At 71.9% G+C, this 422136-nt stretch carries 418 protein-coding genes, 6 tRNA genes, 1 other RNA gene, 2 pseudogenes and 1 riboswitch (1 of these 428 only partly in view); of the genes and pseudogenes, 272 read left to right on the forward strand and 155 right to left on the reverse strand.

What is annotated here, in order from left to right; genetic code table 11:
* The 8 genes from HZF07_RS19835 to HZF07_RS19870 all read left to right on the forward strand — a co-directional run.
* Nucleotides 1–183, forward strand: partial view of an NADPH-dependent FMN reductase gene (locus tag HZF07_RS19835; RefSeq protein WP_181645414.1) — the final stretch only. Its footprint begins 330 nt before the window's first position; the window shows 183 of its 513 coding nt (coding positions 331–513); its start codon lies off the left edge, out of view; the stop codon is at nucleotides 181–183.
* Nucleotides 180–686, forward strand: a complete 507-nt coding sequence (locus tag HZF07_RS19840; protein ID WP_157343983.1) for a flavin reductase family protein — start codon at nucleotides 180–182, stop codon at nucleotides 684–686. Before HZF07_RS19835 ends, HZF07_RS19840 begins: the two co-directional genes overlap by 4 nt.
* Before the next feature lie 31 nt (nucleotides 687–717).
* Entirely contained in the window at nucleotides 718–2037 is a 1320-nt protein-coding gene (locus HZF07_RS19845; RefSeq protein ID WP_181645415.1) for a protoporphyrinogen/coproporphyrinogen oxidase, read from the forward strand.
* A gap of 95 nt (nucleotides 2038–2132) precedes the next feature.
* Nucleotides 2133–2834: a hypothetical protein gene (locus HZF07_RS19850; RefSeq protein ID WP_198346439.1), complete on the forward strand. Its 702-nt coding sequence runs from the start codon at nucleotides 2133–2135 to the stop codon at nucleotides 2832–2834.
* Between the two features lie 10 nt (nucleotides 2835–2844).
* A complete protein-coding gene (locus HZF07_RS24605; protein ID WP_157343985.1) occupies nucleotides 2845–4902 on the forward strand; it encodes a sensor histidine kinase in 2058 nt (685 codons plus the stop codon).
* On the forward strand, nucleotides 4899–5558 hold the full coding sequence (locus tag HZF07_RS19860; protein WP_181645416.1) for a response regulator transcription factor: 660 nt from the start codon (nucleotides 4899–4901) through the stop codon (nucleotides 5556–5558). Before HZF07_RS24605 ends, HZF07_RS19860 begins: the two co-directional genes overlap by 4 nt.
* A gap of 20 nt (nucleotides 5559–5578) precedes the next feature.
* The gene (gene hemQ, locus HZF07_RS19865) at nucleotides 5579–6307 is read left to right on the forward strand and encodes a hydrogen peroxide-dependent heme synthase (protein ID WP_157343986.1); all 729 of its coding nucleotides are present in this window, start codon (nucleotides 5579–5581) and stop codon (nucleotides 6305–6307) included.
* Nucleotides 6308–6343: 36 nt separating this feature from the next.
* The gene (locus tag HZF07_RS19870) at nucleotides 6344–6976 is read left to right on the forward strand and encodes a hypothetical protein (protein WP_157343988.1); all 633 of its coding nucleotides are present in this window, start codon (nucleotides 6344–6346) and stop codon (nucleotides 6974–6976) included.
* A gap of 69 nt (nucleotides 6977–7045) precedes the next feature.
* Here the strand turns inward: HZF07_RS19870 and msrB are convergent, their stop codons facing one another.
* Nucleotides 7046–7447, reverse strand: a complete 402-nt coding sequence (gene msrB / locus HZF07_RS19875; protein WP_157343990.1) for a peptide-methionine (R)-S-oxide reductase MsrB — start codon at nucleotides 7445–7447, stop codon at nucleotides 7046–7048.
* Nucleotides 7448–7470: 23 nt separating this feature from the next.
* On the opposite strand from msrB, the gene HZF07_RS19880 reads away from it, so the two are divergent.
* From HZF07_RS19880 to rimI, 5 genes are all read left to right on the forward strand, one after another.
* A complete protein-coding gene (locus HZF07_RS19880) occupies nucleotides 7471–8556 on the forward strand; it encodes a DNA polymerase domain-containing protein (protein WP_157343991.1) in 1086 nt (361 codons plus the stop codon).
* 4 nt (nucleotides 8557–8560) lie between these two features.
* Complete coding sequence (locus HZF07_RS19885; RefSeq protein WP_309504865.1) at nucleotides 8561–9118, forward strand: mycothiol transferase; 558 nt, start codon at nucleotides 8561–8563, stop codon at nucleotides 9116–9118.
* 8 nt (nucleotides 9119–9126) lie between these two features.
* Entirely contained in the window at nucleotides 9127–9486 is a 360-nt protein-coding gene (locus tag HZF07_RS19890) for an STAS domain-containing protein (RefSeq protein WP_157343993.1), read from the forward strand.
* A 242-nt stretch (nucleotides 9487–9728) separates the two neighbouring features.
* Nucleotides 9729–10373: a tRNA (adenosine(37)-N6)-threonylcarbamoyltransferase complex dimerization subunit type 1 TsaB gene (tsaB, locus tag HZF07_RS19895; RefSeq protein WP_181645417.1), complete on the forward strand. Its 645-nt coding sequence runs from the start codon at nucleotides 9729–9731 to the stop codon at nucleotides 10371–10373.
* Nucleotides 10370–10834 (forward strand): ribosomal protein S18-alanine N-acetyltransferase, encoded by a 465-nt coding sequence (gene rimI / locus HZF07_RS19900; protein WP_181645418.1) that lies wholly within the window; start codon nucleotides 10370–10372, stop codon nucleotides 10832–10834. Before tsaB ends, rimI begins: the two co-directional genes overlap by 4 nt.
* A gap of 16 nt (nucleotides 10835–10850) precedes the next feature.
* On the opposite strand, the gene HZF07_RS19905 is transcribed toward rimI, so the two are convergent.
* Nucleotides 10851–12488 (reverse strand): HAD family acid phosphatase, encoded by a 1638-nt coding sequence (locus HZF07_RS19905; RefSeq protein ID WP_157343995.1) that lies wholly within the window; start codon nucleotides 12486–12488, stop codon nucleotides 10851–10853.
* A 41-nt stretch (nucleotides 12489–12529) separates the two neighbouring features.
* On the opposite strand from HZF07_RS19905, the gene tsaD reads away from it, so the two are divergent.
* The gene (tsaD, locus tag HZF07_RS19910) at nucleotides 12530–13576 is read left to right on the forward strand and encodes a tRNA (adenosine(37)-N6)-threonylcarbamoyltransferase complex transferase subunit TsaD (RefSeq protein ID WP_181645419.1); all 1047 of its coding nucleotides are present in this window, start codon (nucleotides 12530–12532) and stop codon (nucleotides 13574–13576) included.
* Nucleotides 13577–13681: 105 nt separating this feature from the next.
* On the opposite strand, the gene HZF07_RS19915 is transcribed toward tsaD, so the two are convergent.
* The 3 genes from HZF07_RS19915 to HZF07_RS19925 form a co-directional block, all read right to left on the reverse strand.
* Nucleotides 13682–15847: an MMPL family transporter gene (locus HZF07_RS19915; RefSeq protein WP_181645420.1), complete on the reverse strand. Its 2166-nt coding sequence runs from the start codon at nucleotides 15845–15847 to the stop codon at nucleotides 13682–13684.
* Between the two features lie 62 nt (nucleotides 15848–15909).
* On the reverse strand, nucleotides 15910–17028 hold the full coding sequence (locus HZF07_RS19920; protein WP_157343999.1) for a hypothetical protein: 1119 nt from the start codon (nucleotides 17026–17028) through the stop codon (nucleotides 15910–15912).
* On the reverse strand, nucleotides 17025–17519 hold the full coding sequence (locus HZF07_RS19925) for a SigE family RNA polymerase sigma factor (protein ID WP_157344001.1): 495 nt from the start codon (nucleotides 17517–17519) through the stop codon (nucleotides 17025–17027). The genes HZF07_RS19920 and HZF07_RS19925 overlap by 4 nt, the downstream gene beginning before the upstream one ends.
* A 94-nt stretch (nucleotides 17520–17613) precedes the next feature.
* On the opposite strand from HZF07_RS19925, the gene HZF07_RS19930 reads away from it, so the two are divergent.
* The 4 genes from HZF07_RS19930 (at nucleotide 17614) to HZF07_RS19945 (ending at nucleotide 20835) form a co-directional block, all read left to right on the forward strand.
* Entirely contained in the window at nucleotides 17614–18711 is a 1098-nt protein-coding gene (locus tag HZF07_RS19930; protein WP_157344003.1) for an S-(hydroxymethyl)mycothiol dehydrogenase, read from the forward strand.
* Nucleotides 18711–19319 (forward strand): MBL fold metallo-hydrolase, encoded by a 609-nt coding sequence (locus HZF07_RS19935; RefSeq protein WP_157344005.1) that lies wholly within the window; start codon nucleotides 18711–18713, stop codon nucleotides 19317–19319. The genes HZF07_RS19930 and HZF07_RS19935 overlap by 1 nt, the downstream gene beginning before the upstream one ends.
* Before the next feature lie 115 nt (nucleotides 19320–19434).
* Nucleotides 19435–20043, forward strand: a complete 609-nt coding sequence (locus HZF07_RS19940; protein WP_157344007.1) for a hypothetical protein — start codon at nucleotides 19435–19437, stop codon at nucleotides 20041–20043.
* Between the two features lie 195 nt (nucleotides 20044–20238).
* Nucleotides 20239–20835 carry a hypothetical protein gene (locus HZF07_RS19945; protein ID WP_157344008.1) on the forward strand — a complete coding sequence of 199 codons (597 nt, stop codon included), beginning with the start codon at nucleotides 20239–20241 and terminating at the stop codon, nucleotides 20833–20835.
* Between the two features lie 56 nt (nucleotides 20836–20891).
* Here the strand turns inward: HZF07_RS19945 and HZF07_RS19950 are convergent, their stop codons facing one another.
* Nucleotides 20892–22058, reverse strand: a complete 1167-nt coding sequence (locus HZF07_RS19950; protein WP_157344010.1) for a class I SAM-dependent methyltransferase — start codon at nucleotides 22056–22058, stop codon at nucleotides 20892–20894.
* A 190-nt stretch (nucleotides 22059–22248) separates the two neighbouring features.
* Between HZF07_RS19950 and groES the strand changes: the two genes are divergently transcribed.
* Together groES and groL are read left to right on the forward strand one after the other, a co-directional pair.
* Nucleotides 22249–22542, forward strand: coding sequence for a co-chaperone GroES (gene groES, locus HZF07_RS19955; RefSeq protein ID WP_028635613.1), 294 nt, complete (start codon nucleotides 22249–22251; stop codon nucleotides 22540–22542).
* Nucleotides 22543–22630: 88 nt separating this feature from the next.
* A complete protein-coding gene (gene groL, locus HZF07_RS19960) occupies nucleotides 22631–24256 on the forward strand; it encodes a chaperonin GroEL (protein WP_157344012.1) in 1626 nt (541 codons plus the stop codon).
* Nucleotides 24257–24346: 90 nt separating this feature from the next.
* Here groL and HZF07_RS19965 read toward each other — a convergent pair whose 3' ends face one another.
* From HZF07_RS19965 to HZF07_RS19985, 5 genes are all read right to left on the reverse strand, one after another.
* A complete protein-coding gene (locus HZF07_RS19965) occupies nucleotides 24347–25507 on the reverse strand; it encodes a hypothetical protein (RefSeq protein WP_157344014.1) in 1161 nt (386 codons plus the stop codon).
* Nucleotides 25501–26043, reverse strand: a complete 543-nt coding sequence (locus tag HZF07_RS19970; RefSeq protein WP_157344016.1) for a SigE family RNA polymerase sigma factor — start codon at nucleotides 26041–26043, stop codon at nucleotides 25501–25503. Before HZF07_RS19970 ends, HZF07_RS19965 begins: the two co-directional genes overlap by 7 nt.
* Nucleotides 26044–26059: 16 nt before the next feature.
* Nucleotides 26060–27556, reverse strand: coding sequence for a hypothetical protein (locus tag HZF07_RS19975; RefSeq protein ID WP_157344018.1), 1497 nt, complete (start codon nucleotides 27554–27556; stop codon nucleotides 26060–26062).
* 88 nt (nucleotides 27557–27644) lie between these two features.
* Nucleotides 27645–30125: a hypothetical protein gene (locus HZF07_RS19980; RefSeq protein ID WP_157344020.1), complete on the reverse strand. Its 2481-nt coding sequence runs from the start codon at nucleotides 30123–30125 to the stop codon at nucleotides 27645–27647.
* 5 nt (nucleotides 30126–30130) lie between these two features.
* Complete coding sequence (locus HZF07_RS19985) at nucleotides 30131–30667, reverse strand: hypothetical protein (RefSeq protein WP_157344022.1); 537 nt, start codon at nucleotides 30665–30667, stop codon at nucleotides 30131–30133.
* Nucleotides 30668–30873: 206 nt separating this feature from the next.
* Between HZF07_RS19985 and HZF07_RS19990 the strand changes: the two genes are divergently transcribed.
* Both HZF07_RS19990 and guaB read left to right on the forward strand, forming a co-directional pair.
* Nucleotides 30874–31728, forward strand: a complete 855-nt coding sequence (locus HZF07_RS19990) for a GNAT family N-acetyltransferase (RefSeq protein WP_157344024.1) — start codon at nucleotides 30874–30876, stop codon at nucleotides 31726–31728.
* 26 nt (nucleotides 31729–31754) lie between these two features.
* Nucleotides 31755–33257: an IMP dehydrogenase gene (guaB, locus tag HZF07_RS19995; RefSeq protein WP_181645421.1), complete on the forward strand. Its 1503-nt coding sequence runs from the start codon at nucleotides 31755–31757 to the stop codon at nucleotides 33255–33257.
* On the opposite strand, the gene HZF07_RS20000 is transcribed toward guaB, so the two are convergent.
* On the reverse strand, nucleotides 33242–34441 hold the full coding sequence (locus HZF07_RS20000; RefSeq protein WP_157344026.1) for a hypothetical protein: 1200 nt from the start codon (nucleotides 34439–34441) through the stop codon (nucleotides 33242–33244). The two genes, guaB and HZF07_RS20000, sit on opposite strands and share 16 nt — an antisense overlap.
* Nucleotides 34438–34929 carry a SigE family RNA polymerase sigma factor gene (locus tag HZF07_RS20005; RefSeq protein WP_309504866.1) on the reverse strand — a complete coding sequence of 164 codons (492 nt, stop codon included), beginning with the start codon at nucleotides 34927–34929 and terminating at the stop codon, nucleotides 34438–34440. Before HZF07_RS20005 ends, HZF07_RS20000 begins: the two co-directional genes overlap by 4 nt.
* 110 nt (nucleotides 34930–35039) lie before the next feature.
* On the opposite strand from HZF07_RS20005, the gene HZF07_RS20010 reads away from it, so the two are divergent.
* From HZF07_RS20010 to guaA, 12 genes are all read left to right on the forward strand, one after another.
* Complete coding sequence (locus tag HZF07_RS20010) at nucleotides 35040–36146, forward strand: GuaB3 family IMP dehydrogenase-related protein (protein WP_181645422.1); 1107 nt, start codon at nucleotides 35040–35042, stop codon at nucleotides 36144–36146.
* Nucleotides 36143–36628 (forward strand): ribonuclease HI, encoded by a 486-nt coding sequence (rnhA, locus tag HZF07_RS20015; RefSeq protein WP_181645423.1) that lies wholly within the window; start codon nucleotides 36143–36145, stop codon nucleotides 36626–36628. Before HZF07_RS20010 ends, rnhA begins: the two co-directional genes overlap by 4 nt.
* Complete coding sequence (locus HZF07_RS20020) at nucleotides 36625–37431, forward strand: carbon-nitrogen hydrolase family protein (RefSeq protein ID WP_181645424.1); 807 nt, start codon at nucleotides 36625–36627, stop codon at nucleotides 37429–37431. The genes rnhA and HZF07_RS20020 overlap by 4 nt, the downstream gene beginning before the upstream one ends.
* 4 nt (nucleotides 37432–37435) lie before the next feature.
* Nucleotides 37436–39163: a glycerol-3-phosphate dehydrogenase/oxidase gene (locus tag HZF07_RS20025; protein ID WP_157344030.1), complete on the forward strand. Its 1728-nt coding sequence runs from the start codon at nucleotides 37436–37438 to the stop codon at nucleotides 39161–39163.
* A gap of 213 nt (nucleotides 39164–39376) precedes the next feature.
* Entirely contained in the window at nucleotides 39377–40513 is a 1137-nt protein-coding gene (locus tag HZF07_RS20030; RefSeq protein ID WP_309504868.1) for a phosphotransferase family protein, read from the forward strand.
* Nucleotides 40513–41622, forward strand: a complete 1110-nt coding sequence (locus HZF07_RS20035) for a hypothetical protein (RefSeq protein ID WP_157344032.1) — start codon at nucleotides 40513–40515, stop codon at nucleotides 41620–41622. The genes HZF07_RS20030 and HZF07_RS20035 overlap by 1 nt, the downstream gene beginning before the upstream one ends.
* 17 nt (nucleotides 41623–41639) lie before the next feature.
* Nucleotides 41640–43079 carry an aldehyde dehydrogenase gene (locus tag HZF07_RS20040; RefSeq protein WP_157344034.1) on the forward strand — a complete coding sequence of 480 codons (1440 nt, stop codon included), beginning with the start codon at nucleotides 41640–41642 and terminating at the stop codon, nucleotides 43077–43079.
* Complete coding sequence (locus tag HZF07_RS20045) at nucleotides 43076–44176, forward strand: TIGR03857 family LLM class F420-dependent oxidoreductase (protein WP_198346441.1); 1101 nt, start codon at nucleotides 43076–43078, stop codon at nucleotides 44174–44176. The genes HZF07_RS20040 and HZF07_RS20045 overlap by 4 nt, the downstream gene beginning before the upstream one ends.
* An 85-nt stretch (nucleotides 44177–44261) precedes the next feature.
* A complete protein-coding gene (locus HZF07_RS20050; protein WP_157344036.1) occupies nucleotides 44262–45884 on the forward strand; it encodes a succinic semialdehyde dehydrogenase in 1623 nt (540 codons plus the stop codon).
* Nucleotides 45881–47602 carry a GMC oxidoreductase gene (locus HZF07_RS20055; RefSeq protein WP_157344038.1) on the forward strand — a complete coding sequence of 574 codons (1722 nt, stop codon included), beginning with the start codon at nucleotides 45881–45883 and terminating at the stop codon, nucleotides 47600–47602. The genes HZF07_RS20050 and HZF07_RS20055 overlap by 4 nt, the downstream gene beginning before the upstream one ends.
* Nucleotides 47603–47924: 322 nt before the next feature.
* Nucleotides 47925–48962 carry a hypothetical protein gene (locus HZF07_RS20060; RefSeq protein WP_157344039.1) on the forward strand — a complete coding sequence of 346 codons (1038 nt, stop codon included), beginning with the start codon at nucleotides 47925–47927 and terminating at the stop codon, nucleotides 48960–48962.
* An 89-nt stretch (nucleotides 48963–49051) separates the two neighbouring features.
* Complete coding sequence (guaA, locus tag HZF07_RS20065) at nucleotides 49052–50620, forward strand: glutamine-hydrolyzing GMP synthase (protein ID WP_157344041.1); 1569 nt, start codon at nucleotides 49052–49054, stop codon at nucleotides 50618–50620.
* A gap of 99 nt (nucleotides 50621–50719) precedes the next feature.
* Here the strand turns inward: guaA and HZF07_RS20070 are convergent, their stop codons facing one another.
* The gene (locus tag HZF07_RS20070; protein ID WP_181645425.1) at nucleotides 50720–51595 is read right to left on the reverse strand and encodes a TIGR03619 family F420-dependent LLM class oxidoreductase; all 876 of its coding nucleotides are present in this window, start codon (nucleotides 51593–51595) and stop codon (nucleotides 50720–50722) included.
* Nucleotides 51596–51974: 379 nt separating this feature from the next.
* Between HZF07_RS20070 and HZF07_RS24170 the strand changes: the two genes are divergently transcribed.
* Entirely contained in the window at nucleotides 51975–52109 is a 135-nt protein-coding gene (locus HZF07_RS24170; RefSeq protein ID WP_258562639.1) for a hypothetical protein, read from the forward strand.
* Here HZF07_RS24170 and HZF07_RS20080 read toward each other — a convergent pair.
* Both HZF07_RS20080 and HZF07_RS20085 read right to left on the reverse strand, forming a co-directional pair.
* The gene (locus HZF07_RS20080; protein ID WP_181645426.1) at nucleotides 52102–52245 is read right to left on the reverse strand and encodes a GPGG-motif small membrane protein; all 144 of its coding nucleotides are present in this window, start codon (nucleotides 52243–52245) and stop codon (nucleotides 52102–52104) included. The two genes, HZF07_RS24170 and HZF07_RS20080, sit on opposite strands and share 8 nt — an antisense overlap.
* 63 nt (nucleotides 52246–52308) lie before the next feature.
* On the reverse strand, nucleotides 52309–52761 hold the full coding sequence (locus HZF07_RS20085; RefSeq protein ID WP_181645427.1) for a DUF5709 domain-containing protein: 453 nt from the start codon (nucleotides 52759–52761) through the stop codon (nucleotides 52309–52311).
* A gap of 109 nt (nucleotides 52762–52870) precedes the next feature.
* On the opposite strand from HZF07_RS20085, the gene HZF07_RS20090 reads away from it, so the two are divergent.
* Nucleotides 52871–55267 carry a phosphoketolase family protein gene (locus HZF07_RS20090; RefSeq protein WP_157344045.1) on the forward strand — a complete coding sequence of 799 codons (2397 nt, stop codon included), beginning with the start codon at nucleotides 52871–52873 and terminating at the stop codon, nucleotides 55265–55267.
* Here HZF07_RS20090 and HZF07_RS20095 read toward each other — a convergent pair whose 3' ends face one another.
* Complete coding sequence (locus HZF07_RS20095) at nucleotides 55268–57805, reverse strand: bifunctional FO biosynthesis protein CofGH (protein WP_181645428.1); 2538 nt, start codon at nucleotides 57803–57805, stop codon at nucleotides 55268–55270.
* Nucleotides 57806–58224: 419 nt separating this feature from the next.
* On the opposite strand from HZF07_RS20095, the gene HZF07_RS20100 reads away from it, so the two are divergent.
* The gene (locus HZF07_RS20100) at nucleotides 58225–59199 is read left to right on the forward strand and encodes a hypothetical protein (RefSeq protein ID WP_157344047.1); all 975 of its coding nucleotides are present in this window, start codon (nucleotides 58225–58227) and stop codon (nucleotides 59197–59199) included.
* Between the two features lie 24 nt (nucleotides 59200–59223).
* On the opposite strand, the gene HZF07_RS20105 is transcribed toward HZF07_RS20100, so the two are convergent.
* The gene (locus HZF07_RS20105) at nucleotides 59224–61368 is read right to left on the reverse strand and encodes an MMPL family transporter (protein ID WP_157344049.1); all 2145 of its coding nucleotides are present in this window, start codon (nucleotides 61366–61368) and stop codon (nucleotides 59224–59226) included.
* 266 nt (nucleotides 61369–61634) lie between these two features.
* Here HZF07_RS20105 and HZF07_RS20110 point away from each other — a divergent pair, with 266 nt between their 5' ends.
* The gene (locus HZF07_RS20110; protein ID WP_157344051.1) at nucleotides 61635–63146 is read left to right on the forward strand and encodes an acyl-CoA synthetase; all 1512 of its coding nucleotides are present in this window, start codon (nucleotides 61635–61637) and stop codon (nucleotides 63144–63146) included.
* On the opposite strand, the gene HZF07_RS20115 is transcribed toward HZF07_RS20110, so the two are convergent.
* The 3 genes from HZF07_RS20115 to HZF07_RS20125 are packed head-to-tail and all read right to left on the reverse strand — an operon-like array spanning nucleotide 63143 to nucleotide 65753.
* Nucleotides 63143–64033 carry a phosphatase PAP2 family protein gene (locus HZF07_RS20115; RefSeq protein ID WP_157344053.1) on the reverse strand — a complete coding sequence of 297 codons (891 nt, stop codon included), beginning with the start codon at nucleotides 64031–64033 and terminating at the stop codon, nucleotides 63143–63145. The two genes, HZF07_RS20110 and HZF07_RS20115, sit on opposite strands and share 4 nt — an antisense overlap.
* Nucleotides 64030–65403 carry a glycosyltransferase family 39 protein gene (locus HZF07_RS20120; protein WP_157344055.1) on the reverse strand — a complete coding sequence of 458 codons (1374 nt, stop codon included), beginning with the start codon at nucleotides 65401–65403 and terminating at the stop codon, nucleotides 64030–64032. The genes HZF07_RS20115 and HZF07_RS20120 overlap by 4 nt, the downstream gene beginning before the upstream one ends.
* Entirely contained in the window at nucleotides 65400–65753 is a 354-nt protein-coding gene (locus HZF07_RS20125; protein WP_232523077.1) for a YidH family protein, read from the reverse strand. The genes HZF07_RS20120 and HZF07_RS20125 overlap by 4 nt, the downstream gene beginning before the upstream one ends.
* A 44-nt stretch (nucleotides 65754–65797) precedes the next feature.
* On the opposite strand from HZF07_RS20125, the gene HZF07_RS20130 reads away from it, so the two are divergent.
* The gene (locus HZF07_RS20130) at nucleotides 65798–66622 is read left to right on the forward strand and encodes a thioesterase family protein (RefSeq protein ID WP_181645429.1); all 825 of its coding nucleotides are present in this window, start codon (nucleotides 65798–65800) and stop codon (nucleotides 66620–66622) included.
* A 154-nt stretch (nucleotides 66623–66776) separates the two neighbouring features.
* Here HZF07_RS20130 and HZF07_RS20135 read toward each other — a convergent pair whose 3' ends face one another.
* A complete protein-coding gene (locus tag HZF07_RS20135) occupies nucleotides 66777–67670 on the reverse strand; it encodes a hypothetical protein (RefSeq protein ID WP_157344061.1) in 894 nt (297 codons plus the stop codon).
* Between the two features lie 24 nt (nucleotides 67671–67694).
* Between HZF07_RS20135 and HZF07_RS20140 the strand changes: the two genes are divergently transcribed.
* The 4 genes from HZF07_RS20140 to HZF07_RS20155 are packed head-to-tail and all read left to right on the forward strand — an operon-like array spanning nucleotide 67695 to nucleotide 71405.
* On the forward strand, nucleotides 67695–68372 hold the full coding sequence (locus tag HZF07_RS20140) for a (deoxy)nucleoside triphosphate pyrophosphohydrolase (RefSeq protein WP_157344063.1): 678 nt from the start codon (nucleotides 67695–67697) through the stop codon (nucleotides 68370–68372).
* A gap of 9 nt (nucleotides 68373–68381) precedes the next feature.
* Nucleotides 68382–69311, forward strand: coding sequence for an N-acetyl-1-D-myo-inositol-2-amino-2-deoxy-alpha-D-glucopyranoside deacetylase (gene mshB / locus HZF07_RS20145; RefSeq protein WP_157344065.1), 930 nt, complete (start codon nucleotides 68382–68384; stop codon nucleotides 69309–69311).
* The gene (locus HZF07_RS20150) at nucleotides 69308–69655 is read left to right on the forward strand and encodes a DUF6113 family protein (RefSeq protein WP_157344067.1); all 348 of its coding nucleotides are present in this window, start codon (nucleotides 69308–69310) and stop codon (nucleotides 69653–69655) included. Before mshB ends, HZF07_RS20150 begins: the two co-directional genes overlap by 4 nt.
* Before the next feature lie 10 nt (nucleotides 69656–69665).
* Entirely contained in the window at nucleotides 69666–71405 is a 1740-nt protein-coding gene (locus tag HZF07_RS20155) for a VanW family protein (protein ID WP_157344069.1), read from the forward strand.
* Nucleotides 71406–71447: 42 nt separating this feature from the next.
* On the opposite strand, the gene HZF07_RS20160 is transcribed toward HZF07_RS20155, so the two are convergent.
* Complete coding sequence (locus tag HZF07_RS20160) at nucleotides 71448–71897, reverse strand: molybdopterin-dependent oxidoreductase (protein ID WP_157344071.1); 450 nt, start codon at nucleotides 71895–71897, stop codon at nucleotides 71448–71450.
* A gap of 31 nt (nucleotides 71898–71928) precedes the next feature.
* A complete protein-coding gene (locus HZF07_RS20165; RefSeq protein ID WP_157344073.1) occupies nucleotides 71929–72789 on the reverse strand; it encodes a GNAT family N-acetyltransferase in 861 nt (286 codons plus the stop codon).
* A 96-nt stretch (nucleotides 72790–72885) separates the two neighbouring features.
* On the opposite strand from HZF07_RS20165, the gene fdxA reads away from it, so the two are divergent.
* Both fdxA and dapC read left to right on the forward strand, forming a co-directional pair.
* Nucleotides 72886–73212 carry a ferredoxin gene (gene fdxA / locus HZF07_RS20170; RefSeq protein ID WP_181645430.1) on the forward strand — a complete coding sequence of 109 codons (327 nt, stop codon included), beginning with the start codon at nucleotides 72886–72888 and terminating at the stop codon, nucleotides 73210–73212.
* Nucleotides 73209–74306, forward strand: coding sequence for a succinyldiaminopimelate transaminase (dapC, locus tag HZF07_RS20175; protein ID WP_157345827.1), 1098 nt, complete (start codon nucleotides 73209–73211; stop codon nucleotides 74304–74306). Before fdxA ends, dapC begins: the two co-directional genes overlap by 4 nt.
* 3 nt (nucleotides 74307–74309) lie before the next feature.
* Here the strand turns inward: dapC and HZF07_RS20180 are convergent, their stop codons facing one another.
* The 5 genes from HZF07_RS20180 to HZF07_RS20200 form a co-directional block, all read right to left on the reverse strand.
* The gene (locus HZF07_RS20180; RefSeq protein ID WP_181645431.1) at nucleotides 74310–74483 is read right to left on the reverse strand and encodes a DUF5999 family protein; all 174 of its coding nucleotides are present in this window, start codon (nucleotides 74481–74483) and stop codon (nucleotides 74310–74312) included.
* A 201-nt stretch (nucleotides 74484–74684) separates the two neighbouring features.
* The gene (locus tag HZF07_RS20185; RefSeq protein ID WP_157344075.1) at nucleotides 74685–75644 is read right to left on the reverse strand and encodes a hypothetical protein; all 960 of its coding nucleotides are present in this window, start codon (nucleotides 75642–75644) and stop codon (nucleotides 74685–74687) included.
* 40 nt (nucleotides 75645–75684) lie between these two features.
* Nucleotides 75685–76641, reverse strand: coding sequence for a 2,3,4,5-tetrahydropyridine-2,6-dicarboxylate N-succinyltransferase (gene dapD, locus HZF07_RS20190; protein WP_157344077.1), 957 nt, complete (start codon nucleotides 76639–76641; stop codon nucleotides 75685–75687).
* 26 nt (nucleotides 76642–76667) lie between these two features.
* Nucleotides 76668–77153, reverse strand: a complete 486-nt coding sequence (locus HZF07_RS20195) for a DinB family protein (RefSeq protein ID WP_157344079.1) — start codon at nucleotides 77151–77153, stop codon at nucleotides 76668–76670.
* Nucleotides 77150–77647: a DinB family protein gene (locus HZF07_RS20200; RefSeq protein ID WP_157344081.1), complete on the reverse strand. Its 498-nt coding sequence runs from the start codon at nucleotides 77645–77647 to the stop codon at nucleotides 77150–77152. Before HZF07_RS20200 ends, HZF07_RS20195 begins: the two co-directional genes overlap by 4 nt.
* Nucleotides 77648–77986: 339 nt before the next feature.
* On the opposite strand from HZF07_RS20200, the gene ileS reads away from it, so the two are divergent.
* The 3 genes from ileS (at nucleotide 77987) to HZF07_RS20215 (ending at nucleotide 81990) form a co-directional block, all read left to right on the forward strand.
* Nucleotides 77987–81160: an isoleucine--tRNA ligase gene (gene ileS, locus HZF07_RS20205; RefSeq protein ID WP_157344083.1), complete on the forward strand. Its 3174-nt coding sequence runs from the start codon at nucleotides 77987–77989 to the stop codon at nucleotides 81158–81160.
* Nucleotides 81161–81367: 207 nt separating this feature from the next.
* Nucleotides 81368–81571: a cold-shock protein gene (locus HZF07_RS20210; RefSeq protein ID WP_157344085.1), complete on the forward strand. Its 204-nt coding sequence runs from the start codon at nucleotides 81368–81370 to the stop codon at nucleotides 81569–81571.
* A 164-nt stretch (nucleotides 81572–81735) separates the two neighbouring features.
* A complete protein-coding gene (locus HZF07_RS20215) occupies nucleotides 81736–81990 on the forward strand; it encodes a hypothetical protein (RefSeq protein WP_157344087.1) in 255 nt (84 codons plus the stop codon).
* A gap of 7 nt (nucleotides 81991–81997) precedes the next feature.
* On the opposite strand, the gene HZF07_RS20220 is transcribed toward HZF07_RS20215, so the two are convergent.
* Both HZF07_RS20220 and HZF07_RS20225 read right to left on the reverse strand, forming a co-directional pair.
* The gene (locus HZF07_RS20220; RefSeq protein WP_157344089.1) at nucleotides 81998–82843 is read right to left on the reverse strand and encodes an LLM class F420-dependent oxidoreductase; all 846 of its coding nucleotides are present in this window, start codon (nucleotides 82841–82843) and stop codon (nucleotides 81998–82000) included.
* Nucleotides 82844–82934: 91 nt separating this feature from the next.
* Nucleotides 82935–85574: a hypothetical protein gene (locus HZF07_RS20225; protein ID WP_157344091.1), complete on the reverse strand. Its 2640-nt coding sequence runs from the start codon at nucleotides 85572–85574 to the stop codon at nucleotides 82935–82937.
* Nucleotides 85575–85704: 130 nt separating this feature from the next.
* On the opposite strand from HZF07_RS20225, the gene dapE reads away from it, so the two are divergent.
* Genes dapE through HZF07_RS20250 form a run of 5 tightly spaced genes read left to right on the forward strand, consistent with a single transcriptional unit; the run spans nucleotide 85705 to nucleotide 88992 of the window.
* Nucleotides 85705–86763 carry a succinyl-diaminopimelate desuccinylase gene (gene dapE / locus HZF07_RS20230; RefSeq protein ID WP_157344093.1) on the forward strand — a complete coding sequence of 353 codons (1059 nt, stop codon included), beginning with the start codon at nucleotides 85705–85707 and terminating at the stop codon, nucleotides 86761–86763.
* On the forward strand, nucleotides 86760–87491 hold the full coding sequence (locus tag HZF07_RS20235) for an LOG family protein (RefSeq protein WP_157344095.1): 732 nt from the start codon (nucleotides 86760–86762) through the stop codon (nucleotides 87489–87491). The genes dapE and HZF07_RS20235 overlap by 4 nt, the downstream gene beginning before the upstream one ends.
* Nucleotides 87488–87778 (forward strand): DivIVA domain-containing protein, encoded by a 291-nt coding sequence (locus HZF07_RS20240; RefSeq protein ID WP_232523078.1) that lies wholly within the window; start codon nucleotides 87488–87490, stop codon nucleotides 87776–87778. Before HZF07_RS20235 ends, HZF07_RS20240 begins: the two co-directional genes overlap by 4 nt.
* A gap of 15 nt (nucleotides 87779–87793) precedes the next feature.
* A complete protein-coding gene (locus tag HZF07_RS20245; RefSeq protein ID WP_181645432.1) occupies nucleotides 87794–88213 on the forward strand; it encodes a hypothetical protein in 420 nt (139 codons plus the stop codon).
* A 29-nt stretch (nucleotides 88214–88242) separates the two neighbouring features.
* A complete protein-coding gene (locus tag HZF07_RS20250; RefSeq protein WP_157344097.1) occupies nucleotides 88243–88992 on the forward strand; it encodes a M14 family zinc carboxypeptidase in 750 nt (249 codons plus the stop codon).
* A 55-nt stretch (nucleotides 88993–89047) separates the two neighbouring features.
* Here the strand turns inward: HZF07_RS20250 and HZF07_RS20255 are convergent, their stop codons facing one another.
* Entirely contained in the window at nucleotides 89048–89839 is a 792-nt protein-coding gene (locus HZF07_RS20255; protein WP_157344099.1) for an enoyl-CoA hydratase/isomerase family protein, read from the reverse strand.
* Nucleotides 89840–89851: 12 nt separating this feature from the next.
* On the reverse strand, nucleotides 89852–90628 hold the full coding sequence (locus HZF07_RS20260) for a PaaX family transcriptional regulator (RefSeq protein ID WP_157344101.1): 777 nt from the start codon (nucleotides 90626–90628) through the stop codon (nucleotides 89852–89854).
* 162 nt (nucleotides 90629–90790) lie between these two features.
* Here HZF07_RS20260 and HZF07_RS20265 point away from each other — a divergent pair, with 162 nt between their 5' ends.
* Both HZF07_RS20265 and HZF07_RS20270 read left to right on the forward strand, forming a co-directional pair.
* On the forward strand, nucleotides 90791–90958 hold the full coding sequence (locus HZF07_RS20265) for a DUF3117 domain-containing protein (protein WP_082574674.1): 168 nt from the start codon (nucleotides 90791–90793) through the stop codon (nucleotides 90956–90958).
* 4 nt (nucleotides 90959–90962) lie between these two features.
* Entirely contained in the window at nucleotides 90963–92513 is a 1551-nt protein-coding gene (locus tag HZF07_RS20270) for a leucyl aminopeptidase family protein (protein ID WP_309504871.1), read from the forward strand.
* 6 nt (nucleotides 92514–92519) lie between these two features.
* Here the strand turns inward: HZF07_RS20270 and HZF07_RS20275 are convergent, their stop codons facing one another.
* Nucleotides 92520–93176 (reverse strand): O-methyltransferase, encoded by a 657-nt coding sequence (locus HZF07_RS20275; protein ID WP_181645433.1) that lies wholly within the window; start codon nucleotides 93174–93176, stop codon nucleotides 92520–92522.
* Between the two features lie 172 nt (nucleotides 93177–93348).
* On the opposite strand from HZF07_RS20275, the gene sigE reads away from it, so the two are divergent.
* The 3 genes from sigE to HZF07_RS20290 all read left to right on the forward strand — a co-directional run bounded on the left by sigE (nucleotide 93349) and on the right by HZF07_RS20290 (nucleotide 95784).
* Entirely contained in the window at nucleotides 93349–93966 is a 618-nt protein-coding gene (gene sigE / locus HZF07_RS20280; RefSeq protein ID WP_157344105.1) for an RNA polymerase sigma factor SigE, read from the forward strand.
* Entirely contained in the window at nucleotides 93963–94445 is a 483-nt protein-coding gene (locus tag HZF07_RS20285) for an anti-sigma factor (protein ID WP_157344107.1), read from the forward strand. Before sigE ends, HZF07_RS20285 begins: the two co-directional genes overlap by 4 nt.
* 70 nt (nucleotides 94446–94515) lie before the next feature.
* Complete coding sequence (locus tag HZF07_RS20290) at nucleotides 94516–95784, forward strand: S1C family serine protease (protein WP_157344109.1); 1269 nt, start codon at nucleotides 94516–94518, stop codon at nucleotides 95782–95784.
* Between the two features lie 164 nt (nucleotides 95785–95948).
* On the opposite strand, the gene HZF07_RS20295 is transcribed toward HZF07_RS20290, so the two are convergent.
* Nucleotides 95949–96185 carry a helix-turn-helix domain-containing protein gene (locus HZF07_RS20295; protein WP_157344111.1) on the reverse strand — a complete coding sequence of 79 codons (237 nt, stop codon included), beginning with the start codon at nucleotides 96183–96185 and terminating at the stop codon, nucleotides 95949–95951.
* 99 nt (nucleotides 96186–96284) lie between these two features.
* Here HZF07_RS20295 and HZF07_RS20300 point away from each other — a divergent pair, with 99 nt between their 5' ends.
* Genes HZF07_RS20300 through HZF07_RS20310 form a run of 3 tightly spaced genes read left to right on the forward strand, consistent with a single transcriptional unit; the run spans nucleotide 96285 to nucleotide 99015 of the window.
* Complete coding sequence (locus HZF07_RS20300; RefSeq protein ID WP_157344113.1) at nucleotides 96285–96959, forward strand: hypothetical protein; 675 nt, start codon at nucleotides 96285–96287, stop codon at nucleotides 96957–96959.
* Nucleotides 96960–96962: 3 nt separating this feature from the next.
* Entirely contained in the window at nucleotides 96963–98180 is a 1218-nt protein-coding gene (locus HZF07_RS20305; protein ID WP_157344115.1) for an AAA family ATPase, read from the forward strand.
* 52 nt (nucleotides 98181–98232) lie between these two features.
* On the forward strand, nucleotides 98233–99015 hold the full coding sequence (locus tag HZF07_RS20310; protein ID WP_157344120.1) for a hypothetical protein: 783 nt from the start codon (nucleotides 98233–98235) through the stop codon (nucleotides 99013–99015).
* A gap of 13 nt (nucleotides 99016–99028) precedes the next feature.
* Here the strand turns inward: HZF07_RS20310 and HZF07_RS20315 are convergent, their stop codons facing one another.
* On the reverse strand, nucleotides 99029–100357 hold the full coding sequence (locus HZF07_RS20315) for a hypothetical protein (protein WP_157344122.1): 1329 nt from the start codon (nucleotides 100355–100357) through the stop codon (nucleotides 99029–99031).
* A 9-nt stretch (nucleotides 100358–100366) separates the two neighbouring features.
* Nucleotides 100367–100735, reverse strand: a complete 369-nt coding sequence (locus HZF07_RS20320) for a hypothetical protein (protein WP_157344124.1) — start codon at nucleotides 100733–100735, stop codon at nucleotides 100367–100369.
* A gap of 87 nt (nucleotides 100736–100822) precedes the next feature.
* Here HZF07_RS20320 and HZF07_RS20325 point away from each other — a divergent pair, with 87 nt between their 5' ends.
* Both HZF07_RS20325 and HZF07_RS20330 read left to right on the forward strand, forming a co-directional pair.
* On the forward strand, nucleotides 100823–102268 hold the full coding sequence (locus tag HZF07_RS20325; protein WP_157344125.1) for a WS/DGAT/MGAT family O-acyltransferase: 1446 nt from the start codon (nucleotides 100823–100825) through the stop codon (nucleotides 102266–102268).
* On the forward strand, nucleotides 102265–102609 hold the full coding sequence (locus HZF07_RS20330; RefSeq protein WP_181645434.1) for a DUF6912 family protein: 345 nt from the start codon (nucleotides 102265–102267) through the stop codon (nucleotides 102607–102609). The genes HZF07_RS20325 and HZF07_RS20330 overlap by 4 nt, the downstream gene beginning before the upstream one ends.
* Here HZF07_RS20330 and helR read toward each other — a convergent pair.
* Entirely contained in the window at nucleotides 102606–104741 is a 2136-nt protein-coding gene (helR, locus tag HZF07_RS20335) for an RNA polymerase recycling motor ATPase HelR (protein ID WP_157344127.1), read from the reverse strand. The genes HZF07_RS20330 and helR overlap by 4 nt on opposite strands.
* Nucleotides 104742–104891: 150 nt before the next feature.
* On the opposite strand from helR, the gene pruA reads away from it, so the two are divergent.
* Together pruA and HZF07_RS20345 are read left to right on the forward strand one after the other, a co-directional pair.
* Nucleotides 104892–106520 carry an L-glutamate gamma-semialdehyde dehydrogenase gene (gene pruA, locus HZF07_RS20340; protein ID WP_157344129.1) on the forward strand — a complete coding sequence of 543 codons (1629 nt, stop codon included), beginning with the start codon at nucleotides 104892–104894 and terminating at the stop codon, nucleotides 106518–106520.
* Between the two features lie 4 nt (nucleotides 106521–106524).
* Nucleotides 106525–106671 (forward strand): hypothetical protein, encoded by a 147-nt coding sequence (locus HZF07_RS20345; RefSeq protein ID WP_157344131.1) that lies wholly within the window; start codon nucleotides 106525–106527, stop codon nucleotides 106669–106671.
* On the opposite strand, the gene HZF07_RS20350 is transcribed toward HZF07_RS20345, so the two are convergent.
* Nucleotides 106656–107132, reverse strand: coding sequence for a DUF2505 domain-containing protein (locus HZF07_RS20350; protein ID WP_157344133.1), 477 nt, complete (start codon nucleotides 107130–107132; stop codon nucleotides 106656–106658). The two genes, HZF07_RS20345 and HZF07_RS20350, sit on opposite strands and share 16 nt — an antisense overlap.
* A gap of 212 nt (nucleotides 107133–107344) precedes the next feature.
* Here HZF07_RS20350 and HZF07_RS20355 point away from each other — a divergent pair, with 212 nt between their 5' ends.
* From HZF07_RS20355 to HZF07_RS20380, 6 genes are all read left to right on the forward strand, one after another.
* Complete coding sequence (locus tag HZF07_RS20355) at nucleotides 107345–108163, forward strand: tryptophan 2,3-dioxygenase (protein WP_157344135.1); 819 nt, start codon at nucleotides 107345–107347, stop codon at nucleotides 108161–108163.
* A gap of 80 nt (nucleotides 108164–108243) precedes the next feature.
* The gene (locus HZF07_RS20360; RefSeq protein ID WP_181645435.1) at nucleotides 108244–113112 is read left to right on the forward strand and encodes an NAD-glutamate dehydrogenase; all 4869 of its coding nucleotides are present in this window, start codon (nucleotides 108244–108246) and stop codon (nucleotides 113110–113112) included.
* A 22-nt stretch (nucleotides 113113–113134) separates the two neighbouring features.
* Nucleotides 113135–114526 carry an amidase gene (locus HZF07_RS20365; protein WP_157344137.1) on the forward strand — a complete coding sequence of 464 codons (1392 nt, stop codon included), beginning with the start codon at nucleotides 113135–113137 and terminating at the stop codon, nucleotides 114524–114526.
* Nucleotides 114523–115359, forward strand: a complete 837-nt coding sequence (locus HZF07_RS20370) for an ABC transporter ATP-binding protein (RefSeq protein WP_198346442.1) — start codon at nucleotides 114523–114525, stop codon at nucleotides 115357–115359. Before HZF07_RS20365 ends, HZF07_RS20370 begins: the two co-directional genes overlap by 4 nt.
* On the forward strand, nucleotides 115356–116420 hold the full coding sequence (locus HZF07_RS20375; RefSeq protein ID WP_157344139.1) for an ABC transporter permease: 1065 nt from the start codon (nucleotides 115356–115358) through the stop codon (nucleotides 116418–116420). Before HZF07_RS20370 ends, HZF07_RS20375 begins: the two co-directional genes overlap by 4 nt.
* The gene (locus tag HZF07_RS20380; RefSeq protein WP_157344141.1) at nucleotides 116417–117226 is read left to right on the forward strand and encodes an SDR family NAD(P)-dependent oxidoreductase; all 810 of its coding nucleotides are present in this window, start codon (nucleotides 116417–116419) and stop codon (nucleotides 117224–117226) included. Before HZF07_RS20375 ends, HZF07_RS20380 begins: the two co-directional genes overlap by 4 nt.
* A 9-nt stretch (nucleotides 117227–117235) precedes the next feature.
* Here the strand turns inward: HZF07_RS20380 and HZF07_RS20385 are convergent, their stop codons facing one another.
* Nucleotides 117236–118177, reverse strand: coding sequence for a helix-turn-helix domain-containing protein (locus HZF07_RS20385; RefSeq protein ID WP_157344143.1), 942 nt, complete (start codon nucleotides 118175–118177; stop codon nucleotides 117236–117238).
* Between the two features lie 100 nt (nucleotides 118178–118277).
* Nucleotides 118278–119036 (reverse strand): sulfite exporter TauE/SafE family protein, encoded by a 759-nt coding sequence (locus HZF07_RS20390; protein ID WP_157344145.1) that lies wholly within the window; start codon nucleotides 119034–119036, stop codon nucleotides 118278–118280.
* 31 nt (nucleotides 119037–119067) lie between these two features.
* Here HZF07_RS20390 and HZF07_RS20395 point away from each other — a divergent pair, with 31 nt between their 5' ends.
* Complete coding sequence (locus tag HZF07_RS20395; protein ID WP_157344147.1) at nucleotides 119068–120387, forward strand: SLC13 family permease; 1320 nt, start codon at nucleotides 119068–119070, stop codon at nucleotides 120385–120387.
* A gap of 241 nt (nucleotides 120388–120628) precedes the next feature.
* On the opposite strand, the gene ku is transcribed toward HZF07_RS20395, so the two are convergent.
* From ku to HZF07_RS20415, 4 genes are read right to left on the reverse strand one after another with little or no spacing between them, the layout of a single operon-like run.
* Nucleotides 120629–121546 (reverse strand): non-homologous end joining protein Ku, encoded by a 918-nt coding sequence (ku, locus tag HZF07_RS20400; RefSeq protein WP_157344149.1) that lies wholly within the window; start codon nucleotides 121544–121546, stop codon nucleotides 120629–120631.
* Nucleotides 121547–121551: 5 nt separating this feature from the next.
* On the reverse strand, nucleotides 121552–122457 hold the full coding sequence (locus HZF07_RS20405; RefSeq protein ID WP_157344151.1) for an SDR family oxidoreductase: 906 nt from the start codon (nucleotides 122455–122457) through the stop codon (nucleotides 121552–121554).
* Entirely contained in the window at nucleotides 122454–123404 is a 951-nt protein-coding gene (locus HZF07_RS20410; RefSeq protein WP_157344153.1) for a bile acid:sodium symporter family protein, read from the reverse strand. The genes HZF07_RS20405 and HZF07_RS20410 overlap by 4 nt, the downstream gene beginning before the upstream one ends.
* Entirely contained in the window at nucleotides 123404–124708 is a 1305-nt protein-coding gene (locus HZF07_RS20415) for a flavin-containing monooxygenase (protein WP_198346443.1), read from the reverse strand. Before HZF07_RS20415 ends, HZF07_RS20410 begins: the two co-directional genes overlap by 1 nt.
* Nucleotides 124709–124754: 46 nt before the next feature.
* On the opposite strand from HZF07_RS20415, the gene ligD (HZF07_RS20420) reads away from it, so the two are divergent.
* From ligD (HZF07_RS20420) to HZF07_RS20470, 11 genes are all read left to right on the forward strand, one after another.
* Nucleotides 124755–125678 carry a non-homologous end-joining DNA ligase gene (gene ligD / locus HZF07_RS20420; protein ID WP_181645437.1) on the forward strand — a complete coding sequence of 308 codons (924 nt, stop codon included), beginning with the start codon at nucleotides 124755–124757 and terminating at the stop codon, nucleotides 125676–125678.
* Nucleotides 125675–126367 carry a L,D-transpeptidase family protein gene (locus tag HZF07_RS20425; protein WP_181645438.1) on the forward strand — a complete coding sequence of 231 codons (693 nt, stop codon included), beginning with the start codon at nucleotides 125675–125677 and terminating at the stop codon, nucleotides 126365–126367. Before ligD (HZF07_RS20420) ends, HZF07_RS20425 begins: the two co-directional genes overlap by 4 nt.
* Before the next feature lie 8 nt (nucleotides 126368–126375).
* Nucleotides 126376–127278 (forward strand): non-homologous end-joining DNA ligase, encoded by a 903-nt coding sequence (ligD, locus tag HZF07_RS20430; RefSeq protein WP_157344157.1) that lies wholly within the window; start codon nucleotides 126376–126378, stop codon nucleotides 127276–127278.
* Between the two features lie 411 nt (nucleotides 127279–127689).
* Nucleotides 127690–128271 (forward strand): S24/S26 family peptidase, encoded by a 582-nt coding sequence (locus HZF07_RS20435; RefSeq protein ID WP_157344159.1) that lies wholly within the window; start codon nucleotides 127690–127692, stop codon nucleotides 128269–128271.
* 44 nt (nucleotides 128272–128315) lie between these two features.
* Nucleotides 128316–129011: a response regulator transcription factor gene (locus HZF07_RS20440; protein ID WP_232523080.1), complete on the forward strand. Its 696-nt coding sequence runs from the start codon at nucleotides 128316–128318 to the stop codon at nucleotides 129009–129011.
* Nucleotides 129004–130224, forward strand: a complete 1221-nt coding sequence (locus HZF07_RS20445) for a histidine kinase dimerization/phospho-acceptor domain-containing protein (protein WP_157344161.1) — start codon at nucleotides 129004–129006, stop codon at nucleotides 130222–130224. Before HZF07_RS20440 ends, HZF07_RS20445 begins: the two co-directional genes overlap by 8 nt.
* Before the next feature lie 58 nt (nucleotides 130225–130282).
* On the forward strand, nucleotides 130283–131056 hold the full coding sequence (locus tag HZF07_RS20450; RefSeq protein ID WP_157344163.1) for an HAD-IIA family hydrolase: 774 nt from the start codon (nucleotides 130283–130285) through the stop codon (nucleotides 131054–131056).
* Nucleotides 131056–133767, forward strand: a complete 2712-nt coding sequence (locus HZF07_RS20455; RefSeq protein WP_157344165.1) for a hypothetical protein — start codon at nucleotides 131056–131058, stop codon at nucleotides 133765–133767. The genes HZF07_RS20450 and HZF07_RS20455 overlap by 1 nt, the downstream gene beginning before the upstream one ends.
* Entirely contained in the window at nucleotides 133757–134596 is an 840-nt protein-coding gene (locus HZF07_RS20460; protein ID WP_157344167.1) for an ABC transporter ATP-binding protein, read from the forward strand. Before HZF07_RS20455 ends, HZF07_RS20460 begins: the two co-directional genes overlap by 11 nt.
* A complete protein-coding gene (locus tag HZF07_RS20465; RefSeq protein ID WP_157344168.1) occupies nucleotides 134593–135252 on the forward strand; it encodes an ABC transporter ATP-binding protein in 660 nt (219 codons plus the stop codon). Before HZF07_RS20460 ends, HZF07_RS20465 begins: the two co-directional genes overlap by 4 nt.
* 158 nt (nucleotides 135253–135410) lie before the next feature.
* Nucleotides 135411–135559, forward strand: a riboswitch (cyclic di-AMP (ydaO/yuaA leader).
* 5 nt (nucleotides 135560–135564) lie between these two features.
* Complete coding sequence (locus tag HZF07_RS20470) at nucleotides 135565–136137, forward strand: C40 family peptidase (protein WP_157344169.1); 573 nt, start codon at nucleotides 135565–135567, stop codon at nucleotides 136135–136137.
* A gap of 6 nt (nucleotides 136138–136143) precedes the next feature.
* Here the strand turns inward: HZF07_RS20470 and HZF07_RS20475 are convergent, their stop codons facing one another.
* Nucleotides 136144–136779 carry a hypothetical protein gene (locus tag HZF07_RS20475; RefSeq protein ID WP_157344170.1) on the reverse strand — a complete coding sequence of 212 codons (636 nt, stop codon included), beginning with the start codon at nucleotides 136777–136779 and terminating at the stop codon, nucleotides 136144–136146.
* A gap of 176 nt (nucleotides 136780–136955) precedes the next feature.
* Here HZF07_RS20475 and HZF07_RS20480 point away from each other — a divergent pair, with 176 nt between their 5' ends.
* The 14 genes from HZF07_RS20480 to HZF07_RS20545 all read left to right on the forward strand — a co-directional run bounded on the left by HZF07_RS20480 (nucleotide 136956) and on the right by HZF07_RS20545 (nucleotide 149418).
* Entirely contained in the window at nucleotides 136956–137333 is a 378-nt protein-coding gene (locus HZF07_RS20480; RefSeq protein WP_157344171.1) for a hypothetical protein, read from the forward strand.
* A complete protein-coding gene (locus tag HZF07_RS20485) occupies nucleotides 137333–138649 on the forward strand; it encodes a hypothetical protein (RefSeq protein WP_157344172.1) in 1317 nt (438 codons plus the stop codon). The genes HZF07_RS20480 and HZF07_RS20485 overlap by 1 nt, the downstream gene beginning before the upstream one ends.
* A 188-nt stretch (nucleotides 138650–138837) precedes the next feature.
* The gene (locus HZF07_RS20490; RefSeq protein ID WP_157344173.1) at nucleotides 138838–140112 is read left to right on the forward strand and encodes a CpaF family protein; all 1275 of its coding nucleotides are present in this window, start codon (nucleotides 138838–138840) and stop codon (nucleotides 140110–140112) included.
* The gene (locus HZF07_RS20495; protein WP_157344174.1) at nucleotides 140112–140966 is read left to right on the forward strand and encodes a type II secretion system F family protein; all 855 of its coding nucleotides are present in this window, start codon (nucleotides 140112–140114) and stop codon (nucleotides 140964–140966) included. Before HZF07_RS20490 ends, HZF07_RS20495 begins: the two co-directional genes overlap by 1 nt.
* Nucleotides 140963–141898 (forward strand): type II secretion system F family protein, encoded by a 936-nt coding sequence (locus HZF07_RS20500; RefSeq protein WP_181645439.1) that lies wholly within the window; start codon nucleotides 140963–140965, stop codon nucleotides 141896–141898. The genes HZF07_RS20495 and HZF07_RS20500 overlap by 4 nt, the downstream gene beginning before the upstream one ends.
* Nucleotides 141899–141920: 22 nt before the next feature.
* The gene (locus HZF07_RS20505; RefSeq protein ID WP_157344176.1) at nucleotides 141921–142103 is read left to right on the forward strand and encodes a hypothetical protein; all 183 of its coding nucleotides are present in this window, start codon (nucleotides 141921–141923) and stop codon (nucleotides 142101–142103) included.
* Nucleotides 142103–142492, forward strand: a complete 390-nt coding sequence (locus HZF07_RS20510) for a TadE/TadG family type IV pilus assembly protein (protein ID WP_181645440.1) — start codon at nucleotides 142103–142105, stop codon at nucleotides 142490–142492. The genes HZF07_RS20505 and HZF07_RS20510 overlap by 1 nt, the downstream gene beginning before the upstream one ends.
* Nucleotides 142489–142941, forward strand: coding sequence for a hypothetical protein (locus HZF07_RS20515; RefSeq protein WP_181645441.1), 453 nt, complete (start codon nucleotides 142489–142491; stop codon nucleotides 142939–142941). Before HZF07_RS20510 ends, HZF07_RS20515 begins: the two co-directional genes overlap by 4 nt.
* On the forward strand, nucleotides 142928–143377 hold the full coding sequence (locus HZF07_RS20520) for a TadE/TadG family type IV pilus assembly protein (protein WP_157344178.1): 450 nt from the start codon (nucleotides 142928–142930) through the stop codon (nucleotides 143375–143377). The genes HZF07_RS20515 and HZF07_RS20520 overlap by 14 nt, the downstream gene beginning before the upstream one ends.
* 64 nt (nucleotides 143378–143441) lie before the next feature.
* Entirely contained in the window at nucleotides 143442–143594 is a 153-nt protein-coding gene (locus HZF07_RS20525) for a hypothetical protein (protein ID WP_157344179.1), read from the forward strand.
* Between the two features lie 673 nt (nucleotides 143595–144267).
* Nucleotides 144268–146529, forward strand: a complete 2262-nt coding sequence (locus tag HZF07_RS24610; RefSeq protein ID WP_181645442.1) for a PAS domain S-box protein — start codon at nucleotides 144268–144270, stop codon at nucleotides 146527–146529.
* A gap of 53 nt (nucleotides 146530–146582) precedes the next feature.
* Entirely contained in the window at nucleotides 146583–147335 is a 753-nt protein-coding gene (locus HZF07_RS20535) for a response regulator (RefSeq protein WP_309504873.1), read from the forward strand.
* A 35-nt stretch (nucleotides 147336–147370) separates the two neighbouring features.
* Nucleotides 147371–148483 carry a peptide chain release factor 2 gene (gene prfB, locus HZF07_RS20540; RefSeq protein WP_350339693.1) on the forward strand — a complete coding sequence of 371 codons (1113 nt, stop codon included), beginning with the start codon at nucleotides 147371–147373 and terminating at the stop codon, nucleotides 148481–148483.
* Between the two features lie 53 nt (nucleotides 148484–148536).
* Nucleotides 148537–149418, forward strand: coding sequence for an oxygenase MpaB family protein (locus HZF07_RS20545; RefSeq protein ID WP_157344182.1), 882 nt, complete (start codon nucleotides 148537–148539; stop codon nucleotides 149416–149418).
* 4 nt (nucleotides 149419–149422) lie between these two features.
* On the opposite strand, the gene HZF07_RS20550 is transcribed toward HZF07_RS20545, so the two are convergent.
* Nucleotides 149423–150562: an acyl-CoA dehydrogenase family protein gene (locus HZF07_RS20550; protein WP_157344183.1), complete on the reverse strand. Its 1140-nt coding sequence runs from the start codon at nucleotides 150560–150562 to the stop codon at nucleotides 149423–149425.
* Nucleotides 150563–150668: 106 nt separating this feature from the next.
* On the opposite strand from HZF07_RS20550, the gene HZF07_RS20555 reads away from it, so the two are divergent.
* The 7 genes from HZF07_RS20555 (at nucleotide 150669) to HZF07_RS20585 (ending at nucleotide 156084) form a co-directional block, all read left to right on the forward strand.
* Complete coding sequence (locus tag HZF07_RS20555; RefSeq protein WP_157344184.1) at nucleotides 150669–151388, forward strand: winged helix-turn-helix transcriptional regulator; 720 nt, start codon at nucleotides 150669–150671, stop codon at nucleotides 151386–151388.
* A gap of 81 nt (nucleotides 151389–151469) precedes the next feature.
* On the forward strand, nucleotides 151470–152159 hold the full coding sequence (ftsE, locus tag HZF07_RS20560) for a cell division ATP-binding protein FtsE (protein WP_181645443.1): 690 nt from the start codon (nucleotides 151470–151472) through the stop codon (nucleotides 152157–152159).
* A gap of 53 nt (nucleotides 152160–152212) precedes the next feature.
* Nucleotides 152213–153124, forward strand: a complete 912-nt coding sequence (gene ftsX, locus HZF07_RS20565) for a permease-like cell division protein FtsX (RefSeq protein ID WP_157344187.1) — start codon at nucleotides 152213–152215, stop codon at nucleotides 153122–153124.
* Between the two features lie 53 nt (nucleotides 153125–153177).
* Entirely contained in the window at nucleotides 153178–154440 is a 1263-nt protein-coding gene (locus tag HZF07_RS20570; protein ID WP_181645444.1) for a M23 family metallopeptidase, read from the forward strand.
* Between the two features lie 55 nt (nucleotides 154441–154495).
* Nucleotides 154496–154975, forward strand: coding sequence for an SsrA-binding protein SmpB (gene smpB, locus HZF07_RS20575; protein WP_157344191.1), 480 nt, complete (start codon nucleotides 154496–154498; stop codon nucleotides 154973–154975).
* Nucleotides 154968–155849, forward strand: a complete 882-nt coding sequence (locus tag HZF07_RS20580) for an amidohydrolase family protein (RefSeq protein ID WP_181645445.1) — start codon at nucleotides 154968–154970, stop codon at nucleotides 155847–155849. The genes smpB and HZF07_RS20580 overlap by 8 nt, the downstream gene beginning before the upstream one ends.
* A 22-nt stretch (nucleotides 155850–155871) precedes the next feature.
* Nucleotides 155872–156084 (forward strand): hypothetical protein, encoded by a 213-nt coding sequence (locus tag HZF07_RS20585; RefSeq protein WP_157344193.1) that lies wholly within the window; start codon nucleotides 155872–155874, stop codon nucleotides 156082–156084.
* Between the two features lies 1 nt (nucleotide 156085).
* Here HZF07_RS20585 and HZF07_RS20590 read toward each other — a convergent pair whose 3' ends face one another.
* Nucleotides 156086–157150 carry a Calx-beta domain-containing protein gene (locus HZF07_RS20590; RefSeq protein WP_157344195.1) on the reverse strand — a complete coding sequence of 355 codons (1065 nt, stop codon included), beginning with the start codon at nucleotides 157148–157150 and terminating at the stop codon, nucleotides 156086–156088.
* A 71-nt stretch (nucleotides 157151–157221) separates the two neighbouring features.
* Here HZF07_RS20590 and ssrA point away from each other — a divergent pair.
* Nucleotides 157222–157592: a transfer-messenger RNA gene (ssrA, locus tag HZF07_RS20595) on the forward strand.
* Nucleotides 157593–157942: 350 nt separating this feature from the next.
* Here ssrA and HZF07_RS20600 read toward each other — a convergent pair.
* Together HZF07_RS20600 and HZF07_RS20605 are read right to left on the reverse strand one after the other, a co-directional pair.
* Complete coding sequence (locus HZF07_RS20600) at nucleotides 157943–158749, reverse strand: alpha/beta fold hydrolase (protein WP_157344197.1); 807 nt, start codon at nucleotides 158747–158749, stop codon at nucleotides 157943–157945.
* Nucleotides 158750–158781: 32 nt separating this feature from the next.
* Complete coding sequence (locus HZF07_RS20605) at nucleotides 158782–159504, reverse strand: alpha/beta hydrolase (RefSeq protein WP_157344199.1); 723 nt, start codon at nucleotides 159502–159504, stop codon at nucleotides 158782–158784.
* Nucleotides 159505–159574: 70 nt separating this feature from the next.
* Between HZF07_RS20605 and HZF07_RS24615 the strand changes: the two genes are divergently transcribed.
* On the forward strand, nucleotides 159575–160462 hold the full coding sequence (locus tag HZF07_RS24615) for a TolB family protein (protein WP_157344201.1): 888 nt from the start codon (nucleotides 159575–159577) through the stop codon (nucleotides 160460–160462).
* A gap of 261 nt (nucleotides 160463–160723) precedes the next feature.
* Here HZF07_RS24615 and HZF07_RS20615 read toward each other — a convergent pair whose 3' ends face one another.
* Nucleotides 160724–161782 carry a TolB family protein gene (locus HZF07_RS20615; RefSeq protein ID WP_157344203.1) on the reverse strand — a complete coding sequence of 353 codons (1059 nt, stop codon included), beginning with the start codon at nucleotides 161780–161782 and terminating at the stop codon, nucleotides 160724–160726.
* Nucleotides 161779–162306 carry a SigE family RNA polymerase sigma factor gene (locus HZF07_RS20620; RefSeq protein ID WP_198346444.1) on the reverse strand — a complete coding sequence of 176 codons (528 nt, stop codon included), beginning with the start codon at nucleotides 162304–162306 and terminating at the stop codon, nucleotides 161779–161781. Before HZF07_RS20620 ends, HZF07_RS20615 begins: the two co-directional genes overlap by 4 nt.
* A gap of 152 nt (nucleotides 162307–162458) precedes the next feature.
* On the opposite strand from HZF07_RS20620, the gene HZF07_RS20625 reads away from it, so the two are divergent.
* The 11 genes from HZF07_RS20625 to HZF07_RS20675 all read left to right on the forward strand — a co-directional run bounded on the left by HZF07_RS20625 (nucleotide 162459) and on the right by HZF07_RS20675 (nucleotide 171750).
* Nucleotides 162459–163859: a sulfatase-like hydrolase/transferase gene (locus HZF07_RS20625; RefSeq protein ID WP_157344207.1), complete on the forward strand. Its 1401-nt coding sequence runs from the start codon at nucleotides 162459–162461 to the stop codon at nucleotides 163857–163859.
* Between the two features lie 764 nt (nucleotides 163860–164623).
* Nucleotides 164624–164821 carry a GatB/YqeY domain-containing protein gene (locus HZF07_RS20630; RefSeq protein WP_157344209.1) on the forward strand — a complete coding sequence of 66 codons (198 nt, stop codon included), beginning with the start codon at nucleotides 164624–164626 and terminating at the stop codon, nucleotides 164819–164821.
* A gap of 222 nt (nucleotides 164822–165043) precedes the next feature.
* Nucleotides 165044–165541, forward strand: coding sequence for a DUF2231 domain-containing protein (locus HZF07_RS20635; protein ID WP_157344211.1), 498 nt, complete (start codon nucleotides 165044–165046; stop codon nucleotides 165539–165541).
* Between the two features lie 20 nt (nucleotides 165542–165561).
* A complete protein-coding gene (locus HZF07_RS20640; RefSeq protein WP_157344213.1) occupies nucleotides 165562–166251 on the forward strand; it encodes a response regulator transcription factor in 690 nt (229 codons plus the stop codon).
* Nucleotides 166248–167588 carry a sensor histidine kinase gene (locus HZF07_RS20645; RefSeq protein ID WP_157344215.1) on the forward strand — a complete coding sequence of 447 codons (1341 nt, stop codon included), beginning with the start codon at nucleotides 166248–166250 and terminating at the stop codon, nucleotides 167586–167588. Before HZF07_RS20640 ends, HZF07_RS20645 begins: the two co-directional genes overlap by 4 nt.
* A gap of 71 nt (nucleotides 167589–167659) precedes the next feature.
* Nucleotides 167660–167932, forward strand: coding sequence for a hypothetical protein (locus tag HZF07_RS20650; protein WP_157344217.1), 273 nt, complete (start codon nucleotides 167660–167662; stop codon nucleotides 167930–167932).
* Nucleotides 167929–168828, forward strand: coding sequence for an FAD:protein FMN transferase (locus tag HZF07_RS20655; RefSeq protein ID WP_157344219.1), 900 nt, complete (start codon nucleotides 167929–167931; stop codon nucleotides 168826–168828). The genes HZF07_RS20650 and HZF07_RS20655 overlap by 4 nt, the downstream gene beginning before the upstream one ends.
* The gene (locus HZF07_RS20660; protein ID WP_181645446.1) at nucleotides 168825–169421 is read left to right on the forward strand and encodes a ferric reductase; all 597 of its coding nucleotides are present in this window, start codon (nucleotides 168825–168827) and stop codon (nucleotides 169419–169421) included. The genes HZF07_RS20655 and HZF07_RS20660 overlap by 4 nt, the downstream gene beginning before the upstream one ends.
* Nucleotides 169418–170632, forward strand: coding sequence for an NADH-ubiquinone oxidoreductase-F iron-sulfur binding region domain-containing protein (locus tag HZF07_RS20665; RefSeq protein WP_181645447.1), 1215 nt, complete (start codon nucleotides 169418–169420; stop codon nucleotides 170630–170632). The genes HZF07_RS20660 and HZF07_RS20665 overlap by 4 nt, the downstream gene beginning before the upstream one ends.
* On the forward strand, nucleotides 170629–170838 hold the full coding sequence (locus HZF07_RS20670; RefSeq protein WP_157344223.1) for a ferredoxin: 210 nt from the start codon (nucleotides 170629–170631) through the stop codon (nucleotides 170836–170838). The genes HZF07_RS20665 and HZF07_RS20670 overlap by 4 nt, the downstream gene beginning before the upstream one ends.
* Nucleotides 170839–171336: 498 nt before the next feature.
* Nucleotides 171337–171750: a nuclear transport factor 2 family protein gene (locus HZF07_RS20675; protein ID WP_157344225.1), complete on the forward strand. Its 414-nt coding sequence runs from the start codon at nucleotides 171337–171339 to the stop codon at nucleotides 171748–171750.
* Nucleotides 171751–171906: 156 nt separating this feature from the next.
* Here HZF07_RS20675 and HZF07_RS20680 read toward each other — a convergent pair whose 3' ends face one another.
* Nucleotides 171907–172665, reverse strand: coding sequence for a mechanosensitive ion channel family protein (locus HZF07_RS20680; RefSeq protein WP_157344226.1), 759 nt, complete (start codon nucleotides 172663–172665; stop codon nucleotides 171907–171909).
* Between the two features lie 675 nt (nucleotides 172666–173340).
* Between HZF07_RS20680 and HZF07_RS20685 the strand changes: the two genes are divergently transcribed.
* Nucleotides 173341–174984 carry an MFS transporter gene (locus tag HZF07_RS20685; protein ID WP_198346445.1) on the forward strand — a complete coding sequence of 548 codons (1644 nt, stop codon included), beginning with the start codon at nucleotides 173341–173343 and terminating at the stop codon, nucleotides 174982–174984.
* A gap of 790 nt (nucleotides 174985–175774) precedes the next feature.
* Here HZF07_RS20685 and HZF07_RS20690 read toward each other — a convergent pair.
* The 4 genes and pseudogenes from HZF07_RS20690 to HZF07_RS24735 all read right to left on the reverse strand — a co-directional run.
* A complete protein-coding gene (locus HZF07_RS20690; protein WP_157344227.1) occupies nucleotides 175775–177763 on the reverse strand; it encodes a discoidin domain-containing protein in 1989 nt (662 codons plus the stop codon).
* A gap of 694 nt (nucleotides 177764–178457) precedes the next feature.
* The gene (locus HZF07_RS20695; RefSeq protein ID WP_181645448.1) at nucleotides 178458–179129 is read right to left on the reverse strand and encodes a response regulator; all 672 of its coding nucleotides are present in this window, start codon (nucleotides 179127–179129) and stop codon (nucleotides 178458–178460) included.
* Nucleotides 179126–179965 (reverse strand): sensor histidine kinase, encoded by an 840-nt coding sequence (locus tag HZF07_RS20700; RefSeq protein WP_157344228.1) that lies wholly within the window; start codon nucleotides 179963–179965, stop codon nucleotides 179126–179128. Before HZF07_RS20700 ends, HZF07_RS20695 begins: the two co-directional genes overlap by 4 nt.
* Before the next feature lie 106 nt (nucleotides 179966–180071).
* Nucleotides 180072–180347 (reverse strand): annotated as a pseudogene (locus HZF07_RS24735) (DUF7134 domain-containing protein); the annotation flags it as partial.
* Between the two features lie 134 nt (nucleotides 180348–180481).
* Between HZF07_RS24735 and HZF07_RS20705 the strand changes: the two are divergent.
* Nucleotides 180482–181408 (forward strand): hypothetical protein, encoded by a 927-nt coding sequence (locus tag HZF07_RS20705; RefSeq protein WP_157344229.1) that lies wholly within the window; start codon nucleotides 180482–180484, stop codon nucleotides 181406–181408.
* A 103-nt stretch (nucleotides 181409–181511) separates the two neighbouring features.
* Here HZF07_RS20705 and HZF07_RS20710 read toward each other — a convergent pair whose 3' ends face one another.
* The 8 genes from HZF07_RS20710 to HZF07_RS20750 form a co-directional block, all read right to left on the reverse strand.
* Complete coding sequence (locus HZF07_RS20710) at nucleotides 181512–181661, reverse strand: hypothetical protein (RefSeq protein WP_157344230.1); 150 nt, start codon at nucleotides 181659–181661, stop codon at nucleotides 181512–181514.
* A gap of 167 nt (nucleotides 181662–181828) precedes the next feature.
* Nucleotides 181829–182239, reverse strand: coding sequence for a pyridoxamine 5'-phosphate oxidase family protein (locus HZF07_RS20715; protein ID WP_157344231.1), 411 nt, complete (start codon nucleotides 182237–182239; stop codon nucleotides 181829–181831).
* Nucleotides 182240–182869: 630 nt separating this feature from the next.
* Nucleotides 182870–183052 (reverse strand): hypothetical protein, encoded by a 183-nt coding sequence (locus HZF07_RS20720; protein WP_157344232.1) that lies wholly within the window; start codon nucleotides 183050–183052, stop codon nucleotides 182870–182872.
* Nucleotides 183053–183254: 202 nt separating this feature from the next.
* The gene (locus tag HZF07_RS20725) at nucleotides 183255–184544 is read right to left on the reverse strand and encodes a type VI secretion system tube protein Hcp (protein WP_157344234.1); all 1290 of its coding nucleotides are present in this window, start codon (nucleotides 184542–184544) and stop codon (nucleotides 183255–183257) included.
* Nucleotides 184545–184953: 409 nt separating this feature from the next.
* Nucleotides 184954–185739 (reverse strand): hypothetical protein, encoded by a 786-nt coding sequence (locus HZF07_RS20730; RefSeq protein ID WP_157344235.1) that lies wholly within the window; start codon nucleotides 185737–185739, stop codon nucleotides 184954–184956.
* A gap of 78 nt (nucleotides 185740–185817) precedes the next feature.
* Nucleotides 185818–186810 carry a DUF389 domain-containing protein gene (locus HZF07_RS20735; protein WP_157344237.1) on the reverse strand — a complete coding sequence of 331 codons (993 nt, stop codon included), beginning with the start codon at nucleotides 186808–186810 and terminating at the stop codon, nucleotides 185818–185820.
* 216 nt (nucleotides 186811–187026) lie between these two features.
* The gene (locus HZF07_RS20745) at nucleotides 187027–188442 is read right to left on the reverse strand and encodes an MFS transporter (RefSeq protein ID WP_157344239.1); all 1416 of its coding nucleotides are present in this window, start codon (nucleotides 188440–188442) and stop codon (nucleotides 187027–187029) included.
* Nucleotides 188443–188480: 38 nt separating this feature from the next.
* Entirely contained in the window at nucleotides 188481–189656 is a 1176-nt protein-coding gene (locus HZF07_RS20750) for a flavin-containing monooxygenase (protein ID WP_157344240.1), read from the reverse strand.
* A gap of 400 nt (nucleotides 189657–190056) precedes the next feature.
* Between HZF07_RS20750 and HZF07_RS20755 the strand changes: the two genes are divergently transcribed.
* The 7 genes from HZF07_RS20755 (at nucleotide 190057) to HZF07_RS20785 (ending at nucleotide 199674) form a co-directional block, all read left to right on the forward strand.
* Nucleotides 190057–191598: an MFS transporter gene (locus tag HZF07_RS20755; protein WP_157344241.1), complete on the forward strand. Its 1542-nt coding sequence runs from the start codon at nucleotides 190057–190059 to the stop codon at nucleotides 191596–191598.
* A 103-nt stretch (nucleotides 191599–191701) separates the two neighbouring features.
* Nucleotides 191702–191932 carry a heavy-metal-associated domain-containing protein gene (locus HZF07_RS20760; RefSeq protein ID WP_157344242.1) on the forward strand — a complete coding sequence of 77 codons (231 nt, stop codon included), beginning with the start codon at nucleotides 191702–191704 and terminating at the stop codon, nucleotides 191930–191932.
* 38 nt (nucleotides 191933–191970) lie between these two features.
* Nucleotides 191971–195327: a heavy metal translocating P-type ATPase gene (locus tag HZF07_RS20765; RefSeq protein ID WP_157344243.1), complete on the forward strand. Its 3357-nt coding sequence runs from the start codon at nucleotides 191971–191973 to the stop codon at nucleotides 195325–195327.
* A gap of 52 nt (nucleotides 195328–195379) precedes the next feature.
* On the forward strand, nucleotides 195380–195946 hold the full coding sequence (locus HZF07_RS20770; protein WP_157344244.1) for a cysteine hydrolase family protein: 567 nt from the start codon (nucleotides 195380–195382) through the stop codon (nucleotides 195944–195946).
* Between the two features lie 82 nt (nucleotides 195947–196028).
* The gene (locus HZF07_RS20775; RefSeq protein ID WP_157344245.1) at nucleotides 196029–196553 is read left to right on the forward strand and encodes a GNAT family N-acetyltransferase; all 525 of its coding nucleotides are present in this window, start codon (nucleotides 196029–196031) and stop codon (nucleotides 196551–196553) included.
* Between the two features lie 70 nt (nucleotides 196554–196623).
* Nucleotides 196624–196857 (forward strand): heavy metal transporter, encoded by a 234-nt coding sequence (locus tag HZF07_RS20780; RefSeq protein WP_157344247.1) that lies wholly within the window; start codon nucleotides 196624–196626, stop codon nucleotides 196855–196857.
* A gap of 93 nt (nucleotides 196858–196950) precedes the next feature.
* The gene (locus HZF07_RS20785) at nucleotides 196951–199674 is read left to right on the forward strand and encodes a helix-turn-helix transcriptional regulator (protein WP_157344248.1); all 2724 of its coding nucleotides are present in this window, start codon (nucleotides 196951–196953) and stop codon (nucleotides 199672–199674) included.
* Nucleotides 199675–199775: 101 nt separating this feature from the next.
* On the opposite strand, the gene HZF07_RS20790 is transcribed toward HZF07_RS20785, so the two are convergent.
* Entirely contained in the window at nucleotides 199776–199982 is a 207-nt protein-coding gene (locus HZF07_RS20790) for a hypothetical protein (RefSeq protein WP_157344249.1), read from the reverse strand.
* 60 nt (nucleotides 199983–200042) lie between these two features.
* On the opposite strand from HZF07_RS20790, the gene HZF07_RS20795 reads away from it, so the two are divergent.
* The 8 genes from HZF07_RS20795 to HZF07_RS20835 all read left to right on the forward strand — a co-directional run bounded on the left by HZF07_RS20795 (nucleotide 200043) and on the right by HZF07_RS20835 (nucleotide 206772).
* A complete protein-coding gene (locus HZF07_RS20795) occupies nucleotides 200043–200732 on the forward strand; it encodes an aspartate/glutamate racemase family protein (protein ID WP_181645449.1) in 690 nt (229 codons plus the stop codon).
* Between the two features lie 182 nt (nucleotides 200733–200914).
* Entirely contained in the window at nucleotides 200915–201091 is a 177-nt protein-coding gene (locus tag HZF07_RS20800; protein ID WP_157344250.1) for a hypothetical protein, read from the forward strand.
* A gap of 202 nt (nucleotides 201092–201293) precedes the next feature.
* Complete coding sequence (locus HZF07_RS20805) at nucleotides 201294–202274, forward strand: NAD(P)-dependent alcohol dehydrogenase (RefSeq protein ID WP_157344251.1); 981 nt, start codon at nucleotides 201294–201296, stop codon at nucleotides 202272–202274.
* A gap of 186 nt (nucleotides 202275–202460) precedes the next feature.
* Nucleotides 202461–202934 (forward strand): sigma-70 family RNA polymerase sigma factor, encoded by a 474-nt coding sequence (locus tag HZF07_RS20810; RefSeq protein ID WP_309504874.1) that lies wholly within the window; start codon nucleotides 202461–202463, stop codon nucleotides 202932–202934.
* Entirely contained in the window at nucleotides 202931–203770 is an 840-nt protein-coding gene (locus HZF07_RS20815) for a hypothetical protein (RefSeq protein ID WP_157344253.1), read from the forward strand. The genes HZF07_RS20810 and HZF07_RS20815 overlap by 4 nt, the downstream gene beginning before the upstream one ends.
* A gap of 240 nt (nucleotides 203771–204010) precedes the next feature.
* The gene (locus HZF07_RS20820; RefSeq protein ID WP_181645450.1) at nucleotides 204011–204766 is read left to right on the forward strand and encodes a class I SAM-dependent methyltransferase; all 756 of its coding nucleotides are present in this window, start codon (nucleotides 204011–204013) and stop codon (nucleotides 204764–204766) included.
* 241 nt (nucleotides 204767–205007) lie between these two features.
* Complete coding sequence (locus HZF07_RS20830) at nucleotides 205008–206198, forward strand: GlcNAc-transferase family protein (RefSeq protein ID WP_309504914.1); 1191 nt, start codon at nucleotides 205008–205010, stop codon at nucleotides 206196–206198.
* Nucleotides 206191–206772: a twin-arginine translocation signal domain-containing protein gene (locus HZF07_RS20835; protein WP_181645451.1), complete on the forward strand. Its 582-nt coding sequence runs from the start codon at nucleotides 206191–206193 to the stop codon at nucleotides 206770–206772. Before HZF07_RS20830 ends, HZF07_RS20835 begins: the two co-directional genes overlap by 8 nt.
* 109 nt (nucleotides 206773–206881) lie before the next feature.
* On the opposite strand, the gene HZF07_RS20840 is transcribed toward HZF07_RS20835, so the two are convergent.
* Nucleotides 206882–207322, reverse strand: a complete 441-nt coding sequence (locus tag HZF07_RS20840; protein WP_157344257.1) for a hypothetical protein — start codon at nucleotides 207320–207322, stop codon at nucleotides 206882–206884.
* A gap of 35 nt (nucleotides 207323–207357) precedes the next feature.
* On the reverse strand, nucleotides 207358–207777 hold the full coding sequence (locus HZF07_RS24720; protein WP_350339694.1) for a CbrC family protein: 420 nt from the start codon (nucleotides 207775–207777) through the stop codon (nucleotides 207358–207360).
* A 162-nt stretch (nucleotides 207778–207939) separates the two neighbouring features.
* Here HZF07_RS24720 and HZF07_RS20850 point away from each other — a divergent pair, with 162 nt between their 5' ends.
* Entirely contained in the window at nucleotides 207940–208899 is a 960-nt protein-coding gene (locus HZF07_RS20850) for a serine/threonine-protein kinase (protein WP_198346446.1), read from the forward strand.
* Nucleotides 208900–209089: 190 nt separating this feature from the next.
* Here HZF07_RS20850 and HZF07_RS20855 read toward each other — a convergent pair whose 3' ends face one another.
* The 5 genes from HZF07_RS20855 to HZF07_RS23530 all read right to left on the reverse strand — a co-directional run bounded on the left by HZF07_RS20855 (nucleotide 209090) and on the right by HZF07_RS23530 (nucleotide 216221).
* On the reverse strand, nucleotides 209090–210028 hold the full coding sequence (locus HZF07_RS20855) for a hypothetical protein (protein ID WP_157344259.1): 939 nt from the start codon (nucleotides 210026–210028) through the stop codon (nucleotides 209090–209092).
* Nucleotides 210029–210116: 88 nt separating this feature from the next.
* On the reverse strand, nucleotides 210117–210689 hold the full coding sequence (locus tag HZF07_RS20860; RefSeq protein ID WP_157344260.1) for a hypothetical protein: 573 nt from the start codon (nucleotides 210687–210689) through the stop codon (nucleotides 210117–210119).
* Nucleotides 210686–212008: a glycosyltransferase family 2 protein gene (locus HZF07_RS20865; RefSeq protein ID WP_181645452.1), complete on the reverse strand. Its 1323-nt coding sequence runs from the start codon at nucleotides 212006–212008 to the stop codon at nucleotides 210686–210688. The genes HZF07_RS20860 and HZF07_RS20865 overlap by 4 nt, the downstream gene beginning before the upstream one ends.
* Before the next feature lie 269 nt (nucleotides 212009–212277).
* A complete protein-coding gene (locus HZF07_RS20870) occupies nucleotides 212278–214779 on the reverse strand; it encodes a zinc metalloprotease (RefSeq protein ID WP_157344261.1) in 2502 nt (833 codons plus the stop codon).
* On the reverse strand, nucleotides 214776–216221 hold the full coding sequence (locus HZF07_RS23530) for an autotransporter outer membrane beta-barrel domain-containing protein (protein ID WP_198346447.1): 1446 nt from the start codon (nucleotides 216219–216221) through the stop codon (nucleotides 214776–214778). Before HZF07_RS23530 ends, HZF07_RS20870 begins: the two co-directional genes overlap by 4 nt.
* Nucleotides 216222–216773: 552 nt before the next feature.
* Between HZF07_RS23530 and HZF07_RS23535 the strand changes: the two genes are divergently transcribed.
* Nucleotides 216774–217142, forward strand: coding sequence for a hypothetical protein (locus HZF07_RS23535; protein ID WP_198346448.1), 369 nt, complete (start codon nucleotides 216774–216776; stop codon nucleotides 217140–217142).
* Between the two features lie 73 nt (nucleotides 217143–217215).
* A complete protein-coding gene (locus HZF07_RS23540; protein ID WP_198346449.1) occupies nucleotides 217216–217443 on the forward strand; it encodes a response regulator transcription factor in 228 nt (75 codons plus the stop codon).
* Between the two features lie 221 nt (nucleotides 217444–217664).
* On the opposite strand, the gene HZF07_RS20885 is transcribed toward HZF07_RS23540, so the two are convergent.
* Together HZF07_RS20885 and HZF07_RS20890 are read right to left on the reverse strand one after the other, a co-directional pair.
* Nucleotides 217665–218102, reverse strand: a complete 438-nt coding sequence (locus tag HZF07_RS20885) for a VOC family protein (RefSeq protein WP_157344262.1) — start codon at nucleotides 218100–218102, stop codon at nucleotides 217665–217667.
* Between the two features lie 249 nt (nucleotides 218103–218351).
* A complete protein-coding gene (locus HZF07_RS20890) occupies nucleotides 218352–220022 on the reverse strand; it encodes a methyl-accepting chemotaxis protein (protein WP_157344263.1) in 1671 nt (556 codons plus the stop codon).
* A 163-nt stretch (nucleotides 220023–220185) separates the two neighbouring features.
* On the opposite strand from HZF07_RS20890, the gene HZF07_RS20895 reads away from it, so the two are divergent.
* The 5 genes from HZF07_RS20895 to HZF07_RS20915 all read left to right on the forward strand — a co-directional run bounded on the left by HZF07_RS20895 (nucleotide 220186) and on the right by HZF07_RS20915 (nucleotide 225080).
* Nucleotides 220186–221559 (forward strand): M15 family metallopeptidase, encoded by a 1374-nt coding sequence (locus HZF07_RS20895; RefSeq protein WP_157344264.1) that lies wholly within the window; start codon nucleotides 220186–220188, stop codon nucleotides 221557–221559.
* 10 nt (nucleotides 221560–221569) lie between these two features.
* Nucleotides 221570–221980, forward strand: coding sequence for an HIT family protein (locus HZF07_RS20900; RefSeq protein ID WP_181645453.1), 411 nt, complete (start codon nucleotides 221570–221572; stop codon nucleotides 221978–221980).
* Nucleotides 221977–223107, forward strand: a complete 1131-nt coding sequence (locus HZF07_RS20905) for a TolB-like translocation protein (RefSeq protein ID WP_157344265.1) — start codon at nucleotides 221977–221979, stop codon at nucleotides 223105–223107. The genes HZF07_RS20900 and HZF07_RS20905 overlap by 4 nt, the downstream gene beginning before the upstream one ends.
* 61 nt (nucleotides 223108–223168) lie before the next feature.
* A complete protein-coding gene (locus HZF07_RS20910) occupies nucleotides 223169–223936 on the forward strand; it encodes an SDR family NAD(P)-dependent oxidoreductase (protein WP_157344266.1) in 768 nt (255 codons plus the stop codon).
* 127 nt (nucleotides 223937–224063) lie between these two features.
* Nucleotides 224064–225080 carry a DUF3048 domain-containing protein gene (locus HZF07_RS20915; RefSeq protein ID WP_157344267.1) on the forward strand — a complete coding sequence of 339 codons (1017 nt, stop codon included), beginning with the start codon at nucleotides 224064–224066 and terminating at the stop codon, nucleotides 225078–225080.
* A gap of 3 nt (nucleotides 225081–225083) precedes the next feature.
* Here the strand turns inward: HZF07_RS20915 and HZF07_RS20920 are convergent, their stop codons facing one another.
* Nucleotides 225084–225776, reverse strand: a complete 693-nt coding sequence (locus HZF07_RS20920; RefSeq protein WP_157344269.1) for a TetR/AcrR family transcriptional regulator — start codon at nucleotides 225774–225776, stop codon at nucleotides 225084–225086.
* Nucleotides 225777–225922: 146 nt separating this feature from the next.
* Between HZF07_RS20920 and HZF07_RS20925 the strand changes: the two genes are divergently transcribed.
* Both HZF07_RS20925 and HZF07_RS20930 read left to right on the forward strand, forming a co-directional pair.
* A complete protein-coding gene (locus HZF07_RS20925) occupies nucleotides 225923–226387 on the forward strand; it encodes a hypothetical protein (RefSeq protein ID WP_157344270.1) in 465 nt (154 codons plus the stop codon).
* Nucleotides 226388–226418: 31 nt separating this feature from the next.
* A complete protein-coding gene (locus HZF07_RS20930; RefSeq protein ID WP_198346450.1) occupies nucleotides 226419–226988 on the forward strand; it encodes a YqgE/AlgH family protein in 570 nt (189 codons plus the stop codon).
* 2 nt (nucleotides 226989–226990) lie between these two features.
* On the opposite strand, the gene HZF07_RS20935 is transcribed toward HZF07_RS20930, so the two are convergent.
* Nucleotides 226991–227728 carry a PIG-L deacetylase family protein gene (locus HZF07_RS20935; RefSeq protein WP_157344272.1) on the reverse strand — a complete coding sequence of 246 codons (738 nt, stop codon included), beginning with the start codon at nucleotides 227726–227728 and terminating at the stop codon, nucleotides 226991–226993.
* On the reverse strand, nucleotides 227713–227862 hold the full coding sequence (locus tag HZF07_RS20940) for a hypothetical protein (RefSeq protein ID WP_157344274.1): 150 nt from the start codon (nucleotides 227860–227862) through the stop codon (nucleotides 227713–227715). The genes HZF07_RS20935 and HZF07_RS20940 overlap by 16 nt, the downstream gene beginning before the upstream one ends.
* Before the next feature lie 87 nt (nucleotides 227863–227949).
* Between HZF07_RS20940 and HZF07_RS20945 the strand changes: the two genes are divergently transcribed.
* The 4 genes from HZF07_RS20945 to HZF07_RS20960 are packed head-to-tail and all read left to right on the forward strand — an operon-like array spanning nucleotide 227950 to nucleotide 231247.
* Complete coding sequence (locus HZF07_RS20945) at nucleotides 227950–228507, forward strand: PadR family transcriptional regulator (RefSeq protein ID WP_157344275.1); 558 nt, start codon at nucleotides 227950–227952, stop codon at nucleotides 228505–228507.
* Between the two features lie 16 nt (nucleotides 228508–228523).
* Entirely contained in the window at nucleotides 228524–228796 is a 273-nt protein-coding gene (locus tag HZF07_RS20950) for a DUF3039 domain-containing protein (protein ID WP_181645455.1), read from the forward strand.
* Nucleotides 228793–230583: a DEAD/DEAH box helicase gene (locus HZF07_RS20955; protein ID WP_181645456.1), complete on the forward strand. Its 1791-nt coding sequence runs from the start codon at nucleotides 228793–228795 to the stop codon at nucleotides 230581–230583. The genes HZF07_RS20950 and HZF07_RS20955 overlap by 4 nt, the downstream gene beginning before the upstream one ends.
* Nucleotides 230584–230602: 19 nt before the next feature.
* On the forward strand, nucleotides 230603–231247 hold the full coding sequence (locus HZF07_RS20960) for an IclR family transcriptional regulator (RefSeq protein WP_181645457.1): 645 nt from the start codon (nucleotides 230603–230605) through the stop codon (nucleotides 231245–231247).
* 18 nt (nucleotides 231248–231265) lie between these two features.
* On the opposite strand, the gene HZF07_RS20965 is transcribed toward HZF07_RS20960, so the two are convergent.
* Entirely contained in the window at nucleotides 231266–231745 is a 480-nt protein-coding gene (locus HZF07_RS20965; RefSeq protein ID WP_157344277.1) for an Lrp/AsnC family transcriptional regulator, read from the reverse strand.
* A gap of 81 nt (nucleotides 231746–231826) precedes the next feature.
* Here HZF07_RS20965 and hppD point away from each other — a divergent pair, with 81 nt between their 5' ends.
* Entirely contained in the window at nucleotides 231827–233020 is a 1194-nt protein-coding gene (gene hppD, locus HZF07_RS20970; protein WP_157344279.1) for a 4-hydroxyphenylpyruvate dioxygenase, read from the forward strand.
* Nucleotides 233021–233022: 2 nt separating this feature from the next.
* Here the strand turns inward: hppD and HZF07_RS20975 are convergent, their stop codons facing one another.
* From HZF07_RS20975 to HZF07_RS20995, 5 genes are read right to left on the reverse strand one after another with little or no spacing between them, the layout of a single operon-like run.
* Entirely contained in the window at nucleotides 233023–233691 is a 669-nt protein-coding gene (locus HZF07_RS20975; protein WP_157344280.1) for an SIMPL domain-containing protein, read from the reverse strand.
* Nucleotides 233692–233703: 12 nt separating this feature from the next.
* Nucleotides 233704–234924 carry an MFS transporter gene (locus tag HZF07_RS24620; protein WP_181645458.1) on the reverse strand — a complete coding sequence of 407 codons (1221 nt, stop codon included), beginning with the start codon at nucleotides 234922–234924 and terminating at the stop codon, nucleotides 233704–233706.
* Nucleotides 234921–235355, reverse strand: coding sequence for a MarR family winged helix-turn-helix transcriptional regulator (locus HZF07_RS20985; RefSeq protein WP_309504875.1), 435 nt, complete (start codon nucleotides 235353–235355; stop codon nucleotides 234921–234923). Before HZF07_RS20985 ends, HZF07_RS24620 begins: the two co-directional genes overlap by 4 nt.
* 31 nt (nucleotides 235356–235386) lie before the next feature.
* The gene (locus HZF07_RS20990; protein ID WP_157344281.1) at nucleotides 235387–235668 is read right to left on the reverse strand and encodes a DUF4873 domain-containing protein; all 282 of its coding nucleotides are present in this window, start codon (nucleotides 235666–235668) and stop codon (nucleotides 235387–235389) included.
* Nucleotides 235665–236321 carry a TetR/AcrR family transcriptional regulator gene (locus HZF07_RS20995; RefSeq protein WP_157344282.1) on the reverse strand — a complete coding sequence of 219 codons (657 nt, stop codon included), beginning with the start codon at nucleotides 236319–236321 and terminating at the stop codon, nucleotides 235665–235667. Before HZF07_RS20995 ends, HZF07_RS20990 begins: the two co-directional genes overlap by 4 nt.
* 55 nt (nucleotides 236322–236376) lie before the next feature.
* Between HZF07_RS20995 and HZF07_RS21000 the strand changes: the two genes are divergently transcribed.
* Both HZF07_RS21000 and HZF07_RS21005 read left to right on the forward strand, forming a co-directional pair.
* Nucleotides 236377–237246, forward strand: coding sequence for an AurF N-oxygenase family protein (locus HZF07_RS21000; protein WP_157344283.1), 870 nt, complete (start codon nucleotides 236377–236379; stop codon nucleotides 237244–237246).
* A 19-nt stretch (nucleotides 237247–237265) separates the two neighbouring features.
* Nucleotides 237266–237796, forward strand: coding sequence for a DUF1697 domain-containing protein (locus HZF07_RS21005; RefSeq protein ID WP_181645459.1), 531 nt, complete (start codon nucleotides 237266–237268; stop codon nucleotides 237794–237796).
* 69 nt (nucleotides 237797–237865) lie between these two features.
* On the opposite strand, the gene HZF07_RS21010 is transcribed toward HZF07_RS21005, so the two are convergent.
* The 3 genes from HZF07_RS21010 to HZF07_RS21020 are packed head-to-tail and all read right to left on the reverse strand — an operon-like array spanning nucleotide 237866 to nucleotide 240504.
* Nucleotides 237866–238636, reverse strand: coding sequence for an enoyl-CoA hydratase (locus HZF07_RS21010; protein ID WP_157344284.1), 771 nt, complete (start codon nucleotides 238634–238636; stop codon nucleotides 237866–237868).
* Nucleotides 238629–239204, reverse strand: coding sequence for a nicotinamidase (locus HZF07_RS21015; protein ID WP_157344285.1), 576 nt, complete (start codon nucleotides 239202–239204; stop codon nucleotides 238629–238631). The genes HZF07_RS21010 and HZF07_RS21015 overlap by 8 nt, the downstream gene beginning before the upstream one ends.
* Before the next feature lie 16 nt (nucleotides 239205–239220).
* On the reverse strand, nucleotides 239221–240504 hold the full coding sequence (locus HZF07_RS21020) for a nicotinate phosphoribosyltransferase (protein WP_181645460.1): 1284 nt from the start codon (nucleotides 240502–240504) through the stop codon (nucleotides 239221–239223).
* Between the two features lie 18 nt (nucleotides 240505–240522).
* Here HZF07_RS21020 and clpS point away from each other — a divergent pair, with 18 nt between their 5' ends.
* The 7 genes from clpS to HZF07_RS21055 all read left to right on the forward strand — a co-directional run bounded on the left by clpS (nucleotide 240523) and on the right by HZF07_RS21055 (nucleotide 244180).
* Complete coding sequence (clpS, locus tag HZF07_RS21025; protein ID WP_181645461.1) at nucleotides 240523–240822, forward strand: ATP-dependent Clp protease adapter ClpS; 300 nt, start codon at nucleotides 240523–240525, stop codon at nucleotides 240820–240822.
* Nucleotides 240819–241403, forward strand: a complete 585-nt coding sequence (locus HZF07_RS21030) for a DUF2017 domain-containing protein (protein WP_157344286.1) — start codon at nucleotides 240819–240821, stop codon at nucleotides 241401–241403. Before clpS ends, HZF07_RS21030 begins: the two co-directional genes overlap by 4 nt.
* Nucleotides 241403–241882, forward strand: coding sequence for an NUDIX hydrolase (locus HZF07_RS21035; RefSeq protein WP_157344287.1), 480 nt, complete (start codon nucleotides 241403–241405; stop codon nucleotides 241880–241882). The genes HZF07_RS21030 and HZF07_RS21035 overlap by 1 nt, the downstream gene beginning before the upstream one ends.
* A gap of 73 nt (nucleotides 241883–241955) precedes the next feature.
* Complete coding sequence (locus HZF07_RS21040) at nucleotides 241956–242393, forward strand: M67 family metallopeptidase (protein ID WP_181645462.1); 438 nt, start codon at nucleotides 241956–241958, stop codon at nucleotides 242391–242393.
* Between the two features lie 10 nt (nucleotides 242394–242403).
* The gene (locus HZF07_RS21045; RefSeq protein WP_157344288.1) at nucleotides 242404–242676 is read left to right on the forward strand and encodes a MoaD family protein; all 273 of its coding nucleotides are present in this window, start codon (nucleotides 242404–242406) and stop codon (nucleotides 242674–242676) included.
* A 2-nt stretch (nucleotides 242677–242678) separates the two neighbouring features.
* Complete coding sequence (locus HZF07_RS21050; RefSeq protein ID WP_181645463.1) at nucleotides 242679–243233, forward strand: NYN domain-containing protein; 555 nt, start codon at nucleotides 242679–242681, stop codon at nucleotides 243231–243233.
* A complete protein-coding gene (locus HZF07_RS21055; RefSeq protein WP_157344290.1) occupies nucleotides 243230–244180 on the forward strand; it encodes a PLP-dependent cysteine synthase family protein in 951 nt (316 codons plus the stop codon). The genes HZF07_RS21050 and HZF07_RS21055 overlap by 4 nt, the downstream gene beginning before the upstream one ends.
* A gap of 10 nt (nucleotides 244181–244190) precedes the next feature.
* On the opposite strand, the gene HZF07_RS21060 is transcribed toward HZF07_RS21055, so the two are convergent.
* Complete coding sequence (locus HZF07_RS21060; protein WP_157344291.1) at nucleotides 244191–245207, reverse strand: alkaline phosphatase family protein; 1017 nt, start codon at nucleotides 245205–245207, stop codon at nucleotides 244191–244193.
* A gap of 98 nt (nucleotides 245208–245305) precedes the next feature.
* Between HZF07_RS21060 and murI the strand changes: the two genes are divergently transcribed.
* On the forward strand, nucleotides 245306–246121 hold the full coding sequence (murI, locus tag HZF07_RS21065) for a glutamate racemase (RefSeq protein WP_181645464.1): 816 nt from the start codon (nucleotides 245306–245308) through the stop codon (nucleotides 246119–246121).
* The gene (locus HZF07_RS21070) at nucleotides 246118–246873 is read left to right on the forward strand and encodes an MBL fold metallo-hydrolase (protein WP_157344292.1); all 756 of its coding nucleotides are present in this window, start codon (nucleotides 246118–246120) and stop codon (nucleotides 246871–246873) included. Before murI ends, HZF07_RS21070 begins: the two co-directional genes overlap by 4 nt.
* Before the next feature lie 162 nt (nucleotides 246874–247035).
* On the opposite strand, the gene HZF07_RS21075 is transcribed toward HZF07_RS21070, so the two are convergent.
* Together HZF07_RS21075 and HZF07_RS21080 are read right to left on the reverse strand one after the other, a co-directional pair.
* On the reverse strand, nucleotides 247036–247701 hold the full coding sequence (locus tag HZF07_RS21075) for a response regulator (RefSeq protein WP_157344293.1): 666 nt from the start codon (nucleotides 247699–247701) through the stop codon (nucleotides 247036–247038).
* Nucleotides 247698–248843 (reverse strand): sensor histidine kinase, encoded by a 1146-nt coding sequence (locus tag HZF07_RS21080; protein WP_309504877.1) that lies wholly within the window; start codon nucleotides 248841–248843, stop codon nucleotides 247698–247700. Before HZF07_RS21080 ends, HZF07_RS21075 begins: the two co-directional genes overlap by 4 nt.
* A 131-nt stretch (nucleotides 248844–248974) precedes the next feature.
* Here HZF07_RS21080 and HZF07_RS21085 point away from each other — a divergent pair, with 131 nt between their 5' ends.
* Genes HZF07_RS21085 through HZF07_RS21110 form a run of 6 tightly spaced genes read left to right on the forward strand, consistent with a single transcriptional unit; the run spans nucleotide 248975 to nucleotide 253403 of the window.
* Nucleotides 248975–249880, forward strand: a complete 906-nt coding sequence (locus tag HZF07_RS21085; protein ID WP_157344295.1) for an ABC transporter ATP-binding protein — start codon at nucleotides 248975–248977, stop codon at nucleotides 249878–249880.
* Nucleotides 249877–250683 (forward strand): ABC-2 transporter permease, encoded by an 807-nt coding sequence (locus tag HZF07_RS21090; RefSeq protein ID WP_157344296.1) that lies wholly within the window; start codon nucleotides 249877–249879, stop codon nucleotides 250681–250683. Before HZF07_RS21085 ends, HZF07_RS21090 begins: the two co-directional genes overlap by 4 nt.
* A 1-nt stretch (nucleotide 250684) precedes the next feature.
* Entirely contained in the window at nucleotides 250685–251470 is a 786-nt protein-coding gene (locus tag HZF07_RS21095; RefSeq protein WP_157344297.1) for an ABC transporter permease, read from the forward strand.
* Between the two features lie 21 nt (nucleotides 251471–251491).
* Nucleotides 251492–252220, forward strand: coding sequence for a ribonuclease PH (gene rph / locus HZF07_RS21100; protein ID WP_157344298.1), 729 nt, complete (start codon nucleotides 251492–251494; stop codon nucleotides 252218–252220).
* Nucleotides 252217–252819 carry a non-canonical purine NTP pyrophosphatase gene (locus tag HZF07_RS21105; RefSeq protein WP_181645465.1) on the forward strand — a complete coding sequence of 201 codons (603 nt, stop codon included), beginning with the start codon at nucleotides 252217–252219 and terminating at the stop codon, nucleotides 252817–252819. Before rph ends, HZF07_RS21105 begins: the two co-directional genes overlap by 4 nt.
* Entirely contained in the window at nucleotides 252816–253403 is a 588-nt protein-coding gene (locus tag HZF07_RS21110; protein ID WP_157344299.1) for a 1-acyl-sn-glycerol-3-phosphate acyltransferase, read from the forward strand. The genes HZF07_RS21105 and HZF07_RS21110 overlap by 4 nt, the downstream gene beginning before the upstream one ends.
* On the opposite strand, the gene HZF07_RS21115 is transcribed toward HZF07_RS21110, so the two are convergent.
* From HZF07_RS21115 to bcp, 3 genes are all read right to left on the reverse strand, one after another.
* The gene (locus tag HZF07_RS21115; RefSeq protein ID WP_157344300.1) at nucleotides 253391–254260 is read right to left on the reverse strand and encodes a bile acid:sodium symporter family protein; all 870 of its coding nucleotides are present in this window, start codon (nucleotides 254258–254260) and stop codon (nucleotides 253391–253393) included. The genes HZF07_RS21110 and HZF07_RS21115 overlap by 13 nt on opposite strands.
* 57 nt (nucleotides 254261–254317) lie before the next feature.
* Nucleotides 254318–254399: transfer RNA gene (locus HZF07_RS21120), tRNA-Leu, on the reverse strand.
* 29 nt (nucleotides 254400–254428) lie between these two features.
* Complete coding sequence (bcp, locus tag HZF07_RS21125) at nucleotides 254429–254929, reverse strand: thioredoxin-dependent thiol peroxidase (protein ID WP_181645466.1); 501 nt, start codon at nucleotides 254927–254929, stop codon at nucleotides 254429–254431.
* An 88-nt stretch (nucleotides 254930–255017) separates the two neighbouring features.
* Here bcp and HZF07_RS21130 point away from each other — a divergent pair, with 88 nt between their 5' ends.
* The 6 genes from HZF07_RS21130 to HZF07_RS21155 are packed head-to-tail and all read left to right on the forward strand — an operon-like array spanning nucleotide 255018 to nucleotide 258047.
* On the forward strand, nucleotides 255018–255710 hold the full coding sequence (locus HZF07_RS21130) for an energy-coupling factor ABC transporter permease (protein WP_157344301.1): 693 nt from the start codon (nucleotides 255018–255020) through the stop codon (nucleotides 255708–255710).
* A complete protein-coding gene (locus tag HZF07_RS21135) occupies nucleotides 255707–255979 on the forward strand; it encodes a PDGLE domain-containing protein (RefSeq protein ID WP_157344302.1) in 273 nt (90 codons plus the stop codon). Before HZF07_RS21130 ends, HZF07_RS21135 begins: the two co-directional genes overlap by 4 nt.
* Nucleotide 255980: 1 nt before the next feature.
* Nucleotides 255981–256649, forward strand: a complete 669-nt coding sequence (cbiQ, locus tag HZF07_RS21140) for a cobalt ECF transporter T component CbiQ (RefSeq protein WP_181645467.1) — start codon at nucleotides 255981–255983, stop codon at nucleotides 256647–256649.
* On the forward strand, nucleotides 256646–257398 hold the full coding sequence (locus HZF07_RS21145; protein ID WP_157344303.1) for an energy-coupling factor ABC transporter ATP-binding protein: 753 nt from the start codon (nucleotides 256646–256648) through the stop codon (nucleotides 257396–257398). Before cbiQ ends, HZF07_RS21145 begins: the two co-directional genes overlap by 4 nt.
* A 55-nt stretch (nucleotides 257399–257453) precedes the next feature.
* Nucleotides 257454–257708, forward strand: a complete 255-nt coding sequence (locus tag HZF07_RS21150) for a DUF3618 domain-containing protein (protein ID WP_181645468.1) — start codon at nucleotides 257454–257456, stop codon at nucleotides 257706–257708.
* 15 nt (nucleotides 257709–257723) lie between these two features.
* Nucleotides 257724–258047, forward strand: coding sequence for a GroES family chaperonin (locus HZF07_RS21155; RefSeq protein ID WP_434063455.1), 324 nt, complete (start codon nucleotides 257724–257726; stop codon nucleotides 258045–258047).
* Between the two features lie 171 nt (nucleotides 258048–258218).
* On the opposite strand, the gene HZF07_RS21160 is transcribed toward HZF07_RS21155, so the two are convergent.
* The 7 genes from HZF07_RS21160 to HZF07_RS21190 all read right to left on the reverse strand — a co-directional run bounded on the left by HZF07_RS21160 (nucleotide 258219) and on the right by HZF07_RS21190 (nucleotide 264591).
* Nucleotides 258219–259493, reverse strand: a complete 1275-nt coding sequence (locus HZF07_RS21160) for a hypothetical protein (RefSeq protein WP_157344305.1) — start codon at nucleotides 259491–259493, stop codon at nucleotides 258219–258221.
* Nucleotides 259494–259631: 138 nt separating this feature from the next.
* Nucleotides 259632–260486: a hypothetical protein gene (locus HZF07_RS21165; protein WP_157344307.1), complete on the reverse strand. Its 855-nt coding sequence runs from the start codon at nucleotides 260484–260486 to the stop codon at nucleotides 259632–259634.
* Between the two features lie 45 nt (nucleotides 260487–260531).
* Entirely contained in the window at nucleotides 260532–260951 is a 420-nt protein-coding gene (locus tag HZF07_RS21170) for a PPOX class F420-dependent oxidoreductase (protein ID WP_157344308.1), read from the reverse strand.
* 16 nt (nucleotides 260952–260967) lie between these two features.
* Nucleotides 260968–262392: an FAD-dependent oxidoreductase gene (locus HZF07_RS21175; RefSeq protein ID WP_157344309.1), complete on the reverse strand. Its 1425-nt coding sequence runs from the start codon at nucleotides 262390–262392 to the stop codon at nucleotides 260968–260970.
* Between the two features lie 36 nt (nucleotides 262393–262428).
* Nucleotides 262429–262785 (reverse strand): hypothetical protein, encoded by a 357-nt coding sequence (locus HZF07_RS21180; protein ID WP_157344311.1) that lies wholly within the window; start codon nucleotides 262783–262785, stop codon nucleotides 262429–262431.
* Between the two features lie 72 nt (nucleotides 262786–262857).
* Nucleotides 262858–262933: transfer RNA gene (locus HZF07_RS21185), tRNA-Lys, on the reverse strand.
* A gap of 86 nt (nucleotides 262934–263019) precedes the next feature.
* The gene (locus tag HZF07_RS21190) at nucleotides 263020–264591 is read right to left on the reverse strand and encodes a phytoene desaturase family protein (RefSeq protein ID WP_157344312.1); all 1572 of its coding nucleotides are present in this window, start codon (nucleotides 264589–264591) and stop codon (nucleotides 263020–263022) included.
* A 109-nt stretch (nucleotides 264592–264700) separates the two neighbouring features.
* Between HZF07_RS21190 and HZF07_RS21195 the strand changes: the two genes are divergently transcribed.
* The gene (locus HZF07_RS21195) at nucleotides 264701–266722 is read left to right on the forward strand and encodes an ATP-binding protein (protein WP_157344313.1); all 2022 of its coding nucleotides are present in this window, start codon (nucleotides 264701–264703) and stop codon (nucleotides 266720–266722) included.
* Between the two features lie 55 nt (nucleotides 266723–266777).
* On the opposite strand, the gene HZF07_RS21200 is transcribed toward HZF07_RS21195, so the two are convergent.
* Genes HZF07_RS21200 through HZF07_RS21225 form a run of 6 tightly spaced genes read right to left on the reverse strand, consistent with a single transcriptional unit; the run spans nucleotide 266778 to nucleotide 273557 of the window.
* A complete protein-coding gene (locus tag HZF07_RS21200) occupies nucleotides 266778–267641 on the reverse strand; it encodes a bifunctional helix-turn-helix transcriptional regulator/GNAT family N-acetyltransferase (protein ID WP_157344314.1) in 864 nt (287 codons plus the stop codon).
* Nucleotides 267642–267678: 37 nt separating this feature from the next.
* Nucleotides 267679–269031 carry a dipeptidase gene (locus tag HZF07_RS21205; protein ID WP_157344315.1) on the reverse strand — a complete coding sequence of 451 codons (1353 nt, stop codon included), beginning with the start codon at nucleotides 269029–269031 and terminating at the stop codon, nucleotides 267679–267681.
* Entirely contained in the window at nucleotides 269031–269480 is a 450-nt protein-coding gene (locus tag HZF07_RS21210) for a hypothetical protein (RefSeq protein WP_157344316.1), read from the reverse strand. Before HZF07_RS21210 ends, HZF07_RS21205 begins: the two co-directional genes overlap by 1 nt.
* On the reverse strand, nucleotides 269477–270937 hold the full coding sequence (locus tag HZF07_RS21215) for an APC family permease (protein ID WP_157344317.1): 1461 nt from the start codon (nucleotides 270935–270937) through the stop codon (nucleotides 269477–269479). The genes HZF07_RS21210 and HZF07_RS21215 overlap by 4 nt, the downstream gene beginning before the upstream one ends.
* 23 nt (nucleotides 270938–270960) lie before the next feature.
* Entirely contained in the window at nucleotides 270961–272079 is a 1119-nt protein-coding gene (locus tag HZF07_RS21220) for an aminopeptidase P family protein (RefSeq protein WP_157344318.1), read from the reverse strand.
* A complete protein-coding gene (locus HZF07_RS21225) occupies nucleotides 272076–273557 on the reverse strand; it encodes an MFS transporter (protein ID WP_157344319.1) in 1482 nt (493 codons plus the stop codon). The genes HZF07_RS21220 and HZF07_RS21225 overlap by 4 nt, the downstream gene beginning before the upstream one ends.
* Before the next feature lie 116 nt (nucleotides 273558–273673).
* Between HZF07_RS21225 and HZF07_RS21230 the strand changes: the two genes are divergently transcribed.
* Nucleotides 273674–274402 carry a histidine phosphatase family protein gene (locus HZF07_RS21230; protein ID WP_198346452.1) on the forward strand — a complete coding sequence of 243 codons (729 nt, stop codon included), beginning with the start codon at nucleotides 273674–273676 and terminating at the stop codon, nucleotides 274400–274402.
* The gene (locus HZF07_RS21235; RefSeq protein WP_181645469.1) at nucleotides 274399–275280 is read left to right on the forward strand and encodes an NAD(P)H-hydrate dehydratase; all 882 of its coding nucleotides are present in this window, start codon (nucleotides 274399–274401) and stop codon (nucleotides 275278–275280) included. The genes HZF07_RS21230 and HZF07_RS21235 overlap by 4 nt, the downstream gene beginning before the upstream one ends.
* Before the next feature lie 49 nt (nucleotides 275281–275329).
* Here the strand turns inward: HZF07_RS21235 and HZF07_RS21240 are convergent.
* Nucleotides 275330–275405 (reverse strand) — tRNA-His (locus HZF07_RS21240).
* A gap of 36 nt (nucleotides 275406–275441) precedes the next feature.
* Complete coding sequence (orn, locus tag HZF07_RS21245) at nucleotides 275442–276098, reverse strand: oligoribonuclease (RefSeq protein ID WP_157344320.1); 657 nt, start codon at nucleotides 276096–276098, stop codon at nucleotides 275442–275444.
* 73 nt (nucleotides 276099–276171) lie between these two features.
* On the opposite strand from orn, the gene HZF07_RS21250 reads away from it, so the two are divergent.
* From HZF07_RS21250 to HZF07_RS21265, 4 genes are all read left to right on the forward strand, one after another.
* Nucleotides 276172–276645, forward strand: a complete 474-nt coding sequence (locus tag HZF07_RS21250) for a MauE/DoxX family redox-associated membrane protein (RefSeq protein WP_309504878.1) — start codon at nucleotides 276172–276174, stop codon at nucleotides 276643–276645.
* Nucleotides 276645–277376 carry a DsbA family protein gene (locus tag HZF07_RS21255; RefSeq protein WP_157344322.1) on the forward strand — a complete coding sequence of 244 codons (732 nt, stop codon included), beginning with the start codon at nucleotides 276645–276647 and terminating at the stop codon, nucleotides 277374–277376. Before HZF07_RS21250 ends, HZF07_RS21255 begins: the two co-directional genes overlap by 1 nt.
* Nucleotides 277377–277389: 13 nt before the next feature.
* Nucleotides 277390–278418: an adenosine deaminase gene (locus tag HZF07_RS21260; RefSeq protein ID WP_181645470.1), complete on the forward strand. Its 1029-nt coding sequence runs from the start codon at nucleotides 277390–277392 to the stop codon at nucleotides 278416–278418.
* Nucleotides 278419–278548: 130 nt separating this feature from the next.
* Entirely contained in the window at nucleotides 278549–279202 is a 654-nt protein-coding gene (locus HZF07_RS21265; RefSeq protein ID WP_157344323.1) for a response regulator transcription factor, read from the forward strand.
* A gap of 20 nt (nucleotides 279203–279222) precedes the next feature.
* Here HZF07_RS21265 and HZF07_RS21270 read toward each other — a convergent pair.
* From HZF07_RS21270 to HZF07_RS21280, 3 genes are all read right to left on the reverse strand, one after another.
* Nucleotides 279223–279296, reverse strand: a tRNA-Arg gene (locus HZF07_RS21270).
* A 187-nt stretch (nucleotides 279297–279483) separates the two neighbouring features.
* Entirely contained in the window at nucleotides 279484–280281 is a 798-nt protein-coding gene (locus tag HZF07_RS21275; RefSeq protein WP_157344325.1) for an aldo/keto reductase, read from the reverse strand.
* Between the two features lie 111 nt (nucleotides 280282–280392).
* Nucleotides 280393–281010: a TetR/AcrR family transcriptional regulator gene (locus tag HZF07_RS21280; RefSeq protein WP_157344326.1), complete on the reverse strand. Its 618-nt coding sequence runs from the start codon at nucleotides 281008–281010 to the stop codon at nucleotides 280393–280395.
* A gap of 70 nt (nucleotides 281011–281080) precedes the next feature.
* Here HZF07_RS21280 and HZF07_RS21285 point away from each other — a divergent pair, with 70 nt between their 5' ends.
* Nucleotides 281081–281998, forward strand: a complete 918-nt coding sequence (locus tag HZF07_RS21285; RefSeq protein ID WP_157344327.1) for a homocysteine S-methyltransferase family protein — start codon at nucleotides 281081–281083, stop codon at nucleotides 281996–281998.
* A 90-nt stretch (nucleotides 281999–282088) separates the two neighbouring features.
* On the forward strand, nucleotides 282089–282871 hold the full coding sequence (locus HZF07_RS21290) for a helix-turn-helix domain-containing protein (protein ID WP_157344328.1): 783 nt from the start codon (nucleotides 282089–282091) through the stop codon (nucleotides 282869–282871).
* 60 nt (nucleotides 282872–282931) lie between these two features.
* Here HZF07_RS21290 and HZF07_RS21295 read toward each other — a convergent pair whose 3' ends face one another.
* Nucleotides 282932–283555: a hypothetical protein gene (locus HZF07_RS21295; RefSeq protein ID WP_157344329.1), complete on the reverse strand. Its 624-nt coding sequence runs from the start codon at nucleotides 283553–283555 to the stop codon at nucleotides 282932–282934.
* A 634-nt stretch (nucleotides 283556–284189) separates the two neighbouring features.
* Between HZF07_RS21295 and HZF07_RS21300 the strand changes: the two genes are divergently transcribed.
* A complete protein-coding gene (locus tag HZF07_RS21300) occupies nucleotides 284190–285284 on the forward strand; it encodes a hypothetical protein (RefSeq protein ID WP_157344330.1) in 1095 nt (364 codons plus the stop codon).
* 109 nt (nucleotides 285285–285393) lie between these two features.
* On the opposite strand, the gene HZF07_RS24200 is transcribed toward HZF07_RS21300, so the two are convergent.
* The gene (locus HZF07_RS24200) at nucleotides 285394–285978 is read right to left on the reverse strand and encodes a GlsB/YeaQ/YmgE family stress response membrane protein (RefSeq protein ID WP_232523082.1); all 585 of its coding nucleotides are present in this window, start codon (nucleotides 285976–285978) and stop codon (nucleotides 285394–285396) included.
* Between HZF07_RS24200 and HZF07_RS21310 the strand changes: the two genes are divergently transcribed.
* Nucleotides 285953–287812 carry a sialidase family protein gene (locus HZF07_RS21310; RefSeq protein WP_157344331.1) on the forward strand — a complete coding sequence of 620 codons (1860 nt, stop codon included), beginning with the start codon at nucleotides 285953–285955 and terminating at the stop codon, nucleotides 287810–287812. The two genes, HZF07_RS24200 and HZF07_RS21310, sit on opposite strands and share 26 nt — an antisense overlap.
* A 324-nt stretch (nucleotides 287813–288136) precedes the next feature.
* On the opposite strand, the gene HZF07_RS24205 is transcribed toward HZF07_RS21310, so the two are convergent.
* Entirely contained in the window at nucleotides 288137–288265 is a 129-nt protein-coding gene (locus HZF07_RS24205; RefSeq protein WP_258562655.1) for a hypothetical protein, read from the reverse strand.
* A gap of 91 nt (nucleotides 288266–288356) precedes the next feature.
* Nucleotides 288357–288740 (reverse strand): hypothetical protein, encoded by a 384-nt coding sequence (locus tag HZF07_RS21315; protein ID WP_157344332.1) that lies wholly within the window; start codon nucleotides 288738–288740, stop codon nucleotides 288357–288359.
* Here HZF07_RS21315 and HZF07_RS21320 point away from each other — a divergent pair.
* Nucleotides 288727–289026 carry a hypothetical protein gene (locus HZF07_RS21320; protein WP_157344333.1) on the forward strand — a complete coding sequence of 100 codons (300 nt, stop codon included), beginning with the start codon at nucleotides 288727–288729 and terminating at the stop codon, nucleotides 289024–289026. The genes HZF07_RS21315 and HZF07_RS21320 overlap by 14 nt on opposite strands.
* Nucleotides 289027–289060: 34 nt before the next feature.
* On the opposite strand, the gene HZF07_RS21325 is transcribed toward HZF07_RS21320, so the two are convergent.
* The 3 genes from HZF07_RS21325 to HZF07_RS21335 form a co-directional block, all read right to left on the reverse strand.
* Complete coding sequence (locus HZF07_RS21325; protein WP_157344334.1) at nucleotides 289061–289333, reverse strand: ANTAR domain-containing protein; 273 nt, start codon at nucleotides 289331–289333, stop codon at nucleotides 289061–289063.
* 248 nt (nucleotides 289334–289581) lie between these two features.
* Nucleotides 289582–292806 (reverse strand): Calx-beta domain-containing protein, encoded by a 3225-nt coding sequence (locus HZF07_RS21330; protein WP_157344336.1) that lies wholly within the window; start codon nucleotides 292804–292806, stop codon nucleotides 289582–289584.
* 449 nt (nucleotides 292807–293255) lie between these two features.
* Nucleotides 293256–293618, reverse strand: a complete 363-nt coding sequence (locus HZF07_RS21335; protein ID WP_181645471.1) for a cupin domain-containing protein — start codon at nucleotides 293616–293618, stop codon at nucleotides 293256–293258.
* Nucleotides 293619–293785: 167 nt separating this feature from the next.
* Here HZF07_RS21335 and HZF07_RS21340 point away from each other — a divergent pair, with 167 nt between their 5' ends.
* Nucleotides 293786–296557 (forward strand): alpha-amylase family glycosyl hydrolase, encoded by a 2772-nt coding sequence (locus HZF07_RS21340; RefSeq protein WP_157344338.1) that lies wholly within the window; start codon nucleotides 293786–293788, stop codon nucleotides 296555–296557.
* 39 nt (nucleotides 296558–296596) lie between these two features.
* Nucleotides 296597–298534: an APC family permease gene (locus HZF07_RS21345; protein WP_157344339.1), complete on the forward strand. Its 1938-nt coding sequence runs from the start codon at nucleotides 296597–296599 to the stop codon at nucleotides 298532–298534.
* Nucleotides 298535–298543: 9 nt separating this feature from the next.
* Here HZF07_RS21345 and HZF07_RS21350 read toward each other — a convergent pair whose 3' ends face one another.
* The 4 genes from HZF07_RS21350 to HZF07_RS21365 all read right to left on the reverse strand — a co-directional run bounded on the left by HZF07_RS21350 (nucleotide 298544) and on the right by HZF07_RS21365 (nucleotide 302507).
* Nucleotides 298544–300295, reverse strand: coding sequence for a SulP family inorganic anion transporter (locus HZF07_RS21350; protein ID WP_309504879.1), 1752 nt, complete (start codon nucleotides 300293–300295; stop codon nucleotides 298544–298546).
* Between the two features lie 64 nt (nucleotides 300296–300359).
* Nucleotides 300360–300761 carry a PGPGW domain-containing protein gene (locus HZF07_RS21355; RefSeq protein ID WP_181645472.1) on the reverse strand — a complete coding sequence of 134 codons (402 nt, stop codon included), beginning with the start codon at nucleotides 300759–300761 and terminating at the stop codon, nucleotides 300360–300362.
* A 52-nt stretch (nucleotides 300762–300813) separates the two neighbouring features.
* Nucleotides 300814–301089 carry a hypothetical protein gene (locus HZF07_RS21360; protein ID WP_157344340.1) on the reverse strand — a complete coding sequence of 92 codons (276 nt, stop codon included), beginning with the start codon at nucleotides 301087–301089 and terminating at the stop codon, nucleotides 300814–300816.
* Nucleotides 301090–301133: 44 nt separating this feature from the next.
* On the reverse strand, nucleotides 301134–302507 hold the full coding sequence (locus HZF07_RS21365; RefSeq protein ID WP_309504880.1) for an aminopeptidase P family protein: 1374 nt from the start codon (nucleotides 302505–302507) through the stop codon (nucleotides 301134–301136).
* Between the two features lie 70 nt (nucleotides 302508–302577).
* Between HZF07_RS21365 and HZF07_RS21370 the strand changes: the two genes are divergently transcribed.
* The 5 genes from HZF07_RS21370 to ettA all read left to right on the forward strand — a co-directional run bounded on the left by HZF07_RS21370 (nucleotide 302578) and on the right by ettA (nucleotide 309635).
* Nucleotides 302578–303711 (forward strand): PrsW family intramembrane metalloprotease, encoded by a 1134-nt coding sequence (locus tag HZF07_RS21370; RefSeq protein WP_157344342.1) that lies wholly within the window; start codon nucleotides 302578–302580, stop codon nucleotides 303709–303711.
* Nucleotides 303708–305429, forward strand: a complete 1722-nt coding sequence (locus HZF07_RS21375) for a dynamin family protein (RefSeq protein WP_232523083.1) — start codon at nucleotides 303708–303710, stop codon at nucleotides 305427–305429. The genes HZF07_RS21370 and HZF07_RS21375 overlap by 4 nt, the downstream gene beginning before the upstream one ends.
* Nucleotides 305430–305529: 100 nt before the next feature.
* Complete coding sequence (locus tag HZF07_RS21380; protein WP_157344343.1) at nucleotides 305530–307185, forward strand: GTPase; 1656 nt, start codon at nucleotides 305530–305532, stop codon at nucleotides 307183–307185.
* A gap of 151 nt (nucleotides 307186–307336) precedes the next feature.
* A complete protein-coding gene (gene ssb, locus HZF07_RS21385; RefSeq protein WP_157344344.1) occupies nucleotides 307337–307750 on the forward strand; it encodes a single-stranded DNA-binding protein in 414 nt (137 codons plus the stop codon).
* A 202-nt stretch (nucleotides 307751–307952) separates the two neighbouring features.
* Nucleotides 307953–309635 carry an energy-dependent translational throttle protein EttA gene (gene ettA, locus HZF07_RS21390; protein WP_157344345.1) on the forward strand — a complete coding sequence of 561 codons (1683 nt, stop codon included), beginning with the start codon at nucleotides 307953–307955 and terminating at the stop codon, nucleotides 309633–309635.
* Nucleotides 309636–309663: 28 nt separating this feature from the next.
* Here the strand turns inward: ettA and HZF07_RS21395 are convergent, their stop codons facing one another.
* Nucleotides 309664–310158, reverse strand: a complete 495-nt coding sequence (locus HZF07_RS21395) for a MarR family winged helix-turn-helix transcriptional regulator (protein WP_309504881.1) — start codon at nucleotides 310156–310158, stop codon at nucleotides 309664–309666.
* A gap of 49 nt (nucleotides 310159–310207) precedes the next feature.
* Between HZF07_RS21395 and HZF07_RS21400 the strand changes: the two genes are divergently transcribed.
* Nucleotides 310208–311296, forward strand: coding sequence for a DNA glycosylase AlkZ-like family protein (locus tag HZF07_RS21400; RefSeq protein WP_157344347.1), 1089 nt, complete (start codon nucleotides 310208–310210; stop codon nucleotides 311294–311296).
* A gap of 3 nt (nucleotides 311297–311299) precedes the next feature.
* Here HZF07_RS21400 and HZF07_RS21405 read toward each other — a convergent pair whose 3' ends face one another.
* Together HZF07_RS21405 and HZF07_RS21410 are read right to left on the reverse strand one after the other, a co-directional pair.
* Entirely contained in the window at nucleotides 311300–312514 is a 1215-nt protein-coding gene (locus HZF07_RS21405; RefSeq protein ID WP_157344348.1) for an acetyl-CoA C-acetyltransferase, read from the reverse strand.
* Nucleotides 312515–312592: 78 nt separating this feature from the next.
* On the reverse strand, nucleotides 312593–313222 hold the full coding sequence (locus HZF07_RS21410) for a TetR/AcrR family transcriptional regulator (protein WP_157344349.1): 630 nt from the start codon (nucleotides 313220–313222) through the stop codon (nucleotides 312593–312595).
* Between the two features lie 113 nt (nucleotides 313223–313335).
* On the opposite strand from HZF07_RS21410, the gene HZF07_RS21415 reads away from it, so the two are divergent.
* Nucleotides 313336–313515: a hypothetical protein gene (locus tag HZF07_RS21415; RefSeq protein WP_157344350.1), complete on the forward strand. Its 180-nt coding sequence runs from the start codon at nucleotides 313336–313338 to the stop codon at nucleotides 313513–313515.
* Nucleotides 313516–313594: 79 nt separating this feature from the next.
* Nucleotides 313595–314422, forward strand: a complete 828-nt coding sequence (locus tag HZF07_RS21420; protein ID WP_157344351.1) for an acyl-CoA thioesterase — start codon at nucleotides 313595–313597, stop codon at nucleotides 314420–314422.
* A 1-nt stretch (nucleotide 314423) separates the two neighbouring features.
* On the opposite strand, the gene HZF07_RS21425 is transcribed toward HZF07_RS21420, so the two are convergent.
* Entirely contained in the window at nucleotides 314424–314798 is a 375-nt protein-coding gene (locus tag HZF07_RS21425; protein ID WP_181645473.1) for a globin, read from the reverse strand.
* 100 nt (nucleotides 314799–314898) lie between these two features.
* Between HZF07_RS21425 and HZF07_RS21430 the strand changes: the two genes are divergently transcribed.
* Nucleotides 314899–315324, forward strand: coding sequence for an OsmC family protein (locus HZF07_RS21430; protein WP_157344352.1), 426 nt, complete (start codon nucleotides 314899–314901; stop codon nucleotides 315322–315324).
* Nucleotides 315325–315332: 8 nt separating this feature from the next.
* Here HZF07_RS21430 and HZF07_RS21435 read toward each other — a convergent pair whose 3' ends face one another.
* Entirely contained in the window at nucleotides 315333–316319 is a 987-nt protein-coding gene (locus HZF07_RS21435) for a mechanosensitive ion channel family protein (RefSeq protein ID WP_309504883.1), read from the reverse strand.
* A 123-nt stretch (nucleotides 316320–316442) separates the two neighbouring features.
* Here HZF07_RS21435 and HZF07_RS21440 point away from each other — a divergent pair, with 123 nt between their 5' ends.
* Both HZF07_RS21440 and HZF07_RS21445 read left to right on the forward strand, forming a co-directional pair.
* Entirely contained in the window at nucleotides 316443–316796 is a 354-nt protein-coding gene (locus HZF07_RS21440) for a hypothetical protein (RefSeq protein WP_157344354.1), read from the forward strand.
* Nucleotides 316783–317163, forward strand: coding sequence for a DUF5130 family protein (locus tag HZF07_RS21445; protein WP_181645474.1), 381 nt, complete (start codon nucleotides 316783–316785; stop codon nucleotides 317161–317163). The genes HZF07_RS21440 and HZF07_RS21445 overlap by 14 nt, the downstream gene beginning before the upstream one ends.
* Nucleotides 317164–317225: 62 nt before the next feature.
* Here HZF07_RS21445 and pepN read toward each other — a convergent pair whose 3' ends face one another.
* On the reverse strand, nucleotides 317226–319781 hold the full coding sequence (gene pepN / locus HZF07_RS21450; protein WP_157344356.1) for an aminopeptidase N: 2556 nt from the start codon (nucleotides 319779–319781) through the stop codon (nucleotides 317226–317228).
* A 55-nt stretch (nucleotides 319782–319836) separates the two neighbouring features.
* Here pepN and chrA point away from each other — a divergent pair, with 55 nt between their 5' ends.
* Genes chrA through HZF07_RS21465 form a run of 3 tightly spaced genes read left to right on the forward strand, consistent with a single transcriptional unit; the run spans nucleotide 319837 to nucleotide 322405 of the window.
* On the forward strand, nucleotides 319837–321204 hold the full coding sequence (chrA, locus tag HZF07_RS21455) for a chromate efflux transporter (RefSeq protein ID WP_198346510.1): 1368 nt from the start codon (nucleotides 319837–319839) through the stop codon (nucleotides 321202–321204).
* 42 nt (nucleotides 321205–321246) lie between these two features.
* Nucleotides 321247–321861 (forward strand): mycothiol-dependent nitroreductase Rv2466c family protein, encoded by a 615-nt coding sequence (locus HZF07_RS21460; protein WP_157344360.1) that lies wholly within the window; start codon nucleotides 321247–321249, stop codon nucleotides 321859–321861.
* 22 nt (nucleotides 321862–321883) lie between these two features.
* Nucleotides 321884–322405, forward strand: a complete 522-nt coding sequence (locus HZF07_RS21465; RefSeq protein WP_157344362.1) for a maleylpyruvate isomerase family mycothiol-dependent enzyme — start codon at nucleotides 321884–321886, stop codon at nucleotides 322403–322405.
* On the opposite strand, the gene HZF07_RS21470 is transcribed toward HZF07_RS21465, so the two are convergent.
* A complete protein-coding gene (locus tag HZF07_RS21470; protein WP_157344364.1) occupies nucleotides 322406–323086 on the reverse strand; it encodes a GOLPH3/VPS74 family protein in 681 nt (226 codons plus the stop codon).
* Nucleotides 323087–323419: 333 nt separating this feature from the next.
* Between HZF07_RS21470 and metG the strand changes: the two genes are divergently transcribed.
* From metG to HZF07_RS21490, 4 genes are read left to right on the forward strand one after another with little or no spacing between them, the layout of a single operon-like run.
* Complete coding sequence (gene metG, locus HZF07_RS21475; RefSeq protein ID WP_157344365.1) at nucleotides 323420–325207, forward strand: methionine--tRNA ligase; 1788 nt, start codon at nucleotides 323420–323422, stop codon at nucleotides 325205–325207.
* Entirely contained in the window at nucleotides 325200–325877 is a 678-nt protein-coding gene (locus HZF07_RS21480; RefSeq protein ID WP_309504885.1) for a glutamine amidotransferase-related protein, read from the forward strand. Before metG ends, HZF07_RS21480 begins: the two co-directional genes overlap by 8 nt.
* On the forward strand, nucleotides 325874–326485 hold the full coding sequence (locus HZF07_RS21485) for a LysE family translocator (protein ID WP_157344367.1): 612 nt from the start codon (nucleotides 325874–325876) through the stop codon (nucleotides 326483–326485). Before HZF07_RS21480 ends, HZF07_RS21485 begins: the two co-directional genes overlap by 4 nt.
* On the forward strand, nucleotides 326485–327303 hold the full coding sequence (locus HZF07_RS21490) for a class I SAM-dependent methyltransferase (RefSeq protein WP_181645475.1): 819 nt from the start codon (nucleotides 326485–326487) through the stop codon (nucleotides 327301–327303). Before HZF07_RS21485 ends, HZF07_RS21490 begins: the two co-directional genes overlap by 1 nt.
* On the opposite strand, the gene arfB is transcribed toward HZF07_RS21490, so the two are convergent.
* From arfB to HZF07_RS21505, 3 genes are read right to left on the reverse strand one after another with little or no spacing between them, the layout of a single operon-like run.
* Nucleotides 327290–327721: an alternative ribosome rescue aminoacyl-tRNA hydrolase ArfB gene (gene arfB, locus HZF07_RS21495; RefSeq protein ID WP_181645476.1), complete on the reverse strand. Its 432-nt coding sequence runs from the start codon at nucleotides 327719–327721 to the stop codon at nucleotides 327290–327292. The two genes, HZF07_RS21490 and arfB, sit on opposite strands and share 14 nt — an antisense overlap.
* Nucleotides 327714–327920 carry a hypothetical protein gene (locus tag HZF07_RS21500; RefSeq protein WP_157344369.1) on the reverse strand — a complete coding sequence of 69 codons (207 nt, stop codon included), beginning with the start codon at nucleotides 327918–327920 and terminating at the stop codon, nucleotides 327714–327716. The genes arfB and HZF07_RS21500 overlap by 8 nt, the downstream gene beginning before the upstream one ends.
* Before the next feature lie 3 nt (nucleotides 327921–327923).
* Complete coding sequence (locus tag HZF07_RS21505; protein WP_309504886.1) at nucleotides 327924–328343, reverse strand: CoA-binding protein; 420 nt, start codon at nucleotides 328341–328343, stop codon at nucleotides 327924–327926.
* A 130-nt stretch (nucleotides 328344–328473) separates the two neighbouring features.
* On the opposite strand from HZF07_RS21505, the gene HZF07_RS21510 reads away from it, so the two are divergent.
* Together HZF07_RS21510 and HZF07_RS21515 are read left to right on the forward strand one after the other, a co-directional pair.
* Nucleotides 328474–329325 carry an Ig-like domain-containing protein gene (locus HZF07_RS21510; protein WP_157344371.1) on the forward strand — a complete coding sequence of 284 codons (852 nt, stop codon included), beginning with the start codon at nucleotides 328474–328476 and terminating at the stop codon, nucleotides 329323–329325.
* Between the two features lie 129 nt (nucleotides 329326–329454).
* Nucleotides 329455–330627 carry an acyl-CoA dehydrogenase family protein gene (locus tag HZF07_RS21515; RefSeq protein WP_157344373.1) on the forward strand — a complete coding sequence of 391 codons (1173 nt, stop codon included), beginning with the start codon at nucleotides 329455–329457 and terminating at the stop codon, nucleotides 330625–330627.
* Between the two features lie 341 nt (nucleotides 330628–330968).
* On the opposite strand, the gene HZF07_RS21520 is transcribed toward HZF07_RS21515, so the two are convergent.
* The 3 genes from HZF07_RS21520 to HZF07_RS21530 form a co-directional block, all read right to left on the reverse strand.
* A complete protein-coding gene (locus HZF07_RS21520) occupies nucleotides 330969–331337 on the reverse strand; it encodes a carboxymuconolactone decarboxylase family protein (protein WP_181645477.1) in 369 nt (122 codons plus the stop codon).
* Nucleotides 331334–331579: a YgaP family membrane protein gene (locus tag HZF07_RS24625; protein WP_181645478.1), complete on the reverse strand. Its 246-nt coding sequence runs from the start codon at nucleotides 331577–331579 to the stop codon at nucleotides 331334–331336. The genes HZF07_RS21520 and HZF07_RS24625 overlap by 4 nt, the downstream gene beginning before the upstream one ends.
* A gap of 196 nt (nucleotides 331580–331775) precedes the next feature.
* Nucleotides 331776–333941, reverse strand: coding sequence for an MMPL family transporter (locus HZF07_RS21530; RefSeq protein ID WP_157344375.1), 2166 nt, complete (start codon nucleotides 333939–333941; stop codon nucleotides 331776–331778).
* 77 nt (nucleotides 333942–334018) lie between these two features.
* On the opposite strand from HZF07_RS21530, the gene HZF07_RS21535 reads away from it, so the two are divergent.
* The 5 genes from HZF07_RS21535 (at nucleotide 334019) to HZF07_RS21555 (ending at nucleotide 336858) form a co-directional block, all read left to right on the forward strand.
* On the forward strand, nucleotides 334019–334414 hold the full coding sequence (locus tag HZF07_RS21535; RefSeq protein ID WP_157344377.1) for a DUF302 domain-containing protein: 396 nt from the start codon (nucleotides 334019–334021) through the stop codon (nucleotides 334412–334414).
* 1 nt (nucleotide 334415) lies between these two features.
* Complete coding sequence (locus HZF07_RS21540) at nucleotides 334416–334679, forward strand: metal-sensitive transcriptional regulator (protein WP_157344379.1); 264 nt, start codon at nucleotides 334416–334418, stop codon at nucleotides 334677–334679.
* Nucleotides 334680–334752: 73 nt separating this feature from the next.
* Nucleotides 334753–336012: a type III sulfide quinone reductase, selenoprotein subtype gene (gene sqr / locus HZF07_RS21545; protein ID WP_157344381.1), complete on the forward strand. Its 1260-nt coding sequence runs from the start codon at nucleotides 334753–334755 to the stop codon at nucleotides 336010–336012.
* Nucleotide 336013: 1 nt separating this feature from the next.
* Nucleotides 336014–336328, forward strand: a complete 315-nt coding sequence (locus tag HZF07_RS21550; protein WP_157344383.1) for a TusE/DsrC/DsvC family sulfur relay protein — start codon at nucleotides 336014–336016, stop codon at nucleotides 336326–336328.
* A gap of 20 nt (nucleotides 336329–336348) precedes the next feature.
* Nucleotides 336349–336858, forward strand: coding sequence for a DsrE/DsrF/DrsH-like family protein (locus HZF07_RS21555; protein ID WP_157344385.1), 510 nt, complete (start codon nucleotides 336349–336351; stop codon nucleotides 336856–336858).
* Nucleotides 336859–337023: 165 nt separating this feature from the next.
* Here HZF07_RS21555 and HZF07_RS21560 read toward each other — a convergent pair whose 3' ends face one another.
* Nucleotides 337024–337656, reverse strand: a complete 633-nt coding sequence (locus HZF07_RS21560) for a hemerythrin domain-containing protein (protein ID WP_157344387.1) — start codon at nucleotides 337654–337656, stop codon at nucleotides 337024–337026.
* 9 nt (nucleotides 337657–337665) lie between these two features.
* Here HZF07_RS21560 and HZF07_RS21565 point away from each other — a divergent pair, with 9 nt between their 5' ends.
* From HZF07_RS21565 to paaK, 4 genes are read left to right on the forward strand one after another with little or no spacing between them, the layout of a single operon-like run.
* Nucleotides 337666–338820, forward strand: coding sequence for an alpha-hydroxy-acid oxidizing protein (locus tag HZF07_RS21565; protein WP_181645479.1), 1155 nt, complete (start codon nucleotides 337666–337668; stop codon nucleotides 338818–338820).
* 2 nt (nucleotides 338821–338822) lie between these two features.
* The gene (locus HZF07_RS21570; RefSeq protein ID WP_157344389.1) at nucleotides 338823–339557 is read left to right on the forward strand and encodes a dienelactone hydrolase family protein; all 735 of its coding nucleotides are present in this window, start codon (nucleotides 338823–338825) and stop codon (nucleotides 339555–339557) included.
* A gap of 19 nt (nucleotides 339558–339576) precedes the next feature.
* The gene (gene paaI, locus HZF07_RS21575) at nucleotides 339577–339993 is read left to right on the forward strand and encodes a hydroxyphenylacetyl-CoA thioesterase PaaI (RefSeq protein ID WP_309504887.1); all 417 of its coding nucleotides are present in this window, start codon (nucleotides 339577–339579) and stop codon (nucleotides 339991–339993) included.
* The gene (paaK, locus tag HZF07_RS21580) at nucleotides 339990–341261 is read left to right on the forward strand and encodes a phenylacetate--CoA ligase PaaK (protein WP_309504888.1); all 1272 of its coding nucleotides are present in this window, start codon (nucleotides 339990–339992) and stop codon (nucleotides 341259–341261) included. The genes paaI and paaK overlap by 4 nt, the downstream gene beginning before the upstream one ends.
* 19 nt (nucleotides 341262–341280) lie before the next feature.
* Here the strand turns inward: paaK and HZF07_RS21585 are convergent, their stop codons facing one another.
* Nucleotides 341281–342162, reverse strand: coding sequence for an alpha/beta hydrolase family protein (locus tag HZF07_RS21585; RefSeq protein ID WP_157344391.1), 882 nt, complete (start codon nucleotides 342160–342162; stop codon nucleotides 341281–341283).
* Nucleotides 342163–342223: 61 nt separating this feature from the next.
* Between HZF07_RS21585 and HZF07_RS21590 the strand changes: the two genes are divergently transcribed.
* On the forward strand, nucleotides 342224–342724 hold the full coding sequence (locus HZF07_RS21590) for a MarR family winged helix-turn-helix transcriptional regulator (protein WP_157344393.1): 501 nt from the start codon (nucleotides 342224–342226) through the stop codon (nucleotides 342722–342724).
* On the opposite strand, the gene HZF07_RS21595 is transcribed toward HZF07_RS21590, so the two are convergent.
* Nucleotides 342687–343553 carry a crotonase/enoyl-CoA hydratase family protein gene (locus tag HZF07_RS21595; protein WP_181645480.1) on the reverse strand — a complete coding sequence of 289 codons (867 nt, stop codon included), beginning with the start codon at nucleotides 343551–343553 and terminating at the stop codon, nucleotides 342687–342689. The genes HZF07_RS21590 and HZF07_RS21595 overlap by 38 nt on opposite strands.
* Nucleotides 343550–344806, reverse strand: a complete 1257-nt coding sequence (locus HZF07_RS21600) for an LCP family protein (RefSeq protein ID WP_157344395.1) — start codon at nucleotides 344804–344806, stop codon at nucleotides 343550–343552. Before HZF07_RS21600 ends, HZF07_RS21595 begins: the two co-directional genes overlap by 4 nt.
* A gap of 136 nt (nucleotides 344807–344942) precedes the next feature.
* On the opposite strand from HZF07_RS21600, the gene HZF07_RS21605 reads away from it, so the two are divergent.
* From HZF07_RS21605 to HZF07_RS21640, 8 genes are all read left to right on the forward strand, one after another.
* Nucleotides 344943–346382 (forward strand): LCP family protein, encoded by a 1440-nt coding sequence (locus HZF07_RS21605; RefSeq protein ID WP_157344397.1) that lies wholly within the window; start codon nucleotides 344943–344945, stop codon nucleotides 346380–346382.
* A gap of 25 nt (nucleotides 346383–346407) precedes the next feature.
* The gene (locus HZF07_RS21610) at nucleotides 346408–347355 is read left to right on the forward strand and encodes a glycosyltransferase family 2 protein (protein WP_181645481.1); all 948 of its coding nucleotides are present in this window, start codon (nucleotides 346408–346410) and stop codon (nucleotides 347353–347355) included.
* Entirely contained in the window at nucleotides 347352–348251 is a 900-nt protein-coding gene (locus HZF07_RS21615) for a glycosyltransferase family 2 protein (RefSeq protein WP_181645482.1), read from the forward strand. The genes HZF07_RS21610 and HZF07_RS21615 overlap by 4 nt, the downstream gene beginning before the upstream one ends.
* A 6-nt stretch (nucleotides 348252–348257) precedes the next feature.
* The gene (glf, locus tag HZF07_RS21620; protein ID WP_181645483.1) at nucleotides 348258–349445 is read left to right on the forward strand and encodes a UDP-galactopyranose mutase; all 1188 of its coding nucleotides are present in this window, start codon (nucleotides 348258–348260) and stop codon (nucleotides 349443–349445) included.
* Nucleotides 349442–351463, forward strand: a complete 2022-nt coding sequence (locus HZF07_RS21625) for a glycosyltransferase (RefSeq protein ID WP_309504889.1) — start codon at nucleotides 349442–349444, stop codon at nucleotides 351461–351463. Before glf ends, HZF07_RS21625 begins: the two co-directional genes overlap by 4 nt.
* Nucleotides 351456–352400 (forward strand): ABC transporter permease, encoded by a 945-nt coding sequence (locus HZF07_RS21630; RefSeq protein WP_157344400.1) that lies wholly within the window; start codon nucleotides 351456–351458, stop codon nucleotides 352398–352400. The genes HZF07_RS21625 and HZF07_RS21630 overlap by 8 nt, the downstream gene beginning before the upstream one ends.
* Nucleotides 352400–353185, forward strand: coding sequence for an ABC transporter ATP-binding protein (locus HZF07_RS21635; RefSeq protein ID WP_157344402.1), 786 nt, complete (start codon nucleotides 352400–352402; stop codon nucleotides 353183–353185). The genes HZF07_RS21630 and HZF07_RS21635 overlap by 1 nt, the downstream gene beginning before the upstream one ends.
* Before the next feature lie 416 nt (nucleotides 353186–353601).
* A complete protein-coding gene (locus HZF07_RS21640; protein WP_157344404.1) occupies nucleotides 353602–356427 on the forward strand; it encodes an FG-GAP-like repeat-containing protein in 2826 nt (941 codons plus the stop codon).
* 40 nt (nucleotides 356428–356467) lie between these two features.
* On the opposite strand, the gene HZF07_RS21645 is transcribed toward HZF07_RS21640, so the two are convergent.
* Entirely contained in the window at nucleotides 356468–357190 is a 723-nt protein-coding gene (locus tag HZF07_RS21645) for a TIGR03089 family protein (protein WP_181645484.1), read from the reverse strand.
* Between the two features lie 17 nt (nucleotides 357191–357207).
* On the opposite strand from HZF07_RS21645, the gene HZF07_RS21650 reads away from it, so the two are divergent.
* Nucleotides 357208–358293: a mannose-1-phosphate guanylyltransferase gene (locus tag HZF07_RS21650; RefSeq protein WP_157344406.1), complete on the forward strand. Its 1086-nt coding sequence runs from the start codon at nucleotides 357208–357210 to the stop codon at nucleotides 358291–358293.
* Here the strand turns inward: HZF07_RS21650 and HZF07_RS21655 are convergent.
* From HZF07_RS21655 to cofD, 3 genes are all read right to left on the reverse strand, one after another.
* Nucleotides 358286–359038, reverse strand: a complete 753-nt coding sequence (locus HZF07_RS21655; RefSeq protein ID WP_181645485.1) for a DUF3105 domain-containing protein — start codon at nucleotides 359036–359038, stop codon at nucleotides 358286–358288. The two genes, HZF07_RS21650 and HZF07_RS21655, sit on opposite strands and share 8 nt — an antisense overlap.
* Before the next feature lie 76 nt (nucleotides 359039–359114).
* The gene (locus HZF07_RS21660) at nucleotides 359115–360080 is read right to left on the reverse strand and encodes a coenzyme F420-0:L-glutamate ligase (RefSeq protein ID WP_181645486.1); all 966 of its coding nucleotides are present in this window, start codon (nucleotides 360078–360080) and stop codon (nucleotides 359115–359117) included.
* Entirely contained in the window at nucleotides 360077–361090 is a 1014-nt protein-coding gene (gene cofD, locus HZF07_RS21665; protein WP_157344408.1) for a 2-phospho-L-lactate transferase, read from the reverse strand. Before cofD ends, HZF07_RS21660 begins: the two co-directional genes overlap by 4 nt.
* A gap of 271 nt (nucleotides 361091–361361) precedes the next feature.
* On the opposite strand from cofD, the gene HZF07_RS21670 reads away from it, so the two are divergent.
* From HZF07_RS21670 to HZF07_RS21680, 3 genes are read left to right on the forward strand one after another with little or no spacing between them, the layout of a single operon-like run.
* A complete protein-coding gene (locus HZF07_RS21670; protein WP_181645487.1) occupies nucleotides 361362–361616 on the forward strand; it encodes a WhiB family transcriptional regulator in 255 nt (84 codons plus the stop codon).
* A 55-nt stretch (nucleotides 361617–361671) separates the two neighbouring features.
* Nucleotides 361672–364524: a glycosyltransferase family 2 protein gene (locus tag HZF07_RS21675; RefSeq protein ID WP_157344410.1), complete on the forward strand. Its 2853-nt coding sequence runs from the start codon at nucleotides 361672–361674 to the stop codon at nucleotides 364522–364524.
* Nucleotides 364521–365930, forward strand: a complete 1410-nt coding sequence (locus tag HZF07_RS21680; protein WP_157344412.1) for a DUF5719 family protein — start codon at nucleotides 364521–364523, stop codon at nucleotides 365928–365930. Before HZF07_RS21675 ends, HZF07_RS21680 begins: the two co-directional genes overlap by 4 nt.
* Before the next feature lie 3 nt (nucleotides 365931–365933).
* Here HZF07_RS21680 and HZF07_RS21685 read toward each other — a convergent pair whose 3' ends face one another.
* The gene (locus tag HZF07_RS21685) at nucleotides 365934–366386 is read right to left on the reverse strand and encodes a metallopeptidase family protein (RefSeq protein ID WP_232523084.1); all 453 of its coding nucleotides are present in this window, start codon (nucleotides 366384–366386) and stop codon (nucleotides 365934–365936) included.
* Nucleotides 366387–366435: 49 nt separating this feature from the next.
* Between HZF07_RS21685 and HZF07_RS21690 the strand changes: the two genes are divergently transcribed.
* The 15 genes from HZF07_RS21690 (at nucleotide 366436) to HZF07_RS21760 (ending at nucleotide 382605) form a co-directional block, all read left to right on the forward strand.
* Nucleotides 366436–366795, forward strand: coding sequence for a DUF3499 domain-containing protein (locus HZF07_RS21690; RefSeq protein ID WP_181645488.1), 360 nt, complete (start codon nucleotides 366436–366438; stop codon nucleotides 366793–366795).
* Between the two features lie 20 nt (nucleotides 366796–366815).
* A complete protein-coding gene (locus tag HZF07_RS21695; protein ID WP_157344414.1) occupies nucleotides 366816–368186 on the forward strand; it encodes a phosphomannomutase/phosphoglucomutase in 1371 nt (456 codons plus the stop codon).
* Nucleotides 368183–368353 (forward strand): Trm112 family protein, encoded by a 171-nt coding sequence (locus HZF07_RS21700; RefSeq protein WP_157344416.1) that lies wholly within the window; start codon nucleotides 368183–368185, stop codon nucleotides 368351–368353. The genes HZF07_RS21695 and HZF07_RS21700 overlap by 4 nt, the downstream gene beginning before the upstream one ends.
* Complete coding sequence (locus HZF07_RS21705; RefSeq protein ID WP_157344419.1) at nucleotides 368353–369384, forward strand: SIS domain-containing protein; 1032 nt, start codon at nucleotides 368353–368355, stop codon at nucleotides 369382–369384. The genes HZF07_RS21700 and HZF07_RS21705 overlap by 1 nt, the downstream gene beginning before the upstream one ends.
* Before the next feature lie 28 nt (nucleotides 369385–369412).
* Nucleotides 369413–370513, forward strand: coding sequence for an acyltransferase family protein (locus HZF07_RS21710; RefSeq protein WP_157344421.1), 1101 nt, complete (start codon nucleotides 369413–369415; stop codon nucleotides 370511–370513).
* Between the two features lie 17 nt (nucleotides 370514–370530).
* Nucleotides 370531–371478, forward strand: coding sequence for a DUF808 domain-containing protein (locus tag HZF07_RS21715; RefSeq protein WP_157344423.1), 948 nt, complete (start codon nucleotides 370531–370533; stop codon nucleotides 371476–371478).
* 296 nt (nucleotides 371479–371774) lie between these two features.
* Complete coding sequence (locus HZF07_RS24630; RefSeq protein WP_198346454.1) at nucleotides 371775–373019, forward strand: HNH endonuclease signature motif containing protein; 1245 nt, start codon at nucleotides 371775–371777, stop codon at nucleotides 373017–373019.
* 246 nt (nucleotides 373020–373265) lie between these two features.
* On the forward strand, nucleotides 373266–374693 hold the full coding sequence (ahcY, locus tag HZF07_RS21725; protein WP_157344425.1) for an adenosylhomocysteinase: 1428 nt from the start codon (nucleotides 373266–373268) through the stop codon (nucleotides 374691–374693).
* Nucleotides 374694–374742: 49 nt separating this feature from the next.
* On the forward strand, nucleotides 374743–375468 hold the full coding sequence (gene mtrA / locus HZF07_RS21730) for an MtrAB system response regulator MtrA (protein WP_157344427.1): 726 nt from the start codon (nucleotides 374743–374745) through the stop codon (nucleotides 375466–375468).
* A 9-nt stretch (nucleotides 375469–375477) separates the two neighbouring features.
* Nucleotides 375478–377109, forward strand: coding sequence for an MtrAB system histidine kinase MtrB (mtrB, locus tag HZF07_RS21735; protein ID WP_157344429.1), 1632 nt, complete (start codon nucleotides 375478–375480; stop codon nucleotides 377107–377109).
* Nucleotides 377106–378857: an LpqB family beta-propeller domain-containing protein gene (locus HZF07_RS21740; RefSeq protein ID WP_157344431.1), complete on the forward strand. Its 1752-nt coding sequence runs from the start codon at nucleotides 377106–377108 to the stop codon at nucleotides 378855–378857. The genes mtrB and HZF07_RS21740 overlap by 4 nt, the downstream gene beginning before the upstream one ends.
* Nucleotides 378858–378915: 58 nt before the next feature.
* Nucleotides 378916–379632, forward strand: coding sequence for a ComF family protein (locus HZF07_RS21745; protein ID WP_309504890.1), 717 nt, complete (start codon nucleotides 378916–378918; stop codon nucleotides 379630–379632).
* 357 nt (nucleotides 379633–379989) lie between these two features.
* Entirely contained in the window at nucleotides 379990–380610 is a 621-nt protein-coding gene (gene hpf, locus HZF07_RS21750) for a ribosome hibernation-promoting factor, HPF/YfiA family (protein ID WP_157344433.1), read from the forward strand.
* Between the two features lie 112 nt (nucleotides 380611–380722).
* On the forward strand, nucleotides 380723–381394 hold the full coding sequence (locus tag HZF07_RS21755) for a response regulator (RefSeq protein WP_157344434.1): 672 nt from the start codon (nucleotides 380723–380725) through the stop codon (nucleotides 381392–381394).
* 29 nt (nucleotides 381395–381423) lie between these two features.
* Nucleotides 381424–382605, forward strand: coding sequence for a winged helix-turn-helix domain-containing protein (locus HZF07_RS21760; RefSeq protein WP_157344436.1), 1182 nt, complete (start codon nucleotides 381424–381426; stop codon nucleotides 382603–382605).
* On the opposite strand, the gene HZF07_RS24635 is transcribed toward HZF07_RS21760, so the two are convergent.
* Together HZF07_RS24635 and HZF07_RS21770 are read right to left on the reverse strand one after the other, a co-directional pair.
* Nucleotides 382559–383668, reverse strand: coding sequence for a glycosyltransferase (locus HZF07_RS24635; RefSeq protein ID WP_157344438.1), 1110 nt, complete (start codon nucleotides 383666–383668; stop codon nucleotides 382559–382561). The two genes, HZF07_RS21760 and HZF07_RS24635, sit on opposite strands and share 47 nt — an antisense overlap.
* Nucleotides 383665–384240: a TetR/AcrR family transcriptional regulator gene (locus tag HZF07_RS21770; RefSeq protein ID WP_157344440.1), complete on the reverse strand. Its 576-nt coding sequence runs from the start codon at nucleotides 384238–384240 to the stop codon at nucleotides 383665–383667. Before HZF07_RS21770 ends, HZF07_RS24635 begins: the two co-directional genes overlap by 4 nt.
* Nucleotides 384241–384425: 185 nt before the next feature.
* Between HZF07_RS21770 and secA the strand changes: the two genes are divergently transcribed.
* Complete coding sequence (gene secA, locus HZF07_RS21775) at nucleotides 384426–387227, forward strand: preprotein translocase subunit SecA (protein ID WP_181645490.1); 2802 nt, start codon at nucleotides 384426–384428, stop codon at nucleotides 387225–387227.
* An 11-nt stretch (nucleotides 387228–387238) separates the two neighbouring features.
* On the opposite strand, the gene HZF07_RS21780 is transcribed toward secA, so the two are convergent.
* Entirely contained in the window at nucleotides 387239–387745 is a 507-nt protein-coding gene (locus HZF07_RS21780) for an Rv3235 family protein (protein WP_157344441.1), read from the reverse strand.
* Between the two features lie 20 nt (nucleotides 387746–387765).
* Nucleotides 387766–388353 carry a LysM peptidoglycan-binding domain-containing protein gene (locus tag HZF07_RS21785; RefSeq protein ID WP_157344443.1) on the reverse strand — a complete coding sequence of 196 codons (588 nt, stop codon included), beginning with the start codon at nucleotides 388351–388353 and terminating at the stop codon, nucleotides 387766–387768.
* A 103-nt stretch (nucleotides 388354–388456) separates the two neighbouring features.
* Between HZF07_RS21785 and HZF07_RS21790 the strand changes: the two genes are divergently transcribed.
* The gene (locus tag HZF07_RS21790; RefSeq protein WP_157344445.1) at nucleotides 388457–388990 is read left to right on the forward strand and encodes a hypothetical protein; all 534 of its coding nucleotides are present in this window, start codon (nucleotides 388457–388459) and stop codon (nucleotides 388988–388990) included.
* Between the two features lie 22 nt (nucleotides 388991–389012).
* On the opposite strand, the gene HZF07_RS21795 is transcribed toward HZF07_RS21790, so the two are convergent.
* From HZF07_RS21795 to HZF07_RS21810, 4 genes are read right to left on the reverse strand one after another with little or no spacing between them, the layout of a single operon-like run.
* On the reverse strand, nucleotides 389013–389342 hold the full coding sequence (locus tag HZF07_RS21795) for a sec-independent translocase (protein WP_181645491.1): 330 nt from the start codon (nucleotides 389340–389342) through the stop codon (nucleotides 389013–389015).
* Between the two features lie 17 nt (nucleotides 389343–389359).
* Nucleotides 389360–390523 (reverse strand): Mrp/NBP35 family ATP-binding protein, encoded by a 1164-nt coding sequence (locus HZF07_RS21800; RefSeq protein WP_157344447.1) that lies wholly within the window; start codon nucleotides 390521–390523, stop codon nucleotides 389360–389362.
* 23 nt (nucleotides 390524–390546) lie between these two features.
* A complete protein-coding gene (locus tag HZF07_RS21805; RefSeq protein ID WP_157344449.1) occupies nucleotides 390547–391068 on the reverse strand; it encodes a DUF1003 domain-containing protein in 522 nt (173 codons plus the stop codon).
* A complete protein-coding gene (locus HZF07_RS21810; RefSeq protein WP_181645492.1) occupies nucleotides 391065–392309 on the reverse strand; it encodes a magnesium transporter MgtE N-terminal domain-containing protein in 1245 nt (414 codons plus the stop codon). The genes HZF07_RS21805 and HZF07_RS21810 overlap by 4 nt, the downstream gene beginning before the upstream one ends.
* Nucleotides 392310–392452: 143 nt before the next feature.
* Here HZF07_RS21810 and HZF07_RS21815 point away from each other — a divergent pair, with 143 nt between their 5' ends.
* From HZF07_RS21815 to HZF07_RS21860, 10 genes are all read left to right on the forward strand, one after another.
* On the forward strand, nucleotides 392453–393580 hold the full coding sequence (locus HZF07_RS21815) for an endonuclease/exonuclease/phosphatase family protein (protein ID WP_157344451.1): 1128 nt from the start codon (nucleotides 392453–392455) through the stop codon (nucleotides 393578–393580).
* Nucleotides 393581–393618: 38 nt separating this feature from the next.
* Nucleotides 393619–394053, forward strand: a complete 435-nt coding sequence (locus HZF07_RS21820) for a hypothetical protein (RefSeq protein ID WP_157344453.1) — start codon at nucleotides 393619–393621, stop codon at nucleotides 394051–394053.
* A 208-nt stretch (nucleotides 394054–394261) separates the two neighbouring features.
* A complete protein-coding gene (locus HZF07_RS21825; RefSeq protein ID WP_157344455.1) occupies nucleotides 394262–395620 on the forward strand; it encodes a phospholipase D-like domain-containing protein in 1359 nt (452 codons plus the stop codon).
* Nucleotides 395617–398607: a cutinase family protein gene (locus HZF07_RS21830; protein WP_157344457.1), complete on the forward strand. Its 2991-nt coding sequence runs from the start codon at nucleotides 395617–395619 to the stop codon at nucleotides 398605–398607. Before HZF07_RS21825 ends, HZF07_RS21830 begins: the two co-directional genes overlap by 4 nt.
* 63 nt (nucleotides 398608–398670) lie before the next feature.
* The gene (locus HZF07_RS21835) at nucleotides 398671–400221 is read left to right on the forward strand and encodes a methyltransferase domain-containing protein (RefSeq protein ID WP_157344459.1); all 1551 of its coding nucleotides are present in this window, start codon (nucleotides 398671–398673) and stop codon (nucleotides 400219–400221) included.
* Nucleotides 400218–401519 (forward strand): DUF6752 domain-containing protein, encoded by a 1302-nt coding sequence (locus HZF07_RS21840; RefSeq protein WP_157344461.1) that lies wholly within the window; start codon nucleotides 400218–400220, stop codon nucleotides 401517–401519. The genes HZF07_RS21835 and HZF07_RS21840 overlap by 4 nt, the downstream gene beginning before the upstream one ends.
* Complete coding sequence (locus HZF07_RS21845) at nucleotides 401516–401722, forward strand: hypothetical protein (RefSeq protein WP_157344463.1); 207 nt, start codon at nucleotides 401516–401518, stop codon at nucleotides 401720–401722. The genes HZF07_RS21840 and HZF07_RS21845 overlap by 4 nt, the downstream gene beginning before the upstream one ends.
* A complete protein-coding gene (locus tag HZF07_RS21850) occupies nucleotides 401719–402732 on the forward strand; it encodes a glycosyltransferase family 2 protein (RefSeq protein ID WP_181645493.1) in 1014 nt (337 codons plus the stop codon). Before HZF07_RS21845 ends, HZF07_RS21850 begins: the two co-directional genes overlap by 4 nt.
* On the forward strand, nucleotides 402729–404966 hold the full coding sequence (locus HZF07_RS21855; RefSeq protein WP_157344465.1) for a hypothetical protein: 2238 nt from the start codon (nucleotides 402729–402731) through the stop codon (nucleotides 404964–404966). The genes HZF07_RS21850 and HZF07_RS21855 overlap by 4 nt, the downstream gene beginning before the upstream one ends.
* Before the next feature lie 46 nt (nucleotides 404967–405012).
* On the forward strand, nucleotides 405013–406212 hold the full coding sequence (locus HZF07_RS21860; RefSeq protein WP_157344467.1) for an acyl-CoA dehydrogenase family protein: 1200 nt from the start codon (nucleotides 405013–405015) through the stop codon (nucleotides 406210–406212).
* Nucleotides 406213–406221: 9 nt separating this feature from the next.
* Here HZF07_RS21860 and HZF07_RS21865 read toward each other — a convergent pair whose 3' ends face one another.
* Nucleotides 406222–407214, reverse strand: a complete 993-nt coding sequence (locus tag HZF07_RS21865; RefSeq protein ID WP_157344469.1) for an endonuclease/exonuclease/phosphatase family protein — start codon at nucleotides 407212–407214, stop codon at nucleotides 406222–406224.
* A gap of 104 nt (nucleotides 407215–407318) precedes the next feature.
* On the opposite strand from HZF07_RS21865, the gene HZF07_RS21870 reads away from it, so the two are divergent.
* On the forward strand, nucleotides 407319–407504 hold the full coding sequence (locus HZF07_RS21870) for a DUF5302 domain-containing protein (protein ID WP_157344471.1): 186 nt from the start codon (nucleotides 407319–407321) through the stop codon (nucleotides 407502–407504).
* Nucleotides 407505–407506: 2 nt separating this feature from the next.
* Here HZF07_RS21870 and HZF07_RS21875 read toward each other — a convergent pair whose 3' ends face one another.
* Entirely contained in the window at nucleotides 407507–408040 is a 534-nt protein-coding gene (locus HZF07_RS21875; protein ID WP_157344473.1) for a GNAT family N-acetyltransferase, read from the reverse strand.
* A gap of 45 nt (nucleotides 408041–408085) precedes the next feature.
* On the opposite strand from HZF07_RS21875, the gene HZF07_RS21880 reads away from it, so the two are divergent.
* From HZF07_RS21880 to HZF07_RS21890, 3 genes are read left to right on the forward strand one after another with little or no spacing between them, the layout of a single operon-like run.
* On the forward strand, nucleotides 408086–408646 hold the full coding sequence (locus HZF07_RS21880) for a TetR/AcrR family transcriptional regulator (RefSeq protein WP_157344475.1): 561 nt from the start codon (nucleotides 408086–408088) through the stop codon (nucleotides 408644–408646).
* A 40-nt stretch (nucleotides 408647–408686) separates the two neighbouring features.
* Nucleotides 408687–409217, forward strand: coding sequence for a MaoC family dehydratase (locus HZF07_RS21885; RefSeq protein WP_157344477.1), 531 nt, complete (start codon nucleotides 408687–408689; stop codon nucleotides 409215–409217).
* 41 nt (nucleotides 409218–409258) lie between these two features.
* Complete coding sequence (locus tag HZF07_RS21890) at nucleotides 409259–410731, forward strand: peptide MFS transporter (protein WP_157344479.1); 1473 nt, start codon at nucleotides 409259–409261, stop codon at nucleotides 410729–410731.
* Here the strand turns inward: HZF07_RS21890 and HZF07_RS21895 are convergent.
* Entirely contained in the window at nucleotides 410703–411878 is a 1176-nt protein-coding gene (locus HZF07_RS21895; RefSeq protein WP_157344481.1) for an MFS transporter, read from the reverse strand. The two genes, HZF07_RS21890 and HZF07_RS21895, sit on opposite strands and share 29 nt — an antisense overlap.
* 114 nt (nucleotides 411879–411992) lie before the next feature.
* Between HZF07_RS21895 and HZF07_RS21900 the strand changes: the two genes are divergently transcribed.
* From HZF07_RS21900 to HZF07_RS21960, 13 genes and pseudogenes are all read left to right on the forward strand, one after another.
* A complete protein-coding gene (locus tag HZF07_RS21900) occupies nucleotides 411993–412859 on the forward strand; it encodes an alpha/beta hydrolase (protein WP_157344483.1) in 867 nt (288 codons plus the stop codon).
* Nucleotides 412860–412871: 12 nt separating this feature from the next.
* Nucleotides 412872–413366, forward strand: a complete 495-nt coding sequence (locus tag HZF07_RS21905) for a ribose-5-phosphate isomerase (RefSeq protein WP_157344485.1) — start codon at nucleotides 412872–412874, stop codon at nucleotides 413364–413366.
* Nucleotides 413359–414207, forward strand: coding sequence for an Fpg/Nei family DNA glycosylase (locus HZF07_RS21910; RefSeq protein WP_157344487.1), 849 nt, complete (start codon nucleotides 413359–413361; stop codon nucleotides 414205–414207). The genes HZF07_RS21905 and HZF07_RS21910 overlap by 8 nt, the downstream gene beginning before the upstream one ends.
* A 27-nt stretch (nucleotides 414208–414234) precedes the next feature.
* Nucleotides 414235–415329 (forward strand): PP2C family protein-serine/threonine phosphatase, encoded by a 1095-nt coding sequence (locus HZF07_RS21915; RefSeq protein ID WP_157344489.1) that lies wholly within the window; start codon nucleotides 414235–414237, stop codon nucleotides 415327–415329.
* A gap of 90 nt (nucleotides 415330–415419) precedes the next feature.
* Nucleotides 415420–415493 (forward strand) — tRNA-Gly (locus HZF07_RS21920).
* 46 nt (nucleotides 415494–415539) lie between these two features.
* Nucleotides 415540–415612 (forward strand) — tRNA-Pro (locus HZF07_RS21925).
* A gap of 35 nt (nucleotides 415613–415647) precedes the next feature.
* Nucleotides 415648–417069: a trigger factor gene (gene tig, locus HZF07_RS21930; protein ID WP_181645494.1), complete on the forward strand. Its 1422-nt coding sequence runs from the start codon at nucleotides 415648–415650 to the stop codon at nucleotides 417067–417069.
* Between the two features lie 100 nt (nucleotides 417070–417169).
* The gene (locus HZF07_RS21935; protein ID WP_157344491.1) at nucleotides 417170–418303 is read left to right on the forward strand and encodes a lipase family alpha/beta hydrolase; all 1134 of its coding nucleotides are present in this window, start codon (nucleotides 417170–417172) and stop codon (nucleotides 418301–418303) included.
* Complete coding sequence (locus HZF07_RS21940; protein ID WP_157344492.1) at nucleotides 418300–418773, forward strand: SRPBCC family protein; 474 nt, start codon at nucleotides 418300–418302, stop codon at nucleotides 418771–418773. The genes HZF07_RS21935 and HZF07_RS21940 overlap by 4 nt, the downstream gene beginning before the upstream one ends.
* Nucleotides 418774–418921: 148 nt before the next feature.
* On the forward strand, nucleotides 418922–419506 hold the full coding sequence (locus HZF07_RS21945; RefSeq protein WP_157345972.1) for an ATP-dependent Clp protease proteolytic subunit: 585 nt from the start codon (nucleotides 418922–418924) through the stop codon (nucleotides 419504–419506).
* Nucleotides 419507–419523: 17 nt separating this feature from the next.
* Nucleotides 419524–420132 (forward strand): ATP-dependent Clp protease proteolytic subunit, encoded by a 609-nt coding sequence (locus tag HZF07_RS21950; protein WP_157344494.1) that lies wholly within the window; start codon nucleotides 419524–419526, stop codon nucleotides 420130–420132.
* A gap of 155 nt (nucleotides 420133–420287) precedes the next feature.
* On the forward strand, nucleotides 420288–421583 hold the full coding sequence (clpX, locus tag HZF07_RS21955) for an ATP-dependent Clp protease ATP-binding subunit ClpX (protein ID WP_181645495.1): 1296 nt from the start codon (nucleotides 420288–420290) through the stop codon (nucleotides 421581–421583).
* A 173-nt stretch (nucleotides 421584–421756) separates the two neighbouring features.
* A pseudogene (locus HZF07_RS21960) lies at nucleotides 421757–422136 on the forward strand (hypothetical protein); the annotation flags it as partial.

A 422136-nucleotide genomic window follows, 5' to 3' on the forward strand; every position in this document is an offset into this window, starting at 1 on the left:
CACGCGCTCGCACCCGAGCACACGCTGCGTCCCGTGCTCACCGAGATCGGCGGCATCGTGCCGACGAGGGGCCTCTACGTCATCGACTCGGCGCACGACGACCCCGCGGCGTACGCCGCCTGGCTGGAGCGCGCCCGGCCCGTCATCGCCGCGTTCCTCGACCGGACAGGAGCCCCCGCATGACCGTCGCCTCGTTCCCCACCAACCAGGACCTCGACCCCCAGCGCCTCCGCGAGGCGTTCGGGACCTTCCCGAGCGGGGTGGTCGCCGTCGCGGCCCAGGTCGACGGCGAGCTGGTCGGGCTGGCGGCGAGCTCGTTCACGTCGGTGAGCCTCGACCCGCCCCTGGTGTCCTTCTCGATCGCCAACACCTCCAGGACCTGGCCCGACCTCCGCCGCGCCGAGCACCTGGGGGTCACCGTGCTGGCCGCCCACCAGGGCGACGTCTGCCGCCAGCTCGCCGGACCCGTCGAGCAGCGGTTCGACGAGGTCGACCTCTCCGCCAGCGACGACGGCGCGGTCACGCTCGACGAGGGGCTGGCGCGCTTCGACTGCACCCTTTACCGCGAGGTGGAGGCCGGCGACCACACGATCGTGCTGCTCCGGCTGCACGCCGTGGAGCACCTCGTCGACGCCGCGCACCCGCTCGTCTTCCACCGCAGCGCCTTCGGGCGGCTCGCCGGCTGACGCCGACCGCGCCTCTGGGAGACTGGGGGGCGTGAGCAGCGTGGTGGTCGTCGGCGCGGGCATCGCCGGCCTGACCGCCGCCCGCGACCTCGTCGCGGCCGGCCACCGGGTGCTGGTGCTCGAGGCGTCGTCCCGGGTCGGCGGCAAGCTGCGGCGCGACGAGGTCGCCGGGGTGACCGTCGACGTGGGCGCCGAGGCGATGCTCAACCGCCGCCCCGAGGGGGTGGCGCTCGCCGGCGAGCTCGGCCTGCCGATCGAGCACCCGGACGTCGTCTCCTCCCGGATCTGGAGCCGCGGGGAGCTGCATCCGCTGCCCCGCTCGCTGATGGGGGTGCCGCTCGAGGACCCCGCCGGCGTGCTCTCCCCGGCCGGTCTCGCGCGCTTCCGGGAGTTCGCGCCCGCCCCGGTCGTCGGCGACGTCTCGGTCGGCGACCTCGTCGACGCCCGCTGGGGACCCGAGGTGACCGACCGGCTCGTCGAGCCGCTGCTCGGCGGCGTGTACGCCGGCCAGGCCCGCCTCATCTCGGCCCGCGCCGCGGTGCCGCAGCTGCTCACGTTCGCCGCGGGCGGCGCCGCGCCGGCCCCGACGTACGACTCGCCGGTCTTCGCCGGCATCCCCGGCGGCATGGGCCGGCTCCCGGAGACGCTCGCCGCCGAGCTGTCGGTGCGCACCGGCGCCACCGTGCGCGAGCTGCGGCGGACCCCGTCCGGCTTCGCGCTCACCGTCGGCCCCACCACCGACCCCGAGCTGGTCGAGGCGGACGCGGTCGTCCTCGCCACGCCGGCCGCGCCGACGGCCCGCCTGCTGGGTGACGTGGCGCCCGTGGCGGCTGCCGAGCTCGCCGCGATCGAGTCGGCGTCGATGGCGGTCGTGACGCTCGCCGTCCGGGCAGCCGACGCCCCGGACCTCGCGGCGACCGACTCCTCCGGGTTCCTGGTGCCGCCGGTGGAGGGGCGCCGGATCAAGGCGGCGACGTTCTCCTTCGCCAAGTGGGGCTGGGTCCGCGCGGCCGGCGCCGCCGACGGGCAGCGCCTCCTGCTGCTGCGTTCCTCGCTCGGCCGCTCCGGCGAGGAGGCCGCGCTCCAGGCCACCGACGACGAGCTCGTGGCCTGGTCGCTCGCCGACCTCCGGGACGCCACGGGTCTCGCCGCGACCCCCGTCGACACCCACGTGCAGCGGTGGGGCGGCGGACTCCCGCAGTACGCCGTCGGCCACCTCGACCGGGTCGCTCGGATCCGGGTCGCGGTCGACGCCGTCCCCGGCCTCGCGGTCTGCGGCGCCGCCTACGAGGGCGTCGGCATCCCCGCCGTCATCGCCTCGGCGCACCGGGCCGCCGCCCGGATCCGCTAGACGGAGAGGTGTGCCCTGTTGTCCCTGGGCGGTGGGACAAGCGGCCCGACAACCTCAGGTCATCGAGCTTGTCCCTCTCACAGAAAGCGCTCACGATGACCACCCACGTCACCACCGACAACCCGGTCCGCTCGGACGTCACCAACCTCCCGACGGCCGCTCGCACCAGCCGCACCTGGGCCCTCGCCGGCATCGGCGCCGGCCTCGCCGGGATCGGCACCATCGTCACCTCCGGCATGATCGACGCCGTCTACCAGGAGAAGCTGTTCGGCGACCCCGAGGCGATGGCCGACCGCCTGGCCGACAAGACCGGCGTGATGTTCGCCTTCCACTCGGTCACGGTGCTGAGCGCCGTGCTCATGGTCGTGTTCGCGGCCGGCCTCTTCCGGCGGCTGCGCACCGGGCTCGGCGAGCTCTCGATCGCCCCGCTCATCGCCTTCGGCGGCCTGCTCGGCACCTCGGTCGTGTCGGTGCTGGGCAGCGGCCTGGACACCGAGTTCGTGCTCGGCATCCCCGAGGACGACATGATCGAGCCGGTCAACGCCGTCATGTACAACCACTGGGTCGGCACCATCCCGTGGTGCTGGGTGCTCGCCGGTCTCGCCGGCCTCGCGCTCTTCACGGCGTACCGCGCCGGAGCCGTCCCGCGCTGGATCGGCCTCGTCGGCCTCGTGCTCGGCGGTCTCACCGTGCTGCTCGGCATCACGCCCGTCCAGTACATGGCCGGCATGACCGGTCCGCTCATGGTCCTGGTCACCGCGGCGGGTTTCCGCTTCGGCGACCGCGCGCAGCGGTGATGATGTCCCGGTGAACCACCCGGACGACGACGCGCAGCGACCGGCCTCCTGGCCGGTCGCTGCCGTCTTCCCGTTGCTCTGCCTGCTCTGCGTCGTCGGGGTCGGTCTCCTCGAGCTCCAGTCGTACGGCGAGCCGGTGCTGTGGTCCTACGGCGACGGCATCGAGATCGGCCACGGCATCGGCACCGCGCTGGTGGGGCTGGTGCTGGCCCTGCTGTCCACGGTCGTGCTGCGCCACCCGGGTCACCGCGGCATCGGCTGGACGCTCGGCGCGGTCGGTCTCTTCTGGGCGCTCGACGGGCTCTCGGAGTCCTACGTCCGCCTCGGCACGGTGAGCGAGGACGCCCTGCCGGGCATGACGTTCGCGGCCTGGTTCCTCGGCCGCTTCACCTCGCTGCTGCCCGCGACGATCGTGGTGCTGCCGCTGCTCTTCCCCGAGGGCCGCTTCGTCCGCGGCGCGTGGGGTGTCGCGAGCTGGGTCTGCATGAGCGTGATGAGCGTGATCCCGCTCGCCTACGTGATCGCGCCCTACGACGAGCCCGGCGCGAACCTGCCACCCGGCGTCGACCCCGACCCGACCACGATCTGGGCGCTGGAGGGCGTCGCCGACGTGCTCACCGGCGCCCTGCAGGCCCTCACGGTGATCGGCCTGGTCGTGCCGGTCGGCGTGGTCGTGCACCGCTACCGGCGCTCCCGCGACACCGAGCGCGACCAGATGCGGTGGCTGCTGTGGGGCGCGCTGGTCACCGTCACGACCGTGGCCGTCACGGTCGTGCTCGACCTCGGCACCCTCACCGGCGTCGTCTTCTTCGTCTGCATCACGCTGACCCCGATCGCGATGACCGTCGCGGTGGTCAACCCGCGCGTGGTCTCGATCGAGGACCTGCTCGGTCGCACGGTGCTGCTCTCGGTCGTCGCGCTCGTGCTGGTCGCCGTCGACTTCCTCGTCGTCGCGGCGATCACGTTCGCGCTCGACGACGAGATGGCGCAGTCGCAGGTGGTGCTGGTCGTGCTGCTGACGACCGTGCTGCTCTACGGTCCGCTGCGCAACCGGCTCTCCCGCGGCGTGCGGCGGCTCTTCTTCGGCGACCGCGCCAACCCCTATGACGTCGTCGCCGGCCTCGCGTCGACCCTCGAGTCCACTGACGAGGGCGCCGAGCAGCTGGCCGCGGTGGCCCGGGCGGTCGCGAGCGCCTTCGGCGTGGGCTTCGTGAGCGTCGAGGTGGACCGCGTCAGCGGCGAGCGCCTGGTGGCGACGTACGGCGACCGCCCGGCCGAGACGCGCGCGCTGCCGATCTCCTACCGCGACACGGTCGCCGGCCGCCTGGTGCTGCCGGCGCGCGGCATGAGCAGCCGGCTGTCCCGCCGCGACGAGGAGCTGCTCGGCGACCTGGTGCGGCAGGCCGCCACCGCGGCCCGCACCGGCCGGCTCGCCGAGGAGCTCCAGGAGAGCAGGGAGCGCCTGGTCACCGCCCGCGAGGAGGAGCGGCGCCGGATCCGGCGCGACCTGCACGACGGCCTCGGCCCGGCGCTGAGCGGCGTGGTCTTCCAGCTCGAGTCCGCGCGGCTGCTGGTCGACAGGGACCCGGACGCCGCCAAGGCCCAGATCGGGAGCACCAGCAAGCACGTGCAGGGCGTCGTCGCCGACGTACGCCGTCTCGTGCACGACCTGCGCCCCCCGGCGCTCGACGACCGCGGCCTGGTCGGCGCGCTGCGCCAGCAGGCCGAGCAGCTCTCACCCGCCCCGGCCGTCGAGGCCGGAGACCTGGGAGCGCTCCCGGCGGCGGTCGAGGTGGCGGCGTACCGGATCGCCGGCGAGGCGATGACCAACGTCGCCCGGCACGCCGCCGCGAGCACGGCGACCGTCCGCCTCGACGTCGTCGACAGCGCGCTGCTCGTCGAGATCGCCGACGACGGCGTCGGCATCCCCGCCGACGCGCAGGCCGGAGTCGGCATGGTCGGGCTGCGGGAGCGGGCCGCCGAGCTCGGCGGCCGCTGCGAGGTCACCTGCCCATCCACCGGCGGCACGGTCGTGCGCGCCTGGCTGCCCCTGAGGAGCGACCTGTGACCGGCACCGACATCCGCGTGGTCGTGGTCGACGACCACCAGATCCTGCGTGAGGGGCTCTCGAGCCTGCTCGGCGCCCTCGACGGCATCGAGGTCGTCGGCACGGCCGCCGACGGCCGGGACGCGATCCACGTGGTCGACGGGACCGAGCCCGACGTCGTCGTCATGGACATCCAGATGCCCGAGCTCGACGGGATCGAGGCCACCCGCCACATCACCGGCCGGCAGCCGGGGGTCCGGGTCGTGATGCTGACGATGAACGAGGACGACGACACCGTGCTGAGCGCGATCCGCGCCGGGGCCAGCGGCTACCTGCTCAAGGGCTCGGGCGCCGACGAGGTGCAGAACGCGATCCGCGCGGCCGCGGCCGGCGGCATGGTCTTCGGGGCGACGCTGGCCGCGCGCGTCGCGACGTACTTCGCGGGTGGGGTGGCGCGCACCGAGGAGGTCGAGCCCTTCCCCGACCTCACCGAGCGGGAGCGCGACGTGCTCCGGCTGCTCGCCGCCGGGCGGTCCAACGACGCGATCGCCGCCGAGCTCTACGTCTCCAACAAGACCGTGCGCAACGCGGTCTCCGGCATCTACGCCAAGCTGCACACCGCCGGGCGGGCCGAGGCGATCATCAAGGCGCGGGAGGCCGGCTACGGCCGCGACTGAGCGGATCCGATAATGGACGCATGAGCGAGACCGACCCCCAGGCCCACATCAAGTCCAACGCCGCCCGGATCAACGAGCTCAACGAGACGATCCGCTACACGATGTGGTCGGTCTTCCGCCTCGAGGACACGCTCGGCCCCGACGCCGACCGCAAGTCCGAGGCGGTCGAGGTCGAGGAGCTGGTCGCCGAGCTGGCGGCGGCCGACGTGGTGGTCCGGGGCGTCTACGACGTCGGCGGGCTGCGCGCCGACGCCGACGTGATGGTCTGGTGGCACGCGGCGTCGTCCGACGCGCTGCAGGCTGCGTACCACCGGCTGCGCCGCACCCGCTTCGGCCGGCGCCTGGCACCGGTGTGGTCGCAGATGGCGCTGCACCGGCCCGCGGAGTTCAACCGCAGCCACCTGCCCGCGTTCCTCGCCGACGAGCGCACCCACGACTACGTCGCGGTCTACCCCTTCGTCCGCTCCTACGAGTGGTATCTCCTCGACGAGGGGGAGCGCCGCCGCCTGCTCGCCGAGCACGGCCAGATGGCGCGGGGCTACCCCGACGTGCGGGCCAACACGGTGCCGTCGTTCGCGCTCGGCGACTACGAGTGGATCCTCGCCTTCGAGGCCGACGACCTGTCCCGGATCGTCGACCTGATGCGGCACCTGCGCGGCTCCGAGACCCGGCGGCACGTCCGCGAGGAGGTGCCGTTCTACACCGGCGCCCGGATCGACGTCGTCGACTTGCTCGACCGGTTGCCCTAGCGGGAACCGACGGCAGCGCCGCCCCGTCGTACGGGCATGAAGACGCTGTTGACGGCGGCTGCTGCCGCCCTGCTCCTGCTCACCGGCTGCGGGTCGGACGGGAGTGGCCCGACGGTCGCCTCCGACCCGGCCGGGGAGACCCCGGCGGTGCCGACCACCGTGCCCGCTGCCGACGGCACCGTGCACACGGCCGCGCTCGCCACCGTGATGGACACCGGGTCCCCCGAGCTCTGCCTCGGCGCGGTCGCGGAGTCCTACCCGCCGCAGTGCACCGGGCCGGCCATCGTCGGGTGGGACTGGGCCGACCACGAGCGGATGTTCGAGCGCCAGGGCCCGGCCACGTGGGGCAGCTTCGCGGTCACCGGGCAGTGGGACGGCGAGACCTTCACCTACGAGAGCGCGGTGCCGGCCGCGCTCTACGACCCGATGGTGCAGGAGCCGGCGACGTACCCGACGCCGGCCGTCGAGCTCACCGAGGCCGAGCTGGTCGAGATCCAGGACGGGCTCGACGAGACCCTGCCCGGCTACCAGTCCTCCTACCCCGATGGCGCGGGGCACCTCGTCGTCGACGTCGTCTACGACGACGGGTCGCTCCAGGACTGGCTCGACGCCGAGCACGGCGAGGACGTCGTCGTGCTGCACCCGCTGCTCGTCGACCAGGGCGCCTGATTCCCGTCGCACCTGACCGCAGCGTCGCGGATCGGCCCCGACGGCGACGCTCAGGTCAGGTGCGACGGCCTAGGAGTCGGCGGGCTCGAGCGTCAGGCTGATCGAGTTGATGCAGTAGCGGTCGCCGGTGGGCGTGCCGTAGCCGTCGGGGAAGACGTGCCCGAGGTGCGAGCCGCAGTTGGCGCAGCGGACCTCGACCCGCTTCATCCCGTGCGAGGAGTCCTCGATGTACTCGATCGTGTCGGTGATCGGCTGGTAGAACGACGGCCAGCCGCAGCCGGAGTGGAACTTCGTGTCGGACTCGAACAGCTTCGCCTGGCACGCCTTGCAGCGGTAGACGCCCGTGGTCTCGGTGTCGGTGTACTCGCCCGTGAACGCCCGCTCCGTGCCGGCCTGGCGGAGCACGGCGTACTCCTCCGGCGACAGCTCCTCGCGCCACTCGGCGTCGGACTTCTCCACGTTGTAGGACATGCCCGCAATTGTAGGTTGGGCACATGGCGAAGACCCCGGCAGCCGAGGTCCAGGCGGGCGAGCGTGCCGTCCGCGTCTCGAGTCCCGACCGGGTGATCTACGAGGCGACCGAGCGGACGCCCGAGGTCACCAAGCTGATGGTGGCGGAGTACTTCGCGAGCGTCGAGGACGGGCTGATGCGCGCGCTGCGCGACCGCCCGACGGCGCTGGAGCGCTGGACGAACGGCGTCCGGCCCGGGATGAAGCTCGCGACGGGGCCGATGGACAAGGACGCCGACGCGTTCTACCAGAAGCGGGTGCCCAAGGGCGCTCCCGACTACCTCGAGACCGTCGAGATCACGTTCCCCTCGGGCCGGACGGCCGAGGAGATCTGCCCGACCGAGATCGCGGTGCCGGTCTGGTGCGCGCACATGGGCACGCTGGTCTTCCACCCGTGGCCGGTACGCCGCAGCGACGTCGACCACCCCGACGAGCTGCGCATCGACCTCGACCCCCAGCCGGGGACGACGTTCACGGACGCGGTCCGGGTCGCCGGGGTCGCGCGCGAGCTGCTGGAGGAGCTCGGTCTGCGGGGCTACCCGAAGACGTCCGGCAACCGCGGCGTGCACATCTACGTGCGGATCAAGCCGGAGTGGGAGTTCACCGACGTGCGGCACGCGGCGATCGGGTTCGGCCGCGAGCTGGCCCGCCGAGACGAGGGCGTGACGATGGACTGGTGGAAGGAGGAGCGCGGGGAGCGGATCTTCGTCGACTTCAACCAGAACAACCGCGACCGCACGATCGCCTCGGCCTACTCCCTGCGCCCGCTGCCCGGGGCTCCCGTCTCCACCCCCGTCACCTGGGAGGAGCTCGCGACCCTCACCGACCCGGGCGAGTTCAACCTCTTCACCGTCCCCGAGCGGGTGGCCGATGGTGACCCCTGGGCCACCATCGACGACACGGCGCACTCCCTCGAGCCGCTGCTGCGGCTGTGGGAGGAGCTGCCGGGCGGCGAGCTCAACTTCCCGCCCGACTACCCCAAGATGCCCGGCGAGCCGCCGCGCGTGCAGCCGAGCAAGAAGGTCGCCGAGCACTGGGACGAGGACGGCAACCGGGTCGAGGGCACGTGAGCTCGTGACCGAGCACCAGCGGATGGCCCGCGACGACCTGGAGCCCGACAAGCACGGACCGGCCGGCGCCGCGCGGTGGGCGGCGTACCTCGACTGGGTCCGCCAGGACGTCGCCGACACCGTGCTCGCCCTGCCGGAGGAGGAGCGGCGGACGACGAGGCTGCCGTCGGGCTGGACCCCGATCGAGCTGCTGAGCCACGTGCTGCACATGGAGCAGCGATGGTTCGTCTGGGGCTTCCTCGGTGAGCCGGTCGCCGAGCCCTGGGGCGACTGGGACGTCGACGAGCCGTGGGACCCCGAGGTCGAGGGGCGCTGGGTCGTCGCGGACGACGTGCGGGCCGAGGACCTCGCGGCGCGGCTGGCCGCGATCGGGGAGCGGACCAGCGCGATCCTGCGCGAGCTCCCGCTCGACACGAGGGCGTCGCCGGGCGGGCGGTTCGCCGCCGACCCGCCGACGCTGGAGTGGATCTGCTTCCACGTGCTCGCCGAGTACGCGCGCCACGCGGGCCAGCTCGACGTGGCCGTCGAGATCACAGGGTTGGCACCGGGTCGGGACGGGTAAAGGAGGCCGTGACCACTGCGCCGCCCTCCGACGACACGATGCTCGAGATCGACGTCCGCAAGGAGCACGGCCACACGGTCGTCGAGGTCGGAGGTGAGCTCGACGTGTTCACGTCCGCTCGCCTGCGCACGGTGCTCTTCGACCCCGCGCTCTGCGCGGGACCGCGCGTGGTCGTCGACCTCGGCAGGGTCACGTTCATGGACTCCACGAGCATCGGCGTCCTGGTGGCCGCCCGACGCTGGCACGCCTCCCGCGACGCGGAGGTCCGGCTCGTGTGCACCGAGGGTCCGGTGCTGAAGGTCCTCGGTCTGGTGATGCTCGACCGGGTCTTCGGGATCTACGACTCGGTCGCAGACGCGACCGCCTGACCCCGGACGTAGGAGACCCGCCCCGCCTCCTCGGAAGGAGTGCGCGGGACGGGCCTCGGACCAACCGCCGACGGCGCTTCCCCCCCAAGCGCCTCCGTGGTACCCCCATGCGCCACGGCTGCGTCCGGTCGGTTCTCATGGACGAACCTACGCGCGCCAGATGCACGTCCGGGTCACGCGAGATCCACACGACGGAACCAGGTCGGCAACGGTCCGTCCACAAGGGCCGCTAGCCTCGACCCGTGCTCCTCGCGTTCGACACCGCCACCCCGCTGGTCACGGTCGCCGTGTACGACGGCGACAGCGGCCTGGTCGTCGCCGAGCACGTCGCCGAGCGCGCGATGAAGCACGCCGAGCAGCTCGCCCCCCTGATCGACCGGTCGATGGCCGACGCGGGCATCGTGCGCCAGGACCTCACCGCGATCGCGGTCGGCATCGGCCCCGGCCCGTTCACCGGCCTGCGGGTCGGCCTCGTCACCGCGCGGACGCTGGGCTACGTGCTCGAGATTCCGGTGTACGGCGTCTGCTCGCTCGACGCGCTCGCGGTGGAGGCGGTCGAGACCGGCGCCGTCGACGGACCGTTCGTCGTCGCGACCGACGCGCGGCGCAAGGAGGTCTACCTCGCGCGGTACGCCGAGGACGGCGCCCGCCTGGAGGGCCCGGTCGTCGACAAGCCTGCCGTGCTGGCCACCGACGAGCCGGTCGTCGGCCAGGGCGCCGTGCTCTACCCGGAGGCCTTCCCGCGCCGGGTCGGCCCCGAGGCGCCCAGCGCGGGGTGGCTGGCCCGCGCAGTGGCGGAGGAGCGTGCCGAGCTGCACGACCCGGAGCCGCTCTACCTGCGCCGTCCCGACGCCGACACCGGGCACGCGCCGAAGCGGGTCTCGTGACCGTCCGGCCGGCGACCCCGGCCGACACGGCGGTCGTCGCCGCGCTCGAGCAGGACAACCTCGGCGTCGACGCCTGGTCCGAGACGCTCGTGGCCGACGGGATCGCCGGCGGCCTGCCGACGATCAGCTACCTGGTCGCCGAGCACGACGGCGTGGTCGTCGGCCATGCGGTCGCCAGCGTGGTCGCCGACATCGCCGAGCTCCAGCGGATCGCGGTCGACCCGGCGCACCGGCGTACCGGCCTCGCGACCGAGCTGCTCGACGCCGTCATCGGGTCGGCGCGGGAGGGCGGCGCCGACCGGCTGCTGCTCGAGGTGCGCGAGGACAACGCGGGGGCGCTGGCCTTCTACGCCGCCCGCGGCTTCGTCGAGGTGGACCGACGGCGCAGGTACTACCGCGACGGCACCACGGCCGTCGTGCTGCGCCGCACCCTCGGGCGAGGCTGCGGCGCAGCAGGATGACGCCCTGCCCGACGGATCAGGGCAGGTAGTAAGTCGGGTTCGGCAGCTTGTACCAGCGCCGGGCGTAGCCGCCCTTGAGGTCGCTGAGCTGGTCGCCGAAGTTCGCGAGGATCCGGAAGCCCAGGTCCCGCTGGATGTGGCGTCGGGTCTGCGACTTGTACTCGGTGGTGGTGCACTTCGCCGCCGCGCACCGGATATAGGACGGCTGCTGGCTCTTGCCGACACCGGTCCACTTGGTGAAGTAGTGGCGCGGCCGGAAGGTGCCGGCGCCGTACAGCTTGTTGAGGTTGACGATCGTCGACCACTTCTGGGTGTCGTTGCGGCCGGTCAGCCCGAACACCTTGCAGCCGCCGCGCTCGGCGGCGCGCACCACGCGCTTCATCCGGGGCGTCGCCGGGAACCGCCGGTCCTGGACCCAGGTGTTCTGGAGCGTCGGGTCGAAGTTGAAGTGCATCGCCCCGTCCTCCATGTCGTAGGTCCACAGCGTGGTGTCGTCGGCGTCGAGGACGATCGCCGCCCGGCGGTGCTGGTGCGGGTGGTGCTTGACGTGCGGCCGCGTGTAGGCGGCGCAGGAGCGTCGGACCTGGCGGGCCCAGATGCCGGTCTGCCGGTCGAGCTGGCTGATGTACGGCGAGGTCCTCTTGTTCGCGATCCCGTTTGTGGCGTTGTAGTAGGTGCGGATCGTCGACTTCACGACGTCGATGTTGGGGATGCCCTCGCCGCCCAGCGTCGCGCCGCTCGAGCCGTCCGCGGCCATCGTGAAGCGGGTCCGGGGGGAGAACGCCGCGTCGGCCGGCGTCCCGTCGAGGTCGGGGCTGGGCAGGAAGTACGTCGGGTTGGGCAGCTTGAGCGTCGCGTCGGCGTACCCGCCCTGCAGGTCGGACCACTGGTCGCCGACGTTGAGCGCGATGTCGTAGCCGAGGTCCTGCTCGATGTGCTTGCGGGTGCCCGACTTGTACTCGACCGTCGTGCACGACGTGCTGGCGCACGTGACGTAGGCCGGCTGCGGCGTCGGGGAGACCCACTTGGTGTAGAAGTTGTCGGCGTTGAAGCCGGAGTAGCCGACCTTGGTGAGGTTGCCGAGGGTGGCGTCCTCCTGGTTGGCGTTGCGGCCGGTGAGGCCGAAGACGGCGTACCCCTTGGCCTGCACCGCGGTGACGAAGGCGACCATCGACGGCGTCGCCGGGAAGCGCTGCTCCTGGACCCAGGTGTTCTGGAGGGTCGGGTCGAAGGTGAAGTGCATCGCCGCGTCCTCCATGTCGTAGGTCCACAGGAGGGTGTCGTCGGCGTCGAGCACGACGGCCTTCTTGGCGGCCGGGTCGACGGCGGGCAGCTGCGCGAGCGCAGCGGCGGTGATGCTGCCCAGCTCGGTGATGTACGGCGAGGACGCCTTGTCGGCGATGCCGTCGGTCGCCCTGTAGTAGGTGCGGATCGTCGACTTCACGACGTCGATGTTGGGGATCCGGTCCCCGGCCTGGCTCTGGCCGCTCGACCCGTCGGGCTGCAGCGTGAACTGCGTCCGGGGCGTGAGCGGTGGCCCGCCCCGGTCGAGCGGCTGGTCGGCGGGGGCGGCGGAGGGGGCTCCGGCGATGACGAGGGCCGCGGCGGTGGCCACGACCGCGGAACGGGTCGTCGTGCGTCCCGAGATGCGCATGTCACTCCTTGGGTGCTGGGGCGGATCGGCAGAATGGCACCGTGACCGACGAACCGTTGATCCTGGGGATCGAGACGTCCTGTGACGAGACCGGCATCGGCGTCGTGCGCGGGCACACCCTGCTCGCGGACGCGGTAGCCAGCAGTGTGGAGGAGCATGCGCGGTTCGGCGGGGTCGTGCCCGAGGTCGCCAGTCGCGCCCATCTCGAGGCGATGGTCCCGACGCTCGAGCGCGCGTGCGAGACCGCCGGCATCCAGCTGCGCGACGTCGACGCGATCGCGGTCACGAGCGGCCCCGGCCTCGCCGGCGCCCTGATGGTCGGGGTGGCGGCCGCCAAGGCGCTCGCGGTCGGGCTCGGCAAGCCGATCTACGGCGTCAACCATCTCGCCGCCCACGTCGCCGTCGACCAGCTCGAGCACGGCCCGCTGCCTGAGCCGTGCCTGGCGCTGCTCGTCAGCGGCGGGCACTCCTCCCTGCTGCGCGTCACCGACGTGACCACCGGCGTCGATCCGCTCGGCGCCACCATCGACGACGCGGCGGGGGAGGCCTTCGACAAGGTGGCCCGGCTGCTCGGCCTGCCGTTCCCGGGCGGCCCGCACATCGACCGCGCCGCCCGCGACGGCGACAGCGTCTACGTCGACTTCCCGCGCGGCCTGACCTCCCGCAAGGACCTCGAGCGGCACCGCTTCGACTTCTCGTTCTCCGGGCTCAAGACGGCCGTCGCCCGCTGGGTCGAGGCGCGCGAGCGATCAGGGGAGCCGGTGCCGGTCAACGACGTCGCCGCATCGTTCCAGGAGGCGGTCTGCGACGTGCTCACCCGCAAGGCCATCGACGCCGCGGTCACCGAGGGGATCGAGGACATCCTCATCGGCGGCGGCGTCGCCGCGAACTCCCGCCTCCGCGCCATGGCCGAGGAGCGGGCCGCCGCCCGCGGCATCCGGGTCCGGGTCCCGCGCCCTGGCCTGTGCACCGACAACGGCGCGATGGTCGCCGCCCTCGGCTCGGAGATGGTCCGCCGCGGCCGTACGCCGTCCGCCCTCGACCTCCCCGCCGACTCCTCCCTCCCCGTCACCGAGGTCCTCGTCTGAGCGGCAATTGACGATAGCCAGCGACGTAGTGGTCGTTCCGGATGCCCGGGAACGACCAGAACGTCGCTGGCTATCGCTGTGTCGGGTGCTGTGTCAGGCGCTGGGTCAGCCGACCGGAGCCTCAGACTCGGCAGACACGTCGGCGAGCTCCTGGGGGGCCTGCCGGTCCTGGTGGCCGGGCCACCAGGCGGCGTGGCCGATGATCGCGGTGAGACCGGGGGTGAGGAACATCGCCATGACGAACGCCGCGATGAAGATGCCGAAGGAGAGCGCGAAGCCCATCGACATCATCAGGCTGTTGCCGCTCAGCATCAGCGAGGCGAACGTGCCGGACAGGATCACGCCCGCGGCGGCGATCGTCGGGCCCGCGTGCTTGACCGCCTCGGCGGCAGCCGGGCGCGGCTCCCTGCCCTCGCGGGCCTCCTCACGCAGGCGCGCGATCATCAGGATGTTGTAGTCCGTGCCGAGTGCGGTGACGAAGAGGTAGATGTAGATCGGCAGCATGAAGATCAGGCCGCTGTCGCCACCGACGAACTGGAACGCGATGACCGTCGCGCCCAGGGTCGCCGCGAAGCTGAGGCCGACCGCCGCCATCAGGTAGAGCGGCGCGACCAGGCTGCGCAGCAGCACGGCCAGGATCAGCATGATCAGCAGCGCGGCGACCGGGAACACGACCTTGTAGTCTCGGACCATCGCCGCCTGCAGGTCGGCGAAGATGCCTGGCGTGCCGCCGACGAAGGCCTCGGTGCCGTCCGGAGCGGCCGCATGGGCGGCGTCGCGGATCGGCCCCTTCACGTCGTTCAGCGCCTCGTCGGAGACCGGGTCGCTGTCGAGCACGATGCTGACCTGCGCCACCGTGCCGTCCTCGGACAGCTGCCCCGGGTAGACCTGGGCGACGCCGTCGGCCTCCTGGAGCGCCGCCCCGAAGGCGTCGAGGTCGGCCTGGTCGATCTGGCCGTCCTCGGACCTCAGCAGGACCGGCACCGGCTCGGCCGCGCCGGCGGCGAAGTGCGCCTGGAACGTCGTCAGACCCTCGGTCGACTCGACGTCGTCGGGCAGGCTCGAGTTGAAGTCGAACGACGGGTTGAAGGTGAACGCGAAGACGGCGAGGACCGCGAGGATGCCGCCGGACACGCCGGCGAAGACACCCGGGCGACGCCCCAGCGCGTCGCCGACCTTCGCGAAGCGGGCACCCGTGGGCTCGACCTTCCAGTTCTTCGACGGCCAGAACAGCGCCCGACCGAGCACGGTCACGATCGCCGGGACCAGCGTCAGCGCGGCGAGCAGCGTGACGCCGACCGCGATGGCGAGGGCGGGGCCGATCGCCTTGAAGATGCCCAGCGAGCTGAGCAGCAGCGCCAGGAACGCCACGATGACGGCGCCGCCGGCCGAGGCGATCGCCTCGCCGGCCCGCTCGAGGGCGTGGACGACGGAGGCCCTGGTGTCCTCGCCCTTGCGCAGCCGCTCGCGGTAGCGGAAGAGGAAGAAGAGGATGTAGTCGGTGCCGATGCCGTAGAGCACGACCACGAGGATGGTCTCGATCGACGAGTCGGCCTTGAGGTCGAAGATGTCGTTGGCCCAGCCGATGAGGCCGGTGGCGATCATCGACACGATCGTCACGACGACGATCGGCATCAGGCAGATGATGACGCTCCGGAAGATGATCGCGAGCAGGCCGACGATCAGGACGACGGTGGCGATGCCGACGATCGCGAGGGCGCGGTCGCCGGACTCCTGCGAGTCGAGACCCTGTGGCACGGAGCCGGTCGTCTGGGCGGTGAGGTCGGTGCCCTCGGTCAGGTCGGCGAGGTCCTCGCGCATGGCCTTCGCGTCGTCGAAGGCCTGCGGGTCGTAGCCCGTCGCGCCCTCCGCGAGGCCCACGATGCCGATCTGCACCTGGCCGTCCTCGGAGACGTTGGGCTGGCCGTCGGGGCTGACGGTCACCACCTGCTGGACGAAGGTCTCGTCACCGAGCTCGGGGCCGAGCTTCTCGGCGATGCCGTTGATCGTGGACTGGTCGTCCTCGGTGAGCGGCTCGCCGTCCTCACGCTGGAAGACGATGAGGGCGGCCGGCGTCGTGGCGCCGGGGAAGTTCTCCTCCTGGATCTGGTAGGCCTGCACCGACTCGTAGTGGTCGGGGAGGAACTCCTCCTCCTCCTGCGTGGTCTCGAGCGCCGGCGCCAAGGAGACGACGGCGACCGCGAGCACCACCCACGAGGCGATGACGAGCCAGGGATGACGGGACGTGAGACGACCGAGGGCTGCAAACACGTTGCCTGACCCTACAGACGTAGAACGGCGGTCCGCCTCCGACTTTCGTCTACACCTGGCGGCTACTCGGACATCACGTACTCGGCGGCGAGCTCCGGGTCGAGCCCGGAGCTCCGGCCGGCCAGCGCCTCCGAGCCGCCGTCGACGTCGAACCTCGTGAGCGTCCAGTCGCTGGTCTGCCAGTTGGCCAGGCCGGCCAGGACGTGACCGGGGTCCGACCAACCGAACCGGCTGACCGCCGTGGTGGCGCCGCCGGGGTCGAGCGTGGCGACGCGCTCGAGGTCGAGGTCGACGATGCTGACGTCGCCCACCATGTTGTTCTCGAAGAAGCCGCTCAGCAGCAGCCTGCCGTCCGGCGAGAAGCCGAGCGGGTAGACGTCGCAGCTGCGTGTGACGATCTTCCGCGCCTCGGGGTCGTAGAGGCCGGTACATCCGTACTGCTGGGTCTCGTCCGGCAGCGTGGTCACCGCCCACAGCGCACCGTCGGGGCTCACATCGACCACCCGGAAGGGCTCCGGGGTGGCGAGCTCCGTGTAGCCGTCCGTCGTGAGCGTGCCCGTGGTCGTGGTGCCGTCGCCGACGAGCAGGTGATCGGCGTCCAGGACCGCGTCGATGACGCCGGCGGCCTCGCCGGGCATCGGGATGCCGTCCAGGACCACGGGCTCGGCGACCCCGCTCGCCAGCACCTGGACCCGCAGGTCCTCGCCGACCCAGGCGACGGCGTCGTCCGCCGCGCTCATCGTGATCGAGGCGTACGCCGAGGGGTAGCTCGCCTGGACGGCGCCGTCGGGGCCGAAGACGCGGATGGTGGCGGAGTCCGTGAGGGTCGCCACGATGCGCCCGTCGGTGAGGACGCCGAGCTCGCTCACGTCGGCGTTGTCGACCGGCAGGTCGATGGTCTCGCCGTCGGGCAGCGTGAGGACGCGTTCGTGGAGCACCGACGTCCCGGGTGCGACCGGCGGTGCGGGGGCGGGGTCGGGCGCCGACTGGTCGGTCCCGCCGGTGAGCGCGAACGGGGCGACGACGACGGCGACCACCGCTGCGACCGCGGCCGCGGTGGCGACGCGTCGCCGCCGCCGGATCCGTACGGCGCGGCCGCGCACCGTCTCGAACGTGAGCGGCACACCGTGCACGTCGTCGGCCCGGCGCTCCAGCTCCCGGACGAAGGTCTCCTCGGTCATCGCTCCTCCTCCCCGATCCGCGTGCGCAGCTGCGCGATCGCCCGGCTGCACTGGGACTTCACGGTCCCGACCGAGATGCCGAGCACCTCGGCGGTCTCGGCCTCCGTCAGCTGCTCGTAGTAGCGCAGCACGACCACCGCCCGAGCCCGGCGCGGCAGGGTCTGCACGACCCGCCACACCTCGGCGCCGACCCCCTCGTCGTACACGTCGTGCACGGGTACGGCGTCCGGCACGCGGTCGGTCGCCACCTCCCGCCGCCGCCAGCCGCCCCGCCATCGCGAGCTGTTCTCGTTGACCATGATCCGGCGCACGTAGGCGTCCACCGACTCCCGGTCGCGAACCCGGTCCCAGGCGAGGTAGAGCTTCGCCAGGGACGTCTGCAGCAGGTCCTCGGCCTGGTGCTGGTCGCCGGTGAGCAGGTAGGCCGTGCGCAGCAGCCGCGCCTGGCGCGCCTGGAGGTACGCCGTGAACTCGGCGTCGCGGTCGGTCATGACCGGCTCAGTCTGCTCGATGGCCTGCACACTCCCCAGACGCGGCCCCGGGCGGCATGGTTGCAATTCTCGGCCGATCCGGTTGGCTGGGCGCATGCATCAGGTGAAGGGCGTCGTCGCCCGTGCGAAGGGTCAGCCGGTCGAGCTCGTGACCATCAACGTCCCGGACCCGGGACCGGGGGAGGCCCTGGTGCAGGTGCAGGCCTGCGGTGTCTGCCACACCGACCTGCACTACCGCGAGGGCGGCATCAACGACGACTTCCCGTTCCTGCTCGGCCACGAGGCCGCGGGCGTGGTCGAGGCCGTCGGGCCGGACGTCACCGGCGTCGCGCCGGGCGACTTCGTGGTCCTCAACTGGCGCGCGGTCTGCGGCGACTGCCGGGCGTGCAACCGCGGTGAGCCGTGGTACTGCTTCGCCACCCACAACGCCACCCAGAGGATGACGCTCGCCGAGGGCCCCGACGCCGGCACCGAGCTCTCGCCGGCCCTCGGGATCGGCGCCTTCGCGGAGAAGACGCTGGTCGCCGCCGGCCAGTGCACGAAGGTCGACCCGGCGGCCCGTCCTGCCGCCGTCGGCCTGCTCGGCTGCGGGGTGATGGCCGGCATCGGCGCCGCGATCAACACGGGCGCGGTCACCCGCGGCAGGTCCGTCGCCGTCATCGGCTGCGGTGGCGTCGGCGTGGCCGCGATCGCCGGCTCCGCGCTCGCAGGTGCCAGCCCGATCATCGCGGTCGACATCGACGCCAAGAAGCTCGCGAAGGCCAAGGAGATGGGCGCCACCCACACCGTCGACTCCAGCAGCGCTGACCCGGTGGCCGCGATCCAGGAGCTGACGGGTGGGTTCGGGGCCGACGTCGTCATCGAGGCCGTCGGCCGCCCGGAGACCTGGAAGCAGGCGTTCTACGCCCGCGACCTCGCCGGCACGGTCGTGCTGGTCGGTGTGCCCACGCCCGACATGTTGGTGCCGGACCTGCCGCTCATCGACGTGTTCGGTCGCGGCGGGTCGCTGAAGTCGAGCTGGTACGGCGACTGCCTGCCCTCGCGCGACTTCCCGATGCTCGTCGACCTCTACCAGCAGGGCCGGCTCGACCTCGACGCGTTCGTCACCGAGGAGATCGGCATCGGCGACATCGAGGCAGCCTTCGAGAAGATGCACCACGGCGACGTCCTGCGCAGCGTGGTGATCCTCTGATGGCCACGCGCGTGGACCACGCGGTCTCCTCCGGCACGTTCAGCCTCGACGGCGAGACCTTCGAGGTCGACAACAACATCTGGGTGGTCGGCGACGACACCGAGTGCGTGGTGATCGACGCGCCGCACAGCGTCGACGACATCCTCGCCGTCGTGGGGGATCGCACGGTCAAGGCGATCGTCTGCACCCACGCGCACGACGACCACGTGCGCGTCGCGCCCGCGCTGCGGGAGGCGGTGGTCGCGCCGATCATGCTGCACCCCGCGGACAAGCCGCTGTGGGACCTGACCCACACCGACCACCTCTGGGACCTCGACCTCGCCGACGGCGTACGCATCGAGGTCGGGGGTACGACGCTCGAGGTGCTGCACACGCCCGGTCACGCCCCGGGTGCCGTCTGCCTCTACGCGGCGGACCTCGGGTGCGTCTTCACCGGCGACACGCTCTTCCAGGGCGGTCCCGGCGCGACCGGCCGGTCCTACTCCGACGCGGACGTCATCCGCGAGTCGATCCGGGCGCGGCTGCTCGCCCTCCCGGACGACACCGTCGTGCACACCGGGCACGGCGCGGATACCACGATCGCCGCTGAACGGGCCGGGCTGAGCTGATCGGGGACTTTGGTCCCCCGAGGGCACCTCTTCGGACCCTGATGGACGCAAGTCGCTCGCCCTACCTTTGAAAGGTGCGAGGACAACGGTGTCCTCGCGGGAAGCGAGAGGCATCATGCGTTCGGCGTTCGACAAGCTCATCTCTTGGACCGGTATTGCCCTGGCAGGCGTTCTGCTGCTGGCCGGCGGTCTCCTGACCTGGGCCAACAACTTCATTGACGACCAGGTCCACGAGCAGCTCTCGAGCCAGGCGATCACGATGCCCGAGGGCGAGGCGCTCGCGTCGCTGCCCAAGGCGGACGCCGAGGCCCTGAAGCCGTTCGCCGGCAGCCAGCTCGACTCCGGCCCGGAGGCCAAGGCGTACGCGAACCACTACATCGCGGCGCACATGGACGCCATGTCCGGCGGCAAGACCTACAACGAGGTCAGCGGCGAGTACCTCCAGATGTCCGACGAGGAGAAGGCGTCCGAGGAGGGCCAGGCCGCGGCCGGCCTGCGCCAGTCGATGTTCATGGGCAACACGCTGCGCGGCCTGCTGCTCTACGGCTACGCGTTCGCCACGATCGGCACCATCGCCGGCATGGCCGCGTGGGTCGCCTTCGGCGGCGCGACGCTGATGATCATCCTCGTCGCCCTCGGCATGCGGCACTCCAAGAAGGCGAAGGCCCAGGAGGCCGTCTCGGCCCCGGCCGCGGCGAAGCCCTCAGGGCTGGTCACCGCCTGACCGTCGTACCGAACCGCCAGAGGCGGCAGCTCTCCGGAGCTGCCGCCTCTGCGGCATTTTCCGCGCTCGGCGCCTCGGGACCTAGGTCCCGCTGAGGCCCGTCTTCAGGCCCTGCCCAGGGTTCTCAGCGATTTCTAACGTTGTGGGTGGAGCGAGGACGAACAAGGGATCCCCGCCGGAAGAGGGAGGCGCACCATGCGCTCGGCATTCGACAAGCTCATCTCCTGGACCGGACTGGCACTAGCGGCGGTGCTGCTCATCGCCGGCGGTCTGCTGACCTGGGCCAACACGTTCATCAACGACCAGGTGGTCGACCAGCTCAGCCAGCAGAACATCACGATGCCCGAGGGCGACGCCCTGGCGTCCCTCCCCGAGGCCGACGCGAAGGCGCTCGAGCCCTACGCCGGCAGCCCCATGGACACCGGTGCCGAGGCCAAGGCGTACGCCGACCACTACATCCTCGTCCACATGAACGAGGCCAGTGACGGGCAGACCTACTCCGAGGTCAGCGGCCAGTATGTTGCGATGACCGACGAGCAGAAGGCGTCGGAAGAGGGCCAGGCGCTCGCCGGCCTGCGGCAGACGCTCTTCATGGGCAGCACGCTGCGCGGCCTGCTCCTCTACGGCTACGCGTTCGCCACGATCGGCACCATCGCCGGCATCGCCGCGATCGTCTCCTTCGCCGGAGCAGCCGTCCTGCTGGTCCTCTTCAGCCTCGGCCTGTGGCACGCCCACCGCGCCAAGGTCACCGAGGCCGGCACCGCACCCCGAGCGGTCCCGCAGCACGCGTGACCTGAGGGGCGGTCAGCCAGAACCCGCACGGCGTGCCGTGCGGGTTTCGGCGGCCCCTAGAACGGCCGGACCAGCAGCGCGATCCCGTGGCCCCCGGCCCGCGTGAGGACGACTGTCGCCTCCCCGTCCCCGCGCAGGTCGAGCCGCTTGCGCAGCTGGTCCGGCACCACGTCCACGCCCCGCTTCTTGATCGTCAGCCGCCCGATGCCGCGCTCGCGGAGGGCGGCCTTCAGCTGCTTCTCCCGGTAGGGCAGCTCCTCGAGCACCTGGTAGCCGCGTGCGAACGGCGTGCGGTACGACGCGTCCGAGGTGACGTAGGCGATGTGCTCGTCCACCAGCCCGCCGTCGACCCCCGCCGCGACGGCCGTCACCAGTCCGGCGCGGATCACCGCGCCGTCCGGCTCGTAGAGGAACTCGCCGACCGCGCGGACCGGGGCGCCCGGGTCGTCCTCCTCGGTCAACGTCGCGAGCCCGCCGTCCCCGATGACCGTCGCCCGGCGCGCGGTCGTGGCGAGGCGGCCCGACCACAGCGCGGCCTCCTTCACCTCGCCCCGGTCGCTCACCCACTCCGCCTCGACGCCGGCCGGCACCAGGTCGTGGGGGATGCCCGGGGCGACCTTCACGCACGCGTCGCGTCGCAGCAGCGCCTCGACGAAGCTCCACGGCGGGGTCCAGTCGTCGACGTCGAACGAGCGTCCGCGCGCGCCGCGCCGCGCGGGGTCGGCGTACGCGACGTCGAACGGCGAGGTGTCGATCGCCGTCGCGTCGGCGACCTGCACCGCGCCGGCCAGGCCGAGGGCGTCGAGGTTGGCGCGGGCGACCTCCACCCGCACCGGGTCGAGGTCGACGCCCGCGCAGACCAGCCCGGCGCGGGACGCGGCGATCAGGTCGCCGCCGACGCCGCAGCCCAGGTCGACGACCGTCTGCGCCGAGGACGCGACCAGCCTGGCGGCGCGGTGGTCGGCCACCCTGAGCCGGGTCGCCTGCTCCAGCCCGTCGGGGGTGAAGTACATCCGGTCGGCCAGGTCGCCGAACTTCGCGCGGCCGCGCACCCGCAGCGTGGCCTGGGTCATCGCGACCGCGACGTGCGCCGGCTCGGCCGTACGCCGGAGCCGGGTCTGGGTCGCCAGCGAGTCGTCGCCGGCCTCGACGGCCTGGACGGCCGCCGCGAGCAGCGCCTGCCCGTCGTCGGTCAGCAGCCACCGGAACGCGTCGAGGTCCATCGGATGATCCTGTCAGGACGGGGTCCCTCTGGCACTCAGTCGGCGAGAGTGCTAGTTTCTGACCTGGCACTCTCCCTCGGAGTGTGCCAGCGCCTGTGACCCGGTGCGACCCCCGCGACGGCGTACCGAATCCCAGGCACCAGACGTTGCATCACCCACCATCGAAGTGCCAGAAAGTGGAGGTCGACACGTGTCGGTCAACATCAAGCCCCTCGAGGACCGGATCGTCGTCAAGCCGCTCGACGCCGAGCAGACCACGGCCTCGGGCCTGGTCATCCCGGACACCGCCAAGGAGAAGCCCCAGGAGGGCGAGGTCCTGGCGATCGGTCCCGGCCGGATCGACGACAACGGCAACCGCGTCCCGCTCGACGTGAACGTCGGCGACAAGGTCATCTACAGCAAGTACGGCGGCACCGAGGTCAAGTACGCCGGCGAGGAGTACCTCATCCTCTCCGCGCGCGACGTCCTCGCGGTCGTTTCCTGAAGTTCCTGACGGGTCGTCCGCCTCACCGCTGTCTCTGACTGCGCCTGAGGCGGGCGACCCGCTCTCGTTTCACTGAGGTAGGAGAGAAATGCCGAAGATCCTGGAGTTCGACGAGAACGCCCGCCGCGCGCTCGAGCGCGGCGTCGACGCGCTCGCCAACGCCGTCAAGGTGACGCTGGGCCCGAAGGGCCGCTACGTCGTCCTCGACAAGAAGTGGGGCGCCCCCACCATCACCAACGACGGCGTGACCGTCGCGCGTGAGATCGAGCTGGACGACCCGTTCGAGAACCTCGGTGCGCAGCTCACCAAGGAGGTCGCCACCAAGACCAACGACATCGCGGGCGACGGGACGACCACCGCGACCGTGCTGGCGCAGGCGATGGTGCACGAGGGCCTGCGGGCCGTCGCCGCCGGCGCCAACCCGATGGGCCTCAAGCGGGGCATGGACGCCGCGGCCGAGGCCGTCGGCGACGCCCTGAAGGAGGCGGCGCGCGAGGTCGAGTCGGTCGAGGACATGGCCAACGTCGCCACGATCTCCAGCCGCGACAGCGTCATCGGCGACCTGCTCTCGCAGGCGTTCGACAAGGTGGGCAAGGACGGTGTCATCACCGTCGAGGAGTCCAACACCATGGGCACCGAGCTCGAGTTCACCGAGGGCATGCAGTTCGACAAGGGCTACATCTCGGCGTACTTCGTGAGCGACCCGGAGCGCATGGAGGCCGTCCTCGACGACCCCTACATCCTGCTGCACCAGGGCAAGATCTCGGCCGTCTCGGAGCTGCTCCCGCTGCTCGAGAAGGTCATCCAGGCGGGCAAGCCGCTCTTCATCCTCGCCGAGGACGTCGACGGCGAGGCGCTCTCGACCCTGGTCGTCAACAAGATCCGCGGCACCTTCAACGCCGTCGCGGTGAAGAGCCCGGCCTTCGGCGACCGCCGCAAGGCGATGATGCAGGACATCGCGACCCTGACCGGCGGTCAGGTCATCGCGCCCGAGGTCGGGCTCAAGCTCGACCAGGTCGGCCTCGAGGTGCTCGGCCAGGCCCGCCGCGTCGTGGTGACCAAGGACAACACCACGATCGTCGACGGTGCCGGTGACAGTGCCGAGGTCGAGAGCCGCGTCAACCAGATCAAGGCCGAGATCGAGTCCACCGACTCCGACTGGGACCGCGAGAAGCTCCAGGAGCGCCTCGCCAAGCTCGCCGGCGGCGTGTGCGTGATCAAGGTCGGCGCGCACACCGAGGTCGAGCTCAAGGAGAAGAAGCACCGCATCGAGGACGCCGTCTCCGCGACGCGCGCCGCGATCGAGGAGGGCATCGTCCCCGGCGGTGGCTCCGCGCTCATCCACGCGGTGTCGGTGCTCGACGACGACCTCGGCCTCACCGGCGACGAGGCCGTCGGCGTGCGCATCGTGCGCAAGTCCGCCGACGAGCCGCTGCGCTGGATCGCCGAGAACGGTGGCGAGAACGGCTACGTCGTCACCACCAAGGTCCGCGAGCTCGGCCCGGGCAACGGCTACAACGCCGCGACCGAGGAGTACGGCGACCTCGTCGCCCAGGGCGTCCTCGACCCGGTGAAGGTCACCCGCTCGGCGCTGGTCAACGCCACCTCGATCGCGGGCATGCTGCTCACGACCGAGACGCTGGTCGTCGACAAGCCCGAGGACGAGGAGCCCGAGGGGGCCGGCCGCGGCCACGGGCACGGCCACGGCCACTGATCCACCGCCGAGTCGGCGCGTCCTGCCCAGCAACCGGGCACGACGCGCCGACTCGGCGCATTTCGGCGGGCACAACGCGCCGAGTCGGCGTCAGTCGAGCAGGCGGCCCACCCACTGCGTGGCGCCGTGCCCGTCGTTGGTCGCGCCGTCCCAGATGAGGTAGTCACCCGGGATTGGCCCGGCCGTCGGGAAGCCCGAGGGGCCGGGGCCGATCCGCACCAGCGCGCCGGAGCCGAAGAGGTAAGCGTAGGTGCCGGCCGTCTCGCCGGCGTACGCGTCCAGGACCAGGCCCGCGTCGGTGCTGTCGACGACCGCGAGGCTCTCGCCGCGGATGTCGACCAGCGGGTCGCCGCTGGGTGTCACGACCCGCACGCCCGCGCCGTCGCCGTACGACGCGGCGCAGACCGGGCCGTAGGCGAGGTACTCCGCGACCTGGCCCGACCCGGCCAGGTCGCAGCGGGGGCCGGGTGTTGCACGGGGGTCGACCGCGCTGCGCTCGAGCCGGATGTCGGCGGGGTCGTCGAGCGAGCCGGACCAGAGGTCGAACACGTGCCAGTCGGCGTCCTCGGGCAGCGTCACCCAGATGCGCTCGCCGTCGTCGGCGCCCATCTCTCCGTAGCCGGGGCGGGACGACGTCGTGCCGGCGTCGAGCCCGGGCCAGGTGATCTCCGACCAGGTGCGGGTGGCGCGGTCGAAGACGGTCGCGCCGATCGCGCCGTCGGGCGTCGCGGTCTGGAAGACCAGCCGCTCGGTGCCGGCGAAGAGGAGGTGCTCGACCTGGTGCACGCCGGGCAGCCAGTCCTTCTCGCCGGTCGCGGGGTCGAGGAGCGCGACCCGGGTGGTGTTGCGGGTGGTGTGCGGGCCGTCGGTGTAGACGACCAGCCCGTCGTCGGTGACGCCCGCGAAGATCGCCCCGTTGCCCCGGTCGAGGTCCTCGTTGGTGTGCGTGGCCAGCACCTCGAGGTCCCGGCCCTCCACCGCGGGCCGCGCGTCGGCGAGCGCGAGGACCGGCCCGGTCGACTCCTTGTCGTGGTCGGCCACGGCGCCGTCGTCGACACCGGGTCCGACCCCGCCGGACACCAGGCCGGCGACGAGCGCGGTCACCGCGACCGCGCCGACCCCCACGGCGATCGTCGTACGGCGGCGGCGCACCCGGCGGCGGCCGGTTCCGATCACCGCGTCGACGTCGAGATGGTCGGGCGGCGGCGAGGCGACGGTGTCGCGGAGCAGCTCCTGGAGCTCGGTCACCATGGCAGGTTCTCCCTTCCGGCCACGACCAGCTCGTCGTGGGACGCGTCGTCGAGCATCGACCGCAGCGAGGCGAGCGCGCGCGAGGTCTGGCTCTTGACGGTGCCCTCGCTGCACCTCAGGACGTGGGCGGTCTCCCGGACGTCGAGCTCCTCGAAGTACCGCAGCACCACGCAGGCGCGCTGCCGTCCGGGCAGCCGCGCCAGCGCCGCCATCAGGGCGGCGCGGTCGACGACGCTCGCCGCGACGTCCTCACCGGAGGCCTGATCCGGATGCTCCGCCGCCGGCCGCTCGGTGCTCGACCGCTTGCGGCTGGCGTCGAGGAACGCGCTCACGACCGCCTTGCGTGCGTAGGCGAGCTCGCCGCCGTTGCGGACCAGCCGCGGCCAGGCCACGTAGGTCCGGATCAGCCCCTCCTGGACGTGGTCCGACGCCCGGTCCCAGTCACCGCACAGGAGGTAGGCCGTGCTGCGCAGCCGGGCCCGGCCGGCGGTCGCGAACTCCGCGAACTCCGCGTCGTCCGTTGCGTCTCGTCCCATGTCTTCCCAAACGGGGTCAGTCGCAGATGGGTTGCACGGCGGGCCGCTCGACATCGCGGAGCACGTAGACCGGCTGGCCGTTGCACGTCGTGCCGGCCACGGCGTACCGCTCGTCGATGACGGCGCGCAGGTCGGCGACGCCGTCATCGGACCAGGCGTCGAGGTCGACCCACTCGACCAGCCAGGTCGGGGCGTCCGGGCCGGCGAGCAGCGCGGTCAGGTCGGCGTAGCCGGGGTCGCGGGTGCGCATCGGCAGGCTCCAGAGGTAGGGGTACGGCGAGCCGAGGCCGCTGGTGCGCTGGAGGTCGGGCCGCCCGCCGAAGACGACCAGTGTGTCCCCGGGACGCGCCGCCGCGGCGACCGCCTCGCCGGTGCGCACCTCGTCGAACTCCTGCTGGCCGGTGGCGTTCCAGGCCAGCCAGAAGACCATCGCCGCGCACGCCGACGCGACCGCGACGAGCACGACCCGGCGCATCGTCCGGCCCGGCCGGTCCTCGCGGCCGGCGAGCAGGGCCGTGCAGAGCGCGGCGGCGGGCACGACGGGGATCAGGTAGTCCTGCCAGAAGCTGCCGCCGACGACCAGGGACGCGACGTCCACCATCACCACGGCCAGCGCGGCCGCGGTCACCGGCGGGTCCACGCGCCACGAGCTGCGCAGGTGGGCGACGAGGCCGCCGAGGACGGCGATCAGCCCGGTCGCGGCCGCGATCGCCAGCAGCAGGAGGGCGCGGCGGGCCGGCGCGCTGGCGCTCCCGTCCGCGATCACGCCGGCCGCGGCGGCGCGGAAGCCGTAGACCGTGTCCCACACGGTGTCGAGCCGGACGCCGGCGGACTCCGCCCACCCGATCGTCGCGAGCACCGGGACGGCCGCGCCGGCGAGGCCGGCCGCGAGCAGCACGGCGGTCACGCGACCCGACAGGCGTCCGGTGATCCAGGACGCCAGCAGCAGCACCCCGGCGAAGACCAGGGCGGTCGCGATGTTCTGCTTGAGCCCGACGGCGGCGGCGCCGGCGACGCCCGCGGCGAACGCCAGCAGCCAGGACGTGCGGCGTACGGCGAGCAGCGTCAGCAGCATGCTCCCGAGCACCAGCGGCAGCGCCAGCAGCTCGCCCTTGACGGCGACCACGTCGATCATCGGGTTCGAGAGGAGCGCGGCCGTCAGCGCCGCGGTCCAGGTGGTCGCGCGTGGCCCGCTCACCGTGCCGGCGACGCCGGCGGCGAGCAGCACGGCGAGGCCGGCGACGAGCGCACCGAGGACCCGCAGCGTGGTGACCCCGCCGAGCGCGTCGACGGCGTCGTACACCGCGAGCAGCAGCGGCGGCCGGTCCACCCAGTAGGGGCCGAACATGCTGCCGGGCTGCGGGTCCCAGGCGCCAGCGACGAGCAGGAACCCGGCCTCGTCGGCGCGGACCGGCCGGGTCAGGGCGGGCAGCCGGGCCAGGACCGTCACGACCACGGCGACGGCGACCGCGTGTCGACGGAGCAGCGCGAGGACGTGGATCCGGCTGCTCACGGGGACCAGCCTCTCAGGTCTGCTTCGCGGACGAGCAGCGGGCGCCGCCCCCCGGAGGTGGCGGCGCCCGCTGTCGAGCGTCGGCGGATCAGGCGGCGCGGCGGAACCGCCGAGCCGCGGCCGCGACGGCGGCACCGGCGACCAGCGCGCCCAGCGCGACGATGCCGCGCAGCAGGTTGTCCTGCGGCTCGGCGTTGGCACCGGCGAGCTCGTAGGAGAACACGCTGGTCTGCTCGTCGGCGCCGTCGGCGACGTTGCCGTAGGCCAGCTGGCTCTCCGCGGCGCGCTCGTTCAGCGCGACGATCTGGCCGTACTTGCTGCCGAACGTGGCCGCGGTCTCCTCACCGGCCTCGACGAGCTTCTGGGTGCCTTCCGTCGAGAGCCGGCCGGCGCCGTCCTCGATCTGGGCGGCCCCCGGCGTGGCCTGCGCGAGGCCGGCCGCGATCCTCCTCGCGCCGTCCCCCGCCGGAGCCAGGCCCTTCGCGAGCTCGCCGGCACCGCCGGCGAGCAGCTCGGCGCCCGCACCCGCCGGCGTCAGGCCGTCGGCCAGCGCCTGGCTGCCGTCGGCCAGCTGCGCCGAGCCCTTCGCCGCGTCGCCGAGGCCGTCGTGGAGGCCGGCAGCACCGTCGGAGAGCTGGCCGGCACCGCCGGCGACCTGCTGGCCGCCCGCAGAGGCGGCGTTCGCCCCGGCGGAGAGCTGGCCGACACCGGTGACCGCCTCGGTCAGCGCGGAGGCCAGGCCGACGAGGCCCTGCTTGAGCCCCCACGTGCTCGTGTCCGCGGTCGCGGCGGGGTTGGAGACGCCCGTCTTGAGCTGCTTGAGCCCGCCTTCGATGGTGCCCGCGCCGGCGGCGGCGGTGGCCAGGCCACCCGAGACGTTGCCGAGCCCGCCCGACACCTGGGCGAGGCCGCCGGACGCGGCGGTGGTCTTGGCGCGCAGGCCGTCCGGACCGGTGATGCCGGCCAGGACTGCGTTCGCGGTGCCCGTGCACGCAGTCGGGTCGGGCAGGCCGGAGCAGAAGCCCTTGAGGGCGGCGACGCCACCCGCCAGCTGGTCGATCGAGCCGCCGGTCTTCAGTGCGTCGTCGAGCCCGGCCTTGACCTGGTCGGCGCCGGACTTCGCGGCGTCGACGCCCTGCTTCGCGCCGTACGTCGCCGGGTTCGCCGGGTTGTAGCCGGGGTTGTCCAGGCCCAGCGTCAGCTTGTGCGCGCCGCCGATGAGGCTGGCCGCGTCGCTCTCGGCGCCGAGGCCCGCGAGGAGCCTGTCGGCGCCGGCGGTCAGGCTGTTGACCGCGGTGACCGCGCCCGGGAGCTTGCCGTTGAGGGTGGTCAGGCCACCGGCGAGGGTGTCGAGGCCGGCCGAGAGGTCGGACGCGCCCTCGTGCAGCTTGGACGCACCGCCGGCGAGCTGCCCGGAGCCCGGGAGAGCCTTGCGGTTGAGGCCCTTCGACAGCTCCGAGGCTCCGTCGGCGAGCTTCTTCGAGCCCGGGACCGCCTTCTCGTTGAGGCCCGCGGACAGCTCCGCGGCGCCGTCGGCGAGCTTCTCCGAACCCGGCAGCGCCTGGCCGTTGAGGCCGTCGGAGAGCTGCGAGGCGCCGTCGGAGAGCTTCTGGAGTCCGGCGAGGAGCTGGCCCGCGCCGTCCTTGAGCTTCAGCAGGTTCTCGTCGATCTGCGTCGCGCCCTCGGTGAGCGCCGCGCCGGTCTCGGCGCCGGCGGCGTACTGCTCCCCGGCCGACCGCGTCGTGGCCATGTCCTGCGGGGCGACGACCGCGAGCTGCAGCTTGGTGGCCGGGATCTCACCGTCGGTGATGTGGGCCGTGTAGGAGACGTCCGCGGTCGGCGCGCCGACCGGGTCGAAGAGGACCAGGGACCACTGGACCTGGTTGTCGCCACGCCCGTTGCCGCCGACCGCGGCGTCCGGGGCCGACACCTCGGTGAACCGGCCCGGGAGGGTCGTCGCGAGCGTGCCGACGAGCGGGATGACGGTCTTGATGGTCTCGGTGACCTCCTTGCCGTCACCGCCCGTGTAGGTGACGGTGCGCTCGGCCGCGGTGGTGTTCTCGATGTGGTACGTCGCGACGAGGACGCCCGACCTGCCGACGATGTCGTCCGCCTGGACGGGCTTGCCGTCGAGCGTGTAGTCGACCTCGACCGTCACCGGCAGGTCCTTGTCGAACTCGCCGACGGTGCGCGTCTGGACGTCGCCGCCCTCCGGGCTCAGCCGGTAGCGGGCTTGACCGTCGGACACGCTCGGGGCGGAGTACCCGTTCAGGTCGCGCAGGCCGGAGGGCGAGGGGACGTCGAGGTCGACGGTCCCGTCGCCGGACGCGGTGACCTGGGTGAGCAGACGGCTGGCGGAGACCTTGCCGTCGGCGTCGAGGACGACCTGCACGGTCTCGGCGACCGACGCGTAGGCGTCCTTGCTCGAGCCGGACGGCTCGGCGCCGTCGGCGGCCGCCAGCCCGGCAGCCCCCAGCACGACGGTCAGGGTGCCGGCTGCGACGGCGGCCGCCGTCTTGCGGGGCAGGGGAGCGGGGCGACCCGCGGGGGTCTGGGTCGGGTTCGTCATGGCGTTCACGCTTCGATCTCGTGGGCGTCGGTGATGAGGTCGTCGGTCCCGAACGTGCTCGCGATCTGGGCGGCGATGATCGCGCCCAGGAAGCCGAGGCCGGCGGCGAGCAGCACGGTCGTCGCGGCGGTCGGGGACTGGTTGAGGAACTGGTCCGGGGACAGGCTGAAGGTCTTCTCGTAGGCGCCGACCAGGGCGACGACGCCGAGCAGGGAGCTCGCGAACAGCGCCCGGGAGCGGAGGGCCGCGGCGACGACGGTCAGGATCAGCAGGGCGACCGTCGCGGCGACGGCGTGCCCGGAGGCGGCGTCGGGCAGCGCGCCGGCGCGCACCGCGTACGCGGCCCAGGCGACGACGAAGCCGAGCACGAAGCCCAGCGCCCGGGTGCTGGCGGTGCCGCCGGTCATGGAGGCCAGCACGGCGCCGGTGGCGAGGCCGAACAGGCCGTAGAGCGACAGGTCGAGGCCGAGCCTGTCGCCGTTGAGGATGAGCAGGAAGGCCATGGCGGCCAGCACCGCACCGGCGGTGAGCAGTCTCTTCATCGAGGTTCCTTGTGCGGTGCACGGGTCGTGAGCGGCGGGGCGGAGTGTCGACCCCCGTGTGCCTAAGGTCGGCGGATCGCCGAGAACCTGAGAAGAACGGGCTGTGACCCTGATCTGGCCCCCGCGCCGGAGGCCCGGCGCAGAACGTAAACCGCCCGAAACAGGTCCGACCCAAACGCGCAACGTCGCCGGTCCAGGCTGGCGCCATGTTGTGGAGGGTTCGTACGACGCTGCCCGACCGCCCCGGCGCGCTCGCCTCGCTGGCGGCCGCGTGTGGGGAGGCCGGCGTCAACATCCTGGGCTTCCAGATCTTCCCGGGGGTCGCGGCCGTGACCGACGAGCTGGTGCTCAGCACGCCGGACGGCTGGGGCATCGCCGAGATCTCGGAGCTGCTCGACCGCTCCGGTGGCCACTCGGTGAGCGCGGCGCCGTGCACCGAGGCGGCGCTGACCGACCAGCCGACCCGCTACGTGCAGGCGGCCAGGTCGGTGCTGGCCAGCCCGGCGTCGTTCCCGGAGGTCGCGGCCCGGCTCTTCGACGCCGAGGCCGGCGCGTCCGGCGACCACGACGTCATGGGCCTGGTCGTCGGCGACGTCCAGGTGCAGGTCAGCCGCGCCGCGCCGTTCACGGCGACCGAGCACGCGCGCGGGGCGGCGCTCGCCGACCTGGTCTCCGACGTGCTGGCACGCGAGCACGTCCCGCCCTCCAGCAGGCTGGTCGGGGGCGGCAAGGCACCCGAGTACGCCGTCGCCGAGCGCACCGTGTCCGCACTCGTCGACGGCGAGGTCGTCGGGATGACGGCGGTCGGCACCGACGGGGTCGTCACCCTCCGGGTGGACCCGGCGTGGCAGCGGCGCGGCATCGGCACCCGGCTGCTGGTCGACGGGGCCCGGCTGGCGAGCGCCCTTGGGGTCGAGGAGATCGTGCTCACGACCCGCTCGGACAACCAGGCGGTGCTCCCGATGGTGATGGCCGCCGGGCTCCGCGGGCGGATCCGGATGGCCGGCGACACGCTGACCGTGCGGATCGGCGTACGCGACCTGAAGCCGCTGCGGGCGTGACGGGCGTCTCTCGGTAGGCTGGGGGAGTGGAGGTTCCCGAGAAGTTCGCCACCCTTGGCCTGACCTACGACGACGTCCTCCTGCTGCCGGGTCACTCCGACCTCGCGCCGGCGGACATCGACATGCGCACCCGCCTGACCCGCGAGATCACCCTCAACGTGCCGCTGGTCAGCGCCGCGATGGACACCGTGACCGAGTCGCGGATGGCGATCGCGATGGCCCGCCAGGGCGGCCTGGGCGTGCTGCACCGCAACCTCTCGATCGAGGACCAGGCCTACCAGGTCGACCTGGTGAAGCGGACCCAGACCGGCATCATCTCCAACCCGATCACGATCGGCCCCGACGCGACGCTCGAGGAGCTCGACCAGCTCGCGGGCGAGTACCGCGTGTCGGGCTTCCCGGTCGTCGACGCCCAGAACCGCCTGCTCGGCATGATCACCAACCGCGACCTGCGCTTCACGCCGGTGGCGGAGTGGGCGACCACCAAGGTCGACGAGGTGATGACGCCGATGCCGCTCATCACGGGCACCCCCGACATCAGCCGCGACGACGCCACCGTGCTGCTGCGCAAGCACAAGCGCGAGCGGCTCCCGCTGGTCGACGACCAGGGCCACCTCACCGGCCTCATCACCGTCAAGGACTTCGTCAAGGGCGAGCAGTTCCCCAACGCGTCCTACGACGACGCCGGCCGCCTCATGGTCGGCGCGGCGATCGGCTACTTCGGCGACGCGTGGCAGCGCGCCACCACGCTGATCGAGGCAGGCGTCGACGTGCTCGTCGCCGACACCGCCCACGGCAACGTCCGGATGCTGCTCGACATGGTCCAGCGGCTCAAGACCGACCCGGCGACCAAGCACGTGCAGGTCGTGGGCGGCAACGTCGCGACCAAGGAGGGCGCGCAGGCGTTCGTCGACGCGGGCGCTGACGCGGTCAAGGTCGGCGTCGGCCCGGGCTCGATCTGCACCACCCGCGTCGTGACCGGGGTCGGCGTCCCGCAGGTGACCGCGGTCTACGAGGCGTCGCTGGCGTGCAAGGCCGCCGGCGTCCCGGTCATCGCCGACGGCGGCCTCAAGCACTCGGGCGAGATCGCCAAGGCGATCGTCGCGGGCGCCGACACCGTGATGGTCGGCTCGCTGCTCGCCGGCTGCGAGGAGTCGCCGGGCGAGCTGGTCTTCGTCAACGGCAAGCAGTTCAAGTCCTACCGCGGCATGGGCTCGCTGGGCGCGATGTCGAGCCGCGGCAAGAAGTCCTACTCCAAGGACCGCTACTTCCAGGCCGAGGTCAGCAGCGACGACAAGATCGTCCCCGAGGGCATCGAGGGCCAGGTCGCCTACCGCGGCCCCCTGGCCGCCGTCGCCCACCAGCTGATCGGCGGCCTCAACCAGTCGATGTTCTACGTCGGCGCGCGCACCGTGGCGGAGCTGCAGGACAAGGGCCGGTTCGTCCGGATCACCCAGGCCTCGCTCCAGGAGAGCCACCCGCACGGCGTGCAGATGACCGTCGAGGCGCCGAACTACTCGGGGCGGTAGGTCAGGATCCTGGCGCCGCGTCCGGTGGCCCTGATCTGGTAGGTGTCGCCGGCCAGCAGCACCCCCGCCACCAGGCTGCCCTCCGAGGACTGACCGATCGTGCCGTCCGAGCCGCCTTCGTCGAGCTCGCCTCGCCAGGTCAGTCGGAGGTCGCCGCTGCCCGACGCCCCCAGCAGCAGGTCCTCCGATGCCAGCTCGAGCGTCAGCGGTGAGGTGTCCGCGGCGTCGGAGAGCCAGGTCCGGCCCGCGTACTCGAGGGAGTCGCCCGCGACGTAGACGCCCGCACCGACGGTCACCTCGTCGACGTCCGCAGGAGCGCCGTCCCTCTCGTGGCTGACGAAGACCCGCACGACGTGCTTCCCGGCGCCGAGACCGTCGAGCGTGGCCGAGCTGCCGGCCGCCAGGTCGGCCGTGCCGTCGGCCCCGCAGGTGCCCGCCATCCCCGGCTCGCCGTCGATGTCGAGGTTGACCCACAGGTCGCTCGGGCCGTCGCAGTAGACGACGAACCGCATCGTGGGGCCGCCGTCGGCGTCGAACTCGACGCTGGACTCGCCGGGCGCGGAGAACGCGGCCCCCAGGAGGGGCCGGCCGGCGTAGGTGTCGCGGAAGACGACGGAGCCGTTGCTCACGCCGGCGGCCAGCTCGCCGGTCGCCTCGTAGATCGCGACGCCGGCCCGCGCCCCGGCGGGCGTGCCGTCGTAGCGCACCTCGAGCACTGGATCGGTCCCGCCGACGGGCAGGGGTGCGGCCGATGCCTCGCCGGTGCGCACCCGCGCGACGGGCTCGCCGTCGCTGAGCAGTGTCGCCGAACCGTCACCCAGGTCGCTGCCGACCAGCGTGATCGCGCGCTCGCCGTCGAGCTCGTCGAGCTGGTGACGCTCGCCCTCGCCGAGCTCCTCGGTCTCCTCGAACGTGTAGGGGAAGCCGAGCACGTCGATCGTCGCAGGGACGTCGACCCCGAGCACCGACGCCGGCTGGGGCGTGCCGGGGGAGCGCAGCACGGACGCGGCGGCGACGCCGCCGACGAGCACGAGGACGGCGGCCACGGCGACGGCGGCCGCGCGGCGGCGGCGTACGGCGCGGATCCGGGCGCGCACGGCCACCGGACGGACGTAGCGCTCGGTGTCGTGCAGGATGTCGGCGTGCCGCTCGAGGGTGTCGCGCAGGTCGTCGAGGGTGTTCATCGGTGGTCCTCCTCGGTGACGAGCGCGGGGTCGATCCGCAGCTTCGCGAGTGCCTTGCTGGCCTGGCTCTTCACGGTCCCGACGGAGACGCCGAGCATCTGGGCCGTCTCGGCCTCGCTGAGGTCCTCGACGTAGCGCAGCACGACGACCGCGCGCTGCCGGCGCGGCAGGCGGGCCATCGCGGACCAGAGGTCCTGCCGCTCGTCGGACCTGGGTCCGTCGACCGGCTCGGGCTCGGGTGGCTCGGCGTGCGCGTGCTCGCCGTTCCACTTGCGGCGCCACCACGAGGAGAACGTGTTGACGAGGATCGTGCGGACGTAGGGCTCCGGGTCGCCCTGGATCCGCGACCAGGCGAACCAGGCCTTCGTCAGCGCCGTCTGCAGCAGGTCCTCGGCGAGCGCGTGGTCGTGGGTCAGGAGGTACGCCGTGCGCAGCAGCCGCGACGAGCGCGCGGCGACGAACTCGTCGAAGTCCGCCCCCGCTGTCACGTCGCCTCCCGAGATGGCCGGGCCCGCTGCGCCGGTCAAGGTCTCCATACCTTGCCCGACCGCCTGGCCACCCCCGATGGTTGCCCCGCCCCACTGGATAGTCTGGGCCGGTGAGCGACATCGAGATCGGCCGCGCGAAGCGCGCCCGCCGGGCGTACTCCTTCGACGACATCGCGATCGTGCCCTCGCGGCGCACCCGCGACCCGGAGGAGGTCAGCACGGCCTGGCAGATCGACGCCTACCGCTTCGAGATCCCGCTGCTCGCCGCGCCCATGGACTCGGTGATGTCGCCGGCGAACGCGATCGCGCTCGGCCGCTTCGGCGGTCTGGGCGTGCTCAACCTCGAGGGGCTCTGGACCCGCTACGAGGACCCGGACCCGCTGCTCGAGGAGGTCGCGGGTCTCCAGGGCGCAGACGCGACCCGCCGCCTCCAGGACATCTACCGCGAGCCGATCAAGGCCGAGCTGATCACCGAGCGGGTGCGCCAGGTGCGCGAGGCCGGCGTGACCGTGGCCGGCTCCCTGTCGCCCGCGCGCACCAAGGACTTCGCCAAGGCGGTCGTCGACGCCGGCGTCGACATGTTCGTCATCCGCGGCACCACGGTGTCCGCGGAGCACGTGTCCTCGCAGGCCGAGCCGCTCAACCTCAAGGAGTTCATCTACGAGCTCGACGTGCCGGTGATCGTGGGCGGCTGCGCGACCCACCAGGCCGCGCTGCACCTGATGCGCACCGGCGCCGCGGGCGTCCTGGTCGGCTTCGGGGGCGGCGCGGCGCACACGACCCGCACCGTGCTCGGCGTCGCCGTGCCGATGGCCTCGGCGGTCGCCGACGTCGCCGCCGCCCGCCGCGACTACCTGGACGAGTCCGGCGGCCGCTACGTGCACGTCATCGCCGACGGCTCCATCGGCAAGTCCGGCGACATCGCCAAGGCGATCGCCTGCGGCGCCGACGCCGTGATGGTCGGCTCGCCGCTGGCGCGCGCCACCGACGCGCCGGGCCGCGGCTTCCACTGGGGCACCGAGGCGCACCACCACGACCTGCCGCGCGGCCAGCGGGTGCAGTTCGAGACCGTGGGCACGCTCGAGGAGATCCTCTTCGGGCCCTCGCGGGTCGCCGACGGCACGATGAACCTCGTCGGCGCGCTCAAGCGCTCGATGGCGACGACCGGCTACACCGAGGTCAAGGAGTTCCAGCGGGTCGAGGTCGTCGTCGAGTGACGGACGTCCCTGCCGCCGAGTCGGTCACGATCCACACCGACGGCGCCTGCGTCCCGAACCCCGGTCCGGGCGGCTGGGGCGCGCTGCTCCGGTACGGCGTCCACGAGCGCGAGCTCTGCGGCGGCACGGCCGAGCCCACGACCAACAACCGGATGGAGCTCACCGCGCCGATCGAGGCGCTGGAGACCCTGAACCGGCCCTCGGTCGTGCACCTGTGGACCGACAGCACCTACGTGCGCAACGGCATCACCTCCTGGATCAACGGCTGGAAGAGGAACGGCTGGCTGACCAGCGCCAAGCAGCCGGTCAAGAACGCCGACCTGTGGCAGCGCCTCGAGGAGGCCTGCGCGCGGCACCAGGTCGAGTGGCACTGGGTCAAGGGCCACAACGGCGACGAGGGCAACGAGCGGGCCGACCAGCTCGCCGCGCGCGGTCTCTCCGAGGCCGTCGCGGCCGCGGTCGCACCGGTGCCGCAGGCGTGAGCACGCTGCGGGTCGCGGCCGGCCAGGCGGCCGCCGTCTCGGGGGACCTCCTCGCCAACGTCGCGTCGGCCACCCGGCTGACCGAGCGGGCCGCGGCCGAGGGCGCGCGGCTGCTCGTGCTGCCCGAGGCCTTCCTGACCGGGTACGACGCGGCCGCGTTCGACGGCCCGCTGCCCGAACCGGCCGACCTGGCCGGCCCGGCACTCGACCCGCTGCGCGCGGCCGCGACCGCGGGCGACGTCACGGTCGTGGCCGGCACGGCGCTGCGCCGCGGGGCGGACCGGCGGCTGTCGCAGGTCGTGGTGCGACCGGACGGCGACACGACCGCGCCGTACGACAAGCAGCACCTCGACGGCCTCGAGAAGGACGTCTTCACCGTGGGCGACCACGGCACCTCGATCGCCGTCGACGGCCTCGAGCTGGGCCTGTCGATCTGCTACGACGGCTGCTTCCCCGAGCACGCCCAGGCCGCGGCGCTCGACGGGGCGGTCGGCTACCTCAGCTCGGCGGCGTACTTCCCCGGCGGCGCGCACCGCCGCGACCTCTACTACGCGGCACGGGCCGTCGAGAACGGCATGTACGTCGTGCTCTCCGGGCTGACCGGCCGGTGCGGCGCCTACGAGTTCATCGGCGGCTCTGCCGTCTACGACCCGGAGGGCCGCCCCTTGGCCCGGCTCGGAGCCGAGGAGGGGCTGGCGGTCGCGGAGATCGACACCGCCGTCGTCGACGCGACCCGGAGGCGGCACACGATGGTCGCCGACCACCGCTCGTCCCTGGGCGTTCGGGTCCGTTTGCGAGACTGACGGCATGACGCAGCCCAGCGCGCTCGGCCCGGAGGCTCGCGACGCCGCGCTCGCGGCGATGGAGGGCGTCGCCGGCCAGCCGGAGCTCGACGTGCTCGTGGTCGGCGGCGGCATCGTCGGCGTCGGCGCCGCGCTGGACGCGGTCACCCGCGGGCTGAGCACCGGGCTGCTCGAGCAGCGCGACCTGGCCAGCGGCACGTCCAGCCGCAGCAGCAAGCTCGTCCACGGCGGGCTGCGCTACCTGGAGCTGCTCGACTTCGGGCTGGTGCGCGAGGCGCTCCAGGAGCGCGGGCTGCTCCTCACCCGCCTTGCCCCGCACCTCGTCCGGCCGGTGCCCTTCCTCTACCCGCTGACCCACCGCGGCTGGGAGCGGCCGTACGTCGGCGCCGGACTCGCGCTCTATGACGCGATGGCGGCGCTGGGCAAGAGCGAGATGGGGGTCCCGCGCCACCGGCACCTGTCGCGCCGCGGCGTCAAGCGGATCGCGCCCGACTTCGACGCCACGTCGATCGCCGGCGCGATCAAGTACTACGACTGCCAGGTCGACGACGCCCGGCTCGTCGTGACGATCGCCCGCACCGCCGCCGCGCACGGCGCGCACGTCGCGACGCGGGTCAAGGTGACCGGCTTCCTGCGCGAGGGCGAGCGGGTCGTCGGCGTCCGCGCGCGCGACCTCGAGCACGGTCGCGACCTCGAGGTGCGGGCGCGGGTGGTCATCAACGCCGCGGGCGTGTGGACCGACGAGATCCAGGAGCTCGTCGGCGGCCGCGGCTCGCTGCACGTGCAGGCGTCCAAGGGCATCCACCTCGTCGTGCCGCGGGACCGGATCCGGTCCGAGGCGGGCTTCATCGTGCGCACCGAGAAGTCGGTGCTGTTCGTGATCCCGTGGGGCCGGCACTGGATCATCGGCACCACCGACACCGCCTGGGACCTCGACAAGGCGCACCCGGCGGCGTCCAAGGCGGACATCGACTACGTCCTCGGCCACGTCAACGCCATCCTGCGCGAGCCGCTCGACCACGACGACGTCGAGGGCGTGTACGCCGGGCTGCGGCCGCTGCTGTCCGGCGAGTCCGAGCCGACCTCCCGCATCTCCCGCGAGCACACGGTCGTCACCCCGGTGCCCGGCCTGGTGATGATCGCCGGCGGCAAGCTCACGACGTACCGCGTGATGGGGCGCGACGCCGTCGACGCCGCTGCCCACTCCCTCAAGTCGTCGCTCAACCTCGCCGTCCGCGGCTCGATCACCCACCGGGTCCCGCTGGTCGGCGCCTCCGACTGGGAGACCCGGCAGAACCAGCGGGTGCTGCTGGCCCGGCGCAGCGGCCTGCACGTCGCCCGCATCGACCACCTGCTCGGCCGCTACGGCGGCATGGTCGACGAGGTGCTCGCCCTGGTCGCCGAGCGGCCGTCCCTCGGCGAGCCACTCACGGGCACCGAGGACTACCTCGCGGCCGAGGTCGTCTACGCGGTCACGCACGAGGCCGCCCGCCACCTCGACGACGTGCTCACCCGGCGGACCCGCATCTCGATCGAGACGTTCGACCGCGGCGTGGCCGCAGCCCCCGCGGCCGCCGCACTCATGGCGGCCGAGCTCGGCTGGGACGACGCCCGCACCGCCGAGGAGGTCGACCACTACCGGCGGCGCGTCGAGGCCGAGCGGCGGTCGCAGGCCAAGCCCACCGACGAGGAGGCCGACGAGGCCCGCGTGGTCGTGGGCGACGTCGTCTGACCCGTTGAGTCGAGACCTCTGACGGTCGAGTCGAGAGTTCTGGCCACGTGAGTCGAGAGTTCGTGCCGGCCCGGGACCGAAAGACTCGACTCGAACGGCACAACTCTCGATTCAACCGTCCGCCCGGGCACCCCGTTGACAACTAGAACACGTTCCACCGATGCTGGGCGGCAGCGCGTGTGAGACCTGAGTCACACGCAGTGGGGAGGGATCGTGACGCAGGCGCCGCCGCCCGCAGACATGAAGATGCAGCGCTCGAGCCGGGACGCGTCCACGCTCCCGGGGGTGCTCGCCGACTGGCTGGCCACGGTGCTGCCACCCGGCTCGGACCCGGCGGTCACGCTGCACAGCGGGGTCGACGCCAACGGCATGTCCTCGGAGACGCTGATCCTCGACGTCGACTGGACCGAGGACGGCGAGGCCCGGCACGGCGAGTACGTCGCGCGCGTGGCGCCGGCGGCCCACGACCTGCCGGTGTTCGCGCACTACGAGCTCCAGGACCAGTACGACGCCATGCGGATCGTCGCCGAGCGGACCGCCGTACCCGTGCCGGCCGTGCGCTGGATGGAGCCGACCGGCGAGGTGCTCGGCACGCCGTTCTTCCTCATGGACCGCATCGACGGCGTGGTCCCGCAGGACGTGCTGCCCTACAACTTCGGCGACAACTGGCTCTTCGACGCCGCGCCCGAGGACCAGCGGCGGCTGCAGGACGCCTCGGCGCGCGTGCTCGCCGACCTCCACGCGATCCCGGACGCCGCCACCACCTTCGACTTCCTCGACCCGGCCCGCCACGGCCACGAGGGCGAGACCCTGCTGGCGCGCAACCTTGCCCGGGTGCAGGAGTGGTACGAGTTCGCCGTGCCGGACAGCGGCCGGTCGCCGCTCGTCGAGCGGGCGCTGGCCTGGCTGCACGCCCACATCCCGAGCACCGACGAGGCCGTGCTGTGCTGGGGCGACGCGCGGATCGGCAACATGATGTACCGCGACTTCGAGCCGGTCGCCGTCCTCGACTGGGAGATGGCCGCGATCGGCCCTCGCGAGCTCGACGTCTCGTGGATGGCCTTCGCGCACAGCGTCTTCGAGTCGATCACCGAGGTCATGGGGATGCCGGGCATGCCGCACTTCATGCACGAGGACGACCTCAAGGCGGAGTACGAGCGGGTCTCGGGCGTCACGCTCGGCGACCTGCAGTGGTACCACGTCTACAACGGCGTGCAGTGGTGCATCGTCTTCATGCGCACCGGCGCCCGGCAGATCCACTTCGGGGAGATCGAGCGGCCCGACGACATCGAGACCCTCTTCCACTGCAAGCCGCTGATCGAGCGCCTGCTCGAGGAGGTCGGCGCCTGATGCCCAACGACATCACGCCGCTCGACGAGTTTCCGCTGCACCAAGCGCCGCTGCCGCTGGCCTACGCCAACAGCAGCGACCGCAACTTCTACGACCGCTGGTACTTCAACGCCCACGACCGCAGCGGTGAGATCTTCGCGATCTTCGGGATGGGCTACTACCCGAACCTCGGCACCAAGGACGCCTTCTTCCTGGTGGCCCGCGACGGCAAGCAGACCGCCGTGCACCTCTCCGACCTGATGGACCAGGACCGGATGAACCCGCACGTCGGCAGCTTCCGCGTCGAGGTGCCGGACCCGCTCAAGAGGGTCCGGGTCGTGCTCGAGGAGACCGACGGCATCGCGGCCGACCTCACCTGGGACGGCACCTGCGACGTCGTCCAGGAGATGCCGCACGTGCTGCGCTCGGGCAGCCGCGTCACCCTCGACGCGCAGCGCTTCGCGCAGCTCGGGGCGTGGCGCGGCACCATCGTCGTCGACGGCGAGGAGATCGCCGTCGACCCGAGCCTCTGGCTCGGGAGCCGGGACCGCTCCTGGGGGATCCGCCCTGTGGGGGAGGCGGAGCCCCCCGGAGCACCCGCGAACCCGCCGTTCGAGGGGATGTGGTGGCTCTACGTCCCCATGCAGTTCGAGGAGTACGCCGTCGTCCTGATCATCCAGGAGAGCCCCGACGGTCACCGCACCCTCAACGACTGCACGCGCGTGTGGAAGGACGGCCGCGTCGAGCAGCTCGGCTGGCCGCTCGTCACGATCCACTACGCACCGGGCGGCCGCACGCCCACCGGTGCGACCATCCGCTGCACGACGCCCGACGGCACCCCGCTCGTGCTCGAGGTCGAGTCGCGTCTCGCCGTCCCGCTGCACGTCGGTGGCGGGTACGGCGGCGACCCCGACTGGATCCACGGCACGTGGAAGGGCGAGAAGTTCGCCGAGCGGGTCACCTACGACATGGCCGACGCCGCGGTGCAGGGCCGCTTCATGTTCGGCTGCGTCGACCACGTCGGTCGCGCCACGATCGACAGCGAGGAGGGCTGGGGCCTCTTCGAGCACTTCTGCATCGGCCGGCACGACCCGTCCGGCTTCACCGACTTCTTCAGCGTCGCCCCGTAACCCCAACAGGAGATCCGATGAGCCTCGACCAGACCACGTTCTTCATCGACGGCGACTGGGCCGCCCCCGCGACCGGCGACACCATCCAGGTCGTGTCCCCGCACTCCGAGCAGGTCATCGCGACCGTGCCCGAGGGCAGCAACGCCGACATCGACGCCGCGGTCGCCGCGGCCCGCCGCGCCTTCGACTCCGGCCCGTGGCCGCGGATGTCGCCGGAGGAGCGGATCGAGGTGGTCCAGAACTTCTCGAACCTGTACGCCGGCAAGCTCGGCGAGATGGCCGAGCTGATCTCCACCGAGATGGGCGCGCCGCTGTCGTTCTCCAACCTCGCCCAGGCCCCGGCGCCGTGGATGCAGATCGAGGCCTTCCTCGGCATCGCCCGGGCCTACCCGTGGGAGGAGACGCGCGCCGGTTCGCTCGGCGAGGTCATCGTCCGCCGCGAGCCGGTCGGCGTCGTCGCGGCGATCCCGCCGTGGAACGTCCCGCAGTTCACGATCATGTCCAAGCTCGTCCCGGCCCTCCTGGCCGGCTGCACGATCGTCGTCAAGCCCGCGCCCGAGACCCCGCTCGACACCTACCTGATGGCCGAGATGCTCCAGGAGGCCGGCGTACCGGCCGGTGTCGTCAACATCGTGGCCGCGGGCCGCGAGGCCGGCGCGCACCTGGTCGCCCACCCGGGCGTCGACAAGGTCGCGTTCACCGGCTCGACCGCCGCGGGCCGCAAGATCGCCGCGGTCTGCGGCGAGCAGCTCAAGCGGGTCTCGCTCGAGCTCGGCGGCAAGTCCGCGGCGATCGTGCTCGACGACGCCGACCTGGCCGCGACGATGGAGGGCCTGAAGTTCACCGCGCTGATGAACTCCGGCCAGGCCTGCGTTGCGCAGACCCGGATCCTGGCGTCGCGCGCCAACTACGCCGCCGTGGTCGACGCGCTCGCCGAGACCGTCTCCGGCATGGCCGTTGGCGACCCGCTCGACCCGGCCACCGAGATCGGCCCGATGGTCGCCCAGCGCCAGCAGGAGCGCGTCGAGAAGTACATCGCGCTCGGCCAGGAGGAGGGCGCCCGCGTCGTCGTCGGCGGCAACGGGATGCCCGACGGCCTGTCGTCGGGCTGGTACGTCCGCCCGACGGTCTTCGCCGACGTCGACAACCGGATGCGGATCGCCCAGGAGGAGATCTTCGGGCCGGTGCTCTCCGTCATCCCGTTCGACGACGTCGCCGACGCGGTGCGGATCGCCAACGACTCCGAGTACGGCCTCGCCGGCACGGTGTGGACCGCTGACGTGGAGGCCGGCCTCGACGTCGCCCGCCAGGTCCGCACCGGGACCTACGGCGTGAACACCTACACGATGGACTTCGCCGCGCCGTTCGGCGGCTACAAGTCCTCGGGTGTCGGCCGCGAGTTCGGGCCCGAGGGCCTCAGCCACTACACGGAGCTGAAGTCGATCTACAAGCCGTGACGGCGCTGACGACGGGGCAGCTCGACGAGCTCGCCTACTACGCCGTCACGCACCACCCCGCGGACGCCCGCCGGGTGTTCCCCGAGGCGACCGACGCGGAGGCGCTCGGCCTGGGCTCGGCGATGATCAGCGAGCGCTTCACGGTCAAGGAGGCGGGCGTGCTCGCCGGCGCCATCGCCGGACGGGCTCCCTCGCTGGGGATCGCGACGGCCGCGATCAACCACCACATGCGGCACCCGATCATCACGGCGACGATGGGGTCGACGCTGCACGCGATCACCGAGGGCCGGTTCGCGATGTCGTTCGGGCGCGGCGCGGCCGAGCACTGGAGGGCGATCGGCCAGCCGCTCGTGACCGAGGCCGTGCTGCGCGACTTCATCGGCCTCCTGCGCCAGCTGTGGACCGACGGGTTCGTGCTCGACCACGACGGGCCGGCGGGCACGTGGCCGGTGCTGCACAACCGCAGCGGGCTGGGGGAGGGGCCACCGCTCGGGCTCGTCGCGGTCGGCCCCCGCACGATGGCGCTCGCCGGCGAGCTCTGCGACTTCGTCGTCATGCACACGTTCTTCTCCGAGCAGGCGACGCAGAGCTCGATCGAGGCCGTACGCCGGGGCGCCGAGCGCGCCGGCCGCGACCCGGACGCCGTCCGCATCTGGTCGTGCCTCGCCGCTGTCCCCGACGGGATCTCGGAGGAGGACCGGCTGCGTCGGGGCGTGGGGCGGCTCGTCACCTACTTCCAGGCCTACGGCGACACGCTCGTCTCGGTCAACGGCTGGGACCCGGCGGTCTGGGAGCGGCTGCGGACGTCCGAGGTCTTCACCACCGCGGCGGCGGCCGGCGCGATCGACGCCTCGGCCGACACCGAGACGCTGCTCCGGCTCGCCGACCTGGTGCCCGAGGAGTGGCTGGCCGCGTCGGCCCGAGGTCGCCCCGAGGACGCCGCCGCGACGATCGTCCGCGAGCTCGAGCTCGGCTGCCACTCGGTGATCCTGCACGGCGCCGAGCCCCACGAGATCGCCCCGATGGTCGCGGCCTACCGCGCGGTCCGGCCCGCGCTCGCCCGGCCGGTCGCCACCAACCCGGGGCTGTTCGCGTAGTTGACAACTGGCGCCGCTGTGTAAAACACCACAGTTTGCTACTCCGGGGTAGTGAGCGAGACGCGGGTCACATACCCTCGGCACCATGAACGCCCAGAACCCCGCCTCAGCGGGCGGCCCGGTCGTCGAGGGACCGCGCGACCCGGAGCACGACCCGCGCGCGTCGTACGCGCTGGAGCCCGAGTACGTCGCAGCGCTCACCGAGCGGCTGGTGGCCACGGGCGGCACGACCGCCGAGGTGCGCTCGCCGCTCAACGACGCGCCGCTCGCGCACGTGCCCCAGTCGACGCCGGCCGACGTGGTCGAGGCGTTCGCGCGGGCCCGCCGCGCGCAGATCGGCTGGGCGCGCACGCCCGTCGAGGCCCGGCAGCGGGCGCTGCTCCGGCTGCACGACCTGGTGCTCGACCGGCAGGACGAGATCATCGACCTGATCCAGTGGGAGACCGGCAAGGCCCGCAAGCACGCGTTCGACGAGCCGCTGCACGTCGCGCTCACGGCGCGCTACTACGGACGCACGGCGGCTCGCCACCTCGCGACCACGCGGCGGCCCGGGGTCGTGCCCGTCCTGACCCGCGTCGAGGTCAACCGGGTGCCCAAGGGCGTGGTCGGGATCATCTCGCCCTGGAACTACCCCTTCGACCTCGCGCTCATCGACGGGATCGCCGCGATCGCGGCCGGCAACGCGGTGGTCGCGAAGCCCGACGCCCAGACCGTGCTGTCCGCCCTGCTCGGCGCCGAGCTGCTCGAGCAGGCCGGCATCCCGCGGGAGCTGTGGCAGGTCGTCGCCGGCGACGGCGCCGAGATCGGCGGCGCGATCGTCGAGCGCGCCGACTACGTCTGCTTCACCGGCTCCACCGCGACCGGTCGGCTGATCGCCCGCGGCTGTGCCGACCGGCTGATCGGCTGCTCCCTCGAGCTCGGTGGCAAGAACCCGCTGCTCGTGCTCCGCGACGCCGACCTCGAGAAGGCCGCGGAGGGCGCCGTGCGTGCGTCGTTCTCCAACTCGGGCCAGCTGTGCGTCTCGATGGAGCGGATCTTCGTCGCCGACCAGGTCTACGACCGGTTCGTGGAGCGGTTCGTCGCCCGCACCGAGGCGCTCACCCTCGGCTCGACGCTCGAGTGGGGCAACGACATGGGGCCGCTGATCTCGCGCCAGCAGCTCGACACCGTCACGGCTCACGTCGACGACGCGGTCGCCAAGGGCGCACGGGTGCTCACCGGCGGCCACGCCCGCCCCGACCTGGGGCCCTACTTCTTCGAGCCGACGATCCTCGAGGGCGTGAGCCCGGAGATGACCTGCTTCGGGCGCGAGACCTTCGGTCCGGTCGTCTCGCTCTACCGCTTCCACGACGAGGCCGACGCGATCGCCCGCGCCAACGGCGGCGAGTACGGCCTCAACGCCTCGATCTACAGCCAGGACGGCGCTCGGGCGCGCTTCCTCGCCCGGCATGTCAAGGCGGGCACGGTCAACATCAACGAGGCCTTCGCCGCGACGTTCGCGAGCCTCGACGCGCCGATGGGCGGGATGCGGGAGTCCGGCACCGGCCGGCGGCAGGGCGCCGAGGGCGTGCTGCGCTACACCGAGACCCAGTCGGTCGCGACCCAGCGGCTGATCCGGTTCGGCCCCCAGCTCGGCATGTCCGACGAGGCCTACGCGAAGGTCATGAACGCCAACCTCCGGCTGATGAAGAAGCTCGGTCGCGCATGAGCGGGTCGGCGTACGACTTCGACGTCCTGGTCATCGGCTCGGGGTTCGGCGGCTCGGTCGCCGCGCTCCGGCTGACCGAGAAGGGCTACCGCGTCGGCGTGCTCGAGGCCGGTGCCCGCTTCGAGGACGAGGACCTGCCGGAGACGTCGTTCGACGTCACCAAGTACCTCTTCCGGCCCGAGGTCGGCTGCTACGGCATCCAGCGCATCGACGCGCTCCGCGACTGCCTGATCGTGTCCGGGGCGGGCGTCGGCGGCGGGTCGCTGGTCTACGCCAACACGCTCTACGAGCCGCTGCCGCCGTTCTACGACGACCCGCAGTGGAGCCGCATCACCGACTGGCGCGACGAGCTGGCGCCCTACTACGACCAGGCGAAGCGGATGCTCGGCGTGGTCGAGAACCCGCTGCGCACGCCGTCCGACGACGTGATGGAGAAGGTCGCGACCGAGATGGGCGTGGCCGACACGTTCCACCCCACGCCGGTCGGTGTCTTCTTCGGCGGCCCGGGCGCGGGCATGGGCCAGACGGTCGACGACCCGTTCTTCGGCGGCGCCGGCCCGGAGCGTCGGACCTGCATCGGCTGCGGCTCCTGCATGACCGGCTGCCGCCACAACGCCAAGAACACGCTGGTCAAGAACTACCTCTACCTCGCCGAGCAGCACGGCGCGAAGGTGCTGCCGCTGACGACGGTCACCCGCGTCCGGCCTCGGGCGGCCGGCGGCTACGACGTGCACGTGAAGTTCACCAAGGCCACGGTCGCCGGGCGGCGGGCTCGGCGGGTGCTCAGCGCGGAGCAGGTCGTGTTCGCCGCCTCGGCGCTCGGCACCCAGCGTCTGCTGCACCGGATGAAGGACGAGGGCCACCTGCCCGGGATCTCCGACCGGATCGGCCACCTCTCGCGCACCAACTCCGAGTCGATCGGCGGCGTGATCGCCCCCGACGCCACCGTCGACTACAGCCAGGGCATCGCGATCACGTCGAGCTTCCACCCGGACGACAACACCCACATCGAGCCGGTGCGCTACGGCCCGGGCAGCAACCTGATGTCGCTGCTCCAGTCGGTGCTCACCGACGGCGACGGCGACGAGCCGCGCTGGCGCACCTGGCTGCGGGAGATGTGGCGGCAGCGCCGGTCGGTGCGCGACCTCTACGACATGAAGCACTGGTCGGAGCGCACGGTGATCGCGCTGGTGATGCAGAGCCTGGACAACTCGATCACGACGTACACCAAGCGGATCCCGGGCACGAAGTGGCGCTACCTCAGCTCCAAGCAGGGCCACGGCGAGCCCAACCCCACCTGGATCCCGGCCGGCAACCAGGCGATCCGCACGATGGCCGAGATCATGGGCGGCTTCCCGGGCAGCGCGGTCGGCGACGCGTTCAACAAGCCGCTGACCGCCCACTTCATCGGCGGCTGCGCGATCGGGGACTCGCCGGAGACCGGCGTCGTCGACCCCTACCAGCGGGTCTACGGCCACCCCGGCCTGCACGTCTCCGACGGGTCGGCCGTCACCGCGAACCTCGGGGTCAACCCGTCGCTGACGATCACCGCCCAGGCGGAGCGTGCGATGGCGCTGTGGCCCAACAAGGGGGAGGCCGACGCCCGGCCGGCCCTCGGCTCGCCGTACCGCCGGATCGAGCCGGTCCGCCCCATCGCGCCGGTGGTGCCCGACCACGCGCCGGGGGCGCTGCGGCTGCCGATCGTCGGCGTCAGCTGACCGCTCGTCGCACGGTCCGAGAAATGTCCGGAACTCCCGTGACCCCCCTCTGCACCTGTCGTTGAGCCAGCGGACCCGGTCAACACGCTCCCTCCCACCACCGGGTCCCGAGTCCAGGCGCTGTCCTGCAGTTGCATGGGCGGTCAGGGCCCGGCCATCCCTCCCTCCCCGGCCGGGCCCTGACAGGGTGCGTGGCTGGTGTTTCCCGTCGCACCTGACCTGAGCGTCGTCCGACCGGCCGCCCCGCGACGCTGAGGTCAGGTACGACGGAGCCTGTGGAGGGGCCGGAGCACGATCCGTCGGCCCGGTGCACCCTGGGGCGATGTCGCTGTCGATCGTGCGCCCCGGGGTGGTGGCGCCGGTGCCCGTCGACCCGGCCGGCCTGGTCGGCCCCACTCCCGGCCGGGCGCGCGGACCGCACTGGCGCCGGGTGGCGAAGAACCTCTACGTGCCCGCGGACACAGACCCGCGTGCTCTCGAGCAGCGGATCGTCGAGGCCGTCGCCGGCTGCGGAGCGACGGCGGCGGCGACCGGCTGGGCGGCGCTCGCGTGGGCGGGCGCGCGATGGTTCACAGGTCTCGGCCCGGACGGGCGCACCCCGCTGCCCGTGCCGGTGGCCATCGGCGACCGGCACTCGGTCCGCGACCGACCGGGGGTGGAGATCTCCGAGGACTGGCTCTTCGACGAGGACGTCACCTACCTCGACGGACTGCCGGTCACGGTGCCGGAGCGTGCGGTGAGCCACGAGGCCCGACGGACCCGATCGCTCCTCGCAGCCGTGACCGTGATCGAGATGGCTGCTCAGGCGGACCTCGTCGATCGCGCGTCGATGGCGACGTACGCCGTCCGGCTCGGCAGCCGGCCGGGCATCATCCGGTTGCGCGAAGCGACCGCGGCCGCGGAGGAGAACGTCTGGTCGCCGCAGGAGACCGCGATGCGGCTCGAGTGGCGGAGGGTGCGGCCGCTCGCCCGCCTGCTGTGCAACGCACCGCTCTTCGACCGCGGTGGTCGCCACCTGTTGACGCCCGACCTCGTCGACCCGGTGACCGGGGTCGTGGGCGAGTACGACGGGGTCGTCCACCTGGAGCAGGGTGCGTTCCGCCGCGACCTCGAGCGCGACGCGCTGTGCCGGGACCTCGGACTGGAGCTGGTGACCATGATGTCCCCCGACCGGCGCGACGTCGCCGCGTTCGCCCACCGGCTGAGGCGGGCCTACGTGCGCGCGAGCACGCGCAGCGGCCAGCAGCGGACGTGGACGCTCGAGCGGCCCGACTGGTGGGTGGACACCTCGACGGTCGCCCACCGTCGTGCGCTCACCGAGCACGAACGAGTCGTGTGGCTGCGCCGCGGGGCGTCCTGAGCCCGTCGTACCTGACCTGAGCGTCGTGAATCGGGCGGACGGACGACCGTGGGGTCAGGTGCGACGGGGAGCGCGGATAGGCTTCCACCATGACGCTGGCTGGTGAGCACGATCTGGTCCTGGTGGTCGACTTCGGCGCGCAGTACGCGCAGCTGATCGCCCGCCGAGTCCGGGAGGCGCGCGTCTACTCCGAGATCGTGCCGCACACCACGCCGGTCAGCGAGATGCTCGCCCGCAACCCGAAGGCGATCATCCTCTCCGGTGGCCCGTCGTCGGTGTACGACGAGGGCGCGCCGAGCATCGACCAGGGCATCTTCACGACGGGCACGCCGGTCTTCGGCATGTGCTACGGGTTCCAGCTGATGGCGCGCGGCCTCGGCGGCGAGGTCGCGCACACCGGCGCCCGGGAGTACGGCCGCACCTCGGTGACCGTCGGGAGCCAGGGCACGCTGCTGGCCGACGTACCCGCGCAGCACACGGTGTGGATGTCGCACGGCGACTCCGTCACCGCCGCCCCGGCCGGCTTCGACGTGCTGGCCTCGACCGCCGTCACCCCGGTCGCCGCGTTCGAGGACGTCGAGCGGGGCCTCGCCGGCGTCCAGTGGCACCCCGAGGTGCTGCACACCGAGCACGGCCAGAAGGTGCTCGAGCACTTCCTGGTCAACATCGCGCACTGCCGCCAGACCTGGACGATGGTCAACATCGTCGAGGAGCAGATCGAGTCGATCCGCGAGCAGATCGGCGACCGGGGCCGGGCCATCTGTGGCCTCTCCGGCGGCGTCGACTCCGCGGTCGCGGCCGCGATCGTGCAGCGCGCGATCGGCGACCGGCTGACGTGCGTGTACGTCGACCACGGGCTGATGCGCAAGGGCGAGACCGAGCAGGTCGAGCGGGACTTCGTGGCGGCGACCGGGGTCGACCTCAAGGTCGTCGACGCCGAGAAGCAGTTCCTCGACGCGCTCGCCGGGGTCACCGACCCCGAGCAGAAGCGCAAGATCATCGGTCGCGAGTTCATCCGGGTGTTCGAGGCGGCCGAGGCGGAGATCCTCGGCGAGGTCGACGACAAGGTCGCGTTCCTGGTCCAGGGCACGCTCTACCCCGACGTCGTCGAGTCCGGCGGCGGCGCCGGCACCTCCAACATCAAGTCCCACCACAACGTCGGCGGGCTGCCCGACGACCTCGAGTTCGAGCTCGTCGAGCCGCTGCGCACGCTCTTCAAGGACGAGGTGCGCCTGGTCGGCGAGCAGCTCGGCCTGCCCGCCGAGATCGTCTGGCGTCATCCCTTCCCCGGCCCCGGCCTGGGCATCCGCATCATCGGCGAGGTCACCCGCGAGCGCCTCGACATCCTGCGCGAGGCGGACGCGATCGCCCGCGAGGAGCTGACTCACGCGGGCCTGGACCGCGACATCTGGCAGTTCCCGGTCGTGCTGCTCGCCGACGTCCGCTCGGTCGGCGTCCAGGGCGACCACCGCACCTACGGGCACCCCGTCGTGCTGCGCCCGGTCACGTCCGAGGACGCGATGACCGCCGACTGGGCCCGGGTGCCCTACGACGTCCTCGAGCGCATCTCGACCCGGATCACCAACGAGGTGCGCGAGGTCAACCGGGTGACCGTCGACATCACCTCGAAGCCGCCGGGCACCATCGAGTGGGAGTGATCTGGACCGATTGCGGGATTCTCGGCGAATCCCGGGTCATCGTCCGGCCGCTCCGCTAGAGTTCGGGACGAACCGCTGGCGACCCGAGACGCCGGCGGTTCACCCCATTTCGGACCGCAGCGGCGCGATCACGTCGGCGGCGAACCGCGCCATCGACTCGATCTTCTCCTCCAGCGTGGCGTCCAGGCCGTGGTAGTAGGCCCACGGCATCGTCCAGCAGTCGGTGACGCCACCGGCCTCGGCCCGCCGGAAGTGCTCGGGCAGGAACGCGTCGTTGAGCGCCGTGATCACCGCGAAGTCGCCCTCGGCGCCGATCTCCGCTCGCGCCGCCCGCAGCCGGGCCGCGATGCCGGACGCCTCCTCGATGGAGTAGAGGTCGCCGACCCAGCCGTCGTGGCGCGCCGCCCGCCGGAAGGCGACGTCGGAGAGCCCGCCGACGATGATCGGGACCGGCTCGGTCGGCGTGGGCTCCATGACCAGGCGGGGCGCGGTGTAGAACTCGCCCTCGAACTCCGTCCAGCCGGGCTTCCACAGCTCCGCCATCAGCGCCAGCGCCTCGTCGGTACGCCGGCCGCGGGTCGTGAAGTCCTGGCCGAGCAGCTCGAACTCCTCCCGGCACCAGCCGATCCCGACGCCGAGGCTGACCCGGTTGCCGGACAGCACGGCCGCCGTCCCGACGCTCTTGGCGACCTGGAAGGGGCTCCGGATCGCCGGCACGTAGACCGAGGTGAGGAAGCGGAGCCGCGTCGTCACGGCGGCGAGGGCCCCGATGAGCACCCACGGGTCCGGCCACGCGGCGTCGTGGTCCCAGCGCCGGGCGCCGTCCGGCGTGTAGGGGTACGGCGTCGCCAGCTCCTCGAGGTCGACCACGTGGTCGGGCACCGCGATCGCGTCGTAGCCGAGCTCGTCCGCGGCACGAGCGATCGGGACGAGGTGGTCGACCGGCTGGAAGGCGGTGCTGATCGCGAAGCGCACGGGCACACCCTAGCCCGGAACTAGAACGTGTTCTCAAAATCCGGGCTCCGGAAGAATCGCCCGAAGGGGTGAGGGTCGGGGTCCCCCCCGGGGGGTACTTGACGCTCATCGACGGCGGTGCCGGTCACTCACGCAGAGGCCGGCACTGCCCGTCGGGCGAGTCAGGCCAGGTCATGCGGCCCGGTGCGCCGGGTATTGCCGGGGCATGTCCGAGGACCGACCCGGAGCGGCGGCGTGGCGCGACCCAGGGTGTGATGGGCTGCGGCTGGTCCGTCCGACCGGCGTCGTGCTGCTCGGTGGCACGGCGGGTCAGGCGGTGTACAGCGCGGCCTTCCGCGTGGGGGAAAGCCGCGGGTAGCCGCTCGACTGGCCGGACTCGATGCCGGTCGCCCGGCCGCCGGCCTGGGTGGTCGCGACGACGCACCCGTCCGCGGTGCTGCGCGCCAACGACCGCAGGTCGGCGTACGAGGGTCTCGTCGCCGACCTGCGGGTCGCGGCGCGGTTGATCAGGTGAAGATGCTGACGCCGGCCGGGCCGACGAGCAGGCCGACCACGATGAGCACGATGCCCCAGAGGATCGAACCCCTGAAGATCGTGACGATCCCGGCGATCACGAGAATGACGGCGATGATCCAGAGCACAAAATCCATCTGCGTGCTTCCTCCCTTGCGGTGTCCCCCGCTCCTACAGGGGTTACCCGTTCGGGTGACTTCTCACTCGTCGGGGAAGTCCTCGACCACGTGCATGGCCGCCTCCTCGGCGGATGCGCCGGCCCCGTCGATGCCGACGTCGTCGCCGACCAGGTCCTTCTCCTCGTCCTCGGCGCCGCCCTGGTCGGGATCGACCAGGCGGCCGGCGCGAGCGTCGCCCACCTCGCCGTCCTCGAGGAGCTCCTCGTCGTCGGCGCTCAGCGCCTCGTCGTAGGGATCGGCCTCCGGCTCCTCCTGCTCGATCCGCTGGTCGATCGTCTCGCGGTGCTCCTCCTCCCAGGGCGTGTTGCCGTACCCCTGGCCGGCGGAGTACTTCTCCGGCGGCGAGTAGCCGCGGTCCAGAGGGTCGTCGACGTCGCCGTCGCCCAGGTCCTCGAGGTTGGACGGCTGGTCCTCGTCGTCGACGCTGTAGTCGCCGTAGATCTCCTGGTCACCGTCGCCATGGCTGGTGGTCACCTGCGGTCCTCCTTCGGGTCGGGGTCTCCATGCTCCGGTGCCCATCCAGCGCCGAACTCACCCGAAACCACCCATTGCGCTGACCAGGGGGACCCGGCAGCGTGGGGCCATGGACAAGGAGTTCGCGACCCTGGACCGATGGTGGCGCGCCGCCAACTACCTCTCCGTCGGGCAGATCTACCTGATGGGCAACCCATTGCTCCGCGAGTCGCTCCAGGAGGAGCACGTGAAGCCGCGGCTGCTCGGCCACTGGGGCACGACGCCCGGGTTGAACTTCCTCTACGCCCACCTGAACCGCCAGATCATGGCCCGGCAGCAGGAGATGGTGTTCATCACCGGGCCGGGCCACGGCGGTCCGGGGCTGGTCGCGTCGGCCTACCTGGAGGGCACCTACTCCGAGGTCTACCCCGACATCAGCCTCGACGAGCGCGGCATGCGCCGGCTGTTCACCCAGTTCTCCTTCCCGGGCGGCATCCCGAGCCACGTGGCGCCCGAGACCCCGGGGTCGATCCACGAGGGTGGCGAGCTCGGCTACGCGCTCTCGCACGCCTACGGCGCCGCGTTCGACAACCCCGACCTCGTGGTCGCGGCGGTCGTCGGCGACGGCGAGGCGGAGACCGGCCCGCTGGCGACCAGCTGGCACGGCACGAAGTTCGTCGACCCGCGCCGCGACGGCGCGGTGCTGCCGATCCTGCACCTCAACGGCTACAAGATCGCCAACCCGACGGTCCTGGCGCGCATCGACGAGGACGAGCTCACCGCGCTGATGCGGGGCTACGGGCACACGCCGTACGTCGTGGCCGGCTCGGACCCGGGGCAGATGCACGCCGACTTCGCCGGCACCCTGGCCCAGGCGCTCGACGACATCGCCGACATCCAGGGCGAGGCACGGGCGAGCAGCGGCGCGGTGCCGCGGCGGCCGTGGCCGATGATCGTGCTGCGCTCCCCGAAGGGCTGGACCGGTCCCAAGGAGGTGGACGGCCAGCGGGTCGAGGACTACTGGCGCTCGCACCAGGTGCCGTTCGCCAACGCGCGCAGCGACAAGAAGCACCGCAAGGTGCTCGAGGAGTGGCTGCGCAGCTACGACCCCGACTCGCTGTTCGACAAGGCCGGTGCCCCCGCCGAGGACATCGCCGCCCTCCACCCCGAGGGCGAGCTGCGGATGAGCGCGACGGCGCACGCCAACGGTGGCCTCCTGCTGAAGCCGCTGCGGATGCCCGACTTCCGCGAGTACGCCGTCACCGTCGACGAGCCTGGCACCGGCGCCGTCGAGTCGACCCGGGTGATGGGCGGCTTCCTGCGCGACGTGATGGCCGACAACATGCACAACTTCCGGCTGTTCTCGCCGGACGAGAACTCCTCCAACCGGCTCGGCGACGTCATGGAGGTCACCCCGCGCACCTGGAACGCGCGGATCGAGGAGTACGACGACCACCTCGCGCCCGACGGTCGGATCATGGAGATCCTGTCCGAGCACACCTGCCAGGGCTGGCTCGAGGGCTACCTGCTCACCGGCCGGCACGGGCTCTTCTCCTGCTACGAGGCGTTCATCCACCTGGTCGACTCGATGTTCAACCAGCACGCCAAGTGGCTGGAGACCACGCGCAGGATCGAGTGGCGCCGTCCCGTCGCCTCGCTCAACTACCTGCTGACCTCGCACGTGTGGCGCCAGGACCACAACGGCTTCTCCCACCAGGACCCGGGCTTCATCGACCACGTCATCAACAAGAAGGCGAACGTCGTCCGCGTCTACCTGCCGCCGGACGCCAACACCCTGCTGTCGGTGACCGACCACTGCCTGCGCAGCAGGCACTACGTCAACGTGATCGTCGCGGGCAAGCAGCCCGCCCTCCAGTACCTCTCCATGGAGGACGCGATCATCCACTGCACCAAGGGCATCGGCATCTGGGACTGGGCCTCCAACGACGTCGACGAGGGCCCGGACGTCGTGATCGGCTGCGCGGGCGACGTGCCGACCATGGAGAGCCTCGCCGCTGTGGAGCTCCTGCGCGAGCACCTGCCCGACATCCGGATCCGGTTCGTCAACGTCGTCGACCTGATGCGGCTGCAGCCGGAGAGCGAGCACCCGCACGGCCTCTCGGACGCCGACTTCGACGCGCTGTTCACCAAGGACCGCCCGGTGATTTTCGCCTACCACGGCTACCCGTGGCTGATCCACCGGCTGACCTACCGCCGCACCAACCACGACAACATCCACGTGCGCGGCTACAAGGAGGAGGGCACCACCACCACGCCGTTCGACATGACCGTGCTCAACCACATGGACCGCTACAACCTGGCCATGGACGTCATCGACCGGGTGCCGCGGCTGGCGGCCACGTCCGGCGTGGCGCGCGAGCACTTCAAGAACGAGCTGATCCGGCACAAGCAGTACGTCCGCACCTACGGCGAGGACCTGCCGGAGATCCAGAACTGGCAGTGGTCGGCCGTGTCGGGACCGAAGGTCGTCACCGAGGACGCCGAGCGCAACGCGCCCGAGGCCTGATCAGCGCACGCCGTACGTCGTGGTCCGCTCGCGGACCGGGCGGCCGATGCCGGCGCCGATCTCGACGAGCTCGGCGACGGTCTTGGCCGAGCCGTGCTCGGAGCCGGCCATCCGGGAGATCGTCTCCTCCATGAGCGTGCCGCCGACGTCGTTGGCGCCCGCCTGGAGCATCGCGCGGGTGCCGTCGACGCCGAGCTTGACCCACGACGTCTGGATGTTGCTGATCCGGCCGTGCAGCATGATCCGCGCCATCGCGTGGACGGCGAGGTTGTCGCGCAGTGTCGGGCCCGGCCGGGCGACGCCGGCGAGGTAGATCGGCGCGGAGGTGTGCACGAACGGGAGCGGCACGAACTCGGTGAAGCCGGTTCCACCAGAATTCAGAGAGTCGTCCTGGATGCGGGAGAGCACGCGGAGGTGGCCGACCCAGTGCCGCGGGTGGTCGACGTGGCCGTACATCATCGTCGAGGTGGTCGGGATGCCGACGCGGTGCGCGGTGGAGACGACCTCGATCCAGGTGGCGGTCGGCAGCTTGCCCTTGGTCAGCACCCAGCGGACCTCGTCGTCGAGGATCTCGGCGGCCGTGCCGGGGAGCGACCCGAGCCCGGCCTCGCGCGCCTTGATTAGGAAGTCCTCGATCGACAGGCCGGTGCGGGCCACGCCGTTGACGACCTCCATCGGTGAGAACGCGTGCACGTGCATGTCCGGCACCCGCTGCCTGACCGCCGACACGAGGTCGAAGTACGCCGTGGCGGGCAGCTCGGGGTCGATGCCGCCCTGCATGCACACCTCGGTGGCGCCGAGCGCCCACGCCTCCTCGGCCCGGTCGGCGACCTGGTCGAGGGAGAGGGAGTAGGCGTCGGCGTCGGTGCGCCGCTGCGCGAACGCGCAGAACCGGCAGCCGACGTAGCAGACGTTGGTGAAGTTGATGTTCCGGTTGACGACGTAGGTCACGTCGTCGCCCACCGTGTCGCGCCGCAGGTCGTCGGCGAGCCGGCAGACCTCGCGGAGCAGGTCGCCCTCGGCGGTCATCAGCGTCAGCGCGTGCTCGTCTGACAGGTTGCCCGGGTCCGTCTCCGCGGCGACCAGGGCATCGCGGCCCTCGGCGTGGAGGACGACCGGGGCGCCGGTGCTGGCCGCGGCGTCCCGCACCTCGTCCCAGTCGCCGTAGACGTCGGCGAAGTCCGAGCGCCGGTCGTCGGTGCGGCCCTCGGTGTCGACGGCGGCGAAGAGGTCCGTGCGGCCGACGGACGCGAACCCGCCGTCGGGCTCCTGCCACGGCAGCCCGCTCGGACGTACGCCGGGGCGGGCCAGCCCGTCGGGGGTGGCGAGCGCGGCGACGTGGGCGGAGATGCGCGGGTCCAGCCACGGCTCGCCCTGGCGGACGTACTCGGGGTGGACGGTCAGCCGGGGCGCGAGCTCGAAGCCGCACTCGGCCGTCAGCGCCTGCAGCCGCTCGAGCGACGGCCAGGGTCGCTCCGGGTTGACGTGGTCGGGCGTCAGCGGCGAGACGCCGCCCCAGTCGTCGACCCCCGCCTCCAGCAGCGCCCGGCACTCCGCAGCGCCCTCCGAGTGGTCGACGAGGTTGGGCGGCGCCTGCACCCGTGCCTTCGGGCCCAGCACGATCCGGGCGACGGCGATGGCCGCGCGGTACTCGTCGAGCGCCAGGTCGTCGGTGTGGCGCATCGCGGTGTCCGGTTTCGCCCGGAAGTTCTGGACGATCACCTCCTGCACCGCGCCGTACGCCCGCGCGACCCGGCGCAGCGCGAAGATCGTCTCGGCCCGCTCGGTCAGCGTCTCGCCGATCCCGACGAGCAGGCCGGTCGTGAAGGGGATCGAGAGCCGCCCGGCGTCCTCGAGGACCCGCAGCCGCACGGCGGGGTCCTTGTCGGGCGACCCGAAGTGTGCGAGGCCCTTGGTCTCGAAGAGCCGCCGCGACGTCGTCTCGAGCATCATCCCCATCGACGGCGAGACCGGCTTGAGGCGGTTCAGCTCCTCCCACGACATCACCCCCGGGTTGAGGTGGGGCAGCAGGCCGGTCTCCTCGAGCACCCGCACCGCCATCGCGCGGACGTAGGCGATCGTCGAGTCGTAGCCCTGCTCGTCGAGCCACGCCCGGGCCTCCGGCCAGCGGTCCTCGGGCCGGTCGCCGAGGGTGAAGAGCGCCTCGAGGCAGCCGAGGGCGGCGCCCTCCGCGGCGATCGCGAGGATCTCGTCGGGGGAGAGGTACGGCGACCGCCCCTCGCGCGCGGCCTGGGTGGGCGTCTCGACGAACGTGCAGTAGTGGCACCGGTCGCGGCACAGGCGGGTGACCGGGATGAAGACCTTGGGCGAGTAGGTGACGACGCCCCGCCCGTTCACGACCCGGCCGGCGGCGACGAGACCCGCGTCGCGGACCTTCGCGGCGGCCGCGGTCAGCCGGTCGAGCTCGGGTCCGGCCGCGGCGAGCAGCACGGCGGCCTCGGCGACGTCGAGGGCGGCGCCTCGCTCGGCGCGGGCCAGAGCCCGTCGGACCTGCTGGGGGGTGGGCTGGTCGCGCACCGTCCCAGGCTAGAGGGCCCGCGGTGAGCGCCGACGGCGGGTCACGTGTCGGACGCCGACCTCGTCGGGTCGGCCCGGCCCCCACTCCGGGCCGACCCGATGAGGTCCCGGACGATCGTGACCCGCCGCGAGCCCCCTGTCACGTCCTGTCACGTCCGGATCCGGCCATGGCAGCGATCGGCCACGCGCGCCGTGCTCCGGCCCGGCCCCGTGTCCGGGCCGGAGTTGGCGCGTGCGTCAGCGCCTGACCCTGCCGGTCCGCTCGCTGGTCTCGGGGGATGATGCGGCACGCAGGGCTCGAATGCTGTGTCCGGAAACGGCCATGGCAGACATCGGACTGACCGATTCCGGCCACGTCCGATTCCGGACACGCGGCCGCCGGAACCGGCTGCTTCGCTGAGGCGTGCGAACATCTGCCGGTGAGCTCGGACGCTGCTGCCTCCGCCGCGGCTGCCTACCAGGCGCTGCGGGTCGGTCTGCGCTCGCGCGCGAGCACCGTGGCCGAGCTGGCGGCACTCGCCGTGCGTGACCAGGACGAGGTGCGCCGCGACCTCGAGTGGCTCGACTCCGAGGGCTTCCTCGAGCTGCGCGGCGACAAGATCACCTACTCCGCGCCCGAGGAGGTCGTCGCCGACGTCGTACGACGGCGCGCCGGTGACCTCGGCGCGGAGATGCTGCGACACCTCGCCGACCTCGCCGAGGTCGTCGGCCACCTCCCGGCGCTCGCCCGTGAGTGGGACACCGGCGGCAGCGACCAGCAGCTGCTCGACGTCGAGGTCTTCCACGGCCCCGAGGCGGTGGTCGACCTGTGGCACGTGCGGCAGGGCCGCAAGCCCGCGCAGCGCACCGACGTCGTGCTGCCGGACGCCTCGCGGCTCTACATCGCCGACCCGGCGATGCAGGAGGTCTGGCACGAGGCCGGTCGCGGCGAGGGCCACCGGATCCGGGTCATCGCGTCGATCGCGGACGCCGTCCATCCCGAGGCCCAGCAGCGGGTGAGCGAGGAGCTGGAGGGCGGGCTGCAGCTGCGGATGCTGGAGCGTCCGCCCGGCTGGTTCTGGGTGACCGACGAGGACACCGTGGCGCTGCCGCTCACCTGGGGCGAGACGTGGCCGACGTCGGTGATCGCGGTGCGCAGCCGGGCCGTCGCCGGCATGGCGAGCTGGCTCTTCGAGCGGCTGTGGGAGCGCGGCATCCAGGCCCGCTCGCAGGACGCGGCCTGGGATCCGCTGCTCACCCTGATGGACGGTGGGGCGACGCTGGAGTCCGCAGCGCGAGCGCTCGGCATCTCGGAGCGCACCGGCCGCCGACGCGTCTCCGAGGCGATGGACCACTTCGGCGTCGGCTCGATGTTCGAGCTCGGTGTCGCCTGGGGCGGCGCGCGTCCGTCCTGACGCGCGCCGCCATCCTGGCGTCGCTCAGACGGTGACCCGCACCTCCGGCTCCTCGGAGGCGTCGGACGCCGGCGGCACGACCGGAGGCTTCCGGTCGAGCGCGCTCGGCCACCAGATCCGCCCGCCCGCGTCGAGGTTGATCGCGGTGACCAGCACCGACCGCACGATCATCGTGTCGAGCAGGACGCCGATCGCGATCGCGGTGCCGATCTGGAGCGCGAACGTGAGCGGCATGGTCGCCAGCGCACCGAAGGTCGCCGCCAGCACGATGCCGGCCGCCGTGATCACGCCGCCGGTCGAGGCGAGCGCGATCAGCGAGCCGCGGCGGGTGCCCTTGGTGGCGGTCTCCTCGCGGACCCGGGTCATCAGGAAGATGTTGTAGTCGATGCCCAGGGCGACCAGGAACACGAACGCGTACAACGGGAAGCCGGGGTCGGTGTGCGGCCGGTCGAAGACCAGGTCGAACACCACGCCCGAGATGCCCAGCGCCGCGGCGAACGACAGGATCACCGTGCCGATCAGGATCAGCGGCGAGGCGAGCGCCCGGAGCAGGCCCATCAGGATCAGCATCACCGCGAGCAGCATGATCGGGATGACGACCCTGTTGTCGCGGGCCGACGCCTCCTCGATGTCGAGGGTGACCGCGGTCCAGCCGCCCACCTGGGCGTCCGCCCCGTCCACTGCGTGCACGGCGTCGCGGACGTCCTCGACGGCCTTGATGGACTGCTCGTCGAGCGGGTCGGCGGTGAGGTTGGCCAGGATCAGCGAGGTGCCGTCCTTCTCGGCGACGACCACCGGCTCCTGGATGCCCTCGATGCCGTCCATGGCCGCGACGACCTCGTCGGCCTGCTCGGTGCTGGCGACGATCTGGATCGGCGAGCTCGCGTCGACCAGGCCGTGCTCGACGAGCAGCTCGTTGCCGGCAACCGACTCGACGTCGTGGCCGGAGACGTAGGTCTCGTCGTTGGGGATGCCCGAGGTGTCGAGGCGCAGCGCGCCGAGCGCGACGATCAGCAGCGCGACCGTGGTGAAGATCCAGACGGTGCGGGGCCGCGGCGCGATCCGGTTGCCGGTGCGGGCCCAGAAGCCGGACTCGGTCGGCTCCGCGCTGCCGTAGCGCGGGATGAACGGCCAGAACACCCACCGGCCGCAGATCACCAGCAGGGCGGGCAGCAGGGTGACCATGACGACGAACGTCACCGCGACGGCCACGGCGTTGGCCGGCCCGAGGCCGGCGGTCGAGTTGAGCTCGGCGAACATCAGGCAGAGCAGGCCGGCCACGACGGTCGAGGCGCTGGCGAAGATCGCCGGGGCGGCACGGTGCAGCGCGAACGCCATCGCCTCGTGCCGGTCCTCGTGACGGCGCAGCTCCTCGCGGTAGCGGGCGACCAGCAGCAGGGCGTAGTCGGTGCCGGCGCCGATCACCAGCACGGTCATGATGAACTGCGTCTGGCCGTTGATGGTCATGTCGGCGTACTTGGCCAGCAGGTAGAGCAGGCCCATCGCGATGCCCAGGCCGACGACGGCACAGAAGATCGGGAGTGCCCACAGCACCGGGCTGCGGTAGCTGACGAGCAGGATCAGGATCACCGCGCAGAGCGTGATCAGCAGCAGCCGGCCGTCCATGCCGGCGAAGGCGGCGGCCTGGTCGGCCGTGGTGCCGCCGGCACCGGCGACGTAGACCTCCACGCCGTCGATCGCGGTGATGTCGCGGATCTGGTCGGCGACGTCGGGCATGTCCTCCCAGAGCTCGTCCCCACGGTTGATCGTGAAGTCGAGCTTCGCGACCTGGCCGTCCTCGGAGACGTACGGCGCCGGGATCCCGTTGGCGGCGGCGGCCTCCGGGGTGATGACGTTGGAGACGCCCTCGAGCTGCGCGATCTCGGGACCGTGACTCTCGATCGCGGCGAGATCCTCCTCGGTGAGGCCGGACTCCTTGTAGTAGACGACGGTCGTCACCAGGTCGTTGGGGTCCTGGAACTCCTCGAGGCGCTGGATCGCCTGGGTCGACTCGGCGCTCTCGGGCAGCCACGACTCGGCCTCGTTGTTCTGGACGCTGGTGAGCTTGCCGGCGAACGAGCCCATGATCCCGGCGATCACCAGGACGGCCACGAGGACGATCCACTTGGTGATCCGGCCGGTGAGCTTGCCGGCGATCTGGATGTGCATGGGGGAACTCTCTCAGTGATCGGGGGCAGAGGGCATCGGGGTTTTCCCCTAGTCCGACCACTCCAGCATGGCGAAGTCATCGGACACTGGTACGTCGAACGGGAAAGACCGTGATCGACATGCAACCATCGCTACAGGTCAGAATCTGACCTCTGTCAATCGGACTCGTTTCGTCCGTGGTTGAGCGGGATTGGCCCCTGCGGGCTCCTGCTCGTCATCTGGCCTCAGGACACCGGGGCAGCCGATCGTGTGACAGGTTCGGAGACATGTATCCCGGGACCTGGGCTTCACGGACGCCCGACAAGCCAGCACTCGTGATGGCCGGCTCCGGCCGGACGCTCACCTACGCCCAGCTCGACGAGCGCAGCGCCCGGCTGGCGCGCTACCTGCACGACCGGGCCGGGCTGCGCGTCGGCGACGTCGTCGCGCTGCTCTCCGACAACCGCCCCGAGACCTACGAGGCCTACTGGGCCGCCCTGCGCTCCGGCCTCTACATCACGGCGGTCAACCACAACCTGGCCGCCGACGAGGTCGCCTACATCCTGCGCGACTGCGGCGCCCGGGCGCTGCTGGTGGCGCCGTCCAAGAGCGATCTCGCCGCCCGCGCTGGCGTCGGGATCGGCACCTCGCTGACGTTCGAGGGCGACTACGAGGAGGCGCTCGCCGCGGTCTCGGCCGAGCCGCTGCCGGAGCAGCCCCACGGCGAGGACCTGCTCTACTCCTCGGGCACCACCGGCCGGCCGAAGGGCATCAAGCCGCCGTTGCCGGCGATCGCCGTCGACGAGCCCGGCTACGTCTACCCCACGGTCTTCGGCGCGCTGTACGGGTTCGGCGTGGACACCGTCTACCTCTCGCCGGCGCCGGTCTACCACGCGGCGCCGCTGCGGTTCGGCGGCGTCGTGCACGCCCTGGGCGGGACGCTGGTGATGATGGAGCGGTTCGACGCCGAGGACGCCTTGCGCGCGATCGAGCGCTACCGCATCACCACCACCCAGATGGTGCCGACGATGTTCGTGCGGATGCTCAAGCTGCCGCCCGAGGTGCGCTCGGCCTACGACGTCAGCTCGCTGCGCACGGTCATCCATGCGGCGGCCCCGTGCCCCGTGGATGTCAAGCGGGCGATGATCGAGTGGTTCGGGCCGATCATCCACGAGTACTACGCCTCGACCGAGGCCAACGGCGCGACCTTCATCGACTCGGAAGCGTGGCTGCGCAAGCCGGGGTCGGTCGGCACCGCCCTCATGGGCACGATCCGGATCTGCGGCGACGACGGTGCGGTGCTCGGGCCGGGCGAGGTCGGCACGGTCTTCTTCGAGCGTGAGCAGCGCACGTTCAGCTACCACAACGACGAGGAGAGGACGCGGAGCACGCAGCACCCCGACCACGAGAGCTGGACGACCGTCGGCGACCTGGGCTACCTCGACGAGGACGGCTACCTGTTCCTCACCGACCGCAAGGCGTTCATGATCATCTCCGGCGGCGTGAACATCTACCCGCAGGAGATCGAGGACCTCTTCAGCCTGCACCCGGCCGTCACCGACATCGCCGTCATCGGCGTCCCCGACGACGAGATGGGAGAGCGGGTGGTGGCGTTCGTGCAGCCGGCGCCGGGTGCCGTGCCGGGCGAGGACCTGGCCGCCGAGCTCACGGCGTACGCCCGGGAGCGGATCGCGCACTTCAAGGTGCCGCGGGAGTTCCTGTTCCGCGAGGAGCTGCCGCGCACGCCGACGGGGAAGATGGTGAAGGGCAGGCTGCGCGAGGAGTACGCCCGCACCTAGGCCGCGCGGCGGCGCTCCCAGCGGCCGACGCCGACCATCACGAGCAGCGCGAGGGCGCCGCCGGCGATCGCGTCGACGACGTAGTGCTCGGCGAAGTAGGTGAGCGCGAGCGACATCGCGAGCGGGTAGAGCAGCAGCAGCCACCGCAGCGGCGACCGCAGCCGCGTGATGAACCAGAATGCCACCAGGAAGGCGATCCCGGCGTGCAGCGAAGGCATCGCGGCGACCTTGTTGCCCATGCCCCGCATGATCATCGTCTGGCGGTGCAGGTCGATCCCGCCCACGCTGAGCTCCGACCAGCCGCGGCGGGTGATCCGGTGCACCTCGGCCAGGTAGCCGTCGCGCGCGGCCATCCACGGTGGCGCCATCGGGTAGACCACGTAGATCGCGAGGCCCGAGAAGAGCAGCGTGAGGTAGCGGCGCAGCCAGCGCACCCACTCGTCGCGGTCGCGCACCCACAGCACCCCGGCGAGGGTCAGTGCGACCAGGAAGTGCGAGGCGTAGACGGTCGTGAGCAGCACGTCGTACCAGTGCGGCGGGAGCGTCTTGAGGCACGGCTCGCCGCACCAGGCGTGCTGCAGCGACACCGTCGGCGTCGTGCCTGCGAAGAGCCACTCGTCGACCCGGATCGGCATCGAGTAGTGCGGCGCGATGCCGATCTCGTCGGCCAGCCCGCGCACCAGCCAGTAGACGACGAGCAGCAGCAGCGGCAGCCACCAGTCCCGCCAGAACCGCCGCCAGCGTCGGTCGGGGTCGTCGGCGTACCAGGCGATCGTGCCGAACCAGATCCACAGGACGACGCCGGCCGGGTCGTTCGGGATGCCGACCAGCAGGCACCACAGCAGGAGGACGACGGCGTACGCCGTCGTGGCGGTGCGTCGGGTCACGCGCTGTCCTCGCGGTAGATCGTCCAGTCGCCGGCGGTGGTGGCGCGAGCGTAGTGGTCGGCCATCACCTCGTCGGCGACGGCCGCGTCGATGCCCCACGACCCGAGTGACTCGCCCGCGACGACCAGCCAGGTGGGCCGCGCGGCGGAGCGCATCAGCGACGTGAGGGCGACCAGGTCGGGGTCGTGCACCCGCACCGGCAGGCTCCACAGGTCGGGGTAGGGGCTGCGCAGCCCGGTCGCCTCGAGGATGTTGGGGCCGCCGAAGGCGACCACGGCCGTGTCCCCGGGTCGGGCGTGGGCGTCGAGCCAGGCGATCGCCGGGCCCTCCGGTCGCTCGATCGGGCGGACCGCGACCACCACCAGGGCCACCACGGCGGAGGCCCCGGCGACGGCGTACGCCGCGACCAGCAAGCGCCCGGGGCGCGGCGACCGCTGCCCTGCGGCCGCCGCCAGCAGCACCAGGCCGGGCACCAGGCCCATCAGGTAGTGCAGCCAGTAGCTGCCGCCGCCGAGGACCACGAAGAGCTCCCAGGCGAGCACCGCCAGCGCGGGCCAGAAGAGCTCAGCGCCGCGCGCCCGCCGGGCGAGAGCGACGAGCAGCAGCGGCACTCCGGTGGCGAGCAGGGCGAGCAGCAGTGCGCCGAGCCGGCTCGCCGTGGATCCGGTCGCCGACGTCGCGATCACCGCGGCCGCCTGCTGGCGGAAGACCACCGCGGCGTCCCAGAGGTCGCCCGGTGCCGTCCCGCGGAGCGCGGCCAGGCCGACGGCGACCGTGATCGTGACCGCGGCCGCGCCGACGACCGCGGCGAGCGCCGCGGGCCGCCGCCGCGCCAGCAGCAGCACGACCGCCAGGACGAGCACGTCCAGCAGGCTCTGCTTGACCAGCGCAGCGGCCGCGCCGAGCACGCCGGCCAGCACGGCCCACGGCAGCCACCGGTCCGAACGGGCCGCCGTGACCACCGCGGCGCAGCCGCCGATCAGGAAGGGCAGCCCGAGCAGCTCGCCGTTGACGACCGTGCCGCCGAAGAGCGGGGTGACGACCAGGATCGCGGCCGTCAGCGCCGGCAGCACGGGGGAGCCGCCCGCCGCGCGGCCGACCAGGCCGGCGAGCAGCACCGACGACACGACGGCCAGGATCCCGAGCGCGCGCACGGCCCACGCCGATCCGCCCAGGCCGTCCGCGAGCGCGAACAGCGCGATCAGCCCTGGCGGCCGGTCGACGAAGTAGTCGCCGTAGAGCGAGGACCCGGACGTCCACTGGCTCGCGAGCAGCAGCAGCCCGCCCTCGTCAGGGCTCAGCGTCCGGCCGGCGTACGGCGTCACGCAGAGCCCGGCGAGGGCGGCCAGGCCGACGACCGAGCGGTTCACGCGAACGCGAAGGCCAGCAGCACGGCCCCGACGAGCACGGCGCCGGTGAGCAGGATGCCGAGGTTGAACGCCGGCAGGGGGGTCCGGGTGCGGATCGCCCGCTCGATCCGCGCCCACCGCACCATCGCCAGCACCGTCACGAGGCCGCCGAGCAGCACGAGCGCGACCGCGAGGCCGTCGCGGACCCAGTCGGTGTCCGGCAGGCCGAGCGCCTGCAGCGCGACCCCGCCGGCCAGGATCGCCAGGGCGGTGCGCACCCAGGCGAGGAACGTCCGCTCGTTCGCCAGGGAGAACCGCGGGTCCGGCTCCTGCCCGGCGTCGTAGACCCAGTGCGGCCGACGTTGCGTCATGGTGCTCATCCTTGCGCACACCACCCACCTCTAGGGTCGAGGACGTGACGTTCGAGCTCGATGCCCACATCGCGGTCCGCTCCCAGGGGGACGGCAGGTACGCCGCCGACCTCGACCCCGGCTGGGTCGTCGGCGGCGGCGTCAACGGCGGCTACCTGCTGGCGCTGATGGGCAACGCCCTGCGCGCGTCGTTCCCGGCGAAGCCCGACCCACTCGCGGTCTCGGCCTACTACCTGTCGGCGGCGTCGCCCGGGCCGGCGACGGTGGCGGTCGACGTGCGCCGCGAGGGTGGATCGGTCGGCACCGCGTCGGCCGAGCTGCGCCAGGGTGACGGTGCCGACGAGCAGGTGCGGATCGCCGCGCTGGCGACGTACGGCGACCTCGACCGGCTCGGTGACGACGTCGGCACCACCGCGGAGGAGCCGCACCTGCCGCCACCGGACGAGTGCGTCGCCAACACGTTCGCACCGCGGGAGATCCTCGAGCTCGCGCCGATGATGGCCCGCTTCGACATGCGCTTCCACCCCGAGCACGTCGGCTGGGCGGTCGGCCAGCCGAGCGGGCGCGGCGAGATCGCCGCGTGGTTCCGGCTCGTCGACGGCCGCGAGCCCGACCCGGTCTCGCTGCTGATGGTCGTCGACGCCCTGCCCCCGGTGACCTTCGACCTCGGCCTGATGGGCTGGGCGCCGACGCTCGAGCTCACCGCCCACGTGCGCGCGCGGCCCGCGCCCGGCTGGCTCAAGGTGCGGCACGCGACCCGCAACCTCGCCGGCGGCATGTTCGAGGAGGACTGCGAGGTCTGGGACTCCGCCGGTCGGCTCGTCGCGCAGAGCCGGCAGCTCGCCCGGCAGCCGCGACCTCACCGTTGAGCGAATTGTCGTCGGCTGCGGGCGGCGGCTGGCGGCGTTTCATCAAGGGATGAGGGCGAGACCGCGCTTCCCGTGCCGAACTCGACGAGGGAGGCGCTGGTTCACCGTCATCCCTTGATGAAACCGCGCGGGGGCGCCGCCGGGGGAGGAGCCGTCAGCTCACCCGGGACCGCCGCAGGGACACGATCCACCGCCGCCGGGGGTGCTCGGTGACCGTCCACAGCCGATCGGTGCGCGCGTCGTAGGCGAGGTCCTCCGGCCCCATCGGCAGGACCCGACGGTGCTCGCGGAAGCCGCCGGGCTCGCCGGACCAGATCGACCCCAGCCCCCACGGGCCGTGGGACGAGGACAGGTAGAGCCGGCCCTCGATCCGCGCGACCCCCTGGGCGCGCAGCACGTCGTGGGCGACCACGGTGACCGGGCCGCCGTCGATCGGCATCTCGGCGAACCGCCGCGTCTGTCGGCGGCCGCCGTACTCGCCGGCGACCAGTGCGGGCGGGTCGCAGGCGTCGTCGACGGCCACGAACGAGAAGCGCAGCGGCTCGCCGTCGTCGTCGGACTCCGGCACCAGCCGGTGCCGGACCGGCAGCAGCAGCCCGTCGGGCGAGCGGACCACGTCGCGGACGTCGCAGACCCACAGGCCCGCCCGGGTGGCCGCGACGTACAGCCGGGTCCCGTGCCAGCCGAGCCCACCGGCGTGCGCGGCGAGCGGCTCGTGGCCGCCGGTGGTGGGGACCACGAGCGCCACGTGCGCGTAGCGCCGCCGCGCCAGGTCGAGCACGGAGACCCGCACGCCACCGTCCTGGGCGTACCACGTCACCGCGACCCGCTCGCCGCCCGGCTCGAGCGCGATGCCCTGCGGCCACCACCGCGTGTCGCGGCGGTCGGCGGCGTCCCAGGTCCACGCCCGGTGCCGGGACAGGCACGGTGCCCAGGTACGCCGGAGCCGCCGGTCGCCGCGGACGGCGTCGAGCCCCACCGGGCCGCCGTGCCTCGCGACGAGCGCGTCGGCCTCCGCGGTGAGCTCCTGCGCGCGGGAGAGGTGCACGACGCGAACGGTAACCTCCGGCGCATGGCCGCAGTCGTCGGAGCAGCGATCGTGCGCGACGGGCGCGTCCTTGCGGCGCGCCGCACCGAGCCGCCCGAGCTCGCCGGGCTCTGGGAGTTCCCCGGCGGCAAGGTGGAGCCGGGGGAGAGCCCGGAGCAGGCGCTCGTCCGCGAGATCAGGGAGGAGCTGGGCGTGACCGTGCGGCTCGACCGCTGGCTCGACCTCGAGGTCGACATCGCCGGCGGCTGGGTGCTGACGGTGGGCGTCGCGCAGATCGTCGAGGGGACCCCGACCCTCTCCGACCACGACGAGCTCCGCTGGCTGGGACCCGACGAGCTGGGCGGGGTGCCCTGGGGTGCCCCGGACGTGCCGTTCCTCCCCGAGGTGGCGGCGCTGCTGCGCGAGGCCGGCCCCGCCGGACCGCGGGGCATCTTCTTCGACGAGGAGGACGCGCGGTCCGTGGCCGCCCGACTCGCCGCCGCGGGCTACAGCGCCCGGGTCGAGCGGGAGCGGCTCGCAGGCGAGGACGACGACGAGGCCCATCCCTGGGCGGTGCTGACCGATGCCCCCGAGCTGGTGCTCGACCTGCTCGTCGACGAGTTCGACGGCTGGCTCGACGTCGAGGAGCCCCAGCCGGCCCACCCGCCGCTCGATCTGCCCACGCAGCCGCGCCGGATCAAGCGTGTCGGTGACGCTCAGTAGGCTCGCGGCATGACGTTCGACCAGCGCCTCCTGCTCGTGCACGCCCACCCCGACGACGAGTCGATCGGCCAGGGTGCCACGATGGCGAAGTACGCCGCCGAGGGCCGTGGCGTCACCCTGGTGACCTGCACCGCCGGGGAGATGGGCGAGATCCTCGTGCCCGAGCTCGAGCACCTCGCCGCCGACCGCGACGACCTCCTCGGCGAGCACCGCAAGGAGGAGCTCGCCGCCGCGATGAAGGAGCTCGGGGTCAGCGACCACCGCTTCCTCGGCGGCTTCGGCACCTACCGCGACTCCGGGATGGCGTGGCACGAGGACGGTCACGCGATCGGTGACCCGGAGGTCATCGCCAAGCACCCCAACGCCTTCTGGAACGCCGACCTCACCGAGGCGGCCGACCACCTCGTCGCGGTGATCCGCGAGGTGCGACCGCAGGTGCTGGTGACCTACGACCAGTTCGGCGGCTACGGCCACCCCGACCACATCCAGGCGCACCGGGTCGCGACCTACGCCGCGTCGCTCGCCGCGGTGCCGTCCTATCGCAAGGACCTCGGCGAGGCCTGGGACATCGCGAAGATCTACTGGGGGGCGATGTCCGAGAGCCGGATGCGTGCGGGCCTGCGGGCGCTGCGCGACGCCGGCGACACCACGACCTTCGAGGGCATGGACCCCGACGGCCCGCTGCCGCACTTCGTCTCGGCCGACGAGGACCTCGCGGCGGTGGTCGACGCGACCGACCACGTCGAGCGGAAGCTCGCGGCCATGCGCGCGCACGCCACCCAGATCACGACGGACGGCCCGTTCTTCGCGCTGTCCAACAACGTCGGCGCGGTCGCGTGGGGCCTGGAGTTCTTCCGGATCGCCAAGGGGCAGCCCGGCGAGCTGGGCGAGGACGGTCTCGAGACCGATCTCTTCGCCGGCCTCTCCACCGGCCGGTGAGGACGGCCGTCCGGATCCTGGTCGCAGTCGCCCTGCTGCTGCTCGGCGCCGCGACCGGGATCGCCGCGGTGTTCGTGCACCGCATGCCCTGGGCGCTGGCGCTCGGGCTGGTCGCCACCGCGCTCACGGCGTACGCCCTCCCGCCGGGCTGGTCCACCCGGCTGCCGTTCGTGCTCGGCTTCGTGGGCGCGGTCGGCTGGCTGACCGTGCCCCGGCCGGAGGGCGACTACGTCGTCAGCGAGAACTGGCAGGGCTACACCCTGCTCGGCTTCACGATGGTGCTGCTGGTCGCAGGACTCGCCACGCTGCCCCGCCCGCGCCGCCGGGCACCGGTCGCTACCTAGGATTGCCCGCGTGACGAACAACGGGGGTGCCCGCGACTCTGCGGGTGGCAAGGTCGTCCTGCTGCTGCTCGGCGGTCTGCTGCTCCTCGCTGGCCTCGCCTACGCCGCGGCGTACGCCGGAGCCGGCGACAAGGTGCCGCGCGGAGCCACGGTGGCCGGTGTCGCCATCGGCGACCGGTCGCCGGAGGAGGCCGAGGAGGCCCTGCGCGCCGGTCTGGCCGACCGTGCGAAGCGTCCCGTCACCGTCACCGTCGACGACACCGAGGTGCAGGTCGACCCCGCGTCCGCCGGCCTGACCGTCGACTACGCGGCCACCGTCGCCGAGGCCGGCGGCGGCCGCAGCCTGGCACCCGCCCGTCTCTGGGACTACTGGACCGGCGGCGGGGCGGAGGAGCCCGTCGTCGAGGTCGATGACGCCGCGATGGCGGCCGCGCTCGACGACGTGGCCACCCGGGCCGGGACCGCGCCGGTGGACGGCGCGGTGGCGTTCAAGCACGGCCGGGTCGTGGTCACCGACGCCCAGCCGGGCAGTGGCTTCGACACCGACCAGGCCGCGGCGCTGGTCGGCGCCGCCTGGCTCGACCCGGACGCGCCCGTCGTCGAGCTGCCCACCGAGGTCACCCAGCCCGAGATCGACGACGAGGCGGTCCAGGCGGCGGTCGACGCGTTCGCCAACCCGGCCATGTCGGCCCCGGTGACGCTGGTCTTCGGCGACTCCCCGGTCGTGCTCGACCCGAAGGACTACTCCGCGGCGATCTCGATGAAGGCCGAGGGCGGAGCCCTCGTGCCGGAGCTCGACACCCGGCGGCTGACCAGGCTGGTCGAGTCCGGCGTCAGCGAGGAAGACAAGCCGGTCGACGCGACCGTGGAGCTCGTCGACGGCGAGCCGACGGTGGTTCCGGCCAAGCCGGGCGTCACCTTCGACCCGGCCGACGTGAGCGCGGCCTTCCTCGAGCTGGTCACCCGTGAGGGCGACGCGCGGAAGATGGAGGTCGAGGCGACCGTCGCCGAGCCGGAGTTCACGACCGAGGACGCCGAGGCGCTCGGCATCAAGGAGAAGGTGTCGTCGTTCACGACGCACTACCCCTACGCCGAGTACCGCAACACCAACATCGGCCGGGCCGCCGAGATCATCGACGGCACGATCCTCAAGCCGGGCGAGACGTTCTCGCTCAACGACACCGTCGGCGAGCGCACCCGCGAGAACGGGTTCACCGAGGGCTTCATCATCAGCAACGGCATCTTCAAGGAGGACCTCGGCGGCGGCGTCTCCCAGATGGCGACGACGACCTTCAACGCGATGTTCTTCGCGGGCCTGAAGGACATCGAGCACAAGCCGCACTCGTTCTACATCGACCGCTACCCGGTCGGCCGTGAGGCCACCGTGGCCTGGGGATCGGTCGACCTGCGCTTCCAGAACGACACCGACCACGGCGTCCTCATCCACGCCACCGTGCAACCGAGCACGCCGTCCTCGCAGGGTGTCGTGACGGTCTCGATGTACTCCACCAAGACCTGGGACATCACCACCACGACCTCGGACCGCTACAACTACCGGGCGCCGAAGACCCGGACCCTGGACACGCCGGACTGCTACCCCAACACCGGCTACAGCGGCTTCGACGTCGACGTCACCCGCTACTTCCACGAGCCCGGCAGCGACGAGGTCGTGAAGAGCGAGAAGTTCCACACCGCGTACACCCCCTCCGACACCGTCGTCTGCAAGCCGCCGAAGCAGGGCGACGCGTAGCGGACCGCCGCCCTGGCGGGCGTTGCCGAGCACGTGCTGATCTCAGGCCGGACGCACTGACCCGGCCAGGGCCGGCGGACCCGGCGTGCCGTCCGGCGTGCTGGCCGCTGCGGTCACCTGCAGCTCGCGGAGCCGCGTGAGCGCGGTGCGACCGGGCACGACCAGACGCGCCGGGTAGCCGTCGTCGGAGGGCAGTGGCCGGCCGTCGAGCTCCCAGGCGACCAGGGCCTCGAGCGCCCCCGCGAGCGACAGCGGCAGCCGCACGCGGCCGAGCTCGTCGACGCCGACGGCCACCACCCGGCTCGCGCCGGGGCGCAGGCCCGCATGGGCGAGCAGCGTGCGCACCGGCACGCCGGTCCACCGCCCGCAGGTGTGGGTCGTGAACGCCTGCAGGTCCGCGAGGGCGTGGACGCGGTCGCCCACGACGCCGTCACCGCTGACGAGCAGGCGCCAGGTGTCGGAGGCCGGGTGGCCGAAGCGATCACTCCACATGAAGTAATCCTACTGAACAACTGCAGTTAAATCAGGAAGGTGCGACATAGCGGTAGGCGTGGTGCGTGGTGAACCCCAGTGACGCGTACAGCGCGAGGGCCGGCGCGTTGTCGCCGAGCACCTGGAGGTACGCCGTGGTCGCGCCGCGCTCCGCGCCCCACTCGAGGAGCGCAGCCACGACGGCGAGCCCGAGGCCCTGCCGCCGCCGGTCCGGGTCGACCTCGATGCCGCGCAGGCCCACCCAGTCGTCGGCGTACGCCGCGACGCCGCGGGCGTGGTCGCCGACGCGGACCGTGACGAGGTCGCCCTCCTCGTCGTACGCCGCGTCCGGGACGTCGAGCCCGCGCAGCGCCCGGGCGACGCTCCCGAGCTGGAAGAGCGTGTCGGCGTCGTTGCTCTCGAGGCCCCAGCCGTGGCTCCGGAACATCGCGTCCTCGGCCGAGTCGGGCAGGACCGCCGCGATCGGCCGGCCGGTGCGCCCGGCGTAGAAGGCCAGCACCCGGTCGTAGTCGTCCTCGGCCCCCGAGGGCCCCATCGCGAGCACGGAGTTGGCACGGCGGGCGGTCGAGGTCGCGGAGTGCCGCAGCACCCAGTCGCCCAGCGGCTCGGTGTGCAGGTCGGGCCAGAGCGCGAGCGCGCGGCGCTGCGCCTCGGCGGGCGTGACGCGGTGCCGGGTCGACGGGCGGGGCGGCACCGGCTTGCCGGAGACGATGTCGGCCGTGGCGATCGCGGTCGTCGTGCCGTCCTCCGCCTGCACCACGCACGTGCCGTCGGCCCAGGCCAGGCAGGTGCCGAGCAGGTCCGTGAACGCCGGCCCTCCGGTCGGACCGGTCTCCCCGGGCAGGATCCGGCGTACCACGATCCGCTGGCCGACGACGTGCGGACCAAGCATGTGCTTGGTCACATCGTGAGGGGCGGCATCATCTGGCACGCCCGGGATACTAGGCTGTGGCTGAGCACCTGCTCTCGTGAGTACCAGGAGGAATCGGTGACCTACGTCATCTCCCAGCCGTGCGTCGACGTCAAGGACCGGGCGTGCGTCGACGAGTGCCCGGTCGACTGCATCTACGAGGGCAAGCGGATGCTCTACATCCACCCCGACGAATGCGTCGACTGCGGTGCCTGTGAGCCGGTCTGCCCGGTCGAGGCGATCTTCTACGAGGACGACACCCCGGAGGAGTGGAAGGGCTACTACGACGCCAACGTCCACTTCTTCGACGACCTCGGGTCGCCGGGCGGCGCCGCCAAGATGGGCGAGATCGACCACGACCACCCGATGATCGCCGAGCTGCCGCCGCAGAACCAGGACCACTGATCTCTCGGGTCTCCGGGCGGCTGCCCGACTTCCCGTGGGACCGCCTGGTCGAGCACCGCGAGCGCGCGGCCGCCCACCCGGACGGGATCGTCGACCTCTCGATCGGTACGCCGGTCGACCCGACGCCTGCCGTGGTGCAGGAGGCGCTGCGTGCCGCGGCCGACTCGCCGGGCTACCCGCTGACGATCGGCATCCCCGCCGTCCGGCAGGCGGCCGTCGACTGGCTCTCCCGCCGGCACGGCGTGACCGGCCTCGGCGTCGACGGCGTGCTGCCGACGATCGGCTCCAAGGAGCTGGTCGCCTCGCTGCCCTCCCAGCTCGGCATCGGGCCGGGTGACCTGGTCGTCTGGCCCGAGCTCGCCTACCCGACGTACGAGGTCGGCGCTGCCCTGGCCGGCGCGCGCGGCGTCGCCACCGACGCGCTCACCGCGCTCGGCCCCGAGGTGCCCGCCCTGCTGTGGGTGAACTCGCCGTCGAACCCGACCGGCCGGGTGCTGCCCCCGGAGCACCTGAAGAAGGTCGTCGACTGGTGCCGCGAGCGCGGCACGATCCTCGTCTCGGACGAGTGCTACCTCGAGTGCGCCTGGGAGGCCGCGCCGATGTCGGTGCTCCACCCCGACATCTGCGGCGGCTCGCACGAGGGCATCCTCACCGTGCACTCGCTCTCGAAGCGCTCCAACCTGGCCGGCTACCGCTGCGCGTTCGTCGCCGGCGACCCCACGCTGGTGGCCGAGCTGCTCGCCGTGCGCAAGAACCTCGGCCTGATGCTCCCGGGTCCCCAGCAGGTCGCGATGGCCGCGGCGCTCGACGACGACGCGCACGCCGACGAGCAGCACGCGCGGTACGCCGCGCGGCGGGCGGTCCTGCGCGACGCCCTCGAGGGCGCCGGCTTCCGGGTCGACCACTCCGAGGCTTCCCTCTACCTCTGGTCGACGCGTGACGAGCACTGCTGGGAGACGGTGTCCTGGCTGGCTGAGCGCGGCATCCTGGTCGCGCCGGGGGAGTTCTACGGCCGAGCCGGCTCGCGGCACGTGCGGGTCGCGTTCACCGCTACCGACGAGCGGGTCGCAGCGGCGGCCGGCCGGCTGGGCTGACGGCTACGCGCTGAGGACGTGGTCGAGGCCGTCGGGCGTCAGGTAGTGCCCGTCGTCGAACAGGATCACGCCGTTGCAGAGCTGGCACCAGCCCTGGTCGCTGCGGTCGGCCACGACGTGCGCCGCGCAGCAGTCAGCGGCCGACGTCTCGGGACAGCGCGGGTTGTGGGTGCACATGTCGTCCTCCAGGTGTTGCCAACCACATCGGCAGATGGCCGCTGCGGCTTGAGCCGTTTGCTCGAGACGTGATCTCGGCTCGCTGTCGCAGCCCCACCACATCCCTCCTCCAGCATCACCCAGGAGACCCTCCTGCGAACGCATTCTCCACAGAAAAATGTGATCTATTTCGCAGGAGTCCGGACGAACCCTCCCGCGGCGTCAGGACTGGACGTCGACGTGCACGTGGTCGCGGTGCTCGAGGATCGCCGGGTCGCCGGCGCGCTCAGGCGGGTCGTAGGGCCGCCAGCCGTCGCCGGACCTGCTCCCCGAGGTCCAGATCCGGCCGTCGAAGATCACCGTCTGGAGGTGCAAGCGGTCGGCCTGGGCGACGAGGTACTGCGCGATCGCCCAGCCGCGGACCTTGTTCGCGGCCGACACCGGCCGGACGAACACGTCGATCGCGCGGCCCTCGTAGTGGGCCGAGCCCTCCATGTGGCCGGTCGACACCCCGCCCGGCGCGAAGCCGCCGAGCGCCGGGTCGAAGAGCGTCTCGAGCTCACGCCGTACGGCGTCCGCCCGCCGGGTGAGCCCTGAGGCGGTCAACCGCGCCGACGCCGCCTCCGCGTCGTCGTCGTAGCGGCAGCTGAAGGCGCGCGGCGAGTTGCCGCTGAGCGCCGAGGCCAGCACCCGGGCGTCCGGCTCGTGGTCGGCGTAGGCCTCGGGGTAGGCCGAGCGCTGCACGCGCTGGGCGGCGGTGGTGATCCGCATGTCCTCGTAGCCGTCGACCTTGACCAGGCCGTCGTAGAACGCGTTGGTGGCGTAGACGGGGTCGAGCAGCTCCTCGCGCGAGCCCCAGCCCTGCGAGGGCCGCTGCTGGAAGAGGCCGAGGGAGTCGCGGTCGCCGTAGTCGATGTTGTAGAGCTTCGACTCCTGGTACGCCGTGGCCAGCGCGATCGTCGCCGCCCGCGCCGGCATCCCGCGCCCGACCGCGACCGCGGTGATGAGGGCGGCGTTCTCGGCCTGCTCCGGCTCGAGCGTGACCGTGCGGCCGTCGACCGTCGCGGTGCACTCGTCGGGCAGCAGGTTCGGCGCGACCTCGCGCAGGAGCTGGTGGCCGGCGACGGCGGCCACGCCCACAGCGGCGAGGCCGACCAGGGCCACGCCGGTGCGGATTCTCATGGTGCAAGTGTGCGGACGGGCGCCAAGGCCCAGGAAATCCTCAGTTGGCGTGCAGCGCGGCGTTCAGCTCGACGCCGTCGCTCCTCCACGGCACGGCCTCGATCGCCCCGGTGACCGAGTTGCGGCGGAACAGCACGTTGCTCGCCCCCGAGAGCTCGAGCGCCTTCACGATCCTCGGCTTGCCGTCGATGTCGGTGACGGTGACCTTGGTGCCGGCGGTGACGTAGCAGCCGGCCTCGACGACGCAGTCGTCGCCGAGGGAGATGCCGAGGCCGGCGTTCGCGCCGAGCAGGCAGCGCTGCCCGATCGAGATGACCTGCTTGCCGCCGCCCGAGAGGGTGCCCATGATCGAGGCGCCGCCGCCGACGTCGGAGCCGTCGCCGACGACCACGCCGGCCGAGATGCGGCCCTCGACCATGCTCGCGCCGAGCGTGCCGGCGTTGTAGTTGACGAAGCCCTCGTGCATGACGGTGGTGCCCTCCGCCAGGTGCGCGCCGAGGCGCACCCGGTCGGCGTCGGCGACCCGGACGCCCGTCGGGAGCACGTAGTCGACCATCCGCGGGAACTTGTCGACGCCGTAGACCGTCAGGTGCCGGCCGTTGGCGCGCAGCCGGGCGCGGGTGAGCTCGAAGCCCTCGACCGCGCACGGGCCGGCGCTGGTCCACACGACGTTGGTGAGCAGGCCGAAGATGCCGTCGAGGCTGATCGAGTGCGGCGCGGCCAGCCGCGAGGACAGCAGGTGCAGACGCAGCCAGACGTCCTCGGTGGTCGTCGGCGGCGCCTGGAGGTCGGCGACCTCGACCAGCAGCAGGTCGCGGGTGACGTTGCGGTCGGTGTCCTTGCCCTGCAGCGCGGTCAGCTCGGCCGGCGGCGTCGCATCCGCGGGCTTCGCGCCCAGCGCGGGCTGCGGGAACCACACGTCGAGCACGGTGCCCGAGGCGTCGATGGTGGCGAGGCCGAAGCCCCAGGCAGTCGTCAAGCTCTCCGTCACGGACATAGAGCCTAGGCGCCGTACGTCGACCGCTACGTGCCGGTCCGGCCGTCGATCGTCTCCCGGAGCAGGTCCATGTGGCCGAGGTGGCGGGCGTACTCCTGGAGCACCTGCACGAACACGTCGCGGATCGTCTCGATCCGGTCGCCGGGGTCGATGACGACGTCGAGCGCCTCGCCCGGGAGGTGGTCGAGCCAGGCGTCGGCCTGCGCACAGGTCTCCCGCCAGGTCGCGAACGCCTCCTCGACCACGGCGGGGTCCGCGACCGCGCCGTCGAACTGCGAGTCCCAGACGCCGTCGATCACGAAGAGCTGGGTCTCCTCCGGGTGCTGCTGGAGGACCCGCCGGAACCAGTGGTGCTCGAGCTGGGCCAGGTGGCGGACGAGCCCGAGCAGGCTGAGGGTGCTGGGCTGGACCGCCCGTCGGGCCAGCTGCTCGGCATCGAGATCGGCGGTCTTGCGCTCGACCGCGTCCCGGAAGTCGCCCAGCCAGCGGCGGAGAGTGGCGAGCTCGCTCATGCGCCGGTCCGTCCGTCGATGCACTCGCGCAGCAGGTCGGCGTGGCCGCAGTGCCGCGCGTACTCCTCGATCAGGTGCACGACGACCTCGCGCATCTCGATGTCGCCGTCGTCGTGCTGCCCGAGGACGTCCATCGCGTGGGTGGCCTGGAACTCCTCGGCGTACGCGACCTCGGCCCGCCACGCCGCCCACGCCTCGGCCACCACCGCGTCGTCGGCGACCGCACCGTCGAAGTCGGCGTCACGGTGCTCGTCCTTGCCCCACATCTTCGGCAGCTCGAGGTGGCGGTCCATCACCCGGCGCCACCAGGAGTACTCGACCGCGGCGAGGTGCCGCACCAGCCCGAGCAGCGACAGCGTCGACGGCGGCACCGACCGCCGGGCCAGCTGCTCCGCGTCGAGCCCGTCGCAGATGCGCTCGAAGGTCTTCCGGAAGTGCGTGAGGTAGTCCCGCAGGACCGCATCCTCGCCGCGCAGCATCTCCTCGTTCGTCATGGCCCCACCCGACCAGCCCGCACCGACGCCGCGCAACCGAGATGGTCCTGCCGCGCCCCCGACGCGGCACCGCCACGCCGGACCAGCCATCTGATTGGCGGGCCGGGACGGGCACGCCGTACGCTTCGCAGCACAGGCGTCCGAGCCGTCATCAGCGGCGAGCCTCCGGAAGAACAGCCCCACCCACCGGCCGGGGCCCAGTAGAACCGGACGGGTAGGCCCGTCACAGCCGTGAACGAGCGGTCTCGCAAGAGACAAGCAGGGTGGTACCGCGGTCTCCCGGGAACGGGGAGGTCGTCCCTGCGGTGGAGGACGACCCGACCGCAGGAGAAGCCGACGATGAGCTACCCGAAGAACGACTCCGGCAGCGTGCCCTCGAGCCCGAGCTTCCCGGAGATCGAGGAGCGCATCCTCGAGTTCTGGGACAAGGACGGCACCTTCCAGGCGAGCGTCGACCAGCGCGACCCGGGCGAGGACGGCGCCAACGAGTTCGTCTTCTACGACGGCCCGCCGTTCGCCAACGGCCTGCCGCACTACGGCCACCTGCTGACCGGCTACGTCAAGGACCTGATCCCGCGCTACCAGACGATGCGCGGCAAGCGCGTCGAGCGCCGCTTCGGCTGGGACACCCACGGGCTGCCCGCCGAGCTGGAGGCGATGCGCCTCAAGGGCATCAAGACCACCGACGAGATCCTCGAGCTGGGCATCGAGACGTTCAACGACGCCTGCCGGTCCTCGGTGCTGATGTACACCGACGAGTGGCGCGAGTACGTCACCCGCCAGGCGCGCTGGGTCGACTTCGACAACGACTACAAGACGATGAACCCCGACTACATGGAGTCGGTCATCTGGGCCTTCAAGCAGCTGCACGACAAGGGCTGGGTCTACGAGGGCTTCCGGGTGCTGCCCTACTGCTGGAACGACGAGACCCCGCTCTCCAACCACGAGCTGCGGATGGACGACGACGTCTACCAGAACCGCCAGGACCCCGCGGTCACGGTCGGCTACGACGTGACGACCGACGGCCCGTTCCGGGGCGCCAAGCTGCTCGTCTGGACGACGACCCCGTGGACGCTGCCCAGCAACCTCGCGGTGATGGTCGGCGAGGACATCGACTACGTCGTGGCCGAGGTCGACGGCACCCGCTACATCCTGGCCGAGGCGCGCCTCGCGGCGTACGCGCGCGAGCTGGGCGACGAGCCGACGATCACCTGGCGGGGCACGGGGGCCGAGCTCGTCGGGCTGACCTACACCCCGCCGTTCTCCTACTACCTGGGCCACGAGCGAGCGTTCCGCGTGGTCGCGGCCGAGTTCGTGACGACCACGGACGGCACGGGCATGGTGCACACCGCCGGCGCCTTCGGTGAGGACGACAAGATCGTCACCGACCGCGAGGGCATCGAGGCCGTCATGCCGGTCGGCAAGGACGGGAGGTTCACGTTCCCGGTCGTCGACTACGAGGGCCTGCAGGTCTTCGACGCCAACCTCCAGATCATCGACCACCTCAAGAGCGGCGGCGGCTCGGTCACCGAGGGCACGGTGCTGCTGCGCCGCGAGACCTACGACCACAGCTACCCGCACTGCTGGCGCTGCCGGGAGCCCCTGATCTACAAGGGCGTCTCGTCGTGGTTCGTCGAAGTCACCGCGTTCAAGCAGCGGATGCTCGAGCTCAACCAGCAGATCAACTGGGTGCCCGACCACATCCAGGAGGGCCAGTTCGGCAAGTGGCTCGAGAACGCCCGCGACTGGTCGATCACCCGCAACCGCTTCTGGGGCAGCCCGGTGCCGGTGTGGAAGAGCGACGACCCGACCTACCCCCGCATCGACGTCTACGGCTCCTTCGAGGAGATCGAGCGCGACTTCGGCACGCTGCCGCGCAACCGGGACGGCGAGCCCGACCTGCACCGCCCGTACGTCGACGACCTGGTGCGCCCGAACCCCGACGACCCCCGGTCGATCGAGGAGGGCAAGTCGATGATGCGTCGGGTCCCCGACGTCCTCGACGTCTGGTTCGACTCCGGGTCGATGAGCTTCGCCCAGGTGCACGTCCCGTTCGAGAACGAGGGGTGGTTCGAGCACCACTTCCCGGCCGACTTCATCGTGGAGTACATCGGCCAGACCCGCGGCTGGTTCTACACCCTGCACATCCTGGCGACCGCGATCTTCGACAAGCCGGCGTTCGAGAACTGCATCAGCCACGGCATCGTGCTCGGCTCCGACGGCAACAAGATGTCGAAGTCGCTGCGCAACTACCCCGACGTGCGCGAGGTCTTCGACCGTGACGGCGCCGACGCGATGCGCTGGTTCCTGATGTCCTCGCCGATCCTGCGCGGCGGCAACCTCGTCGTCACGGAGCAGGGCATCCGCGACTCGGTGCGCCAGGTGCTGATCCCGCTCTGGAACAGCTGGTACTTCTTCCAGCTCTACGCCAACGCCTCGTCCTACGACGCGAGCCTGCGGACGGACTCGAGCGACCCGCTGGACCGCTACCTGCTGGCCAAGTGCCGCGACTTCGTCGCCGAGATGACCGAGGCGCTCGACGGGTACGCCGTCGCCGAGGCCTGCGACGCCACCCGGTCCTTCCTCGACGTGCTGACGAACTGGTACATCCGACGCTCGCGCGACCGCTTCTGGGGCGACAACCCGGCCGCCTTCGACACCCTCTACACGGTGCTCGAGACCGTCTGTCGCGTGACCGCGCCGCTGCTGCCGCTGACGACCGAGGAGGTCTGGCGCGGCCTGACCGGCGGCCGCTCCGTGCACCTCGCCGACTGGCCGCTGGTGGACGAGCTGCCGGCCGACGACGCCCTGGTCGCGGCGATGGACACGGTCCGCGAGGTCTGCTCGGCCGCGTCCGCGCTGCGCAAGGCCCGCAACCTGCGCAACCGGCTCCCGCTCGCGTCGCTGACCGTCGTGGTGTCCGACCCGGACGCGCTCGCCGGCTTCGAGGCGATCGTCCGCGACGAGGTCAACGTCAAGGAGGTCCGGCTGCTCGCGGTCGACTCCGACGAGGCCGCGTCGTACGGCGTGGAGCAGAAACTCACTGTCAACGCGCGTGCCGCGGGCCCGCGCCTCGGCAAGGACGTGCAGCTCGCGATCAAGGGCTCCAAGTCCGGCGACTGGTCGGTCGCCGAGGACGGCACCGTCACCGCCGGCGGCCTGGCCCTGGTGGAGGGGGAGTACACCCTCGAGACCGTCGCCGGCTCGGCGGACGGTGGGTCCGCGACCGGTGTGCTGCGCAGCGGCGGCTTCGTGGTGCTCGACACCGACGTCACGCCGGAGCTCGCCGCCGAGGGTCTGGCCCGCGACCTCGTCCGGGCCGTCCAGCAGGCGCGCAAGGACGCCGGCCTGGAGGTCTCCGACCGGATCGCGCTCACGATCGCCGGCTCGGCGGAGGTCATCGCCGCGGCCACCGCCCATCGTGAGCTGATCACCGCCGAGACCCTCGCGACGGCGTACGACGTGCACGAGGGTCCCGAGGGCGAGCCGGCGATCACGGTCGCGAAGGCCTGATCGCAGGGACGCGACGCGGGATCGGACCGGCGCCACCGTGCGGTGGTAGCGTGGCGGTGTTGGAGGGAGCGTCTGTGCTCCCTGCCGCCCGGCGGGCGGCGCATCTTGCACGTTCTTGGTCTTCGGTTCAGCTGGACATCAGGCTCCGGTGGATGGCTCCGGCTGGCAGCGGGCACCGCGTCCGCGCCGTTGACAGGAGGACAGCTCATGGCACAGGGAACCGTGAAGTGGTTCAACGCCGAGAAGGGCTTCGGCTTCATCGCTCAAGACAGTGGCGGCCCGGACGTGTTCGTCCACTACTCCGCCATCCAGGGCAACGGCTACAAGTCGCTCGAGGAGAACCAGAAGGTCGAGTTCCAGACGACGCAGGGCCCGAAGGGTCCGCAGGCGGAGACCGTCAGCGTTCTCTGACCTCGGCGCTCGCTCGTCGAGCCCCAGGCACCCGGTGCCCCGCACGCGATCGCGTGCGGGGCACCGTCCGTCCCGGGCGAGGACAGCGCGAGGGAGTACTCTCGTCCCAGTGCCCGTAGCGCTCGCGTACCGTGCGTCAGCCCCGCGAGCAGGTCGGGAGAACGGTGCCAGACCCATCGCAGTCTCGAGCCGCAGATCACGAACGGCTCGCCCTCGGTCTCGACAACGTCGTCGCGGCCCGGGACCGCCTGGACGCGGGGCGGCGCGCCGGCGTCCGGCGCTGGGAGGAGCAGACGCTCCGCGCCGACCTCCTGGCCGCGCTGGAGTCGTACGCCGCCGCGATCACCGCGACCGGTGCTCCGCTGTCCTACCGGATGCGCGCCGAGATCGATCTCTACCGCCAGCTCGGCGGCGCGTGAGGACCCGCTAGCCGAGGCCGAGCCGCCCGGCGAGGCGACCGAGGGAGGCGAGGACCTCGTCCTCGGCCTTGTCCGGGACGCCCCAGATCAGCTCGGTCGCGCCCTGCTCGGCCCAGGCCACGAGGTCGTCGGGGTCGGGGCGGAACGCGATCAGGATCCGGATCTCCGGTGCGCCGGCCCGGCCGGCGTCGGCCCAGGCCTTCTTCAGGGCCTCGATCTGCCCGGAGATGTCCTGCTGGGTCGGCGTGGTCATCCAGCCGTCGGCGTTGGCCGCGATCCACGCGAACGTCTTGGGGCCGCCGCCGGCGCCGATGATCAGGGGGATGTGCGCGGCCGGCTTGGGGTAGGCCCACGACGGTCCGAACGACACGAACTCCCCGTCGTAGGACGCCTCCTCCTGGGTCCACAGCGCGCGCATCGCCTCGACGTACTCCTTGAGCACGGTCCGGCGCCTCGCTGCGGGCACGTGGTGGTCGGCGAGCTCGTCGGTGTTCCAGCCGAAGCCGGCGCCGATCTCCACCCGGCCGTCGGAGAGGTGGTCGAGCGTCGCGATCTGCTTGGCGAGCGTGATCGGGTCGGACTCCACCGGCAGGGCGACCGCGGTCGAGAGCCTGATCCGTGAGGTCGCCTGGGCGACGGTCGCGAGCGAGACCCACGGGTCGAGCGTGCGCAGGTAGCGGTCGTCGGGCAGGGTCTCGTCGCCGGTCCCCGGGTGTGCGGCGGTCCGCTTGACCGGGATGTGGGTGTGCTCGGGCACGTAGAAGGTGTCGAAGCCCCGCTCCTCCGCGGCCGCGGCCAGCGTCGCCGGGCGGATGCCGCGGTCGGAGGTGAAGAGCACGAGTCCGTTGCGCATGGGCCCGAGCCTAGCGCAGCAATAGAACGTGTTTCAGTTTCGCCCGGCGAGCCTCTGTCGGGCGCCCGGGTCGCGGGCGCCCACCCTCGGGTCACGGCACCGTGATCGTCACCGAGGCCGCGGTCGCGGCCGGGTACCCGACCGTCCCCGCGTACCTCGCCGAGACCGGACCGGTCGCGGTCGGCTTGACGGCGACCGCGAACGAGCCGTCGACCTTCGTGCTGGCGGTGACGGTGGCGGTCCGGGTCGCGGTCGACTGATAGGTGACCTGGATCGAGACGCCCGACCTCGGCGTCGTGCTGCCCGCCTTGTCGGTGGCCTTCAGCGAGCCGGTCACGGCCACCACGCCGGTCGAGGCGTTGCGCGTCGCCGACATGGTGAGCGCGGTCGCCCAGTCGTCGACCGTCAGCGCCTGGGTGACCGAGGTGCCCGTCCAGCCGGGCTTGCCGGCGTACCTGATCGTCGCCGTGCCGGACGCCGTGGGCCTGATGGCGATCGAGTACGTGCCCGTCGCGCTCGTCGACCCCGCCGCGATCGCGGTCCTGCCGCCGGCGACCGGGTAGACGACCTCGACCTTGCCTGCGGGGAGCGCCACGGGGGTGCCGCCGTTCGCCTGCGTCAGCGTGCCCGTGAACGTCACCGGCGAGCCGGACATCGTGGTCGCCGTGGACGGCGTCGCCGTCAGCTGCGTGGTCCACGGCACGACCGTGACCGGCACCGAGACCGCGGTCGAGGCCGTGAAGCCGGGGCGCGCCAGGAACCGCGCCTGCACCGCGACCGACACCAGCGGCTTGATCGCGACCGCGTAGGACCCGGTGGCCGTCGTGGTCGCGCTGCCCGCCGAGGTCCACGTCGTGGCGCCGTTGGCCTGCGTGTAGATGGCGACCTTCTCGCCGGCCGCGGGCTTCGTTCCGCCACCGCCGGGAAGGGTGCGCGTGAGCGTGCCCGTCACGGTGACCGGCTGACCTGCCCGCACCGAGGTGTGGTCCACGCCGGACGTCAGCGAGGTCGAGCACGCCGCGGCGGCCACGTCGACGTCGACGGTGCTGCCCGACGCCGACGCGAACGCCGGCGCGGCCGTGGTCTGCGTCGAGTAGACGCCGGCCGTCGTGCCGATGACCGCCGTCGAGGCGACGCCGTCGACGTTGGTGAGCGCGGTGCCCACCTTCACCGGAGCGTTGCTGCCGACCTTGCGGAACCAGCTGACCGGCAGGCCCTTCACCGCGACGCCGCTGGCCTGGTCGACCACCTTCGCGGAGAGGACGCCCTTGCCGTTCGGGCAGGCCGTGTACGACGCGGCCGCCGAGCCGTCCACCCTCAGCGTCGGCTGGGCGCTGCGGGCCGCCGTCGAGAACGTCAGGGCACTGGTGCGCACGAGCTTCGCGCCGGCCGAGTCGGTGACGGTCGCGGTGACCTTGGTGGCGGTCGCGGACCTGGCGTCGCACGTCACCGTGGTCTGCTCGGCCCTCGGGTCGGCGAACACGCAGTCCGCGCGCGCCGAGGTCCAGGCGACGGTGGTGGTGCGGCCGGCCGGGACCTCGAGGTTCACGGCGACCTGGGTGGGCAGGCCCGCCACTGCCGGGTTGTTGACCGAGAGCGTGCCGCCGAGCACGGTCGGGACGCCTGGGGAGCCGCCGCCGGTGCCGTCGCCGCCGCCGATCAGGAACCGGCTGTTCGCGGTGTTCCAATGCGAGGCGAGGTAGGAGCCGGCCGGCGGGTACGTCGAGTAGTAGTCGTCGTCGTTGCAGTCGAAGAGGACCTCCTGGTCCACCGGGCACACCTGCTGCATGGCGCGCCCGCCGCCGTCGGCGTAGCACATGACGTCGGACTCGTCGAAGCAGTGACCGGCGGTCGTCGAGTGCGGCGCGTCGTTCTGGACGGAGCCCAGCATGTGGGAGAGCTCGTGGGCCTCGGTCGAGTGGTCCGACCGGCCCCAGCAGGCGGTGTCGATGCGGGCGTACTGCGCGGCGGACCCGTTGTTGTAGTTGTCCTGGCCGGCGCCGCTGCCCGGGTACATCTGCGCGATGCCGCACTGGCCGACCCCGTCGACCCACATCAGGTACTTGCGGGTCGGGCTGGTGTAGCCGAGCGCCTGGACGGCCGCGATCGTCGCGTTGAACGACGTGAACGACCCCGCCGGGACGGTGACGTTGAGGAGCGTCGGCGAGCAGGTGCCGTCCCCGTTCGAGGCCGTCACGTAGCGCACCTGGCGAACGCCGCCCGTCTTCGCCGCCGACAGCTTGAACACGGTGTTCACGCCGCCGGCCCACTGCTTGATCTGGTCCTGCAGCGACGAGAAGCGGTTGGCCTTGTCGGCGGTCACGACGTACATCGCCTGCACCCGGTAGCCCGAGGTGCCGTCGCCGTCGCACGGCACGCGGTCGGAGACCGCGGCCACCTGGGCCGCGACCGGCACGCCCTCCTCCTGGGCGGCCCGGACGGCCCGGGCGGCGATGCCCTTGCGGGCCTCGAGCACCGAGGTCTTGACCGGCTTCCTGACGTCGACGCCGCGGGGCGCCTTGTCGACGTGCGCGCACGCGGCGGGGACGGCGGGGATGTCCGAGGGGACGACCTCGTCGCACACGGCGCCGAGGTCGGCCGCCTGCGCGAAGGTGCCGGAGCGGGCGTGGTCGCCGGCCGTCACCACGCCGGCGGTGACGAGCGAGAGGGCGAGGGCTGCCGCCGCCGACAGTGCCGCAGCACGCCGGCGGGACAGGGTACGTAGAGGCATCCGTGCTCCGTGGATTCGTGGCAGCTCCTCCGTGAGCCGCATGGGCGCCTCATCGGCACGGGTCACCCCCACCTGACCCAAAAGGCTCTGCCGGGCCGCCGGGCCTCCGGCGGGCTGCTTGGATGGAGCCATGCAGCTCGACCTGACGACCGACGCCGCCGCGCTGACCGAGCAGCTGGTCAACATCGAGTCGGTCAGCCTCCACGAGCAGGAGATCGCCGACGCCGTCGAGGAGGCGCTGCGCGCGCTGGGTCACCTGGAGGTGACCCGCGTCGGCAACAACCTCGTCGCCCGCACCGACCTCGGGCGCGGCGAGCGGGTCGTGATCGCCGGGCACCTCGACACGGTGCCGCTCAACGACAACCTGCCGGCGCGGCGGGACGGCGACCTCCTCCACGGGCTCGGGACCTGTGACATGAAGGGCGGCGACGCGGTGATGCTGCGGATCGCGGCCACGGTCGCCGAGCCCAACCGCGACCTCACCTTCATCTTCTACGACGCCGAGGAGATCGCGGCCGAGCACAACGGCCTCGGCAGGCTCGCCGCCAGCCATCCTGAGATGCTCGCCGCCGACTTCGCGATCCTGATGGAGCCCTCCAACGCGGGCATCGAGGCGGGCTGCCAGGGCACCCTCCGGGTCGAGGTGCGCACGACGGGGGAGCGCGCCCACACGGCGCGCGCGTGGCAGGGCGCCAACGCGATCCACCGGGCCGGCGAGGTGCTGCGCCGGCTCGAGGCCTACGAGCCGCGCCGGCCGGTCATCGACGGGCTGGAGTACCACGAGGGCCTCAACGCCGTGTTCGTCAGCGGCGGGGTGGCCGGCAACGTCGTCCCCGACGCGTGCGTCGTCGAGGTCAACTACCGCTTCGCCCCTGACCGCTCCGAGGCGGAGGCCGAGGCCTGGGTCCGGGAGTTCTTCGACGGGTACGACGTGACGCTCACCGACTCCGCGCCCGGGGCGCTGCCCGGTCTCGACCGGCCGGCGGCCAAGGCGTTCCTCGACGCGGTCGGCGGCCGGCCGGCACCGAAGTTCGGGTGGACCGACGTCGCCCGCTTCTCGGCCCTCGGCGTCCCCGCGGTCAACTTCGGGCCGGGCGACCCGCTGCTCGCCCACAAGCAGGAGGAGCACGTGCCGGTGGAGCACATCGAACGCTGCGAGGCGGTCCTGACGAGGTGGCTGACGGCATGAAGGCGAAGTTCAAGGGCCCGATCATCCAGCGGCGCGACCAGATCGACGGGTCGACCACCGACCAGCGCCTGCTGGACTCCCGCGGCCCCAGCGACTGGGTGCACACCGACCCGTGGCGGGTGCTGCGCATGCAGGCCGAGCTGGTCGAGGGCTTCGGCGCGCTCGCCGAGCTCGGCCCGGCGGTCTCGGTGTTCGGCTCGGCCCGACTCGGTCCCGACCACCCGTCGTACGCCGTCGCGGAGACGCTCGGCCGCCGGCTCGCCGAGGAGGGGTTCACGGTCATCACCGGCGGCGGCCCCGGCGCGATGGAGGCCGCCAACAAGGGGGCGAGCGAGGCGGGTGGCGTCAGCGTCGGGCTCGGCATCGAGCTGCCGTGGGAGTCCGGCCTCAACGACTGGGTCGACGTCGGCGTCAACTTCCGCTACTTCTTCGCGCGCAAGACGATGTTCGTGAAGTACTCCCAGGGCTTCGCCGTGCTCCCCGGTGGGCTCGGCACCCTGGACGAGATGTTCGAGGCGGCCACGCTGGCGCAGACCGGCAAGATCACCAGCTTCCCGATCGTGCTGATCGGCACGACGTACTGGCAGGGCCTGGTCGACTGGATGCGGGACACCCAGCTCGCCGAGGGGACGATCCGCCAGGACGACCTGGACCGGCTGGTGCTCACCGACGACGTCGAGAAGGCCGTGGCGCTGATGGTCGCGGCCAGGGAGGAGGGGAGCGGATGATGTGGTTCTTCGCGATCCTGGTCGTGCTCGTGCTCGGCGGGGTCGCCGTGGTCGCCGCGGGTCGCGGCGTGCCGATGACCCGGGCCTACGACGACCGGCCGGACGTCGTCCTGCCGGCGGAGGGGCCGGTGACCGCCGACGACCTGCGACGGGTCCGCTTCTCGCTCGCGTTCCGGGGCTACCGGATGTCCGAGGTCGACGCGCTGCTCGACCGGCTCGCCCGGGAGCGCGAGGAGCCGCCCGCCGCGGAGCCGCAGTCCACCCGTGGCGACGAGCAGACGCAGTAGGGCACACTTCCCCCCGTGTCGACCGAGCTGATCGTCTACGTCCTCACCGCGCTCGCCGCGGTCGTGGTCGTGCTGACGCGACTCCGTCTCGGCCGCGGCGGCGCCGGCCGCCTCCACATGGGGCAGGGGCTGGTCAACCTGCACACGGTCGCCGGGACGATCGCGCTGGTCACGTGGGTGGCGTTCCTGGTCTCGCCGGAGGACATGTTCCTCGGCACGTCCAGCTTCGGCATCGTCTCGCTCGCGTTCTGGTGGATCACGGTCGTCGCCGGGCTGCTGATCCTGCTGCGCTGGCGGCGACCGAAGGGCCGCCACGCCTCCGAGGGGGCGGAGGACTCGTGGTCCGACGGGCCCGGCCTGTCGGTCCTCGCCCACGTCGGCATGCTCGTCGGCGTCTGCGTCTTCACCTGGGCCTACCTGACCTCGGCGGTGTGAACCGCGGACCGCGTGGCAGGCTGCACGTCATGCGTCTCGGCTCCCTGCTCGTCGCCGTCGGCCTGGTGCTGGCCGGCCTCGCGGCCGCCCCGTCGTCCGCCGCCGCTCCCGACCCCGAGGCACGCACCGTGCTCGAGAAGGTCGTCATCGGCCACTCGGTGCGGGGCCGCCCGATCCGGGCCTTCCACCTGGGCGAGCCGGGCAGGCGGACGGTGCTCCTCGTGGCGACCATGCACGGCGACGAGGGCAGGCCGCGGCTGATCCTCCAGGCGCTGCGCGACGGCCGCCCCGTGCGCGGCATCGACCTGTGGGTGGTGCCGACGTACAACCCGGACGGGCTGGCCCGGGGCACCCGCAAGAACGCCCGCGGCATCGACCTCAACCGCAACTTCCCCTACCGGTGGGCGGACCTCGACGGCTCCTACGAGTCCGGCCCGCGCCCCGGCTCCGAGCCCGAGACGCGCGCCATGATGCGCTTCCTGCACCGGATCCGGCCGGACCGGATCCTGAGCTTCCACCAACCGCTCTTCGGCGTCGACACCGACACCAAGGACAAGGCGTTCGCGCGCCGGGTCTCCCGGCACCTCGGCCTGCCGCGCAAGGACTTCGACTGCGGCGGCGTGTGCCACGGCACGATGACCGGCTGGTACAACCACCGCTTCGCCGGCTCCGCCCTCACGGTCGAGTACGGGTGGCGGCCGCCGGTGCGCCGGATGACGCACGCCGCGCCGCGCCAGCTGCTGGACCTCTTCGGCGCCCGCTGGGCGCGTCGCACCTGACCCCAGCGTCGCGGTGCGCCGCAGCTGCCGACGCTGGGGTCAGGTGCGCGGGTGGTCAGCGGCCCTCGAAGACCGGCTTCTCCTTGGCGACGAACGCGGCCACCGCGGCCTGGTGGTCCGCGGTGGCGCCGGTCTTGGTCATCATCGCGCTCTCGAACGCCAGGGCCTCCTCGAAGGAGTGGCCGGCGGCGTACGCGACCGACTGGCGCATCGCGCCCAGCGCGACGGTCGGGCCGGCGGCCAGTCGCGCGGCGAGCGCGCCGACCTCGGCCGCGAGCTCGCCGGCCGGCACCACCTTGGTGGCCAGCCCCAGGTCCAGGGCCTCCGCGGCCGAGATGGTGCTCGGGAAGTAGAGCAGCTCGAGGGCCTTCGCGCGGCCGACGAGGCGCTGGAGGGTGTAGCTGGCGCCGGTGTCGCAGGAGAGCGCGACGTTGGCGAAGGCGAGGTTGAAGCCGGCGGTGTCGGCGACGACGCGCACGTCGCACGCGAAAGCGAGGCTGGCGCCGGCGCCCGCAGCCACCCCGTTGACCGCCGCGATGACCGGCTTGGCCATCCCGGCGAGCGCGGTCACCGTCGGGTTGTAGTGCTTGTCGACGGTCGTGAACAGCACGTCGCTGCCGCCGTTGTGGAGCAGCTCGACGTGCTCCTTGAGGTCCTGGCCGGTGCAGAAGGCCTTGCCGGTGCCGGTCAGCACCACGCACCGCACCGCCGGGTCGTCGGCCACCTGCTGCACGACCTCGAGCAGCAGCTCCTTGGTCGCGACGTCGAGGCTGTTGTAGGCGTCGGGGCGGTTCAGCGTGATGGTGCCGACGCCGTCGGCCACCTCGAGCAGCACAGAGTCAGTCATGCCCGCAGTCTGTCAGGCACCCAGGCAGCGCGCGACGAAGCGGTCAGTGCCGGGCTTGAGCCGGGTCGCCGTCGAGGCGAAGAGGGTGGCCGCCTCGCGCCCCGGCCAGTCCGGGGGGAGCAGCGCGTCCGGCAGCCCGGGGTCGGTGAAGAGGAACTTGCGCCACTCGTGGACGAGGTGGAAGCGGGCGGCGAACGCCGCCTCGTCGGCGTCGTCGTGCGCGGACAGGTGGTGCTGGACCAGGTCGTCGGCGATGCCCAGCCAGTCCTCGTAGCCGGCGCGCAGGCCGTCGAGGTCCCAGGCCCCCGTCGGCGGGCTGCTGAAGCGGTCGGCGCGCGCGGTCCGGGCGCGGGCACCGCTGCGGTCGAGCACCGACTCGAGCTCGGCGCGGGGGAAGGGGCTCACCCACACGTTGTCGGCGAGCTCGGCGTAGCCGACGAACGCCAGGTCGGCTCGGAGCCGGGTGCGGTCGGCGCGGGCGGCCGGGGGCTCGACGAACACGACCTGCCAGTGGCCGTCCCAGTCGGGCAGGTCGCGGCGGTAGACCCGGTTGGCGGTCTCGTCGAGACGCCGGTTGGCGCGCGTGGTGGTGCGGTAGCCGCGGCCGCCCTGCAGGTGGACCGGCTCCAGCCAGCCCTGCGAGACCATCCGCGAGATCGCGGTGCGCACCGCCGGGGCGGCGATGCCGACGGGGGAGAGCATCCGGACCACGGCGGCGACCGGGGCCTCGCTGCCGCGGGTGCGCAGGTGGTCGCCGTAGACGTCGAAGAGCGCCGAGCGGGCCTGCATGCGCAGAGTCTGCCACCCGGCGCCCGCGGTGGCAGGACGGTGGCCGCGATCCCCCTGTGCTCCACGTCACCGCCCGATAGGGGATAATGGTCCACGCGTACGGCGCGGCGGGCTCGCTCGGAGGCTCGGCTCGCGCCCTGACAACCGAAGGAAGGTGCGCGGATGGCGGCGATGAAGCCGCGGACGGGCGATGGTCCGCTGGAGGTCACCAAGGAAGGACGGGGCATCGTGATGCGGGTCCCGCTCGAGGGTGGTGGCCGTCTCGTTGTCGAGCTGAACGCCGAGGAGGCCGGCGCTCTGGGTGATGCCCTCAAGGATGTCGTCGGCTGACCCCGTGTCGTCGACCCCGAGCCTCACGCTTCCGAGCCAGGTCGTACCCCCCGAGTTCGCGCTGAGCACCTCCGTGCCGGCGGCCGTCCTCGGGGTCGACGTCGTGGCGCTGCCCGTCCTGCCCGGGCCGGACGACGGGTCGCCGCTGCTCGGCCCGGGGGCGGCGGAGATCGCCGACCTCACCGGGATCGACCTGCTCGGGGTGCTCGAGTCCACCCGGGCGACCGGCGCCACCGGCGAGGTCACGACGATCCCGGTGCCGCTGGGCACGCCGGACCAGCCCGACCTGGCGTCCGTGCTGCTCGTCGGCGTCGGGGCGCAGCGCCCCGCGGACTTCCGGCGCGCCGGAGCTGCGGTGGGTCGCGCCTGCCGCGGCCGGTCGACGCTGGCGACCTCGGTGCCCGCCCTGGGCCCGGACGACGCGCTGGAGCCGTTCGTGGCCGGCCTGACCCTCGGCTCGTTCGGGTTCCACTGGCGCTCGACCGCGCCCGAGCACCCGCCGGTGACACGGGTCGTCCTCGCGGAGGTCCCCACCGAGCACGGCGCCGCACTCGCGCGTGCGGTCGCGATCGGCGGCGCCGCCTGGCACGCCCGGATGCTCTCCACCGTGCCCGCCAACCTCAAGACGCCGTCCTGGCTGGCCGCCCAGGCCGAGACGCTCGCTGCCGAGCACGGCCTGACGTGCACCGTGTGGGACGAGGAGCGGCTGGCCGCCGAGGGCTTCGGCGGCATCGTGGCCGTCGGCCAGGCGTCGGCCCATCCGCCGCGCCTGGTCCGCCTCGACTACACGCCGCGCCGGGCGAACCGGCGTACGCCGACCGTGGCGCTGGTCGGCAAGGGCATCACGTTCGACACCGGCGGTCTCTCGATCAAGCCCGGCGAGGCGATGGTCAACATGAAGCGCGACATGACCGGCGGCGCCGTCGTGCTCGCCACCATGGCAGCGCTCGCGGCCGTCGACTGCCCGGTCCGGGTCGTCGGGCTGGTCGCCGCGGCCGAGAACGCGATCAGCGGCAACGCCCTGCGCCCCGGCGACGTCGTGCGCCACCACGGGGGTCGCACCACCGAGGTCACCAACACCGACGCGGAGGGCCGCCTGGTGCTCGCCGACGCGCTCGACTACGCCGTCGCCGAGACCGACCCGAAGGCCGTCGTCGACGTGGCGACGCTCACCGGCGCGATGAAGGTGGCGCTCGGCCAGCAGGTCGGCGGCCTCTTCGCCAACGACGACGCGCTGGCGGGCGCGCTCGCCGACGCCGGCGAGCAGGCGGGTGAGCCGCTGTGGCGGTTCCCGCTGGCCGACGTCTACGAGGGCAAGCTGACCTCGTCCATCGCCGACGCCGACAACGCGCCCGGCGGACCCGGCGCCATCGTCGCCGCGCTCTTCCTGCAGCACTTCGTCGGCGGCCGGCCGTGGGCGCACCTCGACATCGCGTCGGTCGGCGACGCGCCGGAGGACAGCCACGAGTGGACCGCAGGTCCGACCGGCTTCGGCGCCCGAGCCCTGCTCACCTGGCTCGGCTCCGAGGACCCGCTCGCCGGCATCGGGAGCTGAGGCGCCTCAGTCGGCGTCGGGGCTCCACTCCTTCTTCGCGACGAGCAGCCCGTCGCCGACCGGGAGCAGCATCGGGACCAGCCCCTCGTGCGCGGCGACCTCGCGGCCGAGGTCGCGGATCGCGACCGTGTCCTCGTCGCGCTGCGCGGGGTCGGCGACCCGGTCGTGCCACAGCGCGTTGTCGAACGCCACGACGCCGCCCGGACGCAGCAGCCGCAGCGCCTCGGCGAGGTAGGCGGCGTACTCCCGCTTGTCGCCGTCGCAGAAGACCAGGTCGTAGTGGCCGTCGGTGAGCCGGGGGAGCACGTCGAGCGCGGCCCCGGAGATCGTGCGGGCGCGCTGGGTCGCGATGCCGGCCTCGGTGAACGACTGCCGCGCGAGCCGCTGGTGCTCGGCCTCGATGTCGACGGTGGTCAGCACGCCGTCGCCGCGCATGCCGCGCAGCAGCCACAGCCCGGAGACGCCCGTGCCGGTGCCGATCTCGACGACCGCCCGGGCCTCGAGCACGGAGGCCAGGAACCGGAGCGCGGCGCCGACGCCGGAGCCGATCGCCGTCACGCCGACCTCCTCGGCGCGACCGCGGGCGGCGGCCAGGACGTCGTCCTCGGCCACGAACTGCTCGGCGTAGGTCCAGCTCGCAGGCTTGACGGGCTCAGGCTTCACGCGGTCAACCTACCGCCAACCGCGGGCCTCGGTCGGGAACACAGGCGGCCGGTCGCTCGTTCAACCGACTGTGAGACCGAGCCCACCTGGGGCGGTCTCACAGGCTTCTCTCAGCCAACTTCACTACGTTCCGGAAGGACGGATCCCGTTGTCCCGCGTCGAGGAGGTTCCGATGGACCACACCGAGACCCCGGCCGCCCACGCCACCGAGGTCGCGGACGTCGCGTGGGAGCAGCCGACGTGGGAGTCGATCGTCGAGGAGCACTCCGACCGGGTCTTCCGCCTCGCCTACCGGCTGACCGGCAACCGTCCCGACGCCGAGGACCTCACCCAGGAGGTCTTCGTCCGGGTCTTCCGGTCGCTCGCGACCTACAGCCCGGGCACGTTCGAGGGCTGGCTGCACCGGATCACCACCAACCTCTTCCTCGACCAGGCCCGCCGCAAGCAGCGGATCCGGTTCGACGCGCTCTCCGACGACCGCGCCGAGCGGCTGACCAGCAGCGCGCCCACGCCGGACACGGCGTACGCCGACCGCACGTTCGACGACGACGTCGAGCGTGCCCTGGCCACGCTGCCGCCGGACTTCCGCGCCGCCGTCGTGCTCTGTGACGTCGAGGGCCTCAGCTACGAGGAGATCGCCGAGATCCTCGGCGCGAAGCTCGGCACGGTGCGCTCCCGGATCCACCGCGGTCGCAGCATGCTGCGGTCCGCGCTCGCGCACCGTGCGCCGCGTGCGGGCCGGGCCCGCTACGGCGGCGCGCTGCGCCCCGCTCGGGGAGGCGCGTCGTGATCAGCCCGGCCGGCCACCTGGGCAACCGGGTCAGCGCGCTCCTCGACGGCCAGCTCACCGCCGAGGAGACCGAGCGTGCGTGGGCGCACGTGCACGGCTGCCACGCCTGCCGCGACCTGGTCGAGCGCGAGGGCTGGATCAAGACCCGCCTCCAGGGCGTCAGCCTCGACTCGGGGCCGGCGTCCGACCGGCTCAAGGGCTGCCTGCTCGGGGCGCTGCCGGCGCCCCTCGACCCGCACGCGATCTCCGCGGAGCGGGACCACCGCCGCCGCCAGCTCGGCATGGTCGCCCTCGGAGGCGGTGCCGTGGGTGCTGCCGTGATGGGCGTCGTCGCACTCGGCTTCGCGACCGCCGACGGTCCGGTCGTCGAGCGGCGGGCGCCCGCCTCGATCAGCCAGACGCCGGGGCCGCGCGCGCCGGTGCCGGTCGACCCGATGGGCCTGCGCTCCGGCCCGGGCGTCCTGCGACACGTGCGCTGACGTCCGCGCGCGGCGGTTGCGAGACCGCCCCGGGAGGAGTGGGTCACCGGTGACGGGACATGATGAGAGCGTGACCAACGACGACGTCGAGCCGACCAGGCCGCTGCCGTTCGCGCCGCCGCCCGGCCCGGCTCCCTCGTGGGTGCCGCCGACGACCCAGGCGCCGCCGTACGCCTGGAGCGTCCCGGGCCAGCAGCAGCCGCCGCCGCCGGCGTCCCCGGCCCGCCACGCGGTGCCGCGCGGCCGGGTGCCTGCCTGGGTGTGGCCGGTCGTCTGCCTGCTCGCGCTCGTCGTGGGCGTGCTCGGTGGGCTGGTCGGCGGGGTCGCCTACGAGCGCCTCGACGACGCGGACGGCACCGTCGCCGGCGGGCTCGCCGACGTCGACACCGTCTCCGAGCCCCCGCTACCGGCCGACAACGGCTCGATCGCCTCGGTCGCCCACCAGATGCTCCCCAGCACCGTCCAGGTGGTCGCGTCCTACGAGGGCGAGGAGGGCGGCGCGACCGGGTCCGGCTTCGTCCTGGACCGGCAGGGCCACATCGTCACCAACAACCACGTGGTCGCGGACGCGGCCGAGGACGAGGGTCCGATCGAGATCGTCGACCGCGAGGGCAACCACTACGACGCGACGATCGTCGGCCGCAGCCCGGTCTACGACCTCGCGGTGCTGCACGTGCCCGAGGCGACGGGCCTGACGCCGGCGGCGCTCGGCTCCTCGCAGCAGCTCGTGGTCGGCGAGGGCGTCGTCGCGATCGGGTCCCCGCTCGGCCTGAGCTCGACGGTCACCGCCGGCATCGTCAGCGCGCTCCACCGTCCCGTCACGACCGGCGACTCGGCCAACGAGTCCTCCTACATCAACGCGGTGCAGACCGACGCCGCCATCAACCCCGGCAACTCCGGCGGCCCGCTGGTCAACCTGCGTGCCCAGGTCGTCGGCGTGAACTCCGCGATCGCAACCACCGGCGGCTCGATCGGCGGCGAGTCCGGCAACATCGGCGTCGGGTTCGCGATCCCGATCGAGCAGGTGAAGGTCACCGCCGACCAGATCCTGCGCACCGGTGAGGCGCGCTACCCCGTGATCGGCGCGAAGGTGCGCACGGGAGACTCCGACGGCTCCGGCGCCGAGATCGACTCGGTCGTGGCCGACACGCCGGCCGACGACGGCGGCCTCGAGAAGGGCGACGTCATCACCGAGGTCGACGGCGACCGCGTGACCGACGGCATCGCGCTGATCGTCGCGATCCGGGCGCACCAGCCCGGCGAGGAGGTCGCGTTCACCGTGGTCCGCGACGGCAAGGAGCGGACGGTGACCCTCACGCTCGACGGTGAGGTGGGCTGAGCGGCCTGGCTGGCTGCTGCCGTCGCAGTTTCATCAAGGGATGAGGTCGGACCTGCGCCTCCCTCGGCGAACTCGGCCAGGGAAGCGCGGCTTCGCCATCATCCCTTGATGAAACGCCGCCACGCCGCCCGCCGCGACGCCGCGCGCCGGCCCGAAGCGCCCCGCTACTCGGGCTGCTCCACGTCGACGAACGGGTGCTCGTCGACGAAGGTCCGGGTCTCCGCGTACATGCGCTGGATGAACTCCTCGAGCTGGTCGGACTCGACCCGCCACTGACCCCGGCCACCGATCTTGATCGCGGGCAGGTCGCCACGGCGCACGAGGGCGTAGACCTGCGCGCTGGAGGTGTTGAGCACCTCGGCGACATCGGCCAGGGTGAGGAAGCGGGGCGTCGCGGCCATGCGGTCATCGTCGCACCTCCCGACCCCGCTCCCCAGCGCGGCGCGCGTGCCTGTGGACGACCGGGTTTCGGTCCGGCGCGCGGGGGCGATCATGTCGGCGTGAGTCTCGGGATCAGGCACGACGAGGCCGCAGCCGGACGTCGGGCCGGGGGTGCGGACCCCGCCGCCGTGCCGCCCGCCGTGCGCTCCCGGCCGCCCGGCTGGCGCGACCCCCGGCTCTGGATCGGGCTGCTGATCGTCGCGGTGTCCGTGGTCGGCGGGTCCCGGCTCCTGGCCGCCGCCGACGACACCGTCGCCGTGTGGGCCGTGAGCGAGGACCGGGGTCCGGGCTCCGCGCTGACCGAGGCGGACCTCGTCGTACGCCGGGTGCGGTTCGCCGACGAGGGCGACCTCGCCGCCTACTACCCGGCCGGCGCGACGCTGCCGGCCGACCTGCGCCTGGCCCGGGCGGTGGGCGCCGGCGAGCTGCTGCCGCGCAGCGCGGTCGGCACCGCCGAGCAGCAGGCCGGGCTCGTCGAGCTGCCGGTCGCCGTCGAGGCCGAGCAGGTGCCCCCGTCGGTGACGACCGGCTCGACCGTCGACGTCTACCTCGCCGGCAAGCCGGTGCTGCGCGAGGCGAGCGTGGTCGACGCGCCGTCGGCCGAGTCCGGGTTCGGCACGACCGGCGGGCGCCGCCAGCTGGTGCTGAGCGTGCCGGAGGAGGCCGCGGCGGCGTACTTCGAGGCGGTGGCGGCCGTCGACGCGCCGGTCCTGACGGTCGTGGGCCGGAGCTGAGCCGTGCCGGACCGCGTCGTCGTCCTCATCGTCGCCTCCGGCGCGGCGTGGGAGCCCGAGGCGCTTCGGCTCCTGACCGACGACCACCGGATCGTGCTGCTCAAGCGGTGCGTCGACATCGACGAGCTGCTGGCGGCCGCGACCGCGGGCCAGGCGGACGCTGCGGTCGTCGGCATCGACGCCCCCGGCCTCGACCGCAGCGCGGTCGACCACCTGCGCGCCCACGGCGTCCGCGCCGTGGCGGTGGCCTCCGGCGGCGCGACCCTCGACGGCGGGCGACTGCGGGCCGGCCGGATCGGCATCCCAGCCGTCGTGACCGACGACCGCCTCGACACCCTCACCGACGAGCTCTGCTCGTCGAGCGGCCCGCCCACCGTCGTACGCCGGCCGGACGCGCCCGCCCCGGACGGCCCGCCGGGCGTCGCCGGTCCGCGTCCGGTCCCCGGCCGCGTGGTGACCGTCTGGGGGTCCGCCGGTGGGGGCCGGAGCACCGTCGCCTGCGCGATCGCGGCCGAGATCGCACGGCGCCGACGTCGCGCGGTCCTGGTCGACGCCGACCCGTGCGGCGGCAGCGTGGCGCAGATGCTCGGCGTCCTCGACGAGGTGTCCGGCCTGCTGGCCGCGGTGCGGCTCGACGGGGCCGGGCAGCTCGCCGAGCGGCTCGGGTCCGTGCAGCGCGGGCTCGACCAGCACCTCTCCGTGGTCACCGGGCTGCCGCGGCCCGACCGGTGGACCGAGGTGCGCAGCGGCTCCGTCGCCCACCTGCTCGACCTGGCCCGCGGCCAGGCCGAGGTCGTGGTCGACACCGGCGCCAGCGTCGAGGAGAGCCCGGTGCCCGACCTCGGTGGCCGGCCCGGGCGGCACCAGACGACCGTCGAGGCGCTCGACGGCGCCGACGAGATCGTCGTGGTCGGCGCCGCCGACCCCGTGGGGCTGTCCCGGCTGGCGCGCTGCCTCGTCGACCTGCGCGACCGCTGGCACACCACGCCGGCACGGATCGTGGTCAACCGGATGCGCCCTTCGCTGGGGTGGAGCGAGCGGGAGATCGTCGCGATGGTCTCGGGGTTCGCGCGGCCCGCCGCGATCCACTTCCTCCCCGACGACCAGGTCGCCGTCGACCGCGCGCTGGTCGCCGGCCGCTCGCTCGTCGAGACGGGCGAGTCCGACCTCACGCGCGCGGTCGCCCGCCTGGTCGACGACCTCGTGCCCGCCGTCAGGTGAGACGGGGGTCCCGGATCACTCAGGGCGGGACCGAACCTGCCGAAAGTCCTACGTGTGGGAACTCGATGACCTGGAGCCGGCAGCCGCCGAGATGGAGTCGCGGCTGCTCTCCCCGAGCGGGCGGCGTACGCCGTCGGTCTCGGCGACCCTGACGTCGGTCGTCCCCGCACTCCTGACCCGCATGTCGCGCACCGAGCTCGGCATCCTCGGCTCGATGCGCGGACCCGTCAGCCCGACCGTGCTGCCCGCCGGGGCGCCACCGGACGTGCTGGTCTCCCAGATCCGCGTGCGCGCCGCCCTGGTGCAGTTCTACCGCGAGCTCCACTCCGGCCTGGACCGGGAGCAGCGCGGTGGCGTCGACGCGCTCTGCGACATCGCGACCGTGCTGCACCTCGACCGGTGGCTCTCGCCGAGCGTCGTCGCCGAGACGCTGCGGCCGCTGCGCGCGCTCGTCGGACCGGAGTCCGAGCTCGGCTTCGGACCGCGGTGCGACGAGGTGCTCGACGTCCTGCAGGGCGTCGCCGACCTCACCGGCAGCGCGGATCGGGTCGACGCGGTCGCCGACGCGTGGGGCGGCCGGCCCGCGGAGCACTGGGACGGCATCGCCGCATCCCTCCTCGCCACCGCAGACGTGACCGGCCGCCACATCGCGCTGCGCATGGTCACCCGCATCACGACGGTGCCGAGCACGACCGTGCGCAACAGCCCGGTCTTCCGGGCGATCCGCCTCCGGGCGGCGGCGGTCATCCTCGCCGACGTCGCCGAGGAGGACCTGGTGCGCGTCGCCAGCGAGCCGTGGCTCGCCGGGATCTCCGCCGGGCCGGCGGCCTACTGACTCCCGCGTCCGGCTAGGACGAGAACAGCAGGTAGAGCCCGCCGACGGTGAAGGCGACCATCGCGAGCAGCAGCGGCAGCTGGCCGGTGAGCTGGTGCCGCGGCGGCAGGATCTTGATGGCCCGGTCGTGGGCCGCGATCACGCCGAGCACGTGGCCCGCGACCACGGCGAGCACCTTGACGTTGGCGAGCAGCGTCGGGTGGTAGCCCAGCCAGTAGTTGACCTCCCAGTTGCCGGTGCCCAGCAGGTTGCTGCCGTTGCTCAAGGGGTCACTGAGCTGGATCAGCGTCAGCTGCCCGACCTCGACGAAGTAGCGGAGGTAGTGCGCGACGACGTAGCCGACCACGATCGGCACGACGGAGTGGGCGAAGAGGTTCGGCAGCTCGCGGCGGCGCAGGTCGTCGCCGAGGCCGGTGAGCATCGTGCCGGCGGCGAAGATGGCGCCGACGCCGAGGCAGAAGGCGAGCAGGGCGAGGTTGTTGGCGAGATAGCTGCTGAGGTCCTCCCCCTGGACGAACTTGATCCAGGTGGCCGAGTCCTTGAACGAGTCGAACCCCGTGCTGCCGAACAGGACCGCGACGACCGCCACCAGCCCGGGCCGCACCGGCGTGGCGTCCAGGTTGGCGAGCGGGCTGCGGACCACGAGCTGTCCGTCCCGGCGCCCCCACACCGAGAGGCGCGACACGAGCGTCGAGTAGACCTCGAAGGGGTCCGCGCGCACGTAGAAGGCGTTGCCGAAGAGCGCGCCGCCGACCAGCATGACCGCGACGTACGCCGCCACCCACAGCCGCACCGGTCCGAGCTCGGTCGAGTAGGGGTAGACGAGCTCGATCCAGACGAACGCGTAGAGGCCCAGCGCGGCGGGCCAGTGCCCGAGCCGCTCGGGATAGGTGAACAGGCCGGTGTCGGGGTCGCTGCCGGAGATCTTCGCGAACGCCAGGTTGATCGTGCGGACCGGGCTGATCGCCTTCCACACCGGGCCGAAGAGCAGGGAGAGCGGCACCAGGCCGACCCACCACCACACGTAGAACACACCGAAGACCGGGTTGATGACCAGGTCCTCGCCGAAGATGGCCGCGACCCCGACGTACAGGAAGAGCGCGAAGCCGAAGGCCCGCCACAGCACCCGCCACCAGGTCGAGTCGACGATGCCGGTCAGCCAGGCCGGTGCGGGCCGGCCGCTGGTCGCGGCGTCGTACCGCGGGGTGCGCCAGGCGACGGCGAGCACCGTGAAGGAGATGACGAGCGCGGCGGTGGCGCCGGCGATCGCGAGCTCGGGCGAGATGGGCAGGTCCTTGGCCCCGCCGATCCCGTGGGCGAGGTTGAAGCCGTCGGTCGACAACTCCAGGGCCTACTGGACCTCGAGCTGGACGATGATCTTCTCCAGCGAGTGCGACTCGACGTCGACGGTGCCGGGCTTGTCGATGCCGTCGATGGTCTGCGTGGAGTCGCCGGCCGGGTACTCGATCTCCTGCTCGGGGTCGGAGTGCACGTGGATCTCGCCACCCTCGTCGGCGGTGATCCGCAGCTCGACGTCCTGCCCGGTGCCGACCTCGATGCGGTCGCCGTTCGGCGTCACCGAGTCGCCGTCGAAGGTGACCTCGATGACCTTCGGGTCCTGGGACCCACCGTCCGAGGACGGCTTCTCCTCGTCACCGCACGCGGTGGCGAGGGTGAGCGTGGCCAGGGCTACGGCCACGGCTGCGAGCGTACGGCGCATGGGGCATCCTTCACGTCGGCGTTCTCGGCGGGCAGACGTCTGCCAGAATCCCATGACGGACCAACCGTCGGTACGAAGGGGTGGCGGATGAGCGAGCGGCTGCGACCGCGGGACCTGGCCTTGCTGGCCGAGGAGTCCCCGTCGACGCCCATGCACAACGCGACCGTCGAGATCTTCGAGCCCGGGCCCGACGGCTTCGACTACGGCCGGCTGGTCCGCCTCGTGCAGGACCGGATCGCGTTCGTGCCCCGCTACCGGCAGCGCATCCAGCCGGTGCCGGGCCGGATCGCCAACCCGGTCTGGGTCGACGACCCGAACTTCGACATCGGCTACCACGTGCGTCGGTCGGCGCTGCCGCGGCCGGGCACCCTCGACCAGCTCCGTGAGCTGGTCTCGCGGATCGTCTCCCGGCCGCTCGACCGCAACCGGCCGCTGTGGGAGATCTACGTCGTGGAGGGTCTCGACGGTGGCCGGTTCGCGCTGCTGACGAAGTCCCACCACGTGCTCGTCGACGGCGTCCACACCGTCGACATCGGCCAGGTGCTGCTCGACAAGACGCCCGAGGTCAGGCCGATGGAACCGGACGACTGGCTCGCCGCAGGGCGACCGTCGCCGTTCGCGCTCGTGGCCGACGCCGTCCGCGACTCCGTCACGACGACCGACACCGTCGTCGACACCGTCCGCGCCGGCACCGGCGCAGTGCTCCGGGGCGCCTCCGCGAGCCTGCGCGCGACCGGCCACGTGCTGGACGCGCTCGCCAACCGCACGCCGCACGCCGACTCGCCGATCATCGGCCCGCTCTCGCAGCAGCGGCGCGTGGTGACCGTGCGCACCGAGCTCGCCGCCCACCGCAAGGTCCGGGAGGCGCACGGCGGCTCCATCAATGACGTCGTCCTCGCCACCGTCACCGGCGCACTGCGGGCGTGGCTGATGTCGCGGGGCGAGTCGATGCGCCGCATCCGGCAGGTGCGTGCGCTGGTCCCGGTCTCGGTGCTGGACGACGAGCTCGAGCCGACGTCGCTCGGCAGCCAGATCACCGCCCACTTCGTCGACCTCCCGGTCTGGGAGTCCAGCCCGGTGGTGCGGCTGCACCAGGTGTCCTACTCCTTCGTCGCCCACAAGGAGACCGGCCGCGGCATCCCGGCCTCGCGGCTCGCCGGCATGTCCGGCTTCGCCCCGGCCACGTTCCACGCGCTCGGTGCCCGGGTGGCGGGCGCGGAGCGCCGCGGCGGCTACCAGCTGTGCGTCACCAACGTGCCCGGCCCGCAGACGCCGCTGTACGCCGCCGGCGCCCGGATGGTCGCCACCTACCCCGTGCCGCCGCTCTACGAGCAGCGCCCGCTCGCGATCGGCGTGACGTCGTACGACGGTGGGGTGTTCTACGGCATCAACGCCGACCGCGACCTGCTGCCGGACGCCGACCTGCTCGGGCCGTGCCTGACCGAGGCGCTCGACGAGCTCCTCGACTCGGCATCCGGGGGACGGACGCGCGCACCGCGCGGTCGCCGCAAGAAGAAGACGGACCAGCCGTGACCCGCGCCTACCTCCCGCTGACCCTCGCCGCGCTCGCCGACGCGGAGTCGACCGGCGAGGTGGTCGTCACCGACGACGTCGTCCTCGCGCCCGACGACTCCGAGGAGCAGGAGTACGCCGCGCTGATGACCGCCGCCGACGCCTCGGCGGAGCTGGTGGCCGGCCCCGGCCGGCGCGTGGTGCTGGTCGTCGACGTCGCCCAGGAGCCGGCGGTGGGGGACCGGGTGCCGCGCGCCCGGTGGGCGGCCGTGCACGCCGACGTCGAGGACCGGCCGGTGGACGCCGACCCCGACGACGACCTGGGCTGGTTCGGCGTGCAGGAGATCCCGCACCTCCTCTAGGTCGTCAGGACGACCAGTCGCTGCGTGGCACGCGTCATCGCGACGTACCGGTCGACGGCGGTCAACCTCTCGGGGTCCACGAGCACGACGAGGTCGAACTCCAGTCCCTTGGCGAGCTCCGGCGTCAGCGACCGCACCCGTGCGGTGTCCGGCAGCTCGGGTGCACCGATCACGCAGGCCGTGCCCTCGGCGTGCTCGGCCAGCCAGGCCTCCAGGACGTGGTGGAGCTCGGCGGTGGCTCCGTGCGCGACGGGGATCCCGCTGCTGCGGACCGAGGTCGGGACGTTGGCGTCCGGGACCGCCGCCCGGATCACCGGCTCGGCCTCGGCCATCACCTCGGCCGGCGTGCGGTAGTTGATCGTCAGCGTCATCTGGGTCACCCGCCCCAGGCCCACCCGCGCCAGCCGCTCCGCCCAGGACTCGGTGAAGCCGTGCCGCGCCTGCGCGCGATCGCCGACGATCGTCAGGCTGCGCGACGGACAGCGGCTGAGCACCATCTGCCACTCGGCGTCGGTGAGCTCCTGCGCCTCGTCGACCACCACGTGGGCGAACGGCCCCGCAAGGAGGTCGGGGTCGGCCGCCGGCACCGCGGACTCGTCGACCAGCGCGTGCTGGAGGTCGGCGACGCGCAGCATCGACATGACCTTCATCTCGGTGTCGTCGGTGGCGACGAGGTGGTCGACGACCCGGTCCATCTCCTCGGCCGCGGCGGCCAGCGCCGCCTCGCGCCGGCGCCTCCGGCGGGACGCCTGCGGGTCACCGAGCCGCTGCCGGGCGGCGTCGAGCAGTGGCAGGTCGGACGTCGTCCAGGCGTGCGGGTCGCCGCGCTGGAGGGTCCGGACCTCGTCGGGGGTGAGCCACGGCGCGCACCGGCGCAGGTAGGCCGGGACCGACCACAGGTCGCCGACCAGGTCCTCGGGATCGACGACCGTCCAGGCGCGGTCGAAGGCGTCGACGAGCTCCTCGTTGCGAGCGAGCGCCCGGCGGAGCTGGTCGACCGGCACGTCCTCGTCGTCGACCTTGTCGGTGAGGATCGTGAGCAGGGCGTCCCACACGTCGTCGCGCGCGACGTTGTGCGGCACCCCCGGGGCGGCCGCCTCGAACGCCTCGGTCCAGTCGTCGGGGCTCAGCCACACGTCGGCGTACGGCGTCTCGACCTCCATGCCGTCGGTCGGCCGCTCCTCGTAGAGCCGGACGGCCGGCTCGACCGCGGCGACCAGCCGCGCGTCGGCCTTGAGCCGGGCCACCGCCGGGTCCGTCTCGTCGGGGAAGCCGGTGCCGCCGGGCACCAGGTCGCGCAGCGTGCACGTGCGCACGCCCTCCTCGCCGAGGCTGGGCAGGACGTCGGAGACGTAGGCGAGGTAGGGCTGGTGCGGCCCGACGAAGAGCACCCCACCGCGCCGGTGGCCCAGCCGCGGGTCGGCGTAGAGCAGGTACGCCGTGCGGTGCAGCGCCACGACGGTCTTGCCGGTGCCCGGGCCGCCGTCGACGACGAGCGCGCCCCGCGACCCGGCCCGGATGATCGCGTCCTGGTCGGCCTGGATGGTGCCGAGCACGTCGCGCATCCGTGGGGACCGGGTGCTGCCGAGGCTGGCGATGAACGCGGACTGGTCGTCGAGCGCCGCGGAGTGCGCGGCGAGCTCGTCGGTGGAGAACACCTCGTCCCAGTAGTCGCTGACGCGGCCGCCGGTCCAGCGGTAGCGGCGCCGGCTGGCCAGCCCCATCGGGTGGGCGTGGGTCGCGCCGAAGAACGGCTCGGCGGCCGGCGAGCGCCAGTCCAGCAGCAGACGCCGTCCGGCGCCGTCGCTCAGGCCGAGCCGCCCGACGTACGCCGGCTCGCCGCCCTCCGCGGGGACCATGTGGCCGAGGCAGAGGTCGAGCCCGTAGCGGCGCAGGGTGCGCAGCCGCGCGGTCAGGCGATGGACCTCCTGGTCACGGTCGAGCGCGGCCTGGCCCTCCCCGCCGGTCTCGTGGCGCACGTCGTCGAGACGCTCGGACAGGTCGGCGATCGCGCGGTCGAGCGCGTCGGCGATGGCGGCGAAGTGCCGCTCGTCGGCGGAGATCAGGGCCGGATCGGCCTTGTGGGCGAGGTCGGCGGGAAGGGCGAAGGCGGCACTGGCGTAGGGCGTCATCAGTGAGCGATTGTGAGGCTGCACAGGGGCCTTGCCGCAAGGCCCCCACTCGGCTATACCTTGGAAGTGGAGGAGCCCTGCTCCTCCTTCGTCGTTCGTGGGGGCACGCTGGTTTGAGGCCCGTGACGGCGCAGTGAGAGCATCGCAGGCATGGACGCTGTCACCACGCCTCCGGCTCCCACCAACGAGCCGAACCTGACCTACGCGCCGGGCACCCCCGAACGGGAGGCCCTGGCCGTCGAGATCGGCAAGCTCGAGAAGCGGCAGAAGAACCTGCGCGCCTACATCAACGGCCGCTGGAAGGCCGGCGGCGGTGCCGAGATCGACGTCGTGCAGCCGCACGACCACCAGCACGTGCTGGGCACGCTGAAGAACTCCACCCGGGCCGACGCGCGAGCCGCGATCAAGGCCGCCGCGGACGCCGCCCCCGAGTGGCGCGCGATGGACTTCGACGACCGCGCCGCGATCCTGCTCAAGGCCGCGGACCTCCTGGCCGGCCCCTGGCGCCAGCGCCTCAACGCCGCCACCGTGCTCGGCCAGTCGAAGACGCCGTTCCAGGCCGAGATCGACGCCGCCTGCGAGCTCATCGACTTCTGGCGCTACAACGTCCACTACGCCCGCGAGATCCTGTCGGACCAGCCGATCGCCAACAGCCCCGGCGTGTGGAACCGCACCGACCACCGCCCGCTCGAGGGCTTCGTCTACGCGATCACGCCGTTCAACTTCACCGCGATCGCCGGCAACCTGCCCACCGCCCCTGCGCTGATGGGCAACACGGTGATCTGGAAGCCGTCGCCCACCCAGCAGCTCGCCGCGTCGCTGACGATGGAGCTGCTGGAGGAGGCCGGCCTGCCGCCGGGCGTCATCAACATGCTCCCGGGCGACGGGCTCGAGGTCTCCGAGATCGCGCTTGCGCACCCGGACCTCGCCGGCATCCACTTCACCGGCTCGACGCCGACCTTCCAGCACCTGTGGCGCACGGTCGGCGAGAACATCGCGTCGTACCGCTCCTACCCGCGGATCGTGGGCGAGACCGGCGGCAAGGACTTCATCGTCGCTCACCCCTCGGCCGACCCCGACGTGGTGCGCACCGCGATGATCCGCGGTGCCTTCGAGTTCCAGGGCCAGAAGTGCTCGGCCGCGTCACGGGCGTACGTCGCCCGCTCGGTCTGGAACAGGATGAAGGACTCGCTGATCTCCGAGATCGAGTCGATCACCATCGGCGACCCGACGGACTTCTCGAACTTCATGGGTGCGGTCATCGACGACCGGGCGTTCGCCAAGCACAAGAAGGCGATCGAGCGGGCCAAGCGCCAGCGCAAGCTGGAGATCCTGGTCGGCGGCAAGACCGACGGCAAGGTCGGCTGGTTCGTGCACCCGACGGTCGTCGAGGGCGGTGACCCCACCGACGAGATGTTCACGACCGAGTACTTCGGCCCGATCCTCGCGGTGCACGTCTACGACGACGCCGACTTCGAGCGGGTCGTGCGCGGCATGGAGTCGATCGCGCCGTACGCGCTGACCGGCTCGATCATCGCCCAGGACCGGCGCGCGATCGCGTGGGCCCAGCGCGAGCTGCGGTTCGCGGCCGGCAACTTCTACATCAACGACAAGCCGACCGGCGCCGTCGTGGGGCAGCAGCCGTTCGGCGGCGGCCGCGCCTCCGGCACCAACGACAAGGCCGGTGCGGCGGTCAACCTGCTGAGGTGGACCAGCCCGCGGTCGATCAAGGAGACGTTCGTCCCGCCGACGGACTACCGCTACCCCTACCTCGGCTGAGCCGATGATCATTCCGCTGCACCTGGGTGCCCTGCACCCCGTCGAGCAGGCGCTGACGCTGGCCCTGGCGTTCGGCCCGTTCGTCGTGCTCGGCGCGGTGGTCCTGCACCGCCGCCGCCAGGACGCGGCCGAGGATCAGCGGGACAGGTAGTCGCGGGCGACCTGCTCCTCGGCCCTCAGCGCCTTGAGGAGCAGGTCGCCGATCAGCCTCTCGAGCTTGCCGCCCACCAGCGGGATGTGCACGGTGATCTCGCAGTCGACGGTCTCCGTCGTGACGCCGCCGGCCTCGGTGAGCTCGATGCTGCCCACCATCTGCCCGGGCCTGCCCGGGATGGTGACGTGCAGGTCGGCGTGGTCGGCGCTGGTCCACTCCTCGCGCTGGACGACGTTGATCCGGTTGCCCACGAACTTCCGGGCGAAGCCGGGGATGTCGTCGGCCGGCTGGACCACGTCGACGACCACCACGACCCTGTCGCCGACCTGCTCGAACGTCGCCGTCCCCTCGATCGACTTCTGCGCGACGATCACCCGGTCGCGGTACGCCGGGTCGTCGAGCATCGCCCCCACCTCGGCCAGCGACGCGTCGTAGGTCATCGTGTGGGTGAAGTGCATGCGCCCCATCATGCCGGGGTGCCGTCCGGGTCTCTGTGGGGGTGACGTAGCGCGGTTTCATCAAGGGATGACGTCGAAGCCGCGCTTCTCCCGGCGAGCTCGCCGAGGGAGGCGAGGTTCCACCCTCATCCCTTGATGAAACCGCGGCGCCACCACCCCGGCGCCGACCCACCGCCGCGAACGCCGAGGAGGACCGGTCGTACCCTCACACCATGACCGACCAGTCCGCCGCCGAGAACTTCGTCTCCTTCGGGGAGCAGGGGGCGCAGCTGACGTACGGCAGCTATCTCCGCCTGCCGGACCTGCTCGACGCGCAGCACCTCGAGTCGGACCCGCCGGCGCACGACGAGCTGCTGTTCATCACGATCCACCAGGTCTACGAGCTCTGGTTCAAGCAGCTGCTGCACGAGGTGGTCGCCGCGCGGGACGCGATGCTCGCCGGGACCGGCGGCGGGCGGCTGTGGTGGGCGCAGCACCTGCTGGCACGGGTGCACGTGATCGAGCGGGTGCTGGTCCAGCAGGTCGACGTGCTGGAGACGATGACGCCGCAGGACTTCCTCGAGTTCCGGCAGCGGCTGGCGCCCGCGAGCGGCTTCCAGTCGGTGCAGTACCGCGAGCTCGAGTTCCTCTCGGGCGCCAAGGACGCGGCGTACCTGCAGCGGTTCAAGGGCATCACCAGCGGTGAGCGGGAGCGCCTGGACGCGCGGCTCGCCGAGCCGACGCTGTGGGACGCGTTCCTCGCCGTGCTGCGGTCCTTCGGGCTCGCGGCCGAGACCGACGAGGACATCACGGCGTCGCTGCGCACGGCCGCGCACGACCGGGACCAGTACGCCGTGGTCTGGGCGCTGGCGGAGGCGCTGCTGCAGCACGACGAGCTCGCGGCGAGCTGGCGCGCACGACACGTCGTCATGGTCGAGCGGATGATCGGCGCCAAGTCCGGCACCGGCGGCTCGAGCGGCGCGACCTACCTCCGCTCCCGCGTGCCGATGCAGTACTACCCGGTGCTGTGGGAGCTGCGCAGCGAGCTGTGAGGCCGCCGTCGCCGACGGCAACACCCCGAGACGAGGGGCCGACTGGCCGGTAGCCATGTGCGGGATCTAGTGTCGGGAGCGTGTCAACGGCGACGCATGAATCGGACAAGTCCACCCTCCTCTCGAGTGCCATCGATCTGGCCCGGTCCGGCAGGGGGAGCGGGGGGCCACCGCACGACGAGGTCGACGGCCTCCTGCGCGCCTACTTCCGGCGGGTCGCGGTCGAGGACATCGCCGACCGGTCCGACCTGGACATCTACGGCGCCTTCGCCTCGCACTACCGACTCGCGACCGAGCGGCCGCAGGGCACCGCCCGGGTCCGCGTCTTCACGCCCGGTCCGAGCGACCAGGGCTGGTCGGCCGACGGGCACTCGGTCGTCGAGGTGGTCGTCGACGACATGCCCTTCCTCGTCGACTCCCTGACGATGGAGCTCTCCCGCCAGCTGCACGAGGTGCACCTGGTCATCCACCCGCTCTTCGACGTGGTCCGCGACATCACCGGCACGCTCCGCGAGGTGCGGGCGGTGGCGGTCGGCGACGCCGGGGTCGACGAGGGTGAGGGTGTCCGCGAGTCCTGGATGCACGTGGAGATCGACCGCATCCCCGAGGGCGAGGACGTCGCCGCGATCGAGGACGCCATCCAGCGGGTGCTGCGCGACGTGCGCGAGTCCGTCGAGGACTGGGGCAAGATGCACACCCAGGTCGAGCAGATCGTCGCCGAGCTCAGGAGCGACCCGCCGGCCGGCGTCGACCCGGCCGAGGTGCAGCAGGCCCGCGACCTCCTCAAGTGGCTCGCCGACGACCACTTCACCTTCCTCGGCTACCGCGAGTACCAGCTCGAGCAGCACGACGGGCACGAGCACCTCCGGGGCGTCGCCGGCACCGGCCTCGGCATCCTGCGCGCCGACCAGGACATGGCGGCGACCTCCGGCCGGCTCCCCGAGGCGGCGGCCGCGAAGGCCCGCGAGAAGACGCTGCTCGTGCTCACCAAGGCCAACTCCCGCTCGACGGTGCACCGGCCGGCCTACCTCGACTACGTCGGCGTGAAGCGCTTCGAGAACGGCGAGGTCGTCGGCGAGCGCCGGTTCCTCGGGCTCTACTCCAGCGCCGCCTACACCGAGTCCCTGACCCGGATCCCGCTGCTGCGCGAGCGTGCGGCCGCGGTGCTGAAGCGGATCGGCTTCGAGCCGATGAGCCATGACGGCAAGGCCCTCATGGACACATTGGAGACCTACCCGCGCGACGAGCTCTTCCACACCTCCGTCGACGAGCTCGCGCCGATGGCCGAGCAGGCGATGCACGCCCGGGAGCGCCGGCAGCTGCGGCTCTTCATCCGCCGCGACACCTACGGTCGCTACGTCTCCGTGCTCGTCTACCTGCCCCGGGACCGGTACAACACCGCGGTCCGCGAGAAGTTCTCCGAGATCCTCCGCGACCGGCTCGGGGGCGAGTCCGTCGAGTTCACGGTCCGGCTGACCGAGTCGACGACGGCCCGCGTGCACTTCGTCGTGCACCCGCCCAAGGGCGCGGCGATCCACGAGGTCGACACCGCGGACCTCGAGCGCCGGATGGCCGAGGCGTCCCGCTCCTGGCGCGACGACTTCACCACCGCCGTGATCTCCGGGTACGGCGAGCAGGTCGGCGCGGTGCTGGCCAGGCGCTACCACGCGTCGTTCCCGGAGGCCTACAAGGAGGACTTCTCGCCCCGGATCGCCTCCGCGGACCTCGGCCGGCTCGAGTCCGTCCACGTCGGCGACGACGGCAACGGGATCGACCTGTCCCTCTACGAGGACCTCGACGCGGGCCGCGGCGAGGCCAGGCTCAAGGTCTTCCGCATCGGGGCGCCGCTCTCGCTGTCGCAGATCCTGCCCACGCTCTCGTCGATGGGCGTGGAGGTCGTCGACGAGCGACCCTACGAGCTCGACGACCTCGACCGGCCGACCTACATCTACGAGTTCGGGCTGCGGTACGCCGGCACGCTGGCCGAGTCGTCGCGCACGCTCTTCCAGGACGCCATCCGCGCGGTCTGGGAGGGCTTCAACGAGATCGACGGCTTCAACGGCCTGGTGCTCGCCGCCGGCCTGAGCTGGCGACAGGCGACGCTGCTGCGGGCGTACGCGAAGTACATGCGCCAGGGGAACTCGCCGTTCGCGCTCGACTACATCGAGGGCGCGCTGCGCGGCAACGTCGACATCACCCGGCTGCTGGTGAAGCTGTTCGAGGCGCGCTTCGACCCGGCAGCCGAGCGCGGCCGGGAGGACGGCATCGAGCAGCGGATCCTGCGCGCGCTCGACGACGTCGCCAGCCTCGACCACGACCGGATCCTGCGGTCCTACCTCACCCTGATCCGCGCCACGCTGCGCACCAACTACTTCCAGCCGGCCGCCGACGGCGGCCCGAAGGCCTACATCTCGCTGAAGCTGGAGCCGGACGCGATCCCGGACCTCCCCGCGCCGCGGCCGAAGTACGAGATCTTCGTGTACTCGCCGCGCGTCGAGGGGTCGCACCTGCGGTTCGGCGCCGTCGCCCGCGGCGGCCTGCGCTGGTCCGACCGACGCGACGACTTCCGCACCGAGGTGCTGGGCCTGGTCAAGGCGCAGATGGTCAAGAACACCGTCATCGTGCCGGTCGGTGCGAAGGGCGCGTTCTTCTGCAAGCAGCTCCCGGACCCGAGCGACCGCGACGCGTGGCTGGCCGAGGGCGTCGCCTGCTACAAGACCTTCATCTCCGGGCTGCTCGACATCACCGACAACCTCGTCGACGGCGAGACGGTGCCGCCGCGCGACGTGGTGCGGCTCGACGGTGACGACACCTACCTCGTCGTCGCCGCCGACAAGGGCACGGCGACGTTCTCCGACATCGCCAACGGCGTGGCGAAGGACTACGGCTTCTGGCTGGGCGACGCGTTCGCGAGCGGCGGCTCGGTCGGCTACGACCACAAGGCGATGGGCATCACCGCCCGCGGTGCGTGGGTGTCGGTCCAGCGACACTTCCGGGAGCGCGGCATCGACTGCCAGACCGAGGACTTCACCTGCGTCGGCATCGGCGACATGTCCGGCGACGTCTTCGGCAACGGCCTGCTCTGCTCCGAGCACACGCTGCTGGTCGCCGCGTTCGACCACCGCGACATCTTCCTGGACCCGCACCCCGACCCGGCCACGTCGTACGCCGAGCGGAAGCGGCTCTTCGAGCTGCCGCGGTCGAGCTGGCAGGACTACGACAAGGCGCTGATCTCCGAGGGCGGTGGCGTCTACTCGCGTCAGCTGAAGCGGATCCCGCTCAACGACGCGGTCCGCGAGGCGCTCGGCATCGACGCCGGCGTCGAGGCGATGACACCGGCCGAGCTGATGAGCGCGATCCTGCGGGCGCCGGTCGACCTGCTCTGGAACGGCGGCATCGGGACCTACGTCAAGGCGTCGACCGAGACCCACGTCGACGTCGGCGACAAGGCCAACGACGGCATCCGGGTCGACGGCGGCGAGGTGCGGGCACGCTGCATCGGCGAGGGCGGCAACCTCGGCCTCACCCAGCTGGGCCGCATCGAGTACGCGCGCACCGGCGGGTCGGGCGAGGGGGGCCGCCTCAACACCGACTTCATCGACAACTCGGCGGGCGTGGACACCTCCGACCACGAGGTCAACCTCAAGATCCTCCTCGACCGGGTGGTGGCCGACGGCGACCTCACCGAGAAGCAGCGCAACAAGCTGCTCGCGGAGATGACCGACGAGGTCGCGCACCTCGTGCTGCGCGACAACTACGAGCAGAACCTCGCGCTCGCGAACGCCATCGACCATGCCCCGTCGATGCTGCACGTGCACGAGGAGTGGATCCGCCGGCTGGAGCGCGACGGGTTCCTCGACCGGGCGCTCGAGGGCCTGCCGTCGTCCCAGGAGATCGCGCGGCGCGCCGACAACGGCGAGGGGCTGTCGGCTCCGGAGCTGTCGGTGCTGCTGGCCTGGACGAAGATCGTGCTCGCCCAGGAGCTGCTGGAGTCCGACCTCCCGGACGACCCGTACCTCGACCTCGACCTGCGCGCCTACTTCCCGACAGCGGTCCGGACCGGCTTCGAGCGGCAGGTCGGCGAGCACCCGCTTCGGAGGCAGATCATCGTGACCCAGGTGGTCAACGACCTCGTCAACGGCGCGGGCATGACCTACTGGCCGCGGCTCGCGGGCGAGACCGGCGCCAGCGCCGGCGAGCTCACCCGGGCCAACTTCGTCGCCCGGGAGATCTTCGGCTCGCTCGACCTCCGCAAGACGCTGATGACCTTCGACAACAAGCTGACGGCGACGGTCCAGACCCGGATGCGCCTGGAGATGCGCACCCTCGTCGAGCGCGCCTCGCGGTGGCTGGTGACCAACCGCCGCCCACCGCTCGACAGCCAGGCGACGGTCGACCTCTTCTCCGGGCCGGTGCAGGAGACGATGGCGGCGCTGCCGGAGCTGATGAGCGGCCGCGAGCTGGCGGCGTACGCCCAGCGCAAGGAGTCGCTGGAGTCCGCGGGTGTGCCGGAGGACCTGGCGTCGCGGGTCGCCGTCCTGCCGCCCGCCTACATGCTGCTCGGCATCATCGAGGTCGCGCGGCGCGCGGACCTCGACCCGGCCACGGTCGCTCGCGTCCACTTCGCCCTCGGCGAGCGGCTCGGGCTGCCCGCTCTCGTGCAGCGCATCCTGGCGCTGCCGCGCGCCGACCGCTGGCAGACGATGGCGCGCGCGGCCCTGCGCGACGACCTGCACTCCGTGCACGCCGAGCTCACCGCCGAGGTGCTCGCCACCACGGACGCCGACGCTCCCGCGCCCGAGCGGATCGCGGCCTGGGAGCGGGCCAACCAGGTGGTCGTGCCGCGAGCCGCCGAGACCCTCGAGGAGATCTGCACCGACGAGCAGGCCGACCTGGCCCGGCTCTCCGTCGGGCTGAGGGTGGTGCGCAACCTGCTCTCCGTCGGCTGAGTCCCTCGATAGGGTCGCCCGCATGAGCGACCTCGCACCGGCCGGCGTGGCCGAGACCGCCCGGCTGATCAGGGACGGCGAGATCACCGCCGTCGACGCGCTGCAGGCCACCCTGGCGCGGATCGAGGCGCGCAACGACGAGCTCAACGCCTTCACCAACGTGCTCGTCGACGAGGCGCTGGCCGAGGCCGAGGCGCGGGACATCCGGCTCGGCGGCGGCGCCGACGTGGGGCCGCTGCACGGCGTGCCGATCGCGATCAAGGAGGAGATCGACGTCGCCGGCGCGGTCACGACGTTCGGCGGTCGCGGCAACTCCACGCCGGCCACCGCGGACGCCGAGGTCGTCACCCGGCTCCGGCAGGCGGGTGCCGTGATCGTCGGCAAGACCGCGATGCCCGAGTTCGGAGCGTTCCCCTTCACCGAGTCCGACGCCTACGGAGTCACCCGCAACCCGTGGGACCCCGGTCGCACCCCCGGCGGCTCCAGCGGCGGTACGGCGGTCGCCGTCGCGTCCGGGATGGTGCCCGCCGGCATCGGCGGCGACGGCGGGGGCTCCATCCGGATCCCCAGCGCCAGCTGCGGCCTGTTCGGCCTCAAGCCCCAGCGCGGTCGGGTCACCACCGCGCCGCACCCCCATCTGTGGTGGGCGCTCGGCACCGTGGGCCCGCTCACCCACACCGTGCTCGACAGCGCGCTGGTCTACGACGTGATCCGCGGCAACGTCGACAGCGATCTCTACCGCGCCGGCGGCGACGCGTCGTTCGTCGACGCGGCCGGCCGGGCGCCCGGCCGGCTGCGCATCGGGTGGTCGGTCACGTCCGCGGCGCTCGGCGTGAAGCCCGACCCGGTGCACGTGCAGGCGGTCGAGGACACCGCGCGGCTGCTGGCCGACCTCGGCCACGACGTGCGCGCGGTCGACCCGCGCTACCCGGACCCGACCGCGGCGTTCGTGCCGCAGTTCTTCGCCGGCATCCGATCCGAGGCCGCGATCGTCGAGCACTACGACCGGCTCGAGCGCCGGACCCGCGAGACCTGCCGGCTCGGCTCGTGGGTGACGCCGCGGGTCCGCGACTGGGCGCTGGGCCAGACCGAGAAGGTCTCCGCCAAGGCCAACCGGGTCTTCGAGGACGTCGACGTGCTGCTCACCCCTGCCATCGCGCACCGACCCGCCAGGGTCGGCCGCCTCGACGGCATCGGCACCGTGCGGGCCTCGCTGCGGGCGATGCCCCCGATCGCGTACGCCGCCCTCTGGAACGTCGCCGGCAACCCCGCCGCGTCCGTGCCGTGCGGCCTCGCCGACGACGGTCTGCCGGTCGCGGTGCAGCTGGTCGGCCGCACCGACGACGAGGCCACGCTGTTCTCGCTGTCCGCCCAGCTCGAGCAGGCCCGCCCGTGGCCGCTGGTCGCCCCGTGACCAACGCGATCGAGGTCACCGGCCTCACCAAGACCTACGGCGACCTGCGGGCCGTCGACGACGTCACGCTCGCGGTCGAGGAGGGCGAGTTCGTCGGCATCCTCGGGCCGAACGGCGCCGGCAAGACCACGCTCCTGGAGATGATCGAGGGGCTCCGCGAGCCGGACTCCGGCAGCGCCGTCGTGCTCGGGCTGCCGGCGTGGCCGCGCAATCCCGCGCTGCTGCCTCGGATCGGCGTCCAGCTGCAGGCGTCGTCGTTCTTCGACTACCTGACCGCTAGGGAGCAGATCCGCACGTTCGCCGCCCTGTACGGCGTGCCCGCCGCGCACGCCGACGAGTGGCTGGAGCGGGTCGGGCTGGTCGAGAAGGCCGGCACCCGCGTGGAGCAGCTGTCCGGAGGCCAGCAGCAGCGGCTCTCGATCGCATGCGCGCTGGTGCACGACCCGGACGTGGTGTTCCTCGACGAGCCCACGGCCGCGCTCGACCCCCAGGCCCGCCGCAACCTCTGGGACCTGCTCTCCGGTCTGAACGACTCGGGCCGCACCGTCGTGCTCACCACCCACTACATGGACGAGGCGGAGACTCTCGCCGACCGGGTCGCGATCATGGACCACGGGCGGGTCCTGGTCCACGACACCCCGGCCGCCCTGGTCCGCGGCCTCGACGCCGCCACCCGGATCACCCTCGCTGACGGTGAGGTCATCACCACTCGGGACCCGGCCGCCGAGATCGCGCGCCTCGCCGACGAGCAGCGGCTCGCGGGCGTCCAGGTGCACACAGGCACCCTCGAGGACGTCTTCCTCGAGCTGACCGGGCGCGAGTACCGCGCATGACCGGACCGTTCCGCGCACTGTCGCTCGCCATCATGCGCGGGTTCTTCCGGGACCGGGCGGCGGTGTTCTTCGCCATCGTCTTCCCGCTCATGTTCCTGGTGCTCTTCGGCAGCCTCTTCTCGGAGGACTCCTCGCCCAGGGTGGAGATGGTCCAGGTCGGCGCCGTGCCCCTCTTCGACGACCTGTCCGACGAGGCGAGAGCGGCCTTCGACGAGACCTTCGAGGTGTCCCACTCCGACGACCTGGACGCCGCCATCGACGAGGTGCGCACGGGAGACGCCAACGTGGCGGTCGTCCAGGAGGGCGACACGATCGTCGCGCACTACACCCTCGCCGACCCGGCCGGCGCAGCCATCACTCGCGGGGCGATGCAGGCCTTCGTCGACGGAGCCAACCTCGCCGCGACCGGCCAGCCGCCGACCTACTCGATGGAGACCGACCCCGTCGAGGACGAGTCCATCGACGCGATCCAGTACTACATGCCGAGCCTCCTGGGCTGGGCGATCGCGATGAGCGCCGCGTTCGGCGCCGCGGCCACGCTGCAAGGGTGGCGGAAGAGCAAGCTGCTGCGCCGGCTGCAGCTCGCGCCGGTCTCGTCCACCACGGTCGTCGGCGCGCGGGTGTCGGTCACCGTGTCGATCGCGCTGGTGCAGATGGCGATCTTCATCGGCACCGGGGCGCTGCTGTTCGACCTGACCCTGACCGGCGACTGGTGGATGGCGATCCCGCTCGTGGTCGTCGGCACCCTCTGCTTCATGGCCGTGGGTCTGCTCGCCGCCGCGATCACCAAGAGCCAGGAGGGCGCGGTCAACGCCGCGAACTTCATCGTGCTGCCGATGGCGATGCTGAGCGGCACGTTCTTCCCGCTCGAAGGCGCACCGCAGTGGCTCCAGTCGTTCGCGCAGATCCTGCCGCTCAAGCACCTCAACGAGGGCATGCTCGACGTCATGGTCCGCGGCGAGCCGTGGACCGCCGCGCTCGGCCCGATGCTCTACCTCGCCGCGTTCGCCACCGTGGTCACGCTGGTCGCCGCGCGGCTCTTCCGCTGGGAGACCGCATGAGCCTCGCTGGTCGCCGCGTGCTCGTCACCGGTGCGTCGTCGGGGATCGGCGAGGCGACGGCCCGGGCGGTCGCGGCGCGGGGTGCGCTGGTCATCCTGGTGGCGCGGCGGGCGGAGGAGCTCGACCGCGTGCGGGCGTCGATCGAGGCCGCGGGCGGCCGCGCCACGGCGTACCCGTGCGACGTCACGGACCTCGCCGCCGTCGACGCCCTGGTGGCGACGGTGCTGGCCGAGCACGGGGGAGTGGACCACCTCGTCAACAACGCCGGTCGGTCCATCCGGCGGTCGCTCGCGCTGAGCTACGACCGCTTCCACGACCTCGAGCGCAGCATGGCGGTCAACTTCTTCGGCCCGGTGCGACTCACCCTGGGGCTGCTGCCCGCGATGCGGGCGCAGCGCTTCGGGCACGTCGTCAACATCGTGACCTGGGGCGTGCAGCTCAAGGCTCCGAAGTTCAGTGCCTACATCGCGTCCAAGACGGCGCTCGACGCCTGGAGCCGAGTCGCGGCCCGCGAGTGCTACGGCGACAACGTGCGGTTCACCAACGTGCGGTTCTCCCTGGTGCGCACCCCGATGACGGCACCCACCGAGGCGTACGCCGGTCGCGGCGCCACGCCCCAGCAGGCGGCAGCCCGCGTCGTCCGAGCACTCGAACGGCGACCGGTCCACGTCAACACCGCCGCCGGCACCGTCGGCGAGGCGCTGGGCCTCGTGGCACCCCGGCTGAGCGACTGGGCCTTCCACCGCTTCGACCGGATGTTCCCCGACTCGGCTGCGGCGAGGAGGTCCGCCCGGCGGCCGCAGTGACCTGGCGCCTCAGTGCCGCAGGGTGTGGGCGGGCAGCTCCCCGAACTGCGTGCGGTACTGCGCCGCGAAGCGACCGAAGTTGCAGAAGCCCCAGCGGCTGGCGACCTCGCTCACCGTCGTCCGGGCGGGATCGTTGGCCACGAGCTCGTCGTGGATGTACTGGAGGCGCACGCCACGCAGGTACGCCGTCGGCGTGGTGTCGAGATGCCGGCGGAAGGACAGCTGCACCGTCCGGATGGTCACCCCGGCCGCCTCCGCGATCTCCTTGATCGTGATGTCGCGCCATGCGTTGGCCTCGATGAACTGCGCCGCGCGGCGCAGCGTGCGGGTGTGCGCGTCGCGGCGGTCTTCGATCGTCGGCTCGACATCGGCGGTGCTGGGGAACGCCGCCACGGTGGCGGCACCGAGCAACCTGCGGGCCTCCTGCTCGAAGATCGGGCTGAGGGCCTCGGACCCCGCGGCGTCGGTGCTGTCGCGCACGAAGCAGTAGGTGCGCCACCACAGGTCGGCCGCGCTGGCGGAGCTCGGGTCGAGGCTGACCAGGCGGACCGTGGACCCCGCGCCGGGCGATGGCTCCGCGATCTCGTCGAGAAGGCTCGGATCCAGCACCGCGATGGCGCCCTGGAAGTCGTCGAGGGTCGCGCAGAACCCCTCGTCCGGGTCGGCGGTCACGTAGAGGTCGCCGCGCCGGTAGCGGCGTTCGTCGTGGCCCCGCCCATAGCTCGCGGTGCCGGCGAGGACTCGCGCGACCACGACCGCGCCCAGGGGCGCGGCCTCGACCTCGAGGGTCATCCCGAACGTGTTCTGGTCGAGTCGGAGTCGTCCGAGCCGCCGCTGGTCCATCCGCAGCAGGTGGCGCCCGTCCGTGGGTCGGACCCGCATCGCGGAGTAGTGCTCGCGCAGCAGGGCCTCGGACGCCCCGACGTCCCTGCTCACGAACACCTCGGTCATCGGCAGCCACCCTCCGGGCTGGAGTCGCTTCTCCCGACGGTACGCCTCGGACCGGCCGTTGCCACGCGAGCGGCCTCGCGCGGGCGACACACTGCGCCAGCTAGACCAACATCCCGACTGCTGCGCTGACGCCGACCAGCACGATCAGCGTGCGCAGCACGGTGGGATTGAGCCGGCGGCCGATGCGCGCGCCGACGTACCCGCCGACGACGGAGCCGACCGCGAGCAGCACGACCGCGGTCCAGTCGAGATCGGCCACGACGAGGAAGATCAGGCTGGCGACCACGTTGCTGGCCAGGATCGCGAGGGGCTTCAACGCGTTGACGACGCGGAACTCGAGGTCCGTGCCGAAGCCGAGGACCGCCATCATCATCACGCCCGACCCGGCGCCGAAGTAGCCGCCGTACACGCCGACGAGGGTCGCGAAGGCCGTCGTCACCGGGGAGAGGCGCGCGGGGCCGCGGCTGGTCTGGTGGGTGCGCCGCAGCCAGCGGCTGATCCGCGGCTGCGCGCCGACGAGCAGGCAGGTGCCGAGGATCAGCCACGGCACGACCGCCTCGAACACGCTCGCGGGCAGCGCGAGCAGCAGGGCGGCGCCGAGCACAGCCCCGGCGGCGCACGTCGTGATGACCGTGGCGGCGACCCGCGGCTGCTCGCGCAGCTCCTGGCGGTAGCCGAACGACCCGCTCAGCGCGCCGGGCGTGAGGCCGACGGTGTTGCTGGCGTTGGCGACCACCGGTGGCACCCCGACGGCGAGCAGCACCGGGAAGCTCAGCAGCGAGGAGACGCCGACCGTCGAGGTCATGATCCCGGCCCCGAGGCCGGCTGCCAGGATCGCCAGCTCCTCGAGTCCGCTCATCAGGTCACCCTAGAGGGGGTAAGGGGTGCCCATGGGACCGGAATGGGTAGCCATCGTCGCCCTCGTCGCGCTCTTCGTCGTCGGCACGGTGCTGCCGATAAATATGGGCGCCCTTGCGTACGTCGCCGCGTGGCTGGTGGGCATGTACTCGTTGAACCTCGACGAGAAGGAGATCCTCGCCGGCGTCAGCGGTGACCTGATCCTCACGCTGATCGGCGTCACCTATCTCTTCGCGATCGCCCGCAACAACGGCACCGTCGACCTGATCGTCCGAGCCGCGGTGCGCGGCGTCGGGGGACGCGTCGCGCTGATCCCGTGGGTGATGTTCGGGGTCACGGCGGTGCTGACGGCGATCGGCGCGGTCAGTCCCGCGGCCTGCGCGATCATCGGCCCGATCGCGCTGGGCTTCGCGGGGCGCTACGGCATCAGCCCGCTGATGATGGGCATGTTCGTCGTGCACGGCGCCCAGGCGGGCGGCTTCTCGCCGATCAGCATCTACGGCACGATCACGAACTCGGTGATGGCCGACAACGACCTGCCCAACAGCGAGATCACGATCTTCCTCGCGAGCCTGTTCGTGAACCTCGCCCTCGCGGTCGTCCTCTTCATCGTGCTCGGCGGGCGGCGGCTGATGTCGCAGCGCGTCGACCCGGACGAGGAGGACACTTTGACGGACGACCTCCACCGAGGCGGCGCGACGGTGCCGGCGCGCGGGATGGGCGCGTCCGCTCCGGTCGGCACCCAGGCCCTCGGCGTACGGCGCGACCAGGTGCTCACGCTCCTCGCGTTCCTGCTGGTCGCCTTGGTCGCCTTGATCTTCGACAAGAACATCGGCTTCGTCTCGATCACCGCGGCGGTGCTCCTCGCGATGCTGTCGCCCAACGAGCACAAGGACGCCGTCAAGCAGATCGCCTGGCCGACCGTGCTGCTCGTCGCCGGCGTCAGCACCTACGCCACGATCCTCGAGACCGCCGGCTCGCCCGAGTTCGTCGGCAACTGGGCCGCCGACCTGGGCACCGCGGTCCTCGGCGCCCTCGTGCTCTGCTACGTCGGCGGCGTCGTCTCGGCGTTCGCGTCCTCGACGGCGCTGCTTCCGGTCATCATCCCGATCGCGATCCCGCTCATCACCGAGGGCGGCGTCAGCGCCGGTCTCTTCGTCGCCGCGCTGGCCGTCTCGTCGACGATCGTCGACGTCAGCCCGTTCTCGACCAACGGGGCCCTGATGCTCGCCAACCGTCCCGACACGATCGAGGAGCAGGTCTACTACAAGCAGATCCTGACCTACAGCGTCATCGTGGTGCTCGCGGCGCCGCTGCTGGTGTGGGCGCTGCTCGTGCTGCCTGGTTGGTGAGGGTGGTGGTCGGAGCCACCGTCCGGTTGGTGTGTCGTCGTCCTCCCCGGGGCGCCTTTGTGCGTCCTCCGCCTCCGTCAAGGGTGCGCGTCGCCGGCTTCGGCGCACTTGACTGAGCTGTCTCCGGACGAGCTCGGCGCCCATCGGGAGGACGCCGGCCTGCGGCCGGGCGCGCGGGTGTCTCAGCGGAGATTCTGGTCCACCGGGTGGATCGAGATCTCCGCTCTGCCCAGCCGCCGGGCTAGCTGGCCTTCTTGGCCGCCGCCTTCTTCGCGGGGGCCTTCTTGGCGGTCTTCTTCGCGGCGGTCTTCTTGGCGGGCGCCTTCTTCGACGCGGACTTCTTCGCCGGCTTCTTGTCGTCCTCGTCCTCCTCGGAGGACGACTCGCCACGCGCGGTCTTGGCGGCGTCGACGGAGCGCTGCAGGGCGGCGAGCAGGTCGACGACCTCGCCGGAGGACTTGGTGGAGGTCTCGGTGCGCTTGACCTCGCCGCCCTCGATCTTGGCCTTGACCAGCGCCTCGACGGCCTCGGCGTAGTCGTCCTCGAACTCGGAGGGGTCGAAGTCGCCGGCGAGGGTCTCGACGAGCATGTTCGCCATCTTGACCTCGGTGGGCTTCACGTCACCGGCCTCGATCGAGAAGTCGGGGGTCCGGATCTCGTCGGGCCACATCATCGTCTGCAGCACGATCACGTCGTCCTTCACCCGCAGCACGCCGACCGTGGTGCGCTGCCGCAGCGCCACGGTGACGACGGCCATCCGGTCGGCGTCCAGCAGCGCCTGGCGCAGCAGCGCGTAGGGCTTGGCTCCGGACTTCTCGGGCTCGAGGTAGTAGGACTTCTCGAAGAGCATCGGGTCGATCTGCTCGGAGGGCACGAACTTCTCGACGGAGATCTCCCGCGAGGACGTCGACGGCAGCTCGGCCATGTCGTCGTCGGTGAGGATGACCATCTCGCCGTCCTCGGTCTCGTAGCCCTTGGCGATGTCGGCGTAGGCGACCTCCTCGCCGTCGAGGGAGCAGACCCGTTGGTACTTGATGCGGCCGCCGTCCTTGGCGTGCACCTGCCGGAACGACACGTCGTGGGACTCGGTCGCCGAGTAGAGCTTCACGGGCACGCTGACCAGCCCGAAGGAGACGGCGCCTTTCCAGATTGCTCGCATGGTGTTCAGTATGACCAACGAGCGCGACGCCATTCATCGAAAGCCTCGCGGGATGTCCGGGTGGGCGTGTAGCCGAAGACGGTCTTGAGGCGCTCGTTGGAGAGCACCGGCCGGTACTGGAGGAAGCGGGTCTGCTCCGGTCCGTACGCCGTGAGCCCGAGCCGGGACCCGACGGCGAGCGCCCCGCGGAGCAGCGGCTCGGGGATCGTCAGCACCGGCTTCTCCAGCAGCGCGGCGATCTCGGTGATCGTCACCGCGCCGTCGCCGGCCACGTTGAACGTGCCGGTCACCGGCCCCGTGACCGCCTGCTGGATGATCGCGACGACGTCCTCGTCCCAGATGAACACGAACGGCGACTCCGCGCCGCGGATCCGCAGCAGCCGCTTGCGCTCGAAGAGCGCGGTGATCTGGTTGTCGACCGACCTGCCGAGGATCGTGCCGATGCGCAGCACGACCTGCTCGAGGGAGGGGTACGACGGCAGCATCTCCTCGACCAGCCGCTTGTGGTGGCTGTAGGCGAACTCCTCGTTGCCGCGCACCGGCTGGTCCTCGGTGATCCAGGCGGGGTTGTCGGCGTGGTAGCCGTACGCCGCACCGCTCGACGAGATCACGACACGGCGCACCCCGGACTCCACGCACGCGTCGAGCACGTGCCGGGTGCCCTCGACGTCGACGGCGTGCTCGAGCTCGCGGGTCGAGTCGGGGCCCGGCGTCACGATCGAGGCGAGGTGCACGACGACCTCCGGCCGCTCCGCCGCGATCACCGACGACACCGACGCCGCGGACGTCACGTCCATGACGACCGCGGGCGGGCGCAGGTCCGTGCTCACGACGTCGTGGCCGGCGGCCCGCAGCCCGGCCACGACCGACGTGCCGAGGAAGCCGCTGCCTCCGGTGACGAGGACCTTCATGCCGGCACCACCACGTCGGCCGGAGCGGCCGTACGCCGGCGCCACACCTCGGCCACGAGCAGGCCGGTGATGATGTCGTAGAGGCCCCACCACGCGGCGACCAGCGCCATGCCGCCGAGGCCGTCGAAGTAGGTGAAGACCAGCAGCAGCCCGAGCCCGGTGTTGCGGACGCCGACCTCGAACGTCATCGCCTTCTGCTGCCTGACCGGCAGCCGGGTCACGCGGGCGATCGCGTAGCCGAGGGCGAGGGCCAGCGCGTTCTGGAGGCAGACCGCCAGCAGCACGATGGTGATGTAGTCGCGGAAGATGTCGAAGTTGCCGATGAAGCCGAGCACGATGATCAGCGCGAGCAGCACGAACGACACCGGCCCGACGATCCGGTGCGCGCGATGGCCCACTCGGGGCCAGAGGCGGGTGATCGTGATCCCGGCGACGAACGGCAGGCCGATCACCAGCGCGATCTCGCCGAAGGTCTCCCAGACGCTCATGTCGACCTCGTGGAGCAGGTCGTCGCCGGCGGGGGAGAGCCCGCCCCAGAAGGCCAGGTTGATCGGGAGCATGAAGATCGCGAGCACGTTGCTGACCGCCGTCATCGACACCGAGAGCGCGACGTCGCCTCCGGCGCGGTGCGTGAGGATGTTGGAGACGTTGCCGGGCGGGCAGCAGGCCACCAGGATCATGCCGAGTGCGACCGAGCCGCGGACGTCGAGCGCGATGGTGAGCAGGAAGGTCAGCGCCGGCAGCAGCACGAACTGCGCGACGACGCCGATCGCGATGGGGATCGGCCGCCGGATCGCGGCGGCGAAGTCCTCGAGCTTCGTGTCGAGCGCGACCCCGAAGAGGATCAGCGCGATCACGATCTTCAGGAACGTCAGCGAGCCCTCGTCGAAGTCGATCGTGATGTTGTCGACGTCCGTGGCCAGGACGGACAGCAGGGGGTGCAGCATCAGGCCAGCCTCTCGATCTCCGCGCGCACCGCGGAGCGGTAGGCGTCCTTGTTGACGTAGTACGACATCCGCTCCAGCCCGAGGTAGTGGTAGCCGCCCGAGAGGTCGGGTCGCGGGCCGGCGACCCGGTCCTCGAAGGAGCGTGCAGCGGCGGGGTTCGACGTCCTCGCCCGCAGGTAGGACGCGACCAGCTCCGCCTGCTCGTAGCGGCCCTGCCAGCCGATCCCGGACGCCTCGATCATGCCGAGCACGAAGAGGTTCGGGTCCTCCTGCGTGAAGATGTTGAGGTAGAGGTCGGGGGCGCTGCCGCGCCCCGCCCAGCGCAGCAGCGCGGGGTCGAGGAACGGGTAGTGCAGGTGGTAGCCCGTCGCCAGCACCACCACGTCGTACGCCGCCCGCGAGCCGTCCACGAAGACCACGCCGTCGCCGTCGAGGCGTCGTACGTCGGGCTTCACCGACAGGTCGCCGTGGCCGAGGTGGTGCAGCACCAGCGAGTTCACGATCGGGTGGGACTCGTAGATCTTGTAGTCGGGCGCGGGGAAGCCGAACTTCACCGGGTCGCCGGTGAAGAGCTTGAGCACCCGCGAGTCGATGGCCTGCTTGATCCGGGGCGGGAGCGGCCTGCCCTGGTTGAGGGTGTCCGCGGGCTTGCCGAAGAGGTACTTCGGCACGAAGTAGTAGCCGCGCCGCACCGAGATGTCGACCGAGGCCGCGTGGTGGACGGCGTCGACCGCGATGTCGCAGCCGGAGTTGCCGGCCCCGATGATCAGCACCCGCTTGCCGGTGAAGACCGTCGGCGACTTGTAGGCGCTGGTGTGGAGCACCTCGCCGTCGAAGGAGCCCTCGAACGCCGGCACCGACGGCTCGCTCAGGGTGCCGTTGGCCGCGAGCACGCCCGCGTGGCGCCGCTCGACGGTGCCGGCCGGCCCGGTGGACACCACCGTCCACGAGCCGTCGCCGGTCGGGCGCGCGGAGACCACCTCGGTGCCGAACGTGAAGCCGTCGCTCAGACCGTGGGTCGAGGCGAAGTCGCGGAAGTAGCCGAGCAGGTCGCGGTGCGAGGGGTAGTCCGCGACCTCGTCGCGCATCGGGAACTCGGCGAACTGCGTCGTGGTCTTCGACGAGATCAGGTGCGCGGACTCGTAGACCGTGCTCCGCGGCCCGGAGATGTCCCACAGCCCGCCGACCCCGGACGCGAGCTCGTAGCCGGCCCAGGGGATGCCGGCGCGCTGGAGGTTGCGAGCCGCGGCCAGGCCGGAGGAGCCGGCGCCGATGACGGCGTAGCTGTCCGGATCGTCCGGCACATTGTCTAGCGGGTCAGTCGAGTTCACAGAAGGCATGATGTCAGCCATGCGTCCGATGCTGGCGACCCCCGGCACCCACGTGCCCACCGGCGAGGCCTGGGCGCACGAGGTGAAGTGGGACGGCGTGCGCGCGCTGACCGACGTCGGCGACGGCCGCGTCCGGATGACCAGCCGCAACGAGAACGCCATCACCATCGCCTGGCCGGAGCTCTCCACCAGCCCGCTCGGCGACCGCGACCTGCTCGTCGACGGCGAGATCATCGCCCTCAACGACCGCGGCCTCCCGGACTTCCGCACGCTCCAGGAGCGGATGCACGTCCGCAACGCCCAGTCCGCGGCCCGCCTGGCCGAGGCGGTGCCGGCGATCTACATGGTCTTCGACGTGCTCCGCCTCGACGGTCGCGACCTCACCGGCCTGCCCTGGACCGAGCGCCGCGCGGTGCTCGACTCGCTCGGGCTGGACGGGTCCTGGCAGGCGCCCGCGCCGTACGACGACGGCGAGATGCTGCTCGAGGCGACCCGCCAGCAGGGCCTGGAGGGCGTGGTGAGCAAGCGCCGCGCCTCGACGTACCGGCCGGGGGAGCGCACTGCCCACTGGGTCAAGCTCGCCCACCGGCACCGGCTCTCGTACGTCGTGGGCGGGTGGCGTCCGCAGGAGGGCACCAGCGACCGGCTGGCCGCGCTGCTCGTCGGGGAGCTGACGTCCGAGGGTCTGCTCTACCGCGGTCGGGTGGGCAGCGGCATCGGCGCCCGGCAGAGCCGGGCGCTGAGCGACCTGGTCGCCGGGATGGGCCGCAGCGACAGCCCGTTCGCCGACGAGGTGCCGCGGGTCGACGCCCGGGGGACCCACTGGCTGGAGCCGCTGCTGGTGGTGGACATCGACACCCACGGCAAGGGGTACGAGCGGTTGCGTCAGCCCTCCTTCCAGGGGGTCCGCGCCGACCTCGCACCGGAGGACCTGCTCCCGTGACCCGCCTCCTCCTCGCCCTCGCCGTCGTCGGCGCCTGCCTCGTGCCGCCGAGCGTCGCGCGCGCCGCCGGCACCGTCCGGCTCGACGGCGTGCTGGTGCGCCTGCAGCCCGGCACCGCGCAGGTGGTGACCGTCAACCACACCGGTGGCCACCACGCGCGCGTGACGCTGTGGCGGCTCGCCGACGGCCGGTGGGAGCAGCGGCTCCAGGTCGAGGACGGCCGGATCGGCTACGGCGGGCTCGTCGCGGGCGACCGACGCCGCCAGGGCACCGGCACGACGCCCATCGGCACCTATCCGCTGCCGTGGGCGTTCGGCACCCACGACCCCGACGAGGCCTGGGACCTGCGCTACCGCGAGATCCGCCGCGGCGACTTCTGGGTGCAGGACAACCGCTCGGCCCACTACAACCGCTACCGCAACCAGCGCGACGGCGGCTTCCGCTGGTGGCTGCCGGCCAGTGACATCAACGCCTCCGAGCGGCTCACCGACTTCCGCCGGCAGTACGAGTGGTCGATCGTGATCGGCTTCAACGCCGAGCAGGTGCGCTACCGGGGCGCCGGCATCTTCCTGCACGTCAACGGCCGCGGAGCGACCGCCGGCTGCGTCAGCGCGCCGCGGGCGTTCATCCGCACGCTCATGCGCCGGCTCGACCCCGACCTCCACCCGCTGATCGCGATCGGTCGCTGAGGACAGCGATGGCGGCCGAGAAGGAGGAGGTGCGCGTCCAGGTCGACGGCCGGACGCTCACGATCAGCAACCTGCACAAGGTGCTCTACCCGCGCACCGGGTTCACGAAGGGCGAGGTGCTCAACTACTACGCCCAGGTCGCCCCGGTGCTGCTGCCGCACCTGCGCGACCGGTGCGTGACCCGGATCCGGTGGCCGCACGGGGTCGCCGAGTCCAGCTTCTTCGAGAAGAACACACCGGCCGGCACGCCGTCCTGGGTGCGCACCGCCAAGGTGCCGACCACCGGGTCGCGCGCCCAGTCGACGAGCGACACCCTCGTCTTCCCGATCATCGACGACCTGGCCACCCTCACCTGGCTCGTCAACCTGGCGGCCCTCGAGCTGCACGTCCACCAGTGGACGGTGGGCAGGAACGGCCAGCCGCGCAACGCCGACCGGCTCGTCATCGACCTCGACCCCGGCGAGCCGGCCGGGCTGCACGAGTGCTGCCAGGTCGCGCTGATGGTGCGCGACAAGCTCGCCGAGCGCGGCCTCGACGCGCGCCCGGTCACCAGTGGCAGCAAGGGCCTGCACCTGTACGCCGACCTGCCGAAGCGGCTGCCGTCCGACGAGTCGACCGCGCTGGCCAAGGAAGTCGCCGAGGAGCTCCAGGGAGAGCACCCCAAGCTGGTCACCGCCACGATGACCAAGGCGCGCCGCGGCGGCAAGGTCTTCCTCGACTGGTCGCAGAACGCCGGCTCGAAGACCACGATCTCGCCGTACTCGCTGCGCGGACGCGAGCGCCCGTCGGTCGCGACGCCGGTCGGCTGGGACGAGGTCGAGGAGGGCGCGGAGGACCCGCTCGGGCTCGAGCAGTTCTCGCCCGCCCAGGTGCTGGAGCGCGTCGCCGAGCACGGCGACCTCTTCGCCTGATCGCCGGGCTCCGGACCTTCTGTTACCAAACAGTGGCTCCGCCGTGGCCGCCGTGTTGCCGAGGCGTGGAGCCGTCCTTCCTACGTTGGTGGGACTCCACAGCAGCGGGTCGAGTGCCGTGGACCACCGCCGGCCGAGAAGTCCCGCCGGCATCTGACTAACAACTGAAGAGCACGAGCCGATGGGGCTGTCGACCTCACCGGCTCAGGGAAGAAGGTGCCGCACCGCGCGTCTGGGGGGAACGCGGTCTGGCGCCATCTGACCGAACCACGGGCGGGTCGCCTGGTGCCCATGGGGAGCACTGGGCAACCGCTCCCAAGAGGAACGGACCTGCCGGTCCGGCGCTGCGGGGAGCGTCGGGCCGACAGATCCCACCCCCGTTCCGGCCAGCACGCGGAAAGCAACAGCACGATGGAGATCACCACAGCCCCGCGACCCCCGGCGCCCGCGCCGTGGGGACGGTTGCTGCTGTGCGCCGCGCTGTTCGCCCCCGTCACGTTCCTGGTCCTCCTGCCGATGGGCCTCGGCTTCGAGCGCTACGTGATGACCGGACACTCCATGGCCGGCAGCGTCGACCGCGGCTCGGTCGCCTTCGAGCGCGTCGTCCCGGTCAGCGACCTGCAGGTCGGCGACATCATCACCTACCCGCGGCCCGACGGTGGCGCCGAGCAGGGGATGGTCACCCACCGGATCGTGTACGTCGGCCCCGACGGCATCGTCACCCGCGGGGACGCGGAGCCGGCCGTCGACCCGTGGGTGCTCCGCCCCGCGGCCCCGACCGTCTCGCGCGTGGAGTTCGTCGTCCCCTGGGTCGGCTGGGCCTACCTGTTCCTCTTCCACCCGCCGGGAGTGGTGCTCGTGATCGCCTCTGGGATCGCGCTCGTCTTCCTGACCCGCTGGCGGGTCCGGCCACGGATCACCCCCGCGGAGCCGGGCAGCGCCGACGAGTCGCAAGCATTGTCCGCGTCGACATCGACGGACGCGCAACGATGAGTACCGCCGTCGACTGGGACCCGGGTGCCCCTATGCTCGCTCACATGGCGCAACGGGTTCTGGTTGTGGAGGACGAGGAGGACATCGCATTTCCTCTGGTTCGCACGCTGGAGCGCGAGGGCTACGACGTGGAGTGGGTGGACAGCGGCCAGCGGGCCCTCGACACCCTGGCGTCCGGTCCTGAGCTGGTCATCCTCGACCTGGGACTGCCCGACATCGACGGCCTCGAGGTGTGCCGTCGAGCCCGGGAGGCCGGCTACCACGGGGCGATCATGATCGTCACCGCGCGGGCCGGCGAGCTCGACCGGGTCGTCGGACTGGACTACGGAGCCGACGACTACCTGGCCAAGCCCTTCGGCCTCGCCGAGCTCCAGGCACGCGTGCGTGCCCTGTTGCGCCGTACCGCCTCCACGATGATCGGCAGCGCCGATGCCACCCAGACCGACGGGCTGCGCATCGACGTCGAGGCCCGCAGGGTCTACGCCGGCACGGAAGAGGTGCCGCTGACCGGCAAGGAGTTCGAGGTGCTGAGCATCCTCGCCGCCAACCGGGACAAGGTGGTCTCCCGCGGCCGGCTGATGGCCGACGTGTGGGACGAGAACTGGTACGGCTCGACCAAGACGTTGGACGTCACCATCGGTCGGCTGCGCCAGAAGCTCGAGAGCGTGGGCGTGACGGATCGAGTGGTGGCCGTTCGAGGCGTGGGGTTCCGCCTCGAAGGCGGCACACCCGATGCGTGAACGGCTCACCGCTGCCTTCATCGTCCTGAGCATCGTCCTGCTGCTCGGCGCCGGCGCGGTGCGCACCTACGTCCTGCGCGACCTGTTCCGGGAGCAGGTCGCCGGCCAGCTCGACGGGCGCGCACAGCTGCTCGGCGAGATCCTGGCCGAGCGCACCGCGTCCGGCGGGACCATCGACGTCGCCGAGCTGGCCGCGCTCGCGGGCCGCGAGGAGCGGCTGGAGTACGTCGGAGACCCGGACGAGGAGCCGGTCGTCGCGACCGGAGCCGACTGGGACGGTGCCGACGACCCCGGCGACGGGATCTCCGCGAGCGCGAACGCCGGGGCGGACGCGATGGTGACCGTGACCGCGGCACCCTCGGTCGTCCGCGACATCATCGGCCGCGACGTCGGGTCGATCGCCGCGCTCTTCCTGCTCATCGCCGTCGCCGCCGGCATGGCCGGCTTCCTGGTCGCCACCGCGCTGTCCTCGCCGTTCCAGCGCCTCGCGGTCGCGGCCGGTGCTCTCGGCCGGGGCCGGTTCGACCTCGAGCTGCCCGACACGAAGATCCCCGAGGCCCGCGAGATCGCCAACGCCCTGCGCTCGAGCGCGCTCGCGCTCGAGGACCGGGTGCACCGCGAGCGGGCCTTCGCCGAGCACGCCTCCCACGTGCTCCGCACCCCGCTGACCGGCATCCGGCTCGAGCTCGAGGACCTGAGCCTGCGCGACGACCTGCCCACGGACGCGCAGGAGGTCGTCGCCCGGTGCCTGACCCGGGTCGAGGAGGTCTCGTCGGTCGCCGCCGAGCTCGTGGAGATCACCCGCCGCGGCAGCCTGGTCGTGGGCGCCGAGGTCCCGCTGTCGGAGCTCTCGACCCAGATCGCGCAGCGCTGGGCCGACCGGCTCGCCGTCCGCAACCGCGCGCTGACGGCGGCCGTCGAGGGCGACCTCACCCTCACCTACACGCCCGGACCGGTCGAGCACGCCACCGACCTCCTGCTCGCCGACGTCGTGCGCCGCGGCACCGGCGCGGTGCGCATCGTCTTCCATGCCGAGCCCGCCGGGCAGCTGCGCGTGACGGTCCTGTGCGCCGGTCGGGTGCCGGACGAGGACCTGGCCCGCGACAGCGTGGACCGGATGGCGCAGGTGCGTGTCGTCGTCGAGGCGCTCGGCGGCCGGGTCACGGGCACGCACCCCGTCGACGGGGTTGAGGTGCTGCTCCCGCGCCGCTGACGGACCGGGAAGTGGGAAGGTTCCCACATCGGTCGCCCGGACCCGTCACAATGTCGCCATGACCCGTCCTGTCGAGACCTGGCTCACCGACATGGACGGCGTGCTCGTGCACGAGGAGATCCCGATCCCGGGCGCCCAGGAGTTCATCGAGCGGCTCAAGGCGTCGGGGCGGCGCTTCCTGGTGCTCACGAACAACTCGATCTTCACCCCGCGCGACCTGCGCGCCCGGCTGCTCGGCAGCGGCATCGACGTGCCCGAGGAGTCGATCTGGACCTCGGCGCTGGCGACCGCCAAGTTCCTCGACGACCAGCGCCCGGGCGGCACGGCGTACGTCGTCGGTGAGGCGGGCCTGACGACCGCGCTGCACGACGTCGGCTACGTGATGACCGACCGCAACCCCGACTACGTCGTGCTCGGCGAGACCCGCACCTACTCCTTCGAGGCGATCACCCGCGCGATCCGGCTGATCGTCGCAGGGGCTCGGTTCATCGCGACCAACCCGGACCCCAGCGGCCCCAGCCAGCACGGCATGCTGCCGGCGACCGGCTCGGTGGCGGCGCTGATCAGCACGGCGACGGGCCGGTCGCCGTACTTCATCGGCAAGCCGAACCCGCTGATGATGCGCAGCGCGCTCAACCGCCTGGAGGCGCACTCCGAGACCACGGTCATGGTCGGGGACCGCATGGACACCGACATCATCAGCGGCCTCGAGGCCGGCCTGCGCACGATCCTGGTGGGCACCGGCTCCACCCGGCCCGAGCAGGTCGAGACCTTCCCCTACCGCCCGACCCGGGTCGTCGACTCGGTCGCCGACCTCATCGAGCTCGTCTGATGCTCTGGAGGTCGGCGCCGCTGCGGCTGCTCCGCGCCCCCGGCTGGCTGCTGCTCGTGCTGGGCGCCGCGACGCTGTTCGTGGCGTCGGTGGTGGCGCCGCCGCTGTTCGCCGCGACGGCCCGCTCGACCGCGCTCGCCGACGCGCTCGACGCGTCGCGCGGCGCGCCGTACGGCTCGTCGTCGGGCGACGTGCGCGTCACCTGGGACGCCGTGCTCACGCCCGAGGCCGAGGCCGTCGTGCGCGAGCGGCTCGAGGCGCTGACCGGGTACGACGACCCCGTGCTCGGCGCCGCCGGCGTCGGTCAGAGCCGGACGCTGTCGGCGCTGGCGGTCGCCAACGGGCGGCAGACGGAGTCGGAGCTGTGGTACCGCGACGGCGCGGTCACGGCCCTCGGCGGCGACGAGGACGCTCCGGGGGTGTGGCTCGCGGAGGACGTCGCCGCGGACCTCGGGCTCGAGGTCGGCGACCCCCTGCGGATCGGGATGGCGCAGACGTTCTTCGGCCGTCACAAGTCGCTGGCGCCGACCGTGCTCGCGGGCACCTACGAGACCGCACCCGGGTCGGATCTGCCCGCCGTGCTCGCCGACCACCCCGACGCGGAGCGGTGGTTCCTGCCGCCCGACACCGACGACCCGTCGACGACGACCCCGCTGGCGATCGCGGGTCGTGCCGACTTCGACCGGCTGCTCGTGAAGGCGGGGGACACCCCGCTCTACCTCGCCGACCTCCGGCTCGACCCCGACATCACCCCCGACGACGCGGCGACCGCGGTCGAGGAGATCCAGACCCTCGCCGACGACGCCTTCGACGGCTCCACCAGCCTGGGCCAGGTCCTGATGAACACCGAGCCGCTGCCCGCGGAGCTCCAGGTGCTCACCGGGCTCCCCGACATCGTGTTCGCCGCCGACTTCGCGGCCACCAGCGCCCGCGACCAGGTGACGCCGTACGGCGTGGCCGGCCAGGTGCTCGCCGCCGCGCTGCTGGTCGCGGCGTGGGTGCTGCTCGGCCGCACCCGGCGGCGGGAGCAGTTGCTGGCCACCGGCCTCGGGCTCCGGCCGGCGGAGGTCGCGGGCCAGGCCGGGCTCGAGGCGCTGCCGGTCGCGCTGGTAGCGCTGCCCGCGGGTCTGGGCCTGGCCGTGCTGGGCGTGGTGACGGCCGGGCCGCCCACGGATGCCGGCATCAGGATCGAGCAGGACGACCTGGGGCGGGCCGCGCTCGCGGCCGGCGCCGCGCTGCTCCTGATCGCCGTCACCGCCGGGCTGGCGGCAGTGGCGACCGACCGCATGGACCGGGTCTCGCGCCTCGGCCGCAGCCGTCGGGTGGTGCCGCTGACCGCCGCGCTGCTCGTCGCCACCGCGGCGGTGGCGGTCGCCGTCTTCACCACCGACGTGGTCGACCGCAGCAGCACCCCGGTGACGATGGCCCTCCCGGTCCTGGTCGCGGCGACGGTCGCGGTGCTGGTCGCCCGGTCGGTGGCCTGGCTGCGCGGACGCCTGCCCGGCCGGGCCCGGCCGGGCAGTGCCCGGTGGCTGGCGACCCGGAGGACCGGGCCGGTCGTCCGCGAGGTGACGGCGCTGAGCGCGGTCGTCGCGATCGCGCTGGGCCTCTTCGGCTACGCGCTCACCGCCCACCGGGGCATCGAGGAGGGCGTCGCCGACAAGACCGCGGCCGTCGCGGGCGCGTCTACGGTCATCCAGGTGGCGGAGGACTTCCGCGCCGGCGGCATGAAGCGGGCGGTGACCCCGCCGGGCGACGGCACCACCATCATCTGGCGGCGCGGCGTCGCGCTGCCGCCCAACTACGGCAACCAGCCGCTCATGGCGATCGACCCCGCGAGCTTCGACGCCGTCGCCGACTGGGGGGCGACCGGGGAGCTGGAGGAGGCCCGGGCGGCGGCGGGCCGGCTCGACGAGCGCGCGAAGGGCCTCGCGGTGGTGCTCGCCGGAGACACCGACGCGGAGGTCGGCGACCAGGCGGTGCTCGACTTCAGCTCGGAGTTCCAGATCCCGATCCGGGTCGTCGGGGTCACCGACGCCTTCCCCGGGTCCGAGACCGAGACCGGCGACGTCACGGTCATCACCAGCGCCCGGCGGCTCTTCCGGCTGGTCGCCCCCACCGTCGACCCGCGACGCAAGAAGGCCAACAGCGGCGAGGCCGGCGTCTTCACCTCCGAGGTGTGGTCCGGCGACACCGCGGCCGGGCTGCGGCACACCCTCGACGAGGCCGGGGTCTCGACGGACGGCGACCTCGTCACGTCGACGCAGGCCGGCATCGCGGCCGGCCTGACCGCCTCCACCTGGGCCGCCGGCTACGTGCTCGCCCTCGGCGTGGTCATGCTCGTGCTCGCCCTCGGCGGGGCCCTGGTGCTCGCGCTCCGGCTCGCCGACCGCGACGCGGTCTCCGACGTGCTGCTGTCCCGGATGGGCGTGCGCGCCCCGGAGCTCGCGCGGGCGCGTGCCTGGGAGGTCGCGTACGCCGTCGTCACCGCCCTGGTCGCGGCCCTGGCCGCCGGCGCGGTGCTGGTGGCGGCGCCGACGATCATCGACGCGACCGCGGCCCTGCCGCCGCTCGCCCGACCGCGACCGGACCTCGTCGACGTCGCGATCCTGGTGCTGGCGGTGGCGGCGATGGTGCTGGTCGCCTGGCTGGTCGGCGCGCAGCGCGCCGGCCGACGACACCCTGCGGAGGTGCTACGTGGTGGCGGTTGAGCCGATGGCCGGGCAGCCGGCGGCGCACTGCGAGGACCTCGTCAAGGTCTTCCGGTCGGCGACCGGCGAGACCCACGCGCTGCGCGGCATCGGGCTGGAGATGCGCCCGGGCTCGCTCACGGTCGTGGCGGGGCCGTCGGGCTCCGGGAAGAGCAGCCTCCTGACCATGCTCGCCGCCCGCGACCGGCCCAGTGCGGGCACGCTCTCGGTCCTCGGCCGCGACGTCGGCGTGGCCAGCACCCGCGACCTGCGCGGGCTGCGCCGGCGCCGGATCGGGTTCGTGCCGCAGCGGTCCGCGACGGCGGTCTTCCCCCATCTCCGAGCGGTCGACCAGGTGCGCCAGGTCGCGGCCTGGCGCGGTGCCCGCGGCCGGGCCCGCGCCCAGGACGCGCTGGCCGCCGTCGGCCTCAGCGAGCGAGCCGACCACCTGCCCGCCGCGCTCTCGGGTGGCGAGCAGCAGCGGCTGGCGGTCGCGATCGCGCTGGTCGGCTCGCCCGAGCTCGTCGTCGCCGACGAGCCGACGGCCGAGCTCGACCACGCCAACGCCGACCTCGTGCTCGCCGCGCTCCTCGACGCGGCCGCGGCTGGGGCGGCGGTCGTCATCAGCAGCCACGACGAGCGGATCCTGCACCGCGGCGACCGGCTGCTGCGGCTGCGCCACGGAGTCCTGTCGAGCGAGACCACGCTGCGCGACACGACGGCCGTGATCGACGCGACCGGCCGGCTCCAGCTGCCGCCGGACCTGCTGGTCCGCTTCCCGTCGCGCCGGGTGGTCATCGAGGACGACGGCGGCGTCGTACGCCTGCGCGCCCCGGAGGAGGAGTCGTGACCGGGCTCGAGGTGGGCGGCGTCGCGCACGGGTACGGCGTCGGCGCCCGCCGGGTGGAGGTGCTGCACGACGTCTCGCTCGCGGTGCGTCCCGGTGAGCTGGTCGCGCTGGCCGGCCCGTCGGGCTCGGGCAAGTCGACGGTGTGCCACCTGGCAGCCGGGATCGAGCACCCCGAGCGCGGCACCGTCACGCTCGACGGGCGGCCGACGGCCGAGCTCGCAGACTGGGGCGAGATCGCGGCGGTGCCGCAGCAGCACGGCCTGCTCGCGGGGCTCACCGTGCGCGACAACGTCTGCCTGCCGGCCCACCGCGCCGGCGTCGACCCGACCGAGACGTTCGCGTGGCTCGCCGAGGCGCTCGACCTGGACGCCTTCGTCGGCCGCGGCGTCACCGACACCTCGCTCGGCGAGCAGCAACGGGTGGCGGTCGCGCGGGCGCTCGTCCTCTCGCCGCGGCTGGCCGTGCTCGACGAGCCGACCGGGCACCAGGACGACGACCACGTCACCCAGGTGGTGGCCGCGCTCGCGTCCGCCGCCCGGGCCGGGACGGCGGTCCTGGTGGCGACCCACGACTCCCGGGTCTGGGAGGTCGCGGACCGCGTCGTACGCCTCGACGAGGGTCGGATCGCGCCGGATCCGGCGCCCGATCCGGTGTGACCTTCGTCCAACCAGGCCCCGATCCCACGCGGGGAGTGTGGCGCGGGCCACGCGGATCAGGCTCCGTCGACTCGCGATCGCTTGGATCGGTGTGTCACGGTCGTTGACGATTGCACGAATGCACATCCGGCCCCGGGCACGCCGAGTCCTGCCCGCCCGAGGCCGCACCGTTGAACTACGGGCAGGAGTGGGGGAACCACTTTTCCGCGGCCGTCCGGGGCCGCTTGGGGTGAAGCCGCCGTCTGGCGGCCGGGCACCTTCCTCGCCCGAATCCGACAGCTCACCTCGCAGGCGTGGGAAGGAACCACCCTCATGTCTGCTGCCCTGCCCCGCATCACCCATGCCTGTGCGCGGGTCGCCTGTGCCGGCGCCCTCGCGATCGGCCTGCTGACCTCGGCGCCGACCGCCGACGCCCGTGCCGCGACCGCGAGCAGCGTCGACCGCGCGACCGCGACGCACACCGCCGAGCGCGTCCGCAAGCCGCGCCGGGACCGGACCCGGCACCGGGTCGACCCGGTCGCCAAGGCGATGTCGATCGCGGCCGCCCAGAAGGGCGACCCCTACGGCTACGGCGCCACCGGCCCGAACCGCTTCGACTGCTCCGGCCTGGTCCTCTACAGCTTCCGGAAGGCCGGCTTCCGGGGCATCCCGCGGACCTCGTCGGCCCAGGCGGGCTGGGCGCGCCACGTGCCGCGCGCCCGGCTGCGTCGCGGTGACCTGGTGTTCTTCACCAGCGGCGGTCACGTCTACCACGTCGGCGTCTTCGCCGGCCGCAAGAACGGTCACCCGCAGGTCCTGCACTCGCCGTACCCCGGCGCCCGGGTGCGCACCGAGCGGATCTGGACCGGCTCGTGGTTCGGCGGCACGGTGCGCGGCCGCCGCTGACCCGGCTCAGGCGTTCGGGTCCACCTCGACCGAGGCGAGGATCGAGGCGACGATGTCCTCGCGGTCCTGCTTGTCGGGGTGGGCCCACTTGTCGAACGCGATGCTGATCAGCGCGTTGCGGTCGCCCACCGGTGCGCCGTACTCGTACACCCAGACGTTGCGGTTCTCGCGCCCGACGTTGTGGTAGAACTCGACGCCGTCGAGCATCACCGTGCCGGCCCGCTTGAGGGACGCGCCCTTGCCGCCGCTCTGGTAGTCGATGTCGCCCTGGGCGGCCTCCTCGAGGGTCTGGTCCTCGTTGAGCGACGTGAGGGTCTGGACGACCAGCGTGGTGTTGTAGGTGCCTGGCTCCGCCGCGAGCTTCTGCCAGGGGACGGTCACGCCGGAGGTGTACTTCTCCCAGCCCTCCGGCGCGTGCGCCGAGAGGCCGTGCGAGGTGAGCTCGAGGCCGGTCGCGGGCGCCACGGAGGGCGACTCGCTCGCCTCCGGTGACCCGGAGGGGCTCGCGGTGTCGGCCGGCGCGGTGCTGCCGGCGGACTCCGGCTCCTCGGCGCCGCCCGAGCTCGCGCAGCCCGCCAGGGCCACCACCGCGGTCATCGCGAGAGCTCCGAACGCCGCGCGGCGTACGTGCGTGGACGTCATGAGAAACCCTCCCTGCCTGCGGCCCCGATGCCGTCGAGCGGTGATCCCGACGCTACCGGCCGTCACCTACCCCCGGTGGTTTCGTTTCACACCAGAGGGGCAACAGAAGGTCACGCGCGCGCGGGGCGTGGGCGTGGGCGTGATCAGCAGACGACTCGGGCAGGGGGAGCTGGCGGATGTATCTGGACACATTTCTCGGAGCGATCGGCGTCGACGCGGGGGTCGTCGCCAAGATCCGCTCGAACCTCGACGCGTTCGCCGACGACATCGGCGGGGCGAAGCTGCCGCAGGCCGGCGGCTTCGGGGGCTCGTCGGCCGGACATCGCATGACGACCGAGACCAACGCCGCCCAGGAGTTCATCGTCTCGGCGATGCAGGACCTCGCCGACGGGCTCCGCGACTTCGGCATCAACCTCGAGCTCTGGCAGGAGGACATGGCCTACACCGACGACGACGCGGCCGTGCAGATCCAGGCGATCCAGAAGGTCCAGGAGACCGTGGCCGAGGCGGTCCGGGCGCCCGTGACGGTGCCGGCTCCGGGCGGGGGTGCCTGATGCCCGGCCCGCAGGAGCAGCGGCTCATCCAGGCCCTCCACGGCGCCGACGGCTCGCGGTCCTTCTCCCAGGGTCGGGAGTGGTTCGGCATCGGCAGGCTGCTCAGGGACGTCGCGAAGTCCCTCGGCACCGCTGAGCCGCCGGCCCACGGCGGCGAGGCCGGCGCGCTCACCGCCGAGGCGATGAAGGCCGCCTTCGCCAAGTCGGCCGAGGCCATGCACAAGCGAGCGGACCACGTCGCGACGGGCGAGCAGGCGCTGCTCGACGCCGGCGGGGCGCTCGAGGACGCCGACGCCGACTACCAGGCGCTCGGGCCTGAGGGCACGGCGCCGTCGTACACGCCCCACGAGGACCCCGGGTCCGAGGAGGGCATCAAGCAGCGCAACGACTACCTCTCCGCGCAGAAGGCCTTCGAGGCCGAGCAGGCCAGGCGGGAGGAGGCCGCGCGCATCGCCGCGGACAAGCTCGAGGAGCGGTTGCACAAGGCGGCGGACGTCATGGCCGGCCTCCACGACCAGCAGGCCACCGGCGGTGGCGGGACCGGTGGCGGCGGGGGCTACCCCGCAGGAGCCGCGACCGGAGGTGGCGGCGCCACCTCCGGCACCAAGAGCGGTACGGCGAGGGGCGTGCTGACGTCCGGCCCGCACCCGACCGTGGGCGGCGACTTCGTCCCGAGCGGCAACCACGGCGGCGAGGGGCGGGACCCGGGCGGCCCGCGCGTCGACTACGTGCCCGGCAGCCCCCACCCCAACGCGGGTGGCACGCCGGCAGAGATCGCGGACGGATCCATCGTCCCGGTCGCCGGCGTCGGGTCCGGCTCCGGCGGTGGTCTGACGCTCGGTCCCGCAGGTGTCGTCGCCGGCGGCGCGGCCGCCGGCATCATCGGTGCCAAGCTCGGCGGCGCGCTGCGCGGCGTCCTCGCCGGGGGCGCGGGAGCCGCTGGCTCCAGCGCCGGCGGGGCCGCGGGCGCGGTGGGCCGCGGCGGCACGGCCGCCAGCGCCGTACGCGGCATCGGCGCCACCGCCAAGAGCGCCGGCGCCTCCACGCTGGGCCGCTCGGCGACCTCCGCCGCAGCAGGCAGGGCGGCCGGCGGTGGCACCGCGGGCCGACCCGGCACCGCGGGCAACGGTGCCGGCCGGGCCGGCAGCCGTGCGGGCGCGACCGGTGCCGGCCGTGGTGGCGGCCGCGCGGGTGCTCCCGGCGCGGGGCGCGGCGGCCGTCGCGACAAGGACGAGGACGGCCTCGACCACGAGACGTTCGACGTCGGCGAGGACTGGGTCGGCGATGACGACGCCGGCCCGGGCGTGCTCTCCTGACCACTGCGCCTCTCCGAATCGGCGTCGAGTGACGCGAACCGGCCCCCGTACCGACCTCCGGCGGGCCGGTTCGCGTCACTCGACGCGTCTGCGGCCTTGTCCGTTGTCCACAGGCAGCCGAACGGGGCTGTTTGTCCACACCCGGCCCGGGCAACACTGGCGGCGAAGGATCCATCTCGGGGGCCTCAATGTCACTCACCCACCCGGCAGCACGCCGTACCCATGCCAATGCGCACGAGGAGCTGGTCGAGCAGCTCGACCAGCAGGTGCGTGAGCTGGTCCGCCGCGACGGCGTCGACCCGCAGCGGGACGCGGCCCTGGTGCGGCGGATCGCCGAGAGCGTGGTGCGCGACCACGACGAGCTGAGCCTGACCGGTCGGGTCGCCCCGGTGCCGGACGTGCCGGCGACGGTGGGGGAGATCGTGGCCCGCGTCTCCGGGTTCGGGCCGCTGCAGCCCTTCCTCGACGACCCGACCGTGGAAGAGATCTGGATCAACGACCCGAGCCGGGTCTTCATCGCACGCCACGGCCGCCACGAGCTGACCACGCTGGTGCTGACCAGCGCACAGGTGCAGGAGCTGGTCGAGCGGATGCTGAAGTCCAGCGGCCGGCGCATCGACGTCAGCACGCCGTTCGTCGACGCGATGCTGCCCGAGGGACACCGGCTGCACGTGGTCCTCGAAGGCATCAGCCGAGGGTTCTCGGCGGTCAACGTGCGCAAGTTCGTGCTCCGTGCCGGGCGGCTCGGCGAGCTGGTCGAGCTGGGCAGCCTGACGCCGACGGCGGCGGCCTTCCTCGAGGCGTCGGTCCGCGCGGGCCTCAACATCCTGGTCGCCGGCGGCACCCAGACCGGCAAGACCACGATGCTCAACTGCCTCGCGGCGTCGATCCCCGGTGGTGAGCGGGTGGTGTCGGCCGAGGAGGTCTTCGAGCTGCGGTTCCCCCACCCCGACTGGGTCGCCCTGCAGACCCGGCAGTCGGGCCTGGAGGGCACCGGCGAGGTCCGGCTCCGCGACCTCGTCAAGGAGAGCCTGCGGATGCGGCCGAGCCGGATCGTCGTCGGGGAGGTGCGCGCCGAGGAGTGCCTCGACCTGCTGCTCGCCCTCAACGCCGGCCTGCCCGGCATGTGCACGATCCACGCCAACAGTGCGCGCGAGGCGCTGGTCAAGATGTGCACGCTCCCGCTGCTCGCGGGCGAGAACATCTCCGCCCGGTTCGTCGTCCCGACGGTCGCCAGCTCGGTCGACCTGGTGGTGCACCTGGGCATCGACGAGCACGGCGTGCGCCGCGTCAACGAGATCGTGGGCGTGCCCGGCCGGGTCGAGCAGGACGTGATCGAGGCGGAGCCGGTCTTCGAGCGCCGCGGTGGCGATCTGTTGCGCACCGGAGGCCTGCCTCCGCACCTCGAGCGCTACGAGCGAGCCGGCATCGACCTGCACCGGATCCTGGCCGGGGCACGCTGATGGGCGCGCTGGTCGGGCTCGGGGTGGGCGTCGGCCTGCTGCTGGTGTGGAGCGCGTTCTTCCTGCCCCGCCAGCCGTCCCGGCCGAACCGCGGCGCCCGCCGTACGGCGCAGCTGCTCGCCCGCGCCGGGCTGGGCCAGGTGTCCGTGACCGGTTTCGTGCTGCTCTGCGTCGTCTCTGCGGGGTTCAGCGCGGTGGTCGTCCAGGCCGTGTCCGGCACGGTGCCGGTGGCGGTCGCGTTCGGTGCGCTCGGCGGCTACCTGCCGGTCGCCGTCGTCTCGGGCCGGGCGCGCCGGCGGCAGCGCGAGCTCGCCGAGGTGTGGCCCGAGGCGATCGACAACCTGACCTCCGCCGTCCGCGCCGGCATGTCGCTGCCCGAGGCGCTGGCCGGCCTGGCGGTGCGCGGGCCGGCGCCGCTGCGGGAGGCGTTCGACCAGTTCGCGCTCGACTACCAGGTCAGCGGCCGGTTCGGGGACTCGCTCGACCGGCTCAAGGAGCGGCTCGCCGATCCCGTCGGCGACCGGGTGGTCGAGGGGCTGCGGGTGGCGCGCGAGGTCGGCGGCGGCGAGCTCGGCCGGCTGCTGCGCAACCTGTCCGCCTACCTGCGCGAGGACGCCCGCACCCGCTCGGAGATGGAGGCCCGGCAGGCGTGGACCGTCAACGGCGCCCGGCTCGCGGTGGCGTCGCCCTGGCTGGTGCTGCTCCTCATGTCCTTCCAGTCCGAGGTCATCCACCGCTACGCGTCGCCGACCGGGGTCGTGGTGCTCGCCGTCGGCGCCGTGCTGTGCCTGGTCGCCTACCGGCTGATGACCCGGATCGGGCGACTGCCGACCGAGAGGCGGATCCTCTCGTGAGCCCCGCGCTCTGGGGAGCCGTGCTCGGTGCCACGCTGGCAGCCGGGATGCTGCTGGTGGGCGCCCGGGTCCGGGCCATCCGGCACCCGCAGCTCGCGGTGCGGGTGCTGCCCTACGTCCGGGACCTGCCGCGGCTCGACGACGCAGCCGCGCCCCGGCTGGCCGCGCCGACCTCGGCGACGGTGGGCGTCTTCGGGCCGGTGCTGCGCTCCGCGGCCGACCTGGTCGAGCGGGTCCTCGGAGGCGCCACGTCGGTGCGCCGCCGGCTGGAGCGCGCCGGCCTCGACAAGACGGTCCACGACTTCCGCGTCGAGCAGGTCGTCTGGGGTCTGATCGGATTCGCCGCGACCGCGGCGGTCGGGCTGCTGCGGATGCTCACCCACCCCGGCTCGGTGCTGCTGTGGCTGGTGCTCTGCGCGCTCGGGTTCGTGACCGGCGTGCTGGCGCGCGACACGCACCTCACCAGCCAGGTGCGGCGGCGGGAGCGGCAGATCCTCACCGAGTTCCCGACGATCGCCGAGCTGCTCGCCCTGTCGGTCGCCGCGGGGGAGAGCCCGGTGATGGCGCTCGACCGCGTCGTACGCCGCAGTGGCGGCGAGCTGTCCCGCGAGCTCGGGGTCGTGCTGGCCGCGATCCGCACCGGCGAGCCCGTGGGCAGCGCGTTCGACGCGATGGCAGCGACGACCGGGCTGCCCGTGGTCGCGCGGTTCGCGCAGGGCGTCGCGGTGGCGGTCGAGCGGGGCACGCCGCTCGCCGACGTGCTGCACGCGCAGGCGACCGACGTGCGCGAGGCAGGTCGGCGCGAGCTGATCGAGTCCGCGGCCCGGCGCGAGGTGCTGATGATGGTGCCGGTCGTCTTCCTGGTCCTCCCCGTGACCGTGCTCTTCGCCTTCTGGCCCGGCGTCGTCGGGCTCTCACTCACTGCTCCCTGACGTCCCGACGAGGAGGACGACGATGAACGCAACGCTGCTGGCCCTGATGGCCTGGCTGGCCCCGCGCGAGCGCGACGAACGTGGCGACGTGCCGGGGTGGGTGATGATCACGGTGATGACCGCGGGCCTGGTCGTCGGCATCACCGCGATCGCCGGCCCGGCCCTGCAGGACATGGTCAGCTCGGCACTCGCCAAGGTGAAGTAGTGCGCCGGCGCGGCCGTGGCCAACGCGGGTCGGCGGTCGTCGACTTCGTGCTGGTGCTGGTCGTGCTGGTGCCGGTCTTCCTCGGCATCCTGCAGGTGGCGCTGGTGCTGCTGGTGCGCAACACGCTCGCCTCGGCGGCCTCCGAGGGTGCGCGGTACGCCGCGACGCTCGACCGCGGCCCGGCCGACGGCGTCGCGAGGACCCGCGACCAGATCGACGGCGCGGTCTCCGGACGCTTCGCCCAGGACGTCTCCGCGCGGCCGGCCACCGTCGACGGGGCGCCCGGCGTCGAGGTGACCGTGCGCGCGGTCGTGCCGGCCCTCGGCATCGGAGGGCCGGGCATCGCGCTGGAGGTGAGCGGGCACGCGGTCGAGGAGCAGCCGCCGTGACCCGTCGCGCGAGGGACGAGCGCGGCAGCGCCCTGGTCGAGCTGAGCTGGCTCGGGATCCTGCTGCTCGTGCCCGTGCTGTGGATCGTGGTCTCGGTCTTCGAGGTCCAGCGCGGCGCGTTCGCGGTCTCCGCTGCCGCCCGCGCCGCGGGCCGCGCCTACGCCCTCGCGCCCGACGACGCCACCGGGCGGGCCCGGGCCGAGGCCGCTGCCCAGCAGGCGCTGGCCGACCAGGGCGTGGACGAGGCGGTCGACGTGCGCGTCACGTGCACGCCGTACCCCCGTGACTGCCACGCCGGCACCTCCGTCATCACCGTCACCGTGGCCACGCGGGTCGACCTGCCGCTGATGCCCGAGGTCCTCGGCGGCGACGCCCCGAGCTTCGCGCTGGACGCGACGCACACGCTGCCCATCGGTCGGTTCCAGGAGGCGGCCGATGCGGCGCCGTGACCGGGACGAGTGCGGCCAGGCGACGCTGCTCATCGTCGGCCTCGCCGTCGTGCTGCTGATGACCGTCGCGGCCGTGGTCGACATCTCGGCGGCGTACCTCAGGCGCCAGGGGCTCGACACCGTCGCCGACGGCGCCGCCCTGCAGGCCGCCGATCTGGGCGCCACCGGCGAGGAGGTGTACGGCGGGGGCGTGCCCGAGGGCCGGCTCGAGCTGAGCGCGGATGCCGTGCGCCGCTCGATCCGCGACTACCTGGTCGCCTCGGGCGCCTACGCGTCCTACCCCGGCCTCTCCTTCACCGTCGACGTCGACCCGAGCACCTCGTCCGTCACCGTGCACGTCACCGCACCCCTCGACCTGCCGCTCGCCGTCCCGGGCTCGCCGGAGGCCGCGACGATCGGCGCCACGGGTTCCGCGGTGGTCGTCGCGGAACCCTGATCGCCGCCACGAACCTGACGGCGTGACCCTTCAGATGTGGTCGACGCCCGCCGAAAAGGTCTGTATGACCGACTCGGAGGCGACCACCAACGCATTGAAGGTCCGCCAGCCCCAGCATCTCGAGCACGTGGTGCCGCTGCCGCCGGCATCAGCGGAGGACGCGGAGCGGGCCGCGCGGGTGCTGCTCAGCCTTCGGGCCCCGTCCCCGCAGGATTGAGATTGAGCAGGCGACACAGCCGCCCCGGCCCGTTGCTACGGCCGAGGCGGTTGTGTCTAGGAGGGGCCGCCCGCTAGCTCGGGGTTGGGGCAGCCGTGGGGGTTCGTGACGAACACCCCTCGTGCGACGAGGACAACGCTGCCGGACGGTGGCCCGGGAGCGCTACACCGAGAACGAACGGATCCCGGCCGGAGAACGCAGCGGAACGGGCAGTCCGGGCCATTGCCGTCGGAACTCGAGCGGAGTAGACACACGTCAGGAACAACCGCCGCCCTCGGCTGCGGCTGGCGTCCAGCGCTGGGGGGTACTTCGGACGGTCGGCCACAACGAGGGGGGCGAGGGCGGCGGTGTCCCTGTCGGGTCATGTCTATCGACGGCGGGCTCGTGCGTTCATCATCCAGAAGGGCGATGATGAGCGCCTCGGATTAGGCCGGGTCCCGGCGGAATACCCCGTGGAGCACTGACCTCGACACCGGCCACCACGGGTCATTTCTGGCATCTCGACCCGGTTCACGAGGTTGGGCGGCGTACGGCGGGGTACGAGCCTCCTGGCATCCCCGACCTGAACGACTGGAACACCATGCGCCCGAGCCTTTGCCGTCCCCTGACCCTGCTCGACGTGTTCGGCCGTCGATGACGCGCCCCGCGACGAAGAGGGGCTAGGTTCCCGTCCGTGGTGGAGGAGAAGCCGACGATCGTGGTCGTCGACGACGCGCCGGAGGTCCGCACGCTCGTGCGCTCGCGCCTGCGGCGCTCGGGGCTGCTCGACGTCGTCGGCGAGGCCGGCGACGGTGCGGCCGCGGTCGAGCTGGTCCGCCGGCTCCGCCCCGCGCTCGTGCTGCTCGACCTCTCCATGCCGGGTGTCGACGGGCTCGAGGCGCTGCCGGAGATCCTGCGGATCTCACCGGAGACCCGGGTGGTCATGTACAGCGGCTTCCAGCAGACCGGGCTCGCGCACCGCGCGCTCGAGCTGGGCGCCTCCGCCTTCCTCGAGAAGGGCACCGCGCTCGACGGCCTCGCCGCCGACCTGGTCGCCGTGCTCGACGGCGCCGCCGCGCCGCGGCGTACGCCGCTCGTGCCGCCCGCTGAGGACGACACCGAGCGAAGGGTGCTGGCCGAGCACGTCGAGCGGTTCCAGGAGGTGTTCGAGGACGCCGCCATCGGCATGGCCACCGTGACGCTGGCCGGCCAGCTCGTGCGCGCCAACGGCGCGCTGTCCCGGCTGCTGGGCCGCCGCCCCGACGACCTCGTCGGCGTCCCGTACGCCGACATCGCCGTCGACGCGGCGCCACAGCTCTCCGGTCTCCTCGACGCCCTCTTGAGGGGCGTCACGACTGCCGCCCGGCTCGAGCACGCCGTCCTGGACGCCGACGGCGGTGTTCGGCAGGTGCTCGCGACGTTCTCGCCGGTCCTCGACAGCAACCGGAGCCCGCTCTACCTCTTCGTGCAGGTGCAGGACGTCAGCCGGCAGCGCGGCGCCGAGGCGCGGCTGCGGATCAGCGAGGAGCGCCTGCGGCTGCTGGTCGACAACGTCGAGGACTACGCGATCTTCATGCTCAGCACCGACGGGACCGTCGAGAGCTGGAACGCGGGCGCGCAGCGCATCAAGGGGTACACCGCCGAGGAGATCGTCGGCCGGCACTTCCGCACGTTCTACCCGCCCGAGATGCAGGCCATCGGCCACCCCGAGCACGAGCTCGAGCTGGCGCTCCGCGACGGGCACTACGAGGAGGAGGGCTGGCGGATCCGCAAGGACGGCAGTCGCTTCTGGGCCAACGTGCTCATCACCACCGTCCGCGACCACGACGGCCGGCACGTGGGCTTCGCGAAGGTCACCCGCGACCACACCCAGCGGCGGGCGCAGGAGGCGGCGCTGCGGGCCAGCGAGGAGCGCTTCCGGCTGCTCGTCGAGACCGTGCAGGACTACGCGATCTTCATGCTCACCCCGGAGGGCATGGTCGCCAGCTGGAACGCCGGCGCGCAGCGCACCAAGGGGTACGCCGCGGAGGAGATCATCGGGCGGCACTTCCGGACGTTCTACCCGCCCGAGGTGCAGGAGGCCGGCCACCCCGAGCACGAGCTCGAGGTCGCGCTCGCGCAGGGCCGCTACGAGGAGGAGGGCTGGCGGGTCCGCAAGGACGGCAGCCGGTTCTGGGCCAACGTCGTGATCACCGCGGTCCACGACGCCGACGGCCGGCACGTCGGCTTCGCGAAGGTCACCCGCGACATCACCGAGCGGCGCCAGATGCTCGAGGACCAGGCCCACTTCCTGTCGATCACCGCCCACGAGCTGCGCACCCCGGTCAGTGTCCTCGGCGGTACGGCGCAGATGCTCGCCGACCACTGGGCCGACCTCGAGGAGGACGAGCGGGGCGAGCTGCTCGAGGGGATGACCTCGAGTGCGGGACGGCTGCGGCGCCTGCTCGACGACCTGCTGACCGCCTCGCGGCTCCAGTCCAGCCGCCTGGAGCTCCACCGCAGCCCCGTCGACGTCGGGCCGATCGTCGCGGCGTGCGTCGCCACCGCCCAGCGCAGCCATCCCGGCGCGCCGATCACGGCCGACGTCTCGACCGGGCTCGAGGTCGACGGGGACGCCGTGCGGCTCGGCCAGCTCGTCGACAACCTGATCGGCAACGCCCTCGTCCACGGCTCCCCGCCGGTCGCGGTCACCGCCGAGGGCGACGCGGACCGGGTCCGGATCCGGGTGCGCGACTCCGGCGCCGGCGTACCCGACACGATGCAGGACCGGCTGTTCGAGCGGTTCTCGACCGGCCGCGCGGCCGGCGGCACCGGGCTGGGCCTCTTCATCGTCCGTCAGCTCGCCCAGGCCCATGGCGGCGACGCCTGGTACCGCCTCCCCGAGGCGGGCGACGCGGGCGAGTTCGTCGTCGAGATGCCCCGCCTGGGTCACGCGCCCGACACAGGCGCGCGATGACACCCGGGCCGGATGCTGCCCACAGGGGGCCTTCCTCGCCTAGGCTGCGAGGCGTGCCAATCCGCGTCCTCCTGGTGGACGACGTCGTGGAGGTACGCCGGCTGGTCCGCACCTCACTCCGATTTCGGGGCGGGTTCGAGGTCGTGGGCGAGGCGGCGGACGGTGCGGAAGCCGTCCTGCTCGCCTCCCGGCACCGCCCCGACGTCGTCGTGCTCGACCTGGGCCTGCCCGACCTGGCCGGGCGGGAGGTGCTCTCGCGCCTGCGTGAGTCCGCGCCGCAGGCCAAGGTCGTCGTCTTCTCCGGGCTGGAGACCGAGGACCGCTCCTGGTTCGACCAGAACGCCGCCGGCTTCGTCGTCAAGGACGCCGACCTCGGCTACCTCGTCGACCTGCTCGAGTCGGTGGTCGTCGCCCCCGAGGCCGAGGCGGTGCTCGACCTGCCCGACGAGCTGAGCAGCGTCGCGACCGCGCGCCGGTTCGTCCGCGACAAGCTCCTCGAGTGGGGCCACGCCGACACCGTGGACGACGCGATGCTGGTCGTCAGCGAGCTCGCGGCCAACGCGCTGACCCACGCGGAGTCGTCCTACCGCGTCCGGGTCGCGGCCGCCGGGCCGGCGGTGCGGATCGAGGTCGAGGACGACGGCGCCGGCACGCCCGAGCCGCAGCCGCTCACCGAGACCGAGGAGAGCGGCCGGGGCCTGCACCTGGTCGGCGCGCTGGCTGCCTCGTGGGGGATGGACGCCGGCGCGAGCGGCGGCAAGCGGGTCTGGGCCGAGCTCGCGGTCGCCTCCGCGGCCGCCGAGTAGTCGCTGGCACCGCCCGCCCCGTAACCTTGCTCCTTGTGGCACTGGACTTCGACGCAGAGATCAAGCAGCTCCAGGCAACCCTGAGCTCGATCGAGAAGGTGCTCGACCTCGACGCGATGCGCGCCGAGATCGCCGACCTCGGTGAGCAGGTCGCCGCACCGGACCTGTGGGACGACCAGGCCAACGCCACCCGGGTCACCGGCCGCCTCTCCGCGCTCCAGGGCGAGGTGGACCGCTTCACCGGCCTCCAGGGCCGCGTCGACGACCTCGCCATGATGGTCGAGATGGCGCAGGAGGAGGGCGACGCCGAGTCGCTCGCCGACTCCGAGGCCGAGCTGCGCCGGCTGCAGAAGTCGATCGAGGCCCTCGAGGTCCGCACGCTGCTCTCGGGCGAGTACGACGAGCGCGAGGCGATCGTGACGATCCGCTCGGGCGCCGGCGGCGTCGACGCGGCCGACTTCGCCGAGATGCTGATGCGGATGTACACGCGCTGGGCCGAGCAGCACAAGTACGCCGTCGAGGTCTTCGACGTGTCCTACGCCGAGGAGGCCGGCATCAAGTCGGCCGAGTTCGCGATCCACGCGCCGTACGCCTACGGCACCCTCTCGGTCGAGGCCGGCACCCACCGCCTCGTCCGGATCAGCCCCTTCGACAACCAGGGCCGCCGCCAGACGTCCTTCGCCGCCGTCGAGGTCGTGCCGGTGCTCGAGCAGACCGACGAGATCGAGATCGACGAGAACGACGTGCGCACCGACGTCTTCCGCTCGGGCGGCCCCGGCGGCCAGTCGGTCAACACGACCGACTCCGCGGTGCGCCTCACGCACATCCCGACCGGCATCGTGGTCAGCTGCCAGAACGAGAAGTCGCAGCTGCAGAACAAGGCCTCGGCGATGGTCGTCCTCAAGGCGAAGCTGCTGGCGAAGAAGAAGGCCGAGGAGGCCGCGCTCAAGAAGGACCTCAAGGGCGACGTCGCCGCTGCGTGGGGCGACCAGATGCGCAACTACGTGCTGAACCCCTACCAGATGGTCAAGGACCTGCGCACCGGCTACGAGGTCGGCAACCCGCAGGCGGTCTTCGACGGCGACGTCGACGACTTCATCGAGGCCGGCATCCGCTGGCGCCGCGAGGCCGAGAAGGCCGACGCCTGACCAGTGCCGCCGGCTGCTCCCCAGCGGATCGCAACCTGTTCTAGGTTGTCGCCATGCGGCGCGACCACTGGAAGCGGTACAACGAATCGCTCGACCCCGCCACCGACTACGTCGAGATCTACGGCAAGGTCGTCGGCCACGAGTTCCCCTGGGACATGAACCAGTCCCTCGGGTTCGCGCTCTTCCGCACCTACGCCGTCCCCGGCATCGGGCGGCTGCTCGACGAGACCGGGGAGTTCACGCTCCGCCCGCAGAAGCGGTACGACGACACCGCGCTGCTGCTCGAGCCGCCGTACCGCCTCGGCTTCGACGAGCCGGAGGCGAAGGCCGCGATCCGGCGCATCAACCAGATGCACCGGGCCTACGACATCCCCAACCACGAGCTCCGCTACGTGCTCAGCACCTTCGTCGTCGTCCCGAAGCGCTGGCTCGACGACTTCGGCAAGCGGCCGCTGACGCCCACCGAGGTCGAGGCGAGCGTGCAGTACTACCGCGCCCTCGGCCGGCACATGAACATCAAGGACATCCCCGAGACCTACGCCGGCTTCGAGGAGCTCATGGACTCCTACGAGGCCGAGCACTTCGGGTACGACGAGGGCGGCCGCCGGGTCGCCGACTCCACCCTGGCGCTCATGGTGGGCTTCCAGCCGCGGGTGGCCCGCCCGGTGATGGGCATCTTCAGCCGGGCGCTCATGGACCCGCCGCTGCGCGCGGCCTTCCGGTACGACGCCCCGCCGGCCCCCGTGGTCGCGGTCTCGCGGGGTGCCCTGAAGGCCCGCGGTCTCCTGTTGAGGCTGTTCCCGGCGCGGCGCGACCCGAAGCTGATCGAGGACCTGCCGCAGATCCGCAGCTATCCCGACGGCTACGAGATCGAGCAGCTCGGCACCTTCCCGGTCCCCGGCGTCGCCGGGTGCCCGGTGCAGCACCGCGCGTAGCAGCTCACTGCAGCAGGCCCGGCAGGCCCAGCTCGTGCCGGCCGGTCTCGACGTGCGTGGCGTCCGGCGTCAGCGGGTGGAACTTCGCGGCCCGGATGTCGCGGTAGGCACGTTCGACGACCGAGCCTCGGAAGAAGGCCGGTCCTCCGGCCACGTCCATCGCGACGTCGCAGACCTCGATCCCGGCGCGGGCGACCTCGGCCTTGGCGATCATCACGGCGAGGTAGGTCTCGTGGGAGGGCGTCGGGTCGTCGCCGACCGCGTCGAGCGCGCCGTCGAGCGCCCACGACGCCACCTGCAGCGCGTGCTTCATCTGTCCGAGCTGGCGCTGCACCAGCACGTTGCCGGACTTCGCCGCGGCGGCGGCGCGCGCCTCGGCGTACGCCGCCTCGGCCACGCCGAGGTAGACCCCGCTGACGATCGGGAACGCGATGCTCGAGATGACCTGGAGCGGGCCGTCGACCACGCCGTAGGGCCGGTTGGCGAGGACCCGCTCGTCGGGGACGAAGACGTCCTCGATCGTGATGTCGTTGCTGGCGGTGCCGCGCATCCCGAGGGTGTTCCAGTTGTCGGCCACCGTGACGCCCTCGGCGGCGACCGGGACGGCCAGGTTGAGCACCCGGCGCCCCTGCTCCGGGTCCTCGTAGGTGAACATCGTCGACAGCACGGTGCCGTGGTGCGACTGGCTGGCGAACCGCTTGGTGCCGCTCACGCGGTAGCCGCCGTCGACCTTGACGGCCTCGCCGCGCGGGTGCGTGTAGTCGCCGCCGCCGGTCGAGACGAGCAGGATGCCCTCGTCGGCCACCCGGCGCAGCGTCGCCTCCGCCCCGGGCAGCCCCCGTCGGTAGCGCCAGGCGGTGAACGCGACGACATGCTGGTGCATCGCGCTCGCCAGGGCGGTGGAGCCGCAGTGGTGGGCGAGCTCGCGCTGCAGGTCGGTCAGCTCGCGGATCGTGGCGCCCTCCCCGCCGAGCTCGACGGGTACGGCGGCGGTGAGCAGGCCGGCCGCGCGGAGGGCGTCGTACGACTCGGCGACGAAGGTCGCCTCCGCGTCGTGCCGTGCTGCGTGGGCGGCGAGCTGGGGTCCGACGGCCGCTGCCCGGGCGGCCAGGTTCTGGGTGGTGGGCTGGGTGAGTGTGGTCATGGATCCAGGCTCCGACGGCCCGCGGTCGCCCACTAGTGCACGATCGCGACCCAGGTGGTCCAGATTCGCGACTACCGCTCCGGCGGCGACGGGGCGACCATGGACCATGCCTGACTACGGGGACTTCTGTCCGGTCCAGATGACCGCCGAGGTCGTCGCCGACCGCTGGACGCCGTTGATCGTCCGCGAGCTGGTGCTCGGCAACACCCGCTTCAACGACATCGCCCGGGGGCTGCCAGGGATCTCGCGGTCGCTGCTCGTGCAGCGCCTGCGGCACCTCGAGAAGAACGGCGTGCTCGAGACCTGGCCCTCGCCGACCGGGCGGGGCAACGAGTACCACCTCACCCCGGCCGGGCGCGACCTCGAGCGCGTGATCGACAGCTTCGGCCGGTGGGCGATCGAGTGGCTCTTCGAGGACATGCGCCCCCACGACGTGCAGCCGACGACCCTGATGTGGTGGATGCACCGCCGAGTGGACCCGTCCCGGTTCCCGCCCCGGCGGACCGTCATCGAGTGGCGGCACACCGGGTCGGCGCCGGAGGTGATCTGGCTCGTGCTCGACCGGCAGGAGGTGTCGGTCTGCATGGTGCACCCCGGATTCGACGTGGACGTCATCGTCTCCGCGACCACCGCGACCTTCGCCGACGTCTTCCAGGGCTTCAGCACGTGGCAGGAGGCGGTCGACGACGGCCGGATCGACGTCGCCGGACCGCCGCGCCTGGTGTCGGCGCTGCCGCGCTGGTTCCTGTGGAGCCCCTGGGCGGAGGTGACCAGGGAGCGCGCCCAACGGGCCCGGGCCGAGAACGGCGCCGTGGCGACGACGTAGGACCGTCACCAGGAGGATCCCGGTCGCCCCGACGGAGCGCCGATGCGGGGCGCTCAGGTTCGCCGATTACCCTCGACTCCCGTGATCCGTTTCGAGAAGGTCGTCAAGACCTACCCCGGCCAGGACCATTCGGCGCTGGACAACGTGACGGCCGACATCGAGAAGGGCGAGTTCGTCTTCCTCGTCGGCACCTCGGGCTCCGGCAAGTCGACGTTCCTGCGCCTGGTGCTGCGCGAGGCGCGGCCGACCTCGGGGCGCGTCTACGTCGCGGGCAAGGAGATCAACCGGCTGGCCAGCTGGAAGGTCCCGCGGATGCGGCGGCAGATCGGCACCGTCTTCCAGGACTTCCGGCTGCTCAACAACAAGACCGTCAGCGAGAACGTCGCGTTCGCGCTCCAGGTGATCGGCCGCTCCCGCTCGGAGATCACCAAGGTCGTCCCCGAGACGCTGGAGCTGGTCGGCCTCGACGGCAAGGGCGATCGGATGCCCGACGAGCTCTCCGGCGGCGAGCAGCAGCGCGTGGCGATCGCGCGGGCCTTCGTCAACCGGCCGCAGATCCTCATCGCCGACGAGCCCACCGGTAACCTCGACCCGGCCACGTCGGTCGGGATCATGAAGCTGCTCGACCGGATCAACCGCACCGGCACCACCGTGGTGATGGCCACCCACGACGCGGGCATCGTCGACCAGATGCGCAAGCGCGTCATCGAGCTCGAGCACGGCCGCCTGGTCCGCGACCAGGCCGAGGGCGTCTACGGCTTCCAGCACTAGCCGCGACCCACCCGCCCCCCGCCGTACCTCCTGAAAGGTCTGCACCCCACCCCATGCAGCTGCGTTACGTGTTCTCCGAGCTGGGCCAGGGCCTGCGCCGCAACCTGTCCATGCACATCGCGGTCATCCTGACCCTCTTCGTCTCGCTCACCCTGGTCGGGCTGGGCGTGCTCCTCAACCAGCAGGCCGACAAGGCCGCCCAGCACTGGGGCAGCCAGCTGCAGATCACGGTCTGGCTGTGCAAGGAGCGCGACGACAACCCCGCCTGCACCGGCGAGGTCACCGACGCGCAGAAGGCCGACATCGACGCGGTGGTGGGGGCCAACCCGGAGGTGGCCGACCACCACTTCGAGTCGCAGGAGGAGGCCTTCGAGAAGGTCAAGGAGCTCCTCGGCCCGGAGAAGTTCGACGGCCCCAACCCGGCGGCGACCGCCGAGGACATGCCGCAGTCGGTGTGGATCACGCTGAAGGACCCCGAGGAGTACGAAGGGATCACCAGCGCCGTCGTCGGCCTCGACGGCGTCTCCGGGATCCGCGACATGCGCGACGTGCTCAAGCCGATCTACGGCTCGATCAACGCCCTCCAGTGGGCCGCGCTCGCCACGGCCGCGTTCCTGGTGTTCGCGGCGCTGCTGCTGGTCGGCAACACGATCCGGCTGGCGGCGTTCGCGCGGCGCAAGGAGATCGGCATCATGCGCCTGGTCGGCGCCTCGACGCTCTACATCACGCTGCCGTTCCTCCTCGAGGCGATCGTGACCGCGGCCATCGGCGTGGCGCTCGCCGGCGGGGCGCTCGCGGCGTTCATGTACTTCGGCATCGAGCAGCGCGCGGCGACCGGTCTGGCCTTCATGCCGTGGATCGGTCGGGACGAGTACCTGGTCGCTCTGGGGGCGGTCGCGATCCTCGGTCCGGTGCTCACGCTGCTTCCGACACTCGTGCTGACACGCAAATACCTCAAAGTGTGATCCCGGCGGGTTAACGTCGTCGCGTTCTCTTCCCCGAACACGAAGGCAGCCCGGTGCGTCTCTTCCCCCGTACCGTCAGCCGACGCTTGGTCGCGGCCACCGCCGCGTGCACCCTGGCGCTCGGCACAGTCGGCGTCCCGCTGGCGTTCGCGAACGACGGCTCCAAGCTGCGCGACCGCCAGAAGCACACCCACCAGCAGGTGCGGCACGCGCAGCACTCGCTCGACGAGTCCAGCGGTCAGCTCCGCCGGGCGCGCGCCCGGCTGACCGCCGCGCGGGACCAGCTACGCGCCGCGCGCGCGGACTTCGAGCGGGCCAACACCAAGCTGGCCGCGGCGCGGGTGCGCGACGACGAGATGCAGGTCCGCCTCGACGCGGCCGAGCAGCGCTTGACCACCGCCCAGCAGGAGCTCGCGGCGGGCCGCGCCGCGCTGGTCGCGCAGCGCGACCAGCTCACCGACACGATCACCGACATCTACGAGCAGGGCGACCCCGAGCTGCTCGCGTTCTCGGCGCTGCTGCGCAGCGAGACGACGGCCGACCTCACCCGGCAGGCGGAGGCGCGCAACGCGATCGTCGGCCGGGAGGCGCGGGCCTACGACGACCTGGACGCCGCCGAGGAGCAGCTCGCGGAGCGTGAGGCCGAGGTCGAGGACGCCCGCGACGGCGTCGAGGTCGAGCGTGAGGCGGCCGCCGCCCACCTCGTCGAGATGGAGACGCTGCGCCAGGAGAAGCGCGCCGCGAAGCAGAGCGTCCGCACGCTGGTGGTCAGCCGGTCCGACGCGCGCCGGGACGCGCGCAAGGCCCACGCCCGCGACCGGCGCGAGCTGCGCAAGCTGAAGAAGCGCGAGGCGCACATCAAGCAGCTGATCCTGGCCCAGGCGCGCCACTCCCACGGCGGCTACCGCGGCTCCACCAACGGCCTGATGATCCGCCCGGTGCCCGGGTCGGTCACCTCGTCGTACGGCTACCGCGAGCACCCGATCTACCACTACTGGGGCATGCACGACGGCACCGACTTCGGCGTCTCCTGCGGCGAGGGCATGCGCGCGGTCGCCAGCGGCACGGTGATCTCGAAGTACTACTCCAGCGTCTACGGCAACCGCCTCTACATCTCGCTCGGCACGATCAACGGCGCCAACGTCACCGCCGTCTACAACCACGCCACCAGCTACCGCGTCGGCGTCGGTGAGCACGTCGACCAGGGCGAGGTGGTCGGGTACGTCGGCTCGACCGGCTGGTCCACCGGCTGCCACCTGCACTTCACGATCCTGGTGAACGGCAACGCCGTCGATCCGATGAACTGGCTGCCCTGACGTCGAGCCTCGAGTCGACGTGATTCCGGTTGCTCCCTGCTGAGAGAATGGTGGGATGGCCAGGGAGCAGGGGCGCAAGCTCGTCGCGCAGAACAAGAAGGCGCGCCACGACTACCACATCGAGGACACCTACGAGGCCGGCCTGGTCCTCCAGGGCACCGAGGTGAAGTCGCTGCGGCAGGGTCGGGCGTCGCTGGTCGACGGGTTCGTCGAGATCGACCGCCACGAGGCGTGGCTGCACGGCGTCCACATCCCGGAGTACTCCCAGGGCACCTGGACCAACCACTCGGCGCGCCGCAAGCGCAAGCTGCTGCTCAACCGGGTCGAGATCGACAAGATCGAGCGCCGGGTGAGCGAGAAGGGCCTGACGGTCGTGCCGCTCTCCCTCTACTTCAAGGACGGCCGCGCCAAGGTCGAGATCGCGCTCGCGAAGGGCAAGAAGTCCTGGGACAAGCGGGCCTCGCTCGCCGAGCGGCAGGCCAACCGGGAGAAGGAGCAGGCCCTCGGCCGGCACCTGAAGGGCATGAGTGACTGACCACCCGGACGTCGCCGACGTCCGGAGCTTCTGGGAGGGCCTGGGCCTGCCCGGGCTCTTCGACGTCCACGTGCACTTCCTGCCGCCGAGCATCCAGCGGGCCGTCTACGCCGTCTTCGACGCGGCCGGGCCGAAGATCGGCCGCGAGTGGCCGATCCGCTACCGCCAGGACCACGCCGAGCGGGTCGACATCCTGCGCGCGATGGGCGTGCGGCGCTTCCCGACGCTGCCCTACGCGCACAAGCCAGGCGTCGCCGAGTTCCTCAACGACTGGGCCGCGGGCTTCAAGCGCGACGTGCCCGAGTCGCTGTGGTCGGCGACGTTCTACCCGGAGGAGTCGGCGCCGGCGTACGTCGCCGAGCGGGTCGCCGCCGGCGTCGAGGTCTTCAAGCTGCACCTGCAGGTGGGGGAGTTCCACGTCGACGACCCACTGCTCGACGGCGTCTGGGGCCTGCTCGAGGACGCCGGCACCCCGGTGGTTCTGCACGCCGGCTCCGGGCCGGTCGGCAACGAGTTCACCGGCCCGGCGTCGACTGAGCGGCTGCTGCGCCGGCACCCGCGGCTGCGGCTGGTGCTCGCTCACATGGGCGCGCCCGAGTGCGCGGAGTTCCTCGCGCTGGCGGAGCGCTACGACGAGGTCCGGCTCGACACCACGATGGTGTTCACCGACTTCTTCCCGGCGTACCCGGTGGAGCTGGTGCCCCGGCTGCGCGACATCGGCGACCGGATCCTGCTCGGCAGCGACTTCCCGACGATCCCCTACCCCTACGCACACCAGCTCGACGGTCTGGCCCGGCTCGACCTGGGCGACGAGTGGCTGCGGGCGGTCTGCTGGCACAACGGCGCGGATCTCTTCGGCGCACATCCCGACTGAGGCGATCGGGTACCGACCCGACATGGGTGGAGACAGCATTCGCATCAGGCAGCGGCAGACCGCCGACCGTCCCGAGCCGGTCCGCGCCGAGGGCGTCCCGGACGAGGAGGGGATGACCGAGGCCGACGTGGAGGAGCGCGTCGACCAGGCTCCCGACGAGCACCTCAGCCGGCCCGACCAGCCGGACTTCGATCCCGAGGAGCGGCGGCCGTACAACGACCCGCCCGCCGAGTGACTCAGGCGACGGGGGTGAGCGTCCCGGTGACGCTCACCGGCCCCGCGCCGTCGGCGGCGTTGTAGCTGAAGCTCAGGCCGCGCGTCGGACCGGTCGCGCCCGTGTACGTCGCCGTCGCACCCGGCGCCGCGAGCGTGAACAGGTAGTCGATGGGCATCGAGGAACTCGTGCAGGTCGCCATCGGGTCGGCCGGGCCCACGCCACTCGAGATGTAGGTGGTCATCACCGCGTTGATCGTGCTCTGCGTCGTCAGCGCCGGTGTCCCGGTCCCGCTCGCGGGGTCGAAGCCCGTCAGCGAGAGCGCAGCGTCCTGGGAGGTCGGCGTGTCCCCGGAGGGGAGGATGCCGCCGGTGTCCGTGTAGTTCGTCGACATCATCAAGGTGCAGGGGAACATGAACCCCGGCAGCGAGCTGTTTCCGAAGCTGGTCCAGGTGCCAGAGCCGTTGTCGCGCCACTCGCCGGCCGTGCTCGTCGGCACCAGATGGAGGTTCAGCACCTGGGTGAGCGTGCCCGTGGGCACCAGCGTGCGGCTGATCGTGACGGTGCCGACCAGCGCCTTGGGCGCCGTCGGGCCGGTCGGGCCGGTCGGGCCGGTCGGACCCGTGGGATCCGTCGGCGTCGGACCCGTCGGACCGGTCGTACCGCCGGGGACGGCGTCGTTGTCCTTGAGGGGGACGGTGAGCGGCTTGGCGCCGCGCACCTGCGGAGAGGTGAGGGTGATCGTGAAGGTCTCGGCGTCCTCGTGCACGGCGTCGTCGAGGACCGCGACGGCGATCCGGCCCGTCCTCTTGCCCTTCTTGATCCTCACGGTGCCGGAGGCGGCCGTGTAGTCCGAGCCGGCCCGAGCGGTGCCGTCCTTCGTGGCCCAGGCGACCTTGATGGTCTGCGTGGCCTTCTTCGACAGCTTCAGGGTGACCACCGCCTGGCCGCCGTTCTCGGCCACCGCCTCCGACGCAGCGGTCAGCCGGGGCTTGGCGGGCGGCCGGGCGCCGGCCGGGGCGATGGTGGACGAGGTCAGCGCGACCGTGGTCAGCACCGAGAGCATGAGAAGGGTCCTGCGGGCCATGGCCGACAAGGTAGGGGAATGTGATGTGCCTTCGCGGCGTTTCCCCCGTACGATCAAGGCACAACTCAAGAGGGGCTGATCGGTTTCGACTTGGGACGTTAGTTCCAGGGGAAGCGGGTCGAGGAGCCAGCGACATCTCGTAAACGACCGCTGGAATCTATAACTGCCAACAACCAGCGCAGTTCCTTCGCTCTCGCCGCCTGACGCGGTGATCGAAGCGTCCAACCGAGTATCTGTCTCCGGCTCGGACCTGGGCGTCATCTAGGAGACTTGCTGCTCAACTCCTGCCAGGAGGGTTGAGCGGGACTCTTTCCTGACTGAGCCTGTCGTGGACGTGTCAGTGCGAGCCACGGGGCCGAGAAAAGCGATAGCGCTGACTGCACCCGGAGAAGACCTGGATCGACGCTCGAGGACCGGGGTTCGATTCCCCGCAGCTCCACCAACCAACATGGAGTGTTCGCGAATAGGCGGCACTCCGCTTCGCGAAATTCCGTAAGCGCGAGATCTCCACTGATCACCTCTTGGGACTGAAGCCGCGCCGGCTCAACAGTCGGCGCGGCTTGGCTCGTCAGCGCACTCCAACTCTGCCGGTGAGTTTTGGGGCGCCGAGCCGGCAGAACCTCTACCGACGTTGATGTGACGCGCGGGTGCGCTTCATCGCGGCATGTGAGTGCGCTTGCTCTGTCACGTCGGGCGAAGGTGACAGCCTCCCCAGCCGCCGTCGGGCGGCCGGGGAGGCTGTCGCGGTGCTGCGACCACCCCTCCTGACGACGGGTGTCTGGTCGCTATCGGTCAACGTGCCGCAGCCGCGATGACCTTGAGGACCTTGCCGGGCTTGCTGAGCATCGGGACGTGCGAGGAGTTCACCTCGACCGTCGTGGCGCCGGCGCGCTCGGCCATCACACGCTCGGCCGCAGTCGGGATCGTCTTGTCCTGCTTGGCGACGACGTACCAGCTCGGGATGGTCTTCCAGGCCGGCTCGTCGGACGGCGTCGCAAACGTCGCGAGGGCGGCTGGCCGCTGCGAGGCGGCGAGGAACGCGGCCTCGCGCCGGGGCAGGTCGGCGGCGAAGAGCGACCGGAAGGCGGCCGGGTCGATGTAAGCGTCGGCGTTGCCCTCCCCGGCTCCCGGGAACGGCCGGATCACGAGGTGGTCGCCGATCGTGGGGTGGCCACCACCGAGGACGCTGGCGTCCTGCACGGTCTCGCCCTCGTCGAGAGCGAACGCCGCGACATAGACGAGTGCCCGCACGTCGGGGTCCCCGGTGGCGGCGTTGGTGATCACCGCACCGCCGTAGGAGTGACCGACGAGGACGATCGGGCCGGGGATCGTGTCGAGGAAGCTGCGCAGGTAGGCGCTGTCGTACTGGACGCTGCGCAGCGGGTTCGAGAACGCGACGACCGGGTAGCCCTGGTCCCGGAGCTCGGGTGCGATCTTCGACCAGCCGCTGGAGTCGGCGAAGGCGCCGTGCACCAGGACGATGGTGGGCTTCGGGTCGGACGCCGGGACGGCGACCGCGGTCGAGGCGCTGGTGAGCGCCGGGACTGTGGCGGCGAGCAGGGCGGCGGCGACGCCGGCGGACTTCAGTCGGTTGAACATGGTGGTTCTCCTCTTCTCTGGTTTCTGTGGTTTCAGCCCGCGACGGCGTCGAGGGATCGGGCGATGAATGCGGCGACCGCCTTCGGCTGGGCGATGAAGGCGACGTGGCTGGCGTCGATCTCCTCGGTGTTGGCCCCCATCCGCTCGGCCATGAACCGCTGCGCCTCCGGGGCGATGGCGTTGTCCTGGCTGGACACGAGGTACCAGCTCGGCTGGTCCGTCCAGCCGGCGTAGGTGAGGTTCTCGCCCGCGGCGGCGGCGGCCAGCGGACGCTGCGACACCGCCATGACCGCGGCTACGTCGGTGGGGAGGTCGGCGGCGAAGGTCTCCTGGAACCGGGCTTCGTCGATGACGAGCTCGGGTCCGCCGACAGCGCCGACGGCGTCGTACGGCGCTCGCACGGTGCTGGCGAGCAACGGGGCCGGGAACGGCTCCTGGACGCTGCCGATGCTCTCGCCGACAGCCGGTGCGAAGGCGGCGAGGTAGACCAGGCCGCGCAGGTTGGCCAGGCCCTCGGCGGCCTGGGTGATGACCGCGCCGCCGTACGAGTGTGCGACCAGGACGACAGGGCCGTCGACGGATGCGGCGGCCGCGCGGATGGTGGCCGCGTCGGTGGCGACGCCCCGCAGCGGGTTCGCGGGCGCAAGGACCCGGTAGCCCTCGGCGGTGAGCTCGCGGACGATCCCGGCGAAGCCGGAGGCGTCGGCGAACGCGCCGTGGACCAGGACGGCGGTGGGGGTGGACGTGGTGTCCATGGTGGTTCCCTTCGGTCTGACTTGACAATGTCAAGTGGTGTTTCCAGAACCATGCACCGGGGCACTGAGCGTGATCGCCTCGACGATGTCTGCGGCGCCGGCGCGCGCCACCTACGATGGCCAGCCAGGACGAATCGCGTTCGGCGCCTTTGACGCGACCGACCGCAGGCAGGCGGACCTCTGGTCAGTGAACGCGAACGGGCACCACGTGCACCGACTCACTGACGCACCCGGGCGCGACATCTGCCCGGCATACTCCGCAGACGGACGCCGCACCGCCTTCTGCAGCGACCGAACAGGTGCGTTCGAGATCTGGGTGATGGACGCCAACGGCAACCATGAGCGCCAGGTCACGGACCTGAAGACCTCCGCGGTGTTTCCTGACTTCTCACCGGACGGAGACCAGTTGGTGTTCTCGGCAGAGCCGGACGGCGGCGGGACCACGGACCTCTGGAAGGTGTCCGTCCTCGGCGGAGATCCGATGCAGCTCACCGACACGTCGGAGTCGTTGGAGGAGGACCCCGTCTGGTCACCGGACGGCACGAAGGTCCTGTTCGTCCGCATCGCCAGCGACTTCTCCAGCGGCCAGTTGTGGACCAAGGACGTAACCACTGGAGAGGAGACCCAACTCACCTTCGACCCGACCGTCAACGACCAGACGCCGGACTGGAGCCCGGACGGCACACGCATCGCGTACGCCGCCGACGACGACATCTGGCTCATGAACGCCGACGGCAGCGCGCAGACCAACCTCACCCACAGCCCAGACCTGGAGTTCGGTACCGCCTTCTCGCCTGACGGGACCAAGATCGCCTTCACCGGATCCGGCGGCCCGGTCACCGCGGGGGAACGGTACGTCCAAACCATCCGCACCGACGGTTCTGGACGCCGCGTCGTCTCACCCACGCCTCGGCTGCTGCAGGCCGTCCCCGCCTGGCAGCCCCACGGCGGCGCCTGAGCACCCTGCGTCGACAGCGGCCAACGTCGTCACGGCCACCTACGACGTCGACGCCGACCATGCGTTCCATCTGCTGAGGCGGCTCTCGAACACCCACCCCGTGGCTCGGGGGTCACCGGATCTCCTCAATCTGGGTGACAGCGGGCGAAGGGGTTGTGGGTACGGGCCTGGTGGCAGCCGTCGTCGGCGACGTCACCGCGCGGGGCGCGGCAGACACCGGCGACGGCTGCACCTCACGGATGGTCGGAATCGCGTCATACGTCAGGGCTGGAGTTGGGCGCCGGTGCCCAGGAGTGGCGTGCCGTCGGGACCTTCCAGCGGCGTGAAGGTGCTCCCATTGTTGGTCAGCCAGCCCACGGTCCAAGGCTCCTCTCCTAATGCGCGGCTGACGAGGAACTTGTTCTTGTAGGGCGTCGCGGCGAAGAAGCGCTCGCCGGGGACGGCGTGGGTGACTTGTCGGAGCCTGCTGCCGTCGGCGCTCATCGCATAGAGGTCGATGCTTGCGGTGACGTCGTTGGTGTTGTCGCCACGTGTTGTGGCCGTGAAGTAGATCGTCTGACCATCCTCGCTCCAGGCAGGGGTCTGGACCTGGCTGTAGGTGTCGGTCAGCTGGATCAGCGAGGGCTTCGCCTCTGCGAGGTCCAATGTCGCGACGTACTGTCCGGCGTCGGTGGCGAGGTTGACGACCAGGCTCTGGTCGTCGGGCGAGAACATGGGCCCGCGAGGTTCGAGTCCTGGGTGCATCTTCAGGACCCTTTCCTGGCCGGTGCTGATGGTGCGGATCCGTAGCTGGTCTGCGTTCTCGCCCGGTCTCCACAGGACGTAGGCCAGTCGGGAGCCGTCCTGGGACCAGGTGACTCCGTAGCCCGGCTCGCAGCCCGCACAGGGTGCGCGCAGCCGGCTTCGATTGCTTCCGTCCGCGTCGGCGATCCAGAGGTGTCTGCCGGTGTCGTTGTTGGTGATGTAAGCGATTCGTCGGCCGTCGGGCGACAGCGCGAACCGGTCGACGTTCTTCGCGTGCACCGCCTGTCTAGTGCCGTCGCCTGCAACGTAGGAGAGCTGTCCGGCCGGGTCGAAGATGGTGACCCGGTCGGGCAACGCCGGTGCCGGCGCCGGCTCGTGTGCGCTGTCTGGGGTACGGGTGAGGGTGAAGGCGGCCGCCGCCGCGATGGTCGCCACGCATGCCGCGATCAGGACCGTCTGGCGACGTCGCCTGAGCCGCTTGGTGTCGCCGTCGCGTCTGACGATCTCGGGCGCGGCCAACAGGTGGGGCTGGATCCTCTGCTCGGCGAGGTCGTTCAACTGGTCCGGGAGGCTCATGACAGGTTCGCCTCCGGCGCCGTGGTGGCGGACCCCTCGCGCAGGTATTCGTGCCCCAGTGAAGCTCCGAGAGCCGCCCGCGCGCGCGACAGCCGGCTCTTCACTGTGCCGGCAGGCACTCCGGTCTCGGCGGCGATCTCGGTGACGGACAAGCCGGCCATCTCATGGAGGACCACGGCCCGGCGATGCTCGGCCGAGAGCGCGTTCAGCGCCCGGAGCAGGTCGACGCGTTCCTCGCTCTCGGCCATCCGGTCGACTTCGGAGGTGCGGAAGCGGCGCAGCCGGTCCGCTGCGACGAGCGAGCGCCGATGCTGGCTGACCGCCACGCGCCAGGCCACCGTTCGCACCCATGCGCTGGGGTTGTCGAGGCGCGAGACTCGCCGCCAGCGTTGCCAGGCTCGCGCGTAGGCCTCCTGCAAGACGTCTGCGGCCTGCTCTGGGTCACCGGTCATGACCGTCAGCTGGCGCAGCAGGCGCAGGCGAGTGGCGGTGTAGAACTCGTCGAACTCGACCTGGGTGCTCACCGATTGCCTCCCGCTCACCGCCATTAGACACGCATGGCGACGTCGAACGGTTCCATCGGCGAGGCAGCTTCTTTGTTCGGCCAGTCACGGAACCAGGTACGGCGCTCGCGCGTGAACTCGAGAACGGGCAGCACCACGCGAGGAGATGGCCCATGAGCGAGCGCACAGGCAGCCGGGTGAGTCGCCGGACCCTGATCGGAGGTGCCGTCGCGACCGGCGCCGCGGCGACCGGTGTGGCCGCGGCCGCCACGATGGAGCAGGAACAGCCCTTCGAAACGGCCCAGCGGCCCGTCCCCGAGCGCCGACCCAACTTCCTGATCGTCCTGGGCGACGATCTCGGGTGGGGCGACCTGTCGTCGTACGGCGCCCCGACGATCCGCACCCCGCACCTGGACCGCCTGGCGGCCTCCGGCGTCCGATTCACCAACGGCTACTCCGCCTCCTCGGTCTGCTCACCGACGCGGTTCGGGTTGTACACCGGCAGATACCCCGGCCGGCTGCACGGAGGACTCGGGGAACCGCTGGCCGAGAAGAACGACGTCGACGGCATCCCCACCGACCATCCGACCCTCGCCAGCCTGCTCAAGGGCGTCGGCTACGAGACCGCGATGCTCGGCAAGTGGCACTGTGGCTTCCTCCCCTCCTTCAGCCCGACCCGGGTGGGCTGGGACGAGTTCTTCGGAAACTTCGGCGGAGCCGTCGACTACTTCTCCAAGATCGACACAAGCGGCATCCACGACCTGTACGAGGGCGAGGTCGAGGCCGAGGACCTCCGGTACTACACCCACGCCCTCACCGAGCGTGCCGTCGAGTACATCGCTCGGCCGCGCGAGCACCCCTGGCTGCTCAACCTCAACTTCACCACCCCGCACTGGCCCTGGGAAGGCCCGCAGGATCGCGCGGTCAGTGAGGACCTCACCCGGCGCGTCGTCAACGGCGACGGCCTCCTGGCTCATTTCGACGGTGGCTCGTTGGGCGTCTACCGGTCGATGGTCGAGGACCTGGACCGCTCCGTGGGCCGTGTGCTGGCCGCACTTGACCACGGCGGCCAGATCCACGACACGGTGGTCTTGTTCGCCAGCGACAACGGCGGTGAACGGTTCTCCTACGTATGGCCCTTCACAGGCGGCAAGTACACCCTGAACGAGGGCGGAATCCGTGTGCCCACGATCCTGAGCTGGCCCGGCACCCTGCCGCGCGGACGCGTCAGCCACGAACCGGTGATCACCATGGACTGGACCGCGACCATCGTGGAGCTCGCCGGAGCCCGCCCCGACGAGGAGCATCCCTTCGACGGCACCAGCCTGGTGCCCTACCTCCTCCGCGGCCAGGCGCTGCCCGAACGCCCCCTGTTCTGGCGGATGCACGACTGGCGGGCGCTGCGCGCGGGGACGTTGAAGTACCTGCAGACCGACGACGGCAGCGACCACCTCTACGACCTCAGCGCCGACCAGCACGAACAGGCCGACCTGGTCGATCTGCGGCCCGACGATCTCGACAGGCTACGAGCCGCCTGGGAGAAGATCGCCGGCGACCAGCTGCCCTACGACTAGCGGGTCTGCGGAACCCGAACAACACGCAACACGCGCCTCTCCCCTTCCGGGACGCGATGGACGACGCCTACCTGATCGGCCACACACCCGCACCTAGGCGTGCGGGGGTCATTGTGGGCGGTTCGATGCGGGGGCGTTCGCCCCGTGATCGAAGGGTTGGTCCATGATGGCCCCCGCGTCCACCGGCGTCTTCCGATGACCGCCGCCGTGAGATGCGATGCGCGCGGAAGGCGCGAGCGCAGCGGCGCGCGTGTGCGCGATTTGCCTTCCCGGTGTGAGGACGCGCGGACCTGCAGGTTCGAATCCGGTGGCTGACCTGCGCGAATGGATAAGTGCGAACACCCCACCAACCAGGGGGTGTTTGCGAATTCCCGAGCACCTCGTTCGCGAAAATCGGCTCCACCAGACGTCCGGTGGAGCCGATTCGCATATCCGATAGCCAGAGGCGCGTCAGGTTGGCGATTGACGACCTCTGCTCGCTCAGCGGCTACCGCCAGATCCGTTGCGGACTCCGAGACTGACTCACGAGCGCGGACGCTCCTGAAGGACGCTGACATCGGTGGCGTCGCGTCTGGTCGCCTCCATACGCTTTGATGGCATGGATGGCCTAGCGGAACAGCTGCGCGCGGATCTCATGGATGCCATGCGTGCCAGAGACCCGCTGACGGTGCGGTTCCTCCGCAACCTCCCCTCGGCAATTGCCAACCCCGAAGCTCGACTGGACACGGACACCACACCTGTGAGCCTGCGCTCCGGAGGTCGCATTGCGGGCGCGACTGAGGGCGTCGGCGCTACGGGACGTCACGAAACGTGAGCTGGACGAGCACGACACCCTGGTCGTGCTGACAGCAGAACGCGACGAGCGGCTCGCATCGGCCGACATCCTCGGCGCGCGTGGTTCTACGGATGAGGCTGACGACTTGCGCGCGGAAGCGGCGTTGATCGATCGCTACCTCGTGTGACGAGCGGCCTCGCGCACGCGGCTCTTGGACCATGGCTCCGTTCCGCCGTAGGCGGGGCGGAGCCTTCGCGTCAGCGACGCATCAGCGCCACGGCGAGCAACACGTCCGGCCACGCCGCCGACCCGGCTGGCGCATTTGACGCCCTTTTGACCTTGCGTTGGGGACCCGCTGAGTGTCGTCCCTGCACATTGCCGGGGACGTTGCGCCTCGAGAGGAAGTCCCATGCCATCCACGATCCTCGGTCTGCCCCTGCACCCCTTGGTCGTCCACGCCACGGTCGTCATCGTGCCGCTCGCCGCGGTCACGGTCATCCTGGCCGTGGTGGTGCCGAGGTTCCGCCGATGGGCGGGACCGATGCCCATGCTCCTGAGCCTCGCCGCACTCATCTTGACGCCGCTGTCGACGTCCTCCGGCGAGACCCTCGAGCACTCGGTGCCCGAGACGAGGCTCGTCGAGGAGCACGCCGAGCTCGGGGACCAGCTGATCTGGTTCACCGCCGTGCTGTTCATCCTGTCGGCGACGTACTGGTGGCTCGACCGGCGGCGCCTCGCGACCGGACCCGGCGCCGCGACGCGCGACCGACTGCGAACCCTGACGTCCGTCGTCGGCGTGCTGGCAGTGGTGGCGGCGCTCGGGACCGGTGTCCAGGTAGCTCGGATCGGCCACAGCGGCGCCAAGGCCGCCTGGTCCGACAGCGGTGCTGCATCGACAGGACCCTGAGTGGCGCTACCGTGGCAGACATGGTGCGTCTTCTTCTGGTCGAGGACGACCCGGACATCAGGCGCACCCTCGCGCGAGGGCTGGGGGAGCAGGGCGCGACCGTCGTGCCCGTGGCGACTGCCGTCGAGGCGATCAAGGCCGTCGCCAGCGAGCGCCCCGACGCTGTCGTGCTCGATCTCGGCCTGCCGGACCTCGATGGCGCCGACGTCCTGGCGCTGATCCGTTCGAGCAGTGATCTTCCGGTCGTGGTCGCGACCGCTCGGGACGAGGAGCGCGAGATCGTGCGTCTGCTCGACGCGGGTGCCGACGACTACCTGATCAAGCCGTTCTCGGCCGCGCAGGTGATGGCTCGCGTGCGCGCGGTACTGCGCCGTACGGCGCCCGCGGCCCGAGAGGACCAACGCGTGGTCGTCGGGGACCTGGTCGTCGACCCGGTGTCCCGCACGGCCAGCCTGGAAGGCCGGGAGCTGACGCTCAACCGCAAGGAGTTCGACCTGCTGTTCGCGCTGGCGTCGCGGGCGGGCGAGGTGGTGACGAAGCGGCAGCTGCTCGCCGAGGTGTGGCAGATGCCGTGGGGTGGCGCCGACCGGACCGTGGACGTGCACCTGTCCTGGCTGAGGCGCAAGCTGGGGGAGACGGCGTCCGAGCCGCGCTACCTGGTGAGCGTGCGCGGGGTCGGCGTGAAGGTCGTCGACCCGAGCACGTCATGACCTTGCGCCAGCGCATCCTCCTGCTGGCGGTGGGTGCGGCCTCGGCTGTGATGCTGCTGTTCGCGATCCCGCTGTGGCTGCTGCTCGACGGCGCGGCCACGGAGGAGGGGCGGGAGAACGCTGCGGACGTGGCACGTGGTGTCGCCGACTACGTCAGCACCGGTTCGACGGACGTCCAGACCCTCTCGGCGTACGTCGACCGCATCAACGACCGCGGGGACCGGGCCACCGTGACGGTCCTCCTGCCGGATGGCACCCAGCTGGGCGCCGACCTCCCGGGCGATGCGCCGACCGACGTCGAGGAGGGCGCACCGCACGACGGGGACGGCGACCAGGACGACGAGGGGCTGATGCCGGTCTCGGAGCCGGAGGTGCACGAGGTCGACGACGGTCAGCTCGTCAGCGTGCACGCCAGCACCGCCGACGGGCCGGTCACTGTCCTGGCGTTCGCGACGGCCGGCGATGCCCACGACCGGATGGTCGATCGGCTGCTTCTCCTCGCCGCAGCTGCCGCCGTCCTCCTGCTGTTGGCGGCCGGCGCGGCCGAGATCGTGGTGCGCCGCCTCGTCCGTGACCTCGACGACGCAGCGGCCGTGGCGGACCGGCTCGCGGAGGGCGACCTGTCGGCGCGCGCGCCCGAGGACGGAGTCGCGTCAGAGGTACGGAGGGTCTCCGCCGCACTGAACCGGCTGGCCGGCCGGATCGGCGACCTGCTCGCAGCCGAGCGCGAGACTGTGGCCGACCTGTCGCACCGGTTGAGGACACCGCTCACCGCCGTGCGGCTGGACGTCGAGGCGCTGCCGTCGTCCGAGCGGACCGACGAGCTCGAGTCGCACCTCGACCATCTCGAGCGCACCCTGACCGCGGTGATCCGCGCTGCCCGCCGGCCCGAGCGCGAAGGGGTCCGGCCGCGCTGTGACGCCGTGGCGGTGCTGCGGGAGCGCGTGGACTTCTGGTGGCCACTGGCCGAGGACCAGGGGCGCGAGCTCGAGGTGAACTCCCCGGACGGTGCGCTGATGGTGCGGTGCGCCGAGGACGACCTGCGGGCCGCTGTGGACGCCCTGATGGAGAACTGCATCGCCCACACGTCGGAGGGCGTCCCACTGTCGGTCGAGCTCACCGGTCCGGCTTCCGCGACCGACCTGGTCCGGCTCGAGATCCGCGACCGCGGGCCGGGCATCCCGGCCGGCGCCGGGCTCCGCGGCCGCAGCGACCGCGGCTCCACGGGCCTCGGCCTGGACATAGCGCGAACCTGCGCAGAGGCGAGCGGGGGGCGGCTGGAGTTCGAGCGCCGCGACGGTTGGACCGTGGTGCGGCTGTTCCTCGGCACCGATTGACAGGTGGATTTGACGTTGATTTGACTGGTTGTTCCGGAACGTCTGAGCCGCCCCGAGCCACCGTGGGCGTCATGAACGACAGTCCTCGCCGCCGTCTCCTCCGCACCGCCCGGATGACCACGATCGGCATCGTCGCCACAGCGGCCGCCGGCACCGCTGCCCTCACCGCGGCGGCGTCGCACGCCACCGCCCAGAACGGCGTCGGCGGCGGCGACTCCGGCACCTCGGACGTCACCGGGTGGTCCAACCGATCGAGCTCGCTCGACTCCCCGTCGGGCTCGAGCCCGGGGATCGTCCAGGTGCCGTCGGACAGCCAGCCACAGGGAGGGTCGAACGCGTCATGACCACGCGCACCTGGTCCGACTGGTCCTGCACGGTCCGCGCCGTCGTCGCCGGCGGCCCGGCGGTCGCCGACGGGGCCGCCGGGATCGTGCGCGACCTGATGGCGGACGTGGACCGCGCGGTCAGCCGGTTCCGGGCCGACTCCGAGCTGGAGCACGTCAACGACGTCGCACCGCGGCTCGTCCCGGTCCGGCCCCTGACGCTCACCCTGGTGGCTGTCGCGCTGGACGCGGCCCGGCATACGGACGGCGCAGTCGACCCGACGGTCGGTCACCACCTCGTCCGGTGGGGCTACGACGCCGACATCGACTCGGTCGGTGGCGGCGACGTGCTGCCCGCCGGTGCGCGTGCCGACTGGCAGCGGGTCGTGGTCGACCTCGACCTCGGCCGCGTCGGCGTCCCGCGCGGGCTGCGCCTCGATCTCGGTGCCACCGCCAAGGCCTGGACCGCGGATACGGCAGCCCGGCGGATCGCAGCCCGCTACCGCTGTCCCGCGCTGGTCGAGATCGGCGGCGACGTCGCCGCCGCCGGCACTCCCGACGAGCCTTGGTCGGTCTGGGTCGCCGAGACCGCGGGCGGGCCGGGGGAGATCGTCGGCCTCGCTCACGGCGGGCTGGCGACCTCATCGACCACCGTCCGCCGTTGGCGTACCGCCGCCGGGGCAGCGCACCACGTGATCGACCCGCGCACCGGCGCCCCCGCCCGTGGCGCGATCCGGACGGCCACGGTCTGGGCACCCTCCTGCGTCGAGGCCAACACGCTCAGCACGGCGGCGCTGGTCTGGGGTGCGTCGACGGCCGCTCGGTTCGAGCCGGCGGGAGTGACCGCCAGGCTGGTTGATGACTCTGGCTCGGCCCGGTATCTCGGTGCCTGGCCGGCGAAGGAGCGTGCGGCATGACGCTGTGGTTCGTTGCCCGCGCCGCCGGGTTCATGGCGATGCTCGGCGCGACCGTCGCCATCTGTCTCGGCGCGACCGCGTCCGGTTCGACGGACGCGACGCGTCGGCTGCTGACGCAGCTTGCGCACCGCTCGGCCGCCGTGGTCACCCTCTCCCTGCTCGCCCTCCATGCTGCTCTGCTCGTCGTCGACAGCCATGTCGCGATCTCGGTCCCAGGCGCACTCGTGCCGTTCACCGCCGGCTACCGCGCCGTCGCGGTGGGTTTGGGGACGCTCGGCATGTACTGCCTCGTCGTGGTCGCCATCACCGGGGCGCTTCGCGGACGCTTGGCCGGCTCCGCCCGCGCCGCGCGGTGGTGGCGGCCCGTCCACGCCATCGCGTACGCCGTGTGGCCGCTGGCGATCCTCCATGGGATCTTCGCCGGCACCGACACCGGGACCTGGTGGGCCTGGAGCCTGTACGGCGGCTCCGCTGGAGCGGTGGTGCTCGCGGTCTGGTGGCGGCTGGTCGCCGAGGAGAGGCACCTGGCCGGTCAGGTCGCCGTTCGTCGTCAGCAGCATCGAGCCCTCGACTCTGCCGGGAGGCGATCATGACCGTCGTCGATGTCCAGACCACCCGCCTGCTCGCCGGTGGCATCCAGGGCGACCACGTCGCCCTGGCTCCGCACCGCGCGATCCACGGCGACCTGCGGCCGATGACCCAGGCCGCGCTCGCGGCCGCCGCCGCGAACGTGCACCTGCTCGGCCGGGGCGGCGCCGCGTTCCCGGTCGCCACGAAGCTCGCGGCGGTGGAGGCGGGGCCGCGCGTCGAGGTGGTCGTGAACGGCTCCGAGAGCGAGCCGGCCAGCCGCAAGGACCGCACGCTGATGACGCTCGTCCCGCACCTGGTCGTCGACGGCGCGCTGCTCGTCGCGCGGGCGCTGCGGACCAGCCGGGTGACGATCGCCGTGCACGACCGGGCGGCGTACGCCTCGCTCGCGGTCGCGCTCGACGAGCGACGTCGAGCCGAGCCGCACCGCGAGTCCGTGGACGTCCGGCTGCAGCCGGGTCGCTTCGTCGGCGGTGAGGTGCGTGCGGTGCTCAACGGGCTCGACGGCCGGGCCCCGGTGCCACCTGGACGGCGGACGCTTCCGACGATCCGCGGCCTGCACGGGTCACCCACCTTCGCGAGCAACGTCGAGACGTTCGCTCAGCTCGCGCTGCTCGGCTCCCTGGGACCACAGGCGTTCGCCTCGGTCGGCGACCCGCTGGAGCGAGGCACGACGCTGCTCACGCTGGTCGGCGCCGTGCCCGCGCCCGGAGTCGTCGAGGTCCCCACCGGGGTGTCGATCGACGCCCTGCTGGGGCCTGGCGACGGGCCGGTCCTGATCGGGGGCTACCACGGCCGTTGGGTGTCCGACGCGCACGGACTGCGCGTGACGCGTCCGCTCCTTCGCGATGCCCGGGTCCCGCTCAATGCCGGCGTGATCGCCCGGCTGCCCACCTCGGGCTGCGCGCTCGCCGAGGTTTCAGCAGTCACGACCTGGCTGGCCGGCCAGTCCGCCGGCCAGTGCGGACCTTGCCTGTTCGGCACCAACGCCGTCGCCCGCGACGTGGCTGAACTGCTGGCCGGCCGGACGGCGCCGCAGGTGAAGGCTCGGCTCGAAGGCCTGATCCGCCGCGGCGCCTGCGCCCACCCGGACGGCACCGCCGCGTTCGTCGCAAGCGCGCTGGCCTCAATGTCCGAGGAGATCGCGGCGCACGGGAACGGACGCGGCTGCGGCCGACCGTACCTCGGCGTCCTCCCGCTGGGGGGTGCCCGATGAGACTCGACGTCGACTGGACCCGCTGCGACGGCCACGGGCTCTGCGCACTCCTGCTCTCGGAGAACATCGTCGAGGACGTTGACGGTTACCCCATCCTGATCGGCTCCGACGTCGCTCCGCAGACGCTGCGGCACGCCCGCCGCGCCGTGGCGACCTGTCCGGCGCTCGCACTACGGCTGGAGGGCGACGCATCGGCGAGATCCTGAAAGGTGGCAGCATTTCCGCGGTCCGGCAGTGGTGACCGACCGCGGCGATCTGGACATCGCGAAGAACCACGCCTGCGGCGAAGTGGGCCTGCGGCGAGCCACCTGATGTCGGGCGAGCGACGCTGCATCCTGGGCGGGGTGTTGCTGCGTGCTCAACGTTCGCCCTAGCGCTCGTGCGCAGATTTCGGACCAGCCGTGTGCACGCGCCATTGACAGCCCGCGGCGCGGGGCGTCTGACCTGCGCAAACGAACTGCGCGAAGATCCCGCCAAGGGTGTTCGCGAAAGTTCGTGGCACCCTGTTGCGAAGTTCGGCTCCACCGGTCCTTCCGGTGGAGCCGTTCGCGTCTGTCAGGAACGTCTGGGTGGGTCCAATCGACAGGTCGGCGCGCGGAACGCTTGCTCGCGGAATGCATGAGCGGGCGGGACGTGAGGGCTCCGTCCCAACATGCGCCCGGCTGGCGGCCTGACGTCGGATCCCCCGGGACTACCGTCGAGTCATGGCGACCATGTTGGAGCGTTTGCGCGACGCGACGAACGCGCACGACGTCGGGCTGCTGGCGTCGTTGTTCGACGAGGGCTACCGAAGTACGCAACCACTGCACCCGGGCCGTGGTTTTGGCGGGAGCTCTCAGGTACTCGAGAACTGGTCATCGGTCTTCGAGGGCGTGCCCGACTTCGACTCCGAACTGGTCGCATCAGTTGTGGCTGGGGAGACCGAGTGGGGGGAGTGGAGCTGGCGAGGTCACTACCTGGATGGCTCGCCCTTCGCCATGCGCGGGGTCACGATCCTCCTCATACGTGACGGCCTGGTCGTTGAAGGTCGTCTCTACATGGAGCCCGTCGAGACAGATGGCGGGGACATCGCCGCTGCTGTGCAGGAGCTCTACAGGCCGCCACCGCCCTCGCACTGACCCTTGCACGGGAGCTGGACGGCGCTGATTCCTGTGCAGAGCCTGTCCCGGCAACGAGTGCAGTCTCGGCGCCATGACGCACCCCGTGGGAAGCAGGGTCCGGACGTTCCGTCGATTCGCTCGACCAGAATCAGCGCCCTGTGCGCAACCATCCGCTCAGGTGGTGCCCAATCGGAATGCGGCCGGCGCCGGCGGTGGCCACGAGATCGCGTACTGGACGCCTGCGTCTCCCAGCGCAGCGCCGAGCGCGGCGGTGACACGAGAGCACACGTCGAGCGCCGACTCGGGGTCGTGCCACAGCAGCAGCCTCAGCACCACTTCGGTCGGCGTGGCTGCCGTCATCGGGCACGTGGGTGGCGGCTCACCGAGCACCCCGGATACGGCGAGTGCGGTGTCCAGGACCAGTCGGATGAGATCGTCCGCGGCCGCGGGTCCGTCAACTGCGATGCGGACCTCCAGCTTCGACCGGGCCGAGCCGGACGCCGTGAGGTTCAGCAGGGACGAGTTCATCACCAGGTTGTTGGGCAGGTGGACGTGGGCGCCGTCGTAGGTCTGGATGAGGACCTCACGGCTGTTGAGGTCGATCACGTGGCCCTCGTGGCCGTCACACTCGATCAGGTCCCCGGGTCGTAGCGGATGCCGCACCTGGATCACCAACCCGGCGCCGAAGTTGTCGGCGACTCCGCGGCCGACCAGGACCAGCGCACCGAGGGTGATCAGCACCGCGATCAGGACCGGTTGAATCGGTGCACCGAGCAGGCTCAGGATGACTCCGGCGCCCAGGGCGTAGATGGCGTAGCGCACGAATTGGATGATCTGGAGCAGGACGTCGTCCGCCAGGTTCGGCACCCTGGCGCCGAGGCGCCGCGTCGCGCCCGCGACGTAGCGTGCCGCCAGGACGGTGCCGATCAGCACCAAGACCGCCCACACCAGGGTCCAGCCGTTGACGTCGAGGGTCCCGAGCGGAGTGTCCACAGTCCACGGGCTGGTCACGGCCGACTCCTCCGCACCGCGATACCCTGCACGGTCGTCTTCATCTGGGACCTTCCTGGAGTGCGGCCTACCTCACTCAAGTCGGGTCAACGAAGGTGCGTCAAGGTGGGCTCGCCCTACGACTTGGCGGCCCGGGCAAGCAGCTCGAATGATCCAACGACGTCGCTACTCGCGATTGCGGACTCCGGTCGCTTGGGTGTGTGCGAGCGTTGTGCGAGGGCTGCCCTGCGGCTCTCCTCGGCGAGATCGCCCCGACCCACCCGCACAGCAACGTCGGAGGGCACGTCTACGAGTCCCTCCTCCGAATCGGCGACCTGACCGACCGGCAGTTCTGACCGCGGCAGGCATCAGCAAAGGTCCGCCCTCTCCCGTGTGCCGTGACGAGGCGGCCAAGTCCTTGCCGGACATATCCGGCGACGGCACCCGTTACGGGTGATGAGATCGGTCGCCAGCGGGCGGAGAGTGAGTGCCATCGAAGTCCGACCATGACCTTCGACAGAACTGGGCCGCGCATGCCGTCAACGCCAGCGCGACCGCCGAAGGGGCAACCCGTCCGCTGCGAGGAGAAGAGCGATCGTGACTACTGGTGATTCCCAGGTGACAAAGAGCGACACGGGGCCGAGGACCAACTGGTTGCCGCTGGTGGCCTTGGCCATCGCCCAGTTCGTGATGGTGCTGGATCAGTCGGCCATGAATGTCTCGATCAGCGCCTTGGTCGCCGACTTCGACACCACGGTGACCACGATCCAGGCAGTGATCACGCTCTACTGCCTTGTGATGGCGATGTTCATGCTGTCCGGCGGCAAGATCGGCGACATCATCGGCCGGCGGCGAACGTTCGTCGTCGGGTTGGTCATCTACGCCTGCGGGTCGGCGCTGACGGCGGTGGCACCGTCGGTGGCCGTCCTGACTTTGGGCTGGTCGGTCTTGGAAGGGCTCGGCGCTGCGCTGGTCCTGCCCGCAATGGTGGCGCTGATCGCGGGCAACTTCGAAGGCGCTTCCCGCAAGGTCGCGTACGCCGTGATCGGCGGGGTCGCCGGAGCAGGGATCGCCGTGGGACCGATCCTGGGCGGCTGGGCGACGACGGAGTATTCGTGGCGGATCATCTTCGCTGGCGAGGTGCTGTTGGTGGCGCTGATCCTGGTGATGACGCCGAAGGTCGCGGACGCGGCGAGGACCGGCCCTGCCCCGAAGCTCGACATCGTCGGCACTGTGCTGTCGGCCGCGGGCCTGGGGCTGGTCGTTCTCGGGGTCCTGCAATCGAGCACCTGGGGATGGGTCGCTCCCACGGACGAATCTCCGGTGACGCCGTTCGGCTTCTCACTCACCTTGTTCGTGATCGGCTTCGGGGTGGTCCTTCTGTGGTGCTTCACGGCGTGGCAGGGCCGCCGCGAGAGGGGTGGACGAGACCCGCTGGTGCACTTGGCGCTCCTGAAGGTTGCCGCGCTGCGCTCGGGTCTGATCGGGCTGTTCAGCCAGAACCTGATCCTGATGGGTGTCTTCTTCACGATCCCGCTGTACCTGCAGTTGGTGATCGGGCTCGATGCCTTGGAGACCGGCCTGAGGATGCTCCCCGTCTCCATCACCATGTTCCTTGCCTCCGCGGCGGGGTCGAGGCTGTCCGGCCGATATCCAGTCCGGTCCATCGTGCGGGCGGGCCTGGCCACCGCCATGGTCGCGGCCGTCCTACTCTTGGCCACGATCGACCCGGAACTGGACAACTCGAGCTTCGCTTGGTCGATGGCGGTGCTGGGCGTAGGGATGGGGCTGATCGCCTCGCAGCTCGGCAACGTCGTGCAGTCGTCGGTCGACGCCTCGGGCCGTGGAGAGGCCGGCGGCCTGCAATTCACGGGCCAACAGCTCGGCTCGTCGTTGGGGGTCGCCCTGCTCGGCGCGATCGTGCTGTCTGGACTCACCTCCGCATTCGTCTCCAACGTCTCGTCCGACGAGCGGATCAGCAATGCGGTCTCAGAGCAAGTGGGAGTGGCCGTCGGTTCCGGGATCGACTTCGTGTCCGCCGATCAGGTCGGGGCCGCTGCCCAGGAGGCGGGCTTGGATGATCCGACCAGCGAGGCCCTCGTGGATGACTACGAGGCTGCCCAGCTCCAGGCCCTCAAGGCGGGGCTGCTCGCGGCAGCCGGCCTCGCCATGCTGTCCCTGGCGTTCACCAAGGACCTGCCGCATGAAGCGCCCAAGAAGGGGCGGCGGGCCGACGACGCAGATGCACAGATGCCGGCCTGAAGCCCAACCCTGACTGGGCCCAGCGTCCAGTGGCGCAGCCGGGATGCACGCTGCCCCCACAGGATCAGGTTCTCAGGACCACGCGGGCGTCGAGCCGGCGCGCCTCCCGCGACGGCTGCGCCCCCCCGGGCAAGCCACGGAAGATTGTGGGCGTCGTCATCCTCGATGTTGAGGTGGGCGCAGTCAGTCATCGCCGGCCCGCTAGGACTTTCCGCGCGGGGCGCGCCTGAATCTTCCGACAGGTTCGGTCAACCGACCGTCGACCCAGTCGGGAACGTGTGGACGAGCGCGTCGTCGAGATCTTGCCGTGCCGGGCTGGTATTTCTCCGAGATGCGGAGGAATATGCGGTTCAGGTACAGGGTCGCGGTTGCCCGGCTTACGCAGCGCGGGCGCCGCGACTATCCCGCAACCGGTGGGCTCCGGTTTGAGGGGATGACGTGCGGACTTCCACGTGGAACGCACTCAACAGTACGACGCTCGCGGTGGCAGGGCATCGAGAACGGCGTCGGCCACTGTCCGGCTCGGGCTGAGTGTCGAGAGAAGAACGGCACGCTCAACCCGCCAGATACTCAAACCGGAATCGGCAGGCGGCAGATCCGGCACAAGGCGCTCGATCTGGCGGTCGCGCTCAACACCGGGTATCGAGGCGCAGCCATCTCGTGGTGGAGCGAGATGCGTCTTACTGGGCGGGATGCCTCAACTCGCCAGTCAACCGGATCTCGGCTGCCAGATCCGCGAACAAGGGCGCCAGGACGCGATGCCGGCGATGTGGAGGATCACCCACACGCGCTAGCGATACACCCGTACCTCGGCCACCTGCCACCAGTGCTCGTCGGCCCGGGTGAGGGTGGCGCGCACGTAGCGGACCCGGTTGTGCGGGGTGGTCAAGACGGTGAGCTGCCCGGTGCCGGTGATCTCGCGGGCCCCGGTCCAGCGCCGGCCGTCGGCGCTCACCTCGACTCGGACACGTCGCGGGTAGTCGGCCGACGGGATCACGGGGTTGGGCCAGCCGTAGGTCGACGGCCCGGCGTCGAGCACGACCTGGCGGATCCGCCGGGCGTGGCCGAGGTCGACCTGCAACCACTGGCCGCGAGCCTGGGCGGTGCCGGAGGTCCATGCGGTCGAGCCATCGTCGTCCGTGGCTGCGCCCGCCATGGCGGGGTCGCCGACGTTACTGGTCACCGACGTGGACCAGGGGTCGAGCAGTGTGCCTGTGGAGGTCAGGTCCGCGGAGTGTGGCCAGGTGAAGGTGACGAGGGATCCGCCGGGCAGGGTGTACTCGAATGACCGGCCGTCCACGGCGACGGCCACGGTGCGGGGGTCGTCGTACTCGTTGTGGACCACCAGCGCCGTCGACCCGTCGGGATTCGCGAAGGCCGCGCTCATCGGGAGTCCGTTCCAGCCGGTGCTGCCGTAGGACGAGCTTGCGACCCGGACGGCTCCAGGCCGCACGAACCGGGCCAGATGGCCGAGTGTGTAGTACTCGGCGTTGCGGGTGACGGTGCCGTCGGGGTTGACGGTGACCACGCCGGTGCAGGTGTCGCAGCCGCCGTTGTGAGGGCCGCCGTCGGAGTGCAGGGCAAGGTTCCAGGTGACCACGGACTGCGCCCAGTTGCGGGTGGTGCCCAAGATGACGTTGCGGGCGTGCCACCTGAGCGTGTCGCTGAACACCTGCGCTGGTGGGTCGGTCGGACCGTGCGAGCCGGAGCACTCGGTGAACCAGATCTCCTTCCGCGGGAAGGCCTGGTGCAGGGCGGTCATCCGCTTCGGGTCACCCGCGTAGCAGTGGTACGCCGTCCCGTCGATCCACCGGGCAGCGGGGGACTCGAGCAACAGCGCGGGGTACTCGGTCTCGGGGTCTTCCCCGGGCGGGGTATTGGCGATGTCGTTGGGATGCTCGGACCAGTTGTGGTCGTAGCCCATGATCTTCGTGTCGAGCCCGGCGGCCTGCAGCGCGGGGCCGAGCCGCTCGATGACTGCAATCGCCTGCCGGGTCGGCAGGTCGGTGCCCGGGTAGCCGGACGGCGTTCGGTTCTGCGGCTCGTTCTGAATGGTCAACCCGTAGATCGGAACGCCGGCGGCCTCGTAGGCCTGCACGAACTTCACCAGGTAGGCGGCGTACGCCTGATAGACGCGGGGCTCGTCGATCAGCCGCCCACCGATCAGCGAGTCGTTGGTCTTCATCCACGCCGGGGGGCTCCACGGCGTCGCCATGACCTTCAGATCCGGGTTGACGGCCCGGGCCTGGCGAACCAGGGGCAAGATCTGAGCCTCGTCATGGGCGATCGAGAACTCCGACAGGTCGAAATCCGTCTCGCCCGGCGCCACATCGTCGTAGGTGTAATGCGGTCCGTCGACGAAGTCAGAGGAACCCACCGGTTGGCGCAAGAACGACAGCCCGTCGGTCCCGAACAGGTCTCGCATCGTCGCGTCGCGCGTCGCGCGGTCGAGCTCCATCAGCACCGAGGCCGAGGAGTCGGTGATCGAGGCACCGACTCCATCCATGGTCTGGTAGCGAAGCGACGGGTCCACGGTGATCGTCAACCGGTCCGATCCACCGGTTCTGAACGGCACGGTGCCGCGATCGTGCATCTGCTCGGTACCGTCAGGCGTGGTCACCCAGACGTGGGCGGCCGAAACCGGCCGAGGCGAGCTCTGTCCGGGCGGCGCAGCCGTGGCGCCGATGCCGGCCGCCAGCAGACCGAAGGCGGTGGCGACGCCGATAGACCGCAGGGGTCGCCTGCCGGTGTCGACGTTCGGACGTGTGGTCGAGCGCATCGAGCACCTCCCGAGAGACAGACCACACCTGACTACCCCTAGGACCGTGACGGCGCAAGGGGCCGACTCCGATCCGGCAGAACTGCCTAGAGCCAGAATCGCCGTTCGGGCGTGTCAACCAGCACCCGGCTGGGGCCTGGTCCGACGCGAGATCCTGACGCTCGGATACGCGGGCGTCTGCTTCAACTGTCCACGCCCGGCGGGGCGGGCGTGAGAGCGCGCCGACGTCCTCGTCCGCGGTCACGAAGACATGATCGTCGATATCGAACCGCTCTGGTCGGACCGGACACGGCGTCTGCAATTCCTGGACGTGGCGGCGTTCCGTCCAGGCCGCGGCCGCAAGTTCTGCACGTGGCCCCAGGGTGGCGCGAGAAGGCGGCAAAGGGCGGGGGCTCGGCCCTCACGAACGTCGGGGCATCAGCAACCAGCGCTCCGGTCTTGACCGTCATGGGCGCCGGTATCGCTGTGAGGACCGCCAAGCAGCCTGGTGGTGCTGGGCTGTCTCCCTCGTAGGGCGGTTGCTGATCAGGGCGGGCAACTGCGCCTCGGTGAGTTTCGCGGCCGTCCTGTGAACCGGCGCCCGCCGACGCCGAGCAGGAGAACTCGTGAAGCGTCCGACACGCGGCGAAGTGACGCACTTGTCCTGATCCGGACTTGGCGGGGTCCTCCGGGTCCGAGCCATGCGGGAAGGTGCCTACTGGCTGGGGTCGCCGACGCGAATGAGGCCGGATTCGTAGGCGAACACCACCGCTTGGGCCCGATCCCGCGCACCGACCTTGGCGTACACCCGACCCACATGGGTGCGGACGGTGGGTTCGCCGAGGTGCAGGTCCTCAGCGACCTCGCCGTTGGTCAGCCCGCGGGCAATCAGGCGCAGCACTTCCCGTTCGCGGTCGGTGAGCGTCGCGAGCCGATGTGCCAAGAGCGGTGGGGGTTGCTCGAGGCGCAGGTGCTGTTCGATGAGGCGGCGGGTGACGCTCGGTGCGAGGAGGGCGTCGCCGGCGGCGATGGTACGAACGGCGGTGTAGAGCGTCTCGCGGGGGGCATCCTTGAGCAGGAAGCCGCTGGCGCCGGCGCGGAGTGCGGCCAGGACGTACTCGTCGAGATCGAACGTGGTCAGGATCAGCACCCTGGTTGAGACGTGCTGGTCGGCGCAGATCTGCGCCGTGGCCTCGATCCCGTTCAGGTGGGGCATTCGGACGTCGAGCAGCGCAACGTCCGGGTGGCGGCGGCGAACCTCCTCGACAGCCTGGTGCCCGTCGGCGGCCTCGGCGACGACGTCGAGGTCGGGCTGGGTGGCGAGCACGGCCACCAGGCCCGCTCGCACCAGCTCCTGGTCGTCGGCGACGAGGACCCGAATGGTCACCGAACGGCCTCGGTCCTCGCTTGCAGAGGCAGATGTGCCCGGACCGTGAACCCGGTCCCTACGGGGCCGGTTGTGATGTCACCACCACGGGCCAGAGCCCGCTCGCGCATCCCGGCAAGTCCCCGGCCCGAGCTCGGGCGACTCGTCGCTTGGACCCCAGCACCGTCGTCGGTGACGTCGACAACGACCCCGTCGGGAGTGATTTGCACCCGGGCATCGACATGCGCTCGCGGCGAGTGGCGCAACGCATTGGTGAGGGCCTCCTGGAGGATCCGGTACGCCGCGAGGTCCACCTCCGGCGGAAGGTCCGCGGCACCGGCGTCCACGCGCAGCACCAGGTCGAGTCCGGCTTCGGTCAGGTCGGTGGCGAGCCGATCGGCATCGCGCAGCCCGGGACCGCCGGTGCGCTCCGGCAGCGAGGGGGTGGCTTCCTCGCCCAGGCCGCCGAGCACGCCGCGCAGCTCGACCAGGGTGGATCGCCCGACTCGCTGAATCGTGCGCAGGCACTCGGCGGACGGGTGGTCGGGCTCAAGCTGCGCCTCGCCGGCCTCGGCCTGGACGACCATCAGGGTGACGCTGTGAGCGACCACGTCATGGACGTCGCGGCCGATGCGCGCCCGCTGCTCGGCTGCCCTGGCCTGGGCCTCCGACTCGCGGCTGCGCCGAAGCTCCTCGGACTGGTCGGCGAGGCGATCGACCAGCCGGTTGCGCGACCAGACGACCCGGCCGGCCAGCCAGAACCCGCCGACCAGGATCACCATGAAGTCGAGATCGTCGAGCGGGTCGCCGATGTCGAGCCAGCTGGCCGCCATCGTGGCCGGCACGAAGGCGCCCATACCGATCAGGCCCCGTCGCAGTGGCGCATAGGCGCCGAGCGAGTAGCCCCCTACCAAGCAGGCCGAGGAAGACCCCAGCGCCGTCGAGATCGTCGAGCAGGAGCGCACGCACGTCGATGACGGCGAGAATCACAAGGAACGTCGCCAGGGGGTGCCGTCGTCGCAGCGCGAGCGGCAAGGTCACGGCCAGGTCGAGCAGGATCGCCGTACCCCGCTCGGAGGTGCCGAAGGAGCCGGCCAGCGTCCCCGCCACGGCGAGCGCGGCGATCAGCCCAGCCAGCGCCAGGTCGGTCAGATCCTGGCGGCGCCGACCGAGGAGTGAAGACGCTCGGATGCTCTCCAGCACCGTCCCACGGTACGGCGCCGGCGGGCAGCGGGACATCCTCGCAGGCGATGACGCCGGCCGATGCAGGGTCCGCGTGCCGGCGGACCCGATCGAGTCTCGTGACGGACGCGGCGGTGGGTGAGCGGCCACCACGCTGACGTGGTCTCATCCCAACTCCGGAAGGCCGCGCCATGAACCCCAGAGCCACCGCAGAGGTCTGCGCACCGCAGGCTGCCAGGCCGCCCCAATCGGCAGGAGCGCCGTACCTGCTGCTCGCGGTGGCGTTCGTCGCTGCCACGCTCGGCTTCCTCCTGAGCGTCCGCAGCGCGCCCCTCCCCGGTTCCGAGGCGCTCACCGCGGAGGACGCCGTCGACCTCGTGGCCCTGCTCTCCTTCGGCGTGCTCGGCGCCGAGCTGCTGCGCCGCAAGCGTGCCGCCGGCCTCGGAAAGGCACTGCTTCTGCTCGCCGGGCTCCAGACGGCCAACTACCTGTCCGCGGGCGTCGGCGATGCCATCACCGACGGCGAGATGCCCACGACGACCGCGGCCAGGCTGGCCTGGATGGTCGCCGACACGGCGTTCATCGCATCGTTCTTCCTGCTGCTGTACGCGCCGCTGGCGCTGTTCCCGACCGGACGGCTCCCCTCGCGCCGATGGCGCTGGCTTCCCGCAGTCGCCGGGACCGGAACCGCCGCGTTGGTCCTGTCCATCCTGCTCGCCCCGGGCAGCGTGGACGACGACAACCCGGCAACCGGACCGAACCCCCTTGGCGTCGACGCCCTCGCCGGTGCCACCGACCTTCTCGAGATCGTCGGAGCCGTGCTGCTCGCACTCACCCTCGCAGGGAGCGTGGCCGCCTACGGAATCCGCTGGTTCCGCTACCGCGGTCCACGACGGCGCCAGCTCGCCTGGTTCTCCGCCGGAGCCCTGACGATGGTGGTGGGCATGCTCATAGAGCTCGGCAACTCCTTACTCGTCGAGGTTCTCTCAGCCCTGGTGATCTTCGGAACCCTCCTCGGCGGCATGGCCTGGCCCTTGCTCGGCCCGCTCGGGGCGAAGGCAGACCTCGCCGACATCGCCACCACCCAAAGGTCTGCGGCCCCGGACGGCCACGACTGAGTTCATCCACGCCGAACCAAGGCGAGTAGACGCTGGCCGCTGTCGCGGCGAATAGACGCACCACCAACCGCTGGCCGGCCGAACGTTCGTTCCTCCTCTGCGATCAGGAGCCGCCGCCAGTCCACTGCCCAGGGTCGATGTCGTTGTGCTGTCCCATCGCACCGGTTGATCCATGTCGTTTCCTGTCGCGGTCGATCCAGAACACGACGGCGGCGAATGCCACGATCAGAAGAACAATCACCCAGACGAGCATCACAGTCTCCTAGCGTCGGAATGTCGCTGAAGCTCCCGAGGTCGGTCAAGGATGCTCCTCCGCTTGCGCGGCGGTCTAGGGCTAGGCCGCTCGGCCGCGCACACGAGCCGACCGATGCATCCGGATCGCGGCGGAGTGGGTACGTCGGGCGGTTCCACCGTCAGCCGTCATTGCGCGCCGGAGGTCAGCCTCCGGCCGCTGATGGTTCGGACCTCGATCCGTAGTACAAGCCAATTTGAGCCACCGACCCACACCTCGGGACGGGGTGTCTTCCCATACGCCTCAGGATCCAGCCGACGCCGGCCACGGACCAGCACGCTCCAACCGGAGCGGGCGACCGGGTCGATGTCATCCACCTCGAACGCCAACTCTCGGACGGATCCCTCCCGGCCCAGGTCGGTGAACGGCGCCGTGCGGATGATCACCGCCCTCTCGTCGATGACGTAGTTCACCGGCACGATGGTGGGGCCGTTGCCGCCCTGCCACCCGACCCGGCCCACGGTCCGCTCCCGCAGCAGATTCCAGCACTCGTCTTCGCGCAGTTCGGCCAGCGCCCCGCCACCGTCTCCCACGTCCATTCCCCGCAACCTCCTCGTCGGTCGATCATCGTCCCGAGCGCGTATCCCGGCCAAGAGCATCCGATTCGCAATCAACCCTGCCGGTCATCCTGCAAGTGGTGGTGGCCGACTCAGCCGGGGGCGAACTGGCGCACGCTCGTCGGCTATGAGCGAGCGCCTCAGGTGTCCGGCCAGCGGCGGTTCGACAGTGCGTCTACCTGGGCGGTACGACCTGACCTGAAAGCCCCCGAGTTGCGGCACGTCCGGATGTTGTATGACCGGACAAATCAGTCTCCCGGGCACCGGGGTCTCGCGCTTCTCCGGACGGACCGAACTCGAATGTGGCCGGGCCTGACGACGACGAGGACCCCTTCGGTCATCCGTCCGAGATCCGCCTCTCCAGTCCGACGCATATCTGCGTCGCTGAGCCGTCCATCGTCCCCGGGGTGTAGTGCTGGAACGACCATCCGGTGCACGACCAGCGCGGGTTCGGCCGCGGTACCCAGCTCTCGGAAACATCGACCTGTCGAGGCAGCAGTACCCAGCCGGCGACTGAGACGACCACGACCAGGACGGCCAGCGCGGCACTCGACCGTCGCGCCACGAGTCGAGCCACGAGGGATACGACGATGCCCGCCATTGCGCCGCAGCTCAGCCGACGAGTGTCCCCAGGCCACCGCGTTCTCCGAGCGGGCCATACGCGTTGTTGAGATAGAGCACGCCCGTCGACACCGTCACCCAGAACGTCACCACGCCGGCCCATGCGCTCGCGAGTCCGGCAACTGGCAGGTGGTCTGCAGCTAGTCCGACCCCGGACGCCGTCTCCAGCTTCACGCAGCTACGACGCCGCTCCGCCGTATCGGGTTCCCTGCCGACGTTCATGCTCCGACGGACCTAGTGCGTAATACGAGTCCCTCCACCGAGTCGGCGACCTGAACGTCCGGCAGATCTGACCGCCGCAGGCATCAGCAAAGGTCCGCCCTCTCCCGTAGAGAGGGCGGACCTTTGGCATGCGTAGATGGGTCGCGACGCCGACCTACGAGGGGACGTTCGTGTTCGCGAAGACGTTCCAGAAGAACGACCTGGGCGTCGCGACGCGCACGTCGTCGTTGCGATCCCACTGGATCTCTCCGTACTTGAACTGCACTTCGTCGAACAGGCTCGGCGAGCCGAGCACCAGGTTGGTGAGGAGGACCTTGGTCAGAACGGTGGTCGTCGTGCACGTGGCCACCTCGCACCCGTCGAGCTCCACCCGAGTCAGCGGCTGGCCGGTGACGAGGAGCTGGAACAGGGTGAGCGTGCCCGGCCCCGTGCGGGTCTCAGCGACGATGTCAGGGAACTCTGCCCGGCCAGTGGAGGACATTGAGGAGCTCTGACGCCAGCTGCGTGTGGAGATGACTCCGAGCGGTTCGGAGCCGAGCAACGTGGTGGTGTAGGTAGCGTCTCCCGTCGATGTGGCCAGTGTTGAGCCGGTCGAGGAGACGAGCTTGTTGGCGGCGATGTCCCATTCGTACGTACCGGCCTGCGGCGTGCCGGGCAGGATCGCCAGACGTTCCCTGGTGAAGTTCAGCTGGACACGCGCGGTGGCCTGCGTCGGGTCCTGCCGGACGTCGATGCCCAAGACCGTCACGTTGCTCAGGGTCAGCTCCAAGGTGCAGCGGCCGGTGGTCTCGCCGGGCTTGCACATCTCCAGGATGACCTTGAGCACCCGAGCGCCCTTGGTCAGGTTCGCCATCTGGGTCAGGACGCCGGAGTTCATCGGAAGGTTCACGACGACGTCCCCGAAGTCGGTCTTGCCGACTCCGGTTCCGCTTGGTCCCGTGTACGGCTCGTGGCTCAGCTCCTGGGTGAAGTCCGTGATCGGGACGAACGGATCGGTGCCGATCTTCATCCGATAGGTGAGGTCGTTCGGGTTCGGGTCGACCGCTGCGGGACCGCCAGCTGGGCCGGCCGGGCCTTGGGGGCCGGTGGCACCGTCCTTTCCTGCCGGGCCCTGGGGGCCAGCAGCTCCGTCGGCTCCGTCCTTCCCGTCAGCTCCGGGCCGTCCGTCCTTGCCGTCGGCGCCGGACGGTCCGACAGGGCCGGTGAGGCCGGTGAGGCCGCGTTCCCCAGTGTCGCCCTTCACGTTCCACGTCAACCGCTTCTCACTCTTCAAGCACGCGCGGGTGGGAGCGACGATGCGCACAGCACCGGTCTTGGCGTTCGAGCATGCGGTGATCGTGGTGGCGCTGGACGCAGTGACTGCGTTGACCAGGTAGCCGCCCGAGACGACGAGGCCTAGGGCGAGAAGAGAGCTGACTCCGAGGACTCTGGCACGACGCAACATGGATTCACTTCCGGGTGAGTGACACCCGCACGGGGCGTCGCCGAACCACCGGTCATTGCGGCCCCGGCAGTAGTCCTCAGGTGCGCGGTGCGCCCGAGACCAGCAGGAGGCTACCGGCGGGGCTGAGGCATCGTGGCGGTTTCGCACTGACGAACCACCTCGCCCCTCGATCGCGACCGCTGGGTTCGATCCTGTTGATCGCCTGCGGCCGGTAGGTAGCGCCGGACGTCATGGCATGGGCGGCATCGACCAGGACGCCGACGACCATCGATGTGCGTGCGCTCGTCGCCGTGTGACGACCAGCCCTCCCTCGCGGGCAGATCAGCCAGCCGCCGCTATCGGCGTGCTCGGCGAGCTCTCGGTTGTCGCTGGCGGAGACCGCTGCCGGGCGAGTACTCGTCGGGGTTGCTCAGGATTGGAGTCGGGGGTCGAGGGCGAGGTCGATCAGGGCCTGGTCCAGCTCGGCGCCGATCGTGGGTTCGCCGTCGGGGATCAGGCGACTCTGGGAGACGGCGACCGTGTGGCGCGGTCCGACGTAGACGAAGGTGCGGCTGACCGCCCGGGTGTTGCGCGGGCAGCGGTCGGCCCACTCGTCATCGTCCCGGGCGTGGACGTAGACGATCGTGGGGTCGTCGGCGCCGTAGACGCGACGTTCGCTACAGCTCCGCGTCCAGGGGTCCTCCCCGCAGGTGGGAGCACCGCTCGCCGGGCGAACCACCACCCCGACGGTGAAGGGCGCGAGCTTCCCCGAGGCGGACGCGTAGCCCAGTTCTGGTAGCGGAATGACCTGTTGGTCGGCGTCTGCCCGCCAGGTCGGGAAGTGGTCGGCGACGACGGACGCGACGGTCTGGTTTGACGGCACGTCGTACGCCGCGTCGGGCAGGGCGAGCCTCGGGTCGGCGGCCGCAGCGACCAGATCCGCGAGTGCGAACGGCATCGCCTCGACGTAGTCGCGGCCTTGGACGTCGAGGTAACCGATCCGGCCGTCGTTGCGCTCGACGACCACCGTGACGTTGTAGTCGCCGCAGTTCTTGTAGTAGACGCCCGGCGCGGCGCTGTCGGCGTCCCAGGTCGTGCACAGGCTCTGGAACGAGGTGACGTGGACGGGTTCGCCGTTCGGCCCGCGGGTCTGCGTGGCCCACGGGTGGGGGACGATGAACGAAAGTGCGAACGTGCGTCGGGAGGGTGCGATCAACAGGGCATCGCGGTGACCGCGGTGAACCTGCTCGGGATCGCGATCAGCTCAACAGGAAGCCTGACTGACGGGCCTCGATCAGTTGCCGCCGACCTCGCCGATCTTGGTGTCCGAGCCGACCGCCGCGTCGACGTGGACGGCGATGCCGTCGGGGATGACGCCGTGCAGGTTGTCGAGCAGGTCGGAGTACGACGGCAGGTCGCCGGTGTGGCGGATGTTGATCTGGACGTCGGTGGGGGAGTTGAAGTCGACGCTCGTGACGGTGGCGTCGGGGGTCGAGGCGAGCCACCGCTCGGCTGTGCTCCGGACGTCAGAGCTGTAGCGGTCGATCGCGTAGACCGCGGCGGTGTTGGCGGCGAGCGGGACCGCGATGACGACGGCGAGGCTGGCGATGACGAGGCCAGGCCGGCGGCGGGCGTGACGCTCGGAGAGCGGGTTGAGGGTGGCGAAGGTGATGACGCCGGCGGCGACCATCGCGAGCAGGTTGGAGAAGAAGAGCAGGCAGGCGCCGGCGGCGAGGTTGGGAGCGCCCTGGCCGAGACAGACGCCGACGACGGCGAGTGGTGGGACGAGGGAGATCGCGATCGCGACGCCAGGAAGCACAGCGGCGACGTCGCGGCGGGAGAGCGCGATGGCGCCCGCGAAGCCGGTGGCGATGGCGGCGACGAGATCGGCGAGTCCGGGCGACGTACGGCTGGCGATCTGGCTGTTGCTGAGCAGTGCGATGTTCTGCGGCACGGCCAGCGAGAACACGACGCCGATGATGATCACGGTGATCGTCCCGAGGGTGACGTAGACGACCGAGCCGTTGCGGCGGCCGAGCACGATGCTGAGCGCGATCCCCATGATCGGCGTGGACAGCGGGGCGATGATCATCGCGCCGATGACGGTGGCGGTGGAGTCCGTGATGACGCCCGCGCTCGCGATGATCGCAGAGAGCACGAGCATCGCCCAGAACGCCGACTGCTTGGCCCGGGCATCGCCCGACCGGAGGTTCAGGTCGTCGTCGAGCTCGTCGGAAGTACGGCGCTGGGTCTCGGGGAGCAATCGCTCTCGCAGAGTGTCGAGCATGTCTGAGTATGGCGGCAGCAGGTGAAGCCGGGGTGTCGGCACGGGTCGGCGAGAACCTCGGGGTCACCGCTCGTTGTCGGCGTCGAACCCGTGGTGCACCGCTGCCCACCCGATCGTCGGTACGCCGTGCGGATGTGGGTCTTCACGGTGTTGATGGCGCGGTTCTCCCGTACGGCGATCTCTTCGTTGCTCAGCCCCCGTGCGGATCCACGGGGGTCAGCGGCGCGCGATCGAGCATCCGAGGAGCCCAGTCGCGAGTGCAACGACCGCAGCGGCAGTGAACGCTGCGGGGAACCCGCCGCCCGCGGTGAACGCGATCGCGGTGAACGCAGCGGTGCCGAGTGCCGCACCGACCTGGGTGGCCGAGCTCGCCAATCCAGACGCAAGGCCCGTGTGGGAGCTGGGAGCTGCAGAAGCGATGACCATGGTGGTGGGTGTGAAGCTGAGCGCGACCCCGGTCGCGACCAACAGAAGTCCGGGGAGGACGGCGACCAGGTAGCCACGATCGGTCGGCGCGTAGGCGAGCCAGAGGTGTCCGGCGGCGAGGATGACCAGCCCGGAGACCAGGCTCCGCCGCGGGCCGATGGCACGCAGCACCCGAGGAAGCAGAGCCAGGTTGACGACGAACCCGGCGACAGAGGTCGGCACCATCGCCAGGCCGGCGCACTCCGGAGACATGGTGAGCGCCTGCTGAAGGTAGAGCGCGATCAGCACGAACGTCGAGGCGCGGGCGGCGCCGCCCATGACCGCGAGGCCGACGCCGGTCGACAGAGCGCGGGACCGGAACAGCCCGAGCGGGACGAGCGGGTCCGCGGTGCGACGCTCGATGGCGATGAAGGCACCCAGGAGCGCCGCCGAAGCACTGACGGCGATGAGCACACTCGGTGACGTCAAGCCGGTGTCCGCGGCGCCGAGGGCTCCGTGGACGAGCGCGATGACCGCAGCGGTGACCGTAACTGCACCGAGCGCGTCGAACCGCCGCCGGGCATCGTGCGGGGTGTCCTCGAGGAAGCGGCGGGCCAAGATGACAGTGCCGACGGAGACGGGCACCGTGGCCAGAAACACTGACGACCACCCGAAGGCGCCGGCGAGCAATCCACCTGCCAGGACGCCGGTAGCTCCCCCGACGGCGGACGCTGCGCCCCAGAGGCTCATCGCCCGGGCCCGCTGCTCGCCGGGGGAGTTGAGCATGAGCAGCGACATCGCTGCGGGGCTGAGAGCGGCTGCGCCCGCGCCTTGGATGACGCGGCCGCCGACGAGCATCCACTCATTCGTCGCCGTCGCGGCCAGCAGGGTGCCGAAGGTGAACAGCGTCGAGCCGGCGATGAACACGCGGCGCCGGCCGAACAGGTCCGCGACCCGCCCGAACAGCAGCAGCAGGCCGCCGAAGGTCAGCACGTAGGCGTTGATGATCCAGCTCAGTCCGCTGGAGCTGAGGTCGAGGTCGGCCTGGATGGAGGGCAGCGCCACGTTGACGATCGAGGTGTCGAGCATGACGACGAACTGCGCCGAGATCAGCAGTCCGAGTGCGATCGTGCGACGCCGGCTCTCTCCGACGGACGCGGGTGCCGGCGCGGCTGCGACGGTCGCGGAGGTGGGGCGAGCCGTCTCAGGCTGGGTTGCGATGGTCATGTGGTTCACCTAGGTCGGGGTGGAACGTGCGGGCTCCGTCACCGTCCCGCGGCGGACGACGCGCTCGCACCGGCGAAGTCGCCGGGTTGTTCGGCATCGCCCCTGTGGTTTGCGGCGGCGATGATGCGGCGGGCCAGCCAAGCGGCGTCGTGCCTGACGAACCCGAGGAGCGCCGACCCGCGGGTGTGCTGCCACGGCAAGCCGATGAACGTCAGGCCCTGGACCGGGGTGATGCCGCGCTCGTGGTCGACGCCCTGCTCGGTGACGACGTCCGGGATATCGATCCAGGAGTAGTCGGGACGGAAGCCGGTGGCCCACACGACCGTGGCCGGCAGGCTCCGGGAGCCGTCCGCGAAGGTGACCTCGTCGTCGTTCGCCGCGATCAGTCGTGGGCGGATGTCGACGCCCGCCTCGCGAAGGTCCTCGAGGGGGCTGCCGATGACGAGGTCGCCGCGGGCTCGCATCCGACGGGCGACGCGGGTGTCTGCTGACTTGGTCAAGAGCCTGGACTTCAGCAGCCACCAGAACAGGTCGCGGCCGAACATGCGTTGCGGAAGCTGCAGTGCCTCGGTGCCGACGGCGAGTGTCACCTCGTGGCTCGCGGCGAGCTCGAGCGCGATCTGCCGACCGGAGTTCCCGGCGCCCACCACCAGGACCTGGCCTGGGCCGACCTGGTCCGGGTTGCGGTACTCGGCGCTGTGCATCTGCTGCACGCCGCGCCCGAGCGCCTCTCGGATGGCCGGTGCGACCGGGGTCTGGAAAGGTCCGGTGGCGACCACGACCTGCCGGGCACGCAGTAGTCCGGTGGTCGTGTGCACGGCGAACCCGGCGCCGTCGCGCGCGAGCCGGGTCACGGCGGTGTTGAGCAGGATGGGCAGCTCGAACCGGGTGGCGTAGGTCTGCAGGTAGTCGGCGACCTCGGCGGCCGTGGGATAGGTGTCGGCTGGGGAGGGGAAGGTCATGCCGGGCAGTGCGTCGTACTGAGCTGGGGTGAACAGGGTCAGGGAGTCCCATCGGTTGCGCCAGGCGGAGCCGACCTCGGCGGCCGCGTCCGCTACCAGGAACCGGAGGCCGGCCTCTTTCAGGTGGTAGGCGATCGCGAGCCCGGCCTGGCCAGCCCCGATCACGAGCACGTCGAGGCCGTCCCGGGTGTCGTGGCAGAACGGTGCCGTATCAGGCGCTACGGGCTGGACGGGGTCGGTGTGCGTGGGCATCGTTGGGTCCTTCGGTCGTGGGCTGAGTCGAGGGCGTGGCGGTGGTCGCTGGCGGTTGCTGGTGATGGTCCGCGGCTTCCGGCCCACCCCAGCGTTCGGTTAGGACGCTACGAATCGGGACGGGGTCCTCACACCGGTGAAATCGCCGGGGTCGTCGACTCGGCCCGCACCGGCATCGCCCTGACGGGTCGATGAGCAGCCGAGGATCACCATGAGCGCCGGCACCACCGGGACGCGGCCGGTTTCAGGGCGCGAGGATCCGCGGCTTCGCGGCCAGGAGCACCCCTGTTCTCCTGAAACCCGGCGATTTCGCCAGCGCGAGCAGGCATCGCTCGCGACGAGGCTCGTGGACATCACCGGCATCCATTCAGCCGGTCCGACCAGCCCGAAGGAGAACACGATGTCCACCGAGCTCCACCACCCGCCGTCGCACCCGCCGACGACGCCCCCGACCGGCGATCCGTCTCCGCGCCACGGCCACCACGGCCGTCACGGAGCGGACGCTGTCGCCCATCACGACAGCCACGAGCCCGACGTGACGCGGCGACCGTGGACCGTGCTGGCGCTCATGCTCGCCGCTCAGGTCATGGTCGTCCTCGACGTCAGCGTCGTGAACGTCGCGCTGCCCAGCATCGCGACCGACCTGCACCTGTCCTCGAGCGACTACCAGTGGACCGTCAGCGCGTACGTGCTGCTCAGCGGCGGCCTCCTCCTGCTCGGCGGCCGCCTGGCCGACCTGTTCGACCGTCGCCGGATGTTCCTGACCGGCCTCGCGGTGTTCACCCTCGGCTCCCTGGTCTCCGGGTTCGCCGACTCCGCGCTCACCCTCATCCTGGCCCGCGGCGCTCAGGGCGCCGGCGCCGCGATGCTCACCCCGGCAGCCATGTCCATCGTGATGACCAGCTACGCCGGCCGGCAGCGCGCCACCGCGCTCGCCCTGTGGGGCACCGTGGCCAGCATGGGCATCGCCGCCGGTGTCCTGTTCGGCGGCATCCTGACCACCGTCTTCGACTGGCGCGCGGTGTTCTTCATCAACGTGCCCGTCGGCGCCGTCGTCCTCGCCGGCGTTCTCGCGAAGGTCCCGCCGATGCCCAGCACCACAGCCGCCGGCGACCGCCGGCTCGACCTGTCCGGCGCGCTGACCCTGGTCACGGGGCTCCTCGCCCTCGTGTACGCCGTCGAGTCGACCACCAGCCACGGCTGGACAGCCGCACCCACCCTCGGTGCGGCCGCGCTCGCAGCCGTCCTGCTCGGCGCGTTCGTGGTCAACGAGCGCAAGGTCGCCGCCCCCATCGTCCCGCCCGCCACCTGGCGGATCCGCTCACTCGTCTCCGCCTCCGTCGTGATGGCCGGTGTCACCGGCGCGGTCGTGGGCGCCATCTTCCTCAGCTCCCTGTACCTCCAGCAGGTCCTCGGAGCCTCCGCGCTCGTGGCCGGTCTGGAGTTCCTCCCGCTCGCGGCGTTCATCACCGCCAGCGCCGCCGTCGCCTCCAAGGCCCTGCCCCACCTCGGCGCGAAGAGGCTCATCGTCATCGGCCTGGTCCTCGCGGCTGCCGGAGCGCTCGTGCTCGCCTCGATCGACTCCGACCCCCGCTACCTCACCGACGTCCTGCCCGGCTTCGCGCTCCTCGGCCTCGGGGTGGGGCCGATGTTCGTCGCCATCTCCGTCGCCGCGATGAGCGACGTCCCCCACGAGCAGTCCGGCATGGCGTCGGGCCTGCTCATGACCGGCCACGAGATCGGCGCCGCCCTCGGCGTCGCCGCCCTCACCGCGATCGCCGGTGACCTCACCACCCGGGCCGGCATCGTCGACGGCACCCAGGACGCGTTCCTCGCGATCGCGGTCGGGCTCGCCGCCCTGCTGCTGCCCACCGCCCTCCTGCCCGCCCACGACCCGGAGACCGCGATGGCGGCCGGCCACGGCCACGGGCACGGGCACTGAACCCGGCGGTTTCCCCGGCGCGACCCAGCGCCGGGGAGACCGACGCTGGATGCACGTCCCGCCCCAACGCCCCACACCAACAGCAACCGAGAAGGAGCACGACATGTCCACCACCACCACCTCGAACGGCAGCAGCCGGACCTACCGCGTCGTAGGGATGACCTGCGGCCACTGCGTCGGGGCGGTCGAACGAGAGGTCGGCGCCATCGACGGCGTCACCGACGTGACCGTCGACCTGCCCACCGGCGACGTCGTCGTCACCAGCACCCGACCTGTCGGCGACCACGAGATGAGCACAGCCATCGACGAGGCCGGCTACGAGCTCGCCTCCTGACCCATCCGACGGACCCACGCAGCACACCGGAGATCGAGATGACCACGACCACCCCCCAGCCGAAGGCCGACGTCCACACCGCAGATGTCGGGACCGCAGATGTCGAGACCAGCTTCGCCATCGGCGGCATGACCTGCGCGTCCTGCGTCGGACGGGTCACCAAGGCGCTCCACCGCGTCGACGGGGTGGTCGTGGCCTCGGTCAACCTCGCCACCGAGACGGCCACCGTCACCCACGACCCGTCTCTCGCCCCGGTCACCGACCTGACCGCGGCCGTGGTCCGGGTCGGCTACACGGCAACCCCGAAGCCGACCCGGACCCCAACACCGGCTCCGTCCGACGGCGACACCCCGGCGGTCCCGCCGGCCGACACCCCCAGCACCTCGTCCTCGTCTGAGGTCGACGACCTCGACGCCCGCCGCGACCACGAGATCTCTCGACTGGCCCGCCGCTGGCGGATCGCCCTGGTGACCGGCCTGGCGCTCATGGGCGTCATGTACCTGCCGCTCCACCTGGACACCATGGACTGGCTGATGCCCCTGCTGCTGGTCATCGCCACCGGCGTGCAGTTCTGGGCCGGCAGCGACATCTACCGCCACGCCTGGACCGCGGCCCGCAACCGCGCCACCACCATGGACACCCTCGTCGCCCTCGGCACCGGCGTCGCGTACGGCTACAGCGCCTTCGTCACCCTCTGGCCCGGCCCGGCGCAGCGCTGGGGTCTGCCCCTGCACCTGTACTTCGAGACCGCGCTCATCGTGATCGCCCTCGTGCTGATGGGCCGCTGGCTGGAGCTGAAGGCCAAGAAGCGCACCGCCGGCTCCATCAAGGCCCTCGTCGGGCTCGCCCCGACCACCGCCCGCGTCGTGCGCGGCGAGACCGAGGTCGACGTCCCCGTCGACGAGGTCCGCGTCGACGACCTGGTCCGCGTCCGCCCGGGCGAGAAGCTGCCCGTCGACGGCCTCGTCGTCGACGGCACCTCCACGCTCGACGAGTCGATGCTGACCGGGGAGAGCGTCCCTGTCACCAAGACCACCGGCGACACCGTCATCGGCGCCACCATCAACCGCACCGGCACACTCGTCATTCGCGTCACGGCCGCCGCCGCTGACAGCACCCTGGCCCAGATCATCCGCCTCGTCGAGGAGGCCCAAGGCGCCCAGGCGCCGATGCAGCGACTGGCCGACCGCGTGTCGGCCTGGTTCGTCCCGGCCGTCCTGCTCGCCGCCCTCGCGACGTTCCTCGGCTGGTTCCTCCTCGGCCCCGAGGACCAGGCGCTCGTCCTGGCCATCGGCACCGCTGTCGCCGTTCTCATCATCGCGTGCCCGTGTGCCCTGGGCCTGGCCACCCCGACCGCGGTGATGGTCGGCACCGGCAAGGCCGCCGAGCTCGGCATCCTCATCGGCGACGGGCAGGCGCTCGAGACCGCCCGACAGGTCACCGCCGTCATCCTCGACAAGACCGGCACGATCACCGCCGGCCGCCCCGACCTCGTCGGCATCACCACCCTGCCCGGCCGGTCCGAGAACGACCTCCTCGAGGTCGTCGCGGCTGCGGAGGTCGGCAGCGAGCACCCCGTTGGCGAAGCGCTCGTCGCCGCCGCCCGTGACCGTGGGCTGTCCCTGGCGGCCGCCACCGCGTTCGACGCCATTCCCGGCCACGGCATCACCGCCGTGGTCGACGGCCACCGGGTCCTGGTCGGCAACGCAGCGCTGATGGACCGCCACCACGTCGACGTCACCGCCCTCGTCGGCGCCGCCCGCCGCTCCGCCGAGCGGGCCCGCACCCCGATGTACGTCGCGATCGACGGCACCGCAGCCGGACTCGTCGAGGTCGCCGACCCCGTCAAGCCCTCCTCCGCCGACGCCGTCGCCGCGCTCCGCTCCCTCGGCCTCGAGGTCTGGATGGTCACCGGCGACAACGCCGCCACCGCCCGCGCGGTCGCCGCCCAGGTCGGCATCGACCACGTCCTCGCCGAGGTCCTCCCCGCCGACAAGGCCGACCGCGTCGCCGACCTCCAGGCCGCCGGCCACGTCGTCGCCATGGTCGGCGACGGCATCAACGACGCCCCCGCGCTGGCTCGGGCCGACCTCGGCGTCGCCATCGGCACCGGCACGGACGTCGCCATCGCCGCCTCCGACATCACCCTGGTCGGCGGCGACCTGCGCGGCATCGTCACCGCGATCGCGCTCTCCCGGGAGACCGTCACCACGATCAAGCAGGGCCTCGCGTGGGCCTTCGGCTACAACGTGCTCCTCATCCCCGTCGCTGCCGGCGCCCTGTACTGGTGGGACGGCCTCCTGCTCGACCCGGTGCTCGCGAGCGCCGCGATGGCGATGAGCTCGGTCAGCGTTGTCACCAACGCCCTCCGACTGCGTCGCTTCAGCCCCGAGAAGGCCGGCGCTCGCCCGACCGCGCTCGACCAGGTCGGCCGGTGGTCCTACCTCGCCGCCATCGCGGTGGTCGCCCTCTCGCTCGGCGCCGGGTTCACCTGGCTCTCCCGCACCGACCAGGCCGAACGCGGCATGAACGGCGCGCTCGCCTGGTCCGAAGGCATGGGCATGCCCATGCGTCCCGTGATGAGCACGATGGAGGAGACCGAGGTCCCGCCGGTCGACCCCCACGAGGCCGGCCTCGGCGTCGCCCTCCAGGTCCCGGCCGGCATCCGGCCCGGAGAGCCGACCACCGCGACCGTCACCGTCCGCGACGCCGAGACCGGCGCGCTCGTCGACGACCTCGTCCGCACCCACCAGGTCTGGATGCACATGATCATCACCCGCACCGACCTCGGCACGTTCGCCCACATCCACCCCGAACCCACCGACACCCCGGGCATCTACACAGTCACCGCGACCTTCCCGAGCCCTGGCTCGTACCTGGTGCACACCGAGTTCCGACGCGAGGGGCAGATGGCCGACGTCCTGGCCAGCCACCAGCTCAGCGTCGCCGGCCCCGCCCCCCGGCCGACGCCGGTGCCGGCCGCCGACGTGCGTACCTACGCCGGCGACGACGTCTCCATCACGTTGGACGGCGAGGCGCACGTGGGCGAGACCAGCGACTTCGCGCTGCGGTTCACCGACGGCGCCGGGCGACCGGTCGAGGACCTGCAGCCCTACCTCGGTGCTGCCGGGCACGTCGTCGTCATGCGCGCCGACGGCTCCACGTTCGCCCACCAGCACGCGGAGACGTTCGATGACCAGGACCGGCCGGTCTTCGCGCTCCCCGGTACGACGTTCGGTCCCGACCTCGACCTCCACGTCCGGTTCGACCGATCCGGCACCTACCGGCTGTGGGCGCAGTTCCGCCTGGGCGACGGCAGCGTCATCACCGCGCCGTTCGTCGTCCACGCCCACGACGAGACCGCCCCTCAGCCGGCCGAGGTGGTCGCGCCGTGACGCCGCCTGCCCGGAGTGCTCGATGATGCCCGCGACCCCGGCCCGTGGACCGATGACCAGCTCTCTGGACGCCTATGCGCTGGTCGTGGTCGACGCGCAGGCCGGCTTCGACGATCTCCGGTGGGGCCGACGCAACAACCCGGCCTGCGACACGAACATCGAACGCCTCGTCCTGGAGTGGAGCGCGCGGCGGCGGCCGCTCGTCTACGTCCGTCACGACTCAGACGAACCGGACTCGCCGTTGCGGCCGGACAGTCCCGGGAACCGGCTCAAGCCCTACCTGTCGCCGGAGGCCGACCTCCTGGTGACCAAGCGGGTCAACTCGGCCTTCCACGGCACCCCTGACCTGCACGGCTGGCTGACCGCTGCCGGGGTCGACGGCATCGTGGTCTGCGGCATCACGACCAACCACTGCTGCGAGACCACGGCGCGAGTCGGCGGCAACCTCGGCCACCACGTCCTGTTCGTGCTCGACGCCACCCACACGTTCGACCGACAAGGCCCCGACGGGTCGACCTGGAGCGCCGACCAGCTCGCTCGAGCCACGGCCGTCAACCTGCACGGCGAGTTCGCCGACGTCGTGACCACCGACCAGCTCGTCGCGTCCGAGCCGACCTGAACGCCCTGGAGCAACCCGGCGGTGTTCCACGCAGGCGCACCCGCCACACCCTGGCCCAGCAACCCGACTCACAAGGAGAGACATGTCCCCGGAAACCATCCCCGCGACGGGCGTCCAGATCCGTCGAGCCACCGTCGAGGACGCCGCGACGGTCCTCACCCTGCTCCTCGAACTGGCCGCACACGAGCACACCGCTCACGCGGTGCACGCCACCCTCGACGACTGGCGCTGCATGCTGGCCAACCCTGCGGTGCTGGTGCTGCTCGCGGTCTCCGACGACCAGCCAGTCGGCTACGTCAGCGGCATCCGCCAGCTCAACCTGTGGCTCGGCCGCGACATCTTCGCCATGGACGACCTCTACGTCCGTGCCGAGGCCCGAGACCGCGGCATCGGCGGCCGCCTCATGGCCGCCCTCGCCGACCACCTCACCAGCCAGACCGACGACCGGCCGCTCATCACGTGGGGCGTGCGCGACGACAACGACGCCGGCCACCGCTTCTACGAGCGACTCGGCGCCCGACTGCGCACCAAGGTCGTCGCAGCCTGGACACCGAACGCCTACGGCAGCTACGTCAGCTCCCGGCCACCGCTCGACGCGAAGGCCTGAGCCCACCCCGACCACGAAGGCTCTGCATGTACACCCTCCACCCGAACCACCGGCACGCGAGCAGGCCCCGATGATGCGCGACACCCCACGCACATTCGTGGGCACCGTCGTCTTCCTCCTCGACGGCCCCGTCTGCGCCCACATCACCGACGCCGTGCACAGCGAGGTCGGACAACTCGACGGAGTCACCCGCTGCGACCTCGACGCAGCAGCCGGCACCCTCCTGGTGACCGCGCAGGAACCGATCGACCGGACCGACGTCATCGCCGTCCTCGACATGGTCGGATGCCGTGTCCACACCTGACACCGCCGTACCGGCCACCCTCGGTCACCCCGTCGGGTGAACGAGCCGGTGATCGAAGCGCGCCCGTCGCGAGCCGGGGCTACTGTGTCGAAGGTGTTGCGGGGGAGGGACCTGGAACAGGCGACGTTGCGCGAGGTCGTTGCCCGCGCCCGAGCAGGCCAGGGCTCCGCGCTGCTGCTTCGCGGCCAACCAGGAGTGGGGAAGTCCGCGCTCCTCGAGGACGCGGTCACGGCGGCCGACGACCTGACCGTGCTGCGTACCCGCGGCGTCGAGTCCGAGGCACCGCTCCCGTTCGCCGCCCTCCACCGACTCCTGCGACCAGTCCTGAACCGTCTCGACGGCCTCCCGGCTCCGCAAGCGAGCGCCCTGCGGGCCGCATTCGGCGAGTCCACCGATGACGTCGGCGACCGTCACCTGGTCTTCCTGGCCACGCTCAACCTGCTGTCGGAGGTCGCCGGCGAGCGTCCGGTGGTCGCAGTCGTCGACGACGCCCACTGGCTCGACGACGCTTCCGCCGCGGCGCTGCTGTTCGCCTCGCGCCGGCTCGAGGGCGAGGCCGTCGCACTGCTGTTCGCGATCCGCGACGACGAGACCGGAGCCTTCGACTCCCGAGACATGACCGTGCTGACCGTGTCCGGCGTGGACGCGGGCGCCGCCGAAGCGCTGATCGCCGACCAGCTGGGCGCGACCGTCGCGCCCCACGTGCGCGCCGAGCTGCTGGAAGTCACCGCCGGCAACCCCCTCGGACTGCTGGAGCTGACCCGCGCGCTGAGCGCCGACCAGCTCTCCGGCCACGCCCGGCTACCGGATCGGCTGCCGCTGACCGAAGGTGTCGAGCGCACCTTCCTCGACCGCTACCGCCGCCTCCCCCCGCCGGCGCAGACGCTGCTCCTCGTCGCCGCGGCCGACGACTCCGGCCGAGCGTCGACGGTCAGCCGCGCGGCGCACACGCTCGGCGCGGGCACCGACGCGATGGACGCCGCCGAGGAGTCCGGTCTGCTCGCTGAGGACGACGGCATGCTGACGTTGCGGCACCCGCTGGTGCGGTCCGCGATCTACGGCGCTGCCACCGGCTCGAAACGGCGTCAAGTGCACCGAGCGCTGGCGGACGCGCTGGCCGGCACGCCCCAGGAGGACCGGCGTGCTTGGCACCTGGCCGCGTCCGTCGACGGCCCCGACGACGAGGTCGTGGGCGCCCTGGACGAGGCCGCCGAGCGCGCCCGACGGCGCGGCGGACACGAAGCGGCTGCTGCGGCGTGGACTCGTGCCGCCGAGCTCACGCTCGATCCGGACACACGCGCGCGCCGACTGTTCTGGGCCGCGGGGTCGAGCGTTGCCGCTGGTCATCCGATCGAAGCCGACCGGCTCGCGCGGGCCGCACTCATGGACGCCACCGACCCGTTGCTGCGTGCGGACCTCGTGGCGTTGCAGGCCCAGGTCGAGTGGAACTCCGGATCCCTCGACGACGGCTACCGGCTCGTGTGCCAGGCCGCCACGATCGCGGCGCCCCACGACTCCGCTCGTGCTCGGCTCCTCGCGATGCTCGCGGCCGCGCTCGCCTCGTTCGGCGCCCGGTCGGGCGACGCGCCGGACCCGACCACGATCGCTCCGCCGCCCTCGGCCGATGCACCGCCCGAGGATCGGGTCGCCGGATGGCTGCTCGACGGGTTCTCGGCCGTCCTTCGCGACGACTGGGTCGAGGCTGCCTCTGCGCTCCGCCGCGCGTGGGAGACCCCCATCGCGCCGGATGCGCCACCGATGCTGCACCACAACCTCGCGATCGCGACCATGCACCTCGGGGACGACGCACGCGCCATCAGGTTGCACGACCTCCAGCTCCAGCACGCCCGCGAGGCCAGCGCGGTCAACATGGTCGAGCACGCCCTGACCCGCGGAGTCGTCTACCGGATCGCGACCGGCGCGTGGAGCCAGGCCGCGTCGTACGCCCAGGAGGCGGTCCTGCTGGACCGCAACCTCGGCCTCGAGGAGCTGGTGACCCTCCCACTCGCGGAGCTCGCCGTCATCACCGCGCTGCGCGGGGACCCGCAAGCATCTGCCCACCTCCACGAGCTGGAGCGCGCCCTCGAGCAGCACCCGCCGCGCGGCACGATCACCGGGCTCGTCGGCGGGCTGTCCCGATGGGCCGCGGCCCGGCAGCTCGACATCACGCCTGCGACCGCGTTGCACCACTACGAACAGATCGAGCTGCCCGTCGCACGTGGGCTGACGGCCCTGGACCGGATCGAGACGGCGATCCGGGCAGACCGCCGCGACCTCGCCGAGGAGTGGCTCGGCGAGCTCCTGGCCTTCGCCGAGGGCACTGACATGGCCTGGGCGTGGGCCGCGGTCCACCACGGCCGCGCAGTCCTCGGTGACGGGGAGGTCGAGGAGAACTTCCGCACGGCGCTGGAGTGGCACGCACGATCCTCGCGGCTGCCGGCCCGGGCCCGCACCCAGCTCGCGTTGGGTGAGTTCCTGCGCCGCAACCGCCGCCGTTCCGACGCCCGGGCACCCTTGCGCGATGCCCTCGAGACGTTCGAGAGCCTCGGCGCCAGCTTCTGGGCCGAACGAGCCCGACAGGAGCTACGAGCGTCCGGCGAGACCGCCCGCCGCGGTGCAGACCTGGTCGCGACCGAGCTCACCGCACAGGAGTCCCAGGTCGCCGGGCTCGTTCGACAGGGCCTGTCGAACAAGGACGTCGCCGGCAGGCTGTTCATCAGCCCCAGAACCGTCGACTTCCACTTGCGCAACGTGTACACCAAGCTCGGCATCAGCTCGCGTACCGAGCTCGCCGCCCTCACCCTCGACCCCGACTGATCGGTGGCCCGCCCGGGTCAGGCGTGGCCGCTGGCGACCCGGACTCGCGAGGACCCGGCGAAATCACCGGCGCGACCTCGTCCGCGCCGCCCGGACGATGGCTACTCCTCCGCAACCTGCGAACCCAGGAGAACGCCATGCTCACCTTCCCGATGTACGCCGAGGTCGCCCGGCTCGAAATCGCCCAGCGCCGGCGCGATGCGGACCACGAGCGTCGGCGGCGCCTTGCGCGCCGTGGCTCGTTCGCCCGCGCCCGCCGGCTCGGGCGGCGATGAAGCTGCACCCAGCGCGACGACCGCGTCGACCACCGACGACGCCTACGCTGCTGCCGTGCAGCCCCGGATCCGAGAGAACCAGCGGGAGGGTCAGTGAAGCGCATCGGCTTGCTGGGCGGGATGAGCTGGGAGAGCACGGCTCTGTACTACCGACTGCTCAACGAGGGGGTCGCCGCACGGCTCGGCGACCTGCACTCCGCCGACCTGATCCTGATCTCGGTCGACTTCGGCCCGATCGCGCAGCTCCAGGCTGAGGGACGATGGGACGAGGCCGGCGAGCTTCTGGCCGACCGGGCCCGCGAGCTCCAGTCGGCTGGAGCCGACATGGTGCTGCTGTGCACGAACACGATGCACAAGGTCGCATCGCACATCCAGGACGCCGTCGACATCCCGTTGCTGCACATCGTCGACGTCACCGCCGACGCAGCGCGTCAGGCAGGTGCGACCCGCGTCGGCGTCGTCGCGACCAGGTTCACGATGGAGCAGCCGTTCTACCGCGATCGCATGGCCACGCACGGCATCGAGGTCCTGGTACCTGACGAGCCGGGTCGAGATCTGGTGCATCGAGTCATCTACGACGAGCTGTGCCGCGGCATCGTCACCGACACCTCACGCGGCCAGGTACGCGCGGTCATCGAAGACCTCGTCGCGCGCGGCGCCGAGGGGGTCGTCCTCGGGTGCACCGAGATCGAGCTCCTCATCACCCAGGACGACTGCACCGTCCCGGTCATGCCGACGACCGCGCTGCACGCGGCCGCCGCTGTCGAGGCAGCGCTCCGCTGACCGAGATCCGGGACGACGCGCCCGGCCCGGCAGGTCAACAGCCGCCTCGCCGTTCGACCTGGCAGTCGACCCGGTAATCCTGGCCACCCACCCGGCGATTCTCCCGGTCCGACGGAGAGTCATCCGCGACAGCGTGGAACTCATCACCGGCAGCCACCACAGGCGGTCACCAGGACCAGGAGATGAGCCCCATGTCGTACATCATCGAAGAGGAGACCGGCACCTACACCGGGACCCGGCACCCCCACAACGGCTACTACGCCGGCGACTTCAGCCGCAATCCCGTGGCCACCCCGCAGCAGCTGGCGACGATCGCCAGAATGCGCCCCCCGTCGGCCCTGCCGACGTCGGCCTCCTGAGCAGATGTATGAGCTGTCGACCGCACTCGATGCGCCCGCACGTCTCCCGGGACCCGCGTCCTCCGCGACCCGAACCACCCGTCCCCCCCTCGTGCAGGGCGCCTGGGTGCCAACTTCGACCGTGACCGTTCGGGTCTGAGCTGGGGAGCTCGGCGGGGGTAGCGTGCCTGGCATGACGTGACCGGCAAGGCAGGAGACCACCATGAAGGTGCTCTGGCAGAGTCAGTACGGCGGCCCCGAGACTCTCACCGTCCGCGAGGCGCCCCATCCCGTCCCTGGCAGCGGCGAGGTGCTCGTCCGCGTGCGAGCCGCGAGCATCGACCTCGGCACCCGTCACCTGATGACCGGCCTGCCGCTGGTGATGCGGCCCGTCACCGGCCTGCGTGCCCCCCGTCAGCACGTCCCCGGCCGCGCATTCGCCGGCGTGGTCGAGACCGTCGGCGAGGACGTCGTCGGGTTCGCGACCGGCGACGAGGTCTACGGCACCACCTCGGGTTCCCTGGCCGACCTCGTCGCGGCGCGCGAGGACAAGATCGCGGCCAAGCCTGCGAGCCTCGACTTCGCCAGTGCCGCTGCCATGCCCGTGTCGGCGGTCACCGCGCTTCAGGGACTGCGTGACGTCGGCCGACTCGAGGCCGGCCAATCGGTTCTGGTGATCGGCGCGTCCGGAGGTGTGGGGACCTACGCCGTCCAGTTGGCCCGTGCGCTCGGCGCCGGCCGGGTCGACGCGGTCTGCAGCGGCGCGAAGGCCGACCTGGTCCGCAGGCTCGGCGCCGACGACGTCATCGACTACACCCAGACCGAGCCGGGTGCGGACGGGCGCCGCTGGGACCTGGTGCTCGACATCGCCGGAAATCGCGCGGTCGCCGCCCTGCGGCGCCTGCTGACCGAGCGCGGCACCGTCGTGTTCGTCGGCGGCGAAGGTGGCGGCCGCTGGCTCGGCGGCATGGAGCGTCAACTGGGAGCAGCCGCTCTCTCACCGCTGGTCCGTCACCGGCTCGCGATGTACGTCGCTCGCGAGAACGGCAGCGACCTGGCGACGCTCGGTGAGTTCGCCGATGCCAAGCAGCTCACCTCGGTCGTCGACGGCCCCTATCCGTTCGAGGAAGCCGCCCGCGCCATCGCACGGCTCGACGCCGGCGCGGCGGTGGGCAAGGTGGTGATCACCGTCGACGACGCCTGAACCGGACTGATCCCGGAAAGGAGAACCACTCCGCAGGGCCGGCGGCCGGCGTCATCGTGCTGGATCCGTGTCAACCTGACGGATGCTCGTGCGTCCTGTCCAGTGATGACCGAGCGTAGGGGGTCCGTCATGGTGGATCGGGAGGGTTGGGAGGCATTCGACTCGCCCGCGACACCCCGCGCCGCCGTGAGCGAGCTCTTCCACGTCCACTACAGGCGCCTGGTCGGTCTGGCCGGGCTGATGGTCGACAGTCGCGAGACGGCCGAAGAGGTCGTGCAGGACAGCTTCGAATCGCTCTATCGCAACTGGTCCCGGCTTCGCGATCCGCAGGCTGCGGTGGAGTACCTGAACCGGAGCGTGGTCAACGGATCCCGGTCCCACCTGCGGCACCGGAGGACCGTCCGTGCGGTCGAGCTGCCCGAGGCGGACGTCGTACCCTCCGCCGAGGCGCGGGGAGTGGACCTGAGCCGCCATCGGGACCTGGCCGCGGCGGTCCGCCAGCTGCCTCGCCGACAACGCGAGGTGATGGTCCTGCGCTACTTCCTCGACCTCTCCGAGCTCGAGATCGCGGCCTGGCTCGGCGTCAGCCCGGGCTCGGTGAAGCGCCACGCCTCACGAGCCATCGATTCCCTTCGCAAGCGGATGGAGGCCTGGGCATGACCGAGTTCGAGCTCAGCCTCGCCGAGGCGTTGCGGAACGAAGCAGAGGAGATCGCCATGCGCACCGACCAGCAGTTGGCAACCGAGGAGCTGAACGTCAGGCTCGACCGTGCCGACCGAGCGAACCGCCGGCGACACATGTGGTACGCCGCTGGCGCCGCTGCAGTAGCCGCGCTCGTCGTGGTGGCAGCCGTCGTGTTCTCGCAGGAGGCATCACGGACCGATGGGGTGGGACCGACCACTCCCGACACCCCTGAGTCCGGTGTCCCGTACGCGGCGACGTTCCTGCGGCCACCCGCCGAGCTCGTGCTGCCCTCGTGGACCCAGCACGCGGACGGCGAACCGGTGGGGACCGCAGCCCTCTTCGAGGAGGCGTCGTGTGCGGGTCTCGGCGGTGCGTCGCCCTGTCCGAGCGATGCCGACCTCAAGCTCCGGCTCTTCACGCTGCGCTACTTCTATCCGGGCGGCGGGCGCTCGGTCGTTCAGTACCCGTCATACTCGGAGTACGTGGCAGCCATCGAGTCCCTGGAACCTGCGGGCATCGCCACGATCACGGACCAGTCGACCCTGACCGTGGGTGGCCGTCCCGCCACGGCCATCTCCCTCGAGGTGCTGCGTGATGCACCGGGGGCGGTCTCCTGCCCGTTCCCGGAAACGCCGGCTGAGAGTTGTGCGCCCCTCATCGCGGGTCGCGCCGTCCGGATGGCGGTCGTCAACCAGCGGGCGGAGGGCCTCCCGCCAACCGTGTTCTACCTCTCCCTCAACGGCGATGCACCGGATCGGGCAGACCGGTTCGCCGAGTTCGACACGATGCTGGACACGGTTGCCTGGGACTGATCAGCGGACCCGCACGGCTGCAGATCCTGATGCGTCGCCGGCAACGTCGGGCAGATGCACGGGGTCGACGAGAGGTCATACGGACGGTGGGAGCGGACGCACCGTCCGTATGACGTCCCGCGGCGTGCATCCGCATCTCGGCATGGGCGGACGCCTCCCTCGAAAAGCAGTGGTCCGCACGGGACCCCGTGGCTGTACTGGATGTCCGTCTGTTGTCGACGAGTTGATCGAGGTGGTCTGGTGACGGGCTACGGTGCATTGGCAGAGGTCTACGAGTGGCTCATCTCGGATGCGAGGCTCACACCCGCCGAGTTCGTCGCGACCTTCGATGACGTCATCGAACCACTGCCGACAGCCGCAGCAGTCCTCGATTGCGCGTGCGGTACCGGGCAGCTGGCGGTCGGGCTCGCCGGTCTCGGCATGCAGGTCGTTGCGACCGACGCCAGTGAAGCGATGGTTCGTCGGACTGGAGAGCTTGCACAGGAGTTCGGTGTCTCGCTGCGGACGGTTCGAGCCGCCTGGGATGAGTTGCCCGGCCACTTCGACGACGCCAGCTTCGACATGGTGTTCTGCGTCGGCAACTCCTTGCACCACGCGGAGGGTGCGAGCGGCCGGATGGCTGCGTTGCAGTCGATGTCACGGCTGCTGCGTCGCGGAGGACACGTGGTTCTGACCTCCCGCACCTGGGAGCTCGTGCGCGCCGGCGGCTCCCGGTTGGACATCCGTGACCGAGTGGTTCACCGGAACGGCCGCGATGCCGTCGTGATCTATCGCTGGGAAATAGCGCCGCGGTGGGAGCACGAGCACCACATCGAGATTGCTGTCGCGGAAGTAGGAGAGGACAGGTCGGTCCTGGTCCACTCCGAGCGGCTGTCGTCGTGGCCGTACCGGTACGACGAACTTGTCTCGGAGTTGCACAGCGTCGGACTGGGTGTCGAGCAGAGCACGTTCGACCCAGAGGTCGAGGGGTACCGGGTGGTGGCGACCAAGGAGTAGACCCCGCCACGCCTTCCGACGCCGACGCGAACAGCCCGCTACCAAAGGCTCGGAAGCGGATTGATCGCGTCCGCCCGCCTCCGATGCGTAGGCTGCAAGTCGCGCTTCGTCTCGTGCGGGGCCGCGCGACCTCGCAGGCCGCGGGGGTGCGGACCCGGCCGGCCGCCACCGTCTACCGAGTTGCAGTAGGAGGTTCGCCATCTCCGCACCACCGCAGCAGCTCGGGGCGATCTTCGTCTCGATCGCGGCGTACCGCGAGCCTGAGCTCGTCCCGACCGTCCTCGACTGTCTGGACAAGGCGCAGTACCCGGAGCGACTGCGCTTCGGCATCTGCTGGCAGCACACTCCCGACGAGACACTGCCCGAGTGGATGAGCGGCGAGCAGTTCCGCGTCATCGATGTCGACGCTGGCGCGAGCGAGGGGGCCAATTGGGCCCGGGCGCAGGTGGAGAGCCGCTGGCAGGACGAGGAGTGGTATCTGCAGCTGGATGCACACCACCGGTTCAGCAGGGGGTGGGATGTCCTCCTCGAGACGGACATCGCGCGCACCGGTAGCGACCGGCCCGTACTGACGACGTACGGGCCGCCGTACTCGCCGGGAGTCGAGACGAGCCTCGACGAGCCCATGAGCATGGCGTTCCGGGAGTTCACCCCCGACGGCCTCGCGATGTTCATGCCGTCCCCCGTGCCCGACTGGAGGGATCGCACCTCCCTTCGTCCGGCGCGTTTCGCCTCCGCGCACCTGCTGTTCGCACCCGGCAGCTTCATTGCCGACGTGCCGTCCGACCCAGACCTCTACTTCACCGGCGACGAGGGGATCCTCGCGGTCCGTGCGTACACCCACGGCTACGACCTCTTCGAACCGTCGCGGGTCGTCGTGTGGCACCAGTACGTGCGCACCGGCCAACCCAAGCACTGGGACGACCACCTCGGCGAAGCCGCGCGCCCCGCCTGGTACGAGCTCGACGAGACGAGCCGCGCGAAGATGCGACGCATCGTCACTGAAGGCCACGGACTGGGGCTGGGTACGGCGCGCACGCTGGCCGACTACGAGGTGTACGCCGGCATCAGCTTCCGGCATCGCGTGGTGCAGGAGTACACGCGCCGCAACCTCGACGCGCCCAACCCTCCGGCTGATCCCGACTGGCCGTGCGACGTGATCCGTCCGGAGCGCGTTCCAGGGATCACGTGGGAGAGTTCGGGCGATCGTCACGTTGCCAGCGTTCCTGGGCCGCCCTCAGGCAGGCGGGAGCTCAACAGCTCGGGCGCCCTGCTCGTCGAGCTTGCCGACGGACGGCACACGGTGCGGGAGATTGCCGGCTACCTCCGGGCGACCCATCGGCTCGATGACGACCCGACACCCGCCACGCTCGACTTCTACACTGAGGCTTGCAGCGCCGGCCTCGTCATGTGGGAGGACCACCATGGCTGACAGCAAGGACCACCCCGACCTGGGTGACTTCGCCGCACTGGAGCCATCGCGTCGCAGGTTCCTCAAGCTGCTCAGCGCCGCGGGCTTCAGCGCGCCCGCGCTGGTGATCCTCGCCCCCTCGGATGCGCGGTCGCACGTTCCTGCGGCCGCGCCCGACCCGACGCCGACTCCGACGCCGACGCCGACCCCGACACCTACACCGACGCCGACGCCGACGCCGACCCCGACTCCGACGCCTACACCGACGCCGACGCCGACGCCGACCCCGACGCCGACGCCGACGCCGACGCCGACGCCTACACCGACACCGACTCCGGCGGTCCCGAAGACCAGCCGGATCAGGGGGAAGAAGCGCCTCACCAAGCGGCGGGGCCGCTATACCTTCAGCTCGCCCACTCCTGGCGCAACGTTCGAATGCCGCGTCGACCGCGGACCCTGGAAGGCGTGCACGTCGCCGTACGTCGTGAAGACCAAGAAGCTCGCCGCCGGCAAGCACACGCTCCGCGTCCGCGCAGTGCTGCACGGCGTCCCCGATCCGACACCCTCCGTCAAGCGATTCACGGTGATCCGTTGACCGACCTGCAAGACGCGCGTCTGCACGCGCAACAGCGGACGGTGCCGGGGCGCGTTCGATCGGGGCCAGGCGGAGCGGGTGCGGGGTCTAGCCTCCGAGGACGTTGCCTTCAGGTGCCGGCTCCCACGTAGCAGCGGGTGGCGCCGGCGTCGTGGTCGGCCGGCGGGACGTTGAGGACGAAGGTGTAGTCGTCCTCGAGGTGCCCCTGCACGTCAATGGTCTTCGTGGTCTTCGCCACCACGCGCTCGGTTTCTGCGTTGCGCACACCTGCGAGGAGTGTCACCTCGGTCTTGTTGACGGTGGTGGCGTCGAGGTGAGCTCGAATGGTCATCGTCCCGGCTGCGGCGTCGTAGTCGCACGGCTCGTCGGCTGGGGAGGCCAGGTCGAAGATGATCGCGTCGGTCCGGGCATCGCGGAAAGTCATCTGGGACACGACCAGCATCGCGGCAGCGAACAGAACGACCGCGATGACGACGAAGACGGCGTACGTTCGCGCTGTGATCCCGGGCCTTTTCGCGTCTCTGACTCCGGGAATCTTCTGACCTGTCACCGTGCACCCCTGTCCTCACCACCGAGCGGTGGCACTCAGTATCGACACGAACCCGGTCGCGTGCAGGGCGATCCGGCAGAGATCTTCCCGGCATGGCGCGGCGTTTGTTCGCAGACCTCGCAGAGCTCTCGGGAAGCCACGATCGCGCCGTCGGCCAGTGGGTTCGGGTGGTAGGTGAAGTGGGGAAGTGCCGCCTCATGGGTCCTCGACGTGTCGCTCGCCTGCACCACGATCCCAGCCGGAGGTCCGCGAGGTGGGATCACTTGGTCGAGAGCGTGGTCCCTGCGAGGCCAGCGGCCCACTCGATGGACATGCACCGGCAACGAGACAGTCGGCGGCACACGTCCTGGCGGACGACGGGACGTCATCGAGGGCTGCGTCGGCTCACGCTGGGTACGGCGTGCGCCGTTCTGGTGTCGCTCCTCGGCCTGAAGGCGGTGGGACCTCGGGGTCATCCGCACAGGCCACCCAGGGAATTTGTGCTCCGTCGACAGACGGTTAGCCTCATACCACAGAGCGTGCAAGGTGCACGGGCCCACCCCAGCCACTGCAGACGTTGACCACTTCAGGCGAAGTCACCCGGTCATCGCGAAGGGACAGACTGTGAGGCCCACGTCGTGAACCGGCTGCAGCCAGGACTCGTTCTCGGCCGTCGTTACCGGCTCGACGGACGCATCGCTTCAGGTGGCATGGGCGACGTCTGGGCGGCGAAGGACGACGTCCTGCAGCGGATGGTCGCGGTCAAGGTGATGCGCCCCAACCCTGACCACGAGGAGTTGTTCGCCCTTCGCTTCCGTGACGAGGCGCTTCACTCCGCCAGGCTGATCCACACCAATATCGCCACTGTCTTCGACTACGGCGAGGACGATGGTCTGGCGTTCCTGGTCATGGAGCTCGTGGACGGCAAGCCACTGTCGCAGCTGATCCGCGAACGCGGTTCACTCCCCGCCGACCAGGTGCGCTCCGTGATGGGCCAGTGCGCGTTGGCGCTCGGCGTCGCGCATGCCGCCAAGCTGGTGCATCGCGACGTCAAACCGGCCAACATCCTGGTCCGCGAGGACGGCCTCGTGAAGCTCACCGATTTCGGCATCGCCAGGGCCGTGGATGCCTCGGGGCACACCCGCGCCGGGGACCTGGTCGGAACGCCGTCGTACCTCAGCCCGGAGCAGGCGTTGGGCCGGCCAGCGACCGGTGCCTCCGACCTGTACGCCCTGGGAGTCGTGGGCCACGAGATGCTCTGCGGGTCCAAGCCGTTCGACAAGCCGACGCCAGTCGCGACCGCGATGAGCCACCTCCACGAGGCGCCGCCGCCGCTGCCCGACGACGCGCCGGAGGCTCTGACCGGCGTGATCGAGGATCTGCTCGCCAAGGACCCAGCGGACCGGCCGGCGAACGCTCGGGCCGTTGCGGTCCGTCTCGGACTCGCCGATCACGAGATCATGGGGCTGGCCCTCGGCCTGGCGCAAGCGGTCTACGGGGAGTCGGCGCTGGAGGAGGACTCGGCACCTGCGGAGAGGCCGATGCCCGAGCCGACGGCAACCATCGCCGTCGACCAAGCTGCGCTCCTCGAGGACTAGTTCGCCACCTTCGGGCCAGGCTCGCCAGATCCCGTCAACACCAGCACGCCTCGGCAGACAGGCCCGGGCCGGCCCACCCCTGCACACGATGCTCACGGCCTGCAGAACGTCCGCGTGGCAGACGCGCGCAACGAGCGCCGGGCCGGCGTGACCCTGAACCTGCGGCGATCGATCTGGCCGCTCCAACCCGTCAGGTCTCGAAGTCCACGACGTCGTGCTCCAGCCAGGTGTCGACCTTCGCGGACTGCAGCGTCAGCTCGTAGACGAGCTCACGCTCTTGCTCGGCCTCGCTCATGCCGTCGACGTAGCCCGGCACTTGAGCTCGGTAGAGCTCGACCACGTCGGTGAATGAGAGCGTCGAGCGCCGGATCCTCAGTCGGTTGGTACTGATGGCTGCGCCGGACTCCGTGGGCAGGGTGACCAGCGCGACCTTGCCTCCGTCGAGCTCGTGGACCTTCGGGCCTTCGGGCGCCGTTGTCACGAGCCACACCCCTGGTCGGTCGGTCCTGACGAAGCGCATCGTGCGGCTCGAGGGGTGTCCCATCTCGTCCGTGCTCGAGAGGATGACCGTGTTCGTCTGGGCGGCGACGTCGTTGAACCGCTCGCGCGCTCGCGCGGCGAACACTGCGCTCTCGTGCCTTCTCTCCTGTGCGAAGGCGAGGGCCGCCGCCACCGAGTCGAAGCGGCCCTCCGACTCGATGAAGTACAGGATCTGCGGGACATAGGCGGAGATGTCCTCTCCGCGGTAGTAGAACTGCAGCCACCTGCGGCCGGCGTGCAGGTCGCCGCTGTACTTCTCGCGGAGGCGGCTCTCCTCGCGTGCGAGGAGCCACCGGCCTCGGGACGTTTCCCACACGTGCTCTCCCAGCAGCGCCCCGCCGAACGCCCCTGCCGCGATGACCGGGAGTGCCCGTCCCCACCGGGTCGGGGCGGGGTCGATCCAGGCGACGAGGACGACCAGTCCTGTGACGGCTGCCGAGAACGCCAGGGCCGCCAGGATCGACATGATCGTCCGGTACCGCCGGACTCGGTAGTGGATGGCGTCGGCGGCTCGTTCCCGGCGCTTGAGGTGGAGCTCGCGCTGCTTCATGTTGGCGAGGAGCTTCTCGTCTTCGGGCGACAACGACATCAGCCGGCTCCCCCCACGCGACCTTCGCTGCTCGCACCCGTTCGGGCCGACGTCCGAAGCGCCTCCCGGGCGCCGGCAGGTGGTGACATCACTCCGCCCCGAAGCTGCGATAGCGGCCGCGCAGCTCGTAGGTCTCGATGTCGCCGTAGGGTTCGATGTGGACCCGGGTCTGTTGCTTGCGGAGGTCCGCGGGTCCGAACTTGTCGGCATACCAGCTGCCGGCGACCTCCAGCCGCAGCGCAAGCCGCTCCTCGTCATAGGTCGTCGTCTGCTCTCGGGTTCGGCGACCGCTGGCGTCGAGGAGGTGCAGCGCCAGGAATCCGACGACGAACAGGACGAGCAGGATCCCCAGGAACAGCATCGTCACCTCCCACATGACGAAACCCTCGTGGTAACCCCACCATCCGCCGTCGTCGTCGTTGCGGTGCACGAGCGCCGACGTGGTGATGACCACCGGAAGGATGACGAAGAACCAACCGATCAGGACCAGGGCCAACTGCGTGAGCTTCGTCCCGACCCGACGATCACCGAAGAACCAGTCGACAGTGACGGCCTTCTCATCGACGTGATGCACCACGTAGTCGGGCGCTGTCGGCACTCGTGCGGCTTCGTGGTGCTGCGGCTGCTCGTCGGAGCCGCCGCTGACGGGCGTGTCGCTCATGCCGCCCCTCCATGTCGTTGACGGGCTTCCCGCAGGCTGTCGGAGCGCTCCGGGGACACCCACGCGCCGCCGTCACGACGCGACCAGACCTTGCGCAGCGTGGGGATGAGCTCGGCGACGACCGTGAAGGTGTTCACCATCCAGTAGACGAGCATGTACCAGGGCGCGAACACGATGTACTTCAGCGTCTTCCCGCCGTCGTTGTAGTACGACGCCGCGGTGAGCTGGACCAGACCGACGCCCATCTGGATGGCGACGAAGATGCCGACCATGTACCAGTTGTGGAAGAAGCGCTCCCAGTTCTGCGTCCCGGCGAAGTAGAGCTGCGACAGGACGAACAGCGCCATGCTGATCCAGTAGAGGAAGCTCCACACGATCGAGACGGAGTAGTCGGCGATGACCGGCATCATCCGGAAGTTCCGGATCGGGTGCCGTACCAGCTTCGGCCCTTTGGTCGCCAACACGTAGATGCCGCCCGACGACCATCGTCTCCGTTGCCGAACCAGCGCCCGGAGCTGCTCGGGGACGTCGAGGAAGAACCGGATGTGCGGTGCGAACAGCGCCCGCCACCCGGCCGTCTGCATGTCCCACGCGATCGCGATGTCCTCGGTCGGCTGCTCGGCGTGCCAGCCGCCGACATCGAGGACGGCCTGCCTCCGGTACATGGTGTTCGCGCCGGAGAACGCGAACAGGGCGCCGTAGGACATCTGGGAGCGCTTGATCAGCCCGATGATCGAGTTCAGCTCGTTCTGCTGGGCCTGGGCGGTCAGCGTCGTGCGGTTCGCTGCGAGCATGTTGCCGGTCACCGCTCCGACGTTCTGGCCGCCCTCCCGCTCGAAGTAGCTCATGTACTGCCACAGCGCGTCCGGATTCGGCTTGGTGTCCGCGTCGTTGGACAGGATGAAGTCACCCCGGGCATACGCGAGCGCGACGTTGAAACCGTGCGCCTTGCCGCGGTTCTTCACGATCGTGATGACTCGCAGGCTCGGATACTCCTGCTGCAGGCCGTCGAGGATCGCCCCCGTGCGGTCGGTGGAGGCGTCGTCGATGACGATGATCTCGTATCGGTCGGAGGGGTAGTTCAGCATCGTCTCGAGGTACCGGATCGTGCTCTCGATAGAGGCCTCTTCGTTGTGGGCGGGCACGAAGATCGTCACGAACGGCTCGCCGTGCTCCAGGTAGCGCGGAAGGTCTCGCGCCTCCGAGAACACGTGGTAGTAGAAGCTCGACACGATGAACGCCAGCCCGCCGACGATCGGGTAGGCGACAATGGTGAAGACAAGCAGCTGGACGAACCACTCGCTCCACGTCGTCGGCACGCCAACCTCCTCGGAACTCACATCCAGGCTCTCGCCGGAGGCTAGTTCGTCCTACCTCGCAGCGACCCGTCGCGATCGTTGCATCGAGCGTCGACGTGAGACCGAGCCGGCACCGGAGGCCCGGAGCGGTGCGACGAACACTCGTCACTGATCGTACGGCGCTGACGCCCGGAGACGTCCGGTCTGATGCGCGGATCCCCACCGCCGAGAGCCGCTCAGAGCCAGCGGCGGCGCCTCTTCCCGGGAGACCAGGTGCCACGGGCGAGCAGTCACGGGGACGGCGTCGGCGTCGACGTGTCGGGGGAGGGTGACTCGGTCGTCTCCGTTGCCACGGTCGAGGGAGTGGGCGTCGACCCGGGAGTCGGCGTCGACTCGGGAGTGGGCGTTGGTGCACCTGACGAGGAGTCTGCTGACGGCGTGGTCGGCAGGGTCGTCGTGGCCGGAGGCGTCATGGGACCCGTGGGCGACGTGGACTCCCCAGGGGAGGGGCCACTGCTCGGCAACGGGGTAGGCGAGAGGGCCCCGTCGGTCGGGTGGCTGGATCCCGTCGGCGTGGGACTGGTCGAGGTTCCTCCGGCAGGGCCGTCGGGGTGGAGGATCGCGATGATCTGGCCCGTGAAGCTCTCCAGCTGGGCAGCGACCTGCGTCAGGGAGTACGACGTGATGTTGGCCGCGAGGTCCAGCAGCTTGTTCCAGACTGCGCCGAGGGCCTGGAGCTGCTCCTCTCCCGGCTCCCCGTCGATCGACAGCACCAGCTGGCTCGCGAGCGCGGCGGTGATGCAGCGATAGCAGTCGTAGTTGGCTGCGACCGCGAGGTTCTGCGGCACGATCACCCGGGCGTCGTCCATCACGAGCACGACCTGGAAGGCCACGGCGACGGCCACGCAGTCGGTGCACGACGCGTAGGCGTGCGCCTCGTTGACGTTGAGCACCTCGTCGCCGTCCGCCCAGACCAGGGCGAAGGCCACGTCGTACACGACCGACCCGTCGTCGGTGTTGACCGCCAGCGCCTGGTTGTCGCCCTCATCGGCCGGCAGGGGTTGGTCGAACGGGAAGACCCACGGGTCGGCCGACCCCTGTGCGGTCGCGGGCACCGGGGCCGTGCTCGGCGGTGATGGGGATGCGGGCCTCGGGATCGCACTCGCACCCGCACCCGCGCCCGCGCTCGCGCCCGCGACCGATCCGCCGGCGGGCACCAGGACGAGAGCGAGGCTCGGGCGGTCCTTGGTCGGCAAGGGCTTGCCGTCCTCGAACACCGCCACCATCGGCCGGTCGGTGGCGGCGAGCCGCTGCTCCGCCGCGGCTCCGGCGACCGGGTAGGGAGAAGCCGGTGCCGGGCGAGCGAGTGCCGAGGAAGCAGGATCTGCGGTGCCCGGGAGCAACGACGTCACCAGCCCGCGTTCGTCGGGCGCGATGGGACGGTACGTCCCCGGGTGGGGCCACCACGCCCAGGACAGCCCGGTGACCACGAGCGCGCTGACCGTCAACGCCGTCAGCCGCCTCCCGAACGAGTCCCGGCCCCACCTCGCGAGACCACTGAAGGTTCGGACGCCGACCCGGCTGAGCACGAGCACGCCGGCCAAGGCCGGGAGCAGCACGCCGAGCACCTGCAACGCGTGGCCGGCGACGTCGATCGCGTTCCCGTCGTTCCAGGCGCTTCGTCCGGCGACGAGATCCTCGCGCACCACCGCATGGGCGCTCCCCAGCAGCCGGGGTATCGCACCGATCAGCCCGAGCAGCATCAGCGCCATCATCGGGATGGTCACCAGGACCCACACCGTGATCAGGGCTCGGGCGCGCGGTGTGAGCACCCGGTTCTCCGCGGCGCGCCACCGGTGTGGGAGCAACCCGGCCAGCGTCGGGCGGATCCGGTGGTAGAGGTCGGGGACGCCGGCAAGGTCGGCGAGCACGTGGTAGCCGTCGAAGCGCAGCAGCGGAAGCAGTTGCTGCACCATCTGCAGCACCTGGGTCGCCACGAGGAGCAGCAGCGCCTCCCAACCGGTGAACCACCACCAGGCGAACGTGAGCACCGTGACGAGGGCGTTGAAGTACAGGCCGCCCAGGTCGGTGCGGATCCGGCCGGCTCGACCGAGGCGGTAGCTGTCGGTCACGTCGGTGTAGAAGGCGGGCCAGACCAGGTAGAGCCCCATCCCCATCGCGCCTGGCTGTGCTCCGCTGTAGCGGGCGGCGGCGGCGTGCCCGAACTCGTGAAACCCGCCCGAGATGACGGTCACGACGAAGACGAGCAGGAGGAGGTGCGGCCGCTCGAACGCGTCGTACGCCGAGGCGGCGAGGCCGCGCTCGAAGAACACCCAACCCACCACGGCCGCGAACGCGACCACCACGACGGCGACGACGACCGGCCAGAAGAGGATCCGGAACGGGTCTGTCAGGAGACGGGTGGCGTGCGGGCTGGTGACCGCGACCCGCGGCTTGAGGCGGAGCAGCGGGTCCGACCGCCTGAACTCGGGGACGGACCCGTCCGCGCGCGTGAGCAGGCCCAACGGCCGCAGGTGGCCGTTGATCAGCGTGTGCACCTGCTCCTCGGTCATCGTGCGGCCGAGCACCGCACCGACCCGGTCGGCGATCTCACTGCAGCTGCGGCGACCGTCCACGGCCGCGAGCACGAGGTACAGCAGCGGAGTCAGCTGGAGCACCTGGCCGTCCGGGCGTCGTACGAGGGCAGGTGGGGTCCGGTAGCCGGACCCCACCATCTCGCCGATCAGCTCGACGCCGTCAACGCGAGCAGGCGCGTCGACCAGCGTGGTCACGGCGTGGAGGTGTCGCCCGGGGCGACCGCGCTCTCGTGTGTCTGCTCGGGAACCGCCGCGACGTCGGCGACCTCACCCGGCGCTGTGTCGTCAGATGCGGCCGGGTCAGGTGACGGATCGGCAAGGGCCCCGTCGTCGGAGGCAGAGTCGTCGGCCGAGGCGGTGTCGGTGTCGACGGGCTCGATCGAGGCCTGGTCGATGCTCGACGACTGGTCGGACAACGCCTCGGCGGAGCCGGTGATCGACTGGTCGATGATCGCGGTCTGCTGGGCGAGCGCGGTCGCCTCGGAGTCTCCGGACAGGATGTTCGCGGCGACGGCGGCGTCGATGGGGGCTGCGACGTTCGCGTTCGCCGCGACGGCGCCGTTGATCGGCGCTGCGAGGTCCGCGTCGAGGTCGACGTTCACGTCGACGTTGAGGAGATCGCCCTTGAGCAGGTCGCCGGTGTTGAGCCCGGCGATGGTGTCGGTGACGTCATCGACGACGTCACCCACTGTGCCGAGCAGGTTGCCCGCGGCGTCGAGCACCTGTCCGGTGATCGGGTCGAGCGATCCGACCACGGTGCCGAGCGAGTTCACGACGTTGCCGGTGGCACCGTCGAGGACGCCGATGACGTTGCCGTCCGAGTCCAGGACGGTGGTGCCGTCGAGGAAGTCGGTCACGGTGCCCACGACCGCTCCGACGGTGTTGAGGACGTCGCCGGTCAGGGGATCGAGGATGCCCACCACGTTGCCTGAGGCGTCCAGGATGTTGCCGGTGGCAGCGTCCAGCACGCCCAGGACGGCTCCGCCGGAGCCGATCACCGTGGCGCCGTCGACGAGATCGGTGACGGAGCCGACGAGGTGGCCGGCCGAGTCGACCACCACGCCGGTCGTCTCGTTGAGGGTGCCGACGATCGACCCGTCCGGGGCGATGACGTTGCCGGTCGCGGTGTCCAAGGTGCCGAGGATGTTGCCGGCCGAGTCGACCACCACACTGCCGTCGACCGGGCCGCTGGGTGCGGCCGCATCGGTCAGGGCGTCGGCAGCCAGCGGATCCCCGGTCTCGGTGGCTGCGCTGAGCATGGCCTGGTCGCCGCCGGCGCCCTCGGCGGTCGGCTCCGTGCCACCCACGACGGTGTCGCTCTGGTCGATCGTGCTGTCCTGGATGCCGGTCGCGAGGGCGTCGGCGGAGATCGACTGGTTGAGCTGCACGCCCTGGTCGGCCATCGCCTGTGAGACCGAGCCGTCGCTGAGCAGGTTCGCGCTCACGGCCGCATCGATCGGCGCCACGACGTTGGCGTTCAGGGCGATGGCGAGGTCGATCGGCGCCGCTCCGTCGATGGCCAGGTCGATATCGGCCGCCAGGTCGAGGATGGAGATGACTTCCTTGTCCGGCAGTGCGGTGGCGCCTTCTCCGGCCAGCTCCTCGGGGGTCAGCGGTGCGGACTCTTCGGTGCTCATGATCGATTTCTCCCTCTGCAACTCGCGCTCCGGCTGTCGTGGCCGTCGCGCGAACGAGGTCCCCCTGCCGGATTCCTTACCCGGGCCGCCGCCGGCTATGCACACGAAGTTCTCGGGAGCAGGTCGCTGACAGGCCGACGATCCCGCCGCACGGAACGCTGCGACGCAGGGCGCGTGATCGCGATCAGCAGGCGTTCAGGACGGTCATCGCGCCTTCGCCCACAGGATGATCGACGCGCCGGCGCAGACAAGACCGGCGAGCAGCAGCACCGTGCGTTGCCCGGTCGGCCACATGCGCTTCACGTTGCCGACGCTAGGGGCAGCGCTCCTCACCCGGCTTCGCCTGTTGTGGTGACCGGCGGCGCTCAGACCGTGACTCGGCGTGTGCTCCTAGCGACGCCTCAGCAACGCTCACGGGTGTCGGCTCGTCCTGGCCGGACAGGCTCGACCCGACGCCATGCCGTTGTCAGTGGCGTCGGGTCACGTGATGGGTTTCGGCGGGCTGCCTGCGTTGGAAAGAAATCGAGCATGCGTAGCCATGACCCTGTGCGCGTGAGCGTGGTCAGTCCGCAGCCGATCGTGGAGGCCGGCGTCGTCGCCCTGCTCTCCCAGCATCGTGACCGGATCGAGTTCCTGCCCGCGCCTCTGGGTGGTGGTGATGCAGCTGGCGAGGACGTCGCGGACGAGCCGGATGTCGTCCTCTACGACGCCATCGGGATGCTCGACGGTGACGGTGACGACTTGGACTACCTGGTCGACCACACGAAGTCGCACGTGCTCGTCATCTCCCACGACCTCCGCCCCGATCTTGCGAGCAGGGCGTTGCAGCGGGGGTGCGCAGGGCTACTTCTCGCTCCGCGTGGATCTGGAGGAGCTCCTGACCGCCGTCGACTCTGCGATGACGGGGTGGGTCGCCGGTGACCCGGGCGAGGATCCGACCGTCGGGTCGGGTGCGAACGCCGCGGCCGCCTTGCGCCCCGGGACGGACGTGGCCTTGTCGGCACGGGAGGCACAGACGCTGACGTACATCACGCAGGGGCTGAGCAACAAGGAGATCGCCGAGCGGCTGTACCTGTCCATCAACTCGGTCAAGACCTACATCCGGACGACCTACCGGAAGCTCGGCGTCACGACCCGGTCCCAGGCCGTCAGCTGGGCCATCCAGAACGGCATCGACCCGGGACCGGAGCGACCGCCCGGCGCCGTTCGGGACAACGACTAGCCTCGTCCCCTCGGCTCGTAGGCGTCGACAGGCTGCTGAGCGCCCGGAGCAGATCGCAGCGGGCCACCTGTGGGGGTGAGGTCGTCGGCAGGCTTCCGCGGGCACTGAGTCATTACCAAGTGAGGCTGGGTGAAATTCACGCCACCTGCTCGGAAGGCTCGTCCGCGAGCCGGTCGTGGCTCGCTGCCCGTATCGGGCGGCGGGTCATGATGCGGCCTCCCTCAGGCGCCGTCGAGCATGCGGGCGAGTTGCGCCTCGATCTCCTCCACCGGAACCTCGCGCGTGCGCTGGTCGAACGCCCACCGGTGGCCCGATGGATCCAGGACCTCGCCCGTCCGCACGCCCCAGAAGGCGTCTCGTACCGGCGCATGCACCGCAGCGCCGGCCGACGTCGCGCGGTCCATCGCCGCGTCGGCGTCCGGGACGGCGAACCGGTAGGCGGCCACGGAGGTCGCCGTTGAGCGCGGTGTCGCCGACGTCGTCCCTGGCACTGGCGCGGCCAGCGCTACCTGCAGGCCGTCGATGTCCAGCTCGGCGATGGCGATGGATCCGTCCGGCAGATGCAGCAGGCGAGTCACGCTCGCACCCAAGGCACGCTCGTAGAAGTCCACCGCGGCCGGTACGTCCTCGACGACGAGGTGGAGCGCGAAGTCAGTCATCGTCGGAGTCCGCGTGAACATGCGGGCCCGAGAGGGCCACGGGGTACGCCGAGCCACTGGTCCCAGTGTCGCCGAGAAGGACTCGGTCATCGATGGTGATGCTGGCCGGGGTCGACCAGCGATCTGCGCTGTGCGTGCTCATGAGCTCAGCCTGATACGTCAAGCGAACTTGAAGTCAAGGCATCACGGGTGCCGGCCTCGTCGCCGCGATCGCCGGGAGAGGAGATCGCCGGCTGTGCCCCCCGGGCGTCAGAGCCGGAAGCGGGAGACCTCGCCGCGCAGCTCCTCGGACATCTGCGCCAGCTCGCCGATCGCCGTCTGCGCATGGGCGAGCGCGGCCGTCGTGGTCTGCGCGGCGGCGGAGACGCCGTTGATGTTCGCGGCGATCTCGCCCGATGCGGTCGAGGCCTCGGCCACGTTGCGCGACATCTCGTTGGTGGTCGCGGTCTGCTCCTCCACCGCCGACGCGATGGTCAGCTGGTAGTCGTTGATCGAGCCGATCACCGTGGAGATCTCGGCCATCGCGTCGACCGCGCCGGTGGTGTCGGCCTGGATGGCCTCGACCCGGCGGGCGATGTCCTCGGTGGCCCGCGCGGTCTCCTGGGCCAGCTCCTTGACCTCGTTGGCCACGACCGCGAAGCCCTTGCCGGCCTCACCGGCACGCGCCGCCTCGATGGTCGCGTTGAGCGCGAGGAGGTTGGTCTGCTCGGCGATTGAGGTGATCACCTTGACCACGTTGCCGATCTCCTGCGAGGACGCACCCAGCTTGCCGACGGTGGCGTTGGTGGCCTCGACGCTCGCGACGGCGCCCGAGGCGACGCGGGCGGCCTCGTTGGCGGAATGGGCGATCTCGCGGATCGAGGCGCCCATCTGGTCGGCGCCCACCGCGACGGTGCCGACGTTGCTGGACACGCCGCCGGCGGCACTGGCGACGACGCCGGCCTGGACGGCGGTCTGCTCGGCACCGGCAGCGATCTCGTGCGAGGACGCCGACAGCTCCTCGGCCGCACCGGCGACGTGGTTGGCCGACGAGGCGACGGCCGCGACGAGGTCGCGGAGGTGGGCGGCCGCGAGGTCGAGCGCCGTGCCCATCGTGCCGACGTCGTCGGCCGCGTCGAGCTCGGCGCGCATCGTCAGGTCACCCTCGGCGAGCGCCTCGGCGACGGCGCGGACCCGGGCGACGCGGTGCGCGGTCGCGTTCGCGACCAGGTAGCCGACACCCAGGGCGAGGACGAGGCCGATCACCAGCAGCACGAGGGTGATCAGCCGCACCTCGGCGGCCGTGCCGTGGGCGTCGTCGGCCGCCTGCTTCGCCTCGGCCTGCTCGCGCTGGGTGAGGTCGTCCAGCTGCTCGAACATGGTGTCGGCGAGGGGCTGGGCCGCCGTCTCGTTCTGCACCCACCAGTCGACGGTGTCACCGTTGGCGGCCAGCGGGCTGAGCACGGTCTCGATGGCGTCGACGTAGTTGCTCACGGACGCGGCGAGTGCCTTGACCTCGAGGCGCCGCTTGTCGTCGAGACCCGTGGTCTCGTAGTCGGCGGCGGCAGCGTCGAACGCGGCGTACCCGTCCTCGACGGCTTCCTGGTTGTCGGTCTTGTCGCCGTCGTGCACGGCCAGTGCCTCGTCACGGGCGGCGACGCGGATGCTCGAGATCGCGTCGTGCATCTCGCTCAGTGCGCTGACACCGAGGACGTTGCGCTGGTAGAGGTCGTCGGCCCGCTGGGCGGCCTGGGCGCCCGACCAGAGGCTCAGCGCCCCGATCAGCAGCGCGACCGCGGAGGCCACCACGATCGGCATCAGGATCTTGGTCTTGATCGCAAGGTTGGCGTACCACCCGATGAGCCCACCCTTGGCGCCGGTCGTCGGGGCCGGAGGGAGCGTGCCGTCCGTGGGCGTGGGCAGGTCTGCGAGCGAGCTCATGGGTCAGCTTTCGTAGCGGTCGGCGCCATGCGTGACGACGCCTGGGGAATGCAGGTCTGTACGCGTGCAATCGGCACGGGGGAGTGGGCCCTGAGAGTGGCGCAGGTCACCGCCCGGTCGTGGCTCCGGGATTGAGCAGGCGAGCCCAGGGAAGATCTCCGGCATGAAACTCGGGTTGCGGACGGTCGCTGCAGGCTGCCTGCTGGCGCTCGTCGTCGGTCTGGCCCCGGCGGGCGCCGCCGCCGGCGGTACCACGATCACCCTGACCGCGGCGCCGGCGCACGCCGACGACACGACCCAGGTCGTCGTGACCGTGACCGACGCGGGAGGCGCGGCCGTCGCGGGTGCTGCGGTCGCCGTCGAGCGGCGCACCGGCGGCGTCTGGCAGCCCGCCGGCACCGTCGCCACGGGTGCCGACGGGCGGGCCGCCTTCGCCCAGGTGGTCGCGCGGTCGCCCGACGACAACGCCGTGCGGGCGACGTACGACGGGGCGGTCGCCGAGACCCTGCTGCCGCTCCGGCGCCGCGCCGCCCAGGTGTCCCTCGACGGCCCGCGCGCGGTCGTGGGCGGGCAGCCGGTCAGCCTGGCCCTCCGCTGGACGTCCGACCACGGCGCACCGGTCGCCGGCACGGTCACTGTCTGGCGCCTGGTCCCGGGTGGGCGATGGCGACGGGCCGCGCAGGCGCGGACCGACGCCGACGGCCGGGCGACGCAGACGGTCAGTCCGCGCACCGACACGCGCTGGCGGGTCACGACGCCGCGGCTGCCCTGGTTGGAGAAGGCGCGCTCGGCCGTGCTGCGCCTGGACGACCGGCCACCGGGGACACCGGTCCGGCTGCCGGCGGCGGCACCCGGCCCCCGGATCTCGCTGCCGCCGCAGGGTCCTGCCACCGGCGAGGGCCCGGACCTCTGGATCGGTGCCGTCAGCGACCGGGTGTGGTCGCAGATGACCGGTGTCACCTGGCACAGCGGCTGCCCCGTCGGCCGCTCGGGGCTGCGGCTGGTCCGGGTCAACTACTGGGACTACGACGGCTACCCGCGCCGCGGCGAGCTCGTCGCCAACGCCGACGCGGCCTACGCCATGGGCGCCGCGCTCGCGGAGATGTACCGCAGGCGGCTGCCGATCCGCGCGATGCACCGGGTGGACCGCTTCGGCTGGAGCGCCAGGGTGCGCGGGGGCGACGACTACGCCTCGATGGCGTCCGGCAACACCTCGGCGTTCAACTGCCGCGACGTCGTGGGTCGGCCCGGGCGTCGCTCGCCGCACGCGTGGGGCCGTGCGCTCGACGTCAACACCTGGGAGAACCCCTACCGCTCCGCCCGCGGCATCGTGCCCAACACCTGGTGGCAGGGGCACTCGCACCCGCTCGTCGCCTGGCGGTCCCGCTCGCACGCCGTCGTGGAGCTGATGGCCCGGCACGGCCTGCGCTGGACCTACGGCAACGGCGACACCCAGCACTTCGACTACGTCGGCGTCGGCAAGCGGGCGCTCGCCCGGCACAGCGGGCCGCCGCCCTGCCGACGCTTCTGCGACTAGCGTGTCGGTCGTGCCTGCGGAGTGCGTCTTCTGCCAGATCGTCGCGGGTGACGTCGCCGCCGACGTGGTGCTCGACGAGCCCGACCTGGTGGGCTTCCTCGACCGGCGGCCGGTCTTCAAGGGGCACGTGCTGCTGGTGCCACGCGAGCACGTCGTCACCCTGCCCGACCTCCCCGCGGCGCTGCGCGACCCCTTCCTCGCGGCGGCCCAGCGCCTCGCGACCGCGGTCGTCGAGGGCCTCGGCGCCCAGGGCAGCTTCGTGGCGATGAACAACGTCGTCAGCCAGTCCGTCGCCCACCTGCACCTGCACGTCGTACCCCGCACGAAGGGCGACGGCCTGCGCGGCTTCTTCTGGCCGCGCACGACGTACGCCGACGGCGAGTCGGCCGAGTACGCCGCCCGGCTGCGGGCCGCGCTGTGAGCCGCAACCTTTTCCGCACCCCCGGCGTCTCCCTGGGCATGAAGACCCTGCTCGCCGCCCTCGTCGTCCTCGCGACGCTCACGACGCCCGTGCCCGCGACGTCCGCCCCGACCCGCGCCACCCCGGGTGACGGGTGGTACCTGACCGCGATCGAGCAGGGCAAGCCCACGCGGGAGGGCATCCGCGCGAAGCGGCTGCGCCTCGAGCTCGTCGCGCCGGACGGCGCGCGGACCGAGGCGCTCGACGTCCGCCAGCGGGGCTACCGGCTCGCCGACTGGTCGCCGGACGGCGCCACGGCGCTGCTGATGTCGGACTACCCGAAGCCGGTCGCGATCCGCGTCGACGTCGCCACCGGGGAGACGACGCGTCTGCTCCTCCCGGCCCGGGTCTACAGCGCGGTGCTGGCGCCCGACGGCAGCGGTGTGCTCGGCATGACCTACGAGCAGGAGCGCACCGGCCGGTCCCCGGTGCTCCGGGTCGCCTGGGACGGCAGCGCCGCGGTCGTCGACGACGACGTCGACGCGAGCTTCCTGCCGACGCCCGACGGCACCGGCCTGCTCACCCACGGGGCGCGGTGGAACCAGCGCGTGCTCCGGGTGCTCTCCAGCGCCGACGGCTCGGTCACCGCGCGCATCCCGACGCCGCGCCCCTGCCTGCCCGTCCGGTGGTGGGACGACCATCGGGCGGTGGTCAGCTGTGTGGGCGCTCGCGGAGCCACCACGCTCGGGCTCGTCGACGTCGACGCCTCGACGTACCGCCCGCTGACGCGGCGGGTCCACCCGCAGCAGATGGACCTCGGTCACCTCGACGCCCGTCAGGTGGGCGGCCGGCTCTACGTCCAGGTCGCGGGACCGTGCGGCTACACCTACCTCGGCCGCCAGCACGCCGACGGCCGGATCACGTGGGTCCGGGTGCCGCACGCGGTCGGCAATGTGCTGATGGTCGACGCCCGCGACGACCGGCTGATCCTCCAGCACGCGATCAGCTGCGACGGTGCCGCGCCCCGGTCGGCGCTCACGAGCTTCGACCCGGCCACCCGGAAGGAGCGGCGGCTGGTCGTGCTGCCGCGCGACGAGGCCTTCGCGGCCGTGCTGCCCTACAGCGAGCGGCGCCCCACCGGCTACTGACCTGTCCGCGGCGCCTATGGTGTCTACTCGTCAGTCGCACCAAGAGGCAGGAGCAGCAGCGATGGGTCGTTTTGACGGGCGGGTCGCCGTCGTCACCGGGGCAGCGCGCGGGATCGGGTTCGGCACCGCCACCCGCTTCGCCGAGGAGGGCGCGTCGGTCGCGATCCTCGACCTCGACGAGTCCTCGGCCGCCGAGGCCGCCGCCAAGCTCCCGCTCACCGACGGCGCGAAGGCGATCGGCATCGGCTGCGACGTCAGCGACACCGAGTCCGGCGAGGCCGCCGTCGAGCGGGTCGTCGCCGAGCTCGGTGGGATCCACATCCTCGTCAACAACGCCGGCATCACCCGCGACAACCTGCTCTTCAAGATGACCGACGACGACTGGGACCTCGTCATGGGCGTGCACCTGCGCGGCGCCTTCGTGATGACCCGCGCCGCCCAGAAGCACTTCGTCGCCCAGAAGTACGGCAAGATCCTCAACCTCTCGAGCGTCTCCGCGCTCGGCAACCGCGGCCAGGCCAACTACTCGGCCGCGAAGATGGGCATCCAGGGCCTCACCCGCACGCTCGGCATCGAGCTCGGCCGCTACGGCGTCAACGCCAACGCGATCGCCCCCGGCTTCATCGCCACCGAGATGACCGACGCCACGGCCGCGCGGCTCGGCGTGGGTGTCGAGGAGTTCCGGGCGGCGGCAGCCGAGGCCAACCCGGTGAAGCGCGTCGGTTACCCGGAGGACATCGCCGCCGCCGCCGCGTTCCTCTGCAGCGACGAGGCGTCGTACATCACCGGCCAGACGCTGTACGTCGACGGCGGCGCCAAGCTCGGCTGACGAGACTCCTCCGAATCGGCCGGTCCTGGCCGATCTCGTTCTCGGGCGCGCCTCCCACGGATGCCGACGCGCGCCTGCACACTTGAAGTCAACCAGATCACATGAGTTTCACGAACGGAGCGTTCTCGTGCGCCGTGCCCAGCTGACCACCGCCCTCCTCGCCGTCACCAGCCTGCTGCTGGTCGGCTGCGGCGGGGGAGACGACCCGTCGAGCGACAAGCAGAAGCCGGCGTCGCAGGAGGTCGCGCCCAGCGAGGAGGTCGTCTCGACCTGGCCGCTCACCGGGCTCGAGGCCGCCGGCGGCGAGGACGTGGCGAAGCCCCACCCGGTCCTGGTGACGAAGATCGACAACACCTACGCGAGCTCGCCGCAGCTGGGCCTCGGCCAGGCCGACATGGTCGTCGAGGAGCTCGTCGAGGGTGGCCTCACCCGGCTCGCGGCGTTCTTCTACTCCTCGCTGCCCGAGAAGGTCGGCCCGGTGCGCTCGATGCGGGCCAGCGACATCGGCATCGTCTCGCCGGTCGACGCCTCGGTCGTCACCAGCGGCGCGGCCGCGCCGACGATCAAGCGCATCAACGGCGCCGGCATCACCTTCTACCCCGAGGGATCGCAGGGGCTCTACCGCGACACCAGCCGCAGCGCGCCGTACAACGTCTTCGCCGACCTGACGAAGGTCGCCCAGGCCGCCGAGCAGGACCCGGCCCGGCCGGACGACTACCTGCCGTGGGGCACCGAGGAGGACTTCCCGGGCGGCCAGAAGGCCACGAAGATCGCGGCCTCCTTCGGCGGCGGGCACACCACGAACTGGACCTACGACGGCCAGCACTACAACAACGAGAACTCCTACGCCGCCGAGGGAGACCACTTCCCGGCCGACACCGTGCTGGTGCTGCGCGTGCAGGTCGGCGACGCCGGCTACCGCGACCCGGCCGGCAACCCCGTGCCCGAGACCAAGCTGATCGGTCAGGGCCAGGCGATGGTCTTCCACGGCGGCAAGCTGGTGCGCGGCACCTGGTCGAAGTCGGACCTCGACGCCCCGATCAAGCTGTCGACCAAGGCTGGAGACCTCACCGTGCCCGCCGGACGTACCTGGCTCGAGCTGGTGCCGGCCCAGAACGGCAACGTCACCTTCACCAAGCGCTGATCCTCAGGACCCGGTCGGCCCCGCCTCGCTGGGCCGGGCGGCCGGGATCTCGGCTCCGCCCTCGGCGAGCGCGCGGAAGCCGGAGAGGATGAAGCCGATCGCGGTCTCCACGTTGGCGGCCGCGGCGACCGGGTCGGGGGCGTCGGAGACCGACTCGCCGGCCGAGGACATCGCCCCGAAGAAGATCCGGGCGAACGTCTGCTGCAGGTCCTCCTCGAGCTCCCACTCGCCAGCGCTGAGCACCGAGCGCACGATCTCCAGGACGTTCGCGAACGTCGAGCGCTCCTCCTGCTCCCGGTAGCGCTCGTAGCCGAGCACGGCCGGGCCCTCCTGGATCACGATCCGGCGGTAGCGCGGCTCCTGCACGACGGTCAGGAACGCGCGCAACCCCGCGGTCGCCTTCTCCCACGGGTCCCGGTGGCCCTTGAGGGCCTGGTGGATCGCACGCGCGGCGTCGTCCTCGACCCGCTCGAAGACCGCTTCGAAGAGGGCCTGCTTGCCACTGAAGTGGTGGTAGAGCGCGCCCTTCGTGACGTCGGCCCCGGCCACGATGGTGTCCAGGGAGGTCGCGGCGTACCCGTTCTCGGTGAACAGGTCCTCGGCCACGTCGACCAGCGTGCGCTTGGTCGCGGCGGAGTACTGCTGGCGACGGCTGGGCACGCGCGGGACCAGCTTCGCGACCGACGGCTTGCTCATGGTCACCGGACTCTAGTACCGACCGTCGGTACGGACCCGCGGTACGGGTGAGCCGCGTCACCGCCCGGCGCCTTGTCCGACTCTCGGTATGTGACATACCGTGAGTACGTACCGTTGGTATGTACAACGTCCCCGAAGGAGAACCCATGATCTGGACGTCCTTCCACCGCCGCGGGGAGATCCTCCGCGACGTGATCGCCAGCGCCGACCGTCGCCGCGACGGCCACCTCCCGACGGAGGTGCCCGGCGTCGCGCAGACCTTCGCCGACGAGCTCGCCCTGCTCGGCGCCCTCCAGCTGCGGTGGCACACCCGCCTCGCCGGCCGGATCGAGCGCGAGCTGATGGGCCAGCCGATGGACCTCGAGGCCGCGGTCGTCACGGCCTGGCAGACCGCGGCCGCCGACCTGCCCGGCATCCGGGCGATCCTGGACCGCGAGCACGCGGCACCGCGCAGCGCTGCGGTCGCGGACGCGCTGGCCAAGGCGCGCACCAAGGAGCACGCTCTGCTCGCGATGATGGCCGGCCTGGCCAGCGGGCCGGGCGATGCGGCCGCCCGCGCCGGCGCCGTGATCGTGGAGCGCGCACGGCTGGAGGCGGCGGTCGCCGCCTGACCATCCGCCGCGGATGCGTGATGATGGGGCCATGAGCGAGGCGCGCCCCGGGATGCTGCTGGTGGCGACGCCCGCGCTCGTGGATCCCAACTTCATCGACTCGGTCGTGCTGCTCCTCGACGCCGACGACGACGGCGCGCTGGGCGTCGTGCTCAACCGCCCGTCCGGCGTCCCCGTGGGCGAGGTGCTCGAGAGCTGGGGTGACGTCGTGGCCGACCCCGAGGTGCTCTTCCACGGCGGCCCGGTGGGCACGGACGGCGCTCTCGCCGTCGCGCTGCTGCGCGACCCCGACGACGTGCCCGTCGGCTTCCGCGCCGTCGACGGGGCCGTCGACGGGCGGCTCGGCCTCGTCGACCTCGACACCCCGGTCGAGCTGATCGAGGGCAGCCTCGACGGGCTGCGGATCTTCGCCGGGTACGCCGGATGGGGCGCCGCGCAGCTCGACGGCGAGATCGAGGAGGGCAGCTGGTACGTCGTCCCGGTCGAGCCCTCCGACCCCTTCCGGATCGACACCGCGGACCTGTGGCGTGACGTGCTGCGCCGCCAGCCCGGCGAGCTCGCCTGGCACTCCACCCGGCCGTTCGACCCGGAGCTCAACTAGCCCTACCCCCGCACCAGGTGCTCCCGGGTCAGGAACGCGCGGCGCAGGTCGTCGGGCAGCCCGTCGAAGGGCGAGGTCTGCGAGGCGTGCGCCGCGATGGCGCGCTCGCGCGCTCCCAGGTGCGTGGCCGTGTCGAGCACCACGGCGATCTCGTCGTCGGGGGTGCCCAGGTCGGCGTACCTCAGGTGCTCCATGTCCGGCCGCGCCTCGACCATGTGGGCGACCCAGCGGTCCATCAGGCTGCGGGGGAGCGCCTGCAGGTAGGCGGGGACGCCGCGCTCGCCCGCGACGCCCACCGCCGCGTCGCGGATCCGGGCGTGGTCGCGGTGGCCGTCGGCGGCGTCGAGGCTGACCACGACGTCGGGATCCACCTCGTCGGCGACGGCGCGCAGCGCGGCGGCCACGGTGGCCGGGTCGGCCGCGCACAGCGACCCGGCCGGCGGCCCCTCGGACATGCCGGAGTCGGCGAAGTCCAGCAGCTCCAGCCGGGCGACGCCGAGCAGGCCCGCCGCCTCGCGCAGCTCCTCCTCGCGCACCTCGGCGAGCGAGCGGCCGTCGAGGTCGACGCCCGGCGCCGGCTCCCCGGCCTCGCCGCGGGTCGCGCAGACGACCGTGGTCGCCCAGCCGGCGGCCGCGGCGGCGAGCAGCAGCGACCCGCAGCCGAACGTCTCGTCGTCCGGGTGGGCGACAGCGAGCAGCAGGCGCGGCGGCTCGTGCCGCGGCGTCAGTCCCGGGAGCACGACCGCTCCTCGGAGACGGCGAGCCAGGTCAGCGGGCGCCGGGTCGGCCGGTGCCGGGTGTGCAGGGCGGCCGCGACGCGGCGCCAGGCCTCGTCGAGCTGCCGGCGGGACGGGAGGTCGTGCGTGGGGTTCATCGGGGGCTCCCTCGTCCGATACTGCCTTGTGCAGTATCTCCGCCCAGTAGTAGATACTGCCCAGGTCAGTGTGTCAAGATGCGCGGCATGACGACCACCAGCTACGCGCTGCTCGGCCTGCTGGCGCTGCAGCCCTGGACGACGTACGAGCTGGCGCAGCAGGTGCGGCGCAGCCTCAGCTGGTTCTGGCCGCGCACCGAGCGCAAGCTGTACGACGAGCCCAAGCGGCTGGTCGCCGCGGGGTACGCGACGGCGCGCGAGGAGTTCACCGGCCGTCGCAAGCGGACCGTCTACGAGATCACCCCCGCGGGCCGCGCCGCCCTGCGCGCCTGGCTCGCCGAGCCGTCGGCGCCGCCGAGCCGCGAGGACGAGGCCATGGTCCGGGTCTTCTTCGCCGACGGCGGCGACCTCGACGCCCTGCGCGCGACGCTCGCCGCGATGGAGGAGGGCGCCCGCGGACGTCTCGCCCAGCTCACCGCGATGGAGCAGGGCGCCTACCCCTTCCCGCAGCGACGGCACATCAGCGAGCTCGCGATGCGGCTCCAGCAGGACCAGGAGCGGACCACGATCACGTGGGCCGCCTGGGCGCGTGCCGAGGTGGACGGCTGGCACGCCACCGACGATCCCAGACGGGTCCCGCAGTGACGTAGGCTTGTCGTTCGTGACCACCATCGGCTTCTCGACAGACACGGACGTCCGTGAGGACCGCCGTACCGTCCCGACCGACGAGGGTGACCACGAGCGCTTCTCCCACTACGTCGAGAAGGACAAGCTCACCGAGGCGATGGTGATGGGCACCCCGGTCGTCGCCCTCTGCGGGAAGGTCTGGGTGCCGAGCCGCGCGCCGGAGAAGTTCCCGGTCTGCCCGGAGTGCAAGGAAGTCTGGGAGTCGCTGCGCGAAGACGGCGGCAACAGCAGCGGTCCCGCCGAGTGACGGGCCGGCCCGAGGCCGCCCCCCAGCCGAACGTGCTCAGCCCCGCGTGGCCTGAGCGCGCCGCCTGGGGCACCGCGCCCTCCCTGCGCGCCTGGCAGGCCGCTGCGATGAAGAAGTACTTCGACACCAGCCCGCGCGACTTCCTCGCGGTCGCCACGCCCGGTGCCGGCAAGACGACGTTCGCCCTCTCGGTCGCGGCCGAGCTCCTCGGCCGACGGATGGTCGACCGGATCACGATCGTGGCGCCGACCGAGCACCTCAAGCTCCAGTGGGCCGAGGCGGCCGCCCGCGCCGGCATCCCGATCGACCCGACGTACTCGGCGGGCAAGGGCAAGACCTCGCAGGACTTCGTCGGCGTCGCGGTCACCTACGCCGGCGTGGCCGTCAACCCGCTCGCGATGCGGATCCGCACGGAGCGCTTCAAGACCCTGGTGATCCTCGACGAGGTCCACCACGCCGGTGACGCGCTGTCGTGGGGCGAGGGCGTCCGCGAGGCGTTCGAGCCGGCAGCCCGGCGCCTGGCGCTGACCGGTACGCCGTTCCGCTCGGACATCAACCCGATCCCGTTCGTCACCTACGCGCCGGGCGACGACGGCACGCCGACGTCGGTGGCCGACTACGCGTACGGCTACGCGCACGCGCTGGCCGATCACGTCGTCCGCCCGGTGCTCTTCCTGGCCTACTCCGGCGACATGCAGTGGCGCACCCGGGCCGGCGACGAGATCACCGCCCGGCTGGGCGAGCCGCTCACCAAGGACATGACCTCCCAGGCGCTGCGCACTGCGCTCGACCCGAAGGGGTCGTGGATGCCGTCGGTGCTCACCGCGGCCGACATGCGCCTCGACGAGGTGCGCCGGCACGTCCCCGACGCGGGTGGCCTGGTGATCGCGACCGATCAGGACTCGGCTCGCGCGTACGCCAAGCTGCTGCGCCAGATCGCCGGCGAGCCCGCGACCGTCGTGCTGTCCGACGAGAAGGCGGCGTCGAAGAAGATCTCGGCCTTCAGCGAGGGCGACCAGCGCTGGATGGTCGCCGTGCGGATGGTGTCCGAGGGCGTCGACGTCCCGCGGCTCGCCGTCGGCGTCTACGCCACGACCACCTCGACGCCACTGTTCTTCGCCCAGGCCGTCGGCCGCTTCGTGCGCGCCCGGACCCGCGGCGAGACCGCGTCGGTCTTCCTGCCGTCGGTGCCGAACCTGCTCGGCTTCGCCTCCGAGATGGAGGTCCAGCGCGACCACGTGCTGAAGCGCAGGGTCAACGACGAGGGCGACATCTTCGCGGCCGAGCAGGAGCTGCTCGACCAGGCCAACGCGAGCGACGCCGCCTCCGACGACCTGCTCGGATCCTTCGAGGCGATCGGCTCGGAGGCACGCTTCGACCGGGTGCTCTACGACGGTGGCGAGTTCGGCCACGCGGGCGAGGTGCACGTCGGGTCGGAGGAGGAGATGGACTTCCTCGGCATCCCGGGCCTGCTCGAGCCCGACCAGGTCCGCGAGCTGCTGCAGACGCGGCAGAGCGAGCGGGCCAAGAAGCAGCGGAGCACCCGCCGCTCACCCGAGCCCGACACGGTCGCCGAGGTCTCGGCGCACGAGCAGCTCGCCGTGCTGCGCCGCGAGCTCAACGGCCTGGTCGCCGCCTGGCACCACCGGACCGGCCAGGCGCACGGGATCACCCACGCCGCGCTGCGCAAGGAGTGCGGCGGCCCGGCCGCGGCCGTCGCCACGGCCGAGCAGCTGCACGCCCGGATCGACCGGATCCGGGAGTGGGCGACCCGCAGGTCGTCCTAGGCTTCTCTAGGCTCAGGACGTGGCCGGTGAGATCTCCCAGACCCTGGACCGCGGACTGCGCGTCCTCGACGTGCTCGCCGCGACGCCCGACGGGCTGACGATGACCGAGCTGGCCGCCCGGCTCGAGGTCAACCGCACCGTCGTTCACCGCCTGGTCGGCACCCTCGAGCGGCACGCGTTGGTACGCCGCGACGCGCGGGGGCGGCTCCGCGTCGGCCTCGGCGTGCTCCGCCTCGGGGCGTCGGTGCAGCCGGTGCTGCGCGAGGTCGCCACGCCGGTGCTGCGGCACCTCGCCGAGGCGGTCGGCTGCACCGCGCACCTGACGGTCGCGGACGGTGAGGAGGCGCTCGCGCTGGTCGTCGTCGAGCCGTCGTGGACTGACTTCCACGTCGGCTACCGGGTCGGCTCGCGCCACCCGCTCGCGCAGGGCGCCGCCGGGCGCGCGATCCTCCTCGGTCGGGCCGCCGACCCCACGCCGTACGTCGTGACCGTCGGTGAGCTGCAGAGCGGCGCCCGCGGCCTGGCCGCGCCGGTGCGCGACGTGCCCGGGCTCGAGGCGAGCGTCGGCATCGTCACCCTGGACTCGGGGCTCGACGAGGCGGCCGCCGGGCCGCAGGTGCAGCGCGCCGCCGCCGACCTCGCGAGCCGCCTCGCGTCGGCGTAGGTCGAGTCGCCCAGCAGCTCAGCCGTGCTGCACGGTCTCCTGCGCCAGCGGCCGTACCCGGTACGGCACCTGCGTGGCGAGCGCGATCACCGTGGAGGAGCGCACGATGGCGGGGTTCTCCAGCACCCGGTCGATCACCCGCTGGAGGTCGGTGTTGGAGCGGGCGACCACGCGCGCCCACATGTCGCCGGCGCCGGTGATCGTGTGCGCCTCGAGCACCTCGGGGATCTCGGCGAGGTGGGCGGCGACGGTGTCGTGGCCGCCGCCCGCGGCCGGCTCCTGCCGGATCTCCAGGGTCAGGAACGCGGTCACCGGGTAGCCGAGGGCCTCGGGGGAGAGGTCCGGCCCCCAGCCGGTGATCACCCCGCTGGCGGCGAGCTTGTCGAGCCGCGCCTGCACGGTGCCGCGGGCGACCCCGAGCCGGCGGGACGCCTCGAGCACCCCCACCCGCGGGTCGGTGGCGAACAGGTCGATCAACCTGCCGTCCAGGTCGTCCATCCCGCCTCCCAGCGCTGAGCAAGTTGCACAACGAATCCACGTACTGTTGCACACAATGTCGAGCACAGGGAGGCTTCGCCCATGACGCTGACCCCTGACGAGCTCAAGGCCGACCTCACCCTCGAACAGCTCAAGGAGCTGGTCGGGCTCGTGGAGTACGACGCCGCCAACGACCCTTTCCCGGTCATCGCGCTGGACGCCGTGTGCTTCGTGGTCGGCAACGCCACCCAGACGGCGACCTTCTACCAGCTCGCGCTCGGCATGGAACTCGAGGCCTACCGCGGCCCGGAGAACGGCTGCCGCGACTCGAAGGCCTACGTGCTGCGCTCGGGCAGTGCGCGGTTCGTCTTCGTCGGCGGCGTCACCCCGGACAGCCCCGTGCTCGACCACCATCGCAAGCACGGCGATGGCGTCGTCGACCTCGTGCTCGAGGTGCCCGATGTCGACAAGTGCATCGAGCACGCGCGGGCGATGGGGGCCGAGATCGTCGACGAGCCCTACGACATGACCGACGAGCACGGCACCGTCCGCCGCGCGTCGATCGCGACGTACGGCGAGACCCTCCACACCCTGGTCGACCGCTCGAAGTACGACGGGCCCTACCTGCCCGGATACGTCGCCGCGACCACGAAGGTGGCCCGCCGCGAGGGCCACCCGAAGCGTCTCTTCCAGGCCGTCGACCACTGCGTCGGCAACGTCGAGCTCGGCCGGATGGACGAGTGGGTGACCTTCTACAACAAGGTCCTCGGCTTCACGAACATGGCGGAGTTCATCGGCGACGACATCGCCACCGACTACTCCGCGCTGATGTCGAAGGTCGTCGCGAGCGGCAACCACCGGGTCAAGTTCCCGCTCAACGAGCCGGCGATCGCGAAGAAGAAGTCGCAGATCGACGAGTACCTCGAGTTCTACGACGGCGCCGGGTGCCAGCACATCGCGCTCGCCACCAACGACATCCTGCGCAGCGTCGACATCCTGCGCGACAACGGCATCGAGTTCCTCGACACCCCGGACTCCTACTACGACGACCCCGAGCTGCGCGCCCGGATCGGCGAGGTGCGGGTGCCGATCGAGGAGCTGAAGAAGCGCAAGATCCTCGTCGACCGCGACGAGGACGGCTACCTCCTGCAGATCTTCACCAAGCCGATGGGCGACCGGCCGACGGTCTTCTACGAGTTCATCGAGCGGCACGGCTCGCTGGGCTTCGGCAAGGGCAACTTCAAGGCGCTCTTCGAGGCCATCGAGCGCGAGCAGGAGCGCCGCGGCAACCTCTGAGCTCAGGAGGCGAGGAAGCGGGCGTCGACGGTCGCCGAGACCGCGATGTCCTCGGGGGTCAGCACCAGCCCGCCCGCGGCCTCGCCTCCGCCGGCCCGCGCGTACGCCACCGGCCCCGCGCCACCACCGCCGTGCACCTGGTCGCCGAGCATCCCCGGGTCGGCGAGAGCCACGCACCGCAACTCGGTCAGGCCGAGCGCCGCGGCGTACGCCGCGGCCTTGGTGCGCGCCTCCTCGACCGCTCGGGCGCGGACGTCGCCCACGGCGGCCGCCTGCGTCGCCTCGGTCAGCGCCCACTCGATGCCGTCGACGCGGACGCCGGGGTAGGTCGCGGCCCGCTCCACCCACCGGGCGAGCTCCTCGAAGTCGCGGAACTTCGCCCGCGTGCTCGTGAGCGCGTGGTGGACGAGCGGCCGCTGGTCGCCCTTGTCGTTGAAGGGCCGTTGCGACCACACCCGGATCCGGTCGCTCGCCCACCAGGTCACCGGCCCGCGCTCGGGGTCGTGCCGGTCGACGATGCCGGCGACCAGCGCGGCCGTGCCCTGCGTGGTCCGGGCGACGACCGGCGCCTGGTCGGGCCCCTCGAAGCCCACGGCCACGGTCACCGTCGCCCGCTCCGCGGGGTGGAAGGCGTCGTAGCTGCCCTGGACGGTGATCACGGTCTCCGGCATGACCCGAGTGTGTCAGGCCAGGTCGCCGACCAGCTCCGCCTCGGCCTCAGCCGGTGAGTGCGCGGACGGTGCGGAGCGCAGCGCGCGGCCGATCGTCACGGCACCGAGGGCCAGGATGACCACGCCCACGCCGACAGCGATCGCGCCGAACCAGAACGGCGCGTGCACGCCGACGTGCTCGGCGAGCTTGAGCGCGACGTACGGCCCGACGGCGCCGCCGGTGAACCGCACGAAGGAGTACGCCGCGGACGCGACCGGCCGCTCGACCGGAGCGGCACCCATGACGGCCTCGGTGACCAGGGTGTTGATGACGCCGAGGAAGGCGCCGGCCACGACGATGCAGGTGGCGATCGCCGCCTCGTGCTCGGTGAAGACGGCCATCGCGACCAGGTCGAGCCCGAAGAGGGTGAGCATCGTGAGCAGCGTCGGCAGCGTGCCGAAGAGCCGCTGCAGCCACGGCGCGACCAGCACCGAGGTGAGCGCGAGCAGCACGCCCCAGCCGAAGAACGTCCAGCCGATCTGCATGATGTCGAAGCTCGGCAGCGCGAAGGGACCGGCCGCCATCAGCGTGAAGAAGCCCAGGTTGTAGCAGATCGCGACCAGGGCGAGCAGCAGCAGCGCGGGGTGGCGCAGCGCGCGGAACGGGTCGGCGAGCGACGTACGACGTCCGGTCGGCGGCGTCGCCGGCAGGAAGATCGCGGTCGCGATGAGCGCGATCGTCATCAGCACGGAGACGCCGAAGAACGGCCCGCGCCACGAGTGCTCGCCGAGCAGCCCGCCGACGAGCGGGCCGGACGCGATGCCGAGGCCGAGCGCGGCCTCGAAGAGGATGATCGCCTGCGCGACCGACCCCTTCGACGAGCTGACGATCGTCGCCAGGGCGGTCGCGACGAAGAGCGCGTTGCCCAGGCCCCAGCCGGCGCGGAAGCCGATGACCGCCTGCACGCTGTCGGACAGGCCGGCGAGGCCGGCGAAGACGATGATCAGCACCAGGCCGATGAGCAGCGTCCGCTTCGGTCCGATCCGGCTGGAGACCACGCCGGTCACGAGCATCGCGATGCCCATGATCGCCATGTAGCTGGTGAAGAGGAGCGAGACCTGGCTCGGCGTCGCCTCGAGCTGGACCGCGATCTCCTTGAGGATCGGGTCGACCAGGCCGATGCCCATGAACGCGATCACGCAGGCGAACGCGACCGCCCAGACGGCGCGCGGTTGCTTGAGGAGAGATGTCACGTGTCGTTGCCTTCCTGGAGGATCCCCCGGAGCACGGCGACGGCCGTGGCGAGGTCCTCGGTGTCGAGGTCGGGATGAGCGGCGACGAGCTCGGCGACCCGTTCGCCGTGCCGGCGGCGCACCCGGCGGAGCTCGGTGCGACCCGCGTCGGTGAGGGTCACGACCGTGCTCCGGGCGTCGTCGGGGTTCGGTGCCTTGGTGGCCCAGCCCTGCTCGACGAGCTGCGCGACGGCGCTCGACATCGTCGGCTGCGAGCACCGGTCGAGCTCGGCGAGCCGGCTGATGCCGACCGGGCCCTGCTCGTCGAGCAGCGACACGATCCGCACCTGGGCGGGCAGCTCGAGCTCCCGGCGTACGGCGCGCACGAGGCGCGCGGCGTGCACGACGAGGTCGCTGGCGAGCTCGACGTCGGCGGGGGTGGATTCGGGCACGCCTCGATTATTACATAGGAAACCTATGTAATCAGAACGGGGGTCTGCCGAGGCCGGTCAGGCGGAGGCGTCCCCACGGGTCGACGTCGCTCAGCCGGCCCTGCGCCGAGCCGTGCTCGGTGGTCACCGAGACGGTGGCGCCGGAGCCGAGCTCGTCGAGCGCGGGGCTCGCGGACAGCCGGCCGTACCAGTGGAAGCGGCCGTCGATCGGCTCGAACCGGCCGCGCAGGTCGGCCTCCACCTCGACGATCGTGTCGCCGGCCGCGATGGTGGCGGGACCGGCGTACTCCTCGTGGGGCTCGTGCTTGCTCATCGCTCCTCCTCGAGCGGGACGCCGAGCTCGTCGGCGGTGCCCGCGAACGCGTGCCAGATGAAGGACGTCAGGTAGGCGCCGACCGCCGCGCGGCTCATGGTCTGCCGCTCCAGCCACCACTCGCCGATGGACAGGCCCATGCCGACCATCGCCTGCGCCCACGGCTCGGCGCCGCCGGTGTCGACGCCGAGCTCGCGCATCGTGTCGCCGAGCACCCGGGCGAACGCGGCCGCGATCGCGGCCTTGCCGTCGGCGAGCGGGTCGCTCGCGACCGCGCGGTGCCGGACCAGCAGCAGGAAGACCCGGGGGTGCTCCTCGATGGTCGCGAGGTAGGCCTCGACCCCGCGCTCGACCCGCTCGCGGACCGGCGCGTCGACGAGGATGGCGGGCAGCAGGCGGCCCATCACCTCCTCGGCGCCCCAGCGGCCGACCGCGGCGTACAGGTCGTCCTGGCTGTCGAAGTAGCGGTAGAGCACCGGCTTGCTGACGCCGGCGGCGCGCGCGATCTCCGAGATCCCGGCCGTCGGCCCGATCGTGTCGATGGCGGCGACGGCGGCGAGCACGAGCTCGGTACGCCGCTCCTCGCGGTGGGCGTCCCACCGGGCCGAGCGGCCGTCCCTGCCCGTGTCCCTGCCCTTGACCTGACGTGGCATGTGGGTCAGTCTAGCGGTAACCGTTACCGTTGGTAACAGACAACTCGGAGGCCTGATGACGGTGACCGACCGCTTGCTGAAGTCCAGCGCGAAGCAGAGCTACGACCCGGAGGTGGACCTCGACTGGGACGCCCCGCTGGTCGACGGGCTCTGGTACATGCAGCCCGAGCGGATCTCGCTCTACGGCACCGACCTGTGGGACCGGCTCTCCGAGGAGCAGCGGATCGAGCTGTCCAAGCACGAGGTCGCGAGCATCTCGAGCGTCGGCGTCTGGTTCGAGCTGATCCTGATGCAGATGATGGTGCGCGACCTCTACGACGCCGACCCGCGGCGCCCGCGCATGCACTACGCGCTGACCGAGGTCGCCGACGAGTGCCGGCACTCGCTGATGTTCGGCAAGGCGATCGACAAGGTCGGCGCCCCGGCGTACGGACCCCCGGCGTACGTCCACCGGCTCGGCCGGCTGATGAAGACGCTCGGCGTGGGCGCCTCGGCGTACGCGACGATCCTGGTGGCCGAGGAGATCCTCGACCGCTGGCAGCGCGAGCTGATCAAGGACGAGCGGGTGCAGCCGCTGGTGCGGATGGTGTGCCGCGTGCACGTGCTGGAGGAGGCGCGGCACATGACGTTCGCGCGCGACGAGGTCGAGGGCATGCTGCCGCGGCTGAGCCGACCGGCGCTGGCCTGGCACCAGGCGGCGCTGGCGACGAACTCCTTCATGGTCGCGCGGGCGCTGGTCAACCCGGAGGTCTACCGGGCCGTGGGGCTCGACCCGCGCGAGGCGCGGAGGGCGGCGCTGGCCAACCCGCACTACCGCGAGACGCTGCGCTGGATGGGGGAGCGGGTCACCTCCTACCTCGACGAGCTCGGCATGATCCCCGCCCACCAGCGCGCCCTGTGGCGCAGGTCGATGCTGGTCGCCTGAGGGCTGGCATGATCGCCGGGTGGCGACCTACATCGGGTTCCTGAGGGCGATCAACCTGGGCGCGCGGCGCAAGTTCGCCAAGGCGGCGATCGTCCGCGCCACCGAGGCGGCCGGCTTCACCGACGTCGAGACCTACATCAACACCGGCAACGTCCGCTTCGCGACCTCGCTGCGGTCGCGGGCCAAGATCGAGGCGGCGCTCGAGGCGGCGTACCTCGACGAGGCCGGCTTCGAGGTGCCGACGATCGTCTTCACCCAGGCCGAGCTCCGCGCGATCGCCGAGGACGCCGAGCGCTTCGCGGACGGCCACGACGGCCGGCACTACGTCTCGCTGCTCAAGCAGGCGCCGACCGCCGCGGCGGTCCGGGCGATCGAGGAGCGGTCGTCGGCCGAGGAGGTCGCCAAGGTCGGCGGCCGGGCCGTGCACCTGCTCCTCGGCGCGAACTACCACGAGGCCAAGCTGACCAACGCGGTCATCGAGAAGGCGCTCGGCGTCGCCACCAACCGCAACCTCACCGTCATCCGGGCCCTCGCCGAGCGCTGGTGTTGACGTCGCACCTGACCCCAGCGTCGTCTGCGCGACCCGTTGACGACGCTCAGGTCAGGTGCGACGAACCACCTACTCGCCGCGGAACACCGGGCGGCGGCGCTCGCTGAAGGCGCGCATCCCCTCGGCGACGTCGGCGGTGCGGAGCAGGATGGTCTGACCGGTGCGCTCGCGCTCGAGGGCGTCGTCGAGGCCGGACAGGGTCGCGAGGTTGATCGCCTTCTTGGTGGCCGCGAACCCGAGCGGGGGACCGGAGGAGAGCCGGCGGGCCAGCGCGGCGACCGTGTCGCCGAAGGCGTCGTCGGGCACCACGTGCGACACCAGACCGGCGTCGTAGGCGTCGGCGGCCGAGAGTGGCTCGGCGAGCAGCGCCATCCGCATCGCGCGGGCCCGGCCGATCGACGCCGCGACCGTGTACGACGCCCCGCCGTCGGGCATCAGGCCGATCCGGGCGAAGGCCAGCAGGAACGACGTCGAGGACGCCGCCACCACCAGGTCGCACGCGAGGGCGACCGAGCAGCCCACGCCTGCGGCGACGCCGTTGACGGCCGCCAGCACCGGCTTGTCGCACCCGGTCACCGCCCGCACCATCCGGTTGGCGCGGTCGAGGGCGCGGACGTCGAAGCGCTCGTGCGCGTCCTCGCCGGAGATGTCGGCGCCGGCGCTGAAGGCGGGGCCGGCGCCCGTGATGACGACCGCTCGCACGGCGGCGTCGGAGGGTGCCGACTCGAGGGCGGAGGCCAGGCCGTCGGACATCTCGTCGCTCATCGCGTTGAAGACGTCGGGGCGGTTGAGCGTCAGTGTCAGGACGCCGTCGGAGAGCGACCGCTCCAGGTCAGGCAAGGCGGACCCCTGCTGCCTGCATCTCCGCGACGGCCGCCCCGGTCGTGTCGGGCGCGACCCCGGCGCACAGGTCGAGCAGCACCCGCGTCTCGAAGCCGGCCGCCACGGCGTCCAGCGCCGTCGCCCGCACGCAGTGGTCGGTCGCGATCCCGCACACGTCCACCGCGGTCACCCCGTGCGCGCGCAGCCAGTCCGTGAGGCCGGACCCGTCGACCGTGCGGCCCTCGAAGCCGGAGTACGCGGCCGCGTGCTCGCCCTTGAGGAAGATCGCGTCGAAGGGCTGCGGGTCCAGGTTGGGGTGGAACGCCTCCCCGTCGGTGCCGACCTTGCAGTGCACCGGCCACGAGTCGACGAAGTCGGGCTCCGCGGCCCAGTGCTCGCCCGGCGCGATGTGGTGGTCCTTGGTCGCGACGACGTGCTCGTACGCCGGAGCCTCCGGGCCGTGCGCGGACCACAGGTGCAGCAGCTCGCCGATGTCGGCGGCCACCCGTGCCCCGCCGGCGACCGGCAGCGACCCGCCCTCGCAGAAGTCGTTCTGCACGTCGACGACGACCAGCGCGCGCTTCATGGTCGGAGGCTACCGGTCACTCGTGGACGGTCGGGATGGCCGGCTCGCCGCGCGACATCTGCTGGACCGCGATCGGCAGCTCGGACCGCGAGGCGGCGTGCCGCTCCCGCGCGTCGTCGAGCGGCTCCCGCCCGACGACCTCGCCGGACTCGACCAGCGGCACCAGCAGCGACCGGTCGTCGCCGTCGTCGTCGGGCCGGTGGCCGATCCCGATCACCTCGGCCTCCGCGACCCCGCCGGAGCTGCGGCGGCGCAGCGCGTACTTCCGGCCGCCGACCGATGCCTTGTCGACGCTGCGCTTGGCGACCGAGACCATCTCGCCGGCGTCGTCGGCGCGCGCCACCAGCTTGTAGACGAACCCGCAGGTCGGGTGCCCGCTGCCCGTCACCAGCTCGGTGCCGACGCCGTACCCGTCCACCGGCGCGGCGGCGAGCGCCGCGATCGCGTGCTCGTCGAGGTCGCTCGTCACGATGATCCGGGTGCTCGTCGCTCCCAGCGAGTCGAGCTGCGCGCGCACCGCGGTCGCCAGCGCCGCGAGGTCGCCGGAGTCGAGCCGCACTGCGCCGAGTTCGGGCCCGGCGACCTCGACCGCCACCCGCACGGCCTCGGCGACGTCGTAGGTGTCGACCAGCAAGGTCGTCCCGGCGCCGAGCGAGGCGACCTGGGCGCGGAACGCGTCCGCCTCGGTGTCGTGCAGGAGGGTGAAGCTGTGCGCGCTGGTGCCGGTCGTCGGCACGCCGTACCGCTGCCGGGCCGCCAGGTTGGAGCTGGCGGCGAACCCCGCGACGTACGCCGCGCGGGCCGCGGCGACCGCCGCCTCCTCGTGCGTGCGACGCGAGCCCATCTCGATGCACGGCCGGTCGCCGGCGGCGAGCGTCATCCGCGAGGCGGCCGACGCCACGGCGGAGTCGTGGTTGTAGATCGAGAGCAGCAGCGTCTCGAGCAGCACCGCCTCGGCGAAGGTCGACTCCACGATCAGGAGCGGCGAGTAGGGGAAGTACGCCTCGCCCTCGGCGTAGCCCCACACGTCGCCGGAGAAGCGGTAGGACGCCAGCCACTCGAGGGTCGGGCCGTCGACGACGTCCTCGAGCGCCGCCAGGGCGGCGTCGTCGAAGCGGAAGGCCTCGATCGCGTCGAGCGCCCGGCCGACGCCCGCGACGACGCCGTACCGACGGCCCTCGGGCAGCCGCCGGGGAAAGAGCTCGAAGACCGAGCGCCGGTGCGCGGCGCCGGAGCGCAGGGCGGCCTGGAGCATGGTCAGCTCGTAGTGGTCGGTCAGCAGCACCGTCGAGTCGGTCACGCGGATCAGTGTGCCAACATGGGCCACGTGAGCGCGCCCGTCGAGGTCGAGCCGACCCGCACCCCCGACGAGATCGCCCAGACCGCGAAGCCGTGGGTGACGATCGTCTGGAACGACCCTGTCAACCTGATGTCCTACGTGACCTACGTCTTCCAGAAGTACTTCGGCTACTCCAAGAAGAAGGCCGAGAAGCTGATGATGGAGGTCCACGAGGACGGCAAGTCCGTGGTCAGCCACGGCACCCGCGAGGAGATGGAGCGCGACGTGCAGGCGATGCACGAGTACGGGCTCTGGGCGACGATGGACCGGCAGGAATGAGCGCCTTCCAGCGGCACCGGCGCAGCAAGCTCATCATCGCGAACTTCACCGGCTTCGAGGCCGACCTGCTGCGCTCGCTCGCCGGCCAGCTCGTGGAGCTGCTGCGCAACGAGGCCGCGGTCCCGCGCGACGACGTCGACCCGTTCGAGGCGCTGATGGACTTCTCCGGCCCGGAGGAGGAGCCCGACGACCCGGTGCTCGCCCGGCTCTTCCCGACGGCGTACCCAGACGACGAGGAGGCGGCGGCCGAGTTCCGCCGCTTCACCGAGGGCCGGCTGCGCGACGGCAAGGCGGCGGCCGCGATCGCGATCATCGACGGCCTCGAGGAGGCCGGGCTGCCGCCGGAGCTCGACGAGGACGGGCTGATGATCGACGTCGAGCTGGACGAGGCGACCGCCGAGACCTGGATGCGGTCGTTCACCGACCTCCGGCTCGCGCTCGCCACGCGCCTCGGCGTCGAGGAGGGCGACGAGGCCTACTGGTACTCGCTGCCCGACGACGACCCCCGAGCCCAGGCCCACGACATCTACGAGTGGGTGGGCTGGCTGCAGGAGACGCTGGTAGGAGCACTGAGTCGCTGATGCCGATCCCCCCGTTCGTCGTCGAGCTGCGCGAGCTCGTCGGACCGCTCGAGCTGTGGCTGCCCGGCATCACGGCCGTCGTGCTGCGCGACGGGCCCGACGGCCGCGAGGTGCTGCTGACGCTGCGGTCCGACAACGGCGAGTGGGCGCCGATCACCGGCATCCTGGACCCCGGCGAGGAGCCGGCCGTCGGTGCCGCGCGCGAGGCGCTCGAGGAGGCCGGCGTCGTCGTCAGCGTCGACCGGGTCGCCTCGGTCGGCGCGAGCCCGCGGATCACGCACGGCAACGGCGACAAGGGCGTCTACCTCGACGTCACGTTCCTGTGCTCGTGGGTCAGCGGCGAGGCGCAGGTCTCCGACGACGAGAACGTCGACGTGCGGTGGTGGCCGCTCTCGGACCTGCCGCCGATGGCCGACTGGCTGGTGGCGCGCATCGACGCCGCCCTCGCGGACCAGGTCGAGGCGCGCTTCGTCCGATGACCGCCGGCGTCCTGCCGGGTCCGGAAGGCGGGCCGTGGTCGGGAGGGCTGCGTCACGCCCCTACGCTGGTTCGGTGCTGACCATCGACCGCGCGACGTACGACGCCATCGTCGCGCACGCCAAGCGTGACCACCCCGACGAGGCCTGCGGCATCGTCGCGGGGCCGGAGGGCAGCGACCGGCCCGAGCGGCTGGTCGAGATGGTCAACGCCGCCGGGTCGCCGACGTTCTACGAGTTCGACTCCACCGAGCTCCTCGAGCTCTACAAGGAGATGTGGGACCGCGACGAGGAGCCGGTGGTCGTCTACCACTCGCACACCGCGACCGAGGCCTACCCGAGCCGCACCGACATCGGGCTGGCGAGCGAGCCGGGGGCACACTATGTGCTGGTGAGCACGCGCGAGCACGGGAATAACGAGGGTCCCGTGGAGTTCAGGTCCTACAGGATCGTCGACGGCGAGGTGACCGAGGAAGAGGTCACCGTCGTGGACGGTCTGTCGACGAGCAACTGAGGAGTCACACATGGCCATCGAGGTCCGGATCCCGACCATCCTGCGCACCTACACGGGCGGCGAGAAGGCGGTCTCCGCCGACGGCGCCAGCCTGAGCGCGCTGATCGACGACCTGGAGGCCAACCACCCGGGCATCAGGGAGCGTCTGATCGAGAACGGCGACCTGCGCCGCTTCGTCAACGTCTACGTCAACGACGAGGACGTCCGCTTCATCGGCGGCCTCGAGGCCGAGCTCAGCGACGGCGACCAGGTCGTCGTGCTCCCCGCGGTCGCCGGCGGCTGACCGTGACCGGCCGGCGCACGTTCGTCCTCGTCGACGGCGAGAACATCGACGCGACGCTCGGCAACTCCCTGCTCAACCGGCGCCCGCTCCCCGAGGAGCGGCCGCGCTGGGAGCGGGTCACGACGTACGCCGAGGAGCTGTGGGACCAGCCGGTCACCGGCCTGTTCTTCCTCAACGCCTCCAACGGGCAGCTGCCCGGGGCGTTCGTCCAGGCACTCCTGGCGATGGACTACCGGCCGGTGCCGCTCGCCGGGCGCAGCGACGAGAAGGTCGTCGACGTCGGCATCCAGCGCACCCTGGACGCCCTGCTGGCGCACGAGGCCGACGTGCTGCTGGTCAGCCACGACGCCGACTTCGCCGCCCACCTCGACCGGCTCGCCGACGGCTCGCGCAAGGTGGGCGTGCTCGCGTTCCGCGAGTACGCCAGCACCCAGTTCGACGGGCTCGGCATCGAGGTGCACGACCTCGAGGACGAGGTCGGCGCGTTCAACGTGACCCTGCCGCGGGTGCGCATCATCCCCCTCGACACGTTCGACCCGGAGACCTTCCTGCGATGACCCGCTTCGACAACCTCCTCGCCTCCGTCGGCGGGACGCCGCTCGTCGGGCTCCCGGGGCTCTCGCCGTCCGCCGACGTACGCCTCTGGGCGAAGCTCGAGGACCGCAACCCGACCGGCTCGATCAAGGACCGCCCCGCGCTGCGGATGATCGAGGAGGCGGAGAAGGACGGCACGCTGCGCCCCGGCTGCACCATCCTCGAGCCGACCTCGGGCAACACCGGCATCTCCCTGGCGATGGCCGCGAAGCTCAAGGGCTACCGGATCGTCTGCGTGATGCCGGAGAACACCTCCGAGGAGCGCCGCCAGCTGCTGCGGATGTGGGGCGCCGAGATCGTCTCCTCGCCCGCAGCGGGCGGCTCCAACGAGGCGGTCCGGGTCGCCAAGCGGGTCGCCGCGGAGCACCCGGACTGGGTCATGCTCTACCAGTACGGCAACGCCGCCAACGCGCTCGCGCACGAGCACGGCACCGGCCCCGAGCTGCTCGAGGACCTGCCCTCGATCACGCACTTCGTGGCCGGGCTCGGCACCACCGGCACGCTGATGGGCGTCTCGCGGTTCTTCCGGTCCGCGAAGCCCGAGGTGCGGATCGTCGCCGCCGAGCCGCGGTACGGCGAGCTCGTCTACGGCCTGCGCAACCTCGACGAGGGCTTCGTGCCCGAGCTCTACGACGCCTCGCTCATCGACAGCCGCTTCTCGGTCGGTCCGCGCGACGCGGTCCGCCGGGTGCGCGAGCTGCTCGAGCTCGAGGGCATCTTCGCCGGCATCTCCACCGGCGCGATCCTGCACGCCGCCCTCGGGCAGGCCGCCAAGGCGGTCAAGGCGGGCGAGAGCGCCGACATCGCGTTCGTGGTCGCCGACGGCGGCTGGAAGTACCTCTCGACCGGCGCCTACGAGGGCACGATCGACGAGGCCGAGGACCGGCTCGAGGGCCAGCTCTGGGCGTGAGGGCTCGCGGCTACTCCACGTCGAGGGAGTAGTCGGCGTCCAGTTCGCTGCCCGGGATCGGCGTCAGGCCGAGGAGGTCGAGGGCGAGGTTGCCCAGGTCGCCGTTGCGCACCGGCTGCCGGCCGGCGTACCCGGGCCGGGAGGTGCCGGGGTCCCGGTAGTCGGGGTTGAGGTCGTAGAGGTCGCCGGGCTCGATGCCCTCGCCCCAGACGAAGAACGGGATCCGGTAGTTGGCGTAGACCTTCGCGGAGTGGTCGCGGCGGCCGCGCTGGAACCCGTGGTCGGCGGTGAGCACGACGACCAGCTCGTCGGAGAGCACCGGATCGCGCTCGATCGTCCGCAGGACCGTGCGCAGGTGGGCGTCGGTCCGCCGCACCGCGTCGAGGTACGCCGGGCTCATGCCGCCGCTGGCGTGCCCGGCCCGGTCGGGGAGCGAGACGTGCAGGAACGTGAACTCCCGGTCGGCCGAGAGCAGGTCGGTGCGCGCTCGGCGCACCAGCCGCGCCTGGTTCTCGTCGATCACGACGCTGTCGACCGCGTCCGGCCAGGACCGCTCGAAGAGCGTGAACTTGCTCTTCGTGGAGTAGAGCGCGGTCGCGCCGCCGGCGTCGTGGACCACGCTGAACACCGACGAGACCGGGTGGCCGGCCGCGGCCTGGACGGTGGTGCCCGGGAGGTCGACGTTCCAGGTGACGCCGTGGCCGCCGTACCGGCGGTCGATGCGCCGGCTCGTGACCATGCTCGTGTGGTTGGGCAGGGTGATGTTGAGCTCCTGCTCCGAGCGCGCGTTGAGGGTGCCGGCCGACTCCGCGATCAGGCGGTGGAACGTGGGGGCACCGGCCTTGCCGAGCCGGCGGATCGCCTGGGGGTTGAGCCCGTCGACGGAGATCGCCAGGACGCGCTCGGCCACCGCGGATGCGGGCGGCGGGTCGGTGCGCGGCGGCGGCTCGAGGGCGCCGGCCGCGGCCGGCGCGGCGACGACGAGGCAGGTGAGGGCAGCGACCAGTGCGGTCCGAGGAGAGAGCACCCGCCGACGGTACCCGGCGACGCCGTCGTGACCGGCATCTCTGGTGACCTCGGTCGCGTGCCGCCCGATCCGGGCCTCGGACGCTCTAGCCTTTCCCCGTGCACGACCTGACCAGCGCCGACGCTCCGATCGGCCTCTTCGACTCCGGCTTCGGTGGGCTCACCGTCGCCCGGTCGGTGATCGACCAGCTGCCGCACGAGTCGATCGTCTACGTCGGGGACACGGCTCGGCAGCCCTACGGCCCGAAGCCGATCGGTGAGGTCCGCGAGTACGCGCTCGAGTGCCTCGACCACCTGGTCGCGCTCGGCGTGAAGGCGCTGGTCATCGCGTGCAACTCCGCCAGCGCGGCGATGCTGCGCGACGCGCGCGAGCGCTACGACGTACCCGTCGTCGAGGTGATCCTCCCCGCGACCCGGCGCGCGGTGTCCGCCAGCCACAGCGGCCGGATCGGCGTCATCTGCACCCGCGCCACCGCCGAGTCGCAGGCCTACGACGACGCGTTCGCCGCCGCCCCCCACGTGCAGCTGGTCACCCAGCCCTGCCCGAGCTTCGTCGACTTCGTCGAGGCCGGCATCACCGGCGGCGACGAGCTGATCGCGGCCGCCCACGAGTACCTCGACCCGCTGACGGTGGCGGGCGTCGACACCGTGATCCTCGGCTGCACGCACTACCCGCTGCTGACGGGCGTCATCTCCTACGTCATGGGCGAGGAGGTCACCCTGGTGAGCAGCGCCGAGGAGTGCGCCAAGGACGTCTACCGGATGCTCGCCAGCACCGGCCTGATGCGGCCCGGCGGCGACCCGACCTACACCTTCCTCACCACCGGTGACCCCGGTGAGTTCGAGTCCATCGGGCGTCGCTTCCTCGGCCCGGAGCTGCACGGCGCCAGCCAGTTCGTGGGGGGCCTCGTATGAGGATCACGGTCGTCGGCTGCTCGGGCTCCTACCCGGGCCCGGACTCGCCCGCGAGCTGCTACCTCGTGGAGGCGGAGGCCGAGGGCCGCACGTGGCGGGTGCTGCTCGACCTCGGCAACGGCGCGCTCGGCGCGCTGCACCGGTACGCCGACCCGCTCGCCGTCGACGCCGTGCTGATCAGCCACCTGCACGCCGACCACTGCCTCGACCTGTGCGGCTACTACGTGATGCGCAAGTACCACCCCACGGGCGCGCAGCCGCGGATCCCGGTGTGGGGCCCGCCGGGCACCGCCGAGCGGATGGCCCGCGCCTACGACCTGCCGCTCGACCCCGGCATGACGCACGAGTTCGACTTCCGCACCTGGGACGGACCGGTCGAGATCGGCCCGTTCACGGTGACGCCGGTGCCGGTGACGCACCCGGTCGACGCCTTCGGACTCCGGGTCGCCGCCGACGGCGCGACGCTCGCCTACAGCGGTGACACCGGCCCGACGCCGGTGCTCGACGACCTGGCCCGCGACGTCGACCTCTTCCTCGCCGAGGCGTCCTTCCGCACCGGCGACCCCAACCCGCCCGACCTGCACCTCACCGGCGCCGACGGCGGCCAGGTGGCCGCCCGGGCCGGCGTGCGCCGCCTCGTGCTCACCCACGTCCCGCCCTGGCACGACCCGCAGGACGCGCTCGCCGAGGCCCGCGCGGCGTACGACGGCCCGCTCGAGCTCGCGCGGCCCGGCGCGTCGTACGAGATCTGACGGGCGGTTCTGGCGGCTGGCGTCTCGGCTCGCCGCGGTGTCGTTTCATCAAGGGATGAGGTCGAAGCCGCGCTTCCCAGGGCGAGCTCGTCGAGGGGAGCGCCGGTCCACCTTCATCCCTTGATGAAACGCCGCCGCCGCCACCGCCGCTACCACCACCACCTACGCCAACCCCGCGTCATGGACGCAGATCGCGATCTGCACGCGGTTGGTGGCCTGCAGCTTGTCGAAGAGCCGCGAGACGTGCGCCTTCACGGTCGGCACCGAGAGGTGCAGCGTCGCGGCGATCTCGGCGTTGCTCAGGCCGCGGCCGACGGCCAGCGCCACCTCGCGCTCCCGCTCGGTCAGCGTGGACAGCATCTCGGTCGCGTGGGCGGTGCGCTGCTGCACGGCGTCCGCCACCTCGTCGTCGCGCAGCCGGCGGATGAGGGAGCGGGTGGCCGACGGGGAGAGCATCGGCTCGTCGTCCACGACCTTGCGGATCGCGGCCACGATCTGCGCGGGCGGGGTGTCCTTGAGCAGGAAGCCGTCGGCGCCGGCGGCCAGCGCGGCCACGACGTACTCGTCGGCGTCGAAGGTCGTCAGCACGATCACCCGAGGGGGAGTGGGCCGGGCGTGCAGCTCGCGGGTCGCCTCGAGGCCGTCGAGACGTGGCATCCGGATGTCCATCAGCACGACGTCGGGCCGCAGCTCCGCAGCGAGGCGGAGGCCGTCGAGCCCGTCGGAGGCCTCGCCGACCACCTCGAGGTCCTCCTGGCCACCGAGCATCAGACCGAGGGCGGAGCGCACGAGCGGGTCGTCGTCGACGACGAGCACCCGCGTGTTCATGCTCCCCACGGTATCCACGCGTGCAGCACGAACGTCGACCCGTCGCGGCCGGAGGTGAGGTGTCCGCCGCGCAGCTCGGCGCGCTCGGCGAGCCCCACCAGGCCGAGCCCGGCGCCTGGCGTCCGGGTCGGCCCGAAGCCGATCGGGTTGCGCAGCAGCACGTCGATGCCGTCCTCCGCGGAGCCGGTCACCCGCACGGAGAGCAGCGCGCCGGGCGCGTGCTTGCGACAGTTCGTGATCCCCTCCTGCACGATCCGGTAGACCGTCCGTCCGGCCCCGTCGGGCACCGCGCCGAGCACGAGGTCGTCGAGCTCGACGCGCATCCCCGACTCGCGCGCCTCGGCGAGCAGGCACGGGAGGTCGCCGTACGTCGGCTGCGGGGCCCGCTCGCCGTCGCCGTCGCGCAGGACTCCGAGCACGTCGCGCAGGTCGGTGAGTGCCTGGTGGGCCTGGGCGCGGATCACGCCCGCGCTCGCCCGCATCTCGTCGGGGCTGAGGTCCGCGCGGTACTCCAGCGCGCCGGCGTGCATGGAGATCTGCGAGATCCGGTGCGCGAGCACGTCGTGCATCTCGCGGGCGATCCGGGCCTGCTCGTTGCTCCGGGCCTGCGCCACGCGCAGCTCCTGCTCCGCCTCGGCGCGCTCGGCGCGGTTGCGCAGCGTCCACATCAGCTCACGTCGCGAGCCGATGTACATGCCCCAGCCCAGCATCGCGGCCGTGGCGACGGCGTTGGCGGCGAGCACCAACCAGACCGGGTCCGTGCTGCTGGCGGTGACCGTGCTGAACAGCTGCGACGCCGCGAAGTTGATCGAGCCCACCAGGGCGATCTCGCGCCACCGCCGTCGCGTGGCGAGCGAGACGGCGGCCAGCGTCGCCGGCCCGGCGGCGATCCCGGAGACCGCACTGAGGAGGCCGAGCGCCGACGCGATCGCGAGCGGGTGACGCCGGCGCAGGAAGACGGCGACGTACGCCGTGAGGCCGAGCGCCACGTCCAGCAGCCACCACCAGTCGGAGGTGTCGGCCTCCTGGTCGGCCGACGGCACCCAGACGATCGCGCTGATCGTGAGCATCACGGCCACTCGCCAGACGTGGCTCCAGCGGGTCAGCGGCGGCTGGTACTCGCTGGGGCTCGGGCGTTCCACCCGGACAGGCTAGGCGTCCGCACGGCGGGGACGGACCCGTCGCCGGTCTCCGGCGGCCCCCTACTTTCGTCTGCCGCCGACGCGCCCGGAGGACGATGCGCCGGGCCCGCGCCGTACGGCAGGCTGGGGCCATGATCACCGTGGAGCGACTCACGAGGAAGTACGGCGCGTTCACCGCCGTCGACGACATCAGCTTCGTCTGCCAGCCGGGACGGGTCACCGGGTTCCTCGGCCCCAACGGTGCGGGCAAGACCACGACGATGCGGGTGATGGTCGGCCTGACCCCCGCGACCGCCGGGTCGGTCACCATCGGCGGCCACCACTACCACGACATCCCGAACCCCGGCCGCCACGTCGGGGTGCTGCTTGACGCGTCCGCCCAGCACGGCGGCCGCACCGGCCGCGAGGTCCTCGAGCTCGGCGCCCTCTCGATGGGCCTGCCGAAGACCCGGGTCGACGAGATGCTCGAGATGGTCTCGCTCACCCAGGCCGAGGCCAAGCGCCGGATCCGCAACTACTCCCTCGGCATGAAGCAGCGCCTCGGCATCGCGCACGCGCTGCTCGGCGACCCGTCGGTGCTGATCCTCGACGAGCCGGCCAACGGGCTCGACCCCGCCGGCATCCGCTGGATGCGTGGTCTCCTCAAGGGGTACGCCGAGCGCGGCGGCACCGTGCTGCTCTCCAGCCACCTGCTGCACGAGGTCGAGCAGATCGCGGACGAGATGATCCTGATCGGCAACGGCCGGATCGTCGCCCAGGGCGACAAGAAGTCGCTCCTGGCCAACGCCGCCACCGGCGGCGTGCACTCCTTCGCCACGTCGCTCGACAACGAAGCGCTCGCCGCGGCGCTGACCGCCAAGGGCGTCACGGTCACCAGCGCCGGCGACGGCCTGCGCGTGGACGCCGAGACCGTCGAGGTCGGCCGCACGGCGCTCGAGGCCGGTGTCGTGCTGACCGACCTGCGCAACGGCGAGGGTGGGCTCGAGGACCTCTTCCTCGAGCTGACCGCCGAGACCCAGCGCGAGACCGTGGCATGAGCACGGCGACCCTCACGCCGGCCCTCGACGTCTCGGGCACGGCGCCCACGCCGTTCTCCCGCCTCGTCCGCACCGAGCTGCGCAAGACCTACGACACCCGCTCCGGCCTGTGGCTGCTCATCTCGATCGCCGTGGTGACGGCGCTCGTCATGGTCATCCAGGTCTCGGTGGCGCTCGCGCAGGACCTCGAGGTCGGCTTCAACGACTTCCTGACGTCGACCTCGTTCTCGATCGGCTTCCTGCTGCCGGTGCTCGGCATCCTGCTGCTGACCAGCGAGTGGAGCCAGCGCACCGCGATGGTGTCGTTCTCGCTGGAGCCGCGCCGCACTCTCGTGATCGTCGCCAAGCTCGTCGTGGGGATCATCTACGCCGTCGCCGCGGTGCTCGTCACGCTGCTGCTGGCGACCGTGTGCACCGCCGTGTTCGACGCGCTGTCCGACATCCCGGCCGACTGGGACTTCACGGTCAAGCAGACCCTGCTCTTCCTGCTGCTGCAGGTGTTCGGCATGCTCACCGGCTTCGCGTTCGCGGCGCTGCTGCTGAACTCGCCCGCCGCGATCGTGCTCTACTTCGCCTACTCGTTCATCCTGCCGACCATCTTCGGCATCGGCGCCGAGCTGATCGGCTGGTTCCACGACATCCAGCCCTGGATCGACTTCAACAACGCCCAGGTGCCGCTGTTCGACACTGACGGCTCGGTCTCCGGCCAGGAGTGGGCGCACCTGGCGGTCTCCGGCGTCATCTGGCTGGTCATCCCGCTCGTGATCGGCTTCTGGCGCGTGCTCCGCGCGGAGGTGAAGTGAGATGACCGCCGCCACGATCGACCTGTCCGGCACCACCCCGACGCCGTTCTCGCGACTGGTGCGGGTGGAGCTGCGCAAGTCCTACGACACCCGGGCCGGCTTCTGGCTCCTCGGTGCGATCGGCGTGCTCGTACTCCTCGCCGAGATCATCGCCGTGTGGGTCACCGCCGTCCAGGACGAGCCCATGGAGTTCGGCGACTTCATCGGCACCGCCGCGTTCCTCACCTCCTTCCTGCTGCCGGTGCTCGGGATCATGGTGATGACCACCGAGTGGACCCAGCGCACGGCGATGGTGACCTTCGCGCTCGAGCCCCGCCGGTCCCTGGTGATCGTCGCGAAGATGCTGGTCGGCGTGCTGCTGACGCTGGCGACGGTGGCGTTCTCGATCGCGGTCGGGTTCGTCGCGAACGTCGTCTACGGCCTGCTCCAGGGGCACACCGACTGGACCTTCGGTTGGCCCGACTTCGCGGCGTTCCTGATCACCCAGGTCCTCGCGATGCTGGGCGGCTTCGCGCTGGCGGCGCTCTTCCTCAACACCGCCGCCGCGATCGTCGTGTTCTTCGCCTACAAGTGGTTGCTGCCGGGCCTCTTCTTCCTCGGCTCCACGCTGATGGACTGGTTCGCCGACATCGCGCCGTGGATCGACTTCCAGTCCGCCCAGACGGCGATCTGGGACTGGTCGAGCAGCGGTGAGGACTGGGCGCAGCTGGTCGTGTCCGGCATCCTCTGGCTGGGCCTGCCCCTGGGCTTCGGGCTGTGGCGGGTGCTGCGCGCCGAGGTGAAGTGACCGGCCACTAGGGTCGGTCCCATGAACACCACCCCGCGCGAGGACGGTCGCGCCGACGACGAGCTCCGCCCGATCACGATCACCCGCAACTGGCTCGACCACGCGGCCGGGTCGGTGCTCGTCGAGTTCGGCCGGACGAGGGTGCTCTGCGCGGCGTCCGCGTCGGAGGGCGTGCCGCGGTGGCGCAAGGGCTCCGGCCTGGGCTGGGTCACGGCCGAGTACGCGATGCTCCCGGCGTCGACCAACACCCGCTCCGACCGCGAGTCGGTCAAGGGCCGCATCGGCGGCCGCACCCACGAGATCAGCCGGCTGATCGGCCGCTCGCTGCGTGCGGTGATCGACTACCGGGCGCTCGGCGAGAACACCATCCAGCTCGACTGCGACGTGCTGCAGGCCGACGGCGGCACCCGCACCGCGGCGATCACGGGTGCCTACGTCGCGCTCGCGGACGCGGTGGCCCACCTGCGGTCGACCGGCGCGCTGACCGGCGAGCCGCTCACCGGGTCCGTCGCGGCGGTCAGCGTCGGGATCATCGACGGCGCGCCGCGCCTCGACCTGCCCTACGTCGAGGACGTGCGCGCCGAGACCGACATGAACATCGTGATGACCGGCGACGGCAAGTTCGTCGAGGTGCAGGGCACCGCCGAGGGTGCGGCGTTCGACCGGGCCGAGCTCGACGCGCTGCTGGCGCTGGGCGAGAAGGGCTGCGCCGACCTGACCCGGATCCAGAGGGAGGCGCTGGGCTCGTGACGCGCGTCTTCCTCGCCTCGCGCAACCGCAAAAAGATCGAGGAGATGGAGCGGATCCTCCGCGAGCACCTCCCCGAGATCGAGGTCGTCGGCATCGACGACGTCGAGGGCTACGACGAGCCGGTCGAGGACCAGCCCACCTTCGAGGGCAACGCCCTGCTGAAGGCGCGCGCCGGGCTGCTGGCCACGGGGCTGCCCTCGCTCGCCGACGACAGCGGGATCTGCGTCGACGCGCTCAACGGCATGCCCGGCGTGCTCTCGGCGCGCTGGTCGGGCCCGCCCAAGAGCGACGAGCGCAACAACGAGCTGCTGCTCGCCCAGCTCGCCGACGTACCGGACGAGCGACGGACCGCCCACTTCCACTGCGCCGTGGCCTTCTGCCACCCCGGTGGTGAGGAGTTCGCCAGCGGCGTGATGCCGGGCCGGGTGCTCCGGGCACCTCGCGGGGACGGCGGCTTCGGCTACGACCCGCTCTTCGAGGCCGACGACCGGCCCGGGCTCAGCACCGCGGAGCTGCCGCGCGAGGACAAGGACGCGATCTCGCACCGCGGCTGGGCGCTGCGGCGGATCGCCCCGATCGTCGCCCGGATCCTGGGATGACGCGGCACTTCCTCGTCCGGAGGAACCTCGCCCGGCTGCTGCTGAGGCTGTCGCGGTGGCGGACCGTCGGCTCGGTGCCGCGCAAGGGCATCCTCGTCGGCGCCCCGCACACGTCCAACTGGGACTGGGTGCTCACGATGCTGCTGGCGTGGGACAACAACGTGCAGATCCGGCTGCTGGTCAAGGACTCGCTCTTCAAGGGTCCGCTCGCACCGATCCTGCGCGCGTCCGGCGCCGTCGAGCTCGACCGGGACAACCCCGGCGAGACCATCCGGCGCCTGCTCGCCGAGGCCGAGACCGACGAGACCTTCCTCCTCGGCATCGCGGCCGAGGGCACCCGCAGCAGCGGGGACTACTGGAAGTCCGGCTTCTACCGGATCTCCCAGCAGACCGGGCTGCCGATCACACTGGCCTTCCTGGACGCGCCGTCGCGCACGGTCGGCTGGGGGCCCACGTTCGCGCTCTCCGGCGACGTGGTCGCCGACATGGACCGGATCCGGGAGTTCTACGCCGACAAGGTCGGCATCAAGCCGGAAGGGACGACCGTGCCGCGGCTGCGCGAGGAGGACGGTCAGGCCCGCTGAGGCGTCCTGACCAGCCGCGTGGTGAGCAGCAGTCCCCACAGCGTCGCGAACGCGAACATGAACAGCGAGTACACGCCGGCCGGCACCGAGATCGCGATGTCGTCCAGCACCTCGACCGCGACGTAGATCGCGAGCGTGGCGTTGTGGACGCCGATCTCCATCGACGACGCGATCGCCTGCTTCTCGTCCACGCCGGCGACGCGCGGGACGACGTACCCGACCACGAGGGAGATCGCGCAGAAGAGACCGGCCACCAGCCCGACGTCCAGCAGGTACTCGCGCATGTTCTCGCGCTGGTCGATGAGGATCGCCGTCACCAGCACGGCCAGGACCACGGCGGAGCCGATCCGCACCGGTCGGTCCATCCGCTCGCCGAACTTCGGCGACCGCGCCCGCACGAGCATCCCGATCAGGACCGGCACCAGGACGATCGCGAACACCTGGAGCACCTCGCTGAACGGCAGGGTGACGGTCTCGCCCAGGTCGTAGTGGTCGATGGCGAAGTTGGTGATCAGCGGCAGCGTGACGACCGAGATCACCGAGTTGACCGCGGTCAGGCTGACGTTGAGCGCAACGTCGCCCCGGAAGAGGTGGCTGAAGAGGTTGGCGCTGGTGCCGCCGGGCGAAGCGGCGAGCAACATCATCCCGACCGCCAGGAGCGGGTCGAGGTCGAGCAGCTTGACGAGGCCGAAGCAGACCAGCGGCAGCAGGACCAGCTGGCAGGCCAGCGCCACCCCCACCGCCCTCGGCGCCTTGGCCACCCGACGGAAGTCGTCGGGGGTCAGGGAGAGTCCGAGACCGAACATGATCAGCCCGAGCGCGATAGGGAGGGCGACGGTGGTGAGCGCGGAGTCCATGCGCGGACTGTAGTGACGACGGTCACTCGGGGAGTGCGAATCGCTGACGAGGTCGTGTGCCGAAGGGGGGACTTGAACCCCCACGCCCGAAGGCACAGGTACCTAAAACCTGCGTGTCTGCCAATTCCACCACTCCGGCTGAGCGGCGTCAGTCTCGCACGGCGCGGCTCAGGCGCCGTTGCCCGGCTGCTCGTCGGCGAGGTTGAGCTTGAGGTCCTTGCGGAGCTTGGCGACGTGGCCGGTGGCCTTCACGTTGTACTGCGCGAGGAAGACCTTGCCGTCCTCGTCGACGACCACGGTGGAGCGGATGACGCCCTCCACGGTCTTGCCGTAGAGCTTCTTCTCGCCGAACGCGCCGTAGTCGGCGAGCACCGCCTTGTCGGGGTCGGAGAGCAGCGTGATCGTCAGCCCGTCGCGCTCGCGGAACTTCGCCAGCTTCTCCGGCTTGTCGGGGGAGATGCCGACCACCTCGTAGCCCTGCGCCTGCAGGGAGTCGAGGGAGTCGGTGAAGTCGCACGCCTGCTTGGTGCAGCCCGGGGTCATCGCGGCCGGGTAGAAGTAGACGATCACCTTGCGGCCCAGGAAGTCGCTCAGCGCGACGTCCTCGCCGGTGTCGGAGGTGAGGGTGAACTCGGGAGCGGTGTCGCCGGGGGAGAGACGCTCGGTCACGGGGTGAACTCCTTGTTGCGAGTGACTTGCAATAACGTAGGCTGCGCACGAAGACGGTCTCAACCTATCCGCTAGAGCAGGAGCGCCCATGCACGTCCCCGACGGCTTCCTCGACGCTCCGACCTCGGCCGTCACCGGCGTGGTCGCGGTCGCCGCGGTCGGCGTGGCGCTGGTCAAGGCCCGCACCGAGCTCGACGACAAGACGGCGCCGATGGCCGGCCTCGTCGCCGCCTTCATCTTCGCCGTGCAGATGCTCAACTTCCCGGTCGGCGCCGGCACCAGCGGCCACCTCATGGGCGGCGCGCTCGCCGCCGTGCTGGTCGGACCGTGGACCGGCATCCTCTGCGTCAGCGTCGTGCTCCTCGTCCAGTCGCTGCTCTTCGCCGACGGCGGCATCACCGCCCTCGGCACCAACATCGTGCTGATGGCGGTCTCGACCGTCGTCGTGGGCTGGCTGGTCTTCAGGCTGCTCCAGGTCCTCCTGCCCAAGCGGATGTCGCTCGTGCCGGTCGAGGCGGGCATCGCGGCGTTCGTCTCGGTGCCGGTCGCGGCGCTGGTGTTCGTGCTGCTCTACGCGGTCGGCGGCACCGCCGACATCCCGCTCGACACGCTGATGACGGCGATGTTCGGCGTGCACACACTGATCGGCATCGGCGAGGGCGTCATCACCGGCCTGGCCGTCGGCGCGATCGTCGCGGTCCGTCCCGACCTCGTGCGCGGCGCTCGTCCGCTGCTCGCGCGGCGCGAGCTGGTCATCAAGAAGGCGGAGGTCGCCGCATGAAGCGGGTCTCGACGGCCTGGGTCGTGCTCGGCATCGCGGCGGTGGCGCTCGTCCTCGCGGGCGTCGTGAGCCGCTTCGCCGACAGCGACCCCGACGGCCTGACCAAGGTCGCCGAGGACCAGGGCTTCGCCCACACCGAGCAGTCCCGCGACGGCCTGCTCGGCGACTACGGCAGCGTGACGGGCGTCGTCGGCGTCCTCGTCGTCCTGGGACTCGCCGGCGGCGTCACGTACGCCCTGCGGCGCCGGCACCAGCGCGAGCAGTCCTGAGGTGGGCGCCGGGCACGGCCACAAGCTGCACTTCCACGGCCACTCCGCTCTCCACCGCGCCCCGGCGCACCTGAAGGTCCTGGCCCTGCTGGGCTTCATGGTCGTCGTCGTGGCGACGCCGCGGGACGCCTACCTCGCCTTCGCGGCGTACGCCGTGCTGCTCGCCGTCGTCATCGGCGCCAGCCGGGTGCCGCCGGCGTACCTGCTGAAGCGGACCGTCGTCGAGCTCCCGTTCGTGGTGTTCGCGGTCCTGCTGCCGTTCGTGGCGACCGGCCCGCAGACGGAGGTGCTCGGCGTCAGCGTCAGCCAGCACGGCCTCGAGGCCGGCGTCGCGCTGCTGATCAAGGGCACCCTCGGCGTCCTCGCCAGCCTCACGCTCGCCGCCACCACCGAGCCGCAGGACCTGCTGCTCGGCCTCGAGCGGCTGCGGGTGCCCCAGCAGCTCGTCCAGATCATGGCCTTCATGGTCCGCTACCTCGACGTCGTCACCGGCGAGATGCAGCGGATGAAGGTCGCCCGCGAGTCCCGGGGCTTCTCGGCCCGCAACCCCCGGCACTGGCCGGTCCTCGCCCGCTCCGCGGGTGCCCTCTTCATCCGGTCCTACGAGCGCGGCGAGCGGGTGCACCTCGCGATGCTGTCGCGCGGCTACACCGGGAGGATGCCCCGATGAGCACCCCGGTCCTCGACGTCCGCGGCCTCGCCTACGCCTACCCCGACGGGCACCAGGCGCTCTTCGGCGTCGACCTGCACGTCCACCGCGGAGAGCGGGTCGCGCTGCTCGGCCCCAACGGCGCCGGCAAGACCACGCTCGTGCTGCACCTCAACGGCATCCTGGCCGCCGGAGCGGGGAGCGTCGCGGTCAGTGGGCTGCCGGTCGAGAAGGCCCACTTGGCCGAGATCCGGCGCCGGGTCGGCATCGTCTTCCAGGACCCCGACGACCAGCTCTTCATGGGCACGGTCCGCGCCGACGTTGCCTTCGGGCCGGCCAACCTCGGCATCAAGGGCGCCGAGCTCGACCGTCGCGTGATGCACGCGCTGGAGCAGGTCGGCATGGAGGAGTACGTCGACCGCCCGCCGCACCACCTCTCCTTCGGCCAGCGGCGCCGGGTCGCGGTGGCGACCGTGCTCGCGATGGAGCCGGAGATCCTCGTCCTGGACGAGCCGTCGTCCAACCTCGACCCCGCCTCCCGGCGCGAGCTCGCCGACATCCTGCGCTCGCTCGACGTCACGGTCCTGATGGTGACCCACGACCTGCCGTACGCCCTCGAGCTGTGCCCGCGCTCGGTCGTGCTCAGCGGCGGGACGGTCGTCGCGGACGGCGCGACGTACGACGTCCTGACCGACGAGGAGCTGATGCGGGCGCACCGGCTCGAGCTGCCGTTCGGCTTCGACCCGCGGACGGCGCTGCCCCGCCCCTGACCGGGGTACCGCCGCGTTGGTAACCTCAACCGTCCGTCGAGAACGAGGAGAACCCGTGGGCCAGGACCAGTCGCTGTCCGCTCTGGAGCGTGAGATCGAGGAGACCAGGGAGAACCTGGCCGCGACGATCGACCAGCTCCTCTACCGGGTGCACCCCAAGACCATCGCCAGCCGCGAGGTGAGCAGCATCAAGGCGCACTTCGTCGACTCGCGCACCGGTCAGCCGCGCACCGACAACATCCTCAAGACCGCGGGTGTCGTCGTCGGCGTCGTGGCGCTGTTCGTCGTCGTCCGCCGGGTCGTCCGCTGAACCGTGGCTGATCTCGTGTCCAGCAAGACCCCCATCAAGATGCTCCACGACCGGATCCTGGTCGAGGTCGACCGGGACGCCGGGGAGCGGCGCTCCTCGGGCGGCATCGTGATCCCGGCGACCGCGGCGATGGGCGCCCGCAGGCTCTCCTGGTCGCGCGTGGTCGCCGTCGGCCCGCACGCCCGGGCCGTCGAGGTCGGCGACCGGGTGCTCTTCGACGCCGAGGACAAGGCCGAGGTCGAGGTCCACGGCGAGCTCTACGTCGTGATGCGCGAGCGCGACGTCCACGCCGTCGCCGCCGAGCGGATCGGCGACGAGGCGACCGGCCTCTACCTCTGACGGCTCGTCCCGGCCACGGGGGCCTCGCCCTGCTCCCGCGCGCCTGCCGCTCCCGGTGGCGCCGGACTCCTCAGGCTCTGCTGTCACTTCTCAGGCGTTGCAACGGCCGAGAAGTGACGGAATCACCGGTGCACCGGTGATTCCGACGGCGCCGGCGACGCGGCCCGAACCTCAGCGGACCTTGACGACCAGCGGCTTGCTCGCGGTGCCGTCGACGACGACGCGGAACTGGTAGCTGCCCTTCTTGGTCAGCCGCGGGAAGGTCACCCTCGCGGACCCGTCGGCGAGGATCGTCGCCTGCGAGGTCGAGACCCAGGTGCCCTTCTTCAGCCGCTGCAGCACGACGGTGTCGGCGTCGGTGTCGCTGACCGCGACCCAGTCCGCCTTCGGCGCCGCGCCACGCTTGACCGTGGCGGTCGCGGTGCGGAAGCCGGCGACCCGCGCCTCGCGGGCTGCGGCTGGAGCAGCGGCCGCCGCCGGAGCAGCAGCCGGGGCGGGCGCCGCCGGGGCCGCCACGTCAGCGGGAGCCGGCGCGGAGGTGCCGCACGCGACCCTGCCCTGCCAGTGGTAGTTGGTGCCGCCGACCTGCACCCAGACGACGTCGTACGCCGTGAGGCCGGCCGGCCACTGCGGGTGGGCGGCGAAGGCGAAGGTCGTGCGGCCGTTCCACGTGCCGGTGTTGTTGTGGAAGTTGAGGGTGAACGAGCCGGTGGCCGTCTCGAACCGGACGTTGACGTCGTTGGCCTGGCCGTCCGGGATGTTCGCCGGGTAGTCGACGGTCAGCGCGCTGCAGGTCGGGTCGGCGTAGGTCCAGTCCCAGGTCCACGGGACCACCGGCGCGATGGGCGTCGGGTCCGAGGTGACGGGGCCGTCCCCCGGCGCCGGCGTCGGCTCGGGGGTCGGCTCGGGGGTCGGCTCGGGCGTCGGCTCGGGGGTCGGCTCGGGCTCCGGGGCCGGGCCGGTCTCGATGGCGCACGGGCCGACGTGGAAGACCTTGGACTTCAGGTCGTTGCCCTGGGAGCCGCCGTTCGCGGTCTCGACCTTCACGTGGTAGCCCTGCACCGCGTTGGCCGCCAGGGCGTCGAACGCGAGCGTGTAGACCTGCGTGGCGTCGAGGTCGGTGCCGCCGCCGGCGGCGTCCTGGCCGATGAAGACGTGGGTGGAGCCGGTCACCGTGATGCCGACGCCGGCGTCGCCGCCCTGGCCCTGGAAGGTGACGTCGGAGTAGAGGTCGGCGCGCTGGTCGAAGCCGTACCACTGGATCTCGAACGTGCACGCGAGCTTCGGGTCGTTGCTCTGGTCCTCGGGACCGCCGACCTCGCTGAGCTTGATCGTGCCGTTGTTGCCGCCGGGGTTGCCGTTGCCGGCGATGGCCGGCGTCGCGCCGATCACGAGCGCCGCCGGCAGCAGCGCTGCGACGGTGAGGGTGCGGGCGAGGTTGTGCATCGGTGGAGCTCCCAAGACTGGTGAACGGTTCTGGACAACCGTCACACGCGCGCAGAGGGCGGTCGATGCTTGTGGGGGAAACTTGGACCGGGCGTGTCCGAATGTTGTACGAGCCGTGGAAAAAGTCCTCCGGCACGCTCAGAGCGGTGCCTGGAAGGGCTCGGTGCCCTTCACGAGCCGCAGCCCGCGCAGACCGGAGTGCTGCTGGGCGTAGCCGAGCTCGTGGGCGAGGTCGCCGATGTTGTTGGACGCCGGCAGCGGGGCCAGGCCGAGGGTGGAGAGCACGCCGATCGCCGTGCCGTCCGCGCTCAGGAACGCGGAGCCGGAGTCACCCGGCACGCCGGGGGTGACGGTGTAGAGCGGGTGCGACCAGCCGCCGTCGGCCGCGTCGTCGCCGAGGCTGATGCCGGTGTGCGGCGAGAGGGCGGTGATGCCGAAGCGGAGGCTGGAGTTGCCGTAGGTCCAGACGCGATCGCCGGCGGCGGTGCCGTCGGTGTCGATGCCGGTCGGGCCACCCCAGAAGGGCACCGACGGGTTCACCTTCGCGACGTCCCGGGTGCGGACCCGCACGAGCGCGAGGTCGTTGTAGGCGCAGGCGAGGGGGTCGGTCTCACCGAGTCGCTGCATGGTGAGCCAGGAGGAGTAGGCGAGCCGGCCGGTCGCGATCCTCGTGCCCTCGTCGGTCGGGTTGCCGCCCTCGTTGAAGGTCACCGGCGTGCCGAGCGGCAGCGACGCCGCCCGGCAGCCGTCGGTGTCGGTCGCCTCGCCGGTGCCGGCGCAGTGGGCGGCGTACCCGACGTAGACCCGGCCGGCGCGGTCGCGGAAGACGACGTTCGCCGTGCACTGCGCCCCGGCGGTGTAGATCTGGGTGCCCGGATGGATCGAGGCGGTCGCGGCCGCCGCCCACGGCGGCGCGGGCTTCGTCTCGGCGGGCGGGGCCAGCGCCAGCCCGACGACGAGGGCGGCCAAGGCGACGACGCGCGGTGTCCACATGCCGGGGCCAACGAGCGCCGCCCCGGAGCGGTTACGTCAGCGTGGTCAGCGCAGCGCGCCGTAGGCGTGGGTGGGGGAGATGCGCACCACCACCCGCCGGTCGCGGACCATGGCGGCGCGGTAGTCGTCCCAGTCGTCGTGCTCGCCGCCGAGCGAGCGGTAGAGCGCGACGAGCTCCTCCGTGGTGGCGTCGTGCGGGTCGGCGGCGACCTCGGAGAGGGTCACATCGCCCTCGACGACGGCGTAGCTCCAGAAGCTCTCACCGTCGACCAGCACCGCCGCCCACGGCGTACGGCGGAGGTTGGCGTACTTCGCGCGGTCCGCGGTGGTCGACACCCGCAGCAGCCCGTCGTCGCCGACGCCGACGAGCACGTTGGACAGCTGTGGTCGTCCGTCCTGGCGCAGCGTGGTCAGCACGGCGTGTGAGTTGGCGCGGACGGCGGCGACGGCCTGCTCGATCTCCATGGGTCCAGCATGCCCCTCAGCGGCGCCGCCGCAGCCCGCACGTCGCCGGCCCCTCGAGGACGCTGCCGTCCGGAGAGAAGCGGGATCCGTGGAGAGGGCAGTCCCAGCTCTCCTCGGCGTCGTTCCACCGCACGATGCCGCCCAGGTGGGTGCACACGGTCGACACCTCGCCGGCTCCCTCGTCGTGGCCCGGGTTGAGGTGGCGCAGCCAGCCGCCCACCATCTCGACGCCGACCTCGGCGTTCGCCTTGACGGCGCCGGGCAGGCCGGCGAGCTCGTGGGCGCGCCACGGGTCGTACGCCGTCGCCCAGGCCTGGTGGTCGCCGAGCACCCGGCCGGCGATCGCGAGCGCCGCGGCCACGCCGTTGGTCAGGCCCCACTTGGAGTAGCCCCCCGCGACCTGGAGGTGCTCGACGCCCGGCAGCACCGGCCCGACGTACGGCAGGGCGCTGGCGCTCATGTAGTCCTGCGCCGACCAGGCGTGGGTCTCGACGGCGTACGGGAAGTGCTCGTGCGTCCAGGACCGCAGCGCCTCGAGGTGCCCGGTCTCGGAGGTGGCCGAGCCGGTGCGGTGGCCGTCGCCGCCGACCAGCAGCAGGCTCGTGCCGTCGGGATCGACCACGTCGCGCAGCGACCGGGTCGGTCCGTTGGCGGAGAGGTACATCCCGTCGACGGCGGGCGTCTCGGTGCGGAACGCGATCGAGTAGGAGCGCGCCGGCGTCGCGCGGGCGAAGAAGCCGCCGCGGTCGAGGATCGGCATGTTCGTGGCGACGACCACGAGCCCGGCCGACGCGGTGCCGTGCTCGGTCACCACGAGCGTGGGCTCGCGGCCGTGCACCTTCTGCACGCGGGCGCCCTCGACGATCGTGGCGCCGTGGGCCCGCGCGTCCTCGGCGAGCGCCGCGACGAGCGCGACGGGGTCGACCTGGCGCTGGTCGGGCAGGCAGACCGCGCCCCGGGTCTCGAAGGGGAGTGGCGGTCGGTCGACCCAATGGGCGCCCTCGATGCCGGCCGCCTCGAGCGCGTCGAGCTCGGTGCGGGCGGACGACTCGCCGCCGGCCGTGGTCGCATAGGTGTACGCCGGCCGCGCGTCGCACTCGACGCCGTGCTGGGTGCAGAACCGGTCCAGCCAGGCCAGCCCCTCGCGGTTGGCCTCGGCGTACTGCCGCAGGACCTGGTGCGAGTGCTTGCGGGCGACGCCGGACAGGTGGGTGCCCTGCAGCAGGCTGGCCTTCGCCGTGCTGCCGCCGGTGGTGCCGGCGCCGACGTGGCGGGCCTCGACGACCAGCACCGACCGTCCGGCGCGGGCGAAGAGGCCCGCGGTCGTCAGGCCGGTCAGACCGCCGCCCACCACGACGACGTCCCACTCGCCGGTGACGTCGGTCGGGGGCTGCGGGGTCGGTGTCGTGCTGCGGTCCCACCAGAGAGATCGGAGTGCCATGCGCGTCCGGTGCCCGGGCGCGCGGCAGTCATGCCGTCAGCGTCGGCGCAGCACCCGGTACGCCGTGCCTGCGGCGACCAGCGCCGCCAGCGTGATGCCCGGCCCGAGGAGGGTCGCGACATCGCCGGTGTCGCGGTGCCGACCCCGGGAGCGCTGGCTCTGGCTGGAGAGGATCGAGCGCTGCGACTGGTGGGAGAGCACCGAGCCGTCGCTCTGGTGGGAGAGCAGCGAGAGCCGGCTCATCGACGAGCCCACCGAGAGCAGGGAGGCGAAGCTTCCCACGCTGCCGAGCGACGCGACCGAGCCGACCGACCCGATGCTGAGGACCGAGGAGTCCGACCACAGCGACAGCACGCTGTTGCGCGACCCGAAGGACAGGAGGTTCGACGGCACCTGCCGAGCGTAGGGCTCCCGAGGCCGCCGGAGAACGCCAGAGGCCCTCTCCCGGAGGAGAGGGCCTCTGTCTGGTACGCCATCAGGGACTCGAACCCCGAACCCGCTGATTAAGAGTCAGCTGCTCTGCCAATTGAGCTAATGGCGCTCCGCTTCGCGTCACCCCGAAGCGACGTGAACTCTACCAGCGGGAGTCCGCCGGTAAAAATCGAGGGCCTCGTCCGGTCCCGAACCTCAGATCGAGCCCAGCACGGCCTGGGCCGCCGAGTGCCCACCGAGGCCCGAGACGGCCCCGCCGCGCCGCGATCCCGAGCCGCAGACCAGGACCGAGGCGATGTCGCTCTGCACGCCCCACTGCTGGGCGGGGGTGTCGAGGCGGGCGCGGTTGGGCGCCCACGGCCACTCCAGGTCGCCGTGGAAGATGTGCCCGCCGGGCATCGCGAGATCCCTCTCGATCTCCTGGGGGATCTTCGCCTCCAGGCACGGCCGGCCGTCGGCGTCGTGGGCCAGGCAGGACTCGATCGGGTCGACGAGGTGCTCGTCGAGCGAGGCCAGCGCCCGTTCGACGGCGAGCCGCTTCGCGCCCTCGGGGTCGGCGTCGAAAAGGGCCGCGGGCGTGTGCAGGCCGAAGTAGGTGAGGGTGTGGGTGCCCGCTGCGGCGTCCCCGAGGATCGAGGGGTCGGAGAGCGAGTGGCAGTAGATCTCGCCCGGCATCGTGGACGGGACCCGGCCCGCCGCGGCGTCGGCGTACGCCGCCTCGAGCTGGGAGTAGTCCTCGGCCAGGTGGAGGGTGCCGGCGAAGGCCACCTCCGGGTCGACGCCGGACCGCAGCCGCGGCAGCCGGTCGAGCAGCATGTTGATCTTGAGCTGGGCGCCCTGCGGCTTCGTCTCCGGCTCCTCGGGGCCGCCGAGGAGGATCCGGAGCACCCAGGGGGCGACGTTGGCGAGCACGTGGCGGGCGCGCACGGTGTGGGAGCGCATGCCGTCGTGCCAGGTGACCTCGGCGCCGTCGTCGTCGGCGTCGATGCGGCTCACGCCGGCCGACGTGACGATCTCGGCCCCGGCCTCGGTGGCGGCGCGAGCGAGGGCATCGGTGACCGCGCCCATCCCGCCGATCGGCACCCGCCACTCGCCCGTGCCGTTGCCGACGAGGTGGTAGAGGAAGCAGCGGTTCTGGACGAGCGACTCGTCGTTGAGCGACGCGAACGTGCCGATCAGCGCGTCGGTGGCGACCACGCCACGCACCGTGTCGTCGGCGAAGCGGCGCTCGATCGCCTCGCCGAGCGGACGCTCGACCAGGTCCCGCCAGACCTCCGCGGACACCTGGTCGCGGATCTCGCGCTCGGCCGGCAGCGGTTGCAGCAGGGTCGGCGCGACCACGCGGGCGAGGTCGCCGACCACGGCGTAGAAGCGCTCCCAGGCGGCGTGCTCGTCGGGGCCTCCGGTGAGCGTGCGGAACGACTTCTCCGTCTGCTCGCCCGCCGTGCGCTCGACCAGCAGCCCGCCGGGCATGCCGTCGCGCAGCGTGGGCGTGTACGACGAGACCGACCGCGACGCGAGCCGCACGTCGAGGTCGAGGTCGGCCATGAGCTGCTCGGGCATCAGCGAGACGAGGTAGGAGTAGCGCGAGAGGCGTGCGGGATGGCCGGGGAAGGCCTGGCCGGAGACCGCGGCCCCGCCGACGTGGTCGAGCCGCTCGAGGACCACCACGGAGAGGCCGGCGCGAGCCAGCAGGGCCGCGGCGACCAGTCCGTTGTGCCCGCCTCCGACGACCACGACGTCGTGGTCCCTGCGCTCCGTGGTCATCTGCTCAACCTAGGCCATCGGTGTGTCCGGGCTCGGCAGGTCGTGCCCCACAGCGCGCTCGGGGGCGCGAAGATGGGGCGACGTGTTGGCGGCGGAAGGGTGGGAGGCCGTGAGAGGGCGTATCGGTGAGTCGTGGATGCCGGCCGCCGGTCTCCTGGCTGCCGCGGCGGTCTTCGGTGCGCTGGCCGTCTACGGCTCGCCCGAGGGCGGCTACGCCATCGGGATCTGGCCGGTGGCGCTGGCCCTGGCACCCCTGCTCGTCACGACCCGACCGCCGACGCCGGTCGTGCTGGTGCTGGTCGGGCTGATCGCGTTCGGCACGATCTGGACCGACCGGCCCGCCGACGTGGCGCTCGGGCTGGCGCTCGGCATCGTCGTCGAGACCTGGGTGGTCTTCCACATCCTGACCGGCGGCGTACGACGTCGTCCGGACCTCTACTCCGTCGCCGAGTTGGCCCGCTACATCGTCGCCTCGACGGTCGGCTTCCTCGTGATCGGTGCGGTGGCCCTGCTGACCAGCTTGGTCACCGGATGGGGCACGCCGTGGCTGTTCGCCCTCGCCGTCGGCTGCTCCAGCCTGGCCTCGCAGCTGGCCGTCACGCCGTTCTTCTGCCGGCTCCGCCCGCACACCGGCGTGGCGCCGGCGTACGAACGCGCCTCCCAGTGGCTCCTGCTCATCACCCTGACCCCGATCATCTTCCTGCTCGACGACTTCCCGGCGATGGTCTTCATGCTGCTGCCGGTGCTGGCCTGGGGCGCGCTGCGCAGCGGCGCCTACGAGGCCATCGCCCAGCTCTTCCTCACCCTCGGGATCGCGATCGCGCTGACCACCCGCGGCAACGGCCCGTTCGCGCACGTGGACGCGCGCTACGGGCTGCCGGTCGACGTGCAGAACATCCTGCTCTCGGTGTTCATCATCGACTGCGCGCTGGTCGTCGTGCCCTTCGTGCTCAGCGTCGGCGACCAGCTCGAGTACGCGCGCCAGGTCGCCGCCGAGCGCGACCGGGTGCAGAGCATCGTCAACGGCACCACCGGTGTCGCGATCATCGGCTCGGACCCCGACGCCCGGATCACGCTCTTCAACCCCGGCGCCGAGCGCCTGCTCGGCTACGCGGCCGAGGAGGTGCTCGGGCGGGACTCGCGGATGCTGCACAGTCCGGACGGCATCGCCGAGAAGGCGGCGGAGCTCGGCGTCGACAACGACTTCCGCGCGGTCGCCGGCTCGCTGATCGGCCGCGGGCCGAGCGACATGAAGTTCGTCCGCAAGGACGGCGAGGAGCGCAGCCACTCCATGTCGCTCAACCGGATCACCGACGACCGTGGCGCCGTCATCGGCTACGTGAGCACCTCCGAGGACATCACCGAGCGGGTGGAGGCGGAGAACCGGCTGGTCGAGTCGCTCGAGGCCGAGCGCCAGGCCGTCGAGCGCCTGCGAGAGATCGACCGCGCCAAGGACGCGTTCGTGTCGAGCGTCAGCCACGAGCTGCGGACGCCGATCACCAGCATCCTCGGGTACGTCGAGATGCTCGAGGACGGCGCGTACGGCGGCCTGGCCCCCGAGCAGCTCGACGCGGTGCACCGGGTGGCGACCAACAGCACCCGCCTGCTGTCGCTGATCGACGACCTCCTCACCCTCTCCCGCATCCAGGACGGCGGGCTCGGCATGATCGCCCGCCTCATCGACCTGCGCGAGGTGGTCGAGGACGGGTGCGCGGTGGTGGCGCCGGCGCTGGAGCGAGGCGGGGTCGTCCTCGACGTCGACCTGCCCGGCGAGGCGGTGCCCTTCCTCGGCGACCGCGACATGCTCGAGCGGGTGGTGATCAACCTGGCCGGCAACGCCGTGAAGTTCACCCCCGATGGCGGCCGGGTCGACGTCTCCCTCGCGACGGAGGGGCCTGACGTCGTGCTGACCGTGGCCGACACCGGCATCGGCATCCCTGCCCACGAGCAGGAGCTGCTGTTCAGCCGCTTCTTCCGGTCCTCGCTCGCCCAGGAGCGGGCGATCCCGGGCAGCGGGCTCGGTCTCTCGATCGCGCTCGCGATCGTGGAGCAGCACGGCGGCCGCGTCGACCTCGAGTCCGAGCCCGGGGTCGGCACGACGTTCCGGGTGCGGCTGCCCGCGACCGCCTGATTGCCGTCGCACCTGACCGCACGGTCGCCGATCGGCCCGAATGGCGACGCTCAGGTCAGGTGCGCGGGGCGGACAGCCGCTTCTCGAACCAGGCCTCGGCGTACGGGTTGTCGTTGTAGCGCTCGACGGGGGAGTAGCCGGCGCGCTCGTACATCGCGATCGCCTCGGTGAGCGTGCCGTTGGTGTCGAGCACGACCCGGTCGTGGCCGAGCCGGACGGCAAGGGCCTCGAGCTCGCGCAGCATCCGGGAGCGCAGGCCCGCGCCGCGCCACTCCTCGTGCACCCACATCCGCTTGATCTCGCCGCCCCCGTCGCCCAGGTCGCGGACCCCGCCGTACGCCACCGGCCCGCCGTCGCTGGTCGCGAGCAGGAACGTGCCCTCGTGGTCGGGCTCGCCGGGGTCGAAGCCGGCCGGGAACCGCCGGTCGAGCTCGGCGAAGTAGCGCCCGGCCGCATCGACGGCCGCCGGGTCGGCCGGCGCGACCTCGCGCAGCGAGACCGTGGCCGCGCGCACCAGGAGGTCGGCGGTGGCGAGCGCCTCGGTGAGCCGGGCGCGCTGCCGCTCGGTGAGCGGGGCGACGAGCCGCTGGGCGAGCTCCTCGGACCGGTCGTCGAGCTCGCGCCACGCCGTCCGCCCGGCCGGGGTGAGCGCGGCGACGCGCCGACGGCGGTCGGCCGGGTCGGCCTCGACGCGCACCAGCCCGTCGTCCTCGAGCCGGCGCAGCAGCCGGGTCAGGTAGCCCGAGTCGAGGTCGAGCCGCTCGCGGAGCTCGCGCACACCCGAGCCGGAGGGACCGATCTCGAAGAGCAGCCGGGAGACGCCGAGCGGGCGTCCGGTGCCCAGGAAGGACTCCTCCAGCACGCCGATGCGCTGGGTGTAGGTCCGGTTGAAGCGGCGGAGCGTGGCGGTCGCGACCATTCTCTGACCATAGTCAGAGAACAGTGCCGACGGAAGGTCAGCGGCCGGCGTACCGCTGGAGGAAGAGCGCGGCGGCGGTGGCCAGCCGCTCGATCTCGCCGGGGTCCACGCTCTCGTTGGGGGCGTGGATCAGCGCGAGCGGTTCCTCGACCCCGAGCAGCATGATCTCCGCCCCGGGGTAGGTCCCGGCGAAGACGTTGCAGAGCGGGATCGAGCCGCCCTGGCCGAGCAGCACCGGGTCGCGTCCGTAGGCGTCGGCCATCGCCGCGAGCATCGAGGTGTACGCCGGCCCGCCGGTGTCGGCGCTGAACGGCGAGCCGGTGGCCTCGATCTCGACGGAGACCGACACGCCCCACGGGGCCGCGCCCGTCAGGTGCGAGGTCAGCGCCGCCTGCGCCTCCTCGGGGGTGGTGCCGGGCGGGATGCGCAGGTTCATCCGCGCGCTGGCCCGCGGCACGATCGCCGCCGACGAGCCCACCACCGGCGGGCAGTCGATGCCGAGGATCGTGAGCGCCGGGCGCGCCCACAGCATGTCCGAGACGGTGCCCGAGCCCAGCAGCGCCTCGCCCTCGGCGATGCTGGCGTCGGCGCGGAACGTCTCCGGGTCGTACGGCGCACCGCTCCAGGTCTGGCTGTGGTCGAGGCCGCGGACCGTCGTGTTCCCGTCCGCGTCGCGCAGGGACGCGAGGATCGCCACCAGGGCGGCGAGGGCGTCCGGGGTCGGACCACCGAACATGCCCGAGTGCAGCTCGCCGGGCAGCGCCTCCACGTGGACGACGACGTTGACCATGCCCCGCAGGCTGACCGTCAGCGCCGGCTGGCCGACCGCGGCGTTGCCGGTGTCGCACACCAGGATCGCGTCGGCGCGCAGCAGGTCGGGGTGCCGGGGCACGAAGTCCTCGAGGCCTCCGGTGCCCTGCTCCTCGGAGCCCTCCACGACGAGCCGGAGGTTGACCGGCACGTCGTCGCCGAGCGCCCGGAGGGCGGTGAGCAGCATCAGCAGGTTGCCCTTGCAGTCCGCCGCGCCGCGGCCGAACCAGCGCCCGTCGACCTCGGTGAGCTCGAAGGGCGGGGTGCGCCACGCGTCGTCGTCCAGCGGCGGCTGGACGTCGTAGTGCGCGTAGAGCAGCACGGTCGGGGCGTCGGGGTCGGGCCCGGGCCGCGAGCCGACGACGGCCATGCTGCCGTCGGCGGTCTCGTGCTGGGCGAGGTCGCCGAAGCCGACCTCGGCGAAGGCGTCCACGACCCACTGGGCGGCGCGGGCGCACTCCTCGGGCGGGAACTGCCGGGGGTCCGCGACGGACGGGATCGCGACCAGCTCGGTGAGCTCGGTGCGGACCCTCGGCATCAGGGCGGCGACCCGCTCGCGGAGCTGCTCGAGATCGGTCATCAGTCGATCACGCCCTCGTCGAGGTCGAGGTCGTCGACCGCGTCCCGGAAGTCGTCGAGCTCGTCGGGGCAGTAGATCTGCACCACCAGGAGCTGGAACTCGACGACGCGCTTGTCGGCGATGACCGGGCGCTGGCCGGGCCCGGCCGCGCCGTTGGTGAGCATGCCGTACAGCGTGGCGCGGCGCAGCGCCTCGCCCGGGTCCTCGCAGATCGCGCCGCCGTCCGAGCCGAGGACCCGGACCACCTGGTCCTCCGACGGGGTCCTGGCGCCGGTCTTCTCGAGCGCCGCGATCAGCTGGCCGGCCTTGTCCTGCGCCTGCACCGTCGACCGTGCGGCGTCGAAGGTGAAGAGTGAGATGACGATCAGCAGGACGAGGAGCGCGGCTGCCGTCCAGTAGATCCAGGTGCGCCTCTCGTCCGGCACCTCGTAGTCGCGGACGTCGCTCATGCCGCCATCTCCTCGGTCTCGGGCTGCTTCCAGTGGGGCTTGCGGAACCGGTAGAAGAGGAACGGCACCAGCAGGCCGAGGCCGAGAGCGCCGCCGCCGACGATCAGCACGTAGACGATCGGGTCGCTGCCGCCGAACTGCGACGGCGGGATGAAGCCGATCAGCAGCGCGGCGAGCGAGGCCACGAAGCCGACCACGCAGAGCACGACGAGCACCGGCGCCCGGTAGCCGCGTGGGTGGTCCGGCTGGTTCTTTCGCAGCTTCACCGCCGCGACGAACATCAGGAGGTAGACGATGAGGTACACCTGCGTCGTGATCACCGAGAAGATCCAGTAGGCGCTGGAGACGTCGGGGATCAACGCGTAGCCGAGGGCGATGACGGTGGTGACGACGCCCTGGGTGACCAGGATGTTCTGCTGCACGCCGTGCTTGTTGAGCTTCTGGAGGAACGGCGGGAGGTAGCCCTCCTGCCGCGAGATCATCAGCAGGCCCTTGGACGGGCCGGCGAGCCAGGTCAGCATGCCGCCGAGCGAGGCGGCGACGAGCATGATGCCGAAGATCGGGGTGAGCCACTGGGTGCCGAACTCCGCGAACACCGCGTCGAAGGCCTGCATCACGCCGGCGGTGAGCGAGAGCTCCTCGGCCGGGACGATCCACGAGATCGCCAGCGCGGGGAGGATGAAGATCAGCAGCACCAACCCCATCGCCAGGAACATCGCCCTCGGGAACTCCTTGGCGGGGTTCTTCAGCGACCCGACGTGCACGGCGTTCATCTCCATGCCGGAGTAGGACAGGAAGTTGTTGACGATCAGCACGAGGCTCGACAGCCCCGCCCAGGCGGGTAGGAGGTGGCTGGCGTTCATCGGGGCGGCGGACTCGTTGCCCTGCCCGAGGAACACCATGCCGAGCAGCACGAGGACGGCTCCCGGGATCAGCGTGCCGATGATCAGCCCGGCGCTGGCGAGGCCGGCGACGCCGCCCGTGCCACGCGAGGACACCCACACGCCCGACCAGTAGACGACCACGATCACCAGTGCCGTCCACACGCCGCTCGAGGCGAGCGCCGGGTTGATGACGTAGGCCAGCGTGCTCGCCACGAAGCCGAGCAGGCTGGGGTAGTAAAAGATCGTCATCGCGAACTGGCACCAGACGGCGAGGAAGCCCATGGGCTTCGAGATCCCCTCGGAGACCCAGTTGAAGACGCCGCCCTTCCAGCCGGACGCGAGCTCGGCGGAGACCAGCGACGTCGGCAGCAGGAAGACGATCGCCGGCACGATGTACAGGAAGACGCACGCGAGACCGTAGACGGCCATCGTCGGCGCGGCCCGGAGGCTCGCGACCGAGCTCGTGGTCATCAGCGCGAGCGCGATCCAGGAGATCCAATGGGTCGCCGGCGCCTTGGCCCGTGCGGCCGCGGCGGGCACCGGCTGGCCGGCCGGTACGTCCATAGCACTCATCTACGCCTCCTCTGCACGCGTGGTCACGCGACCACGCGTAGGTGTCGGTCGGTGTTGTTCAGCCGGCGGCCGCCGTCCTCGGTCACCGTGACGATGTCCTCGATGCGCACTCCGAAGCTGCCGGGCAGGTAGACGCCCGGCTCGACCGAGAAGCACATGCCGGGCACGAGCGGCAGCTCCTCGCCCTCGATCATGTACGGCGGCTCGTGGGTCGTGACGCCGATGCCGTGCCCGGTGCGGTGGATGAACCGCTCGCCGTACCCGGCGTCCGCGATCACCTGGCGCGCCGCGCGGTCCACGTCCTGGCAGGCGACACCGGGGCGGACCGCGTCGACACCGGCCTGCTGGGCCAGCCGCACGACCTCGTGCACCTCCCGGATCTGGTCGGTGGGCTCACCGACGCACACCGTGCGGCTGGTGTCGGAGCCGTAGCCGTCCATGAGCCCGCCGAAGTCCAGCACCACGCAGTCGCCGACCTCGATCGTGCGGTCGCCCGCCTCGTGGTGCGGGTTGGCGCCGTTCGGGCCGGAGCCCACGACGGTGAAGTCGACCTGCTCGTGCCCGTGCTGGCGCAGCAGGTCGGCCAGGTCGGCGGCCACGTCGGTCTCCGTGCGTCCGGAGAACCGCACGTCGAGGATCTGCTCGTACGTCGCGTCCGCCGCCGCGCCGGCCGCCTCGAGCCGGGCCAGCTCGTTGGCGTCCTTGACCGCGCGCAGCATCGGCAGCCGCGCCGTCACGGAGTCGTACGCCGTGCGCGGCAGCGCGGTCTGGAGCCCGAGCAGGTGCATCGCCCAGGCGCTGTCGGAGATGGCGTAGCGACCGTCGGGCCGCAGCAGCCCGCTCGCCGCGGCGTAGGGGTCGGCCCCGTCGAGCCAGTCGACGACGGTCGTGGCGGCGGTCCCGTCGGCGCGCTCGGCGTCCGGTCGCTCCAGCGTCGGCACCAGCAGCGTCGGCTCGCGGTCGGTGGTCAGGAAGAGCATCGTCAGCCGCTCGGTGATCGCTGTCGGCTGGTAGCCGGTCAACCAGACCAGATCCGGCCCCGGCGTGACGAGCACGCCGTCGACGCCCGCGGCGTGACCGTCGGCCACGACCCGCGCCATGCGGGCGGCGTAGTCGTCGCGGGTGAAGGGGACTGCGCTCATGACCCGCTCCCGGAGGCGGTGGTGGGGATGGTGTGCAGGTGGGCGGCGGCCGAGGCGGCGGCGTCCTGCGCGGTGCCCTGCGCGGCCTTGTGCCGGCGGATCGCGACCAGCGCGAGCAGGATGCCGAGCGCGCTGATCACGGCCATCGCCCACGACGCCGCGGCGAGACCGGCGGCCAGGGCGTCGCCCGGGCTGGCGCCGTCGTCGAGCTGGTTGGCCTGGACGCTGCCGTAGATCGTCGCGGCCAGGGCGGTGGCCACCGCCGCGCCGACGTACCGCGCCATGTTGGAGACCCCGGACGCCCCGCCGACCTGCTCCTGCGGGACGCAGGAGGTCGCCGCGGAGGAGGACGGACCGTTGGAGAGTCCCATGCCGACGGCGATCGCGAGGATCGGCAGCAGGAAGGCGGTGTAGCCCCACGACGACTCGGTGAAGCCGATCACGACGAACCCGACCACCATCGCGATGAAGCCGACCCCGATGACCTGCCGGCCGCCGAGCTTGTTCGCCAGCTTCGGGACGAACGGGGCGACCGCCACCAGCCCGACGGTCGCCGGGAGCGTGGCGACGCCCGCCTCGAGCGGGCTGAACCCGAGTGCGGCCGGGTTCTGGAAGTAGAGGCTGAGCAGGTACATCAGGCCGTTGATCGTGCCGGCGCCGATCAGGATCGCCAGCGTCGAGCCGACCAGGATCCGGTTGCGCAGCAGCGCCAGGTCGAGCAGGGGCACGGCGACCCGCTTCTCGGTCATGACGAAGAGGAAGCCGGCGACGACCGAGGCCGCGAAGCAGCCCAGGGTCGCCGCGGAGAGCCAGCCCCAGTCGCCGCTCTTGGTGAACCCGTAGATGAGGGGCGCCAGCGTCAGCGCGACGAGCACGGTGCCGAGGAAGTCGATCGAGCGTGGCCGGCCCTCGTCGCGCGACTCCGCGATCGCCACGAAGGTCAGGACCATGCAGACGACCGCCACCCCGGCGTCGATCCAGAAGAGGCCCTGCCAGCCGGTGACGTCGACGAGCAGCCCACCGAGCAACGGTCCGGCGGCGGCACCGACGGCGGCAGCGGCACCCCACAGGGACACGAACTTCAGCTGCTGGTCGCCCGAGGTCGCGACCGTCAGCAGGCTGAGGCCGCAGGCGAGGATCGTCGCCCCCGCGGCGCCCTGGACCAGGCGTCCGGCGATGACCATCCCACCGGTCTCGGCGAGCGCGATCAGGACGCAGGAGACCACGAAGAGCGCGAGGCCGACCTGGAAGATCCGCTTGCGCCCGAAGACGTCGCCGAGCGAGCCGGACGTGATGATCACGGCCGCGCCGACGAGCGAGTAGCCCGTCACCGCCCACTGCAGCGTGTCGACGGACATGCCGGTGTCCTCGCTGATCGCGGGCAGCAGGATGCTCACCGCCGAGGTGTTGGCGTTGACCACCAGCGTCGAGAGACAGGTGGCGGCGAGCACACCGGTTGCAGATCCTCCGCGCCCCATGCACCCAACCTCCCGATCGCGGTCCGGTCCTCGACGTTAGTGACGGCCCCGCACCGTCCCTTCACCCGAATCGGGCGAGCGGTGTCCCGACCACCTCGGGTGGGTACGAAGCGCGCGTGGAACCGCGATGGGAGTCCGGCCCCGCGAGCATCACGCTCGTGCGGCACGGCGAGAGCATGGGCAACCGCGCCGACGAGGCCGCGCGTCAGGCCGGGGCCGAACGGCTGGACCTCGACCTGCGCGATGCGGACGTCGAGCTGTCGCCGACCGGGCAGGAGCAGGCTGCGGCGGTCGGCCGGTGGATGGCGGAGGCCGAGGACGAGTGGCGACCGAGCGTCGTGCTGAGCTCGCCGTACCGGCGCGCGGCCGACACGGCGCGGGTGGCGGTCCGTGACGGGGGATTGCCCCTGCAGCTCGACGAGCGCCTGCGCGAGCGCGACCTGGGGGTCTTCGACGGGCTCACCGGTCGTGGGATCCGGGCTCGCTACCCGGAGGAGGCCGAGCGGCGCACCAAGCTCGGCAAGTTCTACTACCAGCCGCCGAGCGGCGAGAGCTGGGCCGACGTCGTGCTCCGGGTGCGCAGCCTGCTGACCGACCTGCGCCACGGGTACGACGGCGAGCGCGTCTGGCTCTTCACCCACCAGGCCGTGATCATGGCGTTCCGCTACGTGCTCGAGGGCATCGACGAGCAGCGGCTCCTCGAGATCGACCGCGAGGTGCAGATACCCAACGCCTCCCTGACGCGGCTCGTCCGCGCGGGCGACCGGTTCGAGCTCGACACCTTCGCCGACACCCGTGCCGTCGAGGCGACCGACGCGGACGTCACCGAGGAGGAGAGCGCGTGACCGGGGCGTCTCCCGAGGTCGTGACCCCGGCGCTGCTGCGCGCGTGGCCGTTGTCCGACCCCGGCGCGGGGAAGGAGTCGCGGGGCCACCTCGTCGTCCTGGGCGGCAGCCGGACGACGCCCGGAGCGGCACAGCTCGCCGGCGAGGCCGCGCTGCGAGCCGGCGCGGGCAAGCTGGAGCTCGCGACCTCGGCGTCGGCGGCCGCGACCCTCGCGGTCGCGGTGCCGGAGGCGCGGGTCCTCGACCTCCCCGAGGACGAGACCGGTGCAGTCGTCCCGACCGCCGCCGACCGCGTGGTCGCGTCCGCGGAGGACGCCGACGCGCTGCTCGTCGGCCCGGGCTTCGACGACGTCGACGTCGCGGTGGCGCTGCTCGCGGCGGTCCTGCCCCGCGTGAGCTGCCCGCTGGTGGTCGACGCGCTCGGGACGGCGTACCTCACCGAGGAGCCCGACGGCGTGCAGCACCTCGACGGTCGTGTCGTGGTGACCGCGAACCCGGTCGAGCTGGCGAAGCTCACCGGGCAGGACGAGGTGGACGGCGAGGACGAGATCCTCGACGCGGCCCTCGAGGTCGCGCGCACCCGCAGTGCGGTCGTGCTCGCGGGGGCCGAGCAGAAGCTGGTCGTCGCGCCCGACGGCCGGTCCTGGGTGGTCCAGGGCGGCGGGGTCGGGCTCGGCGTCTCGGGCTCCGGCGACGTGCAGGCCGGCATCGTCGCCGGGCTCCTGGCCCGCGGCGAGGAGCCGGCCCGGGCGGCCGTCTGGGGTGCCTACCTGCACGCCCGCGCCGGCGAGCGGCTGGCCGGGGAGATGGGCCCGCTGGGCTACCTGGCGCGTGAGCTGCCACCTGCGCTGCCGGCCGTGCTCAACGAGCTGCGGTGACGGTCCCGTCAACGGCGAAAGGCCCCCGCCACGGCGGGGGCCTTTCGGTTGGGGTGAGTAACGGGACTTGAACCCGCGACATCTGCGACCACAACGCAGCGCTCTACCAGCTGAGCTATACCCACCATGACCCCAAGGGGCCGACGGAAAGTGTAGGGGAATCAGCCGCCGATCGTGGAATCGGGCTCGGTCTCCGGGCTGACGCCGTCTGCCAGCCCGGTCAGCGACGCCCCGTGCTTCTGGGCGATGGCACGGGCGGCGTCGGAGTCCGGACCGGGGGAGGGGACGAAGACGGCCTCGCGGTAGTAGCGCAGCTCCTCGATGCTCTCCTGGATGTCGGCGAGCGCCCGGTGGTTGCCGCGCTTGGCCGGCGCCTGGAAGTAGGCGCGGGGGAACCAGCGCCGGGAGAGCTCCTTGATCGAGGAGACGTCGACGATCCGGTAGTGCAGGAAGGTCTCGAGCGCGGGCATGTCCCGCGCGATGAAGGCGCGGTCGGTGGCGACGGTGTTGCCGGCCAGCGGCGGGCGGCTGCCGTCGGGGCAGTGCTGCTTGACGTAGGCGAGCACCTGCTCCTCGGCCTCCTGGAGCGTGATGCCGTGGTCGAGCTCGGTCAGCAGGCCAGACTTCTCGTGCATCTCGCGCACGAAGTCGCCCATCTGGTCGAGGGCCTCGGCCGGAGGCTTGATCACCAGGTCCACGCCGTCGCCGAGCACGTTGAGGTCGAAGTCGGTGACCAGGGCAGCCACCTCGACCAGCGCGTCGGCGCCGAGGTCGAGCCCGGTCATCTCGCAGTCGATCCACACGAGTCGGTCGTTCATGAGGCGTCACCCTACGCCGAGGGGACCTTCGCCTCTTAGCCGCCGTTCAGCCATGCCCCCTAGGGTCTGGATCGTGAGGGAATGGGTGGCCCTGGTGCTCCGGCTCGTCGTCGGCGGCGTCTGGATCGTCGCGGGCGCGCTGAAGGTGCTCGAGCCGGCGCAGAGCGTGGCCGCCGTCCGGGCCTACCAGATCCTCCCGTCCGACCTGGTGTCGCCGGTGGGGCAGCTGCTGCCGGTGGTCGAGGTCGTGATCGGGCTGATGCTCGTCCTCGGGCTCCTCACCCGTGCCGCCGCGGTCGCCTCCGCTGCGCTCTTCGTCGTGTTCATCGCCGGGATCGTCTCGGTCTGGGTCCGCGGCATCAACATCGACTGCGGCTGCTTCGGCGGCGGGGGAGCGAACCCCGACGCCGCGTCGCAGTACCCCTGGGAGATCGCCCGGGACGCCGCGCTGCTCGCCGCCTCGCTCTTCCTCGCCTGGGCGCCGCGGAGCAGGGTGGCGGCGGACAACGTCCTGTTCCGCCCTACCGCCGTGACCGGAGGCCCGTGATGTCGAAGAAGAACCGCCCCAACGACCGCGCCGCCCGGGCCGCGGCCGCGCTGGAGGCGCAGCAGCGCGAGGAGCGCAGGCGGCGCAACCTCATGGTCGGCGGCGTCGTCGTGGTCATCGTGCTGATCGTGCTTGCCGGCTGGCTGCTCACCCGCACCCTCGACACCTCCGAGGACGTCGCGGCACCGGCTGCCGGCAGCGAGTTCGGCCTCACGATCGGGCCCTCGGACGCGCCGCACGAGGTGATCATCTACGAGGACTTCCTGTGCCCCTTCTGCGGTGAGCTCGAGCGGGCGACGAGCGAGGACCTCGACGCCCTCGCCGCGGAGGGGAAGGTGAAGGTCGAGTACCGGCCGTTCAACCTGCTGAGCGCGGTCGGCGACTACTCCGAGCGGTCCGCCGGGGCGTTCTCGATCGTGCTCGACAAGTCCGGCGCGGACGTCGCGAAGGAGTTCCACCGCCTGCTGTTCGAGAACCAGCCGTCCGAGTCCGGCCCGTTCCCGTCGAACGCCGACCTGGTCGACCTCGCCGTCGAGGCGGGCGCCGACGAGGCCGACGTACGCGCGCCGATCGAGGCCGAGGAGGGCGCCGACTGGGTGGCCGCGGCGACCCAGGCCGCCGCCGACGCCGGCGTCAACAGCACCCCGACCGTGCTGCTCGACGGCGAGGTCTTCCAGCAGGGCCGCACCATGGACGATCTCGCGGAGAACCTGATCAAGCAGCTCCAGTGACAGACTCCGGTCCGTGACCCTCGCTGACTTCATCACCGGGCTGCCCAAGGCCGAGCTCCACGTCCACCACGTCGGGTCGGCGTCGCCGCGGATCGTCTCCGAGCTGGCCGAGCGGCACCCGGGCACGGTCCCGAGCGACCCCGAGGCCCTGCGGAAGTTCTTCGAGTTCCGCGACTTCGCGCACTTCATCGACGTCTACCTGGCCGTGGTCGGGCTGATCCGCACGCCCGAGGACATCCGCTACCTGACCTACGAGATCGGCCGGGAGATGGCGACCGGCCAGTCGCTGCGGTACGCCGAGCTCACGTGCACGCCGTACACCTCGGTCCGGCCGGACAGCGACGAGCTCGGCATGCCGATCGAGGCCTACACCGAGGCGATCGAGGACGCCCGGGTCGGCGTCGAGCGCGACTTCGGCCTGGTGCTGCGCTGGATCTACGACATCCCGGGCGAGGCGGGCGTCCCGTCGGCCGACGCGACGCTCGAGTACGCGCTCGACCACCGCACCGATGCGCTGGTGGGCTTCGGCCTCGGCGGCCCCGAGGTCGGCGTGCCGCGACCGCAGTTCCAGCGGCACTTCGACGCCGCCCGGGCGGCCGGACTGCACAGCATCCCGCACGCGGGCGAGACGACCGGCCCGGAGACGATCTGGGACGCCCTGCGCGTGCTCGGCGCCGAGCGGATCGGCCACGGCACCTCCGCCGCGCAGGACCCGGCGCTGCTCGCGCACCTCGCGGAGACCGGCGTACCGCTGGAGGTCTGCCCGTCGTCCAACATCGCCACCCGCGCGGTCGCGTCGCTCGACGAGCACCCGATCCGCACCTTCCGCGACGCCGGCGTCACGGTCACGATCAACTCCGACGACCCGCCGATGTTCAACACGACGCTGAACCGTGAGTACGGGATCGCCGCCGAGCTGCTCGACCTGGACCGCGACGGCGTCGCGGACCTCGCACGAGCAGGCATCCGGGCGTCGTTCGCGCCGGCCGACGTGCAGCGGCGGATCCTCGGGGAGATCGACGCCTACGCTGCGGAGAAGTAATGGCCCCGCGAGCTCATACCAAGCGGGGCCACGTCTTTTGTATCCCGAACCGGTCCGCAATCCCGGCATTGGCGCGCGTGTCGACTCGGTCACTGTTTGATCTCGGCCTCACTGAGGCAGGCTGACAGGCATGGGTACGCCGATCCGGGTGGCCATCGTCAACGACTACGAGATTGTCGTGGCGGGTGTCGCCTCTGTCCTCGCGCCGTACGCCGACCGGCTGACGATCGTCGAGCTCGACTCGGGCCTGCCCGTCGTCAGTGACGTCGACGTGATCCTCTACGACACGTTCGCCGCCGTGCAGGGCGACGGCGTCGACCTCGACGACCTGGTCCGCGGCAGCGACGCGAAGGTCGTGATTTTCAGCTGGAACCTCCAGGGCGAGCTCGTCCATCGCGCCATGGAGCGTGGCGCTGCCGGCTATCTCCCCAAGGGTCTGCCGGCCGCGGAGATCGTGGCCGGCATCGAGGCCGTGCACCGTGGCGAGCACGTCACCCCGCCCCACTCCGGGACCTCCGGGCCGGGCGAGGCCGGCACCTGGCCGGGTCGCGAGCTCGGCCTCAGCGCGCGGGAGGCCGAGGTGCTCGCGCTGATCACCCAGGGCCTCAGCAACCAGGAGATCGCCGAGCGGACCTACCTGTCGATCAACTCGGTGAAGACCTACATCCGCACGGCGTACCGCAAGATCGGCGTCGCCCGCCGCTCGCAGGCGGTGCTGTGGGGCACCCGCCACGGGTTCGAGCCGGACCGGCTGCGCTCGATCGTGCAGAACCCCCACCGCTGACGAGACAACTCCCGTTCGGGCGCCCCCGGCAGGACTCGAACCTGCGACCTAGAGATTAGAAGGCTCTTGCTCTATCCAGCTGAGCTACGGAGGCGGAGGATCGGAAATACAGTCGGAAAAGACATCGGTACGACGCCGGTGTAGTTCGATCGCGGTTCCCGATCCGCCGTCAGTATGCCGCAACGCGCCCACGGCACCAGGGACGGGCAGGTGCGGCGGTATGACGCGGCCAGGGGCATCGGGTGTCGGATGCCGCGGCGACTCTGGGCAGTGGAACGCGGTCAGCGGCTGCCGAGGGCGTCGAGGGTCGCCATGTCCTCGTCGGTCAGGCTGAACCCGGCGACGTCCGCATTCGAGCGGATGCGGTCGGCGTGGACCGACTTCGGGATCACGATCACGTTGTGCTGCAGGTGCCAGCGGATGATCACCTGGGCCGGCGAACGCCCGATCCGCTCAGCGATCCGCAGGATTGCAGGGTGCTCGAGGGTGCCTCCCCGAAGGGCGCTGTAGCCCTCGAGCGCGATGTTGCAAGCACGGTGGTCGGCCAGCGTCTCGGCGTTGAAGAGCAGCGGGCTCCATTCGATCTGGTTGACCGCGGGCGCCGCTCCTGTCGCCTTCGTGATGTCGTCGATGAGGGACATGTCGAAGTTGCTCACCCCGATCGCTCGTGCAAGACCGGCCTCACGGGCCTCGACGAAGGCATGCCACATGTCCGTGTTGGCCGAACCATCTCCGGGCCAGTGGATGAGCCACAGGTCCACGTGGTCGGTCTGCAGCAGCTCGAGGCTCTCTCGCAGGGTGTCGAGCTCTCGGCCGGCTCGGTTGGGCGGGCACTTGGTGGTGACGAAGACGTCGTCGCGGCGCACCCCGCTCTCGGCCAGCGCGCGGCCGACCTCGCGCTCGTTGCCGTAGACCGTTGCGGTGTCGAGGTGGCGGTATCCGGTCTCGAGCGCGGTCGCCGTCGCCCGCACCGCGTCGGGGCCCTTGATCTGCCAGGTGCCGAAGCCGAGGAGCGGGACCCGGCCACCGTCGTTGAGTGACACGGTGTGGTCGGGAAGCCGGGGGGTGTCGTCGGTCATGTCGCGATGCTAGTGACCGCCTCCACGCCGCGGTCACCGGCGAGGCCGGCACGTCGTCGTGCCACGACCCCGACGCAATCCGGCCGCGGGACACGAACCGGCCGCGGTCCTCTATGCCGGGACGCCGGCGCTGAGCGCGGCGGTGAGCAAGCGGCGCAGGACCCGCAGCTGGGCTCGCATGTGCTCGGGTGATCCGGTGGAGCGGCACAGCAGGAACGCTCCTTCGAACGTCACGAACACGTGGTCGGCGAGGTCCTCGGCGTCTCCCAGGTCGAGAGCACGCGACGTGGCGGCTGCCGAGAGGAGCTCGGTGATCGCCGCGCGCCAGACGTCGATGGCGTGGCGGATCAGGTCGGCGGTGCCGTTGGAGACCAGCTGCTGCTCGGCGAGCACCGCGACGTAGAGGCAGTTGCTCTGCGCGGACATGATGTCGTCGGCCGAGTCCTCGAAGTGCCGGATGAACTCCACAACTCGTTGCGCGGGATCGCTGATCTGGGCGGTGGCGTCCAGGGCAGCATGCAGCTGGCCGATGTCGGCGGTGACGTAACGCTCCGTGAGGGCACGCGCGAGGTCCAGCTTCGAGTCGAAGTGGTGAAAGAACGCGCCCTTCGAGGTTCCCGCGGCCCTGAGCACCTGGTCCACCGAGGTGGCAGCGAAGCCGTTCTCGATCACCAGATGCTGAGCCGCGTCGAGGATCCGTTCGCGGTTGATGGTCCCGTCCTTCGGCATGACCCCTTGCTACCAGACCAAGCGGTCTGTTACAAACAGACCAGTCAGTCTGTTATCGAGGAGAAGTACCATGGCCACCACCCACCACGCGTCCTGGCTCGACACGGGCCGCTACGTCAGCGACGGCGGTCTGGAGACTGACCTGATCTTCAACCGTGGCGTTGAGCTCGAGGAGTTCGCCTCGTTCCCGCTGCTCGAGAGCGATCGGGGCCGGGCCCTGCTGCGCGACTACTACGACGACTACGCTGCGGTCGCACGCCGGGCCGGCGGAGGTCTGACCCTGGAGTCGCCGACCTGGCGCGCCAATCCTGATTGGGGTGCCCGGCTGGGGTACGACCACGCTGCGCTGGACGAGGCGAACCGTGCCGCCATCGAGTTCCTGCACGGTGTACGCGACTCGTACGGCGACCTCCTCGACGTGAGGATCATCGGGGCGATCGGACCGCGCGGCGACGGGTACGTCGCGGGCAACGAGGTCGACCCCGACGAGGCGGCCGACTACCACCGCCTCCAGGTGGAGGCGTTCGCCGCAGCCGGCGCCGACGTGGTCGCGGCGTACACGATCACCAGCGCCCACGAGGGCTTGGGAATCTCGCGTGCCGCTCGGTGGGCCGGCATCCCGGTGTTGGTGGGCTTCACCGTCGAGACCGATGGCCGGCTACCTGACGGAACACCGCTGCGCGACGCCGTGGCCCTCGTCGAGGCCCAGGAGCCACCGGACGGGTTCGTGGTCAACTGCGCCCACCCGACCCACATCGCACCGGCGCTCGACGGGGGCGCGTGGCAACACCGCATCGTGCAGGTCAACCCGAACGCGTCCACGCTCAGCCACGCCGAGCTCGACGACGCCGAGAAGCTCGACACGGGCGATCTCGGCCTGCTCGCCAGGTCCTACGACGCCCTGCGCGAGCGCCTTCCCAACCTGACCATCATCGGTGGCTGCTGCGGCACAGACGCACGCCACGTCGCCGCCCTCTGGGCGGTGTGAGCACCCACCAGCGAGTTCACGCTCCGATCCGACGGTCGCCCGGACCTCACTAGAGTCGTCCTGGCGGCGAGCCCGGGACGAGGTGGACGCATGCTCGAGGCGCTGGGGCTCAGCGAGGACGAGGAGCGCGCCTACCAGCGCCTGGTCGCGGGGCCGTCGGAGTCGGCGGACGAGGTGGCCACCGGCCTCGGCGTCGAAGCCAGCGTTGCGGCGACGGCGCTCGCCGGGCTGGAGGAGAAGGGTCGCGGGTACCCGCCGTCGATGCGGGAGGACGGATGGCTGTTCCTCACCCAGGGCGCCTTCACTGACGCGGCCGGCCACTACGCGCACTCTGACGTGTACTTCCCCGAGTACACCGGCCGGATCCTGGTCGACGGTCAGGAGATCTGGGCCACCGACTGGTCGCTCTTCCTCAACGAGAAGATCGCGGACGGGGACCACGACGTCGTCGTCGAGACCCGCGTCCAGCGCGAGAACCCCTTCTGGCAGCTGTCGACCGATGTCGAGACGCGGTGGTCGTTCCGCTCCGAACAGCCGACCAGCTCCCGCACGGTGCTGCCGATGATCGGGGTGGACTACCGGATGGATCTCTCCGCCACCAACAGCGCGCCCCGGGGCCACTACCGGTTCGAGGTCGCCTTCCCGACGCCGCAGGGCCCCGCGGCCAGCCGGATCGAGCACCGTCGCGTCGAGGTCTCGTGGGGCCACGGCACGACGTGGGAGCGGCTGCCGCTCTCACGGTGCGAGAAGGACGCGTGCTCGGTGACGGTCAGCAACCGCGCCGCCGCCACGGCCAGCCTGCGGGCCGAGGCGGAGGACCGGCTGGGCCGCAGCGTGGAGCAGACGATCATCGACGCGTACGCCGTGCGCTAGTCGCTGATCCCGCAGACCCCTCGGCCCCGACGTCGCCCCCGTCGTCGGGGCCGAGGCTCGTCAGCCTGGACGGCAGATGAAGGCGTTGAGTCCTCCGCCGACCGTGAGGTAGGTGGCGAAGAGCGGTTGCCAGTAGCCGCCGTACTGCCCGTCGTAGAGGTACTGCGCGACGGCATACCGGTACTCGGCTGAGACCTGGTAGACGTTCTGGCTCACGTGCTGGCCGTTGGCGAGGTAGTACCAGCTGTTGACGAAGCCGCGTGCCTGGTAGGCCCAAGGGCTCACGCTGACGGCCTGCCAGTTGGTGCCGTCCCAGCGGAACACGACGTCGACGTAGTAGTCGTAGTAGCCGTGGAAGCCGGTGGGCTGCAGCGACGGATACGTCACGCGCAGGGTGGTCGCGCCGCGGCTGCACAGCATCTCGCCCGCTTGCCAGGAGAGGAGGTTCGTGACCCCGGAACCGAGCGGGACGTTCGGCGGCGATGGCGGGTAGACGCCGGTGAGGTCGGGGAGCACGGTCGGCTCGGTCAGCGGGGGCGGCGGGGGCGGCGTGGGCGGCGTGGGTGGCGTGGGAGGTGGGGCAGCCTGGACCGCGATCGTGCGGCTGCCTGACGTGGCGATGACGCGGCCGGCGCGTCGTGCGACGGAGCGCAGGTAGGCGGTGCCGGCGCTGGGGGAGGACACCGAGAACGAGTACGGGCCGCTTGCCCGATGCCGTTTGCTCCTGATCGTCACCCATCGGCCGTTCGACCGGGTCTGCAGGAGGACGGTTGTGTTCTTGCGGGCGCCGGCGTGGCGCAGCCGGCCGCGGACGACGTACTCGACGTTCGTTGTCGCCGTCGCGGGGGCGGTCAGGGTGATCCGGGTCCGGTCGGAGCGCGCGCGCTCCAGGGCGAGGGGCGGGGTGGGCGGTGGGTCCCCGGCCGGTGCGGTCGTCCGGGTGGGGATCGGAGTGCTCGCCGGGGCCGGGGAGGCATGCGCTGTCTCGATGCCGGACAGCGCGGTGGCCAGGATCAAGGCCGTCGCGACAGCGCGGAGGGCGCTGGTCGGATGCGGGCGGCGGCGGGGTCCGAAGCGGAGTCGACCGGGGCCTTCCCTGGATCGGGAAGGCTCTGCGTTGCCTGCAGGGGGTGACGTGCGCATGGCGGCCTCTGCGCGGACGCTACTCCCTCCCGGCGGATCGCGAATGCCCCAGGTCGATGAACTCTCGGGCCCGGTCGCTGGTGACGCTGCGGCCCGCGACATGCGGGCGCCAGCAGCTTGCGACGCACCTCCCGCGACGGTGGCGGCGCGACGTCGGTTTCGGCACAATCCGAAGATGGCCGCGGTTGTCTACGTGCACGTGGGCGCCCCGAAGACCGGGACCACCTACATCCAGGACCGGTTGGCGTCGAACAAGTCGCGCCTGGCCGAGCACGACGTCGCCTATCCAGTGGGGTTGCACGGCGACATGTTCCGCGCGGCCCTGGACCTGATCGACAGGCCCTGGGACGGTCAGGTCGACGGATTCCGGGGCGAGTGGGACGCGTTGGTCCGACGAACCCGGCGGGCCAGGAGCTCGGCGGTGATCAGTCAGGAGGTCCTGGCCTGTGCCACGGCCCAGCAGGTGGACCGCGCGGTCACCGACCTGGCGCCGGCCGAGGTCCATGTCGTGTTCACCGCCCGCGACATCGCCCGGCAGGTCCCCGCCGCGTGGCAGGAGCTGCTCAAGCACCGCCGCACGGTGTCGTACCGCCGGTTCCTTCTCGGGATTCGCGACCCCCGCTCACAGGGGCGGATCGGCCGCGAGTTCTGGGAGGTGCAGGGCTTGCCCGAGGTCCTCGAGCGGTGGGGGCGCTCGCTCACGCCGGACCGGGTGCACGTCGTCACGGTCCCTCGACCGGGGGCACGTGACGGAGAGCTGTGGAGTCGATTCTGCCGTGCGGTGAACGCCGAAGCGGACTGGGCTCCTCGCGACGACGCGCGGCGCAACCCCTCCCTCGGCGTCGCCGAGAGCGCGATGCTGCGCAAGTTGAACGGCCGGCTCCGTAGGGCCGGCGTCGAGGGCACCGACTACCGCCGCGTGGTCCGTGAGGTGATGGTGCACCAGGTCCTGGCCACCGGAGCGGTCCACCCGCGGCTGACCCTGCCGCACGACTGGTTCGACTGGGCGGAGGAGATCGCCGAGTCGTGGCGCTCGTGGATCCGCGCATCCGGTGTCGAGGTGATCGGTGACCTCGACGACCTGCTCCCGGTCCCGCCGGACCCGGACGCCACCTGGGTCGACCCCGACCGGGTCCGGCCCCGAGACGTCGCCGACGCCGCCCTGAGCGCCCTGACGGCCATGGTGGAGGAGGCCGCGCGCCGCAGCGATCCCGACGAGCGGCTCCGCGCGAAGGCAGCCAAGGCGACCCGGCGGCTACGCGAGCGGTGACGGGCGAGGTGCAGTCACTCTCCAGCTCCGCCTCTGGCCCGCTGAGGGTCCGGTCCCTTCCCGGGACCGGACCCTCAGTGTGGTCGATCAACTGGCGTGCGCGACGTCCTCAGTGATGGCTGAGCTTGCTCGTGTTCCGCCCGGTGAGGGTGGAGGCGATCATGACGAGGACCGCAGCGCAAGCGATGGACACGATCCAGCGGGTCCAGTCGATGCCGGCGCTGCCGTTGCCGCCGAAGGCGCTGTAGATGAACCAGCCGACGAGGACGCCGACGATGCCGCACACGATGGTGAGCCAGATCGGGATGTTGTCCTTGTCGCCGGGTGCGATGAGCTTGCCGAGCAGGCCGATGATGATGCCCGCGACGATGACGCCGATGATCTCCATGCGTTCCCCCTGTGCTTGGTCACTGTCCGGAGTTCGCCCGGACGCGTCCTGGAGGTACCCCGCGCCTGGACCTTCAACCCTCTGCTGCGGGCCGAGGGTGGTGGCGAGCACCTGGTCGGGGTCGCCGTCCTGACCTCCCCAGGGGGCCGGAACCGCCGAAGCCTCTTGTCGGCCCGTCGGAACAGGTCGAGACTCGACTGTTGCGACCACCCGATCCTGCTCACCAGCAGGAGGGCGCGCCGCGCAGAACGATCCATCTACCCGAAGGAGCGTCATGCGCATGAACAACAGGACGGCCGCGGCCATCGTCGCGACCCTCGCAGCGGTACTCGTTCCGGCGCTCGCACAGGCGGCGCCGATCACGCCCGGCGGATCGACGGAGGTCACCGTCGGCAGCAACGACCAGGTCTTCTCCCAGAACAAGCAGAACGAGCCCGGTCTGGCAGTGAACCCGGTCAACCCCGCGGTTCTGGCGGCCGGAGCCAACGACAACATCGACCTCGAGGCGTGCAACGCCGGCGATGACCGGACCTGCCCGTTCACCCCGGGCGTGGGCGTGTCCGGCGTCCAGTTCTCCACCGACTCCGGCCGCACCTGGACCCAGCCGACGTACACGGGATACTCGGCGCGGGTCACTCCCAGCTGCCTCGGCCAACCCGACGTCGCCCCCGGCCAGCCACCGGCCACCGACACCGGCTGCGTGCCCGACCCGAGCGGTCCGATCGGGACACTGCCGAACTACGACACCAACGGAATGGTCTCCAACGGCGACCCCGAGCTCGTCTTCGGGCCGGTACCGAACGCCGCCGGTGACTTCTCCTGGGCCAACGGGCAGCGGCTGTACTACGCCAACATCGCCACGCCGTTCCCGGGCGACCCCGGCTTCGGCGGCGACGCCGCGATCGCGGTCTCGCGCACCGACGACCTCGCGGGCGCCATCGCGGGTGACAACGACGCGTGGATGGACCCGGTCGTGGTGACGAAGCAGAACTCGGCCCTGTTCAGCGACAAGGAGCAGATCTGGGCCGACAACGCCTCCAGCAGCCCGTACTTCGGCAACGTCTACGTCTGCAACGTGGGCTTCCGTGGCCGCGGATCCGGGGCACCCGAACCGGTGCTCTTCGCCCGGTCCACCGACGGTGGCGACAGCTGGACCCACCGACAGCTCTCGGCTGCCACCAACAACAACCAGACCGGCGGCCGGCAGGGCTGCGCCGTGCGGACCGACAGCGACGGCGTCGTCTACGTGGCCTGGGTCGGCACGGACATCCGGACCCGCGACGGCGTCTTCTTCCAGGCCCGTTCCTTCAACGGTGGCCGCACCTTCGAGCGGCCTCGCGTCGTGGTGACCGGCCTCGGTGGCATCGGCCAGTTCGACCCGGCGCAGGGACGGTTCACGATCGACGGCATCGCCGGCGCTCGGACGAGCAACTTCCCCTCGTTCGACATCGCCAACGGCGCCCCCACCGGCACCGACGCTACCGACGAGATCCTGCTCACCTGGTCCGATGACCGCCAGGGAACCAACAGGGAGCGTGCGTTCCTCGTGCACTCCACCGATGGTGGTCAGAACTACGTGGGCCAACAGGTGGTGAGCGAGGGAACCGACCGGGCCAACTTCCCCGCCGTGGCGATCTCGCCCGACGGCACGGACGCCTGGCTGGTCTACAACGCCTGGCTCGACCCCTGGCGCAACGACACCACCTCGCCGCGCCGGATGCTCGGAGTGGTGCGACACGCCGACATCAACGCCGGGTCCGGGTCGGTGGGCACCTTCACCACGGCCCTGCGCGGGACCATCGGCGACGGCCGCGCCTCCAGTGCCAACGGCCTGACCTCGGAGTTCCTCGGCGACTACAACTACGCCGTGGCCACCCGGAGCTACGGATCCGCGGTCTGGAACGACATGCGCAACGGCGCGGTGTGCCCCGCCATGAACGCCTACCGTCAGGCGTTCGTCGACGACGTCCTCGCCGGCACCACTGAACCGATGGTCGGCGACGAGAAGGAGGACCAGGAGGCGGCCACCGAGCTGCCCGCCACCCACTCCACGGCACTGCGACCGGGCCCCAACAACCAGTGCCCGCCCACGTTCGGCAACTCCGACATCTTTGGAGGCACCTTCAGCGACGAGTCCTGACCTTCACCAACCACACAGCCCGTCGGCCGCCCCATCCGGGCGGCCGACACCACTGCGCCTCAGGGTGGTGCCCCGGCGTCGATGGCATCGGACGGGAGACGGTCTTGCCATCGGCCTGCAGCCCGGCGGATGCTGGGAGGCATGGGAGGGTGGCCAGGACGCCGAGCCCGCGACTCATCGACAGCGCCCCGGTGGGATCGGGCCGGCCGAGCACAGTCGGTGCGGTGTCTGCTCGGCATGCACCAATGGGCACCGCATCACACGCCGGACGGTGAGCAGTACGTCGCATGCGTGCGTTGCCTGAAGCATTCTGAGCAATGATCGTCACGGAGCCGCGTACGCCGACGCCTCGGTGCGGTTGGCGACCCCGACCTTGGCGATGATCCGGGACACCTGCACGCGGCGGCCGAGCGACACGGTGCGCTGGTGCCGAGTGGCGGAGGCAACGTCCATCTGGACCGTCAGGCGCTGCTGCGGACCGCGGCCGACGCCGTACGACGAATGCCGGATGTGGTCGCGACGTCTTACCAGGAGTCTGGGGTGATCAGCCCTCACCCAGGAGAACGCCGTGAACCGCAATCACCGCCCGCGCCCAGGCCGCGCGACCCTCGCCACCCTCGCCACGCTCCTCACCCTCACCTGCGTCGTGGCCTCGGCAGAAGCCGTCGCCTACGGCGGCCTCGGCGCGACCGCGGAATCGGCCGCCGTCCTCGCGAAGGCGAAGCCGACCCGAACGCCCCACCGCCAGCGCGACCCCGACCGCCACGCCCACGCCGACCGCCACCGAGACGCCGATGCCGACTGCGGGCCCGACGCCGACAGTCACCCAGGCCCCCACTCCTGCCACGTCTCCGACTCCACCCGTCGCGACGTGCAGCTCCTCGGTGACCTGGTCCGGCCTGGCGTACTGCAGGGTGCCGTCGATCACCTTCCTGGTCGACGGGTCTCGGCCCGCCGGCACCCTCCTGGCCGCCTCGGCCTACGTCGGGCACGTCGACGGTCAGATCGTCACCCTCACCGAGTTCTCGTCCTGCCTCCCCGATCACTACTGCGGGGCGACCCTGATCGATGCGGTCGTCACGTTCGCCCCGGGTGCCAGGCTGCCCGCGTACGGCGAGCTCGTCGAGGTCTACGGCGTCACCGCTGCGACCGGCTTCACGGTCAGCGGATCCGAACTCCTGGCGCCGTGCGAGTACGCCCTCGGGTGCGCCTGAGTCGGGACTCTGGCGAGCTGTTGGGCAGCGGGAGCTACTTCGGGAGGCGGCGGGTCTCGACCAGGTGGGCCGCGATGTCGCGGAGAGGGATGTCGGACTGGCTGGAGACACGCTTCAGCACCTCGAGAGCCTGACCCTCATCGACTTCGTACCGCTCCATGATGATGCCTTGAGCGCGACCGATGACACCGCGAGTGTCGAGGGCCTCCGTGAGCTGGGCGATGCGCTGTTGAGCGTGGGCGAGGTCGGCGAGGACAGCAGCCGAGCCGCCCGGAGCGACGGTGGTGGAGCGCTGCTGGGTGGTCATGGTGCGAGGGTCGCACCGCCGCTGCCGGGAGTGAACCGCCCTTTCGGATGAGGTGCGACGGCCGCGGCTCTGGTGACCTAGGAACACCGCGGTACGGCCCGACGGACGAGCTCGGGTCGTACCGGCGCCTCGGGGGGAGGCACTGGCCGTGCCGCGGTTCCTCGAGCCACGCCGGCACGGCGCCCAGGGACGGGCAATCGCGACGGTATGCCTCACCTGGAGCGCGTCCGCGCCCCTGACGAGACCGATCAGCGCCGGAACAGGATGGGCCGGCCGACCTCCAGGACACGCCACGCTGTCCGCTTGGTGCGGGGAGCAGCCGCGGCGACGCCGGACCTCAGCGACACTCGCGTCGTGGTGCACCGGTCCACGACGTCGACCTTGCCCCTGCGGAGCGCGATCCTGGCGTACTCGGCGGTGATGTTCGTGCGCCCGCTGGAGGAGACGACCGTTCGGTGCACGATGGCGGAACCGTGGCAGCCGGAGGGGGCGCCGCCCGCCAGGGTGAGCGTCGGGATGCCGTGGCGGCGCGTGAGCTCGAGCGTTCCACCGGTGAGTGTCACCGTCTGCGTCCGGCTCGCAGCCAGACGACTGCTTCGGGTGCCAGCGGGCTTGGCGCGGGGTACGGCGTACTTGACCAGCAGCGTGCCGTCGGAGGCGTCGAGCAGGGTCCCCATGGGCAGCGGGGTCGGGTGTGTCAGCTGGACCCAGGTGGGGTGGCCCGGCACCCGGTAGAGAACGGTCCCGACCACCCTGCCGGTCAGGACGCGATCGGTGCTGGGCGCGGTGACGGGATCACGGATGGTGCCGGTGGTTTTGGACGGGGTGCCGAGGGAGATGTTGGTGCCTCCCCTGATCTCGACGGTGACGGTCTCGTCACCTTCCAGGGTGGTGTCGGCGGTGGTGGTGACCTCGAAGAAGCCCGTGGTCTGGCCGGCGGGGATGACGATCTCCTGCAGGGTGCGGGCCACGTAGTCGGTGCCGGCGGTGGCGGTGCCGCCGGCGGTGGACAACCGTACGGAGGAGTTCACGTTCTGGGTTCGGCTGAGGGTGATCGGGAACCGCAGGGCCTCGCCCTCCTCGACGGCCGCCGGGGTGCCGACCGAGGCGGCCGCCGGGGGCAGGTCCGTGCTGTGGATGGTGCCCGTGGCGCTGGACGGGGTGCCGAGGGAGATGTTGGTGCCTCCCCTGATCTCGACGGTGAGGGTCTCGTCGGGCTCGACGAGGGAGTCGTCGAGGGTGGTGACCTCGAAGAAGCCCGTGGTCTGGCCGGCCGGGATGACGATCTCCTCCAGGGTGCGGGCCACGTAGTCGGCGCCGGCGGTGGCGGTGCCGCCGGCGGTGGACAGCCGCACGGAGGAGTTCACGTTCTGGGGTCGGCTGAGGGTGATCGGGAACCGCAGGACCTCGCCCTCCTCGACGGCCGCCGGGGTGCCGACCGAGGCGGCCGCCGGGGGCAGGTCCGTGCTGTGGATGGTGCCCGTGGCGCTGGACGGGGTGCCGAGGGAGACGTTGCTGCCTCCCTTGATCTCGACGGTGAGGGTCTCGTCGGGCTCGACGAGGGGGTCGTCCAGCGTGGTGACGGTGAAGAAGCCGGTGGTCTGGCCGGCGGGGATGACGACCTCTTCGTGGGTGCGGGCTACGTAGTCGGTGCCGGCGGTGGCGGTGCCGCCGGTGGTGGACAGCCACACGGTGGAGTCGACGGTCTGGGGTCCGCTCAGGGTGAGGGGGAACTCCAGGACGCTGCCCTCGGAGACAGTGGGCGCGTCCTGGACCGACACCACGGACAGTGGCGCCGCGTCGTCGTCGTCACCGATCGTGACGGACGCGGTTCCGTCACCGATCGTCGCGCCCACGGCCGACGACAGCGCCACGGTGAAGCTCTCGTCGGGCTCATCGGTCGCGTCGGGCACGAGGTCGACTGACAGCGTCCCGCTGCTCTCGCCCGCCGGGATGGTCAGGGTTCCGGACGCTGTCGCGTAGTCCTCGGGGGAGACGGCGGTCCAGTCGGACGTCGCCCAGGAGAGCTGCACCGGGCTCGATGGCGTGCTCGAGAGGCTCACGGTCAACCTGGCGGTGCTCGTGCCGCCCGTGCCCTCCGGTACGGACACATCCGCGATCGAGGCGACCGGCAGGACCGGCCCAGCCACCGAGCCGAGGGCGCCGAGGTAGCGGACCGCCCCGATCTGGTCTCCGACGCTGCCTGCCAGCACGGCGGCATCCTGGCCAGGGAGGAGCGCCATCGAGCTGGGATCGGCGCCGGCGATCGCCGTCTGCACGACACCCCCCTGCCCGAACCCCGTGTCCCGGTCGCCGGACTCGAGGTACCTGGCCAGCACGAACGAGCCCGACGTACCGCCGCCTGCGAGCACCTGGCCCTTCTCCCCGACTGCGACGCCGAACGCGCGGGAGGAGCCGGAGTCGTCGAGGCGGTCGAGGCGGATGCCGCCCACGCCGAAGCCCGGATCCAGTGATGCCTTGTCGTCGTAGCGGGCCAACGCGAGCTGGTCCGCGTCGGTGCTCGCCTCGCGCGCGTAACCGGCGGCGACGACGGTGCCGTGCGGCCCCTCCGCCAAGGCGCGAGCGAAGGCCGCCCCTCCCGAGCCGACCTGGTGCACGGCCGCGTCCCGCAGCTTCCCGTCGGGAGTGACGTAGGCGAGCATGAACCCGTCGGCGCCGTCGATCCCGGCGTTGCCGGCGAGGACCAGACTGCCGTCGGCGCGGCCGAGCAGGGCGCGTGGCTCACTGTCGCGGGTGGCGTCTCGGGAGAGGTCGAAGAGTGCGGTGCCGTCGCCGTCGAACGTCGCGTCGGGCTGACCGGTGGACGTGAAGGCGTCCACGCGGGACACGAAAGCCGGGGAGGCGACCTCGGGGAGCATGCCGCCGGCCACGGCGACACCCAGGTCGGGACGGGAGGCGAGGCTCGTCGGGAAGAAGCGCTGACCGAGGTCCGCGACTCCACCCTGCGCGAAGTCGGGGTCGAGGCCGCCGGTGCTCAGGTACCTCACGAGGAAGCCGTGCTGCGTGCCCTCCTTGCGCCCGATCCCGGCCACCAGGATGCGACCCTCGGCGTCGACCATCACGGCCTCGGCGCGATTCGTGCCGCCGCCGCCGAACCCGCTGAACGACGTCCCGACGAATCCATCGGTGCCGAAGTCCGCGTCGCGTTGTCCGTCCGCGGTCAGGCGGACCACCGCCCACTCGGTCCCGTCGACGGCGGGGACGGAGTGGTCACCGACCACCACGACCTTGCCGTCTGCCTGCGCCGCCGACGCGAATCCCCGAGTCCAGGGCTTCGCCCACGCGTGCACGGCCACGCCGCCGTCGCCGTACGCCGTGTCGAGCACGCCGGCGTCGGCGTACGACGCAGCAGCCGGCAGCACGGCCAGCGTCGCCGACGCGAGCGCGGTCGTCGCCGCCAGCCGCGACCTGCGCGTCCGCGTGCGGCGACAGCCGCCCCGTCCAACCCACATGCGGGCGAGGCTACGTCGTTGCCAGGCTCTCTGAACGCGCTTTTCGAGAGGCCGGAGCCCTCCCTGGAGTGGGCGGTGCGAACGGGGCCAGCCGTTCGGGCCGCTGTCCGGCGCCGCTCGCGCCGGCCGGACGCACCATTCCCGAGGGTGCGGGACAGTGACGACGAGCGGTCGTCGCCCTAGCCGACTCCCGGCCCCGCTGTGTCGTCGCTCCCGGTACGGTTGGCCGGGCAATCCGGGTTCGGGCAGACGTCCTGCGCCACCGGTATGTCCAGCTGCTCGTCGCCACCGGGGAACACGTCCGTCACCACTGACGCGAGCTCGTGCCCACAGTGCTGGCACCGTCGGGGCCAGGCGGGCTCTTGCTGACTCGACGCTTCCGGGTCCATCTCAGGACGCTACCCACAACGCGGAACGCCCATCCCTCGCGAGCACGACCGGTCGGTGCGTCACATCGCCTCGACGACGGCTGTCAGGTCGCCCCCGGCGTCACCGGTGTTGACCACCCCAGCCGGCTCGAGGAGCAGGACCTTGACCTCGTCGTCCGCGCGGGGGCAGTGCTCGACCCCGCGCGGCACCACGAAGAGCTGACCCGGTCCGAGCACGACGTCGCGGTCACGCAGCTGGATCGTCAGCCGGCCGTCGACCACGAGGAACAGCTCGTCGGTGTCCTCGTGCGTGTGCCACACGAACTCGCCCTGGATCTTGACCAGCTTGACCTCGTAGTCGTTCAGGCTGGCCACCAGCTTGGGAGACCAGCGCTCGGAGAACAGGTCGAACTTCTCGTTGATGTCCACGACGTCGCCGGTCACGGTCCAAGACTGTCGCACCCGATGTGCGGTCTCAAGGGTCCGTCGTGGCAGTGGTGATCTCGAAGGCCCGCGCGACCGACCCACACAAATTGCGGGTTGTCCGGTGTCGGACCCGATGTCTAGGTTGGGCAGGCCACGCCTGTGGCCTGGATCACTCGGGAGTCCTGATGCGCCTGTCGTCTCGTGCCGTCACCTTGTCCGCCGCCGTGCTCGCCGTGGGCCTGCTCGCGCCCGTCGCGCCGGCCACCGCCGGGCGAGGCGGCCACCACCACCCGTCTGGCGGTGACTCCGCGTCGTACGCCGGGCACGCGCTGCGCGCCGGTCCGGCCGGCGAGGACTTCTATTTCGTGATGTGGGACCGGTTCGCCAACGGCGACACGGGCAACGACGACGGCGGGTTGGGCCCGGACCGGCTCGTGAGCGGCTTCGACCCCACGTCCAAGGGCTTCTACAACGGCGGCGACCTGGCGGGTCTCAAGGACCGGCTCGACTACATCGAGGGGCTCGGGACCGACGCCATCTGGCTCACGCCGGTGTTCAAGAACAAGGCGGTCCAGCTCGAGGACGGCCCGTCGGCGGGCTACCACGGCTACTGGATCACCGACTTCACCCAGGTCGACCCGCACCTGGGCACCAACGCCGAGATGGCCGACCTCGTCGACGCCGCGCACGCGCGGGGGATGAAGGTCTACTTCGACATCATCACCAACCACACCGCCGACGTCGTCGGCTACGCGGACAGCCCGCGCAAGAGCTACACCTCCAAGGACACGGTGCCCTACCGCACCGCCGACGGCCGGGTGTTCGACGACCGGGACTACGCCGGCAGCAACCGCTTCCCGGACCTCGACCCGGCGACGTCGTTCCCCAACGTCCCGGTGCTCGACCCGGCCGAGCAGGACCTCAAGGTCCCGGCCTGGCTCAATGACACGACGATGTACCACAACCGCGGCGACACGGACTTCGTCCGCGACGACGAGGACAGCCAGTACGGCGACTTCTTCGGTCTCGACGACCTCTTCACCGAGCGGCCCGAGGTCGTGGACGGCATGGTCGACATCTACCGCGCCTGGGTCCGCGAGCTCGGCATCGACGGCTTCCGCATCGACACGATGAAGCACGTCAACGACGAGTTCTGGCAGGAGTTCGGGCCGGGGATCCTCGACTACGCCAAGCGGCACGGGAAGCGCGACTTCTTCATGTTCGGCGAGGTCGCCCTCGACGGCAGCGGCCCCGCTGCCAAGGCGTTCACCTCGCACTACACGGGCCACAACGGCATGCAGGCGGTCCTCGACTTCCCGTTCCAGGACGCCGCGCGCGGCTTCGCGTCCAAGAGCCGGCCCACGCGGGAGCTGGCCGACTTCTTCACCAACGACGACTGGTACACCGACGCCGACTCCAACGCGTACTCGCTCCCGACGTTCCTCGGCAACCACGACATGGGCCGGTTCGGGCGGTTCCTGCAGGTCGACAACGGCGGCGCCGGCGACTCCGAGCTGCTTGCCCGCGACGTGCTGGCGCACCAGCTGATGTACCTCTCCCGCGGCAACCCGATCGTCTACTACGGCGACGAGCAGGGCTTCACGGGCGCCGGCGGTGACCAGGACGCCCGCCAGACGATGTTCGCCAGCCGGGTCGCCTCCTACCAGGACGACGACCAGATCGGCACCGACCGCACCCCGGCCGTCGACAACTACGTCGCCGGGCACCCGCTCTACCAGGCGATCGCGGGCCTGTCGGCGCTCACTGCCCAGCACCCCGCGCTGCGCTCGGGAGCCCAGCAGGTGCGCTCCTCGTCCGCCGCCCCGGGCGTGCTGGCGTTCTCGCGCTTCGACCGCCGCAGCCAGCGCGAGTACGTCGTCGCGCTCAACAACAGCGAGCAGTCCGCCTCCGCCGACGTGCCGACCTACGTCGACAACGGCCGCTTCACCCGCGTGTACGGCGAGGGCCCGGCCCGGCTGTCCACCGACGGCGACCGCGAGCTCGGCCTGACCGTCCCCGCGCTGTCGACGGTCGTCTACGCCTCCGACCGGGCGATCCCGCGCTCGCCGCGCGCCCCTGGCCTCGTCCTGGGCGAGCCGCAGCCGAGCGCGGTCGACCGCGGTCGGATGCAGGTCACCGCAACAGTCGACGGATCGTCGTTCTACGAGGTCACCTTCCAGCGCCGGCTCGGCCACGGCCCGTGGCGCACGATCGGCACGGACGACTCCGCGCCCTACCAGGTCTTCGACGACGTGAGCACGCTCCGCACCGGCACTCCGGTCGCCTACCGCGCAGCGGTGATCGACAACGCCGGCCACACCCGTGGCGCGTCGGCCCGCACGGTCCGGGTGCCGGCCCCGACCATCCGCATGGTCCACCCGACCGGCGGCACCGTGATCGCCAGCGACCGGGTGCCGGTCGAGGCGTTCGTCGACCCGGAGCGGACGACCCAGTCGGTCACGTTCCAGCGCCGGATCGGCACCGGCGCGTGGACGACGCTCGGCACCGACACGAGCTCGCCGTGGTACCGCTACGACGACGACCTCTCCGCGCTGCCGACGGGCACCGAGCTGACCTACCGGGCGATCCTGCACGAGCGCGGCGCGCCCGACGTCACGAGCGAGCCGGTGACGGTGAGGTCCGTCCAGCCGACCGTGACGGTGGCCGGCTCCCTGCAGTCCGAGATCGGCTGCACCGGCGACTGGCAGCCCGACTGCGCGGCCACGCACCTCGTGCTCGACCCGGTCGACGGGATCTGGCGAGGCACGTTCCACCTCCCGGAGGGTGCCTACGAGTGGAAGATCGCGGTCAACGACTCGTGGACCGAGAACTACGGGGCCGGCGGCGCGCCCAACGGCGGCAACCTCTCGCTGAGTGTGCCGCCCGGTGGCGGGAACTACGTCTTCACCTGGGACCCCGACACCAAGGTCCCGTCCGCGGGTCCGGCCTCCGGCTAGGCTGCCGATCGTCCCTTCACCTCGCCAGAGGCAGGCTCGATGGCAGCAGCACGCTTGAAGACGTGGCTGCTGTCGCAGCAGGAGCCGGAGCCGGAAGGCTTCTACGAGAGCGAGGCCGAGGCCCGGCCGCACCAGCACGTCCACAAGTGGTACCGGGTGATGTGCCTGACCGGCGTCGACTACTTCTCGACGCTCGGCTACCAGCCCGGCATCGCCGCGCTCGCGGCCGGCGCGATCGCGCCCTTCGCCACGCTGGTGCTGGTGCTGGTGACGCTCTTCGCGGCGCTGCCGATGTACCGCCGGGTGGCGGAGGAGAGCCCGCACGGCGACGGCAGCCTCTCGATGCTGGAGCGGCTGCTGGCCTACTGGCCGAGCAAGCTGCTCGTGCTCGCACTGCTCGGGTTCGTCGCCACCGGCTTCGTCATCACGATCACCCTCTCGTCCGCCGACGCGACCGCCCACATGGTCGAGAACCCGTTCCTCCACGACGCGCTCCAGGGCCGCGAGGTGATCGTGACGCTGGCGCTGCTGCTGTCGCTGGGAGCGGTGTTCCTCAAGGGCTTCCAGGACGCGATCGGGATCGCCGTCGTGCTGGTGGTGATCTACATCGGCCTGAGCGCGGTCGTGGTGGTCGACGGGCTGGTCGAGGTGGTCACGCACCCGGACGTCTTCTCGGACTGGCGCGCGGCGATCCGGGTCGAGCACGACACGACGTTCGCGGTCATCGGCGCCGCACTCATCGCCTTCCCCTCGCTCGCGCTCGGCCTGTCCGGGTTCGAGACCGGCGTGGTCGTGATGCCGCTCGTCGAGGGCGATCCGGCCGACACCCAGGAGCAGCCGCTCGGCCGGATCCGCAACACCAAGAAGCTCCTCGCGGGCGCCGCGCTGATCATGAGCGTGATGCTGCTCGGGTCGTCGCTGGTCACGACGCTGCTCATCCCAGCCGACGAGTTCCAGGAGGGCGGCGCGGCCAACGGCCGGGCGCTGGCCTACCTCGCGCACGAGAGCTTCGGCGAGGGGCTCGGCACGCTCTACGACGCCTCGACGATCCTGATCCTCTGGTTCGCCGGTGCCAGCGCCATGGCGGGCCTGCTCAACATCGTGCCGCGCTACCTGCCTCGCTACGGCATGGCGCCGGACTGGGCGCGGCTGACCCGGCCGCTCACCGTCGTCTTCACCGTCGTCGCCGCCGTGGTCACGATCCTGTTCGACGCCGACGTCGACGCGCAGGCGGGCGCCTACGCGACCGGCGTGCTGGCGCTGATGACCTCGGCCGCCGTGGCCGTCACGCTGACGGAGTGGCGGCGCGGGCGCCGGGGGAGCGCGGCGTTCTTCGGCGTGGTCAGCCTGATCTTCCTCTACACGATCACGGTCACGATCCTCGACCGCCCGGAGGGCCTGCTGATCGCGCTGATCTTCGTGGTGATGATCGTCGTCGTCAGCGTCTACTCCCGGGTGACCCGCAGCACCGAGCTGCGGGTGCACGAGGTCGTCGTCGACGAGGGCGCCCAGCGGGTGCTGGACGCCTCGATCGCCGACCCGCGCCCGATCCGCTTCATCGCCAACAAGCGCCAGGCCGGCGACACCGAGGAGTACGACGTCAAGCTCGCCGACGTCTCCTACGACACGCACCTCGGCGAGCGCGACGACCGCGTCTTCCTCGAGGTCGCGGTCACCGACGCCAGCGAGTTCGCCACCCGCGTCGAGGTCAGCGCCGTCGACGTCGGGTCGCACCGGGTGCTGAGGGCGACCGGCTCCAGCGTGCCGAACGTGATCGCGGCGTTCCTGCTGCACGTGCGCGACCTCGACACCCAGGTGCCGCACGTCTACTTCGACTGGAGCGAGCGGTCGCCCGGCGACAACGTCCTGCGGTTCCTGCTCGCCGGCGAGGGCGACATCCCGCCGCTCACGCACGAGATCCTCCGCAAGGCGGAGCCTGACGAGGCCCGTCGGCCGCAGGTCCACGTCGGCGGGTAGGCGCGCCGCTCAGTCCAGGCGGTAGGCACTGGGGCCGGGCTCCCAGTCGACGCCTTCCGCGCTCGCGTAGGCCTCCACCGCCGTGCGGACGGTCGGGTAGAACTGGTCGGCGTGGACCGTCCGGTTCAGCTCGTAGGCCTTCATCTTGGCCCGGACCGCGTCCTTGAGCTCCGCGAAGACGAGTCGCGTCCCCGCCTCCGCGAGCTCCTGCTCGAGGTCCTCGAGCATGTCGGCCGCCGTGGTGTCGACGTCGGTGATCGACTCGGCGGCGACGATGATCCACCGCGGGGTGGGCTCGATCGCGCCGAGCCGTCGGACCTGGTCGCGGAACGTGCGCGCATTGGCGAACAGCAGCGGGGCGTCGAAGCGGTAGATCGCGAGGCGGGGCAGGTGCTCGGTGGTCGGGTGGTACGCCGTGTCGTGGTAGCCGCGCAGGCCGCTGGCCCGCCCGAGCACCGCCTGGTGGGGCCACCAGACCCGGCGGAAGACGTTGAGGATCGACATGCCGACGGCCACCGCGATGCCCGGCAGCACGCCGAGCAGCGCGACGCCGAGGAACGCCACGACCGCGAGCACGAAGTCCGAGCGACGCTGGCGGTGCAGCCGACGCAGCCCGGCGATGTCGGCGAGTGACAGCGACGCGGCGATGACCACGGCGGCGAGTGCGGGCTGAGGGAGGTTGCGCAGCAGGCCGGGCGCGAACAGCAGCATGGCGACGATCGCGGCGGCGCCGACCAGGCCGGTGACCTGGGTCCGCGACCCGCTCTGGAAGGCGACCGCCGTCCGGGAGCCGCTCGTGCTGACCGGGAACCCCTGGAACAGGCCGGCCGCGACGCTGGCCGCGCCGACGCCGATCATCTCGCGGTTGCCGTCGACCTCCGTGCCGGTCTTCTGGGCGAACACCGACGCGGTCGAGATCGTGTCGGTGAGGGAGACCAGCGCGATGCCGAGGGCTCCGGCGAAGAGCAGCATGAGGTCCTCGAGCGGCACGGTCGGGATCGTGAACGGCGGGAACCCGGCCGGCAGCTCGCCAACCAGGCTCACGCCGCGGTCCTCGAGGTCGAAGACGGTGACGGCCGCGATCGCGAGCACGACCGCGCCGAGCACGCTCGGGAAGACCGGCCACACCCGCTGGAGGACGACGATCAGGGCCAGGCAGGCGACGCCGACCGCGAGTGCCGCGCCCACCGTCTCGCCGTCCGCCACGGCCTGCACGAACGCCGCGGCTTCGGCGAGCAGGCTGTCTGCGTCGACCGAGAACCCGAAGAGCTTGGGGAGCTGCCCGACCATGATGGTGAGCGCGAGGCCGTTCATGTACCCGATCTGGGTGGGTCTCGAGAGGAGGTCGGCGACGAAGCCGAGCTCGAGGACGCCGGCGAGCACCGTGATCGCGCCGACCATGAGCGCGAGCACGGAGGCGTAGGCGACCGCGGTCTCGGGGCTGCCGTCGGCGGCGACGAGGGGGAGGACGGTCGCGGCGATCATCGGTCCCAGCGAGGAGTCCGGGCCGAGGACGAGGACGCGCGACGGGCCGAACAGCGCGTAGCCGAGCAGCGCGAGGATCGTCGTGTAGAGCCCGGTGATGGCCGGCAGCCCGGCGAGCTCGGCGTACGCCATGCCCTGGGGGATGAGGAGCGTCGTCACCACCAGGCCGGCGACGAGGTCCTTCCCGAACAGCGAGGGCCGGTAGGACCGCAGGGTCGCGATGCCGGGCACCGCGCGTCCCAGCGCGCGCCAGGACGAGGTGGTCTGCGGTGCCACCCTCGTAGGACACCACGTCGCGCCACGGCCTGGACCGCCCGAACTGGGTGAAGGCGCCGAGGCGTCAGAAGATCGCGAGCGATCCGACGAAGGCGGTGATCGCGCCGGTGAGCAGGGTGGTGGCGACCAGGAACCCGGCGGTGCCGAGCAGGCCGGTGAGCCGTCGCAGGGGGGAGGCGCCCGTCGGCAGCGCCGCCTGCTTGGCGCGGGCCAGCCCGCGGCCCATCCAGGCGAGGCCGGTGCGCGCCCACTCGTACTCCAGCGCCAGCAGCGCGAGACCCAGGGCGATCACCACGAGGCCCGGGCCGGGGAGCACCAGCATCGCGATGCCCGCCAGGACGACCAGTGGACCACCGATGGTCACCAGCGCCTGCACGCCGACGCGTCGCGCGGGACCGGCGTCCGACCAGGTCTCGAAGCGGTCGACGACGGCCTGGGCACGCGGGGGCAGGGTGGGGTGGGACACCGTCTCAGTGTGGCGGCCCGGACTGAGAGCTTTCTGAGGGTCAGGAGTCGGGTCAGCTGCTCTGCGCCGCGCTGAGCAGCCGGTCGACGTCGGAGCCGTGCTTGCGTACGACGGTCACCCGGCAGGGCGAGACCTCCTCGCCCGCAGCCACGATCGCGGCGGCGACGTCGTCGCTGAGCGAGGTCAGCGCGGTCAGGTCGACGATGAGCCGCTCGCTGCCACGTCCGTAGGTGCCGATCGCCTCGCGGATCGCCGCGGCCGCGTCGTCAGCGCAGCGGCCGGAGACGCGGAGCCGGTGGTGCAATGCCTCGTACTCGATCGTGCACATCGTTGCCTCCCGCGCGCTCGGTACCCGCGACGCCGCGGCCCTACTCAGCCGCGCAGGCCGCCCATCCACTCCTCGACGTCGGCCGAGGTGCGGGGGAGGGCTGCGCTGAGGTTCCGGTAGCCGTCGGCGGTCACCAGGATGTCGTCCTCGATCCGGATGCCGACACCACGGAGCTCCTCGGGCACCAGGAGGTCGTCCTCCTGGAAGTACAGGCCCGGCTCGACGGTGAGCACCATGCCCTCGGCGAGCGTGCCCTCGGCGTACGACGACGGCGCGGCCTGGCCGCAGTCGTGCACGTCCATGCCGAGCATGTGGCTGGTGCCGTGCAGCGTCCAGCGGGCGTAGACCCGGCTGTCGGGGTCGAGCGCCTCCTCGACCGGGACCGGGAGCAGCTTCAGGTCGGCGAGCCCGTGGGCGAGCACCTCCATGGCGGCGTGGTGGGCCGCGCGGAAGGGCTCGCCGGGCCGTACCGCCTCGATGCCGGCCTGCTGGGCGGCGTAGACGAGGTCGTAGAGATGGCGCTGCAGGTCGGTGAAGCGGCCGTCGACCGGGATCGTGCGGGTGACGTCGGCGGTGTAGAGCGAGCGGTTCTCGACGCCCATGTCGAGGAGCACGAGCTCGCCCGGCGTGATCGGGCCGGAGTTCTCGATCCAGTGCAGCGTGGTGGCGTGCTTGCCGCCGCCGACGATCGAGTCGTAGCCGATGTCGTTGCCCATCGCGCGGGCGCGGCGGAAGAACGTGCCCTCGATCCAGCGCTCGCCGAACTCGAGCACGCGGTCCCACTCGCGCACGGAGTCCTCGAAGCCGAGCGTCGTGATGTCGCACGCCTCCTGGAGCTGCGCCACCTCCCACTCGTCCTTGATGAGCCGCAGCTCCGAGGCGACCCGGGCGAGGTCGGCGTCGGTCTCGAGGTGCCGGGTCTTGCGGTCGTCGTCGAACGACGGCAGCTCGTCGAGGTGGCGGACCTCGATCTGCAGCGAGTCCGAGATCTCCTTCAGCGACGGGCGGCGGCCGGCCCACAGCTCGCCGTACTGCCGGTCGCGGAAGAACTCGTCGGTCTCCCGCGAGGAGCGCGGCCGGGCGTAGAGCACGGACTCGCCGGCGTCGACCACGAGCACCGCGTCGCTGGTCTGGTTGCCGGAGAAGTAGGTGTGCGCGGTGTCGGGGCGGAAGCGGTAGTCGGTGTCGTTGGCGCGCACCTTGTAGGTGCCGGCCGGCAGCACCAGCCGCTCGCCGGGGAACGCCTCCGCCAGCCGCTGGCGGCGCCGGGCCGCCGGAGCGGCCACCTCGGCGACGGGCAGGTCGAGCTCGCGGTCGCCCCAGCCCTCGCGCATGAAGGCGGCGTACGCGGCCGGGACGGCGGGGTCGTGCGACTCCGTCTTGGGCTCGGTGCTCTCGGGTGTGGTCTGGTCGCTCACGACGACACTGTACGCCGCGCGGGGGCTCGTGCCACGGGTCGGGAGGACGCGCCCGGATAGGCTGCCGTCCATGCCCGGAACGCACCGTGTGAGCGCCGCGTCGTCGGTCGCCTTCACGGTCGTCGTGACGGTGCTGACCGTGGCCGGTGCCCTGGTGATGCTCGCGGTCCTCGCGCTGTCCGGGGCGCCGGGGAGCGTCGTGCTCGCGACACTGCTGGCCGCGGTGCCCGTCGGGCCGCTCGTGGCGGCCTACCTCTGGCTCGACCGCTACGAGCCCGAGCCCCGCGCCCTGCTCGCGGCCGGACTGCTGTGGGGCGGCTTCGTCGCCACCGCCGCGGCGCTGGTGCTCCAGGGTCTCGGCGGCCTGGTCGGCGGCTTCTCCGACCGCGACAGCCTCGAGATCGTCGCCCCCGTCACCGAGGAGGCGTGCAAGGGGCTCTTCCTCCTCCTGCTGCTGTGGTGGCGCCGCGCCGAGCTCGACGGCGTCCTCGACGGGATCGTCTATGCCGGCATGGTCGGCATCGGCTTCGCGTTCACCGAGAACATCCTCTATCTGGTGGCCGCCTACAACGGCACCGACGGCACCGGGCCGGGCGGCACCGAGGCGGTCACCGCGACGTTCGTGGTGCGCTGCCTGATCAGCCCGTTCGCGCACCCGCTCTTCACGACGTTCATCGGCATCGGCGTCGGGCTGGCCGTCAGCTCACGCACGGCCCGCAGCCGGGTGCTCTGGCCGCTCGCTGGGTACGGATGTGCCGTGCTCGCTCATGCGGTGTGGAACGCCGCCACCGCGGAGGGGCTCGGCCACTTCCTCACGGCGTACGTCGTGCTCATGACGCCGGCGCTGATCACGGTGGTCTCGTTCGCGGTCTGGTCGCGCAGCGCCGAGCGCCGGATGCTGCAGGCCGCGCTCACCGACGCGGCGGCGCGGGGACTGGTCCCGGCGACCGACATCGGCTGGGTCGTGGACCTCGCGGCGCGGCGGCGGAGCCGGGCCTACGCACGCCAGCGCGGGGGTCGCGACGCCGAGCGGGCGATGCGCGACTATCAGCAGGCTGCCATCGAGCTCGGATTCCTCCACTACCGTTACCTCCGCGGCACGCCGCCGCCGGACTACGCGGCCCGCGGGCAGCAGTTCCTCCAGCGCATCGACGGTCTCCGACCCTCGATCGCCTTCCCCGGACAGGTGGTACCCACGAGATGACGGCGCCGGCCGACCACGACTCGCGCATGCTCACGGCGCTCGTGCAGCTGCACGACGCGCTGCAGGCTGCGCCGCTGCCGCTCGACGTGCCCGGGACCGTCGAGCTCCGCGCCGCGCGCGAGCAGCTGATCGCGCAGCTCGAGGACTACCTGCTGCCCAGGCAGATGACGGTCGCGGCCCCGCTGCTGGTGGTGGTCGGCGGCTCCACCGGCGCCGGCAAGTCCACCCTGGTCAACTCCCTCGTCGGCCACCGCGTCACGACGCCCGGTCTGCTGCGCCCCACCACGCGGTCGCCCGTGCTGGTCCACCACCCCGACGACGCCCAGTGGTTCGGCCAGGACCGGCTGCTGCCAGGGCTGGTGCGTGTGGACCACTCGACCGACGACCGGAGCTCGCTCCAGCTCGTGGCCGTCGAGTCGGTGCCGCCCGGCCTGGCGATCCTGGATGCACCCGACGTGGACTCCGTCGAGGCCGAGAACCGCCGGCTCGCCGCCCAGCTGCTCGCCGCCGCCGACCTGTGGCTCTTCGTCACCTCGGCGGCCCGCTACTCCGACCAGGTGCCGTGGCAGCACCTCAAGCAGGCCGCCGACCGCGGCACCTCCGTGGCGGTCGTCCTCGACCGCACCGCACCCGACGCAGTGCCGACCGTCGCCGCCCACCTGGCGCGGATGCTGGCGGCGCGCGGCCTCAAGGACTCCCCGCTGTTCACCGTCGCGGAGTCGACGGTCGACGCCGACGGGCTGCTCGCCCCGACGCTGGTCGCCGACGTGCGGGCCTGGCTCGTCTCGCTCGCCCAGGACCCGACCGCCCGGTCCGCCGTGGTGCGGCAGACCCTCGACGGCAGCGTGCGTCTGCTGGCCCAGCAGGCGCATGCCATTGCCGACGCGGTGGGCGGCCAGGTCGCCGCCGCCGAGGACCTGCGGTCCGCCGCGGCCACGGCGTACGCCGAGGCGGAGCGGGCCACGCTCGCCGCCGCCACGGACGCCACCCTCCTGCGCGGCGAGGTCGCCGGCCGGTGGCGCGAGCTCGCCGGCACCGGAGAGCTGCTGCGGTCGCTCGAGGGCAAGGGTGGCCGGCTGCGCGACCGGATCGCGAGCGCGGTCAAGGGCACCGGCCAGCAGGCCGACCGGGTGAGCATCGCCATCGAGTCGGCGGTCGAGCTGCTCGTGGTCGACCACGCCGAGGCCGCGGCCACCGCGACCGTGGCCGCCTGGCGGGAGCTGGGGACCGCGGACCAGGTGCTGTCCGCCGCGGGCGCCGGTCTCGGCCGCGCGTCCAGCGACCTGCGCCGCCGGGTCGAGGGCGAGGTGCGGGCCTGGCAGCAGCAGCTCACCGAGCTGGTGCGCGCGGACGACCCCGACCGGGCGACCTCCCGCTACCTGACCCACGGCACCCGGGGCCTGAGCGTCACCGTCGCGGTCGCGGTGCTCGCCGCCGACGCGACGGACCCGGCCGCGAGCGGCGCCGATCTCGCGACCACCCTGCTCGACGGTGTCTACGGCGCGCCCCACGCCGCGCAGCTCGTCGCCCGCGGCCGGGCCGACCTCGCGCGCCGGGTGACGGGGCTGCTGGCCGATGAGCAGCGTCGGTTCAGCGCGCTGGTCGACGGCCTCGCGGTCGAGGCGGACGCGGGCCGGCAGGTCCGCTCCGCCGCCCGTCGGGTCGACGACCGGAGGTTCGAGCAGAGCCGCGCCGACGAGGGAGCGATCCAGCCCTGAACCCCGCCCTGAACCCCAGTCGCCGCTCGCGAGGCCCTAGGCTGGGCTTGCACTGTTTCGACGCCGACGACGCCCCGATCCGGGTAGGCCGAGGGAGAAGATGACGTCCTTGCTCGAGGGGACCGACCGCCTGGTCACCCGTGGTACCGACATCGGTGCCCGCATCGACGGCCTCGACGACGCCGCCCGGGCCGCCCGAGGCCGCCTCGACGACTCGCTCGTCGACGACGCGGCCGCGGTCGTCGACCGGGCCGCCGGCCGGCTGCGGCTCTCGGCCGCGCACACCGTGGTGGCGATCGCCGGCGCGACCGGGTCGGGCAAGTCCTCGACGTTCAACGCCCTGACCGGGCTCGAGCTCTCCGCCGTCGGTGTCCGCCGCCCCACCACGTCGTGGGCCACCGCCTGCGTGTGGGGCCGTGACGGCGCCGCCGAGCTGCTGAGCTGGCTGGGCATCGCCCCGCGGCACCAGACGACCCGCGACTCGATGCTCGACTCGGGCCGCCGCGCGCAGCAGGCCGAGCTCGACGGGGTCGTGCTGCTCGACCTCCCCGACCACGACTCCACCGAGGTCGCTCACCACCTCGAGGTCGACCGGCTGGTCGGGCTCGCCGACCTGCTCGTGTGGGTCGTCGACCCGCAGAAGTACGCCGACGCCGCTCTCCACGATCGCTACCTCAAGCCGGCGGTCGAGCAGCAGGACGTCGTCATCGTGGTCCTCAACCACATCGACACCGTGCCCGAGGAGCGCCGGCAGTCGATGCTCGACGACGTGCGCCGCCTGCTCGACCAGGACGGCATGACCCGGGTGCCCGTGCTCCCGATCAGCGCGCGCAACGGCATCGGCGTCGCCGAGCTCAAGGCGGAGCTGGCCCGGCGGGCGGCCGAGAAGCGGTCCACCCGCACCCGCCTCGACGCCGACATCCACGAGGTCGCCGGCCGGCTGGCTGCCGCCAACGGTGACGCCCCGACCCGCGTCGTGGAGTCCGACCGCGTGACGGCGCTGGACGCGGCGTTCGCCGACGCTGCCGGCGTCCCGCTCGTCGTCGAGGCCGTCCAGCGCTCGGTCCGCCAGCGCGGCAACCGCGCCACCGGCTGGCCGGTCCTCGGCTGGATCTCCGGCATGAAGCCCGATCCGCTCAAGCACCTCGACCTCGACCTCGGCGACGACGGCGAGCGACTCAGCGGGCGATCCCGCACCGCGCTGCCCGAGCCGACGCAGGTGCAGCGCGCCCGCGTCGACGACGAGGTGCGCTCCTTCGCCGACGACCTGACCAGCGGCATGACGCCGTCCTGGGTCGAGGCCGTACGCCGGGGCGCGGCGTCCCGCCTGGGCGACCTCGGCGACCGGCTCGACGAGGCGCTCGCCGGCACGGACCTCGGCGCGGCGAAGCTGCCCAGCTGGTGCGGTGTCGTGCGCGTGCTGCAGTGGTTGCTGCTGCTGGCCGCTCTGGGTGGTCTCGTGTGGACCGGTGTCCTGGTCGGCCAGGGCAAGCTGTCGGACGCCGACACCCCACAGGTCGCCGGTGTCGCGCTGGCGCTGGTGCTGCTCGTCGGGGGACTCGCGGGCGGCCTGCTGCTGGCGCTGGTGAGCCGGATCTTCGTCGCCGGCGCCGCCCGCAGCCGTGCGCGGCACGCTGACGAGCGGCTGCGCAGCGCCGTCAACGACGTCACGCACGAGCTCGTCGTCGAGCCGGTGGAGACCGAGCTGGCGGCGTACGCCGCGGTCCGCTCGGGCGTCGAGCGCGCCCTCGCCTGACCGACACCTGACCGGCGTCTGACCGGCCTCTTTCCGTCCACAGGGCGCCCCGAGACACGGCTCTGCACAGGCCGGGAACCGGACCAGCCGCGTTGTCGGCGCCGGCCCGGAGTCTCGATCCATCCACCCGGATCGAGACGAGGAGTCCCTCATGACCGACAGCACCATCACCGTCCGCGGCTGGCTCGGCGCCGACGTGCAGCTGCGCGCGGCCGCCGGAGTCCCGGTGGCGAGCTTCCGGCTCGCGTGCACGCCGCGGCGGTTCAACCGCCGCACCGAGACCTGGTCCGACGGCCTCACGCAGTGGTACACCGTGAGCGCCTGGCGCGGCCTCGCCGACAACTGCGCCGCCTCCCTGCGTCGAGGCGACCCGGTCGTCGTGCACGGCCGGCTCGAGGCGCGCACCTACGTCAACGCCAACGGCGTCGAGGTGCTCAGCCTCGAGATCGACGCGCTGCACGTGGGCCACGACCTCAGCCGCGGCACCACGGTGTTCACCCGCGCACCGCGCAGCGAGCCCGACACGGCGGCCTCGGAGGCGGCGACCCCCGAGGCCGCGGCGTGACCGCAGTCCCGCGAAGGGGTCCAGACCCGCCAGGCGGGCTGCGGACGACCACCGGCAGCCCGGCGACGGTCAGCGGTGCGTGGATGGCCGACACGGGCGGGCCCTCCGTCGGGCCTGACCTCCCGGTGGAGGGCCGTCACCCTCCCGACGCCGAGCACCCCGATCAGGTCTCACGGGCATTTGCCAACTAGGCTCCCTGACCATGGCGGAGTATGTGTTCACCCTGCGCAATGTGCGCAAGGCCCACGGCGACAAGGTCGTTCTCGACAACGTGACCCTCTCGTTCCTGCACGGAGCGAAGATCGGCGTCGTCGGTCCCAACGGCACCGGCAAGTCGTCGCTGTTGCGGATCATGGCGGGCCTCGACCACGCCAACAACGGCGACGCGATCCTCGACCCGGAGGCGACCGTCGGCATGCTCCAGCAGGAGCCGCCGCTGACGGAGGGCAAGACGGTCCTCGAGAACGTTGAGGAGGCCGTCGGCGAGATCAAGGGCAAGCTCGACCGCTACAACAAGATCTCCGAGGAGCTGGCCGACCCCGACGCCGACTACGACTCGCTGCTGGCCGAGATGGGCGACCTCCAGACCGACCTCGACCACGCCAACGCGTGGGATCTCGACAGCCGCCTCGACCAGGCGATGGACGCCCTGCGCTGCCCGCCGCCGGACGCGATCGTCGACAACCTCTCCGGTGGTGAGCGTCGCCGCGTCGCGCTGTGCAAGCTCCTGCTGCAGCAGCCGGACCTCCTGCTCCTCGACGAGCCCACCAACCACCTCGACGCCGAGTCGGTGCAGTGGCTGGAGGGGCACCTGAAGAGCTACCCGGGCGCCGTCCTCGCGATCACCCACGACCGCTACTTCCTCGACAACGTCGCCGAGTGGATCCTCGAGCTCGACCGCGGCAAGACGCACCCCTACGAGGGCAACTACTCCACCTACCTGGAGACCAAGAAGGAGCGCCTCAAGATCGAGGGGCAGAAGGACGCCAAGCGCGCCAAGATGCTCGAGAAGGAGCTGGAGTGGGTCCGCTCCAACGCCAAGGCGCGGCAGACCAAGAGCCGCTCGCGCCTCGCGCGCTACGAGGAGATGGCGGCCGAGGCCGACCGCGCCCGCAAGATCGACACCTCCGAGATCAACATCCCGGCCGGTCCGCGACTCGGTGACGTGGTGCTCGAGGCCAAGGGCCTGGGCAAGGGCTTCGAGGGCCGCACGCTGATGCACGACCTGTCGTTCTCGCTGCCCCGCGCCGGCATCGTCGGCGTCATCGGCCCCAACGGCGTCGGCAAGACCACGCTCTTCCGGATGATCACCGGCACCGAGACCCCCGACGAGGGCGAGCTCAAGGTCGGCACCACGGTGAAGCTGTCCTACGTCGACCAGAGCCGCGGCGGCATCGACCCCAACAAGAACGTCTGGGAGGTCGTCTCCGACGGCCTGGACTTCATCAAGGTCGCGAACTTCGAGATGAACTCGCGGGCCTACGTCGCCTCGTTCGGGTTCAAGGGCCCCGACCAGCAGAAGAAGGCGGGCGTGCTCTCAGGTGGTGAGCGCAACCGCCTCAACCTCGCGCTCACGCTGAAGATGGGCGGCAACCTGCTGCTGCTCGACGAGCCGACCAACGACCTCGACGTCGAGACCCTGTCCTCCCTCGAGGACGCGATCCTCGACTTCCCGGGCTGCGCGGTCGTGACCTCGCACGATCGCTGGTTCCTCGACCGGGTCGCCACCCACATCCTGGCGTGGGAGGGCGACGACGAGGACACCGCCAAGTGGTTCTGGTTCGAGGGCAACTTCGCCTCCTACGAGGAGAACAAGGTCGAGCGCCTCGGCATCGAGGCGGCGCGCCCCCACCGGGTCACCCACCGCCGCCTGACGCGCGACTGACCCGCGACCGACCCACCCGGTTCGCGGCCTACCTGATCTCCATCTCCGGGTGGGCCGCGACCAGGTGGTCGGCCACGGCGTTCATCACCCGCCCGACGGCGGCGAAGTCCTCGGGGCTGACCAGGTCGACCAGGTGCTCCCTGACGCCGGCGACGTGCAGCGGCGCCATCCGCTGGATGAGGTCCCAGCCCCGGTCGGTCATCTGGCAGACCACGCCCCGGCCGTCCTCGGGCGACTTGTCCCGGATCACCAGCCCGGCGTGCTCCATCCTCGTCACCGTGTGGGTGACCCGGCTCCGGCTGTGCGCGAGGGCGTCGGCGAGCTGCGCCATCCGCATCCGCCGGCCGTCGCGCTCGGACAGCCGGACCAGGATCTCGTACTCCACGAGCGAGAGGTCGCAGCCGCGGCGCAGGTCGTCGTCCAGGCGCCCGAGGAGCAGGGTCATGCCCATCACGAGGGCACGCCACGACTGCTGCTGGTCGTCGTCGAGCCAGATGGTCTCGTCCTCACCCGAGTCGGTCACGCGGGCAGTCTAGGGCGGCGCTGTCGGTGGTTCCCGGCACCATGGGCCCATGAGCGTGCCGACGACCGTGTCCCGCGATCAGGTGCTGCGCTTCCGGGTCGCCGCCCACGAGCTCGACCGCGAGGGCGAGCACGACGACGCAGCCGTCCTCGACCTCGGCGTGCAGGACACCGGGCCCGACGGGTCCGGCTGGGCACTCGCGGTCCGGGGCGCCGCGGTGCCGGCCGAGCGCCTGGTGCTCGCGTGGTCGCTGCGCGGCGCCCCGCACGCCTACCGGCGTGCCGAGGCGGCGCAGGTCGCCGCGGCGGTCGCGCCGTGGAGCGAGGCCGACGCCGCCAAGCGGATCTTCGACGCCGCGCGTCCGCTCAGAGCGGCCGGCATCCCCGTGCTCGACGCGCTGGACCACATCGCCACCGAGATGCGCGAGATCGCCGCGCGGCCGGTGGTGAAGGGCGAGATGTCCGGTGCCCTGACCGAGCGGCTCGACGAGCCCTACCTGCGCTGGTGCCGTCCGTGCCAGGCGACGCACGTCTACGAGCAGCCGTTCCGGGTCGCCGCGCTCCAGGCCGGACTCGAGCTCGAGCCCGGCACCTCGCCGCCGGTGGTGCGTCGCATCCCCGGCTGGCGCGGGCCGGCGAAACGGGTGCCCGAGCACCTCGACCCGGTGCGCGCGGTGGTGCGCCTGCTCGGCCCGGCCGACCCCACCCTGGTCGCGGGGTACGTCGACAGCCCGGTCGCCGAGGTCAAGGCCCGCTGGCCCGAGGACGTGGTGCCGGTCGAGGTCGCCGGGCGGCGGCTGGACGTGCTCGCCGAGGACCTCGACGCCCTGAAGGACCCGCCGCCGTTCGCCGGCGTCCGCCTGCTCGGGCCGTTCGACCTCTTCCTCCAGGGCCGCGACCGCGAGCTCGTCGTGCCCGACCCCGCGGCCCGCAAGGACCTGTGGCGCACGCTGGGCCGCCCGGGCGGCGTGCTCGTCGGTGGAGAGCTGGTCGGCTCCTGGCGTCCGCGCAGCAAGGGCCGCAGGCTGCAGGTCGCCGTCACCGTCTGGGACGGCTCGGCCGTGCCCGACGGAGTGGCCGAGCAGGCAGAACGCCTGGCCGCGTTCCGCGGCCAGGCGTTCGACGGGTTCGAGCAGTAGCGACTACATCCGCTCTAGGATCAGCGCCATGCCCTGGCCGCCACCGACGCACATGGTGATCAGGCCGGTGGACTTGTCGTGCCAGTCCAGCGAGTTCAGCATCGTGTTCTGCAGGCGGGCGCCGGTCATGCCGAACGGGTGGCCCACCGCGATCGCGCCGCCGTTGACGTTGAGGCGGTCGATGTCGATGCCGAGGTCCTGGTAGGACGGCACGACCTGCGCGGCGAACGCCTCGTTGATCTCGACCAGGTCGATGTCACCGATGCTCATCTTCGCGTTGGCCAGCGCCCGCTTGGTCGCCTCGACCGGGCCGAGGCCCATGATCTCGGGGGAGAGGCCCGAGACGCCGGTGGCGACGATGCGCGCGAGCGGCTTCGCGCCGAGCTCGGCGGCCTTGGTGTCCGACATGATGACCACGGCCGCGGCGCCGTCGTTGAGCGCGCAGCAGTTGCCGGCGGTCACGACGCCGTCGGGGCGGAAGACGGGCTTGAGGTCCTTGATCCCGTCGTAGGTCACCCCCGCGCGCGGGCCGTCGTCCTGGGTCACCTCGACACCGTCGGGCGTGGTGACCGGCGTGATCTCGCGGGCCCAGAAGCCGTCGTTGATCGCCTTCTCGGCGAGGTTCTGCGAGCGCACGCCGAACTCGTCGAGCTCCTGACGGCTCAGGCCCCGCAGCCGGGCGACGTTCTCGGCGGTCTGACCCATCGCGATGTAGGCGTCCGGCAGCAGGCCGTCCTCACGCGGGTCGTGCCAGTCGATGCCACCCTCGGCCATCTTGACCGTGCGCGCCTCGGCGTCGGCGTAGAGCGGGTTCTTGGTGTCGGGCCAGTGGTCGGACGTGCCCTTGGCGAACCGCGAGACCGTCTCGACGCCTGCGGAGACGAAGATGTCGCCCTCGCCGGCCTTGATGGCGTGGAACGCCATCCGGGTGGTCTGCACCGACGAGGCGCAGTAGCGGGTGATCGTCGCGCCGGGGACCAGGTCCATCCCGTTGAGCACGTTGACGATGCGCGCCATGTTGTTGCCGGACTCACCGCCCGGCAGGCCGCACCCGAGGTAAACGTCGTCGACGGTGTTGGGGTCGAGCCCCTCCACCTTGTCCAGGGCCGTCTTGATGATCAGCGCGGAGAGGTCGTCGGGGCGGAACTGCGTCAGCGAGCCCTTGTTGGCCCGGCCGATCGGCGAGCGGGCGGCGGAAACGATGACTGCCTCGGGCATGGGATCTCCGTTCGATGGATCGGTGCGGCTGCGGGAGCCACAGTAGACGCTGCGGCCGGCCTCCAGGTGAGGCGTAGGTCACGCGACGGGGGCGCTGCTGAGGGACTCACCGAGCAGCGCCATCGACTGCTCCAGGAAGGAGCGCCGATCCGCCGGCGGCCGGAGCAGCGCGGCGAGCAGCACGCCGTCGTACGACGCGACGAGAGCCTCGGCCGACAGGCCGCCCTGCTCCTTGCCCGCCGCGCACATGATCTGGTCCACGATGGTCACCAGGCGCGCCCGGTGGTCGACCAGCAGGGCGCGGAGGTCCGCGTCGCGACTCGCGGCCAGGGTCAGCTCGAGCCGGGCGATCAGCAGCTCACGCTGGTCCAGCCACTGCAGGAAGAGGTCGACGGCGGCGCCGACGGTGGTCGCCTCGTCGGGGCTGGCCGCCTGCATCCGCGCGGCGAGCTCGTCGACGTCGGTGAGCAGCGCGTCCGAGACGTAGGACGCGAGCGCCGCCTGCAGCGCCTGCCGGGTGCGCCAGTACGCCGAGCAGCTGCCCTCCGGGAGCCCGGCCCGCCGGTCCACCGCGCGGTGGGTCAAGCCCTTGAGGCCCTCGTCGGCGATCACGTGCTGCGCGGCCTCGAGCAGCTGGCGGCGGCGGGGCGAGAGGGGCGCCGTCGCGTGGGGCTGGTCGGTGACCACGGGGGCACGGGGGTCGGGCATGGGGTCCTTCGGATCGGGCTGTGACTGCGGACACTACTCCGGCACTTGCCTGGTGATCGCGAAGAGCGTACGTTCTACATCAGTAGAAACTACAAATGTAGAAGGAGAGTCAGATGGTCCTCGTCAGCACCACCGTCGCCGTCCTGGCCTACGTCGTCCTCGCCGTGGCCGTCGTCGTCGGCATCATCGCCCTCGCCGCCATCGCGGAGTTCGTGGTCACCAACCGCAAGGAGCGCCTGGCCAGCCACGACTCGATCCGCCACTACTACGGCAGCTTCGTCCTCGCTCGCTGAGCCGACCGCCGGACGCCGCGGCTGAGAGGCCGGCGCGTCTGGCAGCATCAGTGCGGTGCGGCACCGCTACGAATGCCCGATGCGCTGGGCCGACATGGACCAGCTCGGGCACATCAACAACGTCGTCTACGTGGACTACCTCCAGGAGGCCCGCGTCGACATGCTGCGCACCCACGGCCCCGCCGCCCGCACCGGCGACCTGGCCGAGGGCGTGGTCGTGGTCCGCCACGAGGTCACCTACGTCGCCCCACTGCACTTCGGGTTCCGCCCGGTCAGCATCGAGTCCTGGGTGACCGAGATCCGGGCGGCGTCCTTCACGATCGCCTACGAGATCTTCCACGACCTCCCCGACGGGGAGCGCCGCGTCTACGTCCGGGCGAAGACCGTGCTCACGCCGTACGTCTTCGCCACCGAGCGCCCCCGACGGCTCACGTCCGTCGAGCGCGAGACGCTCGACACCTTCCTGGAGCCCGAGCAGTCCCAGCGGCCCGCGCCGCTCGCCGCGCAGCCGGAGCGCGCGCTGCACTACCCCGTCCAGGTCCGGTTCTCCGACGTCGACGTCTACGGTCACGTCAACAACGTGAAGTACTTCGAGTACTTCCAGGAGGCCCGCATCTCCGGCATCTCGCAGATGTGGGAGGGCCTGGACCACATCACCCTCGTCGTCGCCCAGACCGACGTGGACTACCGGGTGCCGATCCTCTTCCGCGCCGAGCCGTACGACGCGTGGTCGTGGATCACCCGGATCGGGCAGCGCTCCGCGACCATCGAGTCCGTGGTCGCCGACGGCGAGGTGGTGCTCGCCCGCGCCACGGTCACCATCGTCTTCTTCGACCAGGCGACCCAGCGCTCGACGGTCCCGCCGGAGGAGTACCTCGACCGGCTGCGCGAGTGGCAGCCCGCCTGAGTCACTCGAAGGTGTTCACCATGAACTGCGCCGCGTGGGTCACGTAGTCCCAGAACTGCCGGTCCTGCTCCGGGGTCAGCTCGACCGCGTCGAGGCCGGCGCGGAAGTGCGTCAGCCAGTGCTCCTTGGCCTCCGGCGTGACCGCGAACGGCGCATGCCGCATCCGCAGCCGCGGGTGGCCGCGATTGTCGGAGTACGTCGTCGGACCGCCCCAGTACTGGATCAGGAAGTAGAGGAAGCGCTCCTCGGCCGGGCCGAGGTCCTCCTCGGGGTACAGCGGTCGCAGCACCGGGTCCTCGGCGACGCCTTCGTAGAACGTGGCCACGATCCGTCGGAACGTCTCGAAGCCACCGATCTCCTCGTAGAACGTCGTCACGGTCCCATTGTGACGGTGCCCCGGTGAGGCCCTGACACCGGCGTGCAAGACTCGCGACAACGCAGTGTTCCGAGTCCACCGCACGAGGAGTGATCACCACATGCCCACGACCCGCACCGCCACCACGCACTGGGAGGGCACCCTGTTCGAGGGCGCCGGCCAGGTCACGCTGGAGTCCTCCGGCATCGGCACCTACGACGTCTCCTGGCCCTCCCGCGCCGAGGAGGCCAACGGCAAGACCAGCCCCGAGGAGCTCATCGCCGCGGCGCACTCGTCCTGCTTCTCGATGGCGTTCTCCAACGGCCTCGCCAAGGCCGGCACGCCCGCGACCACGCTGGACACCCAGGCCGCGGTCGAGTTCACCCCCGGCACCGGCATCACCGGCATCAAGCTGACGGTCCGCGGCGTCGTCGAGGGCATCAGCAACGAGGACTTCGTGGCCGCCGCCGAGGCCGCGAAGGAGGGCTGCCCGGTGAGCCAGGCGCTCACGGGCACCACGATCACGCTGGACGCCGCGCTCGCCTGACGCGCCGGCTAGCTCTGCGCGGGCTCTTCCCCCTCGGGGGAGGGGCCCGCGTCTGCGTCCGGGGGCGGTACGTCGGGCGTCGGCGCCTCGCGGTGCCACACGACGCGCTGCGGCAGGGCGATCTCGATCCCGTCGTGGTCGAAGCGGGCCTTCATCCGCTGGCGGAGCGCCCGGGCGACGCCCCACTGCTCCATGGGGGCGGTCTTGAGCAGCACCCGCAGCGTGATGCCGTCCGGGGTGAACATCTCGACGCCGGTGACCTCGGGCTCCTCGATGATGAGGCCGTCGAAGTCGTCGTCCTCCCACAGGTCGTGGGCGACGTCCTTGAGCACGCGCTCCACCCGGGCCAGGTCCTCGTGGTAGCCGACGTTGACGTCGACGACGGCGCGCGACCAGTTCTGGCTCATGTTGCCGACCCGGAGGATCTCGCCGTTGGGGACGTACCAGACGGTGCCGTTGATGTCCCTCAGCCGGGTGACCCGCAGGCTGACGGCCTCGACGGTGCCGCTCGCCTCGCCGAGGTCCACGACGTCGCCCACGCCGTACTGGTCCTCGAAGATCATGAAGATGCCGGACAGGAAGTCCTTGACCAGCGACTGCGCGCCGAAGCCGAGCGCGATGCCGATGATGCCGGCGCTGGCGATGATCGGTGCGATGTTCACGCCGAGCTCGCTGAGGATCATGGTGCCGATCACGGCGATCAGCAGGCCGGTGATCACGCTCTTGAGCAGGTCGCCCATGGTCTTGGCGCGCTGCACCCGGCGCGTCTGGGTGGCGATGTCGCGGGCGGTCGCCGTCTGGGCGGCTGCGCCGCGCAGGCCGAAGCGGCTCATCCTGTCCGGGAGCACGCCGTCCTGCGCGCGGGCGACGAGGCGGTCCACGACCCGGTGCAGGATCCACCGAGCGACGACCAGCAGGAGCAGGAGGCCTGCGATGGTGAGCGGCCGCCCGATGAGGATGTCGGCGGCGTTCGCGACCCCCTGGCTGTCGGTCACCTGCAAGGTCCAGTCACAGATCTCATGGCCTGGGTCACACTGCGTGTCGTCGAACCCGAACATGGCCCCCATGTCTACCGCACCGGGCAAGGCGCGGGGTGGCCGACCCGATAGTCTTCTCCCGTGACCACCCAGCTCGCCCGTCGCGTCCGTCGTACCTCCACCGTGCTGCTCGCCGGCGCGCTCGTCGTCGCTGCCGGCGGCCCGGCCGGAGCCGACGTCCCCGAGGGCTGGAGCAACCCCTCCGAGGTCGACCCGGTCGAGGCGGTGCTGCTCCTCGTGGGCGTCCCGCTGTTGCTGTTCGTGGTGATCACCCTGCTCGTGGTGGTCCCGGGGATCGTCAAGGGTGAGCGCTTCACCCCCGGCGGCCAGGCGACCGAGGACCAGTGGTTCGGCGGCCCGCGCCAGGGCACCGCCGAGCTCCCGGCGCCCGACTCCGAGGGCTCTCAGGCCGGAGGCGCCAGTGCCCGTTGGTGAGTTCAACAGCGCCGAGCGCTTCCAGGTCGAGGACGCGATCCGCCACGCCGAGCAGGTGTCGCGGTTCGAGTTCAGCGTCTTCGTCGGCCGCAGCGGCGCCGACTCCCGTGCCTTCGCGACCCAGCTGCACAACAAGCTGGTCGCCCCCGCGCGCAGCGTGCTGATCATGCTCGACCCCGCCGCGCGCGTGCTCGAGATCGTCACCGGCGGCGAGGTGCGCCGCAACCTCTCCGACACCGAGGTCGAGCTGACGACGCTGCAGATGCAGTCGTCCTTCGCCTCCGGCGACCTCGTCGGCGGGCTGCGCCGCGGCATCCAGATGCTCGCCGAGCACGCCCGCGCGCCCCAGACGCTGCACGCCGACTGACCCCGTAGATGCCGAGTCGGCGCAGCCTTCCAAGGGGAAGGCTGCGCCGACTCGGCGTCGTGTCAGCCCTGCGCGTCGCGCTCCTGGGCGGCCAGCGCGCGCAGCACGTCGGCGCGACCCTCCTGGACGTAGCGCAGCGCGCCCTTCGGCGCCTCGTTGTCGGCGAGCCAGGCGTCGACCCGCTCGACGAGCTCGGGGGAGCCCAGCGCCTTCGGGAAGCCGTACTCCAGCAGCACCGAGCCCTTGTGGAAGCCGAGCGTGTCGATGCAGGTCTCCGCGGCCTCCAGGTAGCGCTCGAGGTACGGCGCGACGACGTCGTCCTGGCCGTAGCGGAAGATCGAGAACACCATCTCCCGCGACGTCTCGTTGGGCGTGCCCGGGTCGAGGATCGCGCGCCAGCCCTCGGCCTTCGCCTCCTCCGTCGGCTGCGCGACCCGAGCCGCGGCGGCCTTCTCCTTGCCGGAGATCGTGTTGTCCCGCTCCAGCTCGGCGTCGATCTCGGCGTCGCCGAACCGGCCCGAGGCCGCCAGCGAGGTGATCAGCACCCAGCGCAGGTCCTGGTCGACCGCGAGGCCGTCGACGCTGAACGAGCCGTCGAGCAGGCCGGCCACGTCGGCCAGGGCGACGTCGCTGTGCGCCACGGCGGCGTAGGACCGCGCGAACGTCAGCTGGTGGTCGCTGCCCGGCTCGGCGGCCAGCAGCAGCTCACGCAGGCCGGACTCCCACTCGGCGCGCAGCGCCGCACGGCGCTCGGGGGCGCTGTAGGCGTTGACCGCCATCGCCGCGTACGTCGGGATGCGGGTGACGCCCCACGAGTCGGTCTCGGCGCCGATGTTGGCCAGCACCAGCCGGACGAAGTCGGTCGCGGCCATCTCCGCGTCGCGGGTCATGTCCCACGCGGCGCTCCACACCAGGGCCCGCGCGAGCGAGTCGTCGAGCTTGGAGAGACCGGACGTGACGGTCGCCAGCGACCGCTCGTCGAGGCGGATCTTGGCGAAGGCGTGGTCGTTGTCGTTGAGCAGCAGCAGGTCGGGCTGCTTGACCCCGACCAGCTCGGCGACCTCGGTCTCCGAGCCCTCGACGTCGACCTCGAGGTACTCGCGGCGCACCAGGCGGCCGTCGACCTCGTCGTACAGGCCGATGCCGAGCCGGTGCCGGCGCAGCGTCGGGTGCTCGGCGGTGGCGGTCTGGAGGACGCGGAACGACGAGTACGCGCCGTCGCCGTCGACCTCGGAGGACGACGTCAGCGTGTTGACGCCCGCCGTCTGCAGCCACTCCTGCGCCCAGCCCTGGAGCTCGCGGCCGGACGCCTTCTCCAGCGCCAGGAGCAGGTCGCCGAACTCGGCGTTGCCGAACTCGTGGTCCTTGAAGTACTGCCGCAGGCCCGCCAGGAACGGCTCGAGGCCGACCCACGCGACGAGCTGCTTGAGCACCGACGCGCCCTTGGCGTAGGTGATCATGTCGAAGTTGACCTCGACCGCGTGCAGGTCGACGTTGTCGGCCGCGATCGGGTGGGTGCTCGGCAGCTGGTCGGCGCGGTAGCCGGTCTGCTTGCGGGCGTTGGCGAAGCCGGTCCACGCGTCGGTGAACTCGGTGGCCTCGGCCTCGCACCAGTAGCAGGCCCACTCGGCGAACGACTCGTTCAGCCAGAGGTCGTCCCACCACTTCATGGTCACGAGGTCGCCGAACCACATGTGCGCCATCTCGTGGGTGATCACCGAGGCGCGGAACTCGTAGAACGAGCGGGGCTGGCGGCTGCGGGGGAGGTACTCGTCGCGCAGCGTCACGCAGCCGGCGTTCTCCATCGCGCCCATGTTGTACTCCGGCACGTAGAGCTGGTCGTACTTGCCGAAGGGGTAGGGGTAGTCGAACTGCTCCTCGAAGAACTCGAAGCTCTTCTTGGTCAGGTCGACGAGCACGTCGACGTCGAGGTACTCCACGAGCGACTGCCGGCAGTAGTGGCCGAGCGGGATGTCGCCGTGCTTGCCGTGGTAGACGTGCTGGACCTCGTGGTACTCACCGGCGACGATGGCGGTGATGTAGGTCGACATCCGCTGGGTGGGCTCGAAGCGCCACACGGCCTTGCCGCTCTCGCCGTCCGCGTCCCAGGGCTCGGGCTCCGGGGTCGGCGAGTTCGAGACGACCTTCCAGTCCTCGGGGGCGACGACGGTGAACGCGAAGGGCGCCTTGAGGTCGGGCTGCTCGAACGTCGTGAACACGCGGCGGGCGTCGGGGACCTCGAACTGCGAGTAGAGGTAGACGCGTCCGTCGGCCGGGTCCACGAAGCGGTGCAGGCCCTCGCCGGTGTGCGAGTAGGTGCAGTCGGCGCGCACGACGAGCTCGTTGTCGGCCTGCAGGCCGGTCAGCGCGATGCGGCTGTCGAGGTACGCCGTGGCCGGGTCGAGCGGCTCGCCGTTCAGCGTGATCTCGTGCACGATCGCGTCGACCAGGTCGGCGAAGGTCTCGGCGCCGGGCTCGGCGCAGGTGAACCGGATCGTCGTGGTGGATCCGAAGGTCTTGTCGCCAGTCGTGAGGTCCAGGTCGATGGAGTACGACGTGACGTCCAGGAGGGCGGCGCGGGTGGCGGCCTCGTCCCGGGTCAGGTTGGTTCCAGGCATGCGATGCATCCTGCCACCCGGTCGGTGGCCCGCGAAAAGCCGACCTGACGGCATGATGTGCCCCGTGACCGCGCCGAGCCGCCACGTGATCCCGCTGCGGGAGGCCGTCCGGGCCTGGTTCGCGATCTCGTGGCAGACCTTCGGCGGCCCCGCCGGGCAGATCGCCGTGATGCACCGCGAGCTCGTCGAGGAGCGGCGGTGGATCGGTGAGCGTCGGTTCCTGCACGCGATGAGCTACTGCATGCTGCTCCCCGGACCGGAGGCGCAGCAGCTCGCGATCTACAGCGGCTGGCTGCTCAACGGCTGGCTCGGGGGCGTGATCGCCGGAGGGCTGTTCGTGCTGCCTGGCTTCCTCACGATCCTGGCGCTGTCGTGGGTCTATGTCGCCCACGGCGACTCGACGCTGGTCGCCGGACTCCTGCTCGGTGTCGCCGCCGCGGTGCTCCCGATCGTGGTCCAGGCGGTGCTGCGCCTCGGCCGCCGGGCGGTGCGCAACCGCGCGCTGCTGCTGCTCGCCCTGGCGGCCTTCGTCGCCCTGGCGGTGCTGGCCGTGCCCTTCCCGCTGGTCGTGCTCGCGTCCGGCGTGGTCGGCTGGGCGCTCGGCCGGCGCCGGCCGGACCTCGTCCAGGTGTCCGACCACCACGACGAGGCCGACGACGTCGAGCCGCCGCTGATCCCCGACGACGCGCTGCACTCGGGCCACCGCTCGGGACGGCGTACCGCGGCGCTCGCGGTGGGTGGTCTGCTGCTGTGGGTGGCGCCGGTGGCTGTCGCCTTCGCCCTGGCGGACGGCGGCTCGTCGGTCTTCGTCGACCAGGGGCTGTTCTTCGGGGGGATGGCGCTGGTGACGTTCGGGGGCGCCTACGCCGTGCTGTCCTACGTCGCCCAGGCCGCGGTCGAGCACTACGGCTGGCTGACCGCCCAGGAGATGGTGCGCGGGTTGGCGCTCGCCGAGACCACCCCCGGCCCACTGATCATGGTCGTGCAGTTCGTGGCGTTCCTCGGCGCGTTCCGGGACCCGTCGGGCCTCGACCCCTGGGCGGCCGCGGTGCTGGCCTCGCTGCTGGTGGTGTGGGTGACCTTCGTGCCGGGGTTCCTCTTCATCTTCGTCGGCGCGCCGTACGTCGAGCGCCTGCGGGGCAACGAACCGCTCACCGCCGCCCTCACCGGCGTCACGGCCGCGGTGGTCGGGGTGATCGCCAACCTCGCGTTCTACTTCGCGGTGCACACGCTCTTCGCCGAGGCGGAGCGGGTCGGGTGGGACCACCTCGGCCTGCTGGTGCCGGTCTGGTCGTCGTTCCAGTGGGAGTCGGCGGTGCTCGGCGCTCTCGGCGCCCTCCTGGTCTTCGGGCTGCGCTGGCCGATCCTGCGCACGCTCGGGGTCTGCGGCCTCGCGGGCCTGCTGCTCACGATCGTGACCTGAGCCGGGTGGGAATAGTCCCCGGCCCTGCTGGTTGGGACTGACATGACCGACACGAGCCGTTCCGGGGCGGACTTCTGGTTCGACCCCGCCTGTCCCTTCGCCTGGATCACCTCCCGCTGGATCCTCGAGGTCGAGAAGGTCCGCGACATCGAGGTCACCTGGCACATCATGAGCCTGGCCTACCTCAACCAGGACAAGGACATCTCGGACGAGTACCGGGCTTTCCTCTCGACCGCGTGGCAGCCGGTGCGGGTGCTGATGGCCGCGGAGCAGAAGTACGGCAAGGACGTGCTGCTCCCGCTCTACACCGCGATGGGCAACCGCATCCACCTCGAGAAGCAGGACAAGGACCGGGCGATGATCGAGGCGGCTCTCGAGGAGGCCGGGCTCGACCTGTCGCTCGCGGACGCGATGGACGACTCGACGTACGACGAGGCGATCGCGACGTCCCACAAGCGCGGCATGGACCAGGTGGGCAACGAGGTCGGCACCCCGACGATCGCCTTCGAGGGCCGCGCCTTCTTCGGACCGGTGATCAGCAAGAAGCCCACGGGCGAGGACGCCGGCCGGATGTGGGACGCCTTCGTGACGCTCTCGAAGTACGAGCACTTCTACGAGCTGAAGCGCAGCCGCACCGAGGCCCTCGACTTCTCCTGACCAGTCGACCTACGGTGGCGACATGGCCACCGAGGTCCGGGTCCTCTCACACGCTGTCGACCAGGCGGGCGACGTGCTCGACCGCGTGCGGCCCGACCAGCTCGGGCTGCGTACGCCGTGCGCCGACTGGGAGCTCGCCGAGCTCGTCGACCACCTGGTCTCCACGCCCGGCCGCTTCCTGACGATGATGCGCGGCGAGCAGCCCGACTGGGGCGCCGCGCCGCCGCACGTCGCGGAGAGCTGGGGGCCCGTGTTCCGGGTCGCCGGCGACGACCTCGTGCACGCCTGGCACCAGGCGGAGGACCCGCCCGTGCCGGCCGACTTCCAGGTCGCCGAGCTGGCGTTGCACACGTGGGACGTCGCGTCGGCGATCGGCTACCCGGTGGACCGGCTGGACCCGGAGATCGCCGAGCGCGGTCTGGCGTTCCTGCGCGCCAACCTCACCGACGACAACCGCGCGCCCGTGTTCGGGGCCGAGGTCGAGCCGCCCGCCGGCGCCGGGCCCTACGAGCGGCTGGCGGCCTTCGCCGGACGCCAGGTCTGACTAGGTCGATCCCGAGCTGGCTGCGACCGTGGCCGCGGTGGTCGCCGCTGCGATGGCCGCGACGGAGGCGTTGATCGCGTCGCGCACGGCCTTGGCCGCCCACGCGCCCTCGCTGATCTCCTTGGCGCGCTTCTTGACCTCCCGGGCAGACAGGCCCTCGTGGTCGACGACCTTGTGCGCCTTGTCGATCGCGGAGAGGAGCGCGATCAGAGCGGCGGTGCGCTCGTCGGGCACGGCGCCCTGCACCAGCGCCGCGGTGAGCGCGCGGCGTACCGCCTGCTCGTGGGTGGTGTCGGCCGCGGGCCACCGGGTGCGCGGGAACAGGCCGAGCACCCCGCCGTCGCGCCGCTCGACCAGGCCGCGCTCGGCGAGCCGCTCGGGCAGCTGCTTCTGCAGGCCCTTGCCGATCCGCTCGACCAGGTCCTGCGCGCCGCGCTCCTTCTCGGCGACGAGGTCGTACGCCGTCCGCAGCACCGGGTCCTCAGGCTCCTGGCCGGCGACCGGGCGCACCTTCGTCGACCGCCACACCCTCGACCGCTCCTCGACCTCGACCGCGCCGGTGAGCGCCAGCTCGATCAGCACGCCCCCGCCGAGCGCGGTCTGGGGATAGGCGGTCTGGATCGTCCCCTTCTCGTCGTCGAGCAGGAGGAGCAGCAGGTCCTCGGCGATCAAGGTGGCCATGCGACGACGCTAGTCGCGTCTCGGTCGACTGGAAACGCCTGCGGGCGGGTGTCGTCGTCCTTCCGGGCGCCGAGGATGGGCGCGCGTCCTCCGCCGTCAAGGGTTCCCTACGGCGGCTTCGCCGCCCTGGACGGCTCCTCCCGCCCGCCCGGTTGGCGCCCAACGGGAGGACGCCGACCTGCGGTCGGACACGCGGGTGCGGCCCCGGAGACGTCGGGGTTCCAGCGGAGGTTCTGATCCGCCTGGTCGATCAAGATCTCCGGTCTGAGTGCTCCGGACGGTTGACGGCCACGCGCTGGGAAACGGGTGGCAGCGGGTCAATAGGATCACCCCATGAGCAAAGTCCTGTCCGCCGTCGCCTGGCCGTACGCAAACGGCCCGCGCCACATCGGCCACGTGGCCGGTTTCGGTGTGCCCTCCGACGTCTTCAGTCGGTACATGCGGATGGCGGGCCACGACGTGCTCATGGTCTCCGGATCCGACGAGCACGGCACGCCGATCCTGATCGCCGCCGACGAGGCCGGGGTGACGCCTCAGGAGCTCGCGGACCAGAACCACCGGATCATCGCGGAGGACCTGGTCAGCCTCGGCCTGACCTACGACCTCTACACGCGCACGACGACCCGCAACCATCACGCGGTCGTGCAGGAGCTGTTCCTCGGTGTCTACGAGAACGGCTACTTCGTCGAGCAGACGACGTACGGCGCGATCTCGCCGTCCACCGGGCGCACGCTGCCCGACCGCTACATCGAGGGCACCTGCCCGATCTGCGGGTACGACGGCGCGCGCGGCGACCAGTGCGACAACTGCGGCAACCAGCTCGACCCGCACGACCTCATCAACCCGCGGTCGAAGATCAACGGGGAGACGCCGGAGTTCATCGAGACCCAGCACTTCTTCCTCGACCTGCCCGCCCTCGCCGACGCGCTCGGCGAGTGGCTCGACGGGCGCGAGGCGACCGGGCTGTGGCGGCCGAACGTCATCCGCTTCAGCCAGAACATCCTCAAGGAGATCCGCCCGCGGGCGATGACCCGCGACATCGACTGGGGCATCGCGGTGCCGCTGGACGGCTGGCGCGAGAACCCCACCAAGAAGCTCTACGTCTGGTTCGACGCGGTGATCGGCTACCTCTCGGCCAGCATCGAGTGGGCCCGCCGCTCCGGTGACCCGGACCGCTGGCGCGAGTGGTGGAACGAGCCCGAGGCGCACGGCTACTACTTCATGGGCAAGGACAACATCACCTTCCACAGCCAGATCTGGCCCGCGGAGCTGCTGGCCTACTCCGGCAAGGGTGCGAAGGGCGGCACGCCGCGCCAGCTCGGCGAGCTCAACCTGCCGACCGAGGTGGTGAGCAGCGAGTTCCTGACGATGGAGGGCAAGAAGTTCTCCTCCTCCAAGAAGGTCGTCATCTACGTCCGCGACCTGCTCAGCCGCTACCAGCCCGACGCGTTCCGCTACTTCGTGGCCGCCGCCGGGCCCGAGAACCAGGACAGCGACTTCACCTGGGCCGAGTTCGTCCGACGCACCAACGACGAGCTGGTCGCGGGCTGGGGCAACCTGGTCAACCGCACCGCCAACCTGATCGCCAAGAACTTCGGGGAGATCCCGAAGGCCGGCACGCTCACCGCCGAGGACGCGGCGCTGCTCGCCGCCACCGAGACCGCGTTCGAGACCGTCGGCGGGCTGCTGGAGCGGCACCGGCTCAAGCAGGCGATCGGCGAGGCGATGCGGGCGGTCGCCGAGGTCAACCGCTACGTCTCCGACACCGAGCCGTGGAAGATCAAGGACGACCCCGAGCGGCTCGGCACGGTCCTGCACGTCGTCGCGCAGTGCGTGGCCGACCTCAACCTCGTGCTCAGCCCGTTCCTGCCGTTCTCGGCCAACGAGGTCGACAAGGCGTTCGGCGGGCCCGGCGACGTGGCGCCGATGCCGCGGCTGGACGAGGCCGAGGACCTGGACGGCGGGGCGCCGTACCCGATCATCACCGGCGACTACTCCGGCTTCCCGGCCTGGCAGCGCCGACCGATCGTGCCCGGCACGCCGGTCGCGAAGCCCACGCCGGTCTTCCAGAAGCTCGACCCGGTGATCGTGGAGGAGGAGCTCGCGAGGCTCGGTGAGTAGCCGGCCGGTGGTCGCGCTCCTCGGCGACGACCGCGGGCACCGCAGCCACCAGGAGCTCAACGCGCTCCGCCCGATGCTCGACGTCGACACGACGTGGGTGCCGACCGACTCCGCCTTCACCATCACCGACTACGACGGGGTCTGGCTGGTGCCGGGCTCGCCGTACGCCGACGACGCGGCGGTGCTGCGTGCGCTGACGACGATCCGCGAGCGCGGGATCCCGTTCCTCGGCACCTGCGGAGGCATGCAGTACGCCGTCGTCGAGATCGTCCGCACCGTGCTGGGCGAGCAGGCGACGCACGCGGAGTCGGACGGCGAGGCCGCGGACAACGTGGTGACCGCGCTCGCCTGCAGCCTCGACGGAGAGGAGCGGCTGGTGACCCCGGTCGCCGGCAGCCGCTTCGCCGGCTGGGTGCGCGAGCCGTTCGTCGGCATGCACTTCTGCAGCTACGCACCGACGCCTGCGGTCTCCAGCCGGCTGGAGGGGATCGGCGTCGTGGTCGGCGCGACCGCCGACGACGCCGGCGCCGAGGTGCTCGAGCTGCCCGACCACCCGTTCTACGTGATGACGATGTTCCAGTCCCACGTCGGCGCGCTGGCCGGAGGTCCGGTCCACCCGTTGGTGCGCGCGTTCACAGACGCCGTGCGCGCCACTACCGTCGGAGCATGAGCCTCGCCTTCCTGGTGACCGCGCTGGTGATCGTCGCGACGCCAGGCACCGGCGCGCTCTACACGATCGCGGCGGGACTCGCCCGTGGCGCGCGGGCGGGCGTGCTGGCGGCGTTCGCCTGCACCCTCGGCACCGTCCCGCACCTCGTCGCGGCCGTCACGGGTCTGGCCGCCGTGCTGCACGCCAGTGGTGTGGCGTTCCAGGCCGTCAAGTACGCCGGTGTCGCCTACCTGCTCTGGATGGCCTGGGCGACCTGGCGCGACACCGGGGCGCTGAGCGTGGACGCCGGCGGCAGCCCGTCGTCGCGCCGGCAGGTGCTCGCCGCCGGCGTCACCCTCAACCTGCTCAACCCGAAGCTGACGATCTTCTTCTTCGCGTTCCTGCCGCAGTTCGTCCCGGCGGGCACCCCGCACCAGCTGCCGCGGATGCTGCTGCTGAGCGCGGTCTTCATGCTGATGACGTTCGTCGTCTTCGCCGCCTACGGCGCGGCCGCGGCTGCGCTCCGCGACCGGGTGATCGCCCGGCCCGGCGTCGTGCGCCGGATCCGCCAGGCGTTCGCGGTCTCCTTCGTGGGCCTCAGCGCGCGGCTCGCGGTCGAGTCGCGCTAGTGCGCGAGGGAGAGCCGAGCCGCACAGCGCTCGGCGCCGCGATGCTGCGCGCCGCCCACCAGGACGACGAGCCGTTGATCTTCGCCGACCCGCTGGCGCACCGCATCCTCGGCGACCCCGACCAGATGCCCGACCGCGCCTGGGCGCAGCCCCGGCTGCGCCTCTTCATCGCGGTGCGGCACCGCTTCGGGGAGGACTCGTTGGCCGCGGCCGTCGCGCGCGGCACCCGCCAGGTGGTCGTCCTCGGTGCGGGCCTCGACACCTTCGCCTACCGCAACCCCCACCCGGGGACGCGGGTGTTCGAGGTGGACTGCCCGGCGACCGGGGCCTGGAAGCGCGAGCGGCTGGCCGAGGCCGGGATCGAGGTGCCCGACGACCTCACGTACGTCGGCGTCGACTTCGAGACCGACTCGCTCGCGGCGCGGCTCGAGGCCGCCGGCTTCGACGCCTCGCGACCGGCGTTCTTCCTCTGGCTCGGCGTCGTGCCCTACCTCTCCGACGCCGCCGTGCGCGCGACGCTGGCCGTGATCGCCGCGGTGCCGCAGGGCGAGGTCGTCCTCGACTACATCCGGTCGGTCGAGGCGGCACCGACCCTCGCGCGCTCGGACCGGGTCACGCTCGAGGCGCACGTCGCCGACGTCGGCGAGCCGCTGCAGGCGGGGCGCGACACCGCCGCGATGCACGCGATGCTGCGCGGGGCCGGCTTCGAGGAGATCGAGGAACTCGGGCGGCGGGAGATCCGGGTGCGCTACCTCCGGTTGCCGCCCGGAGAGGCCGACGGCGACGCCCACGTGGTGCGCGCGCTCAGTCGCCGGTGACCCGGCCCCGCAGGGACTTGGTCTCCCCGCGCTGCTTCTTCGCCTCGAGCCGCCGCCGCTGGGCGCCGCGGGTCGGCTTCGTCGGGCGCCGCGGCGGCGGGGGAGGTGCCAGCCCCTCGCGGATGCGCTCGGCGAGCCGTTCCCGGGCCGCCGTCCGGTTGCGGTGCTGGGAGCGGTGCTCGGCCGCCACGATGCGGACGACGGGCCCGGGCAGCCGGGCGAGCAGCCGGGCGCGCTGCGTGTCGCTCAGTGACGCCGAGGCCGCGACGTCCCAGGTGAGCTCCACGCGGCTGTCGGTGGTGTTGACCGACTGACCGCCGGGACCGGGGGAGCGGCTGAAGCGCTCGACCAGCTCGGTGTCGGGGATCGTCAGCCCGTCCGGCAGGCCCGGTCCGGGCGGCACCCGGAGGTCAGCCACGCTGGGCCTCGACCGGCAGTCGGGCGATCGCGGGGAGCTGGGCGAGGGCGTTGACCACGACCGAGAACATCAGCAGGGCCACCGCGAGGCGCTGGTGCCCGACGTCCCACAGGGCGAGCGAGGCCAGGCCGAACGCCGCCACGGCGAGCACCTCGTCGAGGAAGACGAGTGCCAGCACGGTCCAGCCGACGGCGACCACGGATCAGCGCCGCCGCCACTCGATCGCGGGGCAGGTGTCCATCACCATCGGCACCCCCGCGGCCACGGTGCGCGCGAACGCGTCGCGGTCGATCACCCCGAGCTGGAACCACACGCCGCGAGCGCCGACGGCGACCGCCTGGTCGGCGAACTCGCCCGCGGCCTCCGAGCGGCGGAAGACGTCGACCACGTCGATCGGGAACGGCACGTCGGCGAGGGTGGGGTAGCCCTGCTCGCCGAGCACGACGGGGGCGTCGGGGTGGATCGGCACGATCCGCTTGCCGCGGCGCTGCAGCAGGCTCGCGATCTCGTACGCCGTCCGGCGGTGGTCGCCCGAGAGGCCGACGACCGCCCAGGTCTCGCACTCGTCGAGCATGAGGCGGACCCACTCCGGGTGCTGCCAGTCGGTGATCTCGATGGTCACGAGGAGGAGCCTAGGTCGCCGGTCATTTTTGGGGGGTTCCGTGACCCGCGTTACACCTCACGGGTTACTGTGACGGCCGTCTCTGCTACCGCCCGGTAGCGACTGAGTTTGCTCGGGAGGAGCACACTTCATGAACCTTCGTCGACTCTCCGCTCGCACCGCCGCCGCAGGCGCCACCGCCGCCCTCGCCGCCGGCGCGCTCGTCGGCCTCGGGACGGCCACCGCGGACGCCGCCACGGCCACCGCGACCTACAACTGCGTGCAGGCCGAGTTCAGCCTGTCCTACAACTTCGCCATCACGATCACCCAGACCCCGGCCACGACGCCGACCTGGGCCGGTCAGGCGGTTGCGAAGGGCAAGCTCGGCACCATCTCGGTGTCCGCGAGCGTCCCGGCCGACGCCGCTGCGACGATGGCCAGCGTCGGCATCACCGGCGCGCGCTCCGACGACTTCAAGCTGGGCGGCAACGTCCCGTTCGCGGTCGCCGGCGACTTCGCCCCCGGCGCTGGCGGCACCGCCACCTGGCAGGGCACCGGCACCAACCCGGCCTTCGCCGCGGCCAAGCCGGGCGCGTTCAGCGCGACGATCCCGAGCAAGTTCACGATCATCACCGCCAAGACCGGTGACGGCTTCAAGCTCGACTGCAGCCTGGTCGCCGGCCAGGTGCAGGCCTCGATGTGGGACACCACCCTGGCGAAGCAGACCACCAAGACCACGGCCAAGAACACCACCGGCAAGTCCGGCAAGCCGGTCAAGCTGAAGGTCACGGTCAAGGGCAACGGCTCGGTGGCCACCGCCGGCCAGGTCGTCGTGTCCAGCGGCAAGAAGGCCGTCGGCAAGGCCAACGTCAACCCGAAGACCGGCGTCGCGACCGTGACGCTGAAGAAGCTCGAGGACGGCAAGAACAAGCTGACCCTCACCTACAAGGGCACCCCGAGCTTCGGTGCCAGCAAGGGCAAGGTGACCGTCACCGTCAAGTGACGTAGTCCCAGCACCACGCACGCCCGGCCGGGCCCTGCCCGGCCGGGCGTGTGCACGTCCGATATCTCACACCCGGGATACCGCGCACTGATGCGGAGGCGGCCGACCGGCCGGACTAGATTGCGGCCCATGAGCGCCGAGTACCCCATGTTCGCCCTCTCCGAGGAGCACCAGGCCGTCCGCGAGGCCGTCCGCGACCTGTGCGACGCCAAGGTCGCGCCGTACGCCGCCGACGTCGACGAGCAGGCCCGCTACCCGCAGGAGGCGGCCGACGCGCTGCTCGCCGCCGACTTCCACGCCCCGCACGTGCCGGAGGCCTACGGCGGCGCCGGCGCCGACGCGCTCGCGACCGTGATCGTCATCGAGGAGGTCGCCCGCGCCTGCGCGTCCAGCAGCCTGATCCCGGCGGTCAACAAGCTCGGCTCGCTGCCGGTGCAGCTCTCCGGCTCCGAGGAGCTCAAGAAGCACTACCTCGGCAAGCTCGCCGCCGGTGAGGGCGGCTTCTCCTACTGCCTCTCCGAGCCCGACGCCGGCTCCGACGCCGCGGGCATGAAGACCCGCGCCGTGCGCGACGGCGACACCTACGTGCTCAACGGCGTGAAGCGCTGGATCACCAACGCCGGCGTCTCGGAGTACTACACGGTCATGGCCGTCACCGATCCGGAGAAGCGCAGCCGCGGCATCTCGGCGTTCGTGGTGGAGAAGTCCGACGAGGGCGTCTCCTTCGGTGCGCCCGAGAAGAAGCTCGGCATCAAGGGCAGCCCGACGCGCGAGGTCTACCTCGACAACGTCCGCATCCCCGCCGACCGGATGATCGGCGCCGAGGGCACGGGCTTCGAGACCGCGATGAAGACCCTCGACCACACCCGCGTGACGATCGCGGCCCAGGCCGTCGGCATCGCGCAGGGCGCGCTCGACTACGCGCTCGGCTACGCCCAGGAGCGCAAGCAGTTCGGCAAGCCGATCAGCGACTTCCAGGGCCTGCAGTTCCTGCTGGCCGACATGGGCATGAAGGTCGAGGCCGCGCGCCAGATGACCTACGCCGCCGCCGGCAAGTCCGAGCGGGGCGACAAGGACCTCACGTTCTTCGGCGCCGCGGCCAAGTGCTTCGCGTCCGACGTCGCCATGGAGGTCACCACCAACGCGGTGCAGGTGCTCGGCGGCTACGGGTTCACCCGCGACTACCCGGTCGAGCGGATGATGCGCGACGCCAAGATCACCCAGATCTACGAGGGCACCAACCAGGTGCAGCGGATCGTGATGGCACGGCAGCTCCTTGCAGGGGTGCAGTCACACCTTTGACCTGCGGGTTTGCAGGTCAGAGGACCGATCCAGCCCTCAGGATGCCTGTTTTCAGGTAGCTGACATTGATCCGGACGCCGCTGGAATGGCAGCCGGTGGGGCATGGGCTGGCGCCATGGCTCGCCCAACGGCTGGTCGGGCCGGAGCATGATGGGCCAGGGCATGATGGGTTGGATGACGGGATGACCCGCGGTCCGCTTCAGCCGGGCAGCGACCGCGGGACCTCTGCGGTGGCATCGGTCGTGCGCTGACCGACCGTCCCCTCGACCCGCGGCCGGACTGACGGGCGCCGAGGTCGAGGCGCCGCGGCGGCGCGAGCTGCGGCCGGCACAGCGCGATGCTCAGGCGAGAGCGTCGGCGAACTCGCAGAACGCGTCGTAGGCACGCGGCCCGTAGATGGTGGCCGGTCCGCCTTTCATCAGGAAGGTGACGCCGATGGCCTCGGCTGCTTCCTGCTTGCTGGCGCCGGCCCGGGCCGCTGCCTGGGCATGGGAGGCGATGCAGCCGTCACAGCCCTCGACGACGCCGATCGCAAGCGCGATCAGCTCCTTCGTGCGCTGGTCGAGTGCGCCGGGCGCGAAGGCGGCCTTGTGGAGCTCGCCGAAGCCCTTGTAGACATCGGGCACGGCGCGACGCAGTCCGCGGTGCAGCGGGTTGAGTGCGTCGAGGACGTCCTTGCCGTGGGCGTGCTCGGTGGTGGTCGTGGTCACGACGTGGCCTTTCTGGTGGCGGGTCCCTGGTCGGTGGGGATGGAGAACGCGCAGCCGCTCGGCACGCCGATTCGCGCCAGGACGTTGGCGGCGGGGCAGAAGCCGGTGATGCTTGACTGGAGCAGGTTGAGTCCGACGAAGACGGTGAGCAGCAGCCACCAGCTCGAGACGGTGACCGTCAGCAGCACACTGAGCAGGACGACCGTGCCCGCGACGGCGAAGACTCCCTTGTCGAGGTTCACGAGCGTCCACCGAAGAGGCGCCCCAAGAGCCCGGGACTCTCGCCCTTGGCGTGACCGGGACAGCGATCGGAGCGGGGAACGCCGGCCAGGGCACGCTCGACGTGGCGTCCGCAGCCCGCCCAGGTCGGCTTGCTGCAGGTCTTGCAGGTGACTGCGTGACACATGGTGGAGTGGCTCCTTCTTCTCGTGGTGCTGGTCAGCTGTGGGAGAACCGGATGTTGGGCAGCAGGCGGGTGAGCCAGCCCGGGGCCCACCAGGCGGCCCGTCCGGTGACCCGTAGCAGCACGGGCAGCAGGACGAGCCGCACGAGGAAGGCATCGAGGAGGACGGCGACGCCGAGGACGACCCCCATCTCCTTCGGCGGGAGCGGTCCGGAGAGGGCGAAGGTGAAGAACACCGCGACCATGACCGCCCCGGCCGCGAAGATGACCCGGCCGGAGTGGGCGAGCGAGCCAACCATCGCGTCCTTCGGGTCGCCGGAGTGCTCGTAGTGCTCCTTGGCCGAGGCCAGCAGGAACACCGTGTAGTCCATCGCGATCGCGAAGATCATCGCGAAGAAGAACACCGGCGCCCAGGCGTCGAGGAACCCTTGGTGCTCGAAGCCCAGCAGCCCCGATCCCCAGCCTTCCTGGAAGACGAGCCGGGCCAAGCCGAACGCTGCGGCCGTCGAGAGGAGGCTCGCGAGCGTGCCGAGGAGCGCGATGAGCGGTGCCTGGAGTGCAACCAGCAGCAACAGGAACCCCAGCAGCAGGATCACCCCGATCACGAGCGGGGTGGAGTCGTCGAGCTGGGTCTTGAGGTCGAGGTTCTCGACCGCCGCGCCTCCCACGACCGCTGTTGACGGCAGGTCGGAGCGGAGCCGGGCCACCGTCTCGGCGAGGGCGGGGTCGGACGGGTCGACGGCCGGCACGGCCTGGATCAGGACGTACGACGACCCGTCGCCGGCGAGGACCCCCGGCATCGCGCCGGCGATGCCCGCGTCCGCTTCCAGGACGGCTGCGGCAGCGTCGGCATCGACCTGGGGCACGACGATCTGGACGGTGCCCGGGGCGCCGTCGCCAAACGACGCCTGGACCTGGTCGTAGCCGACCCGGGCGCTGGCGCTCTCGGGCAGCACCTTGATCGAGGGCATCGCGGTCTTCAGGCCGATCACCGGCGCGGCGAGCGCGACCAGGACCACGAACGAAGCGAGACCCCAGGCGAAAGGGCGCTTCCAGAGCCGGTCGCCCCAGGCGGCGAACCTCGGCGACCGGTGCTCGCCGGCATGCACCCACGGCAGCGCGAGCTTGTTGATCCGGTGGTCGAGCTTGGCCAGCACCACCGGGAGCAGGGTCAGGGTCGCCCCGAGGACGAAGATCACCGCGAGCATGATCCCGCCGGCCATCGAGCGGAAGGACGGGGACGGCACCAGCATCACGGCCGAGAGTGAGATCAGCACGGTCGCGCCGGACAGCAGCACCGCCTTGCCCGCGGTGTCCATGGTCTCTGCGATCGCCTGACGGGGACTCTCGTGGTGGCCCATGCGCGCCGCCCGGAAGCGCACCACCATGAAGAGCGCGTAGTCGATGCCGAGCGCGAGTGCGAACATCATCGCGAAGTTCATCGCCCAGATCGAGACGGGCACGACCTGGTTGATCAGGACCAGCGAGCCCGCCGAGGCGACCAGTCCGGCGAGGGTGAGGATCAGCGGCAGACCCGCGGCGACGAGCGCGCCGAAGGCCAGAACCAGGATCGCGAGCGTGACCGGCCAGGACACCATCTCCGACTTCAGCATCGCCGACAGGTTGGCCTCGTTGAAGTCAGACCACAGCAGCGAGGCTCCCGTCGGGTTCACCTCGACCTCCGCGGTCGACAGGTCCTGCAGCGGCCCCTTGAGGTCGTCGGCCGCCCGCACCATCTCGTTGGGGTCTGCGGCGGCGCCGGCCAGGAGCACGGCGGTGGTGCCGTCCTGGCTGAGCGTGGCCCCGGGCTGCGGCTGGAGGACCGCGGCGATCCGAGGATCCTGCTCCAGGATGGCGGCGGCCTCGGCGAGAACCCGCTTGCCCGGCCCCTCGGTGACCGGGCCGTCTGCGGAGCGCACGACCACCTGGATCGCCGTGGAGGCATTGCCGCCGAAGTGCTCTTGGGCAAGCTCCCGTGCTGCGACGGAGTCGGACCCGTCTGCCTGCCAACCGGCGCCGGACAGCTCGGACTCGACCCGCGGCGCGAAGAGGCCGAGGCCGACAACCAGGAGAAGCCAGACGGCGGTGGTGATCCGGGCGTGGTCGATCACCCACACTCCGAGGCGGCCCAGGAGACCAGGTCGGTAGCCGATCTCGGGGTCGACCGCGCTGTCGTGCGTGTGGGCGCCGGTAGTCGTCATGCGACATACCCTAGGGGGTATCGGTTACCATTTCAAAATACCCCCCGGGGTACGTCGAGTCCATGAGGAGAACACCGATGAGCAGCTACACGCTGAGTGCCACCGTGGCCCTGCCGTACGAGGACGCAGTGGCCGCCACTCGCGCCGCCCTGGCCGACCAGGGCTTCGGCGTGCTGACCGAGATCGACATCGCGGTCACCTTGAAGGCGAAGCTCGACGTCGACATGCCACGCCAGGTGATCCTGGGCGCCTGCCGGCCGCCCCTCGCGTACGCCGCACTTCAGGCGGACCCCTCGGTCGCCGCGATGCTGCCCTGCAACGTCGTCGTACGATCTCTCGACGACGGCACCTGCCTCGTCGAGGCGATCGACCCCGCCGCGATGACCCAGCTCGTCCCCGGGCTGGAACACGTGGCCGCTGAGGCAGGGAGTCGCCTGACCGCGGCCCTGGCTGCACTCACCGAGGAGCACTGACATGGAGCTGGACCCCACCGAGATGACCCCGGTCATCAACCGGATCAAGCGCGCCCGCGGTCAGCTCGACGGCGTCCTGCGGATGCTGGAAGAGGGTCGCGACTGCGAGGACGTCGTCACCCAGCTCGCGGCGGTCTCCAAGGCCCTCGACAAGGCCGGCTTCGCGATCGTCGCGAGCGGGCTGCAGCAGTGCCTGACCGCGGGCGATGGCATGGACAGTGTCGACGTGAAGAAGATGGAGAAGCTCTTCCTCTCTCTCGCGTGATGCGGGACTTTGTCCCCTGTCGATGGATACCCCCGGGGGTTAGCGTCGAGGTGTAGCGAGAGGCAGGAGAGCCATGAGGCACCTCGTCATCCTGGGCGCCGGCACGGCCGGGACCATGATCGCCAACAAGTTGCGGCATCGTCTTGACCGCATCGAGTGGAGCATCACCGTCGTCGACCGCGACGACGAGCACCACTATCAGCCCGGCTACCTGTTCCTGCCCTTCGGCGGCTACTCCCGAAAGCAGGTCGTCAGGTCACGACACGCGTTCCTCCCCGCGGGGGTGGACTTCGTCGTCGGCATGATCGACAGGGTCGTGGCCGACGAGAACGTCGTCCTCCTCGAGGACGGTCGTCGACTGCCGTACGACCAGCTGGTCATTGCCACCGGCACGACCCCGCGCCCGGACCAGACGCCCGGCATGCTGGGCACGGAGTGGCGGCGAAGCATCTTCGACTTCTACACGCTCGAGGGCGCAGAGGCGCTGGCCGGAGCGCTCACCCGATTCGACAGCGGCAGACTCGTCGTGCACATCACCGAAATGCCGATCAAGTGCCCGGTCGCGCCCCTCGAGTTCACCTTCCTCGTCGAGGCCTGGCTGCGTGAGCGGGGGATTCGCGACCGGGTCGAGCTCGTCTACGTGACGCCGCTGGACGGGGCGTTCACCAAGCCGGTCGCCTCAGCGCAACTGGGTGGGATGCTCGAGGAGCGCAAGGTGCACGTAGAGACCGACTTCCTGGTCGAGCGCATCGACACAGAGCGGAAGGTGCTCGTCTCCTACGACGAGCGCGAGGTCCCGTTCGACCTGCTGGTGACGATCCCGCTGAACATGGGTGCCGACTTCGTCGCCCGATCCGGGCTCGGCGACGAGCTCAACTATGTGCCCGTGGACAAGCACACCCAACTCTCCCCGGAGTTCAAGAACATCTTCGCCATCGGGGACGCCAGCGACATCCCCGCGTCCAAAGCCGGCTCGGTCGCGCACTTCTCGGTCGAGATCTTCGTCGACAACTTCCTCGAGCACATCGCCGGCCGACCGATGACCGGGGCCTTCGACGGGCACGCGAACTGTTTCGTGGAGGCCGGCGACGACAAGGCGCTGCTGATCGACTTCAACTACGACACCGAGCCCTTGACGGGCAAGTACCCCTTCCCGGTCGTCGGCCCGATGGACCTGCTGAAGGCGACCCGCGTCAACCACCTCGGGAAGCTCGCATTCCGGTGGATCTACTGGAACGTCCTGCTCCCCGGTCGTCCGGTCCCGCTCCCGGCCCTGATGTCGATGACCGGGAAGCACGTTCCCGAGCCCGAACCAGACCAGCAGGAGGCCTGAGATGTCCACCACCACGATCGACGGTCACGAGATCCACGTCGACGACGAGGGTTTCATGACCCAGTACGACGAGTGGAGCGAAGATCTGGGCACCGTGCTCGCCGCGCAGATCGGCATCGAGATGAGCGAAGAGCACTGGAATGCGATCCGCTTCCTGCGTCGCGACTTCCCCGAGAACGGCGAGACCGCAACGCTGCGTCGGGTGGCGACCGTCGGAGGGATCCCGACCAAGCAGCTGTTCGTGCTCTTCCCGAAGAAGCCGGCCACGAAGATGGCCTACATCGCCGGGCTGCCCAAGCCCCGCGGATGCGTGTGAACCGAGCAAGGAGACCAGCCATGTCCACCACCGCAACCACACCGGTCGTCCCGTCCTTCGGCGAGGACGAGAGCGGTCGCAAGCTCGCCATCATCTGTTCCAAGGGCAACTTGGACATGGCCTACCCCGGGCTGATCCTGGCCAATGCCGCTCTCGGGGAGGGCGTCGAGACGCACCTGTTCTTCACGTTTTGGGGCTTCGACATGATCAACAAGAAGACGATGGGCGACCTGAAGTTCACGATGCTCGGCAACACTGCGACCCACATGCCGCAGGGCCTCGGAGGCCTCCCCGGGATGACGGCGATGGCCACGCACCAGATGAAGAAGTCGATCGAGGAAATCGGTGTACCCGAGGTGCCTGAGTTCCTCCAGCAGATCGTCGACTCGGGTGGCCACCTGTGGGCCTGCCGGATGTCGGCCGACATGCAGCATCTGGAGGCCGAGGATCTCTACGACGAGGTCGAGGCGATCATCAGTGCCTCTGACTTCATCGAGAAGACCGACGGGGCGCAACTCCTCTTCATCTAGATGCTCGGGTCGAAGGCTGCCCTCGGTCCTGATCGAGCTGTTTGCGCAGTCAGCGCTGTGACAGATGGTCCTCAGACCGCCCCGATCTACGAGGGCACCAACCAGGTGCAGCGGATCGTGATGGCCCGCCAGCTGCTCGCAGGCATCCAGCGCCAGATCTGAGGCTCACGCCCAGGTCGGCGCGATCTCGCGGCGGTAGTGGCGTCCCCGGACGCGGCTGAGGACGAAGACGACCGGCGCGGGGATCTCGCTCCGCAGCTTGGCCATCGTCTCCGGGTCGGCACCGTCCTGGAGCCAGGCCAGGAAGGTGCCCAGGTTCTCGGGGTGCGCCTTGCGCACCGCCTTCTGGGCGGCCTTCCACGCCTCGGTGTCCCGGTAGGCGTGGGCGATCGGCTCGAGGTCGCGCTCCTCGTGGTCGAGGTGGGTGACCAGGACCGTGCGCAGCCGGGCCAGGCCGGCGTGCGCCGCCTCGGCGTTCGCCCGCGTCGGCGCGGCGACGAACGCTGCCATCAGCGCGTCGGCCGCGGCGAGCGCCTCCTGCATGGCCTCGTGCTCGCCCTCGAGGGCACCGATCAGACCCGGCTCGGCGCCCGCGCCGGCCAGCGCGGGGAAGAAGATCGTCTCCTCGTCCTCGTGGTGGTGGTGCAGCTGGGTCGTGAAGTTGTCCCACGCGACCGCGAGCTGGTCCGCCCGCGCCCGGGAGTCCGCAGGGAACGTCGCGAGCGCGTCCTCGAAGCGGCTGAGGTCGCGGCGGAACGCGGCGTGGATGACGGTGTTCATGGTCGTGTGCTCAGGCATGATGCTCCCGTGGCGTACGGCGACTACCAGATCGAAATCTACTTCCAGGCGCTGTCGGGTGTCTTGCCTCGGATGCCCTTCGACCACGCGGACCTGGAGCGGGACGCCCTGGCGGCGCTGCCGCCCGAGCTGCGCACCTACGTCGCGGGCGGCTCGGGTGACGAGGCGACCCAGCGCGCCAACGTCGAGGCGTTCCAGCGCTGGGCCGTGGTGCCGCGGATGCTGACCAGGTCCGCCGAGCGCGACCTGTCCGTCGAGCTCTTCGGCAAGACGCTGCCGACGCCGCTGATGATGGCGCCGGTCGGCGTGATCGGCCTGTGCACGCCCGACGGGCACGGCGACATCGCGACCGCACAGGCATCCGCTCAGACCGGCGTGCCGATGATCGCCTCGACGCTGATGAACGACCCGCTCGAGGACGTCGTGGCGCACACCGGCGACACCCCGTCGTACTTCCAGCTCTACACGCCCAAGGACCGCGACCTCGCCGCCAGCCTCGTGCAGCGAGCGGAGCAGGCGGGCTACGACGGCATCGTGGTCACGCTCGACACCTGGCTCCCGGGCTGGCGGCCGCGCGACCTCGCCAGCGGCAACTTCCCCCAGCTGCGCAACAAGGCGCTCGCCAACTACAGCTCCGACCCGGTCTTCCAGGCGATGACCGGGCCCGACCCCGACCCGGGCACGGTCGTCCTCACCTGGGCCGGCACGTTCGGCAACCCGCTCTCGTGGGACGACCTCGCGTGGCTGCGCTCGCTGACCGACCTGCCGCTGCTGCTCAAGGGCATCTGCCACCCCGACGACGCGAAGCGTGCGCTCGACAACGGGGTCGACGGCATCTACTGCTCCAACCACGGCGGCCGGCAGGCCAACGGCGGTGGCTCCGCGCTGCAGTGGCTGCCCGACGTCGTCGCGGCCGCCGATGGCGCGCCGGTGATCTTCGACTCCGGAGTGCGCTCGGGTGCCGACGTGGTCAAGGCGCTGGCCCTCGGCGCCACCGCCGTCGCGATCGGGCGCCCGTACGTCTACGGCCTCGCGCTCGGCGGCGTGCCCGGAGCCGTGCACGTGCTCCGGTCGCTGCTCGCCGAGGCCGACCTGATCATGGCCGTCGACGGCTACCCGACGGTCGCGGACCTGGTCCCGGACACCCTGCGCCGGGTGCTCTGAGCATGCGCGCGACCGTCGACGTCGAGACCGCCGACGGCACCGCCGAGGCCTACCTCACCGGCGAGCCGGGCGACCCCGGCGTGCTGCTCTACATGGACGCGATCGGGCTGCGGCCGCAGATCCAGGAGATGGCGGACCGGATCGCGGCGTGGGGGTACGTCGTGCTCGCGCCGCACGTGTTCTACCGCGAGGGCCGAGCCGCCGACTTCGTGCCGACCACCGACCTCCGGCGGCCCGCGGAGCGCGAGCGGTTTTTCGCCGGCGGGGTCATGGACCGGGTCCACCGGCTGACCCCGGAGCTCGCCGAGCGCGATGCCGCGGCCTGGGTCGCGGCGCTCCAGCAGCACGCCGGCGCCGGGCCGATCGGGGTCACCGGCTACTGCATGGGCGCCCGGCTCGCCGTGCGCACCGCCGGCTGGCACCCCGGCACGGTCGTCGCCGTAGGCGGCTTCCACGGCGGTGGCCTCGTGACCGACGCCCCCGACAGCCCGCACCGCTCGATCGCGGCGTCGACCGCGGACTACGCCTTCGGGCACGCCGACCAGGACCCCGGCATGCCGATCGAGGCCGTCGCTGCTCTCGAGGAGACGCTCCAGCAGGCGGGCCGCCCGCACGTCAACGAGATCTACGCGGGCGCCGCGCACGGCTTCACGATGGCCGACACGTCGGTCTACGACGAGTCGGCCACCGAGCGGCACTTCGACGAGCTCCGCACGCTGCTCGACCGGACGCTCTGACCCTCCTACCGTGGGCCGGGTGACCCCGGAGGAGATCGCCCGCGCGAGCGCCCGTGCGATGTGGACCGACGACCACGCGAGCCAGGCGCTCGGCATGAGCATCGACGCGGTGGGGCCGGGGACGGCGACCCTGCGGATGACCGTGCGCGACGACATGGTCAACGGCCACGCGATCGGCCACGGGGGACTGACCTTCACGCTGGCGGACTCGGCGTTCGCCTTCGCGTGCAACTCCTACAACCGCCGCACCGTGGCGGCCGGCGCAGAGATCCGGTTCCGCACGCCCACCCGCGCCGGGGACGTGCTGGTCGCCCGCGCCGTCGAGCGGGAGCGTGACGACCGCGACGGCACCTACGACGTCACCGTCACCGCCGGCGACACGGTCGTGGCGACGTTCGTCGGCCGCAGCCGCGAGATCGGCGGGGCGTTCTGGTGAGCGGAGAGATCCCCGCCCTGGACCGGGCCGAGCTCGAGGCGCTCCAGCTCGATCGACTGCGCGCGACGCTGCGCGCGGCGTACGAGGGCGTGCCGCACTACCACCGGGCCTTCCACGAGGCGGGCGTGCGGCCCGACGACCTGGGGTCGCTCGCCGACCTGGCTCGGTTCCCGTTCACGACGAAGGCCGACCTGCGCGCCAACTACCCCTTCGGGATGTTCGCGGTGCCGCGCGAGCAGGTGGCGCGGGTGCACGCGAGCAGCGGCACGACCGGCCGGCCGACCGTCGTCGGCTACACGCAGGCCGACCTCGACACCTGGTCGGAGGTGATGGCGCGGTCGATCCGCGCCGCGGGCGGCCGGCCGGGCGACCTCGTGCACGTCGCCTACGGCTACGGGCTCTTCACCGGAGGCCTCGGCGCGCACTACGGCGCCGAGCGGCTCGGCTGCACGGTGGTGCCCGTCAGCGGCGGCATGACCGAGCGGCAGGTCCAGCTGATCGTCGACTTCGGGCCGCGGGTGATCATGGTGACGCCGTCGTACTTCCTCGCGATCCTCGACGAGATGGACCGCCAGGGGGTCGACCCGCGGTCGACGACGCTGGAGGTCGGGATCTTCGGCGCCGAGCCGTGGACCGATGAGATGCGGCGCGCGGTCGAGGAGCGGTCGGGGATCCGCGCGGTCGACATCTACGGGCTGTCGGAGGTGATGGGCCCGGGCGTCTCCCAGGAGTCCGGCGAGACCCAGGACGGCCTGCACGTCTGGGAGGACCACTTCCTGCCCGAGGTGGTGGACCCGGTGACGCTGGAGCCGGTGGCCGACGGCGAGCGCGGCGAGCTGGTGTTCACCTCGCTCACCAAGCAGGCGATGCCGGTGGTGCGCTACCGCACCCGCGACCTGACCCGCCTGCTGCCCGGCACGGCCTACCCCGCGTTCCGGCGGATGGAGAAGGTCACCGGCCGCACCGACGACATGATGATCGTGCGGGGCGTCAACGTCTTCCCGAGCCAGGTCGAGGAGCAGATCCTCGCCATCGAGGGGCTCACCCCGCACTACCTCTGCGTGCTGACCCGTCCCGGCAGCCTCGACGAGCTCACCGTGCAGGTCGAGGCCGCGTCGACGTCGTACGACGCCGCGCTGGGCGCCCGCCTCGAGGAGCGGATCAAGCAGCGGATCGGCGTCACCGCCCGGGTCGAGGTGCTCGCGCCGCACGCGCTGGAGCGCTCGCTGGGCAAGGCCAAGCGGATCAGCGACCAGCGGCCGCGCTGAGCGCAGGGGATGTGCCTCCTCAGGGGTTCGGACCGCGCCGGATCCAGGCCAGCAGCTCCTTGCCGAAGGGCAGCGGCACGCCGTCGTAGTCGTGGAGGAGCTCGTAGCCGTGGCCGTCGTCGGGCACCACGAGTCGGCTGCCCGCCGGGGCGCGCCGGACGATGGCGCGGGCGCGGGCCACGTCGTCCGGGCCCTCCTGCTCGGCCATCGCCACCAGCGCCGGCACCCGCAGCGCTCGCCCGCCGTGAGCGACCTCGATGCCGGGCCAGTCGACGGGCCCGGAGAGGTCGGCCACGGCGCTCACCCCGTCCAGGACGGCGCCGCTCATCAGCGCCACGCTGCCGCCCATCGAGGCGCCGACCACCACCACGCGCCGGGCTCCCAGCTCGCGCCGGGCATGCTCGACCGCCACGCGCACGGGCTCCGTCTGGTCGGCGTCGGTGAAGCGTCCGTCGCTGACGCCACGGCACGCGGACGCGCCGTACCGGCACAGGTCGACGACGAGAGCCGCGACGCCGGCGTCCGCCAGCTGCCGGGCGTAGGGGAGCCAGCCGCACAGACCGCCGCCGTCGGTCTGGTGCAGCAGCACCGCGACGGTGCGGCCGCTCCCGGCGAGCGCCGAGGGCACCGCGCCGACCGCTCGGTCGCGCAGCACACGGTAGTGCCAGCGCGCGGCGGTGACCTCCGGTGGTTGGGGGCCGCAGCGAGCGAGCGGGCCGTCGATCGTCTGCCACGGCACCGCGGTGGGCGACGGCGTCGCAGCGGTCGTCGGGGACGCCACCTCGCGGTCGCCGCGATCGTCCGCGCCGGAGCGTGAACACGCTGCCCCCAGCGGGACCGCGAGGAGGAGCAGGGTCGAGAGGAGAAGGCGGAGGCGGGTGGTGCGGGAGGGCCGAGGCATGCCGGGAGAATAGTACGAGTTCGTACTAGATGGCCACGGTCGGGCGTGCCAGACTGCGCCCATGACGACGTCCGAGCGGCAGGTCGGTGTGAGCGACGGCAACGTCGTCCTCGACCTCTTCGTGCTCCAGCAGCGCATCGCCGAGCTCATGGAGCTGGCGCTCGACGGCACCGACGTCCGCCCGGCCGAGTACGCCGTCTACAGCCAGCTCGGCATCGCTCCCATGACCCCTCGGGACCTGGGGGCGCGGCTCGGCGTCACCCCCTCGACCATGACCGGCCACCTGGCCGCTCTCGCACGGCGCGGGCACGTGCGCAAGGTGGCGCAGGCGGAGGACCGGCGCTCCTACCGGGTCGAGCTGACGGCCTCCGGCCGGCGGACGCTGGAGATCTGCCGGACGGGCTTCCGGGCGATGCTCGCCCGGCTGGAGACGGGGCTGCCGGTCCCCGCGTCCGAGGTCCGCGCCGTGCTGGCCGGGGTCGAGCGGACGGCCGCGGGAGTCGCTGCCGACCTCAGGGCGGAGGTCAGAAGACCTCAGGCAGCTGCGAGGCCCGGCCGGTGAACCGCGGACTCCGCTTCTCGAGGAACGCGGCCACGCCCTCCTTGCCGTCGCCGATCGACTGCCAGTACATCGCCAGCGAGTCCGAGAGGTGCGCCTCGAGCGGCTCGGCTGCCGCGCTGTTGCGGTAGAGCAGCCGCTTGGCCAGGCCGAGGGCGGCGGGGGAGCGGTCGACGACGAAGGACCGCGCGAGCTCCTGCGCCGCGGGCAGCAGGTCGTCGGGCTCGTGCACGCTGCGCACCAGCCGTCCGGCGAGCGCCGCGTCGGCGTCGAGGATCTCGGCGGAGTAGACCCACTCCAGCGCCTGCTGGATGCCGACGATGCGCGGGAGGAACCACGTCGACGCCGCCTCCGGCACGATGCCGAGGCGACCGAAGACGAACCCGATGCGCGCCTTCGTCGACGCGAGCCGCAGGTCCATCGCGAGCGTCATCGTCGCCCCGATGCCGACGGCGGGCCCGTTGATCGCGGCGATGACCGGCTTGGGCAGCGCGTGGATCGCGAGCGTGACCTTGCCGCCGGTGTCGCGGACGCCCTCGTCGTACGGCGCCTCGTCGTACGACGCGCGGAACTCGGCGACGCTCGGGCGGAGGCCCTCGTCGAGGCCGAAGACGTTGCCGGTGGCGTTGAGGTCCATGCCGGCGCAGAACGCCCGCCCGGCGCCGGTGACGACGACGGCGCGGACCGACTCGTCCCACGCGTCCTCACGGAAGAACCGCACGAGCTCGCCGGCCATGGTCAGGTCGAAGGCGTTGAGGTGGTCGGGCCGGTGCAGCGTCAGCGTGCCGACACCGTCCGGGTCGACCTCCCAGCGGAGGGTCTCGTAGGTCACGAGATCCCGCCGTCGGCCTGGCAGAGGGCCTTGGGCATGTCGCCGACGGTGTCCTTGCGGATGTGGCCGAACATCCGCTCCGACCGCTCCTCGTCCCAGCGCACCTCGAGGCTGGCCAGCGGGACGACGCAGCTGAGATCGACGTGGGTCATCGCCATCGCCCAGCGGCCGGCCTGCACCGGGCCCATGCCCTCACCGAAGGCGAAGAAGTCCGGCACGGCGCTGACCAGCCGCCAGTAGCGCACCGGGTTGATGAACGTCCACGGCGAGAGCACCGCGTCGCCGACGGCGGCGACCACCTCGCGCTGGTGCTTGACCCGCGCGATGTCGCCGATGCCCGAGGTGTGCCGGGAGCGGGAGTAGGCCAGCGCCGTCTTACCGTCGGCCTCCTGGCAGCCCTTCTTGACGTCGAGCCCCGCGAGCGGGTCCTTCATGGCGGTCTCGGGACAGATCTCGATCCCGCCGACCGCGTCGACGACCCCGGCGACCCCGCCGAGCCCGATCTCGACGTAGTCGTCGATGCGGATGCCGGTGTTCTGCTCGACGGTGCGCACCAGCAGCTTCGGGCCGCCGTAGGCGTAGGCGGCGTTGATCTTGGACGTGCCCCGGCCCGGGATGTCGACGATGGAGTCGCGCGGGAGCGACATGAGGAGGTTCGGGCCGTCGCCGGTGTGCAGGACCATGATCGTGTCGGCGAGGTGGCTGCCGGAGTTGCCGGTGGCGAGCTCCTTGCGCTCCTCCTTGCTCAGGCCGGCGCGTGAGTCGCTGCCGACCATGAGGTACGTCGTGCCCGGCTGGTCGGCGGGACGGTCGCCCTCGGGCTCCCACTCGACCTTCTCGACCTTGCCCCACACGTAGAGCGGCACCACCACGAGGTAGGCGACCCACAGCAGCAGGAGGACCAGCACGATCCGCAGCCAGCGGCGGACGCCGCCGCGACGGCGGGGCCGGCGCGGACGCCGCCCGCCGGGGTCGCCCGGGGTCGGCGCGAGCGGGGGCGGCGTCGGCGGCGTGCCGGCCGACTGCGCCGCCGCGGGGGCGGACGCCGAGGAGGGGCGGGACATGGTGGGCATCATCCGGGTCTCGTCGGGCCGCGGCGGGCGCGGGGGGCCGTCGCTGGTGCTCGGGGACGGGCTCGGCGAGGCGGGCTGGCCGCCCTGCGGGCCGGGTCGGCCGGGTTGGCCGCCGTACAACCAGTGGTACTCCGGCGTGCCCTCCGCGGGGCCGTCCTCGCCGCGGGGACGCTCGTTCATGCCCGCGACGGTACCGGGTGTGCCCGCGTGGCTCGGGATCGCCCGGCGCGTCGTGCGCGGTGTGGCGGTTGTGACTGGTGATACTGACGAGGCACCACCCCTTCCCCGTTCGACTCTCCCGGAGAGAGGCTCATCGATGCCGCCCGCCCCTTCCCCCGGGTCGCAGACCGCCCGCGTGACCGTCGCCGAGCGCGCCGCCCGCGTGCGCTTCCGCCGCGCCGTCGCGCTGATGCTGATGACGCTGGTGCTGCCGGGGTCGGCGCAGCTGGTCGCGGGCAACCGCCGGGTCGGCATCATCGCGCTGCGGATCTGGGCCGGGCTGGTCGTGACCTTCGTGGTCGGGCTGGTGGTCGGGGTGGTCTGGCACGAGCTCTTCCTCTGGCTCGCCTTCGACACCGGTGCGCTGCTGTGGCTGCGGCTGCTGCTGACCGGGCTCGCGATCGGCTGGGCCCTGCTGTTCTTCGACGCCTGGCGGCTGGGCCAGCCCCTCACGCTGACGATGCCGCACCGCCGCGCCGCGATCGGCGTCCACGGCGTGCTCTGCTTCTCGATCGCCGCCTGCCTGCTGTTCGGCGCGCACCTGGTCGGCGTCCAGCGCTCGTTCATCCTCGCGATGTCCGGCGACGGCGAGGCCACCGGAGCCCACGACGGTCGCTACAACGTGCTGCTGCTCGGCGGCGACGCCGGCGCCGGACGCTGGGGCCTGCGCCCCGACTCGATGACGGTCGCGAGCATCGACGCCGACACCGGCCGCACGGTGCTGGTGTCGCTGCCGCGCAACATGCAGAACTTCCCCTTCCGCAAGGGCTCGGTCATGGAGGAGCAGTTCCCCGACGGGTTCGACGCCGACTACCTCAACGGCGTGAGCACCTGGGCGATGGACAACACCGAGCTCTTCCCCGACTCCGACCACCCCGGCGTGGACGCGACGATCTCGGCGGTCGAGGGCATCACCGGGCTGAAGATCAACTACTGGGTGATGGTGAACCTCGAGGGCTTCAAGGACCTCGTCGACGCGGTCGGCGGCGTCACGCTCAACGTGCGTCAGCCCATCCCGGTGGGCGGCCTCGGCAGCGACGTCACCGGCTACATCCAGCCCGGCGTACGCAAGCTCGACGGCCACGACACCCTGTGGTTCGCGCGCGCCCGTGACGACTCGGACGACTACTCCCGGATGGCGCGGCAGAAGTGCGTGATGAGCGCGATGCTCCGCCAGGTCAGCCCGCAGTCCGCGCTCACCAACTTCGCCGACATCGCGAAGGCCAGCTCCGACATGGTGTCGACGAGCGTGCCCGCGAGCGAGTTCGGCGACTTCCTCCAGCTCGCGCTCAAGGCCCGCAGCCAGAAGGTGTCGACGCTGTCGCTGGTGCCGCCGATGATCAACACCGCCCACCCCGACATCAAGCTCGTCAGGAGCAAGGTCGCGCGGGCCATCGACCGCGCCGAGGGCGACGCCCCGGCCGGGTCGGGCACGAAGGCCCACGCCGACGGCGAGACCGTCACCGGCGGCTCGCTCGGCTCCCTGAGCACCGGGTACGCCGCCAACGAGTCCGACGACCTCGACGCGGCCTGCTGACAGGTCCGCCTCTAGGGTGGTCGCCGTGCCCGACCAGCCCGACGTACGCCGCATCGCCGCGGTCGTCGTCACCCACAACCGGCTGGGCCTGCTCCAACGGCTGCTGGAGCGGCTCGACCAGGTGCCGGGACTGACCGAGGTGCTGGTGGTCGACAACGCCTCGACCGACGGCACAGGGGAGTGGCTGGCCGGTCTGGCCGACCGCGACGCCGGGGACGACCACCGCACCGTGCCGGTGCTGGGCCGGACGCTCGCCATCAACAGCGGCGGCGCCGGTGGCTTCCACGACGGCCTGGAGTGGGCGATGGAGCGGGGCGCGGACCTGGCCTGGCTGATGGACGACGACGGTCTGCCCGAGGCCGGCTGCCTCACTCGGCTGCTGGCCGAGCCCGACCTGGACTTCTGGGGTCCGCTCGTGGTCGACGAGGGCGACCCCGACCGGCTGGTCTTCCCGATCCGCCTGCCCGGCGGCACCCGCGTGGTGCACCGCCTGGCCGACGTCGAGCGCGCCGCGGTCGACGGCCGGATCGAGGGCATCGTGATCCCGTTCAACGGCGTGCTCGTCACCCGCGACCTGGTGGAGCGGATCGGGCTGCCGCGCGCGGAGTTCTTCATCTGGGGCGACGACCACGAGTACCGTCTGCGCGCCGAGGCGGCCGGCGCCCGGATCGCCACGGTCGTCGCCGCCCGCGTCGAGCACCCGTCGGTCGGCGACCTCGGGACGCCGATGATGTTCGGGCGCACGACGTACAACCACAGCCCGAGCGAGCTCAAGGCCTACTGCATGGCGCGCAACAACACCGTCAACCTCCGCGACTACCGCGGCTGGCCGCACGTGCTGCTCTTCTGGCTCAAGACCGTCTGGTTCTACCTGCTCACCCGCCGCGAGCCGGGTCGGATCGCGCTGAGCGCACGGGCGGCGTACGCCGGGCTGCGCGGCGACTTCACCGGGCACCGGAGGTACCTGCGGTGAGCGAGTCCGTCGCCGTGGTGGTGGTGACCTACAACCGCGCCGACCTCCTCGAGCGGATGCTCGCCGGGTTGGCCGCGCTCGACCCCGCGCCGGACGCGGTCATCGTCGTCGACAACGCCAGCACCGACCACACGCCCGCCGTGCTGGCCGCCTGCGAGATCGCGGGCCTGGAGGTCCTCCGTACGGCCGACAACCTCGGTGGCGCCGGCGGGTTCCACCACGGCGTGCGCGAGGCCTACGCCCGCGGCTTCGACCGGATCTGGCTGATGGACGACGACGTCGTCCCGGCGACCGACTGCCTGGGCGTGCTGCTCGCCGAGGACGCGGACTGCCTGATGGCGGTCCGCGAGGACGTCGCCGGCCGGCTCGTCGAGAAGGCGGCCACCCGCTTCGACCTGCGCAACCCGCTGGCGATCCGTCCGAAGACCGGCATGGTCGAGACGGCGTACGGCGAGCGCAGCCGGATGCCCGCCCGGGTCGAGATCGAGAACGTCGCCTTCGAGGGCTTCATGGTCCGGCGCCGCGTCATCGACGTGATCGGGCTGCCCGACCCGTCGTACTTCATCTTCTACGACGACGTGGACTTCGCCCTGCGCGCCCGCCGCGCCGGCTTCACGATCTGGGCGGTGCGCGACGCCGTGCTGGTGCGCCAGCTCGACTTCGACCAGCAGCACGACCTGAGCGGCTGGAAGGGCTACTACATGTACCGCAACCTCTTCGCGGTGCACCTCCGGTACGGCGAGAACGCGCTGGTCAGGCTCAAGCCGTGGCTGATCACCGCGGCGGTCGTGCTGCTGAGCCCGCTGCGCGGCGGGCGGCGCGAGGCCGCCAATGTGATCCGCGCCATGCGCGACGCGCGCGGAATGCGGTCCGTGCCCACCCGATCCGTAGACTGACCCATCGTGTCAACCCCTTCCTCTGGCCCTGATCTGGTCGTCGTCGGCTCCGGCTTCTTCGGCCTCACCATCGCCGAGCGCTGCGCCTCGGAGCTGGGCCTGAAGGTGCTCGTGCTGGAGCGCCGCCACCACATCGGGGGCAACGCCTACTCCGAGTTCGACGAGGAGACCGGCATCGAGGTGCACGTCTACGGGACGCACCTCTTCCACACCTCCAACAAGAAGGTGTGGGACTACGTCAACCGGTTCACCGACTTCACGGCGTACCAGCACCGGGTGTTCGGCCGCTACCAGGGCCAGGTCTACTCCCTGCCGATGAACCTGGGGCTGATCAACCAGTTCTTCGGCAAGAGCCACACCCCCGACGAGGCGCGCGCGCTGATCGCCGAGCAGGCCAGCGAGATCGACACCAAGGACGCGCAGAACCTCGAGGAGAAGGCGATCAGCCTGATCGGCCGCCCGCTCTACGAGGCGTTCATCAAGGGCTACACCGCCAAGCAGTGGCAGACCGACCCCAAGGAGTTGTCGGCCGACATCATCACGCGGCTGCCGGTGCGCTACACCTTCGACAACCGCTACTTCAACGACACCTACGAGGGCCTGCCGGTCGACGGCTACACCGCGTGGCTGGAGCGGATGGCGGAGCACCCCGGCATCGAGGTCCGCCTCGACACCGACTTCTTCGACGTCATCGACGAGTTCAAGGGCCGGGTCCCGATCGTCTACACCGGTCCGGTCGACGAGTACTTCCACCACTCCGAGGGCCGCCTCTCGTGGCGCACCATCGACCTCGAGCGCGAGACCGTCGACGTCGACGACTACCAGGGCACCGGCGTCGTCAACGCCAACGACGAGGACGTGCCGCACACCCGCACCCTCGAGTTCAAGCACCTGCACCCCGAGCGCACCTACCTGCCCGGCAAGTCGGTCGTCGTCCACGAGTACTCCCGCTTCGCGGAGGAGGGCGACGAGCCCTACTACCCGGTCAACACCGCCGAGGACCGCGAGAAGCTGCTCCGCTACCGCGAGCTCGCCAAGCAGGAGCCGATGGTGCTCTTCGGCGGCCGGCTCGGCACCTACAAGTACCTCGACATGCACATGGCGATCGGCTCGGCGCTGTCGATGTTCGAGAACAAGCTGCGGCCGCACTTCGCCGAGGGTGCGCCGCTCACCAGCGGAGGAGTCGACGAGTGAGCCCCTCGAAGCAGGCGACCGTACGCCGCGTCCTGATGCGGCAGATCATGCCGGTCGACCGGGACCTGGACGTCCTCCCGCTCTACGTCGACCCCGACCCGGCCGTGCTCGACGCCGACAAGTACAACGTCGGCGGTGACAAGGGCGCCAAGGAGCTCAACAAGGCGTCCCTGCGGCAGTCGGTGAGCTCGGGCTCGACCATCGACCCGGACCAGATCGTCGACCGCCACGCCGTGTGCGTCCGCCGGGGCGACCGGCTCTCCTTCGGCAGCTACTTCAACGCGTTCCCCGCGTCGTACTGGCGGCGCTGGACGATCGTCGAGCAGGTTCGGCTGAGCGTCGAGCTCCAGGGCCGCGGCGCCAGCGTCACCGTCTACCGCTCGATGGCCAACGGCCGCTCCCAGCGGGTCGAGTCGCAGCAGGTCGCGGACGGCGCCACCGGCGGCACGTTCGTCTTCGACCTCCCGCTGCGCCCGTTCGCCGACGGCGGCTGGTACTGGTACGACGTCACCGCGGGCGACGAGGACGCCGTCGTCACCGCCACCTGGGATGCCGAGGTGCCCGCCGAGCGCGGTCAGTCCGGCACCGTCACCGTCACGATCACGACGATGAACCGGCCGGACTTCTGCTCCGACCTGATCACCCAGCTCGGCTCCGAGGACGAGGTGCTCGAGATCCTCGACACCGTCCTCGTCGTCGACCAGGGCACCGACAAGGTCCGCGGTGCCCCGGGCTTCGCGGCCGCCGAGAAGTCGCTCGACGGCCGGTTGCGCGTCATCGACCAGGGCAACCTCGGCGGCTCCGGCGGCTACGCCCGCGGACAGCTCGAGACCGTCAAGGCCGGCGCGTCGACGTACGCGCTGATGATGGACGACGACGTCGTCTGCGAGCCGCAGAGCCTGCTGCGCGCGGTCGCCTTCGGCGACCTCGCCCGCCGTCCCACGATCGTGGGCGGCCACATGTTCAGCCTCTACTCACGCTCGCGGCTGCACAGCTTCGGCGAGATCATCCAGGCCTGGCGCTGGTGGTGGATGTCGCCCGAGCACGTGCTCTCGGAGTGGGACTTCGCCGCCCGCAACCTGCGCTCGACGCGCTGGCTGCACCGCCGCGTCGACGTGGACTTCAACGGCTGGTTCATGTGCCTGATCCCGCGACAGGTCCTCGAGGAGGTCGGCCTCTCGCTCCCGGTCTTCATCAAGTGGGACGACAGCGAGTTCGGCGTCCGGGCCAAGCGCGCGGGCTACCCGACGGTGACCTTCCCGGGCGCCGCCGTCTGGCACGTGCCGTGGACCGACAAGAACGACGCGCTCGACTGGCAGGCCTACTTCCACCAGCGCAACCGGCTGATCGCGGCGCTGCTGCACTCGCCGTACAAGCACGGCGGCCGCGTGCTGCAGGAGAGCGTCAACCACAGCATCGCGCACCTGGTGTCGATGCAGTACTCCACCGCCGAGCTGCGCCAGCTGGCGATCGAGGACGTGCTGGCCGGCCCCGACGGGCTGCACGCCGCGCTGCCGAACCGGCTCGCCGAGGTCAACGCGTTCCGCAAGCAGTACGCCGACGCCCAGCTCCAGCCCGACCCGGACGCGTTCCCGCCGGTCCGGCGCAAGCCGTCGCGCCGCGGGCACGCCGAGCTCGAGGTGCCCAGCAAGAAGTCGCAGCTCATCCAGGCCGGCCTGATGCCGCTGCGTCAGCTGCGCAAGCCGCGCGCCCTCTCGCGGGAGTTCCCGGAGGCGGAGATCGCCGCGATGGACGCCAAGTGGTACCGCATCGCCCGCTACGACTCGGCGGTCGTCTCGATGCCCGACCAGACGTCGGCGGCGCTCTACACTCGGGATCCTGAGCTGTACCGCGACCTGTTGAAGCGGATCGCCGACCTGCACCTCAAGCTGTACCGACGCTGGCCCGAGCTGGCCGCCGAGTACCGCGAGAAGCTGCCCCAGATCACCTCGCCCGAGGCGTGGGAGGAGACCTTCCGACCGTGGACCGAGCAGAAGTCCGAGGGTGCTGATGACTGACGTCACCGCGCCCCCCGCCGGGCGGCGCCGCCAGCCGCCGGTGAAGACCCCGCTCGAGGAGCGGCCGATCCGCGACGTCGAGGCGCCCCTCAGCTCGCCGTCGGCGACGACGGGCCTCCTCGAGGTCTTCCGCCGGCACTACCTGCTCCGGCTGCTGGTCCGTCGCGAGATCAGTGCGCGCTACCAGGGATCGTTCCTCGGGCTGCTGTGGTCCTACATCAACCCGCTCAGCCAGTTCGTCATCTACTACTTCGTGATGGGCGTGATCTTCGGCCTGCACCAGGGCGTGGAGAACTTCGCGATCCACATGTTCTGCGGCATCGTGATCGTCCACTTCTTCAACGAGACGTTCAGTGCCGGCACCCGCTCGATCGTGCGCAACAAGTCGCTGGTGCAGAAGATGGCGATGCCCCGGGAGATGTTCCCGGTCGCCTCGATGCTGGTCTCGGCCTACCACCTCATCCCCGAGCTGGTGATCCTGGTGATCGTCGGTGCCCTGCTGGGCTGGACGCCGACCATGGCGGGTATGGCGGCGATGGTGGCGTCGCTGGTGATCTGCATGGTGCTCGGCACGGGCCTGGCGCTGATGTTCGCGACCGCGAACGTCTTCTTCCGCGACGTCGGCAACTTCGTCTCGATCATCACGAACTTCGTCCGCTTCGGCGTGCCGATGATGTACCCGTACACGATGGTCCAGGACCGGTTCGGCGAGTTCGCCGAGCTGTACCTCTGGAACCCGATCTCGGTCGCGGTGCTGCTGTTCCAGGAGGCGTTCTGGGTCGGCACCACGAAGGACCCGGCGGCGACCGCGGCGTCCAACCTGCCTGCGGACCTGTGGTCCTACACCGCCATCGGCATCCTGATGAGCCTGGTCGTGCTCGCCATCGGCCAGCTCGTCTTTAGCCGGACCGAGAACCGCATCCCGGAGCGCCTCTGATGACCCGCCCTGCCTCGATCGTCGTCGACCACGCGACGAAGAACTTCACGCTGCGCTACCACCGCACGTTCAAGCAGATGGCGATGGCGGCGATCAAGCGCCAGGACATCAGCGACGAGTTCAAGGCCGTCGACGACGTCTCCTTCACGATCCAGCAGGGCGAGTCCGTGGGCCTGATGGGCCTCAACGGCTCCGGCAAGTCCACGCTGCTCAAGCTCATCAACGGCATCATGAAGCCCGAGAGTGGCACCGTGCAGACGCGGGGCCGGATCGCAGGGCTGATCGCCACCGGCGCCGGCTTCCACCAGCAGCTCACCGGCCGCGAGAACATCTACCTCAACGCCGCCGTCCTCGGCATGACCGAGTCCGAGACCCGGCGCAAGTTCGACGACATCGTCGAGTTCGCGGACGTCGGCCGGCATCTCGACTCGCCCGTCGGCCACTACTCCTCGGGCATGTTCTCCCGGCTCGGCTTCGCGGTCGCGATCCACGTCGACTCCGACATCTTCCTCGCCGACGAGGTGCTCGCGGTGGGGGACAAGCCCTTCAAGCAGAAGTGCATGCAGAAGATGGCGGAGATCCGCGACGGTGGCCGCACCCTGGTCTACGTCAGCCACGCCGCCGCCTCCGTCCGCAAGATGTGTGACCGCGTGATCGTCCTCGAGTCCGGGAAGGTCGGCTTCGACGGCGACGTCGAGGAGGGCATCCGCTACGTCCGCTACGAGGCGGACGAGGACCAGGAAGAGCTCGAGAACGAGGACGAGGAGCTCGGCGCGGACATCTAGCGAAGCTAGATAAGCGCCGAGGCGGCGAGCGCCGACTCGACGCCCCACGGCCCTGTGCGTCCGCGCCGCCCTGATGCGGGCAGTTCGCGCCGACTCGGCGTACGTACGCGGGCAGTTCGCGCCGACTCGGCGTACCTGCGGCCTGTCGCCGCGGCCGCCGACGCGTCGCACCTGACCTGAGCGCTCCGGTGGGGCGGGCTGCGCGACCGCTGGGTCAGGTGCGACGACGAGTGCCGCGGCCCGCGAGCGACGCCCCGAATTACAACCGTGGAGTTTCTTGACAAATCTCGCGAACACCGGCGTGTCGAGTGGAAATTACAGTCTTGTAGTTACTCACGAACCCTTCCGTGCCCGCTGTGACGCGTGTGAAAGTTGCTGTCCCGTGTGAACTTCCCCCGCACCGGAGCAGCCTCTTCATGCCACCCAGCCAGATCCGTTTCGTCACCCTGTGCCAGCAGCTGCTGGCGCTCGCGGTGGTGCTCGCCGTGCTCACGCCGGCCGCGAGCGTGATCAGTCTCGACGTCGCCCACGAGGGTCCCCAGGCGACCGGCGCCGAGGCGCCGGTGACCGACATCTCGGCGGCGCTCCGGGCGTACTCGCGGGAGCTGGGCCGCACCTCGAACGTGCCCGACCACGTGGTCGAGCCGAGCGTGGCGGAGCACGTCCTGACGGCTCCGCGGGCCGCCCGCGCGGCGCGCAGCAAGGCGGACGCGGTGGCCGCCGGCCGGTCCGTCACCAGCGCCCCCGAGCCGGTCGTCGGGTACGGCGCCGTGGGCGTCACCTGGGCGCCGGGCACGGTCGTCGACGAGGCAGACCTGCGCGTCCAGGTGCGGTCGCGCACGGCGGGCACGTGGTCGGGCTGGATGGACGTCGACTACGACGCGGAGCACGGACCCACCCCCGGGAGCGCGGAGGCGCGGCACGCCCGCCCGGGCACCGACGCGCTGCTCGTCGGTGACGTCGACGACGTCCAAGTCAAGGTCACGACGGCGGAGGAGTCGCTGCCGGCCGACCTGCGGTTCGCCGTGGTCGACCCGGGCGCCGAGGGCCGCACCAGCCGCCAGGGCCCCGCCCTCGAGACGGGCGCCGGCGAGGCGGCCGGGGACGAGGACGGCGACGAGGACGGCGACATCGCGCTGCGCGCCGCGACGTACACCCCGCGGCCGGAGATCTACTCCCGCGCCCAGTGGGGCGCCGACGAGTCGATCCGTGACGCGAGCTCGCTGCGCTACTTCGAGGTGCACGCCGGCTTCGTGCACCACACCGTCAACGCCAACAACTACACGCGCGACGAGGTGCCGGCGATCATCCGCGGCATCTACGCGTACCACACCAAGAGCCGTGGCTGGTCCGACATCGGCTACAACTACCTCGTCGACCGGTTCGGCCGGATCTGGGAGGGCCGCTTCGGCGGCATCGACCGCCCGGTCGTCGGCGCGCACACGCTCGACTACAACGACTACGCCTTCGCGATGTCGGCGATCGGCAACTACGACACCCAGCAGCCCACGAGCGCGATGGTCCAGGCGTACGGCGCGCTCTTCGCCTGGAAGCTGTCGCTGCACGGCATCGACGCCTCCTCGACGAGCCAGGTCGTCGGGCCGAGCACCTTCTCGGCGATCAACGGGCACCGCGACGCGGCGGCGACCGCGTGCCCGGGCCGCTACCTCTACGCCCGCCTCGGTGACATCCGCCGGCTCGCCGCCGAGGCGCAGCGCGGCTGGGCCGGCCGGGAGCTGGAGTCCGACCTCGCCGGCGACGACCACCCGGACCTCGTCGTGCGCCGGGCCAGCGACGGCCAGGCGTTCGTGATCCCGACCGGAGGTCTCACGGCCTTCGGCCCGAGCAGCACCGCGGCCACGGGCCTCCCGTCCCGCAGCGCCGCGGTGGTCTCGCCCGACCTGACCGGCGACGGCCAGGCGGACCTGCTGGTGCGGCTCGGCGACGGCACCGCCCAGGTCCGGCCCGGCACCGGGGCCGGGACCTTCGGCGAGCCCGCCGGCGCGGTGCTCAGGCGGTTCGCCGACCACACGCTGCTGACCGCCGTCGGCGACGTCAACGGCGACCACCGCAACGACCTGGTCGCCCGGCGCGCCGACAACCGCCGCCTCGACGTGTTCCTCGGCCGCGGCAACGGCACCTTCAAGGTCCGCCACCTGCCGAACAGCTGGGGCGGGTACGACCTGGTCGCCGCCGCCGGCGACCAGACCGGCGACGGCCGCGACGACGTCGTCGCCCGCGACCGCACGGGCCGGCTGTGGCTGCACCCCGGCGCCCGGGGCGGCAGGCTCGGCACCCGCACCGCGGTCGCCGGGTCCTTCGGCGGCTACTCAGCGATCACCGGGCACGGCGACGTCACCGGCGACGGCCGGGCCGACCTGGTGCTGCGCCGCACGGCCGGCCGGGCGGCGTACGTCCTCCCCGCGCGCGGCGACGGCGGATTCGGCCACGTGCTCGGACCCGTCCCCGGGCTCGGCTCGCTCGGCACGCTGGTCGGTGTGGCACAGGTCGCCGGCGACGGCACGGCCGACCTGGTCTTCCGGTCCGGCAGTTCCCTCGTGCTCCGCACCAACCGCGGCACCACCGAGACCCGCGCCCCGGTCGCCACCGGCATCGACGCCTCCGGCGCGGTGGCCCTCTTCAACGCCGGCGACTGGGACCGCGACGGGTTCGGCGACGTCATCACCCAGAACCGCAAGGGCGCCCTGCACCTGCGCCGCGGTGACGGCTCCGGGCGGTTCGCCGCGCCGGTGCGGATCGGCACCGGCTTCTCGAATGTCCGGCTGCTGGCCGCTGCCGGCGACGTCACGGGCGACGGCTGGCCGGACCTGATGGGCCAGCCGCGCGGAGGCGGCATCCGGATCTACCCCGGCGCGGGCCTCTCCGGCCTGGCGCCGAGCTACGTCGCGCACCGGGCCATCAAGGCCGCGCAGCAGGTCCCGGTGGGCCGCTGGAACTCCGACGGCGCCCCGGACTCGCTGTTCGTGCGCGGCTCGAAGCCGCTGCTCTACGCCGGCAACGGCCCGGGCGGCCTCACCGGCAAGGGCCGGACGCTCGACCTGGACCTCACGCCGTACGACTGGGTGGTCGGCGTCAGCGACGTCGGGGTGGTCGGCCACGCCGACCTCGTCGTGCGCGAGAAGGCGACCGGCTACCTGTGGCTGATCCCCGGCACGGCGACGGGGTTCGGCAAGCGCCGCTTCCTGGCCGAGGGGATGGGGGGCTACGACCTGGCGGGGTGACCCGCACGAACGATCAACGACGAATGGTGCGGTCGGTCGCTCAAGGGAAGCGGACCGTGGCGCGCTCGGCGGTGAAGATCGCCTGGAGCCGTTCCGGTCCGGAGTGGACGACCAGCACCAGCGAGCCGCCCGTCACGAGCGGCTCGGTGGCGGTGGCGATCGCCGGTGGGGAAGCCGGGTTCGCCGTCGTCAGGAGGCGGCCGCCGCCGGGCAAGACCCGCCCGGCGGCGGCCGCGGCCCACATCTCGCCCTGGGTCTGGTCACCGAAGGACCCCGCCGTCGCCGCGTCGTCCGGACCGGGCGGGTCCCAGGCCCCGAACGCGTCGGGCTGCGACCAGATCTCCACCCCGACGTCGTGGACGCCGGCCGGCAGCGGCTCGGCGAACCGCACGCCGAGCGGCAGCAGCGAGCAGGCCAGCACCGGCAGGTCCGGGGCCAGCCCCGCCCACCGCTCCAGAGCCGCGGGACCGCACACGACCGCGTCCGGCTCGTCGTCAGGTCCGACGACCGCCAGCCCCACGGTCCAGGCCGCGCCGAGGAACACCGGGCCGAGCCAGTGCGCGGGCAGGTCGATGCACAGCCGCTGCCCGCGCTCGAGGCCGTGCTCGTCGGCGAGGAGGCCGGAGGCCTTCGCCACCCAGTTCGCGTACGTCGTCACCGAGAGCTCCACCCGCTCGCCGGTCGCCTCGTCGTAGAACGTGACCAGTGGCCGGCCCGGCTCGGAGCGCAGCTGGCGGGCCAGTACCTCGGCGTACGTCGTCACCTCGATAGCCTCCCACCATGTCCTCGATCGACCACTTCTGGGCCGTGATCCCCGCAGGCGGAGCCGGCACCCGCCTCTGGCCGCTGTCCCGGTCCTCGGCCCCGAAGTTCCTCCACGACCTGTCCGGCAGCGGGCGCACCCTGCTCCAGGAGACCCGAGACCGGCTCGCGCCGCTGGCCGAGGACCGGATCGTCGTGGTCACGGGCGAGCCGCACCGCGAGGCGGTGCTGGCCCAGCTCACCGAGCTCGCCGCCGACTCGGTGGTCGCGGAGCCCGCCCCGCGCGACTCGATGGCCGCGATCGGGCTCGCGGCGGCGCTGCTGGAGCGGCGCGACCCGGACGCCGTGATGGGCTCCTTCGCCGCCGACCACGTCGTCGCCGACCCCGAGGCCTTCCGTGACGCCGTACGCCGGGCTGTCGCGGCCGCGCGCGAGGACTGGCTCGTCACGCTCGGCATCGAGCCGACCTTCCCGTCCTCGGCGTTCGGCTACGTCCACGTCGGGGATCCGCTGCCGGGCCTCGAGGGCGCGTCAGCGGTGCGCGAGTTCGTGGAGAAGCCGTCGGTCGCGACCGCCGAGGCGTACCTCGCGACCGGCAGCTACCGCTGGAACGCGGGCATGTTCGTGGTCCGTCCCACCGTGCTGCTCGACCTGCTGCACCAGTGGCACCCGGAGTTCGCCGACGCGCTGCGCGCGATCGCCGCCGAGCCGGCGCGGCTCGCCGAGCTGTGGCCGACGCTGCCGAAGATCGCCGTCGACCACGCGGTCGCCGAGCCCGCGGCCGACGCGGGCCGGGTGGCCGTCGTGCCGTCGTCGTTCCCGTGGGAGGACATCGGCGACTTCGACGCGCTGGCGACCCTGCTGTCCCGCGGGCAGGACGAGGCCGGGCCCGTGGTGCTCGGCGACCCGTCGATGGTGCTGTCGGTCGACAGCACCGGTCTGGTCGTGCCGTCCGCGGGCCGGGTCGTCGCGGTCGTCGGGCTCGACGACGTGGTCGTCGTCGACACCCCGGACGCGCTGCTGGTCACGACCCGGGCGCGGGCGCAGGAGGTCAAGCAGGTCGTGGCCGCCCTGAAGGACGGCGGCCGCGACCAGCTCACATAGCGTCGGGCTCGGGGGAGTCGAAGTAGGGGTACTTCTTGACGAAGTCCTCGACGGCCTCGCCGCTGGGCGCCGAGCAGTACTGCCAGACGCCGACCTGCTTGGTGGTGTCGGTCTCGCCGACACCACCGGCGGACCAGTGGGTCAGCGCGACGTGCTGACCCTCGGGGAACGTGCCCTCGTCGTCGTCGCTCTTCTGCCACGGCGCGGCGATGAACTTGTCGCGCAGCGAGTCGCCGTCGAACTTCTCGGCGATCGCCTGGACGTCGGCGAGCGCGTCGTCGTCGTCCGCGATGGTCTCGTCGTACCAGAGGATCGTGTAGCCGTGCTCGAGGTTGTGCACGAGCGCCTCGATCTCGGGGCGGTCCTCGGTCGTGTAGAACTTGCGCGCGAACGGCGCGGGCGCGACGCCGGCCTCGTTCCAGTGCTTGCCGAAGGCCGGGGGAGAGTCGGGGTAGTCGACCTCGGTGCCGACCGGCACGTGCTCCTGGTTGCCCTCGGCCTTCTTGGTGGTGATCTTCTCGCACGCCGAGGCTGCGGAGCCGAGGTCGGCGAGCGCGGTGTTGGAGAGCTCGCGCTCGTCGAGCTTGTCCTTGATGATCGGGACGGCGGCGATGCCGACGATCGCGAGGGCGACGAGGACGCAGACCACCACGATCACCGTGCCGCGACGGCGCTCGGCGCTCTTCTGCTTCTTGCGCATCTGCTCGATGACCGCCTGGCGGTCGGTCTTGGCGGTCTTGGCCACGGTCGCGTTCCTCGGTCGTGCGATGGGTCGGTCAGCGGCAGAGTCTACGGGTGTGACCCAGGTCGCCCGCCGCCGGTCACGAACTATGGTCCGGGCGCAGCCGGACCTCGCTCGGGTTGTCGGTCTGGTGCACCGTCCAGCCGTGGGCGAAGGCGAGCGCGCCGAGCGCTCGCGCGAGGCCACGCGGGTGGGTGACGGCCAGGCCGGCGCCGCCGACGCCGGTCGGCGACGCGTGCAGGCCGATGACGTCGCGGATCGCCGCCGTGAGCTCCGCCGCCGTGCCGGGCGCCCCGAACGAGCGCCGGTCCGAGGGGTCGCCCTTGAGTGCGCGGACGACGGCCTCGCGGGCGCCGAACCCGAAGAGGTCGCCGTCCTCGGGACGGATCAGGGCCGCGGCGCCGGGCCCGTGCTCGCCGGGCGGCAGCACCAGGTCGGCGCGGCCGCGGATCACGGTGAACGGGCGGCCGCCGAGCTTCCCGGTCGCCAGCTCCGCGGTGCCGGCGAGCTCGTCGGCGACCGCGGGCAGGGTGACGGCCAGCTCGTTGCCGTGCGCGTCGAGGCGACCGGCGTACTGCTCGGCGACGACGAGCCCCGCCGCGCCGATGGCGATGTCGGTCTGACCCTCGCGCCACGCCCGCCCCGCCGTGTCGCTCACGATGACCGCGACGTTGGCGCCCACGCGGCGGAGCAGCTGCTCGCGCAGCACCCGCGCGGAGGCGTCGGGATCGACCGGCAGCAGCACCACGTTGCCGAGGGGGACGTTGGAGTTGTCGACGCCGGCCGCCGCCATCGTCAGTCCGAGGTGGTTGCGCACGATCGAGGTCTGGCCGCGGCGGGCGACGACCCGCACGGTCTCGGCGGCGATCGCGTCCTCGCGGTCGCCGCGGCGCATCCGGCCCTCGGCCTTGCTCACGGCCTTGCTCGTGACCACGACGACGTCGCCGTCGGCGGGGGTCGTGACGTCGAGCAGCAGCGTCGCGAGGTCGTCGCCGCGGCCGATCTCCGGCACGCCGTCAGGGGCCTCGACCTCGAGCCGGGTCACCGCGCGACCAGCTCGATCGCAGCAGCCGCCATCGCGGCGGTCGCGTCGACGTCGGTCATCATCAGCGGCACGGCGCGGCAGGGGAGGCCGCCTCCGGTCACCCGCTCGACCTGGTCGGCGTCCACCTCGTCGACCAGCCAGCCGTCGAGGACGCCGCCCGCGGAGCGCGCGCCGTAGTGCAGGCCGACCCCGGCGGCGCTGACCTCGACGCCGATCGAGGTCAGCATCTGCTCGGCCATGCCACGGACGTGGGTGCCGCCGACGATGGGGGAGAGGCCGACGACGGGCGCCTGCGTCGCGACCAGCGCCTCGCGGACCCGGGGCACGCCGAGGATCGTGCCGACCGAGACGACCGGGTTGGAGGGCGGCAGCACCACGAGGTCGGCGTCGGTGATCGCGTCGATGACGCCGGGGCCGGGCGTGGCGTCGTCGAGGCCGACGACCACGACCGCCTCGGCCGGCACCTGGGCCCGCAGCCGCACCCAGTACTCCTGGAAGTGCACCACCCGGCGGCCGCTCGGGGAGTCGGGGTCGGCGATCGCGACGTGGGTCTCGACCCGGTCGTCGGTCATCGGCAGCAGGGTCACGCCCGCCCCGAACACCGGAGCCAGCCAGCGGCGGCAGAGCGCCTCGGTCACCTGGGAGAGCGGGTAGCCGGCGTCGAGCATCTGGGTGCGCACCAGGTGGGTGGCGATGTCGCGGTCGCCGAGGCCGAACCAGGTCGGCTCCACGCCGTACGCCGCCAGCTCGTCCTTCGTCGACCACGTCTCGTCCCGCCGACCCCAGCCGCGCTCGGGGTCGATGCCGTCGCCGAGCGTGTACATGACCGTGTCGAGGTCGGGGCACACCTTGAGCCCGTGGACCCAGAGGTCGTCGGCGGTGTTCGCCACGACCGTCACCCGCGCGTCGTCCGCGACCCCGGGCAGCCGGCCGGTCGTGACGCCGTGGAGCAGCCCCTGGAGGAAGCGGGCGCCGCCCATGCCACCCGACAGCACGGTGATGTTCTGCATGCGGATACCTTGCCGCACCGGAGTTCCTCAGCCGCCGCCGGTGCTGGCCGATCGGTCGAGGTGGATCGCTGGGCCCAGATCGGGTAGGGGGGCCCATACCAGATCCGGGGTTGACTTTCGGGGTACGACAGGCATGTAATTCCCACAGTGTCGTTCGCGAGTCTCGGAGCGGTGATCAGGTCCAGATCCCACCGATCTTCCGGTGAGAGACGGGTGCCGCACCCGAGGCTCGGGGATGTGGGAGCAACACCGGGTCGAAAGGGCGAGAGCCGTGCGAGAACTGTTTCTCCTCGAGCCTGAGGCGGAGGACGCCGGGTGGCAGGAGCGTGCCCTGTGCGCGCAGACCGACCCCGAGGCGTTCTTCCCCGAGAAGGGGGGGTCCACCCGCGAGGCCAAGAAGGTCTGCCTCACCTGCGAGGTGCGGGACGACTGCCTCGAGTACGCACTGATGAACGACGAGCGCTTCGGCATCTGGGGCGGCCTCTCCGAGCGGGAGCGTCGCAAGCTGAAGAAGCGCGCCGTCTGAGGAGCCCCGCGGGCGAGTTCGGCGCGGCTCGGGTGCCCGACTAGGGTTCCCGATCGTGGTGTCATCGGTCGCGGTCCTGCTCGTCAGCCATGACGGCGACCGTTGGCTACCCGCCGTCATCGACGGCCTGCGGGCCCAGCAGCCCGGCGTCGAGGCCGTCGTCGCGGTCGACACCGGCAGCAAGGACCGCAGCGTCCTCCTGCTCGAGCAGGCCTTCGGCGAGGTGCTCACGCTGTCCGGCGCCACGTCGTACCCGGCCGCGGTCGCGGCGGGCCTCGAGCGGCTCCGGGAGCGCGGCGAGCGCCCCGAGTGGGTCTGGCTGCTCCACGACGACGCCAACCCCGCGCCCGGGGCGCTGGCGGCGCTGCTCGACGCGGCGGCCGCCGACCCGAACGCCGACATCCTCGGGCCCAAGCTGCGCGAGTGGCCGTCGCTGAAGCGGCTGCTCGAGCTCGGGGTCACGATCAGCGGCACCGGCCGGCGCGAGACCGGGCTCGAGCGCGGCGAGTACGACCAGGGCCAGCACGACGAGGTCCGCGAGGTGCTCGCGGTCAACACCGCGGGCATGCTGGTGCGCCGCACGGTGCTCGAGTCGCTCGGCGGTCTAGACGAGCAGCTGCCCATCTTCGGCAACGACCTCGACTTCGGCTGGCGGGCCGCGAGCGCCGGCCACCGCACGATCGTCGTGCCCGACGCCGTGGTCTTCCACGCCGAGGCGGCGCACCGCGGCGTCCGGCGCACCCCGCTGACCGGCCGCCACACCCACTACCAGGAGCGCCGGGCGGCGCTGTTCACGCTGCTGGCGAACGTGCCGGGACGCCGGCTGCCGTGGCTCACCGTGCGGCTCGCCTTCGGCACGGTCCTGCGCATGATCGGCTTCCTGCTGGTCCGGTCGCTCGGTGAGGCGCTCGACGACCTCGCCGCCCTGCTCTCCATCTACTCCCATCCCGGTGAGGTGCGCGCCGCCCGCCGGGCCCGGCAGCAGCGCGCGGGCACCGACCCCGGGCGCGCCCGGCACCTCCTGGCGCCGTGGTGGGTGCCCTACCGGCACGGCCTGGACTTCCTCGGCGACCTCGCCGCCGCTGCGACCAACCAGGCCCAGGACGTCGCCGAGCGGCGCCGCGCGGCCGCCGCGGAGCGGGCCCCCGCGAGCTACGCACCGCGCCCCCGCACCGACGACGAGGACATGATCGCCGCGGACAGCGGCCTGCTCGCCCGGTTCCTCACCAACCCCGTCGCCCTGACCGTCGCCCTGGTCGTGGTGGTCGCGCTCGCGGCCGCGTGGCCGGCGTTCGGCTCGCTCGCGGGCGGTGGGCTCTCGCCCGCCCCGGCGGCCGGCGGCGACTGGTGGCGCCTGCAGGTCGAGACCTGGCACCCGCTCGGCACCGGCACCGCCGTCCCGGCACCTGCGTACGTGCTCCCGATGGCGCTGCTCGCCACCCTGCTCGGCGGCAGCACCGGGGCCGCGCTCTCGGTCGTGTTCGGGCTCTGCGTGCCGTTCGCGATGTGGGGCGCCTGGCGGTTCCTCCGCGTTGTGGGCCGGCTGGTCGTCTTCACCGGTGCTCCGCGGTGGGTGCTGGTCTGGGGCTCGGTGACCTGGGCGCTGGTGCCTGTCGTGTGCGGGGCGTGGGGCGACGGCCGCATGGGCGTCGTCGTGGTCGCGACCCTGCTCCCGTGGCTCGCCCACGCGGCGCTGGGCTTCGCCGACCCCGACGGCGTACGCCGCTGGCGCGCGGGGTGGCGGGTCGGCCTGCTGCTCGCCCTGGCGGCGTCGTTCGCCCCGGTGCTGTGGTTCCTCGCGCTCGCGCTGGCCCTCGTGGTCGTCGCGGCCGCGGCGCTCGTCGTCCGAGGCGCGATCCGCGACCGGTCGGTGTGGGGGCCGCCCGCGGTCGCGCTGAGCGTGCCTTTGCTGCTCCTGGCGCCGTGGTGGATCCCGGCGATCCAGCGGAAGGCCGCCGAGGGGCTGCTGCTCGACACCGGGCGGCTGCCGGCGCCGACCGCGGACACCCTCGACCTGGTCACCGGGCGCCTCGACGGCCTCGGCGCACCGTGGGAGCTCGGCGCCGTGCTCGCGCTGCTGGCCCTGCTCGCGCTGCTGCCACGACCGACCCGAATCCCGGTCCTGGTCTGCTGGGTCGTCGCGCTCGTCACGAGCGTGGTCGCCGCGCTGCTCGGCATCGCCACCTTCGCCCTCGCCGCGACGGTCACCGACGCGGGCCTCGGCGCCGTGGTGGTCGTCCTGCAAGGGACGTTCGTCGTGGCGGCGACGATCGGTGCCGTCGGCCTCGGCGTCGAGACGGTGCCGTGGCGCCGGGTGCTCGCGGCGGTCGTGGTGGTCGTCGCTGCCGCGGTGCCCGTCGGCGGCCTGGCGTGGTGGCTGAGCTCCGACCCGGTCGTCGACGACGGCATCGACACCGACATCCCGGCGTACATGATCCAGAGCTCCGAGCAGGGGCCCGAGCACGGCATCCTCGTGCTGCGCGGCACGGTCGAGGACGGGCTGACCTACACGATCCGGCGCGGCGACGGCATCACGACCGGCGAGGACGAGGTGCTCAACCTGACCACCGAGGACGCCGACTTCACCACCGGGGTGCAGGAGCTGGTCTCCCGGCCGACGGCGGAGGCGGTCGACCTGCTCGCCAGGAGCGGCATCGAGTACGTCGTGCTGCCGGCGCCCGCCGACGGCGACGTCGCCGCGGTGCTGGACGCGACGAGCGGGCTCACCCAGGCGAGCGCGGAGGAGCGCACCACCCGCGCCTGGCAGGTCGACCGGCCGCTCGACGGCGGGCTGCTCGAGGGTCCGGTCTCCTGGCTGCGGGTCGTGCTGCTGGTCCTGCAGGCAGCGGCGATCCTGGTGGTCCTGGTGCTCTGCGCCCCGACGACGAACCCGAGGAGGCAGGCATGAGCAGCGCCGGTGGTGGCCGCCGCTCCGCCCAGCGGCGCAGCGGCCTCAACCTGATGGTCGCGCTCGCGGTCGTGCTGCCGCTCGCGAGTGCGGCCGCGCTGCTACTCGTGCGGCCGTCGGACCCCGCCGACGCGACACACCCGCCGGCCAGCACCCCGCTCACAGCGGCGACCCTCACCTGCCCGTCCGCGCTCCCGGACGCGCCCGGGGTGGCGCTGACCACGACCGCCGACGGCGTCGACGGCCGGGTCGAGGTCGGCCTCGGCGAGGACGCCCGGGAGGTCCCGGTCTCGACCGGGCGGGTCTCGTCGGTCGACGACCCGGACGCCACGACCGTCACCGGCTCCGGCGACACCGCACCGGGGCTCGTGGCGAGCCGGTCCGGGGGCGACGAGGCCGCCGTGGCCGCGTGCCGGCCGCCGGCGGCGGTCCACTGGTTCACCGGCGTCGGCGCCGGTCCCAGCCATGACTCCGTCCTCGAGCTGACCAACCCGGATGCCGGGACGGCGGTCGCCGACGTGACGTTCTACGGCCGGGCGGGCGTGGTCGACGCGCCTCGCCTCCGCGGCGTGTCCGTGTCCGGCGGCCGGAGCGTCCGGCTCGACCTGGGCAGCATCGTGCCCCGCCCCGAGGAGCTCGCGCTCCAGGTGGTCACGGCCCGCGGGCGGCTGGGCGCCAGCGTGCTCGACCGGGTCGACCGGGTCGGCTCCGCCCCGTTGACCCAGGATTGGCTGTCTCCGCAGCAGGAGCCCACCCTCCAGACCATGTTGCTGGGCCTGGCTCCGGGCAGCGGGCGCCGCACCCTGACCGTGGCGAACCCCGGCTCCGACGAGGTCCGGGTGCAGGTCAGGGTCGTCGACACCGAGTCGGTGTTCGCCCCCGCAGGCCTCGACGAGCTCCGGGTGCCGCCGCAGAGCGTCGTGTCGGTCCCGGTCACCGCGGTCGTCGACGAGGCGGTCGGCGACGGCGCGCTCGGTGTCCAGGTCACCGGCACCCACCCGGTGACGGCGTCGCTGCGGTCGGTCGTCAGGGGGGACGTGTCGCACGCGGTCGCCAGCACGGCGTACTCGACGGCGACGACGGTCCTGGTGCCCGAGGCACCGGCGCAGGGGCCCCGCAAGGCCGAGCGGCGGGTGGTGCTCACCGCGAGCGGCGCCGGCACGGTCACGGTGCTCGCCGCCGACGCGGACGGCAAGGAGCTGCGCACGACCGAGGTCGAGGTGGAGCGCGGCCGCGGCTTCGCGGTGCCGGTGCCGCCGGCCGCCCAACAGGTCACGGTGACCCCGAGCCGCACCACGGTCACGGGCGCGGTGCTCACCAGCAGCAGCGGCGGTGCCGCGGTGCTGCCGATGACGGCGCCCGTCACCAACGGGCTGGTGCCCGACGTCCGCCCGGGCCTGCCGTAGCCGTCAGTCCCCGCCGTCGTAGCGCGGGTCGACGTCCTCGGCGTCCATGCCGAGCAGCTCGGCGACCTGCTCGACCACGACGGTGAGCAGCAGGGCCTCGAGGTCGGTGCGGTTGTCGCAGCGCCGCTCGATCGGGCGCCGGAAGAGCACCAGCCGGGTCGGCGTCGCGCCGGCGCCGCGCACCAGCGACGAGAGCGGGACGGTCTCGGACGTCCAGTCGTCGGGGATGTGGGGGGTGTCCTCGACGGCGTACTCGACCAGGCCGAGCTTGTCCTGCCAGCGCTGGTCGATCTCGGTGACGATGCCGAGCGCGAGGTCGTCGAAGCGCTCCCGTGCCGTCCGCAGCTCCGGGCGGCCGGGCGTCGTCGGCACCACCGCCGGACCCCGCATGCCGCGGCCGCGGCGGTCCCGGATCTTGCGCCGCCCGGGACCCGTGGCGTCGCCCGTGTCGTCCATGCCGCGAGCCTAATCGGCGGTGTCGGCCGGGAGAGGTAGCGTCTGCCGCGTGAGTCCGGCCCGTCGTTGTTCGCGCACCGCCTGCGGTCGGTCTGCCGTCGCCACATTGACCTACGTCTACGCCGACCAGACCGCGGTCCTGGGCCCGCTCGCGACCTTCGCCGAGCCGCACGCCTACGACCTCTGCGAGGTCCACAGCGAGCGGCTCTCCGCGCCGCGCGGCTGGGAGGTGCTGCGGCTCGCGCAGGACCTCTCCTCTCAGGGCCCGTCGAGCGACGACCTGCTGGCGCTCGCCGACGCCGTCCGCGAGGCGGCCCGGCCGGTCGCCCCCGCGCGCGTCGCGCCCAGCGAGGAGACCGGTCGCGAGACCGGCCGTCGCGGCCACCTCCGGGTGCTGAGCACCGACTGAGCGCCCACTAGGCTCCGGGCATGGCCGACACCCTCGACCCGATGAACCTCAACGCCGTCTTCAAGGCGTACGACGTCCGCGGCACCGTCCCCGACCAGATCGACGAGTCGCTGGCCCGTGCCGCCGGTCGCGCGTTCGTCCAGGTGGTGGGTGGACCGACCGTCGTGGTCGGCCACGACATGCGCCCCAGCTCGCCCGGCATGGCCGGCGCCTTCGCCGCCGGTGCGAGCGAGGCCGGCGCCGACGTCGTGATGATCGGTCTCGCCTCGACCGACCAGCTCTACTTCGCGTCCGGGCACCTCGGCCACCCCGGCGCGATGTTCACCGCGAGCCACAACCCCGCGCAGTACAACGGCATCAAGATGTGCCGTGCGCACGCCGTGCCCGTCGGCATGGAGAGCGGCCTGGCCGAGATCCGCGACCTCGTGGCCTCGCCACGGCCGGTGGACGGACCCGCGGGCGCGATCAGCGAGCACGACGTGCTCGAGGCGTACGCCGCGCACCTGCTCTCGCTCGCCCCGGTCACCGGCCGGCGCCTCAAGGTCGTCGTCGACGCCGGCAACGGCATGGCCGGCCACACCGCGCCGGCCGTCTTCGAGCGGCTGGCCGACCAGGTCGACCTCGTGCCCATGTACTTCGAGCTCGACGGCACCTTCCCCAACCACGAGGCGAACCCGATCGAGCCCGCCAACCTCGCCGACCTCCAGGCCCGGGTCCTCGCCGAGCGCGCCGACATCGGGCTGGCGTTCGACGGCGACGCGGACCGCTGCTTCCTCGTCGACGAGCGCGGCGCGCTGGTCTCGCCCTCGACGCTGACCGCGCTGATCGCCTCGCGCGAGCTCGCCAAGGAGCCCGGCGCCGTCGTGATCCACAACCTGATCACGAGCCGCTCGGTGCCCGAGATCGTCACCGAGCTCGGCGGCACCCCGGTCCGCACCCGCGTCGGTCACTCCTTCATCAAGGCGACGATGGCCGAGACCGGCGCGATCTTCGGCGGCGAGCACAGCGGCCACTTCTACTTCCGCGACTTCTGGCGCGCCGACTCCGGCATGCTCGCCGCGCTGCACGCGCTGGCCGCCCTGGCCGAGACCGAGCAGCCGCTGTCCGGGCTGCTCGCGGAGTTCGACCGCTACGTGCTCAGCGGCGAGATCAACTCCGAGGTCGCCGACCAGGCCGCGGTCACCGCCGAGCTCGAGGCGGCGTACGCCGCGCAGCCCGACGTCACCACCGACCGTCTCGACGGGCTGACCGTGAGCCACCCCGACTGGACCTTCAACGTCCGGCCGTCCAACACCGAGCCGCTGCTCCGCCTCAACGCCGAGGGCCGCGACGTGGCGACCATGGAGCGGGTGCGCGACGACGTGCTCGCCCAGATCAGGAGAGAGCGATGAACGTGAACCTCGACCCCGCGCTGCTGGAGATCATCGTCTGCCCGGCCTGCCGCGCCGACCTGGACGTCGTGGGGGAGGAGCTGGTCTGCCGGGGCTGCGGCCTGGCCTACCCGGTCCGCGACGACATCCCGGTGCTGCTCGTCGACGAGGCCCGCAAGCCGAGCTGATGGCCACCTGGTTCGACGAGTCCCGGCTGGACGACGCCGGCGTGCTGACCACGGCCGACCTGCGCCTGCGGGCGCTCGCCGAGTCCGGCTCCCGGGTACGCCGCGCGGCGGGAGACGCCGCGGAGGCGTGCGCCGCGGCTGTCGCCCGGGCCGCCGAGGTCGACCGTCCGCGGGCGGTGCTCGCCGCCGGCCCGGACTCGCGGCTGCTGCGCGCCGTCCTCGAGCCCTGGTGCCCGGTGCCCTTCGTCGCCTGGCCGGCCCCCGCCCTGCCCGGCTGGGTCGGCAGCCTCGACCTGGTCGTGGTGCTCGCTCCCGACGGCGCCGACGTCGGCGCCGCGTCCGCGGTCGCCGAGGCGGTCCGACGTGGCTGCCAGCTCGTCGTCGCCTGCCCGCCCGACTCGCTGGTGGCGCAGCACGCCGCCGGCCGGTGGAGCACGATCCTGCCGACCGAGAGCCGTGACCAGCTGGCGACGGCCGTCGTGGTTCTCGACTACCTCGACCGGCTCTCGCTCGGCCCCGAGGCCGACGCCGAGCAGGTCGCGGAGGCCCTCGACGCCGTGGCGATCGCGTGCTCGCCCAACCGCGACCTCGCGGTCAACCCGGCCAAGGTGCTCGCGATCGCCCTCGCCGACGCCAACCCGGTGCTGTGGGGCGGCTCGGTGCTCGCCGCCCGCGCCGCGCGCCGGGTCGCGGAGCAGGTCCGCCGCGCCTCCGGCCGCTCGGCCCTGGCCGGTGACGCCGAGCACCTGCTCCCGCTGATCGAGGCGGCCCGGCCGCGCGACGTGTTCGACGACCCCTTCGCCGACGGCGCCGCCGACCAGCGACCGGTGCTCCTCGTGCTCGACGACGGCACCGACGACCCGCTCGTGCGCGAGCAGCGCGCCCGCCTGGTCGGCGCGGCCGACGAGCGCGGCGTACGCGTCGAGGTCGTGACCACCGACGCCACCACCGAGGTCGCCCGCTACGCGTCGCTGCTGCTCAGCGGCACCTACGCGGCCGAGTACCTGCGGATCGGGCTCGTCGAGGACTGATCCGCGGCCCAGCGGGTAGTCCACCAGGGTGACCGCCACGCGCGACCCCTGGTTCGACAACGCCAAGATGATGCTGGTGACGCTCGTCGTCGTCGGCCACTCCTGGGTGCTGCTGCCCAACACCGGGGCCGTCGACCACTCCTACGACTTCCTCTACACCTGGCACGTGCCGGCGTTCGTCTTCGTGACCGGCTACCTCTCCCGCACCTTCGTCTACAGCAAGGTGCGGATGTGGCAGCTGGTCCGCACGGTCGTGGTGCCCTACCTGGTCTTCGAGTGCCTGATCGCCCTCTTCCGCATCTACGTCGGTGGCGAGGAGATGCGCGATCTCTTCAAGGACCCGCACTGGCCCATGTGGTACCTCGCGGCACTCTTCTTCTGGCGTCTGCTCACGCCGGTCTTCCGGCCGATGTGGGGCGGGCTCGCCGTCGCCGTCGGCATCAGCCTGGTGGCGGGCATGTACGCCGGAGACACCCTCGACATTGCGCGCGTGCTCGGGCTGCTCCCGTTCTTCGTGATGGGCCTCAAGGCCACGCCCGAGCGCCTGGAGCTGCTGCGCAAGGCCCCGGCGCGGGCCGCCGCGGTCGTGGTGTTCGTGGGCATCTGGGTGCTGACGACCTGGACCGACGCGTGGGCGAGCACCGAGTGGCTCTACTACCGCTCCCGCTACGACGACATGGGCTACGCCGACGACCTGCGCGCGCTGCTCACCCGCGCCCTGGTGCTGGCGATCGGCACGCTCGGCGCGTGGGCGTTCCTCGCGCTCGTGCCGCGGGTCCACGGCTGGTTCACCCGGATGGGGGCCGCGACGCTGGTCGTCTACCTCTTCCACGGCTTCTTCGTGAAGGGCGCCGGCTACGCCGGCTGGGGCGGCTGGGCCGAGGACCACGTCGCCATCGCGTTCGGGGTCACCACGCTGGCCGCCGTACTCATCTCGCTGGCGCTCGCCTGGCGCCCGGTCTCGACACGGCTCGCCGACGTCGTCGACCCGCTCGGGTTCGCCGAGCGCCACGTCAAGCACGCGGTCGACCTGACCGCCGCCAAGGACCAGGTGCAGCCCGAGGTGCAGGCCGAGGTCGAGGCCGGTGTCGACGCGGGCCTGCACCACCGCGTCGGCGCTCCCCGCTAGCCGATAGATTTCCCGGCATGGCTGGTGGTCTCTTCGCGCTGCTCGACGACGTCGCCGCGCTCGCGCGGATGGCGGCGGCCTCCGTCGACGACGTCGGCGCGGCCGCCGGCCGGGCGACGGCGAAGGCCGCCGGCGTCGTCGTCGACGACACCGCGGTGACGCCGCAGTACGTCCACGGCGTGACCGCCGACCGCGAGCTGCCGATGATCAAGCGGATCACGATCGGCTCGCTGCGCAACAAGCTGCTGATCATCCTCCCGGTCGCGCTGCTGCTCAGCCAGTTCGTCCCCGGGCTGCTGACGCCGATCCTCATGCTCGGCGGCACCTACCTCTGCTACGAGGGCGCCGAGAAGGTCTGGCACGCGCTCCGCGGCGGCGAGCACCACGACACCCCGGTCAGCGAGAACGGCCCCGACGCCGAGAAGGCGATGGTCTCGGGCGCGATCCGCACCGACCTCATCCTCTCCGCCGAGATCATGGTGATCGCCCTCAACGAGGTCGCCGACGAGCCCTTCCTCAGCCGGCTCGCGATCCTCGTGGTGGTCGCCGTCGCGATCACGATCGCGGTCTACGGCGTGGTCGCGATCATCGTCAAGCTCGACGACATCGGGCTCTCGCTCACCCAGCGCCGCTCGTCGTTCGCGCGGACCGTCGGCCGCTGGCTCGTCGTCGGCACCCCGCGCCTGCTCTCGGTCATCTCGGTCGTCGGCGTCGCCGCCATGCTCTGGGTCGGCGGCCACATCTTCCTCAACGGTCTGCACGAGCTCGGGTGGGACCCGCTCTACGACGTCGTCCACCACCTCGAGCACGCGGTCCACGAAGCCGTCCACGGCCCCCTCGGCTCGACGCTGGCGTGGCTGACCAACACGGCCGCGTCGGCCGTCTTCGGTCTCGCCGTCGGCGGCGTCGTGATGGTGGTGCTGCACGTCGTGCCGCGGCGGCCGAAGGGCGCGCACGCTCACTGATCGGCCGCGCGGTGTCGTCCGCTTGCGGGTTCGCTGTGGTGCGGACCGATAGGCAGCAAAGCGGGTGCAGCCGCAGCGGGCCGGCGTTGCTTGCCGGCTTGCCGGTCGGCTCGCCAGGGTTTGGACACCACCTTTCCTGTCGGCGGCTTGCGGGTCTGCTGTGGCGCGGGCCGATAGGCAGCGAAGCGGGTGCAGCCGCAGCGGGCCGGCGCCGCTTCCCGGGTTTTCGGCCGCAGTTCCCGAGAAGAGCCTCGTCCACTACTAGAACATATGATCGAATAGATGTAGGATGTGGTATGGCCCGCCGCACCGCGACTCTCACCGATCCGGTGCTGGCGGCTGCCCGCGACGCTGCGCACGCGGAGGTGATGGCGGCGGCCCGGAAGTTCGAGCTGGCCGCGACCTGGGCGGCGATGCATCCGGCTCCGGTCACCGACCCGGTGGTCACCGCGACCGGTGTGGTGGAGATGTACGGCGACCAGCCCGTCACGCTCGCCGGGGAGGGCGCGCCGGGCATGTCGGAGTTCGCGGTCGCCGAGTTCGCCGCCGCGATCGGCATCTCCACTCGGGCCGGGCGGGATCTGATCGGTGCGGCGCTGGAGTGCCGGCACCGGCTGCCTCGGACGTGGGCGCGGGTGATGGCCGGTGAGGTGCCGGTGTGGAAGGTCCGCCGGCTGACCGAGCAGACCCACCGGCTGCCGCCGCCCGGCGCCGCTTATGTGGACCGGCACCTGGCGCCGGTGCTGGACTCGTGCTCGTTCGCGCAGATCGAGCGGGCCGTGGAGACCGCGTGCGCCCAGACCGAGGACGAGAAGGCCGAGCTCGACCGCCTCGATGCCGCCGCGACCGAGTTCTTCCAGGTCCGGTTGGGCGATGCGCACCTCAACCACGGCCGCGTCCCGGTCGACGGGCTCCTGGACTACCCGGTCGCCCTCGCCCTCGAGCAGGCGCTCCAGGCCGGCTCCCATCACCTGCTCACCGAGCACCCCGACCTGAGCCTGGACCAGCGCCGCGCCCTCGCCCTCGGCCACCTCGCCGCCAGCGGGAGTGAGAGCGCCGGGGTCGCGGAGGTCGTGGTCTACGCCCACCACACCCCGGCCGAGGGCCACGGCATCGTCGACGTCGAGAAGCTCGGCCACACCACCATCGAGCAGCTCACCGACTGGTGCCGCCACCTCGCCACCCGCGTCACCATCCGCCCGGTCCTCGACCTCGGCGCCGAACTCACCACCGACGCCTACACCCCGACCGTGCTGCAGCGGGAGCAGGCGGTCCTGACCAACCCGACCTGCGTGTTCGCGCACTGCGCCCGGTCCGCCCGCGGCTGCGACCTCGACCACATCGAACCCTGGGATCCCAGCGGTGCCGGCGGCGCTACGACCAGCTGGAACCTCGCACCTCTCTGTCGGCTGCACCACCGGATGAAGACCCACGGCCACTGGACCTACCGACGCCTCACCCGCACCCGCTTCGAGTGGACCAGCCCGTCGGGCGACGTCTACGACGTCGACCGCACCCTCACCAGACGACGAACCCGCTGACCCTCACCCCACCCGCACCGCGGGTGGGGCCACCGCCATGTCCGTTGCGTCCCTTTCGGCGGCGACGACGCATCACGTCCCCGCGTCACGACGGTGACCGCACACCACCGCACCACCGGTGACGACTCGCACGGATCGCGGGGTCGGGGGACGTGCTGCGCGGGGGCGTCGAGGATTCCCAGGTTGCGTGTGACCCGTTCTAATCTCGACTCAACGCGTTGCCCGCCTCACATCTCAGGAGCACAGATGGACTTCAAGGTCGCCGACCTCAGCCTGGCCGACTTCGGCCGCACCGAGATCAAGCTCGCCGAGCACGAGATGCCGGGCCTGATGGCGATGCGGGCCCGGTACGGCACCGAGAAGCCGCTCAAGGGCGCTCGGATCGCGGGCTCCCTGCACATGACCATCCAGACCGCGGTCCTCATCGAGACGCTGGTCGAGCTCGGCGCGGACGTGCGCTGGGCGTCCTGCAACATCTTCTCGACCCAGGACCACGCGGCCGCCGCGATCGCGGTCGGCCCCAACGGCACGGCCGACGACCTGCAGGGTGTCCCGGTCTTCGCCTGGAAGGGCGAGACCCTGGAGGAGTACTGGTGGTGCACCCGCCAGATCCTCGACTGGGGCACCGAGCAGCCGAACATGATCCTCGACGACGGTGGCGACGCCACCCTGCTCGTCCACCTCGGCGTCCAGGCCGAGAAGACCGGTCAGGCGCCCGACCCGGCGACCGCGACCAGCCACGAGCAGAAGGTCATCTTCGAGGTGCTCAACGAGCAGCTCGCGGCCAACGCGTCCTACTGGACCCCCAAGGCCAACTCCATCAAGGGCGTGACCGAGGAGACCACCACCGGTGTCCACCGCCTGTACGAGATGATGAAGGAGGGGTCGCTCCTCTTCCCCGCCATCAACGTCAACGACTCGGTCACCAAGTCGAAGTTCGACAACAAGTACGGCTGCCGCCACTCGCTCATCGACGGCATCAACCGCGCGACCGACGTGCTGATCGGTGGCAAGGTCGCGGTCGTCTGCGGCTACGGCGACGTGGGCAAGGGCTGCGCCGAGTCGCTGCGCGGCCAGGGCGCCCGCGTGATCGTCACCGAGATCGACCCGATCTGCGCGCTGCAGGCGTCGATGGACGGCTACCAGGTCACCACCCTCGAGGAGGCCCTGCCGGTCGCCGACATCATCATCACCGCCACCGGCAACAAGGACGTCGTCACCGTCGACCACATGCGGTCGATGAAGCACCAGGCGATCGTCGGCAACATCGGCCACTTCGACAACGAGATCGACATGGCCGGCCTCGAGGCCGACGGCGTCGCGGAGCGCAAGAACGTCAAGCCCCAGGTCGACGTGTGGACGTTCCCGACCGGCAAGTCGGTCATCGTGCTCTCCGAGGGTCGCCTGATGAACCTCGGCAACGCGACCGGCCACCCGTCGTTCGTGATGTCGAACTCCTTCACCAACCAGGTGCTCGCGCAGATCGAGATCTTCACCAAGACCGAGGAGTACCCGGTCGGCGTCTACGTGCTGCCCAAGCACCTCGACGAGGAGGTCGCCCGACTGCACCTCGACGCCCTCGGTGTGAAGCTCACGACGCTCACCGACGACCAGGCCTCCTACCTCGGCATCGACGTGGCCGGCCCGTACAAGCCCGAGCAGTACCGCTACTGAGCACCCGCGCTCAGCAGGACCGTCGCGGCGGGCTGGCATCATGGACCCCATGAGCGAGTCCGCCGCGGCGCCGTCCGGCGCCCAACCCGATCCGACCGGCAAGGGTCGGATCCTCGTCGTCGACGACGACGCCTCCCTGGCGGAGATGCTCACGATCGTGCTGCGCCAGGAGGGATTCGAGAGCCGCATGGTCACCCGCGGTGACGAGGCCCTCGACGTGTTCCGCGCGTACAAGCCCGACCTGGTCCTCCTGGACCTGATGCTCCCGGGCCGCGACGGCATCGACGTCTGCAAGGAGATCCGCGCCGAGTCGGGCGTCCCGATCGTCATGCTCACCGCCAAGGGCGACACCGTCGACGTCGTCGTCGGGCTGGAGTCCGGCGCCGACGACTACGTCGTCAAGCCGTTCAAGCCCAAGGAGCTGATCGCCCGGATCCGCGCGCGGATCCGCCGCTTCGACGCGCCCAGCCCCGAGACGCTCACGATCGGCGACCTGAGCATCGACGTCGCGGGCCACTCGGTCAGCCGCGCCGGCGCGCCGATCAACCTCACGCCGCTCGAGTTCGACCTGCTGGTCTGCCTGGCGCGCAAGCCCTGGCAGGTCTTCACCCGCGAGGTGCTGCTCGAGCAGGTCTGGGGCTACCGGCACGCCGCCGACACCCGGCTGGTCAACGTGCACGTGCAGCGGCTGCGGTCGAAGGTCGAGCACGACCCGGAGAGCCCGGAGATCGTGGTGACCGTCCGCGGCGTCGGCTACAAGGCCGGGACGGCGTGAGGCCGGCCGATGCTGCACCTGCGTCCCCGTGGGTCGCACCGGCTCCCTGAGTCGGTACGCCGGGGCCTCACCTTCTGGCGCCGCTCGATCCAGGCCCGGGTCGTGGCGAGCACGGTCCTGCTCTCCGTCGTGGTGATCAGCGGCGTCGGGTGGTACCTCCTGCGGCAGACCCGCGACGGTCTGCTCGACCACCGGGTCGACGCCGTCGTCGCCGAGGCCAACGACGAGACCGCCAGTGCCCGCGGACGGCTCGAGGCGGTGACCGGCACCGACGCCGACGTCGCGGGCCAGCTGCGCGAGCTCGCCGAGCCGATCATCCAGGCCGGGGACGCGCGCGACTTCTCGGTGGTGCTCGCCGGGCCGACGGGCGACGGGGGACGCATCGCCGACGGCGGCGCCAACTACACGCGGGGCCTCGACACCAGCAGCGTGCCGGCGAAGCTCGAGGAGCACTTCGACGACAGCAGCACCACCGCGTGGACCTACACGGTCATCCGCAGCACCGATCGCGATGGCGTGACCACCGAGCGCCCGGGCATCGCCGTGGGCGCGCAGGTGCAGCTGCCGGCCGACGGGCAGACCTACACGCTCTACTACCTCTTCCCGCTCGGCGAGCAGGAGGAGACGCTCGCGCTGGTGTCGCGGGCGCTGCTGACCGCAGCCGTCCTGCTGGTCGTGCTCGTCGCCGGGATGACCTGGCTGGTGACCCGCCAGGTGGTCACCCCGATCCGGATGGCGCGTCAGGTGGCCGAGCGGCTCGCGGCCGGCCAGCTGCAGGAGCGGCTCCGGGTCTCCGGGGAGGACGACCTCGCCCGGCTCGCGACGTCGTTCAACCAGATGGCGAGCAACCTCCAGCGCCAGATCCGCCAGCTCGAGGAGCTCAGCCGGGTGCAACGCCGGTTCACCTCCGACGTGTCGCACGAGCTGCGCACCCCGCTCACCACCGTGCGGATGGCCAGCGACGTGCTCCACGACGCGCGCGCCGACTTCGACCCCGCCACCGCGCGCGCCGCCGAGCTCCTCCAGACCGAGCTGGACCGCTTCGAGACCCTGCTCGTCGACCTGCTGGAGATCAGCCGGTTCGATGCCGGGGCGGCCGTCCTCGAGCTCGACGACGTCAACCTCGTCGACGTGGCCCACCGCGTCGTCGACGCCACCGGCCCGCTCGCGCAGCAGCGCCGGGTCCAGGTCGTGGTCCGCGCCCCCGACCACCCCTGTCTCGCAGAGGCGGACGTACGCCGCATCGAGCGGGTCGTGCGCAACCTGCTCACCAACGCCATCGACCACACGAGCACCGACCGCGCCGGAGGAGACATCGTCGTGACCGTCGCCGGCGACGACCACGCCGCCGCCATCACCGTGCGCGACTACGGCGTCGGCCTGGCCGCCGGCGAGGCCGCCATGGTCTTCAACCGGTTCTGGCGCGCCGACCCGGCGCGCGCCCGGACGAGCGGCGGCACCGGCCTCGGGCTCTCGATCTCGTTGGAGGACACCCACCTGCACGGCGGCTGGCTGCAGGCGTGGGGACGGCCGGGCGAGGGCGCCCAGTTCCGGCTCACGCTGCCGCGCCGCGCGGGCGGCGTGCTGCGCCACAGCCCGCTGCCGCTGGTGCCGGTCGACGTGACGGAGCCGGTGACATGAGCAGGTTCCGCCGTACGCCGTACGCCGTCGTCGTCGCCGTCCTGCTCGCCGGGGTCCTCTGCGGCTGCGTGAGCATGCCGGACTCGGGCCCGGTCGAGGAGACCCAGTCGGGCGGCGGCGTCTCGAACGACGACGGCCCCTACATCGACCCCAAGCCGCCGGCTCCCGGAGCGAGCCGCACGGAGATCGTGCGCGGCTTCCTGTTCGCGATGACCGCGACCCCGATCCAGACGATCACCGCACGGGAGTTCCTCAGCGAGGATGCCGCCGAGGCGTGGCGGCCCGAGGACACGATCACCTACGTCGGGACCCCGCGGATCGAGGAGGCCGGCACCGGCGTCTCGCTGACCCTCGAGGACCCGGACCTCCTCGACGCGCGCGGGGCGTGGCAGGGCCAGCTGCCCCGGCGCCAGCACACGATCGAGTTCCCGATGGCGTTCGAGGACGGCGAGTGGCGCATCGACCACGCGCCGAACGCGCTGATCGTCCCGGAGACCTGGTTCGCCAACCGCTACCAGCCGGTCTCGCTCTACTTCTTCGACCCGACCGCCAAGATCCTCGCGCCGGAGCCGGTGTTCGTCCAGAACGGCAAGGGGCTCGCCAGCGCGCTCACCCAGGCCCTGCTGCTCGGGCCCGGCGCCGACCTCGACAAGGTCGTGCAGAGCTTCATCCCCGACGGGCTGAGCAACCTCTCGGTCCCGATCGACGACGAGGGCGTCGCGGAGATCGCGCTGACCGGCGACGCGGGCATCCTCTCGCCCGACCGGATCGAGCTGATGATGGTCCAGCTCGCCTGGACGCTGCGCCAGGACCCGTCGATCACGGGCCTGCGCGTCCTCATCAACGGCGAGCCGCTGGCGCTGCCCGGCGGCTCAAACGCCTACAGCGTCAACAACGGCGCCGAGTACGACCCGGCCGGCTTCCAGGCGAGCCCGTTGCTCTACGGCCTGCACGACGGGCTGCTGGGATCCGGCGCGAGCTCGACGCTGGAGGCGGTGAGCGGCCCGATGGGCGCGGAGCCGCTCGGGTTGCGCAGCGTCGGCGTCAGCGTCCGGGCGACCAGTGCCGCCGGCGTCACCACCGATGGCACCGCGGTCCTCCAGGCGCCGGTCAGCGGCACCCGCGAGGCGCGGGTCCAGACGGTGGTCAGCGGCGCCCGCGACCTGCTCCCACCCGCGTGGGACGCGGGCGGGCGGATGTGGGTCGTCGACCGCGGGGCGGACGGGGCCGTCGTGTCCTGGGTGCACAAGGGCGTCGACCGCGCCGTGGAGGTGCCCGGGGTGACGGGCCAACGGGTGCGCAGCTTCGTGGTCTCGCGCGACGGGACCCGGCTCATCGCCGTCGTCCGACGCCCGGCCGGCGACGTGGTGCTGGTGTCGCGGATCGCGCACAGCCACGGCGGTCGGGTGCTGTGGGCGACGCGCGCGCGGCCGATCGCGGGGGAGCCCAGCAGCGACCTGCCGGTCCGGGACATCGCGTGGCGATCGCCGGCGGTGCTCGCCATCCTGAGCCCCTTCCCGGGCACCACCGACCTCGTGCAGGTGCGGGTGGCGTCCGTGGACGGCTCCCCGGCGCCCGACGGCAGCGGGACCACGGTGCGTGCCCACCTCCAGGCACTCGCGGGCTCGCCCTCCGAGGACGAGCCGCTCCTCGGCCTCCGGCGCAAGTGGATGATCAACCTCGCCGGCTCCGACCGGTCGCCGATCCCGATCCCCAAGGGCACCGAGGCGCTCACGTACGTCGGCTGATCCACAGGCGCGGCCGCCGCCCTTGAGCCGGCCGCGCGCGCGATGGTGACATCGACGGGTGCTCATCTCGGACGCAGCGGTCGACCTGCTGCTCGGCGGCCGCTGCGCCGGCTGCGCCCGGCCGGGCCGGCTGGTGTGCGCGGGGTGCGTCGCCGAGCTGGCAGCAGGGCTGGCCACGGCCGGACCGGTCTGGCCCGACCCGGTGCCGCCCGGGCTCGTGCAGCCCTGGGCGGCGACGGCGTACGACGGAGCGGTGCGCGGCCTGCTCCTAGGGCACAAGGAGCGCCGGCTGCTGGCGCTCCGCGGCCCGCTGGCCGGGCTGCTGGCCGTCGCGGTCGCGGCGGCCGCCCAGGAGGCCGCACCCGGGCCGCTCGTCCTGGTGCCGGTGCCCTCGCGGCGAGGCAGCGCCCGGGCCCGGGGCCACGACCCGACCCGCCGGATCACCGCCGGCGCGGCCGCCCTGCTGCGTCGGACGGGGATCGACGCGGTCGCCGGGCCGCTGCTGCGCAGCCGGCCCGGCGTGGTCGACCAGGCCGGTCTCGACGCGGCCGCCCGCGCGGCCAACCTGGCCGGCTCGATGCACTGCCCGACCGGGCTCGTGCGGCGGCTCGCCGCCCGGCGTACCCAGGCCCGCGTGGTCGTGTGCGACGACGTGCTGACCACCGGCGCCACGGCCCGGGAGGCCCAGCGGGCCCTCGAGGCGGTCGGGATCGAGGTCCACGCGGTGGCCGCCGTGGCGGCCACCCGGCGGCGTTCCGTACCGCAGGCCGGATGACCCTTTCACCTTCTTGGGGGGTCGCGTAACGTCAGGTCATGGAGTCCGTCCGGGTCCGTGGTTGCGTCGTCCAGGCGCCCCGGTTCCGCCGGGTGCCCGGTCGGCAAGCCGATGCCAGTCGCAGGCAAAGCGGTCCACGTAACCACGCGCTGCTCTCGCAGCGGGGCGTGGGATCACGGTGCGGCTTAGTGGTAAGTCCTGCCTCGCCTCCGTCGTCAGATGCGACGCCCGGCGGGAGAGGGTCAGTAGTGGCAGAGAAGCTGCGAGAGCCCCAGCAGGCGATTGTGGGGTCGAAGACCAGGTCGGCCGGACGGACTCCTCTCACCACCGACCAGCACACGCAATCGGGAGGTTCACATGGAAGTTGTCGTCACGGGTCGTCACTGCGAGCTGTCTGACAGGTTTCGCAGTCACGTCGAGGAGAAGGTGTCGAGGCTGGAGAAGCACGACCACCGCATCATCCGGATGAACGTCGAGGTCGAGACGGAACGCAACCCGCGCCAGTCGGACCGCGCCGTACGACTTCAGCTGACAGCACTCTCCAAGGGACCTGTGGTGCGCGCCGAGGCCTGCGCCGCCGACAAGATGGCGGCTCTCGACCTCGCACTCGACAAGATGGCCTCGCAGATGCGCCGCGCCGCCGACCGGCGGCGGGTCCACCACGGCCGGCAGACCCCGATCTCCGTGGGTCAGGCCCTTGCGAACGGCACGGCCCTCGCGGCCGACGAGGACGACGTCGTCACCCTCGAGCGGCAGGTCGGCCCCATCACCGTCACCGGCGACGGCCCCCTCGTGGTCCGCGAGAAGACCCACCCGGCAACGCCCATGACGCTCGACCAGGCGCTCTACGAGATGGAGCTGGTCGGGCACGACTTCTACCTCTTCGTCGACAAGGAGAGCGAGCGCCCGGCGGTCGTCTACCGGCGCCGTGGCTACGACTACGGCGTCATCTCCCTGGAGCTCGACGGCGGCTCCTGAGCGACCGGAGGCCGCGGGCTGGCCCGTCCGGGCCATCCCGCGGCGTTCGCCGCCACCCGCGTAGGCGCGCGGGGAAGCCCACTCGTGTCATGATGCGGCTGTGGCGGAACTCATGGCAGACCTCGGGCGCGAGCCGATCCGCGTGCTCGTGGTCGACGACCAGGAGCTCTTCCGACGCGGCCTGACCATGCTGCTCAACGCCGAGCCCGGCGTCGAGGTGGTCGGCGAGGCGGGCGACGGGATCGAGGGCACCTCCCTCGCCGAGCGCAGCGCTCCCGACGTCGTCCTGCTCGACATCCGGATGCCGAAGCGCTCCGGCATCGAGGCGTGTCTGGCGATCAAGGAGGCCGTCCCGTCGGCGAAGATCGTGATGCTGACGGTCTCCGACGAGGAGGCCGACCTCTACGAGGCGGTCAAGAGCGGGGCGGCGGGCTACCTGCTCAAGGACTCCTCGATCGAGGAGGTCGCCCAGGCCGTCCGCGTCGTGGCCGACGGGCAGTCGCTGATCAGCCCCTCGATGGCGGTCAAGCTGATCGACGAGTTCAAGCAGATGTCCCGTCCCGAGCGCGACCACCCCGCCGGCCTGCGCCTCACCGAGCGCGAGCTCGAGGTGCTGCGCCTGGTGGCCAAGGGGATGAACAACCGGGAGATCGCCAAGGAGCTCTACATCAGCGACAACACGGTCAAGAACCACGTGCGCAACATCCTGGAGAAGCTCCAGCTCCACTCGCGCATGGAGGCCGTGATGTACGCCGTCAAGGAGAAGCTGCTCGACCTGCCGTGACTGTCGGGGCCCTCCTCTAGCCTCGCGCCATGGAGTCGATGAGCGTCGCGCAGGCGCGCCGCGTCGCGCTGGCCGCCCAGGGCTTCCTCGACAAGCCGCACGCGGCGCCGACGATGCGCACCCTGCAGCGCACGGTCGAGCGCACCGGCGTCCTGCAGGTCGACTCGGTCAACGTGCTCCAGCGCGCGCACTACATGCCGCTCTACTCGCGGATGGGCCCCTACGACCCCGACCTGCTGCGCCGGGCGTCCGAGGAGCGGCCGCGTCGGCTGGTCGAGTACTGGGCGCACGTGCAGGCGCTGATGCCGGTCGACCTCTGGCCGGTGATGCAGCACCGCATGGCCGAGTTCCGCGCCCAGCGCGGGAAGTGGGGCTTCGTCGTCGGCGACGACGGTCTCGAGCAGAGCCTGCTGGCCGAGATCGCCGACCGGGGCGCGTCGACCGCCCGCGACCTCGACGACGGGCTGCCGCGCGAGAAGGGCAACTGGGGCTGGAACTGGTCCGAGACCCGCAAGATGCTCGACTACCTCTACACGGCGGGTGTCGTGGCGATCGCCGGCCGCAACAGCCAGTTCGAGATCCGCTACGACCTCCCCGAGCGCGTCATCCCGGCCGACGTGCTCGCGCAGCCGACGCCGGCGATCGACGAGGCCAACCGCGAGCTCGTGCGCCGCGCCGCGCGCTCCCACGGCGTCGCGACCGTGCAGGACCTGCGCGACTACTACCGGATGGGCGCGGCGGAGGCGGCGACCGCGGTCGCCGAGCTGGTCGAGGAGGGCGAGCTGGTGCCGGTGGACGTCCGCGGGTGGCGCCGGGCGGCGTACCTCCACCGCGACGCGCGGCTGCCGCGCCGGGTGCACGCCCGGGCGCTCCTGAGCCCGTTCGACCCGGTCGTGTGGGAGCGGGCGCGCACCGAGGCGCTCTTCGACTTCCACTACCGCATCGAGATCTACGTGCCGGCGGCGAAGCGCGTGCACGGCTACTACGTGCTGCCCTTCCTCCTCGGCGACCGGATCGTGGCCCGGGTGGACCTCAAGGCCGACCGCAAGCAGGGCCGCCTCGTCGTCAAGGGCGCCTACGCCGAGCCGGACGCGCCCGCCGAGACAGCGGAGGAGCTCTCTGCCGAGTTGCGCCGGCTCCGGGACTGGCTCCAGCTCGACACGGTCACGGTCGAGCCGCGGGGCGACCTGGCTCCGCTGCTCCGTTGCTGAGCGCCTCCAGCGCGGTCGCGCCGTCAGCGACAGCGTCGGTCGCCCGGATCGCCGTGCCGAGCCGGGCCGCCGCGGTCGCGTAGCCCGGCACCTCCAGCAGCGTCCGCAGGGCCTCGTGGAGCTCGCCGGTGCTGGCGCGACGCGAGACCGTCCGGCCGGCCCCGGAGGCCTCGATGCTCCGGCCGACGACCTCGTGGTCGGCCTTGCCGTCCAGCGGCACCACCAGCAGAGGCAGGTCGTGGGCGAGCCCGGCCATCGTCGAGCCGTGGCCGCCGTGGGTGACCAGCACCGACGCTCCCGGCAGGCTGTCGCGGTGCGCCAGCCAGCGGTGCACCTCCACGCCCCGCCGGGTGCGCAGGGTCGCGGGGTCGATGGTCGGCCCGGCCGACACCAGCACCCTGGCCGGCAGGCCCTCGCTGGCGTCGACGAGCCGCTGGAGCACGCCGGTCATGCCCGGGTAGCCGAACGTGCTGAGCCCGATGACGATCGTCGGCTCGCTCGCCACCCGGGGCGACCAGGCCGCGACCGGTCCGACCTGGCTCAGGTTGGTGGCGGCCGGCGCGGGGTCCAGCTCGGGGAGCGTCATCAGCAGTCGCAGCGCGGCGCCGTCCAGCGCCTGCTGGGGGCCGAGGCGGCGCAGTCGCAGGTTGAGGCCCATCGGCCCGCGGAGGATGCCCGCCCGGTACGCCGCGGCGTACATGTGCTCGAGCACGGCGTACCGCACCCCGGCCCGGCGCGCGGCGTCCATCGCGCCGAACATGAACGAGTCGACGACGACGAGATCGGCCGGCTCGACGGCGAGGGCGTCGAGGAGGTCGCGGCCCATCCCGGTGTCGGCGAAGACGCCGAGCATCCGCAGCGGCGTGTAGTCGCGGGCGGAGTCGAAGCGGCGGGCGTGCCGGGGCCGCACGAAGGCGAACCCGTCGGACGTCAGCGCCTCCTCCTGGGAGGCGTGGCCGAGGAACCGGACGGTGTGGCCGCGGCGCACCAGCTCGTGCGCGAGCGCGGTGGCGGGCGGGACGTTGCCGCCGCCGTCCCAGGTGACGAAGAGGATGGTGCTCACAGGAGTGCCTCCACGAGGGTGCGGACCCGGTGCTCCGTGGCGGCCAGGCTCAGCCCGCGGTCGCGGCGCAGCAGCTTCCAGGTGTAGACGTCGGTCGCCACCGCCAGCAGGTCGACGAGCTCCTCGCGCGCCGGGCCGGGGGAGGGCAGCAGCGGCTCGAAGACCGCCACGACCCAGGATCGGTGGAAGGCCCGGCCCGCGTCGGTGACCTCCTTGGTCGCGGCGTCGGCGTGCTCCTGCGCGAGCATGGAGAGCACGGTGTCGCCCCGCCGCTCGTAGTGCTGGAGCACGGTGCGGACCGCCGCGTCCGGGTCGCCGACCGGCGTACGCCGCTCCTCCCCGACGGTGGCCAGCGCGTGCTGCCGAGCGGCGTCGATGAGCCCGGCCCGGCTGCCGAAGTGCCGCAGCAGGGTCTGCACGCTGACCCCCGCCTCGGCCGCGATGTCGTCGAGGGAGATCTGCGAGACCAGGCGGGTCTCGGCCAGCGTGACGGCCGCGTCGAGCAGGCGCTCGCGGGTGCGCCCCACAGCCTCGGCGCGGGCGGTCATCGTGTAGCGGCGCGTTGATTTCATGACAATGACCATTGACGCCAAAAGTGCGATTGATGTCAATGGCCATTCACGCGAATACTTGGACCGGCGCGGATGGGACCACACCGCTACGGCGTCTGGGTGGCGCTGGGTAGAGTGGCGCCGCTCGCTCTTTGTGCGCGAGCCCGCGACATCCCGTCGGCAACACCTGAGGAAGTTGGATCCACGTGCCCGCGATTCTCGACAAGATCCTCCGCATCGGCGAAGGCAAGATCCTGCGCCAGCTCGAGGCCGTGGCCTCCGCGGTGAACGCCATCGAGGACGACTTCGTCGCGATGAGCGACGACGAGCTGCGGGGCATGACCGACGAGCTCAAGAAGCGGCTGGTCGACGGTGAGTCGCTCGACGACCTGATGCCCGAGGCGTTCGCCACCGTGCGTGAGGCGTCCCGCCGGGTCCTGGGCATGCGCCCCTTCGACGTCCAGATGATGGGTGGCGCGGCCCTGCACCTCGGCAACATCGCGGAGATGAAGACCGGTGAGGGCAAGACGCTGGTCGCCGTCGCGCCGGCCTACCTCAACGCGCTCACCGGCCGCGGGGTGCACGTCGTCACGGTCAACGACTACCTGGCGAAGTACCAGTCGCAGCAGATGGGTCGCGTCCACAACTTCCTCGGCCTCACGGTCGGCGTGATCCTGCCCGAGATGCGGCCCGACGAGCGGCGCGCGGCGTACAACTGCGACATCACCTACGGCACCAACAACGAGCTCGGCTTCGACTACCTGCGCGACAACATGGCCGGGTCCATCGAGGACTGCGTCCAGCGCGACCACCACTTCGCGATCGTCGACGAGGTCGACTCCATCCTCATCGACGAGGCGCGCACGCCGCTGATCATCAGCGGTCCCACGCAGGACGAGGTGGAGTGGTACGCCGAGTTCGCCAAGATCGTCCGCAAGCTCGACAAGGACGTCGACTACGAGGTCGACGAGAAGAAGCGCACGATCTCGGTGCTCGAGCCGGGCATCACCAAGGTCGAGGACCACCTCGGCATCGACAACCTCTACGACTCGGTCAACACGCCGCTGATCTCGTTCATGAACAACGCGATCAAGGCCAAGGAGCTCTTCCGCAACGACAAGGAGTACGTCGTCATGGACGGCGAGGTGCTCATCGTCGACGAGCACACCGGTCGCATGCTCGCCGGGCGCCGCTACAACGACGGTCTGCACCAGGCGATCGAGGCCAAGGAGGGCGTGCAGGTCCGCGAGGAGTTCCAGACCCTCGCCACGATCACGCTCCAGAACTTCTTCCGCCTCTACGAGAAGCTCTCCGGCATGACCGGCACCGCCATGACCGAGGCGTCGGAGTTCGACAAGATCTACGGCCTCGGCGTGGTGCCGATCCCGACCAACAAGCCGATGATCCGCCTCGACCAGGCCGACCTCGTCTACCGGACGGAGGAGGCCAAGTACGACGCGGTCGTCGACGACATCGCCGCCCGGCACGAGAAGGGCCAGCCGGTGCTGGTCGGCACCGTGTCGGTCGAGAAGTCCGAGCACCTCGCGGTCAAGCTGCGCAAGCGCGGCATCCCGCACTCGGTGCTCAACGCCAAGGTGCACGCCGACGAGGCGAAGATCGTCGCCCTCGCCGGCCACCGAGGCGCCGTCACCGTCGCGACCAACATGGCGGGTCGAGGCACCGACATCATGCTCGGCGGCTCGGTGGAGTTCCTCGCCGACGAGGAGCTGCGCAAGCAGGGGCTCGAGCCGATCGGCGAGACCGCCGAGCAGTACGACGAGGCGTGGCCCGCGATGGTCGAGCGGATCAAGCAGCAGGTCGCGACCGAGCACGACGAGGTCCGCGACCTCGGCGGCCTCTACGTCGTCGGCACCGAGCGCCACGAGTCGCGGCGCATCGACAACCAGCTGCGCGGTCGCTCCGGCCGTCAGGGCGACCCGGGCGAGTCCCGGTTCTACCTGTCGCTCCAGGACGAGCTGATGCGGCTCTTCAAGTCCGACTGGGTCGACCGGGTGCTCCAGGTGCTCAAGATCCCGGACGACGTCCCGATCGAGAACAAGCGGGTCACCAGCGCGATCGCCAACGCGCAGGGGCAGGTCGAGTCGCAGAACTTCGAGTCGCGCAAGAACGTGCTCAAGTACGACGACGTCATGGACCGCCAGCGCAAGGTGATCTACGCCGAGCGCCGTGCGGTGCTCGAGGGTCAGGACCTGCAGGACCAGATCCGCACGTTCCTCGACGACACCATCACCGGCTACGTCAACGGCGCGACGCAGGGGTACGCCGAGGAGTGGGACCTCGACGCGCTGTGGACCGCGCTGCGCCAGATCTACCCGATCTCGCTCGACCGCGAGGCCCTGGTCGCCGAGGCCGGTGGCGTCGACCACCTGGAGCGTGAGCAGCTCGTCGAGGCGCTCAAGGCCGACGCCAACGCGGCGTACGACCGGCGCGAGGAGCAGATCGGCGAGGAGGTCATGCGCGAGCTCGAGCGTCGGGTCGTGCTCTCCGTGCTCGACCGCAAGTGGCGCGAGCACCTCTACGAGATGGACTACCTCCGCGAGGGCATCTACCTGCGTGCCTACTCCCAGCGCGACCCGCTGGTCGAGTACCAGCGCGAGGGCTTCGACATGTTCGGCGCGATGATGGACGGCATCAAGGAGGAGTCGGTCGGCTTCCTGTTCAACCTCGACGTGCAGATCGAGGTCGAGGAGGAGGACGAGGTCGAGGAGGCCGAGGTCGAGGAGCCGATGCGTCGCACGCTGCGCTCCGAGGAGCAGCCGCACATCCGCGCCAAGGGCCTGGAGGCACCGGCGAAGCCGCAGCAGCTCGCCTACTCCGCCCCCGACGAGACGGGCGAGGCCGCCGCGGTCCGCACCGAGACCGTCGAGGACGACGAGTTCGCCAAGGTCGGCCGCAACGACAAGTGCCCCTGCGGGTCGGGCAAGAAGTACAAGCAGTGCCACGGCCGCCCCGGCGGCCCGACGGGACTGACGGCCCGCATCTCGTGACAGGCGCTTGATCAGGCGAACTCGAGCGCGGTGCAGCACCAGTGCCGACCGCGACGGTCGGCGCGCTGCTCGAATCGGGCTGCGATCGCCCGGGACCGTGGCCCGTAGCGCACGTGCACGCTGACCTCGACCGTGTCGGCGGACAGGAAGCATGCGTGCACGGCCTGCACCCGCGGCCGCACCGGCTGGACCCGGCCGTGCCCGGGCTCGTGCTTGCCGGCGCGCGCGACGAGCAGGGCGCGCCGCTCGAGGTCGTCGTAGACCTCTCGGGAGCTCCAGCGCAGCAGCTGGGTGACGGGCCGGTCGCCGCCCACGATCTCGACAGCGGCTTGGGCGTACGTGCGGCTCCAGTCCTCGATCCCGCGCCGCAGCCGGCGGTCTATCGGCACCACCTCCGCGACCGGGCCACGGTGCGGGACCGGCGCGAGCGTAGGCACCGACCGGCGGGGCTCGAGGTCGAGCGCGAGCGTGCCCTGCACGGTGGCGACCGGGACGGGCGGGCGGAGCGGGAGAGCCATGGCGAGTACCTCCGAGAGTCTCAGCGCGGCGGCAGGGCCAGGCGCTGGGCGGGCTGGACCAGGTCCGGGTCCGGACCGATCACCGTGCGGTTGAGGGCGTAGATGCGCGGCCACCGCTCGGCGACTCGGGCGTCGCTGGCGCCCGCCGGCAGGGAGTCGGCGGCGATCGACCACAGGGAGTCGCCGGGCAGGACGACGACGTGGTCGGCGGTGGCCGCGCGGTCGGGGACGGGCAGCCTGCTGCCGTCGTGCTGCGGCGCGGCGGGGCCGGCCTGGGCGGCGGCCGCGAGGGAGCCGGAGAGCGCGACCCCGCAGGCGGCCAGCACGAGCCGGCGCACCGGGGCCGGGAGCCCGCACCGGGGAGGAGCGTGCTCGCCGCGCCCCCCATGCGCGGCGAGAACGAGTCGCAGGGTCCCGAGCCAGAGCCAGCCGGCCGCGAGCAGCGCCACCCCGGCCCCGCCGCGGGTCAGCGCACCGTCGAGGTCATGGGCCGGGGCGGTCAGCACCGGCAGCAGCCAGCACAGCAGGGCGCTCAGCGCGGCGGTGGTCGCGGTCGCGACGGCGGCGCAGCGCGCCGGGGCGGGGTGGTCGAGTGGGTGAGCAACCATGGCCGAGATCCAATGCTTGCGTTTGCGTTTGTTTGCCTCAGAAAACGCCTTCTTGCTCACGAAGTCAACGTTTCGTCCACAGGGCCCGGGGCAGGGTGCGGGCATGGCGTGGGACGACGACCTCTTCGAGGTCCTCGACGACCTCGAGCAGCAGGCTGAGGCCGCCTACGACGCCGAGCGCGGCGCGGAGGTCGCGGACCGGAGCCGGTCGGCCTACCAGGAGGTCACGCTCGCGAGCCGGCTGATGGCGTCGGTCGGCGAGCTGGTCGGCATGGACGTCCGCGGCGTCGGCGCGGTCGCCGGCACCCTGGAGCGCGTCGGCACCGGATGGTGCCTGCTGGCCGGGCCGGCGGGGGAGTGGGTGCTGCCGTTCGCGGCGGTCACGGCGGTGCGCGGCGCGTCGGCGCGATCGCTCCCCGAGGCCGCCTGGTCACCCGTCGCCCGCCTCGGCCTGGGCGCGGCGCTGCGCCGGGTCGCGGACGGCGGCGCGGAGTGCGTGGTCCACCTCGACGACGGCCGGCGCGTCGAGGGCACCGTGCAGCGGGTCGGCGCCGACTTCGTCGAGGTCCGGACCCTCGCGGGTGAGCCGGTCCTGGTGCCCTACGCCGCGCTGGCGGCGGTGCAGAGCCGGCCCTAGACCAGACCGTGGATCAGATCGGTCAGGTCGCGTCGGCGTCGTACGGCGGGACCTCGCCCTCGTCGAGCGGGCGCAGCCCGCGCCGCGCGGGGACCGGCTCGTCCTCCTCGTCGAGCGCCTCGGCGATGTGCCGGCGGACGATCTCGCGGGGGTCGAGGTCGCGCAGCTCGAGGTCGGCGTACTCGGGGCCGAGCTCTGCCCGCAGCTCGTCGCGGGCGTTGTTGGCCATCCGGCGGACCTGCCGCGCGATCTGGCCGGCCTGGCGGGCCAGGTCGGGGATCCGGTCGGGACCGAAGACGAGGATGGCGACCACGACGATCACCGAGATCTCCATCAAGCCCACACCGAACACGAGGCGAACCTACTGGATCAGAACTTGTTGGACGGCGTGAGGCCCAGCTGCATGCCGGCGAGTCCGCGGCCGCGGCCGGCGAGCCGGGTCGCGATCGCGCTGAGCGCGACGGCCGCCGGGGCGGTCGGGTCCGCCTCCACGATCGGCTTCCCGGCGTCCCCGCCCTCACGCAGCGAGACGTCGAGGGGGATCTGGGCGAGCACCGGCACGTCGTACCCGAAGCGGGCCGACAGGGTCTCGGCGACCCGGGCGCCACCGCCGGACCCGAAGATCTCGAGGCGGTGCTCGGTGCCGGTCTCGGCGCAGTGCGGGCAGGGGAGGAAGCTCATGTTCTCGACGACGCCCACCACGCGCTGGTGCATCATCGACGCCATCGTGCCGGCGCGCTCCGCGACCTCGGCCGCGGCCTCCTGCGGGGTCGTGACGACGACGACCTCGGCACCCGGCAGGTGCTGGCCGAGCGAGATCGCGATGTCGCCGGTGCCCGGGGGAAGGTCGAGCAGCAGCGCGTCGAGGTCGCCCCAGTAGACGTCGGCGAGCATCTGGACCAGCGCCCGGTCGAGCATCGGACCGCGCCAGGCGACGACCTGGTCGCGGCGCGGCTTGAGCATGCCGATCGAGATCACCGAGACGCCGCTGGGCGTCGGCACCGGCATGATCAGGTCGTCGACCTGGGTCGGCCGCTGGTCGGCGACGCCGAGCATCGCCGGGACCGAGTGGCCGTAGATGTCGGCGTCGACGACGCCGACCTTGAGGCCCTGCTGCGCGAGCGCGATCGCGAGGTTGACGGTGACCGAGGACTTGCCGACCCCGCCCTTGCCGCTGGCGATCGCGTAGACCTTGGTCAGCGAGCCGGGCTGGGCGAACGGGATCTCCCGCTGCGCCCTGCCGTCGCTCAGGATCTCCTTGAGGCCGGCGCGCTGCTCGGCGGACATCACGCCCAGCGTGAGGTCGACGTCGGTCACCCCGGGCACCGTGCGGACCGCGGCGTTGACGTCGCGGTCGATCGTGTCCTTGAGCGGGCAGCCGGCGACGGTCAGCAGCACGGTCAGCCGGACCGCGCCCGACTCGTCGACCTCGACGGAGTCGACCATCCCGAGATCGGTGATCGGCCGCTTGATCTCCGGGTCGTTGACGGTGGCGAGGGCGGATCGGACCTGGTCGAGGAGCGGCGTAGACATGGTCCCCCGAGTCTACGGGGGGCTCAGCCGCCAGCCGCCTCCGCGTCGTCCTCACGGGCGTGACCCTGCGCACGCTCGAGCTCGGCGAGCAGCAGCCGCAGCTCGGAGCGCAGGAAGTCGCGGGTCGCGACCTCGCCGACGGCCATCCGCAGCGACGCGACCTCGCGGGCCAGGAACTCCATGTCCGCGTGGGCGCGGGCGTTGGCCTGCCGGTCCTGCTCGGCGATGACCTTGTCGCGCTGCTCCTGCCGGTTCTGCGCGAGCAGGATGAGCGGGGCGGCGTACGACGCCTGCAGGCTGAGCACCAGCGTCAGGAAGATGAAGGGGTAGTCGTCGAACCGCCAGTCGACCGGCGCCGTCGTGTTCCAGAGCACCCAGAACACGACGACGGCCGTCATCCAGATGAGGAACCGCGCGGTGCCCATGTAGCGCGCGAACTGCTCGGCGAAGGAGCCGAAGGCGTCGGAGTTGTACGACGGGCGGCGGACGAGCGGCTTGCGGCCGACGTCCTGGGGCGTGTCGAGGCGCGGGGTCCGGTCGCTCATTTCGAGACCGCCCGGTCGCGCCAGCCCTCGGGCAGCATGTGGTCGAGCAGGTCGTCGACGGTCACCGCGCCGAGCAGGTGCCCGTTCTCGTCCACGACCGGGGCGGCGACCAGGTTGTAGGTCGCCAGGTGCGCGGCCACCTCGTCGATGCTGGCCTCGGGCCGCAGCGACTCCATCGAGTCGTCGAGGGCGCCCGCGACCAGGGTGGAGGGGGGCTCGCGCAGCAGTCGCTGGATGTGTGCGACGCCGAGGAACTTGCCGGTCGGCGTCTCCAGCGGCTGGCGGCACACGTAGACCAGGGCCGCGAGCGAGGGCGTGAGCTCCGGGTTGCGGACGTGCGCGAGGGCGTCGGCGATGGTCGCGTCGGGGCCGAGGATCACCGGCTCGGGCGTCATCATCGCGCCCGCGGTGTTCTCGACGTACGACATCAGCCGGCGCACGTCCTCGGCCTCCTCCGGCTCCATCAGCCCGAGCAGGGTGGCGGCGGTCTCCGGCGGCAGGTCGGCGATCAGGTCGGCGGCGTCGTCGGGCGACATCTCCTCGAGGACGTCGGCGGCGCGCTCGGAGTCCATGTGCTCGAGGATGTCGACCTGGTCCTCCTCGGGCAGCTCCTCGAGGACGTCGGCGAGCCGCTCGTCGTCGAGCGCCGCGACGACGGCCCGGCGGCGCTCGTGGGGCAGGTCGTGCAGCATGTTCGCCGCGTCCGCGGGCCGCATCTCGTTGAGCGCCGCGATCAGGTGCGTCGCGCCCTGCTGGTCCTCACGACCGGTCAGTCCCTGGACCGCGCGCCACTCCACCACGTGGGTCTGGCCGCGGCGTCGCAGTCCCTTGGCCGCCTCCTGCATGGCGACCCGGGAGATCACCCAGTCGCGGTTGCGTGCCTGCTCCATGGCGACGTCGTAGACGGTGCCGGTGACGTCGCTGCCCGAGATCGTGACCGTACGGTCGAACATCTCGCCGATCACCAGCGTCTCGGTGGGCCGCTTCTCGAAGCGGCGCATGTTGAGCAGGCCGGTCGTGTAGACCTGCCCGCTGTCGATGTTGGTCACCCGGGTCATCGGTACGAAGATCCGGCGGCGGCCGAAGACCTCTGCCACGAGGCCGAGCACGCGCGGCTGGTGCACCTCCGAGCGGACTGCCACCACGAGGTCGCGCACCTTGCCCACCTGGTCGCCCTGCGGGTCGAAGATCGGCAGACCGACGAGGCGGGCGGCGTAGACGCGGACGGGGGTGGTGCTCACGACCACGAACGCTACCGGCCGGACCCCCGGCGATGCGGGAGCCGGTGAGCGACTTCGCTACAGTGAACCCCTCAAGTCTTCCGGGTGACCTGCCGATCCTGGAGGCAGATGACACCTTCGGGGATGCGGGAGGATCGCGCTCGATGTCGAAGCACGCGGCCGCCCGCCGCCGACGCCGCGAGCGCGTCGACGCGCTGGGCGCCACGGTCGGTGCAGTCGTCACCCTCGGCCTGGTGATCGCGGTCCTGGCCGGCGTGCGCGCCGCTGACGGCGACGCCGTCGACCTCGCCGTCGAGGACGCGTCCAACGCCGTGGTCGACCCGGCGCACGCGAGTCCCGCCGCTGCCTCCTCCTCCAGTCCCGCGACGACCGAGCCCGACTCCTCGGCGACGCCGCAGGAGGTCGTCCCGGCGCAGACCATCAAGCTGGACAAGGCGAAGATCAAGCGGCAGCGCATCCGCGCCGAGCGCAAGATCGTCCAGCGCCAGGTGCGCCGGGCGGCGCAGCCGGGGATCGACGAGTCCCTGCCGCGGACCTCGGCGTTCCGCATCGGCACCCTCAACATCCTGGGCAGCCAGCACACGAGGGGACAGGGCGGCTACGGTCCCGGCCCCCAGCGTGCCGGCATCACCGCCAGGCTGGTCACCTCGCGGGGCATCGACGTCGTCGGTCTCCAGGAGGTCCAGGACGACCAGATCGGGGCGCTGCAGGGCGGCATGCCGGGCTACGGCATGTGGCCGGTCCAGGCGCTCGGCAACAACGGCCAGCGGCTCCAGGTGATGTGGCGCGAGTCCAAGTTCGAGCTCGTCGACACGGGGTCGGTCTCCTACGTGTTCGACAGCCAGACCATCCCGCTGCCGTGGGTGCGGCTGCGCGACCGCGAGCACGGCGGCGAGTTCTACGTCATCACGACGCACAACTCCGCGAAGCAGCTCGAGGGCCAGCGCGACGCCGCGACGACGACCGAGATCGCGCTCATCAACCAGCTGAAGTCGACCGGGCTGCCCGTCTTCATCACCGGTGACATGAACGAGCACGAGGAGTTCTTCTGCCGGGTCGCGGTCGAGGCGCAGATGGTCGCTGCCAACGGCGGCAGCGGCGTCGGCGGCTGCCAGCTGCCTCCGCAACCGCGCCGCGTCGACTGGATCATGGGCACCTCGGACGTCGGCTTCTCGGGCTACGTCCAGGACGGTGCCTCCCTCGCGGCGGCCAGCGACCACTTCCTGCTCTACGCCGACGTGGGGCTCGACAACCGCGGCATCCTCCGCTAGCGCCGCTGCGCCGCGCGGCCATGGGCTAGCGTGGGCACATGGGTGCTCTGGTGCGCGCGTTCGGGTTGATCGCCGCCGGCACGCTCTGCGTGGGACTGACCGCGGGATGCGGCGACGACGACGGGAGCGGCGCCCCGGCCGCGACCGACAGCACCAGCTCTGCCGCCACCGAGTCCGAGACGCCGGAGCCGAGCCCCTCTGTCGAGAAGCCGAGCGAGACGCCGGTCCCCGCCTCGTGGCCGGCGTGCGGCGAGACCTGGGTCGCCGGGGCCGACCTGCCCAAGCCGTACGAGGGCTGCGCCAAGGGGGGCACCGCCGTCCCGGCGGACGCGCAGCACTGCTCGATGGGCGCGGTGCTGGTGACCTACGGCGACCGGTTCTGGGCGGTCCCGGGCCACGTGATCTCGGAGGCGGACGGTCCGCTGCAGAAGGATCCGGACTTCCGGCAGGCCCGCGCCACCTGCACGGCCTAGACCACACGAGTCACATCCGTCCCACTGTTCCCGGGCGCGCCGATTCGGATCGGCTGTAGCCGTTAGTTACAGTGTCGGGCGCGGGGACTGCGCGAACGTGCGGGCGGCAAGCCCTCGTGTCGAGCGGCCGCTCGACACGAGTCCGCGCTGCTCGAGCGACACGGTGCACCACTGACCTCGGGCTGACGAGTCGTAGGGGGATTCAGAGTTGCGCCACCAAGGTCCACGCAAGATCGCCATCGTCCTCGTCCCGTTCCTGGTGGCGGGCATGCTGGTCGTGCTCGGCGGGTCGTCGGCCACGTCGGCGAAGCCCAAGCACCCGAAGCCGCCGAAGTACACCCCGGCCGCCGGGGCGACCTTCAACAACCCCTACGGCGGCACGGCCGCGCGCCGCGCGATCATCCGCAAGCTGGTGAAGACGATCGACAGCGTCCCGCGTGGCGAGGAGATCCGGATCGCCTCGTGGAACGTGCGCAGCCCCAACATCGCGACCTCGCTGCTGCGGGCCAAGAAGCGCCGCGTCTCGGTCCAGATCGTCATGGACCGCTCCAACTGGCGTGAGGACAACCCCAACCCCGACGCCGCCCGGCTCTACCGCGAGCTCAAGAAGGGCAACGGGCACCGCAAGCTCGAGCGCCGCAGCTGGCTGCGGCAGTGCCGCGGCGCGTGCCGCGGGCCGCACGGCATCGCGCACACCAAGTTCTTCCTCTTCTCCAAGGCCGGCGAGGCCGAGAACGTCGTGATCTACGGGTCCAACAACGCCACCGAGCTGGCGGCCGACATCCAGTGGAACGACGTCTACACCCGCATCAACCACCCCGACGAGTACGCCGAGTTCCTGTCGGTGTTCAACGAGATGGTCGTCGACCACAAGCCGGCGGGCGGCGGCTACCGCCTCTGGGCCCACGGCCCGTTCACCTCGGTCTTCTACCCGTACGCCGGGCAGGCCGCCCCCAAGACCGACCCGGTGATGGACGTGCTCGACAAGATCCGGTGCAAGGGTGCCACCGGTCGCGGCAGCCACGGCCGCACGAAGATGCGGATCGCCCAGACCGCGATGTACGGCGACCGCGGCATCGCGATCGCCCACCGGCTCGCGCAGATGCACCGCCGCGGGTGCGACATCCGGATCGTCTACGCGATGTTCGGCAACGAGGTGCTCCGCATCCTGCGCCACGAGGCCGGTCGCGGGGGGATCCCGCTGACCCACCTCGCCTGGGACCGTAACGAAGACGGCATCTACGACCGCTATGTACACATGAAGACTCTCGCGGTCCGCGGCGTCTACGACGGCGACACCGACGCGACGCTCACGATCAACGGCTCGGCCAACTGGACGCCCGTCTCGCTCGCCAGCGACGAGGTGATCGGCGTGCTGACCCAGCCGAAGCCCAACCGCACCTACATGAAGTGGATCGACTTCCTCTTCACCCACCGCCCCACGTCCTGGGGCCGGGAGAGGATCGGCGTCGCCAGCGGCGTCGACGACGCCGTCGAGGGTGGAATGGAGCGACGCGTCGGCAGCACTGCCCCTGACCCCTACGCACTGATCAAGAAGGAACTGTGACTCTCGGGACTCGTCACCACCTCCGGAAGGCCGGGGCCGCATCACTGCTGGTCCTGGCGCTGACCGCGTCGCTGCTCGCAGCGACCTCCTCCTCGGTCGAGGCGGGAGACGAGGTGGGAGCCACGAGTCCCACGGCGCGCCGTTCGTCGTGCGCCGACGTGCTGCTCGTCGGCGTGGACGGCAACGGCCAGGGACCCAAGCGCGGCAAGACCTTCGGGCCGGCCGTGGGTCGGTTCGCCGGCACCTACGCGCGCCAGCTCGGCCGGGGCCGCTCGGTCCAGGAGAAGCGCCTGGCGGTCCGTACGCCGAAGCTCGCCACGCTGACCGCCCGCCACCTGTCTGGGAAGCCCGCCGCCGACTCGATCCGCAAGGCGTCGCTGCGCCGCTGGCTGGCCCCGGTCCCGCAGGCCCGGAAGGCGGTCATCGCGACGCTCGACGCCGCGGCGACGTCGTGCCCCGAGCAGCAGTTCGTCCTCGTGGGCTACGCCCAGGGCGCCCGGGCGGTGCACGGCGCGCTCGGCACGCTGCGCGAGCGCCCCTACGGCGGTCGGATCGTCGCCGGCGTCCTGATCTCCGACCCCGGCCACCGCAAGGGGATCGAAGTCCGTCTCGGACGCAAGGTCGACGCCCCACCGGCGCCCAGCGACACGTTCGGCGTCTGGAACATCTGCACCACCGGCGACCTGGTGTGTGCCCCCGGCCGCACCGCGTTCCGCCCGGCGGTGGCCACCGCCCAGCGCTACCACCGCAGCACGCCGACGGTCACCAAGGTCCGCGCGGCCGTCCTCGACCGGGCCCGCCGGTGGCCGGCGCCGAAGCCGGCGATCACCGTGCGCGCCGCCCTGGTCGACGCGCCGATCCAGATCGCCCTGCAGGCCGACGCCACGGCGTCCACCCGGCCCGGCGCCCAGTGGACGGCGACGAGCGCGCTGCCGCCCGGCGTCACGCTGTCGCCCACCGGCGTGCTGAGCGGCGCGGTGTCGACGCGCGGCCAGTGGGCGATCACCTACACCGTCGCCGGCACGGCGCCGGCGACCACCCCCCACTCGGGCCAGGTGGTCCTCACCGTCTCCGACGGCGCCACCTCGGTGAGCTCCGGTGGCCAGGTCACCTGTGCGACCGACGGCGGCGGCGGGGCGACCTGCTGGGGCGCCAACCAGTTCGGCCAGCTCGGCAACGGCACGACCGCGGGGAGCGCCGCTCCCGTCGCGGTCGCCGGCACCGGGTGGCAGAGCATCAGCACCAGCGGTGGCTCGACCTGCGGCATCAAGGTCGACGGCACGCTGTGGTGCTGGGGCCTCAACAACTTCGCCCAGCTCGGCATCGACAAGACCGCACCGCAGAAGAAGCCGCGCCAGGTCTCGCCCGGGACCGCGTGGAGCAAGGTCAGCACGAGCTGGTTCAACACGTGCGCGATCACGACCGGCGGCGACCTCTACTGCTGGGGCCAGAACCTCCGGGGCGCCGTCGGCACCGGCGGCACCTCGAGGCTGGTCGCGCGGCCGGTCCTGGTCGGTCCGGCGGGCGCCGGCTGGCTCGACGTCAGCACGGGTGGCTGGCACACCTGTGCAGTGCGTGGCGACGGCACGATGTGGTGCTGGGGGCAGAACACCTTCGGGCAGGTCGGCAACGCCACCGCCGGCGTGCAGACCGCGCCGGTGCAGGTCGGTCCGGCGACCAACTGGCGCCAGGTCTCCACGTCGTGGGGCCACAGCTGCGGCGTCACCGGCGCCGGTGAGATGGCCTGCTGGGGCATCAACAAGGACGGCCAGATCGGCACCGGCACCCTCGACGACGCCTGGTCGCCGCAGCCCGTCGGGGCCGGCCAGGTGTGGACCTCCGTCTCCGCGGGCGACGCCAGCACCTGCGCGCTCAACAGCGGCGCGCAGACGTGGTGCTGGGGCGGCAACCGCTACGGCCAGCTCGGCACCGGGACCAACGTCGGGAGCGCTGTGCCGGTGCTCGCGAGCGCGCTTCCGGCCCTCACCTCGCTCACCTCGGGCTGGATGCACGCCTGCGGCCTGGCCGGCCCGGTGCCGATGTGCTGGGGCAGCAACGAGGCCGGCCAGCTGGGCGCCTCGGGCACCCCGCCGACGGCCCGGTCCGCCGCTGTCTCCTCCGCCGATGCGGCGCGTGCGCATGACGTCGTACGCCGCGGCGCGGTGGCGCTGCGCCTCTCGCCGGCCGCCCAGGTGGAGAGCGAGATCGGCGACCGTCCGGCGGTGTCGGCGACGGCCCGCCGCAAGGCGAAGAAGTCCTTCACCGCGAAGGTCATGACGTTCAACCTGCTCGGCAGCCAGCACACCGCGCCCACGGGCGACCGCCCGGACTGGGCTCCGGGGCGGATCCGCTCGGAGTGGGCGTCCTCGCTCATCACCTCGCGCGACGGCTCGCTGGTCGGGCTGCAGGAGATCCAGCCGGACCAGGTGACCTCCCTCAACGCCGCCACCGAGGGCCGGTACACGTTCTTCCCGGGCACGAGCATGGGCTACGCCGGCGCACCGCAGTCGATCATGTGGCGCACCGCGGACTGGACTCCGGTCTGGACCGACACGGTGACGATCCCGTTCATGCGCAACCAGCCGCGGCCCCAGCCGGTCGTGCGGCTGCGCAACAACGCGAGCGGCCAGGAGCTCTACTTCATCAACGCGCACTTCTCGCCGGGGTCCATGGAGTCCGACCGGCGCCGGGCGACCGCGATCATCATCAGGACGATCCGCAAGCTCCAGAAGGACGGCCTGCCGATCCTGCTGACCGGTGACCTCAACGACAACCACCGGGTGTTCTGCCAGGTCACCGGCAAGACCAAGCTCCGGGCTGCCCTCGGTGGCAGCAACAACGGGTCGTGCAAGCCACCGGCCGGGCGTCGGGTCGACTGGATCTTCGGCTCGGTCGGCGCGTTCGGCCAGATCGCGATCAGCCAGGGCTCCCAGGTCCGGCGGACGACCGACCACAGCGTTCACGACGTGCCGTTCTCGGTGCAGTAGAGTGCGCGCGTCCAGAAGTCGACGCCGAGGGATGTAGTGGGGCGAGGAACCAAGCGGTCAGCGGTGCACGTCGACGACACCGGCATCCGCCTCGCTCCCGGATTCAGCGGATCGGGGGACGTCCTCTTCGACGGTCGTCGCGTGTGGTCGTTCTCGGTCGACCGCGCGTCCTCCGAGGCGCCCACGGTCGCGTGGCCGAAGCGGATGAAGCGGCTGCTCGACGGGCGGGTCGAGGTGCGGATCGTCGCGGGTGCGAAGGAGATCTACGCCGGCGAGCACCAGTTCGGCACCAGCACCGAGCGGCTGCGCCTCGTCGACCCCCAGGGCACCCCGATCATCGTCGACAAGTGGGGGCTCTTCCAGCGCCCGTTCGAGGCCCGCGACCCCTCCGTGGTCCACGCGATGACCGACCGGGCGGCCGAGATCCTGCGGGTGATGCGCGAGGACTGCGGCGTGGAGGGCTGGATCGCGTTCGGCACCCTGCTGGGCGCGGCCCGCAGCGGGCGGGCGATCGGCCACGACTCCGACATCGACCTGTGCTTCCTCAGCACGGCGAGCACGCCGGCCGCCATGTCCGCGGACCTGTGGCGGATCGCCCGCGCGCTGCGGCGCGCCGGCATGCGGGTGACCCACGCCAGCGCCAGCTTCATCACGGTCCGCTTCCGCGGACCGGACGGTGCGGCAGCGGGCATCGACATCTACATCACGTTCTTCCTCGACGGCCTCTTCTACGAGACCGCCACCGTGCGGGCGCCGGTGCCGCGCGAGGCGCTGCTGCCGCTGCGCGAGATCGAGTTCGAGGGCCGGATGCTGCCCGCCCCGGCCGACCCGGCGAAGCTGCTGGAGGTCTCCTACGGGCCGAACTGGAAGGTGCCGGACCCGTCGTTCCAGCACCAGCCCGGTCCCGAGGTCGTCGACCGGTTCCACGGCTGGTTCGGGTCGCTCATGCACGGGCGGCGCGACTGGCGGCACTTCAACGCCACCGCGGCTACGTCCGACGCGGCGCCGTCCGACTTCGCCGAGTGGGTCTGCGGCCAGATCACGCCGGACACCGCCGTGATCGAGGTCGGGCCCGGCGGCGGCGCCGACCTGCGGCGGTACGCCGCGGACGGCCGCCAGGTCCTCGGTCTCGACTACGCGCTGCCCGCGGCGCTCGTGCGGGCCGCAGAGCGGATGCCCAGCGCCCGCGTGGACCCGCTGAACCTCTACGACCGGCGCGACGTGCTGGTCCGGGGCGCCCGCATGTCGCGGCGGCTCGGCGACCGCGTCCTCGTCGCGCACCGGGTGCTCGAGACGCTCGAGCCCGACGGGCTCGAGGCGTTCTGGCTGCTCGCCAGCATGGGCCTGCGCCGCGGCGGGCGCGCCTACGTCGGCGGCGTGACCCGGCACCGCGCGGCGGGGCACGAGTGGTCGCAGCGGCACGGCGCCGGCAGGGTCTACCCGTTCTCGCCGGCCGCCGCCGAGGAGCAGGTGCGCGCCGCGGGCGGCCGGGTCGTCGAGCGGTCCGGCTTCGAGGCGGCCGAGCGGGCCCGCCGCGGCGGACCCCCCGCCGAGTGGAGAATGGTCGTCGAGTGGCCCGAGCGCGGGTCCGCTGCCGGAGAGGAGAGGGCATGACCGAGCGGGTCTACCTCCACGTCGGCACGCCCAAGTCCGGCACGACCTACCTCCAGCGCGTCCTGGACCACAACCGGGAGGCGCTGGCCGCCGCCGGGGTGCTGGTCGTGGGCGAGCAGCACGTCGACCGGGTGCACGCCGCCCTCGCGGTGCGCGAGGACCCGCGCGTGCGCACCCTCAGCCCCCGCCAGGCGCGCAGCTGGGAGCGCCTGGTCGCGCAGATCCGGGCGTGGCAGGGACCCGCCGCGGTGCTCAGCTACGAGCTGTTCTCCGCGGCGACGCGGGAGCAGGCCGAGCGGGCGCTCGCGGACCTCGCCGGCCTCGACGTCCACGTCGTCATCACCGCGCGCGACTTCGGCAAGATGGTGCCGTCGGCCTGGCAGGAGCGGCTGAAGTTCGGGCTGACCACGCCGCTGCCGCAGTGGCGCCCGGCCCGGGAGAGCGCCGGACCCCGCCGGGAGTGGGGCTGGCGCACCATGGACCCGGCCAGCGTCGCCGAGCGGTGGGGGGCGAGCCTGCCGGCCGACCACGTGCACGTCGTCACCGTCCCGCGCACGCGCCGGGACCCCGACGAGCTCTGGCACCGCTTCGCCGCCGCCTGCGACCTGACCGCGACAACGACCAACCTGGATCTGGGGGTGGGCCTCGTGAACGAGTCCCTCGGAGTGACGGCCGCCGAGCTGCTGCGCCGCGTCAACGAGCGGATCGGCCCGCCGATCGAGGGCAGCCGCGAGCAGGCCAAGTGGCTGCGCGACACCCTCGCCCACCGGGTGCTCGCCCCGCTCGACTCCGAGCCGATCCGGATCACCGACCGCCAGCTCAAGGACGCCGAGCGGCAGGCCGGCGCCTCGGTCGAGCGCGTCGGCGCCGCGGGGTACGACGTACGCGGCGACCTCGGTGACCTCGAGCCCAGCGAGGGCACCGGCCGCTCGCCCGAGGACGTCACCGACAGCGAGCTCCTCGACGTCGCGCTGGACACGATCGCGCAGCTGCTCCTGCTCGTGCGCGAGCGGTCGCAGAGCGCCGCGCCCGCGGAGCCGGGCGCGGAGGGTGGCCGGCTGCGCCGGGCGGCGAAGACCGCTGCGCAGCGCACTAGCGCGCCCTACCTCCGCCACCGCGCCGAGGCCAACGAGAAGCGCATCGCCGAGCTCGAGAAGCAGGTCGCGGCGGACCGTGCCCTGCACCTGCGCGTCGCCGCGCTGCAGGACGTCGTGACCGAGCTGCTGCTGCCGATCGGCGACCGCGACCCGGAGGTCACGATCCGCGCCCTGCGGCGCTACCACCAGGAGTCGGTGTGAGTCGTCCGGCCGACCTGCTGCGGCGGGCGGCCCACGGCACCGGCCTGGCCGACGCGATCCGCCAGCGCCAGGCCGTCGAGTCGCTGGCCGTCGCCGTCGACGAGGGCGCCCGCCTCGCCGTCCTGCTCGAGGCCCAGGTCGCCGAGATCGAGCAGAGCCTGGTGCCGCTGCTCGAGTCCGACCACCGGGCGAGGCAGCAGTGAGGGGGCCGGGTGACCACGCCGTCGCGCTCTCGGTGGTCGTGCCCTGCTACAACGAGGAGGAGTCCCTCCCGCAGCTGGTGAAGGTCCTCGGCGAGGTGCTGCCGGGCGTGGCGGAGTCGTTCGAGGTGATCCTCGTCGACGACGGCAGCCGCGACCGGACCCTCGAGATGCTCCGCGAGGTGCACGCTGCAGACGCGCGGTTCCGCTACCTCGCCCTGAGCCGCAACTTCGGCAAGGAGTCGGCGATGCTCGCCGGGCTCAGCCAGGCGCGCGGCGCGGCGGTGGCGATCATGGACGGCGACCTCCAGCACCCGCCGCAGCTGCTCGCCGAGATGGTCCCGCTGCTCGACCAGGGCTACCAGCAGGTCGTCGCGCGCCGGACCCGCGACCAGGACCCGGCGGTGCGCACGTTCCTCTCGCGCCTCTACTACCGGATGATCAACCGGCTCATCGACGTGCAGCTCGAGGACGGGGTCGGCGACTTCCGGGTGCTCAGCAGCGAGGCCGTCCGCGCCCTGCTGTCGCTGGGGGAGACCAACCGCTTCTCCAAGGGCCTCTTCGCCTGGATCGGCTTCCCCACCGCGGTCGTCGACTACGAGAACGTCTCCCGCGAGGCGGGCACCACCAAGTGGCGGCTGCGCGACCTCTTCAACTACGGCCTCGACGGGGTCATCTCGTTCAACTACCGCCCGCTCCGGCTGTCGATCTGGTTCGGCCTGGTCGTGATGGCGGTGGCGATCGGGTACGCCGCGTGGGTGCTGGTCGACGCGATCGTGCACGGCAACAGCGCCCCCGGCTACGTCACGATCATCTGCGCCGTCACCGGGTTCGGTGGCGTCCAGCTCATCCTGCTGGGCGTCATCGGCGAGTACCTCGGCCGCATCTACGCGGAGACGAAGCGGCGGCCGCTCTTCCTGCTCCGCGAGAGCAGCGAGGGGCCCCGACACACCCCGATCACGGTCGACCTCGGACCGGACCACGACGCCCACCTCCACGAGCAGGATCGATGACGACGACCGAGACACCCGGGCGGGACCGCGCCCGGTGGCTGTGGCCGCTGGTGGTGTGCGTGGTGACCGCGGCGTACGCGAGCATCCCCTACCTCGCCCACCCCTACTTCTTCCAGCGCGGCGACACCGCCGCCCAGTTCGCGCCCACCTGGTTCCACCTCGGGGAGATGGTGCGCTCCGGACAGTGGCCGCCGTGGCTCGACCCCGACGCCTGGGCGGGCGGCAACTACGCCGCCGAGGCCCTCTACGGCATCTACAACCCGATCAACCTGCTGGTCTGGCTGGGGATGTCGTCCACCTCGGACCTGATGCTCGCGACGTTCGTCGTCAAGGCCGTCGTGCTCGTGCTGCTCGCGCTGGGCACCTACCTGCTCGCGCGCGAGTACGGCGCGGCGCGCTGGGCCGCGGCCGTCGTCGCGACGGCCCTGCCGTTCAGCGGCTTCACGCTCTACTGGGACGCCGGCTCGTGGCCCTCCGGGCTGATGGCCTTCGCCTACGCGACCTGGCTGTGGTGGGTGCTGCGCCGCTGCCTGCGCGGCGTCACCAACCCGTTCTGGGCGTTCCTCGTGGGCGTCCTGGTGGTCACGCAGGGCAACCCCTACGGCGCGCTCGCCGTCGTCGTCATCGGGTTCGCGCTCGTCGTCGAGGGCCTCGCCGCGCGCAACCGGGCGGGCGTCGTGCGCCTGGTGCTGACCGGCCTGTGCATCGCCGCGTTCCTGCCGCTGGTCTACCTCCCGCTGGTGGGCACGGCCGACCTCGCGGTGCGCTCGCAGGGCGCGCTGATCGAGAACAGCGGCAAGCTCCGCCCGGCGCTCGGCGACCTCTTCGGCCTGAGCTCGCCGACGTACGTGCCCGGGATCCGCGCGATCACCGGCCCGATGACCGTCCCCGCGACGTACCTGTCCTGGCTCGTCCTCCCGTTGCTGCCCTGGCTGCGGTACGGCGTCCTCCGGGACCGGGCGCGCGAGCTCAGCGGCGTCGGCGTCGTCACCGTCGTCTACCTGGCGCTCACCCTCGGCCCCTCGAAGCTGTGGCTCTTCCGCTGGCCGCTGCGCCTGGTCGAGTACGCCTGGCTCGGCGTCGCGGTGGCCCTCGCGGTCCTGCTCACCCAGGGGCTGCACCGCTCGCACGCCCGCGCCCGCGCGCTCGGGTCCCTGGCCATCGTCCTCGGCACCGGTTACCTCGCCTGGTCGGAGCACCCCGCGGCCGTGCGCCAGGTGGCGGCGGGCGTCGTCCTGGTCCTGGTGCTGGTGACCGCCGTCGTGCTGTGCCAGCGGTTCTGGGAGAGGACCACCGCCGCCCTGGCTGCGCTCTGCATCATCGGCACCGGCCTGGTGCTCAGCCTGCAGGTCTACGCCTTCGGCGAGAACGCCTCCTCGCGCTACTGGCACCTGCCGCACGACGTCGCCGGGATCCAGGAGCGGTTCGGCGACCGCGACGGCAGGGTGATGCAGTTCGCGGATCTCAAGCCGCTGCAGACCAAGCACCCGCGCGAGCTGGTGCGCGCCTGGGACTCCTTCCTGCCCGGCAGCATGTACCAGGTCGCGGACGTCGACGCGGTCAACGCCTACACCGGCATGGGCATGCGGGTCTTCAACAAGCACTTCTGCATGGAGTACGACGGACTGACCCAGCCGTGCGGCTACCGCAACCTGTGGCGGGTCTCGCCGATCGCGGGCGTCCCCGTCGCGGACCTGATGAAGATCGACACGGTCGTCGTGCAGCCGGAGATGACCGTCGGCGTGGACACCCCCGAAGGGTGGAGCGTCGCCGAGCAGACCGACGCGGTCGTCGTGCTCACCCGCGACGAGCCGCTGCCGTGGCCCGACTCCCGGCTGAGCTGGGCGGCCGAGGGGATCGAGGTCGGGGCCGCCGAGACGGTCGCGCCGCTCCACGAGCAGGTCGAGATCGCGGACTCCGGCGACGGCGGCCAGATGATCTTCGCGGCCCTCGGCTGGCCCGGCTGGCGCGCCGAGATCGACGGCAAGGAGGTCCCGGTCTCCCGCACCAAGATCGGCATGCTCATGGTCGACGTGCCGGGGGACACCTCCGGCACGCTCGACGTCACCTTCCGGCCCCCCGGCCTGGTCGCCGGCGTCGCCGCGGCGGGGCTCGGCCTGCTCGGGGCGGTCGCCCTGGGCCTGGTCGACTGGCGCAGCCGTCGCCGGCGGCGCTGGGCGGACGGCGACGAGGGTGCGATTCCTCACGTGGCCGCTGGCGGCCCGGCCGAGTAGGTTACCCGGCAGTACCGCCAGTGCTGTCAGCAGACGAGGAGACGCGATGGGCCGCCTGTGCCAGACCGAGGGACTGACCGAGGACCAGACCGAGATCCTCAAGGCGGTCCGCACGTTCGTGGAGGAGAAGATCCTCCCGGTCGCGACCGAGCTCGAGCACGCGGACGAGTACCCGCAGGAGATCGTCGACGGGCTCAAGGAGCTCGGCATCTTCGGGCTCACGATCCCCGAGGAGTACGACGGCCTCGGCGAGTCGCTGCTGACCTACGCGCTGTGCGTGGAGGAGATCGCCCGCGGCTGGATGAGCGTCTCGGGCGTCATCAACACCCACTTCATCGTGGCCTACATGCTGATGAAGCACGGCACCGAGGAGCAGAAGCGCAGGTACCTGCCGCGGATGGCGACCGGTGAGGTCCGGGGTGCCTTCTCGATGTCCGAGCCGGGCCTCGGGTCCGACGTGTCGGCGATCAAGACCAAGGCCACCAAGAACGACGACGGCGGCTACACGATCGACGGCCAGAAGATGTGGCTGACCAACGGCGGCACGTCCAACCTGGTCGCGGTGCTGGTCAAGACCGACGAGGGTGCCGACTCGGTCTACAAGAACATGACGACGTTCCTCGTGGAGAAGGAGCCGGGCTTCGGCGAGACGGCGCCCGGCCTGACGATCCCCGGCAAGATCGACAAGATGGGCTACAAGGGCGTCGACACCACCGAGGCGGTCTTCGAGGGCCACCAGGTGTCGGCCGACCAGATCCTCGGTGGCGAGCCCGGCAAGGGCTTCTACCAGATGATGGACGGCGTCGAGGTCGGCCGCGTCAACGTCGCCGCGCGTGCCTGCGGCATCGCCAACCGGGCCTTCGAGCTCGGCGTCGCCTACGCCCAGCAGCGCGAGACCTTCGGCAAGCCGATCGCCGACCACCAGGCGATCCTCTTCCGGATCGCGGAGATGGCCACCAAGGTCGAGACCGCGCACTCGATGATGGTCCGCGCGGCCCGCAAGAAGGACTCCGGCCAGCGCAACGACGTCGAGGCCGGCATGGCCAAGATGGTGGCCTCGGAGTACTGCAACGAGGTCGTGCAGGACTCCTTCCGGATCCACGGCGGCTACGGCTACTCCAAGGAGTACGAGATCGAGCGCCTCTACCGCGAGGCCGCGTTCATGCTCATCGGCGAGGGCACCTCCGACATCCAGAAGATGATCATCGGCCGCAGCCTGCTCAAGGACTACGCGCTCAAGGGCTAGCTCCGGCCCTCAGCCGAACGACGGCAGGCACACGTCGCCGTTGGCCCCGAGGCCGTAGCGCGCCCAGAGCGCGCGGTGGTCCGACAGCGGCGGGAGCAGGACCTGCATGTCCACCGGCACGAGGCCGGCCTGCAGCAGGTAGTCGATCCGGCCGCGCGGCGCCAGCCGGGGCACGGTGAGTCCCGGTCCGGTGCCGACGGCGGTCCAGGTGTCGGCGGCGATCGCCCGGGCGACCGTCATCACCGGGGAGCCGGGATGGGCGTTGAAGTCGCCGCCGATGACCTTGGGCAGCTCGTCGTCGGCGACCAGCCGGCGGACCTCGTCGATCTGGCGCATCCGGGCGCGCGTCGAGGAGTGCTGCAGGTGCACGACGTACGCGCTGAGCTGGGTGCCGTCGACGTCGAGCACCGCGTGCAGCAGGCCGCGCTGCTCGTCGCCGGGGAGGCGGGGCAGCGGTGAGTTCTCGGCGCGCAGGATCGGGTAGCGCGACAGCAGCGCGGTGCCGTACTGCCCGCCCGCCCGGCCGGCCAGGTTGGCCCCGAACGTCGAGCTCATGTCCAGCCGCTCGCCGAGGTAGGCGGGCATGTCCACCCGCCCGCTGCGCAGTTGGTTCTTGTCCACCTCCTGGAGCAGCACGATGTCGGGCTTCCAGGACGCCAGGGTGCGGGCCAGCAGGTCGAGCTGCACGCTGCCGTCGGGCCCGTGCGCGGACTCGATGTTGAACGACACGACCGTGAGGTCGGTGAGCGGACCCGGCACGCAGGTCTCGCCGCTCGCGCTCGGGAGCGGCTCGCCGGTGGGGCTGGGCGCCGATGAGACCGGCGCCGAGGGAGCGGTGCTGACGGGCGGGGTGGGGCCACCGCCGCGGGGCTCGTCGCCGCCGGAGAGGAGCCCGTGGACGACCAGGGCGACCGGCACCGCGACGAGGGCCAGGACGAGGAGGATCGAGGCGAGGTGGTCGACCCACGCGGGCCATGCCCGGTCCGACCCGTCCTCCCGCATGGCGAGGAGGATACGTCCGGCCCGCACGGCAAACGCGGTCGACGCGGCGGCCCGGGCATGCGAGGGTGGACGGACCTGACCGGCCCGACCCTCGCGGAGGAACGATGACGGACTCGAACGCGAACGACGACCTCAAGGCCAAGATGCGCGAGGCCCTGGACCGGAAGAACCACAAGGAGAAGGGCGTCCACAAGGACGGCCCCGTCAAGGAGAAGGCGCACGGCGCCGAGGTCGCCGGCGGCGCCACCCCGCAGATGCACCGCCGCAAGGCGGGCGGCGGAGGCAGCTGACCTCAGCGATCTGAGGCCAGCAGCGCCCACACCTCGAGGTCCCAGAGCCGGCCGTCGTGCGCGAAGGCCTGCCGCAGCGTGCCCTCGTGCGTGAAGCCGATCCGGCGTGCGGTCGCGCGGCTCGGCTCGTTCTGCGGCACGCAGCGCCACTCGACGCGGCGCATCCCGCGCACGTCGACGGCCCACTCGACCATCGCCTCGACGGCCCTCGTCACCAGGCCCTGGCCGGTCGCGTCCGGGCTCAGCCAGACGCCGATCTCGCAGGTCCCCGACCGGGGTTCGAAGATGCGGAAGAGCGTGCCGCCGACCATGTCGCCGCCCCGCCAGAGCCCGTAGATCCGGCCGCCGTCCGCCGCGGTCGCGTCGGCGTACCGCTGCAGGAAGGCCCGCGCGGTCTGCTCGTCCACGACCGAGCGGGCCCAGGGCAGCCACGGGCCGAGGTGGTCGCGGTGCCGCTCGGTGAAGGCCGCGAGCTCCGCGGCCTGCCACGGCTCCAGCGCGCGGAGCTCCGCGTCACCGATCGCTCTGCTGAGCATCGTGCCTCCTCGAGTACATAACGACTGTTGTGTACCGTAGCGCCCATGCCCGCCCGAGTCGACCGAGACGAGAGGCGCCGCGACGTGGCGGAGGCGGTGTGGCGGGTCCTGGCGACGGGCGGGTTCCCGGCTCTGAGCATCCGCGCCGTCGCCGCCGAGATGGGCGCCACCACCGGTCTCGTGACCCACTGGTTCGGGAGCCGGGACGACCTGGTCGACCACGCACTGGGGCTGCTGCACGAGCGCACCGACGCCTCCCTCGGCGAGCACGCCGATCTCCGGACCCGGCTGCTGGCCGTGCTGCCGACCACCACGGAGGGCGCCGAGCTGAGCCGGATCTGGGTGGGGTTCTGGGGGCTGGCCCTGGCGGACCCGGCGCTGGGCGCCCGGGAGGCGGCGCGCTACGAGCGCTGGCGCTCCTGGCTGCGCCCGCACGTGGGCTCGGAGGACGCGATCGACCTGCTGACCTCGTCGGTGCACGGGCTGGTCGTGCAGGCGCTGTTCGACCCCGGCCGCTTCCCGCCGGCCCGGCTCGAGCAGCTGCTCGACGCCCTGCTCGCCACCCTTGCCTCCACGGTGGCGGCGGGTGACATTACCCACGCGTAGCACCGGTGCGCGACGGCGCCGCGCCGGGCAGAGTGTGCGCATGCAGTTCGGACGCAGCTACGAGGAGTTCGAGGTCGGTGCGACCTACAAGCACTGGCCCGGCAAGACGGTGACCGAGTACGACGACCACCTGTTCAGCCTGCTCACCATGAACCACCACCCGTTGCACATCGACGAGAACTACGCGGTGGAGACCACGCAGTTCGGCAAGAACGTCGTGGTGGGCAACTACGTGTACTCGATCCTGCTGGGCATGAGCGTGCCGGACGTGTCCGGCAAGGCGATCGCCAACCTGGAGGTCGAGTCGCTGCGGCACGTCGCGCCGACCTTCCACGGCGACACGATCTACGGCGAGACCACCGTGCTCGACAAGTTCGAGTCGAAGTCGAAGGACGACCGGGGCGTCGTGCACGTCGAGACGATCGGCTACAAGCAGGACGGCACCGTCGTGTGCATCTTCCGCCGCAAGGTGATGGTGCCCAAGCAGAGCTACCTCGACGCGCGGGGCGGCGAGCAGCCCGGCCGGCCGACGCCGGTGCCGGACAAGAACTGGCCGGGGCCCACCGGCTGACGCTCTTGTGCCCGGGCACGGATCTTGGGCACGGTGGTCGGATGACGACCTCCACAGCGGAAGGTGGACCGCCGACCGGCGAGCTCGACCGGGGGTTCTTCGGGCAGCCGCGGCCGCTCGCGAACCTGTTCGGCGTCGAGATGTGGGAGCGCTTCAGCTTCTACGGCATGCAGGGCATCCTGCTCATCTACCTCTACTACTCGGCGTCCGAGGGCGGCCTCGGCATCGACAAGGCCACGGCGACCGGCATCGTCGGCGCCTACGGCGGCGCGGTCTACCTGGCCACGATCCTGGGCGCCTGGGTCGCCGACCGGGTCCTCGGCCGGGAGCGCACGCTCTTCTACGCCGCGAGCATCGTCATGGCCGGCCACATCGCGCTGGCGGTCGTGCCCGACGTGGCCGGCATCGCCATCGGCCTGCCGCTGATCGCGCTGGGCAGCGGCGGGGTCAAGGCCAATGCGACCTCGATGGTCGGCGCGCTCTACGCGCCCGACGACGAGCGCCGCGACGCCGGCTTCTCGCTCTTCTACATGGGCATCAACATCGGTGCCTTCGTCGGGCCGCTGCTGACCGGCTGGTTCCAGGAGAACAAGGGCTTCCACTGGGGCTTCGGGCTCGCCGCGATCGGCATGGCCCTCGGCCTCGTGCAGTACTCCATCGGCCGCAAGCGGCTGCCGGACGTCACCCGCGAGGTCCCGAACCCGCTCGCGCCCTCCGAGCGCCTGAAGTACGGCGGCGCGCTGGCGGCGTTCATCGTCGTCGTCGCCGTGCTGCTCGCCGTCGACCTGATGACCGCGGACAACCTCTCCGACTGGGTCATCGGCGTCACCCTGGTCGCGGCCGTCGGGTACTTCGTGCTGATGCTGACCAGCTCGCACGTCACCGCGGTGGAGCGCAGCCGGGTGTGGTCCTTCGTGCCGCTCTTCGTCGTCAACGCGGTCTTCTGGTCGCTCTACCAGCAGCAGTTCACCGTCGTCACCGTCTACTCCGACGAGCGCGTGGACCGCGACTTCGGCGGGTGGACGATGCCGGTGTCCTGGGTGCAGTCGATCAACCCGGTCTTCATCATCCTGCTCGCGCCGGTCTTCGCGGCCGTGTGGACCCGGCTCGGGTCACGGCAGCCGTCGACACCGGTGAAGTTCGGCATCGGCACCGTGCTGATGGGTGCGGCGTTCCTGCTGTTCCTGCCGCTGCCGGCAGGCGAGAACACGGTCTCGGTGCTGGCGCTCGCCGGCGTCCTGCTGGTGTTCACGCTCGCCGAGCTCTTCATCTCCCCACCGGGTCTCTCGGTGACGACCAAGCTGGCGCCGCAGCAGTTCCACACCCAGATGGTGGCGCTCTACTTCCTCTCGATCGCGCTCGGCACCGCCATGTCGGGCCGGCTCGCGGAGTACTACGACCCCGACGACGAGACCGGCTACTTCCTGCTGATCGGCCTGGTCGCGATCGCGGTGGGCGTCGCGGTGCTGATCTTCACCAAGCCGATCAGGAAGCTGATGGCTGGCGTGCACTGACCGTGCTCGTGACGGTCGGCGCGAACGCCGCCGCCAGCGGGACGATGCCCAGCACGAGCACCATCGGCACGGCGAACCCGATCCGCAGCGACCCGGCGCCGACGAGCCCGGTCATCACCGACCCGAGCAGGGCGCCGACGTAGTTGAACTGGTTGAAGCGCGCGATCACCGCGTCGACGCGCGCCTGCCGCACCGCCGGCGCGAAGTCGCCGCCCGCGATCTTCGCCGCGGCCGAGAAGCTCAGCGGGGCGACGACCGCGACCCCGCCGCCGAGCACGGCGAACCCGACCACCGCGACCTGCCAGGTGGGGGAGAAGACGACCACGGCGAGCGCCGCCGACCCGATCACCGCGCCGACGCGCAGTACCAGCACCGCACCGAACCGCGCGACCAGCCGGTCGCCCGCGAGCCGCACCGCGCCGCTGACGAGCAGGTAGGCGAGGGCAGCGAGCGAGAAGTAGCGCTTCGGGGTGTCGAACTCGTGCTCGAGGAAGAGCGGGCTCCAGGTCTGCACCGCGGTGTCGACCATGTAGAACAGCACCATCGCGACGCCGACAAGCACGATCGGGCGCCACGGGACCGCGACCTTGCTCGCCAGCTCCGTCGGACCGTGGTCGCGCGGGAGGAACGGCGCGAACGCGACGACGAGGGGGACCACCGCGACGACGGCCGCCGCCTCCAGGGGCAGGTGCGACATCGCGAAGGTCAGCCCGGCGCCGAACACCCCGCCCAGGGTCCACGCGCCGTGGAACGACGGCAGGATCGGCCGCTCGTAGCGGTGCTCGATCGCCACCGCCTGCATGTTCGTGCTCGCGTCGACGACGCCCAGGCCCAGGCCGTAGGCGCCGACGCCCGCGACGTACACGGCGGCGCTCGGTGCCAGGCAGAGCGCGGCCACGGAGACCGCGACGACCAGCAGGCCGACCCGCAGGAGCAGAGCGCTGTCCCGGCGCTTCGCGAGCGTCTCCGCGACGACGGACCCGGCGCCGGCGAGCAGGATCATCATCAGCAGGATCAGCGAGATCTCGACGTCGCTCAGGTGCCACTGGTCCTGGAAGTCGGGCAGCCGGGTGGTGAGGCTGAGCAGCACCATGCCCTGCGTCAGGAAGGCCGCGGCGGTGGCGGCGCGCGCCCGCGAGATCTGCATGCCGCGCATCCTCACACGAAGTGGCACCGTCCCGTCGCCGGACCCGGGATTCGTCGTCCCACCGTGTCGGCGGAGGTGGCCGACGGGGCGCCGTCGGCCCGGTAGCCTCCGCGCATGCTGTTCCCCGAGTCGCGCCGCGCGCTGGAGATGTTCGCCGAGGAGACCCCTGTCTGGGCGGAGGACTACGACGTCGTGGCCGCCCGTGAGCAGGCGCGTGCGCTGGCGGCCCAGGAGCCGCGCGAGGACGTCGCCGAGGTCGAGGACGTCGACGCCGACGGCGTACCGGCCCGGCTGTACACCCCCGAGGGCGCGAGCGGCACGAGCATCGTCCACGTGCACGGCGGGGGCTTCGTCTTCAACGACGTCGAGGTGCACGACGCCAGCGCGCGGCGGCTCGCCAACCGCAGCGGGATGCGGGTGCTGAGCGTCGACTACCGGCGACCGCCCGAGCACAAGTTCCCGGCGCCCGTCGACGACGTCTCCGCCGCCGGCGGGTGGGCCCAGCGCACGCTCGACGGACCGCTGCTGGCGCACGGCGACAGCGCCGGCGGCAACCTCGCGCTCGTCGACGCGCTCCGCCACCCGGGCCGGTACGCCGCGCTGGCGCTGATCTACCCGTTCCTCGACCCGACCGCCGGGTTCGAGTCCTACCGCACCCACGCCGACGGCTTCGACCCGCGGGAGGGCGCCTGGTACTGGGAGCAGTACGCGACCTCGGCCGACCACAGCGACCCGGACCTGGCGCCGCTGCTCTCCGACCGGCTCGGCACGCTGCCCCCGACGCTCGTCGTCACCGCCGAGCACGACCCGCTGCGCGACGAGGGCGAGGAGCTCGCCCGCCGGATCGTCGAGGCCGGCGTCGAGGTGGTGGCGACCCGCTACCTCGGCCAGCTCCACGGCTTCTGGCGGCACCCGCGGCTGTTCCCGTCGGCGGAGCCGCTGGTGCGACAGGTCGCCGGGTTCCTCCGCCAGCACGGCTGAGAGGATGTCGCCATGCGCGTGCACCTCGGCTGCGACCATGCCGGACTCGACCTCAAGGACCACCTGACCCGCTGGCTCACCGACCACGGCTACGAGCCGGTCGACCACGGCCCGTTCTGGTACGACGCCGAGGACGACTACCCGATCTTCTGCCTGCGCGCGGCGGAGGCGGTGGCCGCTGAGCGCGCCGCCGGCCAGGACAGCCTCGGTGTCGTGATCGGCGGCTCCGGCAACGGCGAGCAGATCGCCGCCAACAAGGTCACCGGCATCCGCTGCGCGCTCGCGTGGTCGGAGGAGACGGCGTTGCTCGGCCGCCAGCACAACGACGCCAACGTGGTCGCCGTCGGCGGCCGGATGCACTCGCTCGAGGACATGACGCGCTTCGTCCAGCTGTTCCTCGCCGAGCCCTTCTCCGGCGCCGAGCGGCACCAGCGGCGCATCGACCAGCTCTCGGCGTACGAGACCGACGGGGCGCTCCCGCCGCTCCCCGTCCGCCCGGATGCCTGAGGGGCACACCCTCCACCGCCTCGCCGGCGAGCTGACCGCCACCTTCGGCGGCCGCCCGGTGCGGGCGAGCAGCCCGCAGGGCCGCTTCGCCGAGTCCGCTGCGCTCGTCGACGGCCAGGTGCTGCTCGGTGCCGAGGCGTGGGGCAAGCACCTGTTCGTCGAGTTCCCCGGCGACCGCTTCGTGCACATCCACCTCGGCCTCTACGGCAAGCTCGACGTCCACGCCGGGGTGCCGGTCGTGCCGGCGCCGGTCGGCCAGGTGCGGCTGCGGCTGGTGGGGGAGGCAGGCGACCTGCTCGCGTACGCCGACCTGCGCGGCGCCACCGCCTGCGAGCTGCTGACCGCGGCCGGCCGGGACGCGATCGTCGACCGGTCCGGACCCGACCCGCTGCGGCAGGACGCCGACCCGGACCGGGCGTGGCAGCGGATCCGGCGCAGCAAGGCGCCGATCGGCCAGCTGCTCATGGACCAGGCGGTGCTGGCCGGAGTCGGCAACGTCTACCGTGCCGAGGTGCTCTTCCGGCACCGGATCGACCCCTACCGGCCCGGCAACACCCTGCGGGTCGGGCAGTGGCGGGCGATGTGGGCCGACCTCGTGGAGCTCATGCACGAGGGCGTGCGCACCGGCCGGATCGACACGGTCCGGCCCGAGCACACCCCCGAGGCGATGGGCCGGCCGCCGCGCCAGGACGACCACGGCGGCGAGGTCTACGTCTACCGCCGCACCGGCATGCCGTGCCACGTCTGCGGGCGCGCCGTGCGCACCGCCGAGCTCCAGGGGCGCAACCTCTTCTGGTGTGGGCATTGCCAGCGCAGGTACCGCCCGCGAGCACTACAGTGAGCCCACCCCAGCCGAGGACGGACGATGATGACCGCTCGCCCAGACCCTGACCGGACCGCGCGCCGGCCGCGGCCCAGGGTGGTCCGTCGGCACCGGCTGGTGCGCCGGGGCAGCCGGACGCTCGCGCTGCTCGTCGTCGGCACGGCCGCGGTGACGGCGACGATCCTGGTCTGGCCGACCTACGCGCCGATGACGATGCTCATGGTGCCGCTCCTGCTCGGCAGCCTGCTGCTGGGGCCGCGCCAGCTGCCGTGGTTCGTGGTGTTCGTGATGGTGATGCTGATGCTGAGCATCACGCGCCAGGACCCGGTCACGCCCCGCATCGTCCTCGCGATCACGATCCTCTACCTGCTCTGCTTCATCGTGCTGACGACGTCCTTCCGACGCTCGCGCCTCGGGGTCGCCGGCGTCCAGGGTGAGTCGATGCTGGTGGACCTGCGCGACCGGATCCTGAGCCAGGGCGGGATGCCCCCGCTGCCCGAGAACTGGCTGGCCGAGGGCGCGCTGCGCTCCGCCGGCGGCACGCCGTTCGCCGGGGACTTCGTCGTCGCCGTCCGCCCGCCGGGCAGCGGACGCCTGGAGGTCGTGGTGGTCGACGTGTCCGGCAAGGGCGAGCAGGCCGGCACCCGCGCGCTGCTGCTCTCCGGTGCCTTCGGCGGGCTCCTCGGCGCACTGGCGCCGGTCGACTTCCTGCCCGCGGCCAACGAGTACCTGCTGCGGCAGGGCTGGGAGGAGGGGTTCGCGACCGCCGCCCACCTCTCGCTGGACCTCGAGACCGGCGCCTTCGAGATCCGCACGGCCGGGCACCCGCCCGCCGCCCACCTCGACGCGGGCTCCGGGCGCTGGTCGGTCCACGAGTCCGAGGGGCCCGTGCTCGGCCTGATCGAGGACGCCGAGTTCGGCGCGGTCTCGGGGGAGATGCGCCGGGGCGACGCGCTGATGCTCTACACCGACGGCCTGGTCGAGACCCCGCGGCGCGACATCGGGCTCGGCATCGACCGGATGCTCGGCCAGGCCGACCAGCTGCTGCGCGGCGTGTTCGTCGGCGGCGCGGACCGGCTGGTCGACGCGCTCGGCTCGCGCAACGACGACCGCGCCCTGGTGCTCGTGCACCGTCGCTGACCCCGGGCCGTCCCGGTTGGGGTCCGCGGGGCGCGGTGTGGCACGATTGCACCGCTGTGGGCTGCCGTGCGTGCACGACTGCCAGAGCGCGCGGATGTAGCTCAATGGTAGAGCCCCAGTCTTCCAAACTGGCTACGCGGGTTCGATTCCCGTCATCCGCTCCAAGCAGGGCTCGAGCACCGTGCACAGCGGGGCAGAGACCCCACTTGCCGGGGCGTAGCGTAGTGGCTAGCGCGCCTGCTTTGGGAGCAGGAGATCGCAGGTTCGAGTCCTGTCGCCCCGACGCACAACACACCAGAACCAAAGAGGAGAAAGCCTGTGAAGAGCGCCGTCGAGACCTTGAGTCCGACCCGGGCCAGGCTGACCGTCGAGGTGCCCTTCGAGGAGCTCAAGCCGAGCCTCGACGCGGCGTACAAGAAGGTCGCCCAGCAGATCAACGTCCCCGGCTTCCGCCGCGGCAAGGTCCCGCCGGCCGTCATCGACCGCCAGGTCGGTCGGGGTGCCGTGCTCGACCAGGCGATCAACGAGGTCATCCCGCAGAAGTACGTCGAGGCGCTCCAGGCCAACGACCTCCAGCCGCTCGCGCAGCCGGAGATCGAGGTGACGAAGTTCGAGGACAACGAGACCCTCGAGTTCACCGCCGAGGTCGACGTGAAGCCCGAGATCACCCTTCCGTCGTACGACGGCCTCGAGGCGTCGGTCGACGACATCGAGCTGAGCGACGCCGACGTCGAGGAGCAGGTCGAGGCCCTCCGCGAGCGCTTCGCGACCCTGATCGACGTCGAGCGCCCCGCCGCCGACGGTGACTTCGTCGTGATGGACCTCAAGGCAACCAAGGACGGCGAGGTCGTCGAGGGCGCCGAGGTCAGCGGCATGTCCTACCGCGTCGGGCGGGGCGGCATGCTCGACGGCCTCGACGAGGCGCTCGTCGGCATGACCGCCGGCGAGGAGAAGGTCTTCTCCTCCGAGCTCGTGGGTGGCGACCTGGTCGGCGAGTCCGTCGACGTCGCCGTCTCCGTGAGCCAGGTGCAGGAGCAGGAGCTCCCCGAGCTCGACGACGAGTTCGCGCAGATGGCGTCGGAGTTCGACACCGTCGCCGAGCTGACCGACGACGTCCGCGAGCGCCTCGGCCGCGGCCGCCGTCTCGAGCAGGCCGCCGCCGCACGCGACGCCGTGCTCGAGGCGCTGCTGGAGAAGGTCGAGATCCCGCTGCCCGAGACGATGGTCACCGACGAGCTCAACGCCCGCCGCAGCAGCTTCGAGCAGCAGCTGGCCTATGCCGGGATGACGATGGAGAAGTACCTCGAGGACGAGAAGCAGACCCAGGAGGAGTTCGAGGCCGACCTCGAGCGCCGGGTCCGCGACGCGGTCGCCGCCCAGTTCCTGCTGGACGAGATCGCCAAGGCCGAGGAGTTCGGCATCGACCAGCAGGAGCTCACCGAGCACATGGTGCGCCGCGCCCAGCAGTCCGGCCAGGACCCGCAGGAGTTCGCGAACCACATGTTCGAGCACAACCACATCCCCGAGCTCGTCCAGGAGATCCTGCGCGGCAAGGCGCTGGCCAAGGTCGTCGAGACCGCGGTCGTCAAGGATGCCTCCGGCAACGTGGTCGAGCTGAAGAACCTGCGCCCCGACGGCACCATCGGCGAGCCCGAGGCCGAGGAGGCCCCCGCGGCCGCCGAGGAGACCGAGCAGACCGGCGAGACCGGGGAGTCGGAGGAGGAGAAGGCCGAGGCCTGATCCACGCCGCACGTCGTACGCCGGCCCCCCAGGCCCGTCCTGGGGGGCCGGCGCCATTTCCACCACCGGCAGCGGACGTACTCGCGGTATGGTCCCTGCCATGACGGCCGCAGCGACCCCTCCGGCAGGCCCCGGCGTGCTCGACGCGCTGTCGCTGGCGGCGGAGGTCGCCGACGGGCTGGTGCTGCGCAGCGTCCGCGACACCCACGACGCGTGGGCCGACCGGTTCGGGGGCTACCCCGGCCGCCCGGTCACGGCGGCCGTGCACGGCAGCGTCTCGCTCGGGCTCCGGGCGGCGTCGGCCGGGCTGGCGCGCCTCGGCCACCTCGGCCCCCGGCTGGAGGCCGGGCCGCGCGGCCGGTTCGTCAGCTCGGCCGTCAACGGCCTGATCGGTGACCGGCTGGTGCGCGAGCGCCCGGGCCTGGCGATCCCGACCGCGGTCCGCGTCGACGGTCGCGACGTGCCGCTCGACGCCGACGGCCTCGCGGCGGCGTTCCCGGCCGCGACCGGCCGGGTCGTGGTCCTCGTGCACGGCCTCTGCGAGAACGAGTCCTACTGGGAGCGCTGGCGCGACCGCACCGGGACGACGTACGCCGAGACGCTCGCCGCCGTGGGATGGACGCCGGTCCTCGTGCGCGCCAACACCGGACTGCCGCTGCGGGAGAGCGGCACGGCGCTGTCGGCGACGCTGCAGCGCCTGGTCGAGTCCTGGCCCGAGCCGGTCACCCGGATCGCGCTCGTGGGCCACTCGATGGGCGGCCTGATCATCCGGGCGGCCGGCGCCGTCGCCAGCGACGCCGAGGAGCCGTGGGCGGCGCGGGTGTCCGACGTCGTCACCCTCGGCACGCCGCACCTGGGTGCGCCGATCGCCCGTGGGATCGGTCTGGGCAGCCGCGGGCTGGCCCGGCTGCCCGAGACCGCGGCGTTCGGCCGGATCCTCGACTGGCGCTCGGTGGGTGTGCACGACCTGGTCGACGGCCTCGCCGAGGACGTGCCGGCACTGCCGCACGCGCGCTACCGCCTCGTCGCGGCCACGCTGAGCCGGCGCGAGCGGCACCCCGTCGGGCATGTCGTCGGCGACTGGCTGGTGCGCCCGGCCTCGGCGTACGGCAGGGGCCGGCACGGGCGGTCGCTCTTCCCGGAGGGGACGGTGCTGCACGTCGGGCGCACCGACCACTTCGGCCTGCTCAACCATCCCGCCGTCCACGGCGCCCTCGTGGAGTGGCTCGCATGAGCGACCCCGGCCGGGAGCTGCGCGCCGAGGCCGAGGTGGCCGCACCGCCGGCCGCGGTGTGGTCGCTGCTGACCGACCTCTCGCGGATGCCCGAGTGGAGCCCCGAGCTGGTGCGGATGGTCCCGCTGAAGCGGGGCGGCCTGCGGGTGGGGCAGTGGTACCTCGGGATCAACCGGCGCAAGGGCGTGGTGTGGCCGACGCGCAACGTCGTCGCGCTGCTCGAGCCCGGCCGCGTGCTGGCCTGGGACACCACCTCGAGCGGCGCCCGGTGGATCTGGGAGCTGGCGCCGGCCGGCCCCGAGGGCGCCTCGACCCGGGTCGTGCACCGGCGGCCGGTGCCGGGCCGGCTGACCCGCTCCTCGCGCATCTTCGCGCCGCTCGCCCTCGGCGGCGGCGCCGGGCACGCCGACGAGCTCGAGGCCGGGATGGCGCAGACCGTGGCCCGTCTCCGGGCCGCGGCGGAAGGCTGATCCCGGCCGAAATCTGCTGTCGGCGAACAGGGCGGTGTCGGCCGTGGATGTGTCGCCGGTTGCGGCTAGGGTCGCTTCCGTGACTCCGTACTCCAGCACCGCCTCCGACCCGGGCACCCACGCGCCGCAGCTCAACGGCGGCGGCGGGATGAACGGGCTCGACGACCACATCTACCAGCGCCTCCTGCGCGAGCGGATCGTGTTCCTCGGCTCCGAGGTGCGCGACCAGAACGCGAACGCGATCTGCGCCCAGCTGTTGCTGCTGTCCGCCGAGGACCCCGAGGCCGACATCTTCCTGCACATCAACAGCCCGGGTGGCTCGGTCGACGCCGGCATGGCGATCTACGACACGATGAACTACATCCCCAACGACGTCGCCACGGTCGGCATGGGCCTGGCCGCCTCGATGGGGCAGTTCCTGCTCTGCGCCGGCACCAAGGGCAAGCGCTACGCCCTGCCGCACGCGCGGATCATGATGCACCAGCCGTCGTCCGGCATGGGCGGCTCGGCCTCCGACATCAAGATCCAGGCCCAGCAGTCGCTGCACATCAAGCAGATCCTGCTCGACCTGATCGCCGAGCACACCGGGCAGCCGCGCGAGCAGGTCGAGGCCGACGCCGACCGCGACCGCTGGTTCACCGCCGAGCAGGCCAAGGACTACGGCCTGGTCGACCAGGTGATCAAGAGCGCCCGCGAGGCAGCCGACGACGGCCGCCCGGCCCGCAAGAACTGACCCAAGGGGACTGACCGATGAACTACTACATCCCGCAGTGGGAAGAGCGCACGTCCTACGGCTTCCGCCGGATCGACCCCTACGCCAAGCTGTTCGAGGACCGCATCATCTACCTCGGCACGCCGATCTCCGACGACGTCGCCAACGCGGTCATCGCCCAGCTCATGTGCCTGGAGTCGATGAACCCCGACCAGGACATCCAGATCTACATCAACAGCCCGGGCGGCTCGTTCACGGCGCTGACGGCGATCTACGACACGATGAACTTCATCAAGTCCGACGTGCAGACGGTGTGCATCGGGCAGGCCGCCTCCGCCGCGGCGATCCTGCTCGGCGCGGGCGCCCGCGGCAAGCGGATGGCGCTGCCCAACAGCCGCATCCTGATCCACCAGCCCTACACCGAGGGCACGTTCGGCCAGACCTCGGACATCGAGATCCAGGCCAACGAGATCCTCCGGATGCGCGAGCTGCTCGAGAAGATGATCAGCGACCACAGCGGCCGCTCGATCGAGCAGGTCAGCCGCGACATCGAGCGCGACAAGATCCTCACCGCCGAGCAGGCGGTCGAGTACGGTCTGATCGACGCAGTGATCGAGTCTCGCAAGGGCGCACCCGCTCTCGCCTGACCTACCGCCGGGCGGAGCACCCGCGCCGCCCGGCACCCGGCCGCCGTGTCCTGTCCCCTCCGGGGACGGCACGCGGTACCGTCGGAGGGGCCTGAGGCCCCGCCCCTGCAGCAGAGGCCGAAGGAACGGCCTCGAACAACGGAGGATGACCACTCGTGGCACGTATCGGTGACGGAGGCGACCTGCTCAAGTGCTCCTTCTGCGGAAAGAGCCAGAAGCAGGTCAAGAAGCTCATCGCCGGTCCCGGCGTCTACATCTGCGACGAGTGCATCGACCTGTGCAACGAGATCATCGAGGAGGAGCTCAACGAGGGCGCCGAGGTCGGTCTCGACGAGCTGCCGAAGCCGCGGGAGATCTTCGAGTTCCTCAACTCCTACGTCATCGGCCAGGAGCAGGCGAAGAAGTCGCTGGCGGTCGCGGTCTACAACCACTACAAGCGGGTGCAGGCCGGCCTGCAGCCGACCGGCGCCGCCGGCCCGGGCAAGCACAGCAAGGACGAGGTCGTCGAGGTCGCCAAGTCCAACATCCTCGTGATCGGCCCGACCGGCTGTGGCAAGACCTACCTCGCCCAGACCCTGGCGCGGATGCTCAACGTCCCGTTCGCGATCGCCGACGCCACGGCCCTCACCGAGGCCGGCTACGTCGGTGAGGACGTCGAGAACATCCTGCTCAAGCTGATCCAGGCCGCCGACTACGACGTCAAGAAGGCCGAGACCGGCATCATCTACATCGACGAGATCGACAAGGTGGCCCGCAAGGCCGAGAACCCGTCGATCACCCGCGACGTGTCGGGCGAGGGCGTGCAGCAGGCGCTGCTGAAGATCATCGAGGGCACGACCGCGTCGGTGCCGCCCCAGGGGGGCCGCAAGCACCCCCACCAGGAGTTCATCCAGATCGACACCACCAACATCCTGTTCGTCGTGGGTGGTGCGTTCGCAGGCCTCGAGCACATCGTCGAGCAGCGGGTCGGCAAGAAGACGCTCGGCTTCACCGCCGACGTGCGTGGCCAGGCCGAGCGCGAGGCGGAGGACCTGCTCTCGCAGGTGCGACCCGAGGACCTCACCAAGTTCGGGCTGATCCCCGAGTTCATCGGTCGGCTGCCGCTGATCGCGAGCGTCTCCAAGCTGGACCGTGAGGCGCTGGTGCAGATCCTCACCGAGCCCCGCAACGCGCTGGTCAAGCAGTACCAGAAGCTCTTCGAGCTCGACGGCGTCGAGCTCGAGTTCACCCCCGACGCCATCGAGGCGATCGCCGACAAGGCGATGGAGCGCGGCACCGGCGCCCGCGGCCTGCGCGCGATCATCGAGGAGGTCCTCCTCCACGTGATGTACGACGTGCCCTCGCGCGGCGACGTCGCCCGGGTGATCGTCACCCAGGAGGTCGTCAACGACGACGTCGCCCCGACCTTGGTCCCGCGCGAGTCCGAGGCCAAGAAGAAGAAGTCCGCCTGACCGCCCGCTCGTAGCCGAACCGGGCTACGTCGCTCGCCCACCCGACTAGCCCCTGGTCAGGGTGGGCTAGTCATTTCGGGCCATTTGTGTCCGAGAACGGCCCTGGGGTTTGGAGCGACGGGTGCGCGACCCCGAGACTTCTTCAAGAATTGTGAGTCTGTCCGGGAGGTCTGATGCGGCACGAGCATCGCGCGCCGTTCATCGCGTCGATCGTCGTCGTGCTCGCGTGCGCCGCCGTGCTGACCCACGGGCTGCGCACGGACGCCTTCGTCGGTCTCGCGCGGCTCGCGCCGTTCCGCCCGATCGCGGCCCCGCTGGTCGAGCCCAAGCCGATGCCGACCGAGGCACCCCAGCCGCACGCCGCGCCGCAGCTCGCGGCGGCGGCCCCGTCCGCTGACGCCTCGCACGCCGCCGCGTCCCCGGCCCCGTCCGCGTCCGGCCGCTCGCCGCACGGCCGCACGCCGCACGCCGCGCACGCACCGGGCGCGGCGCTGGCGGCGCCGCCCGCCGCGCCCGCCGCTGCGCCCGCCGCGGCCGCTGCACCGCCGGCGGC

This window comes from Nocardioides agri, from assembly GCF_013778305.1.
GTDB classification, from domain to species: Bacteria; Actinomycetota; Actinomycetes; order Propionibacteriales; family Nocardioidaceae; genus Nocardioides; species Nocardioides agri.

Bases quoted from the DNA above. Each gene is read 5' to 3' on its own strand.
- HZF07_RS19840 (WP_157343983.1), top strand. From the start codon at position 180: ATGACCGTCGCCTCGTTCCCCACCAACCAGGACCTCGACCCCCAGCGC.
- HZF07_RS19850 (WP_198346439.1), top strand. From the start codon at position 2,133: ATGACCACCCACGTCACCACCGACAACCCGGTCCGCTCGGACGTCACC.
- hemQ (WP_157343986.1), top strand. From the start codon at position 5,579: ATGAGCGAGACCGACCCCCAGGCCCACATCAAGTCCAACGCCGCCCGG.
- HZF07_RS19870 (WP_157343988.1), top strand. From the start codon at position 6,344: ATGAAGACGCTGTTGACGGCGGCTGCTGCCGCCCTGCTCCTGCTCACC.
- msrB (WP_157343990.1), bottom strand. From the start codon at position 7,447: ATGTCCTACAACGTGGAGAAGTCCGACGCCGAGTGGCGCGAGGAGCTG.
- HZF07_RS19880 (WP_157343991.1), top strand. From the start codon at position 7,471: ATGGCGAAGACCCCGGCAGCCGAGGTCCAGGCGGGCGAGCGTGCCGTC.
- HZF07_RS19905 (WP_157343995.1), bottom strand. From the start codon at position 12,488: ATGCGCATCTCGGGACGCACGACGACCCGTTCCGCGGTCGTGGCCACC.
- HZF07_RS19920 (WP_157343999.1), bottom strand. From the start codon at position 17,028: ATGACCGAGGAGACCTTCGTCCGGGAGCTGGAGCGCCGGGCCGACGAC.
- HZF07_RS19925 (WP_157344001.1), bottom strand. From the start codon at position 17,519: ATGACCGACCGCGACGCCGAGTTCACGGCGTACCTCCAGGCGCGCCAG.
- HZF07_RS19930 (WP_157344003.1), top strand. From the start codon at position 17,614: ATGCATCAGGTGAAGGGCGTCGTCGCCCGTGCGAAGGGTCAGCCGGTC.
- HZF07_RS19935 (WP_157344005.1), top strand. From the start codon at position 18,711: ATGGCCACGCGCGTGGACCACGCGGTCTCCTCCGGCACGTTCAGCCTC.
- HZF07_RS19940 (WP_157344007.1), top strand. From the start codon at position 19,435: ATGCGTTCGGCGTTCGACAAGCTCATCTCTTGGACCGGTATTGCCCTG.
- HZF07_RS19945 (WP_157344008.1), top strand. From the start codon at position 20,239: ATGCGCTCGGCATTCGACAAGCTCATCTCCTGGACCGGACTGGCACTA.
- HZF07_RS19950 (WP_157344010.1), bottom strand. From the start codon at position 22,058: ATGGACCTCGACGCGTTCCGGTGGCTGCTGACCGACGACGGGCAGGCG.
- groL (WP_157344012.1), top strand. From the start codon at position 22,631: ATGCCGAAGATCCTGGAGTTCGACGAGAACGCCCGCCGCGCGCTCGAG.
- HZF07_RS19965 (WP_157344014.1), bottom strand. From the start codon at position 25,507: ATGGTGACCGAGCTCCAGGAGCTGCTCCGCGACACCGTCGCCTCGCCG.
- HZF07_RS19970 (WP_157344016.1), bottom strand. From the start codon at position 26,043: ATGGGACGAGACGCAACGGACGACGCGGAGTTCGCGGAGTTCGCGACC.
- HZF07_RS19980 (WP_157344020.1), bottom strand. From the start codon at position 30,125: ATGACGAACCCGACCCAGACCCCCGCGGGTCGCCCCGCTCCCCTGCCC.
- HZF07_RS19985 (WP_157344022.1), bottom strand. From the start codon at position 30,667: ATGAAGAGACTGCTCACCGCCGGTGCGGTGCTGGCCGCCATGGCCTTC.
- HZF07_RS19990 (WP_157344024.1), top strand. From the start codon at position 30,874: ATGTTGTGGAGGGTTCGTACGACGCTGCCCGACCGCCCCGGCGCGCTC.
- HZF07_RS20000 (WP_157344026.1), bottom strand. From the start codon at position 34,441: ATGAACACCCTCGACGACCTGCGCGACACCCTCGAGCGGCACGCCGAC.
- HZF07_RS20025 (WP_157344030.1), top strand. From the start codon at position 37,436: ATGACGCAGCCCAGCGCGCTCGGCCCGGAGGCTCGCGACGCCGCGCTC.
- HZF07_RS20035 (WP_157344032.1), top strand. From the start codon at position 40,513: ATGCCCAACGACATCACGCCGCTCGACGAGTTTCCGCTGCACCAAGCG.
- HZF07_RS20040 (WP_157344034.1), top strand. From the start codon at position 41,640: ATGAGCCTCGACCAGACCACGTTCTTCATCGACGGCGACTGGGCCGCC.
- HZF07_RS20050 (WP_157344036.1), top strand. From the start codon at position 44,262: ATGAACGCCCAGAACCCCGCCTCAGCGGGCGGCCCGGTCGTCGAGGGA.
- HZF07_RS20055 (WP_157344038.1), top strand. From the start codon at position 45,881: ATGAGCGGGTCGGCGTACGACTTCGACGTCCTGGTCATCGGCTCGGGG.
- HZF07_RS20060 (WP_157344039.1), top strand. From the start codon at position 47,925: ATGTCGCTGTCGATCGTGCGCCCCGGGGTGGTGGCGCCGGTGCCCGTC.
- guaA (WP_157344041.1), top strand. From the start codon at position 49,052: ATGACGCTGGCTGGTGAGCACGATCTGGTCCTGGTGGTCGACTTCGGC.
- HZF07_RS24170 (WP_258562639.1), top strand. From the start codon at position 51,975: ATGCCGGTCGCCCGGCCGCCGGCCTGGGTGGTCGCGACGACGCACCCG.
- HZF07_RS20080 (WP_181645426.1), bottom strand. From the start codon at position 52,245: ATGGATTTTGTGCTCTGGATCATCGCCGTCATTCTCGTGATCGCCGGG.
- HZF07_RS20090 (WP_157344045.1), top strand. From the start codon at position 52,871: ATGGACAAGGAGTTCGCGACCCTGGACCGATGGTGGCGCGCCGCCAAC.
- HZF07_RS20105 (WP_157344049.1), bottom strand. From the start codon at position 61,368: ATGCACATCCAGATCGCCGGCAAGCTCACCGGCCGGATCACCAAGTGG.
- HZF07_RS20110 (WP_157344051.1), top strand. From the start codon at position 61,635: ATGTATCCCGGGACCTGGGCTTCACGGACGCCCGACAAGCCAGCACTC.
- HZF07_RS20125 (WP_232523077.1), bottom strand. From the start codon at position 65,753: ATGACGCAACGTCGGCCGCACTGGGTCTACGACGCCGGGCAGGAGCCG.
- HZF07_RS20140 (WP_157344063.1), top strand. From the start codon at position 67,695: ATGGCCGCAGTCGTCGGAGCAGCGATCGTGCGCGACGGGCGCGTCCTT.
- mshB (WP_157344065.1), top strand. From the start codon at position 68,382: ATGACGTTCGACCAGCGCCTCCTGCTCGTGCACGCCCACCCCGACGAC.
- HZF07_RS20160 (WP_157344071.1), bottom strand. From the start codon at position 71,897: ATGTGGAGTGATCGCTTCGGCCACCCGGCCTCCGACACCTGGCGCCTG.
- HZF07_RS20165 (WP_157344073.1), bottom strand. From the start codon at position 72,789: ATGCTTGGTCCGCACGTCGTCGGCCAGCGGATCGTGGTACGCCGGATC.
- HZF07_RS20180 (WP_181645431.1), bottom strand. From the start codon at position 74,483: ATGTGCACCCACAACCCGCGCTGTCCCGAGACGTCGGCCGCTGACTGC.
- HZF07_RS20185 (WP_157344075.1), bottom strand. From the start codon at position 75,644: ATGAGAATCCGCACCGGCGTGGCCCTGGTCGGCCTCGCCGCTGTGGGC.
- dapD (WP_157344077.1), bottom strand. From the start codon at position 76,641: ATGTCCGTGACGGAGAGCTTGACGACTGCCTGGGGCTTCGGCCTCGCC.
- HZF07_RS20195 (WP_157344079.1), bottom strand. From the start codon at position 77,153: ATGAGCGAGCTCGCCACTCTCCGCCGCTGGCTGGGCGACTTCCGGGAC.
- HZF07_RS20200 (WP_157344081.1), bottom strand. From the start codon at position 77,647: ATGACGAACGAGGAGATGCTGCGCGGCGAGGATGCGGTCCTGCGGGAC.
- ileS (WP_157344083.1), top strand. From the start codon at position 77,987: ATGAGCTACCCGAAGAACGACTCCGGCAGCGTGCCCTCGAGCCCGAGC.
- HZF07_RS20210 (WP_157344085.1), top strand. From the start codon at position 81,368: ATGGCACAGGGAACCGTGAAGTGGTTCAACGCCGAGAAGGGCTTCGGC.
- HZF07_RS20220 (WP_157344089.1), bottom strand. From the start codon at position 82,843: ATGCGCAACGGACTCGTGCTCTTCACCTCCGACCGCGGCATCCGCCCG.
- HZF07_RS20225 (WP_157344091.1), bottom strand. From the start codon at position 85,574: ATGCCTCTACGTACCCTGTCCCGCCGGCGTGCTGCGGCACTGTCGGCG.
- dapE (WP_157344093.1), top strand. From the start codon at position 85,705: ATGCAGCTCGACCTGACGACCGACGCCGCCGCGCTGACCGAGCAGCTG.
- HZF07_RS20235 (WP_157344095.1), top strand. From the start codon at position 86,760: ATGAAGGCGAAGTTCAAGGGCCCGATCATCCAGCGGCGCGACCAGATC.
- HZF07_RS20240 (WP_232523078.1), top strand. From the start codon at position 87,488: ATGATGTGGTTCTTCGCGATCCTGGTCGTGCTCGTGCTCGGCGGGGTC.
- HZF07_RS20250 (WP_157344097.1), top strand. From the start codon at position 88,243: ATGCGTCTCGGCTCCCTGCTCGTCGCCGTCGGCCTGGTGCTGGCCGGC.
- HZF07_RS20255 (WP_157344099.1), bottom strand. From the start codon at position 89,839: ATGACTGACTCTGTGCTGCTCGAGGTGGCCGACGGCGTCGGCACCATC.
- HZF07_RS20260 (WP_157344101.1), bottom strand. From the start codon at position 90,628: ATGCAGGCCCGCTCGGCGCTCTTCGACGTCTACGGCGACCACCTGCGC.
- HZF07_RS20265 (WP_082574674.1), top strand. From the start codon at position 90,791: ATGGCGGCGATGAAGCCGCGGACGGGCGATGGTCCGCTGGAGGTCACC.
- sigE (WP_157344105.1), top strand. From the start codon at position 93,349: ATGGACCACACCGAGACCCCGGCCGCCCACGCCACCGAGGTCGCGGAC.
- HZF07_RS20295 (WP_157344111.1), bottom strand. From the start codon at position 96,185: ATGGCCGCGACGCCCCGCTTCCTCACCCTGGCCGATGTCGCCGAGGTG.
- HZF07_RS20320 (WP_157344124.1), bottom strand. From the start codon at position 100,735: ATGCGCCGTACGCTCGCAGCCGTGGCCGTAGCCCTGGCCACGCTCACC.
- HZF07_RS20325 (WP_157344125.1), top strand. From the start codon at position 100,823: ATGAGCGAGCGGCTGCGACCGCGGGACCTGGCCTTGCTGGCCGAGGAG.
- helR (WP_157344127.1), bottom strand. From the start codon at position 104,741: ATGACGCCCTACGCCAGTGCCGCCTTCGCCCTTCCCGCCGACCTCGCC.
- pruA (WP_157344129.1), top strand. From the start codon at position 104,892: ATGGACGCTGTCACCACGCCTCCGGCTCCCACCAACGAGCCGAACCTG.
- HZF07_RS20345 (WP_157344131.1), top strand. From the start codon at position 106,525: ATGATCATTCCGCTGCACCTGGGTGCCCTGCACCCCGTCGAGCAGGCG.
- HZF07_RS20350 (WP_157344133.1), bottom strand. From the start codon at position 107,132: ATGCACTTCACCCACACGATGACCTACGACGCGTCGCTGGCCGAGGTG.
- HZF07_RS20355 (WP_157344135.1), top strand. From the start codon at position 107,345: ATGACCGACCAGTCCGCCGCCGAGAACTTCGTCTCCTTCGGGGAGCAG.
- HZF07_RS20365 (WP_157344137.1), top strand. From the start codon at position 113,135: ATGAGCGACCTCGCACCGGCCGGCGTGGCCGAGACCGCCCGGCTGATC.
- HZF07_RS20375 (WP_157344139.1), top strand. From the start codon at position 115,356: ATGACCGGACCGTTCCGCGCACTGTCGCTCGCCATCATGCGCGGGTTC.
- HZF07_RS20380 (WP_157344141.1), top strand. From the start codon at position 116,417: ATGAGCCTCGCTGGTCGCCGCGTGCTCGTCACCGGTGCGTCGTCGGGG.
- HZF07_RS20385 (WP_157344143.1), bottom strand. From the start codon at position 118,177: ATGACCGAGGTGTTCGTGAGCAGGGACGTCGGGGCGTCCGAGGCCCTG.
- HZF07_RS20390 (WP_157344145.1), bottom strand. From the start codon at position 119,036: ATGAGCGGACTCGAGGAGCTGGCGATCCTGGCAGCCGGCCTCGGGGCC.
- HZF07_RS20395 (WP_157344147.1), top strand. From the start codon at position 119,068: ATGGGACCGGAATGGGTAGCCATCGTCGCCCTCGTCGCGCTCTTCGTC.
- ku (WP_157344149.1), bottom strand. From the start codon at position 121,546: ATGCGAGCAATCTGGAAAGGCGCCGTCTCCTTCGGGCTGGTCAGCGTG.
- HZF07_RS20405 (WP_157344151.1), bottom strand. From the start codon at position 122,457: ATGAAGGTCCTCGTCACCGGAGGCAGCGGCTTCCTCGGCACGTCGGTC.
- HZF07_RS20410 (WP_157344153.1), bottom strand. From the start codon at position 123,404: ATGCTGCACCCCCTGCTGTCCGTCCTGGCCACGGACGTCGACAACATC.
- ligD (WP_181645437.1), top strand. From the start codon at position 124,755: ATGCGTCCGATGCTGGCGACCCCCGGCACCCACGTGCCCACCGGCGAG.
- ligD (WP_157344157.1), top strand. From the start codon at position 126,376: ATGGCGGCCGAGAAGGAGGAGGTGCGCGTCCAGGTCGACGGCCGGACG.
- HZF07_RS20435 (WP_157344159.1), top strand. From the start codon at position 127,690: ATGGAGATCACCACAGCCCCGCGACCCCCGGCGCCCGCGCCGTGGGGA.
- HZF07_RS20440 (WP_232523080.1), top strand. From the start codon at position 128,316: ATGGCGCAACGGGTTCTGGTTGTGGAGGACGAGGAGGACATCGCATTT.
- HZF07_RS20445 (WP_157344161.1), top strand. From the start codon at position 129,004: ATGCGTGAACGGCTCACCGCTGCCTTCATCGTCCTGAGCATCGTCCTG.
- HZF07_RS20450 (WP_157344163.1), top strand. From the start codon at position 130,283: ATGACCCGTCCTGTCGAGACCTGGCTCACCGACATGGACGGCGTGCTC.
- HZF07_RS20455 (WP_157344165.1), top strand. From the start codon at position 131,056: ATGCTCTGGAGGTCGGCGCCGCTGCGGCTGCTCCGCGCCCCCGGCTGG.
- HZF07_RS20470 (WP_157344169.1), top strand. From the start codon at position 135,565: ATGTCTGCTGCCCTGCCCCGCATCACCCATGCCTGTGCGCGGGTCGCC.
- HZF07_RS20475 (WP_157344170.1), bottom strand. From the start codon at position 136,779: ATGACGTCCACGCACGTACGCCGCGCGGCGTTCGGAGCTCTCGCGATG.
- HZF07_RS20480 (WP_157344171.1), top strand. From the start codon at position 136,956: ATGTATCTGGACACATTTCTCGGAGCGATCGGCGTCGACGCGGGGGTC.
- HZF07_RS20485 (WP_157344172.1), top strand. From the start codon at position 137,333: ATGCCCGGCCCGCAGGAGCAGCGGCTCATCCAGGCCCTCCACGGCGCC.
- HZF07_RS20490 (WP_157344173.1), top strand. From the start codon at position 138,838: ATGTCACTCACCCACCCGGCAGCACGCCGTACCCATGCCAATGCGCAC.
- HZF07_RS20495 (WP_157344174.1), top strand. From the start codon at position 140,112: ATGGGCGCGCTGGTCGGGCTCGGGGTGGGCGTCGGCCTGCTGCTGGTG.
- HZF07_RS20505 (WP_157344176.1), top strand. From the start codon at position 141,921: ATGAACGCAACGCTGCTGGCCCTGATGGCCTGGCTGGCCCCGCGCGAG.
- HZF07_RS20520 (WP_157344178.1), top strand. From the start codon at position 142,928: ATGCGGCGCCGTGACCGGGACGAGTGCGGCCAGGCGACGCTGCTCATC.
- HZF07_RS20525 (WP_157344179.1), top strand. From the start codon at position 143,442: ATGACCGACTCGGAGGCGACCACCAACGCATTGAAGGTCCGCCAGCCC.
- HZF07_RS20545 (WP_157344182.1), top strand. From the start codon at position 148,537: ATGCGGCGCGACCACTGGAAGCGGTACAACGAATCGCTCGACCCCGCC.
- HZF07_RS20550 (WP_157344183.1), bottom strand. From the start codon at position 150,562: ATGACCACACTCACCCAGCCCACCACCCAGAACCTGGCCGCCCGGGCA.
- HZF07_RS20555 (WP_157344184.1), top strand. From the start codon at position 150,669: ATGCCTGACTACGGGGACTTCTGTCCGGTCCAGATGACCGCCGAGGTC.
- ftsX (WP_157344187.1), top strand. From the start codon at position 152,213: ATGCAGCTGCGTTACGTGTTCTCCGAGCTGGGCCAGGGCCTGCGCCGC.
- smpB (WP_157344191.1), top strand. From the start codon at position 154,496: ATGGCCAGGGAGCAGGGGCGCAAGCTCGTCGCGCAGAACAAGAAGGCG.
- HZF07_RS20585 (WP_157344193.1), top strand. From the start codon at position 155,872: ATGGGTGGAGACAGCATTCGCATCAGGCAGCGGCAGACCGCCGACCGT.
- HZF07_RS20590 (WP_157344195.1), bottom strand. From the start codon at position 157,150: ATGGCCCGCAGGACCCTTCTCATGCTCTCGGTGCTGACCACGGTCGCG.
- HZF07_RS20600 (WP_157344197.1), bottom strand. From the start codon at position 158,749: ATGTTCAACCGACTGAAGTCCGCCGGCGTCGCCGCCGCCCTGCTCGCC.
- HZF07_RS20605 (WP_157344199.1), bottom strand. From the start codon at position 159,504: ATGGACACCACGTCCACCCCCACCGCCGTCCTGGTCCACGGCGCGTTC.
- HZF07_RS20615 (WP_157344203.1), bottom strand. From the start codon at position 161,782: ATGAGCCTCCCGGACCAGTTGAACGACCTCGCCGAGCAGAGGATCCAG.
- HZF07_RS20625 (WP_157344207.1), top strand. From the start codon at position 162,459: ATGAGCGAGCGCACAGGCAGCCGGGTGAGTCGCCGGACCCTGATCGGA.
- HZF07_RS20635 (WP_157344211.1), top strand. From the start codon at position 165,044: ATGCCATCCACGATCCTCGGTCTGCCCCTGCACCCCTTGGTCGTCCAC.
- HZF07_RS20640 (WP_157344213.1), top strand. From the start codon at position 165,562: ATGGTGCGTCTTCTTCTGGTCGAGGACGACCCGGACATCAGGCGCACC.
- HZF07_RS20645 (WP_157344215.1), top strand. From the start codon at position 166,248: ATGACCTTGCGCCAGCGCATCCTCCTGCTGGCGGTGGGTGCGGCCTCG.
- HZF07_RS20650 (WP_157344217.1), top strand. From the start codon at position 167,660: ATGAACGACAGTCCTCGCCGCCGTCTCCTCCGCACCGCCCGGATGACC.
- HZF07_RS20655 (WP_157344219.1), top strand. From the start codon at position 167,929: ATGACCACGCGCACCTGGTCCGACTGGTCCTGCACGGTCCGCGCCGTC.
- HZF07_RS20660 (WP_181645446.1), top strand. From the start codon at position 168,825: ATGACGCTGTGGTTCGTTGCCCGCGCCGCCGGGTTCATGGCGATGCTC.
- HZF07_RS20665 (WP_181645447.1), top strand. From the start codon at position 169,418: ATGACCGTCGTCGATGTCCAGACCACCCGCCTGCTCGCCGGTGGCATC.
- HZF07_RS20670 (WP_157344223.1), top strand. From the start codon at position 170,629: ATGAGACTCGACGTCGACTGGACCCGCTGCGACGGCCACGGGCTCTGC.
- HZF07_RS20675 (WP_157344225.1), top strand. From the start codon at position 171,337: ATGGCGACCATGTTGGAGCGTTTGCGCGACGCGACGAACGCGCACGAC.
- HZF07_RS20690 (WP_157344227.1), bottom strand. From the start codon at position 177,763: ATGCGCTCGACCACACGTCCGAACGTCGACACCGGCAGGCGACCCCTG.
- HZF07_RS20700 (WP_157344228.1), bottom strand. From the start codon at position 179,965: ATGGGCGCCTTCGTGCCGGCCACGATGGCGGCCAGCTGGCTCGACATC.
- HZF07_RS20705 (WP_157344229.1), top strand. From the start codon at position 180,482: ATGAACCCCAGAGCCACCGCAGAGGTCTGCGCACCGCAGGCTGCCAGG.
- HZF07_RS20710 (WP_157344230.1), bottom strand. From the start codon at position 181,661: ATGCTCGTCTGGGTGATTGTTCTTCTGATCGTGGCATTCGCCGCCGTC.
- HZF07_RS20715 (WP_157344231.1), bottom strand. From the start codon at position 182,239: ATGGACGTGGGAGACGGTGGCGGGGCGCTGGCCGAACTGCGCGAAGAC.
- HZF07_RS20725 (WP_157344234.1), bottom strand. From the start codon at position 184,544: ATGTTGCGTCGTGCCAGAGTCCTCGGAGTCAGCTCTCTTCTCGCCCTA.
- HZF07_RS20735 (WP_157344237.1), bottom strand. From the start codon at position 186,810: ATGCTCGACACTCTGCGAGAGCGATTGCTCCCCGAGACCCAGCGCCGT.
- HZF07_RS20745 (WP_157344239.1), bottom strand. From the start codon at position 188,442: ATGACCATCGCAACCCAGCCTGAGACGGCTCGCCCCACCTCCGCGACC.
- HZF07_RS20750 (WP_157344240.1), bottom strand. From the start codon at position 189,656: ATGCCCACGCACACCGACCCCGTCCAGCCCGTAGCGCCTGATACGGCA.
- HZF07_RS20755 (WP_157344241.1), top strand. From the start codon at position 190,057: ATGTCCACCGAGCTCCACCACCCGCCGTCGCACCCGCCGACGACGCCC.
- HZF07_RS20760 (WP_157344242.1), top strand. From the start codon at position 191,702: ATGTCCACCACCACCACCTCGAACGGCAGCAGCCGGACCTACCGCGTC.
- HZF07_RS20765 (WP_157344243.1), top strand. From the start codon at position 191,971: ATGACCACGACCACCCCCCAGCCGAAGGCCGACGTCCACACCGCAGAT.
- HZF07_RS20770 (WP_157344244.1), top strand. From the start codon at position 195,380: ATGACCAGCTCTCTGGACGCCTATGCGCTGGTCGTGGTCGACGCGCAG.
- HZF07_RS20775 (WP_157344245.1), top strand. From the start codon at position 196,029: ATGTCCCCGGAAACCATCCCCGCGACGGGCGTCCAGATCCGTCGAGCC.
- HZF07_RS20780 (WP_157344247.1), top strand. From the start codon at position 196,624: ATGATGCGCGACACCCCACGCACATTCGTGGGCACCGTCGTCTTCCTC.
- HZF07_RS20800 (WP_157344250.1), top strand. From the start codon at position 200,915: ATGAGCCCCATGTCGTACATCATCGAAGAGGAGACCGGCACCTACACC.
- HZF07_RS20805 (WP_157344251.1), top strand. From the start codon at position 201,294: ATGAAGGTGCTCTGGCAGAGTCAGTACGGCGGCCCCGAGACTCTCACC.
- HZF07_RS20815 (WP_157344253.1), top strand. From the start codon at position 202,931: ATGACCGAGTTCGAGCTCAGCCTCGCCGAGGCGTTGCGGAACGAAGCA.
- HZF07_RS20835 (WP_181645451.1), top strand. From the start codon at position 206,191: ATGGCTGACAGCAAGGACCACCCCGACCTGGGTGACTTCGCCGCACTG.
- HZF07_RS24720 (WP_350339694.1), bottom strand. From the start codon at position 207,777: ATGACCCCGAGGTCCCACCGCCTTCAGGCCGAGGAGCGACACCAGAAC.
- HZF07_RS20855 (WP_157344259.1), bottom strand. From the start codon at position 210,028: ATGTCGTTGTCGCCCGAAGACGAGAAGCTCCTCGCCAACATGAAGCAG.
- HZF07_RS20860 (WP_157344260.1), bottom strand. From the start codon at position 210,689: ATGAGCGACACGCCCGTCAGCGGCGGCTCCGACGAGCAGCCGCAGCAC.
- HZF07_RS23530 (WP_198346447.1), bottom strand. From the start codon at position 216,221: ATGAGCACCGAAGAGTCCGCACCGCTGACCCCCGAGGAGCTGGCCGGA.
- HZF07_RS20885 (WP_157344262.1), bottom strand. From the start codon at position 218,102: ATGACTGACTTCGCGCTCCACCTCGTCGTCGAGGACGTACCGGCCGCG.
- HZF07_RS20890 (WP_157344263.1), bottom strand. From the start codon at position 220,022: ATGAGCTCGCTCGCAGACCTGCCCACGCCCACGGACGGCACGCTCCCT.
- HZF07_RS20895 (WP_157344264.1), top strand. From the start codon at position 220,186: ATGAAACTCGGGTTGCGGACGGTCGCTGCAGGCTGCCTGCTGGCGCTC.
- HZF07_RS20910 (WP_157344266.1), top strand. From the start codon at position 223,169: ATGGGTCGTTTTGACGGGCGGGTCGCCGTCGTCACCGGGGCAGCGCGC.
- HZF07_RS20920 (WP_157344269.1), bottom strand. From the start codon at position 225,776: ATGAGCAAGCCGTCGGTCGCGAAGCTGGTCCCGCGCGTGCCCAGCCGT.
- HZF07_RS20925 (WP_157344270.1), top strand. From the start codon at position 225,923: ATGATCTGGACGTCCTTCCACCGCCGCGGGGAGATCCTCCGCGACGTG.
- HZF07_RS20930 (WP_198346450.1), top strand. From the start codon at position 226,419: ATGAGCGAGGCGCGCCCCGGGATGCTGCTGGTGGCGACGCCCGCGCTC.
- HZF07_RS20940 (WP_157344274.1), bottom strand. From the start codon at position 227,862: ATGAACCCCACGCACGACCTCCCGTCCCGCCGGCAGCTCGACGAGGCC.
- HZF07_RS20945 (WP_157344275.1), top strand. From the start codon at position 227,950: ATGACGACCACCAGCTACGCGCTGCTCGGCCTGCTGGCGCTGCAGCCC.
- HZF07_RS20965 (WP_157344277.1), bottom strand. From the start codon at position 231,745: ATGGACGACCTGGACGGCAGGTTGATCGACCTGTTCGCCACCGACCCG.
- hppD (WP_157344279.1), top strand. From the start codon at position 231,827: ATGACGCTGACCCCTGACGAGCTCAAGGCCGACCTCACCCTCGAACAG.
- HZF07_RS20975 (WP_157344280.1), bottom strand. From the start codon at position 233,691: ATGCCGGAGACCGTGATCACCGTCCAGGGCAGCTACGACGCCTTCCAC.
- HZF07_RS20990 (WP_157344281.1), bottom strand. From the start codon at position 235,668: ATGAGCAAGCACGAGCCCCACGAGGAGTACGCCGGTCCCGCCACCATC.
- HZF07_RS20995 (WP_157344282.1), bottom strand. From the start codon at position 236,321: ATGCCACGTCAGGTCAAGGGCAGGGACACGGGCAGGGACGGCCGCTCG.
- HZF07_RS21000 (WP_157344283.1), top strand. From the start codon at position 236,377: ATGACGGTGACCGACCGCTTGCTGAAGTCCAGCGCGAAGCAGAGCTAC.
- HZF07_RS21015 (WP_157344285.1), bottom strand. From the start codon at position 239,204: ATGAAGCGCGCGCTGGTCGTCGTCGACGTGCAGAACGACTTCTGCGAG.
- clpS (WP_181645461.1), top strand. From the start codon at position 240,523: ATGGGCCACGTGAGCGCGCCCGTCGAGGTCGAGCCGACCCGCACCCCC.
- HZF07_RS21030 (WP_157344286.1), top strand. From the start codon at position 240,819: ATGAGCGCCTTCCAGCGGCACCGGCGCAGCAAGCTCATCATCGCGAAC.
- HZF07_RS21035 (WP_157344287.1), top strand. From the start codon at position 241,403: ATGCCGATCCCCCCGTTCGTCGTCGAGCTGCGCGAGCTCGTCGGACCG.
- HZF07_RS21045 (WP_157344288.1), top strand. From the start codon at position 242,404: ATGGCCATCGAGGTCCGGATCCCGACCATCCTGCGCACCTACACGGGC.
- HZF07_RS21055 (WP_157344290.1), top strand. From the start codon at position 243,230: ATGACCCGCTTCGACAACCTCCTCGCCTCCGTCGGCGGGACGCCGCTC.
- HZF07_RS21070 (WP_157344292.1), top strand. From the start codon at position 246,118: ATGAGGATCACGGTCGTCGGCTGCTCGGGCTCCTACCCGGGCCCGGAC.
- HZF07_RS21075 (WP_157344293.1), bottom strand. From the start codon at position 247,701: ATGAACACGCGGGTGCTCGTCGTCGACGACGACCCGCTCGTGCGCTCC.
- HZF07_RS21085 (WP_157344295.1), top strand. From the start codon at position 248,975: ATGATCACCGTGGAGCGACTCACGAGGAAGTACGGCGCGTTCACCGCC.
- HZF07_RS21090 (WP_157344296.1), top strand. From the start codon at position 249,877: ATGAGCACGGCGACCCTCACGCCGGCCCTCGACGTCTCGGGCACGGCG.
- HZF07_RS21095 (WP_157344297.1), top strand. From the start codon at position 250,685: ATGACCGCCGCCACGATCGACCTGTCCGGCACCACCCCGACGCCGTTC.
- rph (WP_157344298.1), top strand. From the start codon at position 251,492: ATGAACACCACCCCGCGCGAGGACGGTCGCGCCGACGACGAGCTCCGC.
- HZF07_RS21110 (WP_157344299.1), top strand. From the start codon at position 252,816: ATGACGCGGCACTTCCTCGTCCGGAGGAACCTCGCCCGGCTGCTGCTG.
- HZF07_RS21115 (WP_157344300.1), bottom strand. From the start codon at position 254,260: ATGGACTCCGCGCTCACCACCGTCGCCCTCCCTATCGCGCTCGGGCTG.
- HZF07_RS21130 (WP_157344301.1), top strand. From the start codon at position 255,018: ATGCACGTCCCCGACGGCTTCCTCGACGCTCCGACCTCGGCCGTCACC.
- HZF07_RS21135 (WP_157344302.1), top strand. From the start codon at position 255,707: ATGAAGCGGGTCTCGACGGCCTGGGTCGTGCTCGGCATCGCGGCGGTG.
- HZF07_RS21145 (WP_157344303.1), top strand. From the start codon at position 256,646: ATGAGCACCCCGGTCCTCGACGTCCGCGGCCTCGCCTACGCCTACCCC.
- HZF07_RS21160 (WP_157344305.1), bottom strand. From the start codon at position 259,493: ATGCACAACCTCGCCCGCACCCTCACCGTCGCAGCGCTGCTGCCGGCG.
- HZF07_RS21165 (WP_157344307.1), bottom strand. From the start codon at position 260,486: ATGTGGACACCGCGCGTCGTCGCCTTGGCCGCCCTCGTCGTCGGGCTG.
- HZF07_RS21170 (WP_157344308.1), bottom strand. From the start codon at position 260,951: ATGGAGATCGAGCAGGCCGTCGCCGCCGTCCGCGCCAACTCACACGCC.
- HZF07_RS21175 (WP_157344309.1), bottom strand. From the start codon at position 262,392: ATGGCACTCCGATCTCTCTGGTGGGACCGCAGCACGACACCGACCCCG.
- HZF07_RS21190 (WP_157344312.1), bottom strand. From the start codon at position 264,591: ATGACCACGGAGCGCAGGGACCACGACGTCGTGGTCGTCGGAGGCGGG.
- HZF07_RS21200 (WP_157344314.1), bottom strand. From the start codon at position 267,641: ATGGTCGCGACCGCCACGCTCCGCCGCTTCAACCGGACCTACACCCAG.
- HZF07_RS21205 (WP_157344315.1), bottom strand. From the start codon at position 269,031: ATGACCGATCTCGAGCAGCTCCGCGAGCGGGTCGCCGCCCTGATGCCG.
- HZF07_RS21210 (WP_157344316.1), bottom strand. From the start codon at position 269,480: ATGAGCGACGTCCGCGACTACGAGGTGCCGGACGAGAGGCGCACCTGG.
- HZF07_RS21215 (WP_157344317.1), bottom strand. From the start codon at position 270,937: ATGAGTGCTATGGACGTACCGGCCGGCCAGCCGGTGCCCGCCGCGGCC.
- HZF07_RS21220 (WP_157344318.1), bottom strand. From the start codon at position 272,079: ATGAGCGCAGTCCCCTTCACCCGCGACGACTACGCCGCCCGCATGGCG.
- HZF07_RS21225 (WP_157344319.1), bottom strand. From the start codon at position 273,557: ATGGGGCGCGGAGGATCTGCAACCGGTGTGCTCGCCGCCACCTGTCTC.
- orn (WP_157344320.1), bottom strand. From the start codon at position 276,098: ATGAACGACCGACTCGTGTGGATCGACTGCGAGATGACCGGGCTCGAC.
- HZF07_RS21255 (WP_157344322.1), top strand. From the start codon at position 276,645: ATGTCGAAGAAGAACCGCCCCAACGACCGCGCCGCCCGGGCCGCGGCC.
- HZF07_RS21265 (WP_157344323.1), top strand. From the start codon at position 278,549: ATGGGTACGCCGATCCGGGTGGCCATCGTCAACGACTACGAGATTGTC.
- HZF07_RS21275 (WP_157344325.1), bottom strand. From the start codon at position 280,281: ATGACCGACGACACCCCCCGGCTTCCCGACCACACCGTGTCACTCAAC.
- HZF07_RS21280 (WP_157344326.1), bottom strand. From the start codon at position 281,010: ATGCCGAAGGACGGGACCATCAACCGCGAACGGATCCTCGACGCGGCT.
- HZF07_RS21285 (WP_157344327.1), top strand. From the start codon at position 281,081: ATGGCCACCACCCACCACGCGTCCTGGCTCGACACGGGCCGCTACGTC.
- HZF07_RS21290 (WP_157344328.1), top strand. From the start codon at position 282,089: ATGCTCGAGGCGCTGGGGCTCAGCGAGGACGAGGAGCGCGCCTACCAG.
- HZF07_RS21300 (WP_157344330.1), top strand. From the start codon at position 284,190: ATGGCCGCGGTTGTCTACGTGCACGTGGGCGCCCCGAAGACCGGGACC.
- HZF07_RS21310 (WP_157344331.1), top strand. From the start codon at position 285,953: ATGAACAACAGGACGGCCGCGGCCATCGTCGCGACCCTCGCAGCGGTA.
- HZF07_RS24200 (WP_232523082.1), bottom strand. From the start codon at position 285,978: ATGGCCGCGGCCGTCCTGTTGTTCATGCGCATGACGCTCCTTCGGGTA.
- HZF07_RS24205 (WP_258562655.1), bottom strand. From the start codon at position 288,265: ATGGACGTTGCCTCCGCCACTCGGCACCAGCGCACCGTGTCGCTCGGC.
- HZF07_RS21325 (WP_157344334.1), bottom strand. From the start codon at position 289,333: ATGACCACCCAGCAGCGCTCCACCACCGTCGCTCCGGGCGGCTCGGCT.
- HZF07_RS21330 (WP_157344336.1), bottom strand. From the start codon at position 292,806: ATGTGGGTTGGACGGGGCGGCTGTCGCCGCACGCGGACGCGCAGGTCG.
- HZF07_RS21340 (WP_157344338.1), top strand. From the start codon at position 293,786: ATGCGCCTGTCGTCTCGTGCCGTCACCTTGTCCGCCGCCGTGCTCGCC.
- HZF07_RS21345 (WP_157344339.1), top strand. From the start codon at position 296,597: ATGGCAGCAGCACGCTTGAAGACGTGGCTGCTGTCGCAGCAGGAGCCG.
- HZF07_RS21360 (WP_157344340.1), bottom strand. From the start codon at position 301,089: ATGTGCACGATCGAGTACGAGGCATTGCACCACCGGCTCCGCGTCTCC.
- HZF07_RS21370 (WP_157344342.1), top strand. From the start codon at position 302,578: ATGCCCGGAACGCACCGTGTGAGCGCCGCGTCGTCGGTCGCCTTCACG.
- HZF07_RS21375 (WP_232523083.1), top strand. From the start codon at position 303,708: ATGACGGCGCCGGCCGACCACGACTCGCGCATGCTCACGGCGCTCGTG.
- HZF07_RS21380 (WP_157344343.1), top strand. From the start codon at position 305,530: ATGACGTCCTTGCTCGAGGGGACCGACCGCCTGGTCACCCGTGGTACC.
- ssb (WP_157344344.1), top strand. From the start codon at position 307,337: ATGACCGACAGCACCATCACCGTCCGCGGCTGGCTCGGCGCCGACGTG.
- ettA (WP_157344345.1), top strand. From the start codon at position 307,953: ATGGCGGAGTATGTGTTCACCCTGCGCAATGTGCGCAAGGCCCACGGC.
- HZF07_RS21400 (WP_157344347.1), top strand. From the start codon at position 310,208: ATGAGCGTGCCGACGACCGTGTCCCGCGATCAGGTGCTGCGCTTCCGG.
- HZF07_RS21405 (WP_157344348.1), bottom strand. From the start codon at position 312,514: ATGCCCGAGGCAGTCATCGTTTCCGCCGCCCGCTCGCCGATCGGCCGG.
- HZF07_RS21410 (WP_157344349.1), bottom strand. From the start codon at position 313,222: ATGCCCGACCCCCGTGCCCCCGTGGTCACCGACCAGCCCCACGCGACG.
- HZF07_RS21415 (WP_157344350.1), top strand. From the start codon at position 313,336: ATGGTCCTCGTCAGCACCACCGTCGCCGTCCTGGCCTACGTCGTCCTC.
- HZF07_RS21420 (WP_157344351.1), top strand. From the start codon at position 313,595: ATGCGCTGGGCCGACATGGACCAGCTCGGGCACATCAACAACGTCGTC.
- HZF07_RS21430 (WP_157344352.1), top strand. From the start codon at position 314,899: ATGCCCACGACCCGCACCGCCACCACGCACTGGGAGGGCACCCTGTTC.
- pepN (WP_157344356.1), bottom strand. From the start codon at position 319,781: ATGCCTGGAACCAACCTGACCCGGGACGAGGCCGCCACCCGCGCCGCC.
- chrA (WP_198346510.1), top strand. From the start codon at position 319,837: ATGTGCCCCGTGACCGCGCCGAGCCGCCACGTGATCCCGCTGCGGGAG.
- HZF07_RS21460 (WP_157344360.1), top strand. From the start codon at position 321,247: ATGACCGACACGAGCCGTTCCGGGGCGGACTTCTGGTTCGACCCCGCC.
- HZF07_RS21465 (WP_157344362.1), top strand. From the start codon at position 321,884: ATGGCCACCGAGGTCCGGGTCCTCTCACACGCTGTCGACCAGGCGGGC.
- HZF07_RS21470 (WP_157344364.1), bottom strand. From the start codon at position 323,086: ATGGCCACCTTGATCGCCGAGGACCTGCTGCTCCTCCTGCTCGACGAC.
- metG (WP_157344365.1), top strand. From the start codon at position 323,420: ATGAGCAAAGTCCTGTCCGCCGTCGCCTGGCCGTACGCAAACGGCCCG.
- HZF07_RS21485 (WP_157344367.1), top strand. From the start codon at position 325,874: ATGAGCCTCGCCTTCCTGGTGACCGCGCTGGTGATCGTCGCGACGCCA.
- HZF07_RS21510 (WP_157344371.1), top strand. From the start codon at position 328,474: ATGAACCTTCGTCGACTCTCCGCTCGCACCGCCGCCGCAGGCGCCACC.
- HZF07_RS21515 (WP_157344373.1), top strand. From the start codon at position 329,455: ATGAGCGCCGAGTACCCCATGTTCGCCCTCTCCGAGGAGCACCAGGCC.
- HZF07_RS21530 (WP_157344375.1), bottom strand. From the start codon at position 333,941: ATGACGACTACCGGCGCCCACACGCACGACAGCGCGGTCGACCCCGAG.
- HZF07_RS21535 (WP_157344377.1), top strand. From the start codon at position 334,019: ATGAGCAGCTACACGCTGAGTGCCACCGTGGCCCTGCCGTACGAGGAC.
- HZF07_RS21540 (WP_157344379.1), top strand. From the start codon at position 334,416: ATGGAGCTGGACCCCACCGAGATGACCCCGGTCATCAACCGGATCAAG.
- sqr (WP_157344381.1), top strand. From the start codon at position 334,753: ATGAGGCACCTCGTCATCCTGGGCGCCGGCACGGCCGGGACCATGATC.
- HZF07_RS21550 (WP_157344383.1), top strand. From the start codon at position 336,014: ATGTCCACCACCACGATCGACGGTCACGAGATCCACGTCGACGACGAG.
- HZF07_RS21555 (WP_157344385.1), top strand. From the start codon at position 336,349: ATGTCCACCACCGCAACCACACCGGTCGTCCCGTCCTTCGGCGAGGAC.
- HZF07_RS21560 (WP_157344387.1), bottom strand. From the start codon at position 337,656: ATGCCTGAGCACACGACCATGAACACCGTCATCCACGCCGCGTTCCGC.
- HZF07_RS21570 (WP_157344389.1), top strand. From the start codon at position 338,823: ATGCGCGCGACCGTCGACGTCGAGACCGCCGACGGCACCGCCGAGGCC.
- HZF07_RS21585 (WP_157344391.1), bottom strand. From the start codon at position 342,162: ATGCCTCGGCCCTCCCGCACCACCCGCCTCCGCCTTCTCCTCTCGACC.
- HZF07_RS21590 (WP_157344393.1), top strand. From the start codon at position 342,224: ATGACGACGTCCGAGCGGCAGGTCGGTGTGAGCGACGGCAACGTCGTC.
- HZF07_RS21600 (WP_157344395.1), bottom strand. From the start codon at position 344,806: ATGAACGAGCGTCCCCGCGGCGAGGACGGCCCCGCGGAGGGCACGCCG.
- HZF07_RS21605 (WP_157344397.1), top strand. From the start codon at position 344,943: ATGCCGCCCGCCCCTTCCCCCGGGTCGCAGACCGCCCGCGTGACCGTC.
- HZF07_RS21630 (WP_157344400.1), top strand. From the start codon at position 351,456: ATGACTGACGTCACCGCGCCCCCCGCCGGGCGGCGCCGCCAGCCGCCG.
- HZF07_RS21635 (WP_157344402.1), top strand. From the start codon at position 352,400: ATGACCCGCCCTGCCTCGATCGTCGTCGACCACGCGACGAAGAACTTC.
- HZF07_RS21640 (WP_157344404.1), top strand. From the start codon at position 353,602: ATGCCACCCAGCCAGATCCGTTTCGTCACCCTGTGCCAGCAGCTGCTG.
- HZF07_RS21650 (WP_157344406.1), top strand. From the start codon at position 357,208: ATGTCCTCGATCGACCACTTCTGGGCCGTGATCCCCGCAGGCGGAGCC.
- cofD (WP_157344408.1), bottom strand. From the start codon at position 361,090: ATGCAGAACATCACCGTGCTGTCGGGTGGCATGGGCGGCGCCCGCTTC.
- HZF07_RS21680 (WP_157344412.1), top strand. From the start codon at position 364,521: ATGAGCAGCGCCGGTGGTGGCCGCCGCTCCGCCCAGCGGCGCAGCGGC.
- HZF07_RS21685 (WP_232523084.1), bottom strand. From the start codon at position 366,386: ATGGACGACACGGGCGACGCCACGGGTCCCGGGCGGCGCAAGATCCGG.
- HZF07_RS21695 (WP_157344414.1), top strand. From the start codon at position 366,816: ATGGCCGACACCCTCGACCCGATGAACCTCAACGCCGTCTTCAAGGCG.
- HZF07_RS21700 (WP_157344416.1), top strand. From the start codon at position 368,183: ATGAACGTGAACCTCGACCCCGCGCTGCTGGAGATCATCGTCTGCCCG.
- HZF07_RS21705 (WP_157344419.1), top strand. From the start codon at position 368,353: ATGGCCACCTGGTTCGACGAGTCCCGGCTGGACGACGCCGGCGTGCTG.
- HZF07_RS21715 (WP_157344423.1), top strand. From the start codon at position 370,531: ATGGCTGGTGGTCTCTTCGCGCTGCTCGACGACGTCGCCGCGCTCGCG.
- HZF07_RS24630 (WP_198346454.1), top strand. From the start codon at position 371,775: ATGGCCCGCCGCACCGCGACTCTCACCGATCCGGTGCTGGCGGCTGCC.
- ahcY (WP_157344425.1), top strand. From the start codon at position 373,266: ATGGACTTCAAGGTCGCCGACCTCAGCCTGGCCGACTTCGGCCGCACC.
- mtrA (WP_157344427.1), top strand. From the start codon at position 374,743: ATGAGCGAGTCCGCCGCGGCGCCGTCCGGCGCCCAACCCGATCCGACC.
- mtrB (WP_157344429.1), top strand. From the start codon at position 375,478: ATGCTGCACCTGCGTCCCCGTGGGTCGCACCGGCTCCCTGAGTCGGTA.
- HZF07_RS21740 (WP_157344431.1), top strand. From the start codon at position 377,106: ATGAGCAGGTTCCGCCGTACGCCGTACGCCGTCGTCGTCGCCGTCCTG.
- hpf (WP_157344433.1), top strand. From the start codon at position 379,990: ATGGAAGTTGTCGTCACGGGTCGTCACTGCGAGCTGTCTGACAGGTTT.
- HZF07_RS21755 (WP_157344434.1), top strand. From the start codon at position 380,723: ATGGCAGACCTCGGGCGCGAGCCGATCCGCGTGCTCGTGGTCGACGAC.
- HZF07_RS21760 (WP_157344436.1), top strand. From the start codon at position 381,424: ATGGAGTCGATGAGCGTCGCGCAGGCGCGCCGCGTCGCGCTGGCCGCC.
- HZF07_RS21770 (WP_157344440.1), bottom strand. From the start codon at position 384,240: ATGAAATCAACGCGCCGCTACACGATGACCGCCCGCGCCGAGGCTGTG.
- HZF07_RS21780 (WP_157344441.1), bottom strand. From the start codon at position 387,745: ATGGCTCTCCCGCTCCGCCCGCCCGTCCCGGTCGCCACCGTGCAGGGC.
- HZF07_RS21785 (WP_157344443.1), bottom strand. From the start codon at position 388,353: ATGGTTGCTCACCCACTCGACCACCCCGCCCCGGCGCGCTGCGCCGCC.
- HZF07_RS21790 (WP_157344445.1), top strand. From the start codon at position 388,457: ATGGCGTGGGACGACGACCTCTTCGAGGTCCTCGACGACCTCGAGCAG.
- HZF07_RS21800 (WP_157344447.1), bottom strand. From the start codon at position 390,523: ATGTCTACGCCGCTCCTCGACCAGGTCCGATCCGCCCTCGCCACCGTC.
- HZF07_RS21805 (WP_157344449.1), bottom strand. From the start codon at position 391,068: ATGAGCGACCGGACCCCGCGCCTCGACACGCCCCAGGACGTCGGCCGC.
- HZF07_RS21815 (WP_157344451.1), top strand. From the start codon at position 392,453: ATGTCGAAGCACGCGGCCGCCCGCCGCCGACGCCGCGAGCGCGTCGAC.
- HZF07_RS21820 (WP_157344453.1), top strand. From the start codon at position 393,619: ATGGGTGCTCTGGTGCGCGCGTTCGGGTTGATCGCCGCCGGCACGCTC.
- HZF07_RS21840 (WP_157344461.1), top strand. From the start codon at position 400,218: ATGACCGAGCGGGTCTACCTCCACGTCGGCACGCCCAAGTCCGGCACG.
- HZF07_RS21855 (WP_157344465.1), top strand. From the start codon at position 402,729: ATGACGACGACCGAGACACCCGGGCGGGACCGCGCCCGGTGGCTGTGG.
- HZF07_RS21860 (WP_157344467.1), top strand. From the start codon at position 405,013: ATGGGCCGCCTGTGCCAGACCGAGGGACTGACCGAGGACCAGACCGAG.
- HZF07_RS21865 (WP_157344469.1), bottom strand. From the start codon at position 407,214: ATGCGGGAGGACGGGTCGGACCGGGCATGGCCCGCGTGGGTCGACCAC.
- HZF07_RS21870 (WP_157344471.1), top strand. From the start codon at position 407,319: ATGACGGACTCGAACGCGAACGACGACCTCAAGGCCAAGATGCGCGAG.
- HZF07_RS21875 (WP_157344473.1), bottom strand. From the start codon at position 408,040: ATGCTCAGCAGAGCGATCGGTGACGCGGAGCTCCGCGCGCTGGAGCCG.
- HZF07_RS21880 (WP_157344475.1), top strand. From the start codon at position 408,086: ATGCCCGCCCGAGTCGACCGAGACGAGAGGCGCCGCGACGTGGCGGAG.
- HZF07_RS21885 (WP_157344477.1), top strand. From the start codon at position 408,687: ATGCAGTTCGGACGCAGCTACGAGGAGTTCGAGGTCGGTGCGACCTAC.
- HZF07_RS21890 (WP_157344479.1), top strand. From the start codon at position 409,259: ATGACGACCTCCACAGCGGAAGGTGGACCGCCGACCGGCGAGCTCGAC.
- HZF07_RS21895 (WP_157344481.1), bottom strand. From the start codon at position 411,878: ATGCAGATCTCGCGGGCGCGCGCCGCCACCGCCGCGGCCTTCCTGACG.
- HZF07_RS21900 (WP_157344483.1), top strand. From the start codon at position 411,993: ATGCTGTTCCCCGAGTCGCGCCGCGCGCTGGAGATGTTCGCCGAGGAG.
- HZF07_RS21905 (WP_157344485.1), top strand. From the start codon at position 412,872: ATGCGCGTGCACCTCGGCTGCGACCATGCCGGACTCGACCTCAAGGAC.
- HZF07_RS21910 (WP_157344487.1), top strand. From the start codon at position 413,359: ATGCCTGAGGGGCACACCCTCCACCGCCTCGCCGGCGAGCTGACCGCC.
- HZF07_RS21915 (WP_157344489.1), top strand. From the start codon at position 414,235: ATGACCGCTCGCCCAGACCCTGACCGGACCGCGCGCCGGCCGCGGCCC.
- HZF07_RS21935 (WP_157344491.1), top strand. From the start codon at position 417,170: ATGACGGCCGCAGCGACCCCTCCGGCAGGCCCCGGCGTGCTCGACGCG.
- HZF07_RS21940 (WP_157344492.1), top strand. From the start codon at position 418,300: ATGAGCGACCCCGGCCGGGAGCTGCGCGCCGAGGCCGAGGTGGCCGCA.
- HZF07_RS21945 (WP_157345972.1), top strand. From the start codon at position 418,922: ATGAACGGGCTCGACGACCACATCTACCAGCGCCTCCTGCGCGAGCGG.
- HZF07_RS21950 (WP_157344494.1), top strand. From the start codon at position 419,524: ATGAACTACTACATCCCGCAGTGGGAAGAGCGCACGTCCTACGGCTTC.